Origin of the sequence: Sorangium sp. So ce406, assembly GCF_051474675.1 — a bacterium.
Lineage (GTDB): Bacteria > Myxococcota_A > Polyangia > Polyangiales > Polyangiaceae > Sorangium > Sorangium cellulosum_G.
In genome coordinates this window covers 10,362,843-10,824,215 of sequence record NZ_CP150340.1, presented here as the reverse complement: position 1 = coordinate 10,824,215, position 461,373 = coordinate 10,362,843, and the positions used below count along the sequence as shown (strand labels likewise).

Genomic DNA, 461,373 nt, shown 5'->3' with positions numbered 1-461,373 from the left:
CGTCTCCTCGTTGCTCGCGTAGAAGCCCTGGATCGCGATGTACGGCGCGGCGGTCTTCTTGTCCGCCGAGATCTTCTCCATCTCGGCCACCGCGCTCTCCTCGTCCCCGCGCTGCTTCAGGTACTGGAAGAGGTAGGCCCACGCGTCGATACACCCGGCGTCGATCGCGATCGCCTTCTCGATGTACTCGCGCTCCTTCGCGTCCTCCTTGCGCGCCTGGTAGAGCTTCGCGAGGTGCAGCGAGGGGTAGGGGTTGTCCTTCAGCAGGTTCTGCGCCCCCTTGAGCGTCCCCTCGGCCTTGTCGTGCTTGTCCTGCGAGAGCTGCGCGATGCCGAGCGCGAGCCAGTCGTCGCCCGTACCGCCCTTCGCCACCACCTTCGAGAGCACCTGCTCGGCGCGCTGCAGCCGGTTGTGCTTGAGGAGCTCCTGCGCGTAGATGCGCCCGCGGTTCAGATCGTCAGGCTGCTCGGTCCAGTGCTTCTCGAGTCCGGCGAGGAGGTCTTCCAGACCGATCGCGATGGGGCGCCCCTGGTCGTCCTGCACCTGCACCGCCGGCCCGTTGAAGCCGAGGAGCTGCCACATCTGATCGAGGGTCACCGCCGCGGGGCCCTGCTCGAGGAGGCCCTTCAGCTCATCGGTCGGCTTGTTCATCGGGATGACGATGAGCGCGTTCCCCGGCACGCCGTTCGGAAACGCGCTCACGGGCGCGACGATCGCCGCCCCCCCGCTGATGTTGAGCCCAGCCGCCTGCTGCTGTCCGTTGGTCGTCATCGTCGATGCTCCGAGATCTCTCCCCCACGCGCGCCGAGGGGCAGGAATCGCCCAGCCTCGCCCCGGTACCCTGCGCGCTGAAGTGATGGGGGTCGTAGTTCGTGTAGAGGGGGCGCGAACGCTAGCAGGGAGGACCGAGCCGGGCAACGGGGGAGCTCCGAGCGCGCGGGCCCTGGCCGCGGCGGCTCCGCCGCGGCTTCCGCCCGTGATTCCGCTCGTGAATCTCGCCGCGCCCCCCGCGCTCCAGGCCAGCCGCGCTGGGCCCTGCTGCGCCGTCGCCCTGGCCGTATCGCGCGTCTCGCGCTCGCTCGAGTGATCGTTGTCGTGGTCGCTGTCGCCGTCACGGACGCTCATGTCGCTCGCCCTCTCGGCCGACGTCCTAGTCGAGTCGCGGCCCGGCGGCGAGAGCCGGCTTGGGCTCGAGCGCCGGCCCGGAGCGCGCCGGCGCCGCGCTGCGCAACCGCTCCGCGAGGTGGGTGCGGCGCTCCTCCTTGCGCGTCTCCGCCAGCGCCAGCGACACGGCCCGCGGATCGGCGACGAGCACCACGAGCCGCTTGCCGCGGGTCACCGCCGTGTAGATGAGGTTCCGCGACAGCATGACGAAATGCTGGGTGAGGATCGGCACGATCACCGCCGGATACTCGCTCCCCTGGCTCTTGTGGATGCTCGTCGCGTAAGCGAGCGTCAGCTCGTCGATCTCCCCCTCTTCGTAGTCGACCTCGCGATCGTCGAAGCGGACCTGGAGCTTCCGCTCCTCGGCGTTCACGTCCGTGATGAACCCGACGTCGCCGTTGTAGACCTCGCGGTCGTAGTCGTTGCGGAGCTGCATCACCTTGTCGCCGAGCCGCAGCGTGCGCGCGCCGCGCGTGACGCTCGGGCCTTCGGGGTTCAGCGCCGCCTGGAGCCGCGCGTTCAGGGCGATCGCGCCGGCCTCGCCCTTGTGCATCGGCGTGAGGACCTGCACGTCCCGCCGCGGATCCAGCCCGAACCCCTTGGCGATGCGCTCCGTGACGAGGTGCAGGATCAGCTCCGCCGCCGCCTCGGCCTCGGTCCGCTCGATCACGTAGAACTCGCCGCCGGGGCCGCGCGCGCCCTCCGGCGGCTCGCCGTCGTGGATGCGGTGCGCGTTGCGGACGATGAGGCTGCCCTCGGCCTGCCGGAAGATCTGCGTGAGGCGCACCGTGGGCACCTCGCCGGAGGCGATCACGTCCCGCAGCACCGCGCCGGGGCCGACCGACGGGAGCTGGTCGACGTCGCCCACGAGGACGAGCCGCGCCGCGTCCGACGTGGCCTGCAGCAGCGCGTCGGCGAGCGCCAGGTCGAGCATCGACGCCTCGTCGACCACGATCGCCGCCGCCTCGATCGGCCGGCCCCGCTGGCGCCCGAACTTGCGCTGCTTCGGGTCGAACTCCAGCAGCCGGTGGAGGGTGACGGCCTCGCGCCCGGTCGCCTCGCTCATCCGCTTGGCCGCGCGCCCCGTCGGCGCGGCGAGCCGCACCGGGAGCCGGGCGCGATCGAACAGCGCCAGGATCGCCCGGACGATCGTCGTCTTGCCGACGCCCGGACCGCCGGTGATGACCAGCACCTTGTTCCGCGCGGCCTGCTCCACCGCGGCGCGCTGCGCGGCCGCCAGCGAGACCTTCGTCTTCTCCTCGAACGCGGCGATGGCCGCGTCGACGCCCTCCGCGAGGCGCGCGTCGCTCGCCGCGTCGTCCTCGTCGCCCCCCAGCAGGGAGCGCATCCGGCGCGCGAGCCGCACCTCGGCCTCGTAGAGGTCCTTCGGGTAGACGGCGACCTCGCCGGTCGACAGCGCCTCGACGCGGACGTGGCCGCTCGCCACGAGCGCGTCGATCGCGCTGTCGACCTCGGCGGCGTCGCGCTCGAGCATCGTCGCGGCGAGCTCCGCGAGCTCCGGCCGCTCCGCGAGCGTGTGCCCGCGCGTCGACAGGTCGACCAGCGTCTGCAGCACGCCCGCCTGCGCCCGCTCCGGCGAGTCGGCCCGGACGCCGATCGAGCGCGCGATCCGATCGGCGGTCTTGAAGCCGATGCCCCACACGTCGAGCGCGAGCCGGTACGGGGAGCGGGAGACGATGTCGATCGCGTGAGGGCCGAACCGCTTGTAGATGCGGCTCGCCAGCGCCGGGGACGCGCCGTGCGCCTGGAGGAAGATCATGATGGCCCCGATCGCCCGCTGCGCCGCCCACGCCTTCGCGACGGCCTGCGCCCGCCGCTGGCCGAGCCCGGGGACCTCGGCGAGCCGCTCCGGCGACCGGTCGAGGATCTCGAGCGTCTCGGCGCCGAACGCCTCGACGATCCGCTTCGCGTACGCGGGGCCGATGCCCTGCACCATGCCGGAGCCGAGGTAGCGCTCGAGCCCGTCCAGCGTGGCGGGGGCGATCGGCAGCAGGGTCTCGACCTTGAGCTGCTCGCCGTGCTTCGGATCGCGCTGGTAGCGCCCCGTCGCGCGCACGCGCGTGCCCGGGCCGACCTGCGGGAACACCCCGACCCAGACCTCCGGCGCGGCGCCCGGGGTGACCTCCACCCGCAGCACCCGGAAGCCGCTCGACTCGCTCTCGTAGGTGACGCGGACGACCTCTCCCTCGACCGTCGCGGACCCGTCGCCCGCCACCTCCCTGGCCGAGAAGAGCTTCTGCTGGCCCCCGCCGCCTGGCTGCCGCTCGCCGGCCCCGGCCGGTCGCTCGCCGCGCTCGTGCGGGCGCGGCGCGCCGTCGGGCGCCGCGGGCGGCCCCGGCCGGCGCGCCGCCGCGGCCGCCCCCTGGGCTGCCGGATCGGGGCGGCCGCTCCGCTGGGACCCTTGCACGAGGGCAGCATGTAGCCGCCGCCCAGCCGGCGGCAACGCCCTCGTGCGCCGCGGCGCGTGATAGTCCTCGCGGGTGCCGGAGCTCCCGGAGGTCGAGCACGCCGCCGTCTCGCTGCGCCGCTTCCTCGCGGGCGACCGCATCGCGTCCGCCGAGGGCGATCCGACCCGCGTGTTCCGCCGATCGAGCCGCGACGCTTTCGAGCGCGAGCTCCCGGGCCGCGCGCTCGAGCGCGTCACGCGCTTCGGCAAGTACCTCGTGCTCGAGCTCGACGGGGGCGTGGTGCTGCTCAGCCACCTCGGGATGTCGGGCAAGTGGGTGCGCCGCGCGCCGGGAGAGCCCGCGCCGGGGCACAGCCGCGCACGGCTGCGGCTCACCTCGGGGAGCGTGCTCCACTACAACGACCCGCGGCTCCTCGGCCGGCTCGCCGTCCTGCGCGGCGTCTCGCCGCGCGAGATCCCCGAGATCGCCGCGCTCGGCGCCGATCCGCTGCGCGACGGGATCGACGTGGACGCCCTGCTGGAGCGCGCCAGGGCGAGCGCGCGCGCCGTGAAGGTGATCCTGATGGACCAGGCGGTGATCGCCGGCCTCGGCAACATCCAGGCGACCGAGGCGCTCTTCCGCGCTGGCGTGCACCCGGCGCGGCCGGGCCGCTCCCTGTCGCGCGAGGAAGTGGCCGCCATCGCCGCCGGCATCGAGGCCTCGCTCGCGCACACGATCACGGCGATCGGCGCCGGGGAGATCGCGTACCTGTCCGAGTCCGGCGCGGCGCCGAACCCGTTCCAGGTCTACGCGCGCGCCGGCGAGCCGTGCCCTCGCTGCGGCGCGGCGCTGGAGACGCGCGCGATCGGCGGGCGCTCCAGCGCCTTCTGCGCCCGGTGCCAGCCCGAGCGCAGCCGCGCGCGGCCGCGCAAGACGCCCGGGCGCTGAACACGCGTCGCGTGAAGGGCGCTGTGCGACCGCCGGGCCGCGGTTGGCGTGTCTTCCTCGTGCCGGTATAGTGGCGCCGCGATGGGCCGCAGCACCTTGGTTTCCGTCCTCTGCGCCCTCGGCATCGCGGGCTGCGCCGGGAGATCGCCGGAGGCGGCGCGGTCGAAGGACAGCCTGCAGCGCGTCGTCGCCGCCGCCTCGGCGGAGCACGGCGCGGGCACGCAGGGGGCCGCGCCCGGGACAGCGGCGGACCACGCCGCGCTCGCGGCCGCCCACGACCACGACCACGACGACGAGGTGGACGAGGACGGCGGGGAGGTCGACGACGACCTCGAGCTGCCGGCGGAGCCGGGCACCGGCACGCCGGCGCGCTCGCCGCTCGCGGCCATGACCGACGCGCAGATCGAGGAGCTGCTGTCGAAGGACCCGGCGGCGCTCGGGCCGATGTCGGTGGGCGCCACCAACGCGGGCGCGCTGTTCAACGGCCTCCGGATGCCCGAGAGCGACAGGTGGGAGCTCGTCGATCCGGGCCACGCCTGGGGGACGCGCGAGACGGTCGACGCGCTCGATCGGGCGATCGCGGAGGTGCACCGGCAGTTCCCGGGGAGCCCGAAGCTCTACATCGGGCACATCAGCGCGCGGGACGGCGGCCGCCTCTCGCCGCACAAGAGCCACCAGGCCGGGCGCGACGTCGACATCAGCTACTTCCTCGACGCGCGGCACCGCTGGTACCAGCGGGCCACGGCGGCGAACCTCGACCGGGAGCGCACCTGGGCCTTCGTCCGGGCGCTGATCACCGAGACCGACGTGGAGCTCATCCTCATCGACACCAGCGTGCAGAAGCTGCTCAAGGAGCACGCGCTGAAGATCGGGGAAGACAGGGACTGGCTCGACGACGTCTTCCAGTTCGGGTCGAGGAAGCCGCGGCCGCTCATCCGTCACGCCCGGGGGCACGCGAACCACATCCACATCAGGTTCTACAGCCCGATCGCGCAGGAGTCGGCCGTGCGCGCGTACCCGATGCTCGTGAAGCGCGGGGCGATCAAGCCGACGGCGCAGTACGTGCGCCACACCGCGAAGAAGGGGCAGACCCTGGGCTCGCTGGCGCGGCGATACGGCACCACCGTGGAGGCGATCAAGCGGGCCAACGGCCTGCGATCCACGGCGATCCAGGCGAAGCGCGTCTACAACATCCCGCGGCCGTCCGGCGGCCCCGCCGCCCCGCCGAAGCACGTCACGGTGCCGCCGCGCCGGCTGCCGCCGCCGCGGGCGGCGGACGCGTCCACGCCGGCGCGCCACGACGAGCCCGGGCCCGCGCTGGGCGGCTGAGCCGGCGCGCGCGGCCTCAGTGCTTCACGTCGACGACGAGCCGCGCCGGCTTCGTCAGCTCGAGGACGCGGTACCGGTTCGGCGACGAGACCCCGAGCACCCAGGTCACCTCGGCCTCGAAGTCGCACGTGCGCTCGAGCTCCACGGCCACGCCGAGCGCGAGCTTCCGCTCGCGGAACGGGATCGTCGCCTTCCCCGCTTCCGTGTGCGCCGCGGCGGGGGTCATGCGCACGGCGAGCCACCCGTCGCCGGCGATCTCCGTGGCCTCGCCCGAGCCGCACTGCCGCACCGGCTTGTCGATGTAGTCGACGTGGTAGCCCGGCACCGTGTCCCCCTCGAACTCGAACACGACGCGGTCGTAGTGCTCGTGCCGGGCCGCGCGCACGTCGCGCAGGACCGCGACCTTCGCGCCGGCGCGCGGCTTGTCGGTGGCGCCCGCGGTGCCCTCGAACGTGTCCGTGCTCGTGGGGTCAGCCTCCTTCGGGGGCCGCGGCGTGGGCGGCTCGTCGTCCGCTGCCGGATCGGCGGGGGGGCGCGTGTCGATCGGCGTGACGTGCGGGATGGGCTGAGCAGGCTCGCTGCCGCCGCCGCGGCAACCCGCGGCGAGCGTCACGAGCGCGGCTGCGAGCAGCAGGTTCGCGGTCCTCATGGAGGTCCATCCATGGCTCCACCGCCGCCGCCCGTCCACCGCGACGCGGGCGGCGCGCTCGCGGTGAGCGGCGCGGGCGGCGCGCGCTCCGCGGATCACCGCGCCGCCGCGCGCGCCCGGGCCAGGATCGCCTCGAGCCGGGGGACGATCTCGTCGACAGCGCGGTCGCCCTTCACCGACCCCTCGACGCGGAGGGGCGTTCCCCGGCCGTCCGCGCCCGGCACGACGAAGAGCGGGATCATCTCGGACGCATAGCCAGCCTCGGCGAGCCGGTCGCGGTCGCGATCGAGGTCGAACTCGATCAGGCGCAGCGCCGGGAAGCTCGCGTCGAGCTGGCCCGCCTTCACGGCGTCGTGGAACCTCGTGCACGGCTCGCACCACGACGCGCCCACGTACACGACGAGCTCGCGCCCCTCCCGCCGGGCGCGGTCCCGCGCCTCCTGCACCAGCGCGGGGACCTCGCCGCCCTCCGGCGCCGGCACGACCTCGGCCCCGAGCGCAGCCGGGCGCGCGGCGCCGCTCCCTGCGCCCGGCTTGGACGCCTCTTCCCGCGAGCAGCCGAGGAGCGCCGCGAAACAGAGGATCAGCCCGGCTTGCGCCGCCCGGGTTCGGCCACGACCGCTCATATCGTCTTCCTCTCGGCCACCGTCATGCTCGCCCTGTGATGGAGAAGAATTTGAACCACAGAGGGCACAGAGGGCACAGAGGGAAGAGAGAGTTTTTTATTCTCTCTTCTCCCCTCTGTGCCCTCTGTGCCTCTGTGGTTCCTTTTCTCATGAACCAGAGATGAGCCCTGACGGCGTGGGACTGGCGTCAGGGCAGCACGAGCTTGATCGAGAACACGTAGTCGACGTCGACGGGCCGTCCCTGGTACGTGACCGGCCTGTAGCGGCTCGCCGCGAGCGCCGAGAGGACCGCGTCGTTCATGTGCGGGACACCCTTGACGATGCGGCAACCGGTGAGATTCCCGGCCGTCGTCACCACGCACCGCGCGAGGACCGTCCCCTCGACGCGGGCCTGCCGCGCTTCCCGCGTGTAGACCACCGCGGGCGCCTCGATCGGCACGGGGCGCGTCATCCCGTCCTGGAAGCGCAGGATCTCGGGGGCGGTCGTCCTCGGTGCCGGCGCGGCCGGCACTGCGGCGGGCACGGCCTCTGGAGCCGTCGGCAGGGCGGCCGCGCTGGGCTGGGCGGCGCCGGCCTCGGTCGCGGCGGGCTCGGCCGCGGCGCCCTCCTCGCGCAGCGCCTCCTCGTAGGGAGCCGCCTCCGGGAGCGCGCTCGCCGCGACCTGCGAGATCGGCGGCGGGGGCGGCGCCGGGGCCGCGGCCAGCGCCTCGAGATCGGCCGAGGCGGTCTCGTCCTCGGGGCGCACCACCAGCACGGCCGGCTTGTAACCGGGCCTGGTGAGCTGGAGTCGGTACTCGGCCCGGGTCCCGGCGCCCTCCAGGACGAGCCGGCACGGCGTCGCCAGGCACACCTCCGTCCCGCGGTCGGACACGCGGGCGCCGGGCGGAGCGCTCTCGATCCGCACGATCCTGAAGCCGGCCGCCGCGCTGGGCGCTCTGTCCGCCGAGACCTCGGCAGGGACGGCGATCGGCACGAGGACGGACTGGACTGCCGCCGGGGTGCTCGCGGCCTGCGGCCCGCGCGCGTGCCCGCCGATCGCCATCACGAGGCCGCCGCCGACGAGCGCCGCGATCGGCGCCACGAGATAGAGAGACAGCGGCCGGTGTCGGGGCGGCGCGACAGAGCCGCCGAACGTCGGGGAGACCTGGGGAGGAGACAGCGAGTCGAGCTGGATCGAGCGAGGCGACGCGCCCGAGTCGGCCGGGGGCGGCGAGACCTCCGAGATGAGCGGCCCCGAGCCCGACGGCGCGGACGGCAGCGCGCCGCCGGGCTGCGACACGGGCACGCGGTCCGGCGTCGAGGCCCGCGCGACGTCGACCGGCTCGCCCGCCGCGCCCTTCAGCGCGAGGAGGCACTCCTTCATCGACTGGAAGCGCCTGTCCGGGCTCTTCTCGAGACACCGCATCACGATCGCCTCCATCCCCGGCGACACGGGCGCACCGCCAGAGTCGCGCGCGAGCGGCGGCGGCGGCTCGCTGACGTGGGCCATCAGCGTCGCCGTCGGCACCTTCTTGTCGAACGGCGCTTTTCCGCAGAGCATCTCGTAGAGCAGCACGCCGAGCGAGTAGATGTCTGCGCGCGGCGAGAGCTCGTTGCCCAGCGCCTGCTCCGGCGCGGTGTACCGTGGAGAGCCGATGAACAGGCCCTTCTGCGTCAGATCGTCGAGCTGCCCCGAGACGTCCTTGACGAGGCCGAAGTCGAGCACCTTGACGAAATCCTTCTCGTCCCCCTGGTCGACGAGGAGCACATTGCTCGGCTTGAGGTCCCGGTGCACGAGCCCGAGCCCGTGCGCCTCCGCCAGCGCGCGGCAGATCTGCCGCGCGATCCGGCTCGCTCGCGCCTCGGGGAACGGGCCCTCGTCGTGGAGCACGCGGTGGAGCGTGCGCCCGGCGATGTACTCCATGGCGATGAAATAGATCCCGCGCGGATCGTCCTTGCCGTAATCGAAGACGGTGACCGAGTTCGGGTGGGTGAGCCTCGCCGCGGTCGCGGCCTCGCGCGAGAAGCGCCGGAAGAACTCCGGATCTTGCTCGCGCCGCTCATCCGGGACGAGGAGCTTGAGGGCGCAGATCCGACCGAGCGCGAACTGCTCTGCCCTGTAGACCTTGCCCATACCCCCGCGGGCGATGAGCGAGATGATCCGATATCGACCCGCGATCGTCGCGCCGATAAGCGGGTCTTGACCGCTGCTCCTGGCCGCACCCATGGCGTTCATCATACGCACGATGGCGAGCGCCCGGCTACCCCAACGCCCGTGTCATTCTGGTTGCGTGAGCCCCGATCGTCCCTGCGGTTACGGGTCGACCGTCGGTATGTCGCGCCCGATACCATGGTGCGATGAAGGGGGGGGTCTGGTCGACGTCTCGGCCTGTGCGTGACGGTGAACCGGAGAGCACCGGAAGGTTGCGATCCGGTTTCGTGGCGACTCCGCGGCGCGCCGCCGCCGGGGCGCGCGGACCGCGCGGTATGGATTTTATTCAACGGCCCGGGCGCGAGGTCGCCGCTGAAAATTGCGTTGCAGGTCCGGAACCTGGGGCAGGGGCCGCTGTCGATCTCGGGCGTGAACGCGGCGCTCCGCGGCGCACGCCGAGCGCGGTGAAGCTCGCCGCGCGCGCGCCGGGAGCGCCGCTCTGGCGGGCTCTCGCGGGCTCGCTCCATTCAGACCGCTCGCTGCGCGGCTCACGCCGCGCGCGCGGGCAGGAAAGGGCTGTCTCCGATGGACACGTTCAAGGTGGCTCCGAGCATGGCATCGTCGAACCCGTTTCTTGGTAATCTGCCCTTCAGCCCGGCTCCGGCCTGCGATGCCGAGGTGCCCGCGGACGCGCCGGAGGGCTCGTATACCTACGCGCTGGTCAAGAGCGCGCCCGAGGTGCCCGCGGACGAGTGCGAGACCGAGGCGCTGTCCGTCGAGGTGGTCATCCGGTGGGGGGACAGCCTGCTTCACATGGCGCACCTGACGCCGCCGCGCGCCTTTCACGTCGGGGAGCAGGACGGCGCCGAGGGCGGGTGCGACTTCTTCGTACCCGCGGCGCGGCTCGGCGCGGTGAGGGCGCCGCTCGTGCTCGTCGGAGACGGCGGCGAGGTGAGCGCCGTGATCCCGCCGGGCGCCACGGGTATGGTCGAGCTCGGGAGCTGCAAGATGACGGTCGCGCAGGCGATCGCGTCGGGCCGCGCCGTGCCGTGCGCGGCGCTCGACGGCGCGCGGCAGATCGCGCTGCCGCTCGGCGGCCGGGCGAAGCTCGATCTCGGCGACTTCGGGGTCGAGGTCGCGGTGGGCAGGGCGGGCCGCCGCGTGGCGGGCAAGGTGAGCCTCGACCGCCGGAGCCTGCCGTTCACCGCGCTCTCGACGCTGGTCCACGTCGGCCTGCTCTCGGCCATGGCCGCGTTCATGCCGCCGCTGGCCATGGCCGACGACGGCGGCGTCAGCGCGGAGCAGGCGTACCTCCTGGCGCAGGCGCTCGCGGCGACCGCCGAGCGGGAGCTGCCCGAGGCGGACCAGAGCGCGGAGGCGAGCCGCCCGAACGAGACGGAAGGCGGCACGGGCGCGGCCGCGATCGGCGAGTCGGGCAAGGCCGGGAGCGCGACGAGCCGGAAGACGAACGGGCGCTTCGACATCGAGGGGCCGAAGGACAACCTCGACGTGCGGATCTCGCGGGCGCAGGCGCTCGACGACGCGGCGCGCTTCGGCATGATCGGCGTGCTCCAGGCGGGCGTCGGCGGCGATCCGAACGCGCTCTCGGCGCCCTGGGGCGGCGTGGACACGCTCGGGAACGGCGCGCGGAGCGTGATCGCCAACATGTGGGGCGAGACGATCGACGAGTCGGGCGGCGTGGGCAGTCTCGGGCTCCTCGGCGTCGGCGAGGGCGGCGGCGGGCGCTTCACCGGCATCGGGATGGGGCCCCTCGGCACCATCGGTCACGGCAACGGGCTCGGCGACGGGCAGGGCTTCGGCCCTGGCCACGGCGCGTCGCGCTTCGCCGGCGCCCGCGGCCACAAGCCGGACGCGCCGCGCATGCGGGTCGGGTCGCCCTCGGTGTCGGGCCGGATCCCGCCCGAGGTCATCCAGCGGATCGTGCGGCAGAACTTCGGCCGGTTCCGGCTCTGCTACGAGAACGGGCTGCGCAACAGCCCGAACCTGACCGGGCGCGTGTCGGTCGGCTTCACGATCGGCCGCGACGGCGCGGTCTCCAGCGTGCAGAACGGCGGCTCCGATCTGCCGGACGCCGGCGTGGTCGCCTGCGTGGTGCGGTCGTTCTACGGGCTGTCGTTCCCGCCGCCGGACGCCGGCATCGTGACCGTGACCTATCCCCTCCTCTTCAGCCCCTCCGGCGGCTGACTCACCCCCTGACCTGGCCGACGGCCCGCTCGGCCTCCGCGATCTCCCGCGCTCGCTGCTGGATCATCACCCCTTGCGGCGGGCCCTGGAAGCGGCGGCGCTCCAGCGCGAACCACACGATGGCCGTCAGCGCGAACACGATGAGCATGATGACAAGGGCCTTGTCGTTCGGCGGCTGGACGCTCACCACGATCAGCATCAGGCACGCGAGGACGCTGATGATCGCGAGCGGCCGGTAGAGGGGGCCGAGGTCCCACGGCCCCATCGTCACCCAGGTGCGGCCATACGCGCGCACGCCCATGATCGTGGGCATGACATAGGAGATGTAGAGGAAGATCACGCAGACGGCCGTGATCGTCGAGTAGACGGGCGTGTACACCGTGAAGGCGATCGTCAACCCGCTGACGACCCAGATGGCGGTCGCCGGGGTGCGGAATCTCGGGCTCACCTTGCGGAGCTGCTCCGAGAGCGGGAGGCCCCCGTCGCGGGCGAACGCGAAGGTCATGCGCGAGGCGGACGTCACCGTCGCCAGCCCGCAGAGGTACTGGGCGATCGAGATGCCGGCGTAGAGCGCGATCCGGAGCCTCTCCGGGATGACGCTCTCCATGATCCAGAAAAAGACGCCGCCGCCCTTCGACGCGGCCGCGTCCATGTCCGGGATCGCGAGCACGATCGCGCTCAGCATGAGCCACCCGAAGACGCCGGAGACGAGCACCGCCCGGACGATGCCCCGCGGGACCGTCTGCGCCGCGCCGATCGTTTCCTCCGACGTGTGCGCCGACGCGTCGTAGCCGGTGATCGTGTACGCGGGCAGGAGGAAGCTCAGGAGGAACAACATCGTCATGCTGTCCGTCTTCGGCCACACGTCGCCGCCCTTCGGACCGCTGTAGTTCGTGAACGTGACGAGCCGCCCGAGATCGATGTGGGGCGCGTGGAAGAGCATGGCGAGGGTGAGGACCACCGAGACGACGAGGATGAGGTATCCGCTGAAGTCGGTGAGCAGGGTGGTGACGCGGATCCCGAGGTGGTTGAAGAGCGCCTGTGTCCCGGTGATGAGCGTGACCCCGACGATCTGCGTCAAGAGGGCCTGATCCGGCGCCATGGTCGCGATGTCGACGCCGAACAGCGGGCCGAGCGAGCTCATGATGAACAGGTAGGCGCCGACGTTGATGGCCGCGAGGACGGTGACGAGGCCGATCAGGTTGAACCACGCGGTGGCCCAGCCGAAGCCCCGGCCGCCGAGGATCGAGGCCCAGTGGTACAGGCCGCCCGCGGTCGGGAACGCGGACGCGACCTGGCCCATCGTGAGCGCGGTGCAGAGCGAGAGCGCGCTGCAGACCGGCCAGCCGATGCCGATCCCGGCCCCGCCGATGCTGCAAAGGCCCATCTGGAACGAGGTGATGCCGCCCGCGATGATGCAGATGATCGAGAACGAGATCGCGAAATTGGAGAATCCCCCCATCCGGCGCAGGAGCTCCTGCGCGTACCCCATGCTGTGGAGCGTCTTCACGTCCTCGGCGATCACGCCCTCCACGCTGCGCGGCCGGTCGCCGGCGAGCGGCCCGACGTCCCCCTTCGTCTCACGGCTCATGAGCGGTCCCTTTCCTCACGGTTCTGGAGCTCGGGACCGACGGAGCCCGCGAGGCCCGTCAGGATCGGCGCCGTCGCCGATGAGCGCCCCTCCCGGGGATCTCGCCCGCGCAACGCGAGCCTACATGGGGGCACGTGGCACTGCATAGGGCGACAGGACGAAGGATCTGGACCGCCTGGGACGCCAAGAGGGAGAGAAGATCTCGTCTCGCTCGTCTCTCATGGTGCTCCTCGCGTCTTGGCGGTTGTCCTCATGATCAGCCCGCTGCGCTCTGGCTCGCCGCGCGCACGGCGGCGTGGACGGCTGTCGAAACCTGCCTGTCGCGCGCCCGATACAGGGCCAGCCCGCGCGCGCCGGCGCCGGCACCCCGCGCTGCTACCCTCGCCGCCGATGGCCGCCACGAAGCTCCCCCCGCTCTCGCGAAGGCGCGCGCTCCTCGGCCTCGCCGCGCTCGCTTCGACCTCGTGCCGGCGCAGCAGCTCGCCGCCGGAGCCGGCCCCGGCGCCCGCGTCGTCCGGAGAGGCCCCTTCGGGCTGGAAGGACCTCGCGTTCGAGCCGGCCGCCGGCGACGAGGGCCCGCAGCGCGCGCTGCTCCTCGCGCCCGGCGGCGCGGCGGCGCTGCCGCTGCTCGTCGCCCTGCACGGGCGCGGCGAGGCGGTGCGCGGCGTCGAGGTCGGCGCGCGCGGGTGGCGCGATGACTACGGCCTCGACGCGACGCTCGAGCGGCTCCGCTCTCCGCCGCTCGAGCCGGAAGATCTCGGGCACATGGCGACGCGCGAGCGGCTCGCGCAGCTCAACGCCTCGCTCGGCGCCCACCCCTACCGCGGGATGTCGATCGCGACGCCGTTCACGCCCGACCTCCGCGATCGCGCTGTCGAGGGGGCGGCGGGGTTCGGGCGGTTCATCGTCGAGCGGCTCCTGCCGCGGGCGCGCGCCGAGAGCGGCTGCCAGGCCGCCCGGGAGGCGACCGGCATCGACGGCGTGAGCCTCGGCGGCCGCCTCGCGCTGCTCGTCGGCCTGTCGCACCCCGACGTCTTCGGCGCGGTCGGCGCCCTGCAGCCCGCGGTGCGGGCGGGCGAGGCGGAGATGTTCTCGACGCTCGCGCGACGGGCCATGGAGCGCCGCAAGGTCGCGCTGCGGCTCGTGTCGAGCGAGGCCGACCCCTTCCTGCCCGCCATCCAGGCGATCAGCGATCGGCTGCGCCAGGACGGCGTCGCCCACGAGCTGCTCATTGTGCCCGGACCGCACGACTACGCCTGGAATCGCGGCCCCGGCGGCGTGGAAATGGTGCTCTGGCACGAGCGCGTCCTGCGCGGGTTGAGCCCGCCGTGACCGGGTCGGTCCTGGCGTCACAAGCCCCTGACCCAGGCCGCCGAACCGTGTTACTTCCTCGGCAACGACGTGGCCGACCCGACACGCATCGCCCGCGCCGACAGCGCGACCGACCCGCCCTCCGTGCGCGAGTGGCTGAAGCCGCTCGAGAGCGCCGGCCAGCGCCGCCACACGAGCGCGAAGCGCGTCGGCGGCAAGGCGGCGTCGCTCGGGCGCCTGCTCCGCGACGGCCTCCCGGTGCCGCGCGGCTGGGTCCTCGACGCGCGGTGTTTCACGGAGCTCATCGACCGGCAGCTCCCGCCGGGGCACGACCTCGCGACGCTGATCCGGCTCTCGGGCACGAAGGCGGGCGTCGACCGGGCCGCGCGGGCGCGCGACCGCATCCTGAGCGAGCCGCTGCCCGAGGCGCTCTCGACGGCGCTGCGGTCGCTCTGGCAGGCCGTCGAGCCCGACGCGCCCTGGGGGCTCGCCGTGCGATCGAGCGCCACGTGCGAGGACAGCGACGAGACGTCGATGGCGGGGCTCGCCACCACCGTGCTCGGCGCGCGCGGCGAGGCCGAGCTCGACGCGGCGATCCGGCAGGTCTGGGCGAGCGCCTTCCTGCCGCGCGCGCTCGCCTACCTCGCGCACGCGGGCGTCCGCGACGTCGCCATGGGGGTGGTCCTGCAGGTCATGGTGCGCGCCGAGGCCGCGGGCGTGCTCTTCACCGCGCCGCCGCCGGGGCTCGAGGGCGAGCACTGGCGCGCGGGCGAGCGGCTCGTGAACGTCACGCTCGGGCTCGGCGCCCCGGTCGTCGACGGCGCCGTGGCGGCCGACACCATCCGGATCGCGCGCGACGGCGGCCGGGTTGTCGCGTCGGCCGTGGCGCAGAAGCGGCGCGCGCTCGTCGTGGGCCCGGCGGGGATCGAGGAGGTCCCGGTGCCCGAGGAGCGCGCCGAGCGCCCGGCGCTCGACGAGGCCGCGCTGCAGCAGCTCGCCGAGCTCGCCGCGCGGCTCGAGCAGGGCGGCAAGGGCCCGTTCGACGTGGAGTTCGCGGTCGAGGGCGGCGACCCCGGCCGCCCGCCGGAGGCGCCCGAGCCGCCGGACGGCGCCGCGCCCGGCAGCGCGCCGCCGCCGGCCGAGCGGCGCGTCTGGCTGCTCCAGGTGCGTCCGGTGAGCGGCGGCGGCTTCCCCGAGGGGGGCGGCCCCGACACGATCTGGTCGCGCGCCAACGTGAGCGAGGCGCTGCCCGGGGCGGCGACGCCGCTCACCTGGTCGGTGGCCCGGGCGTTCTCCGATCGGGGCTTCCGCGAGGCGTTCGCCGCGCTCGGCTGCCGCGTCCCGCGCGGCGCGCGCCTCGTGACGAACGTCTACGGGCGCTTCTACCTGAACCTCACCGCCTTCATGCAGATCGCGGCGCAGGTCCCGGGGCTCTCGCCGCGGGCGCTGCTCGGCATGAGCGGCGGGGCGAGCGAGCAGCTCATCGCGCGGCTCGGCGAGCAGAGCGCGGGCGTCTCGCGTCGCCGCTTCTATGCGCGGCTGCCGCTCACCGGCCCGCGGCTCCTCCTCCGGCAGGCGCGGCTCGAGCGCGAGGTGGCGGCCTACGAGGGCGAGGCGCAGTGGGCGCAGCGCGCGCTCTCCGAGCTCGACATGACGCTGCTTCCGGACGACGCGATCGGCACGACGCTGCGGAGCGTCTTCCTGCTGCTCGAGCGGACCGGCACGCTGATGCTGCACTGCGCGTCGGCGTCGCTCGCGAGCCACCTCGCGCTCTGCAAGACGCTCGAGCGGGTCACGCGCCGCCGCGCGTCCGCGCGCTCGGCCTCCGGGGAGGCGCCGCTCGACGATCCGGCCGGCCGCGCGGAGACGAACATCGAGCACCTGGCGCAGGTGCTCGCGGGCGGCGTGCGCGAGCTCGACAGCGCGGGGCCTGGCATCGAGCTCGCCCGGGTGGCCGAGCTCGTCATGCTGGATCGGGTCGCGCGCGAGCGGCTCTTCGCCGGCGAGGTGAGGTGGCCGCGCGATCTGCCCGAGGGCCCGGCGCGCGACGCGCTCGCGCGCTTCCTCGACGCGTACGGCGATCGCGCCGTGCGCGAGGCGGAGCTCGCGACGCCGCGCTGGCGGGAGGATCCGACGCCGGTCATCGCGATGCTCACGGCGTCGCTGCGCGGCGCGCCCGGCGATCCGGAGCGCGCGCTGGCGCGTGCGCGCGCGCTCGCCGACCGGGAGATGGCGATGCTCGAGACGCGGCTGCCGCGGGTGGAGCTCGCGCTGCTCCGCGCGCTCGTCGGCCGCGCGCAGCGCTACGTGCGCCTGCGCGAGCGCATGCGCACGTGGGTGACGCGGGTGCTCGGCATGCTGCGGAAGGTCGCGCTCGACATCGACCGGCGGCTCCGGCGCATCGAGCCCTCGCTGCCGCCCGGGAGCGTCTTCTTCTGCACCTACGAGGAGCTCGTGACGGCGCTCTCCAGCGGCCGCGCCGACGTGGGCCACGTCGTCCGGCTGCGCCGCGCCGAGCACCTGCGCGACGCCGCGCGCCCCGATCCGCCGCCCACGTTCATCGGCCGGCCGCCGCCGGTCGTGCTGCCGCCGGCGTCCGGGTTCCGCCTCCTCGGGCTGCCCGCGAGCCCCGGGGTCGTCGAGGGTCGGGCGCGCGTGCTCGATCCTGGCACGTCGGCGCTCGACGCGGTCGAGCCGGGCGAGGTGCTCGTCGCGCGGACGACGGACATCGGCCTCTCGCCGCTGTTCCTGGTGGCCGCCGCGGTCGTGACCGAGCTCGGCGGCCCCATGTCGCACGCCTCGATCGTCGCGCGCGAGTACGGCATCCCTGCCGTGGTGAACGTCCCCGGCGTGACGCTGGCGATCAAGACGGGCGATCGGCTGCGGATCGACGGCGATCGCGGCGTGGTCGAGCGCCTGGACGAGCGCGCCGCGCCGCCGTCGCTGGGCGGCGCGCCGCCGTCGCTGGGCGGCGCGCCATCGTCGCAGGACGAGGGCGCGGCGCCGCTCGCCGCGCCGGCCGGATGACCGCGGCGCGCTGGCGCGTCGGGCCGGCGGATGGCCCCACGGTGGCCGACGTCCTCGAGCGCATGGGCGGGGCGTCGCGCGGGTTTGCGGGCGCGGCGGCGGAGGGGCGCGCCTTCCTGAACGCGCGGCGCGCGCGGCCTGACGACGCGGTGGCGGTCGGCGACGAGCTCGCCGTGTGGCCGGCGCGGCGCGACGCGCCGGGCGGGCCGCCGGTCGAGGTGCTGGCGCGCTGGGGGGAGATCCTTGTCGCGTCGAAGCCGGCGGCGCTGCCGACGACGCCGGAGCGCCGCGGCACGCGGTCGCTGGTCACGGAGGTCGCGGAGCTGCTCGGCCTGCGCGCGCCGCCGCACGCGGCCTCGCGGCTCGACGTCGGCGTGAGCGGCGCGGTGCTGTGCGCGACGGGCGCGCGGGGCCAGCGCCACCTCGCGGCGATGCGCGAGGCGGGGCGCGTCGCGCGGGTGTACGTCGGCGTCGCGGGGGGTCGCGTCGAGGGGGCGGGCACGTGGGACGCGCCCATCGGCGCGGCGAGGGCGCGGGGCGGGCGCAGCCTGCCGGCGGTGGGCGGCGCCGGGGCGCGGGACGCGGCGACGCGGTACCGGGCGGTCGCCTGGGCGGGCGGCGGATCGGCCGTGGCCACGCTGCTCCGTCTCGATCCGGTGACGGGCCGCATGCATCAGCTCCGGGTGCACGCCGCGCATGCGGGCGCGCCGCTCCTCGGCGATCGCGATCATGGCGGTGCGCGGTCCGTGACCACGGCGCGTGGCCGCGTGCTTCCGCTGCCGCGCATCGCGCTGCACGCCTTGCGCGTCACGGTGCCGGACGAGCGCGGCGACGAGCGCACGGCGCTGGCCCCTGTCCCTGACGAGCTGCGGGATCTCTGGACGGCGCTCGACGGCGACGGCTCCGCGTGGGAAGAGGTGCTGTCTGCGACGCCCGAGGCGGCTCTGCTGCTCGGGGTTCCTTCCGGTACCTGATGACCTCGCCTCGTCCTCTCGCCCGTGCTGCCCTGGCGACCCTCGCCGGCCTCGCGCTCGCCGCTGCTGGCGTGGTCGCGGTCGCCGAGCCTGGCGCTCCGCCGTCCCGCGCCGGGTATGCGCCGGACCCGGCGGTGCGTCCCAGCGACAGGCAGTGGGTCTTCGAGGTGCAGTACGCGAAGGGCAGGGGCTCGATCGCGGGGGTGCGCCCGGTGAAGCTCGACAAGGCTGTGTCGACGGCGCGCGTGATGGGCCGTTTCGCGATCGAGCTCTATGTCGGCCAGGAGCTGCTCGATCGGGTCCGTTTCGACGTGCCGTTGACGGGTGACGCGCCCGAGCGGCAGCCGGACATCCTGTTCCGCCGGCCGACGTTCGACGAGGGCGTGACGACGCGGCTGCGCGTGCAGATGGCGGACAACCCGCGCGCGAGCTGGGCCAAGCTGGTCGATCGGAAGACGGGCGCGGAGCAGCGTTTCCTGTGGCCTCCGGGGCCGGACGGCCGGCTTGTGTCGCTGGACGTGCAGGGCCCGGCGGCGCTCGATGGCGGCGTGTTGCCGGATGGTGGCAGGCTGCCGGTGGACGGCGGCGTGCCGGCGGACGGCGGCGTGCTGCCGGATGGGGGGAGGTCGCCGGTGGACGCGGGGCGTCCGGATGCGGGTTGGCCGCCGGTGGACGCGGGGCAGCCGGACGGGGGTTGGCCGCCGGTGGATGCGGGGCGGCCGGACGGGGGGTGGCCACCGGGGGACGCTGGGGTGCCCGATGCGGGCTGGCCGCCGGTGGATGCGGGGCGGCCGCCGGACGCCGGGGTGCCGCCGGACCCGTTCAGGCCGCGGCGAAAGTAGCTCGCCGCGCAGCGTGCCGCGCCGCGCCGGGGTCGACGGCCACGGCGACGGGGCCCGTCGGGGCTGCCTGGCGTTGTCGGCCTGTGCAGCAAGGTTTCCCCATCGAGGCGTGGCTGCGGTACCTTGGCGGGCATGCAGGATCGCTCGCTTGCTGTCATCGCCTCGTTCGCTTTTGCTGTCGCCGTTGCGGCGCCGGCCGCTGCCCAGCAGACGGCTACCGACTCCGCGGCGCCGCCTGCTGCTGCGGCCACGTCGCCGAAGGATCCTGAGGGGCGGAGCGGCATCAGCCCGTACACGGAGCAGATCCTGAAGGGTCAGGGGTCGTTCGTGGCGCGCGACATCCCCGGCGCGATCGCGGCTTTCCAGGAGGCGATCAAGCTGGATCCCACGAAGATGCTCGGCTTCTACCGTCTCGGCGAGGCGATGCTCGAGTCGGGCAACCAGGCGGAGGCCGAGGCGGCCTGGACGACGGCGCTCGGCAAGAAGGGCACGGACGCGCTGCACGCCAAGGTGCTCTTCTGCCTCGCGGATCTGCGCGAGCGTCAGAAGAACTGGCAGGGGGCGCGGGATGCGTGGGGTGCTTACGGCGCGTTCCTGACCAGCAACCCCAAGGCGGGCGGCTATCCGGCGACCGTGACGGAGCGTCAGAAGCAGATCGACCGGCGGGTGAAGGACGAGAAGGACTACGCCGCGGTCAAGGAGCGGATCGTCCAGCGCGAGGCCGAGCGTCAGAAAGAGGCCGAAGAGAACGCCAAGAAGGACAAGCTGAACCGTTAGCGCGTCCTCCTCGGCTGCGCGGAGCGCCTCCAGCGCGCACGCGAACGCTCCCGCTACCTTCCCGAAGCGCGCGTCGCCGACGCGAATGTCTCCGTCGCCGTCGCGAAGGCTTCCGATGCCTTCCCGAAGCGCGCGTCGCCGACGCGAATGTCTCCGTCGCCGTCGCGAAGGCTTCCGATGCCTTCCCGAAGCTTCCGTCGCCGTCGCGAAGGCTTCCGTCGCGCTCCGGAAGCTTCCGTCGCGGCACCGGAAGCGAAATTCCCCGGGAAATTCGTCCTCCGTCCCGTGCCGTCCGGCGCCGGGGAGGCGACCGACGCCGCCAAGTCCGCGAAATCACGTGCTCCGTCGCGCGCCGGAGGGCTTCGTTTCCGCGACGGAAGCTTCCGGAGCGCGTCGGAAGGTCTCGGGCGTGTGCCGGAGCGCAGTCGCGCCCTGGACTGCGGGCCTCCTCGGTCGTCGACTCTCCCGCTGCCCGCTGATGCCCGCTGCCTCCTTGACGACCCCCCTTTCTTCAGGAGCTGGCGTAGGGGGTAGAGAGCGCTCTGCACGCGCGCGGGGACGGGCCGATGTCTGAGCGCCTCTTGCCCGTGCTTGTCCCTCGCGCAGCGAGGGGCAAGCACGGGCCCGCGCGAGTTCGGCGGGCCCCCGCGCGCGTGCAGAGCGCTCTCTACCCCCTACGCCAGCCCCCGCGCGCGTGCAGAGCGCTCTCTACCCCCTGCGCCAGCCGTCGCCCTCGATGGGTTGGGCCCCCGCCTCGGTCCACCGGTAGAACCCCTCCCCGGTCTTCTTCCCGAGCCTCCCCGCCCGCACCATCTGCCGCAGGATCACCGGCGGCCTGAACTGCTCCCCGACCTCTCGGTGCAGGTGCTCCAGGATCGCGAGCCGCACGTCGAGCCCCACGAGGTCCGTCAGCTTGAGCGGCCCCATCGGGTGCCGGTACCCGAGCTCCATCGCGCGATCGATGTCGACCGCCGACGCTACCCCGGCCTCCAGCATCCGCATCGCCTCCGCGCCGAGCGCCACCCCGAGCCGGCTCGTCGCGAAGCCGGGCGTGTCGTTCACCACGATCGGCGTCTTGCCGAGCCGCCGCGCCACCGAGAGCGCCGCCGTCACCGTCGCCTCGTCGGTCTCCAGGCCTTGCACCACCTCGAGCAGCTCCATCACCGGCGGCGGGTTGAAGAAGTGCAGGCCCACCGTGCGCGCGCCCGCCCCGAGCCGGCGGCCGAGCTCGGTGATGCTCAGGCTCGACGTGTTCGAGCCGAACAGCGCCCGCTCCGGCGCCGCCGCCTTCACCCGGCCGAGCACCTCGACCTTGAGGTCCATCCGCTCGGGCACCGCCTCGATCACGAGATCGACGTCCGCCGCCGCGCGCTCGAGATCCGGCGATGCGACGAGCATCCCGATCATCTCGCTGCGCGCCTCGTTGAGCATCTTGCCCTTCTGCACGAGGCGATCGGTCGAGCGCTTGATGTCCTCGATCGCCGCGCCGATCCGCGCCGCGTCGACGTCGTGGAGGCGCGTCACGTAGCCGGCGACCGCCGTGACCTGCGCGATCCCCTGGCCCATCGTGCCCGCGCCGAGCACGAGCACCGCGCGCACGCGGGCGCCGGCGGAGACCTCCCCCGGCTCGCTCACTTCGGCGCGGCCGGCGGCTGCTGCGCGCCGCTCTTCTGCCGCGCCTCCTGCATCTGCTTGCGCACCCGCTGCACCTCCTCGGGCGTCAGCTTGCGCAGGTTCGCCGAGCCAGGCGCGGCGGGCGCGCCCAGGGCCTCGGCCGCGCGCAGGGTCTCCGCGGCCGCGCCCGCCGCGGGCCCGGTGGGCGCGGCGGGACGCGCGGTCGGCAGCGCCAGTCGGCGCCCGGGCGGGGGCTGGTCACCCTGAGCCGCCGGGCGGGCGTCCGCCGCGGCCGCCGGACGCGCCTCGGCCGGCGCGGCCTGCCCGCTCCCGGCGTCGTCGTCGCCGCTGCCCATCGCGAGGAACATGACGCCCGCGACCACGAAGATCGCGAGCCCCAGCGCAGGGACCCAGTTCGGGGTGGGCGGCTCGTCGGCCGGCAGCGCGCGGGCGGGCTCCCCGTCGAAGCCGTGGTGGTCGCTCGCGTCGTGCGCCGCGGCCGCGTGAGTTTCTTGATGGGCCGTGCTCATGCGCGCGACAGTTGCCGCACTTCCACAGCGGCGTCGAGGGGGTACCACGCCCCGACGCGCGAGCGGCCGCGGTCGCGCGGCCAGGCGCGCTCAGCCCGCGAGCTTCCGGTGGCTGTCGAGCGCCGCGCGCTGATCCTCGAGGTCGTCGCCGTAGACGGCCTCGAGCGCCTCGGCCGCGAGGCGGTGCTGCCGCTCGGCCGCCGGCTTCGGCTGCATCCCGTACGCGGCGTCGCGGATCAGCACCGTGCAGAACTCGAAGCGGTGCTCCCCCATCCGCGACCAGATCCGCTGCGCCTCGCCGAAGCGCAGGTGATCCACGAGCACCGACGCGTCCGGGATCATCCGCGCGAGCACGCGCGTGTCGAACTCCCGCCCGAGCACCGCCGCGGAGACGACCGTCTGCCGCGTCCGCGGCTCGAGCCGCTCGAGCCGGGCGACGAGCAGGCTGTTCACGGTGCGCGGCGGCATGAACCGGCTCGAGCGCGCGCCCTCGTGGGTCGATCCGTACCGGCCGTCCTCCAGCCAGTACGCGAGGATCTCCTGCGCGAAGAACGGGTTGCCGCCCGCGGTCTGGCCGAGCAGCGACTCGAGCATCGTCGGGAGCGGGCCGCCGAAGAACGGCTCCGCGAGCGCGAGCAGCCGCTCCTTCGGCAGCGGCGCGATCTCGATCACCTGCGACGGGATTCCGTCGTCGAGCGGGATGCGCACCGCGCCCTCCTCGCCTCCGGGCGCCGGCGGCCGCGCCGAGCAGATCACCGCGAGCGGCAGATCCCGGCAGGCGGCCGTGATCGCGCGCACCGCCTCGAGCGACGTCGGGTCGACCCACTGCGCGTCGTCGAGGTGCACCACCACCGGCTGGAGCGAGCTCTCCGCGACGAGCAGCGCCGAGAGCGCGGCGAGCGCCTCCTCGCGCCGCTCGGCCTCGGCCTCCGGCGTCGCCGGCTCCTCGCTCCGCAGCCGGAGCAGCCGCGCGAGCGCCTCGCGCGACCGGTCGATCCCCGACCGCACCTCGGTCCAGCTCTCGGGCAGCCGCTCGAGGAGGAGCTGGAGCGCGAGATCGAGCCCGGCCTGCTTCGCGTGCTGGCCGATCTCCGAGGAGATCCCGAGGTACTCCTTCAGCGCGAACTCGAACGCGTAGAGCGGCGTCTGCAGCGTCTGGTCGCAGCGGGCCTCGATCCAGAGGAGCGGGCGCATGTCCATGAGCTGCGCGCGCTGGTGGCGGTAGCTGTGCACGAGGTAGCTCTTGCCGATGCCCGCCTCGCCGAGGATGTACACGACCCCGGCGGAGCGCCCGGCGAAGATCGGCTCGAGCGCGCGCGTGAGCCGATCGAGCTCGGCCTCGCGGCCGATGGGGCCGAGGTCGTAGAACTCCTCCTGCACGGCGATGCGCCGCCGCTCGAGCGAGTAGACGAGGATCGGCAGGTCGAACCCGTCGAACCGGAAGATGTTCTCGGTCGACCATTGATGGCTCGCCTCGCCCGCGAGGAACGCCCGCTCGTCCGCCCAGATCGACGACGGCGCGGCCTTGCGCGCGATCTGCGCGGCGAGGTGGACGGCGCGGCCGAGGCAGGCGAACTCGCGGCGGCCCGCGCCGCCGAAGAAGCCGATGAGGCAGCGCGCGCGGGTGATGCCCACCGCGAGCCGCTGCACGCCGAGGCCGTTGCTCTTCAGCTCGAGCGCGAAGTCGAGGGCGCGATCGTGGTCGCTCTCGTGCGAGACCGGCGCGCCGAAGTAGAACAGCGCGCCGTAGCCGCGCTCCGTCACGTTCATGCCGGCGAACGTGGCGCCGTACATCGCCGCGATCTCGTGGAGCTGCTGGATGAGCTCCGTCGGGCTCGCCACCCGGTCGAGCGAGAGCGAGACCGTCGTCACCTCCCGGATCTCGCCCTCCGGCGCGAGATCGCCCGCGCCCGGCGGCAGGAACGCCTCGGCGTCCGCGTCGGCCCGGGTTTCGGCGATGGTCAGCGAGGGAGGCGCGCTCAGGAGATCGGCGTCGTCGAACTCCACCGCGCTCTCGCGCGCGCCGGCGGCGGGGAGCCGCTCGCGGAAGCTGCGATCGAGGTGCAGCTCGCTGTCGTCACCCCCGCGGTCGGTCGCCTGGCAGGCCTCGAGCGCGGGGCCGTAGAGCAGGAAGTACGCCCGATCCTCGGCGATGCGCACGATCGTCCAGTGGACCGAGCCCCACGCGAGCCCGATCCGGAACGGCATCTGCGCGCCCCCGGCGCCGAGCGCGCGGCGCGCGGCGAGCTCGAGGAGGCTGCGCCGCATCGCGAGGGCCGCGCTGCGGGCGTGCCGGGTGACGTTGCGCCCCGGCCGATCGGGGAAGAGCGCCGTGAACCCGCCGCCCGGCGAGAACGCCGCCACGAACCCGCCCGACTGGTGCACGGCCTCGAAGAGCGGATCGAACAGCGAGCGCAGCGCGTCCGGATCGATCGCCTGACGCGCGATCATCTGCTCGGCGAGTTCGACGACGGCCGGGAGCGAGACGTGCAGGACGGCGGCGTCGACCGCTCCCGCGTACTGCCCTTCGGCATCCTGTTCGAGGATGAAGTCCGGGACGAGCGGATTCATGTCGAAACTGTATCGGGGATCTCCTCCCGACACGAGCGCGGCGGGGGGGCCCTGACGACTCCCCGGGTGAGCGCCCGGAGATGCGCCGGAAAGGCGCTCTCCGGACGAGGGCGCGGCGCGCGCGCCGGCGTCACCACGTCACCAGGGGCGCGCCGGGAGCTCGTCGACGGGCACCAGGCGGGAGGTGAAGAAGACGCGCACCGCGCCGATCTCGCGCCGCGCGCCCTCGAGCGTGAAGGGGATCTTCCGCGTCTCTCCGGCGAGGCGCAGGGTCAGCTCGCCGCGGACGATGCCGGCCGCGCCGAGAGGGGCGGACGGAGAGCCGTCCTCCCCGGCGGAGGCGCGCGCGATCTCGACGATGTAGCTGCCCTTCGGGAGGCCGCGCAGCGCGAGGGACTCGGCGCGCGTGCTGGTCGCGTCGCGCGAGCGCACACCGACCGACCCGAGGGTGGAGCCCATCCAGGAGAGGCGCCGGCCCTGCGCGTCGATGAGCGCGAGGTCGAGATCGGCGCCGCCGCTCCACTCGGCGCTGAGCTGCACGTCGCCCGAGAGGCCCGCGGGCGGCGCGGCGTCCGGCTGAGCGAGGCGCCGGTCGACCTCCGCCCGGATGGCGGAGGTCACGTCGAGGCGGAGCTGGCTCGCGAGCTCGCCCATGCCGCTCTCGCCGGCGCACCGGATCGCCGCGGCGACGAGCCGCGCGTCGGCGGGCGCGAGATCGGCGAGCGCCACCCGGTGCTGGCACGCGAACGCGGGCCGGCCCGCGGCGTCCCAGAGCTCGGCGAGGCGCGTCTGGACGGCCCTGTCGCCGGGGCGCACGTCGGCGAGGCCGCCGAGGATGCGCGCCGCGCGGTCGCGATCGCCCTGGCGGGCCGCCAGATCGGCGCGGGCGATCAGCGCGTCGGGGTCGAGCGCGTCGCGGCCGCTCCAGCGCGCGGTCAGCTCCTGGGCCTCGCCGATCCGGCCGGTCGTGGCGTAGAGCGCGTAGAGCCCCATCGTCCGGTCGCGGCTGTCCGGGGACGCCGCGAGCGCCGCCTCGGCGGCCGCCGTCTTCGCGGCGCCCTCGGGCGCGAGCGTGTTCGTCGCGTCGAAGCTCACGTGGCGGTCGAAGACCCGGCGCATCGGGATCATCCGCCGCGGCGCCGGCAGTTGCCAGGCGGGCTCGGACGGGCGGGCGCTGGTGGCCGCCGGCCTCGGCGCGTCTCCCTCGGCGATCTCCGCCGGCATGTCCCTGTCGAGGGACGGCGATCCAGGAGCGCTCGGGCGCGGGGGGGACATCGGCGCCGCGGCCTTCGCCGGCGGCGGTGCCGGCCTCGCCTGCCGGGGGAGCGCGTCCAGGCTGGACCGGCCGCCTCCGCCGAACCCTGTGCCCGACACCCCGAGGTCCCCCGCGACCTGGGACCGTTCCTCCTTCGACTCCGTCCTCCCCTTCGGCGCCTCGGCCTCGAGGTCGTCGTTGAGCGCGTTCGCGTCGTTCGCGGCGTCGTCGGGCTGCTCCCCCGCGGCGCTCGCGCTCACGCGCTCGGCCTGCTCCTCGCCGGTGAAGGCCGAGGCGAGGCCGTCCCGCTCGAGGCCGAACGCCTTGAACATCGCCTCGCTCTCCAGGACGAGCAGCGACGTGAACCGGCTCGCCACGGAGAAGCGCCGCGACAGCTCGATGATCGCGGGCTTCTGCGCGTCGCCGCCGGTCTCCTCGAGCTCCGCGATCTTCGCCGCCGCGTAGAGGCGGGGGACGAAGGCGTTGCCCGCGCCCGCGCCGGCGGCGATGGCGACGGGGTAGGTCTGCTCGAAGCGCTCGCCCGAGACGCGGCCGCGGAGGCGGATCTCGCCGGTGACGTCGGCGCCGGAGCTCATCCGCGCCAGGACGAACGCCTCGCCGCCGGCGCGGATCGGGCCGAGCCGCGCCGGCGTGACCTGGGTGAGGCCAGGGGGCAGCTCGATCTCGGGATCGCGCAGCACGAGGCCGTAGGCCGCGCCGAGCACCGACTGCGCCGCGCTCGCGATCCGCTGGCCGGGGACGTAGGGGACCATCACCCCGCCGCCGCCGCGCGCGAGCGCCCGGAGCGACGTCGTGTCCGCGTCGCTGCCGAGCGCGACCGCGACCACGGCGGCGCCGTCCGCGGGGACGGCGCCGCGCACCGCGGCCTCGATGTGCGAGGGGCGCGTCGGCCCGACCGACGGCGTGCCGTCGCCGAGGTAGAGGATCCGCAGCTCCTTGCCCTGGAGCGGGCCGGCGGCCGCGCGCGCCGCGATCATCGCGGCGGCGAGATCGCTGCCGCCGTCGGGCTCGATGCGGCCGAGGAACCGCTCGACCTCGTCGGCCGACGCGGCGCCGGGCGCCATGGGCCGCGCGGCGCCGGCCTGGCCGCCCTCGCCGAGCGAGCGGCAGAGCGTGTCGCACGCGAGCACGACGACCTCGTCGCGCCTGTCCATCTCGCGGACGATCGACGAGGCGAGCCGCGTCGCGCGGGCGAAGCGCTCGCCGATCATGGAGCGGCTCGAGTCGACGACGATCGCGTGGAGCCGCGACGTCGACTGCTCCCAGCGGGGGAGCCGGGGCCGGAGCGCGATCGCGACGTAGGGCGAGGTGTCGCCCGCGATGGCGCGCGCCGCGGCGAGCGACGCCTCGTGCTCCGCGCCGCTGCTCCCCGGCGCGCCGGCCGGCCTGCGCGGGGCCGGCGGCGCCGCGGCCGCCTTCGGCTCGGGCGCCGGCGCCGCGGTGGGGGGCATCCGGTAGGCCCACGCCGTGACCGGGCGATCGCGATCGGGGAGCGCGTACTCGACCGTGAGGTCGCCGGCCGGCGTGAACCCCTGCGCGTGCAGCGTCCGCCGGTCGGCGGCGCCCTCGGCGGGCGCCGCGGCGAGCTCGTAGCCGCGCGTCTCGACGCCGAACTCCCGGTCGTGACCGAGCACCTGGAGGTCGAGCGAGAAGTCGCCGATGGTCGTCGTGCCGCTCTGGTCGTGCGCGAGCGGGTAGGTGAAGCGCCGGACGCCGGCGGCCTGCTCGACGAGCTGCGTGTAGGTGAGCACGACGCGGCGCGCGCCGCGCTTCGGGATGGGGAAGATGCGCAGCTCGAACCGGCCGCCGCGCTGCCACTCGAGCAGCGCGGGGTCGCGCCACGGGCCAGGGACCCAGATGATCTCCTCGCGCGGTTTGGGGGCCTTGGGGGCGGCGTTCTGGAGGACGCCGCGCCAGATCGCGGCCCCGCGATCGCGGTCGACGAACGCGCCCTCGATGAGCTTGCCGTCGACCTCGAGCGCGAGCCGCTCGATCTGCGCGCCCGGCGGGAGCGGGAAGCGGAAGATGCCCTCGAGCTCCTCGTCGGTGTCGTTGGCGAAGGTCTCGTCGATCTCGGTCCTGGCGACGACGTCGACGATCCGCACCTTGACCGCGTGCTTCGCGAGCCGCACGGCCCGCTCCTTCTCCTGCGCGGCGCCCGGCTTGCGCGCCCGGAGCTCGCCGAGGCCGCGGAGCGCCGGGGCGTCGGCCTCCTCGGCGGACCTGTCGCTCCACGAGAGCGAGTCGGCGAGCGACGTCGAGCTCGCGACCCGCGGCGCGGCGCCCCTCTCGAGCGTGGCCTCCTCGCCGGCGCGCACCTCGACGGGCTCGCCCTGCTCGCCGGTGACGCGCACGGCGCCGCGCGCGACCTCGACGGAGGCGCGCTCCGCGCTCGCGGTGACCGCGAGCTTCGTCCCGAGCACCTCGATGTCGCCGTGGGGCACCTTGATGCGCGCGGGCGGCGCTCCGGCGGACGGGACGACATCGAGGACGACGGCGCCCTCGTCCACCCGCGCGGCCCTGGCGTCGCCGGCGCCGAGCCACACGCGCGAGCCGCGGTCGATCGCGAGCGCGGAGCCGTCCTTGAGCGCGACGTGCGCGCGCGTCCGCGCGTCGGTGCGCAGGGTCGCGCCCTCGGGGAGCTCGGCGCCCGGGGCGAGCGGCGCGCAGGCGCCGGCGGCGTCGCACGCCTCGAGGCCGCCGGATCGATCGGCCGAGGCGCGCGACACGGAGGCGACCTTGCCGGACCAGGGCGAGCTGACCGCCGCGGCGCCGGCCGGGCCGTCCTTGTCGTCGCGCAGCAGGACGACCCCGGCCACCATGGCCGCCGCGGCGGTGAGGGCGGCGGCGGCGATCGCCGGGCGCCGCCCGAAGAGCGCGCCCCGCGCGCGGCGCGTCGCGGGCGCGGCGCGCCCGGCGCTGGGGGAGCGCGGCGCGCCGGTGTGCGCGTCGGTCAGGGCGCCGCCGGTGCGGGCGTCCGCCGTCGCCTCACCGGCGCGCGCCTCGCTGTCGCGCGCGCCGCTCAGGTCGCCGGTGCGAGCGTCTGCCCTCCCTTCACCGGTGCGCGCCTCGCTGGTGCGCGCCTCATCCGTCGCCTCACCCGCGCGCACGTCGCTGCTGCGCGCGTCCTCGATGGCCTCACCCGCGCGCATGTCGCTGTCGTGCGCGCCGTTCAGATGGCCGCCCTCGCGCGCGTCGGCCGTCGCCTCGCCGCCGCGCGCCTCGCCGTCGCGCGCCCCCGGCACCGCCCTGAGCACGGCGCCGCTCGTCGCGCCCTCCGCGGGGCGCGCCGCCTCGAGCCGCCGGAGCAGCGCGTCGGCGAAGTCGTCCGCCGGCCGGAAATCCGCGCCCGCCGCCGCCGCGGCCTCCGCGGCCCGCGCCGCGTCGTGCCGGAGGTCGCGGCACGCGTCGCAGCCGGCGATGTGCTCGTACAGCGACGGCCGCGCCGTCCCGTCGATCACCTCCGCGAGCTGCTCCTCGACCTCGCCGCACAGCCCAGCCGAACCCGTTCCTGTCGCGCTCATCGCCCTCACTCCTCGCCCAGCTCGGCCCTGAGCCGCCCGAGCGCGCGGCTGACCCGCTTCCGCGCCGTCGCCTCGTCGATCCCGCACGCGATGGCCACCTCCTTGAAGGAGAGCCCCGCCTCGAACCGCAGCACCACCGCCTCGCGCTCGCTCGGCTTGAGCCGCGCGAGCGCCGCGCGGGCGCGCTCGGCCCGCTCCCGCTCCAGCGCGATGTCGCTCGCGTCGGGCCGCGGCCGCGTGTCGTGCACCAGGCGCAGCCGCGCCTCCCGCCGCGCCTTGAGCTCCGTGTGACGCCCGCACAGGCGCCGCGCGATCCCGAAGAGCCAGGCCCGCACGCTCCCCTCGGCGCGGTACTGGGGGAACGCGTCGAACGCCGCGAGCAGCGTCTCCTGCACCAGCTCCTCGCTCTCGGCCTGCGATCCCGTGAACGCCATGCACAGCCGGCCCAGCGGCATCGCGTACGCCCTGGCGCACCGCGACAGCGCTTCCCGGAAGTCGCCGGCCCCGATCAGCCCCTCGATCGCCCGCGCCTCGTCGGCCCGCGCGTCGTCCCCCGACCCCACGAGCGCTAACCCAGCTGCCATCGCTGCCTCATCGCCGGCCATGTGTCCGCGTCCCCCGGGTTCGTGACCGGATTTCTTCTTCGCCCCCGCCCCCCGGCGGCATCCGGTGCCCGATCCCACAGTACAGGCGGGTCCGGCCTTTGCCTTTTGCAATACGATCCCAGCCGCAGCAGAATCGGCAGTCGCCTCAGGAGCCGCGCTTATGAATGAGACAAGCCCGTCGGAGCTCGCGAAGGCACTCGCGCCCGGAGATGCCGGACCGAGCGCGCCCGTTGACACCTCGCCTGTGAAGCGATGGAGACGGTCCCTCGCGCTCGCCCTTGCCCTGTCCGTCGCGGGCGCGCTCTCGTCGTCCGCGGCGCGCGCGCAGGAAGCGGGGGAACCGGACGAGGAGGCGCAGGAGGCCGAGGTCGAGGCCGAGGCCCCGCCGCCCGCCCCGAAGGCGCGCAGGAAGGTGATCCCGGCGCGCGCCGACGTGGGCGCGAAGGACCGCAAGGCGGCCCCCGCGGACGCCGATCAGAAGAGGGTCCCGGCCGAGAAGGACAGGGCGGAGCGACCCGTCGAGGAGCGCGCCGCGCGCGGCGTGGCGATCATCGAGCGGGGCGGGCAGGTGCTCGGCCTCGGCGCGGTGCTCGCGGGCGACGGGCGCATCCTCACGGCGCTGTCGCCGCTCGGCGCGGGCAACGATCTGTCGGCGCGCCTCGCCGACGGGACCACCGTGCGGGTGAAGCTCGGTCACCACGACCGGGTGTGGGACCTCGCGCTGCTCGTGCCGCAGACCGGCCGATGGACCGAGGGGCTCACCGCCTCGTCGCGCGATCCGGTGCGCGCGGACGCGCAGATCCGCTCGTTCTCGGCCGCCCGTGGCAAGGTCGCGGCCGTCCCGCTCGTGCTGCGATCGCGCAAGACGCTGCTCGGCGGCGACGACCGGCAGCTCGACAACGCGATCGAGCTCGGGTCGCGCGTCTCGCCGATGGATCTCGGCGCGCCGATCGTCGACGAGGACGGCCGGGTCGTCGCGATCCTCGGCCGCGGCTGCGCCCCGAACGAGGGCAAGCCCTGCACGCCGGTCGCTTACGGCGCGCCGATCAGCGCGATCCGGGGCTTCCTTCGCGCGGTGCCGGCGACGGCGGTCCAGCCCGCGGCGTGGCTCGGGATCCAGGGGGTGAGCGAGGCCTCGCCGGTCGCGAAGGGGGTCCGGGTCACCGTCGTCCACCCCGAGAGCCCCGCGGACGAGGCCCGCTTGCAGGGCGGCGATCGCGCCGCGAGCGACATGATCCTCGCCGTCAACGGCGTGCCCGTCACCAGCCCCGAGGCGCTCTCCGACGCGATCCGCACGCACGCGGTCGGCGAGAAGGTGCCGCTGCTGCTGCTCAGCCGCGGCAAGTACCGGCAGGTCACGGTCCTGCTCCGCGCCGCGCCGGATCCGAAGGCCGCCGCGGCGAAGAAGCCCGCGCCCGAGGCCGAGCTCCCGCCGCCGAGCTCGGGCGGCAAAGCCACCGAAGAGTACCGCAAGTAAGCGAAAAATGATGGGGGCCCGCGCGCGGATTCTATAAGCTCGGCCCTCGGGCGCGATCCGGTTGACACTCCGTCAACCAAACCTCCAGGATCGGGCTTGAGCGGCTCGGTCTGGCGCGCTCGCGGTTCTCATTCAGCCTCGCGCCTCGCGCGGGGCCTTCGATCGGGTGATCCGTGTCCCAAACGTTTCGAATCGAGGTGGCCGGCGAGACGAACGTCGGGCGCAAGCGCAACCACAACGAGGACAACTTCGGCATCATGGTGGAGTACGGCCTCTTCATGGTCGCCGATGGGATGGGGGGGCATGCGTCCGGCGAGGTCGCGTCGAAGATGGCTGTCGACGCGATGCAGGATTTCTTCGCGCAGACGCAGGACGACCCCGAGCGCACCTGGCCCTACAAGATGGACCGGTCCAAGGGCTACGAGGAAAACCGCCTGATCACCGGCATCAAGCTCGCGAACCTGCGTATCTACGAGACGGCGCAGCGCGAGGCGAAGAAGCGGGGAATGGGGACCACGTTCGTCGGCATCTTCACGGCGAACGACGGCGTCTACGTCGCCCACGTCGGCGACAGCCGGGTCTACCGCTTCCGCGAGGGCCGGCTCGAGATGCTCACCGAGGACCACTCGCTGCTCAACGACTACATCAAGATGAAGCGGCTCACGCCGGAGGAGATCGCGAACTTCCCGCACAAGAACGTGATTGTGCGTGCGCTCGGCATGAAGGACACGGTCAAGGTCGACACCCGCTTCGAGGTGCCGCAGCTCAACGACCTTTACGTCCTCTGCTCCGACGGCCTCTCCGGCCCGGTGAGCGACCACGAGATGGCCCAGATCCTGAGCGACCACCAGGACATCCAGGTCGCGACCTCGAAGCTGATCGAGCGCGCGAACGAGAACGGCGGCCCCGACAACGTCACGTGCGTCCTCGTCCGCTGGACACAATAACCCCGACCGCGAGCGTCCGATCTCCGCAGCGGCTCCGCGCCGTCCGCGTTCGCCGAGCGGCGTTCACCCGCACAGGAGACGGGTCCAGATCGGCGTTTTCGGCGCGCAGGCGTGCTCCAGCACGCCGAGCACCGAAAACGTCGAGATGGGCCCGTATCCGACGCGGGTGAGCGCCGCTCAGGGTAGGGCGCCGCCGCTCCAGGGGACGAGGACGAGGAAGACGAAGGCGATGAGGGCGAGCATGAACAGGCTCGTCATCAGGTAGGTCGAGCGCGGCGAACGCGCGGTGCTCCAGCCGTCGCCGTAGAACTTCCCGCGAGAGCGCGTGCGGATGCGCTGCTGCACGCCGCGGAGCAGGCTCGGCGGGGCCGCGGGGGGCGCGCGCATGGCGCCGCGGACCAGCTCGCGCAGATCGACCTCGTCGACGAGCGGCAGATCGCCGTCGTCGGGCAGGTCGCCGTCGTCGGGCAGGTCGCCGTCGTCGGGCAGGTCGCGCGGCGGCGCAGCGGCGCGCGGCGCGGCGTCGCGCGATCGCTCCAGGGGCGGCGCCGTGGGGCGGCTGCCGCTCTCCGCGCCGGGAGCGGCCGGGTCCTCGGCTTGCCCCGTGCGCCTGGGGTCGTCCGATCCGCTCATTTGCCGCCCCTCATCTTCTCGCCCATCACCTTCTCGACCAGCGCGCGGAGCTGCCCGCGCGCGCGATGGATCCGGCTCTTCACCGTCCCGTCCGGCAGCCCCGTCACCGACGCGATCTCCTCGTAGGACATGTCCTCGACGTCGCGAAGGATGAGCGCCTCCCGGAACTCGGGATCGAGCTGCCCGATGGCGCGCTTCACGACCGCCTCGAGCTGCATCCCCTCCACGAGCTCGTCGGGGCGGCTCACGTCGCCGACGCTCACGCCCTTGGCGGCCGACAGCGGCACCCGCTCGACCATGGCGTCGACGTCGTCCTGGGCGCCCGCGTGGCGCCGCGAGAGGTACTTCGTCCGGTTCTTACAGAGGTTCACGGCGATGCGGTAGATCCAGGTCGAGAGCTTCGACTCGCCGCGGAACTGGTCGATCGCCTTGAAGACCTGCACGAAGACCTCCTGGGACAGGTCCTCGGCCTCGTCACGCCGGCCGAGCATGCGGTAGACGAGCGCGAACACGCGCCGCTCGTACAGGACCACGAGCTCGTTGAACGCGCTCTCGTCGCGCGCGACGAGCCGCGCGATGAACTGGGACTCGCTCGCGTCGAGCGGCGCCGCGAGCTCCCGCTCGGGCTCCACGGCCGCATGGATCGGCGCGCCGCGCCCGCGCTCCACGTCCGCGCGGGCCGGAGCGACGCGCCCGCGGTCTCCGTCTGCGCGCGCCGGTACCGCTCGCCCGCGGTCCACGTCCGCGCGGGCCGGGGCGCCGCGCCGGCGGTCCGCATCTGCATGGGCCGGTACGCCGCGCTCGCGGTCGTCCCCTTCATCGCTCGCCACGCCGTCCGGTCCTCCAGGATGCAGGGCCTCGCCCCCGCCGCGCGGCAGGCGCGGAGCCCTCGGTGAGACCACGGTAAACAACCCCGGCGCGGCCGCGCCAGACAATAGCGAGCAGGCAAGGGCGCCCGCGACGCCCGCGGCGCGGTGCGACCGCGCCGGAGGCGCTGCCGTGCGCTCGATGGAGACCGCCCGCCACGATCCCCCTCAGAGAGCGCGGGCGCTCATTGGTTCCGGCGCGTGGATTCGAACCACGATTAGGGGATTCAAAGTCCCCCGTCCTGCCCTTGAACGACGCCGGAGTGCCGCGGGATCGGAGCTGACCGCCGCGCGGCGCGCACCTTAGCGCGAGTCGCGCTCGATCGCACCCGTCCCGACCCATGAGCCGGGGCCGCGACCCGGATAGCTGATGCCGCGCGCGGTGTCCGCCTCGGATCGACCTCGCCGCAGGCGGAACTGCCCGCGCTCGCGGCGACCCACGGGCGCCGGCTTCGCGCCGGCCGCCGCCGGAGCCTTCCCCGCGCGGTGGACAGGCGGCGCGGGCGCGCCGGGATCCTCGGCCGAGGCCGCGCCCTCGAGCACGGAGGTCGCCTGGGCCGCGGCGGGGAGGGCAGCGGCGGCGGGGAGGGCAGCGGCGGCGGGGAGGGCGGCGGCGGGATGACCCGCAGCGCCGGCCGTCCCGGCGAGCTCCGGGACGGGGAGGACGACCTGGGCGGCGGCCGCCGCGACGCCGTGCGCGACACCGAGGTGCGCCGCCGGCGGGGCCGCGGCCTTGGCGGGCGCGCGCGCGGGGCCGAGCGCGCTCAGCACGGAGAGGCCCAGCGCGAGCACGACGGCCGCGCTGCCCGCGGCGAGCGAGACCGCGCTGCGGGAAGCGCGGGCCCGCCGCGCGAGCCGCGACCAGGCGCCCGACGCCCGCCCGCGCGCCGCCTGGGCCGCGTCGCGCGCGCCGCGCGCAGGACCGCGCGCCGGACCGAGGTTCGCGGCGCTGAGCCGCGGGCCCACGGCGCTCGGGAGCGTGTCGGGCGCGGACGAGGGGATCGCCGGAAAGCAGGACGGGATCTCGAGGGAGATCGGCGGCGAGGGCGTCTCGCGCTGCGCCGCGGGCTCGGCCAGCGGGAGCGGGCCGAGCACGAAGGAGTCCGCGCGCTCGTCGCGGGCCCCCGCGGGGCCGCCCTGGTGGAAGCGGGGCGCGACGGACCTGAGGTCGTCGGGCGTCAGCGCGAAGCTGAGCGGACCGGTGGACTCGGGGCCGTCGCCGGCGGCGGAGACGGCGGGCGCCTCGTCGCGCGGGGGCGGCCGCGAGATCGTCCAGCCGAGCGCCTTCACCTCGCCGGCGGGCGTCCAGCACTCGAGGCCCTCGCGCCACACGCGCGTGCTGTGCGGGAGCTCGCCCTCCTCGAGCGCGCGCCACAGCTCGACCGTGCTCATCGCCTCGAGGTGGTCGCCGTGGTCGACGCACCAGGGCCTCGACTCCGGCGGTCCCTCCACGCTGCCCGTGTCCGAGCTGAACGGCATCGTGGGGGCGCTGCAGAGGCTGAGCTGCCCCTGCTTGCGCCCCTCCACGCCGCTCGGCGCCGGCACCCCGTCGCAAAGCCCCTCCACCTTGTACGCCGCGCTCGGGCCCATCGCTGTCTCCCTAGCGAGCCGCGGCGACCCATCCGAAACTTCCGGGTGCACCACCGCTGCTCTCGTGCGTCGGTAGCGGATGCTGGCGCGGTGGGCCAAGAAAGTGCGGGACAGCGCCAGGCGCCCGCCGGGCCCGGCCGGCGATCGATGCGACGGTGTTTGCTGCGGCGGGCGGCGCGCGCGGCGCGGTGGGCGCGCCGCTGCGCCCGAGGCGGGGTGGGCGGGCTTCGCTGCGTGTGCAGCGCGGTGGTCCGCGCCTGGCGGCGCCGGCCGTCAGAGGTCCGTGTAGTTGTCGGAGAACATCGCGCGCTGGCCGAGGAAGCTGATCTCGATCATGCCGCCGACGTCCGTCTCGCCGGTCGAGCGCCGGATCACGCTGAGCGCCGGCATCAGCCGGATGAGCCCGCGGTACTTCGTCCCTTCCGGCGCGCGCGCCAGCGTCACGTAGACCGGGGCGCGCACGTTGACGCCGACGTCGGCGGGCGCCTCGTCGTTGAGCGCGACGGCGACGCGCGCGCCGATCGCCGCGCGGAACGTGGCGTTCGCCACCTTGTCGACGAGCCCGGCGTGCGCCGTGATCGTGAGCTCCTGGCTCTGCGTCGGCGCGCCGAGCACCTCGCGCCGGCAGCGGTTCACCGGGGCGTACTGCGTGGACTGGGTGACCGGATCGACGCCGCGGACGACGTCGCCCACGGGCTCGCACCAGTCGAGCGTGTCCGTCGACGCGGTCCAGCGCGAGTCGAACGCGATCTGCCCCTCGAGCGTCGGCGCGAGCTTCTTGCCGCCCTCGCCGACGTAGACCGCCGCCGCGCCGACGCTCCAGGGCACGGCGACGAGCTCGCGCGGCACGAAGGTGGGCGGCAGGCTCTCGTCGCGCCGCTCGGGGCCGGGACCGAGATAGCTGAACCGCGTGCGGCCGACCTTTCCGCCGACGTAGAGGATCAGCGGCGGATACGCCGAGCTGCCCTCGCCCTCGAAGTCGAGGCGCGCGAACGACGCGGACAGGCGCAGGCTGCCGACGGGCGCCTGGGCCGTCTCGCCGGCGCTCGAGAGGCCGATCAGCGTGGCCAGCCCGCTGTCGGTCGCCACCTCGGCCTGGAGGACGGTGCTCACGTCCCAGGCCGTCGGATCCGTCACCTCGCCGAACCCGGCCAGCACACCGAAGCCGACGCGCGCGAGCGCCGTGCCGTCGGAGGCGCCCGTGACCTCGGCAGGGACGAGATAGACCAGCTCGCGGCCGGTGGCCGCCGGCGAGATGGGCGCGCCGGCGGCGGGGGCGATCGGAGCGATCGAGGCGCCCGGCGCGACCGGCGAGATGGCGCGGCCCGGCTGCGCGGGCGCCGCGGCCGTGCCGGCGTCCGGCGCCGGGGCTACGGGCTGGAGGGGCGCGGCGCCGGGCGGCACGGGCGCCGCGGGGGAGGCGGGCGCGACGGGCGGGGTGGGCGGCGCGCCCGGCGGCGCCGGATCCGACGGCGGCGGCGCGCTCTGGGCGAGGGCGGGCGAGCTCAGCGAGAGCGAGAGCAGCGCCGCGGTGGGTAGGAGCAGCAGCGATCGTTTCATGGCGTCACCGTGAACTTGAACGTGAGGTGCTCGGCGCCGCTCGACGTGTCGTATTCCGCGCGCGTGCTCTGGCTCGTCTTGGGGTCGAAGGCGAAGATCTGGAACTTCCCGCTGCCGTTCCGGACCCTGAAGCGGAATACGTAGTTGCCGGGCTCCAGATCGAACTCGGGAAAGACCGTGTTGCGGATCGAGAACGGCCGCACGCCAGCCGGATCCACGTCCGGTGGGGGGTCCTCGAACAGGTAGCCGACCGCGCTGAGGTGGTACTCGTCGCTGTGGAGCTTGAGCTTGATCCTCTTCATGGGCGATCGCGATCCTCTCACACGCGCGCGGCACGGTACAGCGGCTGAACGGCGCGCGACGCCCTCACCGGGGGATCGGCTGTCGCTGCTGGAACGACCCGCCGGGCCGCCGTGCCGGCGCGCTCGGTCGGCGCCTCGGAGCGGGCGACGCGCGCGACGCTGACGCCTCCTCCCGCCGCGCGGCGGCCGACTGGGCCGGGCCCGGACCGCGGCGGGCGGATGGGACGGCGACGTCCCGTCGCGCCCTGCTGATGCAGCGCGGCAGCGCCGGGACGCCCAGGTGCGGGGTTCCTCGAGCTTGTCAGGCGCCGCCGCGGAGCGCCGCGTCCCCGGAGCTCGTCCCTGGCTCCGGGATGGGAAGAGAAGAGTTTGAACCACAGAGGCACAGAGGGCACAGAGGGGAGAGTGAAGTTTTTATTCTCTCTCTCCTCTGTGCCCTCTGTGCCTCTGTGGTTCGTTCTCTCATGAACCGGAACCATCTTCAGGGGGCTTTGCCTCTGTCGCTGAACTTGATGGGTTCATGTGGGGGAACGTTGATCCACCAACTCGCTTTCGCGTTTCGCGCGCAGAGGACCTCGGCCGCCGAGCGCGCGCAGGAGCGCCCACGCGAATCCCCGGCAAGCCTCTTGCCCCCTGGCGCGGCGGCCGCCACGCTCGCCGCATGAGCCGCCGCTTCAATACGGCCGGGCCCTGCCGCCCGGACCTGCACTACATGGTGCCCGCGGCGCAGCGCCTGCCCGAGGCGCCGTTGCTCGTCGAGCAAGCGAGCTACTTCGTCCTGCACGCGCCCCGCCAGACCGGCAAGACCACGACGCTGCGCGCGCTCGCCGAGGAGCTCACCGCGTCCGGCCGCCACGCGGCGCTCCACTTCTCGTGCGAGACGGGCGAGGCGGCCGGGGACGATTACGCGGCCGCGCAACGCGCTGTCCTCGACGCGATCCGCATGCGCGCCGAGCAGACGCTCCCCGCCGAGCTCCGTCCGCCGGCGTTCCCGCCCGCCTCGGAAGGGGGGCTGCTCATCGCGGCGCTCCGCGCGTGGGCGGAGGCGTGCCCGCGCCCGCTGGCGCTGTTCTTCGACGAGATCGACGCGCTCCGCGGTCAGGGCCTCATCAGCGTGCTGCGCCAGCTCCGATCGGGCTTCCCCGAGCGGCCGGACCATTTCCCCGCGTCCGTCGTCCTCTGCGGCCTGCGGGACGTGCGCGACTACAAGGCGCAGAGCGGCGAGGATCCATCGCGGCTCGGGACCAGCAGCCCGTTCAACGTCAAGGTCGAGTCCATCCGCCTGGGCGACTTCACGCCCGACGAGGTGCGCGCGCTCTACGCGCAGCACGGCGCGGAGACCGGCCAGCGGTTCACCGATGCGGCGGTCGACCGCGCCGTGGAGCTCACCGGCGGCCAGCCGTGGCTCGTGAACGCGCTCGGCCGCGAGATCGTCGAGGTGATGCAGGTGCCTTCGACCGAGGAGATCACGGCGGCGCACGTCGAGGAAGCGAAGGAGCGCCTCATCCTCGCCCGCGCGACCCACCTCGACTCGCTGGTGGCGCGGCTGATGGAGCCGCGTGTGCGCCGTGTCCTCGTGCCGCTCCTCGAGGGCGGCTTCGCGGGCGGCGACACCTACGATGACGACGCGGCCTACGTGCGCGATCTCGGCCTCGTCGCGCCGGACAGGCCGCTCCGGATCGCCAACCCCATCTACCGCGAGGTGATCGTCCGCGTCCTCGCGAGCCCCGCCGAGGACGCGATCGCCGTCGAGCCGCGCGCGTTCGTCCGGCCGGACGGGCGCTTCGATGTCGAGCGCCTGCTGCGCGAGTTCGCCGCGTTCTGGCGCGAGCACGGCGCGCTGCTCGCCGGCCGCATGCCCTACCACGAGGTGGCGCCGCAGCTCGTGCTCATGGCGTACCTGCAGCGCGTGGTGAACGGCGGACGCCATGTGGACCGGGAGTACGGCGTCGGCCGCGGCCGCATCGATATGCTCGTGCGCTGGCCTTTTACCGGCGAGGACGGCAAGCGCGCCTGGCAGCGGGAGGCCATCGAGCTCAAGGTCTGGCGCGCCGGCGAGAAAGACCCGCTGTCCAGGGCGCTCACCCAGCTCGACGCCTACCTCGACAGGCTATCTCTCGACACCGGCGTCGCCGTGATCTTCGACCGCCGCCCCGGCGCAGACCCCGAGTCGTGCACCCGCTTCGAGGAGGCGCTTACCCCGTCAGGGCGCCGGGTCACGGTCCTCCGCGCCTGACAGGGCCTGACGGAAAGACGCTTTTAGCCGCGTTGCCAGGCCGCCAAGGGCGGCGCAGTGCGCGCGCCGTCACCGCCGCACGACGAACATCGCCGCGAAATACCCGTCCGTGCCGTGCACGTGCGGCAGCAGCCGGAACGCGTCGCCGCCGGCCGCGAGCTCCCGCGCGATCTCCGCGTCGAACGGCGCCGGCTCCAGGCGGACGCCGAGGTCGTCCTCCGCCGGGGCCGCGAGCCGCGCGGCCACGGCCTCGCACTCCTCGCGCAGCACGCTGCACACGGCGAACACGAGCCGGCCGCCGTCCCGGGCGCGCGTCGCGGCGCGGCGCGCGATCGCGACCTGCAGGTCGGCGAGGCGCGGGAGGTCGTCCGCCTCGCGCCGGAGCGTGATCTCGGGGCGCCGCCGCAGCGTGCCGACCCCCGAGCAGGGGGCGTCGACGAGCACGCGGTCGTAGCCCTCGGGCACGTCGCCCGCGCCCACCGTCCAGTCCACGGCGTACGTCTCGCGGACGAACGCCGCGGCCCGCGCCAGCCCGCCGCCGCCCGCGCCGGCCAGCGCGTCGCCGCCCTCCGCGCCCGCGCCCTCCGCGCCCGCGCCCTCCGCGCCCGCGCCCTCCGAGCTCGCCGGCGGCGCGCTCAGCGCCGCGCGGAGCTGCGAGAGCTTCGCGGGGTACAGGTCCGCCGCGTCCACCGCGCCGCCGGGGAGCACCGCGCGCGACAGGAGCCACGACTTGTTGCCCCGGCCGGCGCACGCGTCGAGCACCCGCTCGCCGGGCCGCGCGCCGAGCGCGAACGCGAGCGCCTGCGCGCCCTCCTCCTGGCCGATCCACGCGGCGCCGAAGCCGGGCAGCCGCCGGAGATCGCCCGCGCCGCGCGCGACGATCGCGCGCGGCGAGACGCGACCCGCCTCGAAGGACGCGGACGGCGCGGCCGCCCGCAGCGCGTCGAGCCACGCGTCGCGGTCCTCGCCGGGCGCGAGGCACAGGCCGGTCGGCGGCGGCACCGGGCCGGCCGACAGGAAGGCCTCGGCCGCGGCCCGGCCGAGCGAGCGGCGCAGGGCGCCCCGGAGCCACCCCGGCGCGGACGCCACCACCGCGCCCGCGAGCGGCGGGCGACCGCCGGACTCCACCGCGGCCGCAACCTTCCGCAGCACCGCGTTCGCGAACGCGCCGACGCGAGGACCGCCGGCCGCCTGCGCGCCGTCCACCGCCTCCGAGACGGCCGCGAACGGCGGGACCCGGTCGAGGAAGCACAGCGAGTACGCGCCCATCAGCACGTGCGCGCGCACCAGCGGATCGGCGGTCCAGCGGCCCTTCGCGGCGAGCTCGGCGATGCGCGCCTCGAGCGCCCCCTGCGCGCGCAGGACGCCGTAGACGAGCTCGGTCGCCAGGCCGACGTCCCGCGGGTCCAGCGCCGGCGCCCGGCGCAGCTCGGCGTCGAGGGCCGCCGAGGCGAAGGCGTCCGAGCCCCACACCCGCGCGAGCACCCGCGCCGCCACCGCGCGCGGCGCGCTCTCCCGCTGCCGCGGCGGATCGCCGCCCGCGCCGCCCTTCGCCCGGTCAGCCAACGAGCTCCTTGAATTGCCCCTGGATCACATCCCAGCGGCGCTCGACGTCGTTCTTGAAGGCGATGCCCATCAGGCCGATGAGCACCACCAGCCCGACCAGGCTCGCGATCTCGCGGACGCGCAGCGGCAGCGGGCGCCGCAGCACGGCCTCGAACGTGAAGAACAGGAGGTGACCGCCGTCGAGCACAGGGATGGGCAGCAGGTTGATGAGCCCAAGGTTGATCGAGATCACCGCCATCGCCCAGACGAAATAGCTGACCCCCTTCGCGCCCTCCTCGCCGATCACGTCGTACACCGTGATGGGGCCGCCCAGCGTGGAGATGCTGACCTTGCCCTCCATGATGCGGACGATCCCGACCACGATGAACCGGATGACGTCGTACGTCTCGTCGACCGCGCTCTCCAGGGCGAACTGGAAGGCGGACGGGCTGTCGACGTACGGCTCGGCCACCATCGGCGACCAGTTCGAGGCGCGCAGGTAGAAGCGCGGGCGGTGCTGGCCGTACTCGTCGATCCAGTCCTCGCGGCGGAGCTCGATCGTGCCGCTCTTGCGCTGGCCCGAGCGCTGCCAGGTGATCACGTGCGGCCGGTCGGGCGCGGCGAACAGCCGCTCGACGAACGTCGACCAGGCGGTGACCTCGACGCCATCGACCTCGGTGATGCGATCGCCCGGCCGGAGCTCGGCGTCCCACTCGGCCGAGCCCTGGGGCACCTCCGCCACGTAGAGATCGGCCGGCTCGATGCCGGTCCGCGCGAGCAGGTCGCCGTTGCCCGTCTCCGGGGTCAGCGCGGCGACGCCCGACTCGTAGACCGCCATCTCGGCCAGCCCGCCGAGCGCGCGCGACACCGGGACCGGCCGCAGGTACGTGACCGGCACCGTGGCGCCGCGGCTCTCCTCGAGCGCGACCTCCAGGTCGGCGAAGGTCTTCACGGGCGTGCCGCGCACCTCCGTCACCACGTCGAACGTGCGCAGCCCCGCGCGGAACGCGGGCGAGTCGGGCCGCGAGACGCCGACCACGGCGGCAGGGCGGCTCGGCTTGATGCCGATCTCGCCCACCCGGTCGACGATCTCGAGCGGCTTCTGGACGAGCTTCTCCTCCGGGACGACCGTGACCTCGACGTGCTCCTTGTTGCGGAACACCTTGAGCCGGAGCTCCTGGTTGGGGCTCTTGGTCACGATGCGGTGGAGCTCGGCGAAGGTGCTGACCCGCTCGCCGTCCACCTCGAGGATGCGATCGCCCGGGACGAGCCGGCCCTCGGCCGGGTGCCCCGGCAGGACCACGCCGACCGTGGGCGGGACGAAGCGGGTCTCGCCGATGAAGACCGCGAAGTAGAGCAGCACCGGGAAGAGCACGTTCATCGCCGGGCCGGACATGACGATGATCACGCGCTTCCAGAGCGCCTGGGACTCGAAGGTGCGCTTGCGATCCTCGGGGAGCACGGCCTCCTGCCGGTTCTCCTCGAGCATCTTCACGAAGCCGCCGAGGGGCAGGAGGGCGATGCAGTACTCGGTCTCACGGCCCCGCAGGCGCAGCACCCGGGGGCCGAAGCCGATCGAGAAGGTGAGGACCTTCACGCCGAAGATCTTCGCGCACACGAAGTGGCCGAGCTCGTGCACAAAGATGAGCACGGAGCAGAGCAGCGCGAAATACAGGAGGTCCACGGCGGGGCCTGTCTTTACGCGAGGCCGGGCGCGGTGGCCACTGGCACGGCGCGGAGGCGCGACGGTCCCGGGCCGGCGGCGCGCTCAGGTGAGCGGCGGCGTCGGCTGGCCGCCGCCCGCGCCGCCCGCGCCGTTCGCGCCGTTCGCGCGGGCGCGGATGACCTTGCTCCGGGCGCGGCGGAGCTCCAGCTCGGCGTCCTCCTCGGCGTGGAGGCGGTCCTCGAGCGCCGCCAGGAGATCGTCCGACCAGGGCTTGCCCTCGGACGCCTCCAGCGCCGAAAGGAGCAGGCGCGCCCGCGCGCGCCGCTCGATCTCCGCGCGGTACCGCTTCCGCTGCGCGAGCAGCGCCGTGACCCAGACCGCGAGCGCGACGGCGATCGCGGCGAGGATCCACGGGAGCGCGCTGACGAGCTGAGCCCCCTCGTCCGCCAGGTCGCCGACCCGCGAGAGCATCGACTCGCCCTGCGGCCCGCCGCTCCGCTGCTGGACCTCCGTCAGCGCGTCGTTCGCGCCGGCCACCATCTCGCGGCCGATGACCCGCGCCGTGGCGCCCAGCGCGCGCTGGAAATCGTCGCTGCCGAGCAGCGCGGTCATCCCCGGGCCCAGGTTCTCCGCGATCACCACCTGGAGCGCCGGGCCGAGCTGCTCCCGCAGCGCGGACGACATCGCCGGGCCGAGGTCGGCCTCGTCCAGGCTGTCCCGGAGCTGCCTGACGCTCGCCTCCACCAGCGATCCCGTCATGCGCTGGAGATCGCGCCGGCTGTCCTCGCCGAGCGCGCCGTTCATGGCGCTCCGCACGACGCCGCGCATGTACTCCGCGGTGAGCTCGTTGACGCGCGCGGCGCGGTCCGCCTCGCCCAGCGAGGCGAGCGTCCCGTCGATCAGCCCGGCGATGAGCTGCCGCTGCGCGGCCCGCACCTCCGGGCTCGCCATCAGGCGCGCGACGCGCCGCTGGGTCTCCGCCTCCTCCAGCTTCCCGAGCCCCTCGTCGATCGCCGCCGGCGTCTGGACCCGGGCCACCTCCTCGTCCACCGAGGTGATCCGGGTCGGCAGGGCGCACCCCACGGCGCCGAACAGCAGGACCGCTGCGGCCGTGAGCCCCAGGAGATCTCCAGATCGAGCGCCGCGCACACGCATGCGAGGGCGCTTTGCATCCGCGGTGCCTCCCGCCGGGCCCATCGCGCCTCGCCGCGGTCGACCCGGCGCGCCGTGCGGAAGAGCCCACAAAAGGCCGCCATTCCGCCTCGTGGCGAAATGCCACAGAGCGCAGAAGTGGGTCAGTGGCCGTCCCGGGCCGCGTGCTCGGCCCATCCGTGTTATCTCATCGATGGAAATCGGCCTGGCGCCGCGCGCACGTCTCCGGCGTGGACGGTCCACCGGCCGGTTCTCGCGATGTGCCCTGATACGAACTGCGAGGTCCCATCATGAAGCACACGATTGAGCACGACCTGAACGACAGCGAGGCGAAGCTGGCGACCGAGCGAGCGATCGCGCAGTACCGGGAGCGTTACGCGGAGTACGAGCCATTCCTCGTGTGGCGCGACGAGAAGCGCGCGGAGCTCGGCTTCTCGGTGAAGGGGGTCAAGCTGAAAGGCAGCATGGAGCTCCGCCCCGGCGCCGTGGACGTCGATCTCGACGTGCCGTTCCTCATGCGCCCTTTCAAGGGGATCGCGATCGCGGCCATCGAGAAGGAGGTTCGCCATTTCATCGAGGAGGCGCACAAGGAGCGCGCCCAGGGCGCGGGCAAAGCCACCTGACGAGCGGGCTGTTCCGGCGTGGACAGTCGCGCCGCAGCGCGCTATGTTGCTGCAACACAGTATCAACTTCGCCGGCCGAAGCGCGCCCCGCGACACGACTCACCCCAGCGCTCGGCCGGCAGGGGGCTGCCTCCTCGCTGTGCATTGACGTGATCGACGTCATCGACCGCATCGACGTCATCGACATCGAGCATCGTTGATGCGTCATCGACGACCGTCACCGGGCGAGCGGCCTCACGGCCGTCAGCTTCTGTGAGGCGAGCACGGTGTGGATCTCCGTGATGCGCCCGCGCGCGTCGACGTCGCAGCGCAGGACGTACCGCGGCGCCGCGCCGGGCAGGCCGGGCACGCGCTCGATGACGATCGCGGGGAGGCCGTTGATGAGGCGGATCTCATGGCGGAATTCGCCGTTGCCCTCCCATCTCAGCAGGCCGATGAAGAGCCGCGCGACCCGGTTCGGGCCGACGACGATCCGGCGCGCCGCCTTGTACTCGCCGTTCGCGTCGTTGACGACGCGGACGCCCTCGCCGAGGAGCGCCTCGATCGCGGCGACGTCCTGCGTCGCCAGCGTCTGCAGGAAGCGCATGAGCGCCGCGCCCGAGCGCTCGACGAGCTCGGGCGAGGGGCGGCAGCGCTCGCGGTCGTACGGCTCGAGGGCGCGGCGGGCGCGGTGGTGCGTCGTCTTCACGCTGGCCTCGGACAGGCCGAGCGCGTCGGCGGTCTCCTGCACCGAGTAGTCGAAGACGTCGCGGAGCAGGAGCACCGCGCGCTGCTGCGGGGTGAGCGCCTCGAGCGCGATGAGGAAGGCGAACGACGCGCTCTCGAGGAGATCGTAGCGGCCCTCGGTGCCGTCCTTGCCCGGGATCTCGAACGACGGCGGCTCGGGCTCGGCCTCGATGGGCGAGGGGAGCCACGGGCCGTCGTAGGCGCGGCGCTTGCGGCGCCGGAGCGCGTCGCGGCCGAGGTTCATCGCGACGCGGGTGAGCCACGGGCGGACGGGCTCGTCCGTGCGCGCGGGCGGGTGCTCCAGCGCGCGCACGAACGTCTCCTGCACGATGTCGTCCGCGTCGGCGGCGCTGCCGGTGAGCCGGTACGAGACGGCCCAGAGGAAGCGCTCGTGCTCGCGGTAGCTCGCCGCGAGGAATCCCGGCGTCGACACCGGCGAGGCGGGCGCCGCGCGCGGGGCGGGCGCCGCGCGCGGGGCGGGCGCCGCGCGCGGGGCGGGGGAGGCCGTCGAGCTGCTCATGGAACGCCCGGGTAACCCCGTCACGCCGCGCGGTCGAGCGCCCGGCGCGCGCTTCGCGCGAGGAGGGCGCCGGCGGCGTCGCGCGCGCTGGCGAGGCTCGCGTCGGCCAGCATGCCCGTCGGTCCGACCCAGTCGCCGGCGAGGAAGAGCCCGTCGATCTCCGGGACGCTGACGCCGGGGCGCGCCGCAGTGCCGCCCCCCTCCGCGGCGACCACGGCGTTCGAGACGACGAGCGAGGGCAGGAAGCGGCGCTCGACGATCCGGGCGCGGTACCCGGGCTGCGCGCGGTCGAGCAGGTCCTCGAGCTCGCGCTCGGCGTCGCGGCCGGCGAGCTCGGGGCCGTACTGGACGGCGTGGAGCAAGGCGCCGCCCTCGGGGGCGAGGCGCGCGGACGCCGAGTGGAGCGCCAGGTAGAGGGGGCGGTCGATGCCGAGCACGACGCGGACGCGCGGGCGGGGGAGGCTCGACAGGGCGAGGTCGAGGCACGCGGCGCGGACCGGGACGGCGCGCTCGGCGTGCGCGGCGAGCGCCGGGCTCCCGGGCACGAGCGAGGCCGCGGCGCGCGGGCTCGCGGCGACGACGACGGCGCCGGCGCCGAGGCGGTCGCCGTTCGCGAGCTCGACGGAGGAGACGGCGCCGCCCTCGACGGCGACCTGCGTCGCCCGCACGCCGGTGAGGATCTCGACGCCGGCCGCCGCGGCGGCGTCGCGCAGGCCGTCGACGAGCGTCTGCCAGCCGCCGTCGAGGTAGAGCACGCCCTGGCTGAAGGCGAGCTGCAGCTGGGCGAGCGCCGCGCCGGCGCTCTGGCGGTCGGCATCGGCGCAGTAGGTCGTCAGCCGGACGAGCATGCCGACGAGGCGGCGCACCTCGGGGGTCCGGAACGTGTCGCGGAGCCAGGTCGAGACAGGGACCGACGCGAGCGGCGCGGGGCTCATCGCGGCGAGGCTGCCGAGGACGCGGGCCATCTCGACCTTGGCGGCGACGCCGAAGAGGCCCGTCGTGAGGAGCGAGAGGGCGCCGGAGGGCAGCGTGTGGAAGGCGCCGCGGTCGAACGCGAGCGCGCCCGACGCGGGCGGCGGGGCGCCGGTGTAGCGGACGCCGAGCTCGCGCAGCACCTCCTCGGCGGCGCTCCCGCGGTAGAGCGCGTGGGCGCCGAGGTTCAGCGAGAAGCCGTGGCTCTGCTGCGTGACGGCGCGGCCGCCCGGCGCGTGCGCCTTCTCGATGAGCGCGACGGACCGCCCTGCCCGGCCGAGGTACGTCGCCGCCGCCAGGCCCGCGAGGCCGCCGCCGATCACCACCGCATCTTTTGTAGTGCGCATCACATGTTCCCTTTCCTGGCGGTACCACGATCGGGGGCCCGGAAAGGTTACGCGTGCCGTGTCGATTGTTCGGGGCGGCGCTGGAGGGCCGGACTGGGGGAGGGGGGAGCGGCGCGCGGGCGCTCAGGTGGCGCGGACGAGCGGCGTGTCGACGAGGTGCTCGGACAGGAACCACACCTGCATCTCGTTGGTGCGGAGGACGTCGCTCATGAGCAGGTCGGCGGTGCCGTCGTCGCGGTTCTCGGTCGTGAGCGTCACCGCCTCGCGCGTCTCGGCGAGGATGACCTCGTGCGCGTCGAGCAGGCGCGAGATCTGGGCGGGCACCTGCTCGCGGCCGCGGGGCGGCCGCTCGACCTTCGTCATCTCCGCGACGTCGTGCGCCATGGCGATCGCGATGCCTCCCAGCATCTGGATGCGCTCGCCGAGCATGTCGATGAGCGCGGTCTGCTCCTTGAAGTGCTTGTCGAAGAGCAGATGGAGCTGGAAGAACGTCGGGCCAGACACCTGCCAGTGGTGCTTCTTGTACATGTCGCGCAGGACGAGCGTGTCCGACAGGATCTGATTGAGCGCCTTGACGCTCTCCGCGCGCGGCTTCGCGGCGAGCGCCAGCGGATATTCCACGAGCGTCCCGAAAGGCTGGATCTCCCTGCCTCGCTGGCGGAGGACGGGCTGGGCCTCCAGCGCCCGCGCTTCTCCGCCCTTGCCACGCCGCTGCTGCTGGCCCCTTGCTGCCATGGTCCCCTCCACGTCGATCGGTTCACTACGTATCTAGAGCCTGAGCCCGCTCCGTCCATGGCCGCAGTGTCCGCGGGCCGCTCCGGGGCGCGCGTCGCTGGAGGGCGCGGCCCCATCGGCTGCTCGCATCCGGCCGGGATTTCGTGCAAAGTCCAGCCCAGCATGAAACGGCTCCTGCTCACCAGCGCGCTGCCCTACGCCAACGGGCACATCCACATCGGACACCTCGTCGAGTACACGCAGACCGACATCTTCGCCCGTTACTGGCGGATGACCGGGCGGAGGTGCGTTTACCTGTGCGCCGACGACACCCACGGCACCGCGATCATGATCCGCGCGCGGCAGGAGGGGCGGAGCGAGGCCGACGTCATCGCCGACATGAGCGCGGCGCACCAGCGCGATTTCGCGGCGTTCCAGATCCGGTTCGACCACTACGGCAGCACGAACTCCCCCGCGAACCGCGCGCTGTGCGAGGAGATCTGGGCGTCGCTGCGCGAGCGCGGCAGGGTGACCACGAAGGAGGTCACGCAGCTCTTCGATCCGAAGGAGGGGATGTTCCTGGCGGATCGGTTCGTCAAGGGCACCTGCCCGAAGTGCGCCGCGCCGGACCAGTACGGCGACAGCTGCGATCGGTGCGGCTCGACGTACGCCGCGACCGATCTCGTCGAGCCGAGGAGCGCGCTGACGGGCGCGCGGCCCGAGGTGCGGAGCGCGCAGCACCTCATGGTGGCCATCGAGCCGGAGCGGCCGTTCCTGGCGACCTGGACGCAGGGCGAGGGGCGGATGCCGAAGGAGATCGCGAACTACCTCGCGGGCCACTTCCTGTCGGAGCCGCTGCGCGACTGGGACGTGTCGCGCCCTGCGCCCTATTTCGGTTTCGAGATCCCCGACGCGCCCGGGAACTACTGGTATGTCTGGTTCGACGCGCCGATCGGGTACATGGCCGCAAGCAAAGAGTGGTGCGACCGGGAGGGCGAGGCGTTCGACGACTGGTGGCGATCGGAGGAGACCGAGATCGTCCACGTCATCGGCAAGGACATCGTGTATTTCCACACGCTCTTCTGGCCGGCGATGCTGCGGAGCGCGCGGTTCACGCTGCCGTCGCGCGTGCAGGTGCACGGGTTCCTCACGGTGAACGGGGAGAAGATGTCGAAGAGCAAGGGCACGTTCGTGCTCGCCTCGACGTACCTGAAGCACCTCGACCCGGCGTACCTTCGTTATTACTACGCGAGCAAGCTGAGCTCGAAGGTCGACGACATCGATCTCAACCTGGAAGAGCTCGTGAACAAGGTGAACGCCGAGCTCGTGAACAAGGTCGTGAACCTGGCGAGCCGGTCGTCGCGCTTCGTGGCGCAGGCGGGGCTGTCGGCGGCCTACCCGGACGACGGCGGGCTGTTCGCGGCGGCGGCGGCGGAGGGGGAGGCGATCGGGGCGGCGTACGCGGCGTTCGATTATGCGCGGGCGACGAGGAGCGTCGTGTCGCTGGCGGACCGGGCGAACGAGTATGTCGACCGGATGCAGCCGTGGGCGCTGGCGAAGCAGCCGGAGAAGAAGGCGGAGGTGCAGGCCGTGTGCACGGTGGCGCTCAACCTGTTCCGGCAGATCGTGATCTACCTGGCGCCGGTGCTGCCGAAGCTGGCCGAGGACGTCGGGCGGCTGCTCGGGTGCCCGATGGACAGGTGGGAGCTCGCGAAGACGCCGCTTGTGGGGACGAAGGTGGCCGCGTATGAGCACCTCATGAAGCGGGTCGATCCGGGAGCGGTGGAGAAGATGATCGCGGAGAGCCGCCCTGCCGACGAGGCGGCGGTGCAGGGCGGGGCGGGGGCGCAGGGCGGGGCGGCGGCGCCGGGGGCCGCCGTGGGGGCGGCGGCCGAGGGCGCGGGGGCGCAGGGGGCGGGGAGCCCCGCGGCGGGCGGGGGCGCGGCCGCCGAGGACGACGGCGCGGCGCTCGCGAAGGAGCCGCTCGCGCCGGAGTGCACGATCGACGACTTCGGCAAGGTCGACCTGCGCGTGGCGCGCATCGTCGCGGCGGAGCACGTGCCCGAGGCGAAGAAGCTGCTCAAGCTGACCGTGTCGCTCGGCGGAGAGGCGCGGAGGACGGTGTTCGCCGGGATCAAGGCGTATTACAAGCCGGAGGACCTCATCGGGAGGCTCGTCATCGTGTGCGCGAACCTGGCGCCGCGAAAGATGAAGTTCGGGCTGAGCGAGGGGATGGTGCTCGCGGCGGGGGACGAGACGGTGCACATCCTGGCGCCGGACTCGGGAGCGAAGCCGGGGATGCGGGTGCATTGAGCGCGGGCGTGCCCGCACTCAGGTCTCGCGTGGACATCGGAGCATCGCCCAGCCAAGGAATCCCCTTGGACTCTTCGGAAGATTTACAGGGAGGCGGGGAGGAAGATTTCAAAATACTCCCTATCTCCCCGCCTCCCTGTTCAATTTTCCCGCTGAAAGGGCTGCTCAATAAGGGGATTCCTTGGATCGCCCAGCCGACGGCATGTTCGAGCTCACGCCGCATGCTGAGCTGAACTCGCTCCCATCACAGCTCCCCTCACCGAAACGGCCCCGCCGCGTGCGCGCCCGGCAGCTTGCAGGAGCCGCCCGCGCACGACGGGTGTCCGAACCAGCCCGCGATCCATTTCCTGTTGCCCGAGAGCGCGTGGAAGAAGCCCTCCGCCACCTTGGAGAGCGTGTCGCCGCTCAGCCGGTACGACCACTCGCGGTAGCGCTCGAGGGCCCATAGAGCGACGATGAAGGCCGCCGGGCCGGCCCAGACCTCGCCGCGGTCGCTGACCACCACGAGGTCCTCGCCGAGCCAGGGCACGTCCCCGAACCGCGCGGCCGCCTCGCTCGACCCGGCGGGCAGGAACTCGATCTCCACCAGCGCCGCCTGACGCCCCATCCACATGCGGCATCTCACGCACAGCGCGCAGTCCGCGTCGTAGAGGACGGTGATCCGCTTGATCATGGCTCTTCTCCTCGTGAGCGGGGAGCAGGCTCCCGTCTCCGCTCTTCCGTCTCTCGTCTTCCGTCTTCCGCGCGCCTCTTCATGCGCGTGCGCGTGCGCGCGCTCTCCGCAACCCCCTCGTTTCCCGCCAACCCCCCCGGGCACTCGCGCACTCCCTCGCTACGCACGCGCCTCCATCCGCATCTGCGGCGCGACTGGCGGCGGCAGCACCGCGAGCTTCGCGCGGCGGCGGATGCGGTGGAACACATACAGATTTCCGAAGTGCATGAACGCGAGCGACAGCAGCAAGAGCCCGAGCTTCGACGACAGCACCTCGATCCCGCCCGCCACCGTCGTCGAGGGGTCGGCCTTCAGGATGAGCGACGCATACCCCAGGTTCACCAGGTAGAAGCCCACCACGAGCAGCCGGTTCACCGCCTCTGCCATCCTCGGGTTGTCCGCGAACACGTCCTCCAGGAACACCGCTCCGTTCTTGAACAGCGTGCGCGCGATCCAGATCGTCAGTCCGACGCTGATGATCGCATAGGCCCCGTACACCGCGACGATATAGCCCTCGAAGGCGCGTTCCATTTCCATTTCCATGCTCCGTCTCCTCGACACACCCCTAAGCAGCGCTCATGCCACGGCCAACTCCGCCCGCAAACGAGGCTCCGACGCGCCCCGTCGAGCCCTCGCGCCCGCCTCACGCCCGGCCCGGCGCCCAGCGCGTGGACAACCCCTGTCCACGCCGTGGATACCTCGCACCCCCGCGTCCTCCGGCGCTATCGTGCCGCCTCCCACCCCGCCGACCCACCCCGCCGAGGCCCCGTGAGACCCCTTGTCGCCCTCGCCTATTACCCGCTCTGGGCCGTCGCCGTGACCGTCGCGGTCACCGCGCTGCGCCTCGGCCGCAACGTGGGCCGCGGCCTCGTCGCCCTCTGCTTCTTCCTCGCCTTCTGGGTCACGGGCCTCATCCTCCTCGAGACCGACAGCACGGTGGCGCTCGCCGAGCACGTCCTCCCGAGCGGGATGATCCTCGCCGCCGGCCTCGCGCACGCGTACGCCGACGTCGCCGGCACCTCGCGCCGCCCCGTCGTCCTCGCCTACGCCGTCAGCGCCGCGGTCGCGTCGCTCGGGGCCGCCTCCCCGCGCCTGCTCTACGGCCCTGCCGCCCGCTCGCCGGGCCCGCTGTTCTTCCCGCTCTCGGCCGTCATGGGCATCGCCGTGATCGTGGTCGGCGTCCGCCTCGGGCGCGCGGTGCTGGCGGCCCGGGGGCTACAGCAACGGCGCCTCGCCGCGCTCTTCTTCGGCAGCGTGCTCGCGACGCTCGGGGGCGGCTTCGTCGTGGTGCTGCGCGTGACCGGCCTCGGCGACGTGATCGTCGCCGCGCCCCTCCTCCTGGCCGCGATCCTGCTTGTCGCCTACGCCGTGCTGAGCAGCGAGCTCGGGCGATCCCGCCGCGTCGTCCTGCAGGGGCTCGCCTACGCCGCCCTCACGGCGCTGCTGTCCACGTTCGGGCTCGCCGCCTTCTTCAAGCTGCTGCCGCACCTCTCGCCCGGCGGCGGCGCGTCGCTCCCGTGGCTCGCCTTCGTCATCTTCCTGGCCGCGCTCCCGCTCGACCCGCTGCGCATGCTCGTCGTCGAGCACCTCGGGCGCCGGCTCTTCGACAGGCCGATCGGCGTCCGCGACCTCGCCGACGAGGTCGAGCGCGTCGAGATCCGCGCCGACCAGGCCGAGCGCCTCGCCGAGCTCGGGCGGCTCGCGAGCGCCGTGGCGCACGAGATCCGCAATCCGCTCGGCGTCATCGCCGCCCAGGCGAAGCTCCTCGAGCGGCAGGGCGCGAAGGCCGAGACCGTGGCCGCGCTGCGCGCCCAGGTCGACCGGGCGCGGCGCTTCCTCGACGATCTGCTCCGCTACAGCCGCCCGAGGCCGCTCGAGGTGAGCGAGGTCGACGTGCTCTCCACGCTGCGGCTCGCGGCGAGCCACGTGCGGCAGATCGTCGGCGAAGGCGCGCCGACCATCGAGATCGCGTCCGAGGCCGGCGAGGCCGTCTTCGTCGAGGCCGACCGCGGGGCGTTCCTCGACGTCGCCACGGCGCTCCTGCAGAACGCGGCCATCGCGCTCGACGGGAGCCCCGAGGGGCGGATCCGCGTCCGCGTCGCGCGCGGCGAGGGCGGCTCCGTGGTCGTGCGCGTGGAGGACAACGGCCCGGGGGTGCCGGAGGAGATCGAGGCGAGGCTGTTCGAGCCGTTCGTGACGGGGCGCGGGCGCGACGCGAAGCACCCGGGCACCGGCCTCGGGCTGGCCGTCGCGGCGCGCTGGCTGGAGCGGCACGGGGGCGCGCTGCGCCACGAGCGCGCTCCGACAGGGGGCGCGCGCTTCGAGGCGCGGTGGCCAGGGCGGGGGGCGGAGGCGGGGTGAGGTCGCTCAGCCGAGGCGGGGTGAGGTCGCTCAGCCGAGGCGGGGTGAGGTCGCTCAGCCGGGGGGCATGCTCGCCGGATCCGCCGGATCCGTCCCCGCGTCCTCCTCGTCCCCGTCGAGCGCCCCATCACCGTCGCGGTCGAGCGCCATCCGCACCCCCGCGCCCGGCGGCGCGCAGGTGTACGTCAGCGCGTGCTCCGCGGACGCGCGCTGGCGCAGCGCCGCGTCGCCGATCGCCGCGCTCCCCGCCCTGTTCCGGCGGAACTTGCCGTCGCTCGGCTGGTAGAGGAAGCCCCTCTCCTCGCCGCCCATGCGGCCCTTCACCACGAGATCGCACTCGCCCGCGCTGGCGCGCGCGATCATGAGATCCACCCGCTGCTCGGCCGCCACGTCGCCCGCGCCGGCGAGCGTGGCCTGCTGGCCCACGATCGGCGCGAGGTTGTTGTCGAAGGCGTGCAGATACGAAGTCACCTGCCGGCGCAGCACGTCGCCCGCCTCGCCCGGCGGGAAGCCGGCGATCCCGGGGGCCTCGTTGAAGCCGCGCTGATCGTGGAAGCGGAAGACCGTGTCCACCGTCCCGTCGTGGGCGAAGCCGAACCCGCGGATCTGATCGCCCTGGAACTGGTTGTCTCGATCGTTGAAGCGGGGGTTCTGCACCATGCCGAACATGCCCACCTTCTGATAGAGGCCGCGGAGCTGGGCGACCTTGAAGCTCTGGAAGATGAAGTCGAACGTGTAGCGCCCGTCGGTCCCGAAGAAGCCCGGGAACTGGACCCCGTGCTCGGCGTTGGCCGTTGGATCGAGCACGTGGCATGAAGCGCAGGGGCCGCCCTCGCTGACGGGCAGGGTGAAGAAGGCCTTGCCCGCCGCCTGATCGGCGGTGAGCGTGTTGTCCAGCCGCCGGATCGGGTTGGGCGGGTACATCACCTGGAGGACGAAGTCGGTGAACGCCTGCATGTCCGCCGCGGGGATGGGCGCGTCGCGCCCGAGCAGGCCGACGAAGGCGACGTTGAACTTCTTGAACGCGGCGTCCTCGTCGAAGGTGCCGCTGTCCGGCTGCGCGCTCGGCGCGTCGTTGCCGCCGGTGCGGTCTCCCCGCCAGTGCATCGGACCGTGGTTGGCCATCCCGCGCAGGGGCTGCGTCGTCATCGGCCCCTTGAGCGCGGCGAACTCGGCGGGCTGGCCGAAGATCGTCGGATCGAGCGCGAAGGGGCCTGGCATCGGCGTGGTCAGCGCGTCCGGGTCGCCGAGGTCCCACGCCAGGCTGTCGCCGTCGCCGAAGACATGGCAGCTCGCGCAGGCCGAGTCGCCGTGGCTGGACGAGAACGAGGCGTCGTAGAGGAAGCGGCGGCCGCGGACCACGCTCTCCGGCTCGGGGCTGTACATGGGCACGTGCGCGACCTCGGCCCGAATGTCGGTGTCGATGACCGCGATGGAGTTGTCGAAGCGCGTGAGGGCGTAGAGCTGGCCGCGCGCCTCGTCGAGCACCACGCCGGTCGGCCCGCCGCCGGAGACCGGGATCTGGCGCGCGAGCCTGGGCACGAAGGTGTCGGCCTCGAGCGCCGCGGTCTGGAAGACGCCGATCTTGTCCGAGCCGAGCGCGGCGACATAAAGCCTCTTTCCGTTCGCCGAGACGGCCATGCCCTGAGGCAGCGCGAGGCTCTTGCGGTTCTCGGCGTTGGGGACCGGGGCGCAGCACGCGCTGTAATCGATGTGCTTGTTCAGGTGCCGCGGGGTCACGGCGCCCGTCGCCGGATCGAGCACGGTGATGCGGTTGTGGTTGAAGCGGCCGCGCACGGTGTGGCCCGCGAAGACGCCGGCGCCCTCGAAGCGCTGCTCGTTGAACGCCTCCGTGTTGGCCACGTAGACGCGCCCGCTCACCGGGTTGACGGCCATGTTGTAGAGGATCGTGCCGACGCCCCCGAAGGCGCCCGCGGCGCCCGCGACGGGCGCGGGCGGGTCGGCCAGGGCGTCGAGGACGAAGACGTCCTTGTCCGGCAGCGAGAAGTTCACCTTGTCGTCCCAGGAGCGATTCAGCTCGTCCGCCCAGTGCTGGCCGTTGAACTTGACGATGAGCGGCGCCGAGGGCTGCGCGACGCCGGCGGCGTTGGTGGTCGGCGGCGGCAGGCCGAGGCCCAGGTTCACCACGTTCGTCTCCACCACCGTGGTGCGGTTGCCCGAGTGGAAGGCCGCCGCGTAGACGCGCGCGCCGTCGGGCGTCGCAGCGAGCGCGCGCGGCGTGTCGCTGAAGAGGGTGATGATGGTCAGCGGCGCCGCGCTCGGGCTCGACGCGGAGAAGACCCAGACGTCGGCGCGGCCCACGCCCGGCGTGGTGAGCGCCGGGTCCACAGGGCTGTTCTGGCCGCGGTGCGCGGTGGTGATGAAGGCGCGGTCCTTGCCGGCGCCCGCGAAGACGATATCGCGAGGCTCGTCGCCGACGAGCAGGGTGCGCACCACGCGGGGCCTCCTGGGCCGCGAGACGTCGACCACGCTCACGCTGTCGGAGAGGTGGTTGACGACCCAGACCTCGTCGTCGCTGCGGGCCGCGACCGCGACGGGCTCCAGGCCGACGGCGACCGAGCCGCGGTGCTCGAGCGTTCCCCTCCTGACGTTGAAGATCTCCAGCCGGTTATCCGGCGTGTTGACGGCGAAGAGCGTCGACCCGTCGGGCGAGAGGGCGAGAGGGCGGACCTGGCCGCTCTCGAAGAGGGTGTAGGACGGGCCGGCGGCGAGCGCGCTCGGGGCGCTCCCGGCAGCGCGGGGTTCGTCGAAAGGCGTGCCGGTGTCGCCGCAGGCGGCCAGGGCGAGCGCCGGGAGCGACAGGAGAACGAGCTTCATCATTGGGCACCTCGGAGGCTGGAGGAACATACAATGATGACATAAGGGTATAGTCGCCTGGCAAGAGAGAAGATTCAAATCATGATAAGGTTGTTTGGTAAGGCACTTTTCCAGGGCGAGATGCCCTGGAAGAGGAGCGCTCTACACTGTGTTACAGGTCTTCCGTCGTGGGCTCCTGGCCCACAACGAGCGCCGCGGCCGGGCGGCGCATCCAGGTGAGCGCCGCATAGACGACGAACGAGATCGAGAAGCCCGAGAACCAGGCGTAATGGTAGAAGTCCATCCACGCGCTGGGCACCTCCACGACCTTGAGGGTGCCGAGGAAGCCAGGCAAGTTGGGCAGGACGCCGGCGATGAGGGCGACGATCGCGATCGGATTCCACCCGTTCGCGTACCAGTAGGTCCCTTCCCGCTTGTAGAGCTGGACGAGATCGAGCCTGGTCCTCCGGATCACGTAGTACTCCGCGATCAGGATCGCGCCGACGGGGCCTAGAAGCGCGGAGTAGCCGACGAGCCAGGTGAAGATGTACCCCGTGGGGTCGCTGACCAGCCGCCAGGGCTGCATCAGGATCCCGATGATGCCGGTGATGAGGCCGCCGGTGCGGAAGGAGATCCGTGACGGCCAGAGGTTCGAGAAGTCGTTGGCCGGGCTCACCACGTTCGCGGCGATGTTCGTCGCCAGGTTGGCGATGCTGAGCGCCGCGAGCGAGACGATCAGGACGACAGGGCTCTCGAAGCGCGCGAGCAGGACGACGGGATCCCAGATCGTCTCGCCGTAGATGACGACCGTGGCGGAGGTGACGGCGACGCCGATGAACGAGAAGAACGCCATGGTGGGCGGCAGGCCGGCGGCCTGACCGAGGATCTGATCGCGCTGCGAGCGCGCGTAGCGCGTGAAATCAGGGATGTTGAGCGCGAGGGTGGACCAGAAGCCGACCATCCCTGTCAGCGCGGGGAAGAAGAAGCTCCAGAACTGGCCTTCCCTGGGTTGCCCCGGCGCGAACGACGAGGGCTTCTCGAGCATGGGGCCGAACCCGCCGGCGCGGTTGTACGCCCACAGGAGCAGCAAGAGGCCGAGGGCGACCAGGAGGGGCGCCTTGATGTTGAGCAGGATCCGGATCGACTCGATGCCCATGTAGATGATCCAGACGTTGATGCCCCAGAACAGCAGAAAGCAGGCGAGCTGGGGGGCGTTGACGCCGAGCGGCGTCACCGGCATCTGCTCTATCGACGGCATGAAGACAGCGACGATCTTGTAGATGGCCCACCCGCCGAGCCATGTCCCGATCCCGAACCAGCCACAGGCCACGAGGGCTCGCAGCACCGCGGGCACGTTGGCTCCTCGGACGCCGAAGGCGCTCCGGCAGTAGACGGGAAACGGAATGCCGTATTTCGTGCCCGCGTGCGCGTTGAGGATCATGGGGAGCAGCACGATGACGTTGCCGAGGAGTATCGTGAGCTCGGCCTGCACCCAGCTCATGCCCTCGGCGATCAGGCCCGAGGCGAGCATGTACGTGGGGGTGCAGGCGCACATGGCGATCCACAGTGCGGCGATGTCCTTCATCCCCCATTTGCGCTGGTTCGAGCGCACGGGCGCGATGTCTTCGTTGAAGGTGCGGGGGTCGAACTCGCCTTCTAGCCCGTGGACGCCGTCGCTGGCTCTGGCGCCTTGATCTGCGGGTTGCACGTCGGGTCGGGCAGTCGTGTGCATGTGCGCCATGATCGATCAGGCTACACGACAGCGCGTGAGATCCAACAGAGGATAGACGCCTCGGCGCGACCCGTCAGCGGGCCGGCGGCCCCGCGCCGGCGGGGCCGCGCCGCAGGGCGAACGCGATACCCTCCTTCAGCGTCCGCAGCGTCACGACGCCGCCTACACCGACGCCCTGATCGACGAGCGTCTGCGCTATGCGCGGCTGGATGCCGGTGAGCACCACCTGGGCGCCGAGGAGCCTCACCGCCTTGGCCAGCCGCATCATCGCGTCAGCGGCCTGGGCGTCGATGACGCCGACGCCGGTGATGTCCAGGACCACCGTCGTGGCGTTGTGCGCGATCACCCCGTGGAGGAGGGTCTCGAGCGCCGCCGCGGCGCGGGCGCTGTCGAGGATGCCGATCAGCGGCATCGCGATGACCTGATCCGCCACCGGCATGAGCGGGGCGGACAGCTCGCGGACCATCTGCTCGAGCCTCATCGTCTTCTCCGCGACGCGCAGCTCGAGCTCGGCGTTGAGGCGCCTCACCTCGTCCTCCGCCTCCCGGCGATCGGTGACGTCGACGCCGATCGCCTGGAACTCGGCGTCCGGCCCCCCCTCGCCGAGCGGGGCGCGGTTGGTCCAGTGCATCCAGCGGGTCGAGCCGTCCGGGCGCACGACGCGGTGCTCGGTGTGCACGATGGGGTTGTCGGGGCCGAGCTTCGCGAACTGCTGGTCGAGGAGCAGCCGGTCCTCGTCAGGGACGAGCGGCGTGAAGCGGTGACCGACCAGCTCCTCCTGCGTCTTGTCGAAGTAGCGGCAGTACACGTCGTTGACGAAGGTCAGCGTGCCATCCATCCGGAAGCGGCAAATGAGCTCGGTCTGGTCCTCGACGATGCCCCTGTAGCGGGCCTCGCTCTCCCGCAGGGCGATCTCCACGCGCCGCTTCTCGGCGAGCTCCCGCTCGAGCTCGGCATTCCGCCGACGGAGCATCTCCAGCTCCGTCTCTGCAGCAGCACCGGTTCTCGCACCGACCTCGTTCATGATCCCGTGGTCCCTCGAAGCGCAGATGGAAGGCGGCGCCCTTCCGAGCCACCGTACCAAAAGCAAGGCTGCCCCGGGCGAACTTCGGACGTCGGCTCGTCGCGCGCAGCGCCTCCGACACCGCACGACCTTCACGTTGGATCGACGTACGCGAGCGCACCATTGGCCATCGTGAGCTCCGATACCGCGCGAAGCTCCGATGAGGATACGCTGCCCGGATGACCCGTGAGACCATCGATATCCTCGCTCCAGACCTCGGCCAACCGCGATGAGGCGGTCTTCAGGGTGAGCGGCGTGAAGTCGATGCCGGTCCGGTGCGCGCGCCCCGCCCGGTAGCGCGCGGAGGCCCCGGACAGGCCTGGATCCGCGCCCCGGCGGCGCGGTACGGTCACCCGTGACCGAGACTGTCCTGCTCATCGACGACGACCCCGGGTTCCGCGACGCCTACCGCGAGCTGCTCGCGCAGGAGGGCTACGCGGTGGCCGAGGCCGGGGTCGCCCCGAAGGCGCTCGCGGAGCTCCGCCGGACGAGCGCGCGCCTCGTCGTGCTCGACCTCATGCTGCCGCCGTCGGGCCGCCCGGAGGAGGGCGCGGCGCTCGCGGAGAAGATCCTCGCCGAGCGGCCCGCGGCCAAGGTGATCGTCGTCTCCGGCGCGGGCGAGACGCCGCTCGCGCTGCACCTCGTCCAGCGCGGGGTTTACGACTTCCTGGCCAAGCCCGTCGACCCCGACGTGCTGCTCGCCGTGGTCGCGCGCGCGGCGGCGCGCCTCGCGCTGGAGGACCGGGTCGCGGAGCTCGAGCGCTCGCTGACCGCCCGCGAGGGCGACGCCTCGGCGCTGCTCGGGCAGTCGGCGGCCTTCTTCGAGGCGAGGACGCTGTGCGAGCGCGCGGCGCCGACCGACGTGCCGGTGCTCATCACGGGCGAGTCGGGGACCGGAAAGGAGGTGTTCGCCCGGTACCTGCACGCGAGGAGCCGGCGCAAGGACAGGGCGTTCATCGCGGTGAACTGCGGGGCGCTCGCGCCGACCCTGCTGGAGTCCACGCTGTTCGGCCACAGGAAGGGCGCGTTCACGAGCGCGATCAAGGACGCTCCTGGCCTGTTCGTCGAGGCGGACGGAGGGACGCTGTTCCTCGACGAGATCGGCGACATGGATCCGGCGCTGCAGGTGAAGCTCTTGCGCGTGCTCGAGACGGGCGAGATCCTGCCGGTGGGCGCGGCGCGCCCGACGATCGTGGACGTCCGCATCGTGTCGGCCACGCACAGGGCGCTGGAGTCGATGGTCGCGAACAAGACCTTTCGCGACGACCTCTACTGGCGCGTGCGGGGCATCGAGATCGCCTTGCCGCGGCTCGCCGACCGCGTGGGCGATCTGCCGCTGCTCGCGCAGCACTTCCTGAACCTGGCGCGGGCGCTCGTGCCGCGCTCGCCCGCGACCACGGTGTCGCCCGGCGCGATGCGGCGGCTCGAGGCGTGCGACTGGCCCGGCAACCTGCGCGAGCTCCGCCACGAGATGCAGCGCGCGCTCGTGATGGCCGGGGGAAGGGGAGAGATCCTCGAGGAGGACCTCTCTCCGGCGCGGCGAGGCGGCGCGCCCGCAGCCGCGGCCGCGGGCGGCGACGAGCCGGGCGAGGGGGCGACGCTGGAGGAGAAGATCGCGGCGCTGGAGCGGCGGGAGATCGCCGCCGCGCTCCGGGCGACCCAGGGGAACCGGAGCCAGGCAGCGGCGCGGCTCGGGCTGTCGCGCCAGGGATTGCTCAACAAGATGGATCGGCACGGGCTGAAGTGAGCGCGGCGGCGATGCGGTGGTGAGGTAAAAATCTGCTCACCCGAAATCGCAACCGCAATCGGCAGGCACCCACAAAAACATGAGCCGCGCCGAGCGCGGGCCGGCACTGAAGGGACCGAGAGCGCGGCTCGCAGCGCGTACTGCGCCGCCCAGGGTCGTCCCTGGTCTCAGGAGAGAGGGAACCACAGAGGCACAGAGAACACAGAGGGAAGACAGGTGAAGAGAGAAAAATTCTACTCTCTCTCCTCTGTGCCCTCTGTGCCTCTGTGGTTCAATTTCTTCCCCTCTCGGACCAGGGACGACCCTGGGCGGCAAGGTGCCAGCTCAGACCGATCGAGACGACGCCGGCCGCTCAGCACGTGCGATGTCGCTCGCTCGCCGCTTGCGCGCAGCGATCATCAACCTTTGAGCAACTTCAGGAGGAGTCATGGCGCTTAACAAAGTGATGCTTGTGGGCTGTCTGTCGCTGGTCGGATCTGCCCTCGTCGGCTGCGGGCTCGCCGGCGCCGATCGCGTCGGCGAGGGGAGCGGCAACGTGGTCGCGACTCCCCCCACGTCCGAGGGCGACGGCTGCACGCTCACGCAGGGCTACTGGAAGAACCACGAGGAGAGCTGGCCTGTGTCGTCGCTCACCATCGGTGGCGTGGCGTACTCGCAGGAGGAGCTGCTGGAGCTCTTCCGGACGCCCCCGAAGGGCGATGCCAGCCTGATCGTGGGCCACCAGCTCATCGCCGCGCTGCTCAACGTGGCGAGCGGCGCGAGCGACGCTGCCCTCGGCGGGGCGCTCGCGGACGCCGAGGCGTGGATGGCCGCCAACAAGGACGCCGACGGCCGGCTCCCGTACGGCGTGAAGCGGGGCAGCGCGGCCGACGCCGCCGTCTCGCTCTCGGGCGCGCTCGCGGACTTCAACGAAGGCGGCATCGGCCCTGGCCACTGCGACGACGGGCCCAGCAGCGGCTCCGGCAGCACGGGCGGCAGCGACGGCGGCACGAGCAGCACCGGCAGCGGCGCGGGTGGTGGCTGCGAGCACGACGGCGGCACGAGCAGCAGCAGCAGCGGCAGCAGCAGCAGCAGCGGCACGGGCGGGACCGGCGGCAGCAGCGGCGACCCGGACGGCGGGGAAGGTGGGTCCGCCTGGACGTGCGACGCTCCCTGCAGCGGCGGCGACGCGTGCGGGGCCGGCTACTCCTGTGTCCTCGGGTGCTGCACGTTCGTCCCCAGGTGACCGCCTTCGGGCCGGAGCACCGGTGACGGGCTGAGCCCGCCGGCCATCAGTCCACCGCGCGCGACGTATCACCGCGCGACGGATCACCGCGCGACGGATCACCGCGCGACGGATCACCGCGCGACGGATCACCGCGCGACGGGAAGCGGGCTACTCCCCCTCCCGTCACGCCGCCGCGCCGGCCAGGCGGGGCAAGAGCGATGGCCAGCTCCGCGGCGGCTTGAACAGGTACGCCGGCGCGGGACCATCGACGATGTGCTCGACCTCGTCGAGCTGACTCCCCGGCAAGAGCACCCCACCCAGCGACTCCCGCACGAGCGGTATCCGCGCCGGATCGAAGCCCATCCCCTGCGACGCGATCCCGTCGACAACGCTCGGGTCGAACCCGCCGATCAGCAGCCCCGCGCGCACCGGCGTCGCCCCGAGCGGCCCCTCACCCTCGCCGGCGACGATGCCGTCGACGATCGTCAGGTACCGCCGCTGCGGCTCCCCGCGCAGCGCGCCGCTCCGGTCCGCGAAGAACAGGATGCGGTTGAGATCCAGGATCGTCCGCCAGAGCGTGTTGTTCCCCTCCCAGCTCCCGTCGATGACCTTCGGCGGCGCCGCGAGCCGCGGCGCGCGCGCCACGAGCGAGTGATCGCCCGGGAGCGGGAACCGACTGAGCTTGTTCTCCACCGCGTCGCCGAGGCCCTGCGGCCGGTCGAACTCGTCGCCGCCCACCGACGGGTCGCCCTCGGTGAAGTGCGGGAGCCAGTACTTCTCGTTCGTCAGGCCGATCACGCTCTTCAGCGAGAGCGTGACCCCTGTCTTCTTGTGCGTCTTCAGCTTGGGGAGGTTGATGACGACATCCGCGTCGAGGAGCGTCTGGGGAATGCTGTACTCGTGCCGCTCCCCGCTGTGGTGCGGCACCGGCGTCGCGTAATGGCTTCTGTGGAATCGGAGCGCGCCGGAGCGCGGGGCGCCCGCGGCCGCGAAGAAGCTGTCCCGGCCGAGGTCGACGACCCGGTAGCCCCGGGGATCGCCGGGGAGGCGGCGGCGGAGGAGCAGGCCGAGGTTCCACGAGCGGCCGAAGCGGCGCACGTCGTCGAGGGCGAACACCGGCGCGACCCGGAAATAACGCAGGTCGATGAAATCGATGTCGTGCCCCCGCGCCTTGAGGTGGTCGATCACCTCGAAGATGCCGAGCGGACCCGCGACCTTCTCGATCTCGCAGCCCTCGACCGGCGAGTCGACCACGCGCACCCGCCCGCGCGGGCCCGCGGCGCGGAGCGCGTAATCGAGCACGGGCCGGAGGAGCGAGCCGTGCGTGCTCGAGGCCGCGAGCCGCTCGCCCGTGATCTTCTGGTGGAGGTTCTTCGACGAGACGAGGTTCGGCTTGATGATCACGCGGTCGCCCGGCGCGATCAGGTCGCCGAGCGGGTTCCACGCGGGCGTGCCGGCGCGGGCCGCGTCGAGGCCGAGCCGCCGGAAGAGCGCCTCGACGGCCTCGTAGACAGGGTTCGGCGGGTCGAAGGGCGCGCGCTCGGCGTAGCTCACGCCCGGCCTCGAGACCGTCACCACGCGGTTCCTCGTCGCTGCCATCGGGGGCTCCTCGTCAACCGCCCGCGCCGCTCTCGCCGGGCGACAGGATCACCGCCGGCGCGGCGCGCTGGAAGTCGACGTTCAGGCGCGAGACGCTCGCGAGGTGCTTGCCCGTGCGGACGAGCGCGATGTCGTCCGCGAACTCGACGGAGATGCGCATCCGCTCGCCGAGGTAATGGCGGAACGTCGCGAGCACCTCGTCCAGCACCTGCTGCGAGAACCGCCCGCCCTTCACGACCCGGAACGTGATCGCGTCGCGCTCCTCCTGCACCACCTGGAAGCGCTTGATCGCGTGATCGAACTCCTTGAGATAGTGCGCGAAGAACGTGCCTGGCAGATACCGCCCGTCCGTCCCCCGGATGATGGACTGGACCCGCCCCTCGATGCGGCCCACGCGCGGCGCCCCGCGGCCGCACGGGCACGGCACGGCCGGATCCATCGCCTCGGCGAGATCGCCGATGCGGTACCGCACGAACGGCATGCAGAAGTTGTTGAGGTCGGTGATCACCACCTCTCCGATCTCGCCGGGCTCCGCGGGGCGCCCGTCGCGCAGGACCTCGACGAGGTAGCCCTCGGCCACGACGTGGTGGCCCTCGTGCGCGTCGCACTCGTACGCGATGCCCGAGAACTCGCGGCTCCCGTACTTGTCGAACACCTTGCAGCCGAACGCCTCCTCGATGAGCCGGCGGCTCGGCAGCGGCAAGGTCTGCGCGCTCGACATGATGGCGCGCGGCCGGGCGGCGACCTTGCCGGTGCTCTTGACGTAATGCGCGAGGAAGTCGAGCGCCTCGGCGTAGCCGTCCATGAGCACCGGCTGCACCTCGGCGATGCGCGCGATCATCTGGCTCAGGTTGTCGTCGGACAGCTCGAAGATCGGGATGAACGTCCGGTTCGACAGGATCGCGTCCGCGCGCTCGCGGGCCGCCTGCCACTTCGTCATGCCGATCGTCTGGTGCCACAGCCGCACCGTGGGGTCGCCGAAGCGGTACCCCGTCCACTCCTGCGCGCGCAGCGTGGCCGCCCAGCGGAACTCGAGCTGCGCCCGGTCGGCGTAGCAGACGAACGGCTCTCCGGTGGAGCCGCTGGTCGTGATCTTGAGGACCTGCGACTTGTCGTGGTTCTCCGACATGATGTCGAAGTAGAGGTGGCGCCGGATATCCGCCTTCGTGAGGAACGGCAGCTTGTGGAGGTCCTCCTGGCCGCGGATGTCCTCGGGCCGGAGCCTGAGCTCCTGCATGCGCGCGCGGTAATAAGGCACGTTGCGGTAGCAGTGGCGGATGAGCCGCCGCAGCTTCTCGTCCTGGAGCTCGCGCGTCTGCGCCGGCGCGAGCCACTGCGTCTTGCGGAGCGTCTCGTAGTAGTGCTCGACGTCGCGCGTGATCATCCAGTGGGTGTGGTTGAACGCGGCGAGGTACGCGCGCCACTTCGCCGTGGTGAGCGGATCGCGCTCGGGTGAGCGGCTCGTGACGGGGTGCCGGCGGAGGTACTGCGTGGCGATGTCGGCCGGGATCCTGTCGACGCGGTACTCCCACACCGCCTTGCCGAGGTCGTGAAACGACTTGGCGACGGCGCTCACCTCGCGCTGGTCGAGGAAGGAGGTGCCCTGTCGCCGCTGCTCGAAGAGCGTCTCGACCTCCTTGTACGAGTAGCCCTTCGCGTGGGCGGCGACCAGGATGAACGACTGCCAGTAAAAGTAGCTCCCCTCGTACGTGAGCAGGTCCTGGAAGACCTCGCGCGCGCACATCACGAAGCCGCTCTTGTTGTCCTGGAGCGACATGCCGAAGGTCTTGTTGAGGAGGTAGTTGAGCCCGCGGCTCAGGTGATACCGCCTGTCCCGGCGCCGGCCGACGGCGCTGCGCCAGCCCTGGACGACATCGACGCTGTGCTCGTAGAGCTCGCGCCGGAGGCGCAGGAGGTCTTCGGGCTGGTACTGGAGATCGGCGTCGATGATGGCGACGAGCTTGCCGCGGGCGGCGGCCGCGCCGGTGCGCCACGCCGCGGTGATGCCGCGGTTCTGCGGGTGGAAGCACCCCACGACGAGCCCCGGGTGGGCGGCCGCGAGCGCCTCTATCGTTGTCTTCGTGCCGTCGGTCGAGCCGTCGTCGACGAGGATGAGCTCGCCGGCGAGGCTCCCCTCGCGGAAGACGCCGAGGACGCGCTCGGCGAGCTCGGGGATGTTCAGCTCCTCGTTCAGACAGGGCACGATGACGGAGAGCTCGATCGACGTTTCGGGCGACGTTTCGGGCGGCGTCTCCGGAGCGAGCGCAGAGGGGGTTTCGGACATGGTGGGTTCGCGGGGGGTCACAGGGGGACGCAGCGGAAGCACGCGCGGATCGGCAGCGCGTCGTGCGGCGCGGCGCGGCGCTCGGTCACGCGGAAGTGGCGCGCGAGGAGGCGGCCGAACTCGTCGGGCGTCCACTGGTGCAGGTGGTAGACGTCGCCGCCCCACTGGATGCGGTCGCGCAGGAGGTAGCCGACCGGCGTGCGGCGCACGATGCCCTTCAGCCTCGCGATGAGCGGGTCGTTGGGGACCGTGATGGCGGCGACGCCGGCGGGGCGCAGCAGGCGGGCGATGGCCGCGAGGACGGCGGCCGGGTCCACCGTGTGCTCCAGGACCTCGGTGCAGATGATGCGATCGAAGCTCGCGGCGGGGAGGTCGAGCCTGTCGATCTCGCCCTTGAGGAAGCGGGCGTCGTAGCCCGCGAGGTTCTTGCGGGCGGTGTCGAGGAAGACGTCGGAGACGTCGATCGCCGTGATGCGCGCCCGCGGGAACATCCGCAGCACGTGCCCGCCGCCCGAGCCGACCTCGGCGAGCTCGAGGCCGGCGCAGTCGCCGAGCATGTCGCGGATGATGGCGAGCCGCTCGCGCTCGATGAGCCGGATCGGCAGCGGGGCGCGGTCGTAGTAGTCGTCGATCGGGTGCTCCCGGGCGAGGCGGTCGTTGAGCGCCTCCACGTCGATGTCGCCGGCCACGTTCGGCATGGCCGCCCCATAGCACGGGGGCCGCGGTGCCTCACCCGCGGGGCGCGGCGGCGAGGGGCCGTGTCGCGCCCGCCGCCTCAGCGCGCGCCGGTCGAGCGCGGGTAGCTCCCCAGCACCTTCACCATCTCGCAGCGGGCGCGCAGCCGCTCGACCGCCTCGGCGACGCGCGGGTCGCTCCGGTGGCCCTCGAGATCGACGAGGAACACGTAGTCCCAGTGCTTCTGCCGGCTCGGCCGCGACTCGATCCGCGTCAGGTTGATCGCCGCGTCGTCGAAGATGGCGAGCACCCGGCGGAGCGCGCCGGGCTCCTCCTGCACGGAGAAGACGAGCGACGTCTTGTCGGTGCCCGTCGGGGGCGCGTCGCTCGGGGCGATGACGATGAAGCGCGTCGCGTTCTCGGGGCGATCGTGGATGCGCTCGCGCAGCAGCGGCAGGCCGTAGAGCTCGCCCGCGCCGCGGCCGCCGATCGCCGCGGCGGCGGGGTCGCCCAGGGCCTCGTGCGCCGCCGCGGCGGCGGAGACCGTCTGGACGATCTGCGCGCCGGGCAGGTGCTTCGCGAGCCAGAGGCGGCACTGCGAGAGCGCGTGCGAGTGCCCGTGCACCCGCGCGACGCCGCTCAGCCCCGCCGCCTGGCTGAACAGGCAGTACGCGACGTCGAGCACGAGCTCTTGCCGGATCTGGAGGTCGCTCTCGATCAGGGCGTCGGCCGTCAGCGTCACCGACCCGTCGGTCGAGCTCTCGACCGGGACGACGCCGCAGGCCGCCTCGCCCGCGCGCACGGCGTCGAAGACGCCCTCGATCGTGCCCGTCTCGCGGTAACGGGCCGCCAGCCCGAACAGGTGCCGCGCCGCGACCTCCGCGAAGGCGCCCTCGGTGCCCGGGAAGGCGACCTTCATGGGCTCCTCGAGCGACAGGCAGGCGCTCATCACCTCGCGGAACACCACCCGGATGGCGTCGCGCGGGAAGCGGCCCGCGCCCTTCGCCTGGAGCCGGGTGAGCACGCGCCGCTCCCGCTCCGGGTCGTGGAACTGCGTGGCGTTCGCGGCGCGCTTCGTGTGTGCGACCTCGAGGGCCACCTCGGCCCGCTCGGCGAGGAGCTCGAGGATCCGGTCGTCGATGCTGTCGATGCGTACACGAAGCTCGTCCAGGGTCGCCATGAGCTGCTCCACCGCGGAAGGGGACGGCGGGCATCAAAGCGCAGGGGGCGCCGCTCCGCAAGGCTCGCTTCGGCGGCGGGAGCGCGCAGGAAACGCGCGCGACGGAGGCGGGCGTCAGGGGCGAAGCGGCATCCGTGCGGGCTCGACGCGTGGAGCGGCTGGGGTGAGAGAACACCGGCGAGGGCGAAGGCGAGGCGAAGAGGAAGAAAGAGCTCTTGGCGCGGGCGCGAGAGGATCGGGCGCGGGCGCGAGAGGATCGGGCGCGGGCGCGAGAGGATCGGGCCGTGCGGGAGACGTTATGCTTCCGGGCCGAGCTCGGGGGCGACGACGGACTTGGTGGCCGTGGCCTTCCGGCGGGAGCGTCGTTGGGGGGACAGGTCCCCTGCTGGGTCAGCGTAACCGGGGGATGGTCGGTCATGAGGAGCCGCTGTCAACAGCGCTCGACGGGGCCAGACGTCTGAATGCTGCTGCGACGATGTTCTTGCGCAGCTTCCGATAGCAGGCGTCCGGCGATCGGAGAGGACGGCAGCGCGACTTCGTTGCTTTCGTTCGTCGCGTATTGACACGGTGCGTCCCGCCGTGGATACGTGAACGCAAGTCAACAAACCTTGCGTCGGGAGTCTCTCGAATGCGACATGCGGGCTGGTTCTGTCGTCTCGTGGTGTGTTTTGCTGTGGTGCTCTTGCTCGGGCGGGGTCACGAGGGCCTCCCGCTGGCCGGGCCTCCGGAGCCGCGGCTCTTGCCGATGCATGCTCCGATAAATAAGTAAGCAGGAGATATGCTATGCGAATCAAGGCGGATGTTAGGCAGTGTACTGGAAGGACGGCGCACTCGATCGGAGTTCTGGTGGATCAGGAGCTAACTGTCGTGTCCAATATTCTACCTGCTGCCTGGGTGGAGATCGTGCAGGATGGTGAGGTCGTGCAGCTGTTTCGGTACAGCTCCGAGGGGGCGTGTGTGGCAGATACATGGCACCTAACAGTCGATGAAGCCAAGGCGCAGGCCGAGTTCGAGTTCGGTATATGTGATCATGACTGGGCCGAAGTCGGCGCGGTGTGACAGAATATCCGATCCATGTCATGACCAATGTGCGCGATGGTTCCTCCGTAAAACTGGTGAGCGCATGGTTCGGGTAACGGCCTGATGGTCTATGGTCCCGCCGGCTAAAACGCTGCGTACCGGTCGCTCATGCGTACCGCACCGCACTTGCTGGGCAGTGCGGTCGCGTCATCTGTCCGCCGTCCCGCATGGATGGTTACACCGTGCTCAGTGCGGGAGGGGGTCGGTCCGGTCGCGTCCTCCTCGCTGCCGGAGGCGCTGCGGCGGGTGAAGCACCGAAGCGCGCCGGGCAGCAGGTAAAGTTGCCATATCAAGGATACAAAACGGTTGCTGATCTTGCGGGGCAGTAAACATGGCTATCTGGCAGTGCTCGTTCTTGATCGTGCCCTCTACAGAGCGTGGTCGAGATTCGCGGAGTTTGTCGCAAAGAATAGAGCGCGGGACTTTTTGGTCGGATTCGCAGCCGGGCGAGGACATCGAGCGGGCGGCTCTCGACATCCTGGGAAAGGGCGCGAGCTGGTCGTCCGATGTAGACGTCTGGGGAGATGAAGATTCGACCTGCCTGTTGATGGTTCGAGACGGGAACCGTATTGTCGAAGTGCTCTTGCGTGTTGATCTGAGAAGTATACAGAAGCAAGATCTGGCACGTCTGCTTGACGGATTCCAGCGAGCCCGAGTGCTCTTGGTCGATGAGACGGCGCAGCTATACGAGCCGACGCTGTTCGCGGTCCTTCAAGCACTGCAGGCGTCTACAGCCTGGAAATATGTAACGGATCCGGTGACGTTCATCGCATCCTTGTCAGAGGAAGATAACCGAAATTGATGTTTGCTTGTCCGGTTCGCGATCTGCCCGCTGTCATAAAGCCGGCGTTCCTGGAAGCCGTGGGCAAGCTCAGGGGGCTCGGCCACGATTCCGAGCCGTACATGCCGATTGTGCCCGCGGCGGGTGCGCGTGGTGGCGGGCAACGGGATCGAGACGTAGGACCGGTACGATCCGTCGACGCGGCGTCGCGGGCGCTGTACGACGGCGCCGGGGAGCGACGGGTACACCGGCACGGGGTGGTGGCGGGCGAGGAGGAGACGGCGTACGTCGATCAGCACCTCGTGGTGCGCAACGGGGTGGTCGCGACGAAGCACATCTTCGCGGGCGAGACGCGGCTGGCGAGCAAGATCGACGCGGACTGGTTCCAGAGACCGCCGGTGTCGTACTACCACCCGGACCACCTCGGGAGCACGCAGTACGTCACCGACCAGGGAAGGCGTCGTCCCCCAGAAAATAGAGAATTAAAATGACTGCAATCGCAAGTTCAATTCCGGGCGCAATTTCTGAAAGGCTCAACGCTGTGGTAGGGCAGCGTTGCTGGCACGTCGGTGCGGGAGGACTGGTTGGATCGTCCTTTTCGCTGGCGCTTGGTGCTCGAGTTCCTCGTGAACGGCCCCTGCGAAATGCAGCGGAGTGCGACGAGATAAGGTTGTTTCAGGGAGAGCTTCGATTTCTGATTTGGTGTTCGTGGAGGTTGGACGGCGACGTGGCGCCTCTCTCAAGCAGTGATCGGGAAACTGATGATGTTGCTCGATCTCTTGAGGCTCTGCGGAGCCAAACGCTCGTGAGGGCGACCTGTCACGCTCCGGCATGGGACCTTTATTTGGTGTTCTCCGGTGGGCTCCGGTTGTCTGTATTCTGCGACCGCCTCCCCGGAGATGCGAGCATCGAACAGAACTGGGAACTCTGGCGCGGTAATGAAGCTTTGTTGATCGGGCCAGGTTACTCGTGGCGAATACACGTGGAGACGTGATAGCTGAGGTTGCTCCTTGCTGTCATGCACGTCGAGTACCTGCCGAGCTGGGAGCTGTGGGTCGACGAGTGCGGCCGGCGATGCGCAGGCGCTCCTCGCCGCGCTCTGCGGATCAGCCGCCCTGGTCAGCCGCGTCCACGCCGCCGACGAGATCCGCGATCTCCCCCGGCGCAAACCCGACCAGATCGGGCTCGACCGAGAGCGCCACGCCGAACCGATCGAGCACGCCCCGCCGCACGCGCCGCGCGAGGTCGAGCAGCTCCGCCGCGGTGGCACCGCCGCGGTTCACCAGCGCGAGCGTGTGGCGCGTCGAGATACCCGCGGCGCCGTGGCGCGTCCCCCTGGCGAAGCCGGCGCGCTCGATCAGCCAGGCCGCGGACAGCTTCACCCGGCCGCCGCCCGCCGGGTACTGCGGGATCGCCTCGCCCGGCGCGAGAACGCCCGCCGCCTCGATGCGCGCGATCGCGCCCGCGGCGGCGCCGGCCGCGAGCGTCGGGTTCATGAAGAACGACCCCGCGCTCCGCCCGTTCTCGTCCCCCGGGTCGAGCACCATCGACTTGCCGCGGCGGAGCGCGATCACCGCGCCGCGCACCTCGCCGAGCGGCGGCGCCGCCCCGCCCGACGCCGCCGAGAGCGCCCGCTGGAGCTCGGGGTAGCGCACCGTCGCCGCGCCGCCGGGGCGCAGCGCGAAGGTGACCGCCGTGATGACGTACCGCCCGCGCCAGGCCCGCTTGAACAGGCTGTCGCGGTACCCGAAGCCGCAGTCGGCGCCGGCGATGACGGCCACGGCCCCCGTCGCGCGGTCGACCGCCTGCACCTCGGCGATCGTCTCCGCGACCTCCTGGCCGTAGGCGCCCACGTTCTGGATCGGCGTCGCGCCGACGTCGCCCGGGATGCCCGACAGGCACTCGACCCCCGCCCACCCCTCGGCGACCGCGCGCGCCACGAGGTCGTCCCAGCCCTCGCCCGCCCCGGCGCGCACGAGGACGCGCCCGGCCGGATCGAGCCCCTCGCCGCCGCCGACCCCGCCGCCGCCGACCTCGCCGCCGACGACCTCGCCGCCGACGACCTCGCCGCCGACGACCTCGACGCCGCGGACCCGCACGCGCAGCACCAGCGCGTCGACGCCGCGGTCCGAGACCACGAGGTTCGAGCCGCCGCCCAGCACGAACAGCGGCACGCCGCGCGCCTCGGCGAAGCGGAACGCCTCGACCACCGCGGCCTCGCCCGCGGCCTCGGCGTAGAAGCGCGCCGGCCCGCCCACGCCGAGCGTCGTGAGCGGGGCCAGCGGGACCGACTCGCGGACCTCGAGGCTCAGGGCTTCTTCTCCGGCTTCTGCGGGCTCGCCGCGCCGCCTCGACCCGCCCCGGGCTTCTGCGCGTCGCCGGGCGGCCGCGCCGTCCCCGCCGCCCCCGCCGCCTTCGCGGTCCCGGCGGCCCCCGCGGGCCGCGCCACCCGGATGCCCGCCATGAAGCCGCTGTCCACCGCCTGCACCCGCTCGACGAACGCCCGGTACGCGTCGGTCGCCACGGTCCCGGTCGGCAGGCTCAGCGCGAAGTCCTCCTCGATCACCGCGCCGTAGCTGCCCTTGCGCGACGCCGTCAGGCCCGCGTCCTCGACGCGCACGCCCTCGGGCGCCCGCGCCACCGCGTGGCCCGCCGGCAGCTCGATCCGGCGGCGCACGTGGTACTGGAGCGCTGTCTCGATCGCGAGGGCGCTCTTGCGGGCGCCGCGCGAGGCATACGTGGCGCCGAGCGTGCCCGTGAACGCGCGCGGGAACACGAGGTGCACCGGCTCCAGCCCCGGCAGCGTCCACGCCGCGGCGTCCTTGCCCTCCGGCCGCGCGAAGCCGTGGATCGTCACCGCCGCGCGGAGCGCGACCTCCCACGAGCCCTCCGTCGACGAGACCGTGACGTCCTCGACGTCGGCCCACGGCAGCCAGCCGAGCACCACGCCGCGGAGCATCTCGCGCCGCGCCGTGCCGACCACGGTCTCGAACGCCTCCGACAGCGCCTGCGCCGCCCGCCCGTGCAGCAGAATCGTGAATGTTCCCGCAGCGTTACCCTGCTCGTCGACCGTGAGCCGCAGGTCGACCTCGTCGCCGGTCTCGCCGCTCGTCCCCGCCACGGTGACGAGCTCGCCGCCGGGCAGCATCGCGGCGCGGCCGCGCCGCTCGGGGCTGATGCGCCCGGGCGGCAGCGGCGGGCCCTCGACGTCGGCGTCGATCCACACGTCGCCGCCCGGCAGGCGCGCGATGACGAGCGGGTGCTGGAAGCGGCCCGCGTGCGGCGGGAAGTCCGCCGACGAGCTGAACGGCTCGGTCTCGGCGATCGCGAGGTCGGCGCGCACGCCGAGCTCGCGCAGCGCGCGGTAGATGACCCACGACCGGCTGCCCTGGCCGAGCTCGATCATCGCGCGCGCCGTCGTCCGCTGCGGGCCGCCGCCGAGCAGCGCCGCCATGTCCGAGAGCTCGGCGCCGCCCGCGACCTTCACCGCCTTGCCCGCGGCCGCGACGACGCGCTCGAGCAGCGCGGGCGACGGCGCCCGCTCGGGGCCCGCGGCCTCGCGCGCCCAGCGGGTCATGTACGGGTCGCGGTCGAGGAGCGCGCGGAGGTTCTCGTCGATCGCCGCGGCCACGTGGCCCCAGGTCTGCGTCCCCAGGCTGACGCCGACGCCCATCTCCACCCGGGGCACGCCGTCCTCCATGCGCCGCGGCGGCTGGTCCTTGATGCGCCAGACGCTGACCGTGGAGGCGCCCTCGGCCCGCTGCTCCGCGGCGCCGAGCAGCGGGTGCGACCAGACCGCGAGCCGGAGCGACGACGGGCGGCGCACCTCGATCTCGGCCTCGCGCACGCTCGTGCGCTCGGGGAGCAGGTCCCATGTGTCGATGACGAGCTGGCCGCTGTCGCCCGGGAGCGCGTAGCCCTCGGTGACCTGCTCGACGTAGTCGCCCTGCTCGAGCTGCGAGAGGTCGCTGTGCTCCTGCGCGGCGTTCGCGGCCGCGTCGGGCGCGAGGATGCGGCCGTCGCGCTTGTGGATGCGGCGGCGCAGGAGGCGCGCCGCGCCGCGGCCCTCGATGAGCGGGCCGTACGCGACCGCGCCCTGGGCCACGTCCGTGGTGCCCGAGACGCGGCGGAGGTCGTACGTCACGTAGTGGACGAGCCCGTCGGGCGAGATCGTGAACCGCTCGACGTGGCGGAGCACCGCGGTCGCGGCGCCGGGGAGGAACGCCTTGGCCTGGTCCTCCAGGACGAGCTTGCGCCCCTCGGCCTCCAGCGCCGGTGCCGGGTCCGGGGTGAGGCCGAGCGCGCGGGTGATCGGGCCGATCCCGGCGGGCGTGTCGCGCGCCGTGGTGCGGTCGCGGGCGAGGCGGCCGCGCACGGCGCGCACGTCGCCGCGGCCGGCGGCGAGGCCGAGCGCCTCCAGCATCACCCGGTCGCCCGGCGGCATCGCGTCGTACACCGCGAGCGCGCCGCGCAGGTCGCCGCGGGCGACGCGCTCGCGCAGCTCCACCTCGCGCAGGGCGTCCGGCGCGCGGCGGAGCCGGCGCAGCCGGGTGATCTCGGCGAGGACGGCGGCGCGGTCGCTCACGTCGAGGAGCGCGCCGAGGCACGCCGTGCTCGAGCGGTCGAGGCCGCCCTCGCAGGCGGCCTTCACCGCGTCGACGCCGACGCGGCCGTGGATGCGGTCGTCGACGGCGGCGAGCAGCGCCGAGCCCGGCGCCGCCGCGGCGAGCTTCGCGTACGCGGCCTCGGCGACGTCGGTGACGGCGGCGCGGCGAGCGGTCACCGCGAGCCCGGCGAGGACCATGCGGTCGGCGTCCGGGACCCCGGGCGCCCTCACGGCGCCGCCCGGCCCCGGCGGCGCGACCTTCACCCCGAGCTCGCGGAGCGCGTCCATGGTGCCCTCGCCCTGGCCGCCGCGGCGCTCCGCGAGCTCTGCCTCGTAGAGGCGCGCCTCCCACGACGCGGGCCACGCGGCGAGCACGCGCTCGAGGGCGGCGCGGATGCGCTCGACGACCTCGGTCTCGGGCAGGTCGCCCACGCGGCGGATGGCCCTCGCGTAGAGCAGGTCGTGCCGCGGCCGGCGCGGCGCGGGGGCCGCGGCGGGCGACGCGGGCGCGGCCTGCGCGCGCGCCGGGGCCGTCGCGGCGTGCCCGCGCGCCGCGCCGTCGCCGGAGGGGCCGTCGCCGGCCGGGTCGAGGAGGTGCTCCGCCGCGCGCGCGTCGCCCAGCGCGAGCAGCGCCGCGGCGGCGACCTCGACGGACGCCGGGCCGCCGCCCGGAGGCGGCGCGAGGCGGACCGCGGACGGCCGCGCCGCGGTCGCGGTCGCGGCGGCGCCGGGGCGCGGCGCGCGGGCGCGGAGCGGCAGGCCGTTCTCGCCCCACGCGCTGAGCTCGATGAAGCTGCCGTCGCCCTTCTGCGCCACGCGCACGACGACGCGCAGCGTGCCCGGCTGGGCCTCGACGGTCGCGAAGCGCGTGACCAGCCCGCCGCCCGCCGCGTAGTCGCGCTCGAGGGCGCGCACGCCGCCCACCTCGAGCGCGGCGGCGGACCCCGAGGCGAGCGCGAGGCTCACCCGCTGGGCGACCGGGTTGTGGAGGTCGACCACGACGGCGCGCGTCCCCTGGAGGGCGCTCACCGCGTCGACGTCGATCGCGCACGCGTCGGCGCGGACGACGATCGGCGAGGCGCTCGGCGCGAACGGCGCGATCCCCGGGTAGGACCGCGCGAGCGCGGCGCCCGGCGCGGAGCTCACGGGCGACGGCCGGGCGAGGCTCTGGAGCGGCGCGGCGTCGAGCGGGCCGACGAGGGCGGCCTCGCCCGCGCAGCCGCGGCGCGCGCTCCACGTCGCCGCCGCGGCCTCGTCGCCGACGAAGAGGGCGATGCGGTGGAGCGCGCTCGCGAGCGTGCCGCGCACGAACGGCATCTCCGGGGCGCCGCGGCCGGCGACGTCCGCGAACGCCCAGGCGCGCTGGAGGCGGCGGGCGACCTCGGGGAGCGCCTCGCGCGAGCGGAACGCGATCGCCGAGGCGCCCGGGTCGGGGCCGCCCGCGGTGCCGGCGCCGAAGACGAGCGCGTCGGTGGACGCGATCACGGTCGCGAGCGCGCCCGCGTCGCTCGGCGCGTCGACGGCGCGCTCGAGGGCGTCGAGGTACGGCGCCGCCGCGGCGGAGCTCGCGATCTCGGCCTCCAGGGCGGCGGCGAACGCGGCGGGGAGCGGCGCCTCGACGGCGAGCGGCGACGCCGCGCCCCGGGGGGCGCACCCCGCGGGCGCCGCGCCGGCGAGCGCCACGGCGAGCGCCAGGGCGGCGCGGCCGCCGACGAGGGCGCGCGCGCCGCGGCGGGGGCTGCGAGGGCCAGCCGCGCGCTGGCCGGCGTTCGTGGTGCTGCGGGGCTCGGTGGTCACGGTCGGCGTCTCCCGGCGCCGCGCGCGGCGTCGCCTGTCCGCCGTTCCTTACGGGCCTGGGATTGCCGACGCAAACGCGAACTTCGGCGGGGAGGGCGGGCTGCCTGACCGCGGGGCCGGTCCTGCGCTCGGGGGACGCACCAGGTCGCTGAAGTCTTCCTCACCCCACCTGGCGAGGACAACCCAGGGAGATGCCCGCCTCCGGGAGCAGCGCCTGATCGCGCTCCGGGTGATTCATGAGCGCGATCAGAACGACCGTGGAGCTCGCGGAGCTTCTTTTGCGATCCGTGTATTTTGCACAAATTTTCTTGACGATCAGGGGGGGCGACTATATGCATAGTACACATATCTAAACCGCAGTCGAACAAGACGTGGCTCCTTAACCAAGCGCCCGGACCCGCCGTTCGTGAAGGATCCGGCTGCCCGGAGGTCTCATGCCTGCCTCACTACGTTCGCGTTCCATCGCCCGAGTCGCGCTGTCCGCGCTCGCCTTCGCCCTGCCAGCCGCCGCCTCGCTCACCGGCTGCTCCGGGGGCGACGAGCCCACGGAGCCCCAGGCTGCCGGGAGTGGCCCCACGTTCCACAAGGACGTCGAGCCCATCCTGCAGAGGAGCTGCATGGGCTGCCACTCCGCGGGCAATATCGCGCCCTTCAGCCTTACCGCGTACGAGGAAGCCAGGGCCGTCGCGGCGCTCATGGTCCAGACGACCAAGGCGGGCACGATGCCGCCCTTCGCCGTGCGTGACACGGACGAGTGCTCGACCCGTCACGCATGGAAGGGCGACATTCGCCTCTCCGACGAGGAGATCAGCACGCTGGAGGCCTGGAGCAAGGCCGGCACCCCCAGGGGGGATCCGAAGGACGCGCCCGCCGCGTTCGTGTCGAAGAGCCCCGACCTGCCGGGCATGACCCTCGAGGTTCATCCGAACGAGCCCTACGTCACCTCCGGTGAGCAGGACGAGTTCCGCTGCTTCGCCATCGATCCCGGGCTCACCGAGGACCAGTACCTGAATGGTCTACAGATGGTGCCCGGCAACCACAAGGTCGTTCACCATGGGATCATCGCCATCGATCCGGAGCGGAAGTCCGCGAGCCTGGCCGGCCCCGACGGGAGCTTTCCGTGCGGCGCCGGCGACGTCCCGAATGGCGTGGAGATTGGAGCGCTCCAGATGCTCACAGCCTGGGCTCCCGGCGCCGACGCGGTCGATCTGCCCGAGGGGGTGGGTCAGCTGATCCCGAAGGGGTCGCTCATCATGATGCAGATCCACTACCACCCCGCCGGTACGACGGCCGACCCGGACCTGACGCGCATCCAGCTCAGGCTCACCAAGGAGAAGCCGAAGTACGGCTTCCTGTACCACCTGATCGGCAACTTCGATGATCCGGTCGGCGAGCTTGGCTTCGGGCTTCTACCGGGGCCGGGCGACAAGGACGGCGTCGAGTTCCTGATCCCCGCGGACAGCAAGAGCCACGTGGAGACGGAGCAGTTGACGATCCCGGCCCCGGGCTCGCCCGGATCGGAAGAGATGCCGTTCCCGCCGGGCACGCGCGTCTATGGCGAATTTCTGCACATGCACTACCTGGGCTTCGACGAGAAGGTGACGGTCACGCGGGCGAACGGCTCACCCGATCAACCCAAGGAGGAGTGCCTGGCGCACGCGCCGAAGTGGGAATTCGGCTGGCAGCGCTCGTACTCGTACGACGCGCCCATCGAGACGCTCCCGACGCTCGAGCCGGGCGATGTGCTCCAGATCCGGTGCACGTACAATAACTCGACGGAGAACCCGTACGTGGCCAAGGCGCTCAAGGAGGCGAACATGATCTCGACGATCGATGTGGCCTACGGCGAGGGGAGTACGTTCGACGAGATGTGCGTCGCCGGGCTCTCGCTCGTGTACCCGATGCCCTGACGGGAGCGGAGTTTAGCAATCATTGCACCGGCGCAGGCGCCGCGTCCGGTGCGGGCGCAGGCGCAGGCGCAGGCGCCGCGTCCGGTGCGGGCGCAGGCGCCGCGTCCGGTGCGGGCGCAGGCTCGGGCGCAGGCGCAGGCGCAGGCGTCGGCGCAGGCACCGGGGCTGGCGCGGGCTCCGCCTTGGTCGGCACCGGCTTGCAGGGCACGCAGGGCGGCAACCCTGGCACCTTCGAGCCCACGGCATAGGAGAGCGTGAGCAGGAGGTTGTTCTGCACCTGCCAGTCGTCGATGAGCTGCGGCTGGCGCACGACATGGAGCTGGTAATCGAGGGACGCCCACTCCACGAGCTTGAAGGAGAGCCCCCCGACGATGTCGACGTTCATGAGGTCCAGCGCGCCGCGCTCATCGCCTGCCTCCAGATCCGAATACACGATCGGCAAGAGGACGGCGACGCCCGCCTTGTACGTGATCTGCTTGTCACGGAGCGCGCCCGAGGCCTCGATGACAGCCTCGGCGCCGAGCTGGTTATAGCTCGAGAGCTCGCTCACCTCGACCTCGGGCGTCCCGTCGTCGTCCCCCAGGGCGAGCACGCCCGACGCAATCACCTCCTGCGCGCCAGCGCCGGCGCGCGCCTCGACAAGCACGGACTCCCGATTGACAGGCTGGACGAAGACGCCAAGCGACTGCTTGAGCGTCACTGGCTGGAACGGATCGCTCAGCCGGAGGCGCGTCCCTGTGATCGCCTCGGTGGTCCCGTCCGCGCGCGTGATCGCATAGGTCGTCGGCGCCGAGCGCGGGTCGCTGCCAGGGAACATCTGCGTATCGAGAGCGAAGCGACCGAACGGACCGAACCAGGGCTCGACGTGGTAGAGGTAAATGGCCTCGAAGGCGAGCGCGTCGCGCGTCTTGACCCATGCCTCCAGGGCCGGCGTGCGCGTCACGCCGGCGCCAGCCCCGAGCGTCATGCGGAGCTCGTGGGCGGCCTTGTTGAAGTCGAGGGAGCCCTCCAGAACGAAGCCCGCGGATACGCCTGTCCCGTCTGCCTGCCCGACGACGCTGCGATTGTCGGCCAGGTTGAACGTGCCGCCGAGGAGCAGCCCCGGTGACCAGCCTTCCACGCGCCCCGGATTGGTCGCGGGCGCTTTGACGTACGTGGTCTCCACGGAGGGGGCCGACTGCGCAGAGGCTCCGCCAGCGAGGAGACCGGCCACGGCGCACGCCGATGCTGCGAGCCCGAAGCGTCCTGGAGAGATTTTCATGGGATACCCTCGGCGATCGTACTGAATCAGGTACAACCGCGGGGGGCTATAGCACACACAGCGTTCGACGAGAGTCGAACGTGAAAATAGCTCACAAGAGATCGGCGTCGTCGAGTCAACGGCTGGGTTTCACGTGAGCTCACGCGCCGCCGCGCCGCTCGCCGCCGCTCGCCGCCGCCGCGCCGCTCGCCGCCGCGCGCTGCATGCACAGCTTCAGGCCAGCGCGGAGGTTCCCCACGGTCGCGATGCCCGACATGTCGAGCCCGAGGGAGACCATCGTCTGCGCCACGTTGGACCGGATGCCCGTGATCACCCCCTCGGCGCCCAGGAGCCGGATGGCGCGGACGAGGTCGATGAGATAACTCGCTGTCTTCGTGTCGACGACCTCGACGCCGGTGAGATCCAGGATCGCGAACCGTGCCCGCTTGTCCGCGACGGCGGCCAGCAGGTCGTCCATCACGTCGGCGGCCCTCTTGCTGTCGACGACGCCCACCATCGGGAGGGTCAGCACGCCGTCCCAGACCTCGATGATGGGCGTCGACAGGTCGCGGATCACCTTCTGCTGGCGCTCGATGATCTCGAGCCGCGACTTCAGCTCGTCTTCCCTGCGCTTCGCCTCCGTCCCGTCGAGCGTGAAGCTGACCGCGCCGTCGGGCTCCCCGCGGGCGTCGCGGAGCGGGATGATCCACGTCTCCCAGGCCATCCCGAACGCCTCGACGCTGGTGCGGACGAGCTCGCCACGGACCGCTCTCCGCATCGGCTCCATGTCCATCGGCACCGGAGGGGGATCGAACACGTTCATGCCGACGAACTGGCCCGGCCTCAGGCCGAGGGACGGGAGCATCTTGCCCTCGTGGAAGGTGCAGAATCCATCCCGATCCATACGGGTCACGGACGTGTCCACCGCGCCGAGGATGGCCCGGAGGATGGCGTCGCTCTCCCTCAGCTCCTCGACGGCCTTGACCTGCTCCGTGACATCCTGCCCGAAGCAGAGCAGCCGAATCGGCGCGCCGGCTTCGTCGACCACGGGCGCATGCCGCCACTCGCACACGACGGCGCGCGCGTCCTTGCGGGCATGGGTGCAGCGGAGCGGGGCGCTCGCCTGCCCGAGCGAACGCCGCCACGCCTCGGCGTCCGCGCCGCTCAAGATCGTGTCCGTCAGCGGGCGGCCCACCGCTTCGTCAGCGGTATATCCAAAGATGCGCTCCGCCTCGCCATTCCACGCGACGGCCACGAGATCGTCGAGATTCCCCGCGCACTCGATCACCGCGAACGGCGCGCTGCGCACAGCGCTCATGTAGCTCGTGGGGAGCCCCGGGGATCCGGGGGAAGTCGCTGTGCTCGTCATCTTTCGTCCTCAAGGTAACGTGGGCCGGCGGTCGGTGTCGAGGACGACCGACGAGAGGCCAGCAAGGGGCAAGAGGGCTGACCCGAGCGTGTGAGGTGAACTTCAATCGGCTCGAGTTCATCACGCCGCTCGAGGCGACGAACACCGCGACATCCACGCTCGTTCCGGCGCCGGGCGGCACGGGCGTGCCGTGGGCAGCAGCAGCCCGACCCAGGCACGGGTGTCCACAGTGAAGAGCGGGGCAGAGCCGCGACGAAGCCGCGGTGGCGCCCGCAAGAAAGTGGACCACCCGACGTGGGTTCTGCTAGGGGGGTGTCATGATCATCGCGCTCACCGGACAGAAGGGTGGGATCGGCAAGAGCACCACGGCCGTGAGCCTCGCCATGGCCGCGCTGGCGAAGGGCCGGCGGGTGCTGCTCGTCGACGCCGATCCCCAGGGCACCGTCCGCACGTGGGGCGACGTGGCCGCCGAGGCAGGGCACGAGATCCCGACCGTCATGGCGATGGGCGCCTCGATGCACAAGCCGGGGCAGCTCCCGGAGGTCGCGGCCGCGTACGACCTCACGGTCATCGACTGCCCGCCGCGCCACGGTGAGATCGCCCGGTCGGCACTGATGATCGCCGACGTCGCCGTCTATCCTTGCGGCCCCACGGCCGCGGACGCCTGGGCGCTGACCGCCGCGATCGAGGTGTTCCGGGAGGCCGCCGCGCTGCGCAGCGGGCTCAAAGGCTGCATCCTCATCACGCGCAAGCAGGGCCGCACGGCGCTCGGCAAATCGGCGCGCGCTGTGCTCGAGACCTCGGGCCTGCCGGTGCTCTCCACGGAGCTCGGCTATCGCATTGCCTATCAGGAGTCCCTCGCCTGCGGGCAAGGGGTGACGGGCTATGCGCCGCGGGACACCGCGGCCAGAGAGATCACCCACCTTCTCGAAGAACTGGAGACGCTTCACCATGGCGAAAAAACAAGTCGCGGTCTCGCTAAGAAAGCCGCCGTCGCCTGAGAAGGTCGACGCGTTCGTCGCGGGCGGCGCCGACGGCAAGCCGGCGCACGACGACGACCGATCGAGGCGCGCGCCCGACGCCGAGAAGCCGAAGGCCGCCGCCGAAAAGCGCGCGCTCGACGCCGACAAGCCGGCTGAAGCGAGGCTGGATCCAGCGCCGCAGCCGAGCGCCGAGCCGCCCGCGGCGGCGCAGCCCGCGGCGGCGAGCGCGATCGCCGGGCCCCAGCCGCTCGCCATCACCTCGTCGGAGCCGCCGGCCGTCCCGCCGGTGCTCGTCGGGAACGACGGTCGCGCGCGGCGCGCGGTCACGGTCTACCTGCCCGATCCGCTCGCGGACCGGCTGCTGCTCCACTGCATCGAGCACGACCGCGACATGAGCAACCTGATCGGCGAGGCGGTCGAGGTGCACCTCGACCGGCGGCTCGGGCCCGCGCCTGCGTCCGCAGCGCCGGCCGAAGGCGGCGCCGCCGCCGCCCGCGAGGCGCCGCCCGCCGGACCGAGCTACCGCGCCGAGCCGTTCCGCGCCGAGCCGTTCCGCGCCGCCGACACGAGCCCGAAGGGGCGGGTCGGCCGCATGGTCCAGGTCGGGCGGGTGCTGATGACGCTGTGGCACCAGCGGCCCCGGGTGAGCTGATCCGCGAGCGCGCCGCGGCGCCGGCCGCTCGAACAACGTATGCAGCGCCGCCTCTGCGGGGCGGCCGCATCCGAGCAGGAGGCGAGAGCAGGGAAGATAAGGATCTTCCTGCTTTCCTGCTCCGTATAAACCTCTCCGGGCCCAATCCCCCTCTCCGGGGGCTTGTTGACATCGCCAGGGTGACCGGGCAGTCTCGGAGTCGAGACGCCGCGCAACAGGCTCCGAGCCCGCCGAGTGCGTCCCGCCGAGTGCGTGATGAGCCGCCGCGTCACGGAGCCGTTCGCCGCGGCGGCGACTGACCACCAGGACGAGCGATGACCCAGCATTTCCGGGACGAGGGGGCGGCCGCGCGCGGACTCAATCCGATGGAGGCGCAGGCCGCGTCGGACGCCAGCCGGTCCATCCACTCCATCCACGCGCTGTTCACGGAGGCGCCTACCGCCATCGCGGTGTTCCGCGGGCCCGACTGGGTGATCGATTTCACGAACCGGCTCGCGCAACGCCTGTTCCGCGACCGCACCGTGGTCGGCAGGCGCCTGTTCCAGTGCGCCCCGGAGCTCGCCGGCTCCCAGGTGGCCGAGCTGATCGAGCGGGCCCACGGGTCGGGCCGCGCGGCCGCCGCGTGCGAGCTCCTGATCCTCCTCGACCGCGGCGACGGCGCGCTGGCCGAGGGATATTTCAACGTGACCCTCGAGCCGATCCCGGCTGCGGGCGGCGGGACGGAGAGCGTGGTGCTCTTCGCGATCGAGGTCACCGATCAGGTGCTCGCGCGGCGCCGCATCGAGCAGCTCGCCGAGCAGCTCGAGCACGAGCGCCACAAGCTGGAGCAGATCATCCAGCAGATGCCCCACGCGGTGTACATCGCGGAGGCCCCCTCGGGGGAGCTCGTGATGGGCAACGCGCAGGGCGCCGCGCAGCTCGGCCGGCCGTTCGTCGCGTCGACCGGCATCGCGGCGTACAGCGCCGGCTACCAGGGCTTCCACGCGGACGGCCGCCCCTACGCGCCGCACGAGTGGCCGCTCGCGCGCGCCGTGGCCAGCGGCGAGCTCGTCCGGGCCGAGCCGGTGGAGATGCAGCGCACCGACGGCTCGCGGGCCATCATCGAGTACAGCGCCGCGCCCATCCGCGACGCCGCGGGGCAGATCGTGGCCGGCGTCGTGGTCGGCGTCGACGCGACGGAGCGGATCCGCGCCCTGCGCGAGGAGCAGCGCCGCAGCGAGCAGCTCCGGGGGCTCGCCGAGGCCTCGCTCGCCGTCAACTCGGCGCCGTCGCTCGACCGCATGCTCGCCGAGATCACCGAGCGGGCGCGGTCGCTCATCGGAGCGCACCAGTCGGTCATCAGCATGACGCGCGACCAGAACTGGGCGCAGGCCATCAACGCGGTCAGCCTCTCGGACAAGTACGCCGCGTACCGCGGCTACGACGCGAAGACGAACGGCAGCGGGATCTACACCCTGGCCTGCCAGCAGAACAGGCCGCTCCGCATGACGCAGGCCGAGCTCGAGGCGCACCCGGCGTGGCGCGGCTTCAGCGGCGAGGCGCCGCGCCACCCGCCGATGCGCGGCTGGCTCGCCGCGCCGCTCGTCGCCCGCGACGGCAGCAACATCGGGCTCATCCAGCTCTCGGACAAGGTCGAAGGGGAGTTCACCGGCGACGACGAGTCGATCCTGATGCAGCTCGCGCAGCTCGCCAGCGTGGCCATCGAGAACGCGCGGCTGCGCGAGGAGGCGCTCGCCGCCGAGAAGCGCTTCCGATCCATGGTGGAGGCGACCACGGTCGTCGTCTGGCGGACCGGGCCGGACGGCCACGTCGTGGAGGACTCCGCGTCCTGGCGCGACTTCACCGGGCAGCGCTATGAGGAGTGGCTCGGCTACGGGTGGCTCGACGCCGTCCACCCCGACGACCGCGCGCACGCGAACGCCGCATGGCGCGGAGCGGTCGCGTCGAGGTCCCGCTACGAGGTGGAGTACCGGCTGCGCCGGCGCGACGGCTCCTGGGCCCACACCGTCGCGCGCGGCGTGCCGCTCCTCGCGGACGACGGATCCATCCAGGAGTGGGTCGGCTGCAACGTCGACGTGAGCGACATCCGGCGCGCCGAGGAGGCGCTCCGCGTGCAGCACCAGATCGTGCGCACCATCGCCGAGAACGCGACGCTCGGCCTGTTCATGATGGACGCGCACCAGCGCTGCTCCTTCATGAACCCGGCGGCCGAGAAGATCACCGGCTTCACCTTCGACGAGATCAAGGCGCTCGATCGCCCCCTGCACGAGATCATCCACCACAGGCGGCCGGACGGCAGCCATTACCCCGTCGAGGAGTGCCCGATCGACCGGGCGCTGCCGCGCAAGAGCCAGGAGCAGGGGGAGGACGTCTTCGTCCACAAGGACGGCTCGTTCTACCAGGTCGCCTTCACCGCGAGCCCCATCCTCGACGGCGGCGCCCCCGTGGGCACGGTCATCGAGGTCCGCGACATCACCGAGCAGAAGCGCGCCGAGGCGGAGCGCGAGCGGCTCATCGCCGCGCTCGAGCGGAGCAACAAGGAGCTCGATCAGTTCGCGTACGTGGCGAGCCACGACCTGAAGGCGCCGCTGCGCGGCATCGCGAACCTGACGCAATGGATCGAGGAGGACCTCGCCGGGACGGTCGAGGGCGAGTCGCGCGAGCACATGAGCCTGCTGCGCGGCCGCGTCCGGCGCATGGAGGCGCTCATCGACGGAATCCTCGATTACAGCCGCGCCGGGCGGATGCGGCACGAGGTGGAGACGGTCGACGTCGGCCAGGTGCTCGCGGACGTCGTCGAGCTGATCGCGCCGGCGCCCGGGGCGAGCGTCGAGGTCGCGCCGGGCCTGCCGGCGCTGCGGACCGAGCGGATCCCGCTGCAGCAGGTGTTCATGAACCTCATCGGCAACGCGCTCAAGCACGCGCGGCGCGCCGACGTGCGCGTCCGCGTCGGGCACCGGGACGCAGGCCCGCACCACGAGTTCTTCGTCGAGGACAACGGCCCCGGCATCGCCCCGGAGTTCCACGATCGCGTCTGGGGCCTCTTCCAGACGCTGGAGGCGCGCGACAAGGTCGAGGGCACGGGAATCGGGCTGTCCGTGGTGAAGAAGATCGTCGAGAGCCGCGGCGGCCAGATCTGGATCGACTCCTCTCCGGGCCAGGGCGCCACCTTCCGCTTCACCTGGCAGAAACGCGATCCGAACGATCGCTGAGCTCCCCCGCAGCGGCGCCGGCGAACCTGGCCAGTGGCAAGCTCAGCAGCGGGCGGGGGGCCTCATTGCAGTTGAATCGGGCGAGCCGGTGGTCCAAGCTCGAACAATGAGACACTCCGGGAGAGCTCGCGCGACAACTCGCGCGACAAACTGCGCGCCGGAGTGCGCTCGGGTACAGCGGCGGCCGCGAAACCTCCGCGGCGGTCGCCCTCTTGCCATGATAAGTGCGGCGGCGGCCATCGCGCGGAGGTTGACGTTCACGTCCTTCCCGCCAAGGAGAACAGGGAGACAATGAACGTCGAAGAGAAGCTCCTGAACATCCTCCTCGTCGAGGACGACGAGGTCGACGTGATGAACGTCCGCAGGGCGTTCAAGAGGAACAACATCTCGAACCCTCTGTGGGTCGCCGGCAACGGCGTCGAGGCGCTCGAGATGCTGCGCAGCGGCGTCATCCCGGTCGAGCGCCGGCTGATCCTGCTCGACCTCAACATGCCGAAGATGAACGGGATCGAGTTCCTGCGCGAGCTGCGCGCCGATCCGGATCTCGTGTCCACGTCGGTTGTCGTGCTGACCACATCGAACGACGATCGCGACAAGGTAGGGGCCTTCAACCTCAACGTGGCCGGCTATCTCCTCAAGCCCGTCACGTTCCTCAGCTTCGTCGAGCTGATGGCGGCGCTCAACAAGTACTGGAGACTTGTCGAGCTACCTTAGCGAAACTCACCAGCTTTCTGGCAACGCTCCACAGCGCCAGCGGCCATCGCTGGCACCGCGGCCATCGCTGGCACCGCGGCCATCGCTGGCACCGCGGCCATCGCTGGCACCGCGGCCATCGCGGCGCTCGTCACGAGGCGACGCGCGGCGAGGGCCGATCCGATACGAAGAGCTGATTGCGCCCCTCGCGGATCTGCCGGATAGCATGGGAGCATGCGGCTCCTGAAGCTCCGGACCAGCGTCGCGCTCACGGCGCTCCTCGGCCTGTGCTCGATGGGCACCTTCTGCATCTGGCCCGATCCCGGCGGCAACAACGGCCCGCCCGACCCCTCGACGGCGTGCGCCGACGGCGAGCCGCCCGCGGCCGGCGCGGCCGGCCTGTTCTTCAGCGATCCGAAGGGCGGCGCGACCCCGCTCGCCGAGGACGCCTCGCTCCCGATCGAGTACGGCCCCCAGGGCGGCCAGCACGTGATGGTGGCGATCCGGCACCACACGCGCGGAGGCGGCGTGTGGGCTTACCGCCTGGCGTTCGAGCCGGAGGCGGCCGATCCGGCGGCGCCCGAGCCCGATCCGGCGGCGCCCGAGCCCGATCCGGCGGCACCGCGCCGGCCCGTGCTCGAGGGCTCGAACACCGTGCCCGTCAACGCGTGCGCCTCCGGGTGGACCGAGACGATCGCGCCCGTGTTCCTCAACTTCCGCGACGGCGGGCAAGCGGACGCGGCAGGAGAGATCCCGGCGGCCCGCGGCGTGCTTCGCCTCGTCGCGACCCCCAGGGACGCAGGCGAGAAGGTGTCCGCGGAGATCCCCCTGCAGATCGCGATGTGAGCGGGCGCGGGGCCGCTACTTGCCCCGCTTGACCACGCCGAGCGCCCGCTGCGCCGCCCGGAGCGCGGCCTGCGCGTCCTTGCCCTCGGCGCCCGCGAGCGCCGCCGCGACGGCGGTCGCGACCTCGCGCCGGCTGTGCGGGTGCACGTTCGCGAGCTTCAGGTAGAGCTGCGCCCGCTCCGGGAAATCCGCGTCGCCGCGCCGCGCCTCGACCCGCTCGAGCAGGCACCCCGCCACCGCGGCGTCCTCCATCTTCTTCAGCGCGTCGAGCGCCGCCGCGCGCTTCGCGATCTCCGGCCGCGCCTCGATGAGGTCCACGAGCGGCGCGAGCGCCACCGGGCCGAACGCGCGGATCGCGTCCGCCACGATGCCCGGCTTGTACCCCTCGGCGTAGGCCGCCAGGAGCTCGCTCAGCCCGCGGACGTCGCCGAGGTAGCCGAGGGCGTACGCGGCGATCTTCGCCTCCCGCTCGTCCTCGCCGCGGCTCGCCAGCATCCGCACGAACGTCTCGACCATCTCGACGTCGCCGAGCTGGGCGAGCGCGTAGGCGGCCTCCTCGCGCACGCCGCGGGCGGCGTCGGCGTAGAAGGCGCGGCGGAGCGCCGGCAGCGCGGAGAGGTCGCCCAGCTCGGCGAGCGCCTTGAGCGCCTCGCCGCGCTCCTCCTTCGTGGGCGCCGCGCCGAGCGTCTTCGCGAGCTCCTGCACCCGCTCCATCCGGGCGGCGCGGCGCGCGCGCACCGCGCCGCCGCCCGGCCCCGCCGCGCGCGCGTCGAGCACGTCGAGCGCGTCGCGGGCGAGCGCCCGCAGGCCCGCGTCCTTGGCGTGCTCCGCGACCCGGCCGAGCATCGCCGCGGCGTCGGCCGAGGCGGCGCCGCCGTGCAGGGCGACCGCCTGCAGCACCCGCACCGCGGTCAGCTTCGCCACGCGGCCCGCCTTGACCGTGAGCGCCCGCTCGGCGGCGGCGATCGCCTCGGCCCCGAGCGGCGCGAACGTCCTCGCGATGGTCGGCGTCGCGGTGCCGTCCGCCCAGAGGGGGAAGATGCTCTCGACGAGCTCGCTCGCCGGCAGCGATTCGTAGTAGCGGGCGTAGTGGACCGCGGCGACGTAGCGGCTCATCGCGCCCGCCGCGCGGCGCCGCGCCACCTCGTCCGGGGGGAGCGCCTCGTCGGGCCGCGCGACGGTCACGCTCTCGTAGGTCGGCACGCGCTCGGTCGAGGCACGGTCGATGTGCGTCGCGCCGGCGAGGCGCACGAGCGCCATCTCGAGCACCTGGTAGAGCTTGATGAAGTCGTCGAGCCGGTCCGCCGGCTCGGGCCGCTGCGGGAGGCCCTGGAGCAGCGCGGCCTGCTTCTCCAGGCGGAGGTCGCGGAGCCGCTCGGCCAGCGGGTCGGTCACGCGGGCGCCGAGGCCGGTGAGCCCGGTGGCGAGCGCCTCGGCGAGCTCCTCGCGCACCTCGCCGAGCGCGATGGCCGCGGGCGAGGCGCCGGCCTCGCGGGCGGCGGCGTTCCAGGCGGAGCCCTCCAGCGGCCCGCTCCGCGCCGCGGCGCCCTGCTCGACGCCCAGATCGAAGACAGCCCGGAGCTCGAGGCCGAGCGGGCCCTCGACGACCGCGGCGAGCGGCCACAGCGTGGGCAGCGCCGCGTCGATGCCGACGTCGCCGAGCAGCGCGCGCAGCCGCGCGTCGCGCAGGGAGCCGGCGAGCCGCTCCTCGAGCGCGGCGTCGTCGGGCAGGTGGAGGGCCTCGCCCTTGTCGTCGACCGCCGAGAGCCGCGCGCCGCGCGCGAAGAGCGTGTCGATGCGCACCGCCACGGGCACGAGGTCGGGCGCGAAGACGTCCTTGCGGTGCTCCTGGAGCGCCGCGAGCGCCGCGCCGACGTCGGGCAGCGCCCGCGCGAGCACCGCTTCCAGGGCGCCGGCCTCGAGCGGGCGCTTGTCGCCGAGGTCGGTGAAGTCGAGGCGGAGCGGCGGGTAGCCGGGGTAGGTCGTCGCGCGCGCCCCGGCGAGCACCTCCCCGGCGAAGCTCCGCTTCGGCTCGGTCCGCTTCGCCATGAAGGCCGGGAGGATCTGCTTCTCGCTGAAGTGCCGGCCTGTCTCGAGGTCGAGGAAGCGGCTCTCCCGGATGACGTAATCGTCGCTCGTCGTCCGCGTCGAGAAGGCGTACTCGACGAGCGTGAGCCCCTCCGCGGGCTTGCGGTCGGACGCCTTCCACGTCTTGCCGACGAGCTCCTCGACGTGGCGGTCGTCGAGCGGCTCGCCCGCGAGGTGCTTCTCGAGCTTGCGGGCGGTGAGCAGGAGATCGGCCATCAGGTTCGCGTACGCGACCGCCGGGAGCGCGCCGCGGCGGGCGCCGGGGGCCTGCGGGCCGCTCGCGGCGGGTCCAGCGCCTGCGGCGGGTCCACGCAGCAGCGCGGCGAGGTCGAGCGTCCGCGCCGAGAGCCGCCGGAGGCGGTTCTCCCGGAGCCCTTCGGCGAGCTTCTCCATCTGCTCGATGCGGTCGGCCCCGATCGCCGCGACGCCGGCCACGGCGAGCTCGCGCACCAGCGTGCCGACCTGCTCGACGCCCGACTTCATCAGGGCCTGCGCGTTCGCGCTGCCCTTCTTCACGCTCTTGCGCGCCGTGTCGGCGCCGGGCGCGCCGGGCGGCGCCGCGTCGCTCACGACGAACGACTCGGGCGCGCGCGCCCAGGCGACGAGCAGCGCCGCCGCGTGCTTGCAGAACGCGGTGTTGAACGTCCGCGCCGGGCAGGTGCAGCGCCCCTTGAAGGCGGGCGCCGGCGAGCCGCTGTAGGTGAGCGTGACCTTGTAGGGCGCGGCCCCCGAGCCCCTGGCCTCGCAGAACAGCTTGTTCTCGTGGCGGGCCAGGTTCAGGAGCTGGCCGCCGTCGTAGAGCAGCGTGCCCTTCTTGAGCTCGCCCGCGTCCTGGATGAACGCCCGGAGCTCGCCGGCCCCGATGCGCTGCACCTCGCCCGGCGCCGCGCTCACGGCGCCTCCGCGGGCGAGCGCGCCGCGCCGGGCGCCGGGCGCTCATCGACGCGCGCGCGCAGAACAACGACCGCTCTCGGGAACAGATCCAGGGCCGCCGACATCGGCCCTGGAGCCTACCATGGTCCGCGGCGCGGGAGCCCTCGCCGCGCCTCTGCCGGATGCCGCGCTCAGGCCGACGGCTGCGCGGCGGCCTGCGCGTCGCCGAGGCGCGGATAATCGGTGTAGCCGCGCGGCCCCTCGGAGTAGAACGTCGACACGTCGGGCGGGTTGAGCGGCGCCCGGCGCGACAGGCGCTCGGGCAGATCGGGGTTGGCCAGGAACGGCGCGCCGAACGAGACGAGGTCCGCCGCGCCCGTCCGCAGCGCCGCCTCCGCGGTCTCGAGCGTGTAGCCGCCGTTCGCCATGAGGACGCCGCGGAACCGCTCGCGGAGCACGGGCATCACGCGACCCGCGGCGTCCTCCGCCTGCCCGTCGACCGGCTCCACGACGTGCAGGTAGGCGAGCTTGCGCGCCGAGAGCTCGGCGGCGACGTGGCCGAAGATCGCCTTCGGGTTCGAGTCGCTCATGTCGTTGTAGCCGCCCAGCGGCGAGACCCGCGCGCCGACCCGGTCCGGGTCGAAGACGCCGGTCACCGCGTCGACGATCTCGAGCAGGAACCGCGCCCGGTTCTCGACAGAGCCGCCATACTGGTCCGTCCGCTGGTTCACGCCGTCGCGGAGGAACTGGTCGATGATGTAGCCGTTCGCCGCGTGGAGCTCGATCCCATCGAAGCCGGCCGCCTTCGCCCGGCGCGCGCCGTCCTCGAACTGCGCGACGACGCCGGGGATCTCGCGCGTCTCGAGGGCGCGCGGGGTGCTGTACGGCTGCGCGCCCTCGGGCGTGTGCGCGTGGCCGGTGCGGATGGCGAGGGCCGAGGACGAGACAGGCGCTTGCCGGCCCGGCTGGAACGAGACATGCGACGCCCGCCCGACGTGCCAGAGCTGGGCGAAGATGCGCCCCCCCGCCCGGTGCACCGCGTCCGTGACGAGCCGCCACCCCTCGACCTGCGCGTCGGTGTGGATGCCCGGCGTGCGGAGGTACCCCACGCCCTGCGGGCTGACCTGCGTGGCCTCGGTGATGATGAGGCCGGCGGACGCGCGCTGCTCGTAATACACCGCGTTGAGCTCGTTGGGCACGTTGCCCTCGCCCGCGCGGCAGCGCGTCATCGGCGCCATCACGAGGCGGTTCGGCAGCGACAGGGGGCCGAGCTTGAAGGGGCTGAACAGCAGATCGGCGGCAGTGGTCACGATCGATGCTCCTTGTAAAGAAGATGTTACTTCCGAAAGAGAAGCAGCATCCGTCAGGAAAGCATCATGAACACGCGCTACCTCGTGTCAAGGGACTTCCTTTTTGGTAGTGAAGGGGTCATCCTGTCCAGGACGCGGAATGAAGCGCTCATGCCAGCACCTCTGCGACGGGTTCCAGGCGGCGATGGACGTGCTCGCGAAGCCGTGGAACGGGCTCATCATCGCGACGCTCGACGAGGGCCCGCTGCGCTTCGGCGAGATCGGCGAGCGGCTCGACGCGATCAGCGACCGGATGCTCTCCAGCCGGCTGAAGGAGCTCGAGGCGCTCGGCCTCGTCGTGCGGCGCGTCCTGCCGGGGCCCCCCGTGCGGGTGGAGTACGAGCTGACCGACACCGGGCGGGGGTTCAGCGAGGTCGCGCAGGCGATCTCGCGGTGGGGGGCGATGCTCGCGGAGAGCGCAGGGCGCCGCGGCGCGGGCGCGGGCGCGGTGAAGAGCGGCGTGCGCGGCGGCCCGGCGGCTGCCGGCGCGCGCGCGGCGACCCGAGGGGCAGCGGCGAAGCGACCGCGGGCGCGTCTGGCCTAGGCGGCGTGACCGGCGTCACGAAGACGTCGGCCGATGCCTTAGTCCTGTTCAGGCAAAGCCTGATACCGACTCGACGTATGGCGAGGTACCTGGATGAATACTTGTCTTCGATCCCAGGAAGATCTTGCCGGTCAGGGGAAATGGTGATGTGATTCCAGGGCTTCGCGCGCTCGGCTCCTCCGATGACGCGAAGCGCTGACGCGGTGGCGTCCTGTGGGCGTCGCGGTGGATCGTCGTATGGCAGTGGATCACCAGCGCCGACCCGCGGGGATGAGGCTCGCACATCAGTTCTTTTTGTCTCTTGTCCTGCCCATCGCGATCGCGACGTTGCTGTACGGCGTATTCGCGTCGGCGCACCGGACACAGATCTTGCGGGAGGAGGCCACGGCCGAGCTCCGCAATTATGCCACCCTGCTCCAGGCGTTCGTCGAGAGCGCGCTCCAGCGCCGTGACCTCGCGCTCGTCCGGCGGCGGGCGGAGCACTTCGCGAGCGCCGAGCGCATCCTGGGCGTCGCCGCGTTCACCCGGGAAGGGGAGGCGGTCTTCATCACGGAGGGGGTCAAGGGGGAGGCCGAGCGCCTCGGGGAGATCGCCCATCGGGCGTTCCTCGAGGGGGGAGACATCGAGGAGACCTCCACCCTGGTCGGGCAGTCGGTGCTGCTCCGCACCGTCTCCATCCAGCCGAGCGCCGCCAATCCGCCTCTGGTCGCCATCCTGGTGCGCGATCGTCATTACATCGAGGTGCTCGAGAGTGCGTTGAATCGCGGGCTGGCGGTGACGGGCGCCGTGCTGCTGCTGATCAGCGCTGTCGTGGCCGGGCTCGTGGGGCGCTTCACCGTGGCGCTCCCGGCGCGGGCCATCCTCTCCGGGGCGGAGCGCGTCGCCAGCGGCGATCTGGACGCGGCCGTGCCCGAGAAGGGCGCGGAGGAGCTGTCCCGGCTGGCCCACGCCTTCAACACGATGACCTGGTCTCTCCGGGAGGCGCGGGCGCGCGCCGAGCGGGAGGAGACGGCGCGGGTGAACGTGGAGCGGCGGCTGCAGCAGGCGCAGGCGCTCGCCGCCGCGGGGCAGGTGGCGACCTCGCTCGGCCATGAGATCGGGTCGCCGCTGAACGTGATCCAGGGCCGCGCGCGGCGCGCCGCCGACCTGCCCGGCTGCCCGGAGCACCTGCGCGCCGAGCTGGAGACCATCGCGCGGCAGTCCGAGCGGATCACCCGCGTCGTCTCCCGCCTCGTCTCGCTCGCCCGGCCGTCTCGGCATCAGCAGGAGGACAGCGATCTCCGGCGCGTCATCGAGGACGTCGTGGCGTTCCTGGGCCCGGAGTGCAGGAAGCGCGACATCGAGACGACGATCGTCTGTCCGCGCGATAGCGGGGAGTGGGCGCGCGTCGCCCTCGACTCCGATCGTCTGTTTCAGGTCGTGTTCAATCTCTGCTTGAACGCCATCGAGGCCCAGGAAGGCGGCGGCGAGCTCTCGGTGCGCGTCCTCCCCGCGTGCGACGGTCCGGCGGGCGCTCGCGCCGTGTGCTTCGATGTCGAGGACGCCGGGCCCGGGGTCCGCGCCGAGGACGCGGGCCAGATCTTCGAGCCGTTCTTCACGACGAAGTCGACCCGCGGGGGCAGCGGCCTCGGGCTCGCCATCGTCCATGGCATCGTCCAGGAGGCGGGCGGATCGGTGGAGGTCTCCTCCTCGCCGACGGGCGGGGCACGCTTCCGGGTCACCCTGCCCACGACCGTCTCCGGTCCAGCGTCGAGCGCGGAGGCGGGCTCGGCAGCAAGGCTCGAGGCGGCGCCCCAGGGAGAACCGCCCGAAGAGAGGACGGACGCGAGCATGGAGGCAAGCTCCTGAGCACGGAGGCGAGCACCAAGGCACCTGAGGCCAGGACGCGAGGCGCCGGGGCCGAAGGCGCAGGCCAACAGGGCCAGCAGGGAAAGACAGGCAGAAAAGGCAGGGAGCACAGGAGGCAGGAGGGATGAGTTCGAGCTCACCGACGAAGGTGTTGATTGTTGAGGACGACGATGATCTCGGCCGGTTCGTCGTTGACATCGCGACCGATCACGGCTACCACGCGACGCATGTTGCCGATGCCTTGTCCGGCATCAGGCTGCTTCCCTCGGAGAAATTCGAGCTCCTCATCACGGACATCCGTATGCCGGGGATGGACGGCATCGAGCTGATCGCGCGAGCGAAGGAGCACGACCCGTTCCTCGCGATCATCGCGATCACCGCCTTCGGCTCCGTCGAGACCGGGATGCGGGCCCTCCGCGTCGGCGCCTCCGATTACCTCTCCAAACCTTTCCGGTCCGATGAGCTAAGCTCTCGCATGCGACGCGCGCTCGAGCGGCGCGCTCGCGACATCGAGCACGCTCGCCTCCAGCGACAGGTCGAAGAAGTTCTGCGCCGCGGCAAGTCGTGAGACGGCGGCGCGCCGGGTCCCCGTGATGCCGCCCTCCCCCGGCATCGTCGGGGCCTGATCCCACGAAGCGAGACCGATATTTCCAGGCGCGCCATCGTCGTCAGGAAGGTATTCATGCAACCGAACAACATCGCGTCGGCGTCGAAGGACAAGAACGGGAGCGGAGCCAGCAAGAAGAAGCCGCCCTCCCGCAGGCGCGGCGCGGACGGGCTCAGCCTCGACGTGCGGGAGATGCAGCTCCAGGCGATCCTGGAGGTGCTCAAGGCCGTGAAGGCCGGCAACTTCTCGGCGCGCGTCGGCATCGGCGAGGTGCCGGGGACGATCGGGCAGATCGCCGACGAGGTGAACGACGTCGTCCAGCAGCTCCAGACCGTCGGCTCGGAGATCACGCGCGTCGCGCGCGAGGTAGGCACCGAGGGCAAGCTCGGCGCGCAGGCCGAGGTGCAGGGCGTCAGCGGGACGTGGAAGGACCTCACGGACAACGTGAACGTCCTCGCGGGCAACCTGACGAACCAGGTGCGCAACATCGCGGTGGTGACGACGGCGGTCGCGAACGGCGACCTGTCGAAGCAGATCACGGTCGAGGCGAAGGGGGAGATCCTCGAGCTGAAGAACACCATCAACAAGATGGTGGAGCAGCTGCGCGCGTTCGCGTCGGAGGTGACGCGCGTCGCGCGCGAGGTAGGCACGGAAGGCAAGCTCGGCGCGCAGGCCGAGGTGCGGGGCGTCAGCGGGACGTGGAAGGACCTCACGGACAACGTGAACGTCCTCGCGGGCAACCTGACGAACCAGGTGCGCAACATCGCGGTCGTGACGACGGCGGTCGCGAACGGCGACCTGTCGAAGCAGATCACGGTCGAGGCGAAGGGGGAGATCCTCGAGCTGAAGAACACCATCAACAAGATGGTGGAGCAGCTGCGCGCGTTCGCGTCGGAGGTGACGCGCGTCGCGCGCGAGGTAGGCACGGAGGGCAAGCTCGGCGCGCAGGCCGAGGTGCGGGGCGTCAGCGGGACGTGGAAGGACCTCACGGACAACGTGAACGTCCTCGCGGGCAACCTGACGAACCAGGTGCGCAACATCGCGGTCGTGACGACGGCGGTCGCGAACGGCGACCTGTCGAAGCAGATCACGGTCGAGGCGAAGGGGGAGATCCTCGAGCTGAAGAACACCATCAACAAGATGGTGGAGCAGCTCCGGACGTTCGCCGCGGAGGTGACGCGCGTCGCGCGCGAGGTAGGCACGGACGGCAAGCTCGGCGGTCAAGCGCAGGTGCCCGGCGTCGCCGGCACGTGGAAGGACCTGACCGACAACGTCAATCAGCTCGCCGGCAACCTGACGAACCAGGTGCGCAACATCGCCCTCGTCACGACGGCCGTCGCCAAGGGCGACCTGTCGCAGAAGATCACCGCCGAGGCGCGGGGCGAGATCCTCGAGCTGAAGGACACCATCAACAAGATGGTGGAGCAGCTGCGCGCGTTCGCGTCGGAGGTGACGCGCGTCGCGCGCGAGGTAGGCACCGAGGGCAAGCTCGGCGCGCAGGCCGAGGTGCGGGGCGTCAGCGGGACGTGGAAGGACCTCACGGACAACGTGAATGTCCTCGCCGGCAACCTGACGAACCAGGTGCGCAACATCGCCCTCGTCACGAAGGCGGTCGCGAGCGGCGACCTGTCCCAGAAGATCGCGGTCGAGGCGAAGGGGGAGATCCTCGAGCTGAAGGACACCATCAACAAGATGGTGGATCAGCTGCGCGCGTTCGCCGCGGAGGTGACGCGCGTCGCGCGCGAGGTAGGCACGGACGGCAAGCTCGGCGGCCAGGCGCAGGTGCCCGGCGTCGCCGGCACGTGGAAGGACCTGACCGACAACGTCAATCAGCTCGCCGGCAACCTGACGAACCAGGTGCGCAACATCGCCCTCGTCACGAAGGCGGTCGCGAGCGGCGACCTGTCCCAGAAGATCACGGTCGAGGCCAAGGGGGAGATCCTCGAGCTGAAGGACACCATCAACAAGATGGTGGATCAGCTGCGCGCGTTCGCCGCGGAGGTGACGCGCGTCGCGCGCGAGGTAGGCACGGAGGGCAAGCTCGGCGGCCAGGCGCAGGTGCCCGGGGTGTCCGGCACCTGGAAGGACCTGACGGAGAACGTCAACGTCATGGCCTCGAACCTCACCTCGCAGGTGCGCGGCATCGCCAAGGTCGTGACAGCGGTCGCGAACGGCGACCTCCGCCAGAAGCTGGCCCTGGAGGCCAAGGGCGAGATCGCGTCGCTCGCGGACACCATCAACGACATGACCTACACGCTGCGCGTGTTCGCCGAGCAGGTGACCACGGTGGCGCGCGAGGTCGGCATCGAGGGCAAGCTCGGCGGCCAGGCCAAGGTGCCCGGCGCGGCGGGCACGTGGAGGGACCTCACCGACAACGTGAACCAGCTCGCCGGCAACCTCACCACGCAGGTGCGCGCGATCGCCGAGGTCGCCACCGCCGTGACCAAGGGCGACCTGACGCGGGCCATCTCCGTCGAGGCGCAGGGCGAGGTCCTTCAGCTGAAGGACAACATCAACCAGATGATCTCGAACCTGCGAGACACGACGCGCGCCAACCAGGAGCAGGACTGGCTGAAGACGAACCTGGCGCGCTTCTCCGGGATGATGGCCGGGCAGCGGACGATCGAGGCGCTCAGCCGCCTCATCATGTCCGAGGTCACGCCGCTCGTCTCGGCGCAGCACGGGGCCTTCTACGTGCTCGAGTCCGAGGACAAGCACCCGACGCTGAAGCTCACGTCGAGCTACGCGTTCCAGAAGCGCAAGGGCATCTCCAACCGGTTCGCGCTGGGCGAGGGGCTCGTCGGGCAGTGCGGCCTCGAGAAGAAGAGCATCGTCGTCACCGACCTGCCGGACGACTACATCCGGGTGAGCTCGGGCCTCGGCGAGGCGCCGCCGCGCAACATCTGCGTCCTGCCGGTGCTGTTCGAGGGCGGCCTCAAGGCGGTCATCGAGCTGGCGAGCTTCCAGAACTTCACGCCCATCCACCTCACGTTCCTCGAGCAGCTCACGCAGTCGATCGGCGTCGTGTTCAACATGATCGGCGCCAGCATGAGGACGGAGGAGCTGCTCCAGGAGCTCCAGAGGTCCAACACCGAGCTCGGCTCGCGCTCGCAGGAGCTGGAGGAGAAGGCGTCGGAGCTCGAGATCAAGAACCGCGAGATCGCGCGCGCCAGCGCCTCCCTGGAGGAGAAAGCCAGGGAGCTGTCGCGCACCTCGAAGTACAAGTCCGAGTTCCTCGCGAACATGTCGCACGAGCTGCGCACGCCGCTCAACAGCCTGCTCATCCTCGCCAGGATCCTCGCGGACAACGAGGAGCACACGCTCACGCCGAAGCAGGTCGAGTACGCGAAGACGATCGCCGCCGCGGGGCAGGACCTCCTCCAGCTCATCAACGAGATCCTCGACCTGTCCAAGATCGAGGCCGGCAAGATCGACGTGAAGACCCAGCGCGTGGCGCTGTCCGAGCTGGCGGAGTACGTCGAGCGGAGCTTCCGGCAGATCGCGGAGCAGAAGGAGCTCGAGTTCTGGGTCCGGGTCGGCACCGGCGTCCCCTCGACGATCATGACGGACCTGCAGCGGCTGCAGCAGATCCTGAAGAACCTGCTGTCCAACGCGTTCAAGTTCACGTCGTCGGGCCGGATCTCGCTGGAGATCGAGGTGGCCAGCCGGGGGATGACGTACAAGCGCGACACGCTCATCAAGGCGAAGGCCGTGGTGGCGTTCGCCGTCACGGACACCGGCATCGGGATCCCGCCGGAGAAGCAGACGCTCATCTTCGACGCGTTCCAGCAGGCCGACGCCTCGACCAGCCGCACCTACGGCGGCACGGGGCTCGGGCTGACGATCAGCCGGGAGCTCGCCAGCCTGCTCGGCGGCGAGATCTCGCTGCACAGCACGCCCGGGCTCGGCAGCAAGTTCACCCTCTACCTGCCGGCGGAGCGGCCGGAGCAGAAGGCCACGAAGCCGTCGCGCGCCGAGCTGCCCGAGCCGATCGCGCCGATGCTCACCAACGGCTCGTCCTCGGTCGCGCTCGCGGGGCGGAACGTGCTCGTCATCGACGACGACGCGCGCAACGTCTTCGCGATCACGAGCCTGCTCGAGCGGCGGGGCGCGCAGGTGCTCCTGGCCGAGAACGCCAGGCACGGCATCGAGATCCTCCGCGACGCCGACTCGACCGTCGATATCGTCCTCATGGACATCATGATGCCCGAGCTCGACGGCTACGAGGCGACCCGCGAGATCCGCAACGATCCCCGCTTCAGCGATCTGCCGATCATCGCGGTCACGGCCAAGGCGATGCCGGAAGATCGGCAGAAGTGCCTGGACGCCGGCCTCAACGACTTCGTGGCCAAGCCGGTGGACGACGCGCGCCTCATGTCGGTCATGCTGCACTGGCTGCGGCCCGACTGAGCGACGGAGCCCATCGTGTCCTCCGCTCCCGCGACGACCAGCATCCTCCTGGTGGATGACCAGCCGGAGAACCTGGCAGCGCTCAAGGCGATCCTCGCCGACGAGAGCTACCGCCTGGTCACCGCGGCGAGCGGCAAGGACGCGCTCCTCAGGATCCTGTCCGAGGACTTCGCGGTCCTCCTGCTCGACGTGCGGCTGCCCGACATCGACGGGTTCGAGGTCGCCTCGCTGGTGAAGCAGCGGGAGCGGTCCCGCCACACGCCGATCATCTTCCTCACCGCGGCGACCGACGATCTGTCGGCCATCTACAAGGCGTACGCCGTGGGCGGCGTCGACTACCTGCTGAAGCCGCTCGAGCCGGAGGTCGTGCAGGCGAAGGTCGCCGTCTTCGTCGAGCTCCACCGGCGCGGCGAGCAGATCAAGGAGCAGGCGGAGCTCCTGCGAAAGGCCGAGCAGCGGCGGCGCGACGCGGAGGTCGAGGAGCTCCGGCGCGCCGCGCAGGCGAGGTACCAGAACCTGGCGGACGCCATCCCGCAGTGCGTCTTCACGGCGAAGCTCGACGGCGCGATCGACTACGTGAGCTCGCGCTGGCTGGAGTACACGGGGCTCGCGTTCGACGCGCTCCGGGGCTGGGGCTGGCAGGCCGCGGTGCACCCGAACGACCTGAACCAGTTCGTGAACAAGTGGCGTCGCTGCCTCGAGTCGGGCGAGCCGTTCCAGGGCGAGTGCCGCCTCCGGTCGGTCCACGGCGTTTACCGGTGGCACCTCTGTCAGGCGGTGCCGGAGCGGGACGCCTGGAAGCGGGTGGTCGGCTGGCTCGGCAGCTTCACCGACATCGACGACAGCAAGCGCCACGAGCAGGAGCGCATCCACCTCCTGACCCGCGAGCGGGCGGCCCGCGCCGAGGCCGAGGCCGCGGTGCGCCGCTCGGAGCTGCTCGCCGAGGCGTCGAGCTCGTTCTCGGCCTCGCTCGACGAGGACAGCGTGGCCAGGTCGCTGACCCGCCTGGTCGCGGAGCGCATCTGCACCTGGTGCGTGCTCGACCTGCGCAAGGACGGCGGCGCCCGCCGGGTCGCCGCCGCGCACCGGTCCCGCGAGGCGGCGCGGTTCGCCGAGCGGTTCGTCCCGCGGGAGCTCGCGCTGGCCGGGGACGGCATCGCCGCGGTGCTGACGACCGGCCGGCCCGACCTGCGGGTCGAGTGCGCGCCGCGCGACGTCGCCCAGGCGCTCGACCCCGAGGATCCGGCGGTGGTCCACGAGCTCGGCGCGAGCAGCTACCTGTGCGTTCCGCTCGTGACGCGCGGCAGCGTGCTCGGCGCGCTCAGCATGGTCTGGGTGGAGCCGGGCGAGCGCTTCGATCCCCCGGATTTCGCGGTCGCCCTCGACGTCGCGCAGCGCGCGGCGCTCTGCCTCGAGAACGCCCGCCTGCTGCGCATGACGCGGGAGGCGGTGCAGGTGCGCGAGGACTTCGTGGCGGTCGCCTCCCACGAGCTCAGGACGCCGCTCAGCGCGCTGGTCTTGCAGATCCAGGGCCTCACCCGCGCCCTCTCCCGGCCGGGCGCCGCGCTGCCGGTGGACCAGGTGCTCGCCAAGCTGTCCCAGGCCGACGGGCAGATCGACCGGCTCACGCGCCTCATCGACACGCTGCTCGACGTGGCGCGCATCAACAGCGGTCAGCTCGAGCTCTGCCTCGAGGACGTGGACCTGTGCGACGTGGCGCGCGACGTGGCCTCCCGGCTCGAGTCCGAGCTGGAGCGGGCGGGTTGCACGCTCCAGATCGAGATCCCGGAGCGGGCGGTCGGCCGGTGGGATCGCCTGCGCATCGACCAGGTGATCACCAACCTGCTCATGAACGCCATCAAGTACGGGCGCGGCAAGCCGATCCACCTGCGGATCACGGTCGACGGGCGGTCCGCGGTGCTCCAGGTGATGGATCAGGGCATCGGGATCGCCCAGGAGTACATCGGCCGGATCTTCGGGCGCTTCGAGCGGGCGGCGCCGACCAGCTCGTACGGGGGGCTGGGCGTCGGGCTGTACATCGTGGATCAGATCCTCCGGGCCCATGGGGGAACGATCCAGGTCGAGAGTGCCCCAGGGATGGGGGCGAGGTTCCAGGTGGCGCTGCCGCTCCCACCCCGGTCGGCCGGCCCGGACGGCGCGCTCGGCGAGCGCTCCGGGTCGCCGTGGACCGGCTCTGCGAGCTGAAAAGCCCTGTTTTCCCGGGTCTAGCCCGCGTTTCCCGGCCGGCGCCGCGCTGCCGTGCTGCCGCCGCGTTGCGCCACGGTTGCAACCGGTGGTTTCAACCGTGAAAGGCGCCGCACGGCCATCCCGGGGAAAAGGGCGATGCCCGACTCAGGCCGTCGTTGGCCTGCATCGTGCAACATCCCCGTGACAGAGCGCCCGGTGCGACACCCGGGACAATCCCTCGTCGATCACCACGGAGACACGGAGGCACGGAGCAAACCCAGACCCGTGCCTTCGTGCCTCCGTGGTGCCTGCATGCGTGCGTCCGTCGAGAGAGGCGGAAGGCGAGTGGAACTCCCGGGTGGACAAGTTCACGTCCGGACGGGCGCTCCAGGGCTCGTGATCCTGGCGTTGTGACGCTGCGTAAACGATCGAAACAGTTTATAGGTGATGAGTCCTCCGCTGCACGACGTGATCGATCCGCCACCACATCGGTAGTTCAAGTGAAACTTTCAATCAGCCAAGTCGGCTTCTCGATCAGCGCCGTGGGCAGCACTGGTCCTCTTCTGGTCGAGTCGCCCGCGCGGGACGAGGTGGTTCGCTCGGCCGGCACCCGCCGCCGCGCCGCCGCGGGCTCTGCCCGGACCGCCACGCCGCGGAAGCGCGCCGCTGCCCGGCGGACGGAAGAGCGCGCCTCGAAGGCGCTCCGCGCCGCGCGCTGACGAGCGCCGCGCCGCTCGGGCCGTCCAGGGCGCGGTGACGCCCGCGCCGTCAGCCGAAACGCAGCGGATACGCAGCGGATACAGCGCCGATACGGAGCCGATACGCAGACAGAGCGCGCAGCGGCGCGCCGTCTGCCCCCGAGAGAGGGTCACGGGGGCACAGAGGACGCAGAGGAGGAGAGAGAGCCTCTGCGTCCTCTGTGCTTCTGTGATCCCGGGCCGCGCGGGGCGCTCACCGCGCCTCGGCGCCGAGCAGCGGGCCGAGGTCCTGACCTCGCATGAGCCGCTCCACCACCTTGACGAGGAGCTTTGGCGTGCAGCCGAAGCACGGGGTCCCGAGGGCAGCGAGCTTCTGCGCCATCTCGTGGTCGTACGAGGGCTTTCCGCCGTCCGACAGCGCCAGCAGGCAGATCGACTTCACCTTGCTGTCGGCGAGCTGGCGCATGCGGGCGACGAGCTCCTCGGCGTTGCCGCCCTCGAACAGGTCGGTGATCAGGATGAGCAGCGTCTTCTCGGGTCGCTCGATGAAGTTCGCCTGGGCGTAGGCCACGGCGCGGTTGATGTCGGTGCCGCCGCCGAGCTGCGCCGTGAACAGCACGTCGACCGGATCGACGAGCATCGGAGTCACGTCGACGACCTCGGTGTCGAAGAAGAGCAGCCGGGTGCGGAGGACGTCGAGCGACGCGAAGATCGCGGCCATGATGGAGCTGTAGACGACGCTCTCGCCCATCGAGCCCGACTGGTCGACGAGGATGGCGACGTCCCACTCGTGCCTTCGCGTCTGGTTCGCCCAGAAATAGAGCTTGTCCGGGACGAGGCGGCGCCGCTCCGCGTCCCACCCCTTCAGGTTCTTGCGGATGGTGCGCTTCCAGTCGAGGTTCCTGAGGACGCGCAGCGGGCTCGTCGTGTTCCGGCGCAGCGCGCCGAGGACGGCGGTGCGGACCTCGGACTCGAGCGCGCGCCGCACCTCCTCGACGACCTCGCGCACGATCTGCCGGGCGGTCTCCCGCGCGGCGTCGGGGATGAGGCCTTTGGCGCTCATGAGGGTGGCGACGAGCTCGACGTTCTTCTCGAGGAACGGCAGCGTCTCGGGCTCGAAGAGCAGCTGCGTCAGCCCCTTTCGCTCGATGGCGTCCTTCTGGACGAGGGCGACGACCTCGTGGCTGAAGAACTCCCGCACGGCGGAGAGCCACTCGGGCACGTACGGCCGCGAGCCGCCGAGGTTGCCGGCCCGCTCGTCGTAGATGAACGACAGCGCCTTGTCGAGGTCGCCCAGCCGCCGCGGGTCGACGTCGAGCGCGGGCGCCGCGCCGCCGAGCCCGCCCAGGGACAGGCGCGGGTCGACCCGCTCGGCCTCGGGCCCGAGCGCGAGCCGCCAGCGCAAGAGCGCGTCGCGATCGCTGTCGGTGAGGTCGTCCGGCGCGCCGGCGGGACCAGCGGGCGAGGCGGGCGGCGGGGGCTTGCGGGGGGTGCGCGCGGGCATCGCGCGTAGTGTCGGGGAAACGGGGATCACCGTCCAGAGGACCGAGCCGACCGGGGCACGACGCGCCCGTGAGGCCGGCGCGGAGGCGCGGAGGCGCGGGGAGCGCCGCGGGCGCGCCGCGCGTATCGCTCGCTGTCTCGATGTGCTCTGTGCCTCTGCAGTTCGATCTCTCCATCGAGGCGACGTTGCATCCGGCGCGGATCCGAACCAACGCAGGAGGATGGGACGGAGAACTCCGCGGGGCCCGAGCTGGCTCCGTTTTCCGCGGCCCGTGCGCCTGAGCGCGCTCCTCGGGGCCGCCACGCTTCTTCTCACGAGCGTGGCCATCGTGGTCGCCGGCGCGCTGATGGTCGCGTCGACGACCATGCAACAGGCCACCAGGATCCTCGGCGCCACGGTCGAGAGCGTCCGGCTCGTGGAGCGGCTGGAGATCGACCTCCTGCTCGACGCGCAGCAGAGCGGCCGCGCGCTCGGCGCCGACCGCGGGGAGCTGGCCCCCTCCCTGGCGGCGTGGGAGCGCGACCTGAGGAGCGGCCTCGCGGCGGCGCGCGGCCACGTGAGCAGCCCGGAGGAGGGCGAGATCCTCGAGCACGCGGAGCGGCGCGTGGAGGACTACCTCGCCCGGCGCCGCGCCGCCGACGCCCGCGAGCTCCCGTCGGCGCCCGGCGCGCGCGATCCCGCCCTGCTCGGCGTGCACGATCCCGCCCTCGACGAGGCGTTCAGGGCGCTCGATCGCCTGGTCGAGATCAACCTCGAGCAGGCCCGCGCGTCGGAGGCGCTCGTCGCGCACCTGGCCCGGCGCACGACGGGCGCCGGCGTGGCGGCGGTCGTGTTCTTCCTCGCGGGCGCTTCCACGGTCCTCCTCAGCGCGCGGCGGCTCATCTACCGCCCCGTCGTCGCGATCCAGGAGGCGATCGGGCGCTACGGCGCGGGCGACCGCGCCGCGCGCGCGCCGCTGATCGGGCCGCGCGAGCTCGGGGAGATCGCGCGCGCCTTCAACGACATGGCGGAGTCGCTGGAGCGCCAGCGCGAGGCGCAGTTCGCGTTCCTCGGCGGCGTGGCCCACGACCTCAGGAACCCGCTGTCGGCGCTCCGGATGTCCGTGCACGTCCTCGACCTCGACAGCCTGCCCCCGGCGTCGAGCGTGCGCCGGACCATGGCGCTCGTCGGGCGGCAGGTCGACCGGCTCGAGCGCATGGTGGGGGACCTCCTCGACGCGTCCCAGATCGAGGCCTGCAAGCTCGATCTCCGGGTGGAGGAGCGCGATCTGCGCGACCTCGCGCAGGAGGCGGTGGACCTCTATCGCCCGGTCTCGCCGGAGCACCCCATCGAGCTGTCGCTCCCCGAGGCACCGGTGCTCATCCCCTGCGACGCGACCCGGATCGCGCAGGTGCTGAACAACCTGCTGTCGAACGCGCTCAAGTATTCCCCCGCCGGGGGGCAGATCGACGTGGCGGTCCGCGCCGGCGGCGATGGGGCCGAGATCGCCATTCGCGATCGAGGGCTCGGGATCGAGCCCGCGGAGCTGGCGCACCTCTTCGAGCCTTTCCGTCGACTCAAGTCCTCGTCTGGATCCATCCCGGGCACGGGCCTCGGCCTCACGGTGGCGAAGCGCATCGTCGAGGCGCACGGCGGCCGGCTCCTCGTCGAGAGCCGTCCCGGCGCCGGCTCGGTCTTCCGGATCGAGCTGCCGCGCTCGCCTTCAAGGGAGGAGGCGGACGGCCCGCGCGGCGTCGCCCATGGATGAGTCCGCGGGGATCCGCAGCGCGGAGCGCGCCGCGCGCAGGAACTCCGCGAGCGACGTCAGCGCGTGGAGGTCCTGGGGAGAGAGGCTGTCCGCCGCGGCGTAAAGCTGCTGGCGGGCCGCGTCGGCGGAGCGGGATCTCGGCGGCTCGGAGCGCGCGTCCGGCCGCGCGTGCTCGAGGGCGACGGGCGTCAGGCCGCGGGCGTGAAACCACCGGAGGATGGCGACCCGGATCTGCTCCTGCCGGAAGGCGCGCCAGCGGCGGAGCTGCTCCGGTCTGGACGAGAGCGCGGCCTTGAACCGCCGGAACGACCCTGGGCCCTGCATGCTGTGCAGGAGCGCCAGCCGGAACTCCAGATCGTCGACCGTCGGAATGAACGCCTCCAGCCATCGATACTGGTCCCGAGCGGCGATGGCCTCGATGAGCACGCACCCCGGATCCTCCTCGATGCGCGCGCGCGTGGCGGGATCGACGAGCCGCTCGTTCAGCCGGAGCACGGCGCCGGTGTCGAGGTGGAGGAAATGGCGCACGCCTCGAGCGATGTTGTCGAAGGCGTTCGCGAGCGCGATCCAGTCGACTGGCACTCTCCGACCCGGAGCGGCAGGCTCCGCTGTGGTGTGGCTCATGTTCGCGCCCGGTTTTCAGGCAGCTCTCATGCCACGAGCGCAGATCGTGCGCGCCCGCGCGCGGCGCTGCCGATCGCGCGGCGGCGCGGGTGTCGCGTTCTGCAACAGCGCGAGGGACGAGCGGAGTCGCCGCCGCGAGGCGCTCTGGGCATCACCTCCGGCGCGACGCCGGGCGGGTCACGGCTTCGGGTCGCTCGCGCGCCCCGCGCGCAGGCCGTACCGTTCGAGCTTCCGGTACAGGGTCGCTCGATCGAAGCCCAGGATCTGGGCTGCCTGGCTCTTGTTTCCGCTGACCACCTCCAGGACGCGCAGGATGTAGCGCCGCTCGACCTCCTCCATGGGGACGAGCTCGGTCGGGTCGTCGCTGGAGACCAGGACGTGGGAGCTCCGGTAACTCCGTATCTTCTCGGGGAGATCGTCGACGGTGATCTGATCGTACCGCGCGAGCGCGACCGCCCGCTCGATGCAGTTCTGGAGCTCGCGGACGTTGCCGGGCCACGCGTAGGCGACGAGCTTCTCGGCCGCGGGCGCCGAGAGGCCCTTGATCGGCCGCTCCTTGACGGTCGCGAAGTGCTCGAGGAAGCGCTGCGCGAGCAGGAGCACGTCGGCGCCGCGGGAGCGGAGCGGCGGCAGATCGACGTGGACGACGTTGATCCGGTAATAGAGGTCCTCGCGGAAGCGGCGCTCCTCGATCGCGGTCTCGAGGTCGCGGTTGGTCGCCGCGATGAGCCGCACGTCCACGGGGACCTCCTCGTCCGCGCCGACGGGCCGGACGACGCGCTCCTGGAGGGCGCGCAGGAGCTTCGGCTGGAGCACGACCGGCAGCTCGCCGATCTCGTCGAGGAACAGGGTGCCGCCGTGGGCCCGCGCGAACAGGCCGCTCCTCGGCCCCTTGGCGTCGGTGAAGGCGCCCCGCGCGTGGCCGAACAGCTCGCTCTCGAGCAGGGCGTCCGGGACCGCCGCGCAGTTCACCGCGACGAACGCGCCCTGGCCGCGCCGGCTGCGCTGGTGCACGGCGCGCGCGACGAGCTCCTTGCCGGTGCCGCTCTCGCCGGTGATGAGGATCGACGTGTCCGAGTCGGCGACCCGGTCGAGCAGATCGAAGACGTCCTTCATCGCCGGGCTGCCGCCGAGGATCTGCTCGTAACGGTGGGAGTCGTCCACGGCGCGCCGCAGCCGGCGCACCTCCTCGCGGAGGGCGCGGTGGCGCAGGGCGCGCTCGACGGTGAGCCGGAGCGCGTCGAGCTCGAACGGCTTCGTCACGAAGTCGTAGGCGCCGGCGCGGATGGCCGACGTCGCGGTGTCGAGGCTCCCGAACGCGGTGATGACGATGACCGGCAGATCGGGCCGGTTCTGGGCGATGCGCTCGCAGAGCTCGAGGCCGCTCATGCCGCGCATGGTCATGTCGGTGACGACGACGTCGAAGTCCTCCGCGCCGAGGAGATCGAGCGCCTCGGCGGCCGACGTGCGCCACGCCGCCTGGAAGCCCCGCTTCCTCAGCCCGGCGTCGAGGAGCTCGCAGACGCCCCGCTCATCGTCGACGATCAGGACGCGTCCGCTCATGGCTTCTCCTGCGGCAGGTACATCGTGAACTGGCTCCCCGAGCCGGCGTGGCTGTCGACGTCGATCCAGCCGCCGTGCTCCTTGATGATGCCGTAGGCGACCGACAGGCCGAGCCCGGTGCCCTCGCCGACGGGCTTGGTCGTGAAGAACGGCTCGAAGACGTGCTCGAGCACGTCGGCCGCCATGCCCTGTCCCTCGTCGCGCACCGACAGCGCGATGTAGTCGCCCTCGGCCCCTCCCTGGTCGGCCGGGGGCCTCGCGCGGACGGTCTGGACACGCACCGCGATCGTGCCGCCGGACGGCATGGCCTGGATCGCGTTGACCACCACGTTCGTGAGCGCCTGCTGGAGCTGGTCGGCGTCGGCGTGGACCAGCCGATCCGGCGTGTCTCCCTCCTCGACGATCGTGACACCCTGCTTGTCCGCCAGCGGCTTCAGCATCGTGAACGTGCCGCGGACGACGCCCCGGAGCGCGGTCTCCTGCTTCTCGGCGCTGCGGCGCCGGGCGAAGTCGAGCAGCTGTCGGATGATCTGGGTCATTCGCTGCGACTGCTCGAGGATGATCTGTCCATTGCTCGGCACCTCATCGCCCGACACGTCGCCGTCGACGAGCATGCGCGCGCGCCCCGTGACGACCTGGAGGGGCGCGCCCAGCTCGTGCGCGATCCCGGACGCGAGCTTGCCGACGGTCGCGAGCCGCTCGGCGTGACGGAGCTGCTGGAGCGCGGCGATCCGCGCGGCGGCCTCGGACTCGAGCCTCTGGTTGGCCGCGGCGAGGCGGTCGCACATGGCGTTCATCTCGCGCCCGAGCTCGCCGATCTCGTCTTCCTGGCGCAGCGACAGCCGCCTGGAGAGATCGCCGGCGCCGATCCGCCGCGCCTGGTCGATCAACGTGCGCATGGGGCGTCCCACCAGCCAGACTCCGAGGCCCGTTGTAAGCAACCCACATACCAGCGTCAGCGCGGCTGTGGTGATCGCCGTGCTCAGGATCATGCTCCGGATGTACCGGCGCGCGCCCGCGAGCGACTCGGAGAGCTCGAGCGCGCCGGCGCGGTCGCCGGGCACGGGCACCGGCACGCAGGTCACGAGCAGATCCGCGTCTTTCTGGGGGATCCGGCGCACGACCGCTTGCCCGCCGGCGACGGGGACGAGCAGCTCCGGGGCCAGCCGGGGGCGATGGGGCTCGTCGGTCTGGCCGTCGAGCCAGACCCAGCGGATGTTCACCTGCTGTTCCCGCTCGTTGGCGTCTTCCACCAGGCGCAGCGCCCGCGCCGCGCCCTCGGAGCGCCACACCTCCGTGACGGCGGCCGCGAGCGCGCGGCCCATCGTGTGATGATCGCGCTGGACGTCGTTCTCGAACACCATGGCGTCTCTGCGGATCTGGACGTAGGCGCTCAGCGCGAGCACGAGGAAGACCCCGAACACGAGGGCGAGCGTCAGCTTGCGCGCGAGCTTCATGCCCGGCGTCGTAGCGCAGGTGGCGCGCGGCGCAGGCGGCGCGTCCAGCCGCCCGACCGACACCGTCGCAAAATGCGACATGCTGCGTTGTGCGGCACCCGTGTCGGCCGTCCTCGGGCGGGCCCGCGTTCGCCCGCTCAGGCTGCGGGGAAGCGAACGCGCAGCGAGCTCGGCCCGCGGTCCTGCGGGTTCGACCCGGCGTAGCTCAACGTCTGTTCGGCGAGCTCCAGCGCGGCAGCGCGAGCAGGGCGCGCAGCGACGGCTGCGCTCCGGACGAGCGGCACGGGCGCGCGTCGCGGGGCGGAGCGGGTCAGGGCGAGCCGGTGGAGGCCTTGTCCGGACAGCAGAACAGGTGATCTGGCACCAGCATGGCGCAGCCGTCCTTCCAGGGATCGTCAGGCGCGTAGTCCGTCCGGTTCTCCGCAGGATAGAAGTACGCCCTGGGCTTCGCCGGATCCGTGCAGGCGCTGTCGCGCTCCGGCGCCGCCTCGCGGTGCTTCGGCCCACCGGTGCTCCTGGAGCAGGCCGCGAGCGCGGCGCCGGCGGCGAGGAGCGCGATGAGGGCGGCGGCGGGCGCGCGCGGGGCGCGGCGGTGGTCTCGGTCGAGCGTCGGAGGCATTCCCATGGCCTCATCCTGCACCTGCCCGCGCCGCTGCGGAAGCGGCGCGTCGGGCGCGCGTCGCGAGGGGCGCCGCGCGGTCTGCCCAGCAGCTTTCCCGGGCCGCGGCGTCACACCGCCCGTCACCGGGCGCACCGGGCCTGCAAGGGGCTCGATTTGAGGCGCAGGCAGGCTGGCGGGGAGCAGCCGAGTCCGGCGCAGGCGGCCTCGAAGCTCGGATAGCAGCATCCGCCGGCAAAGACCTCCTGGCGTGCGCAGTCCGTGAAGCCCGGCGCGGGACGGGCTGGCGCCGCGCATCGCGACGGCCCCGCGGGAGGCCCGCTGTCCAGCGCGGGCGCGTCACCGGGCTCAGGTGTCCGGCCCGGAGCGGTCGCGGTCGCGGGCGCCGGGTCGGGATCGGAGGTCGACGCGTCGCCCGTGGTGGGTCCGGGAGATGGCTGCGGCGCGCCGTCGGGTAGGGGCGCCGGTGCCGGATCGAGGCCGCTCGCCGGCCCGGCGCTCGATCCAGGCGCCGGCGTGGGCGAGCGATCCGGGTCAGCGGGGAGCGGGCTCGGGCTCCGCGCGCCCGCGCAGTGCGAGAGCGAGAGAAGGAGCGGGAGGGAGAGTCCGAGAGCCAGCGTGCGCGGCATGAGGATGCTCCAGGCGATCGCGAGAGGCGGCCGATGAGGGGTCGACGCGCGAGGGTAACCTCGATATCCGTTCGACGCGACCTGATCTGTTCGGCGCGACCTGCAAAGGGGAGCGGCTCGGCGGGCCGTCTACCCTTCAGCCGTCGCGGCCGTCCCCGCCTGCCGCGCGGCGACGTCGGTCAAGGCGTAGTGCCTCATCTCCTGGATACGCTCGTAGAACGGCTTCACCTTGGCGAAGAACGACGGGAACGCCGCTGCCTTGCGGAAGCCCTGGAGGTGGCCTTGCAGCGAGTCCCAGCAGATGCGGACGACGAAGCTCGTCGGATCTTCGACGCCGCGGGAGATCTCGTAATCGAGGCAATGCGCCGAGCCGCGCAGCTCCGCCGCGGCGTCGCGGTAGGCGGCCAGGAACTCCTTCTCTTGTTCCGCGGGGATCGTGTAGCGGATGTACTCGATGATCATGGGTTGCTCTCCTCGGCTGGGGGGCAGGGGCGCGCCGCGCGGCCGCATGTGCCGTCCGGAGAGGAGAGATAGGTACCCGCGCCCCGGGCGTCGAATCGACAGTCGGCGCGGCGATCCATAGACAGCGTCGATGGATTGCCGTGCTATCCATCGACCATGCGCCTGCAGTCGGTCGACACCCACCTCGTCGTGGCGTTGCACGCCCTGCTCCAGGAGAAGAGCGTCACGCGCGCCGCGCGCCGCGTGGGCGTGACGCAGCCCTCGATGAGCCACGCGCTCGCGCGGCTGCGCGCCCATTTCGAGGACCCGCTGCTCATCCAGGTCGGCCGGCAGATGACGCTGAGCGAGCGCGCGCGAGACCTGGCCCCGCGAGCGGCCGAGGCGGTCGAGCGGCTCGAGCAGGTCTTCCGCCCGGTCGAGCGGTTCGACCCGCGGCGGTCGCAGCGCACGTTCCGGCTGGTCGCGACCGACAACCTCGAGCTGCTCGTGCTCCCGGCGCTGACCGCTTTGCTCGCCGTCGAGGCGCCGCGCGTCAACCTGCGCTGCCGGAACATCCCGGCCGACTTCGCCGAGCTCCTGCGCCGCGGCGAGCTCGACGGCAAGCTCGGGCGCGGCGGACCCGTGCCCGACGGCTGTCGCTCCACGCTGCTCGCGGCCGAGGAGATCGTCTGTGTGATGCGCCGCGGACACCCGGCGTCCCGGAGGCCGCTCACCGCGGCGCGCTACGCTGCCTGCGAGCACCTGATGGTCTCGCCGCACGGGGAGGACCACGGCGCCATCGATCGGGCGCTGGCGGAGCAGGGATTGCGCCGGCGGGTGACGCTGACCGTGTCCCATTTCCTGGTCGCCCCGTTCATCGTCTCCGGCTCCGACCTGCTGCTCACCGTGTCCGCGCGCGTCGCCGCGGCCCTGGCCCGGAGGCTCGATCTCGCGGTGCGGCCATGTCCTTTCCAGCTCGAGGGCTACACGCTGACGCTCGTCTGGCCGGAGCGCTCCGAGCACGACGAGGGCCACCGGTGGCTCCGCGACGCCATCCAGCGGGCCGTCGCCGTGGACTCGAGACCGGCTTCGCCGGGCGTGTGAGGCGCTGTCCGCGCCGACGGCGCACATCCCGTTCGCCTTCGAGCTCCTGAAAGAGGAAGCTGTGATGGATGTCCGGCCCATTGTACTGTCCTCTCTCTGGAGGGGTGCATGGGTATCGTCAGTCATGATCGATGTATGTCCGTGATGATCGCCGTCGCCGTCCTTGCCGGCTGCGGATCGCCGGAGCCGCTGGGGACGGCGGCGGAGCGCATCGTGGAGGGCGAGCGTGGTTGTTCCGGCGGGGAGGGCCCGGTGGAAGACCGCTGGATTCATGTGACGAGCGGCGGCCGCGAGCGCTCGGCCCTCCTGCATGTCCCGAGATCTCTTCACAAGAAGAAGAGGCGTGTCCCGCTGGTGCTCGACTTTCACCATTTCAATGGTACGCCCGAGGCGGAGGCCTCCCTCACGGGGCTCAGCGAGCTCGCGGGCGAGCGAGGTCTCCTGGTCGCGTATCCCGCGGGCATCGGCGGGAGCTGGAATGCAGGCCGGTGTTGCGGCCAGGCGTGGGAAGAGAGGGTGGACGACGTGGGCTTCACGCGTGACCTCATCGACGCCATCTCGGCGGAGCACCGCGTCGACCCGAGGCGCATCTTCGTGACCGGCATGTCCAATGGCGCGCTCATGGCCCACCGCCTCGGCTGCGAGCTCGCGGACAGGATCGCGGCGATCGCCCCGGTCGCCGGCGTCCTGCATGTACGGCCGGCGTCGTGCGAGCCGGCGCGCCCGATCTCCGTCCTTCATGTGCACGGGACCGGGGACGTCGTCATCCCGTACAACGGAGGCCTGGGGATGGTCCCGGTGCCCGTGTCGGGGAGCCTCAGATTCATCTCCGTGGCCGAGAGCCTCGCGATATGGCGCGATCGCGACGGGTGCGCCGGCGTCTCCCGCGTGACGTATGCGCACGGCGACACGACGTGCACGGCGTGGTCGCGCTGCGCTGACGAGGCCGAGGTCGAGCACTGCGCGGTCGCGGGGGGCGGGCACACGTGGCCGGGCGGAGGGGATCTGCCGCCGGTGTTCGGCCCGAAGAGCGAGACGTTCGACGCGAGCGAGCGGCTGCTCGACTTCTTCGAGGAGCACCCGATGTGAGAGCATGGCCGAGCAGACGCCTCTCCGCCCCATGCGATACGGCCTGACCTTCCTCGTCCTGAGCGCCGCGCTCGCCGCGCTCGCGTTCCTCGCCGGCGGGGCTGCGCTCGCGCTGCTCTGGCCGGCGCTGAGCTTCGGCTTGGTCGGCGCCGCGTACCTCGCGCGCCGGCCCGCGCTGCTGGGCAAGCGGCCTGACGGCACGCAGGCCGCGTGGGCGCTCGTCCTGCTCGGTCCGTATTTCCTCCTGACCTGGGCGGTATGGCGCGCGGAGCGGGCGCTCGGGCGGGCGGACTGCGCCAACGAGGTGGCGCCCGGGCTCTGGGTCGGCCGGCGGCCGCTCGCCCACGAGTTGCCGGCGGGCGTGCGGTTGGTCGTGGACATGACGGCCGAGTTTCCGGCGGCCGCCGCGGTGCGGCGCCACCCCGGCTACGTCTGCGTGCCGACGCTCGACGGCACGGGGCCCAAGGTGGAGCGGCTCCGGGAGCTCCTCGAGCGGCTGCGCGGCGTGGACGGCGTGTACCTGCACTGCGCCTCTGGCCGCGGCCGATCGGCGACCCTCGCGATCGCGCTGCTGCTGGAGCGCGAGCTCGCCGCCGACGTCGACGCGATGGAGGCCCGCCTCCGGCAGCGCAGGCCCGGAATCCGGCTGAACGCCGCGCAGCGGGAGCTCCTGCGCCGGGCGCGCTCGGGCCCCGGCGCAGGATGACGCGCGGTCGCCGACGCAGGCGGCGCGCCGTTCGTGCCGCTGCCCGCGCGGCAGTCGATCGTCGGGTCTCGAAGCCAGTGACGGGGCGCTCGTGCCACGCGGCGTGGGCGCGCGGCTACACCTTCAGCGCGCGCGGCGCGCGCTTTCCTGGCCGCGGTCCGCGGCACACACCATGCTCTTCCGGCTCCGCATGCTGCGCTCCCGACCTGCTGCGTTGATCGTCTCGCTGGCGCTGATCTCCGGCTGTGCCGCCCGGCCGCGGCCTGCGCCCGCCCCTGCCACCGACATCCAGCTCGCGCCCGCCCCGCGCCCGTCGGAGCCCCAGGCGGCCGGGGACGCCGCGACGGCCGGGGTGGTCCTGATCTGGGGCAGCACGGGCGAGGGGACGCCGAGGACGTGGCACGTCGCCGAGGGCGGCGCGGTGATCCGCGAGGAGCCCGGGATCGTCGTGGCGACCCGGCGCGGGGAGTGGCGCTGGGAGGCGCGCGCGAAGGAGGTCGAGACCACGCCCTGCGAGCTCTGGGACGGGGACACGCGCGAGCCAGGCGAGGGCACGGCGACCGACGCGGATCTCGTGCTGCGCGGGGGCGGCGAGCGCCAGGGCGTGATCACGGCGCCGGACCAGGACGAGAGCAACGAGTTCCAGCACAGCGCGGCGCTGATCGGCAGCGTGGGGCCGTACCTGTTCATCGAGGAGCGCACGTACAGCGATCTCTGCGGCGCGCACGGCTCCGAGGGCGCCGCGTTCACGGTGTGGGACGCCGAGCGCGGCGGGGCGGTCGACCTGCTCGCCGAGGTGTCCGGCGTCCCGTCGCTGCAGCGCGCGGCCGAGGCGACGCTCGACGACCTCGAGGAGGATCCGGAGGCCGCGCGGAGAGAGAAGGATCTACCGCAGCTCGTGAAGGTCGCGCCGGCCTACGACGCGCGGGGGTCGCTCCGGCTCACCGCGCAGCTCGCGCGCTCCGCCTGCTATGCCTGCGGCGACGGCGCGTGGAGCTCCTACTCGCGCTCGGCGACCGTGCCGATCCCGCGGAGCCCGGGGCGCCTCGCGGCGTGGGCGTCGCCGCCGCCCGCCGTGCAGGCGTTCCTGGCGCACACGCCGGGCGTCAAGCTCGGCGGCTGGTCGCGGGCCGGCCAGGACGAGTGAGCCTGCAACCGGCCAACCCGACCCAGGTTGAGGTCCAACCCGACCCAGGTTGCGCGCGAGGTCCGCGGTGACCCAGGTTGCGCCGAAGGCGACCCGCGGTCCGCAGGTGGCGACCCGGCGACCCGAGGCGACCCGACCCGGGTTGAGGTCCGGCCGCAGAGGTCCGCGGTTGAGGTCTACCACCCAGGTTGAGGTCTGCTCAGGTTGAGGTCTGCTGGCGGAAACTGGCGGAAAATCGCGGCCGCCACCCCCCGCAGCGAGGTAAATGCTTGAAATGATTCACATCGCTTGATGGCGCAGCGTTTGTCTACGCGATCCGGCCATGAGCCAGCCTCGCGAGATCGCTCCCGGCGCCACGTACCTGATCACCCGTCGCGTTCTGCGCCGGCATCTCCTGTTTCGCCCCGATGCAGCCATCAACCAGTTCTTGGTCTATGCCCTCGCTGTCGCGGCCCGCCGCTACGGCGTTGAGGTTCATGCCCTTTGCGCGATGTCGACGCATCTGCACCTTGTCGTGACCGATGTGCAGGGCGTCCTGCCGCGCTTCTTGCAGTTCTTCCATCGCATCGTCGCGCTTGGCACGAAGGTGCTGCGCAAGTGGGAGGGCCCGGTATGGGACCATGAAGCCACGAGCGTGGTACGGCTGCTGACTCGCGCGGCGGTTGTGGAAAAGATTGCCTATGTCCTTGCAAACCCTGTTGCTGCCGGTCTCGTTCGTCATTCGAGTGAATGGCCGGGCGCCAAGGTGGATGTGGGCGAGATCGGCCACGGCATGATGCACGCAGCTCGTCCCTCGGCATACCTCGACCCGGAAAATCCACGGTGGCCCCAGGAAGCAACGCTGCCGCTCACACTGCCGCCCACCATCGAGCAGGACGCCGCGGAGGCATTCCGCGGCGAGATCGCGGCCGAGCTCGAACGACAGGAGGCGCTGGCCCATGCCGAGGTGGAGCGGCATGGGCTCCGCTTCTTTGGTGCCGAGCGAGCCGGCAACGTCTCACCTTACCAGCGTGCCACGAGCTTCGAGGCGCTGCGTGGTCGCAATCCTACCTTTGCGGTGGGCCGCGAGCAGGGAGGAGCGTGGCAAACCGCTGCTGCGTCCGTGCGGGCGTTCCGCGCGTCGTACCGCGCGGCGCTCGAACGATGGCGTGCCGGTGTACGCAGCGCCGTATTCCCGGTGGGGACATGGTGGATGCGAATGTTTCACGGGGTCAGCGTGAGTGACGTGGTGCTTGTGGTCTAGAACCGCCTGCGGGAGCGGGATAGTGGGATGGCCAGAAGGTTCAAGGGGCGGGCGACGACATCGACACGCCCTCAGGCGAACGTGTGCCTTCAGGGGGTTGAGCCGGTGGTAGATCCTCCATGCGGCATCACGCGAGTGGGTACGCATGCGTCATGCCGTGTTGAGCGTATCAGCAGCGGTACAGAATCCGTGATGTCGGGGGCTATGCTTGACCGAAAGGAACCGTTCTGTGAACCTAGAACTCAACCTGGTTAACTCAGCCTGGTTAACTCAACCTGGTTCGGGTCGTCGCGAACTCAACCTGGTTCGGGTCGGGTCAGAGCAGGTCAGAGGGTCAGAGCAACTCGTCCAGGTCCTCCATCGCCTGCGAGAGGTCCTCGCTCATCTCCTTCAGCTTCTCCCGGTCCTTCTCCAGGAGCACCGCCTGCGCCGCGCGCGCCTTGTCCCCCAGCTTTCGCGCCGCGAGCACGTTCTCGAGCAGGTACCGCCGCTCCGTCGCACCGAGCCCCGCGAACGCGCGCCGAAGTACCGGAAGCGTGTCCTTGAAGCGCTCCGGCGCGATCCCCCGGAGGAACGTGTCCAGCGCCTCGACCACGGGCCGGCTCTTCACCAGCACCAACGCGTTCACCTCGAGGAACCCGGCCAGGAACGACGCCGCCGCCTCGGGCTCGGCCGCGCCCCCGAGCCGCAGGCCGACGACCCGCGCCACTTCTGCGTCGTCGATCGCCTGCGCCAGGTAGAGCAGCCCGCACGCGAGGCCGGACGCCGTCGGGTTCACCGCCTCGCTGTCCACGAGCCCCCGCGCCGCGTCGAGCCACGCCCCGCGGTCGACGATCGGCTGCGACAGCGCGACGTCGTGCAGCGTGCGCAGCGCCTCCTTGGCGGCGGCGACCGCCTCGTCGCTGCCCGTGCAGCCCCCGTGGACGCGCAGGACCGCGCGCGCGAACGTCTTCTCCAGCATCGGCGCGATCACCCCGTCGCCGAGCGATGACAGCGACCGCGACGACCCGAACGACGCGAGCCCCGCGAACGCCCGGCACGCCCGGGCCAGCGACGGCAGATCGCTGTCGCCCGTGGCGAACTCGTCGCACGCGCGCAGCGCCGCGGCCACGGCGCGTGCGCTCGACGCGAGCACCCCGTTCAGCAGCACGTCCGCCGCTTCGCCGGTCGTGTGGCACGCCGCGAGGTCCTCCTCGAGCAGTCGCGTCGCCACCTGCTCCAGCGTATCGCCCAGGACGATCTTCTCGACCAGCGCAACGTCGGTCGCCGGCGTCCACTGCGCCTCCCACGTTTCGCTGAGCTGCCCCAGCAGCTCGTCCGCCGGCACCTCCTGTGCCGTCTGACCGCGGCGCCGCGCCGCAACTCCCGTCCTTCGTGTGCCAGCGTACGCAGCGTACGGAATCTTGGCGATGCGGAGCCGGTGCAGGAGCACGCTCGTTCCAACCTCAACCTGGTTGGTGAGAGAGAGCCGGAACGACTCGGGCGCGTCCGTCGCAGGGAGCCCTCTTTCGCGCACCTCGCGCCAGAATTCCTCCTGGAGCGAATTCTTCCCGATGCGGTTCCCGACCCGACCGACGTTGCGCCCGATGACCGCCGGCCACAGGAAACCGTCAACGTGGGTCGCGTCGCCGCGGCACATGGTCGCGATCGTCGCCTCGCGCACCTCGTCGAGGCCCGGTTCTGCCTTGCCGCGGAGCTCGGCGAGCGCCACCGCCAGGCGGAACGCCTCGATGGTGTCCGCGAGCGACGCCATGAACCCGCGCAGGCGGAGGTGCTCGGTGAAATCGATCAGCACCTCGAGCGTGGCGCGCCGGAAATCGCCCCCCGCGTCGTGCGCGCGCTGGTAGTACTGCGGCGCCCGGTTCCCCGCGCCGTAGCCGAGCTGCTCGGACAGCCGCGGGAAGCTGAACGGGATCAGCGTCACCGCGCACGGCACCGGCGCCGGCAGCCGCGCCTCCAGCGCGGCATCGACGTCGCGCGCCGCGAACGCTGCCGCGTGGGCCGCGCCGAGCACGGCGGCAACCTCGTTCGGGGCGAGGTCCGGCCCCATGCGCTCGAGGATCTGCCGCGCCATGTACGCGTCGCGCGCCCGGTGTACCAGCCGGTCGCCGTCGCCGCGCGCGAGGTCCGCGTAGGCGAGGAGCGCCTCGCGGAACGCCCTCGGCTCGTAGCGGGGCGCCTCGAACGAGGCCTCCCAGAACTCCTCGAACGAGCGGAACCCCCGCGCCCTCGCGCACGCCTCGTAGATGCTCTCCTGCGCCCCCTCCGCGCCCGCCGCCCCGTCGCCGTCGCCCTCCTCGTCCGCGTCCTCCCCGCGCTCTGCGTCAACCTCGCGCTCGCCCTCGTGCTCGTGGCCGCCCGGGTCCTCGGCGTCGTCGTGGCCCACCGTGGCGCCCTCGAACGGCGCGAGGGTCATGCCGACGGGCACGTCGATGAGCTCCACGCGCGCGCCGTGCTCGAAGGCCCACTTCACCGCGACGTACTCGGGCGAGTACGCAGCGAACGGCCACAGCGACGACGCGGGCGTCCCGTCGGTCCGGTAGCCGAGGATCGCGACCGGCGGCACGGTCTTCGGATCGACGAGCGCCTCGAGGAGCTCCGTGGCGTCGCTCGGCCCTTCGACGAAGATCGCCTTCGGCCGCACCTCGTCGAGGTACGCGCGCAGCGTCGCGCTCGAGCGCGGCGAGTGATGGCGCACCGGGAAGAGGTGGACGGCGGCGAGCCGGTCGAGGTCCATCGGGTCTCCCTCTCTCAGGGCGCCAGCCGCTTCTTGGACGCGGCGTAGAACTCCTTCCAGAGCCCCGCGCGCCCCTTGGCCACGGTCTCGCAGTACTCGCGCACGGCCTTGAGGTCGTCGCCGCCTTCCTTGCTCACGGCGCCGAGGAGCGAGCGCGACAGGTCGTCGGCCGTGACCTTCCCCGTGCCGAAGTGCTGCGCGAGGATCCCGCTGTTGAACAGCACGCTGATCGCCTCCGCGGTCGACAGCACCGAGCCGGGCGCCTTCACCTTGGTCTTGCCGTCCTTGGTGACGCCGGCGCGGAGCTCCTGGAACAGCGTGACGAGCAGCTTCGCGAGCTCGGCCGGCGGCTCGACGCCGACCTGGTAGTCGCCGCGGAGCTCGGCCTCGCGCTTCTGCACGATGCGGATCTCCTGCTCGAGGTCGTCGACCACGGGCACGGTGATGAAGTTGAAGCGGCGCTTGAGCGCGGCGCTCATCTCGTTGACGCCGCGGTCGCGGGTGTTGGCGGTGGCGATGAGGTTGAAGCCGCGCTGCGCGGAGACCACCTGGTCGAGCTCCGGGATGGCGACCTGCTTCTCGGACAGGATGGAGATGAGCGCGTCCTGGATCTCCGACGACGTGCGGGTGATCTCCTCGAACCGCGCGAACCGCCCGTCGCGCATGGCGCGGAGGATGGGCGAGGGCACGAGCGCCTTCTGCGACGGCCCCTCGGCGAGGAGGAGGGCGTAGTTCCAGCCGTATTTGACGTGCTCCTCGCTGGTGCCCGCGGTTCCCTGGACGACGAGGGCGCTCGTCCCGCTGATGGCCGCGGACAGGTGCTCGGAGAGCCAGCTCTTCGCGGTGCCTGGCTCGCCGACGAGCATGAGCGCGCGGTCGGAGGCGAGCGTCGCGAGGGCGACCTGCACGAGGGAGCGATCGCCGATGTACTTGGGCGTGATCGCGACGCCGCCGACGGGCTTGTCGCTGCCGAGGATGTAGGTCTCCACGGCCCTCGGCGAGAGCCGCCACCCGGGCGGCCTCGGCGCCGTGTCCTCGGCGGCGAGGGCCGCGAGCTCGTGTTCGTACTTGGTCTCGGCGGGCTGGCGCAGGTCGCTCATGGGCCGGCAGAGGCTATCGCAGATCGGGGCGCGGGGAGAGCTCGGCGAGGAGCGCAGGGGCGAGCGCGGTGAGCGCGGTGAGCGCGGTGAGCGCGGCGAGCGATGGGGTCATGGCCGCATGGCGCCCCTTCGTGTCCAGCAGGACCTGCGGCGCGCGCCGTGAAGTCATCATGGGCGCCGAGGAACGAACGAGAGGCAATCCACAGCTCCGGCGCGACCGGGCTTCGTGTCCTGGCGAGATCCTCGTCCTCACGACAGCAAAGGGATGCCGTCCTGGCGGCCTGGGACCGCCGCCGCGATGACAGGCCGACACGGCCCCGGGCACATGCACCCGGCATGTGCCATGTGTCAAAGTGAGTCAGCCGAGGAGGGGTTCGGGGCTGGCTGAGCTCCGTGCCGCGGGCACGTGCCACATGCGGCGTGTCGGATGGGGAGGGCAGATCGTGCGGTGACGTGGTCGTCGATGTCGTGGGCCGACGAGCGCGCAGTCTTTGATGTTCGGGACGGCTCTCCAACGCCAGAGCGCTGCGCCGAGGACACGCAACGAAGGCGCCGGGGAGCGGGCGAGCGCCTCGCTGCGTCCACCTTGGCCGCTGTCACGGTGGAGCGCGCGACAGGCGCTCTCCGCCGTGCTGCGCGCCGCTCGACTTGGTCAATCCATCGCGTCGATGGGCAGGGTGACCGGCTCGGACTCCCAGCACCAGTCGTCCGACGAGTGCGCGACGCAGGCGAACTTGAGCTCCTCGAAGCGCTTGGAGCCCACGAGCTCACCGTCGACGCGGACCTGGACGTCGATCCACGTTGGCGCGTAGTGCGGCGGCGGGCTGTCGACGTAGACGACGAGCGCGGTCGCGACCGCCCCCGACCCGCCGCCGCCGCCGCCGCCGGCTCCCCCGCCGCCGCCCTGGTCGACCTCGACCCTGACGCCGAGCGGCTGGTCCTCGCTGGTGGTGGCGACATCGAAGACGTCGCCCTCGCTGGTCTCGACGACGAACGTCAGCGCGGCGACGGGGACCGGCTCGGCGAGCTCGATCGTCGCGGCCGAGCAGCGGAACGCGTTGGCGCCGCCTGCGCCGTCGTAGAAGCAGTCGTCGGCCGACGTGACCTCGGCGGGATCCTTGTCGTCGGGGGCCCCTCCACCCCCGCCGTCGCCCCCGCCGCCCCCGCCGCCGCCGCCCGATGCGCTGCTCGTGGAGCCCGGCCCCGAGGTGGTGGCGTTGTTCCCGCCGTTGTCGTCGCTACATGCGGCCACCACGAGCGCGGCGGCCACGAACCCGAAGCTGAAGAGTGTGTGTCTTGCCATGCTGGCAGGCAGGCAAAGAGCGCGCCTTGTCCTCCGCGACTGAAACCTGCTGTCCGCAGGGAGCGCCGGTCACTTCCGCGCGCCGGTCACCTGGATCTCGCGGAGGCGCGCCCGCAGCGCCGCGTAGTACGGCTCGATCTCCTTCGCGGCCGGCGTACCCCAGAGGTTCTTCCGCTCCTCCGGGTCGCTCGCCAGGTCGTAGAGCTCGAAACGTGCGCCGCCCGAGATCGTCAGCTTCATGTCGCCGCGGATGAACGACCGCCGCGCGTCGTTGTAGGGACCGGCCGGCATGTCGATCAGCACGTCGCGCGCCTGCGCCTGCTCGCCGGGAGGGAGGAACACGTCGGGCAGGAGCGACGCGCCGGACAGGAAGTCGGTCGCCGGGGCGCCCTCGCCCGGGCCCGGCACCCGCATGAGCTCGAGGAGCGTCGGCGTGAGATCGATCAGGCTGCGCCGCGCCGAGACCCGCGACGGCGTCGCGCCCGGCACGTGGACGAGCAGCGGCACGCGCACGAGCTCCTCCCAGAGCTCGAAGCCGTGGCGGAACATCTTGTGTTCCCCGAACGCCTCGCCGTGATCGCTCGTCACCACGATCGCCGTGCGCGCGGCGAGCGTCGGCGCCGCCGCGATCGCGTCGAGCAGCCGGCCGATGTGCTTGTCCGTGAAGGCCACCTCGCCGTCGTAGAGGTCCCGCTGCGACTTCGCGCCGAAGTCCGGCACGTCGTCGTGCCGGAGGTAGTCGGCGTGCGGATCGAGGTAGTGGACCCACAGGAAGAAGCGCCCGCCCGTGTTCTCGGGCGACGCGAGCAGCCGGAGCGCGGCGTCGGTCAGCGCGGGGCTCGTCGCCTTGTTGTCGACGTCCCACGGCGCGCCCTCGGGCGGCGCCGCCGACATGTCCACCACGTCGAAGCCGCGATCGAGCCCGCCGAAGCTGCCGAAGTACCGGTGCCCGTGCACGCTCATCGTGCGCACCCCGGCGCCCTTCAGCCGCTCCGCGACGAACGTGTCCTCCTCGCTGAACTTGTTGAAATGACCCCAGTTTCTGTGGGTCTCGCCCCCGTACTTGCCGATGAGCATCGGGCCGATGCTCTTGCCCGTGTAGGACGCGAGCGCGTACGCGCGCTCGAACACGGTCGATCGCGCCGCGAGCGCGTCGAGGTTCGGCGACACCGGCCGCGGGTTGCCCGCGTAGCCGAGGTCCCAGCGGAGCGTGTCGATCGTGATGAGGACGACGTTCAGGTCCGCCGGGAGCCGCGCCGCGGACGACCCGCGCGCGTCGGCGGCCGCCGCCGGCGTGGGGGCGGGCGCGAGCAGGGCGAGCGCCGCGGCGGTCAGGTCGCCGCCGGTGCAGTCGTCGTCGACGCCGTTGTCGAGGATCTCCTCGGCGAGCGGGTGGACGCGCGCGTCGCGGTCGTCGCAGTCGCCGCCGCCGAAGAGCGCGGCCGCGCGGTCGCCGTCGCGGTCGGCGGCGCGGCGCAGGACCGCGAGGCTCTTGCCGCCGACGGGCGCGTCGCGCTCGAGCGCCTGGCCCACCGCGGGCTGGGCGTTGAGCGACGTGGCCGCGCGCGCGGTGAGCGCGAGCGGCAGGAGCGCGAGGACGAGCGCGAGCGGGGCGCGCACCGTCCGGATGGCGGCCGGCGCGAGGAAGGCGGCGAGCGCGACGACGAGCAGGATCGCCGGGGCGCGCAGGTCGAGCTCGGGGCGCTTGAAGACGCCGTAGATGCCGAGGAAGCCGCCCTCGCCGGAGACGCCGCCCGTGGCGACGCCGAGCGCGAACAGGGACGCGGCGATGCCGAGCGCGACGCCCCCGGTCACCGCCGGGTCGACGCAGGCCGGGCGCCCGTCGCTGGCGTTGGCGAGCGTGCGCCGGAGCGGCGGCGTCAGGGCGAGGACGGCGAGGCCCGCGATGAGGCCGAGGCCGAGCGCGCCCGCGGCGACGGCCGTGCCGACCAGCAGGGGGGTGGCCTCGAGCCCGAGCAGCGCGCGGGCGAGGTGCGCGCACAGGGTCATCCAGAGGAAGGCCGCGAGGACCGCGAGCGGCACGAACGCCGCGATGTCGGCGGGCCGGCCGATCGCGCGCACGCGCAGCGAGGCGACGAGCGTGGCCGGCGACGGCGGGCGCGACGGGTCGACCACGATGGCGGCGGCGCCGCCGAGCAGGCCGACCGCGAGCGCGACCGGCGCGAACACCCCGATGTCGGCGAGGTAGGTCGCGAGCTGGAAGGCGGAGTCGTCGCCGGTGCCGGCCGTGGCCCACCCGGCGTCGAGGGACGCGGCGAGGGCTCCGAAGACGCTGGCCCCGAGCGCGCTCGTGGCGAGCCGCCCCGCCCACGCGCGGGCCAGCGTGGGGACGGCGGGTCCCGGCGAGCTCGGGGCCCGCTTCACGAGGGGCTCCGCTTGCGCGCCATGGGGTGGGCGGCGTCGTAGACCTTGAGCAGGTGGTCGATCGAGACGTGCGTGTACCGCTGCGTGGTGGCGAGCGAGGCGTGCCCGAGCAGCTTCTGGATGGCCCGGAGGTCGGCGCCGCCGTCGAGCAGGTGGGTCGCGCAGGTGTGCCGGAGCGCGTGCGGGTGCAGGTCGGCGCGGCCGGCGCCGAGGGCGCCGTAGCGCTGGACGAGCGCCTGGACGCGGCGCACCCCGATGCGCGCGCCGCGGCGGGACAGGAACAGGGCGCGGGGGTCGCGGGCGCCGGTCGTCGGATCGGCGAGCTCGGCGCGCCGCTCGAGGTAGCGCTCGATGGCGGCGAGGGCGTGGGAGCCCAGCGGGACGATCCGCTCCTTGTCGCCCTTGCCGACGACGCGCACCGACGCCTTGCTGGGCTGCCGGTCGACGTGGGCGAGGTCGAGCCCGCAGAGCTCGGAGACGCGCAGGCCCGCGCCGTAGAGGGTCTCCAGGATGGCGCGGTCGCGGAGCCCCTCGGCCGTCTCGGCGCCGGGGATCTCCATGACCTCGGCGGCGGCGTCGACGTCGAGGAAGGTCGGCAGCGGCCGCCGGACCTTGGGCAGGGCGAGCTGGGCGGCCGCGTTCTTGTCGACCTCGCCGCGCCGCTCCAGGTACCGGAGCAGGGCGCGGGCGGCGCCCACCTTGCGCGCGATCGAGGCGGGCGCGTGGGTCCGCGCGAGCGAGCCCAGCCAGCTCCGCAGGAGGAGCACGTCGAGGCCGTCGACGGCCGGGGCGTCGCCTGCGGCCGCCGCCTCGCCGGCGGCCGCGGCCTCGCCTGGAGCGTGGGCCTTGCTGGCGGCCGGGCCGTCGCCGGCGGCCTGGGCCTTGCCGGCGGCCTGGGCCTTGCCGGCGGCCTGGGTGCCGCCTGCGGCCGGAGCCTTCCCCGCGGTCTTCCCCTTGCCCCGCGCCGGCGCCGGGCGACTGTCGGCGTTCGCGGCCGCCTTCTCGCGGGCGAAGCGGGCCAGCTGCTCGAGGTCGCGCCGGTAGGCGTCCACCGTGTGGCGCGAGGCCCGGCGCTCGGCCGTGAGGTAGGTGAGGAAGCGCGCGATCGCCTGCTCCAGCGTGGTCCCGCCGGATCGATCGCCGCTCCGCCGCGCGTGCATCACGGGTTTGCCCTACCACCAGGACGCGGCGGCAGGCAAAGACTCGCCGGCGGTCGAGCTGAGGCGCCCCGGCAGGCGCGCGCCGGGCCATGACGGCCGCAGCGGACCGCGCTCGCCACCGTGAGCCGCGCGCCGCGGCAGGCCACGACGGCCCGCCCGGGGGCGCGCGCGCAAGGAGCCTTCCGTCAGGGCAGCGCGATCACGTCAGCGCATCGGCCGCCGTCGCGGCGGTGACGGCGCGCTCGAGCCACCGTTCCAGCACAGCGAGCTCGGCGCAGCCATCGATGCGCGCGTCCTCCTCGGGCCTCAGCGCGAGCTGCCGCTGCGCGAGCACCCTCCGCAGCGCGCTGCGGGCCTCGGAGACGCGGCCCTTCTCGATGCCCTTCTCGATGCCCCTCTCGACGAGCTTCTGCTGCACGTCCGGGTTCGCGCCGAGCAGCGCCTGAAGGATCTCGCGCTCCCGCGCCTTGACCTCCGGGTCCTCGCCCTTGCCAACCCACCACAGCAGCTCCTCGCGGACGGTCGCTGACATCGCCGTGAATCTTACCATGCCGAGCACCCACGCGAGCGGCATTCGCGGCGCGACCCATCGGGCAAACTCGTCGAGCGCCCGTCCTGAGCGGGCCACCAGGAAGGGCACGAGCTCGTCTCGCAACGGCAGATCGTTCGCTGCGATCCACAGGAAAGGAAAGGGCGACGGCTCCACGCGGTAGCAACCCGGCCCGATCGCGACGAGCGCGCGCTGCGCTCTCAGCCAGTCAGGCACGTGCGGCGCGACAAGCCAGAGCGGCTCCTGGCCCAACCACCCACGCGCGCTCTCCTCCGCCCGTTGCACCTGCCTCGCCTGCCGCCGGAGCAGCGCGCGCTCCACCGCCGCGAAGTCCAGATGGTCCCCGGGCATCTTCAGCTCGACCAGGATTTCCTCGTGGATCCGGGACTCGGGCCACGGTGCGGGCAGCGCTGCGACGCGGTCGGGATGGCGTACGAGCAAGAGCCCATCGCTCTGCACCTTCACCAGGCCGATCTCCGGCGGATCCTGCCACGCGACAGCGCCGCCGGTGATCCGCTCCGTCACGTCGGCGAAGGTGCGTTTGGCGAACTGGTCCGGCTGCCCCACGCGCCGCGCAGTAGCAGAGCGCATTCACGGCAACCAGCGTGTCTTGCCGTGGTGTTGTGCTGCTCCAGCGCTTACGTGCTGAGAGGTCGACGCATCTGGAAATCGTTATATCGTCGCGTCGATCTCTCGAAACAGCCAGTCCATCGCTGGCTCGCAGCGACCACCTACCCGCACGCCTCGCCGAGGATGTACCCGTGCTTGCAGATGCAGCGGCACTCGACCTCGAACTCGGGCTCGTTGCACGCCGGCCGCACCTGTCTCACCTGCTCCACCTTCCGGCCGTCCCTGTCCGTCACCTGCACGACGATCTCGTAGTCCTCATCGAACATGTTCCGGCCGGACCAGTTGTTCGGGCAGACTCCCACGTTCGCGAACGTCGAGATGTCGGCGTCCACGCTCGCGCCCCATCCGTCGCCTGTCGGTCTCAGGTTGACCGTCCTCGCCTCGGACATGACCCGCCCGGACTCGGTGTCGCGGAGCGAGCCGGAGAGCTTGACGCCGCAGGCGCTCAGGTTCGTCGCGCGGACGCCCAGGAAGATCACCCGCCCTCCCTGCGGCGGCATGATGATGTCGACCCCGTCGCCGTCGCTCACCGGGCGCGCCACGCCGCTCGAGTCGAGCGCGACGAGCTCCATCTGGATGTCCGCGCCCTCCTCGCCCAGGTACCCGAGCTTGCACGGGTCCGGCGGGGGCTCGTCGTCGCCGCAGGCGAGCGCCGCGAGCAGCAGCGCGACGAGGGCAGGCCCCGCGAGGGGCGGCGCGCCCGAGCGGCCCGGCCAGGACATCAGCGATCCCGCCGCTGCGACGCCGGAGGGTCGCCCGTGTCCTCGTCCGGCTCCTCCCTCGGGATGGGCGCGCGCGGCGGGCGCCTCGTGGCGCCGAAGGGGCTGGAGCTCATCGGCGGCGTCGCGCGCGAGTCGGGCGCGTGCTGGGACGGCGAGCCGCCGCGCCATCTGCCGTCCACCTCGGCCTCGGTCAGCCCCGCCGCTGCGCCGGACGTCGCGCTCCACTCGTGCAGACCGGCCTCCGGGAAGGGCGTGCGCTCCGCCAGGTAGGCCGCGAGCAGGCGGTCGCGCTCCAGCTCCTCCGTGCTCGGCGGCGGCGGCGGGTCGAGCGTCGGCAGGTCGTCGGTCCAGGTCAGGTCCGCCTCCTCCAGGGTCATCGCGGCCCCGGCGCTGGAGAGCCCCCGCGGCGCGTTCCGCTCGGTGGCGACAGGCTCCGGCACGTAGCCGAGCGCCCGGTCCAGCGCGTGGTCGGGATCTGGCCCGGCGGCGAAGCTCGGGGTGGTGGGGCGGTCCGGCGGCGGACCAGGAGCGCGCCCGGGCATGAGGGTGGCGCTGGAGCCGCGGTCCGGCGGGTAACCGGGCGCGAAGCTCGGGGTGGTCGGGCGATCCGGCGGCGGGCCAGGAGCGCGCCCGGGCATGAGGGTGGCGCTGGAGCCGCGGTCCGGCGGGTAACCGGGCGCGAGGCCGGCGCTGGAGCCGCGCTCGGGCGGGTAACCGGGGCCTCGGCCGGGCGCGAGGCTGGCGCTGGAGCCGCGGTCGGGCGGGTAACCGGGACCTCGGCCGGGCGCGAGGCCGGAGCTGGAGCCGCGGTCGGGCGGGTAGCTGGGCGCGAGGTTGGAGCTGGACGTGCGGTCCAGCGGTCGAGGCGCGAGCGTGGGGCTGGAAGCCCGATCCGGCGCGTAGCTCGGCGGCCGGTCCGGCGCATGGCTCGACGGGCGGCCTGGCACGTTGCTGGGGGGACGCTCGGGCGCAAAGGAGGGGCTCCGCGAGGTCGGCGGCGGCGGAGGCGGCGGCGGATCGATGGTGGGCAGCTCGTCGTCCCAGTCCCAACTCTCCGGATCTGCTCGGGAATCCGACCGGCGTGTCGTCGGGCCGAGCCGGGCGTCCCCCGGCCTCCGCGACGCCGGGAACGCCGCCGGCGGGCCGATCGTCGGGAGCTGGCCCACGCCCGGATCCCGCGAGGGCGCGTCGTCCCGCCGATCGAGGCGCCGCGACGGGCGCGTCGGCTCGGCCGGGGGCACGGCGTACCTCGTCGACGGGACCTGCCCGAACGGCCGCGAGTCCCGCGGCAGCCGCGGCGGCGGCGGGACCGCGGTCGCCGCGCTCGCCGCCGCCGTCGAGGGGGGCGGCTGCGTCGAGATGAGGTTCTCGTTGCGACCGCGCTCCGCCGGCGGCGGACGATCCGCCGGCGCTGGCTGCCGGGGCTGCACGCTGACCGGGGGCGGCGCGGCGTGCGCGGAGCCGGCGAGCGGCCTGCCGAGCCACGCGGCCTCCTTGCGCGCCTGGGCGGCGCGGGCGCCCTCCTCCGCGGCGCGGATCGCGCGCGGCGCGAGCGTGTCGCCCGGCTCGGTCGGAGGGACCTCGTCGCCGAACAGGACCGGCGCGACGGCGGTGACGCGCGACTCCACGCCCGCCGCGCCCCTGCCGGAGCGGAAGCCGAACGCGGCGCGGATCGCCCGCTCGTGGTGCGGCTCCACCTCGACCGGACGCACGATGAAGCACGGCTCCGCGCCCGGCGCCCGCTGCGCGAGATCCACGTCGAAGGGCGCGCCGAGGAGGTGCCCCTGCTCGTCGAAGAGCACGCGCACCGGCGGCTGCGCGAAGCGCGCGGGCGACGAGGGGGTCGAGAGCACGACGCCCAGCTCGCCGGTGCTGAGCTGGACGAACGTCCCGGTCGGGATGATGCCGAGCGCGCCGATGAGCAGCTTGCCGATCGCCCTGTCGGTCGCGCTCTCGGCGCCCGCGAGCATCCGCTGGAGCACGGCGTCGAGCGACGAGCCGCCGCTCGAGCCGCCGTCGAGCGCCGGGAACGGCGCCGCCCGGAGCTCCGTGAACTGCCGGGCCGCGGCGAGGATCCGCGCGAGCACCGTGGGGCTGCGCCGGCCGCCGTAGAGCGCGCCCTGCCGGCCGCCCGGCCGCAGCCCGAGCGCCTCGTACGCGATCACCGTGCGCGTGATCGACGGCGCGTGCAGCTTGCCGAGCGCCGTCAGCATGACGGCCGCGCTCGCGGGCAGCCGCTCCTTCTCGTCGTCGCTCAGGCTGCGCTCGAGCAGCGAGCGCGCGGCCGGCTCCTCGCCGTCGGCCGGGCCCGCGAGCGCCCCCGTGAGCCGCAGCCGGCTCACGTCGTAGAGCAGCGCCGCGGTGACGAGGCTCCCGAGCATCCGCCTGTCGGTCGTGAGCTGGCGGGCGATGCCCAGCGCGACGATCGCCGTCGAGACGCTGAGCCCCGCCTCGTCCGGGTCGGCGACCTTGCCCGCGGCGACCGCGAGCAAGAGGCGCGCGTCCTCCTCGGCCGCCGCGACGAGCTTCTGCGCGACCCGCTTCACCCGCTGCGGCAGCGCCGGCTCCGCGGCGCGCAGGGCCGCGTAGAACGAGCGCATCACCAGGATCGCCGCCGCGTAGGTGCGGCTGATGCGGCCGATGCGCGTGCCGTCGCCCTCGATCGCCCCGGCGGGGAACGGGTTCGTGAGCTTGCGGACGCGGACGCCGCGCAGGTTCGACTGGAGCAGCCGCGCGGCGATGCTGCGGTCGCGCTGCGCGTCGGCGAGCAGGCGCGCGAAGGCGGCGAGCTCGGCGCGGCGGACCGTCTTCTCGAGCACGAGCTCGGAGACGTCGCACGCTTCGAAGAAGCTGCCGAGCTCCAGGGCGATCTCGTACGTCTCGCGCGAGGCGCGGAGCATCTGGCCGTTGAGGAAGAGCGTGTTGCCCGCGAACACCAGCGTCGCGGCCTCGGTCCCCGAGAGCTCGCAGTACTGGACGATGCCGTCGATCGCCGACGGGACGAGCGAGAGCACCGCCTGGTTCGAGTCGCTGTGCAGGAGGCACGCCTTCGCGAGCCGGTAGATCATCTGCACGAGGCCGAGCGCCGCGCGGCGCCGGACGTCGGCCTTCACGCCCGAGATCGCCGTCTCGCCGGTGATCTCGTGGAGGTTCGCCTTCTCCTCGCTCACGGCTTCCTCCCGCCCCGGGGCGACGGCGACGGCGCGGGCCTCGTCGACGGCACGGCGCTGCCGGGCGCCGGCTCGATCGCCTGGCGGCCAGACGAGCTGAGCGGGAGCGACGCGGGGCCTTGCCGCGTGCTGTACGGCGGGGCGCCGGAGGGCGGGGCAGGGGGGGACAACGGCGAGCCCGGGCGGGGCATCGAGGGCGGCGGCGCGGCGGTCGGGGTGGACGCCGCGGCCGCGGAGGGCGGCGACATGCGCCGGCTGAACGGCACGGAGGTGGGCGGCGCCGAGGCGGCGCCGATCGAGCCGGGCGCCGGCGACACCATCGGCGGCCGGTAGGCGGGCCGTCCCGCGTCGCCGCCGTGGGGGCCCGTCGAGCCGCCGTGGGGGCCCATCGAGCCGCTGTGGGGGCCGGCCGAGCCGCTGTGGGGGCCCATCGAGCCGCTGTGGGGGCCGGCCGAGCCCGGGCGCGGGGTGCTCCACGGTTCGAGCTGGTCCGGCAGGCTGAGCGGCCCGGTCGCCGGGCCCACGCGCCGGACCGAGACCGGCGAGTACGAGCGCGCGGCGCGGGAGGGCGGCGCGCTCGCGTCGGTGAACGACGGCGACAGCGACGCGGTCGACGGCGGGCGATCGCTCTGGCGGGTGGGCGCGACGAGCCGCGCGGCGATCGCGACCGCGGCGCGGGCGGCCGCGTCGCGCACCGGCGGGGTGTTCCACCAGCGTGGCTTGGTCGCCTCCTTCACCGCGCGGAGCGCCTCGTAGCTCCGCGCCTGGCAGAGGAAATGCGCGGCGAGCTCGCGCGTCTGCTCGATCGCCTCGGACGGGATGAGCTGGCGCTTCTCCAGCAGCTCGATCGCGAGCTTCTCGGCCCGGGCGGGGTTCAGCAGCGCGACGGTCTCGATCCACTGCCGGCGCTCCGCGGCGGGCAGCTCATGGAACGAGGGCGCGACGATCCGCCGCACGAGCGTCGGCCCCGCGGCGAGGACGCCGAGCTTGCCGATGAGGCGCAGGGCCTCGCGGCGCACCGGCGGGGCGGGGTCGTCGAGCAGCCTCTGGAGCTCCTCGCGGACGCGCTCGGCCGCGGCGCCGGCGGGGGCGCCCTCGCCGCCCGCGGCGTCCGGGAGCTCGGCGAGCGCGCTGATGCGCACCTCGACGTGCGGGCTCGCGAAGCCCGCCTCCAGCGCGGCGAGCGCCTCGGGGGTCCTGAGCTGCGCAAGGAGCTGGATGAGCGTCAGGGCGAGGGGGGCCGGGGCGCGCGAGAGCTGGTCCCCGAGCTCGGTCTCCCGGCCGGGCGCCCACCGCCGCAGGTACGCGAACAGGACCTCGCGCAGGCGCTCGGACTGCACGGCGCTGTAGCACTGGCAGACGGCGCCGAAGAGCGCGCCGTCCGCGAGCGCGTCGAGCGCGTGGGCCAGCCCCTCGACGATCGCCGGGTCGAGCGGCGCCATGCTCCGCCCTGGGCCGGCCTGCGCCGCGCCCCGGCCCGCGCCGGCCTGCGCCGACGCGCCGGCGTGCGCCGCGCCAGTCTGCGCCGCGCCGGCCTGCGTCGCGCCCCGGCCCGCGCCGGCGTGCGCCGCGCCAGTCTGCGCCGCGCCCCGGCCCGCGCCGGCCTGCGCCGCCGCGCCGGTCTGCGCCGCGCCGGCCTGCGTCGCTGCGCCGTTCTGCGTCACCGCGCCCGCGCCGGCGGCGGCCGCTTCCTCCGGGTGGGCCGTCGCGAGGTCGTCGAGGATCGCCCGCAGCGCCTCCACCGGGAACATCGCGTGCGCGAGCGCCCGGTCGACCGAGCGCAGCGAGAGCGGCGGCACCGCCGCCCCGTGCCTCCCCGCCGCGCCGGGCGCGCTCCGCTGGACGCCGTCGAGGCGCGCGGCGAACGCGCGCCGGAGCATCGTCTGCACCTCGAACGCGATCTCGTAGCTGTGCAGGACGATCTGGTCGGCGGTCCACGCGGTGAGCGCCGTGGTCAGCCGGTCGACGTCGCCGTGCCGGACGGCGTCGACGTAGCCGTCGACGAACGCCTCCATGTAGCGCTCGCTCCACTGCTCCGCCGGCAGCGCGATCTGGGCGCCGAGGGTGCTCCGGGTCAGCGGGTCGATGGCGAGCGCCGACGCGGCCGCCCCCGTCTCGGCGAGCGCGGCCTCGACGTTCCGCTGCAGCGCCCTGCCCGCGAGCGAGCTCTCGTCCCAGAGGCTCTCGATCTGCGCGAGGGCCCGCGCCCCGGTCGCGATCTCGCGGCACTCCTCCTCGAACTCCTCCGGGTCGACGTCGCCCGCGGCGAACTGATCGATCGCCATGTAGGCGATGTGCTCGAAGCGGCGATCCCAGAGCGCCGTCACCGCGTCGTCGTCCTCGCCGATGCCGAAGCTCTGGTCGCGGAGCAGGATGGCGGCGAAGTCGCGGAGCTCGGCCTCGGTGACGCCAGCCTTGATCTGGATCTTCCGGACGCCATCGGCGAAGAGCTGGTAGGGGATGCGGTCGAACGGCGGCCGGTCGGGCTGCCAGATCGGCTGGCCGCCGGAGGTGAACGCGCTCGGGGTGACCTCCCAGCGGACGCCGAGCGGGTTCTGCGCCAGCGTGCGCGTGATCTCGTCGAACGCGAAGTGGATGCCCTTGTTCACGTGCGGGTGGTTCCACCCGTACTGGCGGATGTTGCTCAGCACGAGCGCGAGCTGCTTCCACACGCCGACGAGCCGCTGGCACGTCTGCTCGACCAGGCCGACCGACGGCGGCTCCTGGTCCTCGTCGATCGCGTCGTTGCCGCGGACGAGCACGCGCGGCGCCTTCTTCTCGCGCGACGGCGTGAGCTGGCCGGCGGCGTGCGCCGCGGTCAGCCGGCGGAGCTCGGCGCGCATCGCGGCGGCGCTCTGGAAGCGGCTCCCGCGCTCGAAGGCGAGCGCCTTGTCGACGAACGCCACGATCTCGACCGGCAGGTCGGGGACCTCGGTCGCGATCGACGGCGCGGTCTGCGTCGCCGCGAGGAAATACGACTCGGACTCGCTCCGCCCCCGGTTGAGCCGCTTGCCCGACAGGAGGGTGAACAGGCTCGCGCCCACCGACCAGAGATCGGAGCGGCCGTCGATGCCCGACACGCCCATGGCCTGCTCGGGCGACATGAACGCCGGGGTGCCGAACGTGAGCCCGGCCCGCGTCGCCTGCCGCTCGGGGTCGCGCATCCGGGCAATGCCGAAATCGAGGACCTTCACGTGGCCGGCGCTCGTGACGAAGATGTTCGCCGGCTTGATGTCGCGGTGGACGATGCCGATCGAGTGACACTTCTCGAGCAGGTCGAGCACGACGTCGAAGACGGGCAGCACCTGAGAGACGGGGAGGGTGCCGCCGGCGCTGCTCGCGAGCCGCTGGAGCGTCGTGCCGGTGAGCAGCTCCATCACGAGGAACGGCTCCCCCCGATCGCTGAGATCGTCCTCGACGACGGCGACGCGCGCGGGGTGATCGACCCGGTTCGCGATCTTGCCCTCGCGCAGGAAGCGGTCGCGCAGCTCGGCGTTCCGGGCGAACTCGATGTGGAGGACCTTCACCGCGGCGCGCGAGCCCCTGCGGTGGGTCGCCGCGAACACCGCGCCCATGCCGCCGACCCCGAGCAGGTCGTCGAGCCGCCACTTGGCGTTCAGGGCTGTCCCGATCCGCGCAGCGGCTGTGTCCACGAGGTTCGGCTCCTCGGCGTGCGGATCGAGCGGGGCCATATACCGGGCGGCGAACGGAGGCCGCGCCGTGCGCGGCAGAAGGCGAATGGAGCAGGGCGAGCATACATGGTTCCCGTTCAAGCGCGAACCATGACAAGGTCGTCCGCCCTCACGGAAGAAAGGTGGGAGAAGCGCTCCGTGCGGTGACCGGAAGGCGTGTGTGGCTCACGCAGGCAGCCGAGAACAGACAGCCACCGACGCGCGCCCTTCGAGCGGATTCAGCGCACGCTGGGCCGCGGCGCCACGCCGGCGTCCTGCTCGGGGGCGCCCGGCCACTCAGGACAGGTGATGCGGTAGGCCATGTCGGGCATGAGCTGCGCCCACTCCTCGCGCGTGAAGTTGCGCCCCACGTAGGCGCACGCGCGGGTCATCAGGGGCTCGGCCGCGATCGAGAAGACGCGCGCCGCGCCGTCGTTCGCCGCGGCCACCACGCGCGTCGCGTCGGGGGTGAACACGGCGTCCGTCAGCGTGACGCCCTCGGCGCGGAGGGTGAGCGCCTCGCCCTGCCCGTCGACGGGGAGCACCCGCGCGATGCCGTCGCTCGACACGGCCACGACGCGGGCGCTGTCGCTGCTGAACGCGACCGTCCGCACCGCCGTGCCGAGGCCGTTCAGGGCGAACGGCTGTCCCTGGCCGTCGGTGCGCAGCAGCCGCACGCCGTCGTCGAGCGCCGCGACGGCAACGTGGTTGCCGTCCGGGCTCACCGCCAGCGCGGCGATCGCGCGGTCGTCGGACCCCGAGGGGATGACGCGCGGGATACCGCGTCCGTCCGCCGGCCACACCTTCACGTTCGGCCCCGAGGTCGCCACGATCTCCTTGCCGTCCGGGCTGAACGCGGCGCGGATCAGCCCCGCGCGCTCGTCGCGCAGCACGACGGGCTCGCCCGGAACGCCGACCTCGAACACGCGCAGGATGCCGTTCCACGAGGTCGTGACGATGCGGGTGCCGTCCGGGCTGAAGGCGACGCCGACCACCCGGTTGTCGTGGGCGCCGAGCACGACCGGCGGGCTCTTGCCGTCGGTGCGCCACACCCGCGCGCTCCGGTCGGCCGAGCCGGTGACAAGGCGGCCGCCATCGGGGCTGAAATCGAGGCTGAGCAGGTGCTCCTCGTGCCCCCGCAGCACCACGGGCTCGCCCGAGCCGTCGGCCCGGAAGACGCGCGCCGTCCTGTCGGTCCCGGCGGTGGCGATCTTGCTGCCGTCCGGGCTGACGGCGATGCCGGTCAGCGGACCTTCGTGGCCGTGCAGGAGCAGCGGCTCGCCCGGCGCGTCGAGGCGCCAGACCCGCGCGGTCCCGTCGTCGGACGCGGTGACCACGCTCCGGCCGTCGCGGCTGAAGGCGGCGCTGTTCACGATCCCCTCGTGGCCGTGGAGGAGCGTGGGCGCGCCCTTCCCGTCGGCGCGGAAGATGCTGGCGGTTCCATCGGCGGAGGCCGTGACGATCGCCGCGCCGTCGGCGCTGAAAACGGCGCTGCGCACGGCGCCCAGGTGCCCGCGGAGGACGATGGGCTCGCGATGGCCGGCCGTGAGGACGCGCGCGGTCCCGTCGCCCACCGCGAGGGCGACGCGGTCGTCGACCGGGCTCCAGTCGGCGCTCTCGACCCCGTGCCCGTGCCTGTCCAGCACCGCGGGGGCGCCGTGCCCGTCGGCGCGGACCACGTAGACCGTCCCGCTGATCGCCGTGGCGAGGATCCGGGTGCCGTCATGGTTGAAGACCGCGCGCCGGATGTGCCGCTCGCCCAGGCCGACGACGAGCGGCGGCTCGTCGCCCATCTCGGGGCGCCATACATAGATCGCCCCGCTCGTCGTCCCCGCGACGAGGCGGCTGCCGTCCGGGCTGAACGCCACGCTGGCCGGCGCGGTGTCCGGCGTGGTGAGCGTGCCCTCTTCGTGGCCGTCCGCGCGCCACAGGCGCACCGTGCCGTCGGTCGAGGCGGTCGCCAGGCGGCTCCCGTCGCGGCTGTAGGTGACCGCGACCACCGCGAGGTCGTGGCCGCGCAGGAGGAGCGGCTCGTCGCTCCCGCCGAGGCGAAACACGCGCGCGATACCGTCCGCCGAGGCGGTGGCCACGGAGCGGCCGTCCGGGCTGAAGACCGCGTCGTGGACCGCGCCGCCGTGCCCGGCGAGCACCTCCTGGCCCACGGCGGGGCCCCAGACCACGTCGCCGAGCGCCTGCACCACCGTGGGGCCCGCGGGGCGGCCGCTCGCCCTGGCCGCGAGGCCGGCCTCGACGGCGAGCAGGCGCGCGCGCTGCAGCCGGCCCTCGGCCAGCTCCTTCGCCGCCTGGGCCGCGAGCCGCCGCGCGTCCTTCTCGCGCGACTCCTGCTGCGCCCGGAGCCGCGCCTGCTCCTCCTTCCCCATCTGCCAGAGGAGCACGAGGATCAGGCTGCCGAGCAGCGTGACGGCGACGGCGAGCACGGTGAGCAGCCGCCGCATCGACCGCTTCTGGCGCTCCGCCCGCGCGCAGGCGGCGAGGAACGCCTGCTCCTCCGCGGAGAGATCCGCCCGCCCGTCGCACCACGACGTGAGCTCGGCGAGCGCCGCGCCGCCCAGGAGGAAGTCGTCCTTCCGCCCGTTCGCGAGCCAGCGGAGGAGCGGCGCCGTGACGGACCGCTCCGCCTCGCGCGACGCGACCCACGCGCGGTCGAAGACCGCGCCGTAGATGCGGTTTCGGACGGCCAGGCACGGCGCGCCCGCGGGCCCCGCCCGCTCCGCGGAGAGCCCCGAGAGCCGCAGCAGGAGCTGGAGCCGGTCCCCGCTGTCGGCCGCGACCGGGTGGGCGTCGAGGAGCTGCTGGTACAGCCGGAGGAGCTTCGGCGCGTGCGCGCGGTGCGTCCCCTGCGCGTCCAGGCTCCGCTCCGCGTGGCGCAGGTTCGGGTCCTCGGTCCGGCCGTGGCCGAGGAACCGCCGCTGCACGGCCTCGTCGACGCTGAGGCCGCGCCGCTCCCCGACGAGATCCGCGCAGAGCCGCTGGGTCATGTAGGGGTGCCCCGACGTCCACGCGTAGATCGCGTCGAGCAGCGCGTCGGGATCGGCCACGAGCCCCTCGAGGCCCGCGCGGAACCCCCGCGCCTCGGCGCGGGTGAAGTCGTCGAGCCGGACCGAGCGGCCGATGGTGAACGGCGTCCGGGCCGGATCCGCGACGAGCTCCCACGGCGCCGCCGCCCCGAGGAGGCAGAAGGTGAGCCGGGCGTTGGCCGGGCGCTCGGCCCGCCGGTTCACGAACGACCGGATCACCGCGAAGAAGTCGTCGCGCGAGAACGGCAGAGACAGCGTGGCGTCGATCTCGTCGATGAACAGGACGATCGCGGAGGAGATCTCCACGAGCACGACGTCCTCGAGCCAGCGTAACCAGCAGTGCACCGGCCCGAGGTGCCAGTGCATGTCCCAGAACTCGTCCGGCGGCTCCAGCCCGAGCTGCTCGGCGATCTCGGACGCGATCCCGAGGTACCAGCCGACCGGCGTCGTCGACTCGGCGCCGAGCGCCTCGAGATCGACGCTCGCGCACTCGACCTGCTCGGCGCGGAGCCGCCTCGAGACCCGCAATCGCAGGCTGGACTTCCCGATCTGCCGGGTCGACAGCACATAGCAGAGCTCCCCGTCCCGCAGCGCCTCGAAGAGCTCCGTGTCCGCGGAGCGCTCGATATAGATGGCGCCGTCTCCCACGGTCCCGCCCGCCTCGAACCGGCGCCTCGGATCTCCGGCGCTGGCCTGCGCCTGATCGAGGTCGGGAGGCGCGGAGAAGGTCACGAATCTGACGGTGCCATGCTGCGCCGGGACGGTCAACGGAACGTCACCCAGGGACGTAAGCGTCCCCGGTGAAACACGAGGGCTCGTGACGGCGCTGATGACGTCGCAATCATGTCGAACGTCGACAGCGTGGGCCACGGCCCACGCAACGGCCCACGAAAGCGCCGCGCGGCGGCGGCCTCCGGCAGCGCGCGACGGCGAATGAGCCCGTCGCGCGCGTGGAGAAAACCCACTTGCCTCCCGTCGAAATCGTGGACCGCGCGACGGAGGCTGGTGTAGCGTTCGCGCCGTGCGAGGGCCGTTGAGGGTGGGGGAACATCGCGTCGTGGCCGCGCTGGCGGCCATGTCGCTGCTGGGGAGTGCATTGCGCTCCGCGGCTCAGCAGAATCCTGCCGATACTACGGCTTCTCCCGATACGCCGGAAGCTCCTGCCGCAGAGCCCCCGTTATCGCCGCCGCCTCCTGCAGAGACGGCCCCTCCGCCTGCCGATCCGCCGGGCGCGACGCCGCCGCAGCCCGCGGCGGTCCGCCCCGAGCTGCCCGGCGAGGCCGCGGCCGTCTCGTCGCGCGGGCGGCCCGATCCGGGCGCGCCCGCCGCGGCCACGCCGCCGCCCGTCGCGCAATCCAGGCAAGATGGGTTCTCCTTCGGTTCCTATGGTCGCGTGGTCGCCGCGACCGATCTCCGGGGGCGCCCGGGGCGTGATGCTGATATCGTCGCTCACGGCTCCCGCCTCGACGAGTCGAGTTATGTCGAGCTCACGCTCCGCCGCGACGACCGCTGGCAGAAGACCGGCGCCTCCACAGGCGTCGTCACCACCCTCGCCGTCGCTCACCCGATCTTCCATCACGACGGGGTCTTCGACGCCTCGATCGCGCTGCGGAACCTCTATCTCGAGGTGGGCGATCTCGGCGCAAAGGGGCTCTCGCTGTGGGCCGGCTCCCGCATGTACCGGGGAGACGACATCTACCTGCTCGACTGGTGGCCGCTCGACAACCTCAACACGCTCGGCGGCGGGGTCCAGTACGCCGTCGACGAGCGGACGACCGCGGCGCTCCAGGCGGGCCTCTCGAGGCCGCAGGGGCTGTTCTTCACCCAGTCCGTCGAGCGGCCGAGCCCCTTCAACCAGATGGGCGCCGTGTCGGTCGAGGTGCTGTCGCGCCAGAAGTTCATCGGCAGCGCGCGGGCGGCCCACGTGATCCCGCTCCCGGGGCGGGCCGGGCTCAAGGGGGTCGCGTACGGCGAGCTCCACACGCTCGCGCGCGGGCAGCGGCAGACCGAGCCCAACGTGCCCAACGTGTACGAGCGGCTCCCGGCGGACAGCGGCTATGTGCTCGGCGCCGAGATAGGCGCTACTACGGGCGAGCGCGACACGCACGTGAACCTCTTCGTCCGGTACGCGCGCGGGCTCGCGGCGTACGGCGAGCTCGCGACCCCGGTGCAGCTCGCGGCCGACGGGACGACCTCGGGCGCGCACGAGCTCGTCGTGGCGCTCGGGGGCAACTGGGAGCGCGGCCCGTTCGGGGTCATGGTCGCCGGCTACGTGCGGAGCTTCCGCGACGCGAGCCCCGATCTCGATCTCCACGACGTGGACGAGGGGATCGTGATGGCCCGCCCGCACGTCTTCTTCGGTGACCTCGGCGGGCTGGCGGTGGAGGCGTCGTACCAGGCGCAGCAGCGCGGCGTGTTCTCGACCCCGGGGGCGCCGCCGGGCTCGCTCGACGCGCCCGGGGCGCCGCACGCCGCGAGCCTCGTGCGCTTCGGCGTCTCCCCGTTCGTCACGCCCGCCGGCCGCGGCGACCTGAGCCGCCCGGTCGTCCGGCTGATCTGGGCGCTCACGCTGCGCGACGAGGGGGCGCGCGGGCTGTACCCGGAGGACGATGTCTTCGGCCTCCGCGAGACAGAGCACTTCTTCGGTCTCGGGGCGGAGTGGTGGTTCAACACCCCGAGCTGAGGTGATCACGATGTTCCGGCAGCGAACGAGGCACTCTCTCTGGCGAACGGCGCCCTGGCGAACGGCGCCCTGGCGAACGGCGCGCACGATGGCCTCGGCGGCCGCCGCCCTCGCGCTCTCCGCGGCGGGGTGCATGTCGTTCGACGACGTCGTCGCGCAGCAGGTCGCGCTCAAGGCGCACGTGAGCGACTGGCGGGAGGAGATCATCTATCAGGTGCTGATAGACCGCTTCGCCGACGGCGACCCGGGCAACAACACGCGGGTGTCCTCGGCGCTCGGCCGCTGGCACGGCGGCGACTGGAAGGGGCTCGAGGACCGGCTGCCCTACCTCGAGGAGCTCGGCGTCACCGCGCTCTGGATCTCGCCGATCGTCAAGAACGTCGACACCGACGCCGGCTTCGACGGATACCATGGCTACTGGACGCAGGACTTCACCGCGCTGAACCCCCATTTCGGCGATCTCGCGTCGCTGCGCCGGCTCGTCGCGTCGGCCCACGAACGCGGGATGAAGGTCATCCTCGACGTGGTGACGAACCACGTCGGCCAGCTCTTCTATTACGACATCAACCAGAACGGGCAGCCCGACGAGTCGGTGTACGGCAGCGGCAGGACCGGGCAATCGCCGCTCGAGCGCATGAGCGAGTACGACCCGGATTTCGACCCCCGCGGCGTCCAGGCGCGGACCTCGCTCGGCGAGTCGGGCCCGGCGCCGATCGTCTTCCGCTACGACCCCGCGACCAACCACCTCCCGCCGCTCCCCGAGCTCTTCCAGGATCCCGAGGTCTACAACCGCAAGGGGCGCATCTTCAATTTCGACGACGTCGACCAGCTCGTGCACGGCGATTTCCCGGGCGGCCTCAAGGACATCGACACCTCCCGCTGCGACGTGAAGCGGACCCTGGTCGATGTGTTCGTGCGCTGGGTCGAGCTCACCGACGTCGACGGGTTCCGCATCGACACGCTGAAGCACGTCGAGCACGAGTTCTGGCGCTATTTCACGCAGAACGTCCGGCTGCGGCTCAAGGCGCGGGGCAAGACCAATTTCTTCATGTTCGGTGAGGCCTTCGACGGCAGGGACGACCTCATCGGCAGCTTCACGAAGCACGAGGTCCCGGCCCACCCGCACGACGAGGCGCTCGGCGGCGATCTCGATCGCGAGAACGGCAGCGAGGCGGAGGGTGGCTGTCCGGGCGACGCGCCGATCACGGGCGACATGGTCGACGGCGTCTTCTACTTCTCCCAGTACTATCAGGCCTTCCGCGACGTCTTCCGCGACGCGCTCGGCACCCGGCGGATCGAGGATCTCTGGGCCGCGCGAAAGACCCACTACGGCACCGAGCCGAACGCGAACGGCACGGGCCTGCCGCCGACGAAGACGCTGGTCAACTTCATCGACAACCACGATGTCCCGCGCTTCCTCTACGAAGGCGCGGGCGTCTCGCCCTTCAAGGCCGACCCCGAGACGGCGCTGAAGAACGCGCTCCTGTTCCTCTTCACGGAGGACGGCATCCCTTGCCTCTATTACGGCACGGAGCAGGGCTTCAGCGGCGGCAACGACCCGGCCAACCGCGAGCCGCTCTGGATGAGCGGCTATGACACCGAGCACCCGCTGTTCCAGTGGGTCAAGCGGCTCACGGCGCTGCGCAGGGGCTACCGGGCGCTCACGGTCGGCGAGCAGACGGTGCGCTGGTCGACGGACCGGACGGGCGGCTCGGACGAGGACGCCGGCATCTTCGCGTTCGAGCGCGGCGAGGCGGGCGGCGATTACGCGCTCGTCGTCCTCAACACCCACCCGAAGAAGCACAGCGCCACGAGCTTCGGCGGGGAGGCGATGACGACGGAGCTCGAGCCGGGGACGGTGCTCGTCGACGTGCTCTCGCCCGAGCAGAAGAAATACTCCGTGGGCGCGAGCGGCGCCGTCGTGGTCAAGCTGCCTCCGGTGAGCGGCGCGCTGCTCATCCCCGAAGATCAGGTCGTCCAGGGTCTTTGACCCGCTTCAGCACTCCTGCCCCCGAGAGTCTCCAACATGGCTTCTGTCAAAGTGCGCGGACTCAACAAACGATTCGGCCAGACCCACGTGCTGCGCGGCGTCTCCGTCGACGTGCCCGACGGCTCGTTCGCCGTCCTCGTCGGCCCGAGCGGCTGCGGCAAGTCGACGCTGCTCCGGCTGCTCGCTGGCCTCGAGGAGGCCGACGACGGCACGATCGCGCTCGGCGACCGCGACGTCACCCGGCTGGAGCCGCGCGATCGCGACATCGCCATGGTGTTCCAGTCGTACGCCCTCTACCCGCACCTCACGGTGCGCGACAACCTCGCCTTCGGCCTGAAGCTCCGGAAGACGCCGCCGGCCGAGATCGAGGCGCGCGTGAAGGAGGCGTCGGAGATGCTCGGCCTCGGCCCCCTCCTCGACCGGTACCCCCGGGCGCTCTCCGGCGGCCAGCGGCAGCGCGTCGCGATGGGCCGGGCGATCGTGAGGCGGGCGCAGCTCTTCCTCTTCGACGAGCCGCTCTCGAACCTCGACGCCGCCCTGCGCGCGCAGGTGCGGGTCGACATCCGCAAGCTGCACGACCGGCTCGGCGCGACCAGCGTCTACGTCACCCACGATCAGGTCGAGGCGATGACGCTCGCCGACGAGATCTTCGTGCTCAACAAGGGCGTCGTCGAGCAGTCCGGGCCGCCGCTCGAGGTGTTCGCCCGGCCGCGCACCCAGTTCGTGGCGAGCTTCCTCGGCAGCCCGGCCATGAACTTCTTCGAGGCGCGGATGGAGAGCCGGGAGGGCCGGTGGTTCGCGTCCCAGGGCGATCTCGCGATCGAGATCGACGCCGCCGAGTTCCCGGGCGCGCTCTCGTCCGGGCGGCGGGTGACGGTCGGCGTGCGCCCGCACGAGGTCGACCTCGCCTCGGGCGACGAGGGCGCGCGGTTCCAGGTCACGATCGTCGAGGCGCTCGGGGCCGAGTCGTACGCCCACGGCACCGTCGGGGGGGCGCCGTTCGTCGCGCGCCTCGACCCGGCGGCGCCCGTCGCGAAGGGGGACACCGTGAAGATCGCGCTTCAGAAGGTGCACCTGTTCGACGCCGACACGGGGCTGAGCCTCCGGGAAGCGTGAGGCGCACCATGCCAGGCCGCCGCCGCACCCCGCCCGCGCCCGCCCTCACGGCCGCCGCGCTCGCCGCGCTGCTGCTCCTCTTGCCGGCGCTCGCGGCCGCGGCGCCGATCCGGCTATGGCATGCCTACCGCGACGACGAGGCCAGGGCGCTCGGCGCCATCGTCGCGGCCTTCAAGGGCGAGGAGGTCGAGCTCCTCGCCCTCCCGTTCGACGCCTACGCCTCGAAGCTCCAGGCGGCCGTCCCGATGGGCGAGGGGCCCGACCTGTTCATCGACGCCCACGAGCGGCTCGGCGACTACCGCGCGCGCAAGCTCGTCGCGCCGGTGGGCGACGCGCTCGAGCCGGGCGGCGAGGCGGTGTTCCAGGGGCCGGCGCTCGCGGCGGTGCGGCAGGAAGGCGAGATCTTCGGCCTGCCGATCAGCCAGAAGTGCATGGCGCTCTACATGAACACCGCGCTCGTCCGCGAGGCGCCGGCGTACCTCGAGGACATCGCGGCGCTCGCCGGTACCCTGCCGCAGGGCGTGTACCCGCTCGCGTACGAGGCGTCGAACGCCTACGCGCACATGCCGATCCTCGCCGCGTTCGGCGGCACGATGCTGGACGAGCACGACCAGTTCGGCTTCGTCGGCCCCGGGCCGGAGCGGTCGCTCGAGCTCGTCCGCTCGCTGATCGCGCGGCGGGTCGTCCCGGAGGACGCGAACGGCGCGCTCGTGACCGACCTCTACAACACGAACCGCGCGGCGTTCGCGATCAGCGGGCCGTGGTTCGTGGGCGGCCTCAAGGACGAGGCCAAGCGGCGCTCGCGCGTCGTGCCGCTCCCGAAGGTGCGCGAGACCGGCCAGCCGATGCGGCCGTTCATGACCGTCGAGGCGGTGATGCTCTCGCCCCAGGGCGCGCAGCGCGCCGAGGCGCGGGCGCTCGCGCGTCACATCGCCGGCGCCGCGGCCGCGGCCACGCGCCTGGAGGTGGCGCGCACGCCGCCGGTCCGCACCGACGTGGCGGTCCCGGCCGACGACGCCTTCATCGCGGCGTTCGCCGAGCAGGCCAAGGTGGCGATCCCGATGCCGACCTCGCCGGCGATGCGCTCGACGTGGGAGCCGGCGGCGCGCGCGATCCGCAAGGTGCTGCGGGGCGACGCGCCCCCCGAGGTCGCGCTCTCCGAGGCGAAGCGCCGCTTCGACGACGTGCGCCGGCCGCTCCCGCCGCGCGCCTCGCCGGCGCCGCTGCTCCTCGTGCTCGGCGCGCTCGCGCTCGTCCTCGTGCTCCGGTGGGTCGTCGCCGCGAAGCGCGCGGTCTCCAGCCCGACGCGTCCGGCGCGTCCGACGCTCCAGCGCTCGATTCAACGCTCGCTCCAGGCCTACAAGTACGTCGCGCACGCCGTCGTCGCGATCGGCGTGCTCGTCATGGTCCCGCTCGTCATCGGCGCGGCCACGTCGCTCTTCGCCGGCAGCGGCGAGAGCCTCCGGTACGTCGGCCTCGCCAACTTCATCAGCATCCTCACGGCGCGCGGCGGGCCGCTCTTCGCGAGCGGCTCGTTCTACCTCGTGCTCGCGGTCACCGTGCTCTGGACGGCGGTGAACCTCTTCTTCCACGTCCTGCTCGGCGTCTCGCTGGCGCTGCTCCTGCACCGCCCGACGCTGCGCCTCCGCGCGCTCTACCGGGTGCTGCTCATCGTGCCGTGGGCGGTGCCGAGCTACGTCACCGCGCTGTCCTGGAAGGGCATGTTCCACCGGCAGTTCGGGGCGGTGACCGGCCTCATCGAGGCGGTGAACTCCGCGTTCGGCACGAGCATCGAGCCCATCGCCTGGTTCTCGAGCTTCACGACCGCGTTCACGGCCAACGTGACGACGAACGTCTGGCTCGGCTTCCCGTTCATGATGGTGGTCACGCTCGGCGCGCTCACCGCCGTGCCCGAGGACGTGCTCGAGGCGGCCGAGGTCGACGGCGCCACGCGGTGGCAGCGTCTCTGGAATATCACGCTGCCGCTGATCCGGCCGGTGCTCGCGCCGGCGGTGACGCTGGGCGCGATCTGGACGTTCAACATGTTCAACGTGGTGTTCCTTGTCTCGGGCGGCGATCCGGACGGCACCACGGACATCCTCGTGTCCGAGGCGTACCGGTGGGCGTTCACGCGAGAGGCCCAGTACGGCTACGCCGCGGCGTACTCGGTGCTCATCTTCCTGCTGCTCACGTTCGCGACGCGCGACTGGCGCTGGCGCAGGCGGACGCCCGGCTCCTACATCCCGCAGGGCGGCGGGGCCGCCGACGGGTCGGCGCCCGCCCCGGTGGCGGCGACGGAGGCCGTATGACGCGCAAGCCCTCTCCGGTCGAGTCGATCGCGGTGCACGTCGCGCTGCTCGCGGCGGTCGCCTTCGCGCTGTACCCGGTGCTCTGGGTCATCTCGATCGCCTTCTCGGGGTCGCGCCCGCCGGTGCCGGAGGTCCTGCCGATCCCGAACCAGCCGACGCTCCAGCACCTCGAGGCGGTGGTCACCACGTCGCAGAAGGTCGGCGGCGAGGAGATCTGGCTCTTCCCCCGCCAGCTCGCGAACTCGATCGTCGTGGCGCTCGCGACCGCGGCCGTCGGCGTGACCATCGCGGTCCCGGCGGCGTACGCGCTCGCGCGCTTCCAGTTCATCGGAAAGGACCGCGGCGTGCGCGCGCTGCTCGCGACGCAGATGTTCCCCACGGTGGCGAGCGCGATCCCGCTCTACCTCCTGCTCGACGCGCTCGGCCTGCTCAACTCGCGGACGGGGCTCGTGCTCTGCTACGCGTCGACGGCGGTGCCGTTCTCGATCTTCCAGCTCCGGGCGGCGTTCGAGGCGATCCCGGTCGACCTGGAGGAGGCGGCGATGGTCGACGGGGCGACGCGCTTCCAGGCCTTCCTGCGGGTCGTGCTCCCGGCGGCGCGGCCGGCGATCGCGGTGACGGCGCTGTTCGCGATCATGACGGCGTACAACGAGTTCATCCTCGCGGCGACGCTGCTCGGCAAGGAGGAGATGTTCACGCTGCCGGTGGTGCTGCAGCGGTACATCGGCGAGTACGACGCGCAGTGGGAGCGGTTCGCGGCAGGGGCGCTGCTCGTCTCGCTGCCGGTCATGGGCGCGTTCTACCTGGTGCAGCGGCACCTCGTGGCGGGGCTGACCACGGGCGGGGTGAAGGGGTAACACGACGCAGGACCCACGCAGGACCCACGCGGAGCGCACGAGGAGCGCATCGAGATCACACGGCGAACGCACAGTGAACGCGCGGTGAGCGGTCGTGGACCGCGCGATGAGCGCTCGGGGAACGCGCGGCGCCCTCGGCTCGCTCCCGCCGCCCCCTCCCGGCGTCGCCCCCGCGCGGCCGGACCGCCGCATCCCACCCTCGCGGCCATGGACGCCCGATCGCGACCCCGCTATCTCCATGGAGCCATGCCGAAGGCCGAGGCTCCCCCGCCAGCCGCCGCGCCGGGGACCAGCAGCGCGGAGCCGCGCCCCTCGTTGGGGGGTGACGCCCGCCCCTCGTTCGCCGGCGAGCCCCGCCCCTCGCTCGCCGGCGACGCCCGCTCCTCTCTCGGCGGCGAGCCCCGCCCCTCGCTCGGCGGCGAGCCCCGCCTCTCGTTCGTCGGCGACGGCGACGCCCGCGGCACCTTCCTGCCGGCCCCGTCCGCGCCTCAGCCGCGCCTCAGCCGCCCTTCCTGGGAGAAGCGGTGGCTGCCGCTGCTCGGCCCCCTGCTCGCGCTGATCGTCATCGGCGCGGTCACCTCGCTCGAGGCCGCGTTCGACTGGACCGTCCCGAACCCGCCCGCGATCCTGTCGATGATCATCGTCTTCGCGGCGTTCAGCGGCGGCCTCTGGAGCGGCATCGTCACGTCGCTCATCTCGTGCGTCTACTTCGCGATCTACTTCTCCGAGGACGGCGCGCCGTTCCACTACTCCGGGGAGAACCTGCTGCGGGTCATCGTCTTCGCCGTCACCACGCCGGCCATGGCGGTGATGGCGAGCATCGCCAAGCGGCGCGCCGACGCCATGGGCGAGGCCTCGCTCGAGAACGAGCGCGAGCACTCGGCGAGCCTGCGCGCCCTGCTCATGCAGCGCCAGGCGGTCGAGGCCGAGCTCCAGCAGGCCAAGGAGGCCGCCGAGGCGGCCAGCCGCGCCAAGAGCGAGTTCCTCGCCAGCGTGAGCCACGAGATCCGCACCCCGATGAACGGCATCATCGGCATGACGTCGCTCGCGCTCCAGACCGAGCTCACCCAGGAGCAGCGCGAGTACCTCGAGATGGTCAAGATCTCGGCCGACGCGCTGCTCGCCATCATCAACGACGTCCTCGATTTCTCGAAGATCGAGGCGGGCAAGCTCGAGATCGAGCCCGTCGTCTTCGACCCGAGCGAGATCCTCGGCGACGCCGTGAAGACGCTCGCGCTCCGCGCCCACGAGAAGCGCCTCGAGCTCGCCTACGACGTCGGCCCCGAGGTGCCCGAGGCGCTCGTCGGCGACCCGCTCCGCCTGCGCCAGGTCCTCGTGAACCTCGTGAGCAACGCGGTGAAGTTCACCGACGCCGGCGAGATACTCGTCCGCGCCGGGGTCGACGCGCGCGCGCCCGTCGCGCCCGAGGAGGCCGCCGCGGACCGCCCGAGCTCGGCCGACCTCTACTCGGGCGAGGCGCTCGGCGACGTCGTGGTGCTCCACGTGCGCGTCATCGACACGGGCATCGGCATCGCCCCCGACAAGCAGCGGCTCGTCTTCGACGCGTTCGCGCAGGCGGACGGGTCGACCACCCGCAAGTACGGCGGCACCGGGCTCGGGCTGACGATCTGCGCCCGCCTCGTCGAGATGATGGGCGGCAAGATCTGGATCGAGAGCGAGGTCGGCAAGGGCAGCACCTTCCACTTCACGCTCCAGCTCCGGGCGCTCGAGGGCGCCGCCCGGTCGCGCCGGCCGCAGCTCCCGAAGGACCTCCTGGGCACGCGGGTCCTCATCGCCGACGACAACGCGACGACGCGGCGCATCCTCACCGAGACGATCGAGGGCTGGGGGATGAAGGCGGTCCCCGTCGACTCCGGGGCGGCGGCGATCGCGGCGCTCTCGGAGGACTCGGGGGTGTGGGCGCTGCCCTGGGGCAAGCCGGGGGGCAACGCGGTCGGGCCGAGCAGCTCGTTCGGCCTCGCGATCGTCGACGCCCGCATGCCGAAGGTCGACGGCTTCGCCGTGGTCGAGCACTGCCGCCGCCGCGAGATCCTGAAGGGCCGCACCGTCATGATGCTGAGCTCGACGAGCGCGCAGGCGGACGCCGCGCGCTGCCGCGACCTCGGCGTCTTCGCGATGCTCACGAAGCCCGTGAAGCCGTCGCACCTTCAGGAGGCCGTGTTCCACGCCTTCGGCGTCCCGACGCGGAGCGCGCTCCGGTCGGCCGACGTGCGCCGCGCCGCGCCCGGGCCGCGCGTCCGCGGCCTGCGCGTGCTGGTCGCCGAGGACAACGCGATCAACCAGAAGCTGATGCGCCGCTGGCTGGAGCGGCAGGACCACCACGTGCACATCGTCGAGAACGGCCGGCTCGCCGTCGAGAAGATCGCCAGCGGGCAGTACGACGTGGCGCTGCTCGACGTGGAGATGCCCGAGATGGACGGCCTCCAGGCGGCGCGCGCCGTCCGCGCCCGCGAGCGGCGCGAGGGCGGGCACATGCCGCTCATCGTCGTGACCGCCTACGCGATGAAGGGCGACCGCGAGCGCTGCCTCCGGGCGGGCTTCGACGGCTACGTGTCGAAGCCGGTGCAGGTGGAGGAGCTCTACGACATGATCGACCGGCTCGCCGCCGGCCCCTCGTCCCTGGAGATCGAGGACCCGGCGAGCCTGTCGCTCGGCGCGCCGAGCTCGTACACGTCGGTGCCGTCGTCGTCGTTCGAGAGCGGGCCGCCGAGCACCCGCTCGGAGCGGCTGACCGGCTCGCCGTCGTCGATCGCGGCGCGGCCGATGTTCGACCGCACCAAGGCGCTGGAGCGGACGGGCGGCGACGCCGACCTCCTGCGCGAGCTCGCCGAGGTCTTCCTCGAGGAGTGCCCCCGCTGGATGGCCGACATCGACGAGGCGGTGACGGCCGGCGACGCGCGCAAGCTCCAGCGGGCCGCGCACAGCCTGAAGGGCGGGGTCGACAGCTTCGGCGCGCGGGGCGCGTTCGAGGCCGCGTTCGCGCTGGAGAAGATGGCGCGCGCGAACGAGCTCGGCAGCCTCGCGGAGGCGCAGTTCGCGCTCCGCGCGCAGATCGATCGCCTGATCCCCGAGCTCGCCGCGTTCATGCGAGAGGGCTCGCCGGCGGACCCTGCGCCCCCGGTGCAGGGCGAACCACGCTCTGATAACGAGGTGACGCGATGGTGAGGGTGCTCGTGGTGGACGACTCCCCGATGGATCGGCGCCTCTCCGGCAGCTTGCTCAAGAAGCGCGCCGGCATGGAGCCGATGTACGCCGAGAACGGCGTCGAGGCGCTGCAGACGATCGCGCGGGCGATGCCGGAGATCGTGCTGACCGATCTCCAGATGCCGGAGATGGACGGCCTGGAGCTGGTCGAGGCGATCCGCCGCGATCACCCGTACTTGCCCGTGATCCTGATGACGGCGCACGGCAGCGAGGACATCGCGGTGCAGGCGCTCCGGCGGGGCGCGGCGAGCTACGTCGCGAAGCGGAACCTCGCGGCGGAGCTCGTGAGCACGGTCGAGAACGTCCTCGCCGTCGCGCGGCTCGATCGTCGCGAGCAGCAGCTGCTCTCGTGCCTGACGGCGACCGAGTCCCATTTCGAGCTCGACAACGACGTGGCGAAGGTGCCCGCGCTGGTGGGCCACATCGAGCAGAGCCTGGGCCGGATGCGGCTGTGCGACGAGACGGGCCGGATCCAGGTGGCGGTGGCGTTGCGCGAGGCGCTGGTGAACGCGATCGTGCATGGCAACCTCGAGGTCTGCTCGACGCTGCTCGACGAGGATACGGGCGCGTTCCAGGCGCTGGTCGAGCGTCGCCGGCGGGAGAGCCCGTACCGGGACCGGCGCGTGTACGTGACCGCGCGGGAGACGCGGACCGAGGCGACCTACGTCGTGCGCGACGAGGGCCCCGGCTTCGACCCGCGCGACCTGCCGGACCCGACCGACCTCGCCAACCTGGAGAAGCCGAGCGGCCGCGGTCTCATGCTGATCCGCACCTTCATGGACGAGGTGCGGCACAACGAGAAGGGCAACGAGATCTGCATGGTGATGCGGTGTCGCTCGCCGGACGCGGACGGCGAGCAGGGCGGGTACGACGGCTGACGGGGTATCGAGCCGCGCGGCGTGCCCTTCAAGGACGTCGCCCCTCCGGGCATCGACGAGCGGGGAGGGGCGAGAAGGGCACCACGGGCGCGCGAAGCGCCGAAGCGCAGACGAGCGGCTCGCGGGCTACGGCTTGGTCACCTCGAAGGAAGCGACGTTCACCGAGCCGCCCAGGGACTGCGTGGCGTAGTTGAAGATGCCGAACCGATAGCCAAGGAAGTACTGCCAGTCCTTGTTCATGTTGAGCGTGTTGCCCAGGCTGGTGAACCGGGTGCCGTCGGTGCTGTAGGAGAAGCGCGCTTGCGCGCCGCCGGCATCGGTGCGGACGTTGGCTTCCACGCGCAGCCAGATCTTGTTGCCGGACACGTCGGCGCCGGCCACCTCGGTGCCCTTGCCCGTCGTGGTCCAGGAGGTGTTCATGTTGACCCCGTTGGTCATCACGACGCGCGTCGCCCCGTTGGCCTTCTTGACCCCGATCCACGCCGACGCGTCGCGCAGGGCGGCGAGGCCGGCGACATCGCCGTTCTGCATCTTGCTGTAGTCGAGCTCGATCGTCGCGATCGAGACGGGCCCCTCGATACGACGGGTCAGCGTGTTTCGGGCAGCATAAAGATCGTCGGTCACCGTCGCCGTTTGCAGGGTCAGTCCAGCCCCGGAGGACCATTTGGTGTTGTCGGGGTTGTGGTTCCACTCCCACTCATGGCTCAGGGTCTCTTTCGCGAAGGTCTCTCTGCTCGCGGGCGGCTTCACCCGGTTCGATCCGCACGGCAGGTCCGGGAAGGGGTACGTACCTCCCCATTTGCCGTCCACCAGGGTGACCGAGGGCCAGCCGTCGGACCACGTCACCGGGGCCATGACCGGCATGCGGCCGGCCGGGAACGCGTCATTGAACGCGATGTAGTACCAGTCGCCGTTCTGCGTCTGGACGATGCCGCCTTGGTGGGGGCTCCCGCCGGAGCCCGCGGCGCCGGCGTAGGGCAGCTTGACCGCGAAGGGCCGCAGCTCGTAGGGACCGAAGGGGCCGTTCGTCGATCGCAGCACGTACTCGCCGTTCGCGTATTGTGTGGTGAGGATGTAGTAGTTCCCCTCGATCTTGTAGAAGCGAGAGCCCTCCAGCGGCCCGGAGATGTTGCCCGGCGTCTGGAACACGGCCTGATTCTTGACCTGGCTGAAGCCGTCTGCGCTGAGCTGAGCCACGCTGATCGTGCCGTTGCCGTACGCCACGTACATGGTGTCGTCGTCGTCGACCAACAGACCCATGTCGTAATAGCAGCCGCCTCTGTGCTTCTCCCACGGACCTTCGGGGGACTTGGCAGTGAAGACCCAGCCGCCGCCGACGTTGTGCATGCAGCCCATCCAGTAGAAGGTCTCGTTGCTCTTTCGATACTGGAGCGTGGAGGCCCAGATGCCGTTGACATAGGATCTGCCCCCGCTCAGGTCGTACTTCGCGTCGAAGTCCAGCCGGGGGACGGAGTGTGATAGATATTCCCAGTGGACCAGATCGTAGGAGCGGAGCACCGGCGCTCCAGGCGAATGGTGGAACGAGGACGCGGTATAGTAGTAGGTGTCGTCGACGCGAATGACCTCTGTATCGGGGAGGTCTGCCCAGATGAGAGGATTGGAGTAGGTCTCGGGGCAGACAGCAGGGGGGCCACCACCCGAGCCGCCGTCACCGCCGCCGGTGCCAGGGTCACCGCCGCCTCCGGACGTCGCCGATCCTCCGCTGGCGCTCGTCGAGCCGCCGCTCGTCACTTGCCCATCGCTCCCGCCCGATCCGCTGCTGGTCGAGCCGCTCGTTCCAGGGCCGGTCGTCGTGCTCGTGGCATCGCCGTCGTCGACCGGCGACTCCCCGCTGCAACTTGAGAGGAGCGCGAGGAGGACGGCTGCAGACGCCGCACCGACGGTACATTGGGTGCGAGAGCGGGTGTTGGTGCATCGGGAAGCGAAGTGCATGGTGATCTCCTGATGAGAGGTGTCAGCGAGAGCGCTCAGCACGCGGCTCGCAGAGAAATGGTCGCGTCAAGGCGAGCTACTTCCTGGTCGGGGCGACCTGCCCGGCGCCTCCCCGAGGCTGCCCGAGGGGCATGATTCCTGAGGCATTCCCTCAAATTTCTTCGGAAATTGAACAGGGAGGCGGGGAGACGGGGAGGGAAAGCTTCGAAATACTCCCTGTCTCCCCGCCTCCCTGTTCAATTTCCCCGCTGAAAAGGGCTACAGAACGAGCATTCCTCGGGCTTGATTCACCTCCGCCTGCGTCGCCCGGCCTCGTGTGGTTCGAGGGGTCAGGAGCATATTGTGAACGTTCACACGGCGGCGTCAATCAAAATGACCGGCGCGCGGCGCTCCTCGACCTGCGCCGGGGGTGCCACGGCGGTCGGTCGCCGCGCCCGTGTGAGCCGCCGCACGAGCTCCGCCTGGCGCACTGGCGGTCGAGCTTGCCAGCGCCTGAGCCGCGCTGCCGCCCTTGGGAACGACATGGCGACCCCGGGGCATGCACGAGGTGATCAAGCGGCGAAGGCGGGGATGAAGGAAAATGTGAGCGTTCACATAGTGCGCCGCGCGTCGTGTAGAAACTGGAGCTGCTCCTCGAGGGCGCTCCACACGGCGGCGATGCGCGGCACGTGGCGCAGGCTGCGGGGCGTGACGAGCCAGAGCTCGAGCACGGGACCTGCGGGTAGCCCCAGATCGAGCTCCACCAGGTCGGCGTCCAGATCGAGTGTGCTGCACGGCAAGACGGCGGCGCCGAGGCCCGCGCGCACGGCCTCGATCTGGGCGATGTAGCTGCTCACGACGACCTTGGGAGCCTTCTTCACGTGGCGCCTCTGGTAGTCCTCCTCGACGGTGGGGATGCGGCCCAGATCGACGCCGATCCAGTCGAGCTCGTCGCGGCTCTTCTTCGAGAGCTTGCGGTGGGCGACAGGCACCGTGGGCAGGGTGACGATGCGCGCGGCCACCAGATCACCGCTCCTCGGCCGGAAGAAGCGCACGGCGATCTCGGCCTCACGGTGGCCCAGATCCGCCGCTTCGTAGCTGGTCAGCAGGTGGACCGACACGCGCGGGTGTCTCTCGGCCAGCACCGGGAGCACGCGCGGAATCACGCCGTGCACGGCGATCGACTCGGTGAGCGCGAGGCGAACCAGGCCCTCGACCTCCCTCTCGTGGCCACTCGCCTCGCGCACGAGCTGGTCGGCGCCGGCCTCCATCGCCTCGACATGGCGGCGGAGCCGCTCGCCGAGCGGCGTGAGCATGGAGCCTCCCGGTCGCCGATCGAACACGGCCCCCCGGAGCGCCCGTTCGAAGGCGGCCATGCGCCGGCTCACCGTCGATTGCTCGACGCCGAGCTTGCGGGCGGCGGCCGAGAAGCTGCCGGTGCGCGCCACCTCCAGGAAGAGGCGGAGATCGGCCCAGTCCACGTCGGCGGGGGGCGCGCCGGCGCGCGGGGAGGCGGGAGAGCGAGCCATGCACCCACGCATGGCACGCCTGCTCGGATCGGTCTACCCGGATGCTGCTGCATGGCCAAGATCGACGCATGCACCTCATCATTCAAGGTCACCCGGCTCCCGACAGCCTGAGCGACTCGCTCGCTCGGGCCTACGCCATCGGCCTCGAGAGAGGCGGAGCGCGCGTCGAGCACCTGGCCCTGCGCTCGCTCTCCTTCGATCCGCACCTGCGCGCCGGCTTCAGCGGTCGACAGGAGCTCGAGCCGGATCTCCTCCAGGCCCGCACCGCCATCGAGCGTTCGAGCCACGTCGCCTGGTTCTTTCCCACCTGGTGGGCGGGGCCGCCCGCGCTCATCAAGGGCTTCATCGACCGCACCTTCTTGCCCGGCTGGTCGTTCGCCTATCGAAAGCGGAGCCCGCTGCCCGAGGGGTTGCTCGCCGGTCGCAGCGCGCGCGTCGTGACGACGATGGATAGCCCGAGCTGGTGGTACCGCTTCTGGCACCGGCGCTCCGTTCATGCGTCCTTCGTCAACGCGACGTTGCGCTTCGTCGGCTTCGGGCCCGTCCGCGAGACCACCTATTTCAACCAGAACACCCGGACCCCCGTGCAGCGAGAGACCTGGCTCCGGGAGATGGAGCGCATCGGCGAGCGGGATGCGCGGCGGTTTCGCGCCGGATCCGTCTGATCAGGCGGTGAAGCCGCCGTCGATATTCAGGTTGGCGCCCGTCACGAAGGCGCCGTCGGGGCCGGCCAGGTACGCCACCATGCCGGCGATCTCGTCGCCTTGCCCGTAGCGCTGCACGGGGATCTGGTGCTTGAACTGGGCGGCGAGCGGGCCGTCGGCCGGGTTCATGTCGGTGTCCACGGGGCCGGGCTGGACGTTGTTGACCGTGATGCCGCGCGCGCCGAGATCCCGGGCCCAGCCGCGGGTCAGGCCGGCGACCGCTGCCTTGGTCGCGCCATAGACGGCCATCCCGGGGATGAGCGCGCCGTCGCCGCTGATGCTCCCGATGTTGATGATGCGCCCGCCCTCGCCCATGTGGCGGACAGCCTCCTGCGCCGCGACGAAGAGGCCCCTGACGTTCACCGCCATGAGCCGATCGAACTCCTCCAGCGAGAACTGATCGAGCGGCGCCATGGCGGCGACACCCGCGTTGTTCACCAGCACGTCGATCCGCCCGAAGGTCTTCACGGTGTAGGCGACGGCGCTCCTCACCGCGTCGGCGTCCGCGCTGTCCGCCCGGACGGCGATCGCCCTGCCGCCCGCCGCCTCGATGCCGTGCACCACCTCGGCTGCCTTGGCCGGCGACGCGGCATAGGTGATGGCCACGGCGGCGCCCTCGTGCGCCAGGCGCCTTGCGATCGCCGCCCCGATACCCCGCGAACCCCCGGTAACCAGCGCAACCTTGCCCTTCAGCGTGCTCATCGACAGGTCTCCTTTTTTCTGGAACGATCGTTCCTGAAAAGGAAACTACGTAGGCTTGGGTTGTCCGTCAAGCGATTTATGGAACGATCGTTAGGAAAAAAGGCGGCGGGGCAGGTCCAGCGAGGGCGAGGGCGGCCGCGCAGCTTCGATCAGGAGGCGGCGCTGGAGCGGGCGATGGTCCTGTTCTGGGAGCGGGGGTACGAGACGACGTCGCTCGACGAGCTGAGCGCGGCGATGGGCATCAGCCCGTCGAGCCTGTACGCGACGTTCGGGGGCAAGGAGCAGCTCTTCCGGGCGGCGGTCGATCGGTACCTCGCCCGGGGGGGCGGGAACCTGGGCTGCATCCTCGCCAAGGAGCCGACGGCCCGGGGCGCGGTGCGGCGGCTGCTCGAGACGGCGGCCGACGAGCTCACGCGAACCGATCATCCGTCCGGCTGCATGATCGCGCTGGCCGGGACCCAGTGCTCCCCCGGCGCCCGGCCCGTACAGGACCTGATGCGGGGGTACCGCGAGGCCTGGCACACCTCGCTTCAGGCGCGGATCCAGCGGGGCATCGAGGACGGCGAGCTCGCGTCCGACACGGACGCCGCGGCGCTGGCCACGTTCTACTCGACCCTCTTGCTGGGGATGTCGGTCCAGGCGCGGGACGGCGCGTCACGGGAGAGCCTCCGCGCGGCCGTGGAGGCCGCGATGCGGGCATGGCCCGGGCCCGGCTGATCCCCTACGAGCGGCGCGCTCTGCCCAGGTCGTGCGTCATCCGAGCTCGGCGACCAGCACGCGATGACCCAGGTCGAGCGACTCCCGCCGTCGCAGCTCCCCGTGCTTGCGGTCCCACGCCCCCGACGCGAGGTCCGCCCTCAAGCGCGCGAGCCCTTCCGCGATGTCGCCCTCCTCCGCGAGCGCAAAGTTCGAGATGTTCCGCCGGACCTCGCCGTCCAGGTACATCTCCGGCCGCCCCCAGTACGCAACGAACAGACCGTCGGCGCAATCGCGGGGCAGCTCGAAGGGCAGCGCCTTCACGGACGGGAGCTCTTCTCGGATCGCCTCGATGACGGCGGAGTACTTTCGTGACGGGTCGAGCGAGGGCAGGTAGTTCTCGGTTAGCCAGAAAGGTCGACCGCTCGGCGGGTCGCGCATGAAGATGACGATCCGCTTGCGTGCGACCCTGCGGAGCTCGCGCAGGCCCGCCCGCAGGTCGGTCCAGTGATGTAGCGTGTTGACGGCTAGGGCGGCGTCGTAGCTCCGGTCGGGGAGGGGGAGGTCCTCTGCCCTGGCCTGGAGGGCTGGCGCCGAGCCGAGGGGCCTTTGCCCGATCATGGTCTCCGATGGTTCGACCGCGAGCACCTCTCGGTCGGTCGGCTCATACGCGCCGGCGCCCGCGCCGACGTTGATCACCGAGCGCGCATCGCCAAGGGCGCCTCGGATCAGCGCCGCGATGCGCGGATCCGTCCTCCGCGTGGCGGAGTAGCATGTGCCGATGCGATCGTAGAGCGTGCTCATGTCCTTCGGCTCTCTCGCTGCGTTGTATCACGCTCGCCCGACGACGCTGATCCGCAGCGTCCTTGTTCTCGCCCAGGTGTCCTCTGCGGCTCCCCCGCTCATGAATCCAGAGACGAGGTAGAGCGACGCGCGCTCGGACTCAGAGGCAGGCGTACACCGCGTCGAGCAGCGCCGGCCACCGCGGGTCACCTCCCTCGCCGCTCGCGAGGGTCTGGTTCGGCGTGTAGCCGAACCCGAGCCCCGCGTCGGGGTCGGCGAAGCCGAGCGTGCCGCCCGCGCCGGGGTGGCCGAAGGTCCGCGGACCCCGGCCGAACGGCCGCAGGGCGCTCGGGAGCATGAAGCCGAGCGAGAACCGGCTCTCCGCGAGCAGGACGGCGTCGAGGCCGCGCGACCGCTCGGCCAGCGCGGCCTCGATGGCCTGCGGCGAGAGCACGCGCGCGCCGCCGTCCGAAAGGGCCCCGCCGTTCGCGAGCGCGCCGTACATGCGCGCGAGGGCGCGCGCGTTCGCGTGGCCGTTCAGCGCGGGGATCTCCGCGCGCCGGGCGCGGGCGGTGTTCACGAAGCCCGGCGCCACGAGGTCGCGGGGCCTGGTGAAGGCCAGCGACGTGAGCGACGTCGGGTCGCGGAGGCTCGCGGCGAACGCGCCGCCGGGGCCGCCGGCGCCGGGGCCCGCGACCATCGCGATCATCGGCGGCACCTCGGCGATCCGCCCGTCGTGCTCGGCTCCGACGCCGATGTGGAGGTCGAGGCCGAGCGGCCCCGCGACGGCCTCCCGGAGGAACGCGCCCACGCGCCGGCCGCGGGCGCGCCGGATCACCTCGCCCACGAGGAAGCCGAACGTGACGGCGTGGTAGCCGTGCCGGGCGCCCGGCTCCCAGAACGGCTCCTCCGCGGCGAGGGCGGAGGTCATGGCCTGCCAGTCGTAGAGCGCGCCCTCCGGCGGCTCGGCGCGGAGCGCCGGCAGGCCGGCGCTGTGGTCGAGGAGCTGGGCCACGCGGACGTGCCCCTTGCCGGCCGCGGCGAACTCCGGCCAGAACGCGGCGACGGGCGCGTCGAGGTCGAGCGCGCCCCGCTCGGCGAGCGCGTGGGCGCACAGCGCGACAGCGCCCTTGGTCGCCGAGAAGACGTTCACGATCGTGTCGCCGCCCCACGGCGCCGTCCTCGCCGCGTCCCGGAACCCGGCCCAGAGGTCGACGACAACGCGGCCGCGCACCACGACGCACACGGCGGCCCCGAGCTCGGGGAACCGCTCGAAATTCGAGGCGAACGCCGCGCGCACGGGCGCGAACGCGGGGTCGCAGGAGCCATGGAGCGCGAGGTGCATCGCTCGTCCCTCATCCCTTCCTCGGAGCCGCGCGGATCGGGGCGCACACGGGCGATCTGCCCGGTGCTCGGTCCCGGCCCTGGATAAGCGCAACCTATGTTGCACAACCTTGGTTGATGGATAGGGCAGCCGACCCGATCTGTCAACTTCGGTTGCGCAACTTCGGTTGCGCGATGCAGGCTCCGGCCGTGAAGCCCGCGCGCCCGGATCAGGACCTCGTGCTGCTCTTCGCCGCCATCGCGGCCGCGACGAGCGACGAGGTGATGCGCCGCGTGGAGGAGGCCGGTCACGGCGATCTCCGGCCGAGCCACGGCTACGTGTTCCAGCACCTCATCCCCGGCCCGGTGAAGGTGCGGGAGCTCGCCGAGCGGCTCGGCATCACGGCGCAGGGGGCGTCCAAGGCGGTGACGGAGCTGGAGGAGCTCGGCTACGTGCGCCGGCGCGTCGCCGATGACGATCAGCGCAACCGCCTGGTCGAGCTCACCGAGCGCGGGTGGGCCGCGGTCGAGGCGGGGCGGGCCGCGCGCGCCGCCGTGAACCGGCGGCTGCGCGCGCTGCTCGGGGAGGAGCAGGCGTCCGCGCTGCTCGCGTCGCTCCAGCGCGTCGCGGAGCGCACGGGAGGGCTCGCGCTCCTGTCCTCGCGGAGGCTCCGTCAGCCGTAGGCGCGCAGCGGTGGTATCCTCTCCGGATGCCGACTCACCACCTCGCCCAGGTCAACATCGCCTTGCCGATCGAGCCGCTCGACTCGGCGCGGCTGGCCGACTTCGTGTCCGCGCTCGACCCGGTGAACGCGCTGGCCGAGGCCGCGCCGGGCTTCGTGTGGCGGCTGAAGACCGACGACGGCGACGCCACCGGGGTGCGCGCGTTCGGCGACGACCGGCTCATCGTGAACATGTCGGTGTGGGAGTCGCCAGAGGCCCTGTCCGACTTCGTCTTCCGCAACCCCGACCACGCCGCCGCGATGCGCCGCCGCCGGGAGTGGTTCGTGCCGATGAAAGAGGCTGTCACCGTGCTGTGGTGGATCCCGGCCGGGCACATCCCGACCGTGGCCGAGGCCGAGGAGCGGCTCGAGGAGCTCCGCCGCCACGGGCCGACGCCCCGCGCGTTCACCTTCCGCCACCAGTTTCCCGCGCCCGACGCAGAGGCCGCCCCCGCGGGCGAGGCGCCGCGCTGCCCGGCCGGCTGAGCGCTCAGCGCGGGGCGACGAGGGCGGCGGCGCCCGCGGCGCGGCGCTTCAGGCCGCGCGCCCCGGCGCGATCCGGAGCAGCTCGAACTCCGCCACGAAGCCCTCGCCCATCGGGCTGCACGCGTAGAGGCCGCACTCCACCTCGCGCGCCCCGTCGTCCTCGTGCAGGTGCGCGATGCGGAGCTGCGTCCACGCCGCGCCGTCGTCCGAGCCATCGACGATGTAGTCCGGGCCCTCCCGCCGGATGCGCAGCCAGATCTCGCGGCGATCCGAGGGGAACGGCTGGGTCGACCAGTCGCTGTAGCCCGCGTTCGTCACCACCGCGCCCAGCCGGCTCGGGCCGTTCGGCTCGAACTCCACGGACGTCTTCAGCCAGCACGACGCCGAGAGCCTCACCATGAGCCCGGCCTGGTCGTACTGGTGCGCGGGCCGGAACCGCACATGGGTTGTCATCACGAAATCGCCGCCGGCGCGCGTGAACAGGAAAGGGCCGTTGTCGTTCTGGAAGCCGTAGTGCGTCCGCTGCCAGTAATCCGTCTTCGCGGCGGGCTCGACCACGAGCACGCTCCGCTCCGGCGCCACGACCCAGCGCGCCGGCGGGTGGCGCCACTCGAGCCGCGGATCGACACCGACCTTGGCAAAATCCTCTTCCAGGAGCATCCCTGTCATGACAACCGGCCTCCCCACATCGCGGGTGGTGCGATCCGCGGCGCGCGGACGCGGCCGGAGCCTACCACGGGCGCCCTCGTCGCCCGCCGCGCTATTGCGGGCGCCCCTGCGCGATCCAGCTCTCGACGAGCTGGATCTCCTCCGCGCCGAGCGCCGGCAGCCCGAGCGGCATCCCGCGCACCGCCGGATCGGCCCGCCCCGCCTCCTCCGCTTGCCGCGACAGCAGCGCGGCCAGAAGGCGCGGCACGCCGCCCGGACCGCGCGCGAACACGCTCCGCCGCTCGCCGTGATCATCGACGTACCCCGCGGCGATCCCCTCGTACGTCGCGAGGTTCAGCCCGCGCGCCTTGAAGCCGAACCCGCCCGTGTTCCCGGGCCCGCCGTCGCCGAGCGCGTAGTCGGGCTCGGAATGGCAGTGCCGGCAGGTGACGCGAAACACCCTGCGATCCACCTCCTCGTAAGTCACCCGCCGCGACAGGACAGGCAGCCTCTCCGGCGCGCTCGCCGGCGCCCGCGGCGCGAGCGGCGTGGTCATGACGAACGCCGCGATGTCGCGCGCCTCGTCGGGCGACATCGGAACCTGCGGCATCGGCGTCCCCGGCTTGATCGCCCCCGGATCGAGCACCCACGCCACGAGGTCCGCCGGCTCGATCCGCTCGCGCGCGATCCGCAGATCCGGCGCGAGCGCGACTGCCGCGCGCGTCTCCTTCTCCATCGCCTTGACCGGCGCGACCGCCGTCACGCCGGTCACCCCCGTGAAGGCGTGGCACGTCCCGCACCCCTTGGCCTCGTAGAGCTCGCGCCCCCGGGCCGCGCTCGCGCCCTCCAGCGACGCCGTCGGACGCTCGCGCCGCTCGCGGCGATCGCGGGTGAGGTACGCCGCGATGTCGCTCGCCTGCTCCGGGCCGAGCGCGAGCCGCGGCATCGTCGCGTGCAGGCGCGGGCGAAGGTCATGCGGCTCCAGCAGGAACCCGCGGATCCAGTCGCGCCGCAGCCTGTCGCCGGCCGCCGCCAGCGACGGGACGTCGCGCAGCGACACCAGGTTCTCGTTCCACCGCTTCATCGCCGCGGCCGGCGCCTGGAACCGCCCGGCCGCGATGTCCTGGTGGCACTGCACGCAATGCGCGTCGCGCGGCGCGGGCGCGTGCCCGGTCCCGTCGTGGCAGCGGTTGCACTGGTACTCGGCGACGAGCCGCTCCCCGCGCTCCGGATCGCCGGCCGGCGCCGCGGCGATCGCGGCCGGCGCTGCGGCGAGCGCAACCGCCGCGCCGCCGTCCTCCGCGGGCGGCGTCGCGGCGGGGCCGGTCCCCCGCGGGTCCTCCGAGGTGCACGCGGCGGCGCCCGAGGCGAGCGCCACCAGCGCGGCGAGCAGCGGGCGGGCGCGCATCGGCGTCAGCTCTGCGAGCGCGCGTCGATCGCGCGGCTGCTCCTACAGAGGGCCGTGTTCTTCGCCATCGCCTCGCACCGGCTGGCGGCGGCGTCGTGCCCCGCGCCGTCCCCCGAGAGCGCGCGCAGCTGCGCGAGCGTCGCGTACCCCTCCGGGCTCGCGAGCAGGTCCTTCTCCGCCAGGTCGCCCAGCAGCTTGAGCGCCTCGCCGCGGTGCTCCGGCGCCCTGGCGAGCGCCTCGCCGAGGTCGGTCTGGAGCGCAGGGTCGTTCTTGCGCTGCTCGTTCAGCCGGCGCAGCGCGCGGATCGACCAGTCGACGTTCGCCTTGCGGTCCTCGGCGGACGCCCCGCCCCACGTCTCGAGCAGCTCGCGCGGCAGCTCCGGGGCGACCTGGAGCGCCCCGCCCGCGCGCGCGGTGGCCACGGCGAGGACACGGAAAGCCCGGTTGAGCAGCGGATCCTTGTCGTGAGAGAGCCGCCGGATCTCGGGGAACATCCGGATCACGCTCCCCGCGGCCGCGGTGATCCGGCCGTCGCGCAGCGCCTGCTCGGCCTGCGCGACGCCCATCACGCGGTGATCGATGGCGGGCATGATCTCCACACCACCGCAGGCCGACGCGTCCCCGGAAGGGACCAGGGCAGTCGCGATGAGTGCACCACAAAGCATGAGTCGAACGGCAGGACCCGTCATGAAAGACCTCCTGGGGCAGGCTGAGCCGGCGCGCCCCGTCGTTCATCGGGCGCCACCGTGCGACTGTGACAACGCCGCTCGAGAAAAAGTTGCTCCCGATCGCGCCGCAGCGCTCGAGCGCCCGGCGCGCCGCGGCCTTCACGCAGATGTGTGGTCAAATGTGCGCAAATGCAATCGCCGGGTTGCCTTGGTGCGCTGGCCGGTGTCCAATGCGACTTCCAAAGGAGATCCGGCATGTTGAAGAAGCGGCGCCTCGCGCTCGCGGTCCTTCTGGCGCTGGCCAGCGCGCTCCCGGCGTGCAGCAGGGACAAGAAGGCCGACTGCGCGACCCCCGAGGTGTTCTGCGTGGGCCTCGTGACCGACATGGGCAAGATCGACGACAAGTCGTTCAACCAGTCGGCGTGGGAGGCGCTCCAGCGGGCGCAGAAGGAGCTCGGCGCCACGACGCAGTACATCGAGACCACCGATCCGAAGGACTACCCCAAGAACATCGCGACCTTCGCCGAGGAGAAGTACGACGTCGTCGTGACGAGCGGCTTCGGGCTCACCGAGGCGACGCACGCCGCGGCCGCGCAGTTCACGGGCGTGAAGTTCATCGGGATCGACCAGTTCCAGGGGCCCGGCGCCGAGAAGCCGAACGTGGTCGGCCTCATCTTCCCGGAGGACCACGGCGGCTTCCTCGTCGGCGCGCTCGCCGCGATGATGACCAAGTCGGGGAAGGTCGGCGCCGTGCTGGCCACCGACGCCGTGCCGCCCGTCTGGCGCTTCGGCGAGGGGTTCCGCGCGGGCGCGCGGCACGTGAAGCCCGACGTCGAGCTCAGCGTCGTCTATCACAACGACGTCGGGTTCGATAAGACGTTCACCGATCCCGAGTGGGGGAAGACGACCGCCGTCTCGATGATCGACAAGGGTGTCGATATCGTCTTCGGCGGCGGCGGCAAGACGGGCAACGGCGCGCTGCTCGGCGCGGCCACGAAGAACGCCTACGCCATCGGCGTCGACACCGACCAGTACTACACGGTGCCAGAGGCCCAGAAGGTCCTGCTCTCCAGCGCCGTCAAGCTCATCAGCGACGGCGCCTTCGACCTCATCAAGATGGCCAAGGAGGGAAAGCTCCCGAGCGGGAACTTCACGGGCAAATCGGGCTACGCGCCGTATCACGATCTCGACGGCAAGGTGCCGGCCGAGGTGAAGGCGAAGATGGAGGAGCTCAGGAAGGCCCTCCTCGACGGGACCCTCAAGACCGGGGTGCCGCCGACCAAGCCGGGGCAGTGAGCGCCCGGGGAGCTCGGGCATGCGAGAGAGGCTGATCCGGCTCCTCCGTCCGCTGCTGCTGCCGGCCCTCTCGGTGTTCACCGCGATGGTCCTCGGCGGCGTCCTCATCGCCCTGGCCGGCGGCAATCCGATCGACGCCTATGCGGGCATGCTCGAGGGCGCGTTCGGGTCGCCGCGGGCGGTCAGCGAGACGCTCGTGTGGGCGACGCCGTACATCCTCGCCGGCCTGTCGGTCTCGCTGGCGTTCAAGGGCGGGCTGTTCAACATCGGGGCGGAGGGGCAGCTCGCGCTCGGGGCGCTCTCGGCCGCCTGGGCGGGCCACTGGCTGCCGCGGCTCGCCGGCGTGCAGTTGCCCGCGGCGCTGCACGTGCCCGTGACGCTGCTGCTCGGCGCGCTCGCCGGCGGGCTGTGGGCCGCGATCCCCGGGTGGATCAAGGCGCGCGCCGGCGGACACGAGGTGATCAGCACGATCATGCTCAACTACGTCGCGCTCAACGCGGTGAGCTTCCTGCTGAACGGCCCGATGAAGGATCCCACCCCGGGCAACGTGCTCTCCCGCACGCCGCTCATCGACGAGAGCGCGCGCCTCCCGGCGCTCGTCGACGGCTTCCGGCTGCACTGGGGCTTCCCGCTGGCCTTGCTCGCGGCGGCGCTCGTCGGGTGGGTCTTGCAGCGGACGGTCTTCGGCTTCGAGGTCCGCACCGCGGGGCAGAGCCCGGACGCCGCGCGCTACGCCGGGGTCCGCGTGGGCCGCACCGTGGTCGTGACGATGGCGCTCTCGGGCGCCCTCGCCGGGGTGGCCGGCGCCGTCGAGGTGAGCGCGCTGCACCACCGGCACGAGCTCGGGTTCTCGCAGGGGTACGGCTTCGACGCGATCGCCATCGCGCTCCTCGGCAAGGCGCACCCCGGCGGGACGGTGCTCGCCGCCCTGCTGTTCAGCGCCATGCGCAGCGGCGCGACCCGGATGCAGTACCTCACGCAGGTGCCGATCGACGTGATCTCCGTGATCCAGGCGCTGATCCTGCTCTTCGTCGCGGCGGACACCCTGGTCCGGCGCATCTACCGCGTGCGGGGCGAGCGCGAGCGGCTCGTGCTCACGCGCGGCTGGGGTGGCTGAGCGCGAGGGTGAAGATGGCCTATCGACGGTACGGGTTCATCGCCGCGGTCGTGTGCTTGCTGGTCCTCGTCGTCGCGCTGGTCGGCGCGTCGCGGGTGCCGCCGCTCACGATCGTGGCCAGCATGGCGGCCACGACGCTCGCCGTGGCCACGCCGCTCACGCTCGGCGCGCTCTCGGGCGTCTTCTGCGAGCGCTCCGGGGTCGTCAACCTCGGCATCGAGGGGATGATGCTCGCGGCGGCGTTCTCGGGCTGGTTCGGGTCGATCTACGCGAGCGCGGTCCTGCACCTCCCGCCGCTGCCGAGCCTGCTGCTCGGCGTCGTCATCGCGATCCTCACGGGCGCGGCGCTGGGCCTCCTGCTCGCGGTGCTTGCGGTGACCTTCGCGGTGGACCAGATCCTCGCGGGGACGGTGATCAACTTGCTGGCCGTCGGGCTCACCGGCTTCTTCAACCGACAGCTCTTCTTCGGGCCGGGCAGCTCGTTCGGCGGCCAGGTCCCGCACGCGCCCGGCGTCCTGCCGCGCCTCCACGTCCCGCTCCTCGCGGACATCCCCGTCGTGGGCCCCGTGTTCGAGCAGCAGCCGATCGCCCTGGCGGCCATCGCCCTGGTCGTCGTCACGCACCTCGTGCTGTTCCGCACGCGCTGGGGGCTGCGGGCGCGCGCCGTGGGCGAGCACCCGCGCGCCGCGGCCACGGTGGGGATCGACGTGGCGCGCGTGCGCTACGTGAACGTCGTGATCGGCGGCGCGATCGCGGGGCTCGGCGGGGCGTATTTCACGCTGGAGTCGGTGCCGTCGTTCGAGCCGATGATGACGAACGGCCGCGGCTTCATCGCCCTCGCGGCGATGATCTTCGGCGACTGGACCCCGTTCGGCGCGTGGGCCGCGGCGCTCGTCTTCGGCGCCGCGCAGGCGTTCCAGATCAACCTCCAGCTCTTCCGCGACCTCATCCCGCCGTCGTGGTCGTTCCTGCAGCAATCGTCGGTCGTGGGGCTCGTGCCGTACCTCCTGACGCTGCTCATCCTCACCGGCGTCATCGGCAAGACCACGCCGCCGGCCGCCGATGGCCAGCCGTACGAGCGGGAGGGGCACCGGTGACGGCCGTCCTCGAGGCCCGGGGGATCACCAAGCGGTTCGGCGGCGTCCTGGCCAACGACAGGGTCGATCTCGACCTCCGCGAGGGCGAGATCCACGCCCTGCTCGGGGAGAACGGCGCCGGCAAGTCGACCCTGATGAACGTCCTCTACGGGCTGGTGCGCCCGGACGAGGGGGAGCTCCGCCGCAGCGGGCGCCCCGTGGCGCTGCGCTCGCCGAGCGACGCGATCGCGCTCGGGATCGGCATGGTGCACCAGCACTTCATGCTGATCCCGGTGTTCACGGTCGCCGAGAACATCGTGCTCGGCGCGGAGCCCGCGCGGCGCGGCGGCGTGATCGACCGGCGGCGCGCGAGCGACGAGGTGCGCGCCCTGTCGACGCGCCACGGGCTCGGCGTCGACCCCGACGCCCGCGTCGAGGACCTCCCGGTCGGCGTGCAGCAGCGCGTGGAGATCATCAAGGCGCTGTACCGCAAGGCGGAGATCCTGATCCTCGACGAGCCCACGGCGGTGCTCACGCCGCAGGAGGCGGACGACCTGTTCCGCGTGCTGCGGGGGCTGACGGCGCAGGGGGTCTCGGTGCTGTTCATCACGCACAAGCTCAGGGAGGTGCTCGCGGTCGCCGATCGGGTGACGGTGATGCGCGCGGGCCGGGTGGTGGGCGCCGCGGTCCCGGCCGAGACCGACGAGCGCGGCCTGGCGGCGACGATGGTGGGCCGCGAGGTCGCGCTCCAGGTGACGAAGGCGCCGGCGAGCCCCGGGGCGGTCGTGCTCGAGGTGGAGCGCCTCGGCGTCGCGGGCCGGCGCGGGGCCGGCGGCGACGCGGTCCGCGAGGTGAGCTTCTCGGTGCGCGCGGGCGAGATCCTCGGCATCGCCGGCGTGCAGGGCAACGGCCAGACCGAGCTCGTCGAGGCGATCACCGGCCTGTCGGCGGCGCGCGGCGGGCGCGTGCTCCTCCGCGGCCGCGACGTCACCGGCGCGCTGCCCCGCGCGCTGATCGAGCGGGGCGTCTCGCACGTGCCCGAGGACCGGCAGCGCCACGGGCTCGTGCTCTCGTACTCGATCGCGGACAACCTCGCCCTCTGCACCTACCACAAGGCGCCGTTCTCCTCGCGCGGCGTGCTCCGCGACGAGGCCCGCGAGGAGAACGCGCGGCGCCTGGTAAAGAGCTTTGACATTCGCGCGCCGGGCCCCGATACGCCCGTCTCGGCGCTGTCGGGCGGCAACCAGCAGAAGGTGATCCTCGCGCGCGAGCTGAGCCGCCCGGTGGAGCTGCTCGTGGCGAGCCAGCCGACGCGGGGCGTGGACGTGGGGTCGATCGAGCACATCCACCGCGAGATCGTGGCCGCGCGCGACGCGGGGGCGGCGGTGCTGCTCGTGTCGGCGGAGCTCGATGAGGTGCTGTCGCTGTCGGACCGGATCGCGGTGATGTACCGGGGCGGGATCGTGGCGACGCGGGACGCGGGCGCCGTATCGCGGACCGAGCTCGGGATGCTGATGGCCGGGGCGGTCCCCGGCGAGGCCGCCCCGGAGGGCGCGGCCGGCGGGGTGGCGCCGTGAGCGGCTCGCGCGCCCTGCGCGCGCTGGCCGCGCCGGCGCTGCTCGCGGCGGCGGCCGCGGCCCTCGTCGCGCCGCCGTCCGCCGCCGCGCCGACGCTGGAGCAGTACCGGTATTTCCGCGCGCTCTCGCTCGATCTGGAGGGCCGGCTCCCGACGCGCGAGGAGCTCGCGGAGCTCGAGTCGCCGGGCTTCGATCTCGACGCCTGGATCGAGCGCCGCCTCGACGGCCCGGGGTACGTCGAGCGGCTCACGCGCATCTACATGGATGTCCTGCGGCTGGAGCTCGGCCCGGTGGGTCTGTTCACGCCGCTGGAGACGACGCTCCGCCGGGCGCAGGTGCTCGGCCCGGACGGCAAGCCGCTCTACGTCTATTACCGCCACAACCAGCGCCGCCTGCTCCCGGTGATCGACGGAGAGTTCTGCTTCGCCGAGGCCGAGAGCGGCCTCCGGGTGGCGAACTTCGCTCAGGTCACGGGGACGCCGAGGCCCATCCCCCAGCGGCTGCTCGACGAGCGGACCACGGTCGTGCGCCCGTTCTGGCTCTACCGCGATTACCTCTCGGTCGTGCCGACGCAGCGTTACGGCGCCGGGTGGAAGGACCCGGACAGCGCCTATGTCCCGCTGCCGCAGCTCCTGTTCGAGCCCGACGGCGCGACGCCGACGGTCGAGGTCCGGGTCTGCAAGGAAGAGGCGCAGACCGCCGACGTCGGCCGCATCTACGCGAGCGACATTCCCCCGTTGCCGAAGGGGGCTCCGCTGCCGGCGGGCCGCGCGCGCCCGCCGATGCCGGAGGATCGCTATGCCAGGGAGCACCGCGGCGAGCCGATCTCGTGCCGGAGCGCGCTCGCCTCGGTGATGAGCGTCGACTGCGGCTGCGGCATCGGCCTCGAGCATTGCCTGCCCGGCGACAGCTCCGGCAGGGATCCGCGCGGCTTCTCGCTGCCGGCGCACGTCCCGCTCGGCATCGAGGCGCCGATCGGCGCCGCGCCCCGCACGATGTCCGGCTGGCACAAGTTCTGGTGGTCGCAGGAGGCGATTCATCTCATGAATCACGTCTTCGGGGCCGACCGCGATTTCCGGGAGATCCTCACCGGGCGTTACACGTTCATCAACGGGCCGCTCGCGCAGTTCTATCGGTCGAGCGCGCCCGCGGCGTGCTGCTCGCTGCACAAATCGTTCGGGATGCGCGAGGACGAGGCGCCCCTGTTCTTGCCGGGCGCGGTGCCGCCGGTCGTCGCTCCGCACGACGTCTCGCAGTGGACGTTCATCCCCGATCGCGGGCCGCGCGCGGCGGGGATCATCACGACGCCGGTGTTCCTCACGAAATATTCCTCCCGCCGCGCGCGGGCGGCGGCGCTCTACGGCGCTTTCCTGTGCAAGAGCTTCACGGCCGAGCACGCGGAGCTCCCGCCCTCGGACGAGCCCGATCTGATGGTCCGGCCGGGCTGCTCGAGCTGTCACGCGAGGCTGGAGCCGCTCGCGGCGTATTTCACGCGGGTCGAGGAGACGACGTGGACCTATCTCCCCGCCTCCAGGTTCCCGATCGAGAACCCGGTGTGCAAGCTGAACGCGGAGGGCAAGACGGGCGGGTCGTGCCAGCGCTTCTACGATCCTGCGTTCTCGAGCCGGGAGCGCGGCGTGCTCCGGGGCGCCTATGCGTCACCGGACCACGCCGAGCGCGGCCCGGCCGGCGTCGCGGCCGATCTCACGCGCATGCCCGAGTTCGCGTCGTGCGCGGTCGAGCGCGTGACCGAGTCGTTCCTCGGGCGGCCGCTGCGCGACGAGGACGAGGCCCTGCTCCGCGCGCTCCGCGAGCGGTTCGTGTCGCGCGGCTACCGGATGCGGTCCCTGGTCGAGGCGATCGTCCGCTCGCCGGCCTATGCGCGCGCGAGCAACGATCGCCCCGCGCTCCCGCGCGGCGGCGGGGGCGCGCGGTGATGCGCGGCCGGGTGGGGGCCTTCGCCCTTGCCGGGATGGCCGCGCTGGCCGGCGCCTGCGCCCCGCCGGAGGCGATCGCGCCGCAGCCTGCCGCGCCGCTCCGGGAGACGGGGCGCGTCGCCCAGCGCCGCGACCCGAGGCGGGACGTGCGGCTCGTCCCGGCCGAGGCGTACCTGAGGACGTACCTGCGGCTCTTCGGCGGCCTGTCGCCCGCCGAGGTCGAGCGACGCGCGCGGGGGGACGACAAATCGGCGCTCTTCGATACGTGGGGAGACTACCTCGCGGCGCTCGGGCTGCCCGATCACAGCATCGATCTCCCGCGCGGCACGCAGACCAACGCGCTCATGATGGCGGCGTTCGAGCGGCTCGGCATCGCGCTCTGCGACCGCGCCCTGGAGCACGACCTGAAGGCGAGCGTGCCAGTCCCGATCGAGCGCCGGCTCATCTTCGCCTTCGACCTGCCCGCGGAGGACCTCGACGAGCCTGCCTTCGCTCCGCGCTTCGACGTGCTGCACCGGACCTTCCTGAGCTACCCCGCGCGCCTCGCGCCGCCGGACCGGCAGGGGAGGTTCTTCGCGCTCTACCAGGGCACGGTGGCGCGGCACCGCGCGAAGGGCGCGCCGAAGTCGCGGTTCTCGCCGGCCGAGGCGGGGTGGGCCGCGGTGTGTTACGGGCTCGTGCGACACCCGGAGTTCGTGCTGTATTAGGGGTCGCTGCTCGGCCGCGACCCGATCACGCCGGTCGCGGCGCGCACGGCCACCTGCTTGCCGTTGAACGCGACGGCGAGCGCGTGCACCGGAGAGGCGCCTGCGGCGCGGAGCTCGGCCGCGTAGTCCCGGCGGGCGATCTGCGCTATCCCATCTTCCAGCGCCTGCTCCAGCGTCTGGCCGCCCCGCGCCACCTTCATCTCCAGCACGATCCCGGGTTTGCCGGGCTGTCGAGGCCGCACCAACACATCGGGCCTCCCTTCTCCGGATTCGCGGTTCGACCGCACCTCGTAGTCCGGCTCCAGCGTGGCGAGCAGCCCTGCGACGAACCCGTGATAGACCTCCTCGGGCCCCAGGCGGCGCGCTTCATGGTAGGAGAGCACGTTGGTCACGAACGCCCGGAGCTGCTCCTCGAAGGTCGCCACATCTCCGCTGAGCAGCGCCCGCACCAGCCGCCGCGAGCTCGCGCCCTGGCCGGACAGCCGCTCCTCCATCCAGTCCCGGAAGGTGCTGGTATAGACCTCGCGCACCTCGTCGTTCGGGATCGACAGTCGATACGACGGCACGTGGGTCGTCCCGGTCTCCGTTGCCTCTGCGCGCAGGTACCCCGAGAACACGAGCAGCCCGAAGAGCGCCCGCGGGCTCCCCGGAAGCTGATCGAAGGCCACGTTCTCGTCGAGCCGCTGCTCGATGGCGCCCCCCTCGAGCAAGACCGCGATGTCGTCCTCGACGTCCAGCGCGTGGAACACCAGCAGGTCCCGGATGAGCTCGTTCGCGCTGGTGGACACCCAGTAGCTGCGGGTGCGCCTGTCGTCGCTGGCCAGGAAGCTCAGCACCGACCATGGGTTGTAGACCACGGTCTCGCCGAAGACATAACCATTGTAGGCCCGGCGCACGCTCGCGAGCAGGCCGAGCGCGCCCCCGTCCCTGAGGAGCGCGATCACCTCGGGCTCGGTGAAGCCGAAGCAGGTGGAGAACTCGGTGCGGAGGAGCGAATAGACCCCGATGTTGTTGAGGCCCGAGAAGATGCTCTCCCTCGCCACCCGCAGGATGCCTGTGAGCACCGCCCTGGACAGGTGGGGGTTGTCCTTGATCCCGCCGGTCAAGAAGGCGCGGAAGAAGTCGAGCACCTCGCGGGCGTAGCCCCCGACGAAGCCGGCGTGGATGGGCTCGTCGTACTCATCGATGAGGATGACGGCCTGCTCGCCGTAGGCGCGGTGCAGGTATGCGGACAGGTCGAAGAGCGCGCGCTGATAAAGAACGTCGTCCGCCCTGCCGTCGAGGATGGCTCGATAGTCGCGCTCTTCCCGTTCGCTGAGCGCGCCCGCATCGAGCAGCGCCCGGTGCTCGTCGAAGAGCGCCTCGATCTTCTTCTGGATGGCCTTCCAGCACGCCTCGAAGGTTGGCGCCTTGACGTCCCGAAAGGTCATGAACACGACCGGATAACGCTGGAAGTGCGCGCGGTACGCCTCGCCCGCGCGCCAGATGGCGAGACCCTCGAAGAGGTGCGAGAGGTCCTCGTCGCGCCTCTCGAAAAAGTACCGGAGCATCGACAGGTTCAGCGTCTTGCCGAACCGCCGCGGCCGCGGGAGCAGGAGCCCGAGGAGCCCCGGGCGATCGAGCAGCTCCTGGATGAGGTGAGACTTGTCCACGTAGACCAGCCCGCGCTCGCGCAGATCGCGAAAATCGGAGACGCCGATGGGGATGCGCTGGCTCATCGTGAACGCTCGACGCGTGGGGCATCCGGAGCATGGAGAAGAGCGCGCGCGAGAGCAAGCGGGCAGGTCGGGCCGCGGACCGTCGCGCGGCGACCGCGCGCGCCGCGATGCGCTCAGGTACCGGGCCGCGCTGCCGCGCTCTCTTGCACGCTCCCATCACCGGGGGCACACTGCGCTCGCGATGGCTCTCGCGCTCCCGCGCCGCGCGCTGCTCCAGGCCGCCGCAGGCGCGGCGCTCGGCCTGTCGGCGGGCTCGCTCGGCCTGCCGGCGCGCGCGCTCGCCGCGCAGACCAAGGCGGCGGAGGACGACTTCTTCGTCTTCATCCACGCGTCCGGCGGCTGGGACGTCACGCTCTGGGCCGACCCGCGGAACGAGGCCAGGGGGCTCGTCGACCCGGCCACGACCGACAACACCGACGCCGCGCCGCTCCGCCTCTGGGTCGACGCGCCCGGGCCCGGCGGCGCGAAGACCTTCGCCCCGGTGAGGCCGCAGGGCTCGAACCTCGCGTTCGGCCCCGGCATCGGCGCCCTCGCGGAGCTCCACGACCGGCTGTGCGTCGTCAACGGGCTGGCGATGAACACCGTCAGCCACCCCGACGGCATCGCCTTCGCCACCACCGGCAGGCACCTCAGCGGCGGCCGCTCCACGTCGTCCAGCGTCGACGCGATCTGCGCGAGCGAGCTCGGCGCGGGCCAGACCTTCCCCGTCGTCTCCGTGCAGTTCCCCTCGTCGTTCGTCGGCGACCGCCTCGACCGCCGCGCCGCCCCGCTCATGGTGGCGGACATCGGCACGATCAGCCGCTCGCTCACCCGCGCGAGGCTCTACGACACCGCCGAGGACCGCGACGCCGTGACCGCGCTCCTCTCCGAGGAGGCCAGGTCGCTCGCCGCGCGCGCCAGCACCACCGTCACCCTGGACGGCTTCGCGCTCCAGGCAGAAGGGCTCGCCAGGATGCTCAAATCGGGCCTCCAGGACGTGTTCTCCAGGGGCAAGCTCGTCCAGGCGCACCCGGAGTTCAACCACACGGCGCGCTTCGCCAGGCAAGCAGCGGTCAACGCCGCCTTCGCGCTCGAGGCGATGCGGCGAAACGTCGTCCGCTGCGTGAGCTTCTCGAGCACCGGGTTCGACACGCACACGAGCAACTACCGCCAGCACGCGGCCACGCAGCAGGAGCTCTTCGATCTGATCGCCGCCCTCGTCCGCTCGCTCGACGCGACCCCGCACCCGACCCGGGCCGGCAAGAAGCTCTCGGATCACACCCACATCCTCGTGACGAGCGACTTCGCGCGCACGCCGCAGATCAACACGGCGATGGGCCGCGACCACTACCCCAACAACTCCGCGATGGTGATCTCCCCCCGCTTCCGCGGGAACTTCTCGTTCGGCAAGACCGACCCGGAGCAGCTCCTCCCGGCCGCCGCGAAGACGTTCCAGGGCGGCCCGCGCCCGATCGCCCCGCCGGACCTGCTCGCCACCTTCCTGTTCGCCTTCGGCATCGCGCCGCGCGAGCACCTGCGCGACGGCGAGGTCGTGCCGGAGCTGCTCCGGAGCCCGTGACGCTCCTCCGCAGCGCGGCCTCCAGGGCCCTTCTCGCGCTCGCCGTCGCGCTCGCCGGCTGCGCCGGGCAGGCCGCGGCGCCGCCGCAGCCGCTCGCCGTGCAGCCGGTCGCGTGGCCCCCCTCGGCCGATCTCGGCCCCGTCCGCGCGGTCGCCGACGACGGCCGCCGCGTCGTGCTGTTCCACGACGGCGCCGCGGCCGTCTTCGTGGACGGCGCGCTCGCCCGGGTCGAGCGCGCGCCCCACCGCTGGGTCGGCGCCGCGGCGCTCCCCGCGCCCGACGGCCACGGCACGTGGATCGTCGGCGTCGACGCCGAGGGGCGCCTCCTCAGGCTGCCGGGCCAGGGCGCGCTCGAGCCCGTCTCCGATCGCTACGGCCTCGAGCGCGCCCCGGTGCGGGCCGCGCTCGGCCTCGGCGGAGCCGGCGCCGCCTTCGCGCTGGACGGCGAGATCGCGGTGGCGGACGGCGCCACGGTCACGCGCTACGCGACCGGGCCGCTCGCGACGTTCGCGGCAGGCGGCGGGCGCGTGGCCTTCGCGCTCGGCGACGGGCTCCGCGCCCTCGACGTCGCCGCGCGGGCGCTGCGATCGTACCCGCTGCCGGACGGCCCCGCGCCGCTCCTCGCCGTCACCGGCGCCGGCAGGCTGCTCGCGGCGACGCCCGCGGCGCTCTACGAGGAGGACGCCGCCGGCGTGCTGCGCCTCCGGCTGCGGGCGAGCGCCGCGCTCCACGGGCTCGCCGTCTCCGGCGATCGCGTGTGGTTCGCCGACGGCGACGAGCTCGGCGTGCTCGACGGGACGGGCGCGCGCGAGACCCGCGGCGCGCGCCTCCCGCGCGGCGGGAAGCTCATCGGCTCGCCGAGCGGCGACGTGTGGCTGCTGGCGTCGGGCGCCCTCCGGCGCTTCTCGGCGGGCGGCGGCGGCGCCGCGCCCGCCTGGGACGACCTCGCGCCGGTCGTCGCCCGCGCGTGCGCGCCCTGCCACCTCCCGGGCGGCGAGGGCGGGGTCGACCTCTCCACGCCCGCGGCGTGGACGACGACGACCTCGCTGCGGGAGTCCATCGCGCGCCGGGTCCTCGAGGAGCGGACCATGCCGCCCCCGGGGCGCGCGCTGTCCGAGGCTGATCGCGCGCGGATCCGCGCGTTCCTCGGCCGCATGAGGCCGCCCGAGCCGTGAGGCGCGCGGCCGTCGCCGCGGCGCGCCCGTCTTGCGCTACCCTGGGGCACCACCGCGAGAGGAGAGCTGCCTGATGATGTCGTTCAGCCCTGATCCACGCGTCGCTGAGCAGCAGATGCAAGCCATCATCTACTATCTCACGGGGTTCGGTTACATCGACGGCGAGCTCGACGCGACGGAGAAATCCTTCATCCGCGGCTACATCCAGGAGCTCGTGTCGCAGCGCGCGCGCGACGCCCTCGGCGCCGAGGCCCAGGCGAACCAGGACGTCATCGCGCGGTGGACCGCCCACTTCCACGAGGTGTTCGCCGAGGTCGACCACCAGATCCAGACCCTCTTCACCGAGAGCGTCGCCGACGGAGAGGACCCGAGGGACTTCGTCCTCGCGAAGATCAAGCTCCGCTGCTTCGAGCTCCTCGACGGCTTCGACGACGACAGCCGCGAGGCGCTGCTCGCGATCGTCGACGGGCTCATGCTGGCCGACGGCGTCGTCCACCCGAACGAGCAGCGGTTCCGCGACGAGCTCTTCGCCCTGCTCGCCGCCCCGACCGAGATCGAGGACGTGGACATCGAGCCGGTCGAGCAGGGCGCGATCGTGATCGATCCGGCCACGCGCAAGAAGGCGCGCGAGGTCGATCACCCGTTCTTCAAGGCGTTCGAGTGGGACTACGCGAGCGACCCGGCCACGTTCGCGGAGCAGGCCAAGGTCGACCTCGACCTGATGCGCAGGTTCGAGGAGAAGCTCGAGGAGCAGCGCGCGCGCGGCGCGGGCCGGCTCGACGGCGCGACGGATTTCTCGGGCTTCGCCGGGCAGCCGCCCTTCCTCGATGGCCACATCTACGTCGCCTCGCCCGACCCCGCGGAGGAGGTCGAGCTCCTCGTCATCGGCGACCTGCACGGCTGCTACTCGTGCCTCAAGGCGGCGCTGATGCAGGCCGACTTCTTCGCCAAGGTGCAGGCGCACCGCGAGGACCCGGCGCATAACCCCCGGATGATGCTCGTGTTTCTGGGCGACTACATCGACCGCGGCAGGTTCAGCTACAACGGCATCCTGCGCACGGTGATGCAGCTCTTCCTCGCCGCGCCCGACAACGTCTTCGTGCTGCGCGGCAACCACGAGTACTACGTCGAGCTGAACGGCCGCGTGCTCGCGCCGGTGCGGCCCTCCGAGGCGATGAGCTCGCTCGCGGCGATCGCGCCGAACGAGGTGTTCGCCGCGTACATGCGCCTCTTCGAGGCGCTCCCGAACATGCTGATCTTCGATCGCATCCTCTTCGTCCACGCGGGCGTCGCGCGCGACGACACCCTCGCCGCCAAGTGGCGGTCGCTGTCCTCGCTCAACGACCCCGACATCCGCTTCCAGATGCTGTGGAGCGACCCCAGCGAGGCCGACGCGATCCCCGCGGAGCTCCAGCGGGCCACCGCCCGATTCCCGTTCGGCAAGCGGCAGTTCAAGAGCTTCATGCAGAAGATCGGCTGTACCACCCTGATCCGCGGCCACGAGCGCATCCCGGAGGGCTTCCGCGTCGTCTACGACGAGCCCGACGGCGTGCTCCTCACCCTGTTCTCCGCCGGCGGGAAGACGAACGACGATCTGCCGCCGACCAGCAATTACCGCGAGGTCACGCCGATGGCGCTCACCATCCGGTACAAGGGCGGAGTCAGTCAGCTCACGCCGTTCGTGATCGAGTACGAGCGGTACAACGACCCCAAGTACAACGCGTTCTTCCGCGAGCAGCTCCCGTCGCTCGAGATCTCCGCGTGACGGGCGCGCGCGCCGCGTGACGGGCGCGCGCTGACGCACATCGGCGCTGATCGGCCGATGGGTGGGATGACGTCGCCTGCGCGCGCGCCGCGCGCCGCCGAACCCGCGCGCTGCCGAGCCCGCGCTGCACCTCGACGACGTCGTCACGGTGTGCCGCTCCGCCTGGCACACCGTCGGCTGGCATGCCATCGAACCCGCATGAAACTCCTTCAATCGATGGGCTTATCCGCGGGCGGCCAAGGGCACGCGGGTTGCAATGCATCTGGCATGCATCGCCGCTTATCCCTCGGTCTTGGCTTGCTTACCTCTCTCCTGCTCGCCGTGGGCTGCGGCGGGACGGCGAACAACGGTGGACCGGGCGGCGGGGGCCCGGGCGGCGGGGGCCCGGGCGGCGGCGGTCCTGTCGCGGGCAGCGGCGGCGGATCGGTCACGGGCAGCGGCGGCGGCTCGGTCGCGAGCAGCGGCGCTGGCGGAGAACTGCCGGCCCGGTGCGCGCTGCCGCAGGACGTCGGCCCCTGCGACGCGGCGATGCCGCGCTACTGGCACGACCCGAGCACCGGCGTCTGCGTTCCGTTCACGTGGGGCGGCTGCGACGGCAACGAGAACCGCTTCGAGTCGCTCGCGGCCTGTCAGGAGGCCTGTCAGGGCGGCGCCCCGGACATGGATACATGCGCGTCGGCGGGCGATTGCGTCCTCGCCTCACCGCGCTGCTGCGCCTCCTGCGACCCTGTCGACGCCAGCGCGTTCGTCGCCATCCACCGCGAGTCGGCGGCGGATTACTCGGTCTCCACCGGGTGCGGGGACGTGGCGTGCGCGCCGTGCCCCCCGGCCACCGAGGCCGAGCGCACCTCCCAGTACTTCACCGCCGCGTGCGAGAGCGGGCGCTGCGTCGTCCTCGACGTGCGCGAATCCCCGCTCACCGAATGCACGCAAGACGCGGACTGCGCCCTGCGCGACGGCGTCGGGTGCTGCGAGGGGTGCGACGGGACAGGCATCGTCGCCCTCAACCAGAGCGCGGATCTCCGCGGCATCGTCTGCCCCGAGGGGTTCGGCGCGTGCCCTCCCTGCGCGCCGGTGTATCCGGAAGGAATGACGGCGAAATGCTCAGAGGGCAGGTGTCAGCCCTCGATGCCGTGAATGAAGGCGTCCCCGGTATGCGCCATCAGGCGCCGTCACCCGAGCCGTAGATAAGCCTCTCCCCGCCACCCACAGCCGGCGCCTCCCCGGCCGCAGCCGAGCCGCGGCGCGTCACCACCGCGCTTCGGCATCGCCCCTGAACGGATCCTGCGCACGGACGAAAAGCGGCCGCGTCGCGCTCGCCGCGTTGACCGTCGGCGCTTGTCGCCGATAGCCTGTCTCGGGACCCGCTTGTACATTCTTGCTTTTCGACCTCTCCACGAAGGGAGCTGCCCTTGAAACGAAGCACCCCGAGGATGCTGCTCGCGGCCCTCGCGCTCTCTGGCGCGGCCGCGTGCTCGGGAACCGACCGAGCCCCGGACGGATCCTCGAGCTCCGGCGACGGCCCTGACCCTGGCACCGGCCCTGACACCGGCGTCCAGTGCGCGCCCGGCGTCACCGCGCCCGGCCCGACGCCGCGGCTGACGCGGCTCACGCACGCGCAGTACGACAACACGATCCGGGACCTCTTCGGCAAGGACATGAAGGCCTCGGCGTCGTTCCTCGCGGACCCGGCGTTCGAGGGGTTCAACAACAACGCCAGGGCGCTCACCGTCTCCGACCGCCTCGCCCGCGATTACCGCCGCGCCGCCGAGACCATCGCGGAGAGCGCGGTCGTCGACCAGGCCGTGCTCGGCAAGATCCTGCCCTGCGCCCCCGAGGGCGACGGCGCCGCGTGCGCCCGGCGGTTCATCCAGGAGCTCGGCAAGCGCGTCTACCGGCGGCCGCTCTCGGCGGAGCAGGAGGAGGCGTACGTCGCCGCGTTCGCGCGCGGCGAAGGCCTCTTCGAGGCGGGCACGCCGTTCGAGCAGGGCGTCCGGCACGTGATCGAGGCGATGCTCCAGTCGCCGCACTTCCTGTACCGCGTCGAGCTCAGCGAGGAGCTCGACGGCGAGGACATCATCCCGCTCGACGGCTACGAGGTCGCGACCCGGCTCTCCTACCTGCTCTGGAACAGCCTGCCCGACGACGCGCTCCTCGCGGCCGCCGAGGGCGGGGCGCTGGGCACGCCCGAGGGCGTGGAGACCGAGGCGCGGCGCATGCTGGCCGATCCCAGGGCGATGAGCGCCCTGGACGACTTCCACGACCAGTGGCTGCAGGTGAGCCGCTACGACGACCTCACGAAGGATCCGGCGCTCTATCCGGACTTCGACGCGAGCGTGTCGTCGGCCATGAAGGCCGAGACACGGCAGTTCATCCGGCACGTCGTCCTCGAGATGGAGGGCGATTACGAGGCGCTGATGACCGCGTCCGTCGGCTTCGTGAACGACAAGCTCGCGCCGATCTACGGCGTCGAGGGCTCGTTCACGAGCGAGCTCGTGGAGACGCCGCTCGACCCGGGCGCGCGCGCAGGGCTGCTCACGCAGGCCGGCTTCCTGAGCTCGCACGCGTTCTTCAACAAGACGTCTCCGATCCACCGCGGCGTGTTCATCCAGCGCCAGATCCTCTGCGCGGACCTGCCGGATCCGCCGGCGAACATCAACACGGAGCTGCCGCCCATCCAGGGCGAGATCCGGACGACGCGGGATCAGGTGGAGGCGCACACGTCCCCGAAGGCGTGCAGCGGGTGCCACGGCATGATCAACCCGCCCGGGTTCGCGTTCGAGCACTTCGACGCTGTCGGCCGGTACCGCGCCGACGAGGGCGGCGCGCCGATCGACGCGTCCGGCACGATGACGGTCGGCGTGACGGAGATGCGCTTCGACGGGGCCGTCGACCTCGTGAAGCAGCTCGCGCAGAGCCCCGTCGCGGAGCGGTGCTATCTGACGAACTGGTATCGATACGGCAATGCCCGCCAGCTCGCGCCCGAGGACGCGTGCACGATCGAGGAGCTCGACGCGAAGCTCGTCGAGACCGGGTACAACATCAAGGAGCTGCTCGTCGCGCTCACGCAGACGAAGACGTTCAGGAACCGTGCGGTGGAAGACGCAGCGGAAGAGGTGGAGCAATGAATCGCAGAACGTTCTTGCGGGGCGCGTGCGGGGTGATGCTCGGCCTCCCGTTCCTCGAGTCGCTGCGGGCGCGCGACGCCAAGGCCGACGCGCCGGCCGCGCCGCGCCGGTTCATCGCCTTCTTCATGTGCAACGGCGTGAACATGGACCGGTTCTTCCCGGGCACGGCGTACGGCGCGCTGACGGCCGCCTCGTTCGGCGCGGAGCGGGCGATCGCGCCGCTCGCCGCGTACCGGGACAGGCTCCTGATACCGCGGGGCATTCACATGGCGCCGCGCGGCTTCGGGCGGGACATGAGCGCGGGCGACGATCACGCGAAGGGGATCGGCTGCAAGCTCACGGCGCAGCCGCTCGTCCAGGGCAGCCAGTACCCCGCGGGGATCTCGCTCGATCAGTTCATCGCGAACAAGATCAACCCGCCGGGCACGCCCGCGCTGACGCTGATGGTCGGGGCGAAGACCCCCAACGTGCGCGGGCACATCTCGTACAGCGGCCCCGAGCAGCCCGTCTCGGGCGAGAACAACCCGTGGCTCGCGTACCAGGACCTCATCGGCGTGACGAACCTCGAGGAGGAGGCGATCGTGCGGCTCACGAAGCGCCGCCAGAGCGTGCTCGACCTGGTCGGGGCCGAGTACGAAGGCCTGCTCAAGAAGAAGCTCAGCAAGGCCGATCGCGACAAGCTCGACATGCACTTCCAGACGGTGCGCGACCTCGAGGTGGGCATGGGCAACGCGGGGGTCATCCCGCGCGAGCTCCCGGCCGAGCGGGCGGCGGAGATCGAGGGGATCAACCCGGAGACCGTGTCGTTCGACGCCGAGTTCCGGACGATCGGCCGCATGCAGATGGACATCCTCGCGCTGGCGATCGCGACCGGCGCGACGCGCTCGGCGACGCTGCAGTGGGGCTCGGGCGCGCACGGGCCCATCTTCAGGTGGGACGGGATGAACCACGAGTACAACCACCACAAGCTCTCTCACGGGAACACGAAGGACGATGACACAGGGAGCGTCGTGGACGGCTACCAGGAGATGCTCTTCGACATCGATCGCTGGTTCATCGGCGAGTATGTCTATCTGCTCGACCGGCTCGCGGGCTATGACGAGGGCGGGACCTCGGTGCTCGACAACAGCGCTGTCGTGTTCATGAACGAGCTCTCCAACGGGAAGTGGCACGACTTCCGCGACCTGCCGTACATCATCGCGGGGAGCTGCGGCGGCTACCTGAAGACGGGCCAGTACATCAAGGTGACGCGGCAGCAAGACACGGTGCAGGACGTGGACGCCCCCCACAACAAGCTGCTCACGACGCTCGCGAACGCGGTCGGCTGCACCGAGGAGGGCGGGGGGCCGATAAAGAAGTTCGGCTCCTTCGGCGAGGAAGGCGAGTTCGACCAGCTGAAGGCCTGAGCAGCCCATCTCCTGGACAGGCGGCGCCGCCTGCGCGCCGGAGCGCCGCGCCCGCGCTGCCTGGCACATCCCCTGCTATCCAGCTTCGTCCTCGAAAGGAGCGCTGCCTTTTATGATGAAGCGACCTTCCCGACGGACATTCCTTTCGACAGTGGGTGCCGGCGTCGCGCTCAGCGCATGTGCAGGAAGCGCGCAGGTGGGGCAAAACGCTACATCCGCGAGCGGGGGTTCTCAGGACCCCCCCGAGGGGCCTGCGCCCGGCGCGCCCGGGGAGAAGGACGTCGAGCTGCCTGCCGGGGGCGTGATGCCGACGAGGCCTCTCGGGCGGACTGGCGTGAACGTCAGCCTCGTGGGGCTCGGCGGATTCCACATCGCGAAGCCGAAGGACGAGCAGGAGAGCATTCGACTCGTCCGCTTCGCGATCGATCACGGGATCAACTTCCTCGACAACTGCTGGGATTATAACGAGGGCAGGAGCGAGGAGCTGATGGGCAAGGCGCTCCAGGACGGTTATCGCCAGAGGGCCTTTCTGATGACGAAGCTCGACGGCCGCACGCGCGCGGTCGCCGAGGCGCAGCTCGAGCAGTCGCTCCGGCGGCTGCGGACCGACGTCATCGATCTCGTGCAGATGCACGAGATCATCCGGATGAGCGATCCCGAGCAGATCTACGGGCCGGGCGGCGCGATGGAGGCGCTCGTGGCCGCGAAGAAGGCCGGCAAGATCCGGTTCATCGGCTTCACCGGCCACAAGGACCCGGACATCCACCTGGCCATGCTGCAGATGGCGGAGCGCCAGGGCGTGCCGCTCGACACCGTGCAGATGCCGCTCAACGTGATGGATCCCCACTACCGCAGCTTCGAGAAGAAGGTGCTCCCCGTGCTGACCGAGCGCGGCATCGGGGTGCTCGGGATGAAGCCGTTCGCCAGCGGGGAGATCATGAAGACCGGGGCGGTCTCGGCGACCGATTGCCTGCATTACCCCATGAGCTTGCCGACGTCGGTGGTCATCACCGGCTGCGACACGATGGGTGTCCTCAAGCAGGCGCTCAGGGCGGCCTACACCTTCCAGCCGCTCGGCAGCGAGCGCGTCTCGGCGATCCTCGCGCGCACCGCCGCGCTCGGGGCCACGGGGAAGCACGAGCAGTTCAAGACCACGGAACGCTTCGACGGGACGACCAAGAATCCGCACTGGCTGACGACGGCGAAGGTCTGAGCTGAAAAGGGCTGCAAGATGAGGGGATTCCTTCGGTTCAGAAGCCGAAGGTCGGATCCCTCTCGGAAGCTCCCTTGCTGGTGGGCGCAGCCGGGGCAGGCCGCCTGGGCGGGGGAGGGGACGACGGGCGCGCCGGCCTGGCCGCCCTCGGGGCGCCCGACGGGGATGCCGCCGGGGGCGCGGCGGGTTCGGCCGAGGCTGACGAGGAGGCGGCGGGGAGGGCGCTCGAGGGAGGCGTGGCGGGCTCCTGCTCGGCTGATGCTGGCGGCGTGGCGGGCTCCTGCGCGACGGGGGTCGGCGGCGCAGCGGGCTCCTGCGCGACGGGCGAAGGCATGTCCGCCGGCGTGACGGGCGCTTCCGGAGCGGGCGATCGAAGCACGACGACGGCGACGATCCCCGCCGCGATCGTCAGCGCGCTGGCGACAACGGCCGGCAGCGCCCAGCTGGACGAGGATCGACGCTCCGGTGGCGCCGGGAGGGCGCCTCCCACGGCCTCCAGCGTGCCGCCCGGGCCTGGGACCCCGCCAGGCACCTGCATGCGACCCGCGACGACCGTCTCGCCCGCAGTGAGCGTGCCGCCGGCGCCGACGCCGACATCGAGGGCCACCGTGCCGCCCCGGAAGGCCGGCGCGCTGTCCGAGCCCGGCGCGCCCAGCGCCTGTGTGTTGCCAGAGCCCGGGGGCATGTGAGACGGCGCGCTGCCCAGCGCCGGTGTGTTGCCCGGGCCTGGGGGGGCGTGAGACGGCGCGCTGCCCAGCGCCGGTGTGTTGCCCGGGCCTGGGGGGGCGTGGGACGGCGCGCTGCCCATCGCCGGTGCGCTGCCCAGCGCCGGTGCGCTGCCCATCGCCGGCGCGCTGCCCGACCCGTGCACGCCCATCGCCGGCGCGCTGCCTGCGCCCGGCCTGCCCAGCGCCGGCGCGCTGCCCAGCGCCGCGAGCGCGCCGGTCGAGTCCATCGCGTCGCGACCCGCCGGGAGGGGCGTGCGGTGCACGGCCGCGGCGAACGCGTGGGCGAGCTCGCTCGCGCTCTGGAAGCGCTCCGCGGGCTCGCGCTTGAGCGCGCGCGCCAGGAACTGGTCCAGCTCGGGCCAGAGGTCCGGCGCGAGCTGCGAGGGGACCGGGATGTCGCCCGTGCAGATCTCCACGAGCACGTCGCCGAGCTCCTCGCCGGGGAAGGGGAGCTGGCCGGTGAGGCACTGGAAGATGATCACCCCGAGCGACCAGAGATCGCTCCGGTGGTCCATCGTCTTGCTCCGGCGCACCTGCTCGGGGCTCATGTAGTGCGGCGAGCCGATGAGCGTGCCCGTCTTCGTCGCGTCGGCGGCCAGCCCGGTGCCGGTCGCCTTGGCGACCCCGAAGTCGAGGATCTTGACGACCTCCTCGCCCTGGCGCGCGAGGAAGATGTTCGCCGGCTTCAGGTCGCGGTGGATGAGCCCCACCTCGTGCGCGCGGCGGAGCGCCTTGCACACCTGGACCATGACGCCCAGCGCCTCGGCCGGCGCGAGGCGCCCCCGGCGCACCAGGTACGCCGCGAGATCCTCGCCTTCGAGGAGCTCCATCGCGAGGTAGGGCGTGTCGCCCTCGAGCCCGTAGTCGTAGACGTGGACGACGTTGGGCGTCCGGAGCTGGGCCGAGGCCTTCGCCTCGCGCTCGAACCGCGCGCGCGCGACCGGGGAGTCGGCGTGCTGCGGCCTCATGAACTTGAGCGCGACCTGGACGTCGAGCTGGAGGTGCCGGGCCACCCAGAGGAAACCCATGGCGCCGCCCGCCAGCGGCCGCTCCAGGCGATACTTCCCACCGACGACGCTCCCCGCTTCAAGCGACAGCATGCGATCGAGCCTTCCGCGTCCCAGGGTCCTTGCGTACGGGCCCACGGGGTCTAGCAGAGGCGGGGCCCAGTGTCGCCGTTCTTACACCCGCTGGCATCTCGCCTCATCATGCCATGGCCGAGGCGGCGCGACGAAGGCCGAGCGCGGGCGGGCTGCTGTCGCATTTCTCCTCCTCACCGCGCACCCCGCCGCCATGGGTCCCCCGCCGCTACACGCCGCCTGCGACCACGACCAGAATCCCACGGACGAGCCCATCCACCCGCGCCGCGCCGGGCGCGCGCTCTTCCGCCGCGCCGGGGGGTCTTTACGGCGTCCGGTACTAAGCTGCGCGCGGCATGGCCGACGCCTCCGCGATCACCGCCGTCCTGGGTCCGACCAACACCGGCAAGACCCACCGCGCCATCGAGCGCATGCTCGCGCACGACTCGGGCATGATCGGCCTGCCCCTGCGGCTGCTGGCGCGCGAGGTCTACGACCGCGTGACCACCCGGGTCGGCGAGGCCCGCGTCGCGCTCGTCACCGGCGAGGAGAAGCGCGTCCCGAGGCGGCCGGACTACTGGGTGTGCACCGTCGAGGCGATGCCGATCGACCTCGAGGTCGATTTCCTCGCCATCGACGAGATCCAGCTCGCCGCCCACGACCAGCGCGGCCACGTGTTCACCGAGCGGCTGCTCCTCTCGCGCGGGCGGCGCGAGACCTGGTTCCTCGGCGCCGACACGATGCGGCCCCTCATGTCCGACCTCGTGCCCACGGCGAAATTCGTCCAGCACCCGCGGCTCTCTCGCCTCACGAGCGCCGGCGCCGGCAAGCTCTCGCGGCTGCCGCCGCGCAGCGCCGTGGTCGCGTTCTCGACCCCGCAGGTCTACGAGATCGCCGAGCGGCTGCGCGCGCAGCGGGGCGGCGCGGCGGTCGTGCTCGGCGCGCTCTCGCCGCGCACGCGCAACGCGCAGGTCGCCATGTTCCAGTCGGGCGAGGTCGACTACCTCGTCGCCACCGACGCGATCGGCATGGGCCTCAACCTCGACGTGCGCCACGTCGCGTTCGCCGCCCTGCGCAAGTTCGACGGCCGCGACGTGCGCGACCTCGACCCCGCCGAGCTCGCGCAGATCGCCGGCCGCGCGGGCAGGCACCTCGCGGACGGCACCTTCGGCACGGTCGCGCCGCTGGCGCTCCCCGACGGCGTCGCGGCCGCGATCGAGGCGCACCGCTTCCCCGCCGTGCGGCGCCTGCGCTGGCGCAACAGCGAGCTCGACCGCAGCTCGATCGACGCGCTCCTCGCGTCGCTGCGCGTGCCCCCGCCCGCCCGCAGCCTCAAGCTCGTCCACGACGCCGAGGACGCCGCCGCCCTGGCGCGGCTCGCCGAGGACCCGGAGGTCCGCGCCCGCGCGCGCGGCAGCGAGGCCGTGGGGCTGCTCTGGGAGGTCTGCCGCATCCCCGACTTCCGCAAGCTGCTGTTCGAGTCGCACGTCGCGCTCCTCGCCGAGATCTACGGGCAGCTCTCGGGCCCGAGCGCGGCGCTCGACCCCGGCTGGATGGCCGCCCGGGTGGCCGAGATCGACGACGTGGGCGGCGACATCGACACGCTGATCACGCGGATCGCCTCGATCCGGACGTGGACCTACATCTCGAACCACGGGCGCTGGGTGCGCGACGCGGGGGCGTGGCAGGACCGCACGCGCGCGATCGAGGATCGGTTGAGCGACGCGCTCCACGAGCGGCTGGTGCAGCGCTTCGTCGAGCGCGGCGGCGGGGCGGCGGGCCGCTTGCGGGCGGCGTCGAGCGCGCGGGCCGGAGCGCGCCCGCCGCAGCGCCGGCCGGAGGCCGAGGAGCCGGTGAAGGTCGCGCCCGATCACCCGTTCGCGCGCATCGCGGCGATGCGCGCCCTGCTCGCGCCGGGGCCGACGGCGCCCGCGCCCGAGGACGACCGGGCGCGCTGGGTCGAGTCGATCGTGGGGGCGCCGCACGAGCGCTTCTCCGTCGACGTGGCCGGGAGGATCTTCGACGGCGAGCAGCTCCTCGGGCAGCTCGCGCGCGGCCCGGCGCTGCTCCTGCCCGACGTGCGGCTCGCCGCGCTCGACGACCTCGGCGCGGGGGCGCGGTCGCGGGTCCTGCGGCGGCTCGTGGCGTTCGCGCGCGACCTCGTCGAGGAGCTCCTCGCGCCGCTGCGGTCGCCCGAGGTGCGCGGGCTCCAGGGGGCGGCGCGCGGGATCGTCTACCAGCTCGAGCAGGGCCTCGGGACGGCGGCGGCGCGCGACGCCGGCGAGCAGATCGCGGAGCTCGCGCCGGAGGACCGCGCGCTCCTCTCGGCGCACGGCATCGAGGTGGGCGAGCGCGTGATCTACGCGCAGCAGCTCCTCCGGCGCGGCGCGCTGGAGCGCCGGCTCGCGCTGTGCGCGGCGTGGTTCGACCGGGGCCGCGTGCCCGCGTGCCCGGCGCCGGGCGCCGTGTCGGTGGCGGTCGCGCGGGGCGTGGACCCGAGGGCGTACGCGGCGATCGGCTACCCGGTGTTCGGGACGCGGGCGATCCGCGCGGACGTGGCGGAGCGGGTGCACCGGGCGCTCGTGAGCGGCGAGCCCGCGGCGCGGCTCTCGAGCTGGATGGGCTGCCCGGCGCGGGAGGCGCCGCGCGTCGCGGCCTCGCTGCTGGGGTAGGCGGGGGGAGCCGCCCGCGGGAGGGCAGGGGCGCGGCGCGGACGCGCTGCGCGCGCGGGGCTCACGCTCGGCCGGGGTCGTCGACCGCTGCCTGCTGCGCGCGCGGCTCGGCCTCGGCGAGCCCCGTCCACCAGCCGCTCGCGAGGGCGAGCGCGATCCAGCCCTGGAGATGGGCGCGCAGCGGCGCTGCTTCCGCCGCCGAACAGGCCTGCTCGACGTCGGCGAGGGCCTGCCCGAACGGCAGCTCCCGGCAGCGATCGAGCAGCCGGGCGAACAGCGGATCCACGGAGGTCGCGGTCGTGCCGCCGGCGCTCCGGGCGAAGACCCAGCAGCGCGTCGACGGGTGGCGGCGCAGGGGGCCCGGCGCGCCCTCGTCCTGGTCGCCCCCCGTGAGCCGCGAGAAGCGGGCGAGGTCCCAGTCCTCGCGGGTCAGCGTGCAGGAGACCGCGAAGCGCAGCCGCGCTTCGGACGATAGCGCGAGCCTGGCGAGCTCCTCCGGCGTCGGGCGCCAGAGCCCCTCGAACGGCGATTCGTACGCGTGCCGCTCTGCCTCATCCATCTGGAGCGCCTGGCGCACCATCGCGAGCGGCGCTCTCGACAGCTCGATCCGCCGGCACCACGCGTCCTCGCGCGCCGGGCGCCCCGGTCGGCGATCGCGGCGCGCGTCGTCGAGGCGCTGCAGCGCGCGGCGGAGCCGCGCAGAGAACCCGCGGGCTGCCTCGTCGAGGTCGAAGTGCCGCGGCGGGTGCTCGGCCAGGTGCAGCGCGGCCAGGTGGTTGAAGTGCCAGTAGCTCACCGCGCGCGACACGCGGGGGAAGCTCGTCTGGAGGGCGGTGAACAGCCGCATCCAGTACTGGCGGTGATAGAGCGCGAGCCGCTCCGACGGAGCGGCGCTCCCGGGGCCGCCCTTCAGCTGCGCCACGAGGCGCGCAGGATACTGATCCTGCCGCTCCCGGAAGACGCCTGGTTCCGGGTCGAGCGGCGAGCGCAGGACCGCGGTGAAATCGCGCTGGAGCTCTCGCAGCCAGCCCGGAGGATCTCCGCCCCTCGGGCTCATGCAGACCGCGCCCGCCGCGCCTTGTCGAGCTCCGCGAGCGCCACGGGCAGGGGCGGGATCTCCGCGTCCCACTCGAGGAGCGTCGGGAAAGGGCCGCCCCGGCGCCACGCCTCCTCGTAAAGAGACCACACCTCGTCGCATACCGGACGATCGTGCGTGTCGTGCCGCAGGCCCGAGGGCAATGTCTGGTGGCCGGCCAGGTGGACCTGCAAGACCCGGCGCCAGGGCACGCTGTCGAGGTACTCGCGCGGATCGAACCCGTGATTCACGCTGGAGACGAACACGTTGTTGAGGTCCAGCATGGTCCAGCACCCGGACTCCTCCACGACGCGACGGTAGAACTCCCACTCCGGCATCGCGTCGCGCTCCCAGGCGACGTACGAGGAGAGGTTCTCGATCCCGAAGGGGACGCCGAGGGCCTCCTGGACGTCGAACGCCCGGCCGGCGGCGTAGGGGATCAGCTCCGGATCGCAGGGCGCCGGCAGGAGATCGTGGTGCGTCACGCCCTCGAACGCCGTCCAGCAGAGGTGATCCGTGAAATAGGGGATATGGAGCTCCTGGATCAGGTCCCTGAGCCGGGACAGGTAGTCTCGGTCGAGGGGGGCCTCGCCGAGCAGATTCAGCGACACGCCGTGGGCGACGATGGGATAGCGCTCGGCGACGCGACGGAGCCGCTCCCGGGGCAAGGGAGCGGCGCCGAGGTAGTTCTCTGCGATGATCTCGAAGAAGCCCAGCCCGGGCCGGAGCCGCTCGATCGCCTCGTAGTGCGGCGGACGCAGGCCGAGGCCGAGCGCGTCTCGCGGGAGCGCTCGCGCGAGAGGCGCCTGATCGCCGGCGGGGGGTCGCTGCGCGTGCATCGGCGGGCTAGTCGATCGGGTCGGGTGACGGTAGCTGCTCGAAGCTCTCGCCCTCCGGCGTCAGGGTGCGCAGGTAGGCGATCAGCCGGTCGATCTCGGCGCGCGAGAGCAGGTGGTAGGAGCCGGGCATGTTCGAGTAGGCGTGGCCCTCGGCGGTGACGCCGTCGAGCCCAAACGCGATGATGGCCTGCAGGTACGGATCCGGGCGACGGTCCCAGAAGTCGGCGATGAAGGCGCTCACGTCCTCGCCGGGCGGCACCTGCACCATGAACGATCCCTCCGAGACGGCGTGGCAGTGGTTGCAGGTCCCCGCCTCGAACGCGGCGAGCCCGTCTCGATCCTGGTCCTCGGCGGTCTCCACGCAGCTCCAGCCCGCGCAGTCGTTCACGGCGCGGCAGGCGTGCTCGTAGATCTCGTTCCAGGTCTGATAGACCATGCCGCGGCAGCTGTTCGTGCCGGCGCAGGCCGCGTGGACCTGGACCACCCCGGGGCGCGCGGTGCCCATCAGCATGGCGGATTCGGCGCACTGCGCGGAGAACTCGTCGAGCGAGATCTGACCGTCGCCGTCCGTGTCCATGAGCGCGATCGCGTCGACCTGATCGGGATCCGCGCCGCCGTCCCACACCAGCCTCTTGGCCGGCGCGTCGGACCCGTCGCAGTCGGAGTCGATGGTATCGAGGCTCCGCTCCTCGGCGCCAGGGTGGATGGTGTTGTTGAAGTCGTCGCAGTCGCCTGCGCGCGAGGTGAAGCCGTCCCTGTCGTGGTCGCTGTCCTCGTCGTCCACGGGCTGGCCGCCCGCGCCGCCGGAGCCGCCGTCCCCCGTGGGCGGCTCGGCCCCGGAGCCGCCGTCCCCCGTGGGCGGCTCGGCCCCGGAGCCGCCGTCTCCGGCGGGCGGGTCGGCGCAGGCGGGCGCGCCGTCGTTGTCGTCGCCACAGGCCGCCGCGAAAGCGGCGAAGCCGGCCAGCGCCATCGCAAACAGGGTCGGTCCAGGTGATCTCGTCATGATAAGCGTCCTCCCGAGGGGCCGCGCCGCGCGCGCCCGCCTGCTGCCAGCGCGGGGCTTCGTTGCACGCCTGCCGCGCGCGCGACATGTGGCAAGTTGTCGCAGGCGCGTCATTGCAAGTGCAATGGCGCGGCCGCTCCGCAGCCGCCTGGTGTCCGGCGCGGGAGGCGCCGCGCGCGCAGACCCCGCGCGCGGACCTGCGTTGCGCCTACGGCGGATCCGGCGGATTCCCTGCCGGCGTCTGCGGCGCGGCGACGGTGAGGTAGCCGATGAGCGCGTCCGAGATCGCCCGCCGGAGGCCGCCCTCCTCGACGCCCGGCGGCGGATCGAGGGTCGCTGCGTGGACGAGCTCCTCGAACATGCGCAGGACCACGTAGGTGGCGAGATCGAGATCCGGCTGGGCGATCTCCGCGCCGTGGCGCGACAGGAGCTGCCGCGTGCTGTCGAAGACCGCCTGGCTCGCGGCGCTCAGCGCGCGCCGTTGCTCCAGCGTCGGGAGATCGGCGTGGAGGAGCCGCTGTAGCCGCGGCTCCGTCCGATGGACCTCGAGGCCCCTGGCGACGAGCATCTCCGTCGCGTCGCGCAGCGACGAGCCCTCGGCGGCCGCGTCGACCTGCTCGAGGAGCCGGAGCATCTGGCGCACGTGGCGCTCGTGCAGCGCGGTGACGAGGGCGTCCTTGTTCGGGAAGTACTGGTAAACCGACCCGACGCTCACGCCCGCGATCATGGCGATGCGGTTCGTGTTCGCCCCGTCGTAGCCATGCTCGTCGAAAACGCGAGCTGCGGCCTCGACGATGGTCTCGACGAGGAAGCGCGAGCGCGCCTGGCGAGGCTCTTTGCGCGGCGTCTGCGGGCGCTTCATCGAGTGTCTTCCCAACGCGAGTCTCCGATGTCCTCCGGATGGCCCAGACTGGCGGCTCATGATCACCTCCAACGCATCCCCGCGCAACCTGCTCCCGCCCGTTCTTCTCCTGATCGTCACGGCGCTCATGGGGCTCGCGCACGCCCTCGTGCCGCGCCCGTCGGTGCTCCCGGCGGCGTATCGCTCGATCGGCCTCTTGCCCCTCGCGATCGGGATCGCCGCGGCGATCGCGGCCCGCGTGCAGTTCGCGCGGGCCGCGACGGAGATCAACACCTTCGCCGAGCCCACGCGGCTCGTGACCGGGGGGCTGTTCCGGCTATCCCGGAACCCGATGTACCTCGGCATGGGCCTCGCCGCCGCGGGCGTGGCGATGCTGAGCGGCTCCGCGGCCGCGCTCCTGCTCGCGGCCGTCTTCGTCGTGATCGTCGACCGATGGTACATCGCGTTCGAGGAGCGGCGGCTCCGCGCCCGGTTCGGCGCTGCCTACGAGACCTACGCTCGGTCGACGCGGCGGTGGATCTGACGGCCCACAGCGCCGGAGTCGCCCGGACGCCCTCGCCGCGCGCGTGGAAGCGGGCCCCGGATCGCGCGCAGGGCAGGAGCAAAACCGGCCTGAAAGGAGTAGAAGCGAAGTAGAAGCGAGGAACGGAGGAGCGCCGGGTGACAGACATGCTTCGCGAGGTGGTGGGGACGTGCTGCGCGGCGGCCGTGGCGTTCACGGCGGGGCAGGCGAGCGCCATGCAGCCCCCGTCCGCTCCGGCGCCCCAGGTCTTGCCGGCGTCGCCTGCGCCGGCGGCCGTGGCGCCGCCCGGGTATCCCCCGCCGCCTCCCGGGTGGACGTGGAGTCCGATCCCCGGGCCGCCGGGGAGCGTGGCCGGCGGCGCTCAGCCCGCTCCGACGACCGTCTGGTACGGCTGGCAGCACCTCGTCGTGCTCCTCGGCAGCGTCGCCGTCGTGCCCATCGCCGTCGCCACCGAGTCCGAGGGGCTCACCTGGGTGAGCTTCAGCGGCGCCGCGATCGGCGGGCCGGTCACGCACTGGGCCAATGGCAACCTCGGCAAGGGCTTCATCAGCCTCGGCCTCAACGCCGGCTGCACGTTCGGTGGCGGCATGATCGGGATGCTCCTCGGCAGCACCGCCGACGAACCGTTCGCGGCGCTCGGCGGTCTGGTCGTCGGCGGCGGCCTTGGCCTGATCACGGCGAACATCATCGACATTGCCGTCCTCGAGGTCGAGGAGCGCGGGACGGTGGAGAGCTACGATTACCTCCGCGTCCGCTCGCCGCGCCTGCGGCTCGCGCCCCAGGTCGGCCTCGCGCCCGGCGGCGCCACCTTCGGCCTCGTCGGCAGCCTCTGAACGCGCTCCGGCGTCGCTGCTGGAGGCGACCAGCGCCGCCAATCGCGCTTGCCTCGGGGGGCACGAATGCGACCCCTCATCCCGGTGCAGCGCCGGGGATTCGCAGGTAGAGAGCGGAGACGTGGAGAGAGGAGCGCCGGGGGGATGAGCAAGGTGCGCGATGGACTGAAGATCTGCTGCGCAGCGGCAGTGACGTTGGCCGCTGTCCAGGCGGGGGCGACGGAGCCGCCGCCCGGTTCCGCGCCGCAGGTCTCGCCGGAGCCGCCTGGCCCGCTTGCTCCCGCGGCGCCGACTGCGGCGCCGCCGCCCCATGGATGGCGCGCCGGTGCATGGCAGACGGCGAGCGGCGGCGTGGGCGCGAAGCCCCAGGTGCAGCGCGTCTGGTACGGCTGGCAGCACCTCCTCGTGCTCGGCGGGAGTCTCGTGCTCGTGCCTGTCGCCCTCAGCGCGGAGGCCCCGGAGCTCCTGCTGCTGAGCTATAGCGGGTTCCTGCTCGGCGGCCCGATCATCCACTCGGCGCACGAACACGTCGGCAAGAGCCTCGCCAGCCTCGGTCTCAACGTCGGCTGCACGCTCGTGGGCGGCTTCATCGGCGCGGCGAATGCCGGCAGAGCCGACGAAGGTGACTGGGTGAATCCCAAGGCTGTTGCCTTCATCCTGGGCGGCAGCCTTGGCCTGCTCACGGCCAACATCGTCGATATCGCCGCCCTCCCGTACGAGGAGAAGGTGCGAAAACCGGACAGCCACGCGGCCAACCGCCTGCGCCTCGCGCCCCAGATCGGCTTCGCGCCCCAGGGCGCCACCTTCGGATTCGGCGGCACTTTCTGAGTCGAACGGCGGGAGCGCGCTCCCGCGACCCGTCGCCGGAGTCGGGGGCGGCCGCCGGCCCGGACCGGCGCTTCGTCCCTCGCCGCGCGGCGGCAACGGTGTAGCATCCGCGCGTGTTCATTCCGAAATCAGGTGCACGACGGCTCGCGCTCGCCGCGCTCGCCGCGCTCGCCGCGCTCGCCGCGTGCGGCGGCGCCGACCGGCAGGAGCCTCAGTTCGCGGACTCCCCCGCGGTCCCGCTGCCCGGCCCGCCCGGCGCCGCGCCGCTCGACGCCCCCGGCGGCGAGCCGGAGGAGCTGCCGGGCGTCAACACGGCCGAGCTCGTTCGCCGCGAGCGCCATACCTGGTGGCAGCTCGTCTCGCAGCTCTACGCGCCCTGCCCCGAACACGCCGTGTCGCTCGCGCAGTGTGTCCGCGAGGCGCGCCCCTGCGCGGCCTGCGTGCCCGCCGCGCAGCTCCTCGCCGACAAGATCCGCGGCGGCGCGAGCGGCGCAGAGGCGCAGTCGGCGTACGGCGTTCGGTTCGGTCCGAACGTGAAGAAGATCGATCTCGCCGACTCGCCCTCTCGCGGGCCGGAGGGCGCGCCGGTCCAGATCGTCGTTTGGTCGGACTTCGAGTGTCCGTCCTGCGGTCGCGCGGTCCCGATCCTCGACGAGATCGTCGAGCGCCACGCGCCGAACGTCCGGCTGGTCCACAAGGTGTATCCGCTGCGATCGCACGCGCACGCCGAGCCCGCGGCGCGCGCGGCCATCGCGGCGCACGCCCAGGGCCGCTACTGGCAGATGGAGCGCCTCCTGTTCGAGAACCAGCAGCGCCTCGAGGAGAAGGACCTGCTCGGCTATGCGCAGCGGATCGGCCTCGACATGGCCCGGTTCCGCGCCGACATGGCGGGCGAGGCCGCCGCGAAGGTGATCGCGCGCGACAAGGCCGAGGCCGACCGCGCCGGGCTCTCGGGGACGCCGTTCATCGTGGTCAATGGCCGGGAGTTCGATCTGGCGCTGTTCAGCCTGCAAGGGGAGCTCGATCGGTGGATCAAGACCGAGCTCGCGATCCTCGGGTCGAGCGGGGGGGCGGCGCCCGCCGAAGGAACCGAGGGCGGCGCGGAGCACGTTCGGTCCGCCTCGCCGCGCGCAGGAGCAAAGGGTCCAGACGGACCAAGCAGCAGCGGGAAATGATGGGGGCCCCAGGAGCATCCAGGGAGGCGCTGCGCTCACGTACGTGGAGCGCGGCGCAGGCGGCGCTGATCGCCGCGGGCCTGCGCCGCGATGCGCGCTCTCCGGGGCTGGTCCGGGCTCGTACGCCACCGGCGGTGTTGGCGCCCAGGCCGAGAGCGCGCAGGCCGACCTGGCCTGGAAGACGTCAGTCGGACATCCGAGCAGCAGCCTGGATCAGTCGCCGCTCACTGGCAGACCCAGAAATCAGGGGATGAACTCGAGGGATGCACGCATGACGGAAGTCCTCGGTCGGCGCGGTAATCATTGATCTGGCTAGCCCGGAACGGGGTCAGCCGCATGCCCCGAAACTTGTCGCCCTCCGCGGCGCACGCGTCGCCTGAGTCGTCCCTGTTGGAGTGTATGCCGAACGTCCATTTGGTGGGGATGCCTCCGCTTTTGAGGAAATACGGGCTGCCCGAGTCGCCCGAGCAAACTCGATCGTATCCCGCGTCCGTGACGAAGTGCCTCTCACCTACCCAGTTCAGCGAGTCGTCCATGTAGCGCATGACTCCATTGCCTGTGCCATCCGGGTGATTGTAGCCTCGCCCGTAGAGTCGATAGGGCTCCGCAGGAGACAGGCTCCCTGTGTAGAACCCGTCGGCAGCGTCGGAGGCAGTCACGTTGCGGAACGAGTCGCCCATCTGGTTGGTGAAGACGACGGCCAGGTCATACTTCGCGTCCCATCCCTGCTGGTAGCGGTGCACGAAGACGCCGCGGTCCATATCGCACTTGTCATTCGCGGGGGCGCCCGTCATGCAGCTCCAGGTACCCCCGGCGTGCGCGTAGGATATCTTGGTGAAAACGGTCCCCGACAACGCCGATCCGAGATCGTCGTCAAAGCAGTGAGCCGCGGTCAGGATCATGTGTACACCTATCAGCGTTCCGGTGCAGCCACCGATCTGCACGGTGCCGACTCCGCCGCCTGGCGTGCCGGCGCGGACCTCTTGCGCGTCAGTCCCGAGCGGTTCGTCGGAAAAGTCATCGCCTGGGTCTGCGGCGCTACACCCCACGGCTGCCAGAGCGAGCAGCGCGCTGGTCGCGCCCATGCGAATCCATGCGAGCCCAGGTCCTCCCATTTCGAGACAGCGCTTCGAATATTTGTTGTTGCTCATCTGCTATGTTGTTCCAGTATAAGTGTTGATTTTCCGCGCCACGCTCGTGGCACGCAGGGCGACACACATTTCGTTGCCGAAGCCCGTGAGGGAGAAGGAAAACCATTCTCCGGGGACTCATGTTGCAAACGTCAGGCCAGGCGCTTCGCACGCGCAGCACGCATTTTTATCGTGCAGGAGGCCTGCCACCCAGAAGATACGCTGGCACGCTGGCACGCTGGCACGCTGGCACGCTGGCGGTATCGTCCGGAGCCGCTCGTCACCACGCAGGCGCTGTCGACGAAGCTCATGACCCCGCAGGCTGTGGAGTCAAGGCGGACTCTTCGATGTACAGATGAGTTGTTGAGCTGGCGTCGCTTCTCCAGGGGGCCGGACGACGGCGTGGCCGATCGCAAGACGGCAGCGCGGCACATCGAGGCCGCGGAGGAATGCTGGAGCGCAACGCGCGCGCGTCGTGCCGACGAGGCGGCGCGCGCACCGGCCTCAACCCCTCTTCTGCCGGCGCCGGGCCTTCCCGGCCGACGCCGGCGTCCCGGCGTCGCGGCCGCCGCTCCGTAGCGCTTCCCAGAGCGCCTGCGCGACCACGCCGTGCGGTCGATCACGGCGACGCATCACGAACAGCTCCATGACGTCGGCCTTGAACTCGGGCACCTGCAACTTCACCAGCTCGCCCGCCGCGAGCGCGCCGGCGGCCACGTGCTCGGGCAGGCCGCCCCAGCCCATGCCCGCGAGGATGACTTCCCGCTTCGCCGCGACGTCGGTCACGCTCCAGCGCAGGCCGCCCTCCAGCACGTTCAGCGACGGCGAGGCGCTCCCCGTCGCGCTGTCGCGCAGGACGATCTGCGCGTGCGCCCGCAGCAGCGCCGGCGGGATCGGCGTGCCGCAGGTGGCCACCGGGTGATCGAAGCGCGCCACCGGGAGCACGCGCACGTCGCAGAAGGGCGCCATCTCCACCTCGGACGCGTCGATCCCGAGCCTCGTGGCGACGGCGAGATCGGCGCGGCCTTCGCGCAGCGCGTCGGCGGCGCCCGCCAGCCGCTCGGTGCCGAGCTCGATGCGCACCAGCGGATAACGCGCCTGCACCCCGCGGAAGACGGCCATGATCGGCCCGAGCGGCGTCACCGCCTCGACGGCGAGCCGCACGATCGGCTCCACCTTGCCCGAGAGCCGCATGCCGAAGCTCCGCAGCGCCTCGGTGCTCTCGATGACCGCCGCCGCGCGCTCCTGGAACAGGCGGCCGGCGTCGGTGAGCGTCGCGCGGTACTCCCGGCGATCGAACAGCGTGACCCCCAGCTCGCCCTCCAGGTTGCGCACCAGCTTGCTCACCGCCGGCTGGGACTTGTGCAGCCGCGCGGACGCGGCGCTGAACGAGCCCTCGCCCGCGACGGCGAGGAAGGCGACGAGCTGATCGTAGGTCATGGCGGCACGCGCAGGGTCCAGAACCGGAGGTTATGGAGTCCATAGAAACATACCACTTTCTTGTTCCGGGGAGTGGCCCCAAGGTGTCGACCAGAAGGAGCGACACTCCATGTCCAACCGAATCGATCGTGTCATCATCACCGGCGCCAGCAGCGGTATCGGCCTCGATCTCGCGAGGCGCTTCCTGGCCGAGGGCTCGAGCCTCGTCCTGAACGGGCGCGATCCGGAGAAGCTCGACCGGGCGCGGCGGAGCCTCGAAGGCGGCACGCGCGTCGTCGCCGTGCCGGGTCACGTGGGCGATCGGGCCACCGCGCGGGCGGTCGTCGCCGCCGCGCGGGAGCGCTTCGGCGGCGTCGATGTGCTGATCAACAACGCCGGGATCTTCGGCGTGAAGCCGTTTCTCGAGAGCACGGAGGAGGACCTGGACCGGTTCTTCACCACCAACGTGAAAGGGACGTTCCTGATGACGCAGGCCGCGGTGCCGCTCATGATCGAGGGCGGCGGGGGCTCGATCATCAACGTCGGCACGGTGCTCGTGCAGCAAGCGATGACCGCGATGCCAGCCTCGGCCGCCATGGCCAGCAAGGGCGGCGTCCATGCGCTCACCGTCTCGCTCGCGGCCGAGCTGGCCCGCCACGACATCCGCGTGAACACGCTGGCGCCCGGCATCATCCGCACGCCGCTCATCGGCGAGAACGCCGACTCCATGGCGTCGATTCACCCTCTCGGGCGGATCGGCGAGGTGCGGGACACGACGGAAGCAGCGCTGTACCTGGCCAGGGCCGGCTTCGTGACCGGCACGACGCTCGACGTGGACGGAGGCTACTCCCATGGACGCTGAGGGCCGGAAGCACGTGCTCCTGATGGGGCTCCAGGTGACGGACGAGGCGGCTTACGCCAGCTATCGCGCCCGCATGACGCCGATCCTCTCGACCTACGGCGGCGCCTTCGGCCACGATTTCGTGGTGGCGCGCGTGCTGAAGGGGGATGAGCGCATCAACCGCGTCTTCACGATCGTGTTCCCCGACCGCGCGACGCGGGAGCGGTTCTTCGCCGATCCGGAGTACCGCGCCGCGCGCGCCGAGCTGTTCGAGCCTGCGGTCGCGGCGGCGATCGTCCTCGGAGAGCTCGAAGAAGCGGTGGCGTGAGCCGCCCCGCCCGCCACGGTGCCTGAGAGCGCGTGGCGCTCTCAGGGCACCGTCGGGCTCCCGTCAGGGGGCGTCTGGCGACCTCCTCACACCCCGTGGATCGGCCCCGCGCCGGGCCCCACCGCGGCGGTGCTGAACGATCGCAGCCGGATCCCCAGCGCGATCAGGAAGATGCCGAACACCAGCGAATACGCCCCGATCCACAGGACCAGCGCGAGCGCCCCCGCGCCCGGCGCGACGATCATGAGCACGCCGAAGGCGACCGAGAGCACCCCCGCGAGCCCGAGGAGCCACTCGCCCTCGATCTGCTTGCGGAGCCGGATCGCCGCGCCGATCTCGAGCACGCCGGTCACGATCGCCCACGCGCCGATCCAGAGGGCGAGCAGGACGGCGGTGATGCCCGGCCAGAACAGCGTGACGAGCGCGACACCGATGCTCACCAGGCCCTCGAGGAGCAGGACCCACCAGCGGCGCCGCTCGTCGCCGCCGCGGACGGCGCCGACGATGTTCGTCACGCCCTCGGCCAGGGCATACACGCCGAAGAGCAGGATCAGCACCTTGAGGCTGATCCGCGGCACGGCCAGCGTGAGCGCGCCGAAGCCCATCGCGAGGACGCCCCGAACGACAGGCGCCCACCAGTTTCGAACAACGCAGTCGGTGATCATCGGTTCCTCCGCTGGGATCATGCCGCCGGGGGGCGGCGCGGCGCCGCCCCCCGGCCGTGGATGAAGCCAATCAGCTAGGCTGCTTCGCCTTGTCGGACGCCGCCTGGCCGCCGCCCGCGCCCTGCCCGCTCGCCATCTGCGCCGCGGACCCGCCGCTCTTGATCTCGATCGAGCGGCCGCGCTGCTGCTGCGGCAGCTTCAGGCAGACCTCGAGGACGCCGTTCTCGAACGTGGCGCTCACGTCGTCGACCTGCACGCCCTCGGGCAGCGGGATGGACCGCACGAACGAGCCGTAGCTGCGCTCGGTGTAGCTCACCCCCTCGCGCTGCTCCTGCTGCTCCTGCCGGCGCTCGCCCTCGATGATCAGCGCGTCGCCCTGGACCTGCACCCGGATATCGTCCTTCGTCACGCCAGGGAGATCGGCCTTCACGACGAGCTGGCCGCCGCGCTCGCCCACCTCGATGTGCGGCGCCCAGAGGCCGCCGCCGAGCGACGAGAGGCCCCGCCCGCCCCCCTGCTCGGCCGTCGGGCGAGCCTGCCTGTACGGCGAGAGCACCCCTCCGAAGCCGAGATCATCGAACATGCGATCCATGTCCTCCATCATCCGGCGCATCATCGTGAACGGGCTCATGAGACCGCCCGCCCCGCCGTAGCGCCCGATCTGCGCACCTCCTTGCTGACGCTGCATTCCGGTGGACGGCCCGCCGGCGGCCTGAGAGGAGGGCTGACCCATCGCCTGGCTGCTGGGCTTGCCCTGCTGCGACTTGCCAACGGACACATCTTGCCCCGTCTGCTGACGCTGCTGTTCCGCCATGGGAACCTCCTTTCAACCGCAATTTCGTGCAAATGCGGTGCCGCGCCGTGAGCGTGAATCCAGCACAGCCCGGACAGCGTCGCTGAGCGCCCCCGTCAGGTCGCCAGGATCAAGCCCTCTGCGGCGTCACCCCACGAAGCGCAGGATGAGCTCGGTGATCCCCGCCCCGACGAGCAGCAGCAACCCGACGGCGAAGCCGATCAGCGTGAACCGGTCGTCCCGCCACCGCGGCCGGAGCGGCACGATGTCGCGCTCCGGCAGCACGACCGTCCGCATCGTCTGGTGGATCGGCAGCCCGCCCGGCCGCTGCGCGACCGCCACGTTCGGCGGCTGCGCCAGCCCCATGTTGATGAACCGCGTCACCCCCGCGCGCAGCCGGTCGCCCATGCCCGGCAGCGCGCTGCCGATCGCCACCGCGCGGAGCCACGGCGCGCGCTCGAACGCGTTCTCCATCGCGATCACCCCGAAGAGCTGCCGCAGCCGCGCCATCAGCCCCCGCACCTCCGCGAGGTGCTGGAACGCCCGCGTCCTCGCCTCGGGCGGATCCTCCGAGCTCACCCGCGCCAGGCAATACGACTCCAGCCGCGCGTTCAGCCCCTCGAGCTCCTGGAGGATGCGCGGCGCCGTCTTGTCCGGGCTCGTCTCGAGCGGGAGCGCGAAGCCCCAGGGCTCCTCGCGCCCGCGCTCGGCGGTCCACTGGAACACCTCGGCGAACCCCCAGAGCGTGTCGTAGCGCGACAGCACCACGTACGCCGGCACGTCCGCGCGCAGCGCGCGGCCCACCTCGACGAGGTACGCGCGGATGCGGTTCGCGTAGGCGTCGAGCCCCTGCTCGTCGAGCTCGATGAACTCGGCGATGCTCAGCACGAGGAGGATGCCGTCGATCGGCTCGCGCTTGCGCGAGCGGCGCAGCTCCTCGCAGAGCTGCGCGAGCTCGGCCGGCTCCCGCCGCGGGCCGAGCACCGTCGCCTCGGGCTCGATGAAGAGCGCCTCCTTCGCCAGCCAGTACGAGCAACGCGCCCCGGGCACGCCGATCGCGAGCGGGCCGCCGCCCGCGGGCCAGGTGAGGTTCATCGAGCGGATCACCGTGGAGCGGCCCGAGCCGGGCTCGCCGAGCACGAGGTAGCAGGGGACCGCGTAGATCCCCTCCGCGCTGCCAGGGTTCGCCTGCTGGACCAGCGCGTGGACGCTCGCCAGCTCGTAGACGAAGGAGCCGCTCATCCGACCCTTTGGGCGAGCGTCCACGCCATCGCGCCCGCGCCCGCGAGCGCGACGAGCGCCGCCAGCGTCCGCCCGACCAGCGCGGACTTCCACAGCGGCAGCTTGGGGAGGTGCTGGACCGCGACGCCGTCGACGCGCACCGGCCGGAGCACCCCGCCGTTCCAGTCCCGATCCGGATCGACGCCGAGCTTCAGCGAGAGGTCGCGGCGGATCCGCAGCAGGTCGTCGATGTTCTGCCCCGGCAGCCCGTAGCGGCCGCGGAAGCCGAGCCCGAGCACGCAGGCGTAGGTCGCCATCACCGGCAGCGGGCCCTTCCGCACGCGCTCCAGCCGCTCGAAGAGCTCGACGCCCGCGTTGTTCGTCGTCCACCGCGCGGCCTGGAGCGGGCGCTGGGCCCAGACCGGCCGGAGATCGGGCAGCGACATCGCGAGCTCGTCCGCGAACGCGGCGATCGCGAACATGCCGTCGTCGACCGAGGCGTTCGGCATCTCCCGCCCGAGCCTGGACCCCTTGAGCTCCTCGAGCAGCAGGTTCGCCTGCCGCAGCACGTGATCGGCCGGCGGCCGCCGGGGGGATTGGCGGAGCATGCAGAGCCAGAGGAGCATCTCCTCACCGAAGACGCCGATGGAGGTTTCCACGCGGCCGCGAGCTTACGCCAGGCGCGCACCGACCGTCGACCCGGGCGCGCGCCCCGCCGGCGGTCGGCCCGGGACCGCCGAGCTCCGCCGGTGCACCGGAGCGTCGACATCCGGAAGGGGCCGTGCCTATGCTCCGCCCGCTTCTCGAGCCCCCCTCGAGAACTTCCGGGGACGCGCGAACGCGGCCCCTTGAGGAGAGGTCATGTCGGAGATCCAGAGCGTCATCGCGCGCGAAGTCATCGATTCGCGCGGCAACCCCACCGTCGAAGCCGAGGTCACCACGCTGAGCGGCACCGGCCGCGCGGCCGTGCCGAGCGGCGCGTCGACCGGCGAGCACGAGGCCGTCGAACTCAGGGACGGCGACAAGAAGCGCTTCCTCGGCAAGGGCGTGCTCACCGCGGTGAAGAACATCGAGACCGTCCTCGGTCCGGCCATCCTCGGGATGGATGCGCTCGATCAGGCCGAGCTCGATCAGGTCCTCATCAAGGCGGACGGCTCCGCCAACAAGTCGAAGCTCGGCGCGAACGCGATCCTCGCCGTCTCGATGGCGGCCGCGCGCGCCGCCGCGGACACGGTCGACCTGCCGCTCTGGCGCTACCTCGGCGGCGCCGCAGCGCGCGTCCTGCCGACGCCCCTCATGAACATCCTGAACGGCGGCGTGCACGCCGACAACGGCCTGGAGATCCAGGAGTTCATGGTCGTCCCCTACGGCGCCGAGTCGTTCGCCGAGGCGCTGCGCACGGGCGCCGAGATCTTCCACACCCTGAAGGGCCTGCTCAAGAAGGACGGCATGGTCACGGCCGTCGGCGACGAGGGCGGCTTCGCCCCGCGCCTGCCGTCGAACCGGGCGGCGCTCGAGTACGTCGTGCGCGCCATCGAGGCCGCCGGCCACCGCCCCGGCGAGGACGTCGGCGTCGCGCTCGACTCGGCGCTCAGCGAGTTCTACGACGCGAAGACCGAGCGGTACACCTTCGACAAGCAGCAGAAGACCCGCGAGGAGATCGTCGCGATCTACGAGGAGCTCAGCAAGGCGTTCCCGATCGTGTCGATCGAGGACGGCGTCGCCGAGAACGACGAGAAGGGCTGGCGGCTGCTCACCGAGCGGCTCGGCAAGAAGGTCCAGCTCGTCGGCGACGACCTCTTCGTGACGAACCCCGCCCGCCTCTCGAAGGGCATCGAGGACGGCCTCGCGAACGCCATCCTCATCAAGCTGAACCAGATCGGCACCGTGACCGAGACGCTCGAGTGCATCCGCCAGGCGGGCGAGGGCGGCTACCGGTCGATCATCTCGCACCGCTCGGGCGAGACCGAGGACACGTTCATCGCCGACCTCGCGGTCGCGACGAACGCGGGCCAGATCAAGACGGGCTCCGCGTCCCGCTCGGATCGCGTCGCGAAGTACAACCAGCTGCTCCGGATCGCGTACGCGCTCGGCGACGGCCAGATCTTCGCCGGCCGCAAGCCGTTCCGCCGCCCCGGCTCGCAGCGCGCCAGCCAGTGAGAGCGCCCGGCGCTGGCCGCACAGGCGCGGCCAGCGCTGGTCGATGCTGTCGATGAGGTCGACGTTGTCGATGTCGTCGATGTGAACGACGCAGCGGGGCCCCCGCGGCGCGGAGCGCGCCGGGGGGCAGCCTCGCTGCCAGCTATCCGCTGCCGCTGGCGACAGCTAGGCGCTGCCGCTGGCTACCAGCGGTCGCGCCCGCCGCCACCTCCGCGGCCGCCGCGCCCGCCGCCGCCGCCGCCACGGCCACCACCGCCGCCGCCGCCGCCACGGAAGCCGCCGCCGCCGCCGCCCCCGCCGGGGCCGCCGGTGCGCTCGCGCGCCTCATTGACCGTCAGGGTGCGGCCGTCGAGGTCCTTGCCGTGCAGCGCGTTGATGGCCGCCTGCGCCTGGGCATCGCTCACCTCGACGAAGCCGAAGCCGCGAGACTGCCCGGTCATCCGATCCGTCATCAACTGAATCGAGAGAACCTCGACACCCGCCGCCTCGAACGCGTTGCGAAGGCTGTCTTCCGTCGAATGGAACGCGAGGTTCCCCACATAAAGCCGCTTGCTCATGTCTGCCGCCGATCCCGTTGCACGATCCCCGCTTCCCTCGCAGGCGGCCCGGATCGTGCCGCGGGCCGCCATGCGAAAACGCTCCCCGACGACCGGCCGTCACCCCACGTTCGGAAGAGGCAACCACGTTGCAGCAGGCGGCCGGATCAGAGGTCGAGGACGAACGAGCCTTGAGGCGCTCCGGAAGCTACCGGCCGGCGACGGTGTACGCAAGGTATTCCCCCTGGATGGCCGCGTCTGCCTGGTGATCGCCGCGTTCGTCGCCCCCCTGTGCCTGTGATCGCCGCCCTCGTCGCCGCCCGGCGCGCCGCCCGCGACGCGGATCGCGGCCCCTCGCCCGCGCCGGAACGGGTGTTTTTATGCACCATGGACGAACGGATCTCCGGGATCTCTCCGGCGCTGCCGAGCTCGACGCGCGCGAGATCTCGTGAAGACGTCGTCGCGCCGGGCGGGGGCGAGGCCGTATGTCCCCGATCGTCGCTTCTGGTAGCCTGCCTGTCCGGTGCTCGAACTGGAGGTCAGACCATGAGATCACGCGTGTTCTCCGCGAGGGCAGGCTCGCGCAAGGCGGATCGCGGGGCGCTCCTCCTCGCCCTCGCGATGGCGATCGCGGCGGCCGGGGCGGCGTGCTCCTCGTCGTCGGACGGCAGCCCGGGCGCGCCTTCGGGCGGGGCGCAGGGCGGGGGCGGCTCCTCCAGCGGCGCCGGCGGCGCGGTGGAGGGGCTCGTCTCGCTGCGCGTCGACCCGGGCACCACCTCGGTCGCGTTCGCGTACGGCAAGGCTGCCGCCGTGCAGCTCAGCGCGATCGGCCGCTTCGAGGACGGCTCCGAGCGCGACGTCACCGACCGGGTGACCTGGAGCGCCGACGACCTCTTCGCCCACGTGGACGCCGGGCAGCTCACGACCGCGTCGCCCGGCCTGGTCCGGGTGACCGCCGCGGGCGGCTCGATCACGGCGACCGCCGACGTCACCGTGAAGCTCGCCGGCGAGATCGCGCTGCCCGGCGCGCCCCCCGGCGCGAGCGAGGCGCTCGGCGGCGCGCCCGAGGCGGCGAGCGCCCCCGCGATCGCGTACCCGCTCGACGGCGCGCTCTTCCCCTCCAACATCGGCTCGGTCGAGCTCCAGGTGCGTCGCGCCGGCGCCGGGCAGAGCGTCGGCCGCATCGAGATCTCCGGCGATTTCATCGACTTGCGGCTCGTCGGCGCCTGCGACCCCATCCCGGACGCCGACGGGTGCGCGATGGCGCTGCCCGCGGAGCTCGTCCCGATGCTCGTGAGCGCGAGCGAGGGCGACACGATGGAGACGCGCGTCCGCCTCGCCGCCGAGGACGGCAGCGCGCTCGGCGAGAGCGCGGCGATCGACGTCCGGTGGGCGAGCGCGTCGCTCTCCGGCGGCCTGTATTACTGGCGCACGGACGGGACGACGCTCCAGTCGGCGGCCATCTACCGCTACGACCTCGACGACGCGGCGAGCCCGCCCGAGCTGTTCTGGGAGAACGAGCAGTCGCCGCCGCTGGCCAACGGGCAGGAGATGCCGTGCATGGGGTGCCACGCGCTCGCGCAGGCGGGCGACAAGATGGCGCTGACGTTCGGCGGCAGCGGCCCGTCGTCGTTCGCGCTGGTGGACGTCGCGACCGCGGACATCATCGCGCTCCGCAACACCGAGCCCGGCGGGTTCGCGACCATGACCACCTTCTCACCGGACGGCGATCTGATGGTGAACGCCTTCCGCGGCGTGCTCACGCTGCGCCGCGCCGACGAGACGCTCGAGCCGCTCGGCGACCTGTTCGGCGAGGAGCCGGAGCGGCTGACGCAGCCGTTCTGGTCGCCGGACGGCAAGCACCTCGCCTTCGTCGCGTGGCAGCCGGGCGAGAACGGCGCGGGCCCGGAGCTCTACGGCGACACGGTGCGCGGCGCGCAGATCCTGATCGCGGGCTTCGACGGGGCGGCCGGCTTCGAGGCGCCGAGGGCCCTCGTGCCGCGCGAGCAGGACAGGAGCCATTACTATCCCACCATCTCCGACGACGGCGCCTGGGTGGTGTTCAACACGTCGCGCTGCGACGGGCCGCCCGGCAACGGGGCTGCCGGCAACGACCCGTGCGACTCCTACGACGACAACTCCGCGCGCCTGCGGATCGTCCCGCTCGAGGGGGGCGAGCCCGTGGACCTCGCGCGGGCGAACGGCGACGACACCTGGGCGAACTCGTGGCCGCGCTTCGGGCCGAGCCACGACACGTACCGCGGCAAGAACATCTACTGGGTCGCGTTCTCGTCGCGGCGCCCCTATGGTCTGCGCCTGCCCGGGTCGACGGACGGGACCTCGAAGCCGCAGCTCTGGTTCGCCGCCGTGACGCTCGCGCCGGGCGGGTCGATCGACGGCGATCCGAGCTTCGCGCCGGTGTGGATGCCCCAGCAGAACGACGACATGGCCAATCCCACAGGCAACCACATCCCGCAATGGGCCGAGAAGGCGCTGCCCGTGCCGCAGTGACTCAGGCCGCCCGCGCCGCGGCCACGGCGGCGCGGGGCTGCACGACGCCCCAGCCCTGCCGCTCGAGCGCGATGCCTGGCAGCCCGCGCGCCGTCTTCATCAGGATGCGCCGGCACTGCTGCGGCGTGAGGCGCGGGTTCGCCTCCAGCATCTGCGCCACGACGCTGCTCACGATCGGCGCGGCGAAGCTCGTCCCGTCCACGTGCTTGTAGTGGCCGGAGATCACCTTCTGGTCGCGCAGCTTGGCCGCCGCGAGCTGGCGCACGAGGTACGGCTCGCGCCCGGCGACGGCGTCGAGGTCCGGATCGACGCACGCGTGCTCGACGAGCAGCCCTGGAAGCTCCTCGTCCCGCGCGCGGTCGAGCAGCGACAGGAGCTGCGCCTGCGCCGCCGTCGGCGTCCCGGGCAGGATGGGCGCCGCCAGCCAGATCGCCGGCGCGATGATCTCCGGCTTCTGCAGCCCGTCGACGGTGAGCCCGTACGACGAGTGGTAATTCCACGTCTGCTCCCCGGCCCCGCCGTCGTCGAGCCCTCCGACCGCGATCACGCTCGGCGCGCTCGCCGGCGGAAGGACGTTGTGGGCCGCGTCGTGCCCGGCGTTGCCCGCCGCCGCCACGACAACGATGCCGTGCCGGCTCGCGTCGTCGGCCGCGCGCGACAGGCTGCCGGTCAGGTACGACTCCTCGTAGTCGCCCCCGCACGAGATGTTGAGCACGCGGATCCCGTACTGCTCGCGGTGCGCGATCACCCACTCGATGCCCCTGCGGATGTCGTCGTGGACGATGCGGTGCGCCGAGCCGACCTTGACCAGCACGACGTTCGCCTCCCAGGCGAGCCCGCGGAAGCGCCCCTCCGAGAGCGCGCCGTTCCCCGCGGCGACGACCGAGGTCATCATCCCGTGCCACGACGACACATCCGGGCTGTCGAGCGCCGACAGGCCTGCTTCGGGGGCGAAGAGGTCGTGGTAGGCGAGGATGCGGCTCTGCGGCGTGACGAGATCCGGGTGGGCGTAGAAGCCGGAGTCGAGGAAGGCAATGGTCACATCCCGGCCTGCATGGCCGGGCTCCGCATGGAGGCGATCCGCGATGGGCAGGATGCGCCGGGGGTCGAGCGACATCGGCGCATGCTAGCGCAGCGGCCCGCGCTCCGCGCTGGCAGCGTCTCCGACAAGGCTGCTCGGCCGCTCGGATCTGGACTTTCCCGCGCGTCACGGGGCGGACCGAATGAACCCGCCGATCAGCTTGAAACGCCCAGGAAGAAAGAGATTTGAACCACAGAGGGCACAGAGGGCACAGAGGGCACAGAGGAAGAAGAGAAAGTAAATTATCTTTCTTTTCTCTTCCTCTGTGCCCTCTGTGCCTCTGTGGTTCGTTCTTCTCGGGGTTTCAACCCGTCGTCGTTCTAGCTCCAGCCCCGCGCCGACGCGCGGATCCCCTCGCGGAGACTCCGCAGCAGCGCGACCCCGGACAGGTCGGCTCCGGCCTGGGCGAACGCCTGCGCGAGCTCCGGGCGCACGCCGGTGACGATCGCCCTCGCGCCGAGCAGGCGGATCGAGCGGACGAGCTGCGCGATGTGCTCCGCGACCGCCGCGTCCGCCGTCGCGACCCCGGTCAGGTCGAGGATCACGCAGCGGGATCGCCGCTCCACGATGACGCCGAGGAGCCGCGCCCCGATCTCCGTGCTGCGCGCGCCGTCGAGCGCGCCGATCACCGGGACCGCGAGCGTGCCCCTGGCGACCTCCAGGATGGGCGCCGAGAGCGCCAGGATCTCCTCTTTCTGGTGCTCCACGAGCTCGAGCGCCCCCGCGAGCTCCGCGACGAGCTTCGCCCGCGCCTCGGCCGTCTCCTCCGCCGCCCGCAGCTCGGTCTGATCGGTGTGCTGGACCAGCAGGGCGGTGTCGCCGGTCGCCGGATCCGGCACCGGACGCGCCTCCACCACGTGCCACCGCTCGCCCTGCAGCGTCATCACCCGCGCCTCGCGCGAGATCACCTGACCCTCGGACACCGCCGCCACGAGCTCCGGCGCGAGCGCCCTGTCGACGAAGCGCTCGTCGAACGGCGCATCCTCGCCGAAGGCGCGCAGCGCCGCGGGGTTGTGGAGCAGCACGCCGCCCTGCGCGTCGAGCAGCGTCACCATCACCGAGGAATGGCGCAGCGCCTCGACGCTCCGGGAGCGCGCCGCCTCCGGCGCCCCCTCGTCGAACACCGCCTGGATCAAGATGCCCTGGCGCCCGTCGTCGAGATCGATACCCGAGAAGAACGCCCTGAGCGGCACGGGCTTCCCGCCGGGGTAGACGGTCCATGTGTCTTCTGCCGTGTCGCCCTGTCGAAACCGGGCCACGTAGCCCGCGAGGCGCGCCTTTGCCGCCTGCGACATGTCCGAGAGATCGCGCGCCAGGAGCTCGTCCAGGCTCCCGGCCTTCCAGAGCCTCACCGCGGCGGCGTTGGCCCAGCGAAAGCGCAGGTGCTCCGGGTCGAGGACCAGCGTGACGAGCTTGGAGGAAGCGAGCGCGGCGAGGCGTTCATCGAGCGTCATCGAGACTCCCAGGCGCGACGGAGCCGCTGTCGGCCACGGCATAAGCGCGCCCCCACGCGAATGCAACCCAGCGCACGATCCGGCGGGGCGCGCGCCGCGGCGCCGCGGCGCTCCAAGACGCGCGCGCCGGGCCGCGCTCTGCCTCTCTGGACGGGCCAACGCCGCTCCGGCAGGCTCCGCGCATGAGGTCATTCATCGCGACGATGGTCTACGAGCTTCACCCGGATACGCCCCCGGACGCGAGGAAGCTCCTCCGGGCGCACCTCGTCGGCAGGCGCTGGCAAGACAGGCACGAGGGCGCGGCGATGCCGTCCACCGCGGTGTGGATCCGCCGCTCCGCGGAGGACCACGAGACGACCGACGACCTGCACGCCGCGTGCGCGCGCGACCTCGGCGACGCGGCCGCCGCCGTGGCCCGGGCGGGCCGCCCGATCCAGGTGATGCGCGCGTGGATCCAGGTGAGCGGCGCAGGCACGTACGGGCTCGCCGCGCCCGCGCGCCCGGCGGACGGCTGAGCGCGCGGCGCGGAAAGCCGGGCCTCACCGCGACGCTTCGGATAGGCTCGGGGGGCTCGAAGGAGGCGATGATGGCTCGACGACAGGGGTTTGGTACGGCACTGCTCTCGATGGTCGCCCTCGCAGCCGGCTGCGGGGGGCTCTCGACGGAGGAGGCGCAGCAGCGCTGCGATCAGCTGCGCGACGCGGTGCCCTTCTGCTCCACCGAGGGGAGCTACGCCGCGTGCGTGAGCTGTCACGAGGAGTGCGGCGACGACTGCGCGGCATCCACGGCCTGCCCACAGACCTTTTCCTGCGCGGAGTGAGAGGGCGACGGGGCGATCCGGGCGCGCCCGCGCGCGCTCTCAGCCTCGCCCGCGCCCGTCGATCGGCGTCACTTGACCTCGACGCCGCAGTTGATGAACTCGATCGAGGTGTCGATCCGGAAGTGGGAGTCGGTCACGTGGCGCTCGGCGAAGAAGAAGTCGAGCTGGTACGTCTTCCCGATCTCCAGCCCGAGCTCGTCGAGGTTGACGATCTCGGTCTGCTCGGCGTGGATGCCCCCGAGGTCGACGACCTTCTTCCCGTTGATGTACGTGAAGACATCGTCGTCGCCGGCGAACGTGAACTGCTCGCCGCCCTTGTACTCGAAGCCCATGTGCATCTCGAAGGTGAAGTGGTAGTTGTGCTCCCGCCCCTCGTTGCCGAAGAGCTCATTGTCGATGGGGAAGAAGAGCTGGTCGTTGTACGTCCACACGCCGTCTCTGTCGGGGTCCTCGAACTGGAGCGTGATGTTCTTCGGCATGTTCACGCCTTCCATGTCGCGGAACCACATGTCGAAGTTCGCCTTGCCGGTCGTGGTCATGGTGCCATCGGGCCCGCCGGCGTAGACGGGCTTCAGGTCCTCTCCGAGGGTGTCGGTGACGATCTGGTGGTCGTCGCAGTTCGAGCACTTGCCGACGTCCTGCGGCTCCATGTCGGGGTGCTCCTCCTTGAAATCGCGCACCCGACCGGTGAACTTGCCATCGCAGGACTCCCCGTTTTGCTGCCCGTTCTCTCCAGGGTTCCCGCCGCCGGTGCCGCCCGTGGTGGTGGGATTGACCGAGCCGAAGCTCCCGTCGTAACCCCCGGTCCCGCCGGGCCCAGGCCCCCCGGGCCCCCCGGGCCCGCCAGGCCCACCGGCGCTCTCAGACGACGAGTCCCCGCCGCTGCTGTTCGGAACCGCCTCTGCGCTGCACCCGCTCAGCACGCCCACAAGCGCAAGCACCGCCACGCAACCCGCCGCCGTCTTCATCGCTCTCATCACCGACCTCGCTCTAAGATGTCGTCCCAAGCCCCGGCGACAAAGTAGCATAAGGTCGCTATCCCGGCGTATTGACGTAATGCGTCATCAGCGGAATTGCGCGCCTCCAGCAAGCCATTGAGTGTGCTGAGGCTGGTATTTTCTACCATCGATGCTCCCGGGGCATCGTGGCCGGAAGCCGGTGGACCCAGGTTGCTGGAATTGTTTGATCTCATACGTTTCTGCTCGTTCCGGTGAGCGGTCGGCGTTGAACCCGGGCGACACGGCCTCGGAGCCCTGGCGGGCGGGTCGGCCCTCCGGATGAGCGCGTTCGCCGCCGGCGCGCGGCGTGACCTGCGGTCCGGTCGACGTCACGGGCCGGGCTCGACCGGATGTACGGCTGTGCCCGGCGTCGCGAGCGACCTTCTCCCACAGGCGCGCCGGCGGGCGTGGACGCTGGATTGCATACAGGACATCGCACGCAACGCTGTACGCGTGACGCGGAAGGAGGATCCGACGATGGGTGATCAACAACGTGATGTCACGGAGCGGGCGCACGCGCAGACCAGGGCGGGCGAGGGCGCGCCGTCGGAGGAGATCGGCCACAGCCCCGGGCTCGATCCGCCGGGCGCGCAGCCCGAGGACGACGACGCGGATCCCCGGGACGAGGCTTATGCCGACCGGCCCGCGGGCATCGAGCCGTCCGCGCCCAAGGACGGGCGCGAGCCAGTCGGGCAATCCGACTACACCGAGGATGCTTCGGCCATCCAGCGGCCGCCGGCCGACTCCTGAGCTGGCCGAGGGCGGCCGCCGGCCGACTCCTGAGCTGGCCGAGGGCGGCCGCCGGCCGACTCCCGAGCTGGCGGCCACAACCATGCTCACCTGAAGCCCCTGCCACCTTCATCCTGCCGGCGCGAGCCTTCCCTCAGGCAGCGCGACTTCCCTTTCGCGTCCGCTCGATCACCGCTTTGGGCACCGCTTTGGGCACCGCTTTGGGCACCGCTTTGGGCACCGCTTTGGGCACCGCTCTGAGCACCGCTCTGGGCACCGCTGTGGGGGCACCGGCGCGGAGGACATCGCCATGTCCGGTGCGCCGGCACGAGGGGGCTCGACATCCGGGCACGCTCGGAGTACGCGGGGACCGCTCACGGAGAGACGCAGGTGCGCAGTGGACCACGAGACGTCGAGCGACATCGAGCCTGGCTCCAGCGCCGCTGACGCGCGGGAGGCCGGCCTCGCCGCCGAGGCGAGCCCGTCGCCCGAGTGGGCGGACGCGCCGTCGACCCGCCCGCCCAGCGCCAGTGAGGCGATTTGCCCTGTCTGTCTCGAGCGCATCACCGCCGGCGTCGCCCTCTGCCCCGAGTGCGGCGAGCCGGCCGACGCATCGAAGAAGCCGGTGCGAGCCCCCTCGGTCCCCGAAGCCCCGCCGGACGCGAGCTGGCTCTCGCTGCACTGGCGCCCGCTCGTCACGATCGGCGCCATCCTCGGGCTCATCAGCACCGGCGCGGCGCTGCGCTACCTGGCGCCCCACCGGTTCTCGCCGTCCAGGGCCGCCACGGCGGTCGCCCCGCCGGCCCCCGTGTGCGGCGCCCCGTGCTGGAGCGGCGAGTCGTGCCAGCTCGGCCGCTGCGTCTGGCAGCGCCCGAACAACGTTGGCCACCTGGTCGACGCGCCGTCGATCGCCGGGCCCTTCCCCCTCCCCAAGGACGCGGCCGACGCGCTCCCGCTCGACCGCGATCGCTTCGCGGTCGCGCTGTCCTCCGGCCTCGAGGTGCGCAGCTCCAGGACCGGCGAGGCGCTGAGCCTCGTCACCGAGGCGCCCCACGTGCGGCGCCTCTACCGCGTGGGCGACGTCGTGTACGCGACCTCGCCCTCGCGCATCTACGTGATCGACGCCGCCACCACGCGGCTGCTCAAGACGATCGAGCTCGGCGAGGCCGTGGGCGACGTCGTCGTCGGCGCCTCGGGCCGGCGCGCGCTCGCCTCGCTGCCGGAGGCGCACGCGGTGGCGATCCTCGCGACCGAGTACCACGCCGAGATCGAGCGCATCCAGTTCGGCGACGACGCCGTGGGCCCCGTGGCCGTCGACGACAGCGGCACCCGCGCGATCACGACCACGGGCCAGCTCCCGCAGCCTGGCCAGCGCGAGCCGTCGGGGGGTGTCGCGTATCCGTTCGACCCGAGCCGGCTCGGCTCGGAGCAGGACCGCGTGCGCACCTCGATGGTGGGCAACCCGGCGAGCGCGCTCATGAGCCCGGACGGCTCGGCGGGGTTCGTCGCGCTCCGGGCCGAGAACACCCTGGTGCCGCTCACCTGGCTCCCGTCGGGCGCGGTGCGGCAGGAGGCGCGCATCACGACGTGCCGCGAGCCGGAGCAGATCGAGCTCGTCCGGAGCGACCGGCGCGCGATCGTGCGGTGCAACGAGGGGCGGGCGATCCAGGTCTTCGACCTGGCGAAGCGCGAGCTCCTCCGCGCTGTCACGTTCCCCGGCCGCGCGCTCGATCTGGCGGTCGCGCCGGACGGGGCGCAGGTGGTCGTGGCGCTGAGCGGCGACGGGGCCGGCTCGGTGGCGCTGGTCGACCTGAAGAGCTACGCGGCGAAGGTCCACCCGCTCGGCGGCGAGCCGACGCGGATCCGGCTCGCCCCGGACGGCGGCTCGGCGCTCGCGCTCGGCGATCGCGCCAAGGTCGCGTGGGTGCTGCAATGACCGAGCGTCGCGTCCCGTGCCCGAGCTGCGGCGTCCGCATCGTCGAGGGGGCGCGCAAGTGCCGCGCCTGCAAGGCGTGGCTGGGCGAGCGTCCCCGCGGCTCCTCCGCCTCGCTCTCGGGCCGCGAGCCGCGCCTGGCGCGGGCGGCGGTGTCGGTGGCGAGCGGCGTCGCGGCCGTGATCATCGCCACCCTGACCAGCCTGAAGTCGCCGGTCGGCGAGGCGCCGCCGCTGACCGCGCTCACGCCCGAGGGCGCCGCCTCCTCGCCCGAGGTGCGCGACGACGCGCCGAACCCCGCCGCGTTCGGCCCGGACCCGACGCCGCCGCCCCCGCCGCCCGAGCCGACGGGCCGCTGGCGTGCCCGCGAGTTCCGGATCGGGGACGTCCACCCGCTCGACGTGGTCTTCAACCCGAGCGGCACGTCGATCTACGTCAGCGCGGACGACGCCTCGCTGCGCGAGTACAAGCTCGATAGCGGCGAGCTCATCCACAAGGCGTCGGTGCCGGCGCAGGGCGATCACATCCGGCTCCTGTTCGACCGCTACGTCGCGGTGCTGCGGCACGAGGACGCCGCGCGCATCCCGGTGATGGACACGACCGCGTGGGATCGCGACCCGGTCCTGCTCGACGTGGGGCGGAGCCCGGGCGACATCGTGGCGTTGCCGGACGGCAGGACGGTTGTCGCGGCGACGACGGACACGAAGCGGGTGACGAAGTTCGAGCTGCCGACGGGGGTGCGGCTGGCGAACATCACGCTCCCGCACGCGACGGGGCAGCTCTTTTTGGTGCAGGCCGAGGGGCGGCCTTACATCGCGGCGCTCGGCGCGCTGACGCACGCCGGCCGTCCGGCGGGCGCCTGGATTGACCTGTTCGACCCGAGCGAGTCGCCGTTCGGCGCAACGCGGCGGAGCATCGCGGTCGGGCGCGAGCCGCGCGAGGGCGACATCACCGCGGATGGCGGCGCGGTGTTCTTCCCGGACCGGCTGTCCAACACGGCGATCCTGTTGAGCGTCGCCGGGGTGACCGAGACGCGGAAGGCGCCTGTCGGCGTCGGGCCGACCGCCGGCTTCCTGCTGCACGACGACCGGTATGGCATCACGCTCAACGCCGACGGGCGGAACGCGAGCGTGATCGATCTCTCGGCGATGGCGGTGAAGAGCACGCTGCCGTTCCGCGGGGTCCCGCGGACGGGCGTGACGTCGCCCGATCGGAGGACGCTGTTCGTGGCGCTCGGCGGGACGCAGTGGCCGCCGGTCGGCAGCGGCGTCGCGGTCATCGCGGGCGACCCGCCGAAGGTGGTCGCGTCGCTGCCCACCGGAAAGGGCGCGTGCGCGGTGGCGGTCTCGAAGGACGGCGCGCGGGCGGTGGTCGCGTCCTACTGGGACCGGTCGATCACGGTGCTCGAGCAGCAATAGGCCTGTTCGAAGACCCGTGACGATGTAGCTCGCCGAGCGCCCCGCTCACGGCTTCCCTGTCCAGCGCAGCAGCTCCGGTGAAGCTCGTTTCGACTTCCAGGAGTCCGGCCATGGATCCGGAGAGAGATTTAACGCCAAGGCGCCAAGACGCCAAGACGCAAAAAGAAGAACAAACACCATGCCTTTGCGCCTTTGCGCCTTTGCGCCTTTGCGTTAAATCTCTCCTCTCGCGAGGCAGATCCCTGGCAGGATCTCTGAGCCGCGGTACTGGCCGGGTTGACGCTCCACGCGGCCAGCGCGATACCCTTCGCATGCGCACGGGGAACATCCTGGCCCCCGTCGGGGTCGGGTCGCGGTGGTGATCTCCTCGCCCCTCGGTGCCCGCATGGTCGCGCTGGCGGCGCTGCTCGCCGCCTGCCGTGGCGGCGCCGGCGCGCCTGACGCCGGGCCGGCGCCGGCGCCGGAGGTGGCTGCTGCCGCGCCGGCGCCCTCCGCCGCGCTCGCCCCGGTCCCCGCGGCGAGCGCGGCGGCGCTGGACGCGGGAGCCACCGCGTCGGCGGACGCGGCAGCGCCCGACGCCGGCGCGGACGCCGCCGCCGCGGCGCCCGACGCGGGCTGCAAGCTCCGCCGGGGCCCGCTCGCGCTCTCGCTCCGCGGGCCGGCGCTGCTGTGGTCCCCCGACGAGAAGGCGCGCGCGGACTTCCGGGTGATCTTCAACCGCGACGGCGTGGCGCAGCCCGTCGCGCCGGCGTTCGCCGCGCTCGTCGGCTCGGTCCCGCCGCGCGACGAGGTCGCGACCGACGCCGGCGCCGGAGAGCCCGCGCGCGCGTCGTGGCCGGCCTGCGCGGTGGCCTCCGGGTTCGTGTTCTGCATGGATCAGGGCGGCACGATCCGGAGGACCCCGATGTCCGGCGGGGCGGCGCCGCCCATCGGCGCCGGGCGCCGGGGCACGGGGATCTCCGCGGTTCCGCTGCCCGGGGGGCACACGCTCCTCGCCTTTCTCTCGGACCGCAAGACCAGCGAGGGGGCCGTGACGCAGGCCTTCGCGGTGCTCGACGACAGGCCCGCCGTGCCGCTCTCCGAGGAGGGCAGCGGCGCGACGTTCGTCGCCCTCGCGCCGTGGAGGGACGGCGCGCTCGCGATGTACATCGACGCGCGCTCGGCGCTGACGCCGGTCCATGCCCGCACGTTGCGGCCCACCGCGGAAGGCAAGCTCGAGCTCGGCCCCGACGCGGTGCTCTTCGTCGGCGACGCGGGCGAGTCGCGGATGGGCGGCGCGCTCGCGATCGGGCCCGAGGGGCCGGCGTACGTGCTCCTCCCGGCGTCGAAGGACATGGCGGAGTTCGGCATGGCCGCGATCCGCATCGCCGACGCGCCGCGCGACGACATGCCGGCGGTCTGGTCGCTCTACCCGAACGGCCTCAGCCCCGCGCCGATCGCGGCCACGCAGGGCGTCTCGCCGATCCACGTGGCCCGCGTCCGGCCGACCTCGCGCGAGCCCGGGGCGCGGCACGCGCTCGAGATCGGGCAGCTCGACGCGGAGGGGCGCTTTCAGGCGCGCTGCCTGGCCGTGGAGGGCAAGTCGTTCAAGCACGTGGCGATCGAGGCGGACCGCGACGGCTCGCTCTGGCTGGCGTACACGACCAGCGCCGGCACGTTCGTCGAGCAGCGCGCCGTCGGCCCGTGAAGGCCGCGGCCGCGCTGGCCGAGGACCCGCGCGTCTGCGCCGCGCTCGTGTCGCGCGGCGCGCAGAAACCGAGATCGACGCGCCGGTCTACCCGGAACTAGGAGGTATGAGAAGATACCCCATGGGCGCTCCGCCACGTTCTCCCCTCACGGCCGACCAGATCCGACCGGGTGATCCCTACGAGCTCTCGGAAGGAGAGCTGGTCGAGTGCTTGCCGACCGGGGAGCGCGGCGGGCGCGGCAACCTGGTGGGCGGCTCCGTGCTGGACACCGATCCAGCGGTCGAGTCTGCCGGTGTGGATGTCGGCGTCTCCGTGCGCCCGGACATGCTCCGGGCGCCGGACATCTCGGTAGGCAACGTCCAGGACAAGCCCGGATGGGCGAGCGCGGCGCCGCCGCTCGCCGTGGAGTACGCGGACACGGGGCAAGACGAGGGGGAGCTGCAGCGCAAGATGGTCGAGCTCCTCTCGGCCGGCACGCGCTGGATCTGGGTTGTCCGGCTGAGCGGCGCCCGGCGGGTCGAGGTGTACGAGGCGGGCGCGAGCCTGGCCGATCGTGGGGGCCCGTCCCCGGCGCTGTCGCCGGCTGGCGGGCGCGCTCGGCGGCAGCCCGCGCTGAGTCCGGCGCGGGTGGCATACCCGGGCGAGGCGCTGGAGGCGCCGGGCGTGCTCAGGAACCCGGTGCCGGTCGAGGCGCTCTACGATCGCGAGGCGGCGCACGAGGTGACCCTGCGCAACCTGCTCCAGCGCAAGGGATTCGAGAGCCTGGCTGCGGTCCAGGCGTCGGGGCGCGAAGAGGGGTTGCGCACCGGCCTCCGGGACCTGTGCGAGCTGCTGGCCATCGAGCTCTCGCCCGAGCGCGAGGCGGCGCTCGGCGCCATGAAGGAGGCGGAGCTGCTCGCCTTGCGTGAGCGCCTCAAGCGCGAGCGCCGCTGGCCGTAGTCTCGCGCCCATCCGCCTGCCGTCGCATCGAGTCGAGTCGAGCGGACACGCGGCAAAAAGCCAGCTCCCGCCGGGCATGCGCGCGTCACCCGCCGGTGAAGACTCCTGCGCTCCCGGCGCGGTCGAGCAAAGGAGTCCGCTCGATCCACGACCCCTCCCGATCCCGCGATGTGCGCCAGGACCCTTGTCTCAGCGCACGACAGCGCGCCGAGGCTGTTGCGCCACTCTCCCTCCTGGCGTAAGCCAGCTTCGTGGATCCGCGGATCCACTCCTGTCGTAAATCTTAAGGAGCCGAGATGAAGCTGGATTACGTGCCCACGGGCATTTTATGGCCCCTCGTGTCGCTGATCGCCCTGGGCCTTGCTGGCTGTGGTGACGACGGCAGCGGCGACTCCGGCGGTGGGTCGGAGAGCACCTCGACCGCCACCGGCGGCCAGGACGGGCAGGGCGGCGCGGGCGCCGCCACGACGGGCGCGGGCGCTGGCCCGGGCAGCTCCACGACGACCGGCGTCTCCTCGACGAGCAGCGGCGACACCGGCAGCACCACCGCCAGCACCACCACCACCGCCGCCACGACCGGCACGGGCGGCGGCGGGTCGGTGAGCTGCGGTTATCCCGCGGCGTACGAGAACGGATCCATCACCTTCTACACGCTCGACATGGGCTCGACCGAGGTGAACTGCAGCTACCAGATCACCGGGCGGAACCCGGACATCGTCGCGCACGTCCCCTTCGGCGGAGGGCAGTACTTCGCCGCGATGAACACCCAGGACTACGATTCTGCGGGGATGTGCGGCGCGTGCGTGGAGGTCTCCCGCGACGACGGGCGCAAGGTGCAGGCCATGGTCGTGGACCAGTGCCCGATCGCCACGAACCCGAAGTGCGTGCGGGGCCACATCGACCTCAGCAAGAACGCCTTCCTCCAGATCGGCGCCGAGCGCGAGGGGTATCTCGGCACCACCAACGGCGGCGCGGCGGGGAAGATCTCGTGGAAATACATCCCGTGCCCGACGACGGCCCCTGTCACCTTCCGCCTCAAGGACCCGACCAACCGGTACTGGAACGAGATCATCGTCGAGGGGCACGCGCACCCGATCGAGAAGGTCGAGGTGGAGATCAACGGCACGTGGCAGACGGCCACGCGGCAGTCGTACAACTACTTCGTCGTCGGCGACGGGAACATGGGGGCTGCGCCGTACCATGTCCGCGCCACCGACATCAACGGATCCTCCGTGGAAGCGATGCTGGACCTCAAGGCCGGTGACCAGCCCGCGGGCGGCCAGCTCCCCGCCTGCAACTGACGACATCCGGCCGATCGAGCCCAGCGCGCCGCGGGCGGCCGCCCAGGCCCAGCGGCGCCCGCCCCTCGCGCAGCGCGGCGGCGATCTCGCCGCGCAGGGCGTTCGCCCCGTCGTGCACGAGCCCGCCTCGCCGGAGCGCCCTCGCGACGCCGACTCCCCGCCACCCGGGCTGGTAGTATGGTCGGCGCCCGCGGTCAGGATGGTTCGCGGAGCTCTCCAGGAGAACGCCGTGCAAGACCCTCGCCCCGCCCCGCCGCTGCTCACCGTCGACGACTTCGAGCGCGCCGCGCGCGCCCGCCTGTCCAGGATGGCCTACGACTACTACCGTTCAGGGGCCGACGAGGGCAGGACGCTCCGGGAGAACCGCCGCGCCTTCCGCCGCCTCGAGATCCACTACCGCGTGCTCGTCGACGTGTCCGAGCGGGACATGAGCACGACCCTGCTCGGCGCGAGGGTGCCATTCCCCATCCTCGTGGCGCCCACCGCCTATCAGCGCCTCGCGCACCCCGACGGCGAGCTCGCCTCCTCGCGGGCGGCCTCGGAGCTCGGGACCATCTTCACGCTCTCCACGCTCTCGACGACGAGCCTCGAGGCGGTCGCCGAGGCGTCGCCGGGGCCGAAGTGGTTCCAGCTCTACGTCCACAAGGACCGCGGCCTCACGCGCTCGCTCGTCGAGCGCGCGGAGGCCGCGGGCTATCAGGCGCTGATGCTCACCGTCGACACGCCGCTCCTCGGCCGCCGGATCGCGGACGTGCGCAATGGCTTCGCGCTGCCCGAGGGGCTCGTGATGGCGAACCTCCGCGACGCCGCGGCGTCCGCCCCGGCGGGGGAGCAGGGCTCGCTGCTCGCTGCCTACGTCGCCGCGCGACACGACGCCTCGCTCACGTGGCGCGACGTCGAGTGGCTCGGCTCGCTGACGAGGCTGCCCATCCTGCTCAAGGGCATCATCCGCCCGGACGACGCGGTCCGCGCCCTCGGCTCCGGCGCCGCCGGCGTCATCGTCTCCAACCACGGCGCGCGGCAGCTCGACGGCGCCCCGGCGACGATCGAGGCCCTCCCCGCCGTCGCCGACGCGATCGCCGGGCGGTGCCCGGTGCTGATGGACGGCGGTGTCCGGTGGGGTACGGACGTGCTGAAGGCGCTCGCGCTCGGCGCCCGCGCGGTGCTCGTCGGGCGCCCCGTCCTGTGGGGCCTCGCCGCGCTCGGCGGCGAGGGCGTCGCGCGCGTGCTCGCGGCCTTGCGCGACGAGCTCTCGGTCGCGATGGCGCTCGCGGGCTGTCCCTCCCTCGCGGCCATCGATCGCGACCTCATCCGCCGATCCCAGGCACGTTGCCGTTGCCACGACCGCTCTCAGGACCGTTGAACGGTGCCTGAGTCGCACGAGCATAGAGTTTTCCAAGATCGGCGCTGTCACACACGAGCGCACGCTGGATTGCTGCGCTTCCCTGGATGAACGGGACGCAAGAAAAGGTGGCGGCCATTCGACCTCGCCCGTAGACTCGGCGGCGGTGAACAGTGCTGTACCTGCGAGGGAGCGGTGGCGGGGGCTCTTCAGGCGAGGCGCTCGCGCCTCAGGGGAGGCAGCGGATCCCGGGGCGGCGGACGCGACCATGGGGATTCGCCTCCGGCGCTTCGCCGGGCCGGCCGCTTACCTCGACCAGGTCTCCTCGCTTCGCATTGCCCACCTGACCGACCAGCATGTCGGCCGGGTGACGTCGATCCGGGTCCAGCGCGCGGCCGTGGCGCTCACGAACCTGCAGCGGCCCGATCTGGTCGTGCTCACCGGCGATTTCGTGTGCCACAGCCAGCTCTACCTCGATCAGCTCGAGGAGGTGGTGCGCGGCTTCGAGGCGCCGGTCATCGCCGTGCTGGGGAATCACGACCACTGGTCGGGCGCCGACGCGGTGAAGCGCGCGCTCGAGCGCGGGGGCGCCGCGGTGCTGTGCAACGCGAACACGGTGATCACGCTGGGCCATGAGCGGCTCCAGGTGGTGGGTCTCGACGACGCCTACACCGGCCATGCGTCGCGCGAGAAGGCGGTGAAGGGGATGCGGCGCGACCTGCCGACGCTGGGCCTCTCGCACATCGCCGAGGAGGCGGACGGGCTCTGGCGTCACGGCGTCCCGCTGGTGCTCTCGGGCCACACGCACGCTGGCCAGGTCACGGTCGCGCGCCTGAACGAGCTCTCGATCGGCAAGATCGCCGGACACCGGTACATCCACGGGCTCTACGGCACCCGCAAGCGGGCAGAGCCCGGCCAGGGCGCGGTCTACGTGGGGGCGGGGATCGGCGCGGCGGTGATGCCGCTGCGGCTCGGCGAGCGCGGCCAGCGCGAGGTCGCGATCTTCGAGCTCGGCAGCGAGCCGGGGTCGTTCGACGAGCACCACGCCGAGCAGGTGCCGCACCAGGGGCGCAAGCCGTCGCCGGAGCTCCTGGCGAGCCGGGCGGCGCGGGTGGCGAGGAACCGCGAGCGGCGGGCGGCGCGCGCCGTCCGGCAGGGCGAGGGGAGCGCCCAGGGCGAGGGGAGCGCCCAGGGCGAGGAGAGCGCCGGCGGGGAGCCCTGAGCCCGCGCTTCAGGCCTGCCTGACCGGGGTAGCCGGCGGGCGGCGCCGGCGTTGCGCGAGGCGGGGGTGCCTCGCGAGGCTCATCCTTTCGCCCTGGCGGCGCTCCGCGTTCAGCGCGCGTTCAGCACGCGGCGCAGCGCCGCCTCGAACACGGCGCGCTCGTGGTAGATCTCGATCCCGCCGACGGCGAGCTTCATGAGCCAGGCGCCCATGGCCACGATCCTGGCCCCGACGAGCACGTGCTCGGTCACCGACGCGCTCTCTCGCACGGCCCGGAGGTACTCGACGAGGCGGACGCGAACGACCGAATCGTAGCCGGTCACGCCCGTGCAATCGAGGAACTCGTCGATGTGCCCGTGGAGCGCCACGCATTGCAGCGTCGGCTTGACGAGGCCGACGAGGAGCGGAGCGTCGATGTGCCCCGTCAGACGGTAATAGATGATGTGGCGCCCTGGATACGATACCTCGACGCTGCCCCGATCGGACTCATGGCGTACATCGACGGGAAGTGGCGAGCCGAGCATGTCGTCCTCCTGCGCTCCGCGCCGCCCGGAGGTCCAGGAGCCAGGAGGTCCAGGAGATCGCCGTCGAGCACGGCTCCTCACCCTACGCGAGATCGAGCGGAGAGACCAGCCCGCGATGCGCCTCACTCGATAGGCGCGCTCGCGCACGGACCCCGCTGATCGACGGAGATGCCGGTGGCGGCCGCGACGCAGGCGTTGGAGTACGTCTGTCCATCGCACCCGCACACGGGCGCGAGCTCCTTCGTGCAAGCCTCGGGCTTCTCCGCGCAGGCGCCGGCCGCGTCGGCGCGGCCGCAGATCGCGTCGGGCGCGTACTTGCAATACAGCCCGTCGTCGCACACGCGCGGCCCCCCGAGGGTGAAGCCGCCGCAGCTCTCGCCGAGCCCGACGACCGTCGGGCCGCACTCGCCGAGGCTCTTCACAGAGACGCCGGCCATCGCCGCGACGCAATCGTTGCCGTACGTCCGGCCGTCGCACCCGCAGACAGGATCGTAGTCCTGCCGGCACGCCTCCGGCACGAACTCGCACGTGCCGCTCCGATCGTAAGCGCCGCAGTTCGCCTCGGGGGCGAAGTCGCAATACAGCCCCTCCGCGCAGCGGAAGCCGGCGATGCCGCCGCACATCGCGCCGGGCTGCGCGAGCGGCGAGCAGACCTCGCCGCCGCAGGAGAGGCGGAGCTCGACCTCGATGGGCGTCCGCTGCGAGAGGATCTGCACGACATACGATCCGGTGCCCTGGCTCTGCCACGTCGTGGAGCCCTGTCCGAGCGAGCCACGGACCCGCGGGACATTCCGCAGCCTCCCGTCGGTCGTGACCTCGTGCACCCTGACGGCGACCGCGGCGCTCCTGCCGCCGGCGACGGCCCGCAGATCGAGCGTGATCGTCCGACCCGGATGGCTCGTGAAGTGCGCGTAGACCGACTCCCCGCGGCCGACCGAGAGGCGGTTTTCATGATCGAAATACGCCGGGACAGCGGCGACGTCGCTCAGCCTGAGCGCGCCCTCGACTGTCCCCGTCTCCTCCTGATCCGCGATCTCGGCAGGGGCCGATGATGCCGTGCAGCCGGCGAGTGTTACAGCGAGAACAGCACCCAGAACATCCGCCATCTTCATGATCGTGAAAACTCCTCATGAGGAAACGGGCCCAGCGCTCCGGGCGTCCCCTCGGAAATGCGAATCGGCTGCGGGATGGACGACGCCAGCGCGGCCGCGAGGCGCGCTGTCTCGCCCCCTCACCCCGGGCAAGCGGTTGCTAGGACCCGTTGATGGGCCCGTCAACCGCTGTCCGGGAGAGCAAGCCGATCAGCGCTCGCGGCGCGACGGTCATTCGTCCTGCGTCTCCCTGCGATATCGCTGTGTCCTCCATGCCGCCGAGCTCTCGCTCGACCTGGGGTGGCAGCGCGTCGATATGTCCACACTCCAGCGCCTCGACGATCGCTCCCCTCATTCATCCACGTCGTCAGCTCTCATCGACTCGGCATCTGATGCCATCTGTCGTCCGCCACGTGCGTTTGCAATCAGCGTTCCCCGCGACATGAGATGAGCCCGCCCGCCGCTGCTCGCTGCGGCGCCACGGCGGCGCGGCGCGCGGCGGAGACGGGGATCCGGGTCGGTCCGGGCGGGGCCAGCGGCGAGAAGGGGGCGCGCACATCCTGTTCCCACATCACACGCGGTGATGAGGCGTTCCGCCACACGACGTCGTTCACTGTACGACGCATCGCGGGGCTGCGGGGCAGTTTGCTACGGGGGCGGAGCGCTCGAGGCGACGCGGGGTTTCGAGGCAGCGGGGCGGTGACGGCCCTTGCTTTCGCTGTGCGAGCGCGGCTAAGTCTTGGTCCTCTCGAATGGTCCGTCCCACCGACAAGACCGCGAACAACCGCACCCCGCGGGAGCTGAACCGCGCCCTCGTCCTCGACCTCGTCCAGGAGCACGGCCCGATCTCCCGCACGAACCTCGCGCGGCTGAGCGGGCTGACGAAGCCGACCGTCTCCGCGATCATCGAGGAGCTGCTGGAGAGCGGCAGCGTCCGCGATGTCGGGTCCGAGTCGCGCGGCGGGCGCCCGGCGCGCCTCCTGGAGTTCAACGACGACAGCGCGGCCTTCCTCGGCATCGAGATCGGCGTCGAGCAGACGGCCGTGGCCGTGGCCGACGCCCGCGGGCGGATGCGGGCGCGCCTGGAGCAGCCGGCTGTCCTGCGCGATCCGCACCGGACGGTCCGCGACGTGGTCGAGCTCTTGCCGAAGGTGCTGCAGCTCGCCGGGGTGCCGCGGAAGCGGCTTCGCGGCGCGTGCGCCATCTTGCCCGGGCTCATCGAGCGGCCGAGCGGCGTCTGCGTGCTCGCGCCCAACCTGGGCTGGGAACGGTTCCCGCTGCGCGCGGAGCTCAGCCGCGCGCTCCGCATGCAGGTCCCCGTGTACAACCTGCCCCAGGCGGCGGCGGTGGCCGAGGGGGAGCTCGGCGCGGCGCGGGGGCATGCGTCGTATGTCTGGATCTACGTCGGGCTCGGCGTCGGCGCGGGGCTCGTCGTCGATGGGCGCCTGTTCTTCGGGATGCAGGGCTACAGCGGCGAGATCGGCCACTGCCGCGTGGCGAACGACGGCCCGCCGTGCGGCTGCGGCCGCCGCGGCTGTCTCGAGACGTTCACCTCGGTGATGGCGCTCCGGCGCGCCGCCGAGGCGGCGTCGGCGCGCTCGAGCGCGCTCGCCGCGCTCCCCCGGCCGCACGCGGTCGGCGCCATCGCGAGCGCCGCGCTGGCCGGCGACGAGGCCGCTCGCGCGATCTTCCACGAGGCCGGCGCGCAGCTCGCGCGCGGCATCGGGGTCCTTCTCAACCTGCTCAACCCGCAGCTCGTCGTGCTCGGCGGCGAGGCGATCGCCGCGCCCGACATCCTCCTCGCCGGCGTGCGCGAGGAGCTGCCGCGCCACGCCGTCCGCGCCGGGGAGGTGCCGGTCGTCGCCTCTCCGCTCGGCAGCGAGGCCGGCCTTCTCGGCGCCGTCCTGCTCGCGCGCGAGGGCGCGGTGCGCTCCCTCCGCCTCGTCCCCGACGGCGTGCTCCAGGACAGCGCCCCGTAGCGCCCCCGCGGGGCGCGGGGGCTTTGTCAAGGGGCTTGTCGAAGCCGCCGGAACCAATTGGAGCGGCCCGGGCCTCGCCCGCGGCGCCGGTCGGTGCTCCACGAGAAGAAGAGAACTGGAACCACAGAGGGCACAGAGGGCACAGAGGGCACAGAGAAAGAGAATGAATTATTGAGTCTCTCTCTGTCTCTTCTGTCTCTATCTCTTCTCTCTCCCTCTGTGCCCTCTGTGCCTCTGTGGTTTTCATCTCTTCATCCCATCTTCCACCCGCTGAGCAGCCCAGGCGGGCGACACACGCTCTCCGCGCCCCGCGCTGTCCGCGGTCGACGGCGCGCCGGAGCGCCCCTCGGCGAAGAGCGGCGCGAACGCGCGGCGCTCGTGCCAGGTGAGGGCGCCGAGGAGGCCGAGGAGGATGACCGCGTTGACGCCGGCGCGGGGGTCGAGCAGCAGGTGGAACAGGGCGATGTTCACCACGACCGGCCAGAGCAGCGCCGCCGCGAGGGCGCGGCGGCGGCCGAGGAGGAGCAGGACCGCGGCGGTGAGCTCCACGGCCTTGACGGCATAGATGTAGCCGCTGTCGACGAGCATCCGGGTGAACGGGTGGAGCGGCTCCGGGACAGGCACGATGCGGACGAAGCCGTTGATGCCGCCGAGCAGGACGATGAGGCCGAGGGCGATGCGGATGGCGTCGACAGCGCGAGGGGGCATGGGTCCTCCTGGTTTCAGGGGACCACCATGCGCCCCGGCGCGGCCGGCTCTTGTACGAAGTGGCTGCGAGCGACGGCGCCCGGCGTGCGGCCCAGCGTCGCGGCGACCGCGCGCGCGAGGTGGGCCTGGTCGTGGAAGCCGCCGGCGAGCGCGGCCCGGGCCGGCGCGGCGCCGTCCACGAGCGCCCGGACGGCCGCCATGACCCGCAGGAACGTCATGTAATCGCGCAGCGGGTGCCCGAACGCGTCGTGGAACAGGTGGGAGAGCCGCGAGCGCGAGAGGCCCTCCGCGGCGGCCAGCGGGCCCAGCGCGGGGCGGTCCGGCGCCTGCTCCGCGAGGCGACGCATGGCGCGCAGCACGCGGCGGTCGACCGGCGGCCGCTCCGGCGCGAACGCGCGGGCGCACGCGGTCATGAGCTCGCGCGCGGCGGCGTGGTCGAGACGACCGCGGAGCACCTCGCGCGCCGCGGCGCGCACCCGCTCGGCCTGCGCCCCCTCGAGCGCGAACGCCCGCCCGCGGGCGACCGCCTGCGCCCCCGCGCCGAGCCCGTCGGGCGGCAGGAAGGCCGTGACCGTCGGGCCGGGCGCGCTGATCGCGTGGGCGACGCCGGCGCCGGTGAGCACGGGCGCGCGCACCTCGAGCGGCCGCGCGCCCTCGCGCTCGACCTGGAGAGGGCCGTCGACCGGCACCACCAGCTTGACCAGGTGGAGGGCATGGCGGCGCGTTCCGCCCGCGTCCTCGACGACGTGCACGCCGCCCTCGCCGACAAGCGCCGTGTGCTCGCGAGCCGCCACCCGCGAGAGCCAACCACTCCGGCGCGGACGGCGCAAGCGCGCAGCAGCGGTGATCCGCCGCGAGCACCTGAATCCGAAATGAGGCGAAGCGCACGCCCACAAGCGCACGTGAACACGCAAACGATCGGAGCCTCGATGCGCTGTTGACGAAAAGTGACGAAAACTGTCGTCAACGCTGGCAGAGCCGCGCCGGGTCCGGGTAGGATCATCGCCAATCGGGAGCGACATCACGGCGGATTGGGGCCGCCGGGGTGTTGGCGCCAAGGCCTCGTGCCGGAGGACTGGACGCATGTACAGTTACCTTAAGCATTGCGTTGTCGTGTCCATATTTCTCACTGTCGTGGCGATTTCTTCGTGCGAGCGGCCGAGCCACCTCGGTGGGAGCTGCGAGTCGACCGCCGACTGCGAGTCGGACACGCAGTACGCGCCCGGCACGGAGTGCGCGGACGGGGTGTGCACCTGCGTCCAGGAGGGCCACACCCTGTGCTGCGAGCCCGAGGACACGGCGCCTGACTGCTTTCTCGCCTGCCGGCCGTGCAGCGAGTGCCAGGAGGGCTGGTTCAGCTGCGCGCCGGGGACGGCGGGGACGGCGTGCGACAACGACGCGAAGTGCGCCGGCCCGCCGGACCCCCGCTGCGGCGTCGGGCGGTGCGTCGACCGGGTGTGCCAGGTCGACATCTACCCGGGCCCGCTGGCCTCGCAGGTGCGCGGCGACTGCGCGCGGCTGGAGTGCACGCACGCGGGGGAGGTCGTGTCGAGGCCCGACCCGTCGGACCTCTACAACGATGGCAACCTGTGCACCTCGGATATCTGCTCGGAGGCGAACAGGCCTGTCAACGTGCCTCTCGACAACGGGGTCAGCCTCTGGGAGCTCTACAAGGTCGATCAGATCTGCTACGAGGCGGAGACGTTCGACTGCATCGTGGAGGACGACCAGTGCGGGGCCGACCGCATCTGCATCCCGGTCGTGGGCGCGCAGCGCGGCGGGGGCTACTGCGCGCCGCGCCACTGCATCAACGCGCGGCGCGACACGGACGAGGCCGACGTCGACTGCGGCGGTATCTGCAGGCGACCTTGCGAGAGCGGAAAGATGTGCTCCGTCGCGCTGGACTGCATCTCCGGCGTGTGCCTCGGCAGCCCGGGGACGTGCCAGGGCGCGATGGAGGCCGACGGCGTGCGGAACGGGTCCGAGACCGGCGTCGACTGCGGCGGCCCGTGGAAGCCGTGCCCGTCCGGCGACGGGTGCGCGACGGCGGCGGACTGCGAGGCCGGCGTCTGCTGGGCCGGCGTGTGCCAGAGGCCGACGTGCCTCGACGGCGTGCACAACGGCGACGAGCTCGGCGTGGACTGCGGCGGGCAGGCGTGCCCGGCGTGCCCGCGCTGAGCCCGCCGGCGCGGCCGTCGGCCCAGCGCGCCGGCCGGCGGCGCGTTGACGCTGCTGCGTGGAGCGGGCATAGGGGGGTCATGCGCAGACTCGCTATCGAAGGGATGACCTGCGGCCACTGCGTCCAGGCGGTCTCGAAGGCGCTCGCGAAGGTGCCCGGCGTCACGCGCGTCGGCGAGGTGAGCCTCGAGCGCGGCGAGGCGGTCGTCGAGGGGAGCGCGACGGCGGAGGCCCTGCTCGCGGCCGTGCGCGACGCCGGCTACGAGGCGCGCGACGCGGGCTGACGCGGCGGTGCGCTGACGTCGCGTGCCGGACATCGGCCGCCTTTGATATGGTGGCGGCCACCATGACGCGAGAACAGGGTCACAAGGGTTTTCCCGAAGGGTTCCTCTGGGGCGCCGCGGCGGCGTCGTACCAGATCGAGGGCGCCGCCCAGGAGGACGGCAAGGGGCCGTCCGTGTGGGACATGTTCTGCAGGAAGCCGGACGCGGTGTGGAACGGCCAGACGGGCGACGTCGCGTGCGACCACTACCACCGGTACCGGGAGGACGTCGCCCTCATGCGCGACATCGGCCTCCGCGCCTACCGACTCAGCACCTCGTGGCCGCGCGTCCTGCCCGAGGGCACGGGCGCCGTCAACGAGCGCGGGCTCGCGTTCTACGACCGCCTCGTCGACGCGCTGCTCGAGGCGGGCGTCGAGCCCCATATCACCCTGTTTCACTGGGACTTCCCGCTCGCGCTCTACCACAAGGGCGGCTGGCTGAACCGCGACAGCGCGGACTGGTTCGCCGAGTACACGAGCGTCGTGGTCCGGAAGCTCGGCGACCGGGTGAAGGACTGGATGACGCTCAACGAGCCTCAGGTGTTCGCCGGGGCCGGCCATTACGAGGGTCGCCACGCGCCCGGCGACCGGCTGCGCTTCGCCGAGGTCCTGCGCCTGTGCCACCATGTCCTGCTCGCGCACGGCAAATCGGTGCAAGCGATCCGCGCGGCGAGCCCCGGCAAGTGCAACGTCTATTATGCGCCTGTCGCGCAGGTGAAATACCCCGCGAGCTCGTCGCCCGAAGATCTGGAGGCCGCGCGCGCGGCCACGTGGTCGGTGAACGCGCGCACGACGTGGACCAACACGTGGTGGATGGACCCCGTGTTCTTCGGCAGGTACCCCGAGGACGGGCTCCGCCTGTTCGCGAACGAGCTGCCCGAGATCCGGGGCGGCGACATGGAGATCATCGCGCAGCCGGTCGATTTCTGCGGCGTGAACGTCTACTGGGGGTTCCCGGTGCGCGCCGGCGCGAGCGGCGCCGCCGAGGTCGTGCCGCACCCGGTCGGACACCCGATCACCGCCTTCGAGTGGTCCGTCACCCCCGAGTGCCTCTACTGGGGGCCGAAGTTCTTCTACGAGAGATACAAGCGCCCCATCGTGATCACCGAGAACGGCCTGTCCACCCGGGACTGGATATCGCTCGATGGGAAGGTGCACGACCCCCAGCGCATCGACTTCATGGCGCGCCACCTGATCGAGCTCCGCAAGGCGATCGCCGACGGCGCGGTCGTGAACGGCTATTTCCACTGGTCCATCCTGGACAACTTCGAGTGGGCCCACGGCTACAAGCACCGCTTCGGCCTCGTCTTCGTCGATTACCCGACCGGCAAGCGCGTGCCCAAGGACTCGGCGCACTGGTATCGCGAGGTCATCGCCTCGAACGGCGCGACCCTCGGGGGGTGAGCGGGCGGCTGCCCCGAGCCATCCCCGGGGCCGCCACAGCAAGACAGTCAGCCAGGCAGCGCCTGCGCAGGCCCGCCGCGCCGGTCCAGGCGCTGCCGGCGGGAGGGCGGCAGTGTGGACGCACGGGGCGCGAACGACGGGTTTCTGCTCACCGCCCTCGGCGGGCTCATGCCGTCCGCTCGCGTGAGATAGCCTCGCCTCCGTGAAGAGCCGTGCGCCAGTCCAGGTTGTTCTGGGCCCTCTCCTCGCGACCTCGCTCGCCGCCTGTGCGAGCGCGCCTGTCGCGTCGAAGCCTGCCGCGGAGTTCCCCAGCCAGGCCGCGCTGCGGGCGATCGAGGCGAAGCCGGCGGCGCCCCCCGCGATGCCGCAGGAGCGGGAGGTCGACGGGAGCTGGGCTCCGGCGGGCTCGCTGCCCGAGCTGGCCGGCGACGAGCCATGGCAGGCGGCGAGCGCCTGGGACGCGGCGTTCAGCGCCGCCGTCGATCGGGCCGAGCGCCCGCCGCGCGTCACGCGGTCGATGAGCTGCGCCGCGCGCGAGATCGGGCGCTTCCTCCTCGAGCACGCGGAGCCGCCTCCCGAGCGGCTGCGCCGCTTCATGACCGCCGCGTGCGGGAGCGCGACCAGCGTGACGAGCTACGCTGTCCACGGCGGCGAGGTCCCGGAGACGGCGACGGACGAGGAGGTGCTCGCGCGCTGGCAGGGCGAGTTTCGCGCGCGCGTCGAAGAGCGCCTCCGCCCAGGGATGGACGTCGCGGGCTTCTCTTTCGAGCGGATCGCGGGCCGCGCGGTGGCGCTCGCCGTCTTCGGCTCCGCGGAGGCGGAGATCAAGCCGTTCTCCCCGGTGCCCGACGCGCGGGGCGAGGTCGTCATCGAGGGGCGGTTGACGAGGCCGGCGGACGAGGTGACAGCCTATGTGAACCGCGGGCGCACCGGCGTGGCGCAGTGCGATGTCGATATGGCGGTCCCGCGCCCGGGCTTCCGGGTGATCTGCCACCCTGATCCGCGCGATCGCAGCGCGTGGATCCAGGTGCTCTACGCGCCGCCGAAGCGCGTCCTCTCGAGGCCGTTCGCCCACGTGCTCGCCCGGCGTCCCGGCCTCGCGCCGGTCTACCAGGAAGAGGCGGACCCCGCCTCCCCGCCGATCTCCCGGCCAGTCGACAGCGCCGCGCAGTTCACGCGCGTGGCGCTCGACCAGCTCAACGCCGCGCGCGCGCAGGCGGGGCTCCGCCCCGTGACGCTCGCGGCGCGGGAGTCTGCGACCGCGGCGCGGCTCGCGCCGCGCTTCTTCGCGGCGGCGTTCGGCGAGACCGAGACGCCGGACGCGGATCTCATCGCGCTCGGGCTGCTCGCGGGCTGGGAGGTCGACGGGACGATCCGGGACGGCAACTTCCTCTCGAACTACTCGCCGCACGGCCTGGACGCGGGCCGCTGGCTCTCTGCCGCGCTGGAGATGCCGATGGGGCGCGCGACGCTCCTCACGCCCGACATCGAGCAGATCGCGATCGGACCGCTCGTGACGCGCGAGCCCGACGGGCTCGGGGCGATGGTCACCAGCTACCGCTTTCACCACGGCAGCGATCACACCGCCGACGTGAACCTCCTGCTCACCCGCGTCATCGACGCGCGCCGGCGGATGGGGCTCGCCCCGCCGAAGCGCCTGGCCAGCATGCCCGAGGTGATGAAGGAGGAGCTCGGCCTCGTGCACGCGGGGGAGCTCGACGCGGGATCCGCGCTCGACGCGGTGCTGGAGCAGGCGGTCCACCGGTTCGGGCGCAACATGCGCGGCTACGTCGTCGAGGCGACGTCGATCGACGCGCTGGAGCTCCCGCCCGAGATCCTGCGCCAGCGCGCGCTGCACCTCGACATCGGCGTCACCCACCACCGGCCGAAGGGCGCGGCCTGGGCGCAATACGTGATCTTCATCGTCTACGCCGACTACAGCGCGAACGAGGTGTGAGGCACGGCCACCCGCCCGGAACCGCCGGGCGAATGGCCGCATCGCCGGCGCGCGCTCCGCGGCCCCCGCCGCCGAGGAGCGCCCGGGCCGCTCAGGAGGCGATCGGCTCCTCGCCGTCTTCCTCGTCCTCGTCGTCGAGCGCCTCGTCGTCGCCGCTCGCCAGGTCGTACCCGTGCGGATCGAAATCGTCGAACATGGCCTGCAGGCGCTCGGTCAGCGAGTCCCACGTGTCCGGCGGCTCGCCGGACTGGCGATCGCGCTCGGCCAGGGCGAGCGCGGCGGCGACCGCCGACGTCAGCGGGCGCGCGTCCTGGAGCACCGCGACCTTCGAGGCGTCGCCGCTGCACGCGTACGCCAGCAGATACGCCCTGTAGATCTCCTCATTCGTCTTGTCGCTCATTCCTCTTCCTTCGTCCTTGTCGTCCCGCGCGCCCCTCGAGCCGTGCTCTGGCTTACTGGGCGCCGTGGACCGGGGGTGCGAGCGTAGCCCATCTCGACGCCCACGGGGGCCTCGCGCGGGCGGCGCGGGCGGGCCGGTCGTCAGTGGTGCAGCCGATCGCGCAGCGTGCGCACGGCGCGCTCGAGCCCCGCGTGATGATGGAAGCAGCACTGCCCGATGCGCGGCTGGCACTGCGACGAGCGGAGCATCTCCAGGAACACGAGCGCGCGCGCGTCGCCCTCGAGCGCCGCGCGCTCGAAGAGCGCGTGCTTGCGCCGGCAGGGGGCCTCGCGCAGCTCGACCGCGATGCGCAGCGGGACGCTCGCGCGCTTCAGCACCTCGGGGCGTCGCAGCAGCTCGGCCGCGCGCTTGCCGCCCTGCGTGCCCCCGTAGCCGCTCACCATCTCGTAGGCGATGTCGAGGCCGTCGGGGCCGAGGCGGCTCTCCAGGGCGTCGAAGATCGCGTCCGCGCGGCCGTCGGTCCGGTACGCGCTCTTCACCGCGACGGCGGCCGCGGCCGTCATCACGTCGCGATCCGCGAAGGCGGCGCGATCCCTGTCGAGCAGCGCGAGCAACGCTTCCTCTGCCGCCTCCCACCGCTTCGCCTGGACCGCCTCCACGAGGCGCGCCCGCTCGGCCGGCAGGGCCGCGCCGTCGATCGGCCCCGGACCCGCGGGCGCCGCGCCTGCGTCGGCCGCCGGACCCGCGGCGAGCGCCGCGCCTGCGTCGGCCGCCGCCTCCGCGGCGAGCGCCGCGCCTGCGTCTCGCGCCGCCTCCGCGGCGAGCGCCGCGCCTGCGTCGGGCGCCGCCTCCGCCAGCGCCGCGCCTGCGTCGAGCGCCGTGGCTGCGACGGGCGCCGTCACGGAGCCGGCCAGCCCGGGGTCCGTGGCGCCGGCGGCCGGCGCTGCGGACGGGGCTCGCGGCCGCGCGCCGACGGCGCCTGGCGCCCCGGCGGCCGGCGCCTGCATCGCGGCGGGCGCCTCCCCGAGCTCCGCGCCGGCGACGGCCAGCGTGGGCGCGCCCGCGTCCAGGCGGCGGAGGAGCAGCGCGCCCGCGGCCACGCCGACCGCGCCCACCGCCGCCACGCCGAGGAGCCACCCCAGCGCGCTCCTGCGCTGCCGCGGACCGCGCCCCTCCGCCCCGCGCGCATCCTTCCCGGCGGGCGCCGCGCCCGCGCCCGCGCCCGCCGCTCCCGCGCGCGCCGCGCCGGCACCCGCGCCCGCGAAACCGCCGGCCCCGGCGCCTGCCCGGTCCAGCTGCGCCGGCGGCGCGGCGGGCTCGATCGCGCGCAGCGCGCCCCCGTGCGGCGCGACGCCGCCCGAGAGCGGCTCTTTCCACGGGAGCAGGCCGATCGCCTCGGACCTCGGCACGGCCGCGTCGAGCGCGGCGAGCAGCGCCCGCGCGCTCGCGGGGCGCGCCGCCGGGTCCTTGCGCAGGAGGCGCATCACGAGCGCCTCCAGCTCGCGCGGCGCGTCCACGCCCGGAGCGCGCAGCCGCAGCGGCGGCGGCGCCGTCTCGCACTGATCGCGGAACAGCTCGACGGGCACGATCGAGTCGAACGGGTGCTTCCCCGCGAGCATCTCGTAGAGGATGAGCCCGAGGGCGTACAGATCGGAGCGCTCGTCGACGCTCTCCATGCCCTGCGCCGCCTCCGGCGCCATGTACGCGAGCGTGCCGAAGACCATGCCGCTCAGCGTGATCGGGGCGGGCTCGGGCCGCGCCTCGCCGCTGTGCGCGTCCGTCGTGGAGAGGCGCTCGAGCGGGACCTTCGCGAACCCGAAATCGATGAGCTTCACGGCGTCCGTGCCGTGCTCGACCATGACGTTGCGCGGCTTGAGATCGCGGTGGATGACGCCGCGCTCGTGCGCCGCGGCGAGCGCCGCCGCGATCTGCCGCGCGATCTCGGCGGCGCGCGCGGCGGGCACCGGGCCCTTCTTGATGATGCGGTCGAGCGTCGTGCCGCGGACGTACTCCAGCACGAGGAACCGGGAGCCGTCGGGCAGGCTCCCGAAGTCGGTCGCCGACGCGATGTTCGGGTGCTGGATGTGCGCGCCCGCGATCGCCTCGCGCTCGAAGCGCGCGGTGAGCTCCGGGGAGCCCTTCGCCGCGGGCAGGAGGAGCTTCACGGCCAGCCACTTGCGCAGCAGCAGGTGCTCGGCCTTGTAGACCGCGCCCATCCCGCCGGTCGCGACGAGCTCGACGATCCGGTACCGGTCCGAGATGACCTTCCCCACCATCTGGGCCGCCGCGCTCTCGGCCGGCGCGCCGCTCGCGTCGCTCGCGGCGGGCGGCGGAGGGCCGGGGGCAGGGGGCGAGGAGGCGCTCACGGGAAGGCGTGAACTGTCCGGCCTGGTGCGTTTTTTGTCAAAGGCGGAGACGAGCGGAGAGGGACGGAGAGGAGCGTGAGGGGGCGGAGAGGAGCCGAGGCGGCGCCGACGCGGCGGCCGGGGCGCGCCGGCTTGCCTATTGAATGCGCCGCGTGCCCGGGCCAAGGATGCGCCATGGCCGATCCCGTCCACGCCCTCGCCCGCGCACTCCAGGCGGCGATCACCGCCGCGTTCGGCGCCGAGCACGCCGCCACCGATCCTTCCCTGCGCCGCTCCGCCCACGCCGACTACCAGGCGAACGCCGCCATGGCGCTCGGCAAGCGCCTCGGCAGGCCGCCGCGCGAGGTCGCGGCCGCGATCGTGGCGCACCTGGAGGTCGGCGGGATCTGCCGCAAGGTCGAGATCGCCGGCCCCGGGTTCGTGAACCTGACGCTCGACGACGCCTACCTCACGGGCGAGCTCGCCGAGACGGCGGGCGGCGGGCGGCTCGGCGTCGCGCCCGCGGCGCAGCCCGAGACGGTCATCGTCGACTACTCGGGCCCGAACGCCGCGAAGGAGATGCACGTCGGCCACCTGCGCAGCACGATCATCGGCGACGCCCTCGCGCGCGTCCTCGAGGCGCTCGGCCACCGCGTGATCCGCCAGAACCACCTCGGCGACTGGGGCACCCCGTTCGGCATGCTGATCGAGCACATGCTCGATCTCGGCGAGGCCGAGGCGGCCGAGGAGCTCTCGGTCGGCGATCTCGACGCGTTCTACCGGCAGGCGCGCGCCAAGTTCGACGGCGATCCCGCGTTCGTCGAGCGCTCTCGCCAGCGGGTCGTGCGGCTCCAGGGCGGCGACGAGCCGACGCTCGCGCTCTGGCGGAAGCTCGTGCGCGAGTCGACGCGCTACTTCGAGTCGGTCTACCGCCGGCTCGGCGTGACCCTGACCGAGGCCGATTTCGCCGGGGAGAGCTTCTACAACCCGATGCTGACCGACGTCATCGCCGAGCTCACCGACAAGGGGCTGGCGCGCGAGAGCGAGGGCGCCCTCTGCGTCTTCCCGGCCGGCTTCACCGGCAAGGGCGGCGAGCCGCTGCCGCTCATCATCCGCAAGCAGGACGGCGGCTACGGCTACGCCACGACCGACCTCGCGGCGATCCGCCACCGCCTCGCGACCGTCGGCGCGCAGCGGATCGTCTACGTGGTCGGCGCGCCGCAGAGCCAGCACTTCGCGATGGTCTTCACGACCGCGCGGGAGGCCGGCTGGCTCAGGCCGCCGGCGCGCGCCGAGCACGTGGCCTTCGGCTCGGTGCTCGGCGCCGACAAGAAGATGTTCAAGACGAGGGCAGGCGACACGGTGAAGCTCGCGAGCCTGCTCGACGAGGCCGTGGAGCGCGCGACGAAGGTGGTGCGCGAGAAGAACGCGGAGCTCGACGCCGAGGCGGCCGGCGCGGTCGCGCGCGCTGTCGGCGTGGGCGCGGTGAAGTACGCCGATCTCTCGAGCGACCGGATCAAGGACTACGTGTTCGACTGGGACCGGATGCTCGCCTTCGAGGGGAACACGGCGCCTTACCTGATGTACGCGCACGCGCGCATCCGGTCGATCTTCCGCAAGGGCGGCGTCGAGTCCGCGCGCGGCGCCGGGTTCGCGCTCGGCGATCCGGCCGAGCGGGCGCTCGCGCTGGAGCTGCTCCGGTTCGGCGCCGTGCTCGAGGACGTGGCCGCCACGCTCGAGCCGCACCGCCTGTGCGGCTACCTCTTCGAGCTCGCCGGGTCGTTCACGACCTTCTACGAGCGCTGCCCGGTGCTCCGGGCCGAGAGCGACGAGGTGCGCCGCTCCCGCCTGGCGCTGTGCGATCTCACGGCGGAGGTGCTGGCGAAGGGCCTCGGCCTGCTCGGGATCGACGCGCCCGAGCGGATGTAGCGCGCGGGCCGCCGCGCCCCCGGAGAGGGCGCGCCCCCGTCGCCTCCGCCCGAAGCGCGGGCGAGCCCATCAGGGCGCGCGCGACGCCGCCCACCTTTCCCGGGGTTCGCGCGCGCTCGTTGCGATGGCCGTGGCAAAGTACAGACATGGTGAAACGACGGTTTTCTCTCCCCGGCGCCGGCGTCGCGGCGCTGGGGGCGCTCGTCGCCGCGCTCGGGTGCTCGGCGGTGGGGGGCGCGCCCGCGCAGGGCGGCGCGGGCGATGAGCGCGGCACGGTGTCCTCGGGGGCCGGCGGCGAGGAAGGCCCCGGCGGGCTCGATGCGCCGGGCGGGCCGGGGCTGGGCGGCGGCGGCGCTGGCCCCGTCGCCGACCCCAACGCGGACAGCGACGGCGACGGGTTCACGCCCGCCGGCGGCGACTGCAACGATGCGGATGGAAATGTGAACCCCGGCGCGATCGAGGTCGAGGTCACGGAGCCTGACGCGAGCGGCCAGGTGCCTGCGCCTGCGGACGAGGACTGCGACGGCGCGGTCGACAACGTGGCGCCGCCCTGCGACGAGGGGCTCGCGCTCGAGGACTTCGATCCGATGAACGGGGCGAGGGCGATCGACCTCTGCGCGGTCGCGTCCCGCGAGGACGCGCGGTGGGGCGTGCTGTCGGCCAGGTACGTCCGCGGGAACGGCTCGCCGGCGGCGCGCTCGCGGGCGGTCGGGCTCTTCGACGGGTTCGGGCCGAACGTGCACGTGCAGGGCGGCGCGCGCCTGCTCGCGCTCTCGACCGGGCGCGCCCGGCTGCCGGACCACCCGGACGCCTGCTGGACCGAGAGCTGCTCGAGCTACGGCCCTGGCGCCGCGCCGCCCGGGTTCCCCCAGGACAACCCGGACTGTCCTCCTTCCGATTTCATCAACGACGATATCGGGCTCGAGGTCGTCCTGCGCGCGCCGAGGAACGCGACCGGCTACGAGTTCCTCTTCAAGTTCTATACGTACGAATATCCGGAGTGGGTCTGCGAGGACTTCAACGATCAGTTCGTCGCGCTGGCCACGCCGGCGCCTCCGGGGTCGTACAACGGCAACCTCTCGTTCGACGAGGAGGGCAGGCCGGTCAGCGTCAATATCGCGTTCTTCGATGTCTGCGACGGATGCCCGCGCGGCTCTGGCGAGCTCGCGGGGACGGGGTTCAGCCCGCGCCACGACGGAGCCACCCGGTGGCTGAAGACCAGGGCGCCGGTGCGCGGCGGCGAGGAGATCACGCTCCGGTTCATCCTCTTCGACACCGGGGATGATCGCTTCGACTCCACCGCGCTCATCGACGGGTTCCGCTGGATCGCGACCGGCGGCACGGTGAGCCTGGAGACCGCGCCCGTCGTCGATCCGCATTGAGCTGGCCGCGTCGCGCTGACCTCATCGAGCCCGCCGCGTCACTTGCAGGTCCGGCACGCGCCCCCGCAATCCACGTCGAGCTCGCTCCCGTTCAGGATCCCGTCATCGCAGGAAGGCTCCTGACAGACACGCTCCCTGCACACGCCGGACGCGCAGTTCTCCCCGGCGAGGCACCCCTCGCCGGCGGGGCAGAGCGGGCACGAGCGGGTGCCGCAGTCGACGCCGGTCTCGAAGCCGTTCGCCACGCCGTCCACGCACGTCGGCGCCTGGCAGGCCCCCAGGCGACATACGCCCTCTTTGCAGTCGAGCCCCGTCTCGCACACGGCGCCGAGGCCGCAAGGCGCGCAAGAACCACCGCAATCGGTGTCGGTCTCCCCCTTGTGATCATCCATGACGCCATTGGTGCAGTGCGGGGGAATACAGGCGTCTTCCGTGCAGGTCCAGCCCTCGGGGCACTCGTCGCAACTCCAGATCATGATGGCCCCGTTCTCCCCGCACGACAGGAAAAGAGGCGCGGTCAGCCCCAATGCAATGACGCGTCGAAGCATGGTGCTCGCTCTTCTTTGTAGTTGATGGTCTGGTGACGACGACAGTACATCATGCACGGCGGTCGAGGGCGCCGATCTGGCCGTTTACGCGCGGATTTGTAGCATTCCGGATTGTCGTCCCAGATTGCCAAATAATCGACATGAGGAGATCCGCCCGGGGGGAGGCGACGCCCGGAGATGCCTGGATCGGACGCGCGGAGAGCGCGGCGCCGGAGATCCGACGCGCGGAGATCGGACGTGCAGAGTGAGGACAGGGAAGGGAGCTCGTCGACGCGAGAGGCGCCGCAGCGCCGGCCGTTCTCTACGGATTCGACAGCAGCGCGCCGCGCGCGCGCGGCCGACTGGGCCGCTCGGGGCGCCGTGGCGGGGAGGTGATGGCGAAGAGGGGTGCTGTGACGGCGCCCTGGCGGCGCCGCGGGGCAGGGCGCGCGCTGGCGCCCGCGGCGCTCAGGGGCTCGGGGCGGCGCGGCGCGCCGCGACGAACGAGCGCACGCAGACGACGACGTAGCCCGCGGAGAGGACGGCCATCAGGGACTGCGCGATGACGGCCGCCGGCCGCTCCACGTCGCCGCCGGAGAGCAGCGCCGGCAGCTTCGACAGGCCGCGGGCCGAGCCGAGGACGCCGAGGACGCCGAGCAGCGCCGACGCGTGCATGGCGTGCATGCGGTACTTCTCCTGCCTCGCGACCAGCCCGAGCCCGACGGCGACGACCCCGAAGCCGGCCGGGATGAGCGCCGTCGGCGCGCTCGTCGCGGCGAAGCCGCCGACGCCGAGCGCCGTGAGCAGCGCGCCGTAGCCCAGGGTCACATTCGACATGCTCGACATGCAGAGCCTCCTTGTCCGAGCCCCCGGGATACCGCGGCCGGCGCGCGCCCGCCACCGCGGCCTTCCGCGCGCCCGCCGCGACGGCTTCGGGCCGCCGCGCCCGCCGCGCCCGCGCTCGCCGGGGACTCTGCGGGCGGAGGGCTGCGGCGTGGTTAGAATCCGCCCCCATGCTCGGCCTCTCCCGCCTGCGGGACAGCTTCGCCTACACCCCGCGGACGCTCAAGCTCGTCTGGCGCTCCTCGCGGGCGGCCAGCGTCGCGCTCGGCGCGCTCACGCTGGCGGCGGCGGCGCTGCCGCTCGGGGTGGCTTACGTGGGCAAGACGATCACGGACGCGGTCGTCGCCCGCGACGAGCGCGCGGCGCTCGTGTGGGTCTCGGTCGAGCTCGGCCTCGTGGCCGCGCTCGCGCTCGCGCAGCGCGGGCTCGCGCTGACGCGGCAGCTCCTCGGCGCGCGGCTCTCGATCGACATCCACGCGATGATCCTCGAGAAGGCGCTCTCGCTCGATCTGGCTCATTTCGAGGACTCCGAGTTCTACGATCAGCTCACCCGCGCGCGCCGCGAGGCGTCGTCGCGCCCGGCGTCGGTGGTGACCGAGAGCTTCTCGCTCGTGCAGAACCTCATCACGCTCGCCGGGTACGCCGCGATGCTCGTGGGGTTCAGCGCGCTCGCGGTGCTCGCGCTCCTGCTCGCGGCCATCCCCGCCACGGTCGCCGAGGCGCGCTTCTCGGGCGCGGCGTTCCGCCTCCGCAACTGGCGCTCTCCCGAGGCCCGCCGCCTCAATTACCTCGAGTACGTGCTCGCCAACGACGGCCACGCCAAGGAGGTGAAGCTCTTCGGGCTCGGCCCGATGTTCCTCGGGCGGTACAAGGCGCTGGCGACGTCGTTTTACCGGGAGGACAGCGCCCTCGCGGTCCGCCGCGCCGGGTGGGCTTACGGCCTGTCGCTCCTCGGGACGGCCGCGTTCTACGGCTGTTATGGCGCGATGGCGCTCGGCGCCGCCGCCGGGCGCCTCTCGCTCGGCGAGATGGTGCTTTATGTCGCCGCCTTCCGGCAAGGCCAGCAGGCGTTCCAGGCCGTCCTCGCCGGCGTCGGCGGCATGTACGAGCACAACCTCTACATGTCGAATCTGTTCCAGTACCTGAGCATCCCCACCAGCGCGTCTCCCGCGCTCCCGGGCGGCGCGCCCGCGCCCACGAACGGCGCGCCTGCGCCCGCGAGCGGCGCGCCGGCGCTCCCGGACGGCGGCACGGGCGAGCGGGGCGTGCGGTTCGAGGGCGTCGGCTACCGGTATCCTGGTCAGTCGCGCTGGGCGCTCCGGGGGATCGATCTCCATATCCCGAGCGGGCAGAGCCTGGCGCTGGTCGGGCACAACGGCGCGGGCAAGACCACCTTCATCAAGCTGCTCACGCGGCTCTACGAGCCCACCGAGGGGCGCATCCTGCTCGACGGCAAGGATCTCCGCGCCTGGGATCTCGACGCGCTGCGCCGGAGGATCGGTGTCGTGTTTCAGGATTTCAACCAATACCAGCTCACGCTGCGCGAGAACGTGGGTCTCGGCAGCCTCGATCACCTCGCGGACGAGCCGCGCGTCGCGCGCGCGGTCTCCGAGGGAGGCGCGGAAGAGGTCGTGGCCGCGGTGCCGGGGGGCCTCGACGCGCAGCTCGGGCGCTGGTTCAAGGACGGCGTCGAGCTGAGCGGCGGGCAGTGGCAGAAGATCGCGCTCGCGCGCGCCTTCATGCGCGAGCAGGCCGACATCCTCGTGCTCGACGAGCCGACCGCGGCGCTCGACGCCGAGGCCGAGCACGCGGTCTTCCAGCGGTTCCGGTCGCTCTCCAGGGGCCGGACGACGATCGTCATCTCGCACCGATTCCCCACCGTGCGCATGGCCGATCGCATCCTCGTGCTCGACGGTGGACGGATCGTCGAGGAGGGCACCCACGACGAGCTCGTGGCCCGCGGCCAGCGCTACGCCCGCATGTTCGCGCTCCAGGCCGAAGGATACCTGTAGAGCTCGAGCGGGCCCTGCCTGCTAGGCTCGGCGCATGCGCGACACGCTCCCCAAGGAGGTCGGCCAGGCGATCCACATCCTCCGGAAGCTTCGCGGGCTCAGCATGCAGGAGTTCGCCGAGAGGGCGCAGCTCTCGGCCACGTACCTGCGGCAGGTCGAGCGCGGCGAGCGGGATCTCGGCCTCGGCGCGCTCGGCCTGATCGCCCAGGGGCTCCAGTGCGATCCGCGCCTCCTGCTCCCCGGCGACGGCCGCAGCCCGGTCGCGTCGGTCGTGGCAGAGCTGTTCGACAAGGCCCAGGAGACGCTCCAGAACGCGATCCTCTTTCTGCTCATGGAGTCTGACGATTCGCCGAGGAAGCAAGCAATGCTCGCCCTGGCCAGCGAGGATCCCGAGCGCTCTCGCTCGGCGGCTCAGCCGAAATCGCGCCCGCCGGAGCGCGCCGTCTCAGGGCGTGTTACCCCGCCCTCGAGCCGTCGTTCCGGAAAGTGAGCGCGCCGTCTCGCGCGCTCCGTGATCCCGGTCCGCCCTGACGACGGCTTCCGCGAGCCTGAGACGTCTGTTACGCTCGCGCTCAACCGATGTTCCCCGAGCCGTGTCCGGGGGTGTCATGGACACTCGAACCTCGTGCCGGAGGTCCGACGCAGTGAGCAGAATCTTCTGGTCTGATCCAACATCGCGGCGCGCGTCCGCGCATCGCTCCTGGTTCTTCCCCCCTACAGAAGCGGAAGCTGCTGTGTCCGGCGGGGAGGTCGCGACGGGGGGCTCATGGTGATCCTGGGCCAGGAGTTCGCTGGCTACACCATCGTCGCCAGCCTCGACTCCCCCGCTCCGGCCGAGGCCTATCGCGCGCTCGACGCCGACGGTCGCGAGGTGACGCTGTATGTCCAGGAGGACCTGGCCCTCGACGCCGCTGCGTTCCGCGGTGAGATCGAGCGGCTCCTCTCGGCGTCTGCGTCGTTGCACGGCATCGTGCCTGTGCTCCGGGGCGGCATGGAGGGCAATGCGGGCTGGCTCGCCGCCCGGCCGAGCGATGATCCCTCGGTGGAAGATCTGCTGCCCCGGCTGCGCTCTGTCGCGTACGAGCTCGTCGTCGACGTCGCGCGGACGCTCGGCGCGGCGCACGCGCTGGGCCTCTCGCACGGGGACCTCGGCCCGCACACGGTGGTGATCTCCGGCCAGGGGGCCGCCCTCGTCAGGGGGTTCGGGCTGCACCGGCTGTTCGGGGCGCCGGCGGACGCGATGGCGGACGCCGCGCGCTACCGGGCGCCCGAGCTCTTCGACGCGCGCGCGATCGATCCGCGAACGGACATCTACGGGCTCGGGATGCTGCTGTATTGCGTCCTCGCGGGTCGGCGGCCGTTCGAGGGGCGCGACGATCTCGACGTGTGCGCGCTGGACGAGGTGCCCCCGCCGATCGAGGGCGCGCCGCCCCAGGTCAACGAGGCGCTCGCGCGGGCGCTCGCGAAGGATCCCGACGCGCGCTTCCAGACGGTCCAGGAGCTCATGACCGCCGTGCGGCCGCTGCTCCTCGCCGACCCGGCGCCCCTCGCGGCGGGCGCCCCGCTGCCGCACGAGGCGCCGCCGGACACCGAGCGGAGCGCGCCCGCCCCGGCGTCGCGCAACACCCTGCCCACCGGGACCCTCCCTCCCGAGGCCATGCGGCACCCCGTGGTCCCGATCGTCGCCCCGCGCTGGCGTCGCGGCGCGCTGCGGGTCGGCGGGGGGCTGCTGATCGTCGCGCTGACGAGCGCCGCGGTCGCCGTGCCCCTGAGCTCCTACATCGTCCAGCGCGGGGCGCCGCCCCCGGCCCCGGCTCAGCCTTCATCGTACGAAAGTAACGTGGAACACACTTCGGGACTGATCCCGCCGGTGCAATGTGACCCCGGCGTCCCCGAGGCGGTGCGACCCGCCGTGGACAGGCCCGTGCTGAGGTCCCGGGCCACGCGCCGCCCTGCGCCGGCCTCCATGGCCACGAACCCCGCTGTGGACGCCGGTGGGCGCCCTCGGGAGCGGTGGTACGGCGACCAGCTCTTCTGACGCCCCGCAGGCTGCCCGATGTGAGATGGCAAACGACACCCCGGCGGATTGGGGCCGCCGGGGCGTCTGCATCACAGGCCTCGTGCCGGAGGCCTGGACGCATGGCCAGCCTACCAAAAGCATTCCGTCGATCGATCGTGTTTTCTCACGTCGGCGATAATTTTCTCTGACGACCCGCGGCGCCGCCTCACCCGTCGATGGGAGCGGGCATTGCGCCTTGGGCGCGCGGCTCGGCGGCGGGGGGGCGAGCGAGCAGGGGCCTGCAGAGGCGAGGCCGGCGCGCAGCGTTCGCCGCTCAGCGGGGCTCGTTGCCCGGCAGCGGCTGGAACACGTTGGCGCGGTACCACCTGAGCTCCTCGATCGACTCGCGGATGTCGTCGAGCGCGCGGTGGATCTCGCGCTTCTTCGGCGCCGAGCGCGTCGGGTACCAGCGGCGCACGAGCTCCTTCAGCGTCGAGACGTCGACGATGCGGTAGTGCAGGAAGGAGAGCAGACCCGGCATGTAGCGCTGCAGGAAGGCGCGGTCCTTCCACACGGAGTTGCCGCACAGCACGGCCGTCCCCTCGTCGCAGTGCGCCTCGAGGAACGCGCGCGTCTCGGACTCCGCCTCGCCGACCGAGAGCGTGGAGGCGCGGATGCGCGCGAGGAGCCCCGATCGGGCGTGGAGATCGCGGACGAAGTCGCTCATCCCCGCGAGCACGTCCTCGGGCTGGTGGATGACGAGGCACGGCCCCTCGGCGACCACGGTCAGGTCGGGCTCCGTGACGATGGTGGCGATCTCCACGATCGCGCACGAGCTCTCATCGAGGCCGGTCATCTCCAGATCGACCCAAACCATGCGCTGCGACCGGTCCGTCATCGGCGGCGAGCATAGCCGATCCGACGCGGTTCAGGTCCACCGCGACCTGTCGCGAGCAGGCTGCCCCGGGAACGGGTCGTGTGCTAAGCACGGGCCGGACGCCGGGGGGCGCGGAGGCCTGTCATGCGAGACGTTTTCATCGTGGATGCCGTGCGCACGCCGCGCGGGCGAGGCAAGGCAGGCAAGGGAGCGCTCTCCGGCGTGCACCCCCAGGAGCTCCTCGCGCAGACGCTCAACCGGCTCGCCGAGAAGACCGGGATCCGCAAGGAAGACGTGGAGGACGTGGTCGTCGGGTGCGTGACCCAGGCGGGCGAGCAGGGCGCGTGCGTCGCGCGCACGTCCATCCTCGCGGCCGGCTGGCCGGACGACGTGACCGGCGTGACCGTCAACCGCTTCTGCGGCTCGGGCGCGCAGGCGGTCAATTTCGCGGCGATGGGGGTGATGTCGGGCCAGCAGGAGCTCGCCATCGGCGGCGGCGTCGAGAGCATGTCGCGCGTGCCCATGGGATCGGACGGCGCGCCCCTCGACGGGAACAACCTCGCGCTCCGCGAGAAGCTCGCGATGGTGCCGCAGGGCATCTCGGCGGACCTCATCGCGACGATCGAGGGCTTCTCGCGCGAGGACGTCGACCGCTTCGCGCTCTCGAGCCAGCACAAGGCCGAGCGGGCCGCGCGCGAGGGGCGGTTCGCGAAGAGCCTGTTCACGGTCGTCGATCGCGACGGCAAGCCGCTGCTCGACAGGGACGAGCACCCGCGGGCCGGGGCGACGATGGAGGCCCTCGCGAAGCTGGAGCCGGCGTTCGGCGGCCTCGGGGCGACGCCGATGGGCCCCCGCGGCGAGACCGTCGACGAGCTCGCGCTCGTGCGGTACCCGCAGGTGAAGGCGATCCAGCACGTCCACACGGCGGGCAACTCGAGCGGCATCGTGGACGGGGCGGCCGTGGTGCTGCTCGCGTCGGGCGACTACGTGAAGGCGCACGGGCTCAAGCCGCGCGCGAGGATCCGCGCCGTCGCGACGGCCGGGGCGGAGCCGGTGATCATGCTGACGGCCCCGGCGCCCGCGTCGGAGCGCGCGCTCAGGAAGGCGGGGATGCAGGCGCGCGACATCGATCTCTGGGAGATCAACGAGGCGTTCGCGGCGGTGCCGCTGCAGACGGCGCGCAAGCTCGACATCGATCTCGACCGCGTCAACGTGAACGGCGGCGCGATCGCGCTCGGCCACCCGCTCGGCGCGACCGGGGCGTGCCTGATCGGGACGGCGCTCGACGAGCTCGAGCGCGAAGGCAAGGCGACCGCGCTGATCACGCTGTGCATCGGCGGAGGGATGGGCGTGGCGACCATCGTCGAGCGGGTGTGAGCCGCGCCGGCGCCGCGATGGGGGTGCCCGACGATCCCGGCAGCTCCGCTCACGAGCGCCCTCGCGGGCGCGGCGCGGGGCACGAGCACCACCACGATCATGGGCACGACCGTGATCACGGCGACGGGGGACATCAGGGCCACGGCGGCGCGCGACGTCACGACCACGACCACGGCGACGGGCGGCATCACGATCATGACCACCGGCGCGCGCCGCTCCGCCGGCTGATCGCGGCCTTCGCGCTCACGACGTCGTTCCTGCTCATCGAGGCGGCGGTCGGGTGGTGGTCGAAGAGCCTCGCCCTCCTCGCCGACGCGGGCCACATGCTCGCGGACGCCGCGGCGCTCGGGCTCGCGATCATCGCGCAGCGCATCGCGGCGCAGGCGCGGACGCGCGCGCGGACGTACGGCTTTCGCCGCGCCGAGGTGCTCGCGGCGTTCGCCAACGGCATCGCGCTGGCGCTGACGGCGATCTGGATCTTCATCGAGGCGGCCCGCCGGTGGCGCGAGCCGCAGGAGGTGCACGCCGAGGCGCTGACGATCACCGCGGCCGTGGGGCTGATCGTGAACGTGGCCTCGGCGCTGCTGCTCTCGAGCGGCGAGCACGGGCACAACATCAACACGCGGGCCGCGCTGGCCCACGTGCTGTCGGACGCGCTCGGATCGATCGGGGCGATCCTCGCGGGCGTGCTCATCCTCGCGTTCGGCTGGACGCGGGCCGACTCGATGATCAGCGCGGTCATCGGCGCGCTCGTGCTCTGGGGCGGCTGGCGGCTCGTGCGCGACACGTCGCGCGTGCTGATGGAGGGGAGCCCCATCGAGATCGACCTCGCCGACGTGGAGGACACGATCCGGAGCGTGCCCGGCGTGGTCGATTTCCACGATCTGCACGTCTGGTCGATCTCCGACGGCTTCAACGTGCTCACGGTGCACGTGGTGCTCGCCAGGGGGCACCACGGCACGGACGTGGCCGCGGCCGTGGCGCGGCGGCTGCGCGAGCAGCACGCGCTGACCCACTGCACGATCCAGCCCGAGCCCCTCCAGGAAGAACGCCTGGTGACGCTCAGGCGCCCCGGCGCCCGGTCGCCGGGCGACGGCGAGCCCGCGAGCAGCCGTCGCGACCCGTAGCGGGGCGGGGGGCGCGCGCGGCCGGCCGGCGCTCGCCCCGCCCCCTCAGAGCTCCCGCAGCAGCGCCTCCGCCGCCTCCGCGGGGGACTCCCCGCGCTCGTCGACGGCGACGTTGAGCTCCCGCATCCTCGCCGCGTCGATCTTGCCCTCGAGCCCCCGCAGCGCCTCGACGACCTCCGGGTGCTCCCGCGCGAGCCGCGCGCTCGCGAGGACGACGGCGTCGTAGGGCGGTATCGCCCGCCGGTCGTCCTCGAGCACGCGGAGGTCGAACGACACGATCCGCCCGTCCGTCGAGAACGCGCTGATGACGTCCACCTCGCCCGCCCGGACGGCCTCGTACATGAGCGAGGGATCCATGCTGCGCTGCCTCGCGAACGCGATCCCGTACCGCTGCTCGACCGTCTTCCACTCGGCGCGCTGGAAGAACTCGTAGTCCCCGCCGATCGTCATGGAGCGCGCCGCGGGCACGAGATCGCTGATGGTCCGCGCGCCGATCCGCTCGGCGACCTCGCGCCGCAGCGCGAGCGCGTAGGTGTTCTCGAAGCCCAGCGCGGCGGCGACCACGATCCCGTGCTCCTCGAGCAGGTACCGCTTCACCCCGCGGAGCACCTCGCCCGGATCCGCCGGCAGGTCGCTCCGCTTCATGACCGTCGCCCAGAGCGTCCCCGAGTAGTCGACGTACGCGTCGATCTGGCCCGTCCGCAGCGCGTCGAACGCCACCGTGGACCCCAGCGACTCCACCGTCTCGGTGGGCAGCCCGGTGTCGCGCTGGATCTTCCCCGCGAGGACGCGGCTCAGGATGTACTGCTCGGTGAAGGTCTTGGACCCAACGGCGATCTTCCGCGCGCCGCCCCCGAGCGCGCCCCGCGCGAAGCTCACCGCCGTGATCGCGTAGAGCAAGGCGAGCGCGAAGGCCGCCGCCGCGACGAGGCCCCGGCGCCGCCGGCGGAGCCCGACCTCCAGCGCCCTCACGGTGCCGTCCAGGAACAGAGCCAGCGCCGCCGCCGCCGCGCACCCGACGAGCACCGCCGCGGTGTTGCGCGTCTGCAGCCCGGTGAAGATGTAGTTGCCGAGGCTCTCCGCGCCGATGGGCGTCGAGAGCGTCGCGGTGCCCACCGTCCACACCGTGGCCGTCCTGATGCCGGCGACGATCACGGGCATGGCGAGCGGCAGCTCCACGCGCCGGAGCCGCTGGCCCGGCGTCATGCCGACGCCGTCGGCCGCCTCGATCAGGGCCGGATCAACGCTGGAGAGGCCCACAACGGTGTTCCGGAGGACCGGGAGCACGCTGTAGAGCACGAGCCCGATGAGCGCCGGCAGGTAGCCGATGCTCGCGGCGCCGATCGCGGCGAGCGCGGGCACCATGAACGCGAGCAGCGCCAGGCTGGGGACGGTCTGGATGACGCTCGCGACCGCGAGCACCGGCTGCTCGAGCCGGCGCGCGCGGGAGACCAGCACGCCGAGCGGCACGCTGACGCCCGCGCCGACGAGGAGCGCGACGAGCGTGAGCTCGAGGTGCGCGAGGAGGCGCCCGGGGAGGAGGGCGAGCTGCTCGTTCACGCGGCGCGCTCCCCCTCGGGGAGCAGCGCGTCGATGAGCCCCGCCTGCCGCTTCGGCGTCCCGAGGAGCTGCGAGACGTACTCGTCCGCGGGCGCTGTCATGAGCTCCCGCGGCGTCCCGACCTGCGCGAGCCGGCCGCCCTGCATCACCGCGATGCGATCCCCGAGCAGCAGGGCCTCGACCATGTCGTGGGTCACGAAGATCGCGGTCAGCCCGAGCCGGCGCCGGATCGCGAGGAACGACTGCTGGAGCCGGTCGCGCGTCAGCGGATCGAGCGCGCCGAACGGCTCGTCGAGGAGCATCACCCGGGGCTCGGCGGCGAGCGCGCGCGCGACGCCGACCCGCTGCTGCTGCCCGCCCGAGAGCTCCGCGGGGCGGCGATCGCGCACGGCCGCCGGGTCGAGCTCGCAGAGCTCGAGGAGCGCGTCGACGCGCGCCCGGATGCGCGCCGCGTCCCAGCCGAGCAGCGACGGCGTGACGCCGATGTTCTCCGCCACGGTGAGGTGCGGGAACAGCCCGAGCCGCTGGAAGACGTAGCCGATGCGCCGGCGCAGGGCGTGCGGCGGCTCGTGGGTGACGTCCTGCCCGCCGATCCGGATCGCGCCCGACGTGGGCTCGATGAGGCGGTTCACCATCTTCAGCGTGGTCGTCTTGCCCGAGCCCGAGCCGCCGAGCAGGACGAGGAGCTCCCCCTCCTCGACGCGCAGCGAGACCTCGTCGACCGCGACCGTATCGGCGTAGCGCTTCGTGACCTTGTCGAGCTCGATCATGCTGGCTCCTCGGGCGCGCCGCGGGGATCCGCCCGCGCCGTCATCGAGCGCGCGCGGCGCTCGGCGTCACACCCCGCACGCGACGTTGCCGCGCTGGAGCCCCGCGAGGCGCGCGTCGTCCAGCGCCTCCGCCTCGGCGAGGAGCCATCGGAACATCGCGTTCGCGATCGCCCGCTCCTTGCGGGTGTTGAACAGCCAGACGGCGGCGTGGCACACGTCGGCGTGGAACTTGGGGAACACGAGGCGGCGGAACTCCGTGCCCACGAGCTCGGCCGCGGCCTCGTACTGCGCGCGGAGCGCCGTCCACTCGCGCCACTCCGAGAGCGCCGGGAGCTCGCGCTTCTCGTCGACGCGGCGGCGCAGGGCGTCGCACGCGAGCTCCACCTCGGACAGGAGCTCGTCCCGGAGCCGCCGGTGCGTGCGGCCGATGGTCGCGCCGAGGTCGTCCCACTCCGCGAGCGGCACGCGCGCCGCGCGCAGCGCCGCCGCGAGGTCCTCCTCGACCGCGCGCGCGACCGGGCCGAGCGCCGCGTGCGCCCCCGAGGCGCCGAGCGACAGCGCCCGCTCGCGGAGCTCGGCCTGGGCGCGCTCGTCCTCGAGCGCCGCGTCCCACGCGCCGCCCAGCCGCCGGAGGTCGTCGCCGGAGACCTCGCCGCGCGGCCGGAGCAGCAGCGTCGCGTGGAGCAGCACCGCCCGGCTCCACAGGTCGCCCTCGGCGACCTTCGCGGCGCAGGGCTCGGGCGCGTCCGGCGCCGGGCGCGGCGCGCCGGCGCCCGCGGCCAGGGCGCGGCGCAAGAGCGGGAGCGTGGCGCGGCGGCGTGGCGCGACGAGCCAGCGGAGCCAGAGCCCGAGCGCCCCCGGCGCGGGCGCCTCGCCGACCAGCCGCGCGGCGACGGCGCCGAGCAGCGACAGCGCCCGGTCGCCCCCGACGCTCGCGTGCGCGATCACGGCCGCCCAGTCGCCGCGGGAGGCCGCCTCGGCGGCGAGCCAGCCCGCGGCGACGCGGCGGGCCTCGCCAGGGCAGGCGCGCTCGTCCATGCCGGCGACGCTGTCGAAGAGCGCCCGCGCGCCCTCCACGTCCCCGCGGTGCGCTGCGAGCATCGCGCCGGCGGCGATCCCCGCGCCGCGGAGCGGAACGGCGCTCGCCGAGGACGGCGCGGGCCCCGCCCCCGCGCGCTCGCCGCCGCGCTCGATCCGCTCGCTGACCCAGGCCTCCACGGCGGCGTCTGGCTTCCGCGCGCGGCAGAGCGCCCACGCGGCCGCGAGCGCCGCGCCGCCGCGTCGGTCGGCGCGCCATGTCCAGTCCGACAGCCACGCGACGAAGTACGCGGCGCGCGGCAGCCCGAGCGGAACGAGCACGCGGCGCGCGACGAACCAGGGCGCGATGAGGAGCACGAGCGGCACGAGCGGCAGCGCGCACCAGAGCTGACCCACGGCCAGGCCGACGGCGAGGGCGAACGCGACCGGCACGAAGACGATGGTCACCGGGGTGCGCCAGCCGCCCGAGCCGAGCACGAGCTCGCGCCACGGCGCCTCGGGCGAGGCCTTCCGTGCCACCGCCACGCCGATCGCCCGCAGCGCGACCGCGATGCACAGGGCGGCGCCCCAGCTCACGGCGACCTCCAGCCGAGCGCGGCCAGCGCCTCGGGCCACGGCGCGCGCGGATCCTCTCCGGGCGGCTCCGGCGGCGGCAGGTCGCCGAGGTCGTCGTCGAGGTCGTCCTTCGGCGGCGGCCGCGGGTCGAGCCGCGCCCACACCTCGTGCGCGAGGCGCCGCTCCGGGTCCCGCAGGGCCGCCATGGCCTGGCGCACCTTGTCGGCCGTGCGGGCGCCGGGGCCGACCGGCGTCGCGTAGGTCGCGGCGCTCGCGAGCTTGAGCTCGAGCATCCCGAGCAGCTTCTGCCCCTCGCGCTCGACCTCCGCGCGGCTCGCGCTCGGGCGCAGGCCGAGCACGTAGAACGGGTTGTCGCGGATGCGGCCGAGCGCGTCGTCCATCACCGCACCCCCGACTCGTGGCCGAGCCTGCGCTTCTGCGCGTCGACGGGCAAGAGCCGCCAGATCTCCTCGGTGATCGCCCGGAGCGCCGTCGCGTCGCCGCGCTCCGCCGCGCCGCGCCCGTCGCGCACGAGCTTCTGCGCGCGGACCAGATCCGACGCCTGGTGCGCCTCGGAGGCGGCGTCCTCGAACATCCACACCCACGCCTTCGGGTGCCGCTGGAACGCCGCGCTGCTCAGGTTGCGGACGAGGCGGAGCTGCCGCTGCAGCTCGACCTGGTTCTTCTCGGCGCGCGCCCGCGCCACCCCCTGCGCGGCCTCCTCGAGGAGCGCCTTCTCGGTGCCCGACCCGAGCTGCGAGATCCACACCGACGCGTTCGCGACGGCGGCCTGGGCCTCGGCCTCGAGCTCCGGCCAGCGCTTGTCGGCCTCGGCCTGCTCGAGCAGGACGTCGAGCTCGAGCAGCGCGCGCCGCGCCTTCTGCCCGGCGTCGGCGTCGCCGCCGCGCGCGGCGGCCACGTCGCGCTCGACCTCGACGAGCGCGCACTCGACGTAGGTGACCTTGCCGAGCGCGTGCGGCTCGTTCCTGCGCAGGGCGCCCTCGCGCACCGAGGCGAGCCGCTCGCGCATGGCGGCGAGCGAGGCGTCGAGCACCTCGGGCGCCGCCTCGGGGACGAGCAGGTGCGCGACGCGCTCGAACACGAGCCCCTGCGACGGGATCAGCGCGCGGGCCGAGAGGTGCCCGCCGCGGTCGAGCTCGAGCGTGAGCTCGATCGCCGAGCCCGCGGGCAGGGTCGCGGTGAGCCCGCTGCCGTCGATCTCCAGCGCCCCGACCACGCGGCAGAGGTGGGCGACGTCGAGCTCGCCCTGCACGATCGGGATCTTCAGCACGCACGCGCTGGAGCCCTTCGGGACGCTCTCCACGCTGTGGTGCACGAACGTCCGCCGGGCCGGCAGCGGCGCGCCGCGCTCGAAGTAGACCCGCACGGTGTTGTCCGCGAGCGCGACGCCGATCGTGCGCGACAGCGGCGGATCGCTGATGGTGAGCCCCTGGACGATGGTGATCGCCTGCGGGTGCACCGGCACCCGCGCGCCGCCGGCCGCGAGCGCCTCGACGCGGAAGACGTTCGGCCGGCGCGGGAGCAGGTCGACGGTGACCACGAACGCGCCCTCGGCGTCGAGCGGGGCCTCGGCGCTCGTCCAGCCGTCGCCCTCCCGCGCGAGCCGGATCCGCTCGGGCGCGGGCCCCGGCCCCTCCACGACGCGGCCCACCACGTGGGGCGTCAGGTCGGACGACATGGCCGGGTACTGGAGCCAGAGCCGGCGGCCCTCTTCCTTGCCCCGCGCGCCCGAGGAGGAGGCCCGCGCGTCCAGGCCCGCCGTGGCCGCGTAGATCGCGGCCCCCTGCGCGACGAGGGTCATCGGGTCGAGCCCCTCGCCGAAGGGCGCGCCGAGCGCGTCCCTCACGCGCGCCCGGAGCGCCGGCATCACCGTCGGTCCGCCCACCAGCACGACACGCGCGAGCTGCGACGCGTCGAGGCCGTGCGCCGCGAGCAGCCGCCTGCAGACCTCGATCGAGCGGTCGATGATCGGCGCGCAGAGCGCCTCGAGCGTCGACCGCTGCAGGACCAGGTCGACGTCGACGGGCGCGCCGTCCACCTCGAACGCCCCGGGGATCGCGAGCGCCGCCTCGTCGGCGCGGGTGAGCTCGATCTTGACCTCCTCGACGGCGAGCTTGAGCTTGCGGAGCGCGGCGGCGTGGCGCGGGTCGGCGCGGCTCACGGTGACGCCCTGGGCGCGCGCGATCTCGGCGAGCGCCCAGTCGACGATGGCCCAGTCGAAGTCGCGCCCGCCGAGGAAGTTGTCGCCGTCGTGCCCGACGACGCGGAGCAGCCCGTCGCGCGTCTCGAGCAGCGACACGTCGAAGGTCCCGCCGCCGAGGTCGTAGACGAGCCAGCTCCCCGTGGACTCCTCGGCCGTCCAGCCGGCCGCGAGCGCCGAGGCCACCGGCTCCTGGATCAGCTCGACGCGCTCGAACCCCGCGAGCCGCGCCGCCTCCGAGGTCGCGGCGCTCTGGGGCAGCTCGAAGAGCGCGGGCACGGAGATCACCGCCGCGGCCGGCAGGGCGCCGAGGTGCTCGGCGACGTCGGCGCGCAGCGAGCGGAGCACCTCGGCGGCGAGCTCCTCGGGCTTCTTCGTCACCTTCGCCGCCGCGAACTCGATCGGCTGGGCGGTGCCCATGAGCCGCTTGAACTCCGCGCGGGTGTTCTGCGGATCGCTCTCGAGGAACCTCCGGGCGCGCGCGCCGACCGTGATCGTCCCGCGCGCGTCGATCCGCACCACGCTCGGGGTGAGCGTCGCGCCCTGGGAGTTCCTGACGAGGGTGACCTTCTCGCCGTCAAAGGCGGCCGCGGTCGAGTTCGTGGTGCCGAGGTCGATGCCGACGTAGAGCGGGCGTGCAGCCATCGCGTTCAAGGATACACGCGCGGAACGGCGGCCGCCCGGATGAGCCGCAGAAGTCCGTGCGGTGGTGAACAGCGGGCGATGGCGGAGCTCGATCGGCTCTGGCGCTCCGGCGAGAGTATCGGCAGCGCCTGACGCCAGACGTCCGCGGTCACCCCGCGAGGAGCTGCGTCACCCAGACCCGCCCGCTCGCGTCGCGCACCACCGCGACGCCGGTCCTCCCGTAGCGCCGGTCGAGCAGGTTGCCCCGGTGCGACGGGCTCGCCCAGATCGCGCGGTGCGCGCCCTCGGTCGTGCTCGAGCTGGCCACGTTCTCTCCCGCGATCGTCGCCTCGTACCCGGCCGCCTTGAGGCGCACCGCCGGGTCGCCCGAGCCCACGTCGTGGCCCACCATCTTCGCCTTGATCATCGCCTCCGAGTGCGCCCGCGCCAGCGCGGCGAGCGCCGGGTCGCGCGCGAGCGCCGGCAGGCCCTCCGAGGCCCGCGCCGCGTTCATCATCCGCAGCAGCGCGTCCTCGTCGTCCTTCGCCCCCTTGGCGGCCTCCTCGCCGGGCGCCGTCGCGCGGACGTACCGGCCCGGCGGCGCGCTCCCGGCGAAGATCATCGCCTCCAGCACGGGCCGCGGCCCGGTCGATACCGTGGCCAGCACCTGCACGAGCCAGCTCCCGGGCTGGTCGACCGCGAAGCTCGAGCGGAGCCGCGCGCCCGACAGCGAGCTCAGCACCGTCCTCGGCGCGCCCCGCGGCCCCAGCAGCACCACCTTCACCGCGGTCGCGGGGACCCGCATCGTCCCCTCGAGCGTCACCCACTGCCCCACCCGCGCCGTGGTCGGCAGCGGCGACAGGTCCGCGAGCGCGTCCACCCCGACCGCGGCCACGATCACCGTCCCGTCCGGCTTCTTCGCCTGAGCCACCCCACATCGCCTCACCCCGAGGGTGATCCATCCCGACAGCCACCCGTCGAGCCGCGTCCCGAGCTCCGCCGGCTCGAGCCCCCGGCCAGAGATCGACCAGCCCCTGGGCCACGCGTGCGGCTCGCCGGCGGCGCGCAGGGTGAAGGCGAGCTCGTCGGGAGGCATGAAGTCCCCGCCCTGGAGCTGCCGCTCGACGTTGCGCCGCGCGACGGCGGCGAGCGCCGCGTCCGCGCTCCCGCAGCGCGCGGCGAGCGCGGCGATGTCCGGCGCGCCCGCCGCGCCCGGCTGCGGCGAGCGCGTCGTCGCCGCCCACGTGAGCGCCGGCGGCTCCGCTGCCGCGGCCCCGGCGAAGGTGAGCGCCGCGCCCAACACCAGAGTGGCCCACCACGCCCGCATGCGCCTCGGCTAGCAGGTTTCCCGGGCCGGCGCCCGTCATCGGCCCGCTCCCGGTGGCGCGGTGTGCGCCTCCCCGCATCCTCTCCGCGCCGACGAGAAAGCCGCGCGGTCCCGCGGTCGGCTCGTGCTACCGTGGCCGTCGCGCAGGATGGCTGAGGTCTCCAAGGCCGCGAAGGTCGGCGTCATGACGATCGTGCTCGCAGGCGCGGCCTACGGCGGCTACCGCTTCGTCTCGCGCGACGTGGGCGGCGGGAGCGGCTACCGGGTCTGGGCGACGCTGCCGGACGCGATCGGCGTCTCCCCGCAGTCGCGGGTGATGATCTCGGGCATCCAGGTCGGCGTCGTCGACAAGATCTCGCTCTACAACGGCCAGGCGCGCATCGACATCAAGATGAGCCCCGACGTCCCGCTCTACGAGGACGCGGCCATCGGCAAGCGCGCCACGAGCCTCATCGGCGAGTCGTTCGTCGTGCTCGCGCCCGGCACCGAGGGCAAGCCGCGCATCCCCGACGAGGGGAGGATTCAATATTACATCGACGAGCCGACGATCCAGTCGATGCAGGGCCAGGTCGCCGAGATCCTGAAGGACGTCAAGACCGTCACCGAGACCCTGAAGAACACCGTCGGCTCCGAGAGCGGCCAGGAGCGGCTCGCGCAGATCCTCGACAACCTCGCGGACGTCACCGAGCAGATGAACGCGACCGTGCGCGAGAACCGCGCGGGCGTCACGCAGACGATCAACAACATCAACCAGATCACGGGCGAGTCGGGCCCGCGCCTGCGGGAGATCCTGCGCAACGTCGAGCAGGTGAGCCGCGACATCCGCATGATGACCGCCGCGGCCGAGGTGCCCGGCCGGGACGGGCAGCCCGGGGAGCTGCGCAGCGCCGCGGAGCGCGTGGGCCGCGCGACCGAGAGCCTCGAGTCGGCGCTGAAGCACGTCGACAGCGTCGCCGCGCGCATCGACCGCGGGGAGGGGACGCTCGGCCGCATCACCAAGGACGAGACGCTGATCAACGAGGTCGAGACGGTCGTCGAGGACGTCGGCGAGCTCGTCGGGGGGATCAGCCGGTTTCAGACCGTCGTCGGGCTGCGGACCGACTACAACTTCCTCGCGAACACCATCAAGAGCTACGTCGAGCTCAGGCTCCAGCCGACGGAGGACAAGTACTACGTCGTCGAGCTGGTGAACGACCCGCGCGGCAAGACGGACTTCCAGCAGATCGACGTCGACACGACCAACCCGAACGACCCGGCGCACTACCGGGAAGTCCGCACGATCACGACGAACGCCTTCCGCTTCTCGTTCCAGTTCGCGAAGCGGATGGGCCCGTTCACGGGCCGCTTCGGCATCAAGGAGTCGACGGGCGGCCTCGGGCTCGATCTTCACCTGCTCGACGACAGGTTCGAGCTCCGGCAGGACCTCTTCGGCTTCGGTGAGGAGCTCTCGCCGCGCTGGCGCGTCGCGCTCGCGTACGAGTTCATCCGCAAGCTGTGGCTGCTCGGCGGCATGGACGACATCCTGAACACCGATCGCCGGGATTACTTCATCGGGCTGCAGCTCCGGTTCAACGACGCCGACCTGAAGACGGTCCTGCCCTTCGCTCCGTCGAGCTTCTGACCGAGCTCCTGGCCCTTCGGCGCGGCCCCCGGCGGTTCACCCGGGCGCGTGTGCTATAGCGCGGGCATGAAGCGCTCGCTTCTTGGCGGGGTGCGTCGGGGATACGCGCTCTTGATTCCTTTTCTCGCGGTCGCCGCGGCGGCGGGCGTCGCGGCCTGCCAGGGGTGCAAGGTCCCGTCGACGGGCGCGGTGAGCGCGGACGCGGACACGGAGCCGGCCGCGACCACGCCGACGGTGCGGCTCTACGTGCTCAGCACCGTCGCCGGCGCGCTGGAGCCGTGCGGGTGCACGAAGGACCAGCTCGGGGGCATCGATCACCTCGCCGCCCTCATCGAGAGCCAGCGCGACGAGGCGCCGAACCGGCTCGTTGTCGGCGCGGGGCCGCTGCTCTTCACCGACCCCGAGGTGAAGCCGGAGCGCTCGTCGCAGGACGCCTGGAAGGCCGAGGCGATGGCGCTGGCGGCGAAGGAGATCGGGCTGGCCGCGTGGGCGCCCGGCGAGAACGACTGGGCGCTCGGCGCGGACTCGCTCGCGAAGTACCAGGAGCAGGCCGGGGCGGCGGTGCTCGGCAAGAACCTCGGGGGCGCGAAGGGCGTCGAGGGCGTCGCCGTGCGCGACGTCGCCGGCGTGAAGGTGGGCCTCGTCGGCGTGAGCGACCCGAAGGGCCGCGCCGGCGCCTACCCCGCGGGCCTCCAGGCCGGCCCGGCGATCGAGGCGATGAAGGCGGGCATCGAGGAGGCGAAGAAGCAGGGCGCGCGGGTGTTCGTCGGGCTCGCGGCCTTGCCGAGGGGCGAGGCGCTGCGGCTCGCGGACAGCGTGCCGGAGCTGCACGTGCTCGTGCTGGGCAAGCCCAGCGAGCGCGGCGACGGCAACGACGGCCAGAAGCCGCCGGTGATGATCGGGTCGACGCTGGTCGTGGAGACGCCGAACCACCTGCAGTCCGTGGCGGTCGTGGATCTCTTCGTCCGCGGCGGCGGCGACGGACCGCTCGTGTTCGCCGACGCGGGCGGCGTCGCGAAGGCCGAGGAGCTCATGAGCCTGTCGACGCGGATCCGGGAGCTCGAGATCCGCCTCAACGGCTGGGAGGGCGACAAGCGCGTCTCGGCGAAGGACGTCGCCGACCGGAAGGCCGATCTGGAGAAGCTCCGGGCCGAGAAGGCGAAGCTCGAGGCGGCGGAGACGAAGGTGACCGGCAGCTTCTTCCGCTACAACCTCGTGGAGGTGCGCGAGAAGCTCGGCGCCGACAAGGACGTCGCCGGGCAGCTCCTCGCCTATTACAAGCGGGTCAACGCCCACAACAAGGAGGCCTTCGCGGATCGCGTCCCCGAGCCTGCGCCGAAGGGCGTGGCCAGCTACATCGGCATCGACGCCTGCACGAACTGCCACGACGAGGAGCGCAAGGTCTTCGACGGCACCGCGCACGCGCGGGCGTACGCGACGCTGCAGCAGGACTTCAAGGAGTTCAACCTCGACTGCGTGAGCTGTCACGTGACCGGCTATGGCAAGCCGGGCGGCTCCACGGTGACGCACAACGCCGCCCTGCAGAACGTGCAGTGCGAGGAGTGCCACGGCCCGGGCTCGCTGCACGCGAAGGATCCCGAGAAGAAGGGGCTCATCGTGCTCTCGCCGCCGCCCGAGAGCTGCGTCACGCAGTGCCACCACCCGCCGCACGTCGAGGGGTTCGAGCCCATGGCCAAGATGCAGCTCATCCTCGGGCCCGGGCACGGCCGAGACTGACGGCGGGGGCGCCGCGCGGCGGTGTCCCCGCGGGCTGCTGCGGCATTCCCGCGGCGCGTCGATCGCGCTACGGAGGGCCCCTGTGACGAACGTGCACGCCGTCGTCTCCCGCCTGGGCCCGGCCGAGCGCGCGATCCTCGAGGAGCTCGCCGCGGGCGAGGCGCCGTTCGCCGTGCACCGCCGCGCCGCGCTGAGCGCGACGCTGCGCACGCTGGAGGGCGGCAGCGGCCCGCCGGTGGTCCTCCTGCACGGCCGCGGGAACGCCGCGACGACGTGGTTCCCGCTGCTCCCCGGGCTCGCGCGGCGCCACCGCGTCATCGCGCTGGATCTGCCGGGCTTCGGTCACGCGTCGTCGCCCCCCTTCGCGGGCGGGGGGTTCGAGGACGGGCTGCGCTTCTTCGCCGATCCGGTGGAGGAGCTCCTCCTCGAGATGGACCTCGGCGACGCCGCGCTCGTCGGCCACTCCCTCGGCGGGCTTGTCGCGGTGGAGATCGCGCTTCGCAGGCGCGCGCGCCCGCGGAAGCTCGCGCTCATCGGCGCGATGGGGGTCGGGCCCGTCATGACCGCCCGGAGCCGCGCCTACTTCCGCGCCCCGCCGGAGCGCCTGGTCCGGGTGCTCGGCGCCGCGCTCTTCCGCCGCATCCACCCGCCGCCGCCCACCCCGCTCGGCGAGCTCCTCGGCGCCCTGCACCGGGAGCTCTACGCCGTGCCCGACGGCCGGGTCGCGCCCGTCGCCGCGTTCAACGCGCTGTTCCCCGCCTTCGGCCCGGTCCCGCACCGCCTGGCGCGGCTCGGCGAGATCGACGCCGAGACGCTGGTGCTCTGGGGTGAGCGCGACGACGTGTTCCCGGCGCCGATCGGGATCGCGGCGGCCGCCGCGATCCCGCGCGCCGCGCTGCGCGTCGTGCCGCTGGGGCACGCACCCCACCTGGAGAACCCGGCGCTCGTCCTCCCGGAGCTCACGGCGTTCCTCTCGCCGTCCGCGGATCGGTGAGGGCCGCTGCCGGTGCCCCCACCACGGCGCCCATCGAGTCACATTGGCCTACCTCGGCAGACATGGGTCGGATCCCGCCGCGCCGGCGCTTGAAATTTCGGGGAGGGATCGCGCGAACTGTCTGGGTTCACCATGATCCCAGCCACCACGCCGCGGTCTCCCCAGGCGCCCGACGGGCTGCCGGCGGCGTCGCTCGTGACGGCGTCGCTCGACGAGACCGCCGCCCTGCGGTCGGTGGTTCGCGCGGCGATCGCCTGCGTGCTCGGTGAGCGGGCCGATCACCCCGACGTCGAGGACTGCACCCATGAGGCGCTCGCCCGGGCCCTCGAGGGGCGCAGCCGCCTCCGCGACGGCGAGCCGCTGCGCCCCTGGGTGCTCGGGATCGCCCGTCACGTGGCGCTGGACGTGCTGCGGCGGCGCCGTCGCACGCGGCGCGCCGAGGCGCCGCCGGCGGAGGACCCCGAGGAGCGGGGCGAGCTCCTCGAGTCGGTGGAGGACCCGGCGCCCGGGCCGGAGGAGCGCGCCGCCCAGACCGAGCGCGCCCGCCGGATCGATCTCGCCCTGCAGAAGCTGCCGGAGCCGCAGCGCCGCGCGCTCCTGGCGTTCCATGTCGAAGGGCTCAACTACCAGCAGATATCGCGCCGGCTCGACATCCCGCTCGGGACGGTGGCCACGTGGATCGCGCGGGGCAGGCGCTGCCTGGCCGAGGCGCTCGGAGAGTGATCGATGCACGACGACGACAAGCTCTCGCCGGATCTCGTATGGCAACCAGACGGCCACCTCACCGACATCGCGCTCACGGCGCTGGGTGACGGGGAGGAGGCCATCCTGCCAGAGGGCGCGGCCGCGCATGTCGCTCGTTGCCAGATCTGCTCCTCGGCGCTCGGCCGGGCGGCGCTCCTCTCGCTCCGCGCGGGGGAGATGCTGCGCGCGCACGCGGCCCCGAGCGGCGCGAGCGAGCCGGCGGCGCCGCGCGCCCCGCTGCCGATCCCCGCGATCACCTTTGCCCTGGCGCTCTCGGCGCTCGGCGCGGCGCCGTCGCTCGTCGCCGGCGCGGGGGGCCTGCGGGAGCGCCTGGCGGCGCTCTGGCATGCCTGCGCGGTCGTGGTGCGGACCGGCTGCGCGGTCGCGGGGAGCGGGGCGCTGTCCGGCTGGCTCACGGCGCTGCCGTGGCTCTCGGCGGCGCTCCTCGTCGTCGTGGGGGTCGGTGTCGCCTGGACCAGGGGTAAGCAGCTCACGCTGAACGGAGGGATGTGATGCGGATCCTCTCGACTCGTCTCTTCTGCGCCTCGCGGCTCGGCGCCGCTGCGCTGGGCGCCGCGATCGGGATCTCGGCCAGCGGCGCGGCCATGGCGGAGATCACCCGCAAGGGATCCTGGCCAGAGGTCGAGCCGAAGGTGAGCCTCGAGGTGAGCGGAGAGCCGCGCAACGAGGCGCTCAAGCGGGTCGCCCGGGAGGCCGGGTGGAGCCTCGTGCTCAACGTCCCGCCCGGCGATGTCGTCGAGCTCCACGTCCAGGACCAGCCGGCGGACAAGGTGCTGGAGCTCCTGCTCGCCGACGGCAGCTACGTGGCGACCCGCGATGGCGACCTCATCGCGATCGCCCCGGCGGCGACGGCGCCGCAGTCAGCCCCCGGGCCGCGGCCCGCGCCCGAGCCCCCGGCGTCGCCGGCGGTCCCGGCGCCGCCCGCGCCCCCGGCGTCGCCCGACGAGGCGGAGGACGAGGACGACGAGGAGGAAGAGGAGGCGCGGCCCGCGTCGCGCGGCCGGGATCGGTTCGTGACCGGCGGCAGCCTCCGGATCGAGCGGGGCGAGGTCGTCCACGACGTGTCGGTGATCGGCGGCTCGCTCGACGTGTGGGGCACCGTCACCGGGGACATCGACGTGATGGGCGGCTCCACGCATGTCCACGAGGGCGCGCGCGTGCGCGGCGACGTGTCGACGGTGGGCGGCCCCCTCACGGTGGCCGACGGCGCGCGCATCGACGGCGACGTCGACGTGGTGGGCGGACCGTTCCGCCGGGGCGAGCGCGCGCGCATCAAGGGCGACGTGAACAACGAGGTCAGCCCGGTGGGCGACAGCGGGCCCGGCGCGAAGGGCGCGTCCACGCTCGCGCGCAGGGCCGGCAACGCGGTGACGCGCACGGCGCTCCTGTTCGCCTTCGGCGCGGTGATGCTGGCGCTCTGGCCGCGGCGCATGGAGACGCTCAAGGTCGAGATCGCCGCCCGGCCCATGCGGTCGTTCGCGCTCGGCGTGGTGGGCGTCCTCGGCGCCGCGGCGCTGGCCGTCGCCCTCTGCGTGACGTTGATCGGCATCCCGTTCGCGGTGATCGGCCTGCTGCTCGCCGTGATCGCCGTGGTCGCAGGCGGCTGCGCGGTGCTGGAGACGGCCGGGGCGGGGGTCTTCGGTCACCGGAGCAGGAACCCCTACGTCCACCTCGCGATCGGCTGCCTCGGCTTGCTCCTCGTCAGCGGGATCCCCTACGTCGGCGGCGCGATCTGCGCGGCCGTCGGGCTGATCGGCGCCGGTGCGCTCGTCGCTACCCGGCTCGCGGGCCTCATCCGCCCGAGGCCGCGCGGCGACGCGGCGACGGGCCCGTACCGCACGTCGCCCTGACGAGCCTGCGCGGCGCGGCGCCCTCGGCGGCCCGCGCGGCGAGGCGCGCTGCTTCGACGGCGCTCGATGCCGCCCTGCTCGACAGCGCCGCCCCGCGATCGACGGCGCCTCGATCGACCGCTCAGTCCGCTCAGTGCACGCCGCCGACGAGCCACGCCTGCGCCGGGACGAGCACCTCTTCCGGTGAGCCTCCTCCCTGCGACGCGGGGCCGGTCGTGTTGCCGTCGCCGGTCATGCGGAACCCGTGGTCGCCGAACACGAGCAGCAGGGTCCGCGGCGGCAGGCTGTCCATGAACCGCGCGACAACGTCGGCGACCTCCTCCGCGATGGCCTCGATCCGCTCGGCGAACGGCGGCCCCGCGGCGCGCAGCCGCGCCTCGACCAGATCGAGCTTCATCAGCTCGCGCGACCCGACCCGCTCGCGCCGCAGCGTCGCCACGGCGCGCCCGCGGGCGATCGCGGGCTCCGCCTCGCTCGGCGGCATCGTCTCGCGGAGCCCGTCCGGGCCGCGGGCGAGCAGCGAGATCTGCGCCGACGTGGTGGGCGGCAGCGCCGCCCACAGGATCGAGCGCTCCACGAGGATGGCCCGATCCATCATGATCTCCTTGAGGTGCGCGGCGACCCGCTCGCCGAGATCGAAGCGCATCGCGTCCACGAGCAGGAGCTTCACGCCGCGGGCCCCGTTGAGCCGGGCGAGGCGCGCGGCCATGTCCGGCGCGTCGAACACCATGGGCGGCCGCTTGCCGGTCACGCGCAGCGCCGAGAACGCCTCCCGGTAGCTGTGCTCGAAGCTGGTCCTCCAGCCATCGACCACGCCGCGCACGGCCGCGTCCGTCTCGCCCGCGAGCGTCGCGCCGAGCAGCGGCGTGTAATGGGTCGCGAAGAGCTGCTCGATGACCCGGACCGGCTTCGGCCCGCGGGCGTTGTCGAGCTCGACGGCGAGGGCGCGCCACTCGGCCGCGCTGAGGATCCGGTTGCGCGGCGCCTTGCGCTCCCTGCGCGTCGACGGGAGCCCGTCGGTGTCCGCGTGGGCGGCCTCTGCGGGCGCGGCCTCGTGCGCGGCGCGCGGCGGCCGGAGCGTCGCTCCCGCGCTGCGCTCCTCGAGGGGCGCGCCGGGGTCCGCGCTGGCTGCGGTCATCGCGGACGCGTCGTTGGCGGCGGGCGGCGCGCCCGCTCCCGGCGCCGGCGCCGCGCCGGGGCCTCTCCCCATGGCAGAGATGCCCACCGGCGCGTCCGGTCGGCGGATCTTCGAGGAGCGGGGGGGCAGCACGCCGCGCGGCCTCCCGTCGGTCCGCGCCTCGGCCGCGGCGGGCGCCGCGGGTGCCTCGGTCGCGGTCGCCTCGGCCGGGGGCGCCTCTTCCGGCGCCGCGGCGCTGGGCTGCGTCGGCCTGACGTGCCGCTCCGGCTCGCGCGCGGCGGCGGGCTCGAGCGCCGCGCCCAGCTCGCGGGCCGCGCCCGGCTCTCGTGCGGCGACGGGCTCCCGCACCGGGAGGCTGCGCACCTGCCCGCGCGGGGAGGCGGCGCTGTGTCCCTCGGGCGCGTGCCGTTCGACGAGGTCCGCGAGGGGCACCGGCGCGAGGACCCTCGCGGACCGGTCGGCCTCGTCGAAGACGAGGGCGACAGGCGCCTCGCGCGCCGCGCTGAGCCAGGCGAGCAGCGTCGCGCTGTCCTCCGGATGGAGCGCCCCCGGCGCCCCGGTCGCGAGCCTCGGCAAGGCGACGGCGAGCCCCGCGGCGCCGAGCGCCCTGGCGCGGAAGACCTGGTCGGCGATCACCGCCTCGAGCGCGGCGCCGGCCTCGACCCGCGGCGGCAGCGCACCGCGCAGGGCCAGCGCGAGCTCGACGGCCTCGTCGAGGGTCGCGCGGAGCTGCCCGTCCGGCGCCGCCGGGGCGCTCGCCCACAGGAAGCGGCGCCCCCGGAGCTCGCGCTCGGAGTCGGCGCCCTGCCCGCTCGGGGCGAACCGGGCCAGGCCGGACGGGGGCACAGGGGGCGACGGCGGTCGGCCCTCCTCGGGGGCGGAGTCGAGGCGGGAGACAGGATCGAGGCGCATCGCGCGGCAACCTCGCAGAACTCGCGAAAACGGGCGAATTTTCGGCGAGCGGGCGCGCTTCCGCCGGCCCGCGCTCGCCCGCGGCCGCCGAAAGGCTCAGCCGGACTCGCGCGCGGTCTCGGCCATCAGCGCCAGCAGCGCGCACGCGATGGCGAACCGGGCGTCGATGCGCCCCTGGTTCATCGACAGGTCGAGCGTGAACTCCTTCACGAAGAACCGGAACACCTGCGTGACCTTCGCGACTTCCTGCTGGTGGAGCTCGACGTGCCACTTGCCGATGAGGAGCGGGAACATGCGCCGGAGCATCGCGGCGCCGTCCTCCTGCATGAGGCCGACCGGCTGATCGGACGGGTCGAGGATGTCCCATGTGTCGCGGAGGATCGACTTGAGCCCTCGAGAGCGGATCGTCCCGACCCGCTCGCCGGTGCGCGCGTCGAGGACGTCGAGACACCGGTTGAGGGCGACGACCTGCCGTGACCGGATCGTGAGCAGCGGCTGCGACTCCGACTCATCCGCGAAGAGGGTGAACTCCTGACGGAGCTTGAGCAGCGGGTGCTTGACGAAGCACACGAGGGTGCCATCGGGCGCGAAGACATGGAATTTGCGGCCGAGGAGCGACCAGAAAGGCCGCTTGATGGTGTAGGTGGTATGCGCGAACGGTTGAACCGCGAGGCCGCCGTACGCGGCGGGGACCATGGGGGTGCCAGGCTGCATTGGCGCCGAGTAGGCCGGAGCGGCGCGCCTCGGTCAAGCGGCGTCTGCCGCGCGCGTGGGCGTCCCTCTGATCACCGCGCGAGCGGGCGTTCCTCGCCGCCGATGCTCGCCACGATGGCCTTCACGAGCTCTGGCTTCACGACCTTGCCCATCGCGTTGCGCGGCAGGCTCCCCACGACGACCGACTCGCGTGGGACCTTGTAAGGCGCGAGTCGCTCCTTGGCCCAGGCGCGGAGCGGCGCGGTCGCGCACTCCGCCTCTCGCCCCGGCGCGGGGACGACGACCGCCACGACACGCTCGCCCCACGCCTCGTCCGGGACGCCGATCACCGCGACCTCCGCGATGGCGCCGTGCTCCCGCAGCGCCTCCTCGATCTCGAGGGCAGACAGCTTGTAGCCGCCGCTCTTGAGGATATCGACCGAGGTCCGTCCGAGGAGCCGGAAGCACCCGTCGCCGGAGCGCTCCGCGACGTCGCCGGTCCGGAACCAGCCGTCCTGGAAGGCCGCGGCGGTGGCGTCCTCGCGCCCCAGGTATCCCTTGAACACGCTCGGCCCGCGGATCCAGAGCTCGCCCCGCGCGACCACGCCGCCGCCGTCGCGCTGCGCCGACGGCTCGCCCGGCGCCCACGCCGACGCGTTGCCCGCGTCGTCCGTGATGCGGGCCTCGACGGTCGGCAGCGGAGAGCCGACCCAGCCCGCCCGTCGCCCGCCCGGATCGAGCGGATTGCTCATGCCGACGCCGATCTCGGTCATCCCGAAGCGCTCGAGCGGGATCGTGCCGGTGAGGTCGCGCCAGCGCTCGGCCAGCGTCACGGGCAGCGCCGCGGACCCGCTCGTGGCGAGCCGCAGGGCCCGCGCCCCCGCGGCGAACTCCGGCGCTCCGCCGCGGTCGACGTGCTCGAAGAGCCGCTGGTACATGGTGGGCACGGCCATGACCGCGGTGGCCGAGCGGCGCGCGATCTCGGCGGCGACGCGCTGGGCGTCGAAGCGCGGCAGCATCCTCGTCGCGCTGCCCGCGAGCAGCGACGTCGTGAGCGCGATGGCGACGCCGTGGAGGTGGTGCAGCGGCAGCGCGTGCAGCAGCACGTCCTGCTCGGAGAAGCCCCAGGCCGCGCGCAGCAGCTCCGCCTGCACCGCGAGGTTGCGGTGCGTGAGCAGCGCCCCCTTCGGCTTGCCGGTCGTGCCGCTCGTGTACAGCAGCAGCGCCGGATCGTCCGCGGCGATGTCCGACACCGCCGACGCCGCCCCCGGCGCGGCGCGCTCGGCGTCCTCGACGCGGAGCACGGCGCGGCCCTCGGCGATCGGGGCGGCCACGGCGGCGAGCTCGTCCCCGATGAGGATCCGCCGCACGCCGGCGTCGCTCGCGAGCCATGCGAGCTCTGCCGGCGGATAGAGGGGTGACAGCGGCAGCGCGATCCCGCCGGCGAGGATGACGCCGAGGAAGGCCGACACCCACGCCGCGCCGGGCGGCACGAGGAGCAGGACCCGCTCCCCCTCGAGGGAGCTCGGGCTCGCGCCCTGGCCCGCGCCGCGCCGCGCGCCGCCGGCGAGCAGCGCGCCGCGGACGCGGAGGGCGCGCTCCATGAGCTCCGCGAAGGTGGTCCGCCCCCGCTCGTCCTCGACGGCGGTCCGGGCGGACGATCCGAGCTGCGCGAGCCGTTCGGCGAGCGGGGAGGCCATCGCGCCAACTCTCGCACAGCAGAGGTGCGCGCAGCCAGGCCGGTTGGTTACACTGCCGCGCCATGCGAGCTTCCTCTTTCCGATCCAGCGCCTTGCCCCGCCTCGCGCTCGTCGCCGGCTCGATCCTGGCGGCGGCGTGCGAGAGCGCGCCGAAGCCGCCCGAGCCCGGCGCCGCCGCCACGGCGGCCTCGATCGCGGAGGCGCCCGCCGAGCCGCCGAAGCCGAAGGGCATGCCGGAGCTGCTCGTCGACTCCATGGGCCCCTACCTCGGCCAGCGCGTGGATCTCGCGCAGAAGGACGGGGCGGAGAAGCTCGCGAAGGCCATCCGCGCGCTGCCGATCGAGGGCAAGCCGGTCACACTGCTGGCCGACAAGAGGGCGAAGCCGAGCGCGGTCGCGGCCGTCGTGACGGAGCTCGGCGCGGCCGGCGCGCCGAAGGTCATCATCAAGACCGACGGGCGCGACGACCTCCCGAAGGAGATCACGGTGGTCCCCGAGGGGCGCGTGTCGAAGCCCCCTGCGTGCGCGGTCAGCACGATGGTGCTGAAGGACCTCGCGACGGCGATCTGGCCGTTCGGCGGCGGCATGGGCAAGCGCCAGCGCAAGGGGCTCGCCGGCCCGGATCTGTCGCACACCGGCGAGCAGCTCACGAAGGACATCGCCGCGTGCAGCGCGACGGTGGCCTTCTTCTCGGCGGACGACGAGGTGCCCTGGGAGATGGCGCACAACCTCGCGGGCACGGTCATCGCTTCCGACGCGAAGAAGAAGCTCGACACCCTCGTCCTGCTCCGCGCTGCCCCGGTCGCGGGGCGGCCCGTCCAGCTCGGTGGAGGCTGACGTGCGCGGCGCCAGGGGGGCTCGATCCCTGGATCGCTGCCCCCTCAGGGGCGCGTCCGCTGGAGGGGCGTCCGGCGCTATTTCCGTGCGCATTCTGTCAATTTTCAGCAGTGCGAGACATCATGTCCTCCTGTCGAACGAGGGCATGGCCGGTCAGGGCGACACGGCACGATCCGGCACACGGGATGGCGCGGCGACACGCGGAAATGCGCGGTCAGACGCTCGCCGATGGGGCCGGCCTGGATCATGAATAGGGCGAGTCGCCGGTCCCCTGCGCCATCGGGGGCGTGACGATCACGGGAGGATGGTTCGGACATGTCGAAGCGACTTCTTGCATCGGCCCGCGCGAACAGGGGCCGCAGTCTCCGTCCCCGGGCCTCCCAGCCCCGGGTGTCGGGGGCGCCCGAGGCTCCGGCCTCCTCGACCCGGGACTCCGCGTACCCCGTCGCGGGCGGCCCGGACGTCGTCGCCGGGTCGGCGGCGGATCTCTCGGCTGCGCCCGCGCACGCCGTCGACACCGGGACGCGCGCTGCACCGCTGGACGCCGAGGTGTCCGCGGCGTCGCGCGGCGGTGACGCGCCGGCTGCGCCGCCGGTCGCGCGGGCGTTGGCTGCGCCGCCCGTCCCCGAGGCGCCCGCCGCCTTGCCGGTCGCGGAGGTGCCCGCAGCGCCGCAGGCGTCCAGGGCGCCGGCCGCGCTGTCAGCCGCTTCGAGCGGTGCGAGCGACGCGGCCCCGGTCAAGGCGCGGGACCCCGAGGCGTCGGTCGCGTCTCAACGAGCCGCCGCCGAGGATCGGCCGGCTGTCCCTGCGTCCGAGGCCGACGAGCCGGCGCCTGACTCGGACGCGCTCGACCTGATCGACCCTTCCTCGCCGACGGCGGCGTTCTTCCGGCGCGAAGAGGAGTCGTTCCCGCCGCTCACCGACGTGGTCACCGACCCGGACGATCACGCGGACGAGCGTCTCGTCGTGGTCCATCAGCTCTCGCCCGAGACCCTCGCCCGCCGGGCGCGCCTGCGCCGGATCGTCGCGGCGGTCGCGGGGCTCGCCGGGGTGATCTCCGTGGCGGTGGTCGCCAAATCGGTGCTCTCGAGCAAGCCGTCCTCGGCTGCTCCGGTCGCGATGGCGGCGCCTGCCTCCAAGCCAGCGCCGATGGAGGCGAGGCTCGCGGCCGTGGCGGCGAGTCCCGCGCCTGCGCGCGAGAAGGCGCCCTCGCCGGCCGAGCCGGTGCAGGCTGCCGCGAAGGCGGCGACCGCTGCCGATCCGGTGAAGGCGGACGCCGAGGCCGAGAAGGCTGCGGCGGAGAAGGCCGAGGTGGAGAGGGCTGCGGCGGAGAAGGCCGAAGCCGAGAAGGCCGCGGCGGAGAAGGCGGAAGCCGAGAAGGCCGCGGCGGCAGAGCAGGCCGAGGCCGAGAAGGCCGCGGCGGCCGCGGTCAACGTCGAGGACGCGGGCAAGCTGAAGAAGGAGGCGCTCAGCTTCCTCAACCGCGGCAGGTACAAGGACGCGATCGAGGCGTCGCGCGCGGCCATCGCGGCCGATCCGACCGACGCGCTGCCCTACCTCTACCTGGGCTCGGCGCTCCAGGACACCGGCAAGTGGAAGGACGGCATCGCGGCGTACAGCGACTGCGTTCGCAACGCCACGAAGGGCCCCATCCACGAGTGCCGCGCCATGGGCGGCCGCAAGTAACGCTCAGCCCGGGCGGCGCGCGAGCTGCGCGAGGAAGGCCGCGGCCACGGCGTAGCCGAAGGCCAGGCCCGTGGCGAGGCGGGTCGCGTGCCAGATCGGGCGCAGCCCGAGGTCCTGGGTCGCCACGTCGACCACCATCATCGCGCTGATGGCGACGAGGATCGGGCGCCACACCGTCATCGCCAGGCGGGGCCGCGCGATCGCGGCGCCCGCCGCGACGCCGGCGAAGATGCCAGCGCAGCGGCTGCAGAGCGGCATCAGCACGCCCTCGATCGCGAGGGACCGCTCGGGCATGCGGTGGCACATCGGCATGAAGAAGCGATCGAGCGCCGCGCCGAGCTCTCCGAGCGGCAGGCGGCTCCGCGCCAGGGGGATGCACCAGGGCAGGGCGCCGAGGAGCACCAGCGCGCCGCGCGCGGCCCGGAGCAGCGAGGGCGCCCCCGCGGGCTCCGGCGCCTTCGATCGGCCGCGCGCCTGCACCGGCGCGTCGGCGTGGCCGGGCGCGGCGACGTGACCGCGCCCGGAGGCGGGCGCGGTCACGTCAGCCTCGGTCGGGCGCGCTCTTGCCGAGGTGGCGCATTACCTCTTTCAGGTCGCTCCACACCTCCCGCTTCGCGCCCGGCTGGCGCAGCAGGTAGGCCGGGTGGAACGTGGGCATGATCGGGATGGATCCCTTGTAGAGCTTCCACGTCCCGCGGAGCTTGGTGATCCCCTCGTTCGTGCCGATCAGCCCCTGCACGGCGGTGGCGCCGAGCGCGACGATGACCTTCGGCTTGATCAGCGCGAGCTGAGAGGTGAGGTAGGGGCTGCAGGCCGCCATCTCGGCCGGCTCGGGCTTCCGGTTCTTCGGCGGCCGGCACTTCACGATGTTGCAGATGTAGACGTCGTTGCGGTGGTACCCCATCGCCGCGATCATCTTGTCGAGGAGCTGCCCTGCCGGGCCGACGAACGGCTCGCCTTGCAGGTCCTCTTCCGCGCCTGGCCCTTCGCCGACGAACACGACCTCGGAGAGCGGGTTACCGCGCGAGAACACCGTGTGCGTGCGGCCCTCGTGGAGCGGGCACTTCTGGCAGGTGCGGACCTCTTCCGCGAGGAGCGCGAGCCGCGTCACGCGCTCCTCGGGCGTGTCCGCCTGCGCTGCGCTCGCGCGCGCCGCCGTATCGGCGCGGGGCGCCGTGGCGGCGCTCACGGCAGGCCGCGGGGACGGCTCGGGGCCCCGCGGCGCCTGCAGCGGAGGCCGCGCTGCCGGAGCCTCGGCGATGCGCTGCTCCGGAGGGGGCGCGAAGGTGCCCGCGCCGGCGGGGCGCTGCTCCGGATGCGGCGCGAAGGTGGCGCGCTGCTCGACGTGCGGCGCGGCGGCGGGGCGCTGCTCCGGATGGGGGGCGGCGGCGGGGCGATGGTCCGCGTGCGGCGCGGCGGCGCTGCCTCCGCGTGACGCCGGCGGCGGCGGCGCATCCAGCCCCGGGAAGCCCCGATCCGCCCGCCGCGGGGCCGGCGGCGCGCCTTCGGCGGAGGATGCGCCCAGCGCTTCGTGGAGCGCCGAAGGAAGGCCCGGCAGCCCGTCGGCGCCGGTCGCTGCGTGCCACTCCAGGAACGCTCGGACCGAGGCGGTCAGATCGGCGAGCTCTTCGCGCAGCGCTTCGACCATCGTCCGTTCCTCAGTGGCCGCCCTGCTGCGCGAGCCAGCGCTCCGCGTCGAGCGCGGCCATGCAGCCCGTGCCGGCGGCCGTCACGGCCTGGCGATAGTTCCAGTCCTGCACGTCGCCCGCCGCGAAGACGCCGGGGATGTTCGTGCGCGTCGAGCCCGGCACCGTCTTCAGGTAGCCGTTCGGGTGGGTCTCGAGCTGCCCGACGAAGAGATCGGTCATCGGCGTGTGCCCGATCGCGACGAACATCGCGGCCGCGGGCACGAGGTGGCTGTCGCCCGTCTTCAGGTTCTTCACGCGGACGCCCGTCACCATGTCGGCCTTCACGTCGAGCACCTCCTCGACCACGTGGCTGTAGAGGATCTTGATCTTCGGGTTCTCGACCACGCGCTGGATCATCGCCTTCGACGCCCGGAACTCGTCGCGGCGGTGCACCAGCGTGACGCTGCTGCAGAGCCCGGAGAGGTACGAGGCCTCCTCCATGGCCGTGTCGCCGCCGCCGATGACCACGACGTCCTGGCCGCGGAAGAGCGCGCCGTCGCAGACCGCGCAGGCGCTGACGCCCTTGTTCTTGAGCTTCTCCTCGCTCTCCAGGCCGAGGTAGTTGGCGCGCGCGCCCGTCGCGATCACCACCGACTTCGCCAGGTAGAGCGTGTCCTCCACCCACACCTTGAACGGGTGGCTCGTGAGCTCCACCTTCGTCACGTCGGCCGTCACGATCTCCGTCCCCTGGTGGGCGGCCTGATCGCGAAAGCGCTGCATCAGCTCCTGGCCGGTGATCTTCTCGGGAAAGCCGGGGTAGTTCTCGACGTCGGTCGTGAACATGAGCTGGCCCCCCGGGATCAGGCCGCCCGCGCTGAAGCCCTCGATGAGGAGCGGCTTCAGGTTGGCGCGCGCCGCGTAGATGGCGGCGGTGAGCCCGGCAGGGCCGGAGCCGATGATGACCAGGTTGCGGACGTTCGATTCGCTCATGGTGGAGCCATCTTATAGGCGCGACCGCCTTCCGCGTCGACCGCCCCGGCGCTCCGCCGCGAGCGCCCCGCTGCGCGCGGCGCGCCTCCGCCGCGCGGCACCCCTCGCGCCGCATTGCGTTCCCGCCCGCCGCGCGGCATTCCCGCCCGCTGCGCGGCATTCCCGCCCGCTGCGCGGCGTTCCCGGCCTGCGGCGCCGCGTTCCCGCCGGCTCCGGCAGCCCTGCGCCTGCTGCCGGCCCCGCGTCGAGCGGCCGCTCGTTCAGAAGCGCATCGTTCCGCTCATACCGAACTCGTCCAGGCTGCTCTCGAAGCGGCCGCCGTTGACGCTCTGGACGCTGCGGTAGCCGCTCGGCGCAGAGCCGGAGACGGCCTTGAGGCGCCCCTTCCCGCCGTTGTCCAGCGGACCGAAGAACGTGTGCTGAAACGCGACCGAGACATCGACCGGGCCCACGCGCGCGGTCACGCCCACCCCGGCGCCGATCCGGTGGCCGAGGTGGAAGTCGAGGTTCAGGTCGGCATCGTCCTGCCCCTTGGTCTCGAAGAAGCCGCCCGCCCTCAGCGCCAGGAGGTTCTGGAGCACGACGAAATCGCCGCCGAGCCGGACTCCCAGGACATCGCGCCAGCGGTGCGGGACGTCGGCGTTGGGCGGCACCGTGCCGACGACCGTGCCGCGCACCGGAATTCCCTCGCGGAACCGGACCTCGATCGCGTCGACCGCGCTGTTGTGGGCCCACGTGAAGTCGAGCTCCACGTCGAAGAGGTCGTCGACCATCGGATCGCGCACGCGGGGCTCGGCCGCGGAGGCGCGCGCGGGCCGGGCGGCGCCGGCGCGCGGCCGGTGGTACCGGAGGCCGAGCTTCGCCTCCATCGGGATCTGCATCTCGAGATCGCCCGCGCCCTTCTCGTCGGTCACGTTGCAGCCCGGCGATTCCCCCCTGCAGGGGTCCTCGTTCTTGACCCCGGCCGCCGTCCAGTAGCGCGACTCGATGACGAGATCGGTCTTCGCGCGCACGGCGTCCTGCCACTTGAACCACGCGCCCAGGTCGAGGTGATCCGTCGCCGCCCAGCGCGCGCCGAGGACGAAGCCCGGAATGAACAGATCGTCCGCCCGCGCGCGGGTGCGCAGATCGTTGTGCGAATTGAAGTCGTCGCCCCCCTCGGCCGAGGTCGCCTCGCTGAAGTTGACGAAATCGATGCTCGCCGTGCCCCAGATGAACCCGGCGCCGACCGAGACCCCCTCCGCGGGCGTGAAGCCGACCGAGAGCGTCGGCATCAAGATCAGGGCGTCGAGCGACGTGAGCAGGTAACGCTGCGGCGACGGCTGCGTCATGTCGCCGAAGCTCGGGTGCGTGTACGGCAGCGACTCGGGCCACTTCCGCTCGCCGACGCCGTGCGGGCCGAGCACCGCGACGCCCACGGCGAGCGCGTCGCTCACGCGCAGGGTCCCGGCGACCTGCGGGTTCGGGAACAGGCCGCTCTCCGCGCACACCTCCGGGTCGGGGCCGCCCTCGCTGCCGGGCGCCGGGATCGCGGTCGTGTAGCTCGGTGGGACGGGACGGCCGTCGGGGCCGAGGCGCGTGAAGCACTGCGCCAGATGGATCAGGTGGACGCCGCCGTGCGCGCTGGTCCGCTGCGCGGCGAGCCCCGCCGGGTTGAAGTAGGCCGCGAGCGGATCGTCCGCCCGCGCGACCCACGCGCCGCCGCGACCGAGCTGGAGGACCCCGATGTCCGGCGAGTCGAGCCCCGACGACGCGCGCGCCGCGCCGGCGGCCACCATCGCGGCGAGCGCCGCGCCTGCGGCGCTCGCAGATCCTCGTCTCATGGGGTCTAGCTCCCCGCGCGGCCGCCCCGGCGGCTCACTTCACCGGCGACGCCTTGAGCGCCGCCTTGCCGTCCTTCACGTAGACCGTGAAGCGCACCCGCGAGCAGTTGTGGCGGGCGACCAGCGCGTCCTTGTTGCGCTGCAGCGTCCCCTTGAACTTCTCGAAGGTGAGGGCGTTCGTGGGTTCCCCGCACTGCTGCTTGACCGACAGGAACTCCTCGTAGACAGCGTTCCACTCGGTGAGCTCGTCCGGGTCCCCCGCGCCGTCCTGCCGCGCGGCCGGCGCGCTCGTCGCGTCGGGGATCGCGCTCGCCGCGTCGGGGAGCGCGTTCGCCGGGACGGGCGCGCCTGGCGCCCTCGGCGGCGGCGGCGGCGGCGGGCGCCGCGGCGGCGGGCGCCCGGGAGCGGCCGAGGGGCTGCCGGCGGAGAGCGCGATCGCCGCATCGGAGACCTCCTCGATCGCCTCGACCGGGTCCTCCGACTCGCGCGCCGGCGGCGGCCCGCTGAGCGGGTGCGAGCCGGGTCGCCGCGTCGGGCCGCGCGGGCTCACCATCGGCTTCGGGTACGACGGGCGCGACTCGGGGCGCGCGTCGCCGGGGCCGAGCGGCACCGAGAACGCGCTCATCGCGGGCTGCGCCGGGATCGGGCCGAGCACCTGCTCGAGGTCGGCGGCCTTCCGCGGCGCGCCGCCCTTCGCGGCCACCTTCTCGACACCGTCGTTGATGTCGGCCGCGATCTTCCGGTAGGCGCCACGGAACCGGCTCGGCGCCAGCACGTCGACGTCGCCCTTGGCGAAGCGCGCCGCCTCGTTGCGGAAGACCTGGAGCGGCCGCGTGTGCTCCAGGAACGAGAACACCAGCCCGATCGCGGCCAGGCCGAGGACGGCGGCGAGGATCAGCACCGTGGGCACCTTGCCCTTGTCCTCGTTGTTCGCCTTGTCGAGGAAGTTGAACGGCGACTCGACCGACGCCGCGAGGCGGCCGACCGCGTAGCCGGCGCCGAGCTCCCACGCCTCGCCGGGCAGCCGCGCGTAGACCACGCCGAGGTGCTGGCCGATGACGCGGACCTCCGAGCGCCCCTTCTCGACGTAGTCCTTGTTGTCGTCGAGCAGCTTCAGATCCTGCGTGATCTGATCGAGGTTCGCCTTGTCGAACCCCTCGGGCGCGCCGGAAGCGACGCGCGACCCCTCGGCGTAGAAGCCGACGGCGGCGCCGGTGCGCTTCGTCACCGCGCGGGCGAAGGTGTCGTCGATGATCTTGGCGCCGATCACCGCCCCGACCGGCTCGCCGTTGCCGTCCTGCTCGACGGGGCGCGCCACGACGCGCAGGATGCGGCCCTTCCAGACCCAGGCGTCGTCGCGGATCCAGCCGTGGAGGGCGTCGGCGACGACCGGGTAGCCGCCGAGCTCCCAGTCCTCGCGGTGCTCGAAGCCCACCGACGCGATCACCCGGCCGCTCGCGTCGACGGCCCACACGTGATCGAATTTGAGGTCGGCGGGGACCTCCTCGGTCGCGCTGCGCAGCGCGCCGCGGGCCTTCTCGCGGAGGTCGGGGCCGGGCTTGGCCTCGGTCGACGACTTGGCGAGCGCGCTCCGCAGGGCGGGGTTCAGCGCCACCCGGATGAGGGCGCTGGAGCGCTTCCGGGCGTCGTCGTTGAGGAACCACTCGACCGCGCTGGAGTCGGCGCTGAGCGCCTCGCTCATCGCGCGGTGGCCCGAGCGGTTGTAGAGCTGCGCGGCGACGAAGAGGATGAAGACCGCGGCGCCGAGCGCGAGCGCGAGCACCCCGTACCAGAAACGCGACAGCAGCATGGCCTACTTTTGAGCCTCCGCGCTCGGTCCGCCGCTCTCGCCCACGACGAGCGCCTCCTTGATGAACTGCTCGTCCGGGGTCGGCTTCGCGACGACCTCGAGGGGTTTTCCGACCGGCTCGCCGTTGAAGTAGCCCTGCAGCGTGTACTTGCCGTCCTCGAGCTCCATCGTGAAGCTGCCCTGGCGGTCCGGGTACGCGATGGCCACGGTCCTCGGCTCGACGACGATCCACGACCGGATGCTCGGGGCGAGCTGATCGCGGATCTCGTACTTGCCCGGCCCCGGCGGCGTCCAGGCGCGGGTCTTGGCGGCGGCGACCTCGACCGGCTGGAGCCCCTTGTTGCCGACGTCGTAGAGCTTGTGCGGGAACGGATCGTGGTTCTCGAACTGGAGCTGCTGGCCCTCGGCGACGACGAGGGTCACCGGCGTGGTGCGGCCGCCGGCGATGACGATGGAGCGCGGCGTCTTGAGCGGCGCGCCCTTCTCGGCGAGCGCGGCGATGCAAAGCTCCTTCGGGGCGTAGCCGACCAGCGTGCGAACATCGGCGCGGACGGTCGGGGACGGCTCGCGGAACGTGTACCGGTTCGCCTTCGGATCCTTGGCCTCGTTCCAGACCGGGTTCAGGAGCTTGGGCGCGCCCGTGGTCCTGCCCTTGATCGTCACCGCGGCGAGGGCCGCCCCGGGCACCGCGAGGATCGCGAGCGTCAGGGCCAGGCGCCGGATGAAGCGCGAGCGGCCGTGGACGCGGCGCGTGATGTGGTTTGACGGCCCGAGCCGCGCTGCGCCGGCGAGCGGGCGCTGCTCGTCGTGTTGCGCTCCTGAAGATCGAGGGGATCTCGTATCCATCGCAGGCCCGAAGCTACCGGAAGGGGAATGAGAACGGAAACAAAAGCCGGGCCGCCGTCCGGGCGCAGACGCCGCGCGCGCCGCGCTGCGCCGGCCCGCGTGGCGATGCCGCCCGCGGCGCCCTCGCGACAACGCCGCGGCGGCGCCGGCTGCGCGGCGCGCTGCGCCGATCGGCGCGACGGTGCTGCCTGATGCACCGCGCTGCGCCCCTCCGCGTGACGGTGCTGCCTGATGCGCCGCCCTGCGTCGATCCGCGCGACGGTGCCGCCTGCGCTCTGAGCTGCGCGCCGCGCAAGCGTTCCACCCCGCGCGGGGCTGCGTCATGCCCAGGCGGGCGGCCGCGAGCAGACGACGCCGCGGTGCGGCAGCCGCTGGGCTGAGCTCCCGGGGACAAAAAAACTGCGGGCCGCATGAACGGCCCGCAGGGGAGAGATGTTCCGTACCGCCGAGGACGTGGGCAGAAGGACTTGAACCCCTAGCATAGCTGCTAGGTGGGAGCCTAAGTACCGCTTCAGGCTTCCCGGTGAATGGTTCCGGGCCTAGCTCACCACGGTATCGTTGTTGGCTCCCTGGTTCTCGCTTACTCGGGATTCAATCGTCCAGCGCCTCACGAAGTCGGCAGAGGGAACGACCATAGGATAGTTCTCTCGCTGGCTCAGTCAACCGCTCTTCGCCGCGACGTCGCTCATCTCGCGTCTGGCTGGCTCGTGATTGGCGCGTGGCTGGCGCGTCGTCATCGCGTCGTCAGTCGTCACCGCGTCGTCAGCCACAGTTTGCGCTTGATCTCGCTCGCCGTCTCGCCCTTGGTCTTGATCGCGTCTCGCGTTCATGCAGGGTCGGTCCTCTCCCGTCGGGACGATCCGGAACTGGCATGACGCCACGCCTAGCGTGCGGGCGAGCCTGTGTCGGAGAAGAGCGCGACGATGGGGGCGTGGACGATCCCGTTGGACGCCACGATGTTTCCTGTGTGGTAGTCCGGCGCTCGGCCGTCGAGCCCGGTGATGACCCCGCCGGCGCCGCGCACGATCGCGCTCCCGGCGGCGATGTCCCAGGCGTGCAGCCGGCGCTCCCAGTAGGCGTCGTACGTCCCGTCGGCGACCATGCAGAGATCGATGGCCGCGCTGCCGCAGCGCCGCACGGCCTGGGCGTTTCGCTTCACCGTGATGAAGGCGTCGAAGTTGTTGTCCGGAGCCCGATCGCGCACCGGCGGGAAGCCGGTCGCGACCATCGCGCGCTGCAGCGACGCCGTGGCGCTCACCGCGCAGCGCTCGCCGTTGCGGCGCGCCTCGCCGGCGGCCGCCGGCTCCGGCCCATCGCCGGGCGGCCGCGGATCGCGGGGCATGTAGCCCGTCCAGCGGATCCCGAGCACCGGCGCGACAACGGCGCCCGCGACGGGCGTGTCGTCGTCCATGAGGCCGACGGAGACGCACCAGAACGGATGCCCGTGGACGAAGTTCGTGGTGCCGTCGATCGGATCGACGTACCAGACGAGCCCGCCGCGGGACGACGTCGGGCGTGAGGCGCTCTGCTCCTCGCCGACGACGGCGATGCCCGGCGTGAGCGCGCCGAGCCGCGCGATGAGCAGCTCCTCGCTCGCCCGGTCGAACTCGGTCACGAGGTCGTGCGGCCCCTTCTCCTCCACGCGCGGGCACGCGCGGAACCCAGCCTGCACGAGCGTGGCTGCCTCCTCGGCGACGCGCAGCGCGATCCCGGTGAGCTCGAGCAGCTCCGCTGGCCCGCGCCCGCTCATCGCGCCCTCGCCGACAGCGCGCCGCGGAGCTTCTCGTAGATCCCGCCGAACGCCCCGTTCGACAGCAGCGCCACCGTGTCGCCTTCCTGCGCGTCGCGCGCGATCGACGCGACGATCGCGTCGACCGAGGCCGCCGCCTCCGCGCGCTTGCCCGCCTGCCCGAGGTCGCGCACCAGCCGGTCGAGGTCGAGCCGCTCGCCCGCGGCGATGTCCGGCCGGCCGAGCGGCGCGAGCACGACGCGATCGGCCGCGCCGAAGGCGCGCGCGTAGGGATCCTGGTGGAGGGCGCGGCACGCGGTCGCGCTGCGCGGCTCGAACACCGCCCACAGCGCGCCTTCCGGGTGCCGGGCGCGGAGCGCGCGCAGCGTCTCGTCCACGGCGGTCGGGTGGTGCGCGAAGTCGTCGTAGACGCGCACCCCGCGCGCCTCGAACAGGAGATCTTGCCGGCGCCGCACGCCCTCGAAGCTCGCGAGCGCGGCGGTCGCCGTCGAGAGCGGCACGCCGAAGCCGTGCGCCGCGGCCGCGACCGCGGCGATCGCGTTGCGCACGTTGTGGTGCCCCGGCATCTGCAGGGCGAAGCGCCCGGCCATGACGCCGCCGGCGTACAGGTCGAACGACTGGCCGCTCGGGCCGGCCTCCGCGGGGGCAGCGAGCCAGTGCGGCGGCTTTCCGTGCGTGTCGTCGCCCTCGAGGGCGAACCAGGCGACCTCGGCGCGCGCCGACCGCGACACCACCTCGACGACCCGCGGATCGTGCGCCGCCGCCACGAGGAGCCCCGTCTCCGGGATCCGCTCGACGAACCCGCGGAACGCCGCCTCGTAGGACGCGGCGTCAGGGTAGATGTCGATGTGGTCGTGCTCCATCGAGGTCACGACGCCCACCTCGGGCCGGTAGTGCCAGAACTTCGGTGTTTTTTCGAAGAAGGCGGTGTCGTACTCGTCGCCCTCGACGACGAACGGCGTCCTGCGGCGACCCGCGCCCGCCTCGTTGACGAGCGGGAGGCCGCGGCGGTCGCCCGCCGGGGCGGCGCTCTGGGGCAGCCGGAAGCTCGCCTCGAAGTTCTTCGGCAGGCCGCCGATGAGGAAGCCTGGATCCCTGCCTGCCTCGTGCAGGAGCCACGCGCACATCGAGCTCGTCGTCGTCTTGCCGTGCGTACCCGCCACGACGAGCGGGGAGCGGCCGGCGAGCATGTGGTCGGCGAGCGCGTGGGCCATGGTGGTCACCCGCATGCCGCCCTCGATGGCGGCGCGGGCCTCGGGGTTCGTCGGGCGGCAGACGTTGCCGATCACGACGAGATCGGGGCGCGGGTCGAGGTGCGCGGGATCGAACCCGGTCATGAGGCGGATGCCCCAGCGCTCGAGGGCCGGCCCCATGGGCGGATAGAAGGAGACGTCGGAGCCCGAGACCTCGTGCCCCGCGGCCTTGAAGAGCCCCGCCAGCGCACCCATGCCGGTGCCCGCGACGGCGACGAAGTGGACGTGCATCGCGGCGCAGTGTGCCCGAGCGCCCTCGGAGGGCAAGGGGGCTCGGCGCGGTAGATCGCTGGCGACGGCGCGCGGCTCCCGTCGTCACGGCGCGGCGCGCCGCGAGCAGACGGCCGCTGCGGACCCCGATGGAGCGGTGAGCCGAGATCGGGAGAGGAGCTCCAACAACCCTCGATCGACTGAGGCGTCGCGCCCTGCCGCACACGCATCGGTGTTCCGCAAACACCGTATCTGCGCGACGCCGCGAGCTTGCATGTCGCGAGATCGAGACAGCGAGCATCCCGCGACGAGGGGCGCGGCGCGCGACGTCACGGCGGGATCACGGCGGATCGACGAGCACGAGCGGCCTCAGCCGCTTCAGCGACCGCCGGCCGAGCCCCTTGACCCGGAGCAGGTCGTCGACCTTCCGGAAGCGCTTCATCCTGGCGCGGAGCGCCAGGATCGCCGCCGCCTTGGCCGGCCCCACGCCGGGGAGGCGCATGAGGTCCGCCTCTGTCGCCAGGTTCAGCACGACCTTGCCGTCCGCTGTCACGCCGCCGCCCGCCGGAGCGCCCGCCCCGCCGTCGCCCGGCGGCGCCTCCGCTGCTGCCCCTGCGTCCGCTGGATCGGCCGTGGCGTGGGGCGGCGCGCTCCCGGCGGCGCCGGCGGCGCCGATCGGCGCCGGCCCGCTGGCGACCATCGCCAGCCCGGCCGCCGGATCTGCGGCGCGCCGGGCCGGCAGCAGGCTCAGCGCGTGCCCGGAGCCCACGAGCGCCAGCGCGAAGAACCCCGCGCCGTACGCCACCACCTTGCCGCCCAGCGCGGTCCACGCCGACTCCTGCAGCGCTGCCAGCGCCCTTTTCCGCCATGAACGCCGCGCTTCCACGGCCTGCCCTGCCTCCGCCCGACCGGCGAGCGAGCCCTTCCGCTTCGATGTCTCTTCCATCGTGCCGCGCCTCCTCAACGTGCAAAGGACGTCGCCCTCCGCGCACCCGCGCGCGGCGTTCGTCTCGTCGGCCCGGGCGCCAAGCGAGGGGCATGCCGGCCGCGCGCGCCCTTGAAAACCCGAGCCGATCGCGGGGACCCGGCGCGCCCGGGAGCGGCGCCGCCATGGCGGACGCGGGAGCGACGACGAGCTCGCCGCCCCCGGGCGTCCGGTCGCCGTGTCTCGAGCGAGAAGCTCGGCTACCATCAGCGCTCCGGGCGCCCGGCGACCCGGCGGCATTCACCCCGCCCCACGGCGCTCACCACGAGGTCTCATGCCCCACGATCCCCGTCGCTTCGTTGATCCCGGCCCCGCGGGGCGCTCGCGCCGAGCCTTCCTGGGCGGGCTCGCCGCCGGCGCCGCGGGCGCCGCGCTCCTCGGCCCGAGCTCGGCGTTCGCCGAGGCGGTCCCGAGCCTCGCGGCCAAGCCGCCCCCCGGCTTCACGCCGCTCTCCATCCCGGGGAAGATCGTGAAGGTCACGAAGGCGAACTCGCTGCAGCCGAACGGCCTCTGGCCCGACGCGTCCGCGGCGAAGCTGATGCTCGAGCGGGTCATGGCCGAGCTCACCGGGAAGGCCGACCTCGGCGCCGCCTTCGGGCGGTTCGTCCACAAGGACGATCGCGTGGCGATCAAGGCCAACGGCATCGCCGGCCAGAAGGGCGCGACCATGGCCACCAACAAGGAGCTCGTGCTCGAGATCGTGCGCGGCGTGATCGCGGCGGGCGTGCCCGCGGAGAACGTCATGATCTTCGAGCAGTACCCGTCGTTCCTCGCCGGCACGCGCTGCGCCGACCGCACCGCGAAGCCCGCCGCCGACTTCCCGGCCGGGATCCGCGCCGCGGTGCACGAGAACAAGGACGCGGTGATGCCGAGCATCACGGTCTGCGGCATCCCCACCAAGTTCGTCCGCCCCTTCACCGAGGCGACCGCGGTGATCAACGTCTCGCTGATCAAGGATCACTCGATCTGCGGCTACACCGGGTGCCTCAAGAACATCACCCACGGCGCGACGATCAACCCGCACTCGTTCCACGAGCACACCGCGAGCCCGCAGATCGCCGAGCTCTACGCGCAGGACGTCGTGAAGAGCCGCGTGCGCCTGCACATCACGGACGGCTTCAAGCTCATCTACGACCAGGGCCCGCTCGACAAGAACCCGAAGCGGCGCGTCCTCCACGAGTCGGTCTACGCCACGACCGATCCGGTCGCGATGGACGTGATCGGCTGGGGCGTGGTCGAGGGGTGGCGCAAGGAGAACGGGCTGCCCACGCTGAAGGAGGCGAGCCGCGAGCCGTCGTACATCCGCATCGCGGGCGAGCTCGGGCTGGGCGTCTTCGACAAGAATAAAATTGCGATGCGCGAGGTCCGACTGTAGCGGCGCCGCGGGAACCGCTCGCGGGGCTGCCGTCCGAGAACCGCCAGCCGAGGCTCGTGTTGCCCATGCCCTGCTCCAGGCCGATCGCGCGCTCTTTCCTCCGCGGGGGGACCGCGTCGGCGGTCCCTCTGCTCGCCTCCCTCGCGCTCACCGCGTGCAGCAGCGGCGGTCCGCCGCCGAGGGCGCCCGGTTTGCCGCCGACGCCGGCCTCGGTCACCCGCGAGAACCCGGGGGGCGACGCGGCCGACCCGGAGCGGGCCGCGCTCGAGCGGCTGCTCAAGGAGCCCTGGGGGCGGCGCCGGGACCGGTTCAACACGCTCGACGTGCCCCTTGTCGACTGGCAGAGCTGGCGCAGGGTGCGGATCTGGAGCCACCCGACGCGCGCGACCTTCCGGTACGGCGACGAGCACTACGCCGCCCTGACGGTCCTCTACACGAGCACCTCGGGGCCGAGCGATCCCGATAGCTGCCTCGACGAGTTCTGGGCGAAGAACGCGCCGCTCGCCGACGGTTACGGCGTGCGGCTCGGGGAGGCGCAGCTCATCCGGACGACGCAGGAGATCGACGGCGAGGTGCGGCCGCTCGTGTTCAAGGTGCTCCAGGGCAGCGTCGAATCGGTGTTCGCGAGCGACGAGTACGCGGGCGCGATCGCGGCCTACGAGTCCTGGCCGGGCACATGCCTCGTGTCCGTGCTGGCCGTGAAGGCGAGCCAGCACCCGGAGCTCGCGCGTCGGGTGCGCGACCGCTGGATCGACGAGGGCGCGCCGAAGCTCAGGTGGATCGCCGGCATCAACGAGGCGCCCACCTCCGAGGCGCGGTAGTCTCCGCCCGATCAGCGCCGCGGTGCCGCCACGCGCCCGACGGCCGGGGAGGCGGCCGCCGCGAGGGGGCCGCGCCCGCCGCGAGGGCGGCGCGGCGCCCGTCGATCACAGGCTCATCGATGTCGGGCTCTCCGCGGCCCCCAGCGACCAGTCCGCGCCCTGCGCCATGCTGTGGCAAACGACCGAGGCGGCCGCGAGGAGCAGCGCGATCGCAACCAGCCAGGGGACCCGGAGCGGCGGCAGGACGCGGCTGTCCAGCACGACCTCGCTCGGCTGGTCGTCGTCGGCGGGCTCGGGGGGGGCGGCCGTCTGCGGCGCGCCGCCGAGATCGTTCGCCGGCGTCGCCTGCATGGCGGCCATGGTGGTCTCATCCATCCCATAGCGCGGCGCGACCGCGGGCACGCCCAGCGCGCGCCGCTTCATGATCGCGCTCCGCTCGGACGGCGGCGGGGCGGGGATCGCGCGCGGCGGCTCGGGAGACCGCAGCGAGGCCGGCGCCTGCTGAACGATCGCGGCGAACGCCTCCATCATCTCCTTGCCCGACTGGAACCGCGCGCCGGGATCGAACTGGAACGCCCGCGTGAAGAACGCGTCGATGCTGGGCGGGAGCTCCGGCGAGAGCCCGGACGCCCTGGGGAACGAGGTCTGACAGATGTGCCGGACCAGCTCGTTGATGGTGGCGCCGCCGAACGGGCACTGGCCGGTGATCGCGCGGTACAGGATCACCGCCATGGACCAGAGATCGCTCCGGTAATCGACCTGCTTGGGCGCCATGGTCTGCTCGGGGCTCATGTACCTCGGCGTCCCGAGCACCATGCCTGTCTTCGTGATCCTGTCGCGCGAGCAGGACGACTTGGCGACGCCGAAATCGAGCACCTTCACCAGCTCATCGCCGCCCGAGGACGTGATGAAGATGTTCCCCGGCTTCAGATCCCGGTGGATGACTCCCGCGGCGTGCACCGCGTCGAGGGCCTTGCCGAGCTGCGTGAACAGGGTCGCGGCCTGCGCGAGCGGGAGCTTCTGCTCGCGATCGAGGCGGCGATTCATGTCCTCCCCCTCGAGGTACTCCATCACGATGAACGCGCAGCCGCGATCGACGCCGTAATCGTAGGTCTCGATGACGTAGGGGCTCCGGACGCGCGCGGACGCGCGGGCCTCGCGCTCGAAGCGGGCAATGAGCTCCGGCTCCGTCGCCGCGAAGCTCCGGATGAACTTGATGACCACCCGCCGCCTGAGCTTGATGTCGAAGCCCAGCCACAGGTCGCCCATGCCGCCGCCCCCGAGCCTGCGCTCGAGGCGGTATTTATCCATGACGGCCCGACCTTCAGTCTCCTGCATGGCTCCGCACCTGCCACCCGATGCCCAAGCCTGGGACAAGTGATCACCCGATTTCTGTCGAAGGGCCTACGCCAACGTTACTCCCCATCAGATGATATCGCAATCCGTCCCTGCCGTGCGCCGAAAACGTCCTGAAACAGAGCGCGGATACGCTCGATGAGCGTGATGCGATGGATCTACATGGAGCGCTGTATCGTGTAGTTCCTGCGATGGATCTACATGGAGCGCCGTATCGTGTGGTTCCCTCGGTGTCAGCCGAGGTGAGGCGAGCTGCGATTACAGGATGTCGAACGGGTAGGCGCGATCCGCATAGGCACGCACCGCGATCGCCTTGCGCAGCTCGTCGTCGTTCTTCTGAAAGTCCGACACATGCTGCCTGAGCCGCTTCTGCGCCATGCCGATGAACACGGTCGTGAGATCGATCTCCCGCCGCGCCCCGTCCTCGCCGCGCCGCTCGATGGCCCGGGTCGTGCGTGCGATGCACGCGGCCATACAGTAGAGGTCGATGGCCATCTCCGCGATGCGGCGCTGCGCGTACTGCATCTCGGCGATCTCCCGCCCGTGCTTCCGGAGCATGTCCTGGCTCCGGGCGGCGAGCTCGGCCGTGTACTCCTCGAAGAGCACCGCCTCCCGGCTGAGCAGCGGGTGCGCCTTCGACATCCGCTCGCGCCCGAGCACCGACCGCGCCTTGCGCAGCGCGAAGTCGCTGAGCAGCCCGAAGCCCTTGATGGGCTCCCGCATCGCCTTCGCCACGTCCGCGAGCTCCCTGCCCGGGCCGCTCATGCCGGAGAGCGCCATGAAGCAGCGCAGGATCTCGTTCGTCCCCTCGAAGATCATGTTGATCCGGGCGTCGCGCAGGTGCCGCTCGTAGGGGAAGTCCTGCATGTAGCCGATGCCGGCCGCGATCTGGAGCGTCTCGTTGACCACGAACCACAGGGTCTCGCTCCCCATGACCTTGCAGATCGCGCTCTCGATCGAGAAATCAGGGACCTTGGCATCGACGAGGCTCGCCGTCAGGTACGTGATGGACTCGAGCGCGTACGTGTGCGCCAGCATCGTCGCGATCTTGTCCTTGATGAGCCCGAAATCGCCGATGCTCCGGCCGAACGCGCGCCGCTCCTGCACCCGGTCGAGCGCCAGCCGGATCAGCGTGTTGCACGCGCCCACGCACCCGGCCGAGAGACCGAGCCGCCCGTTGTTGAGCACCTCGACGGCGACCTTGAACCCCTTGCCGACCTCGCCGAGCACGTTCTCGCGCGGCACCTTCACGTCCTCGAAGAAGAGCTCCGTCGTCGATGAGCCCCGGATCCCGAGCTTGTGCTCGTTCGGACCGCTCTTCACGCCCATGCCCCGCTCGACGATGAAGGCGGTGAGCTTCGGCTTGCTCCCCTCCTCGAGCGCGGACGTCCGGGCGAACACCGTGAACACGTCGGCGAAGCCGCCGTTCGTGATCCAGATCTTCGACCCGTTCAGCGTGTAGTGCGAGCCGTCGGCCGACACCTCGGCGCGCGTCCTGATCGCCGCGGCGTCGGAGCCGGCGCCCGGCTCCGTGAGCGCGAAGGCCGCCATCCACTCGCCGGTCGCGAGCTTCGGGAGGTAGCGCTGCTTCTGGTCCTCCGTCCCGAAGAGCTGGATCGCCTTGAACCCGATCGACTGGTGCGCGCCGAGGGTCACGGCGATGGACGCGTCGAGCCCGCCGACCTCCTGCATCACGCGCGCGTACGCCATGTTGCTGAGGTTGACCCCGCCGTGATCGGCCGAGATCTGCAGGCCCATCAGGCCGAGCCCCTTCATCTCGTCGATCAGGCCCGGATCGATGGTGTGCTCCCGATCGATCCTGGTGCTGTCGACGCTCGCGGCGAAGAACCGCCGCACGCTGTCCAGCATCATCGACGTCGTCTCCCGATCCTCCGCGGGCATTTCGGGGTACGGGAAGATGATGTCCTCGGCGATGATGCCGTGGAAGAGGGCCTTCATGAAGCTCTGCTCGATCGTCGGCGGCATCGGACCGTCCTTTCAGGGGCAGGCCGCTGCGCCGCGGAGGAGCGCGCGGCGCGCCCGGCCTGCTCAGTGCGTCTTCTTCGGCGCCCGCACGGACTCCGCTGGGCCCTCTTCCTTCGCGCCCCCCTCGCCGTCATCGCTGCCCGCGGGCGCCGCCGCGGCCGCGCCCCGCGCGGTCGACGCGGGCGCCGCTGCCGAGCCCCGCGCGGTCGACGCGGGCGCCGCTGCCGCGCCCCGCGCGGTCGACGCGGGCGCCGCTGCCGAGCCCCGCGCGGTCGACGCGGGCGCCGCCGCGGCGGTCCCGTCCCGCGCCGTCGCGCCCGACGGCGGCACGGGCGTGGGCGTCGCGGGGCGCACGGGGTGCGGCGTGGCCGTGGGCGGCGGCGGGGTGTGCCCGGCGCGATCGCTCTCGCGCTGCCACGGGTACTTGATGCGCCCATGGTACATGTTGACCAGCGTCGAGGCCATCCGGCTCGTCATGATGCGCAGGTCCTCGATCGTCAGCCCCGACTGATCGAGCTGGCCAGACGCGAGCTTCGAGAACATCACGCGCTGGATCATCTCCTCGAACTTCTTGTGCTCGGGAGGCCAGATGGTGCGCGACGCCGCCTCGATCGAGTCGACGAGCATCAGGATCGCCGTCTCCTTCGTCTGCGGCTTCATGCCCGGATAGCGGAAGTGCTCCTGCGTCAGCTCCTTCGGGTTCCCCTGCTCGACGCACTTGTGCCAGAAGTACTCGACCACCTGCGTGCCGTGGTGCGTGTACGCGAACTCGACCACCGGCTCGGGGATGTTGCCCTCGCGCAGGATCTTCGTGCCCATCACCACGTGCGCCATGATGGCGTCGGCGCTCACCTCCGGCTCGAGATCCTCGTGCGGCGATCGCTCGCCGGGCCCGAGGTTCTCGATGAAGTACTTCGGCTGAACCGTCTTGCCGAGGTCGTGGTAGTAGGCGCCCACGCGCGTCAGCAGGGCGTCGGCGCCGATCGCCGCGGCCGACGCCTCGGCGAGGTTCGCCATCGCGCGCGCGTGCTCCCAGCTCCCCGGCGCCTCCGCCGCCATCTTCTTGAGCAGCGGCTGCTCCAGATCGGTGAGGTCGAGCAGCTTGTCGCGGGGCACGTGCCCCATCGCGCGCTCGGCCGGCTCCCGGAGGCTCCGCCCGAGCAGGCCGACGAGCAGCCCGCCGCCGATGCAGGCCAGCACGTTGGACCCGAGCCAGCGCTTCAGATCCGCGCCGAGGTCGAAGCTGCCCTCGAACAGCACGGTGAGCGCGATGAACCCGATCGCCCCGGCGAGGCCCGCGAGGCTCCCCGCGATGAGGAGCTGCCGCGAGCCCTTGCGCTTGAAGAAGAACATCGTCGCCGCGATGCCGCGCACGAGCAGCACCGACAGGAGGACGACGTCGAACCGGAGCAGCGACGCGGCGATGAACGCGACGCCCACCTCGACGAGGAACGCCGTCCGCCGATCGAACGCGATCGCGACCCAGAGCGGGAGCGCCGCGACCGGTATCCAGAACTCGGGCAGCGCCGTGAAGAGCAGGAGGAGCTTCGCGACGAGGAACGAGCCCGTCATCAGGACGAACATGCCCACCTGCGTGCGGAGCAGCCGCACCCGGTTCTGTCCGAACCGGCGCAGGTAGACCGTCAGCATCAGGCAGACGATCAGGTAGATGACGTACGTGCTCGCGACGCGCGCGCCGAGCCCGGGCCGCCGCATGCGCCGCACCGTCTCGTACGCCATCGCGGCGTCGTGATCCTCGTTGCGCTCCGACAGCACCGTGCCGCGCGGCACGATGACGCGCCGGTGCTCGTACGAGAGCGAGAAGCCCCCGTCGTGCGAGTCGCGCACGATGCGAGGCCCGTACGGGACCCGCAGCGTCACGGGCGCAGGCTTGCCCATCTCGGGGCTCAGCGAGGGGATGAAGAGCTCGCCCACGCTGATCACGGCGAAGAGCGCCGAGAAGAGGACGCTCAAGACGAAGCCGGCGAGGGGACCTGCCCGGATACGCGTGCGCAGCATGGAACCGCTCGGTCTCGTCCGCTGGAGGGAACCTGAGAAACGGTTGACGGGGCACGCTCGCGCGTCACCCCGCCGCCACCGAACGGCCGCGGGCGGCCGCCGATGTCAAGGTGTAGGCGGGACCCTAGCAAAGAAGCGTGGCCGAGTCAGCGTCGCGCGGAGCGTCGCCCCCGGCGCACGTCCCCGGACGAGGGGCCGCCCCGAACGAGAGGCAGCGCCCTGGAAGCCGGACGCGCGGCCGAATGTTGATGGCGGCGCGTCGTCCAACACCGGCGCGCGCCCACCGTACGCTGGAGCGCCGCGCCCGGACGCCCTCGCGATGTTCCAATTGCTCCCGGAAAACATCGATCGGAGCAGACAATTGCCGTTCGGCGCAAAAGTTGCTACCCACAGGAAATGTCCCCGCTGCGCATGCTGCTCGAACGCCGCAGGAGCGTGGTGATCATGGGGGTCCTCAACCGCACGCCGGACTCGTTCTCGGATGGCGGTCGCTTCGAGAATGAACAGACGGCGCTCGCCCAGATCGATGCGATGCTCTCCGAGGGGGCGGACATGATCGACATCGGCGCGGAATCGACGCGACCGGGGGCGCAGCCGGTGCCTGACGACGAGCAGATCGCGCGCATCGGCGGGAGCGTGCGCGACGCGGTGAAGAGGGGGGCCATCGTCTCGATCGACACGACCTCTCCTGCCGTCGCGGCGCGCGCGCTCGACGACGGCGCGGCGGTGGTCAACACGATCTCGCTCGACAGCGCGGCAGAGCTCGGCGCGCTCTGCGCGCGCCGGGGCGCGTCGCTCGTGCTCATGCACAGCCGCGGCCCGATGTCGGCGATGGCCGGCTTCTCCGCATACCCGGACGACGCGTACCGCGACGTCGTCGCCGACGTGGCGCGCGAGTGGTCCATCGCCGCCGCGCGCGCGCTCGACGCGGGCCTGCCCGAGGGCGAGCTCGTCCTCGATCCGGGCCTCGGCTTCGCCAAGAACGCGCGGCAGTCGATCGAGCTGTGCGCCCGGCTCGATGAGCTGTGCGCGCTCGGCTTCCCGGTGCTCGTCGGGCCGAGCCGCAAGTCGTTCCTCGCGCGCGCCGCGGCCTCCGAGCGCGGCGCGGCCGGCGGCGACGCGCTCGCGCCGCCCTCCGAGCGGCTCGGCGGCACCGTCGCGGCCGCGCTCGCGTGCGCGGCGCGCGGCGCCGCGGCGGTCCGCGTCCACGACGTCGGCCCGGTGCGCCAGGCGTTCGACGTGATGCGCGCGATCGAGCGCGCCGGCCCGGGCGGCCGCCGGCGCCCCGGTGCTCCCCTGAGCGAGGGGGCGCGCGCCGATGACTGACGGGTTCCTCCGCCTCTTCGCGGCGAGGCCGGTGACGCAGGTCGCCCGGGACCTCGTCGACATCTTCATCGTCGCCTACGTCGTCTACCGCGCGCTGCTCGTGCTGCGCGGGACGCGCGCGATGCAGATGGGCCTCGGGCTCGGCATCGTCTTTCTCATCTACCTCGGGGCGAAGGTCTTCGGCCTGACCACGCTCCTCAACCTCCTCTCGTGGCTGCTCTCGTCCATCATCCTCATCGTGGTCGTCGTCTTCCAGAACGACATCCGCCGCGCCCTCATCCGCGTCGGCGGCAGCAACTGGTTCACGAGCGGCCGCGAGCAGCAGTCGCGCGTCATCGACGAGGTGGTCGCGGCCGCGACCGAGCTCGCCCGCCACCGCATGGGCGCGATCATCGCCTTCGAGCAGGACGCGAACGTGCTGGAGTTCGTCAAGAGCGACGGCATCCACATCGACTCGGTCGTGACCCGGGAGCTGCTCGTGTCGCTCTTCGTCCCCGAGTCGGTGAACAAGCTGCACGACGGCGCGGTGCTGATCCGCGATCTCAAGATCGCGCGCGCCGGCGTCTTCTTCCCGATGCCCGAGACGAAGATCCTCGACGCGAGCCTCGGCTCCCGGCACCGCGCCGCGCTCGGCATCACCGAGGAGACCGACGCGGTCGTGGTGGTGGTCAGCGAGGAGCGCGGGACGATCAGCTTCTGCTTCAGCGGCAACATCGTCTCGAACCTCGACGGCCAGTCGCTGCGGCACGCGCTGCTCGGGCTGTTCGGCCGCTCGTCGCGCCGGCGGCGCTTCGCGAAGAAGGTGGCGCAGGGCGGCCGCGCGAGCCTCCCGACGCCGCCGGTCCGCAGCCCCGCGGCGGGCGCCCCGGCCGGCGCCGCCGCCGCGCCGGGCCACGAGCCCGGCAAGCCCGCCGCCGCCAAGCCCGCGCCGATCGAGGGCAAGCCCGCGGCGCCGATCACGAAGACGACCTCGATGATCAAGCCGCCCGCGGAGGGCGAAGCGCGGACGATGTCGAGGATGTCGACCTCCACGCCGATGCGCTCGGGCGCCGAGGCGCGCGCCCCGGCGGGGTCCAGCGCCGACCTCCGGAGCGCGGCGGCCGCGCCGGCGCCGCCGGACGGCGATCGCCCCTCGTCGGAGCGCGGCCGGCCGGCCATGGTCGACGTCCCGGCGGGCGCGACCGACTCTCCGGTCCCGTCGCAGCGCACCTTCGTTCCGACGGGGCAGGCCGCGGCGACCGCCGCATCCAAGGGGAGCGCGGAGGGCATGCCCCCGCGAGATGAGCCATGACGCTGGCCGGCCTCCGTGAGGCGCTCCGCGCGGCGCTGCTCGACAACCTCGGCCTCAAGCTCCTCTCGCTCACGTTCGCGCTGTGCCTCTACGCCTTCATCCACGGGGCGGAGAACGCGCAGCGCACCTTCTCGCTCGACATCGTCACGATCATCCCGCCCGAGTCCAGCAACCGGCAGCTCATGACCCAGGTCCCGAACGCGGTCTCGGTCACGGTGCGGGGCTCGCGCACCCAGCTCGACGACCTCCGCGCCGACGACCTCGGCACGCTGCAGCTCGATCTCCGGAACGGCACGGTCACGCGCATCGAGCTCGACAAGTCGATGTTCCACGTCCCGGCGGGGCTCACGGTCGAGCAGATCTACCCGCCGACGATCGATCTCCGCTGGGACGACGTCATCGTGCGCCCGATCCCGGTGCAGGTGCCGCGCACGGGGGACGCCGCGCAGGGGTTCCTCGTGAAGGGGACGGTCGGGATCGAGCCGGCGATGGTCAACGCCCGCGGCCCGCGCTCGGTCGTCGACGTGATGCAGCTCGCGCGCACCGCGCCGTTCGACATCAGCGGGCTCACCGAGGGCACCTACCAGCGGCTGCTCGCCCTCGATCGGCCGCCGAAGCTCGTGACGTACGACGTCGACAGCGTCATGGCGACGATCGAGATCGGGCGCGAGCTCGCCACGCGCACCTTCGATCGCAGGGTGGAGGTGGTCGGGATCCCGCGCGCCACGGTGACGCCGTCCATCGTGCAGGTGAGGATCACGGGGACGCCGGAGGACGTGGGCGCCGTCAACCCCGACGCGATCCTGGCGCGCGTGGAGCCCAAGGCGGCGAACCTCGATCTGAGCCAGTCGGGCAGCGATTTCCTCGACGTGCTCGTCGACGTCCCGCGCGTCACGGCCGAGGTCAACCCGCCCAAGGTGATGGTGAAGTGGTGAGCGCGCCGCGCTGACGCCCGCCGCGTGGACGCTCCGCCGCGCGGAGATCAACGCGGCGGCGCGTCAGCGCGACGGGACCTCGAGCTCGCCCCGCGCGATCCGCGCCGCGAGCGCGTCGACGCGCGCGCTCGCCCCGGCGGGGATCCCGGCCGCGTGCGGGCCCTCGTTCACGTAGCCGACGCCGCCCTCGGCCAGGCCGAACGATGACAGCCCGCCCTCGAAGCGCCCCTCGACGAGCGCGAGGATCACCTCGAAGACCGCCACGTCGGCGCGCTTGATCATGCTGGTGAGCACCGTCCCCGGCATCTCGTCGTGCTGGTCGCGGTCGACGCCGATCGCCTTGACGCCCATGTCGCGCGCCGCCTCGAACACGCCGTGCCCCGTCGCGCCGGAGACGTGGAAGAGGACGTCGGCGCCCGCCGCGGCCTGGCTCACCGCCAGCGCCTTGCCCTTCACCGGATCGCGGAAGGCGTCCGGCGTCATCCCGGCGTAGGCGACGCTGACGTCGCACGCGGGGCAGACCTCGCGCACGCCCGCGCGGTAGCCTGCCTCGAACCTGTGGACGAGCGGCATGTCCATGCCGCCGATGAAGCCGACGCGCCCCGTCGTCGTCGTGAGCCCGGCGACGGCGCCGACCAGGAAGGCCCCTTCCTCCTCGCGAAAGGTGAGGCCGGCGAGGTTCTCCGGCACGGCGCGGCCCGGCGTCGGCGCGAGATCGAGGCACGCGAAGCGGACGGCCGGGAACGCGCGCGCGACGACTTCCATGTCGGTCGAGAAGATGAAGCCCACGCCGATCACCAGATCGAAGCCGCGCGCCGCGAAGAGCCGCATCGCCGCCTCGCGGTCCTCCGCGCCGCTCGGCTCGAGCACCTCGGTCGTCACGCCGAGCTCGCGCGCGGCGCGGGCGAGCCCGAGGTCGGCCGCGTCGTTGAAGCTCTTGTCCCCGCGCCCGCCCACGTCGAACACGAGGCCCACGCGGACCGCCGCGCGCTCCCCGCCGCCCGGCGGCTCCTCGCCGCGGGCGGGGAGGAGCAGCGACGCCGCGGCGAGCGCCGCGACGGCGGCGGTGACACGGCGGAGGGACGGCGCGGCGGGCATGGGATCGAGCGGCGAGCGACGATAGAGGAGCGCCGCATCGCCGCATCGGCCGGGCGGGCTCGCGCCCGCTGGGCAGGTCAGCCGGGCAGGCTCGCGCCGCCAGCGTCCCGGGACAGCCCGAGCTCGCCGAGCAGCGCGCGCAGCTTCTCGGGCCCGCGCTTCGGATCCGCAAGCTTGACGAGAGCGTAGCGCTCCTCCTCCGTCAGCTCCGCCAGCCGGCCGAGCGCGGCCTCGTCGAGCGCGCCGCCCGGGCCGAGCCGGTCGCGCAGCCGCGCGATCACGGCGTCTTTGTCCCACGAGGCGCGGCGCACCGGCGCGTCCGCGAGGGGGGTGAGGGCGACCCCGGCGCGGGCCGCGAAGCCGCGGAGCACCTCCGCGTAGATCGCGACGTCCTCGTCCGTATCCACCGGCAGGTGGCACAGCGCGAGCCGCTCCGCGCGCGACAGCGTCTGCCACCCCGCGAGCGAGATCTTGAGCTCCGCGAGGTCCAGCTTCCGCCGCACCGCGAGCGGCACGCAGTCGAGCACGGCGTGGACCTCGCCCTCCAGCGCGAACTGCCTGTACATGGTCCCCATCTTATCGCCTCGCCCGGGCGATCCGCGAGCTGTCGTTGCGCCTGGGAGGCGCGATGCTCTTGCGGTAGCCTGCTCGCGTGCGCCGCCTCGGGATCTCCACGACGCTGATCGCGCTGCTCGCGCTCGCGTCGGTGACCCGCGGCGCCCGCGCCCAGGAGGCTCCTGTCGCGCCGCCGGCGCCGCCCTCGGCGGCCGTGGCGCTCGACCGCGTCGTCGTGCGCTGGCATGCGCCGGAGACCGGCGGCGTGCGCCGCCCTCAGTTCATCTTCGAGCGGGAGCTCGCCTTCGAGGCGCGCATCGAGGCGCTCGCCGACCCCGACGCGGAGCCCGGGCTGTACCGCGATCGGCACATCCGCGCCGCGCTCGACCGGCACGTCGCGGAGACGTTGCTCGCCAGCCTGCCGATCTCGCCCGCGCCGACCTCGGCCGAGGTCGCGCAGCGGGCCGAGGCGGCCCGGATCTCCCTGGAGCAGCGCGCCCGCGGCCGCGCGCGCCTCCTCGCCGCGGCGGCGGCCGAGGGCGTGAGCTCCGACGAGCTCGACGCGATGCTGCGGCGCCAGGCCCGCGCGAGCCTGTACCTGGACCGCATGGTCGCGCCGATGCTCGAGCCCAGCGATTTCGAGCTCAAGATCGCGCTGCGCTCCGGCGCGACGCCGTTCAAGGATCAGCGCTACGAGGACGTCGCCCCGGCGCTGAAGCGCTGGTACGTGGCGCAGCGGCTCGCCCAGGCGCTCGACGCGTATTACCAGAACGCGCGAGCCCGGGTCTCGCTCAGCATCGTGTCCGCGCGCTGAGCGCGGGAGCGCGCGCTGATCAACGGCCATCACCCGTCGACGCGGCGCGCGACGAGGCGGCCATGGGTCGCTCTTCACGGGTCGCCGGTCGCAGCTCGCCGGTCGCCAGCCACTTACAAGGCACGATAGCGCCGACCCGCCACGATAACCCACGACAGGCAGATGCGGCAGAGGCCGATAACGTGGGTGAATTCTGACTCTTGAACTCGAAGAACACTCAGGCGATACTCCTTCGTTGCCTGGTGTTCGCTCAGGCAGCTTGGAGCGCGGGCGCTCCCGTGCTGGCCGCGCGGGATGGGGGTCCAGTGCGCCGTATCCGTAGGGGTATTCGTCGGGGTTACATCCCGGCGATCGGCGCTGGAGGGCGCGTTCCAGGAGCCATGGGATAGAGCACGGGACCGCGGGCGGGCGCCGCTCGTGAGCCGCTGTAAGGCGCTGTGGCGCCCGGCCGGCGGGCTGCGGCGCGCGGGGCTCCCAGCGATGTCGCGCGGCGTCGAGGACACCGGGCGCCGGGCCGCTCACGGCCGCCGGTGACTCCGCGCGAGCCGCCCCGGCGCGCGGTCATCCACGCATCGACGCATCGACGCGCGCGGCTCTCGTCAGCGTCGCTGGAGAGGTCTCCGGGACGGCGCGCGGCGACAGGCATCGTGACAGGACCTCGCAAGGAGTTGTTCACATGGATCCCGTAGATCGTCCTTTTCATCGCAGGCATCTGTTGCGGGGACTCGGCGGCATCGCGACGCTCACCGCGATCGCGCCTGCGGTGCTCGGCAGCTCGTCCGCGCGCGCGACGACGACGACCGTGCTCGCCTCCGGCTTGCCGGAGGTGGTCGGTATGAGCTCGGAGCGCATCGAGGACGTCTTCGCGCGCGTGCAGCGCCGCGTGAACGACGGCCTCTTCCCGGGCGCGACCGCGCTCATCGCGCGGCGGGGCGTCATCGTGGGTCACCGGGCCTTCGGCAACAAGGTCGCCGGCTCGACCGAGCCGGTCACGCTCGACACGATGTTCGACGTCCTGTCCCTCACGAAGGTGCTGGCCACGGCGACGGCGGTCCTGGTGCTCAACCAGCAGGGCAAGCTCCTGCTCTCCGACAAGGTGGCTGCGTACCTGCCGTTCTTCGGCGCGAACGGGAAGTCGGGCGTCACCGTCCTCGACATGCTCCGGTACTCGGCCGGCCTGCCCGTCGACAACCAGCTCCTCGACGAGCCCAACGCCAAGACGGTCTGGCGCGCCATGGCCGAGACGCCGCTCGAGTACACGCCGGGCTCCTCTGTCCTCTACAGCGATCTCACCTACCGCCTGCTGGGCCGGCTGGTCGAGATCGTCTCCGGCACCGACCTGAGCACCTTCGCGCGCGCGCACATCTGGGGCCCGCTCGGCATGCACGACACGATGTTCAACCCGCCGGCGGCGCTCGCGCCGCGCGTCGCGGCGACCGGGTACTCGAGCCGCCGCGGCCGCCTCGTGCGCGGCGAGGTGCAGGACGAGCAGGACTTCGCGCTCGGCGGGATCACGGGCTGCGACGGCGTGTTCTCGACGGCCATGGACGTCGCGATCTTCTGCCAGATGATCCTGGGCCTCGGCAGCTACGGCGCCGTTCGGGTGCTCACGCCGCACTCCGCCGACAGGATGACGCGGAACCAGACTCCCCAGGTCACCGCCGCGGCGACGGACACCTCGCCGCTCAACAACCTCCTGCTCGCGCCGAAGGGGCTCGGCTGGGAGCTCTGGACCCCGCGCTTCTCGAGCGGCGGAACGCGCCTGTCGCCCGCGTCGTTCGGCAAGGCGGGCGGCGCCGGCACGTTCATGTGGATCGACCCGGCGCGCGAGCTGTTCGGCGTCCTGCTGACGAACCACGGGCTGCCGGAACCCTTCGACGAGATCGGTTGGAACCGCATGATCGACAGCATCGGCGTCGTCGAGTTCTTCGACGGGGTGATCGGCGCCGTCGCGGAAGAGTGCTGAGGGCCGAGCGCGGCCCGGCTCTCCCGAACATCGATCCGCCTCACTGCACCTCGCGCGCCCGGGACCGTGCCTGTCCCCCGAGCGACGCCGCCCGGCCGCGGCGAGAACATGGTCGCAACCCGAGGCGACCGCGTGACGCCTTACCTGGACCCGATCGCGTCCACCCACGTGCACTGCAATCGACACTGGCCCGCTCCGAACCTGCGTCGAGCGCTACGCTGTTGACGCATTGCGTAATCTTGCGGACCGGGGAGCACGTTTCTCACGCGATCGCCTCCTGCCGCTCGGCCCTGCGCGCGCGCGCAGGGTCTTCCCGCTCCAGCGGCGCTGTGGGCGCCCGCGATCGTCATTGAGGCTCCGCGGGCGCGAGGGGTCGCCCGGGCCTCAACCCGGTAGAGAGAGGCGCCGCCGCGGCGGCCTCCCGCCTCGCCCCGTGACGAAAAGCCGTGTTCGAGGTCCTGAAACAATGCGCCCTCCGGCGCCCGCCGCGGCCTCGCCGGGGCAAGAAAAGCGCGCGTCGCCGGGGCTCGCCAGCGCAGCCACCCAGTCGGCGCCACGCGCTCGACGCACTCCCGGCAATGCGCGCGGCGGCCGCGTGAATTCTTCTGGCAGCACTTCATCCGACGCGAGTCGTCTGACGCGAGCTGGTTTTGGTGCGGTGCGTCAAGAGCGCCGTGGTGCTCGCGCCGAGGAGCCGCCGATGCCGACGAAACCAAGTGATTTCGGTCACTTCATGATGACGCGCCGCGGAAGCCAACAAACTGCTGTAGGTGCTTCGGAGACCTTTGACATGAACAGAACGTTCCTGTTAACTGTGCCCCCCGCAAGCCCCGCGTGTGTGGCAGCGGGCGGCTCTGTCCCACAGAGCCAACCTTAGACTGTCTTGACAGGCCGCTTCCTCTGCCGCGCTTGGCCACCTGGCCAAACCACGTCCCACCACCCCAAGTACACTCCCAAGAATGGATAGGAGCGTCGTTCGATGACATCACTTAAGACAGACAGGTCGTCGGTTCCCAGCAAGCGAATCGCGGGTCGGCGCGCCGTAGTCCGAGCCCTCGGGCTGGTTGCCGCCTCGGCCATCTGCCTCACGGCGGCGCCGCGCTCGGCCCACGCCGTGGGTAGCGAGAACTTCGAGTGGCACTGGTACTCGCGCCTCGGCATGGCGTGGTCTGTCTACGGGCAGAACATCCAGGGCGCGTCGATGAACCTTCTCGGGTTCGGCATCGGCGGTCGTTACGAAGAGGACGACTACTCCGAGCCGTCGTTCGTCGCGCACGTGGTGAAGGGCGCGACGCCGGACGACTTCTTCGTGAAGTCCGAGATGACCTTCGCCATCTGGAAGCAGTACGGCGGGCCGTTCATGCAGCCCGCCTCGAACGGCGGCCAGACGATCACCGTCCAGTTCAACCAGGCGTACATCGAGGCCGGCAACTTCCTCACCCCGGGCCTCAGCGTCTGGGGCGGCGCGCGCTTCTTCCGCGAGCAGTACGCGCCCATCGGCGACTACTTCTACCTCGACGACCTCAGCGGCCAGGGCGGCGGCATCACCTACGAGAACCTGAAGCTCGCCATCCTCGGCTATCGCGGCTTCGGCGCCACCACCCCGGCGTACAACATCGACCTCAACGGGGACGGCGGCATCGACGTCGAGCGCTTCCGCACGATCTTCGCCGGCAACTACAAGTTCGAGTTCGGCGGTGAGGCCAAGCACCACGTCAAGGTCCACGCCGAGGCGCACGTCCTCCAGGCCGCGAAGCAGGGCTCGGGCATCCCGACGCCCGACAACGGCAAGGCCGACTTCGGCGGCGTCATCGGCGCGAAGCTCCACCTCGGCCTCGGCCAGGGCAACTGGAGCGACACGTCCGTTCGCTTCGGCACCGGCATCGCCAACGGCGCCGCCGGCGGCGCCAAGACGTACCAGACGTGGGGCGCCGCGAACGACGAGGGCACCTTCCAGGGCTCCTTCGGCATCGAGGCCGTCGAGCACGTCGGCTTCCGGATCGGCGACGCCGCCGCCCTCGAAGGCCTCGCCACCTTGCACTACACCAAGGCGGCCTACGAGGCGCCCGCGGGCGTCACCCCGACCGCCGCTGGCCCGCACGAGAAGCAGGTTGACTTCTCGGTCCAGGCGAACGCCACGATCTTCGCCCACAAGAACTTCCACCCCGTCGTCGAGGCCTCGTTCCAGGGCCGCAAGGACGGCGTGGCGGATCTCGGGACCGCGGTGAAGGTCTCCGTCGTCCCGACCCTCGTGCCCACGGGCGAGCTGAGCGCCGGCGCGCGTCCGCACTTCAAGCTCATCTACACGGCCGCGTTCTACAACGACGCCGCCCGCGAGCAGGCGCTGTCCGCCTACCTCCAGAGGACCGGCGCCGGGTCGAACGTCGGCCACTACATCGGCGCGCGCACCGACTGGTACTTCTAGACCCTGCGGCGACCGACTCCGCCGCTCCCCTCCGTTCGTTCCTCCCACCCTCAGGCCAGCGCTCCGGCGCCGCGATCGCGGCGCCGGGAGCGCGCCCTCACGCCGTATCGCTGCGCGACTCGCTCGCGATCTCCTGCGAGGCAGGACCGGCCTCCTCGTCGGACGGCCCCGGCGCCTCCTGGTAGTGGTGCGCGAACGAGCGCGCCGCGCGCCGCGCCTTCAGGAACTCCGCGAACGCCGTCAGCGTGTCGAGGTCGCGCGGGCCGAGCGCCTCGGCGATGTCGCGGAGGTTCTTGCGCAGGCTCTCCACGCTCTTGCCGCCGCGGCGAGGTTCCCGCACCTCCTCGCGCTCGCGCTCGCGCTCTCGTTCGCGCACGGGCGCCTCGGCCGCAGGGGCGACGGGGGCGGCCTCCGGGCGGGCCGGCACCTCCGGCACCCAGAGCGGACGGGGGACCGGGTTCAGCGCGTGCGCGCTCAGCCACGCCTCCATGAAGATCCGCAGCCGCTCGCTCCGGAAGGCGAACCAGCGCTCCCGCTCCGGACCGTAGGACATCAAGACATCCTTGAAGCGACGGAACGCGCCCTTGCCGTCGATGGCCTGGCTGAGCTTCGCCTGGAGCTCCATGTCTTCCACCATCGGGATGTAGCGCTCCATCCAGCGGTACTGCTCGCGCGAGCTCACGGGATCGATCCGGAGGTAGTTGGCATCGGCCGCGATGCGCGCGTGCATCTGCGGATCGGCCACGCCGTCGACGACCCGCAGCACGTCGCCCGTGCCGAGGTGCAGGTACGAGTGCACCTCTGGGGCGTTGTTCTCGAAGGCGTCCTCCAGCGCCTCCCAGTCGATCGGGATGTCGCGAACGGCCGTCCCGCCGGCTGAAGCATTCTCGGTAGTCGGCATGTCCTCCTCGTCTCCATCGAAAGCAGCGAGGCGGCGGTGGGCTGGCCGCGCGCCTCGGTTCAAGTGCACCAAGTTTGAACGGAAATGCGCCGTCGTCATAGCACTCTACGCTGGTTGGGGGCTTCTGGGCCTAACTCTCGCAACCTAGGGTTGATTCCTTGATCCGGAAGCCCGTTCGGCCGCCGAGCCGCGGCGCGATGACGGCTCGGGAGAGAGCTTCGGAAGACCTGGTTCAAGCGGAAATCAGCGTGGAAATTCGGGGGAATCGTCGAAGAAAGGTGCAAGGTCGAAGGACGCCGAGTGCTCAGGAACGCTGCGACCGCGCGCGGGCAACGGCATCGGCCCAGCGGCGGAGGTGGGCGGATCGATCCGCTTCGCTCATCGCGACCTGGAAGCTCTGCCCGACACGGGACATGCGGGCCGAGTCCTCCTTCGTGCGGAAGAGGCCGGCCCCCACGCCGGCGAGCATTGCGGCGCCGCGCGCCGTCGTCTCCAGGTCGGTGGGGCGCTCGATAGCGACGTTCGCCACGTCCGCCTGGAACTGCATGAGCAGGTCGTTCGCGGCGGCGCCGCCGTCCACGCGCATCCGGCGCAGCGGGTGGCCCAGGTCGTCGGCCATGGCCTGGACGAGATCCGTCACGGAGAGCGCGATTCCCTCGAGCGTCGCGCGGGCGAGGTGCGCCGCGGTCGTGCCGCGCGTGACGCCGGAGATGATCCCGCGGGCGTCCGGGTCCCAGTAGGGCGCGCCGAGCCCGGAGAGCGCCGGGACGAACGTGACGCCCTCGCTGGAGGGCACGGCGCGGGCGAGCGCCTCGATCTCCGCCGCGCTCTTGATGAGGCCGAGGCCGTCACGGAGCCACTGCACCGCGGCGCCCGCGATAAAGGCGCTCCCCTCGAGCGCAAAGACCACCTCCGCGCCGATCTTCCAGCCCACGGAGGTGAGCAGGCCGAAGCGGCTCCGGAGCGGGCGATCGCCGATGTTGGCCAGCACGAACGCCCCGGTGCCATAGGTGCACTTGGCGTCGCCCGTCGCGAAGCAGGCCTGGCCGAAGAGCGCCGCCTGCTGGTCGCCGGCGATGCCCGCGATCGGGATGCCGTCGGGCAGGTGAGGGAAGCCGCGAGTCTCGGCGATGCGCCCCGCCGATCCGACGATCTCCGGCAGGAGCGGGCGCGGGATCTGGAGCATCGCGAGCATCGCGTCGTCCCAGCGCAGCGACTCGAGGCTCATGAGCAGGGTGCGCGACGCGTTGGTGACGTCGGTCGCGTGCACCGGCGAGCCGCCCGCGACGTCGCCCGAGAGGCGCCAGACGAGGAAGCTGTCGACGGTCCCGAAGCACAGCTCGCCGCGCTCGGCGCGCGCGCGCGCGCCCGGCACGTTGTCGAGGATCCACGCGAGCTTCGTGCCGCTGAAGTACGGATCGAGCACGAGGCCGGTCGTCTCTTCGACCGCCTGCTCGTGGCCCGCGGCGCGGAGCTCGGCGCAGCGCGCCGCCGTGCGGCGGTCCTGCCACACGATCGCGCGGTGGATCGGGCGGCCCGTCGCGCGCTCCCAGACGAGCGTCGTCTCGCGCTGGTTCGTGATGCCGATGGCCTTGATCGCGCTGCCAGCCACGCCCGCCGCCCTGAGCGTCTCGCCCACGGCGTCCTGAACGCTCTGCCAGATCTCCTCCGGATCGTGCTCGACGAGCCCGGGCTCCGGGAAATGCTGGCGAAACTCGCGCGTCGCGCGGCCCAGCGTCGCGCCCGCCGTGTCCATGAGGAGGGATGTCGTGCCGGTGGTGCCCTGATCGATGGCGAGGAGGTACGCGGAATCCATGCGGCCGACTAACGCGGCGGGGTGTGGGCGCATAGCAGTTCTACGCGCCACGTCCAGATGGACTATGGACGAAATACTGATCATACGATCAGTTATGGCGAGGTCCGCTGTTCAGGCGGGCCGACCCGACCGCGCGCTCCGGGCGGTGTCCCGCGCTCCGTGTGCGCGGGGCGGCGCGGCCTATTCGCCCGGGCTCGCCTGCGCTCATCCGGGGCGGCCCCGGAAGGCGGGCCGGAAAGATTGTCGGTCCGTGCCGGGCTGGGTAATCTCCCAGAACCGATGGCCCGCCTCATCCTGCAGACCGCCGAGGGCCAGCAGGCGATCGAGCTGCGGCCCGTGAACTCGCTGGGGCGCCACCCGAACAACTCCATCCAGCTCCTCGACAAGATCGTCTCGAAGGAGCACTGCATCATCGAGCAGCGGGGCGATCACTTCGTCCTGCGCGATCTCGGGAGCCTGAACGGGACGTTCATCAACAGCGAGCGTGTCCGGGGCGAAGCGCCGCTCAAGCACGGGGACGAGATCGCCCTCGGATCCACGCGCGGTCGGTTCGACGATCCGGGCGCCGCCGTCGCCCAGCCGATCGCCCAGGGCTGGCCTCCCGGGGTGAACCACCAGGGCGGAATGCCCGCGCAGCCGGCCGGGTACGGGCATCCGCAGCGCGAGGGCGGCTATGCGGCGCCGCCTCCGCCGCAGTACGCGCGCCCGCAGCAGCAGCCGGCGCCGCTCGCGGGCACGCCGGCGGCGCCGCCGGTGACGCGGCCGCCGGCGTACGCGCCGCCGCCGCCCCCGCCGCCGCTGCCGGGGCCTGGCGGGACGGCGCCGCTGCCGGGGCGCTCGGGGGCGCACGGCGGATCGTACGTCGCGCAGGGCACGCGCATCGACGTGAACGATCAGGCCCGACAGATCGGGACGCAGATCGCCGCGGTCGACAAGGGGTTCCTGGCGTTCGACCGGATCGCGAACGACATGAACCAGCTCCGCGCGGACTACGAGCGGCTGCGCCTGTCGCACGAGCTGTCCCGCGAGATCGCCGCCGAGCGCGACACGACCAAGCTGCTCGAGAAGATCCTGACGAGCGTCTTCAAGTTCATCCGCGCCGACCGCGGGGTGATCTTCCTGCGCAACGAGAGCGGCGAGCTCACGCCGCAGGCGATGCAGCGGCGCGACGGGACGACGGCGCCGATCAGCGTGTCGTCGACGATCCTGAACCACGTCGTGCACGAGCGCGCCGCGGTGCTGACCCACGACGCGGCGATGGATTTCGCGGCGTCGAAGGGCAAGAGCATGATCCTGAACCGGATCAGCTCGGCGATCGTCGCCCCGCTCGTGGCGCCGCTGCAGCACAACAACGAGGTGCTCGGGGTGCTCTGGCTCGACTCGGAGACCCTCGCGCAGTTCCAGCCCAAGGACCTCGAGCTCGTGACGGCGATCGCCTACCAGGCGGCGATGTTCATCGAGATCAACATCCTCGGGAAGAAGATCGAGAACGAGATCGTCACGCGGGAGCAGCTCCGCCGGCTGCTCTCGCCGAACATCGCCGAGCGCGTCCTGAGCGGCCAGCTCGCGGTGAAGCAGGGCGGCCAGCACGTCGAGGAGTGCACCGTCTTCAACAGCGACATCCGCGGCTTCACGCGCATGGCCGAGAGCAAGCGGCCCGAGGAGCTCGTCGTGATGTTGAACGAGTACTTCGAGCGGATGGTCGACACGATCTTCCAGTTCGAGGGCACGCTCGACAAGTTCATGGGCGACGGGATCATGGCGCTCTGGGGCGCGCCGGTCGCCCACCGGGACGACGCGGTCCGCAGCGTGGAGTGCGCGCTGAAGATGGGCGAGGTGCTCGGCGAGTTCAACCGCGAGCGGCTGGAGAAGGGCGAGCCGCCGCTCGCGGTCGGCATCGGGATCCACACCGGGCCGCTCGTCGCCGGGTACATCGGGAGCTCGAAGGCGCTCAGCTACACGGTGATCGGCGACGTGGCGAACACGTCGGCGCGGCTCTGCTCCATCGCGCTGGCCGGGCAGATCGTCATCAGCGACACGACGTACGCGCAGCTCGGGGGCAGGTTCGAGACCGAGGAGCTCCAGCCCGCCCGGGTGAAGGGCAAGGACAGGCCGATCCCGATCTACAACGTGATCCGGAGCCGGCCGATGGCGCAGGTCCCGGCGAACGCCTTCCTCAACCCCGAGCCGACGAACGCCGCGCAGGAATGACGGCGCAGGAATGACGGCGATGACGCGGCGCTTCGGCCGAGGGGCGCGCCGGCCGCGTCATCCGCGCCGCCTCCCGCCGATGCGGCGCGGCAGCACAGCGCCGTAGCCGTCCGCCCGCTGCAGCGTTAGGGTCCGGCCCGTGGCTGCTTCCATTCTACCTTTTGAGAGACCGGTCGCTGAGCTCATCGAGAAGGTGCGGGAGCTGCGCGCGCTCGCCGCGGCCGACCCGCGGTTCGAGCCGGAGCTCGCGCAGCTCGAGGACAACACGGGCCGGCTGGCGCGCGAGATCTTCGCGGGCCTCACGCCGATGCAGAAGGTGCTGCTCTCGCGGCACGCGAACCGGCCGTACACGCTCGACTACATCAAGCGGCTGTTCACCGACTGGGTCGAGCTGAAGGGCGATCGGCGCTTCGCCGACGACTGCTCGATCGTGGGCGGGCTCGCGACCTACCACGGGCGGAGCGTCGTCGTGGTGGGCCACCAGAAGGGGCGCGGCGCGAAGGAGAACGTGAAGCGCAACTTCGGGATGCCGCACCCCGAGGGCTACCGGAAGGCGATCCGGCTCTACGAGATGGCCGACAGGTTCGGGCTGCCGATCCTGACGTTCATCGACACCATGGGGGCCTACCCGGGCATCGGCGCCGAGGAGCGCGGCCAGAGCGAGGCGATCGGCGCCGCGCTCGCCGCGATGGCGCGGGTCGGGGTGCCGATCGTGGCGACCGTCATCGGCGAGGGCGGCTCGGGCGGCGCGCTGGCGCTCGGCGTCGCCAACCGGGTGCTGGTGCTCGAGTTCAGCTGCTACTCGGTCATCTCGCCGGAGGGGTGCGCGGCGATCCTCTGGAAGGACGGGGCGCGGGCCGACGAGGCCGCGGAGCGGCTCAAGATCACCGCGCCGGATCTGCTGCAGCTCGGCGTCGTCGACACGATCGTCGAGGAGCCGACCGGCGGCGCGCACCAGGATCACGACGAGGCGGCGGCGCGGCTCGACAAGGCGCTCTGGGCGACGCTCACGTCGATGGACGCGCTCAGCCCGGAGGAGCTCGTCGACGACCGGTACCGCAGGTTCCGCGGGCTCGGATCGTTCGTCGGGTAGCGCTGCCCGGCGCTCCGGCTGGCTCTCCCCGGGCGCCGGGGCTATACGGCTCGCGGATGGACTACGGCAAGGCGCTGCGGACGCTGCTGCTCGTGGGCACCAGCGCGGTCGCCGCGGGCGTGGTCCTCCGGGTGCAGTCGAGGTTCAACGCCTCGGACCGCAGGGCGGCGCTCGGCGTCGTGCAGCAGCACCGCCCGGAGGGCGGCCGGAGCGCACCGGAGGCGATCGGCGCGCGGCACCCGGGCAAGGCGCCCGTCTGGAGCGCGTCGACCGAGTCGGCCTGCCTCCAGCACGTCCGCGTGCGCGCGACGATCGAGGGGGAGCCGGCGCTCTTCTACGACTTCCTTGTCGACATCAACGGCCCGTCGATCCACCCGGGCAACGGCGAGGGCGAGGCGATCCTGCGCGAGCTCACCGCCACGCCGGCCGCGTCCGCGGGGGCGCCGTGAGCGTCCGGGTCGCGCTGGTGGGCTGCGGGCGGTGGGGGGAGAAGCTCCTGCGCGCGCTGTCGGAGAACGCGCGGGCGCGCGTCGTCGCGGTGGCGGACGTCGATCGCGGGCGCCTGACGCGGGCGCGCGCGCTCGCGCCGCGGGCGCGGCTCGTGCGCACGGTCGACGAGGCGCTGGCCGCGCGCGTGGACGCGGTGCTCATCGCGACGCCGGCGGCGAGCCACGCGGAGCTCGCGCTGCGCGCGATCGAGGCCGGCGCGGACGTGTTCGTGGAGAAGCCGCTGGCGCTGTCCGCGATCCAGGCCGACCGCTGCGCCGCCCGCGCGGCGGCGCTCGGCCGGATCGGCATGGTCGGCCACCTGCTCCGCTACCACCCCTCCGTGGTGCACCTCGTCGCGCTCGCGCGCGAGCGGCGCCTCGGCGAGCTCGTGAGCTTCAGCGCCGCGCGCCTGTCCACGGCGAGCGCCGGCGGCGGCGGGGCGTCCTCGGCGCTGTGGACGCTCGGGCCGCACGACCTCTCGGTGCTCGCGGCGCTCGATCCGAGCCCGGTCGTCGAGTCACGGGGCCGCCTCTCGCCCGGCGGCGAGCGCGTCACGGTGGAGGTGCGCCTCGAGAGCGGCCTCGCCGCGCAGATCGAGCTCTGCTCGTCGAGCCCGACCAAGGAGCGGCGGCTGCGGCTCGCGGGCAGCGCGCGCGTCGCTGTCTTCGATGACGTGCGCGCGCCCGACCGGATCCTGTTCCTGGACGGGCGCGGCGCCGAGGCGGGCGAGCGCGCCGAGCGGGGCGCGCTCGCGCCGTCCGGGCACGAGCTCGAAGTGCCCTGGCGCGAGCCGCTCTCGGTCGAGATCGAGCACTTCCTCCGCTGCGTCGAGGAGCGCACGCCGCCGCTGACGCCGCTCGACGAGGGCGCCGCGGTGGTGCGGATCCTCGAGCGCGTCGAGGCGACGCTCGCCCCCGTCGAGGCGCGGGCGGTCGCCGCGGGGTAGCCCGGAGGGGCCGCGCCCCGCGGGAAGGGGAGGGCGCCGGGGGGCGTCCGGACGGCGCGGCGAGCGCGGCGAGGACTGACGGCCGGGCGCTGGATCGCAGGGATCTCCGGATTGGCGCGGAACGTGGAGCGTGGAGGCGAGCGCGCGCGGCAGGCGTGCGGCTGCCGTGGGGTCGCCGCCCTTTGCAGCGCCGGATCGGCGTGGTACTGCCGTCGGCTGGAAGGGTAAGATGCCGCAGGATCCGAAGATCACACCCACGCAGGTCAAGGCGCCGCACGGAGCGCGGGTGATGGAGATTCACTGGGCCGACGGGCACCGCGGCGTCCTTCCGCACGAGATCGTGCGCGGGTACTGCCCGTGCGCGAACTGCCAGGGGCACGGCGGCACGATCAACTTCGTGCCCGGCGGCGACCTGAACCTCCGCGAGATCGAGCAGGTCGGCAACTACGCGCTCCAGTTCACGTGGGGAGACCGGCACGACTCGGGCATCTACACCTTCCGGTACCTGCGCTCGCTCTGCCAGTGCGACGAGTGCAAGCCGCAATTCCAGCCGCCCCACTCCAAGTGACCGCCCGCCGCGCACAGAAGGCGCAAGCCGCTCCGAAGGCTCAGGCCGCTCCGAAGGGGCACGCCGCTCCGAAGGCTCAGGTCGCTCCGAAGGGGCACGCCGCGCCGCCGGCGCGCGCCGAGCGGCAGCTCGATCCGTTCCAGATCGTCGATTCCTCGTTCGTCGCCGGCGCGGGCACGCTCTCGTCGCTCCCTTCGCCCGCCAGCGCGGAGGTGGCGTTCGCGGGGCGCTCGAACGTCGGCAAGTCGAGCCTCATCAACACGCTGGTCGAGCGCAAGGGGCTCGTCCGGACGAGCTCGAACCCCGGCTCGACGCGGCAGATCAACTTCTACGAGGCCCGGGCGCGCGACGGCGCGGTGTTCCATCTCGTGGATCTGCCGGGGTACGGCTTCACCCACCGATCGAAGTCCGAGAAGGCGGCGTGGGCGTCGCTGATCGAGGCGTACCTGCGCGGCCGCGTCACGCTCGCCGCGGTGCTGCTCCTCGTCGACGCGCGCAGGGGCCTCGAGGAGGACGATCTCGAGCTCGTCCGCTTCATCGAGGCGTCGCGCGACGTCGCCCGACGGCCCGTGGAGCTGCTCCTCGTCGCGACGAAGGTCGACAAGGTGCCGCGCTCATCGGTCCGGCGCGCGCTGGATCAGCTCGCCTCCGCGGCCCCGCGGACCGCGGAAGGCGCGCTCCGCCGCGCGGTCGGCTTCTCGTCGATCACCGGAGAGGGCAGGCGCGATCTGTGGCTCGCGATCCGGCGCGCGACGCTGTTCGGCGTCGGCGCGCCGGAGACGCGCAGCGACGCACAGGAGACGCGCAGCGACGCGACGGCGCCGAGCAACGGCGAAACGGCCGAGGACGGATGACGCTGCGCGGGTGCGAGACGCGCGCCGCATCGGCGCGTCGCGCCCCGGATCAGCGCCGATGGAGGTATTGACCCGCCCTCCGGCCCTCCATTAACGTGCGGCTCCTCCGGCTTCGCGGGGGAGTCAACAGAGCCGACAGTCACGCTGTCGCGCGGCGTTTTCAGCGCAGAACGCGCGCGGCGGCCCACGTTCCCACCGGCTGACCCTACGATGCCCGACTACTCCGGCCAGGTCACGCACGTCCACGCGTCGCTGACGCCGCTCTGGTGGATCCCGCTCCTGCCCCTGCTCGGCGCGGCGGTGAACGCGCTCTTCGGCCGGGCGCTGCAGCGGAGCGCGTTCGGGCGCGACCTGTCGAAGCGGCTCCACATCGGGAGCCTCGGCGTCACGCTCGTCGCCGTGGGCGCCATGCTGGGCGCCTTCGCGCTCGGGCTCGCGAACTTCGTGCAGCTCGCCGGGCTCGATCCGGGCGAGCGCGCTCTCTACAGCTTCGCCTGGAAGATGGTCCGCATCGGGTCGCTCGACGCGAACTTCGCGTTCCTGATGGACCCGCTGAGCGGCGTGATGACGCTGATCATCACCGGCGTCGGCGCGCTCATCCATGTCTACGCCGCGTCGTACATGGAAGCGGAGCCGGCCTACTGGCGATTCTTCACGTACCTGAACCTCTTCGTCTTCTCGATGTTGCTCCTCGTGCTCGGGGACAACTTCATCGTGATGTTCTTCGGCTGGGAGGGCGTCGGCCTCTGCAGCTATCTGCTCATCGGGTTCTGGTACAGCGACTACAAGAAGGCCTCTGCCGGCATGAAGGCCTTCGTCGTGAACCGGGTCGGCGACTGGGGCTTCGTGTGCGGCCTCGCGCTCCTCTTCTGGGGCCTCGGCGCGAGGTGGCTCGACGACGGCCGGTACCTGTCCGACTACCGCGCGCGCTTCATCGCGGTGGCCGGGGAGGCGCACGGCGATCAAGGCGCCTCCGCCGGGACGCGCGACGCGGCGGGGCAGCGCAGGACACCGCGGCTCGCGGGCGCGAAGGGCTATCTCACCTTCACCGGCCACCCCGGCGCGCGCGTGTACCTCGGTATCGCGAACGCGGCGCAGCTCGCCTCGAACCCGCCGCCGTTCGGCGTCTCGCCCTTCATCCGCAAGGAGATCGACGCCGGGGTGCACTCCGTTGTGATCGTGCCGGGCGACGGCGCCGTGATCGGGGGCGACGGCCTCGAGATCGCCGCGATCGATCGGATGCGCGTCGAGCCGGGCAAGGAGGTCGTGGTGGCGACCGTGGGCTCGACGGTCACCTTCCGCGAGATCCACGATCAGCTCGTGATCAAGGACGCGAGCGGCAAGGCCTTCCTCAAGGATGCCCTCCAGTCGAAGACGGTGTGGGGCGGCGTCGCGCTGGTCACGCTGGCCTGCCTCTTCCTGTTCGTCGGCGCGGCCGGCAAGAGCGCCCAGATCCCGCTCTACGTCTGGCTGCCCGACGCGATGGCCGGCCCGACCCCCGTCTCCGCGCTGATCCACGCCGCCACCATGGTCACCGCCGGCGTCTACCTGATCGCGCGCCTCAGCTTCGTCTACGCGCTGAGCCCGGTCGCGAGCGGGATCGTCGCGCTCGTCGGCGCCTCGACAGCGCTCTTCGCGGCCACGATCGGCTTCTTCCAGTACGACATCAAGAAGGTGCTCGCCTACAGCACGGTGAGCCAGCTCGGCTTCATGTTCATCGGGGTCGGCGTCGGGGCGTACTGGGCCGCCGTGTTCCACCTGATGACGCACGCCTTCTTCAAGGCGTGCCTCTTCCTCGGCTCGGGCTCGGTGATCCACGGGATGCACGCCGTGGAGCACGACGAGGCCGCGGCGCAGGACATGCGCAACATGGGCGGCCTCCGCCGCGTCATGCCGCGCACGGCGCGGACTTACCAGGTGGCGTGTCTCGCCATCACCGCCGCGCCCATCCCGTTCCTCGCCGGGTTCTGGTCCAAGGACGAGATCCTCTGGAAGGCGTTCGGCACCGAGAACACCGGTCCGATCCCGGGGCTGCTTATCTACGGCATGGGCCTGGCGGCGGCGCTCGGCACCTCGTTCTACATGTGGCGGAGCTACTACCTGACCTTCGAGGGGCCGCACGCCCGCAAGGAGATCAAGAAGAAGGTCCACGAGTCGCCGGCGGCGATCACCGGGGTGCTCGCGGTCCTGGCGCTCCTGTCGGCGATCGCCGGCGTGGTGTTCGGCTTCTCGAGCCACTTCATCGGCGGCCACGGCGAGGCCCTTCTGGAAGAGTGGCTCCATCCGGTGTTCGCCCACGCGGACGTCTCGTTCCGGCGCCACGGGCTGGGGCTGGAGCTCGCGCTGATGGCGATCTCCGTCGGCGGCGCGATCGGCGCCTTCTCGCTCGCCCGCGCGCGTTACGGCGAGCGGCGCTCCCCGCGCTGGGAGTCCGAGGAGCGGCGGCTTCCGGGCTTCCAGCTCCTCTCGAACAAGTACCACGTCGACGAGATCTACGACGCGACCGTGGTGCGCGCCTTCCTCTCGCTGCGGCTCTTCTTCGCCGAGATGGATCGGTGGATCGTCGACGGCCTCGTCAACGGCGTCGCGGTCCTGGCCCGGGCCGCGGCCTGGGTCACCGGCGCCATCGATCGGTACCTCGTCGACGGCGTCGTGAACGTCGTCGCCGAGGGCACGCTGAGCGCGGGAGAGAAGCTCCGGTCCCTGCAGACAGGGCGCATCCAGAGCTACATCTACCTTCTCCTGGGCGGCGTCGCCTTGCTCAGCATCGTTCATTATTTCCTGCGGTGAACGGCGGATGTCGAACCTCTCCTTCGTCAACATGCCTCGCGGATTCGCCCTCGCGAGCTCGGGCAGAGCCACCACGATGAAGCTCCTGTTCTCCCTCCTGGCCGCGCTCTCCGTCGTGCTCGGGGCGGCGCTGCCCGCGCGGGCGCAGGCGCCGGGGGCGGCCGAGCCGCGCGGCCAGATCGCGCTGCGCGCGGAGGCGCCCGGCGCCCCGGTCGAGCTCGCCGCGAGCGGGCCGGACTTCGCTGGCTCGTTCACGATCGAGAACCGCGGCGACGGCCCCCTCCGGGTGACGCGGGTGATCGTGCGCACGTCGCCCGAGGATCCGCGCGTCCCGCCCGGTGTCAGCGCGGAGCTCGAGGGCGGCGGCACCGCGGCGACCCTCGCGCCGGGCGCGAGCCGGAAGGTCCTCGTCCGGTGGAAGACCGCGGGCGCGCGCGCGCGCGAGCTCTACGGGCACGTCGTTGTCGAGTCGGACGCTGTCGCGGGCGGCGCGGCCGGCGTGGTGCAGCCAGCGCGGACCGTGGCGATGGGCATCCACGCGGAGCGCGGCCTCGGCTTCGTCGGCGACCACATCCTCTCGCTCATGACGTTCCTGCCGCTGCTCGGGGTGGTCGCGGTCTTCCTCGCGCACGTCCTGCGCCTCCGGGACGACAGGAAGCTCCGGCTGATGACCGTCGTGCTGATGGGCGTGAACCTCGTCCTCGCGGGGTGGCTCTACGCCCAGTTCGACCGGGGCTTCACCGCGGCCGACGGCAACGACGGCTACCAGTTCATCGAGCATGGCGTGTGGATCCGCTCGCTGAACGTCGAGTATTTCGTCGGCGTCGACGGCGTGTCGATCTCGATGGTCCTGCTGACCGCGCTGATCTCGTTCGTGGGCGCCCTCGCGAGCTACAGCGTCCAGGATCAGCTCAAGGGCTATTTCGCCATGTACAACCTCCTCGTCACGGGGATGTACGGCGTCTTCATCGCCCTCGACCTGTTCCTCTTCTTCGTGTTCTGGGAGGTGATGCTCCTGCCGATGTACTTCCTCATCGGCATCTGGGGCGGGCCGCGGCGCGAGTACGCGGCGATCAAGTTCTTCCTCTACACGCTGGCCGGCAGCGTGTTCATGCTGCTCGCGTTCATCTGGTTCTACCTGAACGCCGGCCACACCTACCTGGTCGACGGCCAGGCGACCGAGCGCATCTTCTCGATCCCGGAGCTCTCGCGCGTCGCCTTCACGGCGCAGGGGCTGGAGATCCTCGGCATCGCCGCGGTGAAGGTGGTCTGGATCTGGCTCTTCGTCGGGTTCGCCATCAAGATCCCGATGTTCCCGTTCCACACCTGGCTGCCGGACGCCCACGTGGAGGCGCCCACGGCGATCAGCGTGATCCTCGCGGGGGTGCTCCTCAAGATGGGCACCTACGGCATCCTCCGCATCAACTTCTCCCTGCTGCCCGAGGCGACGCAGTGGGCCGCGCCGGCGATGGCGGCGTTCGGGGTGGTCAACATCCTCTACGGCGCCTTCTGCGCCATGGCGCAGAGCGACCTGAAGAAGCTCGTGGCCTACTCGTCGGTGAGCCACATGGGCTTCACGCTGCTCGCGCTCGGCGCGATGACGCCGCAGGGCATCCAGGCCTGCCTCGTCCAGATGTTCAACCACGGCCTGATCACCGCGATGCTCTTCACCCTGGTCGGCGTGATCTACGACCGCGCGCACACCCGCGACATCGACAAGTTCGGCGGCCTCGCCTCGGAGATGCCGCTCTACACGGCGCTCGTGGGCTTCGCGTTCATGGCGTCGCTCGGCCTGCCCGGCCTGTCGGGCTTCTGGGGCGAGGCGATGACGTTCATCGGCGCCTTCCCGCGCTACCGCGCCCTCACGATCCTCGCCGCCATCGGCGTGATCGTCACCGCGGCCTACCACCTCTGGGCGCTCCAGCGGATGTTCCTCGGCACGTTCCGCGCGTCGTGGCGGCAGAGCAAGTACCTCGAGCCGTTCGGCGGGAAGTTCCCCGAGATCAACCGGCGGGAGCTCGCGTCGATCGCGCCGCTCGCGGCGCTGGTCCTCGTCCTCGGCTTCTGGCCGCGCCCGCTGCTCAGCCTCATCGACCGCGGGGCCCTCGAGGTGCACCGCCTCGTCGACAGGCCGGGGCAGTTCCAGATCGCCGGCGCGCCCGGCGTGGACAGCGCCGCGTCGGCCCGCGCCGCGCGGGCCCCGGAGGAGGGCGCCGCGGCGGGCCGGGGTGCCCTCGCCAGCGCCAGATAAGCCGTGGATACCCGCACCCTCGACAACCTGGAGAGCCTCGCGTACTTCGCGCCGGAGCTCGGCCTCATCGCCGCCGTCCTGCTGCTCGTCGTGTGGGACCTCGCCGCGCCGGCGCGCCTCAAGCTCGGCGGCCTCGTGATCATCAGCCTCGCGGCGCTCGGCTGGTCGGGCGGGATGGGCGCGTACTTCCTGGCCAGCGACGCCGGGCCTCAGAACCTCTTCTACGGCCTGCTCGCGTTCGACCGCTTCTCGAACCTGTTCCGCGTGATCTTCGCGTTCGTCACCGCGGCGATCGTCCTCTTCTCGGTGCCGCCCTCGAAGGAGACGGGGGTCGAGCCCGAGCTCCGCCGCGAGACGGGCGAGTTCTTCGCGCTGATCCTCGTGCTCTCGCTCGGCATGAACCTCATGGCGGCGAGCCGCCACCTGCTGCTCATCTACCTGTCGCTCGAGCTCGTCAGCGTCATCAGCTTCGTGCTCGCGGGTTTCAAGATCAACGACGCGAAGTCGAGCGAGGCGGCGCTCAAGTACGTCATCTTCGGCGGCGTCGCGTCGGGGATCATGCTCTACGGGATGAGCTGGATCTTCGGCATCACCGCGTCGATGCGCCTCGGCGAGTGCGCGGCCCGGATCGCCGAGCTCACCGCGCAGCAGGGCAGGGTGCCCGAGGTCGTCTTCGTCGGCACGGCCTGCATCCTCGCGGGCTTCGGCTACAAGATCAGCGCCGCGCCGTTCCACATGTGGACGCCGGACGTGTACGAGGGCGCGCCCACCCCGGTGACCGCGTTCCTCTCGGTCGGGCCGAAGGCGGCGGGCTTCGCGGTGCTGGTCCGCTTCTTCTGGGACGCGCTCGGCGCCGCGAGCCCGCCGCCCGCCGTCGAGACGCCGTGGCCGGTGCTCGCCGGGTGCCTCGCAATGGCGACCATGACCATCGGCAACCTCTCGGCGCTCGGGCAGGAGAACGTGAAGCGCATGCTCGCCTACTCGAGCATCGCGCACGCCGGCTACATGCTGCTCGGCTTCTCCGTGTTCAGCGACGCCGGCCTCGCCGCGGTCGTGTTCTACGTCGTCGCCTACTGCTTCATGAACCTCGGCGCGTTCATGGTGGTGATGGCCGTCGCCGAGACGAGCGGCGGCGACGAGACGCTCTCCGCCTTCCGGGGGCTCGGGCGCCGCGCGCCGCTCGTCGCGGCCTCGATGGCCGTGTTCCTCGTCTCGCTCACCGGCCTGCCCCCGCTGGCCGGCTTCGTCGGCAAGTTCTACCTCTTCTCGGCGCTGATCTCCGCCGGGGGCGCGTGGAGCTGGGTCCTGGCTGTCGTCGGCGTGGTGAACAGCGTGATCTCGCTCTTCTATTACGCGCGCGTGCTCCGCGCGATGTACCTCGAGCAGGGCGAGCGTACGGAGCCTGCGCCCGTGCGACGGCTGCTCGGCGCGATGACCTGCGCGTTCGCGGTTCCGACCCTGCTGCTCGGGGTCTACTGGGGGCCCGTTTACGATTTCGTGGCGCGCTCCCTGACGATCATCCGCTGACCGCGGGCCGACATGCGCTGCTGGCCGCGCGCACCATGGATGACGTGCGCTGACCGCGCGCCGCGCCGCCGTCGCCCCCGGCCGGCGTGCTCGCCGGACCGCACGCGGCGGTATCGATCTCCCGGCGATCCTTGCTAGTGTGCGCGCGCGTGGCCACGACGCAGGACGCGAGCTCTCCAGAGGAACGCTTCACGCGGGGGGTCCGCCTCGTCCCGGGCGGCCTCGACATCGGCGGCAAGCTGGTCCCGCTGTACGCCGGCAGCCTGCACTACTGGCGGCTCGACCCGCCGGACTGGCGCGCCTGCCTCGAGGCGACGCGCGCGCTCGGCGTTCACCTGATCGACATCTATGTGCCGTGGGCCGTTCACGAGACCGGCCCGGGCCAGTTCGATTTCGGCCAGATCGATCCGCGCCGCGACGTCGGCGCCTTCCTCCGGCTCGCGCACGAGCTCGGCTTCCACGTCATCGCCCGCCCCGGCCCGCACATCAACGCGGAGCTCACCGGCTTCGGCATCCCCGAGCGCATCCTCTGGGACCCGAGCTGCCAGGCCCGCTCGGCGCGGAACAACCCGGTCGTGCTCCCGATGCTGCCGTACGGGTTCCCGGTGCCGAGCTACGCGAGCGACGCGTTTCACGACGAGGTCGCCCGTTACTTCCACGCGCTCGGCCCGGTGCTCCGGCCGCACCTCCACCCGGACGGGCCGATCGTGCTCGTCCAGATCGACAACGAGGGCGCGCTCTACTTCCGCGACGGGGCGTACGACCAGGACTACCACCCGGACGCGATCTCGCTGTACCGCGGGTTCCTGCGCGAGAAATACCGCACGATCGAGGCGCTCCAGCGCGCGTACGCGCGGCGGGCGGAGCCCGCGCCGGAGGGCGCCGCGCCCGAGGACGCCGCGGCGGCGCTCCTGCGCGCGGTCGCCCGCGAGCGCGCGCCCGCCGACGAGGGCGATCTGCGGTTCGCGACCATCACGCCGCCGGTCGCCTTCGACGCCGAGACGCCGGCCGATCTCGCGCGCCACCTCGACTGGAGCGAGTTCCACGAGCACCTGCTCGAGACCGCCATGGGCCGCTTCGCGAAGGCGCTCGCCGCGGCCGGCGTCGACGGCGTGCCCACGATGCACAACTTCCCGATGGGGCAGGAGGCGACGCCGCTCAACGCCGCCCGCATCTCGCGCGTCGTCGACCTCGTCGGCCTCGACTACTACAGCGTCGCGAGCCCGAGCAGCCGCCAGATCATCGCCCGCCGGACGAGCGAGCTCGCCGTGCGTTGCGAGGCGCTCTCGCTGCCGCCCTTCGCGTGCGAGATGGGCGCCGGCTTCCCGCCGTTCTTCCCGCCGCTCGAGGAGCGCGACAGCGTCTTCGTGATGATGGCGGCGCTCGCCTACGGGCTGCGCGGGTACAACATCTACATGGCGGTCGAGCGCGATCGCTGGATCGGCGCGCCGATCGATCCGCACGGCCGCCCGCGCCCGTTCGCCGCGTTCTGGCGGAAGCTCTCCGCGGCGCTCGAGGCGACGGCGTTCCACACGCTCCGCCGCCCGGCGCCGGTGCGCATCGTCACGCCGCGCACCGAGCGCCGGCTGAGCCGCGTGATGCACGCGTTCGGCCCGCTCACCGGGGCCTTCTTCTCGATCATGAACTTCGGCGCGCGCGACCGGTGCCTCGAGGACGATCTCGGCCTCGGCTACCCGCTCGCGGTGGAGTCCGACACGTTCGTGCGCGCGTTCGAGGAGGCGCTCGACGGGCGCGGCGTCCCCTACGCCCACGTGGGCGGCGAGGACCGCGACGTCTCGCTCGCCGGCGCGCGCTGGATCATCTGCGCCACCGCGGGCGGCCTGAGCCCCGAGCTGTTCGCGCGGCTCGAGGCGGCGGCGGGGCAGGGGACGCTGATCACGCTCGGCCCGCGCGAGCCCGCGTTCGACGGCGCCTTCCGCCAGCTCCCGCAGCCTTACGACCTGAAGCGGCTCCTCGCCCCCGGCCAGAACCTGCCGGCGCTGCTCCAGGACGACCCCGCGGCGGCGGACAGCGCGGTGTCGCGCGCCATCGACGCGCTCGGCCTGCCGACCTTCGCGTGCGATCCAAGCACCGTGTTCGCCACGCTGCACGAGGACGCGTCGGGCGCCCCGCGGGTGCTCTTCCTGCTGAACCCCGAGGACGCGGACGTGGTGGCGCGCGTCACCGTGCGCGCGTCGCGCGCGCGCGACGTGCTGGACGACGCGCGCTTCGAGGCGCGTCGAGGGGCGCTGGAGGTGCGGCTCATGCCCCGCACCGTGCGCATGCTGGCGCTGGAGTGACGGGCGCGGCGGAGCGCGCCGGGGTTCGCTCCATGCATTCTTGGATACCGAGGGACGCGCCGAGCGCGCCGATCGGGGCGCGAGCTCCTGGTCGTGACCGGCGGTGAAGAGCGCGTATTCGTTGCCCGGCTGATCGAGGGGGGTCTCGGACGAGAGATCGAGTTGAACCGACTCGACGCCAGGGACGTGAGGACGTGAGAAGAGCTCTCCGGGGTGCTCCAGGCGTGTCTGGCGCCTTCGCCTGTCTCGTCCGGGCCGCTGCGCGCTGGCCTGTCAGCGGTCGAACCGCAGCGAGTTGCCTTCCGCGTCGCGGAAGCGGCCCATGCCGATCATGAGCGTGTCGATCAGCGACCAGATGCCGAGTCCACCGCACGTCAGGAGCTTGGCGATGCCGAGGCCGGTCTGGCCGAGGTAGAAGCGATCGGCCCCCAGGGTCCCCAGGAAATACGAGAGCAGAAAGAGCGTGGATTGGCTCCTGGTCGGATGCCCGACCGGCGGGTCGCGCTTGAGCACGAGGCCCTGGGCATCTCGCATGGAACCCGTGCCGATCAGGATCACGTCGATGAGGGTCCAGAAGCCGAGACCACCGCACGTGAACAGCTTCAGGAGCCCGAGCCCGGTCTGGCCGAGGTAGAAGCGGTCGACGCCGAAGATCCCGAGAAACGCCGCGAGCAGGAAGGCTGTCGCCTGGTCCTTGTCCGAGGTGCCCTGGATCGGGCCGGGGTGCGACGGTCCGCCGCCGTACGCGGGCGGCGGCCCCCATCCACTTCCCGGCGGTCCGCCCGGTCCTCCCGGCGGCGGTCCCCAGCCAGCCCCCGGCGGCGAGTATCCCCCGCCGGGCGGCGGGTATCCCCCGCCAGGCGGCGGGTATCCCCCGCCAGGCGGCGAGCCCCACCCCGCGCCCGGTGGCGGGTATCCCCCGCCGGCCGGCGGATATCCCCCTGCCGAGGGCGCGCCACCGCCGCCGGGAGTCACGCCCTGTCCGCCCGGCGTCACGCCCTGTCCGCCTGGCGGGCTCGTCCCCCAGCCACCGCCGTTTCCCCAGCTTCCGCCTCCGTTGCCCCAGCCATCGCCTCCGGGCGGAACCCCACCACCGCTCGTGCTCATCCTTGTTCCCTCCAGCGGACGTGGCGGCGATGGCTGTCGTGAGCCTTCGCTGTCGTCGGCCGAGCTTGACTGTACCGCGGAATCTGCGCGCTGCGCTCGCGGAGCCGTGGAAATCGCTGGTGTATGCCGGACGCCCACCCTACCTTGGGCCCGCAACGGGCCGCCGAGGGCGGCGTACAGGCAAGCGCACACGGCAATGAACGATACTCAGTCCGATCGATGGTTGTCGTTTGCCCTCCGGGCGGGGCTCGTCGCGCTGTTCTTCTGGATGGTCAAAGGGCTGCTCGTCCCGGTCCTGCTCGGCGGCCTGGTCGCGCTCCTCGTCTCCCCCCTCCAGCGCCGCCTCTCGCCTCGACTCGGCCGCTTCCGCAGGTTCGCGCCCGCGATCTCCACGGTCGGCGTCGTCATCCTCGTGTGCATCCCGCTCACGGTCATCATCATCGAGGCCTCCGCCTCGATCAGCCGCTTCTTCGCCCGGGACTGGTCCAGCACCATCGAGCGCTTCCAGGGCATCCTCAACGACGGGCGGATAACGGGGCTGATCAACAGGGCCGGCCTGTCCGGGGACGACGTCCGCAACTACGTGAGCAATCTGTTCCAGCGGGTGGGCAGCTCGATGGCGGGCTTCGCGGGGGGCATGGTCGCCGCGGTGCCGCAGTCGATCGTCGACGCCTTCCTGTTCACCGTGGCGCTCTACTACCTGCTCCGCGACGGCGGCCTGCTGCTGCGCTGGCTGCTCACGCAGTCGCCGTTCCGGCACGAGGAGACGGACGTCCTCTTCGCCTCGATCCAGGACACCGTGCACGGCGCGGTGCTCGGCCTGCTCGCGACCGCCGCCGTCCAGGGGACGCTGACGACGGTCGCGCTCTTCGTGTTCAAGGTGCCGGGCGCGTTCCTGTTCGGCCTGCTGGCCACGCTGCTCTCGCTCGTGCCCATGATCGGGACGACGCCGGTGACGCTGGGCGCGGCCATCTACCTGTTCATCGTCGGGCGCATCGGCGGCGGCATCGGCATGTGCGTCGCGGCCGGCCTGATCGGGCTCTCGGACAATGTGATCCGGCCGTGGGTCCAGAGCTCGCACGGCGGGATGCACCCGCTCATCGCCCTGCTCAGCATCTTCGGCGGCCTCGAGCTGTTCGGCGCGGCCGGGATCTTCATCGGCCCGGTCGTCGCCGCCATCGTGCTCTGGGCGGTCAACACGCGGTCCTCCCTCTCTCGCTCGAGCCTCCCGCTCGGCCTGCACTCCTCGCAGCCGCCGCCGGCCTCGCTGGGGCCGACCTCGCGACCGCCGCCGACGTCCGGCGCGCCGCCGACGTCGCGACCGCCGCCGACGTCAGGCGCGCCGCCGGCCTCGCGGCCGCCGTCGTTCTGAGGCGGCAGCGCGCGGCGCACGCGGCGCACGCTCACCAGCGCTCGATGCGGTATCCGCGCCGCTCGGCGACCCGGCGCAGCCTGGGATCGGGGTTGACGGCGACCGGCACGGCGACGAGCTCGAGGAGCGGCAGATCGCTGATGCTGTCCGTGTAGAACGTCGCCTCCTCCAGGCGGAACCCCTGCGCGTCGGCGAGCGCCCGCGCGCGCGCGACCTTGCCTTCTCCGAAGCAGAGCGGCTGCTCGGCGCGGCCGGTGAAGCGCCCGTGCTCGTCGATCTCGAGCACGCTCGAGACGAGGTGCTCGATCCCGAGCCGCCTGGCGAGCGGGTGCGACGCGTAGCGCGACGCGCCGGTCACGATGGCGCAGAGGTCTCCTGCTGCCTTGTGGCGCCTCACGGCCTCGCGCCCCCCGTCGGCGATGTGCGGCTCGACGTGGAGCCGGAACCAGTCGTCGCAGCGGGCCGCCATGACGGTCTCGGGCATGCCTTCGAGCGAGAGCAGCGCCCGCTCGGCGACCTTCACCGCGTCGAGCACGCCGAGCGTGTATTGCCCGACCCAGTAGAGGGTCCTCAGCAGATCGCGCGTCGTCGCCTCGCCGATCTGGCGCTGGTACTTCACGTAGAGGCTCGCCGTCTCCTTGCGCAGCAGCGTGCGGTCCATGTCGAACAGCGCCGCGCGCCGGCGCGCCGCGCGGCCGCCCTGCGGCGCGGCGCCGTCGTGCCGCGCCGGCGCGCCGGGGCTGCGCGGCGCCGTGTCGTCGAACGAGGTGCTCACGGCGATAGACCGTAACCGCGGGCGAGTGTGAGGGAGAAGAGATTGCACGCGGCATGGAACACGAGCGGCGCCCCGATGCCGCCGGTGCGCGCCCGCAGCCACCCGAAGAGGAGCGCCGGGAAGAACACGGCGAGCCGCGCGGGGTGCTGGATCGTGAGCACGTGCCCGAGCGCGAAGATCGCCGACGAGATGAGCCACGCCGGGCCGAGCCTCGCGCCGAGGACGCGGACGCGCGGCGGGAAGACGCGGTCGAGGGCGCTCTGGAGGTAGCCGCGGAAGAACGCCTCCTCCGGCAACGCGACCACGAGGAGCTGCGCGGCGATCTCGTCGACGGAGGGCGGGCGCAGCACGAACGGCGAGGCGGCGCCCCAGTACAGCCGGTAGCCGAGCCAGAACGGCGGGAACACGATCGCGGCGACCAGGGCCGCCCACGCGACGGCGCGGAGCGCGGCGCGGGCGAGCCGCCCGGCCGAAAGCGGCACGGGCTCGAGGATCCCGCCGAGCGACAGGCCGTGGTCGCGGATGGTCACCTCGTCGTACCGCAGCACGAGCCAGAACGTCGCCGCGAGGAACGTGAGGCCCACGAGCGTGCCCGCGTAGCTCGCCGGCGCCGCGTAGGACACCGCGGTCACCGCGGCGGTCGTGGCGGCCGCGGCGAAGAGCGCGCGCGCGGCCGTGGGCTCGGGGGGCCGCGGGCGCTCGCCGCGGAGCGCGCTCGCGGCGTCCACGTCGGCGGGCGCGCCGGGGGCCTCGCCGCCGGCTCGGGGGTTCGCGTCGCGGCTCGGGTCGATGGGGGTCGGCGGTTGCAAGGCGTGTTCGTCGCGGAGGCGCGCGCGGGATCGCGGCGCCGCGGGCGTCGGCGCGCGCTCAGCGTAACCGCGAGCACGCCGGTCCGCGATGGTCAGCGCCGGCCGGGGCGCGCTGGGCGCTGCTCACCGGTCCAGCCTGCGCCCATTTTCTAGCCTTCCCGCGCGGTCTCGTTAGAGTGCGGCCGCTGTGCCGTTTTCCCGACTTCGCTGTCTGCTGAAGCCGCTGGCCTGCGCGCTGCTCGCGTCCGTCGCGTCGCTCTCTCCGGGGTCCGCGTCGGCTGCGTCGCCGTTCCTCATGACGCCGGACGCGAGCATCGTCGAGGCGTCGCCGGCGTACCGCTACGCCAACATGACGGACGACGAGGCGATGGCCGAGCTGGATCGCCGGAAGATCCTCTACATCAAGGTCGACCGTGCGCCCGGGGTGCGCGCGCCGATCCGGCTCACGAGCCGGCTGAACGGCGTGCACTTTCATTCGGTGCTCCCGCCCGAGCAGCGCGTGACGAGCGTGTTCGAGATCCTGGACGCGCGCCTCGCGCTCACGCTCGACGATTTCGCGGCCCTGCTGGCGCGGCACGATATCGACGAGGTCGTCCATTATACGATGTATCGACCCAACGTGCCGATGCCGGGCCGCGACGGCGCGGGCGACGAGGGAGATCACGGGCACCCGACCGCGCAGGCGTCGCCCGCGGACAGCGCCGTCCGCAAGGGGTCGCCGAAGCCCGCCCGGCCCGTGGGCCTCGGCGAGAAGGGGGCGCTCGACGCGACGTCGAAGGCGCCGAAGGAATCGCCGCGGACAGCGCCGTCCGTGGACCTCGGCGAGAAGGGGGCGCTCGACGCGACGAAGGCACCTGAGGAGGCGCCGAAGGCTGCGCCCGTGGACCTCGGCGAGAAGGGCGCGCTCGACGCGACGAAGGTGCCCGAGGAATCGCCGAAGCCGGCGCCGGTGGACCTCGGCGAGAAGGGGGCGCTCGACGCGACGAAGGCACCTGAGGAGCCCCCGCGACACCCGAAGGAGAAGGGCGCCGCGAAGTCCGTGGCGAAGAAAGGGGCCGCGGAGGCGGGCCCGAAGGACAGAGGCGCCGCGGAGGCCGTTGCGAAGCAGAAGGGCGCCGCCGGGACAGCTCCGAAGGAGAGGGGCACCGCCGGTGCAGCTCCGAAGGACAAAGGCGCCGTGGAGGCGGCTGCGAAGCAGAAGGGCACCATCGGTGCAGCTCCGAAGGAGAAGGTCGCCGCGGGGGCCGGCGCGAAGCCGAAGAACGCCGCGGAGGCCGCCCGAAGCGCCGCTCCGAGCGCTCCGGCCGATCGGCCGGGGGCGGCCGCGGCGCGCAGCGGGCCCTCAAAGACGGCCGGCAAGGCCGGGACCCGGCGCGTCGCGCTCCGCGAGCCCGTGGGCTCCACCCGCGCCACCGCGTCCTCGCCCAGGCGCCGCGGCGACGTCGCGCTGCGCAGCGACGTGGGTCAGAAGCCGCGCGGCGCGTGGGCTCCGCCTGGCACGCGTCACCCCGCGGGCCTGGCCATCGACGTCGGCGCGCTCAGGAAGCGCGACGGCACCTGGATCAGCGTCGCCCGCCATTTCCACGGCCGCATCGGGGACAAGACGTGCGGAGAAGGGGCACCCCAGCCCGAGCTCCCCGAGGCGCGCGAGCTCCGGTCCATCGTGTGCGAGGCGGCCGACCTCGGGATTTTTACATACGTGCTGACGCCCAATTACAACGCGGCGCACGCCGACCATTACCATATGGAGATCAAGCCCGGCGTCCGGTGGTTCCTCTATCACTGAGCGCGAGCCGCGCGCCGGATCCCGCTGCACAGCCCTGAAACGGCGCGCAGCGCGCGCCACTGCACATCCGTTGATTGCGCGTTTTTTGGTGAGTCGCGCGCTTTGTTCGCGCAACTTTCGCCGTGAGAGCGACGATTCCTTCCCCGAACGAAGGCGCCGGCCCTCCGCCGCGCGCCCCCGCAAGGGAGGTCGACGGACATGGTGCAAGAGAACGACGGACAGCCGCTCCCGGGGACTCCATACCGCCTGCTCCGGAGGATCGGGGCGGGCTCGTGCTCCGAGGTCTTCGAGGTGCTGGGGCGACGCGGACAGCTCCGGGCGCTCAAGCTGCTCCGCGCCATGCACGAGGGCTCGAGCGAGGTCAGCGCGCGCCTCGTCCAGGAGGGGCGCGCCCTCGCGGCGCTGAGCCACCCGCACATCGTGAAGGTCGAGGAGGTCGGCGTGACGGGCGACGGCCGGCCGTTCCTCGTCATGCCGCGCCTCTTCGGCGAGACGCTGCGCGAGCGGCTCGACGCGCGCGGCCCGCTCGCGACGCCCGCCGCCGTGCGCATCGCGATCCAGGTGCTCGGCGGGCTCGCGGCGACGCACCGGGCCGGCATCGTCCACCGCGACGTCAAGCCGGCGAACGTCTTCCTCGTGCAGCCGAGCGCCGGCGGCGAGCACGGCGCCGACGATCTGGAGTGCGCGCCCCGCGCGCCCGAGATCGACCACGCCGTGCTCATCGACTTCGGCATCGCGAAGGTGAGCTGCGACGGGCTGGAGCCGTCGACCGGCTCGAACGTCCTCGGCACGCCGCGCTACCTGTCGCCGGAGCAGATCCGGGGCGAGGCGGTCGACGCGCGCACCGACGTGTACGCGGTGGGGCTCCTGCTCTTCGAGGCGATCACCGGGCGAGGCCCGTTCCCGGTGGTCGACTCCATGGCGGTGATGCGGGCGCACCTCCACACGCCGGCGCCGCGGCTCCGCTCGCTCCTCTGGGTACCTCCGGCGCTCGACCACGCGGTCGCGCGCGCCCTGGAGAAGGACCCGGCGCTCCGCTGGCAGACGGCCGACGCGATGGCCGCCGCGCTCGCGGACGCGCAGGGAGAGAACGGCGGCAGGGAGACGCCGTCCGACGGCGGCGCGGGGCTCGCCGCCCCGCCGGCCGGCGGGCGCGGCGCGCGGTCGCTGCTCGCGCACGGAGCGGCGCGATGAGCGGCGCGCTGGCGGAGCGCTCCGAGGCGGGCACCTTGCTGTACGCGCGCGGCGCCTTGCTCGCGCCGAGCCACCCTCGGCAGCGCGGCGCGCTCGAGGGCGGGTCCAGCGCAGGGACGCGTCAGCTCCGCGCGTCCGAGATCGGCTCTCGCGCAGGGACGCGCCAGCTCGGCGCGTCCGAGATCGAATCTTCCGCAGAGACGCGGCAGCTCCGCGCGCTCTTCGAGGGCGAGCCGCTCCAGGGCACGCCCTACAGGGTGGTGCGCCTGCTCGGCCAGGGCGGCATGGGCGAGGTGTACGAGGTCGAGCACCGCGAGCTCGGCCGGCGGTTCGCGGTGAAGGTGCTGCACCGGATCCACGCCGGCCGCCTCGATCTCTCGGCGCGTATGCGCGCCGAGGCGCGCTCGATCGCCCGCCTGCGCCACCGGAGCCTCCCCGAGGTGTTCGACCTCGGCGCGACCGACGGCGGCCGCCCCTACTTCGCCATGGAGCTCCTCGAGGGGCGCGATCTCAGGACCGAGCTCGCGCGCCTCGGCGTGGTCGCGGTCCCGACCGCGCTCGGCCTGGTCCTGCAGGCCCTCTCCGCGCTGTCGCTCGCGCATTCGGCGGGCATCGTCCACCGTGACCTCAAGCTCGAGAACCTGTTCCTGTGCGACGACGGCACGCTCAAGGTCCTCGACTTCGGCGTCGCGAAGCTCCTCCACGCCGGCGCCTCGCTCACCGACCCGGACGCGGTCATCGGCACGCCGAGGACGATGTCGCCCGAGCAGTGCGCCGCGCAGCCGATCGATCCGCGCGCGGACATCTACGCGATGGGCCTCGTCCTCTACGAGCTCGTCGCCGGGAGGGGCCCGTTCGACGAGCTGCGTGGCCGGCGCGACGCGCTCCGCTTCGCCCACTGCGAGCGGGAGCCGCCGCCGCCGTCGCGCCTCGCGCCGCAGCCGATCCCGCCGGCGGTCGAGCGGCTGATCCTGCGCGCGATCGCGAAGGCCCCGGAGCACCGCTTCCAGACGGCCGCCGACATGGAGGCCGCTGTGCGCCGGCTGCACGACGGCGCGCAGCCCGGCGCGGCGCCGTCGTCCGTCGCGAGGGAGCTCACCCCCACCGCGACCGACGCACCTGCGTCCGTCGCGAGCGCGCGCGGCGCGTCGCAGCGTCGCCTGCGGCCCGCCTCGCCGATCGGCGGCAGGCCCGGCGCCGCGCTCCTCGCGCGCCGGCCGCGGGCGCGCTCGCGTCAGCGCGCGCGTGCGTCGATCGCGAGCGCGCGCGGCGCGTCGCGCGCCGCCGCGCTCGGGATCTGCGCGCTCGCCCTCGCCTCTGCCGCGCTCGTGCTCGCGCTCGCGCAGCGCTGGCTCCCCGGCAGCGATCCTCCCTCGTCGGCGCCGCCCTCCGCGCGCGCCGCCGCGCAGGTGCGCTCGGCTGTAAGGTAGCCCCGCCGAGCCCGTTATCCGGTCGACACCGCATCACCGCACTGCGGAGTGGAGGCACCATGGACCGGACGCGACGAATCGGGCTGGCTTGTTTGGCGATATCGCTCCTCGCGAGCACGGCGTCCTGCGGTGGCAGCACCGCGCCGCGCCCCGCGGACGCCGCGCCGGCCGGGAGAAGCGCCGTCGCGATCGCGAGCGATCCCTCCGGCGCGAGCGGCTTTCCGGACGGCGCCGCCTTCGAGCCGGGCGCTCCTCCGCCGGCGGCGCCGGCGCCGTTCGACGCGTCGCCCTCGGCCGACTTCGAGCGCCCCGCCGCCGCGCAGGGCGCCGGCCGCGGCGAGGGCGCGGCGCGGAGGTCGCCGCGCCGCGAGATCGCGCCGGAGCCGATCGAGCGCCCGGGGCTCGGCACGGAGTGGGGCGAGACGCGCGTCTCCCGCATCTCGACCGCGCCGTTCGTGCGGGCCGATTTCGAGCGCCCGTTCGCGGTCGCGAGCCTGTTCTACAACGACGCCGAGGGCGCCCGCGCCATGGCGAGCGCGTCCGGCTTCCGCCGCACGTCGCCGCAGGCGTTCACCTCGGCCGGCGGCGCCGTCGCGGTGGGGCTCCGCGCCGAGGGCGGCGGCTTCCTGAGCGGCTTCGTCGCCGGCGAGACCCGCCACGTCGTCGGCGAGGCCGGCCAGCGCTACAGCATCGTCCTGCGCAACCTCACGCCGACCCGCATCGAGTGCGTCGTCTCCGTCGACGGCCTCGACGTCATGGACGGCCAGCCCGCGGCGTTCGGCAAGCGCGGTTACCTGATCGAGCCGCACGATGAGCTCGAGATCGACGGCTTCCGCCAGAGCATGGACACGGTCGCAGCGTTCCGCTTCGGCTCGGTCCGCGGCTCCTACGCGAACCAGAAGCACGGCGACGCGCGGAACGTCGGCGTGATCGGCGTGGCCCTCTTCCACGAGCGCGGCACGACGCCCTGGACGCTCGACGAGCTCCAGCGCCGCCGCGAGGCCGACCCGTTCCCCGGGCAATTCGCCACGCCGCCGGGCGGCTGAGCCTTTCCCGCGGGCTTCCGGGCCGCCGCCGCGCTCCGGGAAAATCAAGCTCCCTCTCCGGCCTCCTTCGGGCTACGCCACGCCCCGGTGACGAGCTTATTGAACCCGTCTCAACGTGCGGCCGTCGAGCACGAGCTCGGGCCAATGCTGGTGCTCGCGGGCGCCGGGTCCGGCAAGACGCGGGTGGTGACCACGCGCATCGCCCGCCTGCTCGACCGCGGCATCTCTGCGCGCTCCATCCTGGCGATGACCTTCACCAACAAGGCCGCCGCCGAGATGCACGAGCGCGTCGGCAAGCTCGTCGGCGCGAAGGTCGCGCGCGAGCTCAAGGTCTGCACTTTCCACCGCTTCGGCCTCGACGTGCTCGGCGCGGAGACCCGCGCGCTCGGCCTGCGCGGCGGCTCCTTCGCCATCTTCGATCAGTCCGACGCGCTCGGCGTCATCCGCGAGATCCTCCGCGAGCTGCGCGCCGGGAAGAACTACGACGTCGGCGCCATCCTCTCGCGCATCTCGAACGCCAAGAACGCGTTCCTCGACGCCGAGTCGTGGGCCGAGGCGCAGCGGCAGGGCAAGGGCATCGACGAGTACGACGAGATCTCGATGCTCGTCTACCCCCGCTACATGGCGGCGCTGCGCTCGTTCCAGGCGTTCGACTTCGACGACCTCATCTGCGAGGTGGTGCGCCTCTGGCAGACGCGCGCCGACGTCCTCGAGCGCTGGCGCATACGCTACCGCTTCGTGATCGTCGACGAGTACCAGGACACGAACCGCGCCCAGCTCGAGCTCCTGCGCCTGCTCTGCGGCGAGCACCGGAACGTGGTCGTCGTCGGCGACGACGACCAGTCGATCTACGCCTGGCGCGGCGCCGACGTGCGCAACATCCTCGATTTCGAGGAGCACTTCTCGGGCGCGAAGGTCGTCAAGCTCGAGCACAACTACCGCTCTCGCAAGCCGATCCTCGACGTGGCGAACGCGGTGCTCGCCAAGTCGGGCGGCCGGCGGCACAAGAAGTCGCTCATCGCCACGCGCATGGAGGGCGACAAGGTGCGCTCGATCATCTGCGTCGACCCGGACGTCGAGGCGAGCTTCGTGGCCACCGAGGCGCAGCGCCTCCTCGAGCGGGAGGGCGCGCGGCCCAAGGACATCGCCGTGCTCTACCGCTCGAACCTCCAGGCCGCCGCGATCGAGTCCGCCCTGAAGGAGCGGCAGATCCCGATCCGGATGATCGGCGGCCAGCAGTTCTTCGAGCGCAAGGAGGTGAAGGACCTCATCGCCTACCTCCGCGTCGCGCTCAACCCGAACGACGAGATGTCGCTGCGGCGCATCGTGAACTACCCCGCGCGCGGCATCGGCGACGCCGCGGTCGCCAAGCTCGGCGCCTACGCGACCGCGCACGACGCCTCGCTCTGGACGGCGGTCTCGCGGCCGCACGCCATCCACGAGCTGAGCGCCGCGGCGATCGAGGGCTGCCGTCAGCTCCTCCGGATCATCGAGGCCTCGCGCGCGCGGCTCGATCGCGGCGAGCCCTCGGCGGAGATCGCCCGCGCGCTCCTCGCCGACGCCGGCTTCAAGGAGGACATCATGGCCGGCTCCTCCACGAACAACGCCGCGGCGCGCCGCTGGGGCAACCTCGAGGGGCTACTCAACGTCTTCGCGCGCCGCGACGAGAAGGGGAAGGGGGATCGCGAGAACTTCGCCGAGTTCTTGCGGCTGCTCGCGCTCCGGCAGGACTCCGAGGAGGAGGAGGCCACCGACCGCGTGACGCTCACCACGATGCACGGCGCGAAGGGGCTGGAGTTCCCTTACGTCTTCGTCATCGGCCTGGAGGAGGGGCTGATGCCTCACCAGCGCAGCCTCGACGAGCGCGCCACGGACGCCGCGCCGATCAGCGCGGAGGGCGGCGAGGCCGGCGGCCACAGCATCGAGGAGGAGCGGCGGCTCTTCTACGTCGCGGTCACGCGGGCCCGCGATCGGCTCTACCTCACGCGGGCGAAGCACCGCGGCTCGCGCGGCAAGATGGTGCCGAGGACGCCGAGCCGGTTCGTGCTCGACATCCCCCCCGAGCTCCTCGACGAGCGCGAGGAGCTCGCGCCCGTCGCGCCGGGCATGGAGAAGGTCAAGGCGGGCGCCGCCGGCGTGCTGGCCGCGCTGGCGATGAACCCCTTCGCCGGCGATCCTCCAGTCATCCCCCGCCGCCGCATCTGAACGAGGGCGGAAGGCCGGGACGCCGGAAGAGGCGGCGTCCCGGGGCCTGGTCGGGTTGTGGTGGGGTCAGGCGCGGGCGAGGAGCTGGATCAGATAGCTGCGCCCTCGGCGGCCGCGAAGCCGACGCGGGTGATCTCCGGAGCGCCCTTGCGCGTGACGAAGTCGCGGAAGCTCTCGCCCTCGGCGCGCTCGGCCATGTAGTAGCGCGCGATGGTCGCGATCACCTTGGGCGTCTCCTCCTCGGGGATGCGGCCGTCGAGGCGCTCGCCGATGCGAGCGTTCGGGCCGCAGCCGCCGCCGACCCGGAGCGAGTAGTGCGGGCGCTCGACGCCGTCCTTGCCCTTCACCATCAGCCCCGTCATCCCGATGTCGGCGACGTGGTGCTGCCCGCACGAGTTCGGGCACCCCGAGATCTTGATGTCGAACTCGCCGAGGGCGCTCACGAGGTCGTCGGCCTCCTGGCGGTTGCCGCTCGGCACCAGGTGCTCCCGGATGCGCGACCCGACCTGCATGCTCTTCGTGATCGCGAGCGTGCAGTAGTCGCCGCCGGGGCAGGTCACCACGTCGGTGATGTGCCCGGCGTCCGCCTCGGCGAGCCCGATCTGCGTGAGCTCGCGGTGCAGGTTGAGGAGCTGCCCCTCCGGCACCCAGCGCAGCACGAAGTTCTGGGTGTTCGTCGCCCGCACCTCGCTGTTGCTGTAGCGCCGCGAGATGTCGGCCAGGCTCTTGAGCTGCTCGCTCGTGATGTCGCCGAGCGGCAGCTTGACCGTCGCCACCCGGTAGCCGGGCTGCTTCTGCGGGATCGTGTTGGTCCGCTTCCAGCGCGCGAACGCGCCGTCACCGAGCGTCTCCCGCATCGGCGTGAGCGGCGGCGGATCGCTCTCCCGGTACTCGGACACGTGCCCCGCGAGCTCGGCCGCGAGCGCATCGCCGCGCGCCGCCTTGATCCGGTCGAACTCCTCGTCGAGCCGGCGCAGGAACTCGGCCTCGCCGATCTTGCGCAGCAGGAACTTGAGGCGCGCCTTCTTCCGGTTCTTCCGCTCTCCGTCCCGGTGGAACACGCTCACGACGGCCTCGCACAGCGGCAGCAGATCGGACTCCGGGATGAACTCCTTCCAGAGGTGCGCGATCTCGGGCGTCGAGCCGAGCGAGCCGGCCACGTAGACGGCGAAGCCGCGCCCGCGGTCGCCGATCTTCGCGAACAGACCGATGTCGTTGATCATGACCTGCGCGTGATCGCGCGCGCTCCCCGAGAAGGCCACCTTGAACTTCCGCGGTAGCCGCCGGTTGTGCTCGTGGAAGAGGAAGTGTCGGGTGACCGCGAGCGCGTAAGGCGTCACGTCGAACACCTCGTCCTCGACGACGCCCGCGAGGTGGGACGCGGTGATGTTGCGGAGCGTGTCCGCGCACGCGCCGACGGTCGTCACCCCCGCGCGCGCGAGCACGCGCTGCAGGTCGATCGTCTCCTCGATCTCCAGGTAGTGGAGCTGGATATCCTGGCGGGTCGTGACGTGCGCTAGCCCGCGACCCCACCGCTCGGTGACTTCCGCAAGCGCTTCGAGCTGGGCTGCCGTGAGCTGCCCACCCGGGATCTTGATGCGCTGCATGTGCTTCACGTGAGCGAGCTGCGCGTAGACACCCATGGCCAGCCGCAGGGGGCGGAACTGGTCGGGGGTCAGCTCACCACGTTTGAATTTGGCGACGTTCTCGGCGTGTTCGTCGATGGCCGCCGCAAGGCGCTCGACTGGTTGCAACATGACTGATGCTATTCCCTATATTTCCGACGCGTCAAGTGCGACAATTATCCAGGCCGGTGACCGAGGTACCTGGCCGCCCAGCGCCATGAAGATCGACCTGCCAAACTCGACCGATGCCGTGCACGCGGGCGTACTCCGCGAGCGTCCGTCCCACACCCTCGCGCCCGCGATCGCGCAGACAGCGACCTACACGTTTGCGGACACGGCGGATCTCGAGCGCTACTTCGCCGGCGGCGACGCGGATCCCGAGCGGCAGGAGTACGGCCGCTACGGCAATCCGACGGTGCGCGAGGTCGAGCGGCGCATCGCGGCGCTCGATCGCGCGGAGGACGCCGTGCTCTTCGCGAGCGGCATGGCCGCGGTGACGACGACGGCGTTCGCCCTGCTCAAGGCGGGCGATCACGTCATCCTCTTCCGCGACGTCTACCGCCGCACGCGGCAGTTCGTGATCACCGTGCTCGCGCGGCTCGGCGTCGAGCACACGCTGATCGACCCGGGCGCGTTCGACCAGCTCGAGGCGGCCTTCAGGCCGCGCACCCGCTTCGCGCTGAGCGAGTCGCCGACGAACCCGTACCTGCACTGCATCGATCTGTCCCGGTTCGCCGAGGTCTGCAGGAAGGCGCGGGTCAAGACGATCGTCGACGCGACCTTCGCGACCCCGTACAACTCCGACCCGATCGGCCGCGGCATCGACCTCGTGGTCCACAGCGCCAGCAAGTACCTGTCGGGCCACAACGACGTCCTCGGCGGCGCGGTCTCCGGGTCGGCCTCGCTGATCTCGCTGGTCCGCGACATGCGGAGCGTGCTCGGGTCGGTGATGGACCCCCACGCCGCGGCGCTGATCGGCCGCGGGATGAAGACGCTCGCGCTCCGCGTCGAGCGGCAGAACGCGACGGGGCTCGCGGTCGCGCGCGCGCTCGAGGCGCACCCCGCCGTCGAGCGGGTGTTCTACCCGGGGCTCCCCTCGCACCCGGATCACCGGATCGCCGCCGAGCAGATGCGCGGCTTCGGCGGCGTCGTGAGCTTCATCGTGCGCGGCGGGCGCGAGGCGGCGGCGCGCGTCGTCGACGGCACGCGCATCGCCGCGATCGCCCCGAGCTTCGGCGGCGTCGAGACGCTCATCGAGCAGCCGTGCATCATGAGCTTCCACGAGCTGAGCGACGAGCAGCTCGCGGCCATCGGCATCTCCCCCGCGCTCATCCGCCTCTCGGTGGGCGTCGAGGAGACAGAGGACGTCGTGAAGGACGTCCTCGGCGCGCTCGACGCCCTCGGCAAGGCCTAGCTCCCGAGCTTCCTCAGCTTCCGCTGCAGCGTCCGCCGGTCGATCCCGAGCAGCTTCGCCGCCGTGGCCACCACGCCGCCCGACTCCCGGAGCGCGGCGCGGATCGCCTCGCGCTCGAGGTCGTCCAGCTTCAGGCTCCCCGGCGGCGGCGTCGGCGCCGTCGACGGCGGGGGCCGCTGGCGCTCCCGCAGGTTCGCGGCCTCGCGCAGCAGCTTGTCCGCGTCGACCGGCTTGCTGAGCAGCGTGTCCGCGCCCTCGCGCATCGCCGCCACCGCGAGCGGGATGTCCCCGAAGCCGGTCAGCATCACGATCGCCGCGTCGGGCTGCAGCTTGCGGTACTGAGCGAGCGCGCTCAGCCCGTCGCCGCGCGGCATGCGGTAGTCGATGACCACGAGGTCGACCGGCTCGTACTCGAGCGCCACGAGCCCCTCGTCGATCGTCGCCGCCGTCCTCGCCACGACGCCGCGGCGCCGCAGCGCCCCCTGCAGGGTCGTGCGGAACGCGTCGTCGTCGTCCACGAGGAGCGCAGTCTCGATCCGTCGCGTCATCTTCACCTCAGGCGGCCCCGGCGCGCTTCAGCGGGGCGGGCAGATCCAGGTCCGTGGGGCCCGTGGTCCCGTCGAGGCGGAGGCGCAAGGTCGCCTTCGCCCCGCCGGTCTCGACGCTCTCCATGCGCAGCACCGCGCTCATGCGCGAGGCCATCATCGAGCTGATGTACAGCCCGAGCCCCATCCCGCCCTGCGACATCTTCGTCGTCTGGAACGGCTCGCCGAGCCGCCCGGCGATCTCGGGGCTCAGCCCCGGTCCGCTGTCGGAGACCGCGATCTCGCAGACGTCGCCGCGCTCGAGGACGCTCACCTCGATCCGCTGCTCGGCCGCCTCCGCCGTCGCCTCGGCGGCGTTGGCGAGCAGGTTGACGAGCACCTGGCGCAGCGCCGGCCTGAGCACGTTCGCCTGCACGGGCCGCGGCGTGTCGAACGCGAGCTCGCCCCGGAAGCCGAGCCGCGCGAGCTCGACCTTCGCCAGATCGCGCACGAAGCGCGTGAGCTCCAGCGGCTCCAGGCGCTGATCGAGCCGGATCTGGCCGCGCATGAGGCTGATGATGTCGCTCGCACGTCGCGCCTCGCCGGCCACGGTCTCGGCCATGGCCGCCGCGTCCTCCGAGCCCGTCTCGCGCGCCACGTCGACGAGGTCCTTGCTCGCGAGGAGGATCGTCGCGAGCGGCGTGCTGAGCTCGTGCGACATGCCGCCGACCATGCGCCCGAGCATCGCCAGTCGCTCGTTCCGCTGGCTCTGCTGGCGGAGCTCCTCGAGCCGGTGCGCGTAGACGACGACGAAGAAGCCGAGGAACAGCGTCAGCGACGTGAGCGACACCAGGTCGCCGAGCTGCCGGATGCGGTCGCTCCCGAGCGGCGCGGAGTCGAGCGGCAGCGGCGCCGCGTGCGTGAGCACGCCGATCGCGGTCAGCGTCAGCAGGCCCACGAGCACGGTCGTGCGCCGCGGGCAGAGCAGGCCGGAGAGGGCGATGTGGAAGGTCAGGAAGACGGCGAACGGGTTCTCCAGCCCGCCCGAGAACCAGAGCATCCAGGCGCTCGCGATCACGTCGCCCACGAGCTGGGCGCGCGCGAGATCCTGCGCGGGCTCGCGCGCAGACGGCTCGCCCCCGGTCCGCTGACGCGCGCGCCGCACCCAGAACGTCCACGCGACGTTGGCCAGCGTGATCGCCGCGATGCCGAGGATGAGCGGCCCGAGCCTGAGGTCGGGCACGAGCTTCCTGCTCGCGAGCGTCGTCGCGATCATCCCCGCGATCGCCACCCAGCGGAGCTGGATCAGCCACCGATCGGCGGTCTCCCACGACGGGGGCTTCGGCCCGGACAGCAGCACCGCGAGGCGGCGCCGCGCCGCCGGGGGCGCGCCGCTCTTGGTGGGGTCGGAACCCGCATCGAGCGACCAGGACTGGAAGGAGGATTGCATCCGCGCGCGGACAGGGAGGGCTTGCAGGGCGGGGTCGAGCTGCCCGGAGTTCAGTCCCGGAGCAACCTTCCGACCTTGCCTTGCGACGGTCCCTTGTACCGCGCACGAAAGCCGCGAGCACGCCCGAGGTGCGCCGACGCGCAGACCCGGGCGTGATCAGGCGAAAACCCTGAGAATTCCGCGACTTGGAACTGTGATCTATCTTACGATGACGCGCGCTGCGGGGCGCTCGGCCCCGCGGCCGGTCAGTGGGGGCCTTCGGTCCCCTGGTGGACCTGCTTGGGCGGCGGGGCGACCTTGTGCGGCCGCTTGACCGCCCAGTTGTCGGCGGCGCGCTTGCCGTCGAACGGCGCCTTGAAGTCCGCGGGCCGCTCGGCCTCGATCGGCTCGGCCCGGCCACGGTTGTTCGTGTCGAACATGGTGAAGCCGATGAAGATCGCCAGGAAGATGAGCGACGACGCGAAGATGATGGTGTGGAACTTATGGTCCCACTTCAGGTGCATGAAGATGAGCGCCACGACGCCCGCCTTCACCGTCGCGATGAGGACCGCGATGGCGAGGTTGGCCGCGCCGAGGTCGACGTAGCTCGCCCCCACGGTCACGACCGTGAGCACGAGCAGCGTGAGCCACGTGGCGATGTAGACCTTGAGCGGCAGGACGTGGGGCACGTGGTCTCCACCGTGCCCGTGGCCATGGTCGTGCCCGTGCCCGTGCGCGCCGGCTGCTTCTGCGTGTGTCGACATGCTGCCCTCAGCCCACCAGGTAGAGGAGGGGGAAGAGATAGATCCAGATGAGGTCGACGAGGTGCCAGTACAGCCCCACCCCTTCGACCGGCGAGTAGTAGCGGCTCGAGAACTCACCGCGCGTGTTGCGGATGAGGATCCACGTGATGAGCCCCATCCCGATGAGGACGTGCAGGCCGTGGATGCCCGTCATCATGAAGTAGATGGCGAAGAAGATCCCCGCGTGGGCCGTCTGGAAGCCCTGGGCGGTGAAGTACTTCCCGGGCAGGAGGCCGTCGTGGAACTTGTGCTGGTACTCGAAGTACTTGATCACGAGGAACACGACCGCGCACAGCAGCGTCACCACGAGCAGCCGCGTGGTGGTCTTCTGGTCGCTCTTCTGCGCCGACCGGACGGCGAGCGCCATCGTCAGGCTGGAGCAGATGAGCACCACCGTGTTGATGCCGCCCATCACCTTGTCGAGGTGGTGGTGGGCCTCGACGAAGGAGTCGAAGAACCACGTCCGGAAGATCGCGAACGCGCAGAACAGCCCGCCGAAGAGGAGGATCTCGGTGACCAGGAAGAGCCAGATGCCCATCCTGCCGGCGTCGAACTGCGTGTCCGCGGAGTCGAAATGATGGGCGACGTGGAAGTTGGGGGACAGGACCGGGCCTGCCTTGTTCGGCCTCTCGACGGCCTCGGCGTGCGCGCTCATGCTTTCTCCGTGTTGAAGTCGTATGCGCCCTTGGTCACGATCGGGGTGCGGACGAAGTTCTCGGTGATGGGCGGGGAGGCGGTGGTCCACTCGAGGCTGAGCCCGCCCCAGGGGTTCTTCGGCGCCGGCGCGCCGGAGCGCAGCGACTTGATGAAGCAGACGAACATCACCAGGACGCCGGCGCCCAGGATCCACGAGCCCACGGTCGAGAAGGCGTGCAGCGGCTGGAACTGGTCCAGGTAGTTGTAGTAGCGCCGCGGCATCCCGCGGCTGCCCAGGACGAACTGCGAGAAGAACGTGACGTTGAACCCGATGAAGATGAGCACGCAGGCGATGGCCGCGAGCCGCTCGGAGTACATCTTCCCGGTGATCTTGGGCCACCAGTGGTGGAGCCCGCCGAAGTAGGCGATGACGGTGCCGCCCACCATCACGTAGTGGAAGTGCGCGACCACGAAGTACGTGTCGTGCAGGTGCAGGTCGACGCTGAGCATCCCGAGGAAGACGCCGGTGAGCCCGCCGATCGAGAAGAGGACGAGGAACGACAGCGCGTACAGCATCGGGGCGTTGAAGCTGATCGAGCCGCGCCACAGCGTCGCCGTCCAGTTGAAGACCTTGACCCCGCTGGGGATGGCGACGAGGAAGGTCAGGAACGAGAAGATGATCGCGGCGAACTCGCTCTGGCCGGAGGTGAACATGTGGTGGCCCCACACGAGGAAGCCGACCAGGGCGATGGCGACGCTGGAGAAGGCGATCGCCTTGTAGCCGAAGACCCGGCGCCGCGCGTGGACGGCGATGAGCTCGCTGATGATGCCCATGCCCGGCAGGATCATGATGTAGACGGCCGGGTGGCTGTAGAACCAGAAGAAGTGCTGGTAGAGCACCGGGTCGCCGCCGAGCGCCGGGTCGAAGATGCCGATGTGGAACGCGCGCTCCGCGATGAGCAGGAGCAGCGTGATGCCGAGGACCGGCGTCGCGAGGATCTGGACGATGCTGGTCGCGTAGGTCGCCCAGAGCATGAGCGGCATCTTGTACCAGCCCATCCCGGGCGCCCGGAGCTTGTGCATCGTGACGATGAAGTTCAGCCCGGTGAGCACGCTGGAGAAGCCGAGGATGAAGACGCCGAACGTGACGCTCAGGACCGACGTCGTGGTCACCGTGCTCGAGTACGGCACGTAGAACGTCCAGCCGGTGTCGATGCCGCCCGTGAGCAGCGACGAGAGCGTGAAGAGCGCGCCGATCCAGTAGAGGTACAGGCTGAGGAGGTTCAGCTTGGGGAAGGCGACGTCCTTCGCGCCGATCATGATCGGCAGGAGGAAGTTGCCGAGCGCGCCGGGGATGCTCGGGATGATGAACAGGAAGGTCATCACCGCCCCGTGGAGCGTGAACATCTGGTTGTAGGCGTTCGCGCTCATGATCGTCGCCTTCGGCGTCAGGAGCTCGAGACGCAGGACGAGCGCGAACAGGCCGCCCATCAGGAACGCGACGAAGGTGCTGGCGAGGTACATCAGGCCGATCCGCTTGTGATCGACCGTGGTGAGCCACGACATGATCCCGCTCTTGGCCCGGATGTAATCCGATCCGTGGCCGGCGTCGGGTGCCGTATTGACGTCGACGGTGGTTACTGTCTGCGACATGACTGCTTCTCCCCGGCGCTCACTTCACCGTCTTGAGGTAAGCGATGAGCGCGTCCACTTCTCTGTCCTTGAGGAGCCCCTTGAACGACGGCATCACCGGCGGGTAGCCGCGGACGACCTGGCCTTGCGGGTTGAACACGCTCTCGCGGAAGTAGTTCTCGTCCGCGACGACCTTGGACCCGTCCGCGAGCTCCTCCTCGCGGCCGAACAGCCCCTTGAGCGAGGGGCCCTGGAGGCGCGTGCCGTCGAGCGAGTGGCAGGTCGCGCAGCTCCGCTTCGCGAAGAGCGTCTTGCCGAGCTCCTCGGGCGGGAGGTCGCTGTTGTTGTTGCCCTCGAGCCACTTCTCGAAGTCCGACGGCTCCATCACCTTGACCGTGGCCATCATGTCGGAGTGGCCGGAGCCGCAGTACTCGGTGCATAGCAGCACCGTCTCGCGCGCCTCCGTCGCCTCGAACCACACCGACGTGTACGAGCCCGGGACCATGTCCTGCTTCACCCGGAACTCCGGGATGTAGAAGCTGTGGAGGATGTCCTTCGAGCTCAGGATCATCCGCACCGGGCGCCCGCGCGGCACGGCGAGCTCGTTCACGGTCGTCGTCCCGTCGGGGTAGGTGAACGTCCACAGGTACATCTCGCCGGTGGCGTTGATCTCGTAGGCCTCGGCCGGCGCCACGGACGCGTGCACGTAGCCGCGCATGCCCACGAAGAAGAGCGCGATGACGATGGCGAGCGGGATCAGCGTCCACACGACCTCGACGGTCGTGCTGTGGTCGATGGGGCTCGTCTTGTCTTTCTCGCTGCGCCGCTTGTACTTGACGGCGAACAGCACGATCGCCCCGACGACCAGGATGAAGAAGAAGACGGAGACCCAGTAGGCCGCGTCCCAGGCGGAGTCGATGCGCTCAGCGAGCGTCGAGCCCTGGCGGGGCAGCCAGAAGGAGCCGAGTTCGATCGGGTTTTTCATCACCATAGTTGTGGCTCCGCCACCTTGTGTCTAGGAAGCCTCGTTTACGCGCGCCCTCGAGCGGGAGCGTTCAGTCCGCCAGAAGCGAATGAGCCAGAGCCCGATCAGCACGACCGTGACGGCGCCTGACGCCTTCATCAGCCGCTTCGTCGCCAGGACGTACCCCCGGGCGTTGGGATCGTAATGGAAACAGAACAGGAGCACCCGATCCCAGGCGCTCCCCACCTTCCCGCTGCCCGCTTCGCGCAGCGCGAGGCCGAAGTTCTTCTGTGGAAAAGAGATGCCGTACAGCGTACGTGACAGGCGCCCGTCTGGCGTGAAGACGAACGCGCCTGCCGCGTGTGCGTACTGCTTCGTCGTCTCGTCCCATCGGTAGCCGAAGCCCACGGCGTTGGCGAGCGCACGCACCGACGCCTCGTCCCCCACAAGGAAGTCGAAGCCGTCGCCGGTCACCGGCCTGCCGTAGGCCTCAATATAGTTCGCCCGCTTCTTGCGCGCGACATCGGGCGTGTCGCGCGGGTCGAAGCTCACGACCAGGGCGCGGTACTCCTTGTCCGCGCTCCAGTCGGTCTCCTTCATGGCCTGCAGCACGCCGTTCAGCACCAGCGAGCACAGCATCGGGCACTCGTAATAGCCGAGCACCAGGATGAGGGGCTTGTCCCCCGACGCATACCGGCCGAGCTCGACCTCTTGCCCGGACTGGTCCCGGAGCCGGAGTTCGCGCGGGAGCATCGCTCCCGGCCGCTCCTCGATATCGACACCGACGAGCTCTGTCGGAATGGTCGTGTCCGCTGCCCGCGCGCTCCGCGCCGGGGTGACGGTGGCCACCACGAGCGCGAGCAGCGCGAGCAGGGCGGACAGCGGGCGGGACATCACTGCACCGGAGCAGGAGGCGCCGGCTTGGGCGCCGCGCCTCCGGGCTGGGCGGGCTTGGGGTCCGCAGGCTTCGCGGGCTTGGCGTCGGAAGGCTTGGCGGCGTCGGCGGGCTTCGCGTCGGCGGGCTTCGCGTCGGCGGGCTTGTTCGCGGCGTCGGCGGGCTTCGTCGCGTCCTGGCCCTGGAGCGGCGCGCCGCTCTCGGCGTTCGGCGCCGCGGCCTCGTCCGGCTTCGTGGCGCTGTCCTCGGGCTGCCCCGGCTGCGCCGCCTGCGCGGGCGTGGCGCCCGCGCCCGGGAGGGGCAGCCCGATGCGGTTCTCCTGGTAGGCCTTCAGGGTGAGCGCCACGGCCTGGTCGACCGGGATGCGGACGATGCGGTCCTTCTCGTTCGCCCACTGCAAGCGGCCGAGGCGCTCCTGCTCCATCGCGCGCAGGCCGCGGAGCGCGCTGTTCGGCGGCTCGAGCACCTTGCTCGAGATCTCGCGCTCCATCGTCGCCTTGAAGATCTCGTTGACGAAGAGCACGGTCACCACGAGGGAGGCCAGCGTGGCGATCACGATCACGAAGATGAGCGTGTTGTTCGGGCGATCCGCCTCGGCGTGCTCGTGCTCGCCGTGCTCGGTCGCAGTGCTTTCGGTCGCTTCGCTCATGGCCGGCTCCTTACGGGTTGTCGATCCGAGCCGCTTCGGCAAGGTGAGGGTCGTTCAGAGGATACAGCGGGCTCTTGGCCGCTTGAAGCGAGAGCACCCAGGCTCCCACGCCCAGCGGTCCGAGCAAGCCGGCGGCGTCGATCCAGCTCAGGTGCGCGCCGTGGTGATCCACGTTCGGCATGACCAGCCAGTAGAGGTCGACGTAGTGCATCACGAGCATGAGCACCGACGCCGCCCCGAGGACCAGCGGGCTGCGCTTGGCGTGCCGCGAGAGCAGGACGAGGAACGGAACGACGAAGTGGCCGAACAGCAGCGCCAGGCTGACGACCTTCCACGAGCCCTCCCAGCGGTGACGGTAGAAGATCGTCTCTTCCGGGATGTTGGCGTACCAGATCAGGATGAACTGCGAGAACGCGATGTAGGCCCAGAAGATCGTGAAGCCGAAGAGGAGCTTGCCGATGTCGTGCTGGCGCTCGACGTTGCTCACCTTGCGCAGGAGCCCCGCCTTGTGGAGGGCGATCGTGATCAGCGCGAGCGCCGAGAGCGAGCTCGTGGCCGCGCCGGCGAACACGTAGACGCCGAAGATCGTCGAGTACCAGTGCGGGTCGATGCTCATCAGCCAGTCGAACGCCGCGAACGAGATGGTGAGCCCGAAGATCATGACGGCCGGGGCGCTGAACGCCCGCATCTTCGCCGTGGGCCGGAAGTCGGCGCTCTCGTCCTGCGCCCGCGAGGTCTTGATGAACCACAGCGCGATGCCCGCCCACGCCGCGAGGAACACCGCGGCGCGGATGTAGAAGAAGGTCGGGTTGAGGTAGGGCGCCTTCTGGTGGAGGATGTGGTCGTTCGCGGCCTGGGGCCCCATCCAGTGGTGGTAGATGTCGTGGGCGAGCACGGCGACCGGGAGGAACAGCACGGCGCACGCGGGCAGGACGCCGCTCATCCACTCCATGTGGCGGCGCGCGGCCGCCGACCAGCGCGCGCGGGTCAGGTGCTGGATGATCACGAAGAACAGCGCGCCGAGCCCGATGGTCACGAGCCAGGTGAAGCCGGTCAGGTACGAGAACGCGAAGCGCTTCGCGTCGACGACCGCCGCCAGCGCCGAGAGCGCCACGCCGACGATGGCGAGCACCATGCTCCTCGAGACGAGCCGCTTCGCGACCGCCTTATCGAGGACCTTCGTGTCCTCGGCCAGAGCACTTCCGTGGGACTTCATGGAGTTCCGCTCTCCTTCGCGATGTTGCCCCGCTGGGCCTCCGGGACGTCGTCGACGCGCCCGTGCTGGCTCTGCTGCAGCACGCGCACCCACGTGACGATCGCCCACCGGTCCCGGACCGGGATCTGCTTCCGATAAGACGGCATGTTCCGCACGCCGTTCGTGATGACGTGGAAGATCTCGCCGTCGGGCAGCCCGCGCGCCCGGTCGGACGCGAGGTCGATCGGCGGCGGGTACCCGCGCTTCACCACCATGCCCTGCCCGCTCCCGGACTGGTCGTGGCAGGGCGCACAGTAGATGTTGAAGCGGTCCTGGCCGCGCCGGATCACCGACTCGTCGACGGCCACGGGCGCCATCGCCAGGAACGTGTCGCCGTCCTTGCCGGTCCGGTAGGCCTCGCTCTCGTCGAGCGCGCCCTGGGCCACCGTGCCCTCGACGAGCGGCCGCATGGCGCGACCGTCGGGGAACAGCCGGGTGCCCTCCTCGGGCTGGAACTTCGGCTGCCAGTCCATGTCGCCGAAGACGTGGATCGGCGGATCGCTGCTCGCCTGCCCGCGGCAGCCCGCGAGCAGGACGAGGAGGGGAATACACCAGCGCTTCACGAGGAGACCTCCCTGATGCCCTGCGCGCCGACGCGCTGGAGGAGGTTGCGTGTCTCGGTGGCGTCGAACTTCGGGTCGGTCACCTCGACGCTGATGAAGAAGGCGTCGTCGGTCGCCCGGGGGAACGAGGGGTGCGTCATGGTGGGGTGGAAGAAGGACGGCAGGCGCCCGAGCACGAAGAGCCCGAAGAAGCACGTCAGCGCCGAGAAGAGGACCGTGAGCTCGAAGAAGATCGGGATGAAGGCCTGGTACGAGAACGACGGCTTGCCGCTGATGATGAGCGGGTAGTCGTAGAGCTGCGTGTACCAGGCGAGCAGGACGGCGCTGACGAGCCCCGTCACGCCGCCCATGAGCACGAGCCACGGCAGGGGAGAGGGCTTGAGCCCCATCGCCTTCTCGAGCCCGTGCACGGGGAACGGCGTGTGCGCGTCGAAGCGGCTGTATCCGGCGTCCCGGAGCGCCTCGCACGCGTGGTAGATGTCCGCCGGGGTCGTGAAGTAGCCCATGAGCGCGTACGGGATCCGCTCCCCGGACGCCTCGAGGACCGCGTCCTGCTCGTGCCGGCGCTCGACCTGGCGCTCGGAGGCGAGCAGGGCCTTGCCGTGCGGCCCTTCCTCGTGGGGCTTGTCGTACTCGGCCTCGTCGGCCGGCACGAAGCCCTGCGGCTTGCTGTCGGCCGCGCCGGCGCGGGCCGAGTCCATTGCCTCCTCGGCGGAGGCGGCCTCCTCGGAGCGCTTCTGGCTCGGAGGGTCGCTGTCACGCTGCATGGTGCGCCTCCTCGTGCTTGTGCGAGCCGTGCGGATCGGCCGCCGCCGTGATCCCCTTCACCTCGCTGATCGCGACCATCGGCAGGTAGCGGACGAACAGCAGGAAGAGCGTGAAGAAGAGGCCGAACGAGCCGAAGAACGTCGAGATGTCCCAGATGGTCGGGCGGAAGTAGGTCCAGCTGGAGGGGAGGAAGTCCCGGTGGAGGCTCGTCACGATGATGACGAAGCGCTCGAACCACATCCCGATGTTGACCAGGATCGAGATCACGAACATGGCGGGGATGCTGGTGCGCACCTTCTTGAACCAGAAGAGCTGCGGGAAGATCACGTTGCAGCTCACCATGGTCCAGTAAGCCCAGGCGTACGGGCCGAGGATGCGGTTCGCGAAGGCGAACCGCTCGTACTCGTTGCCGCTGTACCAGGCGATGAAGAGCTCCATGGCGTACGCGTAGCCGACCATGGTGCCCGTCGCGACGATCACCTTGTTCATGTTCTCGAGGTGCCGGATGGTGATGAGCCCCTCGAGGCCGAACGCCTTGCGCGCGAACACCATCAGCGTGACGACCATCGCGAACCCGCTGAAGATGGCGCCCGCGACGAAGTACGGCGGGAAGATGGTGGTGTGCCAGCCGGGGACGATCGAGACGGCGAAGTCGAACGACACGATCGTGTGCACGCTGAGCACGAGCGGCGTCGAGAGCCCGGCGAAGAGGAGGTACGCCTTCTCGTAGTGGAGCCAGTGCCGGTGCGAGCCGCGCCACCCGAGGCACAGGATCCCGAAGACGATCTGCTTCGTCCGGGTCGTGGCCCGGTCGCGGAGCGTGGCGATGTCGGGGATGAGCCCGACGAACCAGAAGAGCGCCGAGACCGTCGCGTACGTCGAGACGGCGAAGACGTCCCAGAGCAGCGGGCTCTTGAAGTTCGGCCAGATGCTCATCTGGTTCGGGATCGGGAACAGCCAGTGGGCGAACCAGATCCGGCCGAGGTGGGCGACCGGGTAGATGGCGGCGCACGCGACGGCGAAGATCGTCATCGCCTCCGCCGCGCGGTTGATGCTCGTCCTCCACTTCTGGCGGAAGAGGAAGAGGATGGCGCTGATCAGCGTGCCGGCGTGGCCGATACCGACCCAGAACACGAAGCCGGTGATGTCCCACGCCCAGTTGACCGTGGTGTTCAGGCCCCAGATGCCGATACCGGTCCCGACGAGGTGGACCAGCGAGCCGCCGAGGATGAGCAGGATGCTGATGGCAAGGCACAGCAGGATGAACCATCCCGACGGTGCCTTGTTGAGGACGATACCCGTGACTTTGTCGGTGATCGAACGGAAGTCGTCCTTCTGCTGCACGAGCGGCGCCTCGTCCAAGAGGGCAGCGCGCTCCGAGAGCCGGGGATGTTCGACCTGGAGGGGTGCTGTGGCGCTCATGCGTCGGCGAGCTCCGGGTTCTTGTTGCGGATCTTCGCGAGGTAGGTGACCCGCGGCTTGGTGTTGATCTCGTCGAGCATCCGGTAGCCGCGCGGGCTCGCGGACGTCACGGAGACCTGGCTTTGCTGGTCGTTGAGGTCGCCGAAGACGATGGCCCGCGTCGGGCACGCGCCCTGGCACGCGGTCACGATCTCGCCGTCCTTGACGTGCTCACGCCCCTCTCGCTTGGCCTCGATCTTGGCGTGGTTGATCCGCTGCACGCAGAACGTGCACTTCTCCATGACGCCCCGCGACCGGACGGTGACGTTGGGGTTGTACTGCATCTTCCGCTGCTCCGAGTCCGGCTGGCCGTATTCGAAGAAGTTGAAGCGACGGACCTTGTACGGGCAGTTGTTGGCGCAGTACTTCGTGCCGACGCACCGGTTGTAGGCCATGTCGTTCAGCCCCTCGGGGCTGTGCGCCGTGGCGGCGACCGGGCAGACCTGCTCGCACGGTGCGTTCTCGCAGTGCTGGCAGGGGAGCGGCTGCTGGATGCTCTCCGGCTCGTCCGCGTTCGTGCCCTGGTAGTAGCGGTCGACGCGGAGCCAGTGCATCTCGCGGGTCTCGCGCACGCCGTCGGCGCCCACGACCGGGATGTTGTTCTCCGCCTGGCAGGCGACCACGCACGCGTTGCAGCCGATGCAGGCGTTGAGATCGATGCTCATGCCCCAGGCGTGCCCCTGCCTGCGGTTCGGCTCCTTGAAGAGGCTGAACAGCGCCGGCACGTGGACCTGCTTCTTCGCGAACTCCGGGTCGCCCTGGAGCTGGGCGAGCGTCCCCTCGCGCGCGAGCGGGCGGCCCTCCATGACGAAGTGCTCCTGGGTGCGCGCGAGCGCCGCGACCTCGCCGGTCTTCTCGAGCGAGAAGCCGCCGGCGACCTCGAAGGCGTCGCTCTTCCGGAGCGGCGTCGTGTCGACGCCGACGCCGCGGCCGACGCGGAGCTGCGCGCGCCGCCCCTGGCCGACGCTGATCGCCACCGAGTCGTCCGCCTGTCCCGGCGCGACGACGACGGGGATCCGGACCTGGGCCCCGGCGCCCGACAGCGTCACGATGTCGCCGTCCTTCAGGTTGAGCCGCGCCGCCGTCGACGGCGACAGGCACGCGCCGTTGCCCCAGGTGAGCTTCGTCATCGGGTGGGGCAGCTCCTGGAGCCACCCGTTGTTCGCGAACCGGCCGTCCCAGGCGTGCTGGTCGGGCCGGAAGGTCACCTCCAGGCCCTCGGCCGCCGGGGCGAACGCCCGCAGCGCCTCGACCGCGGCCTGCGGCGCGGCGGTGACCAGCTCGTCCGTGAGCTGGGTCCCCGCCACGAGGCCGTCGTGCAGCGCGCGGCGGATGTCCTGCTCCGTGCGCTTCGCGCCCTCGGCCGTCATCCACGTCGCCCGCACGAGGTCGTAGGCCGTCCGCGTGCCGCCGAGCAGGAGCTCGATGACCTCGGCGTCGGTCCTGCCGCCGAAGAGCGGCGCGATGAGCGGCTGCGCGATGCTGGCCGTCCCGTCCTCTGCGCGGACGTCGCTCCACGACTCCAGCGCGTGGGCGCGGTTCAGGTGCCAGCGGGCGCGCTCGCTCGTCTCGTCGACGTGCGTCGAGACGTGCACGCTGACGGGCACCTTGGCGAGCGCGTCGGCGAAGCGCGCGTCGGCGGGCGCGTCGAAGGCCGGGTTGCCGCCGAGGATGAGCAGCGTCTCGACCTCGTTGCGCTCGATGGAGCGCGCGAGCTCGACGATCGCCTCGGGGCCCTCGCGCGACTCGTCGAACGGCGCCACGAGCCGGACCGCCTTGCCGGTGTTGTCGAGGGCGAGGTTGATGAGGTGCGCGACGGCGTGGACCTCCTTCGGCTGCGAGCGCCCCGCGACGACGGCGCCCTGGCCGCGGTTCGCCGCGAGGTCGGCCGCGATGGCGGCGGCGTACTTGGTCGCCTTCGCGTCGAGCCCGCCCGACTTGCCCTCGATCGCCTTGAGCACGTCCGCGTCCAGCGCGACCCCGCGCTTGCCGAGCTCGGCGGCGAGCGCGAAGGCGAAGGCGGCGATCTTGCGGCTCTGGATGCGGAGCCGGTGATCCGCCGACGCGCCGGTGATCGTGAAGGTGCTCTCGACGGCGTACAGGCGGTTCATCGCCTGCGGGTCCTTGTCGACCGCGCGGCCCGCGGCGAACGCGCGCGCCTGCTTGATCGGGCTGCCGTCGGTGCCGAACAGATCGGCGTCGAGCGCGACGATCACGCGCGCCTTGGTCAGGTCGAGCGAGGTCTCGAGCGGCCTGCCGAAGGCGAGCCGCGCGCCCTCGCGGGAGGCGTCGCGCGAGAACGGCTCGTACCGGACGACGCGCGCCTCCGGCAGCGTCTTGCGCAGATCGGCGAGGCGCGCCGCCAGGGTGGGCGAGCGGTGGGCCTCGGTCAGGATCGTGAGCCCCTTGCCGCCGCGGCCCCGGAGCTTGTCGCCCTCGGAGCGCAGGAACGCGGCCGCGTCGTCCCACGACCTGGCGTTCGCCCCTTCGCGCGGCGAGCTGCTGCGGTCGGGATCGTAGAGGTCGAGGACGGCGGCCTGGGTGTAGATGGTGGTCGCGCCGAGGCTCTCGGGGTGCTTCGGGTTGCCCTCGATCTTGGTGGGCCGCCCCTCGTGGCTCTCGACGAGGACGCCGAACGCGGTGCCCATCATCGGCAGCGCCGTCGCGAAGAAGAGCGGCTGGCCGGGGATGACCTCCTCCGGCGCGCGCGAGTACGGCAGGATCTGCTCGACGGGCCGGCGGCAGCCGACGAGGCCGCCGAGCGCGAGCGACGCGCCCATGAGGGAGAGGAACGTGCGCCGCCCGACGCCGTCCCCGTCCGTCGGCGGCTCGATCGCGCCCGGCGGGAACTCGCGCGCGATCGCGTCGACGAAGTCGGGGGAGCCGGCGAGCTCGTTCAGGCTGCGCCAGTAGGTCTTTCCAGAGAGGTCCTGGGCGAGGGGGAGAGGAGTTCGTTTCATCGGTGGCACCCCGAGCAGTGGAGCGGCGCCTGCACCTGCCGCCCGGAGGTCGTGACCGCTGGCACGCGATCTTGATAAGGTTCCGGGTTCGGGGGGACCCCGGCCGCCATGACGGCCGTCGAGGGCGCCATATCCATCTTGGTGACGTCGGCGGGATTGCGGAGGTGGGGACCTGGATTGCGGTGGCAGTCCAGACACCATCCCATCGAGAGCGGCGCGACCTGCCGGACCTTGTGCATCTGATCGACGCGGCCGTGGCAGCTCACGCAGCCGACCCCTGCAGCCAGGTGGGCTGAGTGGTCGAAATAGGCATAGTCGGGCAGGTTGTGGACGCGGACCCAGGGAATGGGTTGATCGGTCGCCCAGCTCTCCTGAACGAGCAGAAGCTTATCGCTGTCCCTCCGCACCTTGGCATGACAGTTCATGCACGTTTCGGTCGGTGGAACGGCGGCGAAGCCGGATACTTCCACAGTGTTGTGGCAATACCGGCAGTCAATACCGAGGTCGCCGGCGTGCAGCTTGTGTGAGTAGTCAACCGGTTGATCCGGTTGATACCCGACCTCGATATGTTTGTTGGTACCGTAGTACCAGAATCCGCCGATCACAGCGGCACCGAGGGGCAGGACTCCGAAGAGGAGCCCCAGCGGGACCACTTTGTTGGCCCATCGTGGGAACAGGAACCGAGCCATAGGGTTTGTGTAGCGTCGGAGCGACGCGCGGGCCCAGTTATGGCCTGCTGGTGGGGTGCGACAAGACGGCAAAACGCCGCGTGACCGCGGCAGATTGCCGCGGGAGAGGGCCATGGGCCGGCAGCGCGGCAGGGCGCCGCGTGCTGCGGCAACTTGCCGCGGCCTGCGGCGTCCACCCTTACGGTGCGCGGGCGACACCGCGGGGTCGCCGGGGTGAGAAATCGTCGAAACGCGGGGCGGGGGAGAGGCGGGGACTCGTCGAGCGCGGTGGCCGACGGCACCGCCGCGCCCACGATTCCCGGTGCCGGCTCAGAACACCGGGGTGAACGCGCGGGGCGCTCTCTTCTTCCTGAGGCAGCGGGTCGCCCTGCTCATGTAACAGATGGTGAGGGCCCGCCGCGGCTGGCCGCTGCGGTTCACCGCGGAGCAGTGCCAGAGGTAGTTGTGGATCAGCAGGGCCTCGCCTGCGCGCGCTGGCAGCGCGATCTTGCGGGCGTCCGCGTCGGCGGCGCGCACGCGGTCGCTCGGGACGACCCCGCCGAGCGGCGTCGCGAGCCCGTCCCGGTGGCTGCCCTCGAGCACCTCGACGCAGCCGGCCTCGAGCGGCGCGTCGTCGAGCGCCGTCCAGATCTGCAGCTCGGGGTCGCGATCCAGGCCCCAGTAGCTGCCGCCGTCCTGGTGCCACGGCAGCGGCGTCCCGCCGGAAGCGGCCTTGGTGAAGAGCACGGCGCGGTAGATGGCGATCTCGCCCTCGATGCGCGACCGCGCGATCCGCTCGAAGAGCGGGTTCTCGATCCAGGCGCGGAACAGCGGGTCCTTCTCGAGCTTCTCGATCTTGCGGTACGACGTGCTCGGCCCCTGGTACCCCTTGCCGTACGGCAGGTCCTCGTAGCGGCCCGACCCGGCGTCGTGCTGGAAGAAGAGCCCGGGGTACGTGACGCGCCCGAGCATCAGGTCGTCCGAGCGCGCGCGGAGCGCCGCGAGCCCGGCGTCGCTCATCACGCGGCCGAGCCGCGCGTACCCGCGGGCGGCGTAGTCGGCGAGGGGGCCCGCGAGATCGAGCGTCCTGGCCTCGGGCAGCAGGAAGTCCGTCACCGCGCGTAGCTCGCGTCCGTGCCGAGGTGGTCGCGGTGGAGCGCATCCATGCGCCGCGCCGCCTCCGGCGAGATCGCGCGCCGGGTCGCGTCGGCGGCCGCGTCGAGGTGCTCGACCCGGACGGGGCCGACGACGATGGAGTCGACGACGTCCCGCCCCGCGAGCCATGCGTACGACAGGTCGAGCAGGCTCATCCCCTCGTCCGCCGCCACGGCCGCGTAGCTGGCAGCGAGCTCGAACATGCGCCCGCTCCAGTACCGGCGCTGGTAGAGGCGGTTGTCCTCGAAGCGCGAGCCCGCCTGCGTCGCGTCCGGCCCCGCGTGCCGCCCGGTCAGCAGCCCGCCCGCGAGCGGGTTGTACACCGCGGTGGGGACCGAATACCGCCTCGCGAACGCGGCGTACTCGAGGTCGAGCTGACGGATGAGCGCGTTGTAGAGCACCTGGGAGACGGCGGGGCGCGCCTTCCCTTCAGCGTCGCGGCGCGCGATGAGCTCCAGGATCTGCCACGAGGCGTGATTGCTGACCCCGACGTGCAGGATCTTCCCCTGCTCGAGCAGGGCGTCGATCGCGGCGAGCGTCTCCTCGACGGGCGTCTCCGGATCCGGCGCGTGCAGGTAGTAGACGTCGACGTGGTCGGTGCCGAGCCGCCCGAGGCTCTCCTCGAGCGCGCGGATCACCTGCGCGCGCCCGAGGCCCTCGGCCTTGCCCCGGGCGCGGCGCAGGCCGACCTTGGTGGCGACCTGCACCTCGGCCCGGCGGCCGCGGAGCGCCCGGCCGAGGATCCGCTCGGACGCGCCGTCCTGGTAGAGGTTGGCCGTGTCGAACGCGGTGATCCCTCGCTCGATCGCGCGATGGACGATGCGCTCGGCCTCCTCGGGCGGCGTGCGGCCGCCGAAGTTCATCGTGCCCACGACGAGGCCCGGCGGCGCGCCCGGGCGCCGCTTCGCCGTCATTGCAGCCTTCACGTCAGCCTTCACGTCCGCCGCCACGCCCTGCTCCTCAGGCCCGCGCGACGAGGTGCGCGAGCACGTACACGATGAGCCACACGAGCCACAGCGTGCTCATCCGCCGCCACCCCTGCCGGAAGCCGTACATCGGCGCGAGGGGCGGCACCACCAGCGCGATGAGCCCGCGCCAGCGGGGCTGGCTCCGGAGCACGAGCCGCGCCGCCAGCGCGACGTGGACGGTCACCCAGGTGGCGAAGGCCAGAATGAGCGTCGCGGTCGCCGCGATATCCTTCACGGAGCGAAGCCTAGCGTCACCGGCGCACCTCGCCGCTGGAAATGATCGACCCGGGGTGCGCGCCGGCCCGCCTCGCGCTCCTCGAGCCCCGGCTCTGTCCCGCACCCAAATCCGGGCTAAGCTGGGTCCGTGCCTCTGCGCGAATCACCGTGTTTTCGTCCGGATTCCTTCTTCGCCGCGCGGGCCGTCCCGCTCGCGTCCCGCTGCGCGAGGGCGATCGCGGGCGCCGCCCGCGCCCTCGTCGACCGTGAAGGGCGCCTCATCCCCCTGAGCTTGCTCGCCGGCGCGGCGTGCAGCATCGCAGTCGGCCTCGGAACGGCTCAGGCGATCTCCACGCCGCCCGACACGATGCCCGTCTCCGAGGTGAAGCCGGGGATGAAGGGATACGGCCTGACCGTGTTCTCCGGCACCACGCCCGAGAAGTTCGATGTCGAGGTCATCTCGACCCTCCGCAATTTCCGGCCGAACCAGGACCTCATCCTCATCAAGACGCAGCACCCGCGCCTCGAGATCGCCCGCACCGTGGCGGGGATGAGCGGCAGCCCGATCTACGTGAACGGCAAGATGATCGGCGCCTATGCGTACGGCTGGCTCTTCGGCGCAGAGGCGATCGCCGGCGTGACGCCGATCAAGTCGATGCTCGACGAGCTCGCGCGGCCGCTCCCGCCGGGGATCGCCCCGAAGGTCGGCGGCCCGCTGCCCGCCCCGGTGAGCGCCATCGGCGGCGCGCCGCCGCGCGCCGCGGCGCCCGCCCGGCTCCACGGCGGCCGCGGCTTCGTGGGGGCGGTCGACGCCTACGACCTCGCCGGCCACGCCCGCCAGATCGCCGCGCGCGTCGCGCCGGCGCTCGCCCCGCCCGAGTCGACGGGCCTCGCGCGCGCGTCGACGCCGGTGATGCTCGGCGGGCTCGGCGGGACGTCGCTGCGCATCGCGGGCGACCTGCTCGGCCCGATGGGGCTCGAGCCGATGCAGGCCGGCGGCGGCTCGTCCATGAGCCCCGAGCCGGGCGCGCCGACGAAGTACGTCGACGGCGGGGCGATCGGCGTCGAGCTCGTGCGCGGCGACATCTCCGCCATGGGCATCGGCACGGTCACGCGCGTGTCGGGCGACAAGCTGGTCGCCTTCGGCCACCCGATGATGAACGGCGGCGTGGCCAACCTCCCCACGGCGATCGCCCGGGTGCACTGGATCCTCGCGAGCCAGAACCGGAGCTTCAAGATCGGCGAGGCGGTGCGGTCGGTCGGCTCGCTGGTGAACGACCGGCAGGCCGCGATCGTGGTCGACAGCGCGGCGAAGGCGCCGGTCTTCCCGATGCGCGTCCAGATCGACGGCGTCGACGGCGCGCCGCACCCGACGTGGAACGTGGAGGTCGCGCACGACCAGTTCCTGGCGCCGTCCTTCGTGTCGATGGCGATCGGCAACGCGGTCGAGGCGACCACGGCCGAGCGGCGGGACATGACCTGGCGGGCGGTGAGCCAGCTCAAGATCGGGCGCTATGGCACGATCTCCCTCGTCGATTTCGGCGCGGGCAACGGCACCCCGCTCAGCGCCGACGACTTCGTCCGCAGCCGGCTCGTCCGGGCGATGGGCTCGCTCCTCAACAACCCGTGGGAGGACGTCACGATCGAGCGCGTCGACACCCGCGTGAAGGTCACCTTCGATCGCGAGGTCGTCCTGCTGCGCGGCGCGAAGGTGCTCGAGCCGGAGATCGACGCGGGCGCGCCCGCGCGGATCCGCCTCGACCTCCAGCCCCATCAGGGGCCCGTCGAGTCGCGCGTCATCGAGGTGCCGGTGCCGCGCGAGCTCGCCGGCGGCCAGGTGGACATCGAGCTGTCGCCCGGCTACGAGGTCGAGCGCCCGATGGCGACGCCGAACAACGTCGCCGAGCTCGTGGCGATGCTGCCGCACCAGAGCCACGACCCGGAGAGCGTCGTCGCCACGTTCAAGCTCCGGGAGAACGGCGCCGCGTACCGCGGCAAGGTCGCCTCACGGCTCCCGCCGGGCGCGATGGACACGCTGCGCCCGAGCTCCGACTCCGACGCGCCCGAGACCTTCGGCGCGCAGGTGCAGGTGCCTGTCTCCCTCAAGCGCTTCCTTGTCGGTAAGGACACCGTGAGCGTCACGGTCCGGCCTATCCTCCGCTGAGCCGCGCTGGCTCCCGGCCTCCCTCTCCTCCCTGACCCCCCTTCAATCCTGCGATCCATGAGCACCAAGCGCTCTCCTGCCCATCCCCGATCCTCACGCCCTCACGCCGTACCCTCTTCGCGAGCGGCCCTCGCCGCGGCCGTCGCCGCCGCGGGGCTCGTCGCGCTCCCGGCCCACGCGGTGGGCACGCGCAGCTTCGAGCTCAAGACGCTCGAGGACCTCAAGGGCGGGGATCTCACCGGGGTCAGCGTGGACTCGAACGGCAACGTGCGCGCCGGGCTGACGCTCGGCGCGACGCCGCTGCCGGACGCGACGTCCGTCTGGAGCTCCGCGGCGCTGCCGGACGGGACGGTGCTGCTCGGCACGGGCAACGAGGGGAAGATCTACGGCGTGTCGGGCGGCCGGGTCGCGGTCGTGGCCACGACCGGGCAGATGGCGGTCAGCGCGCTCGCGATCGCGTTCGACGGCGACGTCATCGCGGGGACGTTCCCCGAGGGCAAGCTCTACCGCCTGCCGCGCGGCGGCGGCAACGGCGGCCCGGCGAAGCTCTTCGCCGAGCTCCCGCAGACGGAGGACATCTGGGGCCTCGCCTACGACCCCAGGGCCAGGGCGCTGTACGCGGCGACCGGCCCCGAGGGGAAGCTGTTCCGCATCGATGCCGCGGGGAAAGCGCAGGTGTACTTCGACAGCGACGAGCCGCACCTCGTGAGCGTCGCTGTCGCGGACGACGGCGCCGTCTATGCCGGCTCGAACGGCAAGGCGCTCCTCTACAAGCTAACGGCGCCCGGGCGCGCGACCGTGCTCCACGACTTCGACGCCGACGACGTGAAGGCCATCGCCGTCGCGCCGGGCGCGAAGGGCGGCGCCATCTACGCGATCGCCAACAAGTACGCCGAGGCGTTCGCGCCGCCGAAGCGCAACCGGAGCGGGCCGCCGTCGCCGCAGCCGGCGCGCGCGCAGAAGCCCGGCAAGGGCCTGCTCGTGCGCTTCGATCGGAGCGGCGTCGCCGAGCGGATGATGAGCGATGACGAGACCCACTACGTCTCGCTCGGCCTCGGCGACGATCTCACGCCGTTCGTCGGGACGGGCGCGGAAGGCCAGCTCTACACGGTGAGCGACAACCACGTCGCGCGGCTCGTCGCCGACACGGACGAGCGCCAGGTCGGCGCGTTCCTGCTGGCCGGGAAGCGCAGGTTCATCGCCACCACCGACCCCGCGGTGTTCCACGAGGTGAAGGGCGTCGGCGGCGCTTCGGCGGTGTGGACGAGCAAGGTGCTCGACGCCGGGCTGCGCGCGACGTTCGGGCGCCTCACGTGGCGATCCGACGGCGCGCTGGAGCTCGAGACCCGGAGCGGGAACACCGACACGCCGGACAGCACCTGGAGCCCGTGGTCTCCCGCGCTCGCGGCGCCGGGCGACACGAAGAGCCCGCCGGCGCGCTTCGTGCAAATTCGCGCGCGCTGGAGCCGCGATCCTGGCGCCGTGCTCCGCGAGGTGAAGCTCGCGTTCGTCACCGACAACGCGCGCGCGGTGGTCACGTCGATCGAGGCGGCGCCGAAGGGGCAGACGAAGCCCTCGCGCACGAGCTTCCCGCCGTCGGGCGGGGAGGCGCCGAAGCCCGTGACCTCGCTGCAGCTCACGTGGAAGGTCGACAACCCGGATCAGGACGACCTCCGCTACCGGCTGTCCTACCGCATGGAGGGCCAGTCGACCTGGCGCAGCATGCTGAAGCCGGGCGAGAAGGTGACGCGCGCCGAGCACGTGTGGGACACGACCGCGCTCCCCGAGGGGGAGTACCGCATCCTGGTCGAGGCGAGCGACGAGCTGGCGAACCCGCCGGAGCGCACGCTGCGGCACAGCCTCGAGTCGGGGACCGTCCTCGTCGACACCACGCCGCCGCTGTTCCGGACGCTCGCGCTGCAGGGACGCCGCCTCACGGGCGAGGTCGTGGATGGGCTCGGTCCGGTCGCCCGCGTCGAGGTCTCGATCGCCGGCCTGGAGGAGTGGCGACCCATCTTCCCGAGCGACGGCATCTTCGACGAGGCGGCGGAGCCGTTCGACGCGGACCTCAGCGCGATCGTGCCGCCCGGCTCGCACCTGCTCGCGGTGCGCGCCTACGACAGCGCGGGCAACGTGGTCACCCGTGACATCGAGGCGCGGTAGGCGCCGTCACCGCGCGATCCCTGCGGTGCGGGGCGCAGCCCTCGGCGCGACACCGGCGTCATGCTTGCGCCAGGTGCCCGGTCAGGAGCGGCGCTCCCGCGTGCCGCGTACGCCGCGCATCGCGAACGACGGCGTCCCGACCCACGTTGCGTCAGCGTGCACGGGAGGCATGCCGGGACGGCACATTCTATGAATGCTGAATGGGGACATGATACGCTCACTCCGCTTGTTCTTTTCTGGTGACCCTGGAATGAGCTACCAACGTGCCCTGCTGCTTCATGGTCTCGCGGCGCTCTCGATCGCCGCGGTCTCCGCGTGTGGGATGGCCCAGTCCGACGGATCGGCTGGCGACGACGCGGAGTACGCGGGGGGAGCGCCGGGCCAGGAGGGGTCCACCGGCTCGGGCGACAGCGCTCCGTTCGTGAGCGCCGGCGCCGGGGGGGACGATGGCCTCAGCGGGGGCGGCGGGGCCACCGCGGTGGAAGAGGACGTCAACATCCCCGCGGCGGGAGGGCCGCCGGATCCTTACACGCGCTTCGCTCACCTGTGCGGCGACGGCTGCACGCCGGGGGGCGATCCGAGCGAGTGCTCGTCGTCGGAGGGCGGCGCGGGCACGGGGATGTCCCCCGCGCCGATGCTGCACTGCCAGCTCGCGCTCGTCGACGGCGACGCGATTCCGAGCTGCCAGCCGGTGGGCCGCTTCGACAAGGGCGGCCCCTGTCACCGGGGCACGGACTGCGCGATCGGGCTGGGCTGCGCGGCGGTCGGCGGAGAGGGCGGCGTGTGCCGGCAATACTGCTGCGGCAACGTCGAGAGCTGCTCGCCTGGAACGTACTGCGACGAGCGGCCGATGGCCGAATCCATCCTCGAAGGCGGCGCTCCGGTCTCGATCCCAGTCTGCGTTCCCGCGGTGAACTGCGAGCTCCTGAACGACAGCGTCTGTCCGGCAGGGCAGACCTGCACGATCGTCCGCGAGGACGGGACGACGAGCTGCGTGACGCCCGGCGCCGGCCGGGCCAACGAGTCTTGCCCGTGCGCGCCCGGGTTCGTGTGCTCGATGCTGACGAACCAGTGCAAGCAGCTCTGCCGCATCGACGGGAGCGCGCGGGACTGCGGCGCAGGCGCCAAGTGCCAGGGCGGCAGCAGCGCCTACCCTCCGGGGTTCGGCGTGTGCGTCAACACGCTCTAGCTCCCCCGGCCCGTTAAAAAGTGTTGCCGATCTCCGCGCCGGCGTGGATCGGAGCGGCGGGCGCGCGCTGCCGTGGTCATGCTGGGCGCGTGCAGCGGCCTCTCCTCCCCTTCCTCCTCTTCATCGGTGTTTTCAGCGCCATCGTGGCCGGCGTCCACTACTACCTCTGGCAGCGCCTGATCCGCGCGCCCGATCTTGGCCCGCTCTGGCACCGCGTCGGCAGCGTGGCCCTGGTGGTGCTCGCGTTGCTCGTGCCGGTCGGCCTCTTCGTCACGCGCGCGCTCCCCCGGCACATCGGCAGCATCGTCGCGGGCGTCGTCTACACGTGGGTCGGCCTCGCCGTCCTCCTCTTCTTCCTCCTGCTCACCTCGGAGCTCGTCCGCCTCGGCGCCCACGGCGTCACGGCGCTCCTGAGCCAGCCGCCGCTCGACAGCGATCGCCGTACGTTCCTCTCGCGCGCCATCGCGGGCGCGGTCGGCGCGCTCGCGGTCGGCCTCGGCTTCGCCGGCGCCGCGAGCGCCCTCGGCGAGGTCGCCGTCCGCCCGGTGCGCGTCCGCCTCCGCCGTCTGCCCGCCGCCATGTCGGGCTTTCGCGTGGTTCAGCTCACGGACCTTCACATCGGTCCGACGATCGGACGGGAGTGGCTGGAGCGCGTCGTCGCGCGCGTGAACGCCCTCGAGCCGGATGTCGTCGCGATCACGGGAGATCTCGTCGACGGCTCCGTGGAAGAGCTCCGGGAGCACACCGCCCCGCTCGCCGACCTGCGCGCCAGGCACGGGGTCTTCTTCGTGACGGGCAATCACGAGTACTACTCCGGCGTCGAGGCCTGGATCGCGGAGCTCCGCCGGCTCGGCGTGAGGGTGCTCCGCAACGAGCGCGTCACGATCGGCCAGGGCGAGCTCAGCTTCGACCTGGCCGGGGTCGACGACTGGAGCTCCCGCAACATGGGCCGCGATCATGGCCCCGACCTCGCGCGCGCGCTCGCCGGGCGGGATCCTTCCCGGGAGCTCGTGTTGCTCGCGCACCAGCCCAAGCAGATCCTGGAGGCCGCGGAGCGCGGGGTCGGCCTGCAGCTCAGCGGCCACACCCACGGCGGCCAGATCTTCCCCTGGGGCCTCTTCGTGCGCCTCGATCAGCCCTACGTGGCCGGGCTGTCCTCCCACGGCGAGACCCAGATCTACGTGAGCCGCGGGACCGGCTACTGGGGCCCGCCGATGCGCGTCGGCGCGCCGTCCGAGATCTCGCTGATCGAGCTCGAAGGCACCGCCGCGGCCGAGGCCTTGGCCTAGGCCCGGCCCGGCGAGCTGCTGCGCGGCCCGAACCGTCGGCCGCGCTCGTTCGAGATCCCGCTGTGCTCCGGCGTCCGTCGACGGCGCCTGCGCTCCCGGGCGATCACGGGAGCGGGCGCGCCGGATCCCTGTCGCAGTTGATGACCGGCGCCGGGTAGCTGCTCGGATCGGTGATGCGCTCCATCGCGAACGTCGAGCCCTTGAGATCCAGGGCGATCGGCCTCGCCGCCGTGCCGGTCACATCGCCACAGACGAAGTCGGCGGGCGCGCAGAGGGCGCCGGTCAGCGTGATGGTTGCCTCGAGCTCGCTGCCGGAGATGGGGTTTGCGTTGCCTGGCACCACGAGCGTCGGAAGCTCCGCGGTGAACTGCCCGTCGGCGGACACCTCGTAGGGCCCGACGTCGATCGGCTCGCCCGTGGGCGTCTTGCGATCGGCGGCCTCCAGCGGCTGGAAGCTCAGCGAGAAGCTCAGGCCGCCGTCGCTCGCCTCGGTGGTCAGCTTGCTCAAGAAGACGATGGGGGCCCGTGGGCTGATATTCGCAGAAAGGCTGAAGAAGAAGTCGCCATCGGGGGCCCCTGCCTCCGGAAGGCAGTCGCCGCTCCCACCACCGCCGTTGCCACCGTTTCCGTCGCTGCCCCCGTCGCCGCTGGCCTGGTCTTCACGGATGGCGGTGTCGCGCGTCTGGAAGTCATCGTATCTGCCCTGCGGGTCGGCGCACCCGGCGAGGAGCGCGGCGCAGGAGAGGGTGGCAGAGGCGAGCGTTGTCCGGATGGGGCGGGAGAAAAGCATTTGACACCGTGCGAAAGGTGACATCTGACTCGATCGGGTCGAACGTCCCGCGAGCTGGCAGGTGACACACCCTACCACGCAGGTCTGTCGCAGGTGCGCGTTCCTCCGCCCCGTACCGAGAACACCCGGCCATGCTCATCCACCGCCACTGCATCGCGCTCTCCGTCGGCCTCCTCGGCGGCCTTGTCTGGACCGGGCCGGCGTTCGCCGGCGGCTTCGCGACCGCGCGGTTCGGCGGTGAGCACGGCAACCCGATCACCGGCAATCCGACCGCCGTTTATTACAACCCCGCGGGCCTCGCCGAGAGCGAGGGGATTCACCTGTTCCTGGACGGGACCTTCGCGCTGCGCGCCGCGTCCTACGCGCACACGCAGGCGGCGTCCGACGACGTGACGGTTCCGGAGGCGAACACCGGTGAGGCGCGCCTGCTCAACGAGGCCGCCTCGCCGATGCTCGGCGCGTCGGCCAGGTTCGGTGACCTGGCGCTGGGCGCCGGTATCTACGTGCCCTTCGGCGGCGCGGCGTCCTGGGGCAGGAACAGCGCCTTCGACGACAATGGCGATCTCGCGGGGCCCGTCGACGGCGTGCAGCGGTGGCACTCCATCGAGTCCTCGCTCCAGGCGATGTTCTTCACGCTCGCGGCGGCCTACAAGATCCCGGCGCTCCGCCTGAGCCTCGGCGCGTCGGGGAACCTGATCCGGACGCAGGTGAGCACCGTCCGCGCCCGCAACGCCTCCGGCGACAACCTCCTTGCCACCGAGGGGCGCTCGCTGCTCGAGGTGAGCGGGCTGCACGCGAGCTTCGGCGTCGGCGCGCTGATCGAGGCGATGCCGGAGAAGCTCTGGGTGGGCGCGTCGTACCAGTCGCGGCCGAACGTCACGGGGGGCGAGACGCTGGAAGGCACGCTGACCAACCGCTTCAACGGCGTGTCGAGCGCTCCGACCGCCGTCGAGCTTCACCAGGGGCTGCCCGATATCGTCCGGCTCGGCGCCCGCTTCGTCCCGGCGGAGCGCCTGGAGATCCGGCTCTTCGGCGACTGGACGCGGTGGAGCTCGATGGAAAACCAGTGCCTCACCCAGGTGGGCGCGTCGTGCGCGATCAGGAGCGACGGCTCCGCCGTCGACCCCGCCGGCGTGGTGCAGAACATCGTGCGGCGCTGGAACGACACGTTCGGCGTGCGCGCGGGCGTCAGCTACTGGCCGAAGCCCCCGGTCGAGCTCTTCGGCGGCGTCGGGTACGACTCCAACGCTGTGCCCGACGACACCCTGGATCCCTCGGCGACCGACTTTCACGATGTCTCGTTCGCCGTGGGGGGGCGCTTCGAGCTCGCGGAGAAGCTGCACCTCGCGGCGTCGTACACGCACCTGTTCTATGCGAGCCGGGACACCACGGGAAAGAGCATCACCGCTGGCCTGGCGGGCAACTCGAGGGCTCCCGACTCCGGCGGGGTTTACGCGCAGACCATCGGCGTGCTCAACGTCAACGTGGACGTCGGCTTCTGAGCGGCCAGCGGCGCCGCGGCGCGATGGCTCAGGAGGCGCCGCGCCGGGACCGGCGGAGCAGGCTGAAGATGCGCGCCCGGAGCTCGGGGGCGCGGAACGGCTTCACCATGTACTCGTCGGCGCCGCTGGCGAAGGCGTGGACCATGTCCTGCGACGAGGCGTTCGCGGTCAGGAAGAAGACGGGCAGATCGCGGAGCCCGGGATCCTGCCGCAGCGTCCGGCAGAGCTCGATGCCGGTCATCTTCGGGAGGTTCCAGTCGAGCACCACGAGGTGAAACGCCGAGCCGTGGACGTGTTCCAGCGCCTCCTCCGCGCTGGCGGCGGTGACGACGGCGAGCTCGACAGCCTCGAGCATCGTCGCGAGCATCCCGCGGACGTCCGGATCGTCGTCGACCACGAGGACCCGCGCGCCCTTGCCTCTCAGCCGGGGAGGTGAGGGCGCCCGGCCCGCTGCATCGACGTCGAGGTTGCCGTCCGGCGGCGCGGCGGGACGGACCTCGCCCGCGGCGCGGAGGAGCGCGGCCGCGTCGGTGTCGGGCATCGATCCAGGGCGGGTCGCCTCCGTCTGCGCGAAGTGGGCGAGGCGGCGCCAGTCGCGCGGCTCGAACGTGAGCCGCGCTCCCTCGGGCGAGATGCAAGCGCACGCTGCCGCCGACGTGGCGCGGCGGTTTTCGCCCAGCTCGAAGATGGCGAGCACCCACTCGCCGTCGGCGACCACCTCCCCCGCGGGCAGCCCGAGCTCGAGGTCGCCGTCCTCCGGATCGCACACGATTTGCTCGAACTGTTGCAGATCCGGGAAGCGGTAGAGGACGCTCCTCACCCGGCGACGCTACACCCGCGCTAGCATCTCGCAAAGGGTCCGACTAAGCTCGCGCCGCGATGTCATTCCTGCGCTGGATGCTGCCGCTCCTCGCGCTGTCTTCGATCAGCGTCACGGGCTGTCCTGGTAATTCGGGTTCGAGCGAGCCGAAACCCGCCCCGAGCCCGGAGGTTTCGGTCTCGCTCGCCGGTGTGGACACCTCCTCGCTCACGCCCCGCGAGCGTCGAGAGTGGGCCGCCCAGGTCTCCGAGCTCCTCTCGCCCTGTCCGGACACGCCCGTGAGCATCGCGCAGTGCGTGAAGGAGCAGCGGCCATGCAAGGCGTGCCTCCCCGCCGCGCAGCTCCTGCTCAAGCAGGTCAAGGACGGCCGGTCGAAGAAGGAGCGCGAGGACGCGTTCCACATGCGCTTCGACGCGAACAAGGTCCGGACGCTCGCCACGGACGGCTCGCCCGACATGGGGCCGCCCGACGCGCCGATCACGATCGTCGAGTGGGCCGACTTCGAGTGCCCGTTCTGCCGGCTCATGTCGCCGGTGCTCGAGGAGCTCGTGAAGCGCTTCGACGGGCAGGTGCGGCTGGTCTTCAAGTTCTACCCGCTCTCGGCGCACGTCCACGGCGAGCCCGCCGCCCGCGCCGCGATCGCGGCGCTCAACCAGGGCAAGTTCTGGGAGATGCACCACCTGCTCTTCGAGAACCAGGACAAGCTGGAGCAGGCCGACATCGAGCGCTACGCGCAGCGGCTCAAGCTCGACATGGTGAAGTTCCGCGCCGACCTGGTCTCGCCCGAGACCAAGGCGCGGATCGACAAGGACAAGAAGCAGGCGGACGAGGTCGGCCTGGACGGCACGCCCCTGGTCTTCGTCAACGGCCGCGAGGCCGACCTGCAGCTCCTCTCGAATCCGCCCGCGGATCTCGAGGAGTGGGTGAAGGTCGAGCTGGAACTCCTCGGCCACACCCCGCGGCCCGCGCCGCCGAAGCCGGCCGTCGCCCAGCCCGGCGCGACCGACGCGCCCGCTTCCGCGAGCGCGATCCCGGCCGCCAGCGCGAGCCCCGCCGCCGGCAGCAGCGCGCCCGCGGGCAGCGCGGCGCGCCCCGCGCCCTCTGCCGGACCGGCCCAGCCCGCCCAGCCCGCCAAGCCGAGGGAGCCGTGAAGGTCGCCGACCCGTGCGGCTGCTTCCCGACGGGCCGGCACTACCCTGGGATCGCGCACCTCCTCAAGGTGCGCGCCGTCGGCGTCGCGTCCGAGATCGATGCGGGCAGCGCCTGGATCGATCAGCCCATCGCCTTCATCGACGTCGAGACGACGGGGCGCGACCCCGCGGGGGATCGGATCATCGAGCTCGGCATCGTCATCGGCCGCGCTGGCGAGATCCTGACCCGCTACAACTGGCTCATCCATCCGGGGCGGCCGATCCCCGCGGAGAGCACCGCGATCCACGGGATCAAGGACGCGGACGTCGAGGGCAAGCCGTCGTTCGCGGAGGTCGCGGAGGAGATCCTCGTCTGCTTCAAGGGGGCGATCCCGGCGGCGTACAACGCCGCCTTCGATCGCTCGTTCCTCCTCTCCGAGCTCGAGCGCGTGGGCATGCGCCCGCGCGAGCCGCCGCCCGCCATGCGGCGGGAGGTCGACTGGATCGACCCGCTCACGTTCGCCCGTGAGCTCTACAAGAACGAGGAGAGCCGAGCCCTCGGCGACATGGCCGCGCGGCTCGGGATCACGCTGGACAAGGCGCACCGCGCGACGGACGACGCCGAGGCGGCGCTCCAGGTCCTCTACGCGCTGGCGAAGGATCCGCGGGTGCCTCGCGCCTACGGCGGCTTGATCCAGGAGCAGCGGCGGCTGGTTCGCCTGCAGGATGAAGCGCGGAAGCTCTGGCGGAAGGCTCCTGCCGCCGCTGCGCCTCCGACCTCGAAGCCGAGCTGACGTCATGGCCGACGGGCCGAAGCGACGCCTCCCGATCGTCGGCGGCGGTGCGCCCGGCGCGGCGCCTCGCCGCGATGCCACGGCCGCGCCGGAGAAGCGCAAGCTCCCCGTGCTGCAGAGCAGCGGCGACGAGGAGGGAGAAGACCGTCCGCCGTGGCACTGGATCGCGCTCGGGACGGTGGCGACGTTCATCGCGTGGCTGCCGCTCGCGGGGCTCGTCAACACGCTGCTGCGCCGGATGCTCGAGCGGGCTGGAGACGCCGAGGCGCCGACGCGAGTGCGGCTCGCGATGGTCGGGCTCAACGTGATCGCGTTCGCGCTCGCCGGCGTCGCCGGGGGTTACCTCGTCGGCCGGTTCGGCGGGCGCGCCGGGCGGCGCGAGGCGGCCGCGAGCGGGGCCGTCGTCGCGGCGCTGGCCTGGGCGCTCGCGCTCGCCGAGGGCGCGCCGGCGGGCGCGCTGGGGTGGGCGCTGCTGCTCGTCGTGATGGTCGCGATCGGCAGCGCGGCGTCGTACGCCGGCGGCAGCGCGGGGCTCCGGGCTCGATCCGGCGGGGCACCTCGCCCGAGCTGAGCGCGCGCTCGGGCGCCGCCGCGGCCGGCCGTCGCCGCGGCCGGCCGTCACGTGCGCCGGCTAGACCAGCGCCACGGCGCGCGCCGCCGGGGCGCGCAGATCGAGCGCGCCGTTCAGCCCGGATCGAGCCGGCGAATGGGCGCGCTCGCCTCGGCGAGCGAGGCATACGCGAGGGCCGTGCGCGGGTCGCGCGCGTCGGGGGCCACGTCGAGCAGCGGCCTCAGCGCGAAGACCCGCTCGCACAGCCGCGGGTGTGGCACCTCGAGGTCCGGCTCCGCGACGGCCTCGCCCTCCATCCAGAGCAGATCCAGATCGATCGTCCGCGGGCCCCACCGCACCGGATCGGGGCGCGTCCGCCCGAGCGAACGCTCCACGGCGAGCGTGCGCTCGAGGATCTCACGCGCGGACAGCGAGGTGGCGACGAGCACCGCGGCGTTCACGTAGTCGCCTTGCGGCGGGCCACCTGCGGGCGGCGACTCGTAACGCGGCGACTCGCGGACCACCTCGATGTCGGGATCGGCGTCGAGCGCCGCGACGGCGGCGCGGATCGTCGCCAGGCGATCGCCCATGCTCGACCCCAGCCCGATGACGACGCGTCGATGAGACCTCATGGCGAGAACCTACCACGCTGCTCCAGGCTGCTCGCGACGCTCGGCGTCGGGTCAGCGAGCGCCGGGCACCGTGGACCTCGCGCCGGCGCGATGATCCGCGCGAGCCTCGCGATCACTCCCGCGGGTCGGTGGCGCGGCGTCCGGCTCCGAGCCGCCGGCCTTCGGGACGCGGGGGGAAGACGCGCCGATCCTCGGGGTTGCGGCGCGGGATCGGGGAGCGGCGCTCGACGGACGTGTCGCCCTGCGCCGGCGGCCCGCCGCGCTGGAGGCCCACGAACAGCTCGCGCATCTCCTCGAACGTCTCCGGCATGGCGGCGGCGACGGTCGCCGCGTGCGACCGGCACAGGCTCAGCGAGCGCCCCTGGATGACCACGCGGGCCATCCGCGTCCTCGCGCGAGTATCCCCGGACGGCGCGCCCTCCCGGCCGTCCAGCTCGCGATCTTCACATACGGCACATCGCTCGAATGACTCGCCCATACGGGAGCCTTCGCAGAAACCGGACCTCCGGGCCAACTTCCGGACGCCCAGGCGCGGCCAGTCACCCGCGCGCCCGGCCGCGCGCCCGCTCTTCGGCCCAGGCGATCACCCGCTCGGCGGGATCGGTGCCGGTGAAGCGGCCGAGCTCCTGGATGCCCGTCGGGCTCGTGACGTTCACCTCGGTCAGGCGCTCGCCGATCACGTCGAGGCCCACGAAGAAGAGGCCGTCGGCGCGCAGGCGAGGCGCGACCGCCCGGACGAGATCGCGCTCGCGCGGCGTCAGCTCCGTCGAGACAACGCGCCCGCCGACATGGATGTTCGAGCGGTGGTCGTCGTCGCGCGGAACCCGGAGGATGGCGCCGAGCGGCTCGCCGTCGAGCAAGAGGACGCGCTTGTCACCCTGGACGACCGCGGGGAGGTATTCCTGCACCATCGCGAGGCGGTGCCCCTCGCTCGTCATCATGTCCGCGATCGCGCGCGCGTTCTTGTCGCGCTCGCTGATCTGCAGCACGCCGAGGCCGCCCGCGCCGTCCAGCGGCTTGATCACCGCCGTGCCGCCGAGGTCGCGGACGAACGCGTGGATCTGCTCGCGATCGGCGGTGACCAGCGTCCTCGGCGTCCACTCGGGGAAGTTCAGCGCGTAGAGCTTCTCGTTGGCGTCGCGCAGCCCGCGCGGGTCGTTCACGATGAGCGGGCAGCGCCGCGCGCGCTCCAGGATCAGCGTCGCGTACAGGTAGCTGCGATCGAACGGCGGGTCCTTGCGGATGAAGATCGCGTCGACGTCCGCGAGGCGGAGCCGGCGCGGGCCGCCCGCGAGGTCGAGCGAGATGTACGGGGGCGCGTCGCCGATGATCACCGGGGTCGTCGAGGCGTGCGCCTCGCCGCCCTCGATCGAGAGGTCGCGCGGCAGGCAGTGGTAGCTCTCGTGTCCGCGCGCCTGCGCCGCTCGGATGAAGGCGAACGACGTGTCCTTGTCGTGCGCCACGCGGCTCAGCGGATCCATGACGAAGACGAAGCGCATGCGGTCTCTCGCGGGTTGGGGTGGTCGAGGGGAGGGGTGAGGGGAGGGGCGGAGACGGACGCGCCCGCTCGGGCGGGCGCGGGCGCGGTCACTGCATCGCAGCGAGGACGAGCTGCGTGCTGAGGTCGTCGCCGAGATCCGAGGCGAGCGCGTAGCCGACGCCGCTGCGCTCGGCGGCGACGACCGAGTAGCCGTTGATCTTGCCCACGTAGACGGGGCGCTCCCGCACGACGCGCGGCTGGAGGATCGGCTGCGCCTTCTGCACCGGGACCGCGCGCGAGTTGAACAGGTACACCGTCACGCGGTGGTTGCCCCTCACGACATACTGGAGCAGCGCGGCGCGCCGGTCGCGCATCGTGTGCACGCGGGCGCCCATGAAGTTCACGGGCATCGACTGGAACTCCGGCCTGCGGACCGGCACGCCGACGAACGGATCGAAGCGCGGCAGGTCCTCCGGGTTGGTCGTCTCCGGCGGCAGCGGCTGGGCGTGCTGGGTGACGAGGTCGTCGAGCAGGATCTCGACGCTCTCGGCGCGCGCCGCGTCGGCCTCCATCTTCGTGGGGCTCTTCGCGGCCTCCGGCGGCGGCGCGGCGGCTCGCTGCCGCGTCACGCCCACCATGAACACGACGCCCGCGGCCACGGCGAGCGCGGCGGCGTAGCCCCTGTGCATGAGGCGCGGCCTCGCCTCGAACGACTGCGCCGTCTCGCGCGCGTGCTCGTGCGCGATCGACGCCGCGACGCGCGCCCGCAGCGCGTTCGGGCACGCCGGGGGCTTCGACCGCTTCAGGCTCGCGCGCAGCGAGCGCAGCACCTTCACCTGCTCGAAGCACGGCGGGCACTGGACGAGGTGGGACTCGAGGTCCACCGCGTGATCCGGATCCAGCTCGCCGTCGACGTAGGCCGACAGCGCGTACTCGAACTGCGCACAGCTCTCGATCGACTTCGCGGCGCTCATGCGACACCCCGCTTCCGCTTGCGGTACGCGTCCAGGTCGGCGGGCGCCTCCTTCGGTGCGTCGGCGCTGACGATGCCCATCAGGACCGCGTGCTCGCGCAACGTCTTCTGGAGGAGCTTGCGGCCCCGGTGCAGCCGCGACATCACCGTGCCGATGGGGCAGCCCATCGCCTCGGCGATCTCCTTGTAGGAGAGCTCCTCGATGTCCGAGAGCACCACCGCGAGGCGGAACTCCTCGGGCAGCTCGTCGAGGGCGCGCTGCACCTCGGCCTCGATGAGCGGCGTGAGCGCCTGGGTCTCCGGATCGCGCATCGCGCGCATCGTCGTCGCACCGACCCAGCCGTCGGTGAGCGGCTCGGCGTCAGGGCCCTCGAAGATGCCTCGCTCGAGGCCCCCGCGCCGGTACCGGTTGATGAACGTGTTCGTCAGGATCCGGAGCAACCAGGCCTTGAGGTTGGTGCCGGGCTCGAACTGATCCCGGGCGCGCATCGCCTTGACGATGGTGTCCTGGACCAGATCCTCCGCCTCGGTCGAGCTCTTGGTCATCCTGCAGCTCACGCCGTACAGCGTGTCCAGATGACCGAGCAGCTCGACCTCGAAGGCGTCCGCGCGCCCCCCCTCGCTGCTGGATAACGACAGGTCCTGCGCTACGGACGCAGGTTTCTTGCTGAAGAAGAACGGCATGGGATCGACGGGGGAACAGAGGGGCGGTCAGGACTATTCCGGCCTGCTCTCGCCCCCCTGCCCCTCGCCCGCGGGCTCGTCCGTGGCGGAGCCGGCCTGGAGGGGAGCGGTGCCCTCGATCTGCTCACCCGCGCGTCCCTGGAGCTTCGCCTCCAGCTCGTCAATGCGCTGCGAAAGGCGCTTGACATCGGCCTGGAGATCGCGGACCAGCCCGAGACCCGGCAGGATCGACAGGATGCGATCGTCGACGGCCTGCTGCCACTGATCGAGCGTCTGCTTCGAGCTCTCGACGATGCCGCTCAGGCGGCCCTTCGCGTGGCTCGACCTGTCCGCGTCGAGCGGCGGGGGCGGCTGGGACGGCGACGCGGAGGCCGCCTGCTCCGGCGCGGGCGCCTGCGGCGCGCCCGGCGCTGCAACCCCGCCCTCCCCGGGGACCGCGCCGGGGATGAGCCGGCCGATCGGCCCCTCGCGGAGCTGCGAGAGCAGCCGCTCGCCTCGCTCCTGGATCAGATCCCTCAGCGTGCCGAGCGGAACCGAGCGCGGCTGCGACTTGAGGTCCTCCGAGATGATCAGCGCCAGCGTGACCTCGGTCTTGTCCTCCTTGGTCGCGTTGTCGATGATCTGGACCTCCTCGCCGGCCCGCACCATCTCCCCGATCTGTTGCAGGGTGACGTAGCGACTGTCCTTCGTGTCGTAGAGCTTCCGATTGGAGTAGCGCTTGATAACGCGACGCGGTACCTCGCCGCTGCCCAGGGTCTCCTTCGCCGTTTCCATCTCCTCTACGCCTCGAGTCGATTGGACCACCGCTAGAAACCTCGCGCAAGGAAAGATCACTCGATATCACTCGATAAAAGAGGCGGCGCTTGAAGGAGCCGGCGATCGAGCTGCGTGACGTGACCGCGAGCTATCCCACCGGGAGGCTGGCGCTGGAAGGGATCAGCCTGGCGGTGCGCGCGGGCGAGCTCTGCGCCGTCCTGGGGCCGAACGGCGCCGGAAAGTCGACGCTGGTCCGCGTCCTGTCCGGGGCCCTGCGGCCGGCGCGGGGGGAGGCGAGCCTGCTGGGAAGGCCGCTCGGCGGCATGGACCGGCGGGCGATCGCGCGGTGCGTGGCGGTCGTGCCCCAGGGCATCGCCTCGGCGCCCGGGTTCACGGTGCGCGAGGTCGTGATGATGGGCCGCGCGCCCCACCAGGGCGCGTGGATGCGCGCCTCCGGCCGCGACGAGGTGGCGGTCGCCCGCGCCCTCGGCGCCTGCGACCTCGTCGAGCTCTCGGGGCGGCCGGTGGCCGAGCTGTCCGGCGGCGAGCAGAAGCGGGTCGCCATCGCCCGGGCGCTCGCGCAGGAGGCGCAGGTGCTGATCCTCGACGAGCCGGGGGCCCACCTCGACATCCGCCACTCGATCGAGGTCCACGAGGTCGTGCGCAGGGAGGTGGCCGAGCGGCGCCTCGCCTGCGTCGCCGTGCTGCACGACCTCAACGCGGCGGCCCAGTACGCCGACCGGGTGGCGCTCCTCAAGGGCGGGCGGCTTGTCGCGCAGGGCACCATCGAGGAGGTGATGACCTACCGCCGCCTCAGGGACGTGTTCGAGGCAGAGCTCTACGTGGGGGTGAACGAGCTCGACGGCAGCCGGTACTTCCTCCCCGTCCGGGGCGCGCCCGGCGTGCCGGTTCGCTGATCAGCGCCGCCCGCGGCGGGGGCCGAGCGCGATCCTCCGCAATCTCGACCGTTTGCGCGGCGCGGTTTATAAGCGGCGCCATGCGCGGATCTCCACCCTGGAGAGCTCTCCCTCGAGGCTTCCTCCCGTGCCTGCTCGCCCTGGTCGCGCTCCTCGGCGCGGCCGGCTGCGCCCGGAGCCGGACGGCGCCCGAGCTCCTGAACGTGATCGACGTCGTGCCGCGCGAGGTCGACCTCGGCGACCGCATCGAGATCCTCGGGACCAACCTGCCCACCGCCGAGGCGAAGGAGGCGGTCGTCACGTTCCGCGGGACGCTGCGGCGCCCGGGCCAGGCGCCGCTCACCGATCAGAGCATCGAGATCGACGACGCGCAGGTCAGCAGCAGCAAGGTCTCGCTGGTCTTCTCCGAGGGGCTGCAGGCGCGCTTCGCCGGCCGCGGCGACGACGCGGTGCACACGACCTTCCACGGCGACGTCGTCGTCGAGATCCCCGCGACCACGCAGGGGGCGCTCCCCGTGGCGGGCACGGTGCGGGGCGTCACGCTCGACTTCATCCCGCCGACCCCGCGGCGCGCCGTCATCGAGGCGCGCGAGAAGGAGGGGGCGCGCGCGCTCGCGTTCCTCGGCGTCGAGGTCGCGGCCGAGTCGCCGCCGTCCGGCGGGCTCGTCGTGACGGGCGTGCGCGACGCGAGCCCGGCGAGCCGGGCGCAGATCGCCCCGGGCGACATCATCACGAGCTTCGAGGGCGTGAAGGTCCTCTCGAGGGGCGACGTGATCCCGAGCGGCCACGAGCGGCTGTCGACGGTCGGGATCCGGCGGGGCAGCGCGACCCCGTCCCAGGTCCAGGTCTCGACCGAGGGATTCCACGCGAGCGCGCCGACCGACCTGCTCGGCGCCGGGATCATCCTCGGCGTGGCCGCCGCGATCATCCTGCTCTTCATGGCCCCGACCGCGGGGATCATCACCTGGGTCGAGCGCCGCGTCTCGGCGCGCATGCAGTCCCGCATCGGGCCGAACCGCGCCGGGCCGCAGGGCTTCCTCGTGTGGATCGCCGACGGGATCAAGTCGATCCTCAAGGAGGACGTCATCCCCGCGGAGAGCGACAGGGTGCTCTTCCGGCTCGCGCCCTACCTCGTGTTCGTCGGCGTGTCGGCGACGTTCGTGGTGATGCCGTTCGGCCAGTACCTCATCGCGGCCGACCTCGACATCGGCATCCTCTTCGTCATCGCCGTGACCTCGCTCGTCACGATCGGCCTCATGACCGGCGGCTGGGCGTCGAACAACAAGTGGTCGCTCCTCGGCGGGATCCGCTCGGCGGCGCAGATCATCAGCTACGAGATCCCCGGCGCGGTCGCGATCGTGTGCATCGTCATGATGACCGGGTCGCTGCGCCTTCAGGACATCATCGGCGCGCAGGGCGGCACGGGGGCCTCGTTCCTCGACGTGGGCGGCTGGCCCTGGTACTGGTTCGTCTTCCGCAACCCGATCACGTTCGCGCTGTTCTTCCTGTACTTCACGACGGCGCTGGCGGAGGGCAACCGCGCGCCGTTCGACCTGCCCGAGGCGGAGAGCGAGCTCGTCGCCGGCTACTCGACCGAGTACTCGGGCATGCGGTACCTCTTCTTCTTCTTCGCCGAGTGGGCGAACGTCTTCGTGATGTGCGGCATCGCGAGCGCGCTCTTCCTCGGCGGCTGGCAGATCCCCGGCGTCTCGCCGGCCCAGCAGGAGGCGAGCTTCGGACTCCAGCTCCTCGGTGTTTTCCTCTTCCTGCTGAAGAGCTGGCTGCTCGTCTTTGTCGTCATCTGGATCCGCTGGACGCTGCCGCGCGTCCGGATCGACCAGATGATGAACCTCTGCTGGAAGTGGTTCGTCCCGCTCTCGTTCGGGGCCTTCCTTCTGACGGCGCTCTGGATGGTGATCGGCGTCAGCAAGACGGTCCAGCTCGTCATCAGCGTGGTCACCTTCGCCGTCTGGGCCTACCTGCTCATCCACTTCATTCGCAGGGTCCAGTACAACCTGCGGCAGGCCAAGGTCGCGCTCCACCTGAATCCGTTCCTGTGAGAGCAAACCCCGGTGCCACCTCGGCCTTGCGCTGAGGTATGCTGTCGGGCGTGGCGGTCCCGTCGAGCCCGGCCTCCGATTTCTGCGCGGCGTGCGGCTTCCCGCTGCGCGGGCCGCGGTGCGAGGCGTGCGGGGTCGACCGCTCGCCGGCGATCTCGCGCAAGCCGCCGCCCGCGGACGCCGACTGGGACGGGAGCTCGGTAGAGGCCTGGCGCGCGCGTGATCCGGTGCGCTTCGTGTCCCACTGCGCGTCGGCGGAGGCCGGGACGAGCGTCCAGGCGACGACGCTGCAGGAGGGCGTGGGGTGGATCGTGCCGCTCGGGGCGGCGACGCTGTTCGTCGCGCTCGACGCGGCGAACGAGCGGGTGTCGATCGACGTCCCGGTCGCGCGCGTCGCGGAGCGGCAGCGGGTGCCGCTCCTCCGGGCGGCGCTCGAGCTCTCCGGCGGCCCCGAGCCCTTCCGGCTCTGCCTCCGGGACGATCTGCTGCTGCTCCGCCGCGTGGGCCGCGTCGCCGCGTTCACGCCGGAGGCGCTGCGCCTCGCGCTGCGCGAGAGCGGCGAGGCGGCAGAGCGGCTCGGGGCGACGATGGCCGCCTGGTTCGACGCGCGACCGCCGTTCTCGGAGGAGCAGCGCGCGAGCCTGACGTGGGCGTCGGCCGGCCGCGCGCGACCCCTGAAGAGCTTCTCCATCCCGCCGACGCCGGGCCGCCCGCCGAGCGCTCCGTCGGTGCGGGCCGTCGCGCCCCCGCCGCCGATCTCGGCGGTGCGGACGCCGCACGAGGAGCACTCGGCGTGGGCCGCGCCCCCGCTGCCGCGCCTGCCGGAGTCGGTCGCGCGCCCCATCCGCGACGCGGACGCGATCCCCGACATCCTGTCGCCGTCGCTGGCGTCCGTCCCGGCGCCGACGTCGATGGCCGCGTCGGCGAGGAACGGCGGCGCGCCGTCGGCCAAGGCCGGCATCCTCCCGCCGGCGCACGACGGCGGCGCCGCGTCGAAGGCGATCAGCAGCGTGGCGATCCCTGGGCCCGAGGCCGGCGCCGCGAAGCCGGCCCCGGCGACCGCGGCCCCGCTCTCGGGGGAGCACGCGCCGGCCGCGGACACGCCGGCGCAGATCAGCGATCGCCGCAGCGCGCGCACCGTGCCCTTTCGCCGCTCGAACTCCAGCGTGATGGCCGCCGTGACGACCCCGGTGTCGGTGCGCCCGCCCGCGCTGCCGGAGGTCGAGATCGACCCGCCGTCGCGCCAGAACATCCCGTCCCGCCCCGAGTCGACGAACACGCCGGCGGACCGGTTCTGCCAGCTGCTCCGGGACGCGCAGGTGCTCGGCACGGCGCTCAGCTTCCAGGAGCGGCCGGGCGTCATGGTGCTCCTCATCCGGTGCACCGTGTTCCGGGCGATCTACGAGTACGGCGACACGATGCCGGACGCGGTGGCGCACCTCTACCGCTGCACGGCGGCCGCGACCCGCGAGCTCATCCAGGCCGAGGGCGGGCGCCGCGGGGGCACGGCCGGGGTCGCGGAGCCGGCGTTCCTCGCGATGGAGCGCCTCGTGACGCTGCGCGGGCAGGTGGCGGAGGAGAAGCCGCTGCACGTCGATCCGCTCACCACGGCGGCGCTCGCGCGCGAGCACCTCGGCCGCTACCTGCGGGAGATCGAGCGCGCGCCGGCCGACCCGATGCTCCGCCACTTCCTCGCGATCGGCGCCCTCTCGGAGCTGCTCGTGCGCACGAAGCTGCCCGTCAAGACGGAGCAGCGGCTGCGCGACATCGTCGCCTACGCGCAGCGCGACGGCGCGAAGCCCGGCACGATCGATCTGCTGATGACGGCGCTCTCGAGGATCGTCGCCCAATGACGTCGCAGCTCGCGCCGCACGGCGACGGCGATCTGGCCCTGCTCCACGAGCGGGTCGCCCGCGCGCGCCGCTCGATCGTGGCGATCCGCGCCGGCGCGCTCGTCACGACCGGCTGGGTGGCGCTCGGCAACGGCGTCGTGGTGACGAGCCGGCGCGGGCTCGGCTATCCGACGGACGTCGCGCTGACGCTCGAGGACGGGCGGAGCATGGCGGGGCGCGCGATCGCCGTCGACGTGGGGCGCGACGTGGCGATCGTCGCGCCGGGCGAGCCGCCGGGCGTCGCGGCGCTCGCCGTGCGCGCCTCGGCGGAGCCGCGGCTCGGCGAGCGCGTCGCCGTGCTGAGCTGCCTGCCGGGGCAGAGCCTGCGCCTCGCCGTCGCCAGGGTGTGCCACGTGGCGCGCAAGGTCGACGGGCAGCTCCCCGCGTTCGAGCTCGACGTGGCGGCCCCGCTCGGCGCGCCGGTGCTCGACCCGGAGGGGCGCGTGCTCGGGGTGGTGGCGGCGCCGTCCGGCGTCGCGGGAGAGCTCCCGGGCCACAGCGTCGTGCTGCCGGCGGGCTCGTTCCAGCCGCTGCTCGCCTCGGCGGACCGGCCGCTGGTCGAGCTCCGGGAGAGGGCGCCCGTCTACCGCTGCCCGGCGTGCGACGAGCCGTTCGACGTCGAGAGCGATCGCTGCCTGGGCTGCGGCCGGCTGCTGCCGCACGCGTTCGCGCCGGCCCCGGCCCGCGCAGGGGTCGAGCGGGTGATCCGCCAGGGCCTGTCGGCGCTCGGGATCATCGCCAACCGGGCGCGCGTCGGCCCGAGGACGTGGCGCATCGCGCAGCGCCCGTTCCCGGCGGCGGAGACGGCGACGCAGGTGGACGTCGAGATCGACGAGGCGGGGCGCCTGCTGACGCTGCGCGCGCCGGTCGTCGGCCTGCCGGCGGCGAACCACGAGCCGTTCTACCGGTTCCTGCTCACGATGAACGACCAGACCACGGGGGAGTTCCGCGTGTCGATCACCGGCGACGAGGTCTCGGTCTCGTGCGTGGCGTCGCTGGAGGGCTTCTCGGACCACGACGCGGCGCTGCTGATCGACGGGCTCGTCCAGATGGCCGACGAGTACCGCCGGACCCTCGCCGAGACCTTCGAGGCGGCGCCGCGCTTCGAGTCGGCGCTGCGCTGAGTGGAGCGCCGCGACCGGCGAGGCGCGGGCGAGCCCGTCGGCCTGAAACGCATGGTAGCTTGGACCGCGCCAGCACGATGCCGTGCAGCCACCCCCGTCATCGAGGAGATCATGAAGCGAGAAAAGCGACTGACCAAGCGCGAGCGGAAGGCGCTCGCGCCGGCGCGCCCGGCGGCGCCCCAGCAGCACAAGCACATCCATTGCGTCGCCTGCGGCAAACACCTCGATGACATCGAGTTCACCCAGGGGACGGCGACATGGCTCCAGTGCCTGCACCGGTCGCGCTTCGCTTCTTGCGCCGTGTGCGCCGAGATCTCGAAGCGCCTCCTGGCCGAGCACGACCGCACCGGGCAGCCGGTGCAGTCCGCCCAGGCATGGCACTGAGGGCGGAAACACCGGCTGCGAGCCCGACCCATAGCGCCTGAGGGGCGCCCGCGTCACAGGCGGACGCTCTGGACAGGCCGCCCAGCGCCTGCCGCTCTCAACCTCGCGTTCGCCCGGCGACGCGCCGAGGACGTCAATCGCTGGAAGAAACGTACTGAGGGTATTCCAAGGTACGTTGACGTGTCTGGTTGGGCGCGTCGCCATCGCTGCCCGGCGCGCCGTGGGCTCATCGCAGCAGTCGCTATTCACCGCACACCTGCGCTGGCGCGTGCGGTGTCACACCACGCTAGACGTCGCTCACCGCGCCTCGCCGCTCGCCGCGCCAGCGAAGCACAACGGTGCGCGCTCACCCACGCGGCCGTCCACCCCGGATACGCTTGCGCTCGGCGCCCTTTGCGCCAATGGTTTGCGCCCCATTCATCTCGGAGGATCTGCATGACGAAACCAATCCGCCGCGCGGGCGTCATCGGCGCGGGCGTCATGGGCAGCGGCATCGCCGCCCACTTCGCGAACGCCGGCATCGAGGTCTTGCTCCTCGATATCGTGCCCCCGAACCTCAGCGAGGCCGAGCGGCAGGACCCGGCCGCCCGGAGCCGGTTCGCCGCGGGCGGGCTCGAGAAGGCCCTCAAGGCCAGGCCCGCCGCGTTCTTCCACCCGTCGCACGCCCGCCTCGTGCGCACCGGCAACACGGAAGATCACTTCGCCGAGCTCGCGCAGTGCGACCTCGTCATCGAGGCCATCATCGAGAAGATGGAGCCGAAGCGCGCCCTCTTCGCGCGGCTCGAGCAGGTCATGCGGCCGGACGCGATCGCGGCGTCGAACACCTCCGGGCTGCGCATCGAGGAGATGATGCAGGGGCGCTCCGAGGACTTCCGCAAGCGATTCCTCGTCATGCACTTCTTCAACCCCGTCCGGTACATGAAGCTCCTCGAGCTCGTCACCGGGCCCGACACCGATCCGGCCGTCGTCGCGCGCGTGCGGAGGTTCGGCGAGGACGTGCTCGGCAAGGGCATCGTCTTCGGGAAGGACACCCCGAACTTCGTCGGCAACCGCATCGGCACCCACGCGATGCTCACGGCCATCCACCTCATGATCGAGGAGGGGCTCGCGCCGGAGGACGTCGACGCCATCACCGGCGTCGCCATGGCCCACCCGAAGAGCGCGAGCTTCAGGACAGGCGATATCGTCGGGCTCGACACCTTCGCCCACGTCGCCGAGAACTGCTACGCGTCGCTCGACCGCGACGAGGACCGCGAGGTCTTCAAGCTGCCCTCGTACATCCGGAGCATGATCGAGGCGAAGCTCCTCGGCGACAAGACCAAGGGCGGCTTCTACCGCAAGACCAAGGACGGGCTCGAGACGCTCGATCCCGCGAAGCTGACGTACCGCCCGCACGGCGGCGACGAGGCGATCAAGAAGGCCACGAGGTCGTGCGAGAAGATCGAGGACCCGGCCGCGCGCGTGAAGAAGCTCGCCGGCGACCCGGGCAAGGCCGGGCAGTTCGCCTGGAAGGTGCTCTCCCGCTCGCTCGCGTACACCGCGCGGCGGATCGGCGAGATCGCCGACAGCATCGTGGCCGTCGATGACGCCATGCGCTGGGGGTACAACTGGGAGCTCGGGCCGTTCCAGACCTGGGACGCGCTCGGCTTCGCCGAGACCGTCGAGCGCATGCAGAAGGACGGCATCAAGCTGCCCGAGTCGATCCTGCGCATGAAGCAGAGCGGCGCGACCTCGTTCTACCGCCAGGACGGCGCGGTGTTCGACCTCCTCAAGGGGGAGTACGTCGCTCGCCAGCTCGATCCGCGGAACGTCACGCTGGCCGGCGCGCGAGCGGCCGCGGGCGGCGTGAAGGCGGTGCTCGCCAACGACGGCGCGGAGGCGTGGGACCTCGGCGACGGCGTGCTCGGCGTCACCTTCAAGACGAAGGCGAACAGCCTCGATCCGGACTCGATCGGGATGCTCACGCTCGCCGCCGAGAAGGCCGAGCAGGACTTCCGCGCGCTCGTGGTCTTCAACCAGGGCGAGCACTTCTGCGTCGGCGCCAACCTGTTCCTGGTGGCGATGGCCGCGGGGAACAAGGACTGGGACGCGATCCGCAAGATGGTGAAGGCGTACCAGGACGCGACGCAGCGGCTGAAGTACGCGAGCGTCCCCGTCGTGGCCGCGCCCTACGGGATGACCCTGGGCGGCGGGCTCGAGCTCTGCTTCGCGTGCGACGCGGTGCAGGCCGCGGCCGAGACGTACGCGGGGCTCGTCGAGGTCGGCGTCGGGCTCATCCCGGGCGGCGCGGGGACGCTCAACATGCTCTGGCGCGCGTTCGAGGGCGTCCCGGAGGGCGTGCCGGTGAACTCGTACGACCTCGTGACGCAGGTCTTCAAGAACATCGCGCTCGCCAAGGTCGCGACGAGCGCCGACGAGGCGAAGGCGCTCGGCTTCTTCCGCAAGACCGACGGCGTCTCGTTCGATCGGGCGCGCCAGCTGTACGAGGTGAAGGCGCGCGCCGTCGGGATGGCCGAGGCCGGGTACCATGCGCCCGTGCCGCGCGCCTACAAGCTGCCGGGCGAGAGCGGGATCGCGACGCTGCAGATGATGATCGACACGCTCGTCGCCGGCGGCCACGCCAGCGAGCACGACGCGAAGATCGCGCGCAAGCTCGCCGAGGTGCTCTGCGGCGGCGCCGGGGGCGGGGCGCGCGAGGTGACCGAGGACGAGATCCTCGAGCTCGAGCGCGAGGCGTTCGTCAGCCTGTGCGGTGAGCCCAAGAGCGCCGAGCGAATGCAGTACATGCTGATGAACAACAAGCCCCTCCGGAACTAGGTGAACGCCATGGTCGACGTCGTAATTGCAGAGGCCGTCCGCTCGGCCGTTGGCCGGGCCCACAAAGGGTCGCTCGCGCTGAAGCGCCCCGACGAGCTCGCGGGCGAGGTCGTCGCCGCGCTGCTCCAGCGCGTCCCCCAGGTGAAGCAGGAGGACATCGAGGACCTCGTCCTCGGCTGCGCCATGCCGGAAGGCGAGCAGGGGCTCAACGTCGCGCGCGTCGTGTCGCTCCTCGGCGGGATGCCGCAGGAGAGCTCCGCGATCACCATCAACCGCTTCTGCTCGAGCGGGCTCCAGGCGATCGCGAACGCGGCGGGGAGCATCGCGATGGGCTCGGTCGACATCGCCGTCGCCGGCGGCGTCGAGTCGATGAGCATGGTGCCGATGACGGGCAACAAGCTGAGCGCGTCGCCGGAGGCGATGGAGCGGTGTCCGACGGTGTACACGCCGATGGGCATCACCGCGGAGAACGTGGCGAACCGGTTCCAGGTGAGCCGCGCCGACCAGGACGCGTTCGCGCTGAAGAGCCACCAGAAGGCGGCGGCGGCGCGCGCGGCGGGGCGGTTCGAGGACGAGATCGTCACCGTGAAGGGCGTGCGCTACGAGAACGGCAAGCGCGCGACCTTCGACTTCCGCACCGATGAGCTGATCCGCAAGGAGACGACCGCGGAGGCGCTCGCCGGGCTGAAGCCGTCGTTCGCGGCGAAGGGGAGCGTCACTCCGGGCAACAGCTCGCCGCTGTCGGACGGCGCCGCCGCCGCGCTCGTGATGAGCAAGGCCAAGGCGGACGCGCTCGGCGTGAAGCCGCTCGGGTTCTTCCGGTCGTTCGTGACCGTCGGCGTCGACCCGGCGATCATGGGCATCGGCCCGGTGCCCGCGGTGAAGAAGCTGCTCGCGAGGACGGGGCTGAAGATGGCCGACATCGACGTCTTCGAGGTCAACGAGGCGTTCGCGTCGCAGGCCGTCTACGTGCAGCGGGCGCTCGAGATCCCCGAGGAGAAGCTCAACGTGAACGGCGGCGCGATCGCGCTCGGCCACCCGCTCGGGTGCACCGGCGCGAAGCTCACCGCGACCGCCCTCTACGAGCTGCGCCGCCGCGGCGGCCGGTACGCCATCGTCACGATGTGCATCGGCGGCGGCATGGGCGCGGCCGGCCTGGTCGAGCTGGCCGGCGCGGCCGCGCGCGCCTGATCCCCCGCCGCAGATCCTCCCCGCTGCGCGCCCCGCCGCGAGCCCGAGCCCAGCGCTCCGGCTTTCCTGCGGCGGGGCGATGGCCTATAGATCGCCCCATGTCCATCCACCTGACCACCTTTCAGGGGTCGATCCCCGAGGCCTTGAAGCGGGCCATCGAAGAGAAGATCGAGGGTTCCACCGCCGAGGTGACGGGCGGCGGAGGGCACTTCAACCTCGTCGTGACCTCGCCGGTGTTCGCCGGCAAGAGCATGCTGGAGAGCCAGCGGCTGGTCTACGGGGCCATCGCCCACCTCATGGCCGGCGATCAGGCCCCGGTTCACGCCATCGACAGCCTGAAGACGCGCACTCCCTGAGCGCGGCGCGCCCGCCGCGAGACGGGAGCGCGGCGCGCCCGCCGCGAGACGGGCCCACCTCGTCGCGCGTGGACATTTCTGGTCCAGGCATCCCCCGCCCACGCGGCCGCGGAGACCCCGCGCCGTCTGTTTGACACCGGAATTCGCGCGGTGGTACGTGGCGGCCAGCGCCAGATCCAGGCGCGCTTGCCCGATCGCGACCTCACGAACCCGAGGACCTTGCCATGATGCCTCGTTCCCCGTTGCTCCCCGCCGCCCCGCCGCCGGGCGGCCCCGCCGCGCCAGACGACCGGCGCGCGCTGCCCGCCCACGGTCGCCCCAGCCGCCTCGGCGTCGGGCTGCTCTCCATGCTGCTCGGCGCGGCGCTCACCGCCGCCGCGCCGGACGCCGCCGCGCAGGCCGCCGGCAGGGACACGACGCGCACGGGCAATGGCGCCAACGGCGACGGCATGGACCTGCACCTGTTCCGGCCGGCGGTCGACTCCAAAGGTCTCTTCTCGGTCAACGGGGCAGACATCCTCGGCGCCAACGACATCAGCCTGGGGCTCGTGCTCGATTACGGGCACAACATCATGCCGCTCAACGAGAACGCCCGTGGGACGGGGGTGATGCTGAATCACGCCTTCCAGGGGACGTTCCAGTTCGATTACGGCATCGCCAACTTCCTCGTCGTCGGGCTGTCGGTGCCGGTGGTGCTCAACGGCGCGAAGGCGGTCGACGACATCGGCCCTGGGCCCGGCGCCAACTACAACGACGACGCGCTCGACGCCCAGACGCTCGGCAATCTCGCCATCCACGCCAAGCTCCGCCTGCTCCGCCCCGATCAGGACGTGATCGGGCTCGCGCTGATCGCGCAGGCCGGCGTCGGCGTGGGCGGGAGCGAGGACTTCGCCTCGGACCCGGGCTTCTTCTTCTGGCCTCAGATCGTGCTGGAGAAGCGGCTCGGCATCACCAACCCGTTCCGGGTCGCGCTGAACGCCGGATACCGCGGCCACACAGGGAAAAACCCCGCGTTCGGCCTCCGCCAGGACGGCATGACCTTCCAGCTCAAGGAAGGGGACTTCGAGTACTCCGACCTGCTCACCGGCGGGTTCGGGATGAGCTACCGCGTCCTCACGCCGCTCGACCTCGTGGCCGAGACCTACCTCACGCAGCAGGTCGGCGGCGGCGACAGCAGCCGGCAGAAGCTGTCGGCCGAGGCGATCGGGGGCATCAAGCTCTTCATCGAGCGGAACAGCTTCCTCATGCTGGGCGCGGGCGTCGGGTACACGCCCGGGTTCCAGGCGGCGGAGCAGCGCGCGACCCTCGGGTTCGTCTTCGAGCCGTCGATCGGCGACCGCGACGGCGACGGCATCAAGGACGATCAGGACGACTGCCCCGACGAGCCGGAGGACTACGACGGCTTCCAGGACACCAAGGCGGACTCGCCCCCCGGGAAGTACGGCTGCCCGGATCCGGACAACGACGAGGACGGCATTCTCGACGTCGACGATCGCTGCCCGAACAACCCCGAGGACCGCGACGGCGACGAGGACGACGACGGCTGCCCGGAGGGGAGCGACGGCGACCGCGACGGCGACGGCATCCTCGACTCGCGCGACAAGTGCCCGGACGAGCCGGAGGACCGCGACGGCTTCCAGGACAAGGACGGCTGCCCGGACCCCGACAACGACAAGGACGGGATCCCCGACAAGTCCGATCAGTGCCCGAACGACCCGGAGGACAAGGACGACTTCGAGGACGAGGACGGCTGCCCCGACCCCGACAACGACAGGGACGGCATCCCGGACGTGGCCGACAAGTGCCCGAACGATCCGGAGACGTTCAACGGCCTCGAGGACGAGGACGGGTGCCCGGACAAGGGCAGTGTCGTCATCGAGGAGAACAACATCGTCATCCTCGAGAAGATCCAGTTCGCGACCGGCAGCGCCGAGATCCTCCCGGAGTCGTTCGGCATCGTGCAGGCGGTCGCCGAGACGCTCAAGCACCACCCGGAGTTCACGATGATCGAGGTGCAGGGGCACGCCGACGAGCGCTCGGCCGACGCGTACAACCTCAAGCTGACCCAGTCCCGGGCCGACGCCGTCGTGGCGGCGCTCGTGCAGCGCGGGGTCAACCGGAACGCGGTGCGCGCCATGGGCTACGGCGAGTACTGCCCCCTCGACCCGGCCCACAACGCGCCGGCCTGGGAGAAGAACCGGCGCGTCGAGTTCAAGGTCGTGCGGACCGACAAGGGGCCGACCAACGTGGAGCTCGGCTGCGCCCTGGCCCGCTCCAAGGGCGTCGTCCCGCCGCCGCCCTGAGCGGAGCCGGCCGCGCGCGGCTGGCCGCGGGGCGCGCCGCCGCGCCGCGCGCAAGGCCGCCGATCTGGACAGGACAGGTCGGCCCGGGGGAGAGTGACACCATGAAGGCCCGCGCCTGGATCCCCGCCGCCGCAGCGACGCTCGCCGCGGCGGTGAGCAGCGGTTGCATCGACACCGACGCCGCCGTGTTCGTCGAGCCGGCCATCGCCGCGCCCGAGGCGACCGTCTCCGCGAGCGCGCTCGGGACGAACCTCGAGGCGCGCTTCACGCTGGAGCTCCACCTCGGCCCGCGGGCGAGCGGCCCCAGCCGCGTCGCTGTCCGCTCCTTCGAGATCGCGAGCGCCGATCAGAAGACCTCGATCGTCGCGCCGCTCCCCGTCGAGACCGCGACGTCGCTGCCTGTCGAGGTCGCCCCGGGCAGCGACGTCACCGTGGCGTTCACCGTCGACACCAGCGCCGGGGGTGGGACGCTCCCGGGCGACGCCGCGGCGGCGCTCTGCGCCGCGGAGGGGATCCGGATCACCGGCGCGATCGAGGACTCGCTGGAAGACGGGGCGACGCCGGTCGCCTCCGAGGTGTTCCACGCGCGCTGCCCGTGACGCGGCGCGCGCGCCCTCGGCGATGAGCGGCGCCCCCGGCGATGAGCGACGCCACCGCGCGCGCGCCGCGCTAAATAGAGTCCATGGCGTACGAAGAGCGCACCTCCCCCAGGGAGACCGAAGCGGACCGCGCGCCCGGGTCCCCGGCTCCTGCCGACGAGAGCGGCGCCGACGCGCTCCATTACACGAACGGCGGCGGCGGCGAGGGCCTCGGGCTCGACGAGGGCGGGCTCGCCGCGCTCCGGCGCGCCGTGGCCGCGTGGCGCGAGGGCCCGGTCGCCGAGGCGTCGGCGCGCTTCCCGCCGCGCAGCGAGCGCTTCACGACCTGGAGCGGCGTCGACGTGCCCGACATCGCGACGCCGGCCGACGCGCGGGTCGACCACGCGGCGGATCTCGGGCTGCCCGGGGAGTACCCGTTCACGCGGGGCGTCCAGCCGACGATGTACCGCGGCAAGCTGTGGACGATGCGGATGTTCGCCGGCTTCGGCACCCCGGAGCAGACGAACGCGCGGTTCAAATACCTGCTCGCCGAGGGGCAAACAGGCCTGTCCACCGCCTTCGATTTCCCGACCCTCATGGGGTACGACTCCGACTCTCCGCGGTCGCTCGGCGAGGTGGGGATGTGCGGTGTCGCGGTCGACACGCTCCGCGACATGGAGGTGCTCTTCGACGGCATCCCGCTCGACCAGGTGACGACGTCGATGACCATCAACGGCCCGGCCGTCGTGCTGCTCGCGTTCTATATCGCGCTCGCCGACAAGCGCGGGATCCCGCGCAAGCGGATCGGCGGCACCGTGCAGAACGACTGCCTGAAGGAGTTCATCGCCCAGCACGCCTGGCTCGTCCCGCCGCGCCCGGCGATGCGCATCGTGACGGACATGATCGAGTTCTGCGCGCGCGAGGTGCCGCGGTGGAACTCGGTGTCGATCAGCGGCTACCACATCCGCGAGGCCGGCTCGACCGCCGCGCAGGAGCTCGCGTTCACGCTGGCGGACGGGCTCGCCTACGTCGAGAGCTGCATCGAGCGCGGCCTCGACGTCGACTCCTTCGCGCCGCGCCTCTCGTTCTTCTTCGACCTCCACAACGACTTCTTCGAGGAGATCGCGAAGCTCCGCGCCGCGCGCCGCATGTGGGCGCGGTTCCTCAAGGAGCGTTACGGCGCGAAGAAGGCCGAGAGCATGAAGCTGCGGACGCACGCGCAGACCGCCGGCGTCTCGCTGACGGCGCAGCAGCCCTACAACAACGTGGTCCGCGTCTCGCTCCAGGCGCTCGCCGGCGTGCTCGGCGGCACCCAGTCGCTCCACACGAACTCTCTCGACGAGACCTACGCGCTCCCGACCGAGGAGAGCGTGACCATCGCCCTCCGGACGCAGCAGATCATCGCCCACGAGAGCGGGGTGGCGAACACGATCGATCCGCTCGGGGGGAGCTACTACGTCGAGTGGCTGACCGACCGCCTGGAGAAGGAGGCGCTCGCGTACATCCAGCGGATCGACGAGATGGGCGGGATGGTGCCCGCCATCGAGAAGGGGTATCCGCAGCGCGAGATCGCCGCCTCGGCCTACCGGTTCCAGCGAGAGCTGGAGTCGAACGAGCGGATCATGGTGGGCGTCAACCGCTATGCCGCGGCGGGCGAGAAGACGATCCCCCTCCTCCGCATCGACGAGGAGGTGCAGCGCGTGCAATGCGAGAACCTGGCCCGGGTCAAGGCCCAGCGCGACCAGGACCGGGTGCGAAGCGCGCTGGCCGACGTGCGAAGCTGCGCGCGCGGCCGCGACAACCTCATGCCCTCCATCATCGCGGCGGCCAGCGTGTACGCGACCGAGCAGGAGATCTGTGACGTGCTGCGCGACGTCATGGGGACTTACAGCGACCCGGCAGAATTCTGATCCTGCGCGTCGTCCCTGGGGACGGCCGCGCCCGCGGGCGCATCCGATCAGGTCACGGACCGCACAGCGGGCCCGGGAACCCCCCTCAATTCGTCAGGTTGACACTTCTCTACCTCGGCCGGTAGAGTGCGCCGGCGTCAGGTTGCCGCAGTCGCGGCTCATCCGTGGCGCCGCCGTACGGTCTGCTGTTGTCGCTGCGCTGCGGCGCTGCGTGCTGTCGGTCGAGTGAGAGGATCGTCGCTGGCGACCGAGATCGCCGCGAGGGAGCAAGCTTATGAAGAGTCGATCCATGTCGCGCCGCTATTTTGCCCTGTCGGCGCTCCTTCTGTCCGTCGGCGCCACGGCGGCCTGTGGCAACAAGGAAGGCGAGAACGCCAACAAGGAGCCGGGGGCCACGGCTCCGGCCGGGACCGGGACGGCGCAGGCGGGCGGGGCCAAGGGCGGCGGCGCGAAGTTCGTCACCATCTCCCGGGAGCAGCAGGCCTCCTGGGTGCGCAACTTCAACCCCCTGCTGGGCGAGGGGGCCGTGCGCTTCCCCACCGTGGCGGGCATCTACGAGCCCATGATCGTGTACAACACGATGAAGGGCGAGTTCGTGCCGTGGCTCGCCACGAAGTACGAGTGGAGCGACGCGAACAAGAAGCTCACCTTCACGACCCGCACCGATGTCAAGTGGTCTGACGGACAACCCTTCTCGGCGAAGGACGTCGCGTTCACGTTCGGCCTCCTCAAGAAGTTCCCGGCGCTCGATCAGACGGGCGTGTGGAAGTTCGTCGAGACGGTCGACGCCAAGAACGACACCACCGTCGAGTTCGCCTTCAAGGAGCCGTTCGTCCCCGGGCTCCACTACATCGGCCACCAGCCGATCGTGCCCGAGCACAAGTGGAAGGACGTCGCCGACCCGGTCACGTTCACGAACGAGAACCCCGTCGCGACGGGCCCCTTCACCGAGGTGAAGACGTTCCAGAACCAGATCTACGAGCTCGGCAAGAACCCGAACTACTGGCAGAAGGGCAAGCCGGCGGTCGAGGGGCTGCGCTTCCCGGCGTACCCGGGCAACGACCAGGCGAACCTGGCGCTCATCAACGGCGAGGTCGACTGGGCCGGTAACTTCGTCCCCGACATCGACAAGACCTACGTCGCCAAGGACCCGCAGAACAACCATTACTGGTTCCCGCTCGTCGGCGGCACGGTGACGCTCTACCCGAACGCCACGAAGAAGCCGTTCAACGACATCAAGCTGCGCAAGGCCATCAGCATGGCCATCGACCGGGCCCAGATCGCGAAGATCGCGGTCAACGGCTACACGGTCGGCGCGGACGGGACCGGGCTCGACGACGCCTACGCGCGCTGGCGCAACGAGAAGGCCGTCGCGGCCGGCGACTGGACGACCTACGACGTGGCCAAGGCGAACGCCCTCCTCGACGAGGCCGGCTACGCCAAGGGTGCGGACGGGATCCGCGCGAAGGACGGCAAGCCGCTGAAGTTCGACATCAACGTCGTGACCGGCTGGTCCGACTGGGTGCGCGCGGTCCAGATCACCACGCAGAGCCTGAAGGCCGTCGGCATCGAGGCCACGCTCAAGACGTACGACTTCAGCGCGTTCTTCGAGGCGCTCCAGAAGGGCACGTTCGACATGTCGATGGGCTGGACCAACACCGAGCCCACGCCGTTCAACTTCTACCGCGATCTCATGGCCCCGGAGTTCGTGAAGCCCGTCGGCGAGGTCTCGAACCGCAACTGGCACCGCTTCGCCGCCAAGGAGGCCGAGCCGCTGTTCAAGCAGTTCCAGGCCGCGACGGATCCGGCCGAGCAGAAGCGCATCGTCGACGAGCTGCAGATGATCTACGCGCAGCAGGTGCCGGTCATCCCGCTGTTCAAGAACCCCTCCTGGGGCGAGTACAGCACGAAGCGCTTCGTCGGGTGGCCCAGCAAGGAGAACCCGTACGCGAAGCTCTCGCCGAACAACTCGCCGGACTACCTCCTCGTCCTGACCGAGATCAAGCCGAAGTGACGCGCTCCGCGCGGCGCGCCGGGTAGCCGGCGCGCTGCGCGCGTGTCTCACCGTCGCTTCTCTCTCCTCTCCGCGCCTTCGGCGCGTTCCCCGTCTCAGCACAAACCTTGGCCGCTGGCGGCGCCGGTGCGAAGATCGCGCCGTATGCTCCGCTCGGGCGTCCAGATCGCACGGTTCGCTGCGCTCCTCTCCGGGGTCGTCCTCGCCGCCTGCGGCGGCAACCAGCACGCGGGCGCCGCCGCGTTCTGGGAGGGCGACACCGTCGAACCCTCCAGGCCGCAGGAGCAGGACGGCGCGAAGCAGAAGGCGCCGCGGCGGGCGTTCGGCACGCCCGACGACTACGGCGGCGCCGCCACCATGCCGCAGGAGCGGGGGGCCGCGTCGTGGGTCGGCGTGCGGCACGATCTCGCGCTCGCGAGCGCCGCGTCGCCGAAGGAGCGCTGCAGCTGCCTGGCCGTGGAGGTGGCGGAGGCCCGCGATCCGAGGTTCCAGTGGGCGGCGGGCGCCCCGGAGACCGGCGCCGACACGCTCGCCGTCGCCCTGAGCGCGCGCGGCGTCTCCTGCCCGGGCGGCCCCGCCGACGAGGAGCGCCGGCGGCCGTCGATCTCGGCGGTCGATCAGGAGGGGAACGACATCGTCATCGAGGTCGAGGAGCTGCCGCCTGGACGGCCGCTCGCGATGGGCGCCGTGATCCCGAGGCCGGCCCCGGGCGGGGCGATCTACGTGAAGGCGCGGAGCGCGGCGGTGCCTTACGCGCGCGCCGCCGGGGGCGCGCGCTGCAAGGTCTACTGAGCCGGTCGGGGCTCAGTCGGCGGGAGCGCCCGCGCAGATCCAGTCGGTGATCGTCTTGAGGTCGGCCGCCGGCAGCGGCGAGCCCGGAGGCATGGCGATCTCGTCGGGGTCGCACAGGTCGACGTCGTTCAGCTTGTTCATGAGGTAGCTGCTGCTCGGCATGAACGGCACGACGAGCGCGTGCTCGCTGGAGCAGGAGTTGGCGCTCTGATTGACGAGCGCGCCGACCGCCGTGGCGGCGCGGAGGTCGAGCCCGCCGGACGGCGTGGTGGGGTTGCCGTGGCAGAACTGGTTCGCGCAGCTCCGCTCGAGGATCGGCTGCACCTGGGCGAAGGTCGCGGTGTCCGGCCCGCAGGCGGGATCGCCCGGAGGCGCGCCGCCCTCGCCGCCCGCGCCGGTGGTGGTTGTGGTGGTGCCGCCGCCCTCGCCGCCCGCGCCGGCGGAGGTGGTCGTGGTGGTGGTGCCACCGCCCTCGCCACCCGCGCCGGCGGAGGTGGTCGTGGCGGAGGTGGAGCCGCCGCCCTCGCCACCCGTGCCGGCGGAGGTGGTCGTGGTGGTGGTGCCACCGCCCTCGCCACCCGCGCCGGCGGAGGTGGTCGTGGCGGAGGTGGAGCCGCCGCCCTCGCCACCCGTGCCGGCGGAGGTCGTGGTGGTGGTGGTGGTGCCGCCGCCTTCGCCGCCCGCGCCGACGGAGGTGGCTCCGCCGCCAGCGCCGCCCTCGCCGCCTGAGCCCACGCTGCTGCTCGTCGAGGTGCTCGAGCTGGTGGTGATCGAGCCTCCGCTGCCCGCGACCGACACGATCGAAGGCCTTCCGCTACCGCTCCCGCAGAACCCCCACGTCGTGGAGCGGCCAGGATCAAGCTCGGCGTTCCAGTCCATGTTGGCGGCGGTGAACTGCCCGTCCGCGCGGGTGAAGTTCGCGACCCACCCGTGGTCCAGCGTCGAGCCGTTGAGCCCGACGACCATGCTCCAGCCGGTGGTCCGGCTGGCGCTCCTGTTCGTGACCGTCACGCTCGCGCAGTATCCGCTTCCCCAGTCCGACGGGAGCGTGAGCAGGGCCTCCATCGTGCCGTCCGCGCTGAGCAATGCGGAGCGCAAGGAGTCGCCTTCCTCGTTGCCAGAGGTCCCAGGGCTGCAGGCGAGCAGAAAGCATGCGAAAGAAGCGGAGAGGCTGCCAAGTAAGCGAGTGGTGCGCATCAAGGTTCTCCAGGTCAGTTCGGCGGAGTCGCAGGTTCTGCTCAAGATGAATAAGTGAATCAGCTCGCCTGCGATCTCTGCCGCTTCATTGGTATGAGTTCGTCATTCCCGGCCAGCGTTCGATTGATCACGTCTGTGCCGCCAATTGGCGCTGGCACCGTCGATGATGATCGTGTTGAGAACGGCCGTGTCCGCCGATCGATGTTGGCGTGGTTGATGCTCCGCACATTCTGTGCCGGCCGCAACCCTGGCGATGATGTCGTTATCAGTGCCATCGCGCGTACAGGCGCCTGTGCGCGCGATGGCACCGATCATGAAATCACGCTGGAGCGGCTCGGGCGCGTCTCTCGGATCCCATGGGAGCTCCCTGGCAATGCGTCCCCGGAGCTCGTCTCTGGTTCCGTGATGATTCCGTGATGGCGAGGACTATGAATCACCGAGCAACAGAGGTCACAGAATTTTGTTGTTGAGCCCGGCTGTTTCCTCTGTGCCTCGGTGGTTTCTTCTCCCGTGAACCAGGGACGAGCCTGGGCGACGCGGCGATAGCCGTCCTTCGACGCGCTTCAGGATGTCGCGTGGCTGCTGATGTCGAGTCGATACGAGCTCACTCGGCGGGGGCGCCCGCGCAGATCCAGTCGGTGATCGTCTTCAGCTCGGCGTCTGACAGCGACCCGCCCGGGGGCATCTTGATCTCGTCGGGGTCGCACAGGTCGACGTCCTTCAGCTTGTTCAGGAGGTAGCTGCTGCTCGGCATGAAGGGCACGACGAGCGCGTGCTCGCTGGAGCAGGAGCTGGCGTCCTGGTTGACGAGCTCGCCGAACGCCGCGCCGTCGCGCAGGTCGAGCCCGGCGGACGGTGCGGTGGGGCTGCCGTGGCAGTACTGGTTCGCGCAGTTCGCCAGGATCGGCTTTACCTGGGCGAAGGTCGCCGTGTCCGGTCCGCAGGCCGGGTCGGCCGGGGGCGCGCCGCCGCCGGTGCCGCCGCCGCCCGTGCCCCCGGCGCCGCCGGTACCGGCGGTGGTGCTGCCGCCGCCGTTGCCGGCATCGCCGCCCGTGCCGCCGCCGCCTGTGCCGGCATCGCCGCCCGTGTCGCCGCCGCCTGTACCGGCATCGCCGCCCGTGCCGCCGCCGCCCGTGCCGCCGCTCGTGCCCGGGCCGCCGGTGCCGGCGGTGGTGCTGCCGCTGCTGGCGGAGGCGCTGCTCTGGCTGGAGCTGCTGTCGCTGCCGGTGGTGCTGGCGGCGTCGCCGCCGCCGGTGCCGAAGTTGTCGTTGACGTAGTCCTCGATGGCGTCAACGTTGCAGGCCGCCGCCGATAAGCCGATGGCCATGCAAAAGACCAGTCGAAGCGAAGTGTTGTAGTAAAGCAAGGTACCTCTTCAAGGTGTTGGCCGCGCGACGTTCGCCGCGCAGGCGGTTCACGGAGAGATAGAAAGCATGACCGCGCACACGATGCAATGCGTGATGACAGGCAAGCTGGTCACTTTATGCGTGGCATCACTGCAATGCAATGATATCGTTGGAATATGGTGTGCTCTATGGCACCCAATTCGGTGCGCAGATGGGGGTTGCTGTCGGATACCCAAGATGTTTCACATCGGGTTTCGAACGGTAAAATGCCAGTCTGGTCTGAACCTCGAGTGCTCGCGATCTGGCCTCAATGACAGCCTCCCACGCCCGTGGGAATACGAGAGCCCGAAGGATCTCAGGAGATTCCCTTCTCGCTCCGAACGCTCGTGGTGTTCTGACATGATTTTTCCGGGAGTGCCGTCCCAGGCATGGACCGGGCCAGGCTCTGTGACGTATGCCGTTGACTTCCGTCACGAACCATTCGAGTCTCGCGGGGCGAACGAAGGATAATCACTGCAATATTCCGGGCAGGCTCGATCGAACGGACCGCGGCTCGTCGAAAAGAGTCCACCGCATCGCAGATCGCGCCCAATGCCGCGTCCACTGTAGGCCCGCGGAGAGGGTGCTCTTCGCGCGGGGTGGGGGATGGGCCGATGTCTGAGGATGAGACAATGAGCCTCCGGCGCAGCCGGAGGCTCATTGTCTCATCCGAGTTCGGCGGGGCCCCCACCCCGCGCGAAGAGCACCCTCTCCGCGGGCCGGGCGTCTCGGAAGTCCCGGCGCAGCCGGAGGCGTGATGGCTCAGGGACGCAGCGCTGCCCGCGAGCTAACCCGCGAGCGCCTTCGACGAGAGCAGCTCTCCCGGATCCCGCTCTGCCATCTCCGCGAAGCGCGGCAGCTCGCCGAGCCGCCGCGCCGTGGTGGCGGAGGTCTCGGCGTCGCGCTCGAACGCGATCGCGCGGCTCAGCCCCTGCTTGGACACCCCCCTGAGCAGCGCTGGCGAGTGCGTCGTCGCCACGATCTGGCAGACCGACGGCCGCGCCGCCCCCTCCAGGAGCTGCGCCAGCACGCCGGCGCGCTCGGGGTGCAGGCCGGCGTCCGGGTCCTCCACGAGGAGCAGCGAGCCCTCGGGCGCCGTCAGCACGCCGGCGATCTTGCCGAGCACCCGCAGCGCGCCGTCCGGCAGGCTCGGCGCCGGGATGCGGGCGCCGCCCTGCTCGACGAGCACCATCATGACGTCGCCGAGGCCCGTCTCCGCGAACTCGATGTCGCTGATCTCCGGCGCGAGGATCGATCGCGCCCAGCCGAGCACGTCGGCCTTGTGATCGGCCTCCTGGCAGAGCCACCGGAGCACCGCGGACAGGTTCTGCCCGCCGGCGCCGAGGTTCTCGATCTCGTGCGGGACATAGCCCCTCATGCGCGAAGGATCGATGTCGATGGACAGCGTGCTCCGCATCGCGACCTGGAGCGCGTTGCAGAGCGCGATGACGTCCGCGAGGCTCACGTCGTCGGCGCGCCCGCGGTGGTGCTCGATCTGGCCGAGCAGGCTGCGCCGCGCGGGGTTGCGGTCCATCGAGGCGATCCGCATCGATCGGCCCTTCTTCGACGCCGCCTTCAGCGCGCCGCCCGCGGCGAACCCCTCCAGCCCCCGCAGCGCCGATGCCGTCGTGTCGAAGAGCAACCCACCGGCCGACCTCGCCTCGAGCGACTCGTGCTCCACGATCACGTCAGGCTCGACCTGACACGTGATCTTGTGTGTGAGCTCCTCCTTCCCGATCGCCCATCGGCTCTCGATGGTGAACGATTTGGCGCCCCTGTGCGTGGCCCCCTGCGTGCCGCCGCGCAGGCCCGGCCAGATCTCGCGCCTGCCGTCGACGCGGCCGCGGAAGATGTCGCACAAGGGGAGATCGAGCCCGACACCCTGCAAGAAGCGCAGGGCGTCGAGGAAATTGCTCTTGCCGGAGCCGTTCGCCCCGAGCAGCAGCGTGAAGGGGGAGAGCTCCACCGTTTGATCGGCGAAGCTCTTGAAGTTCTTGAGTCGAATGGATGTCAGCATGCCTGGCCGCCCGGAGCCGTCCATGTAGCCAGGCGGTCGGCCGGATGTAAAGCGCCGGCCGACGGGTCAGCGAAAGTCGATGAGCTCGATGTCGAACACCAGCATGCCGGCCGGGGCGCCGGGGCGCGTCGGCTTCTCGCCGTATGCGAGCTCGGCGGGGATCCAGAAGCGCGCCTTCTCGCCTTTCACCATGAGCTGTACGCCCTCCGTCCACCCCTTGATCACGCCGCCCACCGGGAAGGTGGCCGGCTCGTCGCGGACGATGGAGCTGTCGAACATCTTCCCGTCCGTCGTCCACCCCGTGTAGTGCACCGTGACGCGGCTCGTCGGCTTGGGGTGCTCCGTGCCTGTGCCCTTCTGGAGCACCTGGTAGGCGAGCCCCGAGGCCGTCTTCTTCGCGCCCTTCGGCGGCGCCTTCACGTCCTTCGGCACCGGCGGGGGCTTCGGCGCGGGCGCGAAATCGAGCAGCTCGACGTCGAACACCAGCATGCCGGCAGGGGCGCCCGGGCGCGTGGGCCGGTCGCCGTAGGCCAGGCTCCCGGGGATCCAGAGACGGCGCTTCTCACCCTTGCTCATGAGCTGGAGCGCCTCCGTCCAGCCCTTGATCACGCCGCTCACGCCGAAAGTCGCCGGCTCGCCGCGGAGGACGGAGCTGTCGAACATCTTCCCGTCCGTCGTCCACCCCGAGTAGTGGACCGTCACCTTGTCGTCCGGGCCGGGGTGCGCCTGGTCCTTGCCCGGCGTCAGCACCTTGAACGCCAGGCCCGACGCCGTCTTCTGCGCGTCGGCGGGCGGCGCGGCGACGTCCGGCGGCGCAGGCAAGCCGGCGGGCTCTGCGGGCGCCTCGCGCGCCGTCGGCTCGGCGGTGGGCGCCGCCGGCGTCGCCGGCTGGGCCGAGGCGGGCGGCGGGGGCTCGGCGGTCGGCTGCGAGCTGGACTTCTGGTCGCAGGCCGCGAGAGGGAGGGTGAGCATCGCGAGGAGGAGGGCGCAGCGCTTCATGGGCGGCTTCATAGCTCGTCTGCCGTCGAGAGTCGGTATTTTTGGTGAGGTGCGCTCCACATCACGATCCGTCCGTCGGTCGCGGATCCGGGGCGGCGGTCGGCCGTCCTCGCCGGCCTTCGAGGATCTCGACCGGCCTGCGCGGAAGGTCTAGCGTGCGCCCGCCATGGCGAGATCGATATATTTCTTCGGCGCGGGGGAGGCAGACGGGGACGCACGACAGAAGGACCTGCTCGGCGGCAAAGGGGCAGGGCTCGCCGAGATGACCCGCCTCGGCATCCCGGTGCCGCCGGGCTTCACGGTCACGACCGAGGTCTGCAATGCCTATGTCGCCGCGGGCAAGGTGCTCCCCGCCGGCGTCGAGGGCGAGATCAAGGCGGCGATTGGCCGGCTGGAGTCGCTGCTCGACGCGAGGTTCGGCAGCGCCGAGGCGCCGCTGCTCGTGTCGGTCCGCTCGGGCGCGCGCGCGTCGATGCCAGGAATGATGGATACCATCCTGAACCTCGGCATCAACGACGAGATCGCGAGGGGCCTGGCGAGGCGCACGGGCAGCGAGCGATTCGCGCTGGACGTCTATCGGCGCCTCATCCTGACCTATGCCGATGTCGTGCTCAGGGTGCCCCGCGACCGCTTCGACGAGGCGCTCGGCCGCGCGCGACGTCAGGCCGCAGCGCGGCTCGGCGTCGACGCGACGCGCCTGAACGCCGCGGAGCTCGAGCGCAAGGTGCCCGACTCGCTGCTCGACGAGGGGTCGCTCGCGTCGCTGATCCAGCAGCAGAAGGACATCGTGCGCGAGGCGGCGGGACGGCCGTTCCCCGACGACCCGTTCGAGCAGCTGGAGGGCGCCATCCGCGCCGTATTCGATAGCTGGAACAACCACCGGGCGCAGGTGTACCGGAAGATGCATGATATCCCGGAGGCCTGGGGGACGGCGTGCAACGTCCAGGCGATGGTGTTCGGCAACCTGGGTGACGACTCCGGCACCGGCGTCGCGTTCACCCGCGACCCGTCGACGGGAGAGCGGCGCTTCTTCGGCGAGTGGCTCCCCAACGCGCAGGGCGAGGACGTCGTGGCGGGGGTGCGCACGCCGCACCCGCTGTCGAGGTCGGGCGGCGACGACGACGAGCGCTCGCTCGAGGCGCGGATGCCGGAGGTGTACGCGAAGCTCGTCGCGGTGCAGGCCAGGCTCGAGCAGCACTTCCGCGACATGCAGGATCTGGAGTTCACGATCCAGCGGGGCGAGCTCTTCCTGCTCCAGTGCCGCACCGGCAAGCGCACCGGCCGGGCGGCCGTGCGCATCGCCGTCGAGATGGCCCGGGAGGGGCTGATCAGCCAGCGCGAGGCGATCTTGCGCGTGGATCCGGGCTCGATCGACCAGGTGCTCCACCCGAGCATCGACGAGGGCGCGCCGAAGAAGCTGCTCGCGCGGGGCCTGCCGGCGAGCCCCGGGGCGGTGACGGGGCAGGTGGTGTTCAGCGCCGACGAGGCGGAGCGGCGCGCGGGCCAGGGCAAGGCGGTGATCCTCGTGCGCTCCGAGACGTCGCCCGAGGACATCCACGGCATGAAGGCCGCGCGCGGCGTGCTGACGGCCCGCGGCGGCATGACGAGCCACGCGGCCGTGGTGGCCCGCGGGATGGGCAAGAGCTGCGTGGCCGGCTGCTCGGCCATCAGCGTGAGCCAGGGCCAGATGGCGGTGACGGTCTACGACGACCACGGGCACGCGACCGGCACGATCACGGTGAAGGCCGGCGACCTGATCACGCTCGACGGCGGCACCGGCAGGGTCTACCTCGGCGCGGTGCCGACCGTGCCGGCGGCGCTGAGCGGCGAGCTCGAGGAGCTCATGCGCTGGGCCGACGCGGTCCGGCGCCTGCGCGTGCGCGCGAACGCCGACACGCCGCACGACGCGAGGACGGCGCGCAACTTCGGCGCGGAGGGCATCGGGCTCTGCCGCACCGAGCACATGTTCTTCGACGAGGAGCGCATCCAGGCGATGCGCGAGATGATCCTCGCCGCGGACGAGGCGGGGCGGCGGCGCGCGCTCGAGAAGCTGCTCCCGTTCCAGCGCGGCGATTTCATGGGTGTTTTCCGGGAGATGGCCGGGCTGCCGGTCACGATCCGGCTGCTCGATCCGCCGCTGCACGAGTTCTTGCCGCAGGACGACGCGCTGCTCGGGCAGCTCTCGAGGGCGATGGGGGTCAGCGCGGAGGGGCTGCGGCGCAAGAGCCAGGAGCTCGCCGAGTACAACCCGATGCTCGGCCACCGCGGCTGCCGGCTCGCGATCACGTCGCCGGAGATCTACGAGATGCAGGCGCGCGCGATCCTCGAGGCGGCGTGCGAGGTCGCGGCGGCGGGCATCGAGGTGAAGCCCGAGATCATGATCCCGCTCAGCATGACCCGGCGCGAGCTCGCCATCGTGCGCGGGCTGGTCGAGGGCGTGGCGGAGGAGGTCTTCGCCGAGAAGGGGCGGAGGGTCGATGTCCAGATCGGGACGATGATCGAGCTCCCGCGCGCCGCGATCATGGCCGGCGAGCTGGCCGAGGAGGCGGAGTTCTTCAGCTTCGGCACGAACGATCTCACGCAGACGACGCTGGGCATCTCGCGCGACGACGCGGGCCGCTTCCTCGGCGCGTACGTCGAGGCCGGCATCTTCGCCAGAGATCCGTTCCAGTCGCTGGACGTGCCCGGCGTCGGTGCGCTCGTCGAGATCGGGCGGGATCGAGGGCGCGCGGCGCGGCCCGGGCTGAAGCTCGGTGTCTGCGGCGAGCACGGCGGCGACCCGAGCTCGATCGCGTTCTTCGAGCAGGCCGGGCTCGATTACGTCTCGTGCTCGCCGTTCCGCGTCCCTGTCGCCCGCATGGCCGCGGCCCAGGCGGCGCTCGCGGCCGGGTCCTCGAGCGGTCCGCGCGCGACGGACTGAGCCTCTCCGCCTCCCGGGACGTCTCCAGAGGACAGCGCGACATCCGTTCTCACGAGCGTGCTTTGGCGCGCTCACGAGCGTGCTTTGGAGTTTCGCCAGGTCTGCTAAACCAGGAACCTCGCTGTTCACCGCCGGTGTCTGGCTGGGCGCTCGTGTTGCCCCAGGCCGCCTCACCGCGCGCTGGCGACTGGAGGTTTCATGCGTCATCTCGGCGTCTCCTCTGCGCTCCTCGCTTTTCTGGGGGCCGCGGCCTCGGGTGCGTTCGTCGCGGTCGGCTGCAATGCCTCGGGGCCGGGCCAGGATCCCGGCGGCGCCGGCGCGTCGCCAGGCGGCTCCGGCGGGGGCGGCGGCGGCGCGGGCGGCGCGGGCGGCAACGGGGGTCTCGATCCGGAGGACGCTCCGGGCGGGGTCATGCCGTCCGGCGAGGACGCCGGGGTCATCGACGCCGCGGTGAACCCGTGCGGCACCGAGTGCGGTCCGGAGGAGCTCTGCGATCTCAACCACCTCGGGCTCGACGACGACTGCGACGGTCAGGTCGACGAGACGTGCTCCTGCGTCGCGGGGCAGGCGCGCGCGTGCTTCATGGGCGATCCGTCGTACCGCGCGGCGGAGGGGTGCTTTCCGGGCACCGAGCTCTGCAACGAGATCGGCGTGTGGGGGCCGTGCCTCGGCGGCCGGCACGCGACCGAGCAATGCTTCAGCGAGAACCCGGCGGGCTGTCACCCGCTGCAGGTGCCCCCGTTCGCCGACGTGAACCTGAAGGACGGGACAGGCACGTTCAGCGCGGACGCGGAGCCCGGCTCCGAGGCCTGGACGGTCGTTTGCCCGACAGGCATCGATCCGTGCCCCGCGGTCTCCGGAGCGAGCCCGGCGGATGACTACAAGCCGCTCCAGTCGGGGGAGTACAAGGTCGTTTACACGAAGCGCCTCGCGGACGGCACGACCGATTCGTGCGAGTATGCCCTCTACGTCGGCGCGCCCGGCCTGCGGGTCGAGCTCGAGTGGGAGCACGACCTCGGGGGCGACGGGGTCGATCTCGATCTGCACCTGCACCGGCCGAACGACATGGATCCGTGGCGGGTCGGCGGCTCGCCGAGCGACTGCGGTTACAACAACTGCACCATCGAGACGCTCGAGTCGGATCCGGAGATCCGCTGGTTCAGCGACAACGCGACGCCGCCGGAGCCGGTGAGCTGGTACGCGGACCCGACGGAGGCCAAGAACACCTGCTATCACGCCCCTCGCGGCGCCGGGCAGGCGTGGCACGCCCTCGGCCGGGGGTGCCACAACCCGCGGCTCGACATCGACAACATCACCTGCGACCCCGGCGTCACGGACCCGAACAGCGAAGACTTCTGCGCGCCCGAGAACATCAACGTCGATTTCCCGCCGCTCGGGCAGTGGACGAGGATCGGCGTCCACTACTACTCGAACCACGGGGAGACCTACGCGGTGCACCCGCGGATCAAGATCTTCTGTAATGGCGCCCTCGGGGCGGATCTCGGCCCGACGGGGTTCCACGACCCGGAGGCGCCCGTCACGTTCGACGCGAGCGACGGGAGCGTCCGGTACTGGCTGGTCGCCGACGTGGCGTTCGTCGACGGGGGCGAGTGCGGCGAGGACACCTGCGTGGTGAGGCCGCTCTACCAGGACGAGACGATGAAGACGCCGCTGCTGACGACCCGGTCGTCGGCGGAGTCGAGCGTCGGCCCCGCGTACCCGCCGCCGCCCTGACCGGCGGTCTTCCACGGCAGGGGGCCGCGGGGCGGCGCTCCCAGGGGGCCGCGGGGCGGCGCTCCCGGGGGGCCGCGGGGCGCGCCTGGGGGCGCGCCGACGCGCCGCCGACGCGCGGCCGGCGCGATGGGGTCCAGGGGGCCACGGGGCGCTTCCAGGGGGCCGCGGGGCGCTTCCAGGGGCCGCGGGCGCGCTTCCGGGCGGCGCCGGCGGCCGGGCGCGCCGGCGCTTTACAGGGGCGGCGGGGCGGTGCACGCTACCGGCATGGGCATCTTCGACCGCATGGGAAAGGTGATCTCGAGCAACGTCAACGCGCTCCTCGACAAGGCGGAAGATCCGAAAAAGTCGCTGGATCTCATCGTCGAGGAGATGAAGGACCAGGTCCGCGCGGCGCGGAAGGAGATGGTCGACGCTGTGGCGGCCGAGAAGGTGCTGCGCAAGAAGGTCGACGAGCTCGACGCCGAGGCGGAGAAGTGGGAGAAGCGCGCCGAGCTCGCGCTGAAGGCGAACGACGAGAAGCTCGCGCGCGAGGCGCTGGTCCAGAAGAAGCGGGTCGTGGGCGAGCGCGACCGCGCCGAGGCGATGCGCGCGGAGCAGCGCTCGGCGGTCCTCTCGATGAAGGCCGAGCTCGAGCGCATGGAGGCCAAGCAGGAGGAGTTCCAGGCGCGCAAGGGCACGCTCGCGGCGCAGATCCAGCAGAGCCGCGCCGGCGGCGGGGCCGAGGGGCTCGGGGCGCGGGGCGGCCAGAGCGCGTTCTCGGAGTTCCGGCGCATGGAGGAGCAGGTCGAGGGGCAGGTCGCGCAGGTCGCGGCGTCGCGCGAGGTGGAGGAGGCGATCTCCGGCGGCGGGCTGTCGGCGGCCGAGCTGGAGGCGAAGTTCGCCCAGCTCGAGCACGGCCGAGGCAGCGCGGGCAGCGCCGGCGCGGACAGGCCCGGCGGGTCGGCGGTCGACGATGAGCTCGCCGCGCTGAAGAAGAAGATCCGGATCGGGTCCTGAGGGTAGCGCGGCGGGCGGCAGGGGCGCGGGCTGCGCCCGCTGTCGCCGGCCGATCTCGCCGCCGTCACCATCACCGGCGCTCACCGGGCGCCGCGGCTTCGATCGCTCGAAGCGCGCAGATCAGACAGACCAGACAGACAGAGAAGGCCGACCAGGCAGCGTCACGGACCGGCGCGGGCCACGGGCTCACGCCGCGGTGAGCGGCAGCGGAGCTCGGGCGCGGGAGCGGCCGGGTCGATTACTTCGGCGTGCATGTCGCGCATGTTATGCTGTCGTGCGTAATTTTCGTGCGTGACAGACAGCCGAGGTGCACATGAAATGGAGTTCGATTGCCTTTCTTGGATGCTTGCTGGTGGCCGCCTGCGGGGACGATGATCCCAATCCCGGGGCCGGCGGCGCGGGCGGCCATGCCGACGGCGGCGGGGGTACCCATGCGGAGGGCGGCGGGCCCGCGGGAGAGGGCGGCAATGCGGAGGGCGGCGGGCCCGCGGGCGAGGGCGGCAACGCGGAGGGCGGTGGGCCCGCGGGCGAGGGCGGCAATGCGGAGGGCGGAGGGCCCGCGGGCGAGGGCGGCAATGCGGAGGGCGGCGGGCCCGCGGGCGAGGGCGGCAATGCGGAGGGCGGAGGGCCCGCGGGCGAGGGCGGAGGGCCCACGGGCGCGGGCGGTCTCGATCCGGTGGAGCTCGCGATCGGCACCGACGACGATGCCACCTCGGGTTGCGCGACGTTCGTGAACGGGGTCTGGGGCGTCGATGAAACCGGGTTCTTCGAAGGCGAGGCCACAAACCAGGAGTGCGCCCTGGTGCCCGTGTGGGTCGACGGCGACGCGTACTGGATCACGTCGCGCGATTTCGGGGGTAGAATCGACGTTTACGATCTGAACTACAGCATCCTCTCCGCCGATGCGCGGATCGAAGAGACGAGCTCGTCGTTCGTCCTCCTCGACACCGCGTTCGAGGAGATCTTCTCCGGCACCATCAACGTGACGTCCCTCACGAACGATAGCGTCACGCTGTCGATCGAGTAGAGGGAGCAGAAAAGCAAGGGCGCAAGGGCGCAAGGGCGAGTGGTTGGCTTCTTCTCTGCTCCTTGCGCGCCTCGCGCCCGTGCAACGTCTCTTCGTTACCTCACCCCGTATCGCTACAGCACGCTCGCCGGTTGCTCCTGTGGGGGCACCGGGAGCTCGATGTCCGCGCCGAGCGCTTCAGCGAGGGGCCTTGACGGGCTCGAGGGACTCGACGTGGAGCTTGCGGGTGGGGGCGGAGCTGCTCTTGTAGGTGCGGGCGGTGGCGGAGACGCGGTAGGTCTTGCCGGCCTGCATCTCGGAGGAGAAGGAGACGGCCGGGCCAGCGCAGAAGCCACCGTCGAAGAAGGGAGTCCAGGCGCCGAGCGACTCCTTGGTGGTCTTGTAGACCCAGTTACCGCCGACCCTCTCGAAGAGATCCGCGGCGACGTAGGTGCTGTTGCACTTGACGATGCGATCGGGGTCCGAGAGGGCGGGGAGGCTGTCGGCCCACTCGACGGTGGTGCGGCCCGGGAAGACGGAGCCGCTCGGGTTCTGCGCGTAGAGCGAGGAGTAATTGCTGACGTCGAGGACCACGCCCTTGTAGCAGCTCGCGGTGTTGTAGGTCTGCGGCGAGCTGTAGTCGATGCCGCCGACGAACGTGGCGGTGGCGGCGGCATTGGCGCACTCGACGCCCATGGCCTGCTCGGCCTCTTCCACCACCTCCACGTCCTCTTCCACCATGTCGTCGACGGGCGAGTCGTCACCGGCGGCGTCGACCGCGCAGCCCGTGAGGGCGAAGGCAGCCACGCTGAAGCAAACGAAACCGAGCCCGTTGACGATGCGAAGCGTGTTCATGATGATCCCTGACTCCTGCCGCTGGGCGCATCGGGCCGGCCGGACCGAAGGTGCTCGGACCGTGCCGCGCTCGCTGCGCGCCGCGAATGCGTTGCTTTTTCGTCCGGCGGCTTCACTCGCGCGCCGGACGCCAACGCATTGAGCAACCGATATGCCAGCGCGTCGGCGCGAACGACTCGAAGAGAAGGAGCCCGTGCGGCGAGGCGATCGAGGCGCGCTACCGGGCGGTGGCTGCGCGCTATCTTGCTGAAACTACGAAGATTTTTGGCTGCTCCGGCGCGCGTGGCGCGCCCGCACACATCGGGTGGAGGCGCGGGCCGGCGCCGGACCACGGGACCTCGCGGCGCGTGCCCCTGGTGGCGCCGCCCTCGAGGTGGAGGCGGAAACCTCCATGTCTCGCGGGACGTGCCCGGCGCCACCAGAGGAATCCACTCAGCTAGCAGCCTCTTTCAGCGGAGAAATTGAACAGGGAGGCGGGGAGTATTTGAAGATTTTCCTCCCCGCCTCCCTGTGAATTTTCCGAAGAACTTGAGGGAATTCCCCGGCGGCGCCGCCCTCGACCCGGCGGGCTGGAGCGGGCCGCGGCCTTGCGCTCGCTCGGGGCCATGAGGTAGCTGACGACCCTCATGGATACGCTCACGCACGGGCTCTTCGGCCTGGCGGTCGGCGCAATGCGTCGCCCCGACGTGAGGCCCGGCGAGGGGCGCGCGTCGCCGACCGACCGCGCCGTGCTGCTCGCGTGCGTGATCGCCGCCGAGCTGCCGGACCTCGACTACTTCTGGCCGGCGGGGGACGCGGTGCTGCGCACGCTGCGCGCGCACCGCGGGCCGTCGCACGCGCTCCTCTTCGCGCCGGCGGTGGCGGCGGTGGCCGCCGGGATTGCCTGGCTCGTCCTCGGGCGGCGGGCCCGGCTCGGCCCGGTCTACGCGTTCAGCGTCCTCTCGGTCGCCCTCGCGCACCTCCTGCCGGATCTCTGGACCGGCTGGGGGACGCGCCTGCTCCTCCCGTTCTCGGACGCGCGCCTGACGCTCGACTGGACCGGCGTGCTCGACCCGCTGGTCACGCTGCCGCTCGCCCTCGGCGCGCTCGTCGCGTGGCGCCGGCCGGCGCGCTGGCGGCGCGCGATCCTCGCCGGGGCCGCCGTCGCCGCCGCGTACGTCGGCGGCCGCGTCGCGACGCAGCAGGTCCTCGTCGCCCGCGTCGCCGCCGCCCACCCCGAAGCGCAACGCGTCGCCGTCTTCCCCGCGATGCTCGGCGTGACGACGTGGCGCTTCCTCGCGACGCACGAGGACGCTTACGCCGCCGGCTCGGTCAGCCTGCTCGGCGGCGCGCCGATCGAGGAGCGCCGGGTCGCGCGCGCGCCCAGCGGCCCCGTCCCCGCCCGCGTCGCGGCCGTGCCCACCGTGCGCGAGGCGCTCGCCTGGGCGCGCTTCCCCGTGGTCCGCCACGCCCCCGCCGACGACGGCGGGACCACCGTGCGCGTCGCCGACCTCCGCTACCACCTGCGCGGCGACCCGACGCTCGAGTTCATCGTCGACGTCGCCCCCGACGGCGCGGTGACGCGCGCCCGCCTCGAGCGCGGCGGCTCGGCCCGCGAGCTGCTCGACCGCTGGCGAGAGTAGCCGAGCCGCCCGCGCGTACCCGCGCGCGAGCGGCGCCGGCGCGAGCGTGTCGAGCAGGCGATGCGCCGGCGCCGTGACCTGCCCGCATCGCTCCATCCTCGCGGGGCGGCGCCGGGCGGCTCACCCCGACATGGCGCTGGCCCCGAGCAGGCTCTGGGTGAGCTTGCCGCCTTCGACCGCGAGCTCGCGCAACGCGGTGTCGACGTGCCGATCCTCGACGGCGCGCCCGGCTCCCTCGTCGGCGGCGAAGAGCGCGGCCTTGCGCAGGAGCTCGCGGAGGAAGGCTGCGCTCACGCCCTTCGTCCTCGCCACGAAGGCGTCGAGCTGCGAGACGCGCAGCTCGAGCCCTCGGCCGTAGAGCTCGAACAGGCGGCGACGGCAGCCCTCGTCGGGCAGCGGCACCTCGAGCGCCTGATCGATGCGCCCCGGCCGCGCCGCCAGCGCCGGCTCGAGGATGTCGGGCCGGTTGGTCGTCAGGATGAAGAGGATGTCGGCGTCATCGGATAGCCCGTCCATCTGGTTGAGCAGCTCGAAGAGGACCGCGTTGCTCCCCACGCACTGTCGCGTGCGCTCCTCCGCGACGAGATCGACGTCCTCGAGGATCACCGTCGCCGGCTCGAGCAGGCGCGCGAGCGCGCACGATTGCTCGATGAGCCCCATGCCCCGTCCGGTCAGCAGGATCACTGTCCGATCCGGCATCTGCCCCGCGAGGTACATCGCCGTGAGCGTCTTGCCCGGGCCAGGAGGTCCATGCAGCAGCATGCCGCGCTTGAGGTGGCGGCCCATCGCCCTGAGCTCGTCGCGGAGCTCGGCGAAGCGGACGGCCTGGCGCTCGATGCGCTCGAGGAGACCTTGCGGCAGGATGATCTGATCCTTGCCGATGGCCGGCAGCCGATGAAATCGCACGTCGATGGCGCCTTGCTGCGCCTGCTCGAGGGAGATGACGTGGCCCCGGTAGATGCTCCGCGCGCGCATGGTGTTCCGCACCTCGGCGAGCACGGCCTCCGCTTCCGCGCGCTCCGCGGCCATCACCTCCAGCGTGAGGCTCTCGCGCCACCCCGCTGACGCGTTCACGTACACCACGAGGCGCTGCTCGCCACGCCGGACGAGGTGCACGCCGCTGCGGACGCAGGCGATGACCCGGGCCTGATCGAGCTGCAGGTTGACGTACTCGACGGGCCCGACGTCGATCCCTGCTCCGGGCATCGCGCTCCGGGGCGCGGCGAGCTGCGAGAGCCTCGGCGTGAGCATCTCGTGCGTCGAGGTGATCCCGAAGAGCTCGGCCTCGCGCCCCGGCTGACCGAGGTAGGCCTGGAGAGCGAGGTGCAGGTTGGGGTGCTCGTACTTCGCAAACTGCTCGGACACGACGGGCATCTGCGCCGGATCTCCGCCCAGGTGCTCGCGAAGGCGCCGCCGTATCTCCGGCTCCTTCGCGGGCGCCTGCGCTGTCATCTGCTCGAGGAACGCCTGGAAAGAAGCGCCGAACGTCGACGCGTCGAGGTTGGGGTCGGCCATCTTCGTCACCTCCACCACCGAGGCTACACGAGCCGCAGCGGTGATAAGAGATCAACGGAGAACAAATGCGTCGAAGAACGATGACCTGGATGCTCTGCGCCCTCAACCTCGCATGCGGCGGCTCGCAAGCCAGTCCGGACGCATCAGGCACCGCGGAGCACGCTGCGCCGCCCACCACCCCAGCTACCAGCCGTTTCCAGCTCAAGGTGTCGCTCTTCCCGTGGGTCCCTGGCGATACGTCCTACGTCAAGTGGACCGAAGAGGAGTTTGAAAGGTCGAATCCCACGATTGACCTCGTCGTTCGCGACCTTGCGAAGTCCCATGACTGGAAGCCGGACGAGTACGTCGGCGATCTGTCGTACGAGTGGGAGAAGACCGGCCAGGCGCTGACCGATACGAGCTCGCCCGATTTTCAGCACGTCGTCGAGGTCGATACGATGATCCTGGGCGAGCTGGTGAAGCGGAAGGCCGTGCTGCCGTTCACGATCCCTGATCCTGGGTTCCTCGGGTTCACCCGACAGGCGGTTCGAGTCGATGACACCACGTACGGCGTGCCTCACTGGACGTGCGGGCACTTCTTCATGAGCGACTTGCCCCAGATCAAGACGGCTTCATCTCTCGACCAGCTTCTCAGGATACTTGCAACCGCCGGGCGAGCGGGGAGCGTCGACGTGGCGGGTGATATGGACGGTAGCTGGGAGTCCGTCATGTTGTACCTCGACGCCTATGTCGATGCGCACCCCACCGCCTCAGCATCCGAGGCGGCGACGCACACCGAGCTCGACAAGGACGTCGAGGCGAACCTGGCGAAGCTTGGTCGAGCGTGCACCCACGAGGGAAAGAACCACTGCGGCGGTAACGCCGAGGAGGCCTTCGCCGCAGGGCGAGTTGACGCTCTGTTCGGATACTCGGAGCGGCTTCACGATGCTGTGCGCAGGGGCACGGACCCTGACAAGGTGACAGTTGTCCCGGCGACGCTCGGCCAGGCCAACCGGATTCTCCTGTTCACCGATGCGCTCGTGTTGTCGCCGCAGTGCAGCTCTGCGGAGTGCAGGGATGCTGCTGCCAGGTTTGCGACCTTTTACACGGATGCGAGGGTCTACGAGGCGGTCCTGCTGTCCCGCGATGGGGACCGGGGCGCGAAGCCACGCTATCTGCTGCCTGCCACCCAGGCAGCGTTCGAGCGTCCCGATGTCCAGGCTGACCCGATCTACAACCAGCTCCAGGGGTACGTTGGTGGCGCGGAGGCTTATCCCAACGAGGGGGTCCCAGCCGCGAAGCACCGCGGGGTCCTCCGTGGGCTTGTGGCGAACGCGCTCGGGCTCAAGAGCGGCGCCCATTGACAGCGGCGCTCGCCGGCGCGAGTCATCCGTCATGAACGAGCCCACGTACGAGCTGTATTACTGGCCGGGCATTCAGGGCCGAGGCGAATTCGTGCGCCTCGCGCTCGAGGACGCCGGCGCTCCTTATGTCGATGTCGCCCGCCTGCCCGCGGCGAAGCACGGCGGCGTCGCCGCCATGCAGAAGCTCATGAAGAGCCACGCGCTCGCGCTCGAGCCCTTCGCGCCGCCGTTCCTCCGCTCAGGCGACCTCGTGATCGCCCAGGTGGCCAACATCCTGTTCTACCTCGGCCCGCACCTCGGCCTCGCGCCGGACGACGAGGCGGGCAGGCTCGGCGCCCATCAGCTCCAGCTCACCGTCACCGATCTGGTCGCCGAGGTGCACGACACGCATCACCCCATCTCCGTCGAGCTCTATTACGAGGACCAGAAGCCCGAGGCGCTCCGCCGCAGCCAGGGCTTCCTCGCCGAGCGCATGCCCAAGTTCCTCGGCTACTTCGAGCGCGTCCTCGATCGCCACGGCGGCCGTCACCTCCTGGGAGGCGCGATGTCCTACGTGGATCTCTCGCTGTTCCAGGTGATCGCGGGCCTCCGCTACGCGTTCCCGCACGCCATGGCCGCCTTCGCGCCGAAGATCCCGAAGCTCGTCGCCCTGCACGACCGCGTGGCCGAGCGCCCGCGGATCGCGGCCTACCTGGGCTCGGATCGGCGAATACCGTTCAACGAAGACGGCATCTTCCGGCATTATCCGGAGCTCGATCCGGCGCCGTCGAAGAGGCGATGAATGTGGAGCGGGGCGCCGTCACGGCGCGTGACCGCCCAGCCATCGCGATGGGGCTGGATGGTCGTCAACCACGCACCACGCCTCGCGCTGCCTGGTGCTAGCCCTTGATTGGCAATTGACGGTCGAACAAGATCGATCGTGCTGAGGGTTCAGTGAAACGCCCATTGTTCACAGGAACATGATCAGGAGTAGTCGTATGAATCCACAAGATCCCAGCGAGAAGCCCTTGAAGAACAGTGACACCTCAGAGCAAGAGCAGCCTGCCGAAACGGCGACGCCCAGGCCGGAGGAGGAGCCGGAGGCGCAGGCCCCGACGGGGATGCGGTCGCGGCTCGGGCGACTCGGGGCGAACCCTGGTGCTGTGATCAAGATCAGGAGGTGATGGTACGGCCTGGCTCCGGGCTGGCGCCGCCGCCCGCGCTTGCGCCCCACCCGCTGGGGGCCGTCGACGCGCTACTCCACGAACCGGAGCCAGTTCAGGTTGATGTCGCCGGTCTCGAAGACGACGCGCACGACGTGCGGGCCGACGCTCACCCAGCCGACCGGGACCGAGACGGTCTGCCACGACTGCGCGCCGCCGGTCGCCGGCAGGGTGACGGTCCCGGTGACGTCCTGGCCATCGATCTCGACGTGGAGCGCCTTCGATGCGCCGGTCGTGGCCACCCGCAGCTCGAGGAGATACTGGACCGGGAACGGGTTCGTCACCGAGTAATTGAGCCACTCGCCTGCCGCGGTGCCGGTGACGTTGGCGCCGGGGCCGGTGGGGGCGTCGGACGTCGGCTCGAGATCGACGTGCTGACCACGGTAGAAGCCGGTCGCGTTGCCGACCGTGGTGTCGTGGTAGGCGAGGCCCTCGTAGCCGTAATCGAAGTTCTCCGCCTCGATCGTGCCCGTCAGCGGCGCGTGCGTGAACTCGTAGGGGATGGTCCGCGGGGAGCCCCCCTGCGTGTTCACGCCGCGGTCCTCGAGCCATGTCAGGACGTCGTAGCGCGCCGCGGAGTCGAGCCGGGTGTGCCAGTTCGTGACCGAGATGCCGCTCTCGTCGGAGAACGTGTAGTAGGAGTTGACGCCGACCACGAGCTGCTGGGACGAACCGGCGCGGTAGAGGGGCCCGCCGGAGTCGCCGGGGCAGAGGCTCGCCGCGGCTGGATCGGTCAGGACGCCCTCGGTGATCACGTTGGCGCCCGCGACGTCGGCCGCGTCCTCCGGGACCACGTAGGAGCCCTCGTGGATCAGCGCGCTTGCCGGGAGCGTTGTCACCGTCTCGATCTTGAGCCGAGCCGGAGGGGTAGGCCGGTCGACGCCGTTCTCGCAGCCGTATCCGGCGATGATCACCTCGGTTCCCGGCAGCACGGGGGTGCCGTCGACCGTCGCCTCGGGGATGTCCGGCGTGTCCTCGTCGACGACGATCACCGCGACATCCGGCGGATGGTACGGGTTCAGGATGTTGATGCAGTGCCTGTGGCAGCTCCGCCGGGAGGACGTCCACGCCGGGAAGATGTGGGTCTCCTGGACGGTCAGGTTGCGCCGCTGCATGCCGGTGGGGCCGTTGTCGTTCGTGAGCGCGACGATCGAGCCCGGCAGATGGTTGCTCCCGACGCCGCCGGTGTTGTCGTCGTCGACGCAGTGGGCCGCGATGAGGAAGTGACGGGGGCCGACCTTGGCCCCGGTGCAGTCGCTGACCTGGATCGTGGCGGGGACCTCGGTCTCGAGGGCCGGGCGGCCGCCGATGAGCTCATCGCTGGACTCGTCGACGTGCTCCGAGGTCGGCGCGGCGTGGTCGCCGACGCACGCGGCGAGGACAAGGGGAAGCAGGCCTATCGCTGGACGAAGACGCATGGGAGATCCTCTTTGTTCATCTCGGCCCGGAGGCTCCTCGCGCGAGAAACGGCCTTTGCGGCGCACCCGGCATCGGGGAGCGCGCGCCGCGTCGTCGGCTCATGGCTGCTCCAGCAGCGCTGGAGCGGCGGGCCGAGGGATGCCGTCCGGGAGGCTGGCGAGGCTCCGATCCGGCCCTTGCGGTGGTTGCACCGCAAAGCGGGGATCGGCGCGTGCGCTCACGCGCGAGCAGCCTGCGGCAGAGCGACGGGTGATCCGTCGGACGTGGTTGCGTGTGCCGGGGAGCTCGGGCGCGAACAGGCTTTAGAAGTGCTGTTTACGAAGGGGAACGTCCGCGCCCGGCTCCCTCTGGCTCCTTGAATGGTGGCGAGCCCGGCGGACCTTCAGAGATTCGTACGTAGGCGGCTGATTTTTGTGGGGGCGCGGAACCGGGGCGCGGGGATGGCGGGCAGAGGGGGGCGGGGGCGGGCCTCACGTCCCGCTCGGCGCTTGCCTCCCGGCCCGTGGCGAGAGGTTTGAACAGTAACTTCCGCGACCTCATCCGGGTCGACGGCGCTCGCGCCCGCAAACACGGCGAACGCGACGTTCACCATCGCTCGCCTGCGATCGTTCATCGGGTCCAGTTCGCTGCCAGATCGAGCTCCACCGCGTCGAACGGCTCGGCCCTCACCTTGGCGTCTTCTTCGTAGGTCTCGAGCAGCACCCACCGCCCGCCCTCGAGGCGGTACACCTCGAGCGTCCGCAGCAAGGGGCTGAGCAACCACACGTGCCCCACGCCTTCGCGCCGGTAGATCCGCATCTTCTTGCCCCGGTCGACGCGCTCGGTACGCGGCGAGATCACCTCGCACACCCAGTCCGGAGGGACGTCGTAGTGCGCCGGCGTGTCCTCGTCCCCGAGGGCGTCCGGCATGCGCTCCCGCGTCCACCCTGCGAGATCGGGCACCACCTTGTCGGGCCGCGGCCCGAGGTGGAGCTCCGGCTCATCCAGGAGCACCCAGCCGCCGGGCCCGCCATCACCGAGGTCGAAGGCGCCGCCGAGCTTCATCGTGAGGCGCGATGCGCTCCGCGTGTGGGGGCGGCCGGGGCGCGGAAAGGTGAAGAGCTCCCCGTCGAGGATCTCTGCCACTTGCTCGGGCGGCACCGCCTCGAAGGCTGCCTCGACCTCCGGTGCGTTGCGATCAGGAGCCATGTTGCGCGGCAGCACGCCGGTGCTCATGGCCGACCCTACCACGGGAGCGTGGTCCCAGCCGGGGCGAGCGCCTGTTCCCGCGACGCCCGACGCCGTGCGCCTGGCTCCCGATGTCGGGCTTCGGTGCGGACGCCCCAACGTGCCGGCGGTCGCCGGGCGGCGCGTGGGTGCGGGTCGACCGGGGCGCGGTGCCTCACGCGGATCCGAGCTGCGTGACGAAATCACGCAGCGCGGACGCGAGCGCGAGGGGCGCCTCGAGGGGCGACAGGTGCCCTGTGCCGGGCAGGACGCGCAGGCCTGCGCCGGCGATGCGCGGCACCACCTCGCGCCGCAGGACGTCGAGGCGCTCGACCTTGTCGAGCTCACCGGCGATCACCAGCGCCGGCGCGTCGATCGACGCGACGTCCGCGGAGATGTCCTCCTGCGACGCGACGTGCGGCCAGGCGGCCTTGGCGGCGGGCGCGCCGCGCAGGCTGTCGTCGATCACCTGCTGGCGCAGCGCCGAGCTCAGCGGACGCGCGGTCAGCACATGATCGAGCACAGCGCCGACCGATTCCGGCGAGTCATAGGCGCGGGCCATGGCCGCGCGTTGCTCGTCGCTGAGCGGCATCGGCGTGGGCGGCGCAGGGGCGACGAGGACGAGCCCCCGCAGTCCGGCGGGCCGGCGGGACGCTAGCAGCTGCGCGACCTTGCCGCCCATCGAGTGGCCCACCAGCACGTGGCGCTCGAGGCCGAGCTCCTGGATCACGGCCTCGGCGTCATCGGCCATGTCGCCGATGCGATAGCCCTCTTCCGGTGCGTCGGAGTCGCCCCAGCCGCGATGGTCGATCGCGATCGTGCGGTACCTCGGGGAAAGGGCCTCGGCCACCGCCGCCCACGTGCGCGACGAGCCGCCCCAGTAATGGAGGAAGACGAGGGCGATGTCCCCCTCGCCTCGATCGCGGACATGGATCTGGATGCGGTTCGCCGTGATCTTCATGAGCGCTCCGTCCAGCTCAGCTATCGAAGGGGGCGCCCTCCAGGAGGGCGCTGGCGTCGAAGGGCTGAAAACCCGGCACGTGGCGGCGGCCGAAGTCGGAGAGGAAATTGCCGGCCGCGGTGTGCGGCTTCCGCGCCACGACGCCGCAGAGGGCGCGCCGGAGCTCCTGCTTCATCTCGAGCCGCGGATAGGCCCTCAGGATCTCCTCGACCGCTCCGCGCGGCAGCGCCTCCAGATCGAGGCCGCCGTAATCAATCGAGATCCCGAGATGGGCGAGGGCGACCTCCGGCTCCTTGTGCGAGGCGATTCCGAGGCTTGTGTGCAGCGCGATGGCGTCCCACACGAGGGACGCCTTCTCCCGGGGCAGGCCGCGGCCCTCGAGAAAGGCCCGGGCGGCGTTGGCGCCGTCGACCTCGAAGCGCTCGGGGCCGGCGAAGCGCTCGGTCAGGCCGAGGTCGTGCAGCACCACGGAGAGGTAGAGCAGCTCGCGGTCGCAGGCGACGCCGCGCTGCCGGGCCGCGAGCTCGCCGAAGTAGTACGAGCGCATCACGTGGTGGAAGAGGTAAGGGGCCGAGACCTCGCGCGCGAGCGCGGTCGCGTCCTGGGCAAGGCGCGTGTCAGGGGCGTGGATTCCGGCGATCTCGGTGGTCATGGCGGGGGCTCCTGTCTGCCGGCGAAGGCCAGGCGAAAGGAGGGTGCGCGCTCGCCGGCCGGGCGCCCTGCCGAGCTGCGGTCATTTCCTGCCACGCGCGCGGGCGCTGCCGGAGAAGCGCTCCCGGTACTCGAGCGGTCCCACGCCGAGCCGGCGCAGGAAGGCGCGGCGCAGGTTCTGCTCGTCGCCGAAGCCGCACTGGTGGGCGATCCGCTTGAGCGGGAGGTCCGTGCCGGCGACGGCCTGGCAGGCGGCCTCGAGGCGCATGGCCGCGACCACCTTCGCCGGCGTCTGCCCGAGCGCGGCCGTGTACGCGCGCGCGAAGGTGCGCGGGCTCATCCCCGCCTGCGCGGCCAGGCGCTCGACGCGGAGATCGCCGGCGAGGCGGTCCGCCATCCAGGCATGCAGGTCGGCGAAGGTGCCGCCCTCGGCGGCCTGCGCCGCGAGCGGCGCGCTGAACTGCGATTGCCCGCCAGGCCGCTTGAGGAACACGACGAGCTGCCGGGCGACCGCCATCGCCGCGCGGTGCCCGAGGTCCTCCTCGACGAGCGCGAGGGCGAGGTCGATGCCGGCGGAGATGCCGGCCGAGGTCCAGATCGAGCCGTCGCGCAGGTACACGGAGTCCGCGTCGACGCGGACGCGCGGGTGGCGCTCCGCGAGCAGCGGCGCGGAGCGCCAGTGGGTCGCCGCGCGGCGACCGTCGAGCAGGCCCGCGGCGGCGAGGAGAAAGGCGCCCGTGCACACGGCGCAGGTGCGGCGCACGCGCGGCGCGCGGCGGGCGAGCCAGGCGACGAGGTCAGGCGGGACGGCCGGGGCCTCCGGCGGGCCGCTGCCCGGCACGATCAGGGTGTCGATGGCCTCGTCGTCGAGCGCCGCGAGCGGCTCGGTACAGACCGCGAGCCCGGTCGTGGTGCGCGCCGGCCCGCCGGCCGTCGAGGCGACGATCGCGCGATACGGCGGAGGAGCGCCGGGCGCGCGCAAGGTGGTCGCGACGGTGAAGGCCTCGAGGGGCCCAGCGAGATCGAGCAGCGCGACGCCCTCGAAGGCGAGCAGGACGACGAGGCGGGGCTGGGGGAAGCTCGCCGGCATGAGGGGACAGGTAGATAGATCAAGGCGGGGCAGGCGGGAGCGCAGGAAAGCGGGAATGCGCTCGATCGCGTCGCCGCCCGCGCCACGACGCTCCCGCCGTGCCCATCGCCGGGGCGGCCCATCGGGTTCATCGGGGCCACCTCCGCAGGCACCCCTCGACCGCGGGCCTCAGTCGACTACTTGCGGCTGAGGTCCCGGGACGATGCCCGCGAGATCCGGATCTTCTCCCGGCGCCAGGGCGACGCTCGACGCCTTGTCATTGCGGCGCTCGAGGCGGTTCGCCGTCTTCTCGCGCTGCTTCTCGATACGAGCGCGCTCTTTCTGTCGCTTCAACGCGGTCTGTCGCTGCATGATGACTCCATTTCAGGACGCCCCGGGACGGGCGTGTTGGTTGACGCGAGCTCCGCTGTCGTCGGGAGCTCCACCTGGACCGGTTCGGTGCACGAAGCGCATCCGCTCACGGTCCAGAGAGAGACTCGACAACAAGCGTGAATCCTCGCCGGAAAAACCATCGATTCCGGACGTGCGAGCACGCAAGGTCGCCCTCTGCCGCGCGCTCGGCGATCTGCCTGGATCCGGCGACTGGCTCACCCGCGAGCTCCATCGATAAGCCCAAAAAAAAGCGGCGGACCTTCGGGGGTCCGCCGCCCTATGTCGACCGAACGAACGGAGCGACTCAGTAACGATCGCGGCCGCCGCCGCCGAAGCCGCGCCCGCCGCCACCGCCACCGCCGAAGCCGCGCCCGCCGCCGCCGCCGGCCGGGCGCTCCTGCGCCTCGTTCACCTTGAGCGAGCGCCCATCGAGCATCATGCCGTTGAGCTGCGAGATCGCGTTGTTCGCCGCCTGGGCCGAGCCCATCGTGACGAACGCGAACCCGCGCGGCTGGCCGGTCTCACGGTCGGTCGGCATCGCGACCTCCCGGACCTCACCGCTGCCGGCGAACGCGGCCTCGAGGGACTCGCGCGAGGTGTTGTAGGAAAGATTGCCGACGTAAAGACGATTACCCATGACACGTTGCTTTCACGGCTTACAGATGCGCTCGCGAGCGCTCTTCCGCCTGCCGTTCGATGAAGCCGCTGCGGATCGAACGGTAAGGTGCCGCGCAGCGAAACCTGCGCAAGCACACGGTGCGTCGTCCAGTCATCCGCGCGAGCAATAGCCTCCCTCATGAAAGGGAGAGAGAAAGCATCGTGTCGAGAGCCAGTGACGTCGTGAGGAAACGGCAATCTACTCCGCTACAACGCGATACGCAAGCGGCGCAGCATCTTTTTCGTTTTCCCCTGCAGCGGTGCGCGGCGAACCTGCGATTTTCAGCGCGGAGGGGCCGCGCAGCGCCGCGCCGGCTCATCCGTGATGAGCCGGCAGCCGGGCGCTGTGGCCCAGCGCAACCCGGCGATGAGCCCGCCTCAACGGGGCGGGCAGTGCGGGCGGAGACCGTGCGAGGCGGCTGTCCGCGAACAAGCTGGCGAGCTCTACGCCGGATCGAACGTGTCGACGTGAACTCCCTGGATCCTGGCGGCGACGCCACCGACGACGATGAAGTCGACCCGGTACCGGGGAGCACGCCGAGGAGCTCAGCGATCTTCGTCGGCGCGGGCATGCGGTTCTCGCGCGCGCCGGCTCTCGCGGGCGAGCGTGACGAAGTCGATGTGGGACTGCTGCGATGGACGAGCCCCCGTATCGCGGCGGGCTGTGCCGCACTCCATCCAGGCATGTGGCGCCAGGCGTCTCGCCGGCCGTCATTGCGCGGATCCTGCCTGCTGTTGTGACCAGCGACTTCCGCGATGGCCATTCACCTGGCCGGACCGGAGGGGGGGCGCCACGCGCGCAGGCTCTCCACGAGGAGATCGAGCACCGCGCGCACGCGCGGAATGGCGCGCGCGCCGCGCGGGCAGAGCAGGACGAGCGGGCGTCGGACGGGCCGCAGGTCCACCTTCAGCTCACAGAGCGGCGGCCGCCTGCCGAAATGCGGATGCTCGCGCGCGAGCAGCATCGCGCCGAGACCGAGCTCGCACGCGCGGATCTGAACGAGGTAGTCGTCGGAGGCGAAGGATGGGCGCCATCCCGGGATCCGGCGTCTGAGGACGCTGTTCGGCGAGAGGTCGTCGAACGGCGGCGCCCAGCCGATCCAGGCAAGGTCGGCCGGGTCGGTCTTGCCCGCCACGCGCGCCGCGTACTGCTCCGACGCGAAGGCGCGCAGCTCGAGGTCCACCGAGGCGACGCTGGTCTCATCGGCGGGGACGCCCAGCCGCAGCGCAATATCCGCTTCCCGCCTGATCAGATCGAGCGGGCGCACCGTGGACACCACGTGCAGCTGGATGCCCGGCGTGCGCGACGCGATCGCCGCGGCGAAGGGGGCGAGGAAGACGTGCGCGACGCCGGGGGGCGCCGTCATCCGGACCACGCCCGCGGGCGCGTGTCGCCGCTCGGCCGCGCGGGTCAGCTCGGCGGCCCAGTCGGCCATCCGCTGCGCGGGCTCGAGCAGGCCGGCCCCGTAGGCCGTCAACGCGGCGCCAGCGACGCCCCGGTCGAAGAGGGGCTCGCCGAGGACCGCCTCCAGCTCGGCCAGGCGCCGGCTCACGGTCGGCTGGGTCATCTGCAGCTTGCGCGCGGCGGCGCTCAGGCTGCCTGCCTCTGCCACCGCGAGGAACAGCCGCGCGTCGTCCCAGGAGATATCCATCTGCGTATATCTACATGCTGGTTTCGTCAGTTTTTATCCATTTTTTCGAGAGCACACTGGCGGCATGTCCATGCACGCCACCGCTCTCGTGTCCCGCACACTCCTCGCCTCCGCGCTGCTGCTCGGCGCCTGCACGGCGCCATCCCCAGCACCGAAGGACCCACCCGCGTCGACGCATGACGCGGGGAAAGCCACCCTCGGCGAGCCGACCACGCTCGAGGCGATGGAGGCGCTCCTCGATGACGCAGGCCCCATCACCGTCGAGACCGTCGTCAGCGCGCGCTGGGAGTCGAGCCGCAGCGGGCTCATCAACCTCGAACACGAGCGCGCCGCCGCCTTGACCGACGGCGCCGAGCCGGTCGAGATCACCTTCCACGCGCTCGCGCACCCGACCCGGGGCCTGTACATCATCGACACCGGCGCGGCGCAGGCGCTCGCGGCGCACGACCATCCCCTGAGGACTGGCGCCGTCGGGCAGGCGCTCAACTTCGGTGCGTTGCGGGTGGAGACCGGCCTCGGCGTCTGGCGCGGCGACCGGTCGCTGGACGGCGTGCTGCTCACGCACCTGCACTTCGACCACGTGCTGGGCCTGGGCGACGTGGCGCGCGACGTCCCGATCTTCCTCGGACCCGGCGAGTCTGCGTTCGAGAGCCCCTTCCATGCGCTGACGCAGCCTGTCGTGGACCAGCTCCTCGACGGCCGCGCGGCCCTTCAGGAGTGGGTATTCGACGAGAGCGGCGCGATTGACGTGTTCAGCGACGCCTCGCTCTTCGCGCTCGCTGCGCCGGGACACACCCCGGGATCGGTCGCCTACGTCGCGCGAACACCCGAGGGACCGGTGCTCTTCACCGGCGATGTGTGCCACACCGTCTGGGGCTGGCGCAACGACGTCGAGCCCGGGACGTTCTCGGACGACCGCGTCGAAAGCGCCAGGAGCCTCGCCTTTCTCCGCGCCCTCGCTGCCCGACACCCGTCGATGCAGGTGCGCCTCGGGCACCAGTCGCTGTGACCGCGCCCGGGCAGGAGCACCGTGACACGCTGGAGGCCCGGATGACGAGGCGAGCGCCCGGGGTCTCATGCGCCCCACCCTCATCGGCTTCGGGCTCCTGACCCACTGTACCACGGTGGTGATCTCCGACGATGGCGAGCGAGCATGGCTCCCGAGGCCGGCATTCCATGCTGACGTAACCATCATCGACCTTGAACCCGCCAGGGGGAACTCCATGGCCCTGCGACCGACGGCGAAGAAGAGCTCGAGTCCCACCAAGGGGCCGAGCCGCAGCAGGCCGGCCACGGCGCCGAGCACCCGCGAGGTGGCCGACATGCTGGGCGTGACGATCTCGCCGCTCAAGCCCGAGCGGATAGCGCGGCTGGGCAAGGAGTTGCCCGTTTATGCGGAACTCCTGGACGACGCGGCGGCGCTGCTCGCCGAGGACGCGGCCGCGCTCGTTCCGCCTGTCCAATGCATCTGCAACCGATCCTCGACTTCCTTCCTGGCTGCGGGGATGGCATCCTGCCGGGCATGACCGTCGAGCAGATCGTCGCCGCCATCCGCGCGCTCCCTGTCCACGATCGGCTTCGCGTGATCGAGCTCGTCGCGCACGAGGCGGCGAGCGACGTCCCCGCTGCAGAGCAGGCAGCTCGCCGCGGGGGCGTCACCTTGACAGAGCGGCATGGCCTTCTGGTTGTCGACGCTGACGCCACCATGCCGGCCGAAGCGTTCGACCATCGCCCCGATCGCGACGCACGGGCGGACCGGATCCAGGGAGACTCGGGAAGATCGCGTTCGATACGAGCGTGCTCGTCGCCGGACTGCACCGGGCGCATCCGCACCACGGTCGCGCCGTCGTCTGAGTCGACGCGGTGGCCGAGGGACGGGTGAGCGGCCTGGCCACCTGGCACGCCCTCGCGGAGCTCTGGTCCGTGCTCACCCGCCTGCCGAAGCGCAGGAGCAGCTTGCGGAGCGGCCGGGATCGAGCTGCGGACGATGCAGGCGATCGAGGTCGGGCGGCAGAGCATGAGCCTCGGCACGCTCGTCAGGCTTGCGAACGCGCTCGATGTGTCGCCTGGGGATCTTCTCCGCAGCGCCGCGATGCCGGAGATCAAGCGAGGTCGGCCGCGCAAGCGTCCCGCCGGCATCTGACAGTCAACCCCCAGTGTCCGCACCTCGACAGCCCGCGGCCATCCGCGCCCTTCTCCACCTGGCGCATCGCTGGCGCGTGCTTTGCTGCGGATTCGGACGCCGTCCCGCGTGGTGGAGAACTCGGCGAACTGCGGCAACCTGAACAGCCCCGTCCCCGTCGCTGATCGGCCGAGAGGTTGCAGGGGCACTCCTTCGCTTCGGAGGGGTAGGGCATCGAGGACCCGCTCGCGCCTTCATCCGGTGTACAGACCGCAGGGTCCTGCGCTGGCCTCCTTGACAAGATGGGGCGGCCGTCGGCTACGCTACCTTTCCACGATGCGTGGGGGCGGCACGTGGGGGTGGGGTCGGAGTTCAAGGCGCTCCATGCGGAAGCGGCGGTCAGCGGTCGAGAGGACTGATCACGCCGAGAGGACCGCGGTCGACGATGTGGGTGTAGATCGTCGTGATCCGCACATCCTTGTGGCCGAGCAATGTCTGAATCGTCCGGATGTCGGTGCCCGCCTCGAGCAGGTGGGTTGCGAAGCTGTGGCGGAGGATGTGGCATGTCGCGCGCTTGGTGAGCCCCGCCGCCCGTCCGGCATCGTGCACGGCCCTTTGCACTGCCGATTCGTGCAGGTGGTAGAGGACCTGTCGACCCGTTGCAGGATCGGTGCAAGGGCGAGAGGCGGGGAAGAGGTACTGCCAGGCGAGGCTCGTGGCTGCTCCTGGCATCTTCGCTCGCAGCGCGTGGGGCAGGTCGACCTCGCCGCGGCCAGCCGCGAACTCCTTCTTGTGCCGCTGCGCCACGGCGTCGAGCTGGGCCTGCAGCTCGTCGCGCGCCCGAGCGGGGAGCAAGGCCGGCCGGTCGTGCTGTCCTTTCCCGCGGCGCACCATGATTTGCCGTCGATCGAGGTCGACGTCTTTGACGCGAATCGAAAGCGCTTCGAGGAGGCGGAGGCCGCTTCCGTAGAGGAGCTCGCCGATGAGTCGAAAAGGTGGGATCAGGTGCTCGATCAAGATGAGAGCGTCCTGTCGCGAGAGGACCGTGGGGAGGTGCTCCGGCCGGCGGGCACGCTCGAGCGCTTCGAGCCGGGGTATCTGCAGGTCGAGGACCCGCTTGTAAAGGAAGAGGAGCGCACACAGCGCTTGGTTCTGCGTGGACGCCGCGCTGCGGCGCGCGACCGCAAGATCGTTGAGGAAGGCCGTGACTTCTTCCGCGCCCATCTGCCGTGGGTGCTTGCCGTGATGAAAGCGGATGAATTGCCGGATCCAGTGGACATACGCCTCTTCGGTGCGCGGAGAGTAATGCAGGCGTCGGATGGTGGCGCGTACGGCTTCCATCAGGGTCATGGGGATGGTTCCGATTGGTTTGGGCCGGTTCGTCAAACCCGCATTGACCCTTATCGGCGCAGGGCGAGCGCGAGTTGCGGCGGCCCGCGGATATCTGGGCCGCACATCAGTCGCCCGAGGCAGTCAATTTGGTCTGCGGCGCGCCGTCGCCGTCCGAAGCCCCTCAACGGCGATACGTAGCTGTGCAGCGGCGGCCTATCTCCGGAGATGCGCAGATAGCCTGCGGAAGATCGCGACCTATCCGCGGGAATATCTAGATATGCTGCGGGGTGCCGCGACTCATCCGCGAGAACACGGTGATCGGGCACTACGGTTCGCAGCCTACATGCAAAACCGCGAAGATATGTCGCGCGGCACAGATATTGCGACGTTGGCCCGACCCACGTCCGTCCGCGGTCGAACCTTCGGACGTGTTTCCGCCTAGGCTAAAGGGTGTTGTACGATGGATCCACTCCGAATATTTTGCAGACAGGTACGAGAACGGTCGCGCGAGCACGCGGAGGCAATCCGTTTGCTGACCGGGGCTTCGTTGCATTCAGTCGGCATCGGCATACTGCGCCAAGAACTTGACTCGATGGTGAGGGTCATGTTTCTGCTGTCAGTCGATGACAGAGCAAATCGCAACCTCCTAATCAAGCGCTCGGTCGAGGGGCAGCGTTGGCAGCATCCGAGCGGCCAAAGGATCACCGATCGTGAAATGGTGACACTTGCGGACTCGTTAACGGGATGGGCTAGATCTGTTTATATAAATTTGGCTGTGCATTCATTCACCTTTCTAGGTTCCACGATCGGATTGCTCGCGATCCGTTTAAGGCGTTGCCGAAGTCCGAGCAGCGGAGCATAATAAGCCATATTGAATACTACCATGGTCCTATCGGCAAGGCCGCCCCCACGTGTGACGATATTATCAGATTTGTTCCGCAAATTTTTGCGAAGATTCGCGGAAATCTTATGACTTGCCTTCAGCAACTTGAGCGCGGAGAGTCTCTGCGCTCATGATACATCGTGCGGTGGCTCTGTTACTCAGGATGAGGGCATGAATATTTCATCGTTTGTGGCGCAGATCGTAAACTCTTCGGCTGTGAATTGGCATGTGATTTCATGTTGGGGCTCGGGCTCAGGCCCGAGCTACCGGTACGAACTTCAAACCAGCACGACCTACAGTTCTGGTGCGCCCACGACATCGATCGACGTTGTGTCGCACAGTTTGGTCGCGACCTTTAAGAACGACATTGCCATCACGATTGGGTGGGGGCTCCGATCGTTGGACGACTTTCAGGAAGACTGGGCGAACGGATTTCCGGATCCGCATGCGTCAAGTAGCTTCGTTGACATGTTCTACAATGGTACGCTGATCTATCGGGAGCTATACGTTACTGTTGATGGGGGGCGCGTCGCATTGCCGGTCCCTGAACCCAGGGACGGTCGTCTCGTTGTGCCATCTGCATATGTTCGCCTCGTGCGGCTCCTGAACTCGCTCGAAGCCGCGTATGCTTCCGAGTTTGATTCGTACTTTCAGCGGGCAGGCATGACCGAAGTCGACGAGCCCTGGCCGCAGTTTTAGCTATGAGTGCGATGGATGTACTCAATATCGTCGCGGCCGTGGCTACGTTCATTGGAACAGGCTTGGCGTGGCGTGAAGCTCGGCGGGCCATGAGCGCGGCGCAGGCTGCTGGCGCTGCACGTGACCAAATTTTGGACCAGCGTGGTAATTTTTATCTGGCCTCAATGACGACCGCCATTCATGAGGCGCAGAACCTGTCGAGATCGCTTTTGGCGCCAGATCGGATTCAAGCGCGCGGGAAAGCGCTGTCTCGCACGATCGACTCTTTGCAGATGCACGCAGATAAGATCGCCGAATGCGACCACCTCATTGTTGATGCCGATCAGAGGGGCGACTTTAAAAAGCACGTCGTCCGTCTCCGGGAGGCGCTAAGCGCGATGCGCGACGCAGGGGCAGATCTGCCGCGGGTTTCGACGCTCGCCAAAGGTGCACATGAGGCTCTCGTTCGTCTCGCCACACTGATCCGAAGGCAATTGGACACCGCAAAGTGAGTCCGCGGGCCAACACCCCGCTGCACCCGACGGCTCGCCCGAACGCGCTGCGCGCGTCCGGGCGCCCCGCGGGTGAGCGGGATGCCGTTAGGCGCGCCCAGCGGACCCAACACTTGCGGAGTGGTTGATCACGCCAGGTGTCGGAGATCCTGCGATGCGTTCTTGATCTTGACAATGGGCGCCGGGAATCTCGTACCGGAGACACGATGAACGACAGAAGCGATGCGCAGAAGATCGGGGCGCGGGGGCACCGCCAGGTTGCGGTGCTCATCGAGGAGCATCCACACTGGCTCTCGCGGGATCTTGGTGAAGACTTCGGAATCGATCTGGAGGCCGAGCTCACTGAGCAGGGGGTTCGTGGAGAGATTCTTAAGATTCAAATCAAGTCCGCAGAAAGCGTCGATCGCAATGATGTTGGCGTGCGAGCAATCATCGAACGCAAGTACATCAGCTATGCGGAGTCCTGCCGGTACCCAGTCATCTTTGTCGTGGTCGATATCACGACGAAAGAAGCATGGTATGTATGGCTCCAGGATTGGTTGCTCAAGCGTCGCGAACTCCATGGTGAGCTTGACAGGTCGCAGGGGTCATGGACGCACTGGATTCCCTACGAGTTCACTCTGGCGAAGGGGCTCGATCGCGAGCTAAAAGCGGTCGCGCGCTGGGAAGGTGAGGCACAGCTCACCCTCAGCCTGATGGATGCACTCAGATCTGCCGCCGCCATCTACCATACCGACGCAATGGCCGCGATCAGCAATATGATCGATATGGCGGCGCCCAAGGTCGCTGACGCTTCGGTCGACATCATCATCAGGGAAGCCTTGCGACTTGGCGATCGTCTCCGAGCGACGATCGAGGGCAACGCCGTCGCACAGCAATTGTACCAGATGGTCCGCAAGTACGGCAGCAAGCTCTCGTTGGCGACGATCTCGTCGATCGTTCTTCGTGAGGATGGTCTGTGGTCGCGCGTAGGACTCGGTGCCTTGGGCATCCTGTATGACGAACATCGCGAGCACATGTGTTCGCTTCATCTTTCCAGCGTTTATGCCGGGACGCATCCGCACGTGGCCTATTACTGCGCATTTCGAGAAGATCGCCCGGACACCCACTCTGCCAATGTAATGACGAATCCGAAGGACTTTGCCTTCGCCGGGCTCAAGTACATCCAGCCCGAAATGTACTGGGACAAGTATGCCAACCGTGGGCCTTCGGCTCTGTTGGAGTACCTTGCTCCGATCGACTATGTGGAGGAGGGCGATGGCGCCTAACAAGCCGCTGCAGGCCGACGGTGCGCCTGTGCACGGCGCCCCGCGGGTGAGAGACGACTCTTCTGGAATGGAATGAAGCGTGCAAGCGCTGCCACATGCGTAGGTGGTTGATTGTTGCGTAAGGATGCCATGGCCTATCTCGTCTATCAGATTAAGCGTACGCAGGTGAGCTTCACTCGCATCCGCAAGGCCCTCGAACTGCCCGAGGTGACGTACACGCTGCGGCTGCTTCAAGGAAACCGGGAGGCATTGAGAATCGAACAGGCGACGCTCGGCACGCAATACCTCAACAGCTGGACCAAGATGTATGATGCCACTCGTGGGAAGACGCTTCAAGTGTGGAGAACTGGCGAGCGGGAACTCACGTTCAAAATCTTCGAAGCTAATCAGAGCGCTGAGATTGATATGGCCGACCTGGTCGCGGCCGCGGTGGATCAGTGTCTTCGGTGTCGAACTGGAGTCCCCGTATCCGAAGAGGCGCTTCCCGCTGTTGAACTCCAGAGACCTGAGATCGTCGCGGCGCTTGCCGAAGCCAGTCAGGATCTTGATCTGGGCGACCTCAGCCGGGAGACGCTCACGGATGACGAGGTTCTTGCAAGCCTGCCCAAATCATGGGCTTTCGAGGGGCTCGAAGAGCCAGATGTGCGAGCGCGTGTTGCACAACGAGGGCGACTTCAGCTGTACTTTCGCGCGCGAATGCTGCGACTCTTCGGGGGGCGGTGCGCGCTATGTGGGTGCGCGGTCCGGTCCACGCTCGAAGCAGCTCATGTTTTCCCTTGGAGCCGATGCGAATCAGATGCAGAACGCATCGACGACGCCAACGGACTGCTCCTGTGTGCCAACCATCACCGGCTCTTTGACACCGGTGACATCATGATCGGGCAGGATCTCGTTGTGAATGTGACTCGGATGGCCGGTGACGGCGCGGAGGTTCTGGAGATGGTACGTGGAAAGACCGTGTCGGTTGGCGCTGAAAGAGATGAGGACTTCAAGTCGTACCTCGCTCGTCGTGCATAAGGCGCCTAACAAGGGCTTGCAACCGACCGGGCACGCAGGCTCGCTCCGCTCGCCAGCGTGCCCGGCAGTTGAAGCCCAGACCGTTGCGCGGACGCGGGCGAGCTCCACTCCAGCTATTCAGCAAACCGGCGCATCTCCACCGCAACGCCGTCCTCGCCCGAGATCATCTTGCCCTCTTCGTCCCAGCTAATGCCCCCCTTGCCCGGCGGCCCCAGCGTGAAGGTGACGCCCTCGACCGTGAGCCGGTCCTCGTCGAGGTAGGCGATGCCGATCGAGTCGCCGCCGCGCCCCGGGCCGCCGTAGCCGCCCTCGCCGCCGTTGCCCCCGGGGCCCCCGTTGCAGGAGTAGCCCGAGCGGTCCTCCCGCACGCCGCCCGGCGCGCCCCGGCCGCCTCGTCCGCCTCGCTGGGGCTCGCCGCCGTCGCCGCCCGGGCCGCCGTCGGACGTCTCGATCTCGCTGTCGCGCAGGGTCACCCTGGCGTGCAGCGCGACGAGGCCGATGCTCGGGGAGCCGTTCTCGCCCCCCTTGCCGCCTCGTCCACCGCAGCCGCCGGCCCCGCCCGAGCCTCCCCCGGCGCCCCCCCTGGACGCCGCGCCGCACACGCCGAGCCCGCCCCTGCGGCCGCCGCCTCCGCCGCCGCCCTGGCCCGGCGTGCCCCGGCCGCCGTCGTCGGCCCAGTCCGCTTCCCAGCCGGACTCGCTGATGCGCCCGATGCCCTGGCCGGGGGCGCCGACGATGCCTCGCGCGCCGTAGATCCCGTAGTCGCCGTCCGTGCAGCCCACGTCGGCCACGTCCCCCAGTCCTCGCCGTCCGTAGTTGCTGGGGTTCGGCATCGGGGTCGGCTCGCCGTCGCGCCCGTCCTCCGCGCTGCCGGGCGATCCGTCACCGCCCTTGCCGCCGACGCTCGGGAGCCCGCCCTCGCACGGGTTCACCACGGCAGCCCCGCCGGCCACGGTCTCCGCCGAGCACGCGTCGCCGCCGTACATCCCATCGGGGCCGTCGGGGGCGTCGTTCAGCTCGGGCAAGTCCTCGCCATCATGGCCTGCCCACCCATAGGAGGGGCGAAACCTGCTTCGGAGGATCTCGACCTCGGTGTTCGACTGGACGAGCATCGCAATCGGGCCATAGGAGCTCAAGACCATGTCGACGATCCTCGATACCCCGTCCGCAGCGCCCGTATCCTCGGCGGTCGCCGGCACGACGGTCAGGGGAAAATCCGGCTCGTTGGTGATATTGAGCTGGGAGGGGCTCCCTGCCTGACGCCACCACTGGAAGCAATGAAACCCTCCGAGGAGATCGACCCCGGAGGGCAGCACCACCGGACCATGGAATCCGTCGGCACAGACGAACACGCGCCCGCGCCCGGTGCGCGCGAGCTCGACAGCGCGCTGGAGCGTGCGCACCGGCTTGTCTTTCGTCGTGCCGGGGTTCGCGTCGTCACCGCCTCCGAATTCATGGGTCACGAACACGCCGCAGCCGTCCACCACCTCATCGGCGGCGAGGCGCTCGAGGCACACCGACTCCGGCGGCGCCTCGTCGTCGCACGACGCGGAGCCGTCGCACGGTGCTCCGCCGGCGTCGCTCGCGACCGGCGCGGTGCCGCACCCGGCCACGACGAACAGCAGTGCGAGAAGCGGACAGGTAGCTCGGGTCGTCATCATGGTCCTCTCTCGACGCCGCACCTCGCGCGCCGCCACGGTCACTGGGGGGGCCCTGGATCGGGCGCATCGAACGGCCGGTAGGCCGAGGCGTCGCCGGCCTCGCCACTGCCCCGGTCGTCGTCAGGCGCCGCGTTGCCTGCTGGCCCGCCCTGGGCTGGCTGTCCCGTGTGGACGAATACGCCCGGATCGAGGCTCAAGAAGGCACCGACGAACGCGACGCCGTAGGAAGAGCCCCCGATGCCGCCGCCGGCGTCCCCGCCGCGGCCGCCATCGCCTCCCCGCCCTCCGGGGCACGCGGGCAACATGTTCGTTTCCGTGTGAGTCCCGCCGGCGCCGCCCCCCCAACCGTCGCCCCCCGGTTGGCCCCTTCCACCGGCGCCGCCCTGACCCCCGTTCCCCGTGGTGATCTCGGTCGTCTCGAGCGTGAGCGCGCTGCCCTGCAACGCGACGATGCCGATGCTCGAGCCGCCGTAGCCGCCCCCCTTGCCTCCCCGGCCACCGCAACCGCCGCTCCCGCCCGAGCCGCCGGCCGCGCCGCCCTGCGGTCTGCCCGCGCGGCATGCGTTCGTGCCGTCTCGCCCTTTGCCGCCGCCGCCACCGCCGCCCCCTTGGCCGACGCCGCCCCTCTTGCCGTCCTCGCCCCGGACGCCGACCCAGCCATACGATTCCGAGAGGTAGCCCGCGCCCACCGCGCCGGCAGCGCGCCCGCCGTCGGCGCCCTCGGCGCCGTCTTTCCCCGGTGTGCATGGGCCGCTGCCCGCGCCGGTCCCCGCGAGGCCTTTGCCTCCCGGATTCGCCGCCGGCTCCGGCTGTCCCGGCTCCCCGTCGCCCCCCGCGTCGAGCCCGCCGTCGCCCCCGTAGCCTCCAATGGACTCGGTTCCATCGTCGCACACGGTCACGACCGGCAGGGCGCCCGCGGCGAAGTCCGCCGTGCAGGCGTGCGCGCCGTGGTTCCCCGGCTCCCCATCCTGTGCCCGCTCGCTGAGCGCATCGTCCCCCGGCTCCCCGTCCTTGCCGTTGCCCGCGACGATCGCGCTCTCCCGCACGATCGCCCGGGTCCCCGCGCTCAAGATCATCGCGATCGACGACTTCCCATCGGGCGCCGACGCGTCCGCCGCCACGGCGCGCACGCCGAAGACCATGGACGTCGCGTCGTCCCCCGGGATGGCCCGCAGGTCCTCCCCCTCGACGAGCCGCAGCGGGATCCCCCCGGGCGGCGCGATGACGGTGGGCTCGTCAGGCCCGCCGAACGACCCCGCGTACGACCAGTCGCCGTCCCCACAGCGGCGGCCGCCCCAGAGGTCGACCCCGGAGGGCAGCGTGATCTTCTCCTCGAACGACCCGCCGCACGCGTACACGCGCCGGGTCGGCGGCTTGCCGTCGCCTCGTCCGTGCGCGGCGAGCCCGAGCGCGTGTTGCAGGGTCCTCACCGGCGCGCCCTTCGTGCCAGGGTTCCCGTCGTCGCCTGACGACGCGCTGACGAACACCCCACACTCCTCCTTCGCCGGGCTCGTCGCAGGATCGCCGTCGCACGGCGACGCTGGCAGCACCGGTGGCGTCTCGCCGGGGAGCGGCGGGCACGTGAGCGTCGTCGCGCAGTCGTCGGCGTAGCACCCGGAGATACCCGCGGCGCCCACGGCGCTGAACGCGAGGACCGCGATGGAACGAGCAACCCCGCGGCATCGAGCCTGGAGCCTACGCCGCACGAACTTCCCTCCGCCTCGCCCCTCGCCGCAACGGGGGAGCCTCTGCCTGCTCGGGGACCGCCACCGGCACGGCGCGGACGCCCTCGGCGGACGGTGCCGTCCCGCCGAGCGCCACGCAGACGTCCAGCGATGGCTCGACGACACGCATGCGCGGACGGTACGTACGCGAGTCGCACGGCGTCAACGGGGTCGAAATGGCCACAAACCGGCGCTTCGGATGAGAAAAGACAGTCCGATGCCGCAAGGCGTTTGTCTGTCCCTGGGTTCGGAGGCCGTGCGAGCGCGTCGACGTGAGTCGCGTGGCACGCTCTCCACGGGACACCGCACCGGACCGTGCCCGCGCGCTGGGTCCGAGCGGATTCCTCCAGACGCGCTCGCAGCGGCCCAGGCGCGCTCGCGGGGGCCACCGGTGGCGCCCGGCCGGGCCGGCGCGCTGGCTGGAGAGCCTCGACCCCTCTCGACCAGCCAGAGGCGCCCCCTCATCGACGCGCCCGCCGCAGCGTGGGGCGATTACCGCTCGTCCGCGCCCTCGCCGGTCTCGCCGTCGTCCGTTGCGCCTTCCTCCGACGCGTCGCCGTCCGCTGCGCCCTCCTCGGACGCATCGCCTTCCGGCCCGCCGTCCTCCGCGGCGCCTTCGCCTTCCTCCTCGTCTCCATCTCCGGTGGACGCGGCGCCGCGGGAGACGGGGAAGGGCGCATAGTCCTTCATCTTGTCGGTGCCGGCGTACCAGTACTCCGCGGCGGCGCGCAGCCTCCGCTCGGCGTGCACGACGAGCGTATACGCGGCGTCGCGGAGCCTGCGCGCGCGCTGCGCCTCGGGAGAGAGCGTCTTGTCGGCGAGCGTGCGCGCGAGCTGTGGCGACAGCTCGCGGAGGCGGGCCGCCGCGTCGGCCTCGCCGCGAGGCGCCTTGTGAAGGGCCTCCGCGTGCTCGGAGCACAGCGAGAGGACGTCGGAGACGTCCTGAACCAGATCCGCGTCGCCGCTGCCCGCGCGGATCGCCATGAGCCGGTTTTGCCCCTCGGGGCTCTTCTTGAAGCGGAGATCGAAGAAGCGGAGGAGCGTTTGCCGGTGCAGGGCGGCCTCGGCGGCCGGCCCCTTGAACATCGCGATGGCCCGCTCCTGGCGCTGCTGCGCGGCTTGCCAGCGCGATTGCGTGGCGCGCAGGAGCTCGATCTTGTCGCGGAGCGCGTGGATCTCCTCGCGTGTCAGCGCGGGCTCGTCCTCGGGGAAGGGGGTGCGGACGAGATCGGCCGCGTCGCGCTCGGCGGCGAGCTGGATGCGGCTCGACCAGATGACGCGTCGAGCGAGCTTGCCGGGGAAAATCAGGGTATTGTCGCCAAGCGACTCGGCTTCTCGGAGGAGCTCGGCCTCGCGAGCGGCGCTCAGCGTGTACGCCGCCGCGCTCGTCGAGGAGCGATGCGCGCCCTGTGCCTCGCGTGAAGCGCGCTTCGTTGCGGCCTTGTTGGTCCTGGGCGACGTGGTGATGGATGCCTTTGCCATGATGAAGATACGCCTCCTTGTCGGGGCCAGCGCCCCTCGGTAGGAGGGGCCGGAGGATCGGCGAGGGTATTGGTCAACAAGGCATTGGCCAGAGGAGAGCACGGGTCGGTCACGACGCGAAGGGGGCGCTCGGGCAGAGGGCGGGAGATGCGGTGTGCCGCGCATTGAATCGAGGGGAGCGGCGTGCCCGGCGCCGCGGGCGGCGGGCCCCGGCGCCGGCGGAGGGGCGCACGAGGAAGGAAGTGTTGCGCAGCGTACACGGATGGCGCGCGAGACGACGCCGGGCCTGCGCAGCAGACCCACCGGGGCTGCGCAGGAGCCGGATGACGGTGACGAAGGACACCAACGGGGGTGCGCAGGAGGGGCGCGGGGGCCACGCAGGACGGGGGCTGGTGTGGCGCAGGATACCAACGGGGGTGCGCAGGAGGGCGCCCAGGCTGCACAGGAGGGCCTGCGGGGCCGCGCAGGAGACCCACCGGGGCCGCGCAGGAGGCCGCCGGGGCCTGTCCAGGAGGGGCCAATGAGCTGCGCAGGACGGCCGACGGCGCTGCGCAGGAAGGCGCCGGGGCCTGTACAGGAGGGGCGCCTCCTGGTCGCCACGGACGGCCTCCTGAAGTACGCGTCGCGCGCGACGATCAGCGCGCTCGCGCGCACCGGCGATGTACAGACGGCGGTGGAAGCGCTGATGCAGGCGGTGACCCTCCCGTCCGGCAACCTGCAGGACGATGTCGCGGTGGTCCTCGGCGAGCACGTCGGTGAACCTGCCGCCGCTGCCGACGCCGCTTGCGGCGCGGCAGAGCGGCAGGCCGTCAGCGAGCAACAGAGATGAGCTGGGTTCCTCGCCCGGAGCCTACGTTCCGCGCGCCTGAGCCTACGTTCCGCGCGCCTGGAGGCCAAAGGCCCCGCAGATGAACTGGGGCATTGGGCGCGTAAAGACCGAGGTACGGTCTTTCAGGCGGAGGGGCCGGCACGTCACGCCGGGTCGAGCCGGCGCCTGCCAAACGTGTCCGTCCGGGCCGCGTGCACCGGCCGGCCCACCTCGGGCATCGCGCGTGACGCCGGGGAGCTGAGCCGCGGTGGACGGGTCGGGTGGACGCCCGATCCGCCTTCCGGACGCTCGTCGCTGTCGGGTACCGGTCGTGGGCGCCTGCCGAAGGTGACCGGGGGCGCTCGCGCCGGAGCGGCCCTCAGGAGCGGGCCTGTCGCCGGTACTGCCCGGGAGGCACACCCATGGGGGTCAGGCGGGAGGCGTGACGCCGAGCCGCTCGCGGGCGAGCGCGAGGGCGCGGGCGTTCTCGGGGACGCGCTCCAGGAAGCTCCGGCGCAAGCGTGGATCGCGGATGCGGGCGGCCCGCGCGAGCAGCGATCGAACAGCGACGCCCAGCGCTGCGCGCGCCTCCTCCGCCTCGCCGGCAGCATCGAGCGCGAGCACCAGCACGAGCCGCAGCCGCGATTCGCCCTCGCCCATGCCGCCGCACTCCGCCTGGAGCAAGCGCGCGCCCTCGCGGGCGGCGGCGAGGGCCTCGGCCACACGCCCGGCGCGCAGCAGCACGTCGGCCTGGGCGCCGAGGACCTCCATCCGCAGCGGCTGGAAGTCGCGAAGCAAGTCGAGGGCCGCGCTCAGCTCGCCGAGGGCGCGCTCGAGATCGCCGGCAGCAGCCAGGGTCTCGGCGAGCGACTGCCGGATGCCCCCCTCGCGCGCAGGCGCGCCCCGGCCCCCGAACTCGGCCAGCGCGCGCTCGGCGAGCGCCCGGGCCTCCGCGAGATCGCCGCGCTGGCGGAGGACGCGGCCCAGATTCTGGCGCAAGTAGGCCGGCACGTAGTCCCCGACCAGCTCGATCCCCATCCGATCCGCGAGCGAGAGCGCGCCGCGGAGCAGCGCCTCGGCCTCGACGTCCTCGCCGAGCTCCATCAGCGCGAGCGCCGCGTTCGAGCGCTCCCTGAGGGCTCTGCGCCAGTCGCTGATCGTCTCGTGGTGCCCGGCCGCAGCGGAGAAGGCCTCGTAGGCGTCGGCGAGGTCGCCGTGGTACATGCTCCGCATGCCGCGCGCGTGCTCGAGGTGCGCTGCGAGCAGCGGCGCGACGCCGGCGAGCGGCGCGACGCGCACGCGCGCTTGCTCGAGCGCCGCGTCGGCCACGTCCAGGCGGCCCGCGAGGATCATCGTCGCGGCGCCGCGGACGAGCGCGCGCGCCAGCGCCTCGGCGGCCTCACGGTCCACGGGCGCGTGGCCTCCGAGCCGATCGAGCCAGGCGATGACATCGTCAATGCGGCCAGCATGGCTCCAGGCGTCGATGAGCAACGCGGCAGCATGCAGCCAGGCCGCCGTCCCCTCCGCGAGGAGCTCGACAGCCTCGAGCGCGCGCACCCCGGCCGCGGCGCGCTCGCACCGCGCCTCGTGGACCTCGGCCTGCACGCAGCGCAGCGCCCCGAGGTCCTCGCCGGCAGCGCCGCACGCGGCGCCCCGCTCGGCGCGCGCCAGGGCGGTGGCGAGGTCGCCCGCGCGGAGCGCCTGCTCGGCCGCGAGGCGATAGCTGCGCGCAGCTTCGGCGAGGAGCTCGCCGCGCTCGTAGTGCTCCGCCAGGCCGAGGGCGTCGTGCTCGCCGGCCGAGAGCAGCCACGCAGCTGCCAGGCGGTGGCCGAGCGCCCGATCCGCGGGCGTGAGCGAAGCATAGGCAGCCTCGCGGAAGAGCGCGTGGCCGAAGGCGAAGCGCGCTTCGCTCCGGCCATCGCCCAGGCGGATGACGACCTCGCGCTCGCAGAGCTCGTCGAGAGAGCAGGCGACGTCGTCGACGGGCGCGCGGAGCAGCGCTGCCACCGCCGTGATCCGGAACTCGAGGCCGAAGACGCTCGCGGCGCGCAGGACGCGGCGGGCCTCGTCGCCGAAGGCCGAGAGCCGAGCTTGCACCATGGCGAGTACCGTCTCCGGCAAGGCGTCGCCCCGGTCGCTCACCTCGGCCCGGAGGAGCTCCTCCAGGTAGAGCACGTTGCCCGCTGCCCGCGCCACGATGCGCGCCACGGCGTCGTCCGCGATCCCGCCGCCGGCCACCGCGCGCACCAGCCGCTCGCCGGCCCGCCGCGAAAGCTCCCCGAGGCGCACCTCCACGAGGGCCCGCTCGGACCACAGGCGCGGGAACCGCTCGGCGATCTCGGGCCGGGCGAGCGCGAGGACGACGAGCGGGCGCTCGGAGAGGCTGCGGAGCATGGCGTCGACGAGCGTCACGCTCGGCAGGTCGCCCCAGTGCAGGTCCTCCAGGACGAGCAGCGTGGTCGCCGCTTCGGTCTCGGCCGCGAGCAGATCCCGGAAAGCGCGCGCCACCTGATCGTTCATGAGCTGCGGGTCGCTGCGCGCCGCGACGAGCTCGACGCTCGGCGGGAAGGGCACGCCCGCTACCTCGCCGAGGAACTCCGCCACGCGGCGCGCGTCGCCGGGCGCGACCCTCCGGGCCACGCGGGCGAAGAGCCTTCGCCGGCGCTCCTCGAGCGGCGCCTCGCGCGAGATCTCCGCGCCGCTCCGGAGGGCGTCGGCGATCATCCCGAAAGGCGCGCCGGAGCGCATGGGCTCGCCGCGCCCGAGCCAGATCTCGTGCGGCCCGCCGCGCGTACGGAGCCGCCGCGCGAGCTCGCGGCAGAGGCGCGACTTGCCCACGCCAGGGGGGGCCGTCACGAGCACGGCGCGCACCGCTCCCTCGGAGCGCGCCTCGTCGACGAGGGCCTCGAGCATCGCGAGCTCCCGCTCGCGGCCGACGAAGGGCGTCGCCCGGCCGAGCACCGTGCGCGCGGCGTCGGCGGGCGCGCGCTCGTCGTGGAGCTCGATCCCGAGCGGACCTGCGCGGGCGTCGAAGCGGTGGGCGAGGAGCGCCGCCGTGGGGTCGTCGAGGAGCACCGGGAGGAGCGCGTCGGCCTCCGCCGGCCGGGCGCGGGCGAGCAGGTGCGCTGCCCGGTCGATGGCCTCTCCGGTCGGGGCCCGGTCGCCGACAGCGCACTGGCCAGTGCACAGGGCGATGCGCGACCGCGGCAACGCCGCCCGCAGCGAGAGGGCGAAGCGGGCGGCGCGGGCGGCTTGATCGGTGGCCGCGCCGCTCCCCGCGAGGGTGCTCACCAGCGCGCCGCCGGCGACCGGGTGGAGCCGCGCCCCGTGCGCTTCAGCCAGGGCCCCGAGGGGCGCGGCCTCCTGGTGCTCGTTCTGCATGGGGACCGTCGGCGCGTCGATGTCGACAGTGGCCGCCATGCGCGGCTCGACGAGGAGCACGCAGACCACCCGCTGCTCGCCGTGGGTGAGGGCTGGGCCCGGCGACGCCCGGGCAGGAGCGTCCTCGATGTCGGCCAGCGCGGCGAGCGCCTCGGCCACCTCCCGCCCGTCGCGCGGGCGCTCGGCGGCGTCCTTGGCGAGCATGCGGGCCACGAGATCGTCGAGCGCCGGCGGGATCCCCGGGGCGATGGCCGCGACGCGGGGCGCTTGCTCGACCAGGATGCGCGCCAGGATCGAGAGGCCGAGATCGCCCGGGAACGGCGGGCGCCCGGCGAGGCACTCGAAGAGGACGCAGCCGAGCGCGAAGACGTCGACCCGCGGGGAGAGGGCGCGCTCGCCGCGCACTTGTTCCGGGGCCATGTACCCGAGCGTGCCCAGCGAGGCGCCGGTGCGCGTCACCCGCTGCGGGTCCGTGGTGACGAGCGCGATGCCGAAGTCGATGACCTTCACTTCCTCGGGGCGGCCGCCGACCAGGAAGAGGTTGCCCGGTTTGACATCCCTGTGCACGACGCCGCGGGCGTGCGCGACGTCCAGCGCCTCGGCGGCACGGCGTGCGAGGTGCACGCTCTCGGCCACGCCGAGCGCTCGCCCGCGCCTGAGCCGGGAAGCGAGATCCTCGCCGTCGAGCCATTCCATCGCCAAATACGGCTCCCCGGCGGTCGTCTCGCCGTGGTCGACGTAACGGACGATGCGCGCGTCGAGCAGCTCGGCCAGGAGCGTGGCCTCGCGCCGGAAGCGCGGAGCGTCGACCTGCTCGGGGTCGAGCACCTTCACCGCGACCGGTCTGCCAGTGTGCCTGTCGAGGGCGCGGTAAACCCGCCCCATCCCGCCCTGCGCCGCGACGCGCTCGATGAGGTACCGCTGCGCGAACAGGTCGCCGACGATCATCCGGCGCCGATTATCGTCCAGCGTCCCCGGGTGTCCAGACACCGCGCGCGCCGAGGCCGATAGTGTCCCTGACGCGCAGCGGGTGCGCTTCGCCCCCTTCGCCGAGGCGGCCCCGGTGGGGGCTTTCCGCGCAGGACAGCGCTGCCCCCCCGGCCAAGGCCGCTCATGCGCCTGGAGCATTGGCCGTCGGGCCGACCGCAATCGTGGCAGCGCTTACCCGCAAGGTCAGATGCCGGCCCCGCGCACCAGAAGGACCATTCCCGTCCCCATCACGGCGGCTCCGGCATAGCGCAGCCCCCGTGAAAGGGACTCTCGACCGGCGGCGAGCTCGCCGAGGACGAGACCGCAGAGATGAAGCACGGTCGTGCTCAGCAGAAAGCCGATGGCATACAGCGCCGGGCTGACCGCATGAGGCATCTCCAGGCCGTGGGCATGTCCGTGAAAGACACCGAACATCGCCACGCATCCGGAGAGCAGGAACGGTGAGGAGCCACGGGTCGTGGTGACGATGCCGAGGCCGAGCGCCGCGACCGACGCCGCGATGCAAAGCTCGCCCAGGGGCATGGGCCATCGCGCCATTCCCAGGAGGCCGCCGACCAGCATCGCGGCGACGAACGTGGCGGGGATCCGGAGGAGGTGCTTTCCGCCGAGCTGCGAGCTGACGACACCGACGCTCACCATCGCGAGCAGGTGGTCCGCGCCGAACACCGGATGGAAGAGGCCCTTCAGAAATCCCGCGTCGGCGCCGCCCGGGTGCGCCCAGCTCACGGAGGGCCACGAGATGAGCGTGGCGACGAGCAGGGCGCGCGCGCCGGGACATGAAGCCCATCCCATCGCCTTTTGGATCGTGGATCTCATGAAGCGCCTCTCCTCGTCAGGCGTTCGCCACGCGCGCTGCCGTCGATGCAGGATCGCTGTGGAAGAGCCTGTAGGCGAGCGCCGCGAGCAAGAGCTCGGTACCTGCGATGAGCACGTTCGGGTAGAGCGGGACGCCCGCGACGACCGGGAGCGGCACGTCGGGGCCCGCGAGCAGGCTGGTCCCCGGAATGAGCCACGTGATGTAGAAGAAGGGCGTCCAGACGATGACGACGATCCAGGCCGCCACGTTGAACCCGACCTGCGGCTCCATGGACCGCCGCCACACCATCCATAATCCGACGACCGTCACGCCACACAGCATGAGCAGCATGAGGGCGCCATGAAAGCGCGCATGCTCATGCCATGCAGGGTTGAAGAGGTGGGTTTCATTCCAGTCCACGCCGACGGCGACGATGGCGCTGCTCACCAGAGCGAACGTGAGAACGACTCTCCCCAGGGTGCTTCGGTTCATGGTGACAGGCTCCTTGCTCTCGTTGGTTGAAAATAGCCCGCTTCCCTCGTTGGCGCGGCCAACTCGGGTTGAGATTCATGGTGACGGTGGAGCGTGGTCGCGGCGCTGGCTGGGACAGTATCGATGAATTGCTGCGCCAGGCATCTTCGATGCGGCCGGCATGGGCGCGAGCCCGAGCTTCTCCTCCCGCACATGATTGTCCATGGGCTCTCCGCGGTGAACCACGAAGACCATGGCCGTCCATTCGCCAGAATGATAATATATTGATCCAATCGATCGATTGGATCTTCTGATTGATCCATGGTACGGTCGAGTGTCGTGGACCTACGACACCTTCGCTATTTCCTGGCCGTCGCCGAAGAGCGCCATTTTGGCCGCGCCGCGCGGCGACTGCACATCGTTCAGCCGGCGCTGAGCATGCAGATCCGGGCGCTCGAAGACGAGATCGGCGGCGCGCTGTTCGTGCGGACGAGCCGGCGCGTGGAGCTGACGGAAGCCGGCACATTGCTGGTCGTCGAGGCGCAGCGGGCGGTCGCGCAGGCGGAGCGGGCCAAGGCGATCGTCCAGCAATCGCTGCGCGGCGACGTCGGCAAGGTTCGCATCGGTTACGCGGGCAACGCGATCCTCACGGGCAAGATGACGGACCACCTGCGAGCGTTCCGCAAAGCCCATCCTGCCGCGGAGATCGAGCTGCGCGAGATGCCACCTTCGAGGCAGGTGGAGGCCGTGTTGACCGGCGAGGTTGACGTCGGCTACTGCCCGACGCTCGCTCTCAAGGGGGATCCGCGGTTGAGCGTCCAACCGATCGGCGCGTGGCCGCTGGTTGTCGCGATGGCAGAGGAGCACACGCTCGCGGCGCACAGGCGCGTGACGCCGAAGATGCTCGCCGGAGAGCCGCTCATCATGTTCCCATCGGAAGAGGCCGGTGGCGACGCGCTGAAGAGGTTGATCCTCGTGATAGGAAGCGAGCCGCGCCGGGTCCACCGCGCCGACACCACCTTGAGCATGCTGTCGTTGGCCGGCGCAGGCCTGGGCGTAGCGCTGGCTCCAAGACCGCTGATTCAGCTGAAGGTTCCCCGCATCGTCTATCGTCCGTTCGTCGCGCCGAAGAGCGTCTTCGCCGAGCTGCTCCTGATCGGCCGCGCTGACGAGACCGCCGGCGCTGTACGCGCCTTCGTGAAGCTAGCGTCCGGCTCCTCGGATCGGGCCACCTCACGGTCGTGAGCTCCCTTTCGTCGATGTCGTCGAGCACGCACAGAACGGATTCCAACTCCACCATGGTCGTCGAGCTGCGCGGGGGCGAGCGCGGAGACGTCGCCGTGGCGGTCGGCGTCGCTGACCGCCTGCGTCCGCCATGGCGCCGCCACCCCTGATCTGGCGATCTGCTCGCATTTTCTCGGCGTTTCGTGCCGGCATGGGGCGTGCTCGAGGCCGAGCGTCATGCCGACGCTCGAGCACAACGCCCTCGTCGAGATGTTCCGCGAGCACCCGGAGCTCGCGCCCCGCTTGCTCGCGACGCTCTTGCACGTGGAGGTGCCGCCGCACGCGGCGGTAGCGGTTGTCGAGTCGTCGCTCGACCAGCTCATCCCGGTGGAGTTCCGCGCCGATCTGGTGCTCGAGCTTCGAGACGAGAGCGACGCGCTGGTGCTGGCGATCGTCCTCGAGGTGCAGCGCGACGTGGACCCGGACAAGAAGTACTCGTGGCCGACGTACGTCACGGTCGTGCGCGCCAGGAAGCGTTGCGGCACGGTCGTCCTGGTGGTCGCGCCGGACGCCGGCGTGGCTGCCTGGGCCGCGGAGACCATCGACCTCGGCCTGGGCCGCGGCAATGTCGAGCCGCTGGTGCTCGGTCCGGCGGTCGTTCCCGAGATCACCGACCCGGCCGACGCGGAGAAGGAGACCGAGCTCGCGGTCCTATCGGCGGTGGCGCACGGCAACGGGCCGAGCGGGCTGACCGTGGTGCAGGCGGCGCTCGCCGGCCTCGGCCGGCTCGACCAGGCGCACGCGATGGTCTATTTTCAGCTCATCTGGAACGGGTTGCGTGAGCCGATGAGGCAGGCTCTGGAGGCCATGGTCATGGAACGGCAGATCGAAGGCGAGGCGACGTTTCCCCCGTTCGTGCAGAAGCTCGTCGATCGCGGCAAGCTCGAGGGTATGCGTGAGGGCAGGCTCGAGGGCAAGAGGGACACGCTGCTGCGGCTGCTCGCGCGTGCGGGGATCGGGCTCACCGAGGACGAGAGCGCGCGCATCCAGGCATGCACGGACGTCGCGACCCTCGACCGCTGGATCGAGAACGTCCTCGGGGCGAAGACGGCCACCGAAGTGCTCTCCTGACCATGGACGGATGCGGCCCGACAGGGCGATGAATCAGACGGTCTTCGCCGGCTGACGATCGGCGGGACGTTGCGCGGGCGCGGGCGAGCTCCACGCCAGCGATCTGGCTGGGCGCCGACGGTGCCTCGCGCACCGTAGATGTTGTTCATGATCGTGAGCTTCTGATCGCGATCGACACGCAATCCAAACAAGGAGTTGTGTCTCGGCTGCTCTACGTCGATGGCGCGCGAGATGTCGAGTTCAGCAAAGCCGCGCAGCTGGAGCGCGACCCCTCTGGGCATACGTATCCGGAGCTCCGGCTCGAATGGTCGCCGACCGCGCGGCGTCGCTCGTGACGTCTCCGTGCAGAAAGAGGCCCAGAGTCGGCTTGACTGGCCAGCCCTGCGACAGCGCGACACGGCGCGCCGGAGCGGCCCTCAGGAGCGGGCCTGTCGCCGGTACTGCCCGGGAGGCACACCCATGGCCCGGCGGAACGCCCGATTGAAGGCGAACTCGGAGTCGTACCCGACGCGCGCCGCGATCGACGCGAGCCCGTCGTCGCTCTCGCGGAGCCGCACGGCCGCCTCCTGCATCCGCAGGCGTGTGAGGTACGCGTGCGGCGCCATGCCCACCTCGGCGGCGAACCGACGCGCGAGCGTCGCCCGCGACGTCCCAGAGCGGCGCGCCAGCTCGCTCACGCTCCAGTCCCGCTCGGGCTCGGCGTGCATCCACGCGAGCGCGCTGGCAAGCGTCCTGTCTCCGAGCGCGCCCAGCCACCCCGCCCCACCCGGGGGTTGCGCGTCCGCCCAGGCGCGGAGCACCTGCACCAGCAGGACGTCGAGCAGCCGCGAGACGACCACGGAGGCCCCCCGCTCGCCGCGCTCGTACTCCCGCTCCAGCAGGGACACCGTGGGCGACAGGGCGCGCGCGGCCTCGGAGGCCCCAGGGAGGTGCACGCGCGCTGGCAGCAGACGCAGCACCGGGTGAGCGCCGGGCTCGTCGAACGCGAAGCCTCCACAGAGCACCCGCGTCTCGGCGCCCCTGCCGCCCAGCTCGCGCACGGGCCCGTCACCGCGCTCCGCAAGCCATCGATCGAGCGGCACCTTCGGGCTGCGCGGCGAGTCCGCCATCGCGTGCCCATCCCCGCGAGGCAGCAGCACGACATCGCCGGGCCCCAGGGCGAGCACCTCGCGCCCGTGCACCAGGTGACAGGTGCCCGACGTGACGAGGTGCAGGATCGCCACCGCCGTCGTCGGGAAGCGGAGGCCCCAGGGGGCGCGAGCCACCGTGCGGCAGTAGAGCTGCCCGCGCAGCCCGGTCCGTTCGAGGATCTGCCCGAGGAGATCGGATGCGCCGGAGACGTCCACGCCCACAGGATAGCAGCGATCCATCCGCCGACCCCGGACGGTGAGCGTCTCGGGCAAAGCATTGAGCCGCCCGCGAATGGTCCTCGGCGGCGGCCGTCACCATGATCCTCGTCGTGAAGCGCGGTCGATCGCGCACGGAGGCACCATGGAATCGCACCGAGACGACTTGCCCTGGAAGTTCACCTCTCCCACGGCCCTTCTGACGCTGCTGCTGGGATCCTTCATGCTCTTCCTCAGCATCCACGGCGCGATGGACCCGCTGGGCGCGGCGCAGGGCTTCGGCCTGCCCATCTCCAGCGCCGATGCCGTCCCCTGGCTGCGCATCAAGTCCGGGCGAGATCTCGGCATCGCGCTGGCCCTCTTCGGCCTCGTCGCGACCCGGCAGCGGCGCGCGGCGGGCGTCTTCGTGCTCGCCTGCACCGCGGCGCCCGTCGTCGACGCGCTGACCACGTGGAGCCACGGCGCATCCCCAGCCCTGTTCCTCGGGGTCCACGGCAGCGCCGCGGCCTTCTGCCTTGTGCTCGCCCCGGCGCTGCTGCTGCGGTCCGGGCTGCGACTCCGTCTCCACGCCTCGCCGGGGGCCGGCCGCCTCGTCGCGCCAGATCATGGCGATGGGCTGCACCGGGCCTGAGCCGCGGTGCGCCCTGTCCGACGCCGCCGAGCGCGGTCATGGCGCGGGAGGGCCGGCCCGGGGCGGTGAGCGTCGGCATGCCGGCCCTCCAGGAGGATGTGGTGTCAGCCCGCGGGCTCGTCGAGCAAGGCGCGGACGCGCTCCTCGACGACGGCGAACTCGGGGGTACCTGGCTCGAGCGTGCCCCCGAGGTGCACGTGCCGCACGAGGCCCGCGCGATCGACGAGGAAGCTGACGCTCGTGTATTGCCGCTTCGGATGGCCATCCATCCACCAGCGCTTGAGCGTGCGCCAGTCCGGATCGATCGCGACAGGGAAGCCGTACCCGAAGTGCTTCAGGTAGCCTTTGACCGCCTCGGGATCGAGGGGCTCGGGGTCCTTGTGGTGATACATCCCGACCACGACGAGCCCTCGCTCCCGATAGCGCTCGTCCAGCGCCTTGAGCGCCGGCGCGGTGGCGCTGCAAAACGGGCAGTTCGGCGACATGAACCAGCGGACCAGGACGACCTTGCCGCGCAGATCCCCCGGCGTGAGCGGCGGTGAGTTGTACCAGGGCCCCACGTCCCACGCCGGCGGGGGCGCCCCCACGACGCCGGAGACGTCGTGGTCGAAGCCCGGGGTACCACCCGACGTGAGAGGAGCGCTCCCCGGAGGCGGCGCAGGCGCGGCGGGCCCCCCGGGCGCGGCCGCTGGCGCGGGGTCCGGGGAGGCGCACGCGAGGGCGAGCGCGGCGAGCGATGGCGAAAGCAAGCGAGCGATCATGACGACCCTCCCTCAATGACAGGCCCGCTTGAGCCCGCTGTACGTGATGCGTTGCTGGCAGAGGAGGTTGCAGCTTCCGACCGGGCCTGGCTCACCGCACGCAACCTCCACCAGGTACACGTTGGATGCGTCCTGGCACGGCCCGCCGGTCTCGCAGCGGACCGCGGGGATCTGCGGGTCCTCATGACCGCTGCAGTCATAATCGAAGCCGCCTCCGGGGCGGATGGGCGTGTCATAGAACGTGTTGGGCTGGTCGGGGTGGACCTGCGCATGGTCGTCGTCGCAGTCGGTGCCGCCGTCGCACGCGATCGACGGATAGCCGTCCCCGTCCGCGTCGCAGTCGACGATCCCGCCGCCGCTCCCGCCCGAGCCCGAGGTCGCCTCGCTGCTCGCGCCGCCGCCCGACGTCGAGCTCGCCCCGCCGCTCCCGCCGCCGCCGGAGGCCGCCGCGCCCCCGCCGCCCGCCGCGTCTGACGACGTGGCGCCGCCCGCGCCATCACCACCACCCGAGCCCGTCCGGTCGGTGAAGACGGCGTCGGGGAAGCTGCACCCAGCGCTCAGCACGGCAGTCGCGGCGGGCAGGGCGACGAGCGCGAAACATCGATGAGGCAAGGGCATCCCTGCATGGTCGGCATGGTTCCCCCCCGCGTCAATCGGCCGTCGAGATGTGCAGTGCGGCCGTCCGATCTCGGCCCCTCACGCTCCGTGGGGAAGTGTCGCAGGTGCTCTGCTCGACGCGCCGGGGCCCCACGGTGGATGGTGGACGACCGTTCGACCTCACGATGACGTGTGGCCGCCGGCCAGGCGCGCGGCAGGTCGTGGGAGGCTGTACGCATGGCCCCTGTCGACGCCGAGCGCGTCTCGACGCCAATGGTCCGATGGATTCGCGTACCGGATCAGCGACCTGGCCGATCCAGGGGATGTACGGGTCAGCGCGCGACGCGGAGGCTCCTTTCACGCACGAGGCGCGCGACGGCCGCCCAGTCGACCGGCGCCACGTTCCTCGGCGCGGGGGCAGGCGAAGCCGTGTTCTCCCACATGTCCGTGCCGAAGAGCATCTCGACGACCGCCGGATCCTCGTCCCACGTGACGGGCACGAGGTCGTCGAGGCACGTCGTATCGACAGGGGCCTCGGGATCCGCGATGAAGTTCGCCATCATCTGCGTGCCGCAGGGCGCCGCGTCGGCGGTCTTCACGGGGGACTCGAACGTGACCACGTGCGGGCTCCAGGGCACCGCCACGAACGTCTGGTGGGGCGCGGTCAGCCTGTCGGCCGCCAGCTTTGCCCGGCCGATGGGCGTCTGCGGGTCGAGCAGCCCGTTCATCGCCAGGATGGGCACGGAGGAGCGCGGCCATTCGCTCCAGAGCTGGTCGTGCGGATACCGCGGCCAGGCATCGTAGAGCTGGCCTATCTCCAGCGATGCCCCCGGGCAGAAGTGCTGCGCATCGCAGCGCGCCTGGAGCTCGGCCGAGGTCGGGGCCGGCTCCTCCCAGAGCTCGGAGAGGGCCACGTGCGTCTGCAGGACGACCGAGCCCCGCGGCTCGCCGCCGTCGGCCTGCGAGGACGAGCCGCGCAGCGCCTGCATGTACTGGCCGACCACCTGCACGTCGCCCGCCTCGCAGCGGTCGATGCGGTAAGCGAGGGGGAAGAGGTGCGTCCGCAGGTTGCGTTGCTGCGCGAAGGCCGGGGCGATCGACGCGAACAGCGCGACGTCGGCGCCGAGCTCCGAGCAGTGCCCCTTCGTGAGCTTGCCGAAGAGCGCGTCGAGCTTCGCCCAGGGATCGGGCCCGAGCTTCGCCCCGCAGACCGGATCGGCGGCGCAGATCGCGGACATGTCCTTTATCACGGGATCGAACTGCGTGTCGTACAAGGACAGGTACTGCGCGCCCGGCGATACGATCGAGTCGAGGATCACGGCGTCGACCGCCTCGGGGTACTTCTGCAAGAAACGCATCGCGCGCGCCGTCCCGTACGAGGCACCGTAAAGGATCACCTTCTTGCCGGGCTCGCGCGTCCGTTCGATGAGGCGCGCGAGATCGTCGGCGTCGGCGGACGTCGTGAAGTGCGCGAGATCGTCGCCCCACTGCGCCTTCAACGCCTGGATGCAGGCGGGCCACTCGCTCGCGCTGATCTCCGCGCCGTCCTCCGAGCTCGGGTCCTCCTGGACCGGGCATTCGAGGCGGCTCGACAGCCCGACGCCGCGGTGCTCGAGCACGTACCAGTCCACGTCGGGCATCACGCGCTCCCATAGCTGCTCGATGAAGCCCGTGAACATGTTGCCGGAGTCGCCGGGGCCGCCTTGCAGGAGCCAGACCTGCGCCTTCGCCGCGCCGCCCGGGGCCAGGTGGCGCGACACGAAGACGGGCAGCGTCTCGCCGCCAGGCTTCGATGGATCGAGCGGCAGGGCGACCGTGGCGCACTCGGAGATGAAGTCGTCCGGGCAGCTTCCCCATTCGACCGCCGAGCTGCCGCCCGAGGCTCCATCGCCGTCCGCGCCAGGGCTGGCCTGGTCATCGCCGCCGGAGCAGCCCGCAGCGAACGCCGTGAGCCCGAGCACCACGGGGAGGAGCCTCACCCGAAGGACAGTCTGTGTGATCATCGTCGTTCACCTCGCAATCACCGTAACGATCAAAGGCTGAACGGCGCGAGGCCTGCGGTGGCGTGACCACGGCGCCGGCGGCGTCGACGCGTGTGCGGGTGTCGAGCGCCGTGCTGTGTGTTCCCCCTCGGCCTGGTTCTGTTCAACGCCGGTCTCGATTTCCGTGATGGCAGGTGTGTACAGGGGACCTGAGCTCGTGCGTCCCCGGGGTGACAGTGGTGTCCGTCGCCGCTCGGTGCATCCGAGACGTGGCCGAAAGCCGCTACCCGGCGGCAGGGCGAGCGGGTCGCGGACGCGATGACAAATAACCTGAAGGATCGCTCCCGGTGCCGGCATCAAGTCCGTGAGCTGCCCGGATCCGGGCGGCGAGCGGCGCCTCGCTGGCCTCTTCCGTGGCCGCGCGGGATCGCGTCGCGCCCGCTCGTCCGGGCGAGGCGGCGCCGCGCGCGTCTGCCATTGACGAGATCGTAAAAACCGTTGAATGGAATCAGGTCGAGAGGGAACGCACGGGCATGACACTCAACAAGCTCTCGATTCCGATCTTCTGCATGGCATCTCTCGTCGCGGGCTGCCCGAGCAGCTCTTCCGAGGAGGGCGACGCGACGTACGACGAGCTGCTCCAGGAGGGGGTGGACAGGGTTCAAGCGAGCGGCATTGTCGCCGTGCATGCGGAGATGCTCGAAGGCGACCGACGGATCCGCGCCCGCAGCGGCGTGGCGCAGCTCCGCAGCGAGACGCCGGTCGACTTCGACAGCTACTTCCGGATGGGCAGCAACACCAAGACGTTCGTCGCCGTCGTCGTGCTGCAGCTCGCCGGTGAGGGAGCGCTGTCGCTGGACGACACGGTCGAGCAGTGGCTGCCCGGCGTCGTGTCGGGCAACGGCAATGACGGCTCGATGATCACGATCCGCCAGCTGCTTCAGCACACGAGCGGTATCTACAACTACATCGGTCCGGCCGAGCCGGACGGCCCGGATCCGCAGTCGGCCCTGGCCGTGCTGCGCTCCGCCGACGAGTACATGAAGCATCGGCTCGACCACATGGACGCGGAAGAGCTCGTGGCGCTCGCCATGGCACACGAGCCGGGCTTCGATCCGGGGACGGAGTGGGACTACTCCAACACGAACTACGTGCTCGCCGGCATGATCATCGAGCGTGCCACCGGAAACCACTGGGGCGAGGAGGTCGAGGCGCGCATCCTCGATCCGCTCGGCCTCGACCACACGTTCGATCCCGGCGATGAGCCTGAGCTGCCTGCCCCGCACGCCGTGGCCTACCAGCAGTACGAGGTCGACGGGCCGCTCGTCGACGTCACGATCGCGAACCATACCATGGCCGGCGCCGCCGGCTCCCTCGTCACGACCACCGCGGACCTCGCGACGTTCTGGCGGGCGCTGGCCGAAGGATCGCTGCTCGATCCGGAGCAGATGGCGGAGCTCCACGAGACGGTCCCGGCGCCTGCCTTCGACCCGATCGCGCCCGGCACCGAGTATGGCCTCGGCATCATGTGGATCCCGACCAGCTGCGGTGGAGGGTACTGGAGCCACGCCGGAGGCACGCTCGGGTACTCGACCCGGAACGCCGCGAGCGACGACGGCTCTCGCGTCGTCGTGATGTCGCTGTCGACGTCGACCGACGACCCCGAGGCCTCGTACGCCACGATCATCGATACCTTCAAGATCATCGATCAGCTCATGTGCGCCGATTGAGCGTGGGCCCGGCGCGGGGGGACCGGATCGTTCGCCTTCACGGGCTCGATCGCCTCCAGCTGTGCCGTGCGTTCTGGGCCGAGCGCGGGATCCCGCCGTACACCTACGTGCTGCGGATGCGCGTGGCGCGCGAGTAACGTACGCGTATCCCCTCACGGCCCCCTCACGGCGCGATCCGTGGCCGTGAGGCGAAGACCTCCTTCATGAGGTGGGTGAGGTCGCTCTGGTCGCCGCTCCAGTGGAAGGGAGCTGTCTTGAGCACGCCGCCGGCGACGGTCTGGGTGCGCCGGAGGCCGAGCTCGTCGAAGCGCCACGTGCGTGGCGGAAGCCGGCCTCGCCGCGGCGGTCGACGAGGTGGCCGGCGAGGCGGCGATGCGCTGACGCCGATGCTTTACCCGGTCACGCCGCGTCACGTAGGCTCGGAAGCGGTGGCGCGATCGATGATTCGCGCGGCGGCTGGGCGCGACGATCGACGGGTCACGAGGCACAAAAGCATGGCAGAACAGGGCGCGTACACGTTCACCGCGAAGCTGCACGAGAGCGCGGGCGTGGTGATCCATCGGGCCGTCCGCGCCCGCGACGGCGCCCGCGTGGTCGTCAAGATCGGCAAGGGCGGGCCGCTCGCGCCGGCGATCCACGGCGCGCTGCGGCGGGAGTTCGCGGTGCTGCGATCGCTCGACCTGCCGGGGGTGATCAAGGCGCACGCGCTCGAGACGATCGGCGACGAGCTCGCGCTGGTGCTCGAGGACGGCGACGGCCGCTCGCTCGACGTGCTGTTCCACGCCGGCGCCCTCGACCTCGCGGCGGTGCTGGCGATCGGCGTCGAGGTGGCGGGCACGCTCGACCTGCTGCACCGCTATCCGCTGCTGCACCGCGACGTCAAGCCGCACAACATCGTCTACAACCCGGCGACCGGGCAGGTGAAGCTGATCGACTTCAGCCTGGCGATCGCCGGCGGCGAGGACGGCGCGCCGCGCGTCGATGCGGGCGCGGGGATGGCGGGCACTCTGGCGTACATGTCGCCCGAGCAGACCGGGCGGATGAACCGGCCGGTCGACGCGCGCTCGGACCTGTACTCGCTCGGCGTGACGCTCTACGAGCTGGTGACCGGGGTGCTGCCGTTCGACGCCGGCGACGCGATGGCGCTGGTCCACAGCCAGCTCGCGCGCGTGCCGGTCGCCCCCGCGGTGCTGATGCCGAAGGTGCCGCCGGTGCTGTCGGACATCATCATGAAGCTGCTCGCCAAGGCGGCCGAGGATCGCTACCAGAGCGCGGCGGGGCTGCGGGCCGACCTGCAGCGCTGCGCGGCCGCGTGGGCAGCGACGGGGACGATCGAGCCGTTCGCGCTCGGCAGCGCCGACCGGCCGTCGACTCCGCGGATCCCGCCGCGCCTGTACGGACGGCAGCAGGAGATCGACGTCCTGCTCGCGACCTCCACCGGCGTCGCCGACGGCGCGCGCACGCTGCTGCTCGTGCGCGGGCCCGGCGGCGCCGGCAAGTCAGCGCTGGTCCAGACGCTGGCGGCGCCGGTCTCCCGCGGCGGCGGGTTCTTCGTCGCCGCCAAGTGCGATCAATACGACCGCGGCGCGCCGTACGCCCCGATCGCCGCGGCGCTGCGCGAGCTGTGCCGCACCCTGCTGACGGCCGCGCCAGAGGTCCTCGAGGCGTGGCGGCGCGCCCTCGCGTCCGCCCTCGGCAGCAGCGGCAAGCTCCTCACCGATCTGATCCCCGAGCTCGAGCTCATCGTCGGCCCGCAGCCCGAGGTCCCGCGGCTCGGCCCGGCCGAGTCGCAGAACCGCTTCAACCTGATCTTCACCGCCCTGCTGCGGGTCTTCGCCGCCGCCGACCACCCGCTCGTGCTCGCGTTCGACGATCTGCAGTGGGTCGACCCGGCGTCGCTGCGCCTCTTGCAAGAGATGCTGCTCGACGCCGAATGCAGGCACCTGCTGGTGCTCGGCACCTACCGCGACGACGACGTCGCCCCCGGGCACCCGCTGCCGGCCGCGATCGCCGATCTGCGCGCGGCGGGGGTCGAGGTCGGCGACGTGCCGCTCGGTCCGCTGTCGCTCGCCGACGTCGAGGAGCTGCTGGCGGACACGCTGGTGATGGAGCGGCCGCAGGTCGCCGCGCTGGCGCGGATCGTCGGCGAGAAGACCCACTGCAACCCGTTCTTCGTCGGCCAGTTCCTGCTGCTGCTCGCCGAGGACGGCCTCCTGCGCTGGGACCCCGCCGCGTGCCGGTGGGCGTGGGACGACGCGCAGGTGCAGGCGCGCGACGTAACCGACAACGTCGTCACCCTCGTCACCGGCAAGATCCGCCGCCTGACCCCCGCGGCCCAGCGGCTGCTGCAGCGGGCCGCGTGCGTCGGCTATCGCTTCTCGTGGCGCGTGCTCGCGGCCGTCGGCAGCGACGACGGCGACGACGCGACCGCGGCGCTCGGCGAGCTGGTCCGCGAGGGCCTGGTGGTTCCGCTCGCCGGCGGCGAGGGCGACGATCTCCACCGCTTCCTCCACGACCGCGTGCAGCAGGCCGCCGACTCGCTGCTGGCGAGCGAGGTGCGGGAGGCGACGCACCTGCGCGTCGGCCGGCTGCTGCGCGACGCGTACCCGGCCGGCGTGCCCGACGAGGCGCTGTTCGAGGTCGTCGGCCACCTCGACCTGGCGCTGCCGCGGATCGGCGGCGACGAGCGGCTCGAGCTTTCGCGACTCAACCTACGCGCGGGCCGGCGGGCGCGCGCGGCGACGGCCTATCACGCGGCGCGGCAGTACTTCCAGGCCGGCTGCGAGTGCCTCGGCGCCGACCCGTGGGCGCACGAGTTCGAGCTCGGGTTCGCGCTGCGCGTCGAGCTGGCCGAGTGCGCGTACCTGTGCGGGGCGTTCGCCGAGGCCGACGCGCTGTTCGAGGAGGCGCTCGCGCGGGCGCGCTCGCGCGAGGAGCGGGCGCAGGTCTACGACCTCCGCGTCCTGCTGCACGCGGCGATGGGCGACTTCGCGGCGGTGGTCGCGTCCGGGCGCGCGGCGCTGGCGATGTACGGCATCGGCCTGCCCGATGAGGGCCCGGCGCTGCAGGAGGCCGTCGCGGCCGCGTTCGCGGCGGCCCAAGGGAACCTCGGCGAGCGGCGGATCGGCGCCCTGCTCGACGCCCCGCCGGCGCGCGACCCGGACGTCGAGGTCGTGATGCGGCTCCTGGCGTCGATGTCGGGGCCGGTGTTCGTCGGCAGGCCGGCGCTGTTCCCCCTGATCGTGCTCCACATGGTCAACCTGTCGCTGCGCCACGGCAACGTCGACGGGTCGGACTACAGCTACGCGGTGTACAGCATCCTGCTCGCCGGCGTCACCGGCGAGCTCGGCAAGGCCTACGAGTTCGGCGAGCTCGGGGTCAAGCTCAACGAGCGCACCGGCAACCTGCGCACCCGCTGCATGGTGCACTTCTTGTTCGGCACGTCGGTCGTGTTCTACCGCCAGCCGTACTCGGCCGGCGAGGAGCACCGCGATTCGGCGCGGTGCGTCGCGCTCGAGGTCGGCAACTTCGCGTACGTGTCGTTCTACTGCCTGCAATCGGCCGCGCTGGCGCTGATCGCCGACGCCGACATCCGCGGCGCCGAGGCCCGCATCGACGACGTCACGCCGCTCCTGCGGAAGACCCGCGACGTCGCGTCGACGGCGGTGGTCGAGTTCATGCGCCGCGTGGTCGTCAACTTGATGGGCGAGTCGGCGACGAGCGCCCTCGGCGGTGACGGCTTCGATGAGGACGCGTTCGTCGCCAACATGCCGCCCGGGGGGCTCGTGCCGTGGCTCTACGCGGTCAGCAAGCTGCGCCTCGCCTACCTGTACGGCGAGCACGAGCGCGGGCTCGAGCTCGCCGTCCGCGCCCGCGAGCTGCACGAGCGCGGCGCCGGGGCCGGGCACATGTACTCGCCCGAGCAGTACGCCTATTCGGGCCTGGTCGCCGCGGCCCGCTGGGACGCGGCCGGCGAGGCGGAGCGCGAGGCGCTGGCGCAACAGCTCGATCGCGAGCGCGCGGCCCTGCGGCCGTGGTCGACGAGCAACCCGTCGCAGTTCGTGGCGCTCCAGCACCTGCTCGACGCCGAGGCGGCGCGCCTGGCCGGCCGCGACGCCGAGGCGATCGCGGGCTACGAGCAGGCGATCGCCGAGGCGCAGGCGCGCGGGTTCGTGCTCCACGCGGCGCTGGCGAGCGAGTGCGCGGCGCGGCTGCACCTGCGCCGCAACCGTCGCGCGCTGGCCGGCGCCTACCTGCAGGACGCACACGTCGGCTTCGCCCGCTGGGGCGCGGCAGCCAAGGCGAGCCAGCTGCTGCTCACCCGCGCCGACCTGCTCGCCCCGCCCGCGCTCGCCCGCGCCGGGCACAGCACGGGCCGCTCGACGACCGCCAACCGCATGCTCGGCGGCAGCTCGCTCGACCTCGAGGGCCTGATGCGCGCCGCCCAGGCGCTCGCCGGCGAGCTGGTGCTCGACCGGCTGCTCGACCGCCTGATGCGGATCGTCATGCTCCGCGCCGGCGCCCAGCGCGGCTTCCTGCTCGTGCCGCAGGGCGAGGACCTGTCGATCGCCGCCGAGATGCGCACCGCGCCCGACGAGGTCCGCGTCGGCCTCGACCAGCCGATGCGCGACGACGCCGCCCTGGCGACCTCGGTGGTCCGCTTCGTCGCCCGCAGCCGCGAGGGCGTGCTGCTCGGCGACGCCGGCGCCGAGCCCCGCTTCGCCCGCGACCCCTACGTCGCCAGCCAGCGACCGCGCTCGGTGCTGTGCCTGCCGCTGCTCCACCAGGGCCGACTGTCGGCGATCCTCTACGTCGAGAACAACGCGACCTGCGACGCCTTCGCGCCCGAGCGCGTCGAGCTGCTGCAGTTGCTGTCGGCGCAGGCGGCGGTGGCGATCGAGAATGCCCGGCTGTACGCGAGCGTGCAGCAGGCCCGCGAGCAGCTCGAGCAGCAGGTCGAGGCGCGCACGCACGAGCTGCAGACCGCGCTCGAGCAGCTCCAGGTGGTCAACGCCGACCTGGTGCGCCAGGGCGCGGCGCTGCGCGAGGCCCACGCGCAGACGCGCCGCGAGATCGGCGAGCGCGAGCGGGCCGAGCGCGAGCGGTCGGCGGCGCAGGCGGAGATCGTGCGCGTCCAGGAGGAGCGCCTGGCGGACATGGCGGCGCCGCTGCTGCCGATCACGGAGAGCATCGTGGTGATGCCGCTGATCGGGGTGCTCGACGACGCCCGCGCGTCGCAGGTGCTGGCGACGGCCCTCGAGGGCTCGGTCCGCACGCGCGCGCGGGTGGTGATCCTCGACATCACCGGCGTGCGCCAGCTCGATGCCGCCCCGGCGGCGATCCTCGCCCGGGCCGCGAGCGCGCTGCGCCTGGTCGGCGCCCAGGCGATCCTCACCGGGGTGCGGCCCGAGGCGGCCCAGCTGCTCGTCCGCGACGCCGCCGGGCTCGACGGCCTGCTGACGCTCGGCACGCTGCAGAGCGGCATGGCCTACGCGCTCGCCCATACCCGCCGCTGAGGCGCCGGCGCCGCGGCCGGGGCATTTCGGCCGCTCCGTCGCGCCTCGCCGGCGGCGATCGCGCTCAAGGCCGCGATGGCCAGGTGACAAGCGCCTCGATTCCGTGAGCGAGTAACGTACGCATACCCCCTCACGGCGCGATCCCTGGCCGCGAGCGGCGGAGCGTCTTCCGCGCCGTCAGAGCGACTCGAGGTACGCCACGAGGTCGTCGAGCTGCGCCGGGGCGAGCGCGGAGACGTCGCCGTGGCGGTCGCCGCCGCAGGCCGGGTCGAACCGGTCGCGGAGCGTCTTGGCGCAGCCGTCGTGCATGAACGGCGCTCGCGCGGAGAGGCCGAGCAGCGAGGGCACCTGGAGTGCCTCGCCGAAGCCGACATCCTCGTTGCGGTTGTTCGTGAGCATCGGCCCTTCGTGGCATGTCGCGCAGCCTACCTGCGGGTCATGGAACAGGGCCTCTCCTCGCCGGACGGCGGCCAGGTCGTCGGGGGGCGAGGCGGGGAGCGCCGGCACGCTGTCGAGGAAGCGCTCGAGACGCCCGACATTATAATTTCCGGGCCATGAGCCGCCCATGCGCGAGACGAAGACCTCCTTCATGAGGTGGGTGAGGTCGCTCTGGTCGCCGCTCCAGTGGAAGGGAGCTGTCTTGAGCACGCCGCCGGCGACGGTCTGGGTGCGCCGGAGGCCGAGCTTGTCGAAGCGCCACGTGTGACCGTCCTCGTGCGCTTCCGGATGGCAGGAGGCGCACGCGATGCCGCGGGAGCTGAGCGGCGGCTCGTGGAACAGCGTGTGTCCCGGGTCCCTCACGCTGTCGCCGGGGAGGTCGATGCCCACGCGATCGTGCGTGTCGAGCTCGAGCACCTCGATCCTCGCCGACTCGCGGAACTGGACGACCGCACGGCCCTGCGCCGTGAAGGCGACGGCGATCGGCTGGCTCGAGTGCTCCCACTGCCTGTAGGAACCGCACGTGCCCGCGGCGTCCTCGCTCGTGATGGTGTCGAGGTCGATGAACTCGGTCGTGTAGCTGCCGGCGCCCACGACCGCGGCGCGCTTTCCGTCCGGCGCGATCGCGATGTCGACCGGGAGCGCGATCCGCCAGAGGGCCGGCGTCGGGCGCTTGGCTCCGTTCCCTGGCGCGGCCGAGGCCGGGGGCAGGACGCTGACGGCGCCGTGCAGGATGCCGCCATCGCAGCCGGCAGCCTCGTAGTAGCCCGTGGGGGCGAGCACGACGGGCGAGGTCAACGCGCGCTGGTGGACCATCGCCGCGCCGCCGCCGGGGAGGGCGATCATGCGCCAGGCGACCGAGGGGCGGTAGTCGGAGGCGACGGCGGCGCTCATGGTGAACGACGGGAGCGACCGCCGCGAGAGCACCTCTCCGTCCGGGCCGACGACGAGGGTCTCGGCGGATTTGAACCGGCTGACGAGCAGGCGATCGCCGTCGACGATCACGTCGCGCAGGTCGGCGTCGAGCCGTAGCTTCCGGAGCGCGGCGCCGCCCTGGGCCGGGCGCGTCACGAGCTCGCCGCCGGCGCAGGCCACATGGATCGCGTCGAGCGACGCGTCGTAGGCGAGGCCGCGCGGCGCGGGGCAGACGGCGCGCCGGTCGAGCACCTTCGCCGTCCCGACATCGATCGTCGCGATCTCGCCTGCGCGGCGCAGGGCGACGTGGACGCGGCCGGCCCCGTCCTCGACGACGCGCCCGGGCTCGTCGCCGCGCGCGAGGGGGATCGCGCGGGGCTCGCCGCCGTCGGTGTCGACCACCCAGACGCCGTCGCGATCGGGGTCGGCCGCCACGGCGGTGTGCCCGTCGCGGGCGATCAGCAGCGTGCCGCCGCTGATGGGCGGCGGGGGCCCGTCGATCGCGGGGCCCGACGGCAACCGATTCGCGGCGTCGTCGGGGGGAGAGGAGCAGCCCGCGACGCCGGCGGCGATCGCGCTCAAGGCCGCGAGGGCCAGGTGGGTTGTCGTGCGGGAGAGGTTCCGATGCATGAGGCCTCCGAAGGTGGCGGGCTGCTCGGCGAGCGCGAGCAACAGCAAACCCAGAACGCTGTCGGGGAGTCGACGGCGCGCGGCCGAGCCAGAGCAAGGCGCGTGCGCGGGGCGCGGGGGCGCGGGGGGCGCGCGGGGCGCGCGGGGCGCGCGGGAGGTGCGGTGTTCGGAGGGCGGGGAGCGATGGGCGGCGGCAGGGTGGGTGTGGTCGCCTGGCATCAGTGTGCTGGTATCCGTGTTACGGACAGCCACGCGGGGGCAGCGCGGGCCCAGTGCGCCTCCCAGCCGGCCTCGCTGGCCGTCTCCGTCCGCCATGGCGCCGCCACCCCTGATCTGGAGCTCTGCTCGCGTTTTCCCGGCGTTTCGTGCCGGCATGAAGAGTGCTCGAGGCCGAGCGTCATGCCGACGCTCGAGCACAACGCCCTCGTCGAGATGTTCCGCGAACACCCCGAGCTCGCGCCCCGCTTCCTCGCGACGCTCCTCCACGTCGAGGTGCCGCCGCACGCCGCGGTCGCCGTGGTCGAGTCGTCGCTCGACCAGCTCATCCCGGTGGAGTTCCGCGCTGACCTGGTGCTCGAGCTCCGCGGCGCGACTGGCATGCTCGTGCTGGCGATCGTCGTCGAGGTCCAGCGCGACGTGGACCCGGACAAGAAGTTCTCGTGGCCGACGTACGTCACGGTCGTGCGCGCCAGGAAGCGCTGCGGCACGGTCGTCCTCGTGGTCGCGCCGGACGCGGGCGTGGCGGCCTGGGCGGCGGAGAACATCGACCTCGGCCTGGGCCTCGGCAACGTCGCGCCGCTGGTGCTCGGTCCGGCCGTCGTCCCCGAGATCACCGACCCGGCCGACGCGGAGAAGGAGACCGAGCTCGCGGTGCTCTCGGCGGTGGCGCACGGCAACGGGCCGAACGGGCTCACCGTGGTCCAGGCGGCGCTCGTTGCCCTCGGCCGGCTCGACCAGGAGCACGCCATGGTCTACTTTCAGCTCATCTGGAACGGGTTGCGTGAGCCGATGCGGCAAGCTCTGGAGGCGTTGGTGATGGAACGGCAGATCGAAGGCGAGGCGACTTTTCCCCAGTTCGTGCAGAGGCTCATCGATCGCGGCATGCGTGAGGGCGAGCTCAAGGGCATGCGTGAGGGCAAGAGGGACACGCTGTTGCGGCTGCTTGCGCGCGCAGGGATCGGGCTCACCGAGAACGAGAGCGCGCGCATCCAGGCATGCACGGACGTCGCGACCCTCGACCGCTGGATCGATAACGTCCTCGGGGCGAAGACTGCCACCGAAGTGCTCTCCTGACGATGGACGCAGGCGGCCCAGCAAGGCGATGATTCAGCCGTTGCAGGAACAGGTCTGCGCCGGTCTCCTTGAAAGGTGGGTCGCGAAGCTGTGGCAAGGCGGGCGCAGGCCCATGCACTTCAGGAGAACTCATGTTTGACCACGTCAAATTCGGAGTCAGCGACTACGCAGTGAGCAAAGCGTTCTTCCTCAAGGCGCTCGAACCGCTCGGCGTAGCTGTTGTCTCGGAGGGGCCGCCGACGTACGGCGTCGAGCTGAGCGCAAAGGGTAATGTCTCGATGTGCCTGTACCAGACCGAGGAGAAGCCCGCGCATCTTCACCTGGCGTTCACGGCCGAGGATCGCCGGCAAGTCGAGGCTTTCTATCGCGCAGCTCTGGAGGCGGGCGGCAAAGACAACGGTGCGCCTGGTCTGCGCCCGCGCTATCACGAGAACTACTACGCAGCTTTCGTCATTGGTCCGGACGGGCACAACATCGAAGTGGTTTGCCATGAACCCGAGGCCTGAGCCTTCCTTCGAGGGGACGTCCGCAAGCGGGCGTCGCCCACGCGCGGCCGCCCCTCATGTCGAACGTCACGCGACCCACTCCACCCGAGCACCACGATGAAAAATCGCCTCGCAAGCTGCAGTTGCGGCAAGTTGTCGGTCGAAGTCGAAGGGGAGCCGATCCGCGTGTCCGTCTGTCACTGCCTGGCCTGCCAGCGGAGAACCGGAAGTGTCTTCGGCGCTCAAGCGAGGTTCAGTCGCGAGAGCGTGAAGATCAAGGGGCACGGCAAGGACTTCGTTCGAGTTGGAGACGAAGGAACGAAGAGCTCCTTCACGTTCTGCCCTGAATGTGGCGCCACCGTGTATTACGCGATGGTCGGGCAGGGGGACATGATCGCCATACCAGTGGGAGCCTTTGCGGACCCGGCCTTCCCCGGTCCAACGTTCTCGGTCTATGAAGAGCGAATGCATGGCTGGGTGGTCATGCCGCAAGACATCGAGCACATGCGCTAGGTTGGACCGCATCAGGAGCACATCCTGAGACCGCTTCGAGGCCTGCTCGATGTTCTCGACGGTATCCTAGCGGATGTCGTCGACGCTCACGCCGAGTCGCTCGGCATAGAGGCCAAGGGTGCGCTGCCACGCCGGGCGGGCCTGACAGCGCTCGAAGTAGGCCTTGAGCCTCGGGAAGGGATCCATCAGGTCGGTCTTGCGGATGGTGCGCAGGACGCCGGCCATCATGATGTCGGCCGCCGTGAAATCGGCGCTGGCGATCCACTCGCGGTCCTCGAGGCGGCGCTCGACGTGGCCGAGCCAGCGGCGGGCGAGCTTGGGCACCTCCGCGTGGAGCTTTTGTGCGGCCTTGCCGCTGTCGAATATCCCGATCATGTCGAGACACACGAGGGTCGGCTCGACGGTGCTGACCGCGGCGAAGCACCACTGGACGACGCGGGTGCGGCCCTGGACGTCGCCCGGGATCAGCTTGCCGGCCTTCTCCGCCAGGTAGAGCACCACCGCGGCAGACTCGGCCACCACGAAGCCGTCGTCGTCGATGACCGGCGCCTGGTGGAAGGGGCTGATGCGGCCGTAGGCGTCGCTGTCGAGCTCGCCGGCGGTGTGGTCGAGCGCGTGGACTCGATACGGCAGCCCGGTCTCCTCGAGCGCCCACTGCGCCCGGAGGTCTTTCGTCTCGCCGACCCCCTCGGGGAAGATCTTTCCGAAGCCATAGAGCGTGATCATGTCGTCCTCCGATCGATGCCGGATCCACCGGCCCACGCCGGAGCGTGCCATGCCGCGGATGGCGGCGCCTCCGATGACGTCATGCCCAACTCGGCGGCTCTCCCGGATGCGCTCTCCTCCCCCGCCGAGATCCTGCGTGCACGGCGCGGCCGCCTCGCGTACGCTCGCCAGCCCGCAGGTGAACGCGGGAGGACAGCGCGCGATCGCCAGAAGGCAATCTCCACTCCTCGAAAGGAACATCGCGATGTCGAAGGTCGTCGCAATCATGTCCATGTCGCTCGACGGCTACGTCGCCGACCGCAACGATGGCGTGGCCGAAGTTTTCGACTGGTACTCCACCTCGGGGGACGTCGAGATCCACATGGCAGGGTCGGACCCCATGACGTTCAAGGTGTCCGGGCCGAGCGCCGAGCACCTTCGCGGTCTCACGTCCGAGCTTGGTGCCATGCTCACCGGTCGACGCACGTTCGACTTCGCCCAGGGCTGGGGCGGAAATCACGCCTGGGGACCGGCATTCGTACTTACCCACCACATCCCCGCCGGATGGCCGCGACCCAACTCGACCGTCCACTTCGTGACCGACGGCATCGAGAGCGCCGTGACCCAGGCCAGGACCGCCGCCGGCGGGAAGTCCGTCGGGGTCCACGGCGCGGACACCATCCAGCAATGCCTGAACGCCGGGCTCCTCGACGAGATCCACGTCGACATGGCGGCGGTCCTTCTTGGCTCCGGGGTTCGACTCTTCGACCGCCTCGCCGGCACGCCAATCGTCCTTGGCAACCCGAGGGTGATCCCGGGCGTCGGCGTTACTCACCTGCGCTACCCAGTACGCAAGGCGTAGTCCGCCCCCCCCCCAAGCGGAGGATTGATGACAACGATCAACTACGTGGTTGGCGACGCTGCCAGGCCGGTCGGCGAGGGCTCACGAATCATCGCCCACGTGTGCAACGACGTCGGCGCTGGGGCCGGGGCTTCGTGACCGCGCGATGAACGGGAGCCGAAAAGGCCAGGAGGAACTCTCACCATGCCATCGCAGCTCATCGTCCCCGGCTACACCGGCTCAGGTCCTCGCCACTGGCAGACGCTCTGGGAGCAGAAGCTCGCTCCGGCGCGCCGCGCGGAGATGCCGGACTGGGATCACCCTGACCGGCGCGTGGGGCCGTCCGGGCACATCAACACCGACGCTGGCTTCGGGCCATGGCCCGAGGGCGAGCGCATCCTCGCCGCGCTGATGGGCGAGCCCCTCTCCGCGCCGCCTCGTCCCTGACGCGGCGAACCTCCGCCCGCCAGGCCCCGGCCACTCTGGCGTGCAGCGCGACGATCGATGTCGATTCCACACATCCCCCTCCCTGCGATGGTGGGCCACTCCACTGTGCTCCTCCACAACACCCGGCCTGATCGAGGCCGCCGCGGAGAAATTCAGGGCCTCGCTCGAGATCGACACGCGCACTTCGCGCAGCGGTGTGGTCCTCTGGAAAGAGGCCGCCGCCCGAGCGGCCTTCGCCGCCGCGATCCGCTCCCGCGACGTCGCCGCGGTCGGAGGCGCCGAGAGCCCGGCGGACCTCGCCGTGAAGCTCGCACCGACCAGGTGAGAAGGACGAGGAGGACAAGGATGCCCACCATTGCAATCGTCGGCGCCGGCATGGCCGGCCTGCACCTCGCGCTGCACCTCCAGAAGGAGGGACTCGACGTGAGCCTGTACGAGGAGCGCACGCCGGACGAGATCCGGGCGGGGCGCCTGCCCAGCACCGTCGCGCTCTCCCCGCCGACCCGGGCGCGCCAGCGGGCGCTCGGCGTCGCGCACTGGGAGGGGGACGAGCACGCCACCCGCATCGTCCGGGTGCGCGTGGCGGCCGATCCGCCGCTCGGCTTCGCCGGCGACCTCCCGGATCACATGCTCTTCATCGACATGCGCGTCTATCTGCCCCGGCTGCTCGAGGACTTCGCCGCGCGCGGCGGCCGCGTGGTGAAGGCCTCGCTCGACGCGGCCGGCATCTCCGACCTCGCCGCGGGGCACGACCTCGTGGTCGTCGCCACGGGCCGGGCGGGCCTCTCGGACCTCTTCCCGAAGGTCCCCGAGCGCAGCCCGCACGCCGGGCCCCAGCGGCGGCTCTTCGCGGGCATCGTTCGCGGGCTCCGCATGCCCGAGCGGCGCGAGTTCATGTTCCAGCTCTCCCCGGGGCACGGCGAGATCTTCGAGAACCAGTACCTCACGCTCGGCGGGGTCGCGCCATCGCTGCTCATCGAGGCGATCCCCGGCGGCGCGCTCGAGCCGATCACGCGGATGCGCCACGAGGACGATCCGGCGCGGTTCGACGCGGCGCTGCTCGACGCCGTGCTCGCGCACGCGCCGCTCACGGCCGAGCGCGTCGATCGGGCGAGCTTCGGCGTGGCGAGCTCGCGCGACTACCTCACCGGCGCCGTGACGCCGGTGGTGCGGCGCGCGTACGCGCCCCTCGGCGGCGGCAGGTTCGCGCTCGCGCTGGGCGATCTCCACATCACCCACGATCCGATCACGGGCCAGGGCGCGAACATGGCCACGCTGGCGGCGTGGCTCGCCGCCGAGCGGATCGCGGGGCACGCCGCCGCCGGCGCCGCGTTCGATGAGGCGTTCTGCGCGGACCTGGACGACCGCCTCTGGGAGGCGCTCCGGCCGGCCACGGAGTGGACGAACGCCTTCCTCCAGCCGCCGCCGGACCACGCGGTGGCGCTCCTCGCCGCGGCCTCGCGCAGCCAGCCGCTGGCCGACGCGTTCGCCACGAACTTCTCTTACCCGGATCGCCAGTGGGCGATCCTCTCGTCGCCCGAGGCGACGGCCCGCTTCATCGCGAGCCACGCCTGACGCGGGGGACCCGGCGCTCCACCCCGGCGCGTCGCGCGTCGTGCCGGGGAAGAGCACCTCGACAGCCCGCCGCTCGTCCGGTGTAGAGACCGCACGGTCCTGCGCTGGTCTTCTTGACAAGGTGGGGCAGCCTTCGAATACGCTGTCTTTCCAGGATGCGTGGGGCGGCACGAGGGGGTGGGCTCGGAGCTCAAGGCGCTGCATGCGGAAGTGGCGGTCAGCGGTCGAGGGGGCTGATTCTGGAGCGACACCACATCGTTCTGTTCTCAAGTGGAGGCGCGGATGGTGGTAAGCGGCATCGAGTACCTGGACGAGGGCGCGGAGTTGTTCCCCGACGGCTCAATCCACGACGCGACCCTTGCCCGCGACACCGACATCCAGGGACTTCCGTGCGCCGGCGGCTGGGACGTGGTGTTCTTCCCCAGCGGCCGGCTCCGGCTAGCCTGGCTCTCCCGGCCGGTGGTCATCGGGGGCGTGAGCTGCGCCCCCGGCATCGTATACCTCCACGAGAGCGGCGCTCTTCTGAACGCCACCCTTGCCACCGCCCACGAATTCACGGGCGTACCGGTCCCGGCCGGTGCGCGGGTCACGCTCGACGAGGCCGGGCGGCTGCTTGAGCACTCGCAGCTGCTGGAGGCCGATGAGCTGATCGGTGGGCTCCCGTGCTCCGCCGAGTTTCACGCCTGGGTCTACCCTGATGGCCGTCCGAGCGTCGTGGTGCTCGCCTCGCCGTCGATCCTCGGCGGGCGGGAGTACCCGCGTGGGGCCGAGCTGTTCCTCGATGAGGGCGGGCAGGTTCTCGACTGGCGGCAGGTCGACCTCGATACGGGACGGCGGTACAAGCAGCGCGTATTCGGGGTATACGAGGCTCCGTTCGAGTAGGCCGCCGAACCAGGCGCTGCATCAGACGGCGGTCGCGGTTCTGGCTTCTCGGGCTTCAAAGCCTCCACAAGCGATTCGTATTGACCAACAAGGATTGCTGGCGTCGAGTACCTGTTGGAGAGCTTCCTGCGGGACGCCGCCCAACCAGGCTGTTGAAGCTGACGTGGCCCTCGCTGCGCTGGGGATCACGCAGCTTGACACCAGTCGTTGGGCGGCGAAGGACGTCCAGCTCGTTCCGTGAATCCGACGGCGGGTCGGACGGAAGACGCATCTACTCTGGACCGCAGCAGCTTCACCCTCGCCCGCCGCCCCGCCGTCCTCCGTGATATGGACTTCCCATGCCTGCGCGACCCTACCGTGAGCCCTCTCCGGTCGAGCCCGACCCGGCGCCGCAGCAGTCGGAGGCGGCCCGGCTCGGGAGTCTGCGCTCCGTCCACGCGCCGCCGCCGCTGCGCCGGGCGCTCCTCGGCCCGATCCTGATCGCAGCCTTGATCGTCGCCATCGGCGCCGCGGGCGGTGCGTCACTGGCCATCCTCGTCGCCCTTGCTACGGCCACGCTCGCGATCCTCGCCTGGGAACCGCTGCGCAATCGCGGGTGGTCGGCGGCGCTGCACGCGCAGGGACTGGTCCTGCTGCAATCAGGCATCCGGCGGGTCGTCCCGTTCGACGACGTGAACGAGGTCTGGTACGAGATCCGTCCAATTCACAATCAGGCAGGGGCGTACCTCGGCGCCCTCCGCCTTGTTGAGTACTCCGGTGAGGTGCACCGCTTGCCCCTCGCGGTCAACGACGGCGCCACCCTCGCCATCAGCGTGTTGCGTGGGTGCTCGGGGCCGCTGTTCCTCGAAGCCCGCCGGGCGCTCGAGGAAGGTGAGGTGCTCTCGTTCGGGCAGATCCAGCTCGATCGCGCGGGGATCACCGTCGGCGGTGCGCGGATGACGTGGCGCGAGATCCGGCTGGCCGTCGTGTCGCACGCGCGCGTGCGCCTCTATCGCCGCTTTCCGATCCTGGCCTGGCGCGCCATACGCCTCGATCGCATCCCCAACCCCGCGGTATTCATTGATCTGGTCGCGCTGTGCGCGGCAAAGACGCGAGTCGACGATCCGCTCATCGTGCCGCTCACCTCCGGAGACGAGAAGCTGCGCGCCCAGGCCGCAAAGGGAGACAACGAGTGGGCGCTGCGGGAGATGCTCGTCGGCGGCCTCTTCTGCATCGCGGGCATCACCTTCACCGTGGCGACCTACTCAGCGAGCAGCAACGCGTACATTCTTGCGTGTTGGCCCATCCTCGTCGGAGCGTTCCGCTTCTTCAAGGGCGTCGCGTCGCTGCTGCGCGGCCCGCGCCCGTGACGTTCATGTCAGAGCAGCAGCGGAGATCGATCGGCTGCGCGTCGGTAGGGCCGCGCACCGCCGAGCTTGCTTGCCTCGACGGCTCATCGTAAACTAGGACATGGCCGTTCAAGCCGTCACCGTGAATCTGCCCGAGCCGCTGTATGAGCGCCTGGCTCGCCGCGCGCAGAAGACGCAACGGACCGTCGAGGCCGAGCTCGTCGACGCAGTGGCAACCTCCCTCCCTGAAGAGCCCGACGAGCTGCCGGTCGACATGGCGGAGGCCATCGCCGCGCTGCATTTGCTGGGTGACGAGGAACTATGGCGGGCCGCCAAGCAGAGCCTCGCCCCGGAGAAGGCCGCGGACCTCGAGGAGCTGCACATCAAGCGCCAGAGCGAAGGGCTCTCCGCGTCGGACGTCGAGGCGCTCGCGACGCTCATGAAGGAGTACACGCGGATCATGCTGGTTCGTTCCCGATCTGCGGCCCTGCTCAAACAGCGAGGTCATGACGTCTCGGGGCTTCACCAGGGACATGAGCCGTAGCTACATCGGGAGGACGCTGCGTGAGCAGGTCGCCAGTGAGGCGCGCCATCGCTGTGGCTACTGCCTGACCTCGGCGCGTATCATCGGCACGCCGATGGAGATCGATCACATCATCCCTGAGTCGCTGGGCGGACCTACTGCCAGGGAAAATCTCTGGCTCGCGTGCTCGATGTGCAACGATCACAAGGGCAATCGAATCGCTGCTCCCGACCCGCACACCGGTGAAGTCGTACGGCTCTTGAACCCACGACAGCAGGTCTGGTTGGATCATTTCGGCTGGAGCACGGAGGGGTCTCTTATCATTGGCAAGACGCCAGCTGGCCGAGCTACAATCGCTGCGGTTCGCCTGAACCGCGCCGAGCTCGTGGAAGCCCGGCGAGGCTGGGTCATCGCGGGTTGGCATCCGCCCGAGGATTGAACCATGAGCCCGCCCGACCAGACGCCGATGGTATTCGGGGATCCGCTGGACTTCGCCATAGAAGCGGACGTGGAGCCCGACCTGGAGCCCCCGAGCGCGGTGTGGGGGCGCATGTGCGTCTGGTGTCGCGGGGTGGCCCTCGGAGACCTCGGGGAGTCGCGCTGCGCGCTGTACCCGGCTTACCTCGCGTTGCGCTGGCTGCCCTCCAACCTCGACCGCCTGTGGTCCGAGAAGCTGGCCGGATTGGACGACATCGCTGCCTGGAACTTCCTCGACGGGCTACTGTACAGCCATCATGGAGACGTCGAAGTGACCGATACGCGAACGGCCGAGGAGCTCCGCCGGGACTGGACGTTCTGGAGCGCCCACAATTTCCTGACCAGCTGGGGCGAGCAGTTCAACGGGTGCAAAGCGTTCATCCTCTGCCCCCCCGACGGCTCGGTTCGTATCCTCTCTCGCGATCTACCCGGGCACATGGGCCGCGGTGTGGATGTGTCGCGGGCCGGGCTCGTCGCAGCCGTCGAGGGGTTCACCCGCTGGTTCGAGCAACAGGCGCGGCGCCTGGAAGGCGGTCGGGCCTGATGCGCGCCGATGCGGCCCAGCAAGGGCTCGCTGACCGACGCGCGGGGGCACTGCGCGCACCGTGCGAAGCTGCGGCAGGCAGGGACGGTTCATGACGACCTGGATCAACGGATTCTGCGAAACGAACGGCATCAACATCCACTACCTCCGGACCGGAGGCGGCAGGCCCCCCGTCGTTCTGCTCCATGGACTGATGGGGAGCGGCGCCTGCTGGACTCCCCTGGCGCGGGCGCTCGAAGGTGAGTTCGACGTCGTCATGCCCGACGCCAGAGGGCACGGCGGCTCGAGCGCGCCGCACCACGGATACCGGTACGACGATCACGCGAGCGACGTCGTGGGCCTCATCCGCGGCCTGGAGCTCTCTCGTCCGGTTCTGCTGGGCCACTCGATGGGCGGCATGACCGCCGCGGTGGTGGCGAGCCGAGGGGCGGGGGTGATCCGCGGCCTCATCCTGGTCGACCCGACGTTCTTGAGCCCCGAGCGCCAGCGCGAGGTGCGCGACAGCGACGTCGCCGATCAACACCGCCAGGTCCTCGGCTTGCAGAAGTCCGAGCTCGTCGCGCAGGCCCGAGCCCGGAACCCGGATCGCTCGCCCGAGATCGTCGAGCTGCAAGCCGAGGCGAGGCTGAAGACCCGAATGGGCGCGTTCGACGTCCTCACGCCGCCCAACCCCGAGTTTCGCGGCGTGGTGAGCGCGATCGACGTCCCGACCCTGCTCGTCATCGGTGACAGCAGCCCCGTCGTCACGCTCGAGATGGCAACGGAGCTGCGGAGCCTCAACCCACGCGTGCGGATCGAACAGGTGCAGGACGCCGGCCACGGCCTTCCATTCCAACAACCCGAGCGCCTGGGAGAGGTGGTCCTGTCGTTCTTGCGCGAGCTGGCGTGACGGCTGCGGTCACTCCGGCTCGCCCTCGGCGAGCGCGACGGGCCCGGCGCTCTCGATCAGCGCGCCGCGCCCGTGCCACACCACCAGCACCGCATAGAGCGCCGCGAGCACGCGAAAGCCGCTGAGCAGGCCGAAGCGCTGCCCGAGCGAGCCGCCCGCCACCGCGCCGATCAGGCTCCCGGCCGGCCCCGAGAGCGAGAACAGACCGCCCACCCGGCCGCGGCCGAGCTCCGCGGTGAGCGCCGCGAAGCGATTGACGCTCGTGAGGTGCTGCACGCCCAGCCCGAGCCCGAGCAAGACCGCCCCGATCCACAGCGACGCGACGCCGAGGGGGAAGGCGAGCAGGAGCTCGGTCGCGAGCAGCAGCGAAAAGGCGATCGCGTAGCGGGCAGCGTCGCGCAGCGGCGACAGGGCGCCCCCGGCGAGGAGCAAGGTCAGCACGAACACGGCGCCCTGGATGGTCACGAGGCTCGCGGCTTGCGGCACCGAGAGGTGAAACTCGCGAATCCCGATCAGCACCACGAACACGGCGAAGTAAGACATCGCCATCTGGCCACACAGCTCGATGAGCATGCTCTGGCGCAGCCCGCGGCGAGACAGGATGATCCCGACCTGTCCGCGCAGGCGCTCGACGAGCGGCGTGGCCGAGCGCCCGCGGCCGGGGGGAGCGCCGGAGAGCACGCGATCGCCGACGAAGACCGTCGCGAGCAGCCCGAGTCCGGTCACCACGAACACGCCGGTATAGCCGAGCAGGCCGAGGAGCTGCGCGCCGAGCATCGGGCCCACGAAGAACATGCCGAGCGAGTGGGACGCGCGCTGCCAGCCCGCCTTGCGCGGGCCGAGGCGAGGAAGCAGGTGAAGAAACTCGGTCTGGGTCGCGACCATGCGAAACGGGTTGAGCAGCCCGAAGAGGACCACGCCCGCGATGAGCTGCCAGGGCCGATCCATCTGGGTGAAGCCGAGCAGGTACAGCGCCGCGCCCGCGAGGCCGCCGAAGCGGAACAGCGGCCGGCTGCCGTGGCGGTCGATCAAGCCTCCGACAGGCATCGAGAGCAGCAGCATGCCGGTGAACTGCAGGCCGCCGACAAGGCCGATCTGCCAGGGCGAGGCGTGGAGCGAGGCGGCATACAGCGGCAGGACCACCTTGGCCACGCCGTTGCTCGAGCCCGCGAGCAGACCGAGCACCATGAAGCCGAGAAGATAACGCTGGGGGAGAGGCGGCGAAGAGGTCATCACGCGAACCGAGGCGAGCGGCCGGTCGGTCGGCGCGTTCGTCCGCCGTGCCGAATCGGGTGTCGCTGCCGCGCGGGCGCCCTGCAAATCACGCTCCCGAGCGGAGCAGGCCCACGGCCCTGACGCCCGCCTCGTCGCCCCTGGCGCCACGGCAGGAGGCCGGCGTCAGCCCGCCCGCCGCCTGCTGCTCCAGCAGCACACGCGCAGCACGCGCCCGCTGCTGGCGCAGCAAGGGGGCACCGGGATAGCGGATCCGCGTCCCCTGGGAGCGGAGGTTCGAGGGCGGGCTCGGGCTGGCGGGCATCGGCGAGGGCGGGCGGCGTGGCCGGCGCCACGACGCGCCGCCCGGGCAGTCCGCTGCGATAGGCCGCCCCCAGGGCTGGGCGACCGGGCGTGTTAGCGTGCGCTTATGCGCGCGATCCATCTCCTCTCGTTGGCGGTCGCCGTTGCTGCGTGCGGCAGCAGTGTCACGGAGCAAGAACCCGGTCACGGTGGTAGTCCCGGCAGCGGCGGATCCGGCAGCGGCGGACCTGGCAGCGGCGGAGGCGTGAGCGCGGGCCCGGCATCCAGCGGATCGAGCGGGCTCGGGGGCTCGGGCGGCATGTCGCCCGAACCCCAGGAGATCACCCGCTGCCCAACTCCGGACACGGCCGCGGCCGGCACCAACACCGTGGTCCAGGTCCACTCGGCGGAGCCCATCGACGCAGCCACGGTCGGCGCGGCGAGCTTGCGCGTGATCGTCGGCGACGTGGAGGTGACGGGCGCGATCGAGGTCGCCCTTCAGGCCATCACGTTCTTGCCAGAGGCTCCGCTCCCACCCGATCAGCTCGTGCAGGTCCTCTTGTCGCCGGAAGTCCGCGACGACAAGGGCCGATCGCTCGCGGCCGTCGGCGGCTCCTGGACGTTCTCGACCGCGGATGGGCCCACGCCCCAGGCCGGGTTTGTCTTCTCGCCTGCGGCGGCCGTGGACGGGGGGACGCACGCTCCTCGCCACACGCTCGTCATGGATGGCGAGCATCCCGTCCTCAGCTGGGCCACCGGGAGCAGCCTCCTGGTCTCGGCGTTCGATGGCGTCTCGTTCCCCGCGCCGGCAACCATCATCGACGGGGCCTTCACCGACCAGCTCACCTTGGCCCTCGGGGCGGGCAAAGCTCACTTCGGGTGGACCTACTTCGAGGGCCCCGGCACGATCGTTTATAACCGCGCAGACCTGCCCTTCGGGGGCGCGGTGACCGAGTCGGTCGGCATCAGCCCCGCGTCGTATGCCGCGAAGATCGCGGCCGACCAGGCGGGGAACGTGGCGCTGGTGTGGCACGTCCACCCCGACTACTGGACGGGGTGGGGCTTCCGTTACGCGACCTCGTCAGACGATGGTTCGAGCTTCTCGCCCCCCGTCATGCTGGATCCGCTGTCGACGTGCGCCGATGTCCTCTACGTCGACGGATATCTGGTCATCGTGTGGGGGGCCGGAGACTACGGGAGCCAGGAGGTGCGAATCGCCGCCTCGGCCGACAACGGAGCCACGTTCGGCGTGCCCACGACCCTCGCGACCAGCATGGCGCAGGTGTGGTGCCCACACGCCATCGACAGCGGCGGCAAGGTGCTGGTGGTGTTCGATGACGGGCCCGGGATCGGGCAGAGGTCCACGTACGTCACGAGCTTCGAGCCGGCCACTGGCACCGCCGGCCCCGTCGTGCAGGTCACGCCTCCCGACGAGCTGAACATGTGCGCTACCATCGTGGGCTCGTCTGACGGGAAGGTGGCCGTCGCGCGGACCCGCGGGGAGCCGTTCGGCACGAGCAACGTCACGGAGCTGCTGATCTCCGAGGATTCCGGGAGCACGTTCGGCGAGCCCACGACCGTCGACGTCATGCTCGGCGACGAGGGGTGCCCCGACGTGGGCCATGCTCCGTCGGGCGACGTGTACCTCGCCTGGGCGAGAGACTCGTACGCCCTCATGTGGAGTCGTGGCAGGCCCAGGCGCCCATGCGAATAGGATGCGAACAGGGCCGAGCAGGCAAGCGGCTGCCGAGCTCGATCGCCCGGCAGTGGAGGCACGGATGCTCGATTCAACGCACCCCATCACTTAGCACGTGTGCCGGGCGTCCGGCCTGATGGACCGCGTCATGAGCCGCGGGCAGACGATGTCCGTGTCGGCGAGCGCGGTCCGGGCAGAGCTCCTCGCCGAATGCCTGCCGCTCTTCGCCGAGATGCGGAGCTGGCTCGCGCCCAGTTCGGCAAGCGAGCAGCGTTCATCCTCGTCGCGGTGGATGAGTACGAGGCGGCCCTCCGCGCGCTGGGCGGCGACCCAGGACACACTGCCGCGGATGCTTGCGGCGCGTCGAGCAAGGGAACGCACGCGTGCCGATCTCGGATATACCTCCCCCATGGGCAACCTGTCCGCCATCGGCTTCGCTGTTTCCTCCGAGGATGACCTTCAGCGTATGCTCGGCGCCGCGCTCGAGCGCGCCGCTCCGCCGCCGGAGCTCGGCGCGTCCGCGGCGCACTACCTCTGGTTCCGCGACGCGAGCGGTGCCGCGCTCGCTGCGCGGCTTGATGCCCGAAAGAGGATCGAATGCATCACCCCCTTCTTCGCCGCGCCCGACGGCGGCACGCGTTGGCGAGTGCACACGAGCGCGCCGCACCTCGATCGCGAGTGCCTGCATTGCAGCGGTGCGGACTGCGACGTGCTCGACCCTTCGTCCGGCGAGATGTGCACGCGGACCGCTCTGCAATTCCTGTTCTTCGAGCCCTATCAGGCCTGGCTCGCGGACGAGCGGACGTTCGAGGTCGTGATCGTCGGCTTCGCCTCGTCCCTTTCACTCTGCACCACGCCCGACGACTTCGAGCGCGCGCAGGCGGCGCTCTTCGGCGACGCCGAGCCCGGCGTCCCGCGCGAGCCCGGCAAGCCCATGCGCCTCGCGGCCGAGGCATTCCTGCCGCACGGCATGTTCGGCCCCGAGGGCCAGCTCGGCGCGCGCGCCCGCGCCCTGATCACCGGGCATGTCGAGTCGGTCACCGTTGCACGCAACGAGATCGCTGGGAGCAGCTTCGTACACACGCGCATCCGTACCCTCGGCGGTCCCATCGACATCGTCGCGCCGGCGGACGCCGTGGAGGTCCCGGAGCGCGCGACGCTCGTGATCGCCGACTGCTGGCTGGTCGGGCGACCCGCCGAGGCGCCGCCCCCGAAGACCGGCTTCTTCCGCCGCATCCTCGGCCGGGCCTGAGAACGGGGGCTCCCGGAGCGGTCCGACCACGCTCGCCGTTCCACGCCGTTCGGGAAATGATCTCGCGCTGCTATCCCACGGCGCCCGGAAGGGTCCCCGCGTCGCGGGCGAGCTCGAGGCACTGCGCCACGAGGGACAGCCGCTCGCCGAGCCGCCCGTCGGAGAAGCGGAAGAATAGCCGCTCGACATGGGCGAGGGTCGGCTCGCTCCAGAAGAAGCCGGACAGGGCCGCCTCGGCCGTCGCTGCGCGTCCGTGGACCGCCCCGGCCGCCGGGGCGCCCTGCCGGCAGACCACCGACTCCGCGAGCTCGACGTACACCTCGGCGGCCGCCGCGTCGTCGAGCGCGCGCAGCGCGAGCTCCTCGAGCAGCGGCCGGAGGTCCACGCCGAGCAGCGCGCACGACGCGGCGAGGTCAGTCACCTCGACGCTCGCTTGGCCACCCACGCGGAGCCGGAAGAGCGCGGCGAAGGCGGCGCGCACCGCGTCGCGCTCAGGCTGCGGCCACGCGGCGAAGCCGGCGGACAGGATCTTGTCCGCGACGATCTCGAAACAGAGCGCGCCGACCTGCTCGGTCGCCATGAGCTCGAGGACGCGGGGGAGAAACCAGCGGAAATCGCGCGGCTCGCCCCACGTGGTCATGGCCTTGAACGCAAAACGCCCGATGGCTTCGCCGCGCGCCAACTCGCGCGCCACCTGATGCAGCGCGCGCGCCTCGAGGGGCGAGACGCAGCACGGGCAACCCTCGACGGGGCCCAGCGGGCGGTCGCCGCGCGTCATGTCGTAGAGCGCGGCGATCGACGCCTTCCACGCCTGCACGTCGCCATGCACGCGCCGAAGCGTAGCCCAGAAGCGGCCAGGGACGCCCTGGCCCGAGTCGCGGCAGGGACGGTCCTACATGAGCGCCCGGCCACCGCCATGGGGCCGCTGCATCCGAACCAGCGGACGGGCCGCCCGGCGGCCCCGGCCCGCCGGCCACGGTCTCTGCCGAGCACGGGTCCGCGCCGCACATCCCCTCGGCGCCGTCAGGTGCACGCTCGGCCCGGGCAACTCCGGGCCAACATGACCCCCACTGGCTCGAGACTGGCCGCATCTCCGGCGTAGGCCCTGCGACGCTCAAGGCGATTCGCGATCTCGCCGCGGGTGCCCACTGGGCTCTTGCTGGAGCTCGCGGTGAGTTCGCCTCAGGCTCGGGTGCTGCCATGCGCGCAGCTCCGTTGTCGTTCTTCTTCGACCCGAGCGTCGAGGAGGGCCGTCGAGCGATTCGTGACGTCGCGCGGATCACACACCACAGCGACGAAGCCTACGCCGGCGCGCCCGCCGTCGTCGTCGCGCTACGACATTGCGCGTCCAATGGGGACTGTTCCGCAGGATCTCATCTCCGTGGCCCAGAGCTCAAACCGGTTCTGAACCCGTAGGCAGCCGCCCCCGCGCCCCGCCGCCGAACAGAGCGTTGCATCCGACGGCGGACGTCGGCTACATTGTATCCACAGGCTGCGGCGCACGCCCGCCGCGGCTGAACTTGTCGTTGGCTATCATCAGGTGCATTCGTGTCGAAGGTTGATCTCAAGAGGGAGCTCAAGCATCTCTACCAGGCATCCGCGAAGGAGGTGGTTCAGGTCGAAGTGCCAGCGTTTCAGTTCCTCATGATCGACGGCGAGGGCGACCCCAACACATCACAGCAGTATGTCGAGGCAGTGGAAGCGCTGTTCTCCGTTGCCTACACGGCGAAGTTCATGGTGAAGAAAGGGGCGCAAGGGATCGATTATGCGGTCATGCCCCTCGAAGGTCTCTGGTGGTCGGATGACATGTCCGTCTTCACCTCCAACGACAGGTCGATGTGGAAATGGACGATGATGATCATGCAGCCTCATTTCGTGCAGGAGGCGGTGATTCAGGCGGCCATGGTGGAAGTGAGGCGAAAGAAGGCGCTCCCCGCGGTGGACGCGCTCAGGCTGGAGAGCTTCACCGAAGGATCATGTGCTCAGGTACTCCACGTTGGCCCCTTTGCTGAAGAAGGGCCGACCATCCAGCGAGTCCATGATTTTATCCACGAACGCTCGGCGCTTGCAGGAAAGCACCACGAGGTGTACCTGAGCGACGTACGTCGCGCCGATCCCGCGAAGTGGAAAACCATCATCCGTCAACCCATGGAGAGATAGCTGGCAGATCGTTCGAGCCGACGCCCCTTCGCGGCACGGCTTGCCTCAGGCGTCAGGTCGCAGAAGCACACGTTCGCTCACCGTCACCCGTCCTCGGAGGTTTTATGAAGCGAGTCACTGGCATCGGCGGCATCTTCTTCAAAGCCAAAGACGCACCGGCGCTACAGGCCTGGTACAAGCGGCACCTCGGGATCGATGTCCAGGAGTGGGGTGGCACGGCTTTCACCTGGACCGACGGTGAAGGTAAGCCGGTCGCCGGAACAACCGTCTGGTCCATCGCTTCGGCGCAAGGCGACCAATTTGCGCCCAGTACTGCGAATTTCATGGTCAATTACCGGGTCGAGGATCTCCACGCCCTCGTCAAAGTCTTGCGCGAAGAAGGCTGCAACGTCCTCGAGAAGATCGACGATTCCGAGTACGGGAAGTTTGCCTGGGTCATCGATCCAGAAGGAAACAAGGTAGAGCTCTGGCAACCGCCTGCCGGTCAGTGACCAGGGCAATCGGCCTCAACACGAATCTTCGGCCTGACTCTTCATTGGGCAGGCCGCCCATTCTCACGTGATCAACTTGCGGACCTTGACGTCTGAAGATTGGGCCGTCTGGCGCGACGTCAGGCTGCGCGCACTCGCGGACGCTCCCCATGCTTTCGGCTCGACGCTCGAGGAATGGGAAAACGCATCCGAGGAGCGCTGGCGCGCGCGCCTGGAGCTGCCTGGTTCCCACAACCTCGTGGCCAACGTTGACGGCGAGCCGGTCGGCATGGCTACGGGCGCGCCTTTCGAAGGCACCTACGAGCTGATCAGCATGTGGGTGGCGCCGGAGGTGCGCGGCCGCGGCGTCGGCGACGCACTGGTCGAGGAGATCCTGCGGTGGGCACGCGAGCAGGGCGCAAGTGAGCTCCGCCTCGACGTGAAGGAGCACAATCTCAGCGCCATCTCGTTGTACGTCCGCCACGGATTCATCGACGTGGGGCCGTCCCGCGAATTGGGCGAGCGAGCGATGGTGAAGCGTTTGTGAGTCGACGATCGAGCTGGCGGTCGCTTCCAGCGACGGCTGCACAACTCGCGGGTGCACCCGATGCTCGCCTTCGGCTCGCGCGGGCGAACCGCCGATCCGTTGGGCGGGCGGGGGATCGCGCCAAGACCGGCCGGACCGGAAGGCGTGGGCCTGCGCGGGGTCTGCTCTCGCCGAGCTGGCCAGACGGCCACGGTCGCGATGGCCGCCGCTGCACCTGCGGGATCTGCGAAGGTCGTTGCGCTCGCAATGCGCGGGCGGATACCCTGAGATCCATGTGGACCGCTGGCGCCGGCGCCGAGCCGAGCGCGAGACGCCGGGACCCAACGACGGGATCGAGCGATGGCAGACAAGAAGATCTCCAGGACCGAACCCGAGTGGCTTTTGCTGCTCGGGCCGCACCGCTACCGGATGCTCCGCTACGGCAACACCGAACGTCCGTACACGGGGGAGTACTGGAACCACCACGACACGGGCGTCTACCGATGCGCCGGCTGCGGTACCCAGCTCTTCTCATCGCGGACGAAGTTCGATTCCGGGACCGGCTGGCCCAGCTTCAGCGCAGTCCTCGA

General features: G+C 72.1%; 360 protein-coding genes, 1 tRNA gene, 1 other RNA gene and 2 pseudogenes (2 of these 364 running past the window's edge). 191 read left to right on the top strand and 173 right to left on the bottom strand.

Translation table 11 applies throughout. The features are described 5' to 3' along the window. Positions 1-771, bottom strand: the 5' portion of a protein-coding gene (locus WME96_RS40620; protein ID WP_437286928.1) for a tetratricopeptide repeat protein. It extends 366 nt beyond the left edge of the window; the window shows 771 of its 1,137 coding nt (coding positions 1-771); it begins with the start codon at positions 769-771; the stop codon falls past the left edge of the window. A 379-nt stretch (positions 772-1,150) separates the two neighbouring features. Further along, on the bottom strand, positions 1,151-3,592 hold the full coding sequence (gene recD2, locus WME96_RS40615) for an SF1B family DNA helicase RecD2 (protein WP_437286927.1): 2,442 nt from the start codon (positions 3,590-3,592) through the stop codon (positions 1,151-1,153). Between the two features lie 73 nt (positions 3,593-3,665). On the opposite strand from recD2, the gene mutM reads away from it, so the two are divergent. Continuing rightward, positions 3,666-4,520, top strand: coding sequence for a bifunctional DNA-formamidopyrimidine glycosylase/DNA-(apurinic or apyrimidinic site) lyase (gene mutM / locus WME96_RS40610; RefSeq protein ID WP_437286926.1), 855 nt, complete (start codon positions 3,666-3,668; stop codon positions 4,518-4,520). Between the two features lie 81 nt (positions 4,521-4,601). After that, positions 4,602-5,849, top strand: a complete 1,248-nt coding sequence (locus WME96_RS40605; protein ID WP_437286925.1) for a LysM peptidoglycan-binding domain-containing protein — start codon at positions 4,602-4,604, stop codon at positions 5,847-5,849. Positions 5,850-5,865: 16 nt separating this feature from the next. Here WME96_RS40605 and WME96_RS40600 read toward each other — a convergent pair whose 3' ends face one another. The 3 genes from WME96_RS40600 to WME96_RS40590 form a co-directional block, all read right to left on the bottom strand. Then, positions 5,866-6,498, bottom strand: coding sequence for an AMIN-like domain-containing (lipo)protein (locus WME96_RS40600; RefSeq protein ID WP_437286924.1), 633 nt, complete (start codon positions 6,496-6,498; stop codon positions 5,866-5,868). A 95-nt stretch (positions 6,499-6,593) separates the two neighbouring features. Continuing rightward, on the bottom strand, positions 6,594-7,124 hold the full coding sequence (locus tag WME96_RS40595) for a TlpA family protein disulfide reductase (protein WP_437286923.1): 531 nt from the start codon (positions 7,122-7,124) through the stop codon (positions 6,594-6,596). A gap of 187 nt (positions 7,125-7,311) precedes the next feature. Next, the gene (locus WME96_RS40590; RefSeq protein WP_437286922.1) at positions 7,312-9,330 is read right to left on the bottom strand and encodes a TonB family protein; all 2,019 of its coding nucleotides are present in this window, start codon (positions 9,328-9,330) and stop codon (positions 7,312-7,314) included. Positions 9,331-9,867: 537 nt separating this feature from the next. Here WME96_RS40590 and WME96_RS40585 point away from each other — a divergent pair. Continuing rightward, positions 9,868-11,460: an AgmX/PglI C-terminal domain-containing protein gene (locus WME96_RS40585; RefSeq protein ID WP_437286921.1), complete on the top strand. Its 1,593-nt coding sequence runs from the start codon at positions 9,868-9,870 to the stop codon at positions 11,458-11,460. 1 nt (position 11,461) lies between these two features. On the opposite strand, the gene WME96_RS40580 is transcribed toward WME96_RS40585, so the two are convergent. Then, complete coding sequence (locus tag WME96_RS40580; protein WP_437286920.1) at positions 11,462-13,051, bottom strand: amino acid permease; 1,590 nt, start codon at positions 13,049-13,051, stop codon at positions 11,462-11,464. A gap of 390 nt (positions 13,052-13,441) precedes the next feature. On the opposite strand from WME96_RS40580, the gene WME96_RS40575 reads away from it, so the two are divergent. The 5 genes from WME96_RS40575 (at position 13,442) to WME96_RS40555 (ending at position 19,982) form a co-directional block, all read left to right on the top strand. Next, complete coding sequence (locus tag WME96_RS40575) at positions 13,442-14,383, top strand: alpha/beta hydrolase (protein WP_437286919.1); 942 nt, start codon at positions 13,442-13,444, stop codon at positions 14,381-14,383. Between the two features lie 69 nt (positions 14,384-14,452). Beyond that, positions 14,453-17,389: a PEP/pyruvate-binding domain-containing protein gene (locus tag WME96_RS40570; RefSeq protein WP_437286918.1), complete on the top strand. Its 2,937-nt coding sequence runs from the start codon at positions 14,453-14,455 to the stop codon at positions 17,387-17,389. 41 nt (positions 17,390-17,430) lie between these two features. Next, positions 17,431-18,363, top strand: coding sequence for an RluA family pseudouridine synthase (locus WME96_RS40565; RefSeq protein ID WP_437286917.1), 933 nt, complete (start codon positions 17,431-17,433; stop codon positions 18,361-18,363). After that, positions 18,363-19,205: a hypothetical protein gene (locus WME96_RS40560; protein WP_437286916.1), complete on the top strand. Its 843-nt coding sequence runs from the start codon at positions 18,363-18,365 to the stop codon at positions 19,203-19,205. The genes WME96_RS40565 and WME96_RS40560 overlap by 1 nt, the downstream gene beginning before the upstream one ends. A 132-nt stretch (positions 19,206-19,337) precedes the next feature. Continuing rightward, complete coding sequence (locus WME96_RS40555) at positions 19,338-19,982, top strand: hypothetical protein (protein ID WP_437286915.1); 645 nt, start codon at positions 19,338-19,340, stop codon at positions 19,980-19,982. 708 nt (positions 19,983-20,690) lie between these two features. Here the strand turns inward: WME96_RS40555 and WME96_RS40550 are convergent. The 5 genes from WME96_RS40550 to WME96_RS40530 form a co-directional block, all read right to left on the bottom strand. Next, a complete protein-coding gene (locus tag WME96_RS40550) occupies positions 20,691-21,617 on the bottom strand; it encodes a 3-hydroxyacyl-CoA dehydrogenase family protein (RefSeq protein ID WP_437286914.1) in 927 nt (308 codons plus the stop codon). Continuing rightward, a complete protein-coding gene (locus tag WME96_RS40545; protein ID WP_437286913.1) occupies positions 21,614-22,126 on the bottom strand; it encodes a hypothetical protein in 513 nt (170 codons plus the stop codon). Before WME96_RS40545 ends, WME96_RS40550 begins: the two co-directional genes overlap by 4 nt. Positions 22,127-22,216: 90 nt before the next feature. Next, positions 22,217-24,697 carry an AAA family ATPase gene (locus tag WME96_RS40540; protein WP_437286912.1) on the bottom strand — a complete coding sequence of 827 codons (2,481 nt, stop codon included), beginning with the start codon at positions 24,695-24,697 and terminating at the stop codon, positions 22,217-22,219. A 138-nt stretch (positions 24,698-24,835) separates the two neighbouring features. Beyond that, the gene (locus tag WME96_RS40535; protein WP_437286911.1) at positions 24,836-29,497 is read right to left on the bottom strand and encodes a VIT domain-containing protein; all 4,662 of its coding nucleotides are present in this window, start codon (positions 29,495-29,497) and stop codon (positions 24,836-24,838) included. A 5-nt stretch (positions 29,498-29,502) separates the two neighbouring features. Continuing rightward, on the bottom strand, positions 29,503-30,081 hold the full coding sequence (locus tag WME96_RS40530) for an RNA polymerase sigma factor (protein WP_437286910.1): 579 nt from the start codon (positions 30,079-30,081) through the stop codon (positions 29,503-29,505). A gap of 265 nt (positions 30,082-30,346) precedes the next feature. Between WME96_RS40530 and WME96_RS40525 the strand changes: the two genes are divergently transcribed. Continuing rightward, the gene (locus tag WME96_RS40525; protein ID WP_437286909.1) at positions 30,347-31,579 is read left to right on the top strand and encodes a S1C family serine protease; all 1,233 of its coding nucleotides are present in this window, start codon (positions 30,347-30,349) and stop codon (positions 31,577-31,579) included. Positions 31,580-31,752: 173 nt separating this feature from the next. Beyond that, positions 31,753-32,526, top strand: coding sequence for a Stp1/IreP family PP2C-type Ser/Thr phosphatase (locus tag WME96_RS40520; protein WP_061612734.1), 774 nt, complete (start codon positions 31,753-31,755; stop codon positions 32,524-32,526). A 177-nt stretch (positions 32,527-32,703) separates the two neighbouring features. Here the strand turns inward: WME96_RS40520 and WME96_RS40515 are convergent, their stop codons facing one another. Together WME96_RS40515 and WME96_RS40510 are read right to left on the bottom strand one after the other, a co-directional pair. After that, positions 32,704-33,159, bottom strand: coding sequence for a hypothetical protein (locus WME96_RS40515; protein ID WP_437286908.1), 456 nt, complete (start codon positions 33,157-33,159; stop codon positions 32,704-32,706). Beyond that, the gene (locus WME96_RS40510) at positions 33,156-33,791 is read right to left on the bottom strand and encodes a sigma-70 family RNA polymerase sigma factor (protein ID WP_063827025.1); all 636 of its coding nucleotides are present in this window, start codon (positions 33,789-33,791) and stop codon (positions 33,156-33,158) included. The genes WME96_RS40515 and WME96_RS40510 overlap by 4 nt, the downstream gene beginning before the upstream one ends. Positions 33,792-33,797: 6 nt before the next feature. On the opposite strand from WME96_RS40510, the gene WME96_RS40505 reads away from it, so the two are divergent. Beyond that, entirely contained in the window at positions 33,798-34,055 is a 258-nt protein-coding gene (locus WME96_RS40505; RefSeq protein ID WP_437286907.1) for a hypothetical protein, read from the top strand. A 159-nt stretch (positions 34,056-34,214) separates the two neighbouring features. Here the strand turns inward: WME96_RS40505 and WME96_RS40500 are convergent. The 4 genes from WME96_RS40500 to WME96_RS40485 form a co-directional block, all read right to left on the bottom strand. Further along, a tRNA-Gln gene (locus WME96_RS40500) sits at positions 34,215-34,288 on the bottom strand. A 40-nt stretch (positions 34,289-34,328) separates the two neighbouring features. Then, positions 34,329-35,615, bottom strand: coding sequence for a GYF domain-containing protein (locus WME96_RS40495; protein ID WP_437286906.1), 1,287 nt, complete (start codon positions 35,613-35,615; stop codon positions 34,329-34,331). 273 nt (positions 35,616-35,888) lie between these two features. Further along, positions 35,889-37,175 carry a hypothetical protein gene (locus WME96_RS40490; RefSeq protein ID WP_437286905.1) on the bottom strand — a complete coding sequence of 429 codons (1,287 nt, stop codon included), beginning with the start codon at positions 37,173-37,175 and terminating at the stop codon, positions 35,889-35,891. Further along, positions 37,172-37,477: a hypothetical protein gene (locus WME96_RS40485; RefSeq protein WP_437286904.1), complete on the bottom strand. Its 306-nt coding sequence runs from the start codon at positions 37,475-37,477 to the stop codon at positions 37,172-37,174. The genes WME96_RS40490 and WME96_RS40485 overlap by 4 nt, the downstream gene beginning before the upstream one ends. A gap of 661 nt (positions 37,478-38,138) precedes the next feature. Here WME96_RS40485 and WME96_RS40480 point away from each other — a divergent pair. Next, a complete protein-coding gene (locus tag WME96_RS40480; RefSeq protein WP_437286903.1) occupies positions 38,139-39,713 on the top strand; it encodes an AAA family ATPase in 1,575 nt (524 codons plus the stop codon). 69 nt (positions 39,714-39,782) lie between these two features. Here the strand turns inward: WME96_RS40480 and WME96_RS40475 are convergent, their stop codons facing one another. The 3 genes from WME96_RS40475 to WME96_RS40465 all read right to left on the bottom strand — a co-directional run bounded on the left by WME96_RS40475 (position 39,783) and on the right by WME96_RS40465 (position 44,079). Continuing rightward, entirely contained in the window at positions 39,783-41,279 is a 1,497-nt protein-coding gene (locus WME96_RS40475) for an RsmB/NOP family class I SAM-dependent RNA methyltransferase (protein WP_437286902.1), read from the bottom strand. Then, positions 41,272-42,942 carry an RIP metalloprotease RseP gene (rseP, locus tag WME96_RS40470; RefSeq protein ID WP_437286901.1) on the bottom strand — a complete coding sequence of 557 codons (1,671 nt, stop codon included), beginning with the start codon at positions 42,940-42,942 and terminating at the stop codon, positions 41,272-41,274. Before rseP ends, WME96_RS40475 begins: the two co-directional genes overlap by 8 nt. An 84-nt stretch (positions 42,943-43,026) precedes the next feature. Continuing rightward, positions 43,027-44,079 (bottom strand): hypothetical protein, encoded by a 1,053-nt coding sequence (locus WME96_RS40465; protein WP_437286900.1) that lies wholly within the window; start codon positions 44,077-44,079, stop codon positions 43,027-43,029. A gap of 287 nt (positions 44,080-44,366) precedes the next feature. On the opposite strand from WME96_RS40465, the gene WME96_RS40460 reads away from it, so the two are divergent. Continuing rightward, positions 44,367-44,699, top strand: a complete 333-nt coding sequence (locus tag WME96_RS40460; protein ID WP_433930527.1) for a polyhydroxyalkanoic acid system family protein — start codon at positions 44,367-44,369, stop codon at positions 44,697-44,699. A 62-nt stretch (positions 44,700-44,761) separates the two neighbouring features. Here WME96_RS40460 and WME96_RS40455 read toward each other — a convergent pair whose 3' ends face one another. From WME96_RS40455 to WME96_RS40440, 4 genes are all read right to left on the bottom strand, one after another. After that, positions 44,762-44,920, bottom strand: coding sequence for a hypothetical protein (locus WME96_RS40455; RefSeq protein ID WP_437286899.1), 159 nt, complete (start codon positions 44,918-44,920; stop codon positions 44,762-44,764). Next, positions 44,917-45,945 (bottom strand): sigma-70 family RNA polymerase sigma factor, encoded by a 1,029-nt coding sequence (locus tag WME96_RS40450; protein ID WP_437286898.1) that lies wholly within the window; start codon positions 45,943-45,945, stop codon positions 44,917-44,919. The genes WME96_RS40455 and WME96_RS40450 overlap by 4 nt, the downstream gene beginning before the upstream one ends. A 20-nt stretch (positions 45,946-45,965) precedes the next feature. Continuing rightward, positions 45,966-47,264, bottom strand: a complete 1,299-nt coding sequence (locus WME96_RS40445) for a phytoene desaturase family protein (protein ID WP_437286897.1) — start codon at positions 47,262-47,264, stop codon at positions 45,966-45,968. Positions 47,265-47,387: 123 nt separating this feature from the next. Beyond that, the gene (locus tag WME96_RS40440; protein ID WP_437286896.1) at positions 47,388-47,999 is read right to left on the bottom strand and encodes a Dps family protein; all 612 of its coding nucleotides are present in this window, start codon (positions 47,997-47,999) and stop codon (positions 47,388-47,390) included. 162 nt (positions 48,000-48,161) lie between these two features. Here WME96_RS40440 and metG point away from each other — a divergent pair, with 162 nt between their 5' ends. Continuing rightward, positions 48,162-50,291 (top strand): methionine--tRNA ligase, encoded by a 2,130-nt coding sequence (gene metG, locus WME96_RS40435; RefSeq protein WP_437286895.1) that lies wholly within the window; start codon positions 48,162-48,164, stop codon positions 50,289-50,291. 256 nt (positions 50,292-50,547) lie between these two features. Here metG and WME96_RS40430 read toward each other — a convergent pair whose 3' ends face one another. Together WME96_RS40430 and WME96_RS40425 are read right to left on the bottom strand one after the other, a co-directional pair. Next, complete coding sequence (locus tag WME96_RS40430) at positions 50,548-50,964, bottom strand: DCC1-like thiol-disulfide oxidoreductase family protein (RefSeq protein WP_437286894.1); 417 nt, start codon at positions 50,962-50,964, stop codon at positions 50,548-50,550. 159 nt (positions 50,965-51,123) lie between these two features. Beyond that, positions 51,124-51,540: a hypothetical protein gene (locus WME96_RS40425; RefSeq protein WP_437286893.1), complete on the bottom strand. Its 417-nt coding sequence runs from the start codon at positions 51,538-51,540 to the stop codon at positions 51,124-51,126. 231 nt (positions 51,541-51,771) lie between these two features. Between WME96_RS40425 and WME96_RS40420 the strand changes: the two genes are divergently transcribed. Then, a complete protein-coding gene (locus WME96_RS40420; RefSeq protein WP_437286892.1) occupies positions 51,772-53,364 on the top strand; it encodes a sensor histidine kinase in 1,593 nt (530 codons plus the stop codon). Between the two features lie 54 nt (positions 53,365-53,418). Here WME96_RS40420 and WME96_RS40415 read toward each other — a convergent pair whose 3' ends face one another. From WME96_RS40415 to WME96_RS40405, 3 genes are all read right to left on the bottom strand, one after another. Continuing rightward, complete coding sequence (locus WME96_RS40415; protein WP_437286891.1) at positions 53,419-56,205, bottom strand: hypothetical protein; 2,787 nt, start codon at positions 56,203-56,205, stop codon at positions 53,419-53,421. 148 nt (positions 56,206-56,353) lie between these two features. After that, on the bottom strand, positions 56,354-57,922 hold the full coding sequence (locus WME96_RS40410; protein WP_437286890.1) for an NCS1 family nucleobase:cation symporter-1: 1,569 nt from the start codon (positions 57,920-57,922) through the stop codon (positions 56,354-56,356). Between the two features lie 64 nt (positions 57,923-57,986). Further along, entirely contained in the window at positions 57,987-58,886 is a 900-nt protein-coding gene (locus WME96_RS40405; RefSeq protein ID WP_437286889.1) for a PAS domain S-box protein, read from the bottom strand. A 445-nt stretch (positions 58,887-59,331) separates the two neighbouring features. On the opposite strand from WME96_RS40405, the gene WME96_RS40400 reads away from it, so the two are divergent. After that, on the top strand, positions 59,332-60,723 hold the full coding sequence (locus tag WME96_RS40400) for a sigma-54-dependent transcriptional regulator (RefSeq protein WP_437286888.1): 1,392 nt from the start codon (positions 59,332-59,334) through the stop codon (positions 60,721-60,723). Between the two features lie 427 nt (positions 60,724-61,150). Beyond that, a complete protein-coding gene (locus WME96_RS40395; RefSeq protein WP_437286887.1) occupies positions 61,151-61,948 on the top strand; it encodes a hypothetical protein in 798 nt (265 codons plus the stop codon). Positions 61,949-62,113: 165 nt separating this feature from the next. Here WME96_RS40395 and WME96_RS40390 read toward each other — a convergent pair whose 3' ends face one another. The 4 genes from WME96_RS40390 to pheA form a co-directional block, all read right to left on the bottom strand. After that, on the bottom strand, positions 62,114-63,529 hold the full coding sequence (locus WME96_RS40390) for a DUF362 domain-containing protein (protein ID WP_437286886.1): 1,416 nt from the start codon (positions 63,527-63,529) through the stop codon (positions 62,114-62,116). A gap of 13 nt (positions 63,530-63,542) precedes the next feature. After that, positions 63,543-65,813, bottom strand: coding sequence for a glycosyltransferase (locus WME96_RS40385; protein ID WP_437286885.1), 2,271 nt, complete (start codon positions 65,811-65,813; stop codon positions 63,543-63,545). 17 nt (positions 65,814-65,830) lie between these two features. Further along, a complete protein-coding gene (locus tag WME96_RS40380) occupies positions 65,831-66,511 on the bottom strand; it encodes a methyltransferase domain-containing protein (RefSeq protein WP_437286884.1) in 681 nt (226 codons plus the stop codon). Between the two features lie 77 nt (positions 66,512-66,588). Beyond that, on the bottom strand, positions 66,589-67,668 hold the full coding sequence (gene pheA / locus WME96_RS40375; RefSeq protein WP_437286883.1) for a prephenate dehydratase: 1,080 nt from the start codon (positions 67,666-67,668) through the stop codon (positions 66,589-66,591). 846 nt (positions 67,669-68,514) lie between these two features. Here pheA and WME96_RS40370 point away from each other — a divergent pair. The 3 genes from WME96_RS40370 (at position 68,515) to WME96_RS40360 (ending at position 70,020) form a co-directional block, all read left to right on the top strand. Next, positions 68,515-68,727, top strand: a complete 213-nt coding sequence (locus tag WME96_RS40370) for a hypothetical protein (RefSeq protein WP_437286882.1) — start codon at positions 68,515-68,517, stop codon at positions 68,725-68,727. 352 nt (positions 68,728-69,079) lie between these two features. Then, entirely contained in the window at positions 69,080-69,550 is a 471-nt protein-coding gene (locus WME96_RS40365) for a hypothetical protein (RefSeq protein ID WP_437286881.1), read from the top strand. Positions 69,551-69,609: 59 nt separating this feature from the next. Beyond that, complete coding sequence (locus tag WME96_RS40360) at positions 69,610-70,020, top strand: hypothetical protein (RefSeq protein WP_437286880.1); 411 nt, start codon at positions 69,610-69,612, stop codon at positions 70,018-70,020. 615 nt (positions 70,021-70,635) lie between these two features. Here WME96_RS40360 and WME96_RS40355 read toward each other — a convergent pair. Both WME96_RS40355 and WME96_RS40350 read right to left on the bottom strand, forming a co-directional pair. Next, complete coding sequence (locus tag WME96_RS40355) at positions 70,636-71,841, bottom strand: UDP-N-acetylmuramate dehydrogenase (protein WP_437292402.1); 1,206 nt, start codon at positions 71,839-71,841, stop codon at positions 70,636-70,638. Beyond that, positions 71,838-75,932, bottom strand: coding sequence for a hypothetical protein (locus tag WME96_RS40350; protein ID WP_437286879.1), 4,095 nt, complete (start codon positions 75,930-75,932; stop codon positions 71,838-71,840). The genes WME96_RS40355 and WME96_RS40350 overlap by 4 nt, the downstream gene beginning before the upstream one ends. Before the next feature lie 434 nt (positions 75,933-76,366). Between WME96_RS40350 and WME96_RS40345 the strand changes: the two genes are divergently transcribed. After that, positions 76,367-77,842 carry a hypothetical protein gene (locus WME96_RS40345; protein ID WP_437286878.1) on the top strand — a complete coding sequence of 492 codons (1,476 nt, stop codon included), beginning with the start codon at positions 76,367-76,369 and terminating at the stop codon, positions 77,840-77,842. 19 nt (positions 77,843-77,861) lie between these two features. Here WME96_RS40345 and WME96_RS40340 read toward each other — a convergent pair whose 3' ends face one another. Beyond that, complete coding sequence (locus WME96_RS40340) at positions 77,862-78,962, bottom strand: hypothetical protein (RefSeq protein WP_437286877.1); 1,101 nt, start codon at positions 78,960-78,962, stop codon at positions 77,862-77,864. 280 nt (positions 78,963-79,242) lie between these two features. After that, the gene (locus WME96_RS40335) at positions 79,243-80,451 is read right to left on the bottom strand and encodes a PAS domain-containing protein (protein ID WP_437286876.1); all 1,209 of its coding nucleotides are present in this window, start codon (positions 80,449-80,451) and stop codon (positions 79,243-79,245) included. A gap of 317 nt (positions 80,452-80,768) precedes the next feature. On the opposite strand from WME96_RS40335, the gene parA reads away from it, so the two are divergent. From parA to WME96_RS40310, 5 genes are all read left to right on the top strand, one after another. Then, entirely contained in the window at positions 80,769-81,452 is a 684-nt protein-coding gene (parA, locus tag WME96_RS40330) for a ParA family partition ATPase (RefSeq protein ID WP_061613819.1), read from the top strand. Next, positions 81,403-82,086: a hypothetical protein gene (locus WME96_RS40325; RefSeq protein ID WP_437286875.1), complete on the top strand. Its 684-nt coding sequence runs from the start codon at positions 81,403-81,405 to the stop codon at positions 82,084-82,086. Before parA ends, WME96_RS40325 begins: the two co-directional genes overlap by 50 nt. A 314-nt stretch (positions 82,087-82,400) precedes the next feature. Then, positions 82,401-85,298, top strand: a complete 2,898-nt coding sequence (locus WME96_RS40320; RefSeq protein WP_437286874.1) for a PAS domain S-box protein — start codon at positions 82,401-82,403, stop codon at positions 85,296-85,298. Positions 85,299-85,589: 291 nt separating this feature from the next. After that, complete coding sequence (locus WME96_RS40315) at positions 85,590-86,012, top strand: response regulator (RefSeq protein WP_433930487.1); 423 nt, start codon at positions 85,590-85,592, stop codon at positions 86,010-86,012. A 213-nt stretch (positions 86,013-86,225) separates the two neighbouring features. Continuing rightward, the gene (locus WME96_RS40310) at positions 86,226-86,837 is read left to right on the top strand and encodes a hypothetical protein (RefSeq protein WP_437286873.1); all 612 of its coding nucleotides are present in this window, start codon (positions 86,226-86,228) and stop codon (positions 86,835-86,837) included. Between the two features lie 15 nt (positions 86,838-86,852). On the opposite strand, the gene WME96_RS40305 is transcribed toward WME96_RS40310, so the two are convergent. Continuing rightward, positions 86,853-89,819 carry a HEAT repeat domain-containing protein gene (locus WME96_RS40305; protein WP_437286872.1) on the bottom strand — a complete coding sequence of 989 codons (2,967 nt, stop codon included), beginning with the start codon at positions 89,817-89,819 and terminating at the stop codon, positions 86,853-86,855. A gap of 170 nt (positions 89,820-89,989) precedes the next feature. Then, positions 89,990-91,108, bottom strand: coding sequence for an alkene reductase (locus WME96_RS40300; protein WP_437286871.1), 1,119 nt, complete (start codon positions 91,106-91,108; stop codon positions 89,990-89,992). Between the two features lie 139 nt (positions 91,109-91,247). Between WME96_RS40300 and WME96_RS40295 the strand changes: the two genes are divergently transcribed. From WME96_RS40295 to WME96_RS40270, 6 genes are all read left to right on the top strand, one after another. Continuing rightward, positions 91,248-91,691, top strand: coding sequence for a winged helix-turn-helix transcriptional regulator (locus WME96_RS40295; RefSeq protein WP_437286870.1), 444 nt, complete (start codon positions 91,248-91,250; stop codon positions 91,689-91,691). Positions 91,692-91,961: 270 nt separating this feature from the next. Beyond that, complete coding sequence (locus WME96_RS40290) at positions 91,962-93,539, top strand: ATP-binding protein (protein ID WP_437286869.1); 1,578 nt, start codon at positions 91,962-91,964, stop codon at positions 93,537-93,539. A gap of 124 nt (positions 93,540-93,663) precedes the next feature. After that, entirely contained in the window at positions 93,664-94,107 is a 444-nt protein-coding gene (locus WME96_RS40285) for a response regulator (protein WP_061619276.1), read from the top strand. Between the two features lie 114 nt (positions 94,108-94,221). Further along, positions 94,222-98,556, top strand: coding sequence for a HAMP domain-containing protein (locus WME96_RS40280; protein WP_437286868.1), 4,335 nt, complete (start codon positions 94,222-94,224; stop codon positions 98,554-98,556). A 15-nt stretch (positions 98,557-98,571) separates the two neighbouring features. After that, positions 98,572-100,761 (top strand): ATP-binding protein, encoded by a 2,190-nt coding sequence (locus WME96_RS40275; RefSeq protein ID WP_437286867.1) that lies wholly within the window; start codon positions 98,572-98,574, stop codon positions 100,759-100,761. A 482-nt stretch (positions 100,762-101,243) separates the two neighbouring features. Then, positions 101,244-101,462, top strand: coding sequence for a hypothetical protein (locus WME96_RS40270; protein WP_437286866.1), 219 nt, complete (start codon positions 101,244-101,246; stop codon positions 101,460-101,462). A gap of 232 nt (positions 101,463-101,694) precedes the next feature. Here WME96_RS40270 and WME96_RS40265 read toward each other — a convergent pair whose 3' ends face one another. Further along, positions 101,695-102,945, bottom strand: a complete 1,251-nt coding sequence (locus tag WME96_RS40265) for a VWA domain-containing protein (protein ID WP_437286865.1) — start codon at positions 102,943-102,945, stop codon at positions 101,695-101,697. 220 nt (positions 102,946-103,165) lie between these two features. On the opposite strand from WME96_RS40265, the gene WME96_RS40260 reads away from it, so the two are divergent. Next, positions 103,166-104,692 (top strand): ATP-binding protein, encoded by a 1,527-nt coding sequence (locus tag WME96_RS40260; RefSeq protein WP_437286864.1) that lies wholly within the window; start codon positions 103,166-103,168, stop codon positions 104,690-104,692. Here WME96_RS40260 and WME96_RS40255 read toward each other — a convergent pair. The 5 genes from WME96_RS40255 to WME96_RS40235 form a co-directional block, all read right to left on the bottom strand. Next, positions 104,648-105,274, bottom strand: a complete 627-nt coding sequence (locus WME96_RS40255; RefSeq protein WP_437286863.1) for a UPF0158 family protein — start codon at positions 105,272-105,274, stop codon at positions 104,648-104,650. The two genes, WME96_RS40260 and WME96_RS40255, sit on opposite strands and share 45 nt — an antisense overlap. 219 nt (positions 105,275-105,493) lie before the next feature. Then, complete coding sequence (locus WME96_RS40250) at positions 105,494-106,879, bottom strand: sigma-54-dependent transcriptional regulator (RefSeq protein WP_437286862.1); 1,386 nt, start codon at positions 106,877-106,879, stop codon at positions 105,494-105,496. Further along, a complete protein-coding gene (locus tag WME96_RS40245; RefSeq protein WP_437286861.1) occupies positions 106,876-108,336 on the bottom strand; it encodes a sensor histidine kinase in 1,461 nt (486 codons plus the stop codon). Before WME96_RS40245 ends, WME96_RS40250 begins: the two co-directional genes overlap by 4 nt. A 310-nt stretch (positions 108,337-108,646) precedes the next feature. Beyond that, entirely contained in the window at positions 108,647-108,961 is a 315-nt protein-coding gene (locus WME96_RS40240) for a hypothetical protein (RefSeq protein ID WP_437286860.1), read from the bottom strand. 752 nt (positions 108,962-109,713) lie between these two features. Beyond that, positions 109,714-110,046: a putative quinol monooxygenase gene (locus WME96_RS40235; protein WP_437286859.1), complete on the bottom strand. Its 333-nt coding sequence runs from the start codon at positions 110,044-110,046 to the stop codon at positions 109,714-109,716. Between the two features lie 156 nt (positions 110,047-110,202). Between WME96_RS40235 and WME96_RS40230 the strand changes: the two genes are divergently transcribed. The 5 genes from WME96_RS40230 to WME96_RS40210 all read left to right on the top strand — a co-directional run bounded on the left by WME96_RS40230 (position 110,203) and on the right by WME96_RS40210 (position 115,314). After that, positions 110,203-111,129, top strand: coding sequence for a LysR family transcriptional regulator (locus tag WME96_RS40230; protein WP_437286858.1), 927 nt, complete (start codon positions 110,203-110,205; stop codon positions 111,127-111,129). A 135-nt stretch (positions 111,130-111,264) separates the two neighbouring features. Continuing rightward, a complete protein-coding gene (locus WME96_RS40225) occupies positions 111,265-112,218 on the top strand; it encodes an extracellular catalytic domain type 1 short-chain-length polyhydroxyalkanoate depolymerase (protein WP_437286857.1) in 954 nt (317 codons plus the stop codon). A 31-nt stretch (positions 112,219-112,249) separates the two neighbouring features. Beyond that, the gene (locus WME96_RS40220) at positions 112,250-112,924 is read left to right on the top strand and encodes a hypothetical protein (protein ID WP_437286856.1); all 675 of its coding nucleotides are present in this window, start codon (positions 112,250-112,252) and stop codon (positions 112,922-112,924) included. Between the two features lie 190 nt (positions 112,925-113,114). Then, positions 113,115-114,071: a hypothetical protein gene (locus WME96_RS40215; RefSeq protein WP_437286855.1), complete on the top strand. Its 957-nt coding sequence runs from the start codon at positions 113,115-113,117 to the stop codon at positions 114,069-114,071. A gap of 322 nt (positions 114,072-114,393) precedes the next feature. Next, the gene (locus tag WME96_RS40210) at positions 114,394-115,314 is read left to right on the top strand and encodes a transposase (protein WP_437286854.1); all 921 of its coding nucleotides are present in this window, start codon (positions 114,394-114,396) and stop codon (positions 115,312-115,314) included. Between the two features lie 334 nt (positions 115,315-115,648). Here WME96_RS40210 and WME96_RS40205 read toward each other — a convergent pair whose 3' ends face one another. The 11 genes from WME96_RS40205 to WME96_RS40155 all read right to left on the bottom strand — a co-directional run bounded on the left by WME96_RS40205 (position 115,649) and on the right by WME96_RS40155 (position 136,512). After that, the gene (locus WME96_RS40205; protein WP_437286853.1) at positions 115,649-118,051 is read right to left on the bottom strand and encodes a DUF5682 family protein; all 2,403 of its coding nucleotides are present in this window, start codon (positions 118,049-118,051) and stop codon (positions 115,649-115,651) included. Between the two features lie 14 nt (positions 118,052-118,065). After that, a complete protein-coding gene (locus WME96_RS40200; RefSeq protein ID WP_437286852.1) occupies positions 118,066-119,151 on the bottom strand; it encodes an ATP-binding protein in 1,086 nt (361 codons plus the stop codon). Between the two features lie 13 nt (positions 119,152-119,164). Then, a complete protein-coding gene (locus WME96_RS40195; protein WP_437286851.1) occupies positions 119,165-119,323 on the bottom strand; it encodes a hypothetical protein in 159 nt (52 codons plus the stop codon). Positions 119,324-119,803: 480 nt separating this feature from the next. Continuing rightward, positions 119,804-120,406, bottom strand: a complete 603-nt coding sequence (locus WME96_RS40190; RefSeq protein ID WP_437286850.1) for a hypothetical protein — start codon at positions 120,404-120,406, stop codon at positions 119,804-119,806. Positions 120,407-120,523: 117 nt separating this feature from the next. Further along, entirely contained in the window at positions 120,524-122,839 is a 2,316-nt protein-coding gene (locus tag WME96_RS40185) for a sulfatase-like hydrolase/transferase (RefSeq protein WP_437286849.1), read from the bottom strand. Continuing rightward, positions 122,836-123,999, bottom strand: a complete 1,164-nt coding sequence (locus tag WME96_RS40180) for a tyrosine recombinase XerC (RefSeq protein WP_437292401.1) — start codon at positions 123,997-123,999, stop codon at positions 122,836-122,838. The genes WME96_RS40185 and WME96_RS40180 overlap by 4 nt, the downstream gene beginning before the upstream one ends. A 199-nt stretch (positions 124,000-124,198) precedes the next feature. Then, entirely contained in the window at positions 124,199-125,116 is a 918-nt protein-coding gene (locus WME96_RS40175; protein ID WP_437286848.1) for a hypothetical protein, read from the bottom strand. A 164-nt stretch (positions 125,117-125,280) separates the two neighbouring features. Next, positions 125,281-125,901: a hypothetical protein gene (locus WME96_RS40170; RefSeq protein WP_437286847.1), complete on the bottom strand. Its 621-nt coding sequence runs from the start codon at positions 125,899-125,901 to the stop codon at positions 125,281-125,283. Further along, the gene (locus tag WME96_RS40165) at positions 125,901-129,071 is read right to left on the bottom strand and encodes a hypothetical protein (protein ID WP_437286846.1); all 3,171 of its coding nucleotides are present in this window, start codon (positions 129,069-129,071) and stop codon (positions 125,901-125,903) included. Before WME96_RS40165 ends, WME96_RS40170 begins: the two co-directional genes overlap by 1 nt. Further along, positions 129,068-132,724, bottom strand: coding sequence for a protein kinase domain-containing protein (locus tag WME96_RS40160; protein ID WP_437286845.1), 3,657 nt, complete (start codon positions 132,722-132,724; stop codon positions 129,068-129,070). Before WME96_RS40160 ends, WME96_RS40165 begins: the two co-directional genes overlap by 4 nt. A gap of 257 nt (positions 132,725-132,981) precedes the next feature. Continuing rightward, complete coding sequence (locus WME96_RS40155) at positions 132,982-136,512, bottom strand: AAA-like domain-containing protein (protein ID WP_437286844.1); 3,531 nt, start codon at positions 136,510-136,512, stop codon at positions 132,982-132,984. 325 nt (positions 136,513-136,837) lie between these two features. Between WME96_RS40155 and WME96_RS40150 the strand changes: the two genes are divergently transcribed. From WME96_RS40150 to WME96_RS40120, 7 genes are all read left to right on the top strand, one after another. Further along, the gene (locus WME96_RS40150; protein ID WP_437286843.1) at positions 136,838-138,463 is read left to right on the top strand and encodes a carbohydrate porin; all 1,626 of its coding nucleotides are present in this window, start codon (positions 136,838-136,840) and stop codon (positions 138,461-138,463) included. Between the two features lie 88 nt (positions 138,464-138,551). Then, complete coding sequence (locus tag WME96_RS40145; RefSeq protein WP_437286842.1) at positions 138,552-140,453, top strand: alpha-amylase family glycosyl hydrolase; 1,902 nt, start codon at positions 138,552-138,554, stop codon at positions 140,451-140,453. Between the two features lie 36 nt (positions 140,454-140,489). After that, on the top strand, positions 140,490-141,569 hold the full coding sequence (locus WME96_RS40140) for an ABC transporter ATP-binding protein (protein WP_437286841.1): 1,080 nt from the start codon (positions 140,490-140,492) through the stop codon (positions 141,567-141,569). A gap of 8 nt (positions 141,570-141,577) precedes the next feature. Then, complete coding sequence (locus WME96_RS40135) at positions 141,578-143,878, top strand: extracellular solute-binding protein (protein WP_437286840.1); 2,301 nt, start codon at positions 141,578-141,580, stop codon at positions 143,876-143,878. Then, positions 143,875-144,735, top strand: a complete 861-nt coding sequence (locus WME96_RS40130) for a sugar ABC transporter permease (RefSeq protein WP_437286839.1) — start codon at positions 143,875-143,877, stop codon at positions 144,733-144,735. The genes WME96_RS40135 and WME96_RS40130 overlap by 4 nt, the downstream gene beginning before the upstream one ends. Positions 144,736-144,981: 246 nt before the next feature. Next, positions 144,982-147,921 carry a response regulator gene (locus WME96_RS40125; protein ID WP_437286838.1) on the top strand — a complete coding sequence of 980 codons (2,940 nt, stop codon included), beginning with the start codon at positions 144,982-144,984 and terminating at the stop codon, positions 147,919-147,921. Then, on the top strand, positions 147,915-148,838 hold the full coding sequence (locus WME96_RS40120; protein WP_437286837.1) for a response regulator: 924 nt from the start codon (positions 147,915-147,917) through the stop codon (positions 148,836-148,838). The genes WME96_RS40125 and WME96_RS40120 overlap by 7 nt, the downstream gene beginning before the upstream one ends. Positions 148,839-148,964: 126 nt before the next feature. On the opposite strand, the gene WME96_RS40115 is transcribed toward WME96_RS40120, so the two are convergent. After that, positions 148,965-150,791, bottom strand: a complete 1,827-nt coding sequence (locus tag WME96_RS40115) for a glycoside hydrolase family 43 protein (RefSeq protein ID WP_437286836.1) — start codon at positions 150,789-150,791, stop codon at positions 148,965-148,967. A 590-nt stretch (positions 150,792-151,381) separates the two neighbouring features. Further along, positions 151,382-152,299 (bottom strand): LysR family transcriptional regulator, encoded by a 918-nt coding sequence (locus WME96_RS40110; RefSeq protein ID WP_437286835.1) that lies wholly within the window; start codon positions 152,297-152,299, stop codon positions 151,382-151,384. Between the two features lie 68 nt (positions 152,300-152,367). On the opposite strand from WME96_RS40110, the gene WME96_RS40105 reads away from it, so the two are divergent. Next, on the top strand, positions 152,368-152,964 hold the full coding sequence (locus tag WME96_RS40105; protein ID WP_437286834.1) for an NAD(P)H-dependent oxidoreductase: 597 nt from the start codon (positions 152,368-152,370) through the stop codon (positions 152,962-152,964). Here WME96_RS40105 and WME96_RS40100 read toward each other — a convergent pair whose 3' ends face one another. Further along, positions 152,965-153,705: a 3-oxoacyl-ACP reductase family protein gene (locus WME96_RS40100; protein WP_437286833.1), complete on the bottom strand. Its 741-nt coding sequence runs from the start codon at positions 153,703-153,705 to the stop codon at positions 152,965-152,967. A gap of 78 nt (positions 153,706-153,783) precedes the next feature. Between WME96_RS40100 and WME96_RS40095 the strand changes: the two genes are divergently transcribed. Beyond that, entirely contained in the window at positions 153,784-154,422 is a 639-nt protein-coding gene (locus WME96_RS40095) for a TetR/AcrR family transcriptional regulator (protein WP_437286832.1), read from the top strand. 36 nt (positions 154,423-154,458) lie between these two features. Here WME96_RS40095 and WME96_RS40090 read toward each other — a convergent pair whose 3' ends face one another. Beyond that, positions 154,459-155,205, bottom strand: coding sequence for a class I SAM-dependent methyltransferase (locus tag WME96_RS40090; RefSeq protein WP_437286831.1), 747 nt, complete (start codon positions 155,203-155,205; stop codon positions 154,459-154,461). A gap of 139 nt (positions 155,206-155,344) precedes the next feature. Continuing rightward, positions 155,345-156,529 carry a serine hydrolase domain-containing protein gene (locus tag WME96_RS40085; protein WP_437286830.1) on the bottom strand — a complete coding sequence of 395 codons (1,185 nt, stop codon included), beginning with the start codon at positions 156,527-156,529 and terminating at the stop codon, positions 155,345-155,347. Between the two features lie 188 nt (positions 156,530-156,717). Between WME96_RS40085 and WME96_RS40080 the strand changes: the two genes are divergently transcribed. Both WME96_RS40080 and WME96_RS40075 read left to right on the top strand, forming a co-directional pair. Continuing rightward, a complete protein-coding gene (locus WME96_RS40080; protein WP_437286829.1) occupies positions 156,718-157,191 on the top strand; it encodes a MarR family winged helix-turn-helix transcriptional regulator in 474 nt (157 codons plus the stop codon). A gap of 26 nt (positions 157,192-157,217) precedes the next feature. Further along, a complete protein-coding gene (locus tag WME96_RS40075; RefSeq protein ID WP_437286828.1) occupies positions 157,218-157,715 on the top strand; it encodes a DUF3291 domain-containing protein in 498 nt (165 codons plus the stop codon). A 48-nt stretch (positions 157,716-157,763) separates the two neighbouring features. On the opposite strand, the gene WME96_RS40070 is transcribed toward WME96_RS40075, so the two are convergent. The 3 genes from WME96_RS40070 to WME96_RS40060 all read right to left on the bottom strand — a co-directional run bounded on the left by WME96_RS40070 (position 157,764) and on the right by WME96_RS40060 (position 160,361). After that, the gene (locus tag WME96_RS40070) at positions 157,764-158,384 is read right to left on the bottom strand and encodes a DUF1349 domain-containing protein (protein ID WP_437286827.1); all 621 of its coding nucleotides are present in this window, start codon (positions 158,382-158,384) and stop codon (positions 157,764-157,766) included. A 91-nt stretch (positions 158,385-158,475) separates the two neighbouring features. After that, complete coding sequence (locus tag WME96_RS40065) at positions 158,476-159,771, bottom strand: c-type cytochrome (RefSeq protein ID WP_437286826.1); 1,296 nt, start codon at positions 159,769-159,771, stop codon at positions 158,476-158,478. A gap of 5 nt (positions 159,772-159,776) precedes the next feature. Next, the gene (locus WME96_RS40060; RefSeq protein WP_437286825.1) at positions 159,777-160,361 is read right to left on the bottom strand and encodes a hypothetical protein; all 585 of its coding nucleotides are present in this window, start codon (positions 160,359-160,361) and stop codon (positions 159,777-159,779) included. 333 nt (positions 160,362-160,694) lie between these two features. On the opposite strand from WME96_RS40060, the gene WME96_RS40055 reads away from it, so the two are divergent. From WME96_RS40055 to WME96_RS40030, 6 genes are read left to right on the top strand one after another with little or no spacing between them, the layout of a single operon-like run. After that, on the top strand, positions 160,695-161,735 hold the full coding sequence (locus WME96_RS40055; RefSeq protein ID WP_433930367.1) for a BMP family lipoprotein: 1,041 nt from the start codon (positions 160,695-160,697) through the stop codon (positions 161,733-161,735). Between the two features lie 19 nt (positions 161,736-161,754). Next, positions 161,755-162,852: an ABC transporter permease gene (locus WME96_RS40050; protein ID WP_437286824.1), complete on the top strand. Its 1,098-nt coding sequence runs from the start codon at positions 161,755-161,757 to the stop codon at positions 162,850-162,852. A gap of 14 nt (positions 162,853-162,866) precedes the next feature. Further along, entirely contained in the window at positions 162,867-163,949 is a 1,083-nt protein-coding gene (locus WME96_RS40045; protein WP_437286823.1) for an ABC transporter permease, read from the top strand. Further along, entirely contained in the window at positions 163,946-165,505 is a 1,560-nt protein-coding gene (locus tag WME96_RS40040) for an ABC transporter ATP-binding protein (RefSeq protein ID WP_437286822.1), read from the top strand. Before WME96_RS40045 ends, WME96_RS40040 begins: the two co-directional genes overlap by 4 nt. Next, positions 165,502-167,442: a DUF1585 domain-containing protein gene (locus WME96_RS40035; RefSeq protein ID WP_437286821.1), complete on the top strand. Its 1,941-nt coding sequence runs from the start codon at positions 165,502-165,504 to the stop codon at positions 167,440-167,442. Before WME96_RS40040 ends, WME96_RS40035 begins: the two co-directional genes overlap by 4 nt. Positions 167,443-167,453: 11 nt before the next feature. Then, positions 167,454-168,149, top strand: coding sequence for a hypothetical protein (locus WME96_RS40030; protein ID WP_437286820.1), 696 nt, complete (start codon positions 167,454-167,456; stop codon positions 168,147-168,149). Here the strand turns inward: WME96_RS40030 and WME96_RS40025 are convergent. Next, positions 168,146-169,867, bottom strand: a complete 1,722-nt coding sequence (locus WME96_RS40025) for an AAA family ATPase (protein ID WP_437286819.1) — start codon at positions 169,865-169,867, stop codon at positions 168,146-168,148. The genes WME96_RS40030 and WME96_RS40025 overlap by 4 nt on opposite strands. A gap of 181 nt (positions 169,868-170,048) precedes the next feature. On the opposite strand from WME96_RS40025, the gene WME96_RS40020 reads away from it, so the two are divergent. The 7 genes from WME96_RS40020 to WME96_RS39990 all read left to right on the top strand — a co-directional run bounded on the left by WME96_RS40020 (position 170,049) and on the right by WME96_RS39990 (position 180,112). Continuing rightward, entirely contained in the window at positions 170,049-171,425 is a 1,377-nt protein-coding gene (locus WME96_RS40020) for a DUF1501 domain-containing protein (RefSeq protein WP_437286818.1), read from the top strand. Next, positions 171,422-172,600, top strand: coding sequence for a c-type cytochrome (locus WME96_RS40015; RefSeq protein ID WP_437286817.1), 1,179 nt, complete (start codon positions 171,422-171,424; stop codon positions 172,598-172,600). The genes WME96_RS40020 and WME96_RS40015 overlap by 4 nt, the downstream gene beginning before the upstream one ends. Before the next feature lie 115 nt (positions 172,601-172,715). Continuing rightward, positions 172,716-174,365: a metallophosphoesterase family protein gene (locus WME96_RS40010; RefSeq protein ID WP_437286816.1), complete on the top strand. Its 1,650-nt coding sequence runs from the start codon at positions 172,716-172,718 to the stop codon at positions 174,363-174,365. Between the two features lie 297 nt (positions 174,366-174,662). Then, a complete protein-coding gene (locus WME96_RS40005) occupies positions 174,663-175,502 on the top strand; it encodes a BPTI/Kunitz domain-containing protein (RefSeq protein WP_437286815.1) in 840 nt (279 codons plus the stop codon). 275 nt (positions 175,503-175,777) lie between these two features. Continuing rightward, on the top strand, positions 175,778-177,493 hold the full coding sequence (locus tag WME96_RS40000) for a DUF1592 domain-containing protein (protein ID WP_437286814.1): 1,716 nt from the start codon (positions 175,778-175,780) through the stop codon (positions 177,491-177,493). Beyond that, positions 177,490-178,899, top strand: a complete 1,410-nt coding sequence (locus WME96_RS39995) for a DUF1552 domain-containing protein (protein ID WP_437286813.1) — start codon at positions 177,490-177,492, stop codon at positions 178,897-178,899. Before WME96_RS40000 ends, WME96_RS39995 begins: the two co-directional genes overlap by 4 nt. Positions 178,900-179,203: 304 nt before the next feature. Further along, a complete protein-coding gene (locus WME96_RS39990) occupies positions 179,204-180,112 on the top strand; it encodes an aldo/keto reductase (protein ID WP_437286812.1) in 909 nt (302 codons plus the stop codon). Between the two features lie 37 nt (positions 180,113-180,149). Here WME96_RS39990 and WME96_RS39985 read toward each other — a convergent pair whose 3' ends face one another. Further along, complete coding sequence (locus WME96_RS39985; protein ID WP_437286811.1) at positions 180,150-181,940, bottom strand: protein kinase domain-containing protein; 1,791 nt, start codon at positions 181,938-181,940, stop codon at positions 180,150-180,152. A gap of 335 nt (positions 181,941-182,275) precedes the next feature. Here WME96_RS39985 and WME96_RS39980 point away from each other — a divergent pair, with 335 nt between their 5' ends. After that, positions 182,276-184,591 (top strand): helicase-related protein, encoded by a 2,316-nt coding sequence (locus WME96_RS39980; protein WP_437286810.1) that lies wholly within the window; start codon positions 182,276-182,278, stop codon positions 184,589-184,591. 61 nt (positions 184,592-184,652) lie between these two features. Here the strand turns inward: WME96_RS39980 and WME96_RS39975 are convergent, their stop codons facing one another. From WME96_RS39975 to WME96_RS39960, 4 genes are all read right to left on the bottom strand, one after another. Then, entirely contained in the window at positions 184,653-185,648 is a 996-nt protein-coding gene (locus WME96_RS39975) for an HvfC/BufC N-terminal domain-containing protein (RefSeq protein WP_437286809.1), read from the bottom strand. After that, on the bottom strand, positions 185,645-186,505 hold the full coding sequence (locus tag WME96_RS39970) for a DUF692 domain-containing protein (RefSeq protein ID WP_437286808.1): 861 nt from the start codon (positions 186,503-186,505) through the stop codon (positions 185,645-185,647). The genes WME96_RS39975 and WME96_RS39970 overlap by 4 nt, the downstream gene beginning before the upstream one ends. Positions 186,506-186,512: 7 nt before the next feature. Then, the gene (locus WME96_RS39965; protein ID WP_437286807.1) at positions 186,513-187,508 is read right to left on the bottom strand and encodes a MopE-related protein; all 996 of its coding nucleotides are present in this window, start codon (positions 187,506-187,508) and stop codon (positions 186,513-186,515) included. 208 nt (positions 187,509-187,716) lie between these two features. Continuing rightward, positions 187,717-188,370, bottom strand: a complete 654-nt coding sequence (locus WME96_RS39960; protein ID WP_437286806.1) for a TetR/AcrR family transcriptional regulator — start codon at positions 188,368-188,370, stop codon at positions 187,717-187,719. A 58-nt stretch (positions 188,371-188,428) separates the two neighbouring features. On the opposite strand from WME96_RS39960, the gene WME96_RS39955 reads away from it, so the two are divergent. From WME96_RS39955 to WME96_RS39940, 4 genes are all read left to right on the top strand, one after another. After that, positions 188,429-188,893, top strand: coding sequence for a methyltransferase family protein (locus tag WME96_RS39955; protein WP_437286805.1), 465 nt, complete (start codon positions 188,429-188,431; stop codon positions 188,891-188,893). 137 nt (positions 188,894-189,030) lie between these two features. Then, positions 189,031-189,726, top strand: coding sequence for a hypothetical protein (locus WME96_RS39950; RefSeq protein ID WP_437286804.1), 696 nt, complete (start codon positions 189,031-189,033; stop codon positions 189,724-189,726). Positions 189,727-189,870: 144 nt separating this feature from the next. Beyond that, positions 189,871-190,554, top strand: a complete 684-nt coding sequence (locus WME96_RS39945; RefSeq protein ID WP_437286803.1) for a hypothetical protein — start codon at positions 189,871-189,873, stop codon at positions 190,552-190,554. 113 nt (positions 190,555-190,667) lie between these two features. Then, entirely contained in the window at positions 190,668-191,729 is a 1,062-nt protein-coding gene (locus WME96_RS39940) for a DsbA family protein (RefSeq protein WP_437286802.1), read from the top strand. Between the two features lie 224 nt (positions 191,730-191,953). Here the strand turns inward: WME96_RS39940 and WME96_RS39935 are convergent, their stop codons facing one another. Together WME96_RS39935 and WME96_RS39930 are read right to left on the bottom strand one after the other, a co-directional pair. Then, entirely contained in the window at positions 191,954-192,880 is a 927-nt protein-coding gene (locus WME96_RS39935) for a trypsin-like serine peptidase (protein ID WP_437286801.1), read from the bottom strand. A gap of 483 nt (positions 192,881-193,363) precedes the next feature. Continuing rightward, complete coding sequence (locus WME96_RS39930; protein ID WP_437286800.1) at positions 193,364-194,299, bottom strand: LysR family transcriptional regulator; 936 nt, start codon at positions 194,297-194,299, stop codon at positions 193,364-193,366. Between the two features lie 109 nt (positions 194,300-194,408). Here WME96_RS39930 and WME96_RS39925 point away from each other — a divergent pair, with 109 nt between their 5' ends. Both WME96_RS39925 and WME96_RS39920 read left to right on the top strand, forming a co-directional pair. Next, positions 194,409-195,140 (top strand): SDR family NAD(P)-dependent oxidoreductase, encoded by a 732-nt coding sequence (locus WME96_RS39925; RefSeq protein WP_437286799.1) that lies wholly within the window; start codon positions 194,409-194,411, stop codon positions 195,138-195,140. After that, positions 195,130-195,447 carry a DUF1330 domain-containing protein gene (locus tag WME96_RS39920; RefSeq protein WP_437286798.1) on the top strand — a complete coding sequence of 106 codons (318 nt, stop codon included), beginning with the start codon at positions 195,130-195,132 and terminating at the stop codon, positions 195,445-195,447. The genes WME96_RS39925 and WME96_RS39920 overlap by 11 nt, the downstream gene beginning before the upstream one ends. Before the next feature lie 86 nt (positions 195,448-195,533). On the opposite strand, the gene WME96_RS39915 is transcribed toward WME96_RS39920, so the two are convergent. The 4 genes from WME96_RS39915 to WME96_RS39900 all read right to left on the bottom strand — a co-directional run bounded on the left by WME96_RS39915 (position 195,534) and on the right by WME96_RS39900 (position 198,785). After that, complete coding sequence (locus WME96_RS39915) at positions 195,534-196,112, bottom strand: HdeD family acid-resistance protein (protein ID WP_437286797.1); 579 nt, start codon at positions 196,110-196,112, stop codon at positions 195,534-195,536. A gap of 70 nt (positions 196,113-196,182) precedes the next feature. Further along, positions 196,183-196,926: an Hsp20/alpha crystallin family protein gene (locus WME96_RS39910; protein ID WP_437286796.1), complete on the bottom strand. Its 744-nt coding sequence runs from the start codon at positions 196,924-196,926 to the stop codon at positions 196,183-196,185. Positions 196,927-197,052: 126 nt separating this feature from the next. Continuing rightward, positions 197,053-198,147, bottom strand: a complete 1,095-nt coding sequence (locus WME96_RS39905; protein ID WP_437286795.1) for a type VI secretion system protein — start codon at positions 198,145-198,147, stop codon at positions 197,053-197,055. Beyond that, positions 198,144-198,785 carry a DotU family type IV/VI secretion system protein gene (locus WME96_RS39900; protein WP_437286794.1) on the bottom strand — a complete coding sequence of 214 codons (642 nt, stop codon included), beginning with the start codon at positions 198,783-198,785 and terminating at the stop codon, positions 198,144-198,146. The genes WME96_RS39905 and WME96_RS39900 overlap by 4 nt, the downstream gene beginning before the upstream one ends. A gap of 202 nt (positions 198,786-198,987) precedes the next feature. Between WME96_RS39900 and eno the strand changes: the two genes are divergently transcribed. After that, entirely contained in the window at positions 198,988-200,286 is a 1,299-nt protein-coding gene (gene eno, locus WME96_RS39895) for a phosphopyruvate hydratase (RefSeq protein ID WP_433930319.1), read from the top strand. 182 nt (positions 200,287-200,468) lie between these two features. Here eno and WME96_RS39890 read toward each other — a convergent pair whose 3' ends face one another. Continuing rightward, positions 200,469-200,843 carry an RNA recognition motif domain-containing protein gene (locus WME96_RS39890; protein ID WP_437286793.1) on the bottom strand — a complete coding sequence of 125 codons (375 nt, stop codon included), beginning with the start codon at positions 200,841-200,843 and terminating at the stop codon, positions 200,469-200,471. A gap of 525 nt (positions 200,844-201,368) precedes the next feature. Between WME96_RS39890 and WME96_RS39885 the strand changes: the two genes are divergently transcribed. Further along, on the top strand, positions 201,369-203,333 hold the full coding sequence (locus WME96_RS39885) for a hypothetical protein (RefSeq protein WP_437286792.1): 1,965 nt from the start codon (positions 201,369-201,371) through the stop codon (positions 203,331-203,333). A gap of 1 nt (position 203,334) precedes the next feature. Here the strand turns inward: WME96_RS39885 and WME96_RS39880 are convergent, their stop codons facing one another. Beyond that, entirely contained in the window at positions 203,335-204,450 is a 1,116-nt protein-coding gene (locus WME96_RS39880; protein ID WP_437286791.1) for a S8 family serine peptidase, read from the bottom strand. A 284-nt stretch (positions 204,451-204,734) separates the two neighbouring features. Then, entirely contained in the window at positions 204,735-205,868 is a 1,134-nt protein-coding gene (locus WME96_RS39875) for a PAS domain-containing protein (protein WP_437286790.1), read from the bottom strand. Between the two features lie 182 nt (positions 205,869-206,050). Here WME96_RS39875 and WME96_RS39870 point away from each other — a divergent pair, with 182 nt between their 5' ends. Further along, the gene (locus WME96_RS39870) at positions 206,051-206,383 is read left to right on the top strand and encodes a hypothetical protein (RefSeq protein WP_437286789.1); all 333 of its coding nucleotides are present in this window, start codon (positions 206,051-206,053) and stop codon (positions 206,381-206,383) included. 110 nt (positions 206,384-206,493) lie between these two features. Further along, a complete protein-coding gene (locus tag WME96_RS39865; protein ID WP_437286788.1) occupies positions 206,494-206,688 on the top strand; it encodes a hypothetical protein in 195 nt (64 codons plus the stop codon). Between the two features lie 68 nt (positions 206,689-206,756). Here WME96_RS39865 and WME96_RS39860 read toward each other — a convergent pair whose 3' ends face one another. Next, positions 206,757-207,665: a fibro-slime domain-containing protein gene (locus WME96_RS39860; RefSeq protein ID WP_437286787.1), complete on the bottom strand. Its 909-nt coding sequence runs from the start codon at positions 207,663-207,665 to the stop codon at positions 206,757-206,759. Between the two features lie 498 nt (positions 207,666-208,163). Between WME96_RS39860 and WME96_RS39855 the strand changes: the two genes are divergently transcribed. The 8 genes from WME96_RS39855 to WME96_RS39820 all read left to right on the top strand — a co-directional run bounded on the left by WME96_RS39855 (position 208,164) and on the right by WME96_RS39820 (position 218,258). After that, positions 208,164-208,436: a hypothetical protein gene (locus WME96_RS39855; RefSeq protein ID WP_437286786.1), complete on the top strand. Its 273-nt coding sequence runs from the start codon at positions 208,164-208,166 to the stop codon at positions 208,434-208,436. 376 nt (positions 208,437-208,812) lie between these two features. Further along, entirely contained in the window at positions 208,813-210,351 is a 1,539-nt protein-coding gene (locus WME96_RS39850; RefSeq protein ID WP_437286785.1) for a YncE family protein, read from the top strand. Beyond that, entirely contained in the window at positions 210,348-211,766 is a 1,419-nt protein-coding gene (locus WME96_RS39845) for a YncE family protein (protein ID WP_437286784.1), read from the top strand. The genes WME96_RS39850 and WME96_RS39845 overlap by 4 nt, the downstream gene beginning before the upstream one ends. Positions 211,767-212,151: 385 nt before the next feature. After that, positions 212,152-213,453: a hypothetical protein gene (locus tag WME96_RS39840; protein ID WP_437286783.1), complete on the top strand. Its 1,302-nt coding sequence runs from the start codon at positions 212,152-212,154 to the stop codon at positions 213,451-213,453. Between the two features lie 106 nt (positions 213,454-213,559). Further along, on the top strand, positions 213,560-214,393 hold the full coding sequence (locus tag WME96_RS39835) for a Uma2 family endonuclease (protein WP_437286782.1): 834 nt from the start codon (positions 213,560-213,562) through the stop codon (positions 214,391-214,393). A 296-nt stretch (positions 214,394-214,689) separates the two neighbouring features. After that, positions 214,690-215,694: an expansin EXLX1 family cellulose-binding protein gene (locus WME96_RS39830; protein ID WP_437286781.1), complete on the top strand. Its 1,005-nt coding sequence runs from the start codon at positions 214,690-214,692 to the stop codon at positions 215,692-215,694. Positions 215,695-215,923: 229 nt separating this feature from the next. After that, a complete protein-coding gene (locus WME96_RS39825; RefSeq protein ID WP_437286780.1) occupies positions 215,924-217,057 on the top strand; it encodes an alpha-hydroxy acid oxidase in 1,134 nt (377 codons plus the stop codon). Positions 217,058-217,304: 247 nt separating this feature from the next. Then, positions 217,305-218,258: a metallophosphoesterase gene (locus WME96_RS39820; RefSeq protein ID WP_437286779.1), complete on the top strand. Its 954-nt coding sequence runs from the start codon at positions 217,305-217,307 to the stop codon at positions 218,256-218,258. Between the two features lie 110 nt (positions 218,259-218,368). Here WME96_RS39820 and WME96_RS39815 read toward each other — a convergent pair whose 3' ends face one another. Both WME96_RS39815 and WME96_RS39810 read right to left on the bottom strand, forming a co-directional pair. Further along, positions 218,369-218,782: a hypothetical protein gene (locus tag WME96_RS39815; protein ID WP_437286778.1), complete on the bottom strand. Its 414-nt coding sequence runs from the start codon at positions 218,780-218,782 to the stop codon at positions 218,369-218,371. Between the two features lie 122 nt (positions 218,783-218,904). Further along, positions 218,905-219,606: a Kazal-type serine protease inhibitor family protein gene (locus WME96_RS39810; protein WP_437286777.1), complete on the bottom strand. Its 702-nt coding sequence runs from the start codon at positions 219,604-219,606 to the stop codon at positions 218,905-218,907. A 992-nt stretch (positions 219,607-220,598) separates the two neighbouring features. Between WME96_RS39810 and WME96_RS39805 the strand changes: the two are divergent. Then, positions 220,599-220,835 (top strand): annotated as a pseudogene (locus WME96_RS39805) (winged helix-turn-helix domain-containing protein); the annotation flags it as partial. A gap of 18 nt (positions 220,836-220,853) precedes the next feature. Next, entirely contained in the window at positions 220,854-221,852 is a 999-nt protein-coding gene (locus WME96_RS39800) for an ROK family protein (protein WP_437292400.1), read from the top strand. A 243-nt stretch (positions 221,853-222,095) separates the two neighbouring features. Here WME96_RS39800 and WME96_RS39795 read toward each other — a convergent pair whose 3' ends face one another. Together WME96_RS39795 and WME96_RS39790 are read right to left on the bottom strand one after the other, a co-directional pair. Continuing rightward, entirely contained in the window at positions 222,096-222,560 is a 465-nt protein-coding gene (locus WME96_RS39795) for a membrane spanning transport protein (protein WP_437286776.1), read from the bottom strand. Between the two features lie 14 nt (positions 222,561-222,574). Next, complete coding sequence (locus WME96_RS39790) at positions 222,575-223,354, bottom strand: helix-turn-helix domain-containing protein (protein WP_437286775.1); 780 nt, start codon at positions 223,352-223,354, stop codon at positions 222,575-222,577. 340 nt (positions 223,355-223,694) lie between these two features. On the opposite strand from WME96_RS39790, the gene WME96_RS39785 reads away from it, so the two are divergent. From WME96_RS39785 to WME96_RS39770, 4 genes are all read left to right on the top strand, one after another. Continuing rightward, positions 223,695-224,738, top strand: coding sequence for a hypothetical protein (locus WME96_RS39785; RefSeq protein ID WP_437286774.1), 1,044 nt, complete (start codon positions 223,695-223,697; stop codon positions 224,736-224,738). 80 nt (positions 224,739-224,818) lie between these two features. Continuing rightward, complete coding sequence (locus WME96_RS39780; protein ID WP_061615898.1) at positions 224,819-225,022, top strand: CopZ family metallochaperone; 204 nt, start codon at positions 224,819-224,821, stop codon at positions 225,020-225,022. Between the two features lie 62 nt (positions 225,023-225,084). Next, the gene (locus WME96_RS39775) at positions 225,085-226,464 is read left to right on the top strand and encodes a GH1 family beta-glucosidase (protein ID WP_437286773.1); all 1,380 of its coding nucleotides are present in this window, start codon (positions 225,085-225,087) and stop codon (positions 226,462-226,464) included. A gap of 202 nt (positions 226,465-226,666) precedes the next feature. Next, on the top strand, positions 226,667-228,421 hold the full coding sequence (locus WME96_RS39770; protein WP_437286772.1) for a hypothetical protein: 1,755 nt from the start codon (positions 226,667-226,669) through the stop codon (positions 228,419-228,421). Between the two features lie 91 nt (positions 228,422-228,512). Here the strand turns inward: WME96_RS39770 and WME96_RS39765 are convergent, their stop codons facing one another. Together WME96_RS39765 and WME96_RS39760 are read right to left on the bottom strand one after the other, a co-directional pair. Beyond that, entirely contained in the window at positions 228,513-228,821 is a 309-nt protein-coding gene (locus tag WME96_RS39765) for a hypothetical protein (RefSeq protein WP_437286771.1), read from the bottom strand. A gap of 140 nt (positions 228,822-228,961) precedes the next feature. Further along, positions 228,962-231,187 (bottom strand): protein kinase domain-containing protein, encoded by a 2,226-nt coding sequence (locus tag WME96_RS39760; protein ID WP_437286770.1) that lies wholly within the window; start codon positions 231,185-231,187, stop codon positions 228,962-228,964. A gap of 174 nt (positions 231,188-231,361) precedes the next feature. Between WME96_RS39760 and argS the strand changes: the two genes are divergently transcribed. Both argS and WME96_RS39750 read left to right on the top strand, forming a co-directional pair. Further along, entirely contained in the window at positions 231,362-233,095 is a 1,734-nt protein-coding gene (gene argS, locus WME96_RS39755) for an arginine--tRNA ligase (protein ID WP_437286769.1), read from the top strand. A 146-nt stretch (positions 233,096-233,241) separates the two neighbouring features. Beyond that, a complete protein-coding gene (locus WME96_RS39750; RefSeq protein ID WP_437286768.1) occupies positions 233,242-234,477 on the top strand; it encodes a choice-of-anchor L domain-containing protein in 1,236 nt (411 codons plus the stop codon). A gap of 38 nt (positions 234,478-234,515) precedes the next feature. Here the strand turns inward: WME96_RS39750 and WME96_RS39745 are convergent, their stop codons facing one another. Both WME96_RS39745 and WME96_RS39740 read right to left on the bottom strand, forming a co-directional pair. Beyond that, the gene (locus tag WME96_RS39745; RefSeq protein ID WP_437286767.1) at positions 234,516-234,953 is read right to left on the bottom strand and encodes a hypothetical protein; all 438 of its coding nucleotides are present in this window, start codon (positions 234,951-234,953) and stop codon (positions 234,516-234,518) included. A gap of 519 nt (positions 234,954-235,472) precedes the next feature. After that, a complete protein-coding gene (locus WME96_RS39740; protein WP_437286766.1) occupies positions 235,473-235,850 on the bottom strand; it encodes a hypothetical protein in 378 nt (125 codons plus the stop codon). Positions 235,851-236,017: 167 nt separating this feature from the next. On the opposite strand from WME96_RS39740, the gene WME96_RS39735 reads away from it, so the two are divergent. The 3 genes from WME96_RS39735 to WME96_RS39725 all read left to right on the top strand — a co-directional run bounded on the left by WME96_RS39735 (position 236,018) and on the right by WME96_RS39725 (position 239,897). Next, entirely contained in the window at positions 236,018-237,859 is a 1,842-nt protein-coding gene (locus WME96_RS39735) for an ABC transporter ATP-binding protein (protein ID WP_437286765.1), read from the top strand. 34 nt (positions 237,860-237,893) lie between these two features. Further along, complete coding sequence (locus WME96_RS39730) at positions 237,894-238,349, top strand: helix-turn-helix domain-containing protein (protein ID WP_437286764.1); 456 nt, start codon at positions 237,894-237,896, stop codon at positions 238,347-238,349. A gap of 276 nt (positions 238,350-238,625) precedes the next feature. Continuing rightward, entirely contained in the window at positions 238,626-239,897 is a 1,272-nt protein-coding gene (locus tag WME96_RS39725; protein ID WP_437286763.1) for a serine/threonine protein kinase, read from the top strand. A 295-nt stretch (positions 239,898-240,192) separates the two neighbouring features. On the opposite strand, the gene orn is transcribed toward WME96_RS39725, so the two are convergent. Beyond that, the gene (orn, locus tag WME96_RS39720; RefSeq protein ID WP_061615495.1) at positions 240,193-240,756 is read right to left on the bottom strand and encodes an oligoribonuclease; all 564 of its coding nucleotides are present in this window, start codon (positions 240,754-240,756) and stop codon (positions 240,193-240,195) included. Positions 240,757-240,879: 123 nt separating this feature from the next. On the opposite strand from orn, the gene WME96_RS39715 reads away from it, so the two are divergent. Continuing rightward, positions 240,880-242,112 carry an acetyl-CoA C-acetyltransferase gene (locus tag WME96_RS39715; protein ID WP_437286762.1) on the top strand — a complete coding sequence of 411 codons (1,233 nt, stop codon included), beginning with the start codon at positions 240,880-240,882 and terminating at the stop codon, positions 242,110-242,112. Next, positions 242,109-243,239, top strand: coding sequence for a cation diffusion facilitator family transporter (locus WME96_RS39710; RefSeq protein WP_437286761.1), 1,131 nt, complete (start codon positions 242,109-242,111; stop codon positions 243,237-243,239). The genes WME96_RS39715 and WME96_RS39710 overlap by 4 nt, the downstream gene beginning before the upstream one ends. 45 nt (positions 243,240-243,284) lie before the next feature. Here WME96_RS39710 and WME96_RS39705 read toward each other — a convergent pair whose 3' ends face one another. The 6 genes from WME96_RS39705 to WME96_RS39680 all read right to left on the bottom strand — a co-directional run bounded on the left by WME96_RS39705 (position 243,285) and on the right by WME96_RS39680 (position 251,310). Next, entirely contained in the window at positions 243,285-244,799 is a 1,515-nt protein-coding gene (locus tag WME96_RS39705; protein WP_437286760.1) for a glycine betaine ABC transporter substrate-binding protein, read from the bottom strand. Further along, positions 244,796-245,569: an ABC transporter ATP-binding protein gene (locus tag WME96_RS39700; protein ID WP_437286759.1), complete on the bottom strand. Its 774-nt coding sequence runs from the start codon at positions 245,567-245,569 to the stop codon at positions 244,796-244,798. Before WME96_RS39700 ends, WME96_RS39705 begins: the two co-directional genes overlap by 4 nt. Before the next feature lie 66 nt (positions 245,570-245,635). Continuing rightward, on the bottom strand, positions 245,636-247,183 hold the full coding sequence (locus tag WME96_RS39695) for a hypothetical protein (protein WP_437286758.1): 1,548 nt from the start codon (positions 247,181-247,183) through the stop codon (positions 245,636-245,638). Next, complete coding sequence (locus WME96_RS39690; protein ID WP_433930261.1) at positions 247,180-247,563, bottom strand: hypothetical protein; 384 nt, start codon at positions 247,561-247,563, stop codon at positions 247,180-247,182. Before WME96_RS39690 ends, WME96_RS39695 begins: the two co-directional genes overlap by 4 nt. Continuing rightward, the gene (locus WME96_RS39685) at positions 247,563-250,028 is read right to left on the bottom strand and encodes an Hsp70 family protein (protein WP_437286757.1); all 2,466 of its coding nucleotides are present in this window, start codon (positions 250,026-250,028) and stop codon (positions 247,563-247,565) included. The genes WME96_RS39690 and WME96_RS39685 overlap by 1 nt, the downstream gene beginning before the upstream one ends. A 148-nt stretch (positions 250,029-250,176) precedes the next feature. Next, positions 250,177-251,310 carry a CAP domain-containing protein gene (locus WME96_RS39680; RefSeq protein ID WP_437286756.1) on the bottom strand — a complete coding sequence of 378 codons (1,134 nt, stop codon included), beginning with the start codon at positions 251,308-251,310 and terminating at the stop codon, positions 250,177-250,179. A gap of 172 nt (positions 251,311-251,482) precedes the next feature. Here WME96_RS39680 and WME96_RS39675 point away from each other — a divergent pair, with 172 nt between their 5' ends. The 6 genes from WME96_RS39675 to WME96_RS39650 all read left to right on the top strand — a co-directional run bounded on the left by WME96_RS39675 (position 251,483) and on the right by WME96_RS39650 (position 258,301). Continuing rightward, positions 251,483-252,955: an MlaD family protein gene (locus WME96_RS39675; protein ID WP_437286755.1), complete on the top strand. Its 1,473-nt coding sequence runs from the start codon at positions 251,483-251,485 to the stop codon at positions 252,953-252,955. 66 nt (positions 252,956-253,021) lie between these two features. Next, positions 253,022-254,692: a multiheme c-type cytochrome gene (locus WME96_RS39670; protein WP_437286754.1), complete on the top strand. Its 1,671-nt coding sequence runs from the start codon at positions 253,022-253,024 to the stop codon at positions 254,690-254,692. A gap of 82 nt (positions 254,693-254,774) precedes the next feature. Beyond that, positions 254,775-255,686 (top strand): alpha/beta fold hydrolase, encoded by a 912-nt coding sequence (locus tag WME96_RS39665; protein ID WP_437286753.1) that lies wholly within the window; start codon positions 254,775-254,777, stop codon positions 255,684-255,686. 132 nt (positions 255,687-255,818) lie between these two features. Further along, complete coding sequence (locus WME96_RS39660) at positions 255,819-256,409, top strand: RNA polymerase sigma factor (RefSeq protein WP_433930251.1); 591 nt, start codon at positions 255,819-255,821, stop codon at positions 256,407-256,409. A gap of 3 nt (positions 256,410-256,412) precedes the next feature. Then, positions 256,413-256,943, top strand: a complete 531-nt coding sequence (locus WME96_RS39655; protein WP_437286752.1) for a hypothetical protein — start codon at positions 256,413-256,415, stop codon at positions 256,941-256,943. Beyond that, positions 256,943-258,301, top strand: coding sequence for a polymer-forming cytoskeletal protein (locus tag WME96_RS39650; RefSeq protein ID WP_437286751.1), 1,359 nt, complete (start codon positions 256,943-256,945; stop codon positions 258,299-258,301). The genes WME96_RS39655 and WME96_RS39650 overlap by 1 nt, the downstream gene beginning before the upstream one ends. A gap of 130 nt (positions 258,302-258,431) precedes the next feature. Here WME96_RS39650 and WME96_RS39645 read toward each other — a convergent pair whose 3' ends face one another. The 3 genes from WME96_RS39645 to WME96_RS39635 form a co-directional block, all read right to left on the bottom strand. Further along, entirely contained in the window at positions 258,432-260,351 is a 1,920-nt protein-coding gene (locus tag WME96_RS39645) for a hypothetical protein (RefSeq protein ID WP_437286750.1), read from the bottom strand. Between the two features lie 96 nt (positions 260,352-260,447). Further along, on the bottom strand, positions 260,448-261,065 hold the full coding sequence (locus WME96_RS39640; protein WP_061618461.1) for a hypothetical protein: 618 nt from the start codon (positions 261,063-261,065) through the stop codon (positions 260,448-260,450). A gap of 71 nt (positions 261,066-261,136) precedes the next feature. After that, the gene (locus tag WME96_RS39635) at positions 261,137-262,744 is read right to left on the bottom strand and encodes an AMP-binding protein (RefSeq protein ID WP_437286749.1); all 1,608 of its coding nucleotides are present in this window, start codon (positions 262,742-262,744) and stop codon (positions 261,137-261,139) included. A gap of 62 nt (positions 262,745-262,806) precedes the next feature. Between WME96_RS39635 and WME96_RS39630 the strand changes: the two genes are divergently transcribed. Then, entirely contained in the window at positions 262,807-263,580 is a 774-nt protein-coding gene (locus WME96_RS39630) for an ExbD/TolR family protein (protein ID WP_437286748.1), read from the top strand. Positions 263,581-263,895: 315 nt separating this feature from the next. Beyond that, the gene (locus WME96_RS39625; RefSeq protein ID WP_437286747.1) at positions 263,896-265,266 is read left to right on the top strand and encodes a hypothetical protein; all 1,371 of its coding nucleotides are present in this window, start codon (positions 263,896-263,898) and stop codon (positions 265,264-265,266) included. A gap of 3 nt (positions 265,267-265,269) precedes the next feature. Here WME96_RS39625 and WME96_RS39620 read toward each other — a convergent pair whose 3' ends face one another. The 10 genes from WME96_RS39620 to WME96_RS39575 form a co-directional block, all read right to left on the bottom strand. Further along, on the bottom strand, positions 265,270-265,806 hold the full coding sequence (locus tag WME96_RS39620) for a DUF2085 domain-containing protein (protein ID WP_437286746.1): 537 nt from the start codon (positions 265,804-265,806) through the stop codon (positions 265,270-265,272). Position 265,807: 1 nt separating this feature from the next. Further along, on the bottom strand, positions 265,808-266,914 hold the full coding sequence (locus tag WME96_RS39615) for a uracil-DNA glycosylase family protein (RefSeq protein ID WP_437286745.1): 1,107 nt from the start codon (positions 266,912-266,914) through the stop codon (positions 265,808-265,810). Positions 266,915-266,924: 10 nt separating this feature from the next. Continuing rightward, a complete protein-coding gene (gene trxB, locus WME96_RS39610; RefSeq protein ID WP_061613640.1) occupies positions 266,925-267,884 on the bottom strand; it encodes a thioredoxin-disulfide reductase in 960 nt (319 codons plus the stop codon). A gap of 260 nt (positions 267,885-268,144) precedes the next feature. Continuing rightward, positions 268,145-269,707 (bottom strand): OmpP1/FadL family transporter, encoded by a 1,563-nt coding sequence (locus tag WME96_RS39605; RefSeq protein WP_437286744.1) that lies wholly within the window; start codon positions 269,705-269,707, stop codon positions 268,145-268,147. 34 nt (positions 269,708-269,741) lie between these two features. Next, positions 269,742-271,517, bottom strand: a complete 1,776-nt coding sequence (locus tag WME96_RS39600; RefSeq protein WP_437286743.1) for an MXAN_5187 family protein — start codon at positions 271,515-271,517, stop codon at positions 269,742-269,744. A 3-nt stretch (positions 271,518-271,520) separates the two neighbouring features. Further along, positions 271,521-272,363, bottom strand: coding sequence for a hypothetical protein (locus WME96_RS39595; RefSeq protein ID WP_437286742.1), 843 nt, complete (start codon positions 272,361-272,363; stop codon positions 271,521-271,523). A 435-nt stretch (positions 272,364-272,798) separates the two neighbouring features. After that, positions 272,799-272,991, bottom strand: a non-coding RNA gene (gene ssrS, locus WME96_RS39590) — 6S RNA. Between the two features lie 255 nt (positions 272,992-273,246). Next, the gene (locus WME96_RS39585) at positions 273,247-274,113 is read right to left on the bottom strand and encodes an inositol monophosphatase family protein (protein WP_437286741.1); all 867 of its coding nucleotides are present in this window, start codon (positions 274,111-274,113) and stop codon (positions 273,247-273,249) included. Continuing rightward, on the bottom strand, positions 274,110-275,597 hold the full coding sequence (locus WME96_RS39580) for a UDP-N-acetylmuramate--L-alanine ligase (protein WP_437286740.1): 1,488 nt from the start codon (positions 275,595-275,597) through the stop codon (positions 274,110-274,112). Before WME96_RS39580 ends, WME96_RS39585 begins: the two co-directional genes overlap by 4 nt. 319 nt (positions 275,598-275,916) lie before the next feature. Continuing rightward, positions 275,917-276,522: a ComEA family DNA-binding protein gene (locus WME96_RS39575; protein ID WP_437286739.1), complete on the bottom strand. Its 606-nt coding sequence runs from the start codon at positions 276,520-276,522 to the stop codon at positions 275,917-275,919. 313 nt (positions 276,523-276,835) lie between these two features. Here WME96_RS39575 and WME96_RS39570 point away from each other — a divergent pair, with 313 nt between their 5' ends. Next, on the top strand, positions 276,836-277,936 hold the full coding sequence (locus WME96_RS39570; protein WP_437286738.1) for a DUF362 domain-containing protein: 1,101 nt from the start codon (positions 276,836-276,838) through the stop codon (positions 277,934-277,936). 65 nt (positions 277,937-278,001) lie between these two features. Beyond that, positions 278,002-278,757 carry a hypothetical protein gene (locus WME96_RS39565; RefSeq protein ID WP_437286737.1) on the top strand — a complete coding sequence of 252 codons (756 nt, stop codon included), beginning with the start codon at positions 278,002-278,004 and terminating at the stop codon, positions 278,755-278,757. A 105-nt stretch (positions 278,758-278,862) separates the two neighbouring features. Here the strand turns inward: WME96_RS39565 and WME96_RS39560 are convergent, their stop codons facing one another. The 3 genes from WME96_RS39560 to WME96_RS39550 form a co-directional block, all read right to left on the bottom strand. Further along, complete coding sequence (locus WME96_RS39560) at positions 278,863-280,095, bottom strand: serine/threonine-protein kinase (RefSeq protein WP_437286736.1); 1,233 nt, start codon at positions 280,093-280,095, stop codon at positions 278,863-278,865. Positions 280,096-280,371: 276 nt separating this feature from the next. Beyond that, a complete protein-coding gene (locus WME96_RS39555; protein WP_437286735.1) occupies positions 280,372-282,099 on the bottom strand; it encodes an acyl-CoA dehydrogenase family protein in 1,728 nt (575 codons plus the stop codon). Between the two features lie 63 nt (positions 282,100-282,162). Next, positions 282,163-284,118, bottom strand: a complete 1,956-nt coding sequence (locus WME96_RS39550; RefSeq protein ID WP_437286734.1) for an HDIG domain-containing metalloprotein — start codon at positions 284,116-284,118, stop codon at positions 282,163-282,165. A 396-nt stretch (positions 284,119-284,514) separates the two neighbouring features. On the opposite strand from WME96_RS39550, the gene folP reads away from it, so the two are divergent. The 3 genes from folP to WME96_RS39535 are packed head-to-tail and all read left to right on the top strand — an operon-like array spanning position 284,515 to position 287,670. Further along, the gene (folP, locus tag WME96_RS39545) at positions 284,515-285,444 is read left to right on the top strand and encodes a dihydropteroate synthase (RefSeq protein ID WP_437286733.1); all 930 of its coding nucleotides are present in this window, start codon (positions 284,515-284,517) and stop codon (positions 285,442-285,444) included. Next, positions 285,437-286,735, top strand: a complete 1,299-nt coding sequence (gene cdaA, locus WME96_RS39540; RefSeq protein WP_437286732.1) for a diadenylate cyclase CdaA — start codon at positions 285,437-285,439, stop codon at positions 286,733-286,735. The genes folP and cdaA overlap by 8 nt, the downstream gene beginning before the upstream one ends. Continuing rightward, positions 286,732-287,670, top strand: coding sequence for a CdaR family protein (locus tag WME96_RS39535; protein WP_437286731.1), 939 nt, complete (start codon positions 286,732-286,734; stop codon positions 287,668-287,670). The genes cdaA and WME96_RS39535 overlap by 4 nt, the downstream gene beginning before the upstream one ends. Positions 287,671-287,733: 63 nt before the next feature. Here the strand turns inward: WME96_RS39535 and WME96_RS39530 are convergent, their stop codons facing one another. Further along, positions 287,734-288,768, bottom strand: a complete 1,035-nt coding sequence (locus WME96_RS39530) for a BMP family lipoprotein (protein WP_437286730.1) — start codon at positions 288,766-288,768, stop codon at positions 287,734-287,736. 77 nt (positions 288,769-288,845) lie between these two features. Next, positions 288,846-289,334 (bottom strand): nitrate reductase associated protein, encoded by a 489-nt coding sequence (locus WME96_RS39525; RefSeq protein WP_437286729.1) that lies wholly within the window; start codon positions 289,332-289,334, stop codon positions 288,846-288,848. A gap of 86 nt (positions 289,335-289,420) precedes the next feature. On the opposite strand from WME96_RS39525, the gene WME96_RS39520 reads away from it, so the two are divergent. The 3 genes from WME96_RS39520 (at position 289,421) to WME96_RS39510 (ending at position 294,528) form a co-directional block, all read left to right on the top strand. Continuing rightward, positions 289,421-290,137, top strand: a complete 717-nt coding sequence (locus tag WME96_RS39520; RefSeq protein ID WP_437286728.1) for a hypothetical protein — start codon at positions 289,421-289,423, stop codon at positions 290,135-290,137. A 715-nt stretch (positions 290,138-290,852) separates the two neighbouring features. Continuing rightward, positions 290,853-292,103: a serine hydrolase domain-containing protein gene (locus tag WME96_RS39515; protein ID WP_437286727.1), complete on the top strand. Its 1,251-nt coding sequence runs from the start codon at positions 290,853-290,855 to the stop codon at positions 292,101-292,103. Between the two features lie 1,114 nt (positions 292,104-293,217). Beyond that, positions 293,218-294,528, top strand: a complete 1,311-nt coding sequence (locus WME96_RS39510) for a carbohydrate porin (protein WP_437286726.1) — start codon at positions 293,218-293,220, stop codon at positions 294,526-294,528. Positions 294,529-294,625: 97 nt separating this feature from the next. Here the strand turns inward: WME96_RS39510 and WME96_RS39505 are convergent, their stop codons facing one another. Both WME96_RS39505 and glpK read right to left on the bottom strand, forming a co-directional pair. Then, on the bottom strand, positions 294,626-295,429 hold the full coding sequence (locus WME96_RS39505; RefSeq protein ID WP_437286725.1) for a UPF0158 family protein: 804 nt from the start codon (positions 295,427-295,429) through the stop codon (positions 294,626-294,628). A gap of 304 nt (positions 295,430-295,733) precedes the next feature. Then, the gene (gene glpK, locus WME96_RS39500; RefSeq protein ID WP_437286724.1) at positions 295,734-297,245 is read right to left on the bottom strand and encodes a glycerol kinase GlpK; all 1,512 of its coding nucleotides are present in this window, start codon (positions 297,243-297,245) and stop codon (positions 295,734-295,736) included. A 279-nt stretch (positions 297,246-297,524) separates the two neighbouring features. Between glpK and WME96_RS39495 the strand changes: the two genes are divergently transcribed. From WME96_RS39495 to WME96_RS39450, 10 genes are all read left to right on the top strand, one after another. Then, positions 297,525-299,456, top strand: a complete 1,932-nt coding sequence (locus WME96_RS39495) for an adenylate/guanylate cyclase domain-containing protein (RefSeq protein ID WP_437286723.1) — start codon at positions 297,525-297,527, stop codon at positions 299,454-299,456. A 139-nt stretch (positions 299,457-299,595) separates the two neighbouring features. Continuing rightward, positions 299,596-300,549, top strand: coding sequence for an acetyl-CoA carboxylase carboxyltransferase subunit alpha (locus WME96_RS39490; RefSeq protein ID WP_061619523.1), 954 nt, complete (start codon positions 299,596-299,598; stop codon positions 300,547-300,549). A 56-nt stretch (positions 300,550-300,605) separates the two neighbouring features. Further along, a complete protein-coding gene (locus WME96_RS39485; RefSeq protein ID WP_437286722.1) occupies positions 300,606-300,998 on the top strand; it encodes a hypothetical protein in 393 nt (130 codons plus the stop codon). Continuing rightward, positions 300,995-301,984, top strand: a complete 990-nt coding sequence (locus tag WME96_RS39480) for a Gfo/Idh/MocA family protein (RefSeq protein ID WP_437286721.1) — start codon at positions 300,995-300,997, stop codon at positions 301,982-301,984. The genes WME96_RS39485 and WME96_RS39480 overlap by 4 nt, the downstream gene beginning before the upstream one ends. A 229-nt stretch (positions 301,985-302,213) precedes the next feature. Further along, complete coding sequence (locus tag WME96_RS39475) at positions 302,214-302,552, top strand: gamma-butyrobetaine hydroxylase-like domain-containing protein (RefSeq protein ID WP_437286720.1); 339 nt, start codon at positions 302,214-302,216, stop codon at positions 302,550-302,552. Continuing rightward, positions 302,549-303,406: a ribosome biogenesis GTP-binding protein YihA/YsxC gene (gene yihA / locus WME96_RS39470; protein WP_437286719.1), complete on the top strand. Its 858-nt coding sequence runs from the start codon at positions 302,549-302,551 to the stop codon at positions 303,404-303,406. Before WME96_RS39475 ends, yihA begins: the two co-directional genes overlap by 4 nt. A gap of 210 nt (positions 303,407-303,616) precedes the next feature. Beyond that, positions 303,617-306,196 carry a proton-conducting transporter transmembrane domain-containing protein gene (locus tag WME96_RS39465; protein ID WP_437286718.1) on the top strand — a complete coding sequence of 860 codons (2,580 nt, stop codon included), beginning with the start codon at positions 303,617-303,619 and terminating at the stop codon, positions 306,194-306,196. A gap of 7 nt (positions 306,197-306,203) precedes the next feature. After that, positions 306,204-308,447, top strand: a complete 2,244-nt coding sequence (locus WME96_RS39460) for a complex I subunit 4 family protein (protein WP_437286717.1) — start codon at positions 306,204-306,206, stop codon at positions 308,445-308,447. Between the two features lie 3 nt (positions 308,448-308,450). Then, positions 308,451-309,974 carry an NADH-quinone oxidoreductase subunit N gene (locus WME96_RS39455; RefSeq protein ID WP_437286716.1) on the top strand — a complete coding sequence of 508 codons (1,524 nt, stop codon included), beginning with the start codon at positions 308,451-308,453 and terminating at the stop codon, positions 309,972-309,974. A gap of 149 nt (positions 309,975-310,123) precedes the next feature. Next, positions 310,124-312,274 (top strand): beta-galactosidase, encoded by a 2,151-nt coding sequence (locus WME96_RS39450; protein ID WP_437286715.1) that lies wholly within the window; start codon positions 310,124-310,126, stop codon positions 312,272-312,274. Between the two features lie 273 nt (positions 312,275-312,547). On the opposite strand, the gene WME96_RS39445 is transcribed toward WME96_RS39450, so the two are convergent. Beyond that, positions 312,548-313,381, bottom strand: coding sequence for a TM2 domain-containing protein (locus WME96_RS39445; protein WP_437286714.1), 834 nt, complete (start codon positions 313,379-313,381; stop codon positions 312,548-312,550). A gap of 223 nt (positions 313,382-313,604) precedes the next feature. On the opposite strand from WME96_RS39445, the gene WME96_RS39440 reads away from it, so the two are divergent. Further along, positions 313,605-314,753 carry an AI-2E family transporter gene (locus WME96_RS39440; RefSeq protein WP_437286713.1) on the top strand — a complete coding sequence of 383 codons (1,149 nt, stop codon included), beginning with the start codon at positions 313,605-313,607 and terminating at the stop codon, positions 314,751-314,753. A 31-nt stretch (positions 314,754-314,784) separates the two neighbouring features. Here the strand turns inward: WME96_RS39440 and WME96_RS39435 are convergent, their stop codons facing one another. Both WME96_RS39435 and mrtC read right to left on the bottom strand, forming a co-directional pair. Beyond that, positions 314,785-315,528 (bottom strand): HAD family hydrolase, encoded by a 744-nt coding sequence (locus WME96_RS39435; protein ID WP_433930183.1) that lies wholly within the window; start codon positions 315,526-315,528, stop codon positions 314,785-314,787. Further along, positions 315,525-316,337, bottom strand: a complete 813-nt coding sequence (gene mrtC / locus WME96_RS39430; RefSeq protein WP_437286712.1) for a myxosortase MrtC — start codon at positions 316,335-316,337, stop codon at positions 315,525-315,527. The genes WME96_RS39435 and mrtC overlap by 4 nt, the downstream gene beginning before the upstream one ends. A gap of 187 nt (positions 316,338-316,524) precedes the next feature. On the opposite strand from mrtC, the gene WME96_RS39425 reads away from it, so the two are divergent. From WME96_RS39425 to WME96_RS39405, 5 genes are all read left to right on the top strand, one after another. Then, entirely contained in the window at positions 316,525-318,123 is a 1,599-nt protein-coding gene (locus WME96_RS39425; protein ID WP_437286711.1) for an extensin family protein, read from the top strand. Between the two features lie 198 nt (positions 318,124-318,321). Further along, positions 318,322-319,317 (top strand): serine/threonine-protein kinase, encoded by a 996-nt coding sequence (locus tag WME96_RS39420; protein ID WP_437286710.1) that lies wholly within the window; start codon positions 318,322-318,324, stop codon positions 319,315-319,317. After that, a complete protein-coding gene (locus WME96_RS39415; protein WP_437286709.1) occupies positions 319,314-320,747 on the top strand; it encodes a serine/threonine-protein kinase in 1,434 nt (477 codons plus the stop codon). The genes WME96_RS39420 and WME96_RS39415 overlap by 4 nt, the downstream gene beginning before the upstream one ends. Positions 320,748-320,806: 59 nt before the next feature. After that, on the top strand, positions 320,807-321,793 hold the full coding sequence (locus WME96_RS39410) for a hypothetical protein (RefSeq protein WP_437286708.1): 987 nt from the start codon (positions 320,807-320,809) through the stop codon (positions 321,791-321,793). 87 nt (positions 321,794-321,880) lie between these two features. Then, complete coding sequence (locus WME96_RS39405; RefSeq protein WP_437286707.1) at positions 321,881-323,998, top strand: ATP-dependent helicase; 2,118 nt, start codon at positions 321,881-321,883, stop codon at positions 323,996-323,998. Positions 323,999-324,087: 89 nt separating this feature from the next. Here WME96_RS39405 and WME96_RS39400 read toward each other — a convergent pair whose 3' ends face one another. Then, positions 324,088-325,755 (bottom strand): nitrite/sulfite reductase, encoded by a 1,668-nt coding sequence (locus WME96_RS39400; protein ID WP_437286706.1) that lies wholly within the window; start codon positions 325,753-325,755, stop codon positions 324,088-324,090. Between the two features lie 85 nt (positions 325,756-325,840). Here WME96_RS39400 and WME96_RS39395 point away from each other — a divergent pair, with 85 nt between their 5' ends. Next, the gene (locus WME96_RS39395) at positions 325,841-327,037 is read left to right on the top strand and encodes a trans-sulfuration enzyme family protein (protein WP_437286705.1); all 1,197 of its coding nucleotides are present in this window, start codon (positions 325,841-325,843) and stop codon (positions 327,035-327,037) included. Here the strand turns inward: WME96_RS39395 and WME96_RS39390 are convergent. From WME96_RS39390 to WME96_RS39310, 17 genes are all read right to left on the bottom strand, one after another. Continuing rightward, entirely contained in the window at positions 327,034-327,585 is a 552-nt protein-coding gene (locus tag WME96_RS39390; protein WP_433930169.1) for a response regulator transcription factor, read from the bottom strand. The two genes, WME96_RS39395 and WME96_RS39390, sit on opposite strands and share 4 nt — an antisense overlap. A gap of 7 nt (positions 327,586-327,592) precedes the next feature. Next, complete coding sequence (locus WME96_RS39385) at positions 327,593-329,011, bottom strand: ATP-binding protein (RefSeq protein ID WP_437286704.1); 1,419 nt, start codon at positions 329,009-329,011, stop codon at positions 327,593-327,595. A 245-nt stretch (positions 329,012-329,256) separates the two neighbouring features. After that, positions 329,257-329,754 carry a cytochrome C oxidase subunit IV family protein gene (locus tag WME96_RS39380; protein WP_437286703.1) on the bottom strand — a complete coding sequence of 166 codons (498 nt, stop codon included), beginning with the start codon at positions 329,752-329,754 and terminating at the stop codon, positions 329,257-329,259. 7 nt (positions 329,755-329,761) lie between these two features. After that, the gene (locus tag WME96_RS39375; RefSeq protein ID WP_433930163.1) at positions 329,762-330,448 is read right to left on the bottom strand and encodes a cytochrome c oxidase subunit 3 family protein; all 687 of its coding nucleotides are present in this window, start codon (positions 330,446-330,448) and stop codon (positions 329,762-329,764) included. After that, positions 330,445-332,082, bottom strand: coding sequence for a cytochrome c oxidase subunit I (gene ctaD / locus WME96_RS39370; RefSeq protein WP_437286702.1), 1,638 nt, complete (start codon positions 332,080-332,082; stop codon positions 330,445-330,447). Before ctaD ends, WME96_RS39375 begins: the two co-directional genes overlap by 4 nt. 19 nt (positions 332,083-332,101) lie before the next feature. Continuing rightward, positions 332,102-333,046, bottom strand: coding sequence for a cytochrome c oxidase subunit II (gene coxB / locus WME96_RS39365; protein WP_437286701.1), 945 nt, complete (start codon positions 333,044-333,046; stop codon positions 332,102-332,104). A 30-nt stretch (positions 333,047-333,076) separates the two neighbouring features. Further along, positions 333,077-333,919 (bottom strand): SCO family protein, encoded by an 843-nt coding sequence (locus tag WME96_RS39360; RefSeq protein WP_437286700.1) that lies wholly within the window; start codon positions 333,917-333,919, stop codon positions 333,077-333,079. Beyond that, complete coding sequence (locus WME96_RS39355; RefSeq protein WP_437286699.1) at positions 333,919-334,569, bottom strand: hypothetical protein; 651 nt, start codon at positions 334,567-334,569, stop codon at positions 333,919-333,921. The genes WME96_RS39360 and WME96_RS39355 overlap by 1 nt, the downstream gene beginning before the upstream one ends. Before the next feature lie 10 nt (positions 334,570-334,579). Next, positions 334,580-335,785, bottom strand: coding sequence for a hypothetical protein (locus tag WME96_RS39350; protein ID WP_061620483.1), 1,206 nt, complete (start codon positions 335,783-335,785; stop codon positions 334,580-334,582). Then, positions 335,782-336,387: a c-type cytochrome gene (locus WME96_RS39345; RefSeq protein ID WP_437286698.1), complete on the bottom strand. Its 606-nt coding sequence runs from the start codon at positions 336,385-336,387 to the stop codon at positions 335,782-335,784. The genes WME96_RS39350 and WME96_RS39345 overlap by 4 nt, the downstream gene beginning before the upstream one ends. After that, positions 336,384-337,154 carry a DUF3341 domain-containing protein gene (locus tag WME96_RS39340; RefSeq protein ID WP_437286697.1) on the bottom strand — a complete coding sequence of 257 codons (771 nt, stop codon included), beginning with the start codon at positions 337,152-337,154 and terminating at the stop codon, positions 336,384-336,386. Before WME96_RS39340 ends, WME96_RS39345 begins: the two co-directional genes overlap by 4 nt. Next, entirely contained in the window at positions 337,144-338,577 is a 1,434-nt protein-coding gene (nrfD, locus tag WME96_RS39335) for an NrfD/PsrC family molybdoenzyme membrane anchor subunit (protein ID WP_437286696.1), read from the bottom strand. Before nrfD ends, WME96_RS39340 begins: the two co-directional genes overlap by 11 nt. Continuing rightward, the gene (locus tag WME96_RS39330) at positions 338,574-341,576 is read right to left on the bottom strand and encodes a TAT-variant-translocated molybdopterin oxidoreductase (RefSeq protein WP_437286695.1); all 3,003 of its coding nucleotides are present in this window, start codon (positions 341,574-341,576) and stop codon (positions 338,574-338,576) included. The genes nrfD and WME96_RS39330 overlap by 4 nt, the downstream gene beginning before the upstream one ends. After that, positions 341,573-342,265: a cytochrome c3 family protein gene (locus WME96_RS39325; protein WP_437286694.1), complete on the bottom strand. Its 693-nt coding sequence runs from the start codon at positions 342,263-342,265 to the stop codon at positions 341,573-341,575. The genes WME96_RS39330 and WME96_RS39325 overlap by 4 nt, the downstream gene beginning before the upstream one ends. Positions 342,266-342,574: 309 nt before the next feature. Beyond that, on the bottom strand, positions 342,575-343,360 hold the full coding sequence (locus WME96_RS39320) for a phytanoyl-CoA dioxygenase family protein (protein WP_437286693.1): 786 nt from the start codon (positions 343,358-343,360) through the stop codon (positions 342,575-342,577). Beyond that, entirely contained in the window at positions 343,357-344,349 is a 993-nt protein-coding gene (locus WME96_RS39315) for an aldo/keto reductase (RefSeq protein WP_437286692.1), read from the bottom strand. The genes WME96_RS39320 and WME96_RS39315 overlap by 4 nt, the downstream gene beginning before the upstream one ends. 10 nt (positions 344,350-344,359) lie before the next feature. Next, positions 344,360-344,602 (bottom strand): hypothetical protein, encoded by a 243-nt coding sequence (locus WME96_RS39310; protein WP_433930143.1) that lies wholly within the window; start codon positions 344,600-344,602, stop codon positions 344,360-344,362. Positions 344,603-344,731: 129 nt separating this feature from the next. Between WME96_RS39310 and WME96_RS39305 the strand changes: the two genes are divergently transcribed. The 4 genes from WME96_RS39305 (at position 344,732) to WME96_RS39290 (ending at position 351,388) form a co-directional block, all read left to right on the top strand. Continuing rightward, positions 344,732-346,747, top strand: a complete 2,016-nt coding sequence (locus tag WME96_RS39305; RefSeq protein WP_437286691.1) for a SpoIVB peptidase S55 domain-containing protein — start codon at positions 344,732-344,734, stop codon at positions 346,745-346,747. Positions 346,748-346,927: 180 nt separating this feature from the next. Further along, positions 346,928-348,910, top strand: a complete 1,983-nt coding sequence (locus WME96_RS39300) for a hypothetical protein (RefSeq protein WP_437286690.1) — start codon at positions 346,928-346,930, stop codon at positions 348,908-348,910. A 250-nt stretch (positions 348,911-349,160) separates the two neighbouring features. Continuing rightward, entirely contained in the window at positions 349,161-350,099 is a 939-nt protein-coding gene (locus WME96_RS39295) for a hypothetical protein (RefSeq protein ID WP_437286689.1), read from the top strand. Positions 350,100-350,188: 89 nt separating this feature from the next. Further along, positions 350,189-351,388, top strand: a complete 1,200-nt coding sequence (locus tag WME96_RS39290) for a metallophosphoesterase (protein WP_437286688.1) — start codon at positions 350,189-350,191, stop codon at positions 351,386-351,388. A gap of 103 nt (positions 351,389-351,491) precedes the next feature. Here the strand turns inward: WME96_RS39290 and WME96_RS39285 are convergent, their stop codons facing one another. Further along, positions 351,492-352,178: a hypothetical protein gene (locus WME96_RS39285; protein ID WP_437286687.1), complete on the bottom strand. Its 687-nt coding sequence runs from the start codon at positions 352,176-352,178 to the stop codon at positions 351,492-351,494. A gap of 131 nt (positions 352,179-352,309) precedes the next feature. Between WME96_RS39285 and WME96_RS39280 the strand changes: the two genes are divergently transcribed. Further along, positions 352,310-353,680 carry an OmpP1/FadL family transporter gene (locus tag WME96_RS39280; protein ID WP_437286686.1) on the top strand — a complete coding sequence of 457 codons (1,371 nt, stop codon included), beginning with the start codon at positions 352,310-352,312 and terminating at the stop codon, positions 353,678-353,680. A gap of 28 nt (positions 353,681-353,708) precedes the next feature. On the opposite strand, the gene WME96_RS39275 is transcribed toward WME96_RS39280, so the two are convergent. Further along, a complete protein-coding gene (locus WME96_RS39275; RefSeq protein ID WP_437286685.1) occupies positions 353,709-354,500 on the bottom strand; it encodes a response regulator transcription factor in 792 nt (263 codons plus the stop codon). Between the two features lie 59 nt (positions 354,501-354,559). On the opposite strand from WME96_RS39275, the gene WME96_RS39270 reads away from it, so the two are divergent. The 3 genes from WME96_RS39270 to WME96_RS39260 are packed head-to-tail and all read left to right on the top strand — an operon-like array spanning position 354,560 to position 356,995. Further along, on the top strand, positions 354,560-355,651 hold the full coding sequence (locus tag WME96_RS39270; RefSeq protein WP_437286684.1) for a DsbA family protein: 1,092 nt from the start codon (positions 354,560-354,562) through the stop codon (positions 355,649-355,651). Next, the gene (locus WME96_RS39265; RefSeq protein WP_437286683.1) at positions 355,648-356,424 is read left to right on the top strand and encodes a 3'-5' exonuclease; all 777 of its coding nucleotides are present in this window, start codon (positions 355,648-355,650) and stop codon (positions 356,422-356,424) included. Before WME96_RS39270 ends, WME96_RS39265 begins: the two co-directional genes overlap by 4 nt. A gap of 4 nt (positions 356,425-356,428) precedes the next feature. After that, a complete protein-coding gene (locus WME96_RS39260) occupies positions 356,429-356,995 on the top strand; it encodes a hypothetical protein (protein WP_437286682.1) in 567 nt (188 codons plus the stop codon). Between the two features lie 113 nt (positions 356,996-357,108). Here the strand turns inward: WME96_RS39260 and folK are convergent, their stop codons facing one another. The 6 genes from folK to WME96_RS39230 form a co-directional block, all read right to left on the bottom strand. Further along, positions 357,109-357,606, bottom strand: coding sequence for a 2-amino-4-hydroxy-6-hydroxymethyldihydropteridine diphosphokinase (gene folK, locus WME96_RS39255; protein WP_437286681.1), 498 nt, complete (start codon positions 357,604-357,606; stop codon positions 357,109-357,111). 112 nt (positions 357,607-357,718) lie between these two features. Then, complete coding sequence (locus WME96_RS39250) at positions 357,719-357,988, bottom strand: hypothetical protein (protein ID WP_437286680.1); 270 nt, start codon at positions 357,986-357,988, stop codon at positions 357,719-357,721. A 157-nt stretch (positions 357,989-358,145) separates the two neighbouring features. Next, a complete protein-coding gene (gene gshB, locus WME96_RS39245; RefSeq protein ID WP_437286679.1) occupies positions 358,146-359,105 on the bottom strand; it encodes a glutathione synthase in 960 nt (319 codons plus the stop codon). 88 nt (positions 359,106-359,193) lie between these two features. Then, the gene (locus WME96_RS39240; RefSeq protein WP_437286678.1) at positions 359,194-360,060 is read right to left on the bottom strand and encodes an anti-sigma factor family protein; all 867 of its coding nucleotides are present in this window, start codon (positions 360,058-360,060) and stop codon (positions 359,194-359,196) included. Further along, complete coding sequence (locus tag WME96_RS39235; protein WP_433930115.1) at positions 360,057-360,743, bottom strand: sigma-70 family RNA polymerase sigma factor; 687 nt, start codon at positions 360,741-360,743, stop codon at positions 360,057-360,059. The genes WME96_RS39240 and WME96_RS39235 overlap by 4 nt, the downstream gene beginning before the upstream one ends. 33 nt (positions 360,744-360,776) lie before the next feature. Next, positions 360,777-361,517, bottom strand: a complete 741-nt coding sequence (locus WME96_RS39230) for a polyhydroxyalkanoate synthesis regulator DNA-binding domain-containing protein (protein WP_437286677.1) — start codon at positions 361,515-361,517, stop codon at positions 360,777-360,779. Between the two features lie 89 nt (positions 361,518-361,606). On the opposite strand from WME96_RS39230, the gene WME96_RS39225 reads away from it, so the two are divergent. The 13 genes from WME96_RS39225 to WME96_RS39165 all read left to right on the top strand — a co-directional run bounded on the left by WME96_RS39225 (position 361,607) and on the right by WME96_RS39165 (position 379,837). After that, entirely contained in the window at positions 361,607-362,416 is an 810-nt protein-coding gene (locus tag WME96_RS39225; RefSeq protein WP_437286676.1) for an ABC transporter ATP-binding protein, read from the top strand. An 80-nt stretch (positions 362,417-362,496) separates the two neighbouring features. Next, positions 362,497-364,476 (top strand): NADH-quinone oxidoreductase subunit NuoH, encoded by a 1,980-nt coding sequence (gene nuoH / locus WME96_RS39220; RefSeq protein WP_437286675.1) that lies wholly within the window; start codon positions 362,497-362,499, stop codon positions 364,474-364,476. Between the two features lie 50 nt (positions 364,477-364,526). Further along, complete coding sequence (locus tag WME96_RS39215; protein WP_437286674.1) at positions 364,527-366,329, top strand: hypothetical protein; 1,803 nt, start codon at positions 364,527-364,529, stop codon at positions 366,327-366,329. Then, complete coding sequence (locus tag WME96_RS39210) at positions 366,326-367,492, top strand: trypsin-like peptidase domain-containing protein (protein ID WP_437286673.1); 1,167 nt, start codon at positions 366,326-366,328, stop codon at positions 367,490-367,492. The genes WME96_RS39215 and WME96_RS39210 overlap by 4 nt, the downstream gene beginning before the upstream one ends. Positions 367,493-367,603: 111 nt before the next feature. After that, positions 367,604-367,876 (top strand): hypothetical protein, encoded by a 273-nt coding sequence (locus WME96_RS39205; RefSeq protein WP_437286672.1) that lies wholly within the window; start codon positions 367,604-367,606, stop codon positions 367,874-367,876. 435 nt (positions 367,877-368,311) lie between these two features. Then, entirely contained in the window at positions 368,312-370,693 is a 2,382-nt protein-coding gene (locus tag WME96_RS39200) for a 3-hydroxyacyl-CoA dehydrogenase/enoyl-CoA hydratase family protein (protein ID WP_437286671.1), read from the top strand. 9 nt (positions 370,694-370,702) lie between these two features. Next, positions 370,703-371,884 (top strand): thiolase family protein, encoded by a 1,182-nt coding sequence (locus WME96_RS39195; RefSeq protein WP_437286670.1) that lies wholly within the window; start codon positions 370,703-370,705, stop codon positions 371,882-371,884. Between the two features lie 98 nt (positions 371,885-371,982). Continuing rightward, positions 371,983-372,240, top strand: a complete 258-nt coding sequence (locus WME96_RS39190) for a BolA/IbaG family iron-sulfur metabolism protein (RefSeq protein ID WP_061613513.1) — start codon at positions 371,983-371,985, stop codon at positions 372,238-372,240. Between the two features lie 224 nt (positions 372,241-372,464). Continuing rightward, positions 372,465-374,543, top strand: coding sequence for an OmpA family protein (locus WME96_RS39185; protein ID WP_437286669.1), 2,079 nt, complete (start codon positions 372,465-372,467; stop codon positions 374,541-374,543). A gap of 101 nt (positions 374,544-374,644) precedes the next feature. Beyond that, a complete protein-coding gene (locus tag WME96_RS39180) occupies positions 374,645-375,142 on the top strand; it encodes a hypothetical protein (RefSeq protein WP_437286668.1) in 498 nt (165 codons plus the stop codon). Between the two features lie 83 nt (positions 375,143-375,225). After that, entirely contained in the window at positions 375,226-377,031 is a 1,806-nt protein-coding gene (locus WME96_RS39175; protein ID WP_437286667.1) for an acyl-CoA mutase large subunit family protein, read from the top strand. A 274-nt stretch (positions 377,032-377,305) separates the two neighbouring features. After that, positions 377,306-379,045 (top strand): ABC transporter substrate-binding protein, encoded by a 1,740-nt coding sequence (locus tag WME96_RS39170; RefSeq protein ID WP_437286666.1) that lies wholly within the window; start codon positions 377,306-377,308, stop codon positions 379,043-379,045. A gap of 144 nt (positions 379,046-379,189) precedes the next feature. Further along, positions 379,190-379,837 carry a hypothetical protein gene (locus WME96_RS39165; protein ID WP_437286665.1) on the top strand — a complete coding sequence of 216 codons (648 nt, stop codon included), beginning with the start codon at positions 379,190-379,192 and terminating at the stop codon, positions 379,835-379,837. A 12-nt stretch (positions 379,838-379,849) separates the two neighbouring features. Here WME96_RS39165 and WME96_RS39160 read toward each other — a convergent pair whose 3' ends face one another. Further along, positions 379,850-380,935 carry a cellulose binding domain-containing protein gene (locus tag WME96_RS39160; RefSeq protein WP_437286664.1) on the bottom strand — a complete coding sequence of 362 codons (1,086 nt, stop codon included), beginning with the start codon at positions 380,933-380,935 and terminating at the stop codon, positions 379,850-379,852. 153 nt (positions 380,936-381,088) lie between these two features. Here WME96_RS39160 and WME96_RS39155 point away from each other — a divergent pair, with 153 nt between their 5' ends. Then, complete coding sequence (locus tag WME96_RS39155) at positions 381,089-381,451, top strand: hypothetical protein (protein ID WP_437286663.1); 363 nt, start codon at positions 381,089-381,091, stop codon at positions 381,449-381,451. A 187-nt stretch (positions 381,452-381,638) separates the two neighbouring features. Here the strand turns inward: WME96_RS39155 and WME96_RS39150 are convergent, their stop codons facing one another. The 3 genes from WME96_RS39150 to WME96_RS39140 all read right to left on the bottom strand — a co-directional run bounded on the left by WME96_RS39150 (position 381,639) and on the right by WME96_RS39140 (position 385,435). Continuing rightward, positions 381,639-382,361: a hypothetical protein gene (locus WME96_RS39150; protein ID WP_437286662.1), complete on the bottom strand. Its 723-nt coding sequence runs from the start codon at positions 382,359-382,361 to the stop codon at positions 381,639-381,641. Positions 382,362-383,206: 845 nt separating this feature from the next. Next, positions 383,207-384,436: an AAA family ATPase gene (locus WME96_RS39145; protein ID WP_433930090.1), complete on the bottom strand. Its 1,230-nt coding sequence runs from the start codon at positions 384,434-384,436 to the stop codon at positions 383,207-383,209. Positions 384,437-384,502: 66 nt separating this feature from the next. Further along, positions 384,503-385,435: an FKBP-type peptidyl-prolyl cis-trans isomerase gene (locus WME96_RS39140; RefSeq protein ID WP_437286661.1), complete on the bottom strand. Its 933-nt coding sequence runs from the start codon at positions 385,433-385,435 to the stop codon at positions 384,503-384,505. A gap of 166 nt (positions 385,436-385,601) precedes the next feature. Here WME96_RS39140 and ppdK point away from each other — a divergent pair, with 166 nt between their 5' ends. The 4 genes from ppdK to WME96_RS39120 all read left to right on the top strand — a co-directional run bounded on the left by ppdK (position 385,602) and on the right by WME96_RS39120 (position 392,112). Further along, positions 385,602-388,355 (top strand): pyruvate, phosphate dikinase, encoded by a 2,754-nt coding sequence (gene ppdK, locus WME96_RS39135; protein ID WP_437286660.1) that lies wholly within the window; start codon positions 385,602-385,604, stop codon positions 388,353-388,355. A 198-nt stretch (positions 388,356-388,553) separates the two neighbouring features. Further along, positions 388,554-390,089, top strand: a complete 1,536-nt coding sequence (locus WME96_RS39130) for a hypothetical protein (protein ID WP_437286659.1) — start codon at positions 388,554-388,556, stop codon at positions 390,087-390,089. 264 nt (positions 390,090-390,353) lie between these two features. After that, positions 390,354-391,085, top strand: coding sequence for a PspA/IM30 family protein (locus tag WME96_RS39125; protein ID WP_061618082.1), 732 nt, complete (start codon positions 390,354-390,356; stop codon positions 391,083-391,085). A 313-nt stretch (positions 391,086-391,398) separates the two neighbouring features. Continuing rightward, the gene (locus WME96_RS39120; RefSeq protein WP_437286658.1) at positions 391,399-392,112 is read left to right on the top strand and encodes a hypothetical protein; all 714 of its coding nucleotides are present in this window, start codon (positions 391,399-391,401) and stop codon (positions 392,110-392,112) included. A gap of 177 nt (positions 392,113-392,289) precedes the next feature. On the opposite strand, the gene WME96_RS39115 is transcribed toward WME96_RS39120, so the two are convergent. Then, positions 392,290-392,946, bottom strand: a complete 657-nt coding sequence (locus WME96_RS39115; protein WP_437286657.1) for a hypothetical protein — start codon at positions 392,944-392,946, stop codon at positions 392,290-392,292. A gap of 626 nt (positions 392,947-393,572) precedes the next feature. Between WME96_RS39115 and WME96_RS39110 the strand changes: the two genes are divergently transcribed. Continuing rightward, a complete protein-coding gene (locus tag WME96_RS39110) occupies positions 393,573-394,568 on the top strand; it encodes a metal-dependent hydrolase (protein WP_437286656.1) in 996 nt (331 codons plus the stop codon). A gap of 120 nt (positions 394,569-394,688) precedes the next feature. Here the strand turns inward: WME96_RS39110 and WME96_RS39105 are convergent, their stop codons facing one another. Next, the gene (locus WME96_RS39105; RefSeq protein WP_437286655.1) at positions 394,689-396,083 is read right to left on the bottom strand and encodes an AAA family ATPase; all 1,395 of its coding nucleotides are present in this window, start codon (positions 396,081-396,083) and stop codon (positions 394,689-394,691) included. Between the two features lie 80 nt (positions 396,084-396,163). Between WME96_RS39105 and WME96_RS39100 the strand changes: the two genes are divergently transcribed. Next, positions 396,164-397,426 (top strand): extracellular solute-binding protein, encoded by a 1,263-nt coding sequence (locus tag WME96_RS39100; RefSeq protein WP_437286654.1) that lies wholly within the window; start codon positions 396,164-396,166, stop codon positions 397,424-397,426. Between the two features lie 31 nt (positions 397,427-397,457). Continuing rightward, positions 397,458-398,207 carry a glutathione S-transferase gene (locus tag WME96_RS39095; protein ID WP_437286653.1) on the top strand — a complete coding sequence of 250 codons (750 nt, stop codon included), beginning with the start codon at positions 397,458-397,460 and terminating at the stop codon, positions 398,205-398,207. A gap of 453 nt (positions 398,208-398,660) precedes the next feature. Here the strand turns inward: WME96_RS39095 and WME96_RS39090 are convergent, their stop codons facing one another. The 8 genes from WME96_RS39090 to WME96_RS39055 form a co-directional block, all read right to left on the bottom strand. Then, entirely contained in the window at positions 398,661-400,046 is a 1,386-nt protein-coding gene (locus WME96_RS39090) for a carbohydrate-binding domain-containing protein (RefSeq protein ID WP_437286652.1), read from the bottom strand. A gap of 610 nt (positions 400,047-400,656) precedes the next feature. Then, positions 400,657-401,262, bottom strand: a complete 606-nt coding sequence (locus tag WME96_RS39085; RefSeq protein WP_437286651.1) for a Uma2 family endonuclease — start codon at positions 401,260-401,262, stop codon at positions 400,657-400,659. A 166-nt stretch (positions 401,263-401,428) separates the two neighbouring features. Next, positions 401,429-402,214: an alpha/beta fold hydrolase gene (locus WME96_RS39080; protein ID WP_437286650.1), complete on the bottom strand. Its 786-nt coding sequence runs from the start codon at positions 402,212-402,214 to the stop codon at positions 401,429-401,431. A gap of 16 nt (positions 402,215-402,230) precedes the next feature. After that, positions 402,231-402,866 (bottom strand): HD domain-containing protein, encoded by a 636-nt coding sequence (locus WME96_RS39075; protein ID WP_437286649.1) that lies wholly within the window; start codon positions 402,864-402,866, stop codon positions 402,231-402,233. A gap of 81 nt (positions 402,867-402,947) precedes the next feature. Beyond that, positions 402,948-403,955, bottom strand: coding sequence for a GlxA family transcriptional regulator (locus WME96_RS39070; RefSeq protein WP_437286648.1), 1,008 nt, complete (start codon positions 403,953-403,955; stop codon positions 402,948-402,950). Between the two features lie 168 nt (positions 403,956-404,123). Further along, positions 404,124-404,306: a hypothetical protein gene (locus WME96_RS39065; protein ID WP_061619872.1), complete on the bottom strand. Its 183-nt coding sequence runs from the start codon at positions 404,304-404,306 to the stop codon at positions 404,124-404,126. Between the two features lie 325 nt (positions 404,307-404,631). Further along, complete coding sequence (locus tag WME96_RS39060; RefSeq protein ID WP_437286647.1) at positions 404,632-404,964, bottom strand: RNA recognition motif domain-containing protein; 333 nt, start codon at positions 404,962-404,964, stop codon at positions 404,632-404,634. Between the two features lie 784 nt (positions 404,965-405,748). Then, the gene (locus tag WME96_RS39055) at positions 405,749-406,636 is read right to left on the bottom strand and encodes a LysR family transcriptional regulator (protein WP_437286646.1); all 888 of its coding nucleotides are present in this window, start codon (positions 406,634-406,636) and stop codon (positions 405,749-405,751) included. An 88-nt stretch (positions 406,637-406,724) separates the two neighbouring features. On the opposite strand from WME96_RS39055, the gene WME96_RS39050 reads away from it, so the two are divergent. From WME96_RS39050 to WME96_RS39035, 4 genes are all read left to right on the top strand, one after another. Beyond that, entirely contained in the window at positions 406,725-407,645 is a 921-nt protein-coding gene (locus tag WME96_RS39050; RefSeq protein WP_437286645.1) for an MBL fold metallo-hydrolase, read from the top strand. 67 nt (positions 407,646-407,712) lie between these two features. Continuing rightward, positions 407,713-408,162, top strand: coding sequence for a hypothetical protein (locus WME96_RS39045; protein WP_437286644.1), 450 nt, complete (start codon positions 407,713-407,715; stop codon positions 408,160-408,162). Beyond that, entirely contained in the window at positions 408,159-408,518 is a 360-nt protein-coding gene (locus WME96_RS39040) for a hypothetical protein (RefSeq protein WP_437286643.1), read from the top strand. The genes WME96_RS39045 and WME96_RS39040 overlap by 4 nt, the downstream gene beginning before the upstream one ends. Before the next feature lie 105 nt (positions 408,519-408,623). Beyond that, a complete protein-coding gene (locus WME96_RS39035) occupies positions 408,624-408,779 on the top strand; it encodes a hypothetical protein (RefSeq protein WP_437286642.1) in 156 nt (51 codons plus the stop codon). A 378-nt stretch (positions 408,780-409,157) separates the two neighbouring features. On the opposite strand, the gene WME96_RS39030 is transcribed toward WME96_RS39035, so the two are convergent. Further along, positions 409,158-410,108, bottom strand: coding sequence for an integron integrase (locus WME96_RS39030; RefSeq protein WP_437286641.1), 951 nt, complete (start codon positions 410,106-410,108; stop codon positions 409,158-409,160). A gap of 1,036 nt (positions 410,109-411,144) precedes the next feature. Here WME96_RS39030 and WME96_RS39025 point away from each other — a divergent pair. The 4 genes from WME96_RS39025 (at position 411,145) to WME96_RS39010 (ending at position 414,448) form a co-directional block, all read left to right on the top strand. After that, on the top strand, positions 411,145-411,672 hold the full coding sequence (locus tag WME96_RS39025; protein WP_437286640.1) for a hypothetical protein: 528 nt from the start codon (positions 411,145-411,147) through the stop codon (positions 411,670-411,672). Between the two features lie 11 nt (positions 411,673-411,683). Continuing rightward, positions 411,684-412,163, top strand: a complete 480-nt coding sequence (locus tag WME96_RS39020; protein WP_437286639.1) for a hypothetical protein — start codon at positions 411,684-411,686, stop codon at positions 412,161-412,163. Between the two features lie 206 nt (positions 412,164-412,369). Next, a complete protein-coding gene (locus tag WME96_RS39015; protein WP_437286638.1) occupies positions 412,370-413,431 on the top strand; it encodes a DUF4365 domain-containing protein in 1,062 nt (353 codons plus the stop codon). A gap of 129 nt (positions 413,432-413,560) precedes the next feature. Further along, positions 413,561-414,448, top strand: coding sequence for an HNH endonuclease (locus WME96_RS39010; RefSeq protein ID WP_437286637.1), 888 nt, complete (start codon positions 413,561-413,563; stop codon positions 414,446-414,448). 113 nt (positions 414,449-414,561) lie between these two features. On the opposite strand, the gene WME96_RS39005 is transcribed toward WME96_RS39010, so the two are convergent. The 3 genes from WME96_RS39005 to WME96_RS38995 all read right to left on the bottom strand — a co-directional run bounded on the left by WME96_RS39005 (position 414,562) and on the right by WME96_RS38995 (position 419,315). Continuing rightward, complete coding sequence (locus WME96_RS39005; RefSeq protein ID WP_437286636.1) at positions 414,562-416,106, bottom strand: hypothetical protein; 1,545 nt, start codon at positions 416,104-416,106, stop codon at positions 414,562-414,564. A 41-nt stretch (positions 416,107-416,147) separates the two neighbouring features. Further along, on the bottom strand, positions 416,148-417,815 hold the full coding sequence (locus WME96_RS39000; protein ID WP_437286635.1) for a hypothetical protein: 1,668 nt from the start codon (positions 417,813-417,815) through the stop codon (positions 416,148-416,150). A 510-nt stretch (positions 417,816-418,325) separates the two neighbouring features. After that, the gene (locus WME96_RS38995; protein WP_437286634.1) at positions 418,326-419,315 is read right to left on the bottom strand and encodes an ATPase; all 990 of its coding nucleotides are present in this window, start codon (positions 419,313-419,315) and stop codon (positions 418,326-418,328) included. 520 nt (positions 419,316-419,835) lie between these two features. Here WME96_RS38995 and WME96_RS38990 point away from each other — a divergent pair. Then, positions 419,836-420,144 (top strand): hypothetical protein, encoded by a 309-nt coding sequence (locus WME96_RS38990; protein WP_437286633.1) that lies wholly within the window; start codon positions 419,836-419,838, stop codon positions 420,142-420,144. A gap of 408 nt (positions 420,145-420,552) precedes the next feature. Here WME96_RS38990 and WME96_RS38985 read toward each other — a convergent pair whose 3' ends face one another. The 3 genes from WME96_RS38985 to WME96_RS38975 all read right to left on the bottom strand — a co-directional run bounded on the left by WME96_RS38985 (position 420,553) and on the right by WME96_RS38975 (position 425,782). Continuing rightward, on the bottom strand, positions 420,553-424,452 hold the full coding sequence (locus tag WME96_RS38985; RefSeq protein WP_437286632.1) for a protein kinase domain-containing protein: 3,900 nt from the start codon (positions 424,450-424,452) through the stop codon (positions 420,553-420,555). A 225-nt stretch (positions 424,453-424,677) separates the two neighbouring features. Next, the gene (locus tag WME96_RS38980) at positions 424,678-425,220 is read right to left on the bottom strand and encodes a HupE/UreJ family protein (protein WP_437286631.1); all 543 of its coding nucleotides are present in this window, start codon (positions 425,218-425,220) and stop codon (positions 424,678-424,680) included. A gap of 106 nt (positions 425,221-425,326) precedes the next feature. Beyond that, positions 425,327-425,782 (bottom strand): DUF6640 family protein, encoded by a 456-nt coding sequence (locus WME96_RS38975; protein ID WP_437286630.1) that lies wholly within the window; start codon positions 425,780-425,782, stop codon positions 425,327-425,329. 318 nt (positions 425,783-426,100) lie between these two features. Between WME96_RS38975 and WME96_RS38970 the strand changes: the two genes are divergently transcribed. Together WME96_RS38970 and WME96_RS38965 are read left to right on the top strand one after the other, a co-directional pair. Beyond that, positions 426,101-427,006 (top strand): LysR substrate-binding domain-containing protein, encoded by a 906-nt coding sequence (locus WME96_RS38970; RefSeq protein ID WP_437286629.1) that lies wholly within the window; start codon positions 426,101-426,103, stop codon positions 427,004-427,006. 216 nt (positions 427,007-427,222) lie between these two features. Next, positions 427,223-428,116: a hypothetical protein gene (locus WME96_RS38965; RefSeq protein WP_437286628.1), complete on the top strand. Its 894-nt coding sequence runs from the start codon at positions 427,223-427,225 to the stop codon at positions 428,114-428,116. A gap of 416 nt (positions 428,117-428,532) precedes the next feature. Here WME96_RS38965 and WME96_RS38960 read toward each other — a convergent pair whose 3' ends face one another. After that, positions 428,533-429,462 carry a cupin domain-containing protein gene (locus WME96_RS38960; protein ID WP_437286627.1) on the bottom strand — a complete coding sequence of 310 codons (930 nt, stop codon included), beginning with the start codon at positions 429,460-429,462 and terminating at the stop codon, positions 428,533-428,535. Positions 429,463-429,607: 145 nt separating this feature from the next. On the opposite strand from WME96_RS38960, the gene WME96_RS38955 reads away from it, so the two are divergent. After that, positions 429,608-430,093, top strand: coding sequence for a DUF4267 domain-containing protein (locus tag WME96_RS38955; protein WP_437286626.1), 486 nt, complete (start codon positions 429,608-429,610; stop codon positions 430,091-430,093). A gap of 104 nt (positions 430,094-430,197) precedes the next feature. Here WME96_RS38955 and WME96_RS38950 read toward each other — a convergent pair whose 3' ends face one another. The 3 genes from WME96_RS38950 to WME96_RS38940 form a co-directional block, all read right to left on the bottom strand. After that, positions 430,198-430,854: a TlpA family protein disulfide reductase gene (locus tag WME96_RS38950; protein ID WP_437286625.1), complete on the bottom strand. Its 657-nt coding sequence runs from the start codon at positions 430,852-430,854 to the stop codon at positions 430,198-430,200. Positions 430,855-430,866: 12 nt separating this feature from the next. Beyond that, positions 430,867-431,466 (bottom strand): hypothetical protein, encoded by a 600-nt coding sequence (locus WME96_RS38945; RefSeq protein WP_437286624.1) that lies wholly within the window; start codon positions 431,464-431,466, stop codon positions 430,867-430,869. Between the two features lie 317 nt (positions 431,467-431,783). Beyond that, a complete protein-coding gene (locus WME96_RS38940; protein WP_437286623.1) occupies positions 431,784-433,454 on the bottom strand; it encodes an alpha/beta hydrolase in 1,671 nt (556 codons plus the stop codon). A gap of 512 nt (positions 433,455-433,966) precedes the next feature. Between WME96_RS38940 and WME96_RS38935 the strand changes: the two genes are divergently transcribed. The 3 genes from WME96_RS38935 (at position 433,967) to WME96_RS38925 (ending at position 440,679) form a co-directional block, all read left to right on the top strand. Beyond that, positions 433,967-435,163, top strand: coding sequence for a serine hydrolase domain-containing protein (locus tag WME96_RS38935; protein ID WP_437286622.1), 1,197 nt, complete (start codon positions 433,967-433,969; stop codon positions 435,161-435,163). Further along, positions 435,151-435,300, top strand: a complete 150-nt coding sequence (locus tag WME96_RS38930) for a hypothetical protein (protein ID WP_437292446.1) — start codon at positions 435,151-435,153, stop codon at positions 435,298-435,300. Before WME96_RS38935 ends, WME96_RS38930 begins: the two co-directional genes overlap by 13 nt. A 357-nt stretch (positions 435,301-435,657) precedes the next feature. Further along, positions 435,658-440,679, top strand: a complete 5,022-nt coding sequence (locus WME96_RS38925; protein ID WP_437286621.1) for an AAA family ATPase — start codon at positions 435,658-435,660, stop codon at positions 440,677-440,679. A 177-nt stretch (positions 440,680-440,856) separates the two neighbouring features. Here WME96_RS38925 and WME96_RS38920 read toward each other — a convergent pair whose 3' ends face one another. Continuing rightward, positions 440,857-442,704, bottom strand: a complete 1,848-nt coding sequence (locus WME96_RS38920; RefSeq protein WP_437286620.1) for a cytochrome-c peroxidase — start codon at positions 442,702-442,704, stop codon at positions 440,857-440,859. Between the two features lie 357 nt (positions 442,705-443,061). Between WME96_RS38920 and WME96_RS38915 the strand changes: the two genes are divergently transcribed. From WME96_RS38915 to WME96_RS38905, 3 genes are all read left to right on the top strand, one after another. After that, positions 443,062-443,955: a hypothetical protein gene (locus tag WME96_RS38915; protein ID WP_437286619.1), complete on the top strand. Its 894-nt coding sequence runs from the start codon at positions 443,062-443,064 to the stop codon at positions 443,953-443,955. A 131-nt stretch (positions 443,956-444,086) separates the two neighbouring features. Continuing rightward, a complete protein-coding gene (locus WME96_RS38910; protein ID WP_437286618.1) occupies positions 444,087-444,461 on the top strand; it encodes a VOC family protein in 375 nt (124 codons plus the stop codon). Positions 444,462-444,557: 96 nt separating this feature from the next. Further along, a complete protein-coding gene (locus WME96_RS38905) occupies positions 444,558-444,953 on the top strand; it encodes a GFA family protein (RefSeq protein ID WP_437286617.1) in 396 nt (131 codons plus the stop codon). Between the two features lie 66 nt (positions 444,954-445,019). On the opposite strand, the gene WME96_RS38900 is transcribed toward WME96_RS38905, so the two are convergent. Then, positions 445,020-445,679 carry a glutathione S-transferase family protein gene (locus WME96_RS38900; protein WP_437286616.1) on the bottom strand — a complete coding sequence of 220 codons (660 nt, stop codon included), beginning with the start codon at positions 445,677-445,679 and terminating at the stop codon, positions 445,020-445,022. A 244-nt stretch (positions 445,680-445,923) separates the two neighbouring features. On the opposite strand from WME96_RS38900, the gene WME96_RS38895 reads away from it, so the two are divergent. The 10 genes and pseudogenes from WME96_RS38895 (at position 445,924) to WME96_RS38850 (ending at position 453,164) form a co-directional block, all read left to right on the top strand. Next, on the top strand, positions 445,924-446,520 hold the full coding sequence (locus WME96_RS38895; RefSeq protein WP_437286615.1) for a dihydrofolate reductase family protein: 597 nt from the start codon (positions 445,924-445,926) through the stop codon (positions 446,518-446,520). Positions 446,521-446,547: 27 nt separating this feature from the next. Further along, positions 446,548-446,663: pseudogene (locus WME96_RS38890) on the top strand (Appr-1-p processing protein); the annotation flags it as partial. A gap of 40 nt (positions 446,664-446,703) precedes the next feature. After that, positions 446,704-446,946 (top strand): alpha/beta hydrolase, encoded by a 243-nt coding sequence (locus WME96_RS38885; protein ID WP_437286614.1) that lies wholly within the window; start codon positions 446,704-446,706, stop codon positions 446,944-446,946. Between the two features lie 345 nt (positions 446,947-447,291). After that, positions 447,292-448,521, top strand: coding sequence for a styrene monooxygenase/indole monooxygenase family protein (locus tag WME96_RS38880; RefSeq protein WP_437286613.1), 1,230 nt, complete (start codon positions 447,292-447,294; stop codon positions 448,519-448,521). Between the two features lie 282 nt (positions 448,522-448,803). Further along, positions 448,804-449,403 carry a hypothetical protein gene (locus WME96_RS38875; protein WP_437286612.1) on the top strand — a complete coding sequence of 200 codons (600 nt, stop codon included), beginning with the start codon at positions 448,804-448,806 and terminating at the stop codon, positions 449,401-449,403. A gap of 338 nt (positions 449,404-449,741) precedes the next feature. Continuing rightward, entirely contained in the window at positions 449,742-450,752 is a 1,011-nt protein-coding gene (locus tag WME96_RS38870; RefSeq protein WP_437286611.1) for a DUF6585 family protein, read from the top strand. Between the two features lie 100 nt (positions 450,753-450,852). Continuing rightward, complete coding sequence (locus WME96_RS38865) at positions 450,853-451,275, top strand: hypothetical protein (RefSeq protein WP_437286610.1); 423 nt, start codon at positions 450,853-450,855, stop codon at positions 451,273-451,275. After that, on the top strand, positions 451,265-451,693 hold the full coding sequence (locus WME96_RS38860) for an HNH endonuclease (protein WP_437286609.1): 429 nt from the start codon (positions 451,265-451,267) through the stop codon (positions 451,691-451,693). The genes WME96_RS38865 and WME96_RS38860 overlap by 11 nt, the downstream gene beginning before the upstream one ends. A gap of 3 nt (positions 451,694-451,696) precedes the next feature. After that, positions 451,697-452,275, top strand: coding sequence for a hypothetical protein (locus WME96_RS38855; protein WP_437286608.1), 579 nt, complete (start codon positions 451,697-451,699; stop codon positions 452,273-452,275). Between the two features lie 91 nt (positions 452,276-452,366). Continuing rightward, positions 452,367-453,164, top strand: a complete 798-nt coding sequence (locus WME96_RS38850; protein ID WP_437286607.1) for an alpha/beta fold hydrolase — start codon at positions 452,367-452,369, stop codon at positions 453,162-453,164. A 9-nt stretch (positions 453,165-453,173) separates the two neighbouring features. Here the strand turns inward: WME96_RS38850 and WME96_RS38845 are convergent, their stop codons facing one another. Beyond that, a complete protein-coding gene (locus WME96_RS38845; RefSeq protein ID WP_437286606.1) occupies positions 453,174-454,397 on the bottom strand; it encodes an MFS transporter in 1,224 nt (407 codons plus the stop codon). Positions 454,398-454,998: 601 nt separating this feature from the next. Between WME96_RS38845 and WME96_RS38840 the strand changes: the two genes are divergently transcribed. Together WME96_RS38840 and WME96_RS38835 are read left to right on the top strand one after the other, a co-directional pair. Continuing rightward, a complete protein-coding gene (locus WME96_RS38840) occupies positions 454,999-456,393 on the top strand; it encodes a hypothetical protein (RefSeq protein ID WP_437286605.1) in 1,395 nt (464 codons plus the stop codon). A gap of 214 nt (positions 456,394-456,607) precedes the next feature. Further along, positions 456,608-457,627, top strand: a complete 1,020-nt coding sequence (locus tag WME96_RS38835) for a hypothetical protein (RefSeq protein WP_437286604.1) — start codon at positions 456,608-456,610, stop codon at positions 457,625-457,627. Between the two features lie 70 nt (positions 457,628-457,697). On the opposite strand, the gene WME96_RS38830 is transcribed toward WME96_RS38835, so the two are convergent. Then, the gene (locus tag WME96_RS38830; protein WP_437286603.1) at positions 457,698-458,456 is read right to left on the bottom strand and encodes a hypothetical protein; all 759 of its coding nucleotides are present in this window, start codon (positions 458,454-458,456) and stop codon (positions 457,698-457,700) included. 179 nt (positions 458,457-458,635) lie between these two features. On the opposite strand from WME96_RS38830, the gene WME96_RS38825 reads away from it, so the two are divergent. The 5 genes from WME96_RS38825 to msrB form a co-directional block, all read left to right on the top strand. Next, entirely contained in the window at positions 458,636-459,043 is a 408-nt protein-coding gene (locus tag WME96_RS38825) for an ADP-ribosylglycohydrolase family protein (protein WP_437292399.1), read from the top strand. A 132-nt stretch (positions 459,044-459,175) separates the two neighbouring features. Then, on the top strand, positions 459,176-459,787 hold the full coding sequence (locus WME96_RS38820) for a GyrI-like domain-containing protein (protein WP_437286602.1): 612 nt from the start codon (positions 459,176-459,178) through the stop codon (positions 459,785-459,787). Positions 459,788-459,891: 104 nt separating this feature from the next. Further along, positions 459,892-460,278, top strand: coding sequence for a VOC family protein (locus tag WME96_RS38815; protein WP_437286601.1), 387 nt, complete (start codon positions 459,892-459,894; stop codon positions 460,276-460,278). An 85-nt stretch (positions 460,279-460,363) separates the two neighbouring features. Beyond that, positions 460,364-460,804 carry an N-acetyltransferase family protein gene (locus tag WME96_RS38810; protein WP_437286600.1) on the top strand — a complete coding sequence of 147 codons (441 nt, stop codon included), beginning with the start codon at positions 460,364-460,366 and terminating at the stop codon, positions 460,802-460,804. A gap of 339 nt (positions 460,805-461,143) precedes the next feature. Further along, positions 461,144-461,373 carry the 5' portion of a peptide-methionine (R)-S-oxide reductase MsrB gene (gene msrB, locus WME96_RS38805; protein WP_437286599.1) on the top strand. Its footprint extends 169 nt past the window's final position, so 230 of the gene's 399 nt are visible here — the first part of the coding sequence; the start codon lies at positions 461,144-461,146; its stop codon lies off the right edge, out of view.

Bases quoted from the DNA above. Each gene is read 5' to 3' on its own strand.
- WME96_RS40605 (WP_437286925.1), top strand. From the start codon at position 4,602: ATGGGCCGCAGCACCTTGGTTTCCGTCCTCTGCGCCCTCGGCATCGCG.
- WME96_RS40600 (WP_437286924.1), bottom strand. From the start codon at position 6,498: ATGAGGACCGCGAACCTGCTGCTCGCAGCCGCGCTCGTGACGCTCGCC.
- WME96_RS40595 (WP_437286923.1), bottom strand. From the start codon at position 7,124: ATGAGCGGTCGTGGCCGAACCCGGGCGGCGCAAGCCGGGCTGATCCTC.
- WME96_RS40590 (WP_437286922.1), bottom strand. From the start codon at position 9,330: ATGGGTGCGGCCAGGAGCAGCGGTCAAGACCCGCTTATCGGCGCGACG.
- WME96_RS40585 (WP_437286921.1), top strand. From the start codon at position 9,868: ATGGCATCGTCGAACCCGTTTCTTGGTAATCTGCCCTTCAGCCCGGCT.
- WME96_RS40580 (WP_437286920.1), bottom strand. From the start codon at position 13,051: ATGAGCCGTGAGACGAAGGGGGACGTCGGGCCGCTCGCCGGCGACCGG.
- WME96_RS40575 (WP_437286919.1), top strand. From the start codon at position 13,442: ATGGCCGCCACGAAGCTCCCCCCGCTCTCGCGAAGGCGCGCGCTCCTC.
- WME96_RS40560 (WP_437286916.1), top strand. From the start codon at position 18,363: ATGACCTCGCCTCGTCCTCTCGCCCGTGCTGCCCTGGCGACCCTCGCC.
- WME96_RS40555 (WP_437286915.1), top strand. From the start codon at position 19,338: ATGCAGGATCGCTCGCTTGCTGTCATCGCCTCGTTCGCTTTTGCTGTC.
- WME96_RS40545 (WP_437286913.1), bottom strand. From the start codon at position 22,126: ATGAGCACGGCCCATCAAGAAACTCACGCGGCCGCGGCGCACGACGCG.
- WME96_RS40540 (WP_437286912.1), bottom strand. From the start codon at position 24,697: ATGAATCCGCTCGTCCCGGACTTCATCCTCGAACAGGATGCCGAAGGG.
- WME96_RS40535 (WP_437286911.1), bottom strand. From the start codon at position 29,497: ATGAGCGCGACAGGAACGGGTTCGGCTGGGCTGTGCGGCGAGGTCGAG.
- WME96_RS40530 (WP_437286910.1), bottom strand. From the start codon at position 30,081: ATGGCAGCTGGGTTAGCGCTCGTGGGGTCGGGGGACGACGCGCGGGCC.
- WME96_RS40515 (WP_437286908.1), bottom strand. From the start codon at position 33,159: ATGAGCGGATCGGACGACCCCAGGCGCACGGGGCAAGCCGAGGACCCG.
- WME96_RS40505 (WP_437286907.1), top strand. From the start codon at position 33,798: ATGGATCGGCGCGCCGCGCCCGCGCTCCACGTCCGCGCGGGCCGGAGC.
- WME96_RS40495 (WP_437286906.1), bottom strand. From the start codon at position 35,615: ATGGGCCCGAGCGCGGCGTACAAGGTGGAGGGGCTTTGCGACGGGGTG.
- WME96_RS40490 (WP_437286905.1), bottom strand. From the start codon at position 37,175: ATGAAACGATCGCTGCTGCTCCTACCCACCGCGGCGCTGCTCTCGCTC.
- WME96_RS40485 (WP_437286904.1), bottom strand. From the start codon at position 37,477: ATGAAGAGGATCAAGCTCAAGCTCCACAGCGACGAGTACCACCTCAGC.
- WME96_RS40480 (WP_437286903.1), top strand. From the start codon at position 38,139: ATGAGCCGCCGCTTCAATACGGCCGGGCCCTGCCGCCCGGACCTGCAC.
- WME96_RS40465 (WP_437286900.1), bottom strand. From the start codon at position 44,079: ATGCGTGTGCGCGGCGCTCGATCTGGAGATCTCCTGGGGCTCACGGCC.
- WME96_RS40460 (WP_433930527.1), top strand. From the start codon at position 44,367: ATGAAGCACACGATTGAGCACGACCTGAACGACAGCGAGGCGAAGCTG.
- WME96_RS40450 (WP_437286898.1), bottom strand. From the start codon at position 45,945: ATGAGCAGCTCGACGGCCTCCCCCGCCCCGCGCGCGGCGCCCGCCCCG.
- WME96_RS40445 (WP_437286897.1), bottom strand. From the start codon at position 47,264: ATGCGCACTACAAAAGATGCGGTGGTGATCGGCGGCGGCCTCGCGGGC.
- WME96_RS40440 (WP_437286896.1), bottom strand. From the start codon at position 47,999: ATGGCAGCAAGGGGCCAGCAGCAGCGGCGTGGCAAGGGCGGAGAAGCG.
- metG (WP_437286895.1), top strand. From the start codon at position 48,162: ATGAAACGGCTCCTGCTCACCAGCGCGCTGCCCTACGCCAACGGGCAC.
- WME96_RS40430 (WP_437286894.1), bottom strand. From the start codon at position 50,964: ATGATCAAGCGGATCACCGTCCTCTACGACGCGGACTGCGCGCTGTGC.
- WME96_RS40425 (WP_437286893.1), bottom strand. From the start codon at position 51,540: ATGGAAATGGAACGCGCCTTCGAGGGCTATATCGTCGCGGTGTACGGG.
- WME96_RS40415 (WP_437286891.1), bottom strand. From the start codon at position 56,205: ATGATGAAGCTCGTTCTCCTGTCGCTCCCGGCGCTCGCCCTGGCCGCC.
- WME96_RS40410 (WP_437286890.1), bottom strand. From the start codon at position 57,922: ATGGCGCACATGCACACGACTGCCCGACCCGACGTGCAACCCGCAGAT.
- WME96_RS40405 (WP_437286889.1), bottom strand. From the start codon at position 58,886: ATGCTCCGTCGGCGGAATGCCGAGCTCGAGCGGGAGCTCGCCGAGAAG.
- WME96_RS40395 (WP_437286887.1), top strand. From the start codon at position 61,151: ATGGCGCTTAACAAAGTGATGCTTGTGGGCTGTCTGTCGCTGGTCGGA.
- WME96_RS40390 (WP_437286886.1), bottom strand. From the start codon at position 63,529: ATGGCAGCGACGAGGAACCGCGTGGTGACGGTCTCGAGGCCGGGCGTG.
- WME96_RS40385 (WP_437286885.1), bottom strand. From the start codon at position 65,813: ATGTCCGAAACCCCCTCTGCGCTCGCTCCGGAGACGCCGCCCGAAACG.
- WME96_RS40380 (WP_437286884.1), bottom strand. From the start codon at position 66,511: ATGCCGAACGTGGCCGGCGACATCGACGTGGAGGCGCTCAACGACCGC.
- pheA (WP_437286883.1), bottom strand. From the start codon at position 67,668: ATGGCGACCCTGGACGAGCTTCGTGTACGCATCGACAGCATCGACGAC.
- WME96_RS40365 (WP_437286881.1), top strand. From the start codon at position 69,080: ATGGCTATCTGGCAGTGCTCGTTCTTGATCGTGCCCTCTACAGAGCGT.
- WME96_RS40345 (WP_437286878.1), top strand. From the start codon at position 76,367: ATGCCTGCCTCACTACGTTCGCGTTCCATCGCCCGAGTCGCGCTGTCC.
- WME96_RS40335 (WP_437286876.1), bottom strand. From the start codon at position 80,451: ATGACGAGCACAGCGACTTCCCCCGGATCCCCGGGGCTCCCCACGAGC.
- parA (WP_061613819.1), top strand. From the start codon at position 80,769: ATGATCATCGCGCTCACCGGACAGAAGGGTGGGATCGGCAAGAGCACC.
- WME96_RS40325 (WP_437286875.1), top strand. From the start codon at position 81,403: ATGGCGAAAAAACAAGTCGCGGTCTCGCTAAGAAAGCCGCCGTCGCCT.
- WME96_RS40320 (WP_437286874.1), top strand. From the start codon at position 82,401: ATGACCCAGCATTTCCGGGACGAGGGGGCGGCCGCGCGCGGACTCAAT.
- WME96_RS40315 (WP_433930487.1), top strand. From the start codon at position 85,590: ATGAACGTCGAAGAGAAGCTCCTGAACATCCTCCTCGTCGAGGACGAC.
- WME96_RS40310 (WP_437286873.1), top strand. From the start codon at position 86,226: ATGCGGCTCCTGAAGCTCCGGACCAGCGTCGCGCTCACGGCGCTCCTC.
- WME96_RS40295 (WP_437286870.1), top strand. From the start codon at position 91,248: ATGAAGCGCTCATGCCAGCACCTCTGCGACGGGTTCCAGGCGGCGATG.
- WME96_RS40290 (WP_437286869.1), top strand. From the start codon at position 91,962: ATGAGGCTCGCACATCAGTTCTTTTTGTCTCTTGTCCTGCCCATCGCG.
- WME96_RS40285 (WP_061619276.1), top strand. From the start codon at position 93,664: ATGAGTTCGAGCTCACCGACGAAGGTGTTGATTGTTGAGGACGACGAT.
- WME96_RS40280 (WP_437286868.1), top strand. From the start codon at position 94,222: ATGCAACCGAACAACATCGCGTCGGCGTCGAAGGACAAGAACGGGAGC.
- WME96_RS40265 (WP_437286865.1), bottom strand. From the start codon at position 102,945: ATGCCCGCGCGCACCCCCCGCAAGCCCCCGCCGCCCGCCTCGCCCGCT.
- WME96_RS40260 (WP_437286864.1), top strand. From the start codon at position 103,166: ATGGGACGGAGAACTCCGCGGGGCCCGAGCTGGCTCCGTTTTCCGCGG.
- WME96_RS40250 (WP_437286862.1), bottom strand. From the start codon at position 106,879: ATGAGCGGACGCGTCCTGATCGTCGACGATGAGCGGGGCGTCTGCGAG.
- WME96_RS40245 (WP_437286861.1), bottom strand. From the start codon at position 108,336: ATGAAGCTCGCGCGCAAGCTGACGCTCGCCCTCGTGTTCGGGGTCTTC.
- WME96_RS40240 (WP_437286860.1), bottom strand. From the start codon at position 108,961: ATGGGAATGCCTCCGACGCTCGACCGAGACCACCGCCGCGCCCCGCGC.
- WME96_RS40235 (WP_437286859.1), bottom strand. From the start codon at position 110,046: ATGATCATCGAGTACATCCGCTACACGATCCCCGCGGAACAAGAGAAG.
- WME96_RS40230 (WP_437286858.1), top strand. From the start codon at position 110,203: ATGCGCCTGCAGTCGGTCGACACCCACCTCGTCGTGGCGTTGCACGCC.
- WME96_RS40225 (WP_437286857.1), top strand. From the start codon at position 111,265: ATGTCCGTGATGATCGCCGTCGCCGTCCTTGCCGGCTGCGGATCGCCG.
- WME96_RS40220 (WP_437286856.1), top strand. From the start codon at position 112,250: ATGCGATACGGCCTGACCTTCCTCGTCCTGAGCGCCGCGCTCGCCGCG.
- WME96_RS40215 (WP_437286855.1), top strand. From the start codon at position 113,115: ATGCTGCGCTCCCGACCTGCTGCGTTGATCGTCTCGCTGGCGCTGATC.
- WME96_RS40210 (WP_437286854.1), top strand. From the start codon at position 114,394: ATGAGCCAGCCTCGCGAGATCGCTCCCGGCGCCACGTACCTGATCACC.
- WME96_RS40205 (WP_437286853.1), bottom strand. From the start codon at position 118,051: ATGGACCTCGACCGGCTCGCCGCCGTCCACCTCTTCCCGGTGCGCCAT.
- WME96_RS40200 (WP_437286852.1), bottom strand. From the start codon at position 119,151: ATGAGCGACCTGCGCCAGCCCGCCGAGACCAAGTACGAACACGAGCTC.
- WME96_RS40195 (WP_437286851.1), bottom strand. From the start codon at position 119,323: ATGATGACTTCACGGCGCGCGCCGCAGGTCCTGCTGGACACGAAGGGG.
- WME96_RS40180 (WP_437292401.1), bottom strand. From the start codon at position 123,999: ATGCACGCGCGGCGGAGCGGCGATCGATCCGGCGGGACCACGCTGGAG.
- WME96_RS40170 (WP_437286847.1), bottom strand. From the start codon at position 125,901: ATGTCCTGGCCGGGCCGCTCGGGCGCGCCGCCCCTCGCGGGGCCTGCC.
- WME96_RS40145 (WP_437286842.1), top strand. From the start codon at position 138,552: ATGGCCTCGGCGGCCGCCGCCCTCGCGCTCTCCGCGGCGGGGTGCATG.
- WME96_RS40140 (WP_437286841.1), top strand. From the start codon at position 140,490: ATGGCTTCTGTCAAAGTGCGCGGACTCAACAAACGATTCGGCCAGACC.
- WME96_RS40135 (WP_437286840.1), top strand. From the start codon at position 141,578: ATGCCAGGCCGCCGCCGCACCCCGCCCGCGCCCGCCCTCACGGCCGCC.
- WME96_RS40130 (WP_437286839.1), top strand. From the start codon at position 143,875: ATGACGCGCAAGCCCTCTCCGGTCGAGTCGATCGCGGTGCACGTCGCG.
- WME96_RS40125 (WP_437286838.1), top strand. From the start codon at position 144,982: ATGCCGAAGGCCGAGGCTCCCCCGCCAGCCGCCGCGCCGGGGACCAGC.
- WME96_RS40120 (WP_437286837.1), top strand. From the start codon at position 147,915: ATGGTGAGGGTGCTCGTGGTGGACGACTCCCCGATGGATCGGCGCCTC.
- WME96_RS40115 (WP_437286836.1), bottom strand. From the start codon at position 150,791: ATGCACTTCGCTTCCCGATGCACCAACACCCGCTCTCGCACCCAATGT.
- WME96_RS40110 (WP_437286835.1), bottom strand. From the start codon at position 152,299: ATGGCTCGCTCTCCCGCCTCCCCGCGCGCCGGCGCGCCCCCCGCCGAC.
- WME96_RS40105 (WP_437286834.1), top strand. From the start codon at position 152,368: ATGCACCTCATCATTCAAGGTCACCCGGCTCCCGACAGCCTGAGCGAC.
- WME96_RS40100 (WP_437286833.1), bottom strand. From the start codon at position 153,705: ATGAGCACGCTGAAGGGCAAGGTTGCGCTGGTTACCGGGGGTTCGCGG.
- WME96_RS40095 (WP_437286832.1), top strand. From the start codon at position 153,784: ATGGAACGATCGTTAGGAAAAAAGGCGGCGGGGCAGGTCCAGCGAGGG.
- WME96_RS40090 (WP_437286831.1), bottom strand. From the start codon at position 155,205: ATGAGCACGCTCTACGATCGCATCGGCACATGCTACTCCGCCACGCGG.
- WME96_RS40085 (WP_437286830.1), bottom strand. From the start codon at position 156,529: ATGCACCTCGCGCTCCATGGCTCCTGCGACCCCGCGTTCGCGCCCGTG.
- WME96_RS40075 (WP_437286828.1), top strand. From the start codon at position 157,218: ATGCCGACTCACCACCTCGCCCAGGTCAACATCGCCTTGCCGATCGAG.
- WME96_RS40070 (WP_437286827.1), bottom strand. From the start codon at position 158,384: ATGACAGGGATGCTCCTGGAAGAGGATTTTGCCAAGGTCGGTGTCGAT.
- WME96_RS40065 (WP_437286826.1), bottom strand. From the start codon at position 159,771: ATGCGCGCCCGCCCGCTGCTCGCCGCGCTGGTGGCGCTCGCCTCGGGC.
- WME96_RS40060 (WP_437286825.1), bottom strand. From the start codon at position 160,361: ATGCCCGCCATCGATCACCGCGTGATGGGCGTCGCGCAGGCCGAGCAG.
- WME96_RS40055 (WP_433930367.1), top strand. From the start codon at position 160,695: ATGTTGAAGAAGCGGCGCCTCGCGCTCGCGGTCCTTCTGGCGCTGGCC.
- WME96_RS40050 (WP_437286824.1), top strand. From the start codon at position 161,755: ATGCGAGAGAGGCTGATCCGGCTCCTCCGTCCGCTGCTGCTGCCGGCC.
- WME96_RS40045 (WP_437286823.1), top strand. From the start codon at position 162,867: ATGGCCTATCGACGGTACGGGTTCATCGCCGCGGTCGTGTGCTTGCTG.
- WME96_RS40025 (WP_437286819.1), bottom strand. From the start codon at position 169,867: ATGAGCCAGCGCATCCCCATCGGCGTCTCCGATTTTCGCGATCTGCGC.
- WME96_RS40020 (WP_437286818.1), top strand. From the start codon at position 170,049: ATGGCTCTCGCGCTCCCGCGCCGCGCGCTGCTCCAGGCCGCCGCAGGC.
- WME96_RS40010 (WP_437286816.1), top strand. From the start codon at position 172,716: ATGCAAGCCATCATCTACTATCTCACGGGGTTCGGTTACATCGACGGC.
- WME96_RS39995 (WP_437286813.1), top strand. From the start codon at position 177,490: ATGAATCGCAGAACGTTCTTGCGGGGCGCGTGCGGGGTGATGCTCGGC.
- WME96_RS39990 (WP_437286812.1), top strand. From the start codon at position 179,204: ATGCCGACGAGGCCTCTCGGGCGGACTGGCGTGAACGTCAGCCTCGTG.
- WME96_RS39985 (WP_437286811.1), bottom strand. From the start codon at position 181,940: ATGCTGTCGCTTGAAGCGGGGAGCGTCGTCGGTGGGAAGTATCGCCTG.
- WME96_RS39980 (WP_437286810.1), top strand. From the start codon at position 182,276: ATGGCCGACGCCTCCGCGATCACCGCCGTCCTGGGTCCGACCAACACC.
- WME96_RS39975 (WP_437286809.1), bottom strand. From the start codon at position 185,648: ATGAGCCCGAGGGGCGGAGATCCTCCGGGCTGGCTGCGAGAGCTCCAG.
- WME96_RS39970 (WP_437286808.1), bottom strand. From the start codon at position 186,505: ATGCACGCGCAGCGACCCCCCGCCGGCGATCAGGCGCCTCTCGCGCGA.
- WME96_RS39965 (WP_437286807.1), bottom strand. From the start codon at position 187,508: ATGACGAGATCACCTGGACCGACCCTGTTTGCGATGGCGCTGGCCGGC.
- WME96_RS39960 (WP_437286806.1), bottom strand. From the start codon at position 188,370: ATGAAGCGCCCGCAGACGCCGCGCAAAGAGCCTCGCCAGGCGCGCTCG.
- WME96_RS39955 (WP_437286805.1), top strand. From the start codon at position 188,429: ATGATCACCTCCAACGCATCCCCGCGCAACCTGCTCCCGCCCGTTCTT.
- WME96_RS39945 (WP_437286803.1), top strand. From the start codon at position 189,871: ATGAGCAAGGTGCGCGATGGACTGAAGATCTGCTGCGCAGCGGCAGTG.
- WME96_RS39935 (WP_437286801.1), bottom strand. From the start codon at position 192,880: ATGAGCAACAACAAATATTCGAAGCGCTGTCTCGAAATGGGAGGACCT.
- WME96_RS39930 (WP_437286800.1), bottom strand. From the start codon at position 194,299: ATGACCTACGATCAGCTCGTCGCCTTCCTCGCCGTCGCGGGCGAGGGC.
- WME96_RS39925 (WP_437286799.1), top strand. From the start codon at position 194,409: ATGTCCAACCGAATCGATCGTGTCATCATCACCGGCGCCAGCAGCGGT.
- WME96_RS39920 (WP_437286798.1), top strand. From the start codon at position 195,130: ATGGACGCTGAGGGCCGGAAGCACGTGCTCCTGATGGGGCTCCAGGTG.
- WME96_RS39915 (WP_437286797.1), bottom strand. From the start codon at position 196,112: ATGATCACCGACTGCGTTGTTCGAAACTGGTGGGCGCCTGTCGTTCGG.
- WME96_RS39910 (WP_437286796.1), bottom strand. From the start codon at position 196,926: ATGGCGGAACAGCAGCGTCAGCAGACGGGGCAAGATGTGTCCGTTGGC.
- WME96_RS39905 (WP_437286795.1), bottom strand. From the start codon at position 198,147: ATGAGCGGCTCCTTCGTCTACGAGCTGGCGAGCGTCCACGCGCTGGTC.
- eno (WP_433930319.1), top strand. From the start codon at position 198,988: ATGTCGGAGATCCAGAGCGTCATCGCGCGCGAAGTCATCGATTCGCGC.
- WME96_RS39890 (WP_437286793.1), bottom strand. From the start codon at position 200,843: ATGAGCAAGCGGCTTTATGTGGGGAACCTCGCGTTCCATTCGACGGAA.
- WME96_RS39885 (WP_437286792.1), top strand. From the start codon at position 201,369: ATGAGATCACGCGTGTTCTCCGCGAGGGCAGGCTCGCGCAAGGCGGAT.
- WME96_RS39880 (WP_437286791.1), bottom strand. From the start codon at position 204,450: ATGTCGCTCGACCCCCGGCGCATCCTGCCCATCGCGGATCGCCTCCAT.
- WME96_RS39875 (WP_437286790.1), bottom strand. From the start codon at position 205,868: ATGACGCTCGATGAACGCCTCGCCGCGCTCGCTTCCTCCAAGCTCGTC.
- WME96_RS39870 (WP_437286789.1), top strand. From the start codon at position 206,051: ATGAGGTCATTCATCGCGACGATGGTCTACGAGCTTCACCCGGATACG.
- WME96_RS39865 (WP_437286788.1), top strand. From the start codon at position 206,494: ATGGTCGCCCTCGCAGCCGGCTGCGGGGGGCTCTCGACGGAGGAGGCG.
- WME96_RS39860 (WP_437286787.1), bottom strand. From the start codon at position 207,665: ATGAGAGCGATGAAGACGGCGGCGGGTTGCGTGGCGGTGCTTGCGCTT.
- WME96_RS39855 (WP_437286786.1), top strand. From the start codon at position 208,164: ATGGGTGATCAACAACGTGATGTCACGGAGCGGGCGCACGCGCAGACC.
- WME96_RS39845 (WP_437286784.1), top strand. From the start codon at position 210,348: ATGACCGAGCGTCGCGTCCCGTGCCCGAGCTGCGGCGTCCGCATCGTC.
- WME96_RS39840 (WP_437286783.1), top strand. From the start codon at position 212,152: ATGGTCGCGCTGGCGGCGCTGCTCGCCGCCTGCCGTGGCGGCGCCGGC.
- WME96_RS39835 (WP_437286782.1), top strand. From the start codon at position 213,560: ATGAGAAGATACCCCATGGGCGCTCCGCCACGTTCTCCCCTCACGGCC.
- WME96_RS39830 (WP_437286781.1), top strand. From the start codon at position 214,690: ATGAAGCTGGATTACGTGCCCACGGGCATTTTATGGCCCCTCGTGTCG.
- WME96_RS39820 (WP_437286779.1), top strand. From the start codon at position 217,305: ATGGGGATTCGCCTCCGGCGCTTCGCCGGGCCGGCCGCTTACCTCGAC.
- WME96_RS39815 (WP_437286778.1), bottom strand. From the start codon at position 218,782: ATGCTCGGCTCGCCACTTCCCGTCGATGTACGCCATGAGTCCGATCGG.
- WME96_RS39795 (WP_437286776.1), bottom strand. From the start codon at position 222,560: ATGCCCCCTCGCGCTGTCGACGCCATCCGCATCGCCCTCGGCCTCATC.
- WME96_RS39780 (WP_061615898.1), top strand. From the start codon at position 224,819: ATGCGCAGACTCGCTATCGAAGGGATGACCTGCGGCCACTGCGTCCAG.
- WME96_RS39775 (WP_437286773.1), top strand. From the start codon at position 225,085: ATGACGCGAGAACAGGGTCACAAGGGTTTTCCCGAAGGGTTCCTCTGG.
- WME96_RS39765 (WP_437286771.1), bottom strand. From the start codon at position 228,821: ATGAGCGACAAGACGAATGAGGAGATCTACAGGGCGTATCTGCTGGCG.
- argS (WP_437286769.1), top strand. From the start codon at position 231,362: ATGGCCGATCCCGTCCACGCCCTCGCCCGCGCACTCCAGGCGGCGATC.
- WME96_RS39750 (WP_437286768.1), top strand. From the start codon at position 233,242: ATGGTGAAACGACGGTTTTCTCTCCCCGGCGCCGGCGTCGCGGCGCTG.
- WME96_RS39745 (WP_437286767.1), bottom strand. From the start codon at position 234,953: ATGATCTGGAGTTGCGACGAGTGCCCCGAGGGCTGGACCTGCACGGAA.
- WME96_RS39740 (WP_437286766.1), bottom strand. From the start codon at position 235,850: ATGTCGAGCATGTCGAATGTGACCCTGGGCTACGGCGCGCTGCTCACG.
- WME96_RS39735 (WP_437286765.1), top strand. From the start codon at position 236,018: ATGCTCGGCCTCTCCCGCCTGCGGGACAGCTTCGCCTACACCCCGCGG.
- WME96_RS39730 (WP_437286764.1), top strand. From the start codon at position 237,894: ATGCGCGACACGCTCCCCAAGGAGGTCGGCCAGGCGATCCACATCCTC.
- WME96_RS39725 (WP_437286763.1), top strand. From the start codon at position 238,626: ATGGTGATCCTGGGCCAGGAGTTCGCTGGCTACACCATCGTCGCCAGC.
- orn (WP_061615495.1), bottom strand. From the start codon at position 240,756: ATGACGGACCGGTCGCAGCGCATGGTTTGGGTCGATCTGGAGATGACC.
- WME96_RS39715 (WP_437286762.1), top strand. From the start codon at position 240,880: ATGCGAGACGTTTTCATCGTGGATGCCGTGCGCACGCCGCGCGGGCGA.
- WME96_RS39700 (WP_437286759.1), bottom strand. From the start codon at position 245,569: ATGATCGAGCTCGACAAGGTCACGAAGCGCTACGCCGATACGGTCGCG.
- WME96_RS39690 (WP_433930261.1), bottom strand. From the start codon at position 247,563: ATGGACGACGCGCTCGGCCGCATCCGCGACAACCCGTTCTACGTGCTC.
- WME96_RS39685 (WP_437286757.1), bottom strand. From the start codon at position 250,028: ATGGCTGCACGCCCGCTCTACGTCGGCATCGACCTCGGCACCACGAAC.
- WME96_RS39675 (WP_437286755.1), top strand. From the start codon at position 251,483: ATGGCTGAGGTCTCCAAGGCCGCGAAGGTCGGCGTCATGACGATCGTG.
- WME96_RS39670 (WP_437286754.1), top strand. From the start codon at position 253,022: ATGAAGCGCTCGCTTCTTGGCGGGGTGCGTCGGGGATACGCGCTCTTG.
- WME96_RS39660 (WP_433930251.1), top strand. From the start codon at position 255,819: ATGATCCCAGCCACCACGCCGCGGTCTCCCCAGGCGCCCGACGGGCTG.
- WME96_RS39655 (WP_437286752.1), top strand. From the start codon at position 256,413: ATGCACGACGACGACAAGCTCTCGCCGGATCTCGTATGGCAACCAGAC.
- WME96_RS39650 (WP_437286751.1), top strand. From the start codon at position 256,943: ATGCGGATCCTCTCGACTCGTCTCTTCTGCGCCTCGCGGCTCGGCGCC.
- WME96_RS39645 (WP_437286750.1), bottom strand. From the start codon at position 260,351: ATGCGCCTCGATCCTGTCTCCCGCCTCGACTCCGCCCCCGAGGAGGGC.
- WME96_RS39640 (WP_061618461.1), bottom strand. From the start codon at position 261,065: ATGCAGCCTGGCACCCCCATGGTCCCCGCCGCGTACGGCGGCCTCGCG.
- WME96_RS39635 (WP_437286749.1), bottom strand. From the start codon at position 262,744: ATGGCCTCCCCGCTCGCCGAACGGCTCGCGCAGCTCGGATCGTCCGCC.
- WME96_RS39630 (WP_437286748.1), top strand. From the start codon at position 262,807: ATGCGAGCTTCCTCTTTCCGATCCAGCGCCTTGCCCCGCCTCGCGCTC.
- WME96_RS39625 (WP_437286747.1), top strand. From the start codon at position 263,896: ATGTCGAAGCGACTTCTTGCATCGGCCCGCGCGAACAGGGGCCGCAGT.
- WME96_RS39615 (WP_437286745.1), bottom strand. From the start codon at position 266,914: ATGGTCGAAGCGCTGCGCGAAGAGCTCGCCGATCTGACCGCCTCGGTC.
- trxB (WP_061613640.1), bottom strand. From the start codon at position 267,884: ATGAGCGAATCGAACGTCCGCAACCTGGTCATCATCGGCTCCGGCCCT.
- WME96_RS39605 (WP_437286744.1), bottom strand. From the start codon at position 269,707: ATGAGACGAGGATCTGCGAGCGCCGCAGGCGCGGCGCTCGCCGCGATG.
- WME96_RS39600 (WP_437286743.1), bottom strand. From the start codon at position 271,517: ATGCTGCTGTCGCGTTTCTGGTACGGGGTGCTCGCGCTCGCGCTCGGC.
- WME96_RS39595 (WP_437286742.1), bottom strand. From the start codon at position 272,363: ATGGATACGAGATCCCCTCGATCTTCAGGAGCGCAACACGACGAGCAG.
- WME96_RS39585 (WP_437286741.1), bottom strand. From the start codon at position 274,113: ATGAGCGGGCGCGGGCCAGCGGAGCTGCTCGAGCTCACCGGGATCGCG.
- WME96_RS39580 (WP_437286740.1), bottom strand. From the start codon at position 275,597: ATGCACGTCCACTTCGTCGCCGTCGCGGGCACCGGCATGGGTGCGCTG.
- WME96_RS39575 (WP_437286739.1), bottom strand. From the start codon at position 276,522: ATGGAAGAGACATCGAAGCGGAAGGGCTCGCTCGCCGGTCGGGCGGAG.
- WME96_RS39570 (WP_437286738.1), top strand. From the start codon at position 276,836: ATGCCCCACGATCCCCGTCGCTTCGTTGATCCCGGCCCCGCGGGGCGC.
- WME96_RS39565 (WP_437286737.1), top strand. From the start codon at position 278,002: ATGCCCTGCTCCAGGCCGATCGCGCGCTCTTTCCTCCGCGGGGGGACC.
- WME96_RS39560 (WP_437286736.1), bottom strand. From the start codon at position 280,095: ATGCAGGAGACTGAAGGTCGGGCCGTCATGGATAAATACCGCCTCGAG.
- WME96_RS39555 (WP_437286735.1), bottom strand. From the start codon at position 282,099: ATGCCGCCGACGATCGAGCAGAGCTTCATGAAGGCCCTCTTCCACGGC.
- WME96_RS39550 (WP_437286734.1), bottom strand. From the start codon at position 284,118: ATGCTGCGCACGCGTATCCGGGCAGGTCCCCTCGCCGGCTTCGTCTTG.
- folP (WP_437286733.1), top strand. From the start codon at position 284,515: ATGTCCCCGCTGCGCATGCTGCTCGAACGCCGCAGGAGCGTGGTGATC.
- cdaA (WP_437286732.1), top strand. From the start codon at position 285,437: ATGACTGACGGGTTCCTCCGCCTCTTCGCGGCGAGGCCGGTGACGCAG.
- WME96_RS39535 (WP_437286731.1), top strand. From the start codon at position 286,732: ATGACGCTGGCCGGCCTCCGTGAGGCGCTCCGCGCGGCGCTGCTCGAC.
- WME96_RS39530 (WP_437286730.1), bottom strand. From the start codon at position 288,768: ATGCCCGCCGCGCCGTCCCTCCGCCGTGTCACCGCCGCCGTCGCGGCG.
- WME96_RS39525 (WP_437286729.1), bottom strand. From the start codon at position 289,334: ATGTACAGGCAGTTCGCGCTGGAGGGCGAGGTCCACGCCGTGCTCGAC.
- WME96_RS39505 (WP_437286725.1), bottom strand. From the start codon at position 295,429: ATGCCGACTACCGAGAATGCTTCAGCCGGCGGGACGGCCGTTCGCGAC.
- glpK (WP_437286724.1), bottom strand. From the start codon at position 297,245: ATGGATTCCGCGTACCTCCTCGCCATCGATCAGGGCACCACCGGCACG.
- WME96_RS39495 (WP_437286723.1), top strand. From the start codon at position 297,525: ATGGCCCGCCTCATCCTGCAGACCGCCGAGGGCCAGCAGGCGATCGAG.
- WME96_RS39485 (WP_437286722.1), top strand. From the start codon at position 300,606: ATGGACTACGGCAAGGCGCTGCGGACGCTGCTGCTCGTGGGCACCAGC.
- WME96_RS39475 (WP_437286720.1), top strand. From the start codon at position 302,214: ATGCCGCAGGATCCGAAGATCACACCCACGCAGGTCAAGGCGCCGCAC.
- WME96_RS39465 (WP_437286718.1), top strand. From the start codon at position 303,617: ATGCCCGACTACTCCGGCCAGGTCACGCACGTCCACGCGTCGCTGACG.
- WME96_RS39460 (WP_437286717.1), top strand. From the start codon at position 306,204: ATGTCGAACCTCTCCTTCGTCAACATGCCTCGCGGATTCGCCCTCGCG.
- WME96_RS39445 (WP_437286714.1), bottom strand. From the start codon at position 313,381: ATGAGCACGAGCGGTGGTGGGGTTCCGCCCGGAGGCGATGGCTGGGGC.
- WME96_RS39420 (WP_437286710.1), top strand. From the start codon at position 318,322: ATGGTGCAAGAGAACGACGGACAGCCGCTCCCGGGGACTCCATACCGC.
- WME96_RS39415 (WP_437286709.1), top strand. From the start codon at position 319,314: ATGAGCGGCGCGCTGGCGGAGCGCTCCGAGGCGGGCACCTTGCTGTAC.
- WME96_RS39410 (WP_437286708.1), top strand. From the start codon at position 320,807: ATGGACCGGACGCGACGAATCGGGCTGGCTTGTTTGGCGATATCGCTC.
- WME96_RS39400 (WP_437286706.1), bottom strand. From the start codon at position 325,755: ATGTTGCAACCAGTCGAGCGCCTTGCGGCGGCCATCGACGAACACGCC.
- WME96_RS39395 (WP_437286705.1), top strand. From the start codon at position 325,841: ATGAAGATCGACCTGCCAAACTCGACCGATGCCGTGCACGCGGGCGTA.
- WME96_RS39390 (WP_433930169.1), bottom strand. From the start codon at position 327,585: ATGACGCGACGGATCGAGACTGCGCTCCTCGTGGACGACGACGACGCG.
- WME96_RS39385 (WP_437286704.1), bottom strand. From the start codon at position 329,011: ATGCAATCCTCCTTCCAGTCCTGGTCGCTCGATGCGGGTTCCGACCCC.
- WME96_RS39380 (WP_437286703.1), bottom strand. From the start codon at position 329,754: ATGTCGACACACGCAGAAGCAGCCGGCGCGCACGGGCACGGGCACGAC.
- WME96_RS39375 (WP_433930163.1), bottom strand. From the start codon at position 330,448: ATGAGCGCGCACGCCGAGGCCGTCGAGAGGCCGAACAAGGCAGGCCCG.
- ctaD (WP_437286702.1), bottom strand. From the start codon at position 332,082: ATGTCGCAGACAGTAACCACCGTCGACGTCAATACGGCACCCGACGCC.
- coxB (WP_437286701.1), bottom strand. From the start codon at position 333,046: ATGAAAAACCCGATCGAACTCGGCTCCTTCTGGCTGCCCCGCCAGGGC.
- WME96_RS39360 (WP_437286700.1), bottom strand. From the start codon at position 333,919: ATGTCCCGCCCGCTGTCCGCCCTGCTCGCGCTGCTCGCGCTCGTGGTG.
- WME96_RS39355 (WP_437286699.1), bottom strand. From the start codon at position 334,569: ATGAGCGAAGCGACCGAAAGCACTGCGACCGAGCACGGCGAGCACGAG.
- WME96_RS39350 (WP_061620483.1), bottom strand. From the start codon at position 335,785: ATGAAGTCCCACGGAAGTGCTCTGGCCGAGGACACGAAGGTCCTCGAT.
- WME96_RS39340 (WP_437286697.1), bottom strand. From the start codon at position 337,154: ATGCAGCGTGACAGCGACCCTCCGAGCCAGAAGCGCTCCGAGGAGGCC.
- nrfD (WP_437286696.1), bottom strand. From the start codon at position 338,577: ATGAGCGCCACAGCACCCCTCCAGGTCGAACATCCCCGGCTCTCGGAG.
- WME96_RS39330 (WP_437286695.1), bottom strand. From the start codon at position 341,576: ATGAAACGAACTCCTCTCCCCCTCGCCCAGGACCTCTCTGGAAAGACC.
- WME96_RS39325 (WP_437286694.1), bottom strand. From the start codon at position 342,265: ATGGCTCGGTTCCTGTTCCCACGATGGGCCAACAAAGTGGTCCCGCTG.
- WME96_RS39295 (WP_437286689.1), top strand. From the start codon at position 349,161: ATGAGCTACCAACGTGCCCTGCTGCTTCATGGTCTCGCGGCGCTCTCG.
- WME96_RS39285 (WP_437286687.1), bottom strand. From the start codon at position 352,178: ATGCTTTTCTCCCGCCCCATCCGGACAACGCTCGCCTCTGCCACCCTC.
- WME96_RS39280 (WP_437286686.1), top strand. From the start codon at position 352,310: ATGCTCATCCACCGCCACTGCATCGCGCTCTCCGTCGGCCTCCTCGGC.
- WME96_RS39270 (WP_437286684.1), top strand. From the start codon at position 354,560: ATGTCATTCCTGCGCTGGATGCTGCCGCTCCTCGCGCTGTCTTCGATC.
- WME96_RS39260 (WP_437286682.1), top strand. From the start codon at position 356,429: ATGGCCGACGGGCCGAAGCGACGCCTCCCGATCGTCGGCGGCGGTGCG.
- folK (WP_437286681.1), bottom strand. From the start codon at position 357,606: ATGAGGTCTCATCGACGCGTCGTCATCGGGCTGGGGTCGAGCATGGGC.
- WME96_RS39250 (WP_437286680.1), bottom strand. From the start codon at position 357,988: ATGGCCCGCGTGGTCATCCAGGGGCGCTCGCTGAGCCTGTGCCGGTCG.
- gshB (WP_437286679.1), bottom strand. From the start codon at position 359,105: ATGCGCTTCGTCTTCGTCATGGATCCGCTGAGCCGCGTGGCGCACGAC.
- WME96_RS39240 (WP_437286678.1), bottom strand. From the start codon at position 360,060: ATGAGCGCCGCGAAGTCGATCGAGAGCTGTGCGCAGTTCGAGTACGCG.
- WME96_RS39235 (WP_433930115.1), bottom strand. From the start codon at position 360,743: ATGCCGTTCTTCTTCAGCAAGAAACCTGCGTCCGTAGCGCAGGACCTG.
- WME96_RS39230 (WP_437286677.1), bottom strand. From the start codon at position 361,517: ATGGAAACGGCGAAGGAGACCCTGGGCAGCGGCGAGGTACCGCGTCGC.
- nuoH (WP_437286675.1), top strand. From the start codon at position 362,497: ATGCGCGGATCTCCACCCTGGAGAGCTCTCCCTCGAGGCTTCCTCCCG.
- WME96_RS39210 (WP_437286673.1), top strand. From the start codon at position 366,326: ATGACGTCGCAGCTCGCGCCGCACGGCGACGGCGATCTGGCCCTGCTC.
- WME96_RS39205 (WP_437286672.1), top strand. From the start codon at position 367,604: ATGAAGCGAGAAAAGCGACTGACCAAGCGCGAGCGGAAGGCGCTCGCG.
- WME96_RS39200 (WP_437286671.1), top strand. From the start codon at position 368,312: ATGACGAAACCAATCCGCCGCGCGGGCGTCATCGGCGCGGGCGTCATG.
- WME96_RS39195 (WP_437286670.1), top strand. From the start codon at position 370,703: ATGGTCGACGTCGTAATTGCAGAGGCCGTCCGCTCGGCCGTTGGCCGG.
- WME96_RS39190 (WP_061613513.1), top strand. From the start codon at position 371,983: ATGTCCATCCACCTGACCACCTTTCAGGGGTCGATCCCCGAGGCCTTG.
- WME96_RS39185 (WP_437286669.1), top strand. From the start codon at position 372,465: ATGATGCCTCGTTCCCCGTTGCTCCCCGCCGCCCCGCCGCCGGGCGGC.
- WME96_RS39180 (WP_437286668.1), top strand. From the start codon at position 374,645: ATGAAGGCCCGCGCCTGGATCCCCGCCGCCGCAGCGACGCTCGCCGCG.
- WME96_RS39175 (WP_437286667.1), top strand. From the start codon at position 375,226: ATGGCGTACGAAGAGCGCACCTCCCCCAGGGAGACCGAAGCGGACCGC.
- WME96_RS39170 (WP_437286666.1), top strand. From the start codon at position 377,306: ATGAAGAGTCGATCCATGTCGCGCCGCTATTTTGCCCTGTCGGCGCTC.
- WME96_RS39165 (WP_437286665.1), top strand. From the start codon at position 379,190: ATGCTCCGCTCGGGCGTCCAGATCGCACGGTTCGCTGCGCTCCTCTCC.
- WME96_RS39150 (WP_437286662.1), bottom strand. From the start codon at position 382,361: ATGGCCATCGGCTTATCGGCGGCGGCCTGCAACGTTGACGCCATCGAG.
- WME96_RS39145 (WP_433930090.1), bottom strand. From the start codon at position 384,436: ATGCTGACATCCATTCGACTCAAGAACTTCAAGAGCTTCGCCGATCAA.
- WME96_RS39140 (WP_437286661.1), bottom strand. From the start codon at position 385,435: ATGAAGCGCTGCGCCCTCCTCCTCGCGATGCTCACCCTCCCTCTCGCG.
- ppdK (WP_437286660.1), top strand. From the start codon at position 385,602: ATGGCGAGATCGATATATTTCTTCGGCGCGGGGGAGGCAGACGGGGAC.
- WME96_RS39130 (WP_437286659.1), top strand. From the start codon at position 388,554: ATGCGTCATCTCGGCGTCTCCTCTGCGCTCCTCGCTTTTCTGGGGGCC.
- WME96_RS39125 (WP_061618082.1), top strand. From the start codon at position 390,354: ATGGGCATCTTCGACCGCATGGGAAAGGTGATCTCGAGCAACGTCAAC.
- WME96_RS39120 (WP_437286658.1), top strand. From the start codon at position 391,399: ATGAAATGGAGTTCGATTGCCTTTCTTGGATGCTTGCTGGTGGCCGCC.
- WME96_RS39115 (WP_437286657.1), bottom strand. From the start codon at position 392,946: ATGAACACGCTTCGCATCGTCAACGGGCTCGGTTTCGTTTGCTTCAGC.
- WME96_RS39110 (WP_437286656.1), top strand. From the start codon at position 393,573: ATGGATACGCTCACGCACGGGCTCTTCGGCCTGGCGGTCGGCGCAATG.
- WME96_RS39105 (WP_437286655.1), bottom strand. From the start codon at position 396,083: ATGGCCGACCCCAACCTCGACGCGTCGACGTTCGGCGCTTCTTTCCAG.
- WME96_RS39100 (WP_437286654.1), top strand. From the start codon at position 396,164: ATGACCTGGATGCTCTGCGCCCTCAACCTCGCATGCGGCGGCTCGCAA.
- WME96_RS39095 (WP_437286653.1), top strand. From the start codon at position 397,458: ATGAACGAGCCCACGTACGAGCTGTATTACTGGCCGGGCATTCAGGGC.
- WME96_RS39090 (WP_437286652.1), bottom strand. From the start codon at position 400,046: ATGCGTCTTCGTCCAGCGATAGGCCTGCTTCCCCTTGTCCTCGCCGCG.
- WME96_RS39085 (WP_437286651.1), bottom strand. From the start codon at position 401,262: ATGAGCACCGGCGTGCTGCCGCGCAACATGGCTCCTGATCGCAACGCA.
- WME96_RS39080 (WP_437286650.1), bottom strand. From the start codon at position 402,214: ATGAAGATCACGGCGAACCGCATCCAGATCCATGTCCGCGATCGAGGC.
- WME96_RS39075 (WP_437286649.1), bottom strand. From the start codon at position 402,866: ATGACCACCGAGATCGCCGGAATCCACGCCCCTGACACGCGCCTTGCC.
- WME96_RS39070 (WP_437286648.1), bottom strand. From the start codon at position 403,955: ATGCCGGCGAGCTTCCCCCAGCCCCGCCTCGTCGTCCTGCTCGCCTTC.
- WME96_RS39065 (WP_061619872.1), bottom strand. From the start codon at position 404,306: ATGCAGCGACAGACCGCGTTGAAGCGACAGAAAGAGCGCGCTCGTATC.
- WME96_RS39060 (WP_437286647.1), bottom strand. From the start codon at position 404,964: ATGGGTAATCGTCTTTACGTCGGCAATCTTTCCTACAACACCTCGCGC.
- WME96_RS39055 (WP_437286646.1), bottom strand. From the start codon at position 406,636: ATGGATATCTCCTGGGACGACGCGCGGCTGTTCCTCGCGGTGGCAGAG.
- WME96_RS39045 (WP_437286644.1), top strand. From the start codon at position 407,713: ATGCGCCCCACCCTCATCGGCTTCGGGCTCCTGACCCACTGTACCACG.
- WME96_RS39040 (WP_437286643.1), top strand. From the start codon at position 408,159: ATGACCGTCGAGCAGATCGTCGCCGCCATCCGCGCGCTCCCTGTCCAC.
- WME96_RS39035 (WP_437286642.1), top strand. From the start codon at position 408,624: ATGCAGGCGATCGAGGTCGGGCGGCAGAGCATGAGCCTCGGCACGCTC.
- WME96_RS39030 (WP_437286641.1), bottom strand. From the start codon at position 410,108: ATGACCCTGATGGAAGCCGTACGCGCCACCATCCGACGCCTGCATTAC.
- WME96_RS39025 (WP_437286640.1), top strand. From the start codon at position 411,145: ATGAATATTTCATCGTTTGTGGCGCAGATCGTAAACTCTTCGGCTGTG.
- WME96_RS39020 (WP_437286639.1), top strand. From the start codon at position 411,684: ATGGATGTACTCAATATCGTCGCGGCCGTGGCTACGTTCATTGGAACA.
- WME96_RS39015 (WP_437286638.1), top strand. From the start codon at position 412,370: ATGAACGACAGAAGCGATGCGCAGAAGATCGGGGCGCGGGGGCACCGC.
- WME96_RS39010 (WP_437286637.1), top strand. From the start codon at position 413,561: ATGGCCTATCTCGTCTATCAGATTAAGCGTACGCAGGTGAGCTTCACT.
- WME96_RS39005 (WP_437286636.1), bottom strand. From the start codon at position 416,106: ATGACGACCCGAGCTACCTGTCCGCTTCTCGCACTGCTGTTCGTCGTG.
- WME96_RS38995 (WP_437286634.1), bottom strand. From the start codon at position 419,315: ATGGCAAAGGCATCCATCACCACGTCGCCCAGGACCAACAAGGCCGCA.
- WME96_RS38990 (WP_437286633.1), top strand. From the start codon at position 419,836: ATGAGCTGCGCAGGACGGCCGACGGCGCTGCGCAGGAAGGCGCCGGGG.
- WME96_RS38985 (WP_437286632.1), bottom strand. From the start codon at position 424,452: ATGATCGTCGGCGACCTGTTCGCGCAGCGGTACCTCATCGAGCGCGTC.
- WME96_RS38975 (WP_437286630.1), bottom strand. From the start codon at position 425,782: ATGAACCGAAGCACCCTGGGGAGAGTCGTTCTCACGTTCGCTCTGGTG.
- WME96_RS38965 (WP_437286628.1), top strand. From the start codon at position 427,223: ATGCCGACGCTCGAGCACAACGCCCTCGTCGAGATGTTCCGCGAGCAC.
- WME96_RS38955 (WP_437286626.1), top strand. From the start codon at position 429,608: ATGGAATCGCACCGAGACGACTTGCCCTGGAAGTTCACCTCTCCCACG.
- WME96_RS38950 (WP_437286625.1), bottom strand. From the start codon at position 430,854: ATGATCGCTCGCTTGCTTTCGCCATCGCTCGCCGCGCTCGCCCTCGCG.
- WME96_RS38940 (WP_437286623.1), bottom strand. From the start codon at position 433,454: ATGATCACACAGACTGTCCTTCGGGTGAGGCTCCTCCCCGTGGTGCTC.
- WME96_RS38935 (WP_437286622.1), top strand. From the start codon at position 433,967: ATGACACTCAACAAGCTCTCGATTCCGATCTTCTGCATGGCATCTCTC.
- WME96_RS38925 (WP_437286621.1), top strand. From the start codon at position 435,658: ATGGCAGAACAGGGCGCGTACACGTTCACCGCGAAGCTGCACGAGAGC.
- WME96_RS38915 (WP_437286619.1), top strand. From the start codon at position 443,062: ATGCCGACGCTCGAGCACAACGCCCTCGTCGAGATGTTCCGCGAACAC.
- WME96_RS38910 (WP_437286618.1), top strand. From the start codon at position 444,087: ATGTTTGACCACGTCAAATTCGGAGTCAGCGACTACGCAGTGAGCAAA.
- WME96_RS38905 (WP_437286617.1), top strand. From the start codon at position 444,558: ATGAAAAATCGCCTCGCAAGCTGCAGTTGCGGCAAGTTGTCGGTCGAA.
- WME96_RS38900 (WP_437286616.1), bottom strand. From the start codon at position 445,679: ATGATCACGCTCTATGGCTTCGGAAAGATCTTCCCCGAGGGGGTCGGC.
- WME96_RS38895 (WP_437286615.1), top strand. From the start codon at position 445,924: ATGTCGAAGGTCGTCGCAATCATGTCCATGTCGCTCGACGGCTACGTC.
- WME96_RS38885 (WP_437286614.1), top strand. From the start codon at position 446,704: ATGCCATCGCAGCTCATCGTCCCCGGCTACACCGGCTCAGGTCCTCGC.
- WME96_RS38880 (WP_437286613.1), top strand. From the start codon at position 447,292: ATGCCCACCATTGCAATCGTCGGCGCCGGCATGGCCGGCCTGCACCTC.
- WME96_RS38875 (WP_437286612.1), top strand. From the start codon at position 448,804: ATGGTGGTAAGCGGCATCGAGTACCTGGACGAGGGCGCGGAGTTGTTC.
- WME96_RS38870 (WP_437286611.1), top strand. From the start codon at position 449,742: ATGCCTGCGCGACCCTACCGTGAGCCCTCTCCGGTCGAGCCCGACCCG.
- WME96_RS38865 (WP_437286610.1), top strand. From the start codon at position 450,853: ATGGCCGTTCAAGCCGTCACCGTGAATCTGCCCGAGCCGCTGTATGAG.
- WME96_RS38860 (WP_437286609.1), top strand. From the start codon at position 451,265: ATGAGCCGTAGCTACATCGGGAGGACGCTGCGTGAGCAGGTCGCCAGT.
- WME96_RS38855 (WP_437286608.1), top strand. From the start codon at position 451,697: ATGAGCCCGCCCGACCAGACGCCGATGGTATTCGGGGATCCGCTGGAC.
- WME96_RS38850 (WP_437286607.1), top strand. From the start codon at position 452,367: ATGACGACCTGGATCAACGGATTCTGCGAAACGAACGGCATCAACATC.
- WME96_RS38845 (WP_437286606.1), bottom strand. From the start codon at position 454,397: ATGACCTCTTCGCCGCCTCTCCCCCAGCGTTATCTTCTCGGCTTCATG.
- WME96_RS38840 (WP_437286605.1), top strand. From the start codon at position 454,999: ATGTCGCCCGAACCCCAGGAGATCACCCGCTGCCCAACTCCGGACACG.
- WME96_RS38835 (WP_437286604.1), top strand. From the start codon at position 456,608: ATGCGGAGCTGGCTCGCGCCCAGTTCGGCAAGCGAGCAGCGTTCATCC.
- WME96_RS38815 (WP_437286601.1), top strand. From the start codon at position 459,892: ATGAAGCGAGTCACTGGCATCGGCGGCATCTTCTTCAAAGCCAAAGAC.